Annotated in this window: 370 protein-coding genes, 7 tRNA genes, 1 pseudogene and 2 riboswitches (2 of these 380 running past the window's edge); of the genes and pseudogenes, 210 read left to right on the plus strand and 168 right to left on the minus strand. The window is 42.5% G+C overall.

Translation table 11 applies throughout. The annotated features are described in order from the left end of the window. Together pstC and pstS are read right to left on the minus strand one after the other, a co-directional pair. Positions 1–729 carry the 5' portion of a phosphate ABC transporter permease subunit PstC gene (gene pstC, locus BTV98_RS01495; protein WP_058369301.1) on the minus strand. 225 nt of this gene lie to the left of the window's left edge, so only the first 729 of its 954 coding nucleotides appear in the window; its start codon is at positions 727–729; its stop codon lies beyond the left edge, outside the window. A gap of 209 nt (positions 730–938) precedes the next feature. Then, positions 939–2105, minus strand: a complete 1167-nt coding sequence (gene pstS, locus BTV98_RS01500) for a phosphate ABC transporter substrate-binding protein PstS (RefSeq protein WP_058369273.1) — start codon at positions 2103–2105, stop codon at positions 939–941. A gap of 463 nt (positions 2106–2568) precedes the next feature. On the opposite strand from pstS, the gene BTV98_RS01505 reads away from it, so the two are divergent. The 18 genes from BTV98_RS01505 to BTV98_RS01590 all read left to right on the plus strand — a co-directional run bounded on the left by BTV98_RS01505 (position 2569) and on the right by BTV98_RS01590 (position 18774). Then, complete coding sequence (locus BTV98_RS01505) at positions 2569–3240, plus strand: 2Fe-2S iron-sulfur cluster-binding protein (RefSeq protein ID WP_058369274.1); 672 nt, start codon at positions 2569–2571, stop codon at positions 3238–3240. Continuing rightward, a complete protein-coding gene (locus BTV98_RS01510) occupies positions 3237–4229 on the plus strand; it encodes a xanthine dehydrogenase family protein subunit M (RefSeq protein ID WP_058369275.1) in 993 nt (330 codons plus the stop codon). The genes BTV98_RS01505 and BTV98_RS01510 overlap by 4 nt, the downstream gene beginning before the upstream one ends. A gap of 2 nt (positions 4230–4231) precedes the next feature. After that, positions 4232–6727, plus strand: coding sequence for a xanthine dehydrogenase family protein molybdopterin-binding subunit (locus BTV98_RS01515; RefSeq protein WP_058369276.1), 2496 nt, complete (start codon positions 4232–4234; stop codon positions 6725–6727). Positions 6728–6854: 127 nt separating this feature from the next. Beyond that, complete coding sequence (locus tag BTV98_RS01520; RefSeq protein ID WP_058369277.1) at positions 6855–8183, plus strand: XdhC family protein; 1329 nt, start codon at positions 6855–6857, stop codon at positions 8181–8183. After that, on the plus strand, positions 8180–8878 hold the full coding sequence (locus tag BTV98_RS01525; protein ID WP_058369278.1) for a nucleotidyltransferase family protein: 699 nt from the start codon (positions 8180–8182) through the stop codon (positions 8876–8878). The genes BTV98_RS01520 and BTV98_RS01525 overlap by 4 nt, the downstream gene beginning before the upstream one ends. Positions 8879–8944: 66 nt before the next feature. Continuing rightward, positions 8945–10240 (plus strand): gephyrin-like molybdotransferase Glp, encoded by a 1296-nt coding sequence (gene glp / locus BTV98_RS01530; protein ID WP_075102761.1) that lies wholly within the window; start codon positions 8945–8947, stop codon positions 10238–10240. Positions 10241–10363: 123 nt separating this feature from the next. Continuing rightward, the gene (moaA, locus tag BTV98_RS01535; protein WP_075102762.1) at positions 10364–11479 is read left to right on the plus strand and encodes a GTP 3',8-cyclase MoaA; all 1116 of its coding nucleotides are present in this window, start codon (positions 10364–10366) and stop codon (positions 11477–11479) included. A 64-nt stretch (positions 11480–11543) separates the two neighbouring features. Next, positions 11544–12074, plus strand: a complete 531-nt coding sequence (gene moaB, locus BTV98_RS01540; RefSeq protein ID WP_058369281.1) for a molybdenum cofactor biosynthesis protein B — start codon at positions 11544–11546, stop codon at positions 12072–12074. A gap of 24 nt (positions 12075–12098) precedes the next feature. Next, positions 12099–12929 (plus strand): molybdenum cofactor guanylyltransferase, encoded by an 831-nt coding sequence (locus tag BTV98_RS01545; RefSeq protein WP_075102763.1) that lies wholly within the window; start codon positions 12099–12101, stop codon positions 12927–12929. Between the two features lie 21 nt (positions 12930–12950). Next, complete coding sequence (gene moaC, locus BTV98_RS01550; RefSeq protein ID WP_058369283.1) at positions 12951–13472, plus strand: cyclic pyranopterin monophosphate synthase MoaC; 522 nt, start codon at positions 12951–12953, stop codon at positions 13470–13472. A gap of 88 nt (positions 13473–13560) precedes the next feature. Then, a complete protein-coding gene (locus BTV98_RS01555) occupies positions 13561–13869 on the plus strand; it encodes a MoaD/ThiS family protein (protein WP_058369284.1) in 309 nt (102 codons plus the stop codon). A gap of 179 nt (positions 13870–14048) precedes the next feature. Next, complete coding sequence (locus BTV98_RS01560) at positions 14049–14540, plus strand: molybdenum cofactor biosynthesis protein MoaE (RefSeq protein ID WP_075102764.1); 492 nt, start codon at positions 14049–14051, stop codon at positions 14538–14540. Continuing rightward, a complete protein-coding gene (gene modA, locus BTV98_RS01565) occupies positions 14533–15369 on the plus strand; it encodes a molybdate ABC transporter substrate-binding protein (RefSeq protein WP_075102765.1) in 837 nt (278 codons plus the stop codon). The genes BTV98_RS01560 and modA overlap by 8 nt, the downstream gene beginning before the upstream one ends. A gap of 47 nt (positions 15370–15416) precedes the next feature. Beyond that, positions 15417–16115 carry a molybdate ABC transporter permease subunit gene (gene modB, locus BTV98_RS01570; protein WP_075102977.1) on the plus strand — a complete coding sequence of 233 codons (699 nt, stop codon included), beginning with the start codon at positions 15417–15419 and terminating at the stop codon, positions 16113–16115. Between the two features lie 194 nt (positions 16116–16309). Then, a complete protein-coding gene (locus BTV98_RS01575) occupies positions 16310–17173 on the plus strand; it encodes a universal stress protein (protein ID WP_058369888.1) in 864 nt (287 codons plus the stop codon). Between the two features lie 155 nt (positions 17174–17328). Beyond that, positions 17329–18066, plus strand: a complete 738-nt coding sequence (locus tag BTV98_RS01580; protein ID WP_058369889.1) for an SDR family NAD(P)-dependent oxidoreductase — start codon at positions 17329–17331, stop codon at positions 18064–18066. A 48-nt stretch (positions 18067–18114) separates the two neighbouring features. Continuing rightward, positions 18115–18408 (plus strand): hypothetical protein, encoded by a 294-nt coding sequence (locus BTV98_RS13840; RefSeq protein WP_197409110.1) that lies wholly within the window; start codon positions 18115–18117, stop codon positions 18406–18408. A 75-nt stretch (positions 18409–18483) separates the two neighbouring features. Beyond that, positions 18484–18774, plus strand: a complete 291-nt coding sequence (locus BTV98_RS01590) for a DUF4031 domain-containing protein (RefSeq protein ID WP_058369890.1) — start codon at positions 18484–18486, stop codon at positions 18772–18774. Positions 18775–18883: 109 nt separating this feature from the next. Here the strand turns inward: BTV98_RS01590 and BTV98_RS01595 are convergent, their stop codons facing one another. Together BTV98_RS01595 and BTV98_RS01600 are read right to left on the minus strand one after the other, a co-directional pair. After that, complete coding sequence (locus BTV98_RS01595) at positions 18884–19402, minus strand: DUF302 domain-containing protein (protein WP_075102766.1); 519 nt, start codon at positions 19400–19402, stop codon at positions 18884–18886. Positions 19403–19695: 293 nt separating this feature from the next. Then, positions 19696–20601: a LysR family transcriptional regulator gene (locus BTV98_RS01600; protein WP_058369891.1), complete on the minus strand. Its 906-nt coding sequence runs from the start codon at positions 20599–20601 to the stop codon at positions 19696–19698. Positions 20602–20810: 209 nt separating this feature from the next. Between BTV98_RS01600 and BTV98_RS01605 the strand changes: the two genes are divergently transcribed. Beyond that, on the plus strand, positions 20811–21935 hold the full coding sequence (locus BTV98_RS01605) for an S-(hydroxymethyl)glutathione dehydrogenase/class III alcohol dehydrogenase (protein ID WP_058369892.1): 1125 nt from the start codon (positions 20811–20813) through the stop codon (positions 21933–21935). A gap of 246 nt (positions 21936–22181) precedes the next feature. Here the strand turns inward: BTV98_RS01605 and BTV98_RS01610 are convergent, their stop codons facing one another. Continuing rightward, positions 22182–22877: a haloacid dehalogenase type II gene (locus tag BTV98_RS01610; protein ID WP_075102767.1), complete on the minus strand. Its 696-nt coding sequence runs from the start codon at positions 22875–22877 to the stop codon at positions 22182–22184. Positions 22878–23033: 156 nt separating this feature from the next. Here BTV98_RS01610 and BTV98_RS01615 point away from each other — a divergent pair, with 156 nt between their 5' ends. Continuing rightward, positions 23034–23648: a TetR/AcrR family transcriptional regulator gene (locus BTV98_RS01615; RefSeq protein ID WP_075102768.1), complete on the plus strand. Its 615-nt coding sequence runs from the start codon at positions 23034–23036 to the stop codon at positions 23646–23648. Between the two features lies 1 nt (position 23649). Here BTV98_RS01615 and BTV98_RS01620 read toward each other — a convergent pair whose 3' ends face one another. Together BTV98_RS01620 and BTV98_RS01625 are read right to left on the minus strand one after the other, a co-directional pair. Continuing rightward, positions 23650–24318: a DsbA family protein gene (locus BTV98_RS01620; protein WP_075102769.1), complete on the minus strand. Its 669-nt coding sequence runs from the start codon at positions 24316–24318 to the stop codon at positions 23650–23652. 66 nt (positions 24319–24384) lie between these two features. Then, positions 24385–24939: a carboxymuconolactone decarboxylase family protein gene (locus BTV98_RS01625; RefSeq protein WP_075102770.1), complete on the minus strand. Its 555-nt coding sequence runs from the start codon at positions 24937–24939 to the stop codon at positions 24385–24387. A gap of 293 nt (positions 24940–25232) precedes the next feature. On the opposite strand from BTV98_RS01625, the gene BTV98_RS01630 reads away from it, so the two are divergent. Both BTV98_RS01630 and BTV98_RS01635 read left to right on the plus strand, forming a co-directional pair. Then, complete coding sequence (locus BTV98_RS01630) at positions 25233–26084, plus strand: SDR family NAD(P)-dependent oxidoreductase (protein WP_075102771.1); 852 nt, start codon at positions 25233–25235, stop codon at positions 26082–26084. Positions 26085–26471: 387 nt separating this feature from the next. After that, positions 26472–26807 (plus strand): GlpM family protein, encoded by a 336-nt coding sequence (locus BTV98_RS01635; RefSeq protein ID WP_058369897.1) that lies wholly within the window; start codon positions 26472–26474, stop codon positions 26805–26807. Between the two features lie 19 nt (positions 26808–26826). Here the strand turns inward: BTV98_RS01635 and BTV98_RS01640 are convergent, their stop codons facing one another. The 4 genes from BTV98_RS01640 to BTV98_RS01655 all read right to left on the minus strand — a co-directional run bounded on the left by BTV98_RS01640 (position 26827) and on the right by BTV98_RS01655 (position 34741). Further along, positions 26827–27084, minus strand: a complete 258-nt coding sequence (locus BTV98_RS01640) for a hypothetical protein (RefSeq protein WP_075102772.1) — start codon at positions 27082–27084, stop codon at positions 26827–26829. Positions 27085–27277: 193 nt separating this feature from the next. Beyond that, the gene (locus BTV98_RS01645; protein ID WP_075102773.1) at positions 27278–27733 is read right to left on the minus strand and encodes an outer membrane protein assembly factor BamE; all 456 of its coding nucleotides are present in this window, start codon (positions 27731–27733) and stop codon (positions 27278–27280) included. 100 nt (positions 27734–27833) lie between these two features. Then, positions 27834–32675 carry a YadA-like family protein gene (locus BTV98_RS01650; RefSeq protein ID WP_368664877.1) on the minus strand — a complete coding sequence of 1614 codons (4842 nt, stop codon included), beginning with the start codon at positions 32673–32675 and terminating at the stop codon, positions 27834–27836. After that, complete coding sequence (locus BTV98_RS01655) at positions 32564–34741, minus strand: ESPR-type extended signal peptide-containing protein (RefSeq protein ID WP_075102775.1); 2178 nt, start codon at positions 34739–34741, stop codon at positions 32564–32566. The genes BTV98_RS01650 and BTV98_RS01655 overlap by 112 nt, the downstream gene beginning before the upstream one ends. Positions 34742–35594: 853 nt before the next feature. On the opposite strand from BTV98_RS01655, the gene BTV98_RS01660 reads away from it, so the two are divergent. Next, positions 35595–36167: a GNAT family N-acetyltransferase gene (locus BTV98_RS01660; protein WP_075102979.1), complete on the plus strand. Its 573-nt coding sequence runs from the start codon at positions 35595–35597 to the stop codon at positions 36165–36167. A gap of 355 nt (positions 36168–36522) precedes the next feature. Here BTV98_RS01660 and BTV98_RS01665 read toward each other — a convergent pair whose 3' ends face one another. Genes BTV98_RS01665 through BTV98_RS01685 form a run of 5 tightly spaced genes read right to left on the minus strand, consistent with a single transcriptional unit; the run spans position 36523 to position 39574 of the window. After that, positions 36523–37143 carry a hypothetical protein gene (locus BTV98_RS01665; RefSeq protein WP_058369321.1) on the minus strand — a complete coding sequence of 207 codons (621 nt, stop codon included), beginning with the start codon at positions 37141–37143 and terminating at the stop codon, positions 36523–36525. A gap of 47 nt (positions 37144–37190) precedes the next feature. After that, complete coding sequence (locus tag BTV98_RS01670) at positions 37191–37868, minus strand: hypothetical protein (RefSeq protein ID WP_058369320.1); 678 nt, start codon at positions 37866–37868, stop codon at positions 37191–37193. Between the two features lie 40 nt (positions 37869–37908). Then, complete coding sequence (locus BTV98_RS01675; RefSeq protein ID WP_058369319.1) at positions 37909–38664, minus strand: phosphate/phosphite/phosphonate ABC transporter substrate-binding protein; 756 nt, start codon at positions 38662–38664, stop codon at positions 37909–37911. A gap of 3 nt (positions 38665–38667) precedes the next feature. Continuing rightward, positions 38668–39162, minus strand: a complete 495-nt coding sequence (locus BTV98_RS01680) for a PAS domain-containing protein (RefSeq protein ID WP_058369318.1) — start codon at positions 39160–39162, stop codon at positions 38668–38670. A 49-nt stretch (positions 39163–39211) separates the two neighbouring features. Then, the gene (locus tag BTV98_RS01685) at positions 39212–39574 is read right to left on the minus strand and encodes a roadblock/LC7 domain-containing protein (protein WP_058369317.1); all 363 of its coding nucleotides are present in this window, start codon (positions 39572–39574) and stop codon (positions 39212–39214) included. Positions 39575–40251: 677 nt separating this feature from the next. Here BTV98_RS01685 and gdhA point away from each other — a divergent pair. From gdhA to BTV98_RS01710, 5 genes are all read left to right on the plus strand, one after another. After that, complete coding sequence (gene gdhA / locus BTV98_RS01690) at positions 40252–41598, plus strand: NADP-specific glutamate dehydrogenase (protein WP_058369316.1); 1347 nt, start codon at positions 40252–40254, stop codon at positions 41596–41598. A 710-nt stretch (positions 41599–42308) separates the two neighbouring features. Next, entirely contained in the window at positions 42309–44042 is a 1734-nt protein-coding gene (locus BTV98_RS01695; protein ID WP_058369315.1) for a glycosyltransferase family 2 protein, read from the plus strand. A gap of 71 nt (positions 44043–44113) precedes the next feature. Next, entirely contained in the window at positions 44114–45319 is a 1206-nt protein-coding gene (locus BTV98_RS01700; protein WP_058369314.1) for a glycosyltransferase, read from the plus strand. A gap of 66 nt (positions 45320–45385) precedes the next feature. Beyond that, positions 45386–46654: a hypothetical protein gene (locus BTV98_RS01705; RefSeq protein ID WP_058369313.1), complete on the plus strand. Its 1269-nt coding sequence runs from the start codon at positions 45386–45388 to the stop codon at positions 46652–46654. A 42-nt stretch (positions 46655–46696) separates the two neighbouring features. Continuing rightward, positions 46697–47671, plus strand: a complete 975-nt coding sequence (locus BTV98_RS01710; protein ID WP_058369312.1) for a glycosyltransferase family 2 protein — start codon at positions 46697–46699, stop codon at positions 47669–47671. A 173-nt stretch (positions 47672–47844) separates the two neighbouring features. On the opposite strand, the gene BTV98_RS01715 is transcribed toward BTV98_RS01710, so the two are convergent. Beyond that, entirely contained in the window at positions 47845–48693 is an 849-nt protein-coding gene (locus BTV98_RS01715; RefSeq protein ID WP_058369311.1) for a hypothetical protein, read from the minus strand. Between the two features lie 239 nt (positions 48694–48932). Here BTV98_RS01715 and BTV98_RS01720 point away from each other — a divergent pair, with 239 nt between their 5' ends. Further along, the gene (locus BTV98_RS01720) at positions 48933–49550 is read left to right on the plus strand and encodes a PepSY domain-containing protein (protein WP_058369310.1); all 618 of its coding nucleotides are present in this window, start codon (positions 48933–48935) and stop codon (positions 49548–49550) included. 115 nt (positions 49551–49665) lie between these two features. Here BTV98_RS01720 and hutI read toward each other — a convergent pair whose 3' ends face one another. The 6 genes from hutI to BTV98_RS13740 all read right to left on the minus strand — a co-directional run bounded on the left by hutI (position 49666) and on the right by BTV98_RS13740 (position 57907). Then, a complete protein-coding gene (gene hutI, locus BTV98_RS01725) occupies positions 49666–50994 on the minus strand; it encodes an imidazolonepropionase (RefSeq protein WP_058369309.1) in 1329 nt (442 codons plus the stop codon). A gap of 282 nt (positions 50995–51276) precedes the next feature. Next, a complete protein-coding gene (gene hutG, locus BTV98_RS01730; RefSeq protein ID WP_058369324.1) occupies positions 51277–52383 on the minus strand; it encodes a formimidoylglutamase in 1107 nt (368 codons plus the stop codon). Between the two features lie 204 nt (positions 52384–52587). Continuing rightward, on the minus strand, positions 52588–54150 hold the full coding sequence (gene hutH / locus BTV98_RS01735; protein ID WP_058369308.1) for a histidine ammonia-lyase: 1563 nt from the start codon (positions 54148–54150) through the stop codon (positions 52588–52590). Positions 54151–54287: 137 nt separating this feature from the next. Next, positions 54288–55679: a YjiH family protein gene (locus tag BTV98_RS01740; protein WP_058369307.1), complete on the minus strand. Its 1392-nt coding sequence runs from the start codon at positions 55677–55679 to the stop codon at positions 54288–54290. A 67-nt stretch (positions 55680–55746) separates the two neighbouring features. Then, positions 55747–57480 carry a urocanate hydratase gene (hutU, locus tag BTV98_RS01745; protein ID WP_058369306.1) on the minus strand — a complete coding sequence of 578 codons (1734 nt, stop codon included), beginning with the start codon at positions 57478–57480 and terminating at the stop codon, positions 55747–55749. 295 nt (positions 57481–57775) lie between these two features. Then, positions 57776–57907, minus strand: a complete 132-nt coding sequence (locus BTV98_RS13740) for a hypothetical protein (protein WP_256713814.1) — start codon at positions 57905–57907, stop codon at positions 57776–57778. Between BTV98_RS13740 and BTV98_RS01750 the strand changes: the two genes are divergently transcribed. The 4 genes from BTV98_RS01750 (at position 57906) to BTV98_RS01765 (ending at position 61307) form a co-directional block, all read left to right on the plus strand. Then, positions 57906–58670 carry a UTRA domain-containing protein gene (locus BTV98_RS01750; RefSeq protein WP_075102983.1) on the plus strand — a complete coding sequence of 255 codons (765 nt, stop codon included), beginning with the start codon at positions 57906–57908 and terminating at the stop codon, positions 58668–58670. The genes BTV98_RS13740 and BTV98_RS01750 overlap by 2 nt on opposite strands. A 271-nt stretch (positions 58671–58941) precedes the next feature. Then, positions 58942–59772 (plus strand): amino acid ABC transporter substrate-binding protein, encoded by an 831-nt coding sequence (locus tag BTV98_RS01755; protein ID WP_058369304.1) that lies wholly within the window; start codon positions 58942–58944, stop codon positions 59770–59772. Further along, positions 59772–60509: an amino acid ABC transporter permease gene (locus BTV98_RS01760; RefSeq protein WP_075102776.1), complete on the plus strand. Its 738-nt coding sequence runs from the start codon at positions 59772–59774 to the stop codon at positions 60507–60509. The genes BTV98_RS01755 and BTV98_RS01760 overlap by 1 nt, the downstream gene beginning before the upstream one ends. A 54-nt stretch (positions 60510–60563) precedes the next feature. Continuing rightward, positions 60564–61307 (plus strand): amino acid ABC transporter ATP-binding protein, encoded by a 744-nt coding sequence (locus BTV98_RS01765; RefSeq protein ID WP_058369303.1) that lies wholly within the window; start codon positions 60564–60566, stop codon positions 61305–61307. A 139-nt stretch (positions 61308–61446) separates the two neighbouring features. Here BTV98_RS01765 and BTV98_RS01770 read toward each other — a convergent pair whose 3' ends face one another. From BTV98_RS01770 to uraD, 8 genes are all read right to left on the minus strand, one after another. Continuing rightward, entirely contained in the window at positions 61447–62397 is a 951-nt protein-coding gene (locus BTV98_RS01770) for a DMT family transporter (protein WP_075102777.1), read from the minus strand. Positions 62398–62558: 161 nt separating this feature from the next. Further along, complete coding sequence (locus tag BTV98_RS01775; RefSeq protein WP_058369296.1) at positions 62559–63113, minus strand: ureidoglycolate lyase; 555 nt, start codon at positions 63111–63113, stop codon at positions 62559–62561. A gap of 69 nt (positions 63114–63182) precedes the next feature. After that, complete coding sequence (locus tag BTV98_RS01780; RefSeq protein ID WP_058369295.1) at positions 63183–64016, minus strand: bifunctional allantoicase/(S)-ureidoglycine aminohydrolase; 834 nt, start codon at positions 64014–64016, stop codon at positions 63183–63185. A gap of 55 nt (positions 64017–64071) precedes the next feature. Then, complete coding sequence (gene puuE, locus BTV98_RS01785; RefSeq protein WP_058369294.1) at positions 64072–65064, minus strand: allantoinase PuuE; 993 nt, start codon at positions 65062–65064, stop codon at positions 64072–64074. A gap of 127 nt (positions 65065–65191) precedes the next feature. Beyond that, positions 65192–66703: an NCS1 family nucleobase:cation symporter-1 gene (locus BTV98_RS01790; RefSeq protein WP_058369293.1), complete on the minus strand. Its 1512-nt coding sequence runs from the start codon at positions 66701–66703 to the stop codon at positions 65192–65194. Between the two features lie 132 nt (positions 66704–66835). Next, the gene (locus BTV98_RS01795; RefSeq protein WP_058369292.1) at positions 66836–68212 is read right to left on the minus strand and encodes a urate hydroxylase PuuD; all 1377 of its coding nucleotides are present in this window, start codon (positions 68210–68212) and stop codon (positions 66836–66838) included. Positions 68213–68278: 66 nt separating this feature from the next. Then, complete coding sequence (gene uraH, locus BTV98_RS01800; RefSeq protein WP_058369291.1) at positions 68279–68647, minus strand: hydroxyisourate hydrolase; 369 nt, start codon at positions 68645–68647, stop codon at positions 68279–68281. A 43-nt stretch (positions 68648–68690) separates the two neighbouring features. Beyond that, entirely contained in the window at positions 68691–69212 is a 522-nt protein-coding gene (gene uraD / locus BTV98_RS01805) for a 2-oxo-4-hydroxy-4-carboxy-5-ureidoimidazoline decarboxylase (protein ID WP_058369290.1), read from the minus strand. A gap of 300 nt (positions 69213–69512) precedes the next feature. On the opposite strand from uraD, the gene BTV98_RS01810 reads away from it, so the two are divergent. Then, a complete protein-coding gene (locus tag BTV98_RS01810) occupies positions 69513–70175 on the plus strand; it encodes a TetR/AcrR family transcriptional regulator (RefSeq protein WP_058369302.1) in 663 nt (220 codons plus the stop codon). Positions 70176–70322: 147 nt separating this feature from the next. Here the strand turns inward: BTV98_RS01810 and BTV98_RS01815 are convergent, their stop codons facing one another. Next, positions 70323–71762, minus strand: coding sequence for a uracil-xanthine permease family protein (locus tag BTV98_RS01815; RefSeq protein WP_058369289.1), 1440 nt, complete (start codon positions 71760–71762; stop codon positions 70323–70325). A 710-nt stretch (positions 71763–72472) separates the two neighbouring features. Here BTV98_RS01815 and BTV98_RS01820 point away from each other — a divergent pair. Both BTV98_RS01820 and BTV98_RS01825 read left to right on the plus strand, forming a co-directional pair. Beyond that, positions 72473–74542 carry a TonB-dependent receptor gene (locus BTV98_RS01820; protein ID WP_075102778.1) on the plus strand — a complete coding sequence of 690 codons (2070 nt, stop codon included), beginning with the start codon at positions 72473–72475 and terminating at the stop codon, positions 74540–74542. Between the two features lie 257 nt (positions 74543–74799). Continuing rightward, positions 74800–75555, plus strand: coding sequence for a siderophore-interacting protein (locus BTV98_RS01825; RefSeq protein ID WP_025644005.1), 756 nt, complete (start codon positions 74800–74802; stop codon positions 75553–75555). A gap of 26 nt (positions 75556–75581) precedes the next feature. Here the strand turns inward: BTV98_RS01825 and BTV98_RS01830 are convergent, their stop codons facing one another. From BTV98_RS01830 to BTV98_RS01845, 4 genes are all read right to left on the minus strand, one after another. Further along, the gene (locus tag BTV98_RS01830) at positions 75582–76343 is read right to left on the minus strand and encodes an ABC transporter ATP-binding protein (RefSeq protein WP_075102779.1); all 762 of its coding nucleotides are present in this window, start codon (positions 76341–76343) and stop codon (positions 75582–75584) included. Positions 76344–76423: 80 nt separating this feature from the next. Beyond that, on the minus strand, positions 76424–77515 hold the full coding sequence (locus BTV98_RS01835) for an iron chelate uptake ABC transporter family permease subunit (protein ID WP_083606055.1): 1092 nt from the start codon (positions 77513–77515) through the stop codon (positions 76424–76426). A gap of 183 nt (positions 77516–77698) precedes the next feature. Continuing rightward, complete coding sequence (locus tag BTV98_RS01840; RefSeq protein ID WP_143505622.1) at positions 77699–78640, minus strand: ABC transporter permease; 942 nt, start codon at positions 78638–78640, stop codon at positions 77699–77701. Positions 78641–78859: 219 nt separating this feature from the next. After that, the gene (locus tag BTV98_RS01845; RefSeq protein WP_083606057.1) at positions 78860–79915 is read right to left on the minus strand and encodes a siderophore ABC transporter substrate-binding protein; all 1056 of its coding nucleotides are present in this window, start codon (positions 79913–79915) and stop codon (positions 78860–78862) included. Positions 79916–80350: 435 nt separating this feature from the next. On the opposite strand from BTV98_RS01845, the gene BTV98_RS01850 reads away from it, so the two are divergent. The 3 genes from BTV98_RS01850 (at position 80351) to BTV98_RS01860 (ending at position 82631) form a co-directional block, all read left to right on the plus strand. Continuing rightward, positions 80351–81319: an energy transducer TonB gene (locus BTV98_RS01850; RefSeq protein WP_075102781.1), complete on the plus strand. Its 969-nt coding sequence runs from the start codon at positions 80351–80353 to the stop codon at positions 81317–81319. Positions 81320–81439: 120 nt separating this feature from the next. After that, positions 81440–82117 (plus strand): MotA/TolQ/ExbB proton channel family protein, encoded by a 678-nt coding sequence (locus BTV98_RS01855; RefSeq protein WP_058369252.1) that lies wholly within the window; start codon positions 81440–81442, stop codon positions 82115–82117. Positions 82118–82229: 112 nt separating this feature from the next. Further along, a complete protein-coding gene (locus tag BTV98_RS01860; protein ID WP_075102782.1) occupies positions 82230–82631 on the plus strand; it encodes a biopolymer transporter ExbD in 402 nt (133 codons plus the stop codon). Between the two features lie 242 nt (positions 82632–82873). Here the strand turns inward: BTV98_RS01860 and BTV98_RS01865 are convergent, their stop codons facing one another. Continuing rightward, positions 82874–83425, minus strand: a complete 552-nt coding sequence (locus BTV98_RS01865; RefSeq protein ID WP_075102783.1) for a DUF2799 domain-containing protein — start codon at positions 83423–83425, stop codon at positions 82874–82876. 352 nt (positions 83426–83777) lie between these two features. Here BTV98_RS01865 and BTV98_RS01870 point away from each other — a divergent pair, with 352 nt between their 5' ends. Next, a complete protein-coding gene (locus BTV98_RS01870) occupies positions 83778–84374 on the plus strand; it encodes a hypothetical protein (protein ID WP_075102784.1) in 597 nt (198 codons plus the stop codon). 257 nt (positions 84375–84631) lie between these two features. After that, positions 84632–87310, plus strand: coding sequence for a type I DNA topoisomerase (gene topA, locus BTV98_RS01875; protein WP_075102785.1), 2679 nt, complete (start codon positions 84632–84634; stop codon positions 87308–87310). A 99-nt stretch (positions 87311–87409) separates the two neighbouring features. On the opposite strand, the gene BTV98_RS01880 is transcribed toward topA, so the two are convergent. Together BTV98_RS01880 and lon are read right to left on the minus strand one after the other, a co-directional pair. After that, positions 87410–87967 (minus strand): superoxide dismutase family protein, encoded by a 558-nt coding sequence (locus tag BTV98_RS01880; RefSeq protein WP_075102786.1) that lies wholly within the window; start codon positions 87965–87967, stop codon positions 87410–87412. Between the two features lie 372 nt (positions 87968–88339). Beyond that, positions 88340–90889, minus strand: a complete 2550-nt coding sequence (gene lon, locus BTV98_RS01885; RefSeq protein ID WP_256713816.1) for an endopeptidase La — start codon at positions 90887–90889, stop codon at positions 88340–88342. A gap of 386 nt (positions 90890–91275) precedes the next feature. Here lon and BTV98_RS01890 point away from each other — a divergent pair, with 386 nt between their 5' ends. Continuing rightward, positions 91276–92652, plus strand: a complete 1377-nt coding sequence (locus BTV98_RS01890; protein WP_075102787.1) for a Na+/H+ antiporter family protein — start codon at positions 91276–91278, stop codon at positions 92650–92652. Positions 92653–92965: 313 nt separating this feature from the next. Here the strand turns inward: BTV98_RS01890 and BTV98_RS01895 are convergent, their stop codons facing one another. Continuing rightward, positions 92966–93859 carry a 5-formyltetrahydrofolate cyclo-ligase gene (locus tag BTV98_RS01895; RefSeq protein WP_256713817.1) on the minus strand — a complete coding sequence of 298 codons (894 nt, stop codon included), beginning with the start codon at positions 93857–93859 and terminating at the stop codon, positions 92966–92968. 181 nt (positions 93860–94040) lie between these two features. Between BTV98_RS01895 and fumC the strand changes: the two genes are divergently transcribed. Next, the gene (gene fumC, locus BTV98_RS01900) at positions 94041–95444 is read left to right on the plus strand and encodes a class II fumarate hydratase (RefSeq protein ID WP_075102788.1); all 1404 of its coding nucleotides are present in this window, start codon (positions 94041–94043) and stop codon (positions 95442–95444) included. A 208-nt stretch (positions 95445–95652) separates the two neighbouring features. After that, a complete protein-coding gene (locus tag BTV98_RS01905; protein WP_058369241.1) occupies positions 95653–96180 on the plus strand; it encodes a peroxiredoxin in 528 nt (175 codons plus the stop codon). A gap of 250 nt (positions 96181–96430) precedes the next feature. On the opposite strand, the gene BTV98_RS01910 is transcribed toward BTV98_RS01905, so the two are convergent. The 7 genes from BTV98_RS01910 to BTV98_RS01940 form a co-directional block, all read right to left on the minus strand. Then, complete coding sequence (locus BTV98_RS01910; RefSeq protein ID WP_075102789.1) at positions 96431–96859, minus strand: Hsp20/alpha crystallin family protein; 429 nt, start codon at positions 96857–96859, stop codon at positions 96431–96433. A gap of 108 nt (positions 96860–96967) precedes the next feature. Continuing rightward, positions 96968–97828 carry a DMT family transporter gene (locus tag BTV98_RS01915; protein WP_075102790.1) on the minus strand — a complete coding sequence of 287 codons (861 nt, stop codon included), beginning with the start codon at positions 97826–97828 and terminating at the stop codon, positions 96968–96970. Positions 97829–97976: 148 nt separating this feature from the next. Further along, on the minus strand, positions 97977–98786 hold the full coding sequence (locus BTV98_RS01920) for a MipA/OmpV family protein (RefSeq protein ID WP_075102791.1): 810 nt from the start codon (positions 98784–98786) through the stop codon (positions 97977–97979). 114 nt (positions 98787–98900) lie between these two features. Beyond that, entirely contained in the window at positions 98901–99806 is a 906-nt protein-coding gene (locus tag BTV98_RS01925; RefSeq protein ID WP_075102792.1) for a rhomboid family intramembrane serine protease, read from the minus strand. Between the two features lie 100 nt (positions 99807–99906). After that, positions 99907–101115 carry an alpha-hydroxy acid oxidase gene (locus BTV98_RS01930; RefSeq protein ID WP_075102793.1) on the minus strand — a complete coding sequence of 403 codons (1209 nt, stop codon included), beginning with the start codon at positions 101113–101115 and terminating at the stop codon, positions 99907–99909. A gap of 91 nt (positions 101116–101206) precedes the next feature. Then, a complete protein-coding gene (locus BTV98_RS01935) occupies positions 101207–102979 on the minus strand; it encodes an L-lactate permease (protein WP_075102794.1) in 1773 nt (590 codons plus the stop codon). Between the two features lie 303 nt (positions 102980–103282). Next, a complete protein-coding gene (locus BTV98_RS01940; protein ID WP_227511768.1) occupies positions 103283–103627 on the minus strand; it encodes a glutaredoxin family protein in 345 nt (114 codons plus the stop codon). Between the two features lie 152 nt (positions 103628–103779). Between BTV98_RS01940 and mtgA the strand changes: the two genes are divergently transcribed. Both mtgA and ppk1 read left to right on the plus strand, forming a co-directional pair. Further along, complete coding sequence (mtgA, locus tag BTV98_RS01945) at positions 103780–104466, plus strand: monofunctional biosynthetic peptidoglycan transglycosylase (protein ID WP_058369216.1); 687 nt, start codon at positions 103780–103782, stop codon at positions 104464–104466. 106 nt (positions 104467–104572) lie between these two features. Then, entirely contained in the window at positions 104573–106771 is a 2199-nt protein-coding gene (ppk1, locus tag BTV98_RS01950) for a polyphosphate kinase 1 (protein WP_075102795.1), read from the plus strand. Positions 106772–106777: 6 nt separating this feature from the next. Here ppk1 and BTV98_RS01955 read toward each other — a convergent pair whose 3' ends face one another. Next, entirely contained in the window at positions 106778–107323 is a 546-nt protein-coding gene (locus BTV98_RS01955) for a DUF2058 domain-containing protein (protein ID WP_075102796.1), read from the minus strand. 325 nt (positions 107324–107648) lie between these two features. Between BTV98_RS01955 and BTV98_RS13605 the strand changes: the two genes are divergently transcribed. The 4 genes from BTV98_RS13605 (at position 107649) to BTV98_RS01970 (ending at position 109025) form a co-directional block, all read left to right on the plus strand. After that, positions 107649–107819: a hypothetical protein gene (locus tag BTV98_RS13605; RefSeq protein ID WP_178379339.1), complete on the plus strand. Its 171-nt coding sequence runs from the start codon at positions 107649–107651 to the stop codon at positions 107817–107819. Positions 107820–107913: 94 nt separating this feature from the next. Continuing rightward, positions 107914–108165, plus strand: coding sequence for a hypothetical protein (locus tag BTV98_RS01960; RefSeq protein WP_058369214.1), 252 nt, complete (start codon positions 107914–107916; stop codon positions 108163–108165). 70 nt (positions 108166–108235) lie between these two features. Continuing rightward, positions 108236–108718 (plus strand): hypothetical protein, encoded by a 483-nt coding sequence (locus tag BTV98_RS01965; RefSeq protein WP_075102797.1) that lies wholly within the window; start codon positions 108236–108238, stop codon positions 108716–108718. A gap of 88 nt (positions 108719–108806) precedes the next feature. Beyond that, entirely contained in the window at positions 108807–109025 is a 219-nt protein-coding gene (locus BTV98_RS01970) for a hypothetical protein (protein WP_058369213.1), read from the plus strand. A 205-nt stretch (positions 109026–109230) separates the two neighbouring features. Here the strand turns inward: BTV98_RS01970 and BTV98_RS01975 are convergent, their stop codons facing one another. Next, positions 109231–109935 carry a tRNA-(ms[2]io[6]A)-hydroxylase gene (locus BTV98_RS01975; RefSeq protein ID WP_075102798.1) on the minus strand — a complete coding sequence of 235 codons (705 nt, stop codon included), beginning with the start codon at positions 109933–109935 and terminating at the stop codon, positions 109231–109233. A 689-nt stretch (positions 109936–110624) separates the two neighbouring features. Between BTV98_RS01975 and BTV98_RS01980 the strand changes: the two genes are divergently transcribed. The 12 genes from BTV98_RS01980 to BTV98_RS02035 all read left to right on the plus strand — a co-directional run bounded on the left by BTV98_RS01980 (position 110625) and on the right by BTV98_RS02035 (position 126128). Beyond that, positions 110625–112823, plus strand: a complete 2199-nt coding sequence (locus tag BTV98_RS01980) for a malate synthase G (protein WP_075102799.1) — start codon at positions 110625–110627, stop codon at positions 112821–112823. Positions 112824–113412: 589 nt separating this feature from the next. Further along, positions 113413–114456 (plus strand): porin, encoded by a 1044-nt coding sequence (locus BTV98_RS01985; protein WP_075102800.1) that lies wholly within the window; start codon positions 113413–113415, stop codon positions 114454–114456. Positions 114457–114651: 195 nt separating this feature from the next. Continuing rightward, entirely contained in the window at positions 114652–115782 is a 1131-nt protein-coding gene (locus BTV98_RS01990) for a porin (protein ID WP_075102801.1), read from the plus strand. Between the two features lie 230 nt (positions 115783–116012). Beyond that, positions 116013–117647: a CTP synthase gene (locus tag BTV98_RS01995; protein WP_075102802.1), complete on the plus strand. Its 1635-nt coding sequence runs from the start codon at positions 116013–116015 to the stop codon at positions 117645–117647. A gap of 222 nt (positions 117648–117869) precedes the next feature. Next, on the plus strand, positions 117870–118745 hold the full coding sequence (gene kdsA / locus BTV98_RS02000; protein ID WP_075102803.1) for a 3-deoxy-8-phosphooctulonate synthase: 876 nt from the start codon (positions 117870–117872) through the stop codon (positions 118743–118745). A 24-nt stretch (positions 118746–118769) separates the two neighbouring features. Beyond that, positions 118770–119024: a heavy-metal-associated domain-containing protein gene (locus BTV98_RS02005; protein ID WP_058369206.1), complete on the plus strand. Its 255-nt coding sequence runs from the start codon at positions 118770–118772 to the stop codon at positions 119022–119024. Positions 119025–119203: 179 nt separating this feature from the next. Then, positions 119204–119428, plus strand: a complete 225-nt coding sequence (locus BTV98_RS02010; protein WP_058369205.1) for a heavy-metal-associated domain-containing protein — start codon at positions 119204–119206, stop codon at positions 119426–119428. Positions 119429–119780: 352 nt separating this feature from the next. Then, a complete protein-coding gene (locus BTV98_RS02015) occupies positions 119781–122129 on the plus strand; it encodes a cation-translocating P-type ATPase (RefSeq protein WP_058369204.1) in 2349 nt (782 codons plus the stop codon). A gap of 316 nt (positions 122130–122445) precedes the next feature. Then, on the plus strand, positions 122446–123762 hold the full coding sequence (gene eno, locus BTV98_RS02020; RefSeq protein ID WP_058369203.1) for a phosphopyruvate hydratase: 1317 nt from the start codon (positions 122446–122448) through the stop codon (positions 123760–123762). A 114-nt stretch (positions 123763–123876) separates the two neighbouring features. Beyond that, positions 123877–124185: a septum formation initiator family protein gene (locus tag BTV98_RS02025; protein ID WP_058369202.1), complete on the plus strand. Its 309-nt coding sequence runs from the start codon at positions 123877–123879 to the stop codon at positions 124183–124185. Positions 124186–124308: 123 nt separating this feature from the next. Further along, a complete protein-coding gene (locus BTV98_RS02030) occupies positions 124309–125076 on the plus strand; it encodes a 2-C-methyl-D-erythritol 4-phosphate cytidylyltransferase (RefSeq protein WP_058369201.1) in 768 nt (255 codons plus the stop codon). Between the two features lie 431 nt (positions 125077–125507). Next, positions 125508–126128, plus strand: a complete 621-nt coding sequence (locus BTV98_RS02035; RefSeq protein WP_256713818.1) for a BLUF domain-containing protein — start codon at positions 125508–125510, stop codon at positions 126126–126128. A gap of 187 nt (positions 126129–126315) precedes the next feature. Here the strand turns inward: BTV98_RS02035 and BTV98_RS02040 are convergent. The 3 genes from BTV98_RS02040 to pyrC form a co-directional block, all read right to left on the minus strand. Next, positions 126316–126391 (minus strand) — tRNA-Glu (locus BTV98_RS02040). Positions 126392–126954: 563 nt separating this feature from the next. Further along, the gene (gene rnt, locus BTV98_RS02045) at positions 126955–127614 is read right to left on the minus strand and encodes a ribonuclease T (RefSeq protein ID WP_227511765.1); all 660 of its coding nucleotides are present in this window, start codon (positions 127612–127614) and stop codon (positions 126955–126957) included. A gap of 277 nt (positions 127615–127891) precedes the next feature. After that, positions 127892–128971 carry a dihydroorotase gene (pyrC, locus tag BTV98_RS02050; RefSeq protein ID WP_058369199.1) on the minus strand — a complete coding sequence of 360 codons (1080 nt, stop codon included), beginning with the start codon at positions 128969–128971 and terminating at the stop codon, positions 127892–127894. Between the two features lie 476 nt (positions 128972–129447). Here pyrC and BTV98_RS02055 point away from each other — a divergent pair, with 476 nt between their 5' ends. Then, positions 129448–130686, plus strand: coding sequence for an argininosuccinate synthase (locus BTV98_RS02055; RefSeq protein WP_075102804.1), 1239 nt, complete (start codon positions 129448–129450; stop codon positions 130684–130686). A 121-nt stretch (positions 130687–130807) separates the two neighbouring features. Here the strand turns inward: BTV98_RS02055 and BTV98_RS02060 are convergent, their stop codons facing one another. Continuing rightward, positions 130808–132067: a hypothetical protein gene (locus BTV98_RS02060; RefSeq protein WP_058369197.1), complete on the minus strand. Its 1260-nt coding sequence runs from the start codon at positions 132065–132067 to the stop codon at positions 130808–130810. A gap of 137 nt (positions 132068–132204) precedes the next feature. Between BTV98_RS02060 and BTV98_RS02065 the strand changes: the two genes are divergently transcribed. Continuing rightward, a complete protein-coding gene (locus BTV98_RS02065; RefSeq protein ID WP_058369196.1) occupies positions 132205–132720 on the plus strand; it encodes a L,D-transpeptidase in 516 nt (171 codons plus the stop codon). Between the two features lie 134 nt (positions 132721–132854). Here BTV98_RS02065 and BTV98_RS02070 read toward each other — a convergent pair whose 3' ends face one another. Next, entirely contained in the window at positions 132855–134453 is a 1599-nt protein-coding gene (locus BTV98_RS02070; RefSeq protein WP_058369195.1) for a CYTH and CHAD domain-containing protein, read from the minus strand. A 129-nt stretch (positions 134454–134582) separates the two neighbouring features. Next, positions 134583–136169 (minus strand): isocitrate lyase, encoded by a 1587-nt coding sequence (locus BTV98_RS02075; RefSeq protein WP_058369194.1) that lies wholly within the window; start codon positions 136167–136169, stop codon positions 134583–134585. 786 nt (positions 136170–136955) lie between these two features. On the opposite strand from BTV98_RS02075, the gene BTV98_RS02080 reads away from it, so the two are divergent. Both BTV98_RS02080 and BTV98_RS02085 read left to right on the plus strand, forming a co-directional pair. Continuing rightward, complete coding sequence (locus tag BTV98_RS02080; protein ID WP_058369193.1) at positions 136956–137945, plus strand: LysR family transcriptional regulator; 990 nt, start codon at positions 136956–136958, stop codon at positions 137943–137945. Between the two features lie 367 nt (positions 137946–138312). After that, positions 138313–139692, plus strand: coding sequence for an NAD-dependent succinate-semialdehyde dehydrogenase (locus BTV98_RS02085; protein ID WP_075102805.1), 1380 nt, complete (start codon positions 138313–138315; stop codon positions 139690–139692). A gap of 152 nt (positions 139693–139844) precedes the next feature. Here BTV98_RS02085 and purN read toward each other — a convergent pair whose 3' ends face one another. Together purN and purM are read right to left on the minus strand one after the other, a co-directional pair. After that, on the minus strand, positions 139845–140537 hold the full coding sequence (gene purN / locus BTV98_RS02090; RefSeq protein ID WP_058369192.1) for a phosphoribosylglycinamide formyltransferase: 693 nt from the start codon (positions 140535–140537) through the stop codon (positions 139845–139847). Continuing rightward, positions 140537–141598 carry a phosphoribosylformylglycinamidine cyclo-ligase gene (gene purM / locus BTV98_RS02095; protein WP_058369191.1) on the minus strand — a complete coding sequence of 354 codons (1062 nt, stop codon included), beginning with the start codon at positions 141596–141598 and terminating at the stop codon, positions 140537–140539. The genes purN and purM overlap by 1 nt, the downstream gene beginning before the upstream one ends. 361 nt (positions 141599–141959) lie before the next feature. On the opposite strand from purM, the gene BTV98_RS02100 reads away from it, so the two are divergent. The 3 genes from BTV98_RS02100 (at position 141960) to BTV98_RS02110 (ending at position 144997) form a co-directional block, all read left to right on the plus strand. After that, positions 141960–143066, plus strand: coding sequence for an AI-2E family transporter (locus tag BTV98_RS02100; RefSeq protein WP_058369190.1), 1107 nt, complete (start codon positions 141960–141962; stop codon positions 143064–143066). Between the two features lie 320 nt (positions 143067–143386). Next, positions 143387–144190 carry a DnaA regulatory inactivator Hda gene (gene hda, locus BTV98_RS02105; RefSeq protein WP_058369189.1) on the plus strand — a complete coding sequence of 268 codons (804 nt, stop codon included), beginning with the start codon at positions 143387–143389 and terminating at the stop codon, positions 144188–144190. Between the two features lie 99 nt (positions 144191–144289). After that, positions 144290–144997, plus strand: a complete 708-nt coding sequence (locus tag BTV98_RS02110; protein ID WP_058369188.1) for a DUF2057 family protein — start codon at positions 144290–144292, stop codon at positions 144995–144997. 102 nt (positions 144998–145099) lie between these two features. Here the strand turns inward: BTV98_RS02110 and BTV98_RS02115 are convergent, their stop codons facing one another. Together BTV98_RS02115 and BTV98_RS02120 are read right to left on the minus strand one after the other, a co-directional pair. Beyond that, a complete protein-coding gene (locus BTV98_RS02115) occupies positions 145100–145585 on the minus strand; it encodes a Dps family protein (protein ID WP_075102806.1) in 486 nt (161 codons plus the stop codon). A gap of 230 nt (positions 145586–145815) precedes the next feature. Then, a complete protein-coding gene (locus BTV98_RS02120) occupies positions 145816–146478 on the minus strand; it encodes a YcxB family protein (protein ID WP_058367735.1) in 663 nt (220 codons plus the stop codon). A 530-nt stretch (positions 146479–147008) separates the two neighbouring features. On the opposite strand from BTV98_RS02120, the gene serS reads away from it, so the two are divergent. From serS to BTV98_RS02140, 4 genes are all read left to right on the plus strand, one after another. Beyond that, a complete protein-coding gene (serS, locus tag BTV98_RS02125) occupies positions 147009–148295 on the plus strand; it encodes a serine--tRNA ligase (RefSeq protein WP_058367736.1) in 1287 nt (428 codons plus the stop codon). 275 nt (positions 148296–148570) lie between these two features. Next, positions 148571–150568 (plus strand): transketolase, encoded by a 1998-nt coding sequence (tkt, locus tag BTV98_RS02130; protein ID WP_075102807.1) that lies wholly within the window; start codon positions 148571–148573, stop codon positions 150566–150568. 208 nt (positions 150569–150776) lie between these two features. Then, positions 150777–151070, plus strand: a complete 294-nt coding sequence (locus tag BTV98_RS02135; protein WP_075102808.1) for a PAAR domain-containing protein — start codon at positions 150777–150779, stop codon at positions 151068–151070. Positions 151071–151220: 150 nt separating this feature from the next. Further along, the gene (locus tag BTV98_RS02140; protein ID WP_058367739.1) at positions 151221–151541 is read left to right on the plus strand and encodes a hypothetical protein; all 321 of its coding nucleotides are present in this window, start codon (positions 151221–151223) and stop codon (positions 151539–151541) included. A gap of 188 nt (positions 151542–151729) precedes the next feature. Here BTV98_RS02140 and BTV98_RS02145 read toward each other — a convergent pair whose 3' ends face one another. The 11 genes from BTV98_RS02145 to BTV98_RS02195 all read right to left on the minus strand — a co-directional run bounded on the left by BTV98_RS02145 (position 151730) and on the right by BTV98_RS02195 (position 165322). Next, positions 151730–152701 (minus strand): peptide ABC transporter ATP-binding protein, encoded by a 972-nt coding sequence (locus tag BTV98_RS02145; RefSeq protein ID WP_075102809.1) that lies wholly within the window; start codon positions 152699–152701, stop codon positions 151730–151732. Next, on the minus strand, positions 152698–153774 hold the full coding sequence (locus BTV98_RS02150; RefSeq protein ID WP_075102810.1) for an ABC transporter ATP-binding protein: 1077 nt from the start codon (positions 153772–153774) through the stop codon (positions 152698–152700). The genes BTV98_RS02145 and BTV98_RS02150 overlap by 4 nt, the downstream gene beginning before the upstream one ends. After that, positions 153774–154685 (minus strand): ABC transporter permease, encoded by a 912-nt coding sequence (locus BTV98_RS02155; RefSeq protein ID WP_075102811.1) that lies wholly within the window; start codon positions 154683–154685, stop codon positions 153774–153776. Before BTV98_RS02155 ends, BTV98_RS02150 begins: the two co-directional genes overlap by 1 nt. A 143-nt stretch (positions 154686–154828) precedes the next feature. Continuing rightward, positions 154829–155845 (minus strand): ABC transporter permease, encoded by a 1017-nt coding sequence (locus BTV98_RS02160; protein WP_075102812.1) that lies wholly within the window; start codon positions 155843–155845, stop codon positions 154829–154831. 164 nt (positions 155846–156009) lie between these two features. Continuing rightward, the gene (locus BTV98_RS02165; protein ID WP_075102813.1) at positions 156010–157650 is read right to left on the minus strand and encodes an ABC transporter substrate-binding protein; all 1641 of its coding nucleotides are present in this window, start codon (positions 157648–157650) and stop codon (positions 156010–156012) included. A 477-nt stretch (positions 157651–158127) separates the two neighbouring features. Beyond that, the gene (locus tag BTV98_RS02170) at positions 158128–158454 is read right to left on the minus strand and encodes a DUF779 domain-containing protein (protein ID WP_058367740.1); all 327 of its coding nucleotides are present in this window, start codon (positions 158452–158454) and stop codon (positions 158128–158130) included. Positions 158455–158494: 40 nt separating this feature from the next. Further along, positions 158495–159448, minus strand: coding sequence for an ethanolamine ammonia-lyase subunit EutC (gene eutC / locus BTV98_RS02175; protein ID WP_256713819.1), 954 nt, complete (start codon positions 159446–159448; stop codon positions 158495–158497). A 65-nt stretch (positions 159449–159513) separates the two neighbouring features. Continuing rightward, the gene (locus tag BTV98_RS02180) at positions 159514–160893 is read right to left on the minus strand and encodes an ethanolamine ammonia-lyase subunit EutB (protein WP_058367741.1); all 1380 of its coding nucleotides are present in this window, start codon (positions 160891–160893) and stop codon (positions 159514–159516) included. A 60-nt stretch (positions 160894–160953) separates the two neighbouring features. Further along, positions 160954–162396: an ethanolamine permease gene (gene eat / locus BTV98_RS02185; RefSeq protein ID WP_075102814.1), complete on the minus strand. Its 1443-nt coding sequence runs from the start codon at positions 162394–162396 to the stop codon at positions 160954–160956. Positions 162397–162628: 232 nt separating this feature from the next. Further along, on the minus strand, positions 162629–163657 hold the full coding sequence (adhP, locus tag BTV98_RS02190) for an alcohol dehydrogenase AdhP (RefSeq protein WP_178379340.1): 1029 nt from the start codon (positions 163655–163657) through the stop codon (positions 162629–162631). Positions 163658–163795: 138 nt separating this feature from the next. Further along, positions 163796–165322: an aldehyde dehydrogenase family protein gene (locus BTV98_RS02195; protein ID WP_068408106.1), complete on the minus strand. Its 1527-nt coding sequence runs from the start codon at positions 165320–165322 to the stop codon at positions 163796–163798. Between the two features lie 452 nt (positions 165323–165774). Here BTV98_RS02195 and BTV98_RS02200 point away from each other — a divergent pair, with 452 nt between their 5' ends. The 3 genes from BTV98_RS02200 (at position 165775) to BTV98_RS02210 (ending at position 169079) form a co-directional block, all read left to right on the plus strand. Beyond that, a complete protein-coding gene (locus tag BTV98_RS02200; RefSeq protein WP_075102815.1) occupies positions 165775–167697 on the plus strand; it encodes an AAA family ATPase in 1923 nt (640 codons plus the stop codon). Between the two features lie 53 nt (positions 167698–167750). Further along, positions 167751–168926 (plus strand): type I glyceraldehyde-3-phosphate dehydrogenase, encoded by a 1176-nt coding sequence (locus BTV98_RS02205; protein ID WP_075102816.1) that lies wholly within the window; start codon positions 167751–167753, stop codon positions 168924–168926. A 62-nt stretch (positions 168927–168988) separates the two neighbouring features. Next, a tRNA-Ser gene (locus tag BTV98_RS02210) sits at positions 168989–169079 on the plus strand. Between the two features lie 146 nt (positions 169080–169225). Here BTV98_RS02210 and BTV98_RS02215 read toward each other — a convergent pair. The 5 genes from BTV98_RS02215 to BTV98_RS02235 all read right to left on the minus strand — a co-directional run bounded on the left by BTV98_RS02215 (position 169226) and on the right by BTV98_RS02235 (position 172922). Beyond that, the gene (locus tag BTV98_RS02215; protein ID WP_227511666.1) at positions 169226–170023 is read right to left on the minus strand and encodes a hypothetical protein; all 798 of its coding nucleotides are present in this window, start codon (positions 170021–170023) and stop codon (positions 169226–169228) included. A 367-nt stretch (positions 170024–170390) separates the two neighbouring features. Continuing rightward, on the minus strand, positions 170391–170720 hold the full coding sequence (locus BTV98_RS02220; RefSeq protein ID WP_058367746.1) for a hypothetical protein: 330 nt from the start codon (positions 170718–170720) through the stop codon (positions 170391–170393). Positions 170721–170957: 237 nt separating this feature from the next. Next, positions 170958–171033 (minus strand) — tRNA-Asn (locus tag BTV98_RS02225). A gap of 339 nt (positions 171034–171372) precedes the next feature. Beyond that, positions 171373–171448 (minus strand) — tRNA-Asn (locus BTV98_RS02230). A gap of 271 nt (positions 171449–171719) precedes the next feature. After that, positions 171720–172922, minus strand: coding sequence for a pyridoxal phosphate-dependent aminotransferase (locus BTV98_RS02235; protein WP_058367747.1), 1203 nt, complete (start codon positions 172920–172922; stop codon positions 171720–171722). A 482-nt stretch (positions 172923–173404) separates the two neighbouring features. On the opposite strand from BTV98_RS02235, the gene BTV98_RS02240 reads away from it, so the two are divergent. The 7 genes from BTV98_RS02240 to BTV98_RS02270 all read left to right on the plus strand — a co-directional run bounded on the left by BTV98_RS02240 (position 173405) and on the right by BTV98_RS02270 (position 180769). Beyond that, the gene (locus BTV98_RS02240) at positions 173405–174142 is read left to right on the plus strand and encodes an SDR family NAD(P)-dependent oxidoreductase (RefSeq protein WP_058367748.1); all 738 of its coding nucleotides are present in this window, start codon (positions 173405–173407) and stop codon (positions 174140–174142) included. Between the two features lie 60 nt (positions 174143–174202). Beyond that, positions 174203–175909: an NAD(P)/FAD-dependent oxidoreductase gene (locus BTV98_RS02245; protein WP_058367749.1), complete on the plus strand. Its 1707-nt coding sequence runs from the start codon at positions 174203–174205 to the stop codon at positions 175907–175909. A gap of 33 nt (positions 175910–175942) precedes the next feature. After that, positions 175943–176914 (plus strand): DUF1365 domain-containing protein, encoded by a 972-nt coding sequence (locus BTV98_RS02250; RefSeq protein WP_058367750.1) that lies wholly within the window; start codon positions 175943–175945, stop codon positions 176912–176914. A gap of 69 nt (positions 176915–176983) precedes the next feature. Continuing rightward, on the plus strand, positions 176984–178375 hold the full coding sequence (locus tag BTV98_RS02255; RefSeq protein ID WP_058367751.1) for a cyclopropane-fatty-acyl-phospholipid synthase family protein: 1392 nt from the start codon (positions 176984–176986) through the stop codon (positions 178373–178375). Positions 178376–178417: 42 nt separating this feature from the next. Next, entirely contained in the window at positions 178418–178828 is a 411-nt protein-coding gene (locus BTV98_RS02260; RefSeq protein ID WP_058367752.1) for a DUF2177 family protein, read from the plus strand. A 157-nt stretch (positions 178829–178985) separates the two neighbouring features. After that, entirely contained in the window at positions 178986–179552 is a 567-nt protein-coding gene (locus tag BTV98_RS02265; protein WP_058367753.1) for an acyl-CoA thioesterase, read from the plus strand. Positions 179553–179704: 152 nt separating this feature from the next. Beyond that, positions 179705–180769 (plus strand): cation diffusion facilitator family transporter, encoded by a 1065-nt coding sequence (locus tag BTV98_RS02270; protein ID WP_058367754.1) that lies wholly within the window; start codon positions 179705–179707, stop codon positions 180767–180769. Between the two features lie 160 nt (positions 180770–180929). Here BTV98_RS02270 and dps read toward each other — a convergent pair whose 3' ends face one another. Continuing rightward, positions 180930–181412, minus strand: a complete 483-nt coding sequence (gene dps / locus BTV98_RS02275; RefSeq protein WP_058367755.1) for a DNA starvation/stationary phase protection protein Dps — start codon at positions 181410–181412, stop codon at positions 180930–180932. A 466-nt stretch (positions 181413–181878) separates the two neighbouring features. Between dps and uvrB the strand changes: the two genes are divergently transcribed. The 3 genes from uvrB to BTV98_RS02290 all read left to right on the plus strand — a co-directional run bounded on the left by uvrB (position 181879) and on the right by BTV98_RS02290 (position 185998). Next, positions 181879–183990 carry an excinuclease ABC subunit UvrB gene (gene uvrB / locus BTV98_RS02280; RefSeq protein ID WP_058367756.1) on the plus strand — a complete coding sequence of 704 codons (2112 nt, stop codon included), beginning with the start codon at positions 181879–181881 and terminating at the stop codon, positions 183988–183990. Positions 183991–184230: 240 nt separating this feature from the next. Then, positions 184231–185283 carry a histidinol-phosphate transaminase gene (locus BTV98_RS02285; RefSeq protein ID WP_058367757.1) on the plus strand — a complete coding sequence of 351 codons (1053 nt, stop codon included), beginning with the start codon at positions 184231–184233 and terminating at the stop codon, positions 185281–185283. A gap of 334 nt (positions 185284–185617) precedes the next feature. Continuing rightward, entirely contained in the window at positions 185618–185998 is a 381-nt protein-coding gene (locus BTV98_RS02290) for a hypothetical protein (RefSeq protein ID WP_058367758.1), read from the plus strand. A 130-nt stretch (positions 185999–186128) separates the two neighbouring features. Here the strand turns inward: BTV98_RS02290 and BTV98_RS02295 are convergent, their stop codons facing one another. Then, complete coding sequence (locus BTV98_RS02295; RefSeq protein ID WP_058367759.1) at positions 186129–186509, minus strand: hypothetical protein; 381 nt, start codon at positions 186507–186509, stop codon at positions 186129–186131. A 188-nt stretch (positions 186510–186697) separates the two neighbouring features. Next, complete coding sequence (locus tag BTV98_RS02300) at positions 186698–187213, minus strand: hypothetical protein (protein WP_075102817.1); 516 nt, start codon at positions 187211–187213, stop codon at positions 186698–186700. Positions 187214–187507: 294 nt separating this feature from the next. Between BTV98_RS02300 and recJ the strand changes: the two genes are divergently transcribed. Beyond that, positions 187508–189271, plus strand: coding sequence for a single-stranded-DNA-specific exonuclease RecJ (gene recJ / locus BTV98_RS02305; protein ID WP_058368446.1), 1764 nt, complete (start codon positions 187508–187510; stop codon positions 189269–189271). A 30-nt stretch (positions 189272–189301) separates the two neighbouring features. Here the strand turns inward: recJ and BTV98_RS02310 are convergent, their stop codons facing one another. From BTV98_RS02310 to BTV98_RS02340, 7 genes are all read right to left on the minus strand, one after another. Further along, positions 189302–189967, minus strand: a complete 666-nt coding sequence (locus BTV98_RS02310; protein WP_058368447.1) for a trimeric intracellular cation channel family protein — start codon at positions 189965–189967, stop codon at positions 189302–189304. A 24-nt stretch (positions 189968–189991) separates the two neighbouring features. Beyond that, the gene (locus BTV98_RS02315) at positions 189992–190627 is read right to left on the minus strand and encodes a trimeric intracellular cation channel family protein (protein WP_058368448.1); all 636 of its coding nucleotides are present in this window, start codon (positions 190625–190627) and stop codon (positions 189992–189994) included. Between the two features lie 101 nt (positions 190628–190728). After that, the gene (locus BTV98_RS02320; protein WP_058368449.1) at positions 190729–191829 is read right to left on the minus strand and encodes a multidrug resistance efflux transporter family protein; all 1101 of its coding nucleotides are present in this window, start codon (positions 191827–191829) and stop codon (positions 190729–190731) included. A gap of 99 nt (positions 191830–191928) precedes the next feature. Beyond that, complete coding sequence (gene queE, locus BTV98_RS02325) at positions 191929–192660, minus strand: 7-carboxy-7-deazaguanine synthase QueE (RefSeq protein ID WP_058368450.1); 732 nt, start codon at positions 192658–192660, stop codon at positions 191929–191931. A 328-nt stretch (positions 192661–192988) separates the two neighbouring features. Next, positions 192989–193810: a 2,3,4,5-tetrahydropyridine-2,6-dicarboxylate N-succinyltransferase gene (dapD, locus tag BTV98_RS02330; RefSeq protein WP_058368451.1), complete on the minus strand. Its 822-nt coding sequence runs from the start codon at positions 193808–193810 to the stop codon at positions 192989–192991. Between the two features lie 124 nt (positions 193811–193934). Beyond that, positions 193935–194879 (minus strand): alpha/beta fold hydrolase, encoded by a 945-nt coding sequence (locus BTV98_RS02335; RefSeq protein ID WP_058368452.1) that lies wholly within the window; start codon positions 194877–194879, stop codon positions 193935–193937. Positions 194880–194992: 113 nt separating this feature from the next. Continuing rightward, positions 194993–196771: an amidohydrolase gene (locus BTV98_RS02340; RefSeq protein WP_058368453.1), complete on the minus strand. Its 1779-nt coding sequence runs from the start codon at positions 196769–196771 to the stop codon at positions 194993–194995. A 349-nt stretch (positions 196772–197120) separates the two neighbouring features. Between BTV98_RS02340 and arsS the strand changes: the two genes are divergently transcribed. From arsS to BTV98_RS02360, 4 genes are all read left to right on the plus strand, one after another. Then, on the plus strand, positions 197121–198098 hold the full coding sequence (gene arsS / locus BTV98_RS02345; protein ID WP_058368454.1) for an arsenosugar biosynthesis radical SAM (seleno)protein ArsS: 978 nt from the start codon (positions 197121–197123) through the stop codon (positions 198096–198098). Between the two features lie 227 nt (positions 198099–198325). Beyond that, a complete protein-coding gene (locus BTV98_RS02350; RefSeq protein ID WP_075102818.1) occupies positions 198326–199147 on the plus strand; it encodes a DUF547 domain-containing protein in 822 nt (273 codons plus the stop codon). 9 nt (positions 199148–199156) lie between these two features. After that, positions 199157–199867, plus strand: a complete 711-nt coding sequence (locus tag BTV98_RS02355; protein WP_075102819.1) for a TIGR04283 family arsenosugar biosynthesis glycosyltransferase — start codon at positions 199157–199159, stop codon at positions 199865–199867. A 17-nt stretch (positions 199868–199884) separates the two neighbouring features. After that, positions 199885–200529: a TIGR04282 family arsenosugar biosynthesis glycosyltransferase gene (locus tag BTV98_RS02360; RefSeq protein WP_058368456.1), complete on the plus strand. Its 645-nt coding sequence runs from the start codon at positions 199885–199887 to the stop codon at positions 200527–200529. 68 nt (positions 200530–200597) lie between these two features. On the opposite strand, the gene mtnP is transcribed toward BTV98_RS02360, so the two are convergent. Next, positions 200598–201530, minus strand: a complete 933-nt coding sequence (mtnP, locus tag BTV98_RS02365) for an S-methyl-5'-thioadenosine phosphorylase (protein ID WP_075102991.1) — start codon at positions 201528–201530, stop codon at positions 200598–200600. A 214-nt stretch (positions 201531–201744) separates the two neighbouring features. On the opposite strand from mtnP, the gene BTV98_RS02370 reads away from it, so the two are divergent. Genes BTV98_RS02370 through BTV98_RS02380 form a run of 3 tightly spaced genes read left to right on the plus strand, consistent with a single transcriptional unit; the run spans position 201745 to position 205337 of the window. After that, a complete protein-coding gene (locus BTV98_RS02370) occupies positions 201745–202776 on the plus strand; it encodes a TAXI family TRAP transporter solute-binding subunit (RefSeq protein WP_058368457.1) in 1032 nt (343 codons plus the stop codon). Next, positions 202754–203281 (plus strand): DUF1850 domain-containing protein, encoded by a 528-nt coding sequence (locus BTV98_RS02375; protein ID WP_058368458.1) that lies wholly within the window; start codon positions 202754–202756, stop codon positions 203279–203281. Before BTV98_RS02370 ends, BTV98_RS02375 begins: the two co-directional genes overlap by 23 nt. Next, complete coding sequence (locus BTV98_RS02380) at positions 203253–205337, plus strand: TRAP transporter permease (RefSeq protein ID WP_197409067.1); 2085 nt, start codon at positions 203253–203255, stop codon at positions 205335–205337. The genes BTV98_RS02375 and BTV98_RS02380 overlap by 29 nt, the downstream gene beginning before the upstream one ends. A 164-nt stretch (positions 205338–205501) precedes the next feature. Here BTV98_RS02380 and BTV98_RS02385 read toward each other — a convergent pair whose 3' ends face one another. The 3 genes from BTV98_RS02385 to BTV98_RS02395 form a co-directional block, all read right to left on the minus strand. After that, entirely contained in the window at positions 205502–205975 is a 474-nt protein-coding gene (locus BTV98_RS02385) for a GFA family protein (protein ID WP_058369885.1), read from the minus strand. A gap of 154 nt (positions 205976–206129) precedes the next feature. Beyond that, the gene (gene lipA / locus BTV98_RS02390) at positions 206130–207173 is read right to left on the minus strand and encodes a lipoyl synthase (RefSeq protein WP_058369886.1); all 1044 of its coding nucleotides are present in this window, start codon (positions 207171–207173) and stop codon (positions 206130–206132) included. A 148-nt stretch (positions 207174–207321) separates the two neighbouring features. Next, entirely contained in the window at positions 207322–207717 is a 396-nt protein-coding gene (locus BTV98_RS02395; RefSeq protein ID WP_075102820.1) for a carboxymuconolactone decarboxylase family protein, read from the minus strand. Positions 207718–208133: 416 nt separating this feature from the next. Between BTV98_RS02395 and acnB the strand changes: the two genes are divergently transcribed. The 3 genes from acnB (at position 208134) to BTV98_RS02410 (ending at position 213442) form a co-directional block, all read left to right on the plus strand. Further along, positions 208134–210737: a bifunctional aconitate hydratase 2/2-methylisocitrate dehydratase gene (acnB, locus tag BTV98_RS02400; protein WP_058368462.1), complete on the plus strand. Its 2604-nt coding sequence runs from the start codon at positions 208134–208136 to the stop codon at positions 210735–210737. A gap of 191 nt (positions 210738–210928) precedes the next feature. Further along, positions 210929–212788, plus strand: a complete 1860-nt coding sequence (locus BTV98_RS02405) for an ATP-binding protein (RefSeq protein ID WP_058368463.1) — start codon at positions 210929–210931, stop codon at positions 212786–212788. Positions 212789–212998: 210 nt separating this feature from the next. Next, positions 212999–213442: a PACE efflux transporter gene (locus BTV98_RS02410; protein WP_178379341.1), complete on the plus strand. Its 444-nt coding sequence runs from the start codon at positions 212999–213001 to the stop codon at positions 213440–213442. A gap of 108 nt (positions 213443–213550) precedes the next feature. On the opposite strand, the gene BTV98_RS02415 is transcribed toward BTV98_RS02410, so the two are convergent. Next, on the minus strand, positions 213551–214348 hold the full coding sequence (locus BTV98_RS02415) for an enoyl-CoA hydratase/isomerase family protein (RefSeq protein ID WP_058368464.1): 798 nt from the start codon (positions 214346–214348) through the stop codon (positions 213551–213553). 387 nt (positions 214349–214735) lie between these two features. Between BTV98_RS02415 and BTV98_RS02420 the strand changes: the two genes are divergently transcribed. After that, the gene (locus tag BTV98_RS02420; RefSeq protein ID WP_058368465.1) at positions 214736–215548 is read left to right on the plus strand and encodes an alpha/beta fold hydrolase; all 813 of its coding nucleotides are present in this window, start codon (positions 214736–214738) and stop codon (positions 215546–215548) included. 83 nt (positions 215549–215631) lie between these two features. Here BTV98_RS02420 and BTV98_RS02425 read toward each other — a convergent pair whose 3' ends face one another. The 4 genes from BTV98_RS02425 to BTV98_RS02440 all read right to left on the minus strand — a co-directional run bounded on the left by BTV98_RS02425 (position 215632) and on the right by BTV98_RS02440 (position 220155). Next, positions 215632–216693 carry an HpcH/HpaI aldolase/citrate lyase family protein gene (locus tag BTV98_RS02425; protein WP_083606062.1) on the minus strand — a complete coding sequence of 354 codons (1062 nt, stop codon included), beginning with the start codon at positions 216691–216693 and terminating at the stop codon, positions 215632–215634. Between the two features lie 69 nt (positions 216694–216762). Further along, the gene (locus tag BTV98_RS02430) at positions 216763–217932 is read right to left on the minus strand and encodes a cysteine protease StiP domain-containing protein (protein ID WP_058368466.1); all 1170 of its coding nucleotides are present in this window, start codon (positions 217930–217932) and stop codon (positions 216763–216765) included. A gap of 38 nt (positions 217933–217970) precedes the next feature. After that, positions 217971–218792 (minus strand): HAD hydrolase family protein, encoded by an 822-nt coding sequence (locus tag BTV98_RS02435; RefSeq protein ID WP_058368467.1) that lies wholly within the window; start codon positions 218790–218792, stop codon positions 217971–217973. Positions 218793–218862: 70 nt separating this feature from the next. Continuing rightward, positions 218863–220155, minus strand: a complete 1293-nt coding sequence (locus tag BTV98_RS02440; RefSeq protein WP_058368468.1) for a phosphoribosyltransferase domain-containing protein — start codon at positions 220153–220155, stop codon at positions 218863–218865. A 782-nt stretch (positions 220156–220937) separates the two neighbouring features. Here BTV98_RS02440 and BTV98_RS02445 point away from each other — a divergent pair. The 3 genes from BTV98_RS02445 to BTV98_RS02455 all read left to right on the plus strand — a co-directional run bounded on the left by BTV98_RS02445 (position 220938) and on the right by BTV98_RS02455 (position 224102). Further along, positions 220938–221639: a 4-vinyl reductase gene (locus BTV98_RS02445; protein ID WP_075102821.1), complete on the plus strand. Its 702-nt coding sequence runs from the start codon at positions 220938–220940 to the stop codon at positions 221637–221639. A 123-nt stretch (positions 221640–221762) separates the two neighbouring features. Further along, positions 221763–222503, plus strand: coding sequence for an MHYT domain-containing protein (locus tag BTV98_RS02450; RefSeq protein ID WP_178379342.1), 741 nt, complete (start codon positions 221763–221765; stop codon positions 222501–222503). A 411-nt stretch (positions 222504–222914) separates the two neighbouring features. Further along, complete coding sequence (locus BTV98_RS02455; RefSeq protein WP_075102823.1) at positions 222915–224102, plus strand: sugar transporter; 1188 nt, start codon at positions 222915–222917, stop codon at positions 224100–224102. A gap of 119 nt (positions 224103–224221) precedes the next feature. On the opposite strand, the gene BTV98_RS02460 is transcribed toward BTV98_RS02455, so the two are convergent. Next, on the minus strand, positions 224222–225343 hold the full coding sequence (locus tag BTV98_RS02460; RefSeq protein ID WP_075102824.1) for an ATP-grasp domain-containing protein: 1122 nt from the start codon (positions 225341–225343) through the stop codon (positions 224222–224224). A 239-nt stretch (positions 225344–225582) separates the two neighbouring features. On the opposite strand from BTV98_RS02460, the gene BTV98_RS02465 reads away from it, so the two are divergent. Then, on the plus strand, positions 225583–226851 hold the full coding sequence (locus tag BTV98_RS02465; RefSeq protein WP_075102825.1) for a TerD family protein: 1269 nt from the start codon (positions 225583–225585) through the stop codon (positions 226849–226851). Positions 226852–226969: 118 nt separating this feature from the next. Here BTV98_RS02465 and BTV98_RS02470 read toward each other — a convergent pair whose 3' ends face one another. From BTV98_RS02470 to BTV98_RS02480, 3 genes are all read right to left on the minus strand, one after another. Next, entirely contained in the window at positions 226970–227578 is a 609-nt protein-coding gene (locus BTV98_RS02470) for a TerD family protein (RefSeq protein ID WP_075102826.1), read from the minus strand. A 186-nt stretch (positions 227579–227764) separates the two neighbouring features. Beyond that, positions 227765–228517 carry a TIGR00266 family protein gene (locus BTV98_RS02475; RefSeq protein WP_075102827.1) on the minus strand — a complete coding sequence of 251 codons (753 nt, stop codon included), beginning with the start codon at positions 228515–228517 and terminating at the stop codon, positions 227765–227767. Positions 228518–228707: 190 nt separating this feature from the next. Then, complete coding sequence (locus BTV98_RS02480) at positions 228708–229283, minus strand: TerD family protein (protein WP_058369915.1); 576 nt, start codon at positions 229281–229283, stop codon at positions 228708–228710. 320 nt (positions 229284–229603) lie between these two features. Here BTV98_RS02480 and BTV98_RS02485 point away from each other — a divergent pair, with 320 nt between their 5' ends. Further along, complete coding sequence (locus BTV98_RS02485; RefSeq protein ID WP_075102828.1) at positions 229604–230263, plus strand: 7-cyano-7-deazaguanine/7-aminomethyl-7-deazaguanine transporter; 660 nt, start codon at positions 229604–229606, stop codon at positions 230261–230263. Positions 230264–230408: 145 nt separating this feature from the next. Here BTV98_RS02485 and BTV98_RS02490 read toward each other — a convergent pair whose 3' ends face one another. The 5 genes from BTV98_RS02490 to BTV98_RS02510 all read right to left on the minus strand — a co-directional run bounded on the left by BTV98_RS02490 (position 230409) and on the right by BTV98_RS02510 (position 237905). Beyond that, a complete protein-coding gene (locus BTV98_RS02490; RefSeq protein WP_075102829.1) occupies positions 230409–231470 on the minus strand; it encodes a DUF475 domain-containing protein in 1062 nt (353 codons plus the stop codon). A 252-nt stretch (positions 231471–231722) separates the two neighbouring features. Beyond that, a complete protein-coding gene (locus BTV98_RS02495) occupies positions 231723–232298 on the minus strand; it encodes a TerD family protein (RefSeq protein ID WP_075102830.1) in 576 nt (191 codons plus the stop codon). A gap of 250 nt (positions 232299–232548) precedes the next feature. Beyond that, a complete protein-coding gene (rlmKL, locus tag BTV98_RS02500; RefSeq protein ID WP_058368470.1) occupies positions 232549–234846 on the minus strand; it encodes a bifunctional 23S rRNA (guanine(2069)-N(7))-methyltransferase RlmK/23S rRNA (guanine(2445)-N(2))-methyltransferase RlmL in 2298 nt (765 codons plus the stop codon). A 178-nt stretch (positions 234847–235024) separates the two neighbouring features. After that, positions 235025–236230 carry a mechanosensitive ion channel family protein gene (locus tag BTV98_RS02505; protein WP_227511712.1) on the minus strand — a complete coding sequence of 402 codons (1206 nt, stop codon included), beginning with the start codon at positions 236228–236230 and terminating at the stop codon, positions 235025–235027. Between the two features lie 190 nt (positions 236231–236420). Then, entirely contained in the window at positions 236421–237905 is a 1485-nt protein-coding gene (locus BTV98_RS02510) for a dihydrolipoyl dehydrogenase (RefSeq protein ID WP_178379343.1), read from the minus strand. Positions 237906–238468: 563 nt separating this feature from the next. On the opposite strand from BTV98_RS02510, the gene BTV98_RS02515 reads away from it, so the two are divergent. Then, complete coding sequence (locus BTV98_RS02515) at positions 238469–240472, plus strand: DUF1800 domain-containing protein (protein ID WP_178379344.1); 2004 nt, start codon at positions 238469–238471, stop codon at positions 240470–240472. A 27-nt stretch (positions 240473–240499) separates the two neighbouring features. Next, complete coding sequence (locus BTV98_RS02520) at positions 240500–241876, plus strand: DUF1501 domain-containing protein (protein ID WP_178379345.1); 1377 nt, start codon at positions 240500–240502, stop codon at positions 241874–241876. Positions 241877–241991: 115 nt separating this feature from the next. On the opposite strand, the gene BTV98_RS02525 is transcribed toward BTV98_RS02520, so the two are convergent. From BTV98_RS02525 to queC, 3 genes are all read right to left on the minus strand, one after another. Continuing rightward, entirely contained in the window at positions 241992–242489 is a 498-nt protein-coding gene (locus BTV98_RS02525; protein ID WP_075102833.1) for a peroxiredoxin, read from the minus strand. Between the two features lie 164 nt (positions 242490–242653). Beyond that, a complete protein-coding gene (locus BTV98_RS02530) occupies positions 242654–242983 on the minus strand; it encodes a hypothetical protein (protein ID WP_075102834.1) in 330 nt (109 codons plus the stop codon). A 318-nt stretch (positions 242984–243301) separates the two neighbouring features. Continuing rightward, complete coding sequence (gene queC, locus BTV98_RS02535) at positions 243302–244099, minus strand: 7-cyano-7-deazaguanine synthase QueC (RefSeq protein ID WP_075102835.1); 798 nt, start codon at positions 244097–244099, stop codon at positions 243302–243304. Positions 244100–244390: 291 nt separating this feature from the next. Between queC and ttcA the strand changes: the two genes are divergently transcribed. Beyond that, positions 244391–245560, plus strand: a complete 1170-nt coding sequence (ttcA, locus tag BTV98_RS02540) for a tRNA 2-thiocytidine(32) synthetase TtcA (protein ID WP_075102836.1) — start codon at positions 244391–244393, stop codon at positions 245558–245560. 121 nt (positions 245561–245681) lie between these two features. Here the strand turns inward: ttcA and BTV98_RS02545 are convergent, their stop codons facing one another. From BTV98_RS02545 to ccoN, 6 genes are all read right to left on the minus strand, one after another. Beyond that, complete coding sequence (locus tag BTV98_RS02545) at positions 245682–246269, minus strand: FixH family protein (RefSeq protein ID WP_058368476.1); 588 nt, start codon at positions 246267–246269, stop codon at positions 245682–245684. Between the two features lie 103 nt (positions 246270–246372). After that, positions 246373–247782: a cytochrome c oxidase accessory protein CcoG gene (ccoG, locus tag BTV98_RS02550; RefSeq protein ID WP_058368477.1), complete on the minus strand. Its 1410-nt coding sequence runs from the start codon at positions 247780–247782 to the stop codon at positions 246373–246375. A gap of 453 nt (positions 247783–248235) precedes the next feature. Further along, the gene (gene ccoP / locus BTV98_RS02555; RefSeq protein WP_058368478.1) at positions 248236–249384 is read right to left on the minus strand and encodes a cytochrome-c oxidase, cbb3-type subunit III; all 1149 of its coding nucleotides are present in this window, start codon (positions 249382–249384) and stop codon (positions 248236–248238) included. Next, on the minus strand, positions 249381–249563 hold the full coding sequence (locus BTV98_RS02560; RefSeq protein WP_058368479.1) for a CcoQ/FixQ family Cbb3-type cytochrome c oxidase assembly chaperone: 183 nt from the start codon (positions 249561–249563) through the stop codon (positions 249381–249383). The genes ccoP and BTV98_RS02560 overlap by 4 nt, the downstream gene beginning before the upstream one ends. Further along, a complete protein-coding gene (gene ccoO / locus BTV98_RS02565; protein WP_058368480.1) occupies positions 249563–250201 on the minus strand; it encodes a cytochrome-c oxidase, cbb3-type subunit II in 639 nt (212 codons plus the stop codon). The genes BTV98_RS02560 and ccoO overlap by 1 nt, the downstream gene beginning before the upstream one ends. Before the next feature lie 9 nt (positions 250202–250210). Continuing rightward, positions 250211–251692, minus strand: coding sequence for a cytochrome-c oxidase, cbb3-type subunit I (gene ccoN, locus BTV98_RS02570; RefSeq protein WP_058368481.1), 1482 nt, complete (start codon positions 251690–251692; stop codon positions 250211–250213). Positions 251693–252714: 1022 nt separating this feature from the next. On the opposite strand from ccoN, the gene BTV98_RS02575 reads away from it, so the two are divergent. Then, positions 252715–253104 (plus strand): SCP2 sterol-binding domain-containing protein, encoded by a 390-nt coding sequence (locus BTV98_RS02575; RefSeq protein WP_075102837.1) that lies wholly within the window; start codon positions 252715–252717, stop codon positions 253102–253104. Between the two features lie 162 nt (positions 253105–253266). On the opposite strand, the gene BTV98_RS02580 is transcribed toward BTV98_RS02575, so the two are convergent. Then, positions 253267–254253, minus strand: a complete 987-nt coding sequence (locus BTV98_RS02580) for a hypothetical protein (RefSeq protein ID WP_058368486.1) — start codon at positions 254251–254253, stop codon at positions 253267–253269. 504 nt (positions 254254–254757) lie between these two features. On the opposite strand from BTV98_RS02580, the gene BTV98_RS02585 reads away from it, so the two are divergent. From BTV98_RS02585 to BTV98_RS02595, 3 genes are all read left to right on the plus strand, one after another. Next, complete coding sequence (locus tag BTV98_RS02585) at positions 254758–255993, plus strand: lipoprotein-releasing ABC transporter permease subunit (protein ID WP_058368483.1); 1236 nt, start codon at positions 254758–254760, stop codon at positions 255991–255993. A gap of 94 nt (positions 255994–256087) precedes the next feature. Further along, a complete protein-coding gene (gene lolD / locus BTV98_RS02590) occupies positions 256088–256768 on the plus strand; it encodes a lipoprotein-releasing ABC transporter ATP-binding protein LolD (protein WP_058368484.1) in 681 nt (226 codons plus the stop codon). A 76-nt stretch (positions 256769–256844) separates the two neighbouring features. Continuing rightward, positions 256845–257156 (plus strand): hypothetical protein, encoded by a 312-nt coding sequence (locus BTV98_RS02595; protein ID WP_058368485.1) that lies wholly within the window; start codon positions 256845–256847, stop codon positions 257154–257156. A 37-nt stretch (positions 257157–257193) separates the two neighbouring features. On the opposite strand, the gene BTV98_RS02600 is transcribed toward BTV98_RS02595, so the two are convergent. After that, positions 257194–257769 carry a DUF2062 domain-containing protein gene (locus tag BTV98_RS02600; RefSeq protein ID WP_256713820.1) on the minus strand — a complete coding sequence of 192 codons (576 nt, stop codon included), beginning with the start codon at positions 257767–257769 and terminating at the stop codon, positions 257194–257196. Between the two features lie 320 nt (positions 257770–258089). Here BTV98_RS02600 and BTV98_RS02605 point away from each other — a divergent pair, with 320 nt between their 5' ends. From BTV98_RS02605 to BTV98_RS02620, 4 genes are all read left to right on the plus strand, one after another. Continuing rightward, positions 258090–261083 (plus strand): ComEC/Rec2 family competence protein, encoded by a 2994-nt coding sequence (locus tag BTV98_RS02605; RefSeq protein WP_058368488.1) that lies wholly within the window; start codon positions 258090–258092, stop codon positions 261081–261083. Between the two features lie 202 nt (positions 261084–261285). After that, entirely contained in the window at positions 261286–262347 is a 1062-nt protein-coding gene (gene sppA / locus BTV98_RS02610) for a signal peptide peptidase SppA (RefSeq protein WP_058368489.1), read from the plus strand. Between the two features lie 171 nt (positions 262348–262518). Further along, complete coding sequence (locus BTV98_RS02615) at positions 262519–263406, plus strand: alpha/beta fold hydrolase (RefSeq protein ID WP_058368490.1); 888 nt, start codon at positions 262519–262521, stop codon at positions 263404–263406. A 78-nt stretch (positions 263407–263484) separates the two neighbouring features. Next, positions 263485–264267: a CPBP family intramembrane glutamic endopeptidase gene (locus BTV98_RS02620; RefSeq protein ID WP_075102839.1), complete on the plus strand. Its 783-nt coding sequence runs from the start codon at positions 263485–263487 to the stop codon at positions 264265–264267. A 34-nt stretch (positions 264268–264301) separates the two neighbouring features. Here the strand turns inward: BTV98_RS02620 and dusA are convergent, their stop codons facing one another. The 3 genes from dusA to BTV98_RS02635 form a co-directional block, all read right to left on the minus strand. Next, the gene (dusA, locus tag BTV98_RS02625) at positions 264302–265273 is read right to left on the minus strand and encodes a tRNA dihydrouridine(20/20a) synthase DusA (RefSeq protein ID WP_058368492.1); all 972 of its coding nucleotides are present in this window, start codon (positions 265271–265273) and stop codon (positions 264302–264304) included. Positions 265274–265420: 147 nt separating this feature from the next. Then, positions 265421–266722 (minus strand): MFS transporter, encoded by a 1302-nt coding sequence (locus tag BTV98_RS02630; RefSeq protein ID WP_058368493.1) that lies wholly within the window; start codon positions 266720–266722, stop codon positions 265421–265423. A 231-nt stretch (positions 266723–266953) separates the two neighbouring features. Continuing rightward, positions 266954–268594, minus strand: a complete 1641-nt coding sequence (locus BTV98_RS02635) for a phospholipase D family protein (RefSeq protein ID WP_058368494.1) — start codon at positions 268592–268594, stop codon at positions 266954–266956. Between the two features lie 450 nt (positions 268595–269044). Here BTV98_RS02635 and BTV98_RS02640 point away from each other — a divergent pair, with 450 nt between their 5' ends. The 4 genes from BTV98_RS02640 to BTV98_RS02655 all read left to right on the plus strand — a co-directional run bounded on the left by BTV98_RS02640 (position 269045) and on the right by BTV98_RS02655 (position 273019). Next, complete coding sequence (locus BTV98_RS02640) at positions 269045–270337, plus strand: O-succinylhomoserine sulfhydrylase (protein ID WP_058368495.1); 1293 nt, start codon at positions 269045–269047, stop codon at positions 270335–270337. Positions 270338–270422: 85 nt separating this feature from the next. Then, on the plus strand, positions 270423–270752 hold the full coding sequence (locus tag BTV98_RS02645; RefSeq protein ID WP_058368496.1) for a YbaB/EbfC family nucleoid-associated protein: 330 nt from the start codon (positions 270423–270425) through the stop codon (positions 270750–270752). Between the two features lie 107 nt (positions 270753–270859). Further along, positions 270860–271453 (plus strand): recombination mediator RecR, encoded by a 594-nt coding sequence (recR, locus tag BTV98_RS02650; RefSeq protein ID WP_058368497.1) that lies wholly within the window; start codon positions 270860–270862, stop codon positions 271451–271453. Positions 271454–271657: 204 nt separating this feature from the next. After that, positions 271658–273019, plus strand: coding sequence for an HRDC domain-containing protein (locus BTV98_RS02655; RefSeq protein WP_227511713.1), 1362 nt, complete (start codon positions 271658–271660; stop codon positions 273017–273019). Between the two features lie 28 nt (positions 273020–273047). On the opposite strand, the gene BTV98_RS02660 is transcribed toward BTV98_RS02655, so the two are convergent. The 5 genes from BTV98_RS02660 to gcvT all read right to left on the minus strand — a co-directional run bounded on the left by BTV98_RS02660 (position 273048) and on the right by gcvT (position 279735). Then, positions 273048–273722: a triacylglycerol lipase gene (locus BTV98_RS02660; RefSeq protein WP_058368498.1), complete on the minus strand. Its 675-nt coding sequence runs from the start codon at positions 273720–273722 to the stop codon at positions 273048–273050. 210 nt (positions 273723–273932) lie between these two features. After that, positions 273933–276833 carry an aminomethyl-transferring glycine dehydrogenase gene (gene gcvP, locus BTV98_RS02665; protein WP_075102840.1) on the minus strand — a complete coding sequence of 967 codons (2901 nt, stop codon included), beginning with the start codon at positions 276831–276833 and terminating at the stop codon, positions 273933–273935. A 145-nt stretch (positions 276834–276978) separates the two neighbouring features. Then, positions 276979–277737, minus strand: coding sequence for a nitroreductase family protein (locus tag BTV98_RS02670; RefSeq protein ID WP_227511714.1), 759 nt, complete (start codon positions 277735–277737; stop codon positions 276979–276981). Positions 277738–278007: 270 nt separating this feature from the next. Further along, positions 278008–278388 carry a glycine cleavage system protein GcvH gene (gcvH, locus tag BTV98_RS02675; RefSeq protein ID WP_075102841.1) on the minus strand — a complete coding sequence of 127 codons (381 nt, stop codon included), beginning with the start codon at positions 278386–278388 and terminating at the stop codon, positions 278008–278010. 156 nt (positions 278389–278544) lie between these two features. Then, entirely contained in the window at positions 278545–279735 is a 1191-nt protein-coding gene (gcvT, locus tag BTV98_RS02680) for a glycine cleavage system aminomethyltransferase GcvT (RefSeq protein WP_075102842.1), read from the minus strand. A gap of 165 nt (positions 279736–279900) precedes the next feature. Next, positions 279901–280052, minus strand: a riboswitch (glycine riboswitch). Between the two features lie 56 nt (positions 280053–280108). Beyond that, positions 280109–280241, minus strand: a riboswitch (glycine riboswitch). Positions 280242–280538: 297 nt separating this feature from the next. Here gcvT and BTV98_RS02685 point away from each other — a divergent pair. From BTV98_RS02685 to BTV98_RS02710, 6 genes are all read left to right on the plus strand, one after another. After that, positions 280539–280859 carry a YcgL domain-containing protein gene (locus BTV98_RS02685; protein ID WP_058368503.1) on the plus strand — a complete coding sequence of 107 codons (321 nt, stop codon included), beginning with the start codon at positions 280539–280541 and terminating at the stop codon, positions 280857–280859. 210 nt (positions 280860–281069) lie between these two features. After that, entirely contained in the window at positions 281070–281711 is a 642-nt protein-coding gene (locus tag BTV98_RS02690) for a hypothetical protein (protein WP_075102843.1), read from the plus strand. Positions 281712–281961: 250 nt separating this feature from the next. Next, a complete protein-coding gene (locus BTV98_RS02695; RefSeq protein WP_058368504.1) occupies positions 281962–282828 on the plus strand; it encodes a MoxR family ATPase in 867 nt (288 codons plus the stop codon). An 11-nt stretch (positions 282829–282839) separates the two neighbouring features. After that, positions 282840–284063, plus strand: coding sequence for a VWA domain-containing protein (locus tag BTV98_RS02700; RefSeq protein WP_058368505.1), 1224 nt, complete (start codon positions 282840–282842; stop codon positions 284061–284063). A gap of 1179 nt (positions 284064–285242) precedes the next feature. Beyond that, positions 285243–287933, plus strand: a complete 2691-nt coding sequence (locus BTV98_RS02705; protein ID WP_075102844.1) for a YadA family autotransporter adhesin — start codon at positions 285243–285245, stop codon at positions 287931–287933. A 79-nt stretch (positions 287934–288012) separates the two neighbouring features. Continuing rightward, the gene (locus BTV98_RS02710) at positions 288013–288453 is read left to right on the plus strand and encodes an outer membrane protein assembly factor BamE (RefSeq protein WP_075102845.1); all 441 of its coding nucleotides are present in this window, start codon (positions 288013–288015) and stop codon (positions 288451–288453) included. Positions 288454–288557: 104 nt separating this feature from the next. Here BTV98_RS02710 and fdhD read toward each other — a convergent pair whose 3' ends face one another. The 8 genes from fdhD to BTV98_RS02750 form a co-directional block, all read right to left on the minus strand. Then, positions 288558–289610 (minus strand): formate dehydrogenase accessory sulfurtransferase FdhD, encoded by a 1053-nt coding sequence (gene fdhD, locus BTV98_RS02715; RefSeq protein ID WP_082638060.1) that lies wholly within the window; start codon positions 289608–289610, stop codon positions 288558–288560. Between the two features lie 229 nt (positions 289611–289839). After that, positions 289840–292215, minus strand: coding sequence for an FdhF/YdeP family oxidoreductase (locus BTV98_RS02720; RefSeq protein WP_058369422.1), 2376 nt, complete (start codon positions 292213–292215; stop codon positions 289840–289842). 419 nt (positions 292216–292634) lie between these two features. After that, positions 292635–293429, minus strand: coding sequence for an ABC transporter ATP-binding protein (locus tag BTV98_RS02725; protein ID WP_058369424.1), 795 nt, complete (start codon positions 293427–293429; stop codon positions 292635–292637). 69 nt (positions 293430–293498) lie between these two features. Continuing rightward, positions 293499–294398 (minus strand): ABC transporter permease, encoded by a 900-nt coding sequence (locus BTV98_RS02730; protein ID WP_058369425.1) that lies wholly within the window; start codon positions 294396–294398, stop codon positions 293499–293501. Positions 294399–294679: 281 nt separating this feature from the next. Then, positions 294680–295720 (minus strand): ABC transporter substrate-binding protein, encoded by a 1041-nt coding sequence (locus tag BTV98_RS02735; RefSeq protein ID WP_058369426.1) that lies wholly within the window; start codon positions 295718–295720, stop codon positions 294680–294682. 77 nt (positions 295721–295797) lie between these two features. Beyond that, the gene (locus tag BTV98_RS02740) at positions 295798–296844 is read right to left on the minus strand and encodes an ABC transporter substrate-binding protein (protein ID WP_058369427.1); all 1047 of its coding nucleotides are present in this window, start codon (positions 296842–296844) and stop codon (positions 295798–295800) included. 387 nt (positions 296845–297231) lie between these two features. Continuing rightward, on the minus strand, positions 297232–299334 hold the full coding sequence (metG, locus tag BTV98_RS02745) for a methionine--tRNA ligase (RefSeq protein ID WP_256713821.1): 2103 nt from the start codon (positions 299332–299334) through the stop codon (positions 297232–297234). A gap of 237 nt (positions 299335–299571) precedes the next feature. Then, on the minus strand, positions 299572–301053 hold the full coding sequence (locus BTV98_RS02750) for a GntP family permease (RefSeq protein WP_058369429.1): 1482 nt from the start codon (positions 301051–301053) through the stop codon (positions 299572–299574). Between the two features lie 393 nt (positions 301054–301446). Here BTV98_RS02750 and BTV98_RS02755 point away from each other — a divergent pair, with 393 nt between their 5' ends. The 7 genes and pseudogenes from BTV98_RS02755 to dcd all read left to right on the plus strand — a co-directional run bounded on the left by BTV98_RS02755 (position 301447) and on the right by dcd (position 308830). After that, positions 301447–302787: a short-chain fatty acid transporter gene (locus tag BTV98_RS02755; RefSeq protein WP_075102846.1), complete on the plus strand. Its 1341-nt coding sequence runs from the start codon at positions 301447–301449 to the stop codon at positions 302785–302787. A 127-nt stretch (positions 302788–302914) separates the two neighbouring features. Then, complete coding sequence (locus BTV98_RS02760) at positions 302915–303628, plus strand: CoA transferase subunit A (protein WP_058369430.1); 714 nt, start codon at positions 302915–302917, stop codon at positions 303626–303628. Between the two features lie 72 nt (positions 303629–303700). Next, positions 303701–304330, plus strand: a complete 630-nt coding sequence (locus tag BTV98_RS02765) for a CoA transferase subunit B (protein ID WP_058369431.1) — start codon at positions 303701–303703, stop codon at positions 304328–304330. A gap of 65 nt (positions 304331–304395) precedes the next feature. Further along, positions 304396–305196: a 3-hydroxybutyrate dehydrogenase gene (locus BTV98_RS02770; RefSeq protein ID WP_058369432.1), complete on the plus strand. Its 801-nt coding sequence runs from the start codon at positions 304396–304398 to the stop codon at positions 305194–305196. 141 nt (positions 305197–305337) lie between these two features. Next, positions 305338–306675 (plus strand): magnesium transporter, encoded by a 1338-nt coding sequence (gene mgtE / locus BTV98_RS02775; protein WP_058369433.1) that lies wholly within the window; start codon positions 305338–305340, stop codon positions 306673–306675. A gap of 628 nt (positions 306676–307303) precedes the next feature. Beyond that, a pseudogene (apbC, locus tag BTV98_RS02780) lies at positions 307304–308137 on the plus strand (iron-sulfur cluster carrier protein ApbC); the annotation flags it as partial. A gap of 117 nt (positions 308138–308254) precedes the next feature. Continuing rightward, positions 308255–308830, plus strand: coding sequence for a dCTP deaminase (dcd, locus tag BTV98_RS02785; RefSeq protein WP_058369435.1), 576 nt, complete (start codon positions 308255–308257; stop codon positions 308828–308830). A gap of 80 nt (positions 308831–308910) precedes the next feature. Here dcd and BTV98_RS02790 read toward each other — a convergent pair whose 3' ends face one another. The 6 genes from BTV98_RS02790 to BTV98_RS02815 all read right to left on the minus strand — a co-directional run bounded on the left by BTV98_RS02790 (position 308911) and on the right by BTV98_RS02815 (position 315254). Continuing rightward, positions 308911–309348 carry a ClpXP protease specificity-enhancing factor gene (locus BTV98_RS02790; protein ID WP_058369436.1) on the minus strand — a complete coding sequence of 146 codons (438 nt, stop codon included), beginning with the start codon at positions 309346–309348 and terminating at the stop codon, positions 308911–308913. Between the two features lie 137 nt (positions 309349–309485). Further along, entirely contained in the window at positions 309486–310100 is a 615-nt protein-coding gene (locus tag BTV98_RS02795) for a glutathione S-transferase N-terminal domain-containing protein (protein ID WP_058369437.1), read from the minus strand. 218 nt (positions 310101–310318) lie between these two features. Further along, positions 310319–311035: a cytochrome c1 gene (locus BTV98_RS02800; RefSeq protein WP_058369438.1), complete on the minus strand. Its 717-nt coding sequence runs from the start codon at positions 311033–311035 to the stop codon at positions 310319–310321. Then, positions 311035–312240 (minus strand): cytochrome bc complex cytochrome b subunit, encoded by a 1206-nt coding sequence (locus BTV98_RS02805; RefSeq protein WP_178379352.1) that lies wholly within the window; start codon positions 312238–312240, stop codon positions 311035–311037. The genes BTV98_RS02800 and BTV98_RS02805 overlap by 1 nt, the downstream gene beginning before the upstream one ends. A 22-nt stretch (positions 312241–312262) precedes the next feature. Beyond that, positions 312263–312847, minus strand: a complete 585-nt coding sequence (petA, locus tag BTV98_RS02810; protein ID WP_075102847.1) for a ubiquinol-cytochrome c reductase iron-sulfur subunit — start codon at positions 312845–312847, stop codon at positions 312263–312265. A gap of 472 nt (positions 312848–313319) precedes the next feature. Continuing rightward, positions 313320–315254, minus strand: coding sequence for an ATP-binding cassette domain-containing protein (locus BTV98_RS02815; RefSeq protein ID WP_058369441.1), 1935 nt, complete (start codon positions 315252–315254; stop codon positions 313320–313322). 250 nt (positions 315255–315504) lie between these two features. Here BTV98_RS02815 and BTV98_RS02820 point away from each other — a divergent pair, with 250 nt between their 5' ends. The 3 genes from BTV98_RS02820 (at position 315505) to BTV98_RS02830 (ending at position 319169) form a co-directional block, all read left to right on the plus strand. Continuing rightward, complete coding sequence (locus BTV98_RS02820) at positions 315505–315774, plus strand: SlyX family protein (RefSeq protein WP_058369442.1); 270 nt, start codon at positions 315505–315507, stop codon at positions 315772–315774. Positions 315775–316044: 270 nt separating this feature from the next. After that, complete coding sequence (locus BTV98_RS02825; protein ID WP_058369443.1) at positions 316045–317283, plus strand: OmpP1/FadL family transporter; 1239 nt, start codon at positions 316045–316047, stop codon at positions 317281–317283. Positions 317284–317696: 413 nt separating this feature from the next. Continuing rightward, entirely contained in the window at positions 317697–319169 is a 1473-nt protein-coding gene (locus tag BTV98_RS02830) for an outer membrane protein transport protein (RefSeq protein ID WP_075102848.1), read from the plus strand. Positions 319170–319501: 332 nt separating this feature from the next. On the opposite strand, the gene putP is transcribed toward BTV98_RS02830, so the two are convergent. Beyond that, complete coding sequence (gene putP / locus BTV98_RS02835) at positions 319502–321001, minus strand: sodium/proline symporter PutP (protein WP_075102849.1); 1500 nt, start codon at positions 320999–321001, stop codon at positions 319502–319504. 615 nt (positions 321002–321616) lie between these two features. Then, on the minus strand, positions 321617–322489 hold the full coding sequence (locus tag BTV98_RS02840; RefSeq protein ID WP_058369041.1) for a LysR family transcriptional regulator: 873 nt from the start codon (positions 322487–322489) through the stop codon (positions 321617–321619). Positions 322490–322830: 341 nt separating this feature from the next. Here BTV98_RS02840 and leuC point away from each other — a divergent pair, with 341 nt between their 5' ends. From leuC to BTV98_RS02865, 5 genes are all read left to right on the plus strand, one after another. Next, positions 322831–324249 (plus strand): 3-isopropylmalate dehydratase large subunit, encoded by a 1419-nt coding sequence (leuC, locus tag BTV98_RS02845; RefSeq protein ID WP_058369040.1) that lies wholly within the window; start codon positions 322831–322833, stop codon positions 324247–324249. Between the two features lie 152 nt (positions 324250–324401). Further along, positions 324402–325052, plus strand: coding sequence for a 3-isopropylmalate dehydratase small subunit (gene leuD, locus BTV98_RS02850; protein WP_058369039.1), 651 nt, complete (start codon positions 324402–324404; stop codon positions 325050–325052). Between the two features lie 134 nt (positions 325053–325186). After that, positions 325187–325912, plus strand: coding sequence for a hypothetical protein (locus BTV98_RS02855; protein ID WP_058369038.1), 726 nt, complete (start codon positions 325187–325189; stop codon positions 325910–325912). Between the two features lie 109 nt (positions 325913–326021). Then, positions 326022–327125 (plus strand): 3-isopropylmalate dehydrogenase, encoded by a 1104-nt coding sequence (leuB, locus tag BTV98_RS02860; RefSeq protein ID WP_058369037.1) that lies wholly within the window; start codon positions 326022–326024, stop codon positions 327123–327125. A 382-nt stretch (positions 327126–327507) separates the two neighbouring features. Beyond that, positions 327508–328614 (plus strand): L,D-transpeptidase, encoded by a 1107-nt coding sequence (locus tag BTV98_RS02865; RefSeq protein ID WP_058369036.1) that lies wholly within the window; start codon positions 327508–327510, stop codon positions 328612–328614. Positions 328615–328838: 224 nt separating this feature from the next. Here BTV98_RS02865 and infA read toward each other — a convergent pair whose 3' ends face one another. The 7 genes from infA to dinB form a co-directional block, all read right to left on the minus strand. After that, on the minus strand, positions 328839–329060 hold the full coding sequence (gene infA / locus BTV98_RS02870) for a translation initiation factor IF-1 (RefSeq protein ID WP_068036477.1): 222 nt from the start codon (positions 329058–329060) through the stop codon (positions 328839–328841). Between the two features lie 119 nt (positions 329061–329179). Continuing rightward, positions 329180–330025, minus strand: a complete 846-nt coding sequence (gene truA, locus BTV98_RS02875) for a tRNA pseudouridine(38-40) synthase TruA (protein ID WP_256713822.1) — start codon at positions 330023–330025, stop codon at positions 329180–329182. Positions 330026–330076: 51 nt separating this feature from the next. After that, on the minus strand, positions 330077–331183 hold the full coding sequence (locus BTV98_RS02880; protein ID WP_058369032.1) for an asparaginase: 1107 nt from the start codon (positions 331181–331183) through the stop codon (positions 330077–330079). Positions 331184–331333: 150 nt separating this feature from the next. After that, positions 331334–333043 (minus strand): FimV/HubP family polar landmark protein, encoded by a 1710-nt coding sequence (locus BTV98_RS02885; RefSeq protein ID WP_075102850.1) that lies wholly within the window; start codon positions 333041–333043, stop codon positions 331334–331336. A 58-nt stretch (positions 333044–333101) separates the two neighbouring features. Then, positions 333102–334970, minus strand: a complete 1869-nt coding sequence (locus tag BTV98_RS02890; protein ID WP_058369030.1) for a hypothetical protein — start codon at positions 334968–334970, stop codon at positions 333102–333104. A 122-nt stretch (positions 334971–335092) separates the two neighbouring features. Next, complete coding sequence (gene queA / locus BTV98_RS02895; RefSeq protein ID WP_075102995.1) at positions 335093–336247, minus strand: tRNA preQ1(34) S-adenosylmethionine ribosyltransferase-isomerase QueA; 1155 nt, start codon at positions 336245–336247, stop codon at positions 335093–335095. A 157-nt stretch (positions 336248–336404) separates the two neighbouring features. Then, the gene (gene dinB, locus BTV98_RS02900) at positions 336405–337490 is read right to left on the minus strand and encodes a DNA polymerase IV (RefSeq protein ID WP_058369029.1); all 1086 of its coding nucleotides are present in this window, start codon (positions 337488–337490) and stop codon (positions 336405–336407) included. Positions 337491–338030: 540 nt separating this feature from the next. Between dinB and BTV98_RS02905 the strand changes: the two genes are divergently transcribed. The 21 genes from BTV98_RS02905 to BTV98_RS03000 all read left to right on the plus strand — a co-directional run bounded on the left by BTV98_RS02905 (position 338031) and on the right by BTV98_RS03000 (position 363272). Next, positions 338031–338276 (plus strand): hypothetical protein, encoded by a 246-nt coding sequence (locus BTV98_RS02905; RefSeq protein WP_083606069.1) that lies wholly within the window; start codon positions 338031–338033, stop codon positions 338274–338276. Between the two features lie 1133 nt (positions 338277–339409). Beyond that, positions 339410–339871: a hypothetical protein gene (locus BTV98_RS02910; RefSeq protein ID WP_075102852.1), complete on the plus strand. Its 462-nt coding sequence runs from the start codon at positions 339410–339412 to the stop codon at positions 339869–339871. Between the two features lie 161 nt (positions 339872–340032). Further along, the gene (locus BTV98_RS02915) at positions 340033–340683 is read left to right on the plus strand and encodes a hypothetical protein (protein ID WP_143505596.1); all 651 of its coding nucleotides are present in this window, start codon (positions 340033–340035) and stop codon (positions 340681–340683) included. A gap of 21 nt (positions 340684–340704) precedes the next feature. Beyond that, complete coding sequence (gene tssB / locus BTV98_RS02920) at positions 340705–341217, plus strand: type VI secretion system contractile sheath small subunit (protein WP_058367813.1); 513 nt, start codon at positions 340705–340707, stop codon at positions 341215–341217. Between the two features lie 3 nt (positions 341218–341220). Beyond that, positions 341221–342711 (plus strand): type VI secretion system contractile sheath large subunit, encoded by a 1491-nt coding sequence (gene tssC, locus BTV98_RS02925; protein WP_143505628.1) that lies wholly within the window; start codon positions 341221–341223, stop codon positions 342709–342711. Positions 342712–342765: 54 nt separating this feature from the next. After that, complete coding sequence (locus BTV98_RS02930; RefSeq protein ID WP_025651832.1) at positions 342766–343269, plus strand: type VI secretion system tube protein Hcp; 504 nt, start codon at positions 342766–342768, stop codon at positions 343267–343269. Positions 343270–343369: 100 nt separating this feature from the next. Continuing rightward, complete coding sequence (gene tssE, locus BTV98_RS02935; protein WP_075102854.1) at positions 343370–343861, plus strand: type VI secretion system baseplate subunit TssE; 492 nt, start codon at positions 343370–343372, stop codon at positions 343859–343861. A gap of 54 nt (positions 343862–343915) precedes the next feature. Further along, positions 343916–345739: a type VI secretion system baseplate subunit TssF gene (gene tssF, locus BTV98_RS02940; RefSeq protein WP_075102855.1), complete on the plus strand. Its 1824-nt coding sequence runs from the start codon at positions 343916–343918 to the stop codon at positions 345737–345739. Continuing rightward, positions 345703–346728, plus strand: coding sequence for a type VI secretion system baseplate subunit TssG (tssG, locus tag BTV98_RS02945; RefSeq protein ID WP_075102856.1), 1026 nt, complete (start codon positions 345703–345705; stop codon positions 346726–346728). The genes tssF and tssG overlap by 37 nt, the downstream gene beginning before the upstream one ends. Before the next feature lie 161 nt (positions 346729–346889). After that, complete coding sequence (gene tssH / locus BTV98_RS02950) at positions 346890–349934, plus strand: type VI secretion system ATPase TssH (protein WP_058368761.1); 3045 nt, start codon at positions 346890–346892, stop codon at positions 349932–349934. Continuing rightward, positions 349934–351088 (plus strand): type VI secretion system protein TssA, encoded by a 1155-nt coding sequence (tssA, locus tag BTV98_RS02955; protein ID WP_058368760.1) that lies wholly within the window; start codon positions 349934–349936, stop codon positions 351086–351088. Before tssH ends, tssA begins: the two co-directional genes overlap by 1 nt. A gap of 132 nt (positions 351089–351220) precedes the next feature. Next, on the plus strand, positions 351221–353953 hold the full coding sequence (locus BTV98_RS02960; RefSeq protein WP_075102857.1) for a contractile injection system protein, VgrG/Pvc8 family: 2733 nt from the start codon (positions 351221–351223) through the stop codon (positions 353951–353953). A 2-nt stretch (positions 353954–353955) separates the two neighbouring features. Beyond that, positions 353956–354828 (plus strand): hypothetical protein, encoded by an 873-nt coding sequence (locus BTV98_RS02965; RefSeq protein ID WP_058368755.1) that lies wholly within the window; start codon positions 353956–353958, stop codon positions 354826–354828. Next, positions 354825–358211, plus strand: a complete 3387-nt coding sequence (locus BTV98_RS02970; protein WP_075102858.1) for a toxin VasX — start codon at positions 354825–354827, stop codon at positions 358209–358211. Before BTV98_RS02965 ends, BTV98_RS02970 begins: the two co-directional genes overlap by 4 nt. 13 nt (positions 358212–358224) lie before the next feature. Further along, the gene (locus tag BTV98_RS02975) at positions 358225–359292 is read left to right on the plus strand and encodes a hypothetical protein (RefSeq protein WP_075102859.1); all 1068 of its coding nucleotides are present in this window, start codon (positions 358225–358227) and stop codon (positions 359290–359292) included. Positions 359293–359308: 16 nt separating this feature from the next. After that, a complete protein-coding gene (locus BTV98_RS02980; RefSeq protein WP_075102860.1) occupies positions 359309–359749 on the plus strand; it encodes a hypothetical protein in 441 nt (146 codons plus the stop codon). 30 nt (positions 359750–359779) lie between these two features. Further along, positions 359780–360367, plus strand: a complete 588-nt coding sequence (locus BTV98_RS02985) for a hypothetical protein (RefSeq protein ID WP_075102861.1) — start codon at positions 359780–359782, stop codon at positions 360365–360367. A 17-nt stretch (positions 360368–360384) separates the two neighbouring features. Continuing rightward, positions 360385–360639: a hypothetical protein gene (locus tag BTV98_RS13505; protein WP_143505598.1), complete on the plus strand. Its 255-nt coding sequence runs from the start codon at positions 360385–360387 to the stop codon at positions 360637–360639. A gap of 142 nt (positions 360640–360781) precedes the next feature. After that, the gene (locus BTV98_RS02990) at positions 360782–361450 is read left to right on the plus strand and encodes a hypothetical protein (protein ID WP_143505600.1); all 669 of its coding nucleotides are present in this window, start codon (positions 360782–360784) and stop codon (positions 361448–361450) included. A 60-nt stretch (positions 361451–361510) separates the two neighbouring features. Then, entirely contained in the window at positions 361511–362191 is a 681-nt protein-coding gene (locus BTV98_RS02995; RefSeq protein ID WP_075102863.1) for a hypothetical protein, read from the plus strand. Between the two features lie 16 nt (positions 362192–362207). Continuing rightward, a complete protein-coding gene (locus BTV98_RS03000) occupies positions 362208–363272 on the plus strand; it encodes a DUF6708 domain-containing protein (RefSeq protein WP_075102864.1) in 1065 nt (354 codons plus the stop codon). Between the two features lie 400 nt (positions 363273–363672). On the opposite strand, the gene BTV98_RS03005 is transcribed toward BTV98_RS03000, so the two are convergent. The 4 genes from BTV98_RS03005 to BTV98_RS03020 form a co-directional block, all read right to left on the minus strand. Beyond that, on the minus strand, positions 363673–364980 hold the full coding sequence (locus tag BTV98_RS03005; RefSeq protein WP_075102865.1) for a lytic murein transglycosylase: 1308 nt from the start codon (positions 364978–364980) through the stop codon (positions 363673–363675). Between the two features lie 386 nt (positions 364981–365366). After that, positions 365367–365975, minus strand: a complete 609-nt coding sequence (locus BTV98_RS03010; protein ID WP_075102866.1) for a DedA family protein — start codon at positions 365973–365975, stop codon at positions 365367–365369. 217 nt (positions 365976–366192) lie between these two features. Beyond that, a tRNA-Asp gene (locus BTV98_RS03015) sits at positions 366193–366269 on the minus strand. A gap of 36 nt (positions 366270–366305) precedes the next feature. Then, positions 366306–366381: transfer RNA gene (locus tag BTV98_RS03020), tRNA-Val, on the minus strand. Positions 366382–366701: 320 nt separating this feature from the next. Here BTV98_RS03020 and BTV98_RS03025 point away from each other — a divergent pair. The 7 genes from BTV98_RS03025 (at position 366702) to BTV98_RS03055 (ending at position 376843) form a co-directional block, all read left to right on the plus strand. Then, positions 366702–368342: a cardiolipin synthase gene (locus BTV98_RS03025; protein WP_058369121.1), complete on the plus strand. Its 1641-nt coding sequence runs from the start codon at positions 366702–366704 to the stop codon at positions 368340–368342. 78 nt (positions 368343–368420) lie between these two features. Beyond that, on the plus strand, positions 368421–369758 hold the full coding sequence (locus BTV98_RS13745) for a tetratricopeptide repeat protein (RefSeq protein WP_058369120.1): 1338 nt from the start codon (positions 368421–368423) through the stop codon (positions 369756–369758). A 199-nt stretch (positions 369759–369957) separates the two neighbouring features. After that, positions 369958–371559 carry a 3-deoxy-D-manno-octulosonic acid transferase gene (locus BTV98_RS03035; protein ID WP_227511761.1) on the plus strand — a complete coding sequence of 534 codons (1602 nt, stop codon included), beginning with the start codon at positions 369958–369960 and terminating at the stop codon, positions 371557–371559. Between the two features lie 38 nt (positions 371560–371597). Beyond that, positions 371598–372341 carry a 16S rRNA (uracil(1498)-N(3))-methyltransferase gene (locus BTV98_RS03040; protein ID WP_058369119.1) on the plus strand — a complete coding sequence of 248 codons (744 nt, stop codon included), beginning with the start codon at positions 371598–371600 and terminating at the stop codon, positions 372339–372341. Positions 372342–372538: 197 nt separating this feature from the next. After that, positions 372539–373669, plus strand: a complete 1131-nt coding sequence (locus BTV98_RS03045) for a Fe(3+) ABC transporter substrate-binding protein (RefSeq protein WP_058369118.1) — start codon at positions 372539–372541, stop codon at positions 373667–373669. Positions 373670–373725: 56 nt separating this feature from the next. Then, entirely contained in the window at positions 373726–375396 is a 1671-nt protein-coding gene (locus BTV98_RS03050; RefSeq protein WP_227511763.1) for an iron ABC transporter permease, read from the plus strand. A gap of 151 nt (positions 375397–375547) precedes the next feature. Beyond that, the gene (locus BTV98_RS03055) at positions 375548–376843 is read left to right on the plus strand and encodes an ABC transporter ATP-binding protein (RefSeq protein ID WP_178379346.1); all 1296 of its coding nucleotides are present in this window, start codon (positions 375548–375550) and stop codon (positions 376841–376843) included. Positions 376844–376933: 90 nt separating this feature from the next. Here the strand turns inward: BTV98_RS03055 and BTV98_RS03060 are convergent, their stop codons facing one another. Together BTV98_RS03060 and BTV98_RS03065 are read right to left on the minus strand one after the other, a co-directional pair. Continuing rightward, positions 376934–377797, minus strand: coding sequence for a methyltransferase domain-containing protein (locus BTV98_RS03060; protein ID WP_058369116.1), 864 nt, complete (start codon positions 377795–377797; stop codon positions 376934–376936). A 68-nt stretch (positions 377798–377865) separates the two neighbouring features. Next, positions 377866–378141, minus strand: coding sequence for a hypothetical protein (locus tag BTV98_RS03065; RefSeq protein WP_058369115.1), 276 nt, complete (start codon positions 378139–378141; stop codon positions 377866–377868). Between the two features lie 354 nt (positions 378142–378495). Here BTV98_RS03065 and BTV98_RS03070 point away from each other — a divergent pair, with 354 nt between their 5' ends. The 7 genes from BTV98_RS03070 to BTV98_RS03100 all read left to right on the plus strand — a co-directional run bounded on the left by BTV98_RS03070 (position 378496) and on the right by BTV98_RS03100 (position 388279). After that, positions 378496–380238: a S9 family peptidase gene (locus tag BTV98_RS03070; RefSeq protein ID WP_058369114.1), complete on the plus strand. Its 1743-nt coding sequence runs from the start codon at positions 378496–378498 to the stop codon at positions 380236–380238. Positions 380239–380620: 382 nt separating this feature from the next. Next, on the plus strand, positions 380621–383386 hold the full coding sequence (gene gyrA / locus BTV98_RS03075; RefSeq protein WP_075102867.1) for a DNA gyrase subunit A: 2766 nt from the start codon (positions 380621–380623) through the stop codon (positions 383384–383386). Positions 383387–383551: 165 nt separating this feature from the next. Then, complete coding sequence (rarD, locus tag BTV98_RS03080) at positions 383552–384622, plus strand: EamA family transporter RarD (protein ID WP_058369113.1); 1071 nt, start codon at positions 383552–383554, stop codon at positions 384620–384622. A 240-nt stretch (positions 384623–384862) separates the two neighbouring features. Then, a complete protein-coding gene (gene rarD / locus BTV98_RS03085; RefSeq protein WP_058369112.1) occupies positions 384863–385933 on the plus strand; it encodes an EamA family transporter RarD in 1071 nt (356 codons plus the stop codon). Positions 385934–386089: 156 nt separating this feature from the next. Continuing rightward, on the plus strand, positions 386090–386758 hold the full coding sequence (locus tag BTV98_RS03090) for a glutathione S-transferase (protein WP_058369111.1): 669 nt from the start codon (positions 386090–386092) through the stop codon (positions 386756–386758). A gap of 116 nt (positions 386759–386874) precedes the next feature. Beyond that, the gene (locus BTV98_RS03095; RefSeq protein WP_058369110.1) at positions 386875–387120 is read left to right on the plus strand and encodes a hypothetical protein; all 246 of its coding nucleotides are present in this window, start codon (positions 386875–386877) and stop codon (positions 387118–387120) included. A gap of 43 nt (positions 387121–387163) precedes the next feature. Continuing rightward, positions 387164–388279, plus strand: a complete 1116-nt coding sequence (locus tag BTV98_RS03100) for a ribonuclease Z (protein ID WP_058369109.1) — start codon at positions 387164–387166, stop codon at positions 388277–388279. A gap of 1 nt (position 388280) precedes the next feature. Here BTV98_RS03100 and BTV98_RS03105 read toward each other — a convergent pair whose 3' ends face one another. After that, positions 388281–389279, minus strand: a complete 999-nt coding sequence (locus tag BTV98_RS03105; RefSeq protein ID WP_058369108.1) for an ATP-binding protein — start codon at positions 389277–389279, stop codon at positions 388281–388283. A 68-nt stretch (positions 389280–389347) separates the two neighbouring features. Between BTV98_RS03105 and BTV98_RS03110 the strand changes: the two genes are divergently transcribed. Further along, positions 389348–390361, plus strand: a complete 1014-nt coding sequence (locus tag BTV98_RS03110) for a serine/threonine-protein kinase (RefSeq protein WP_058369107.1) — start codon at positions 389348–389350, stop codon at positions 390359–390361. An 81-nt stretch (positions 390362–390442) separates the two neighbouring features. Here the strand turns inward: BTV98_RS03110 and BTV98_RS03115 are convergent. The 3 genes from BTV98_RS03115 to BTV98_RS03125 all read right to left on the minus strand — a co-directional run bounded on the left by BTV98_RS03115 (position 390443) and on the right by BTV98_RS03125 (position 393956). Beyond that, positions 390443–390527, minus strand: a tRNA-Leu gene (locus BTV98_RS03115). 255 nt (positions 390528–390782) lie between these two features. Then, complete coding sequence (locus tag BTV98_RS03120) at positions 390783–392495, minus strand: sigma 54-interacting transcriptional regulator (RefSeq protein WP_197409089.1); 1713 nt, start codon at positions 392493–392495, stop codon at positions 390783–390785. A gap of 144 nt (positions 392496–392639) precedes the next feature. Then, on the minus strand, positions 392640–393956 hold the full coding sequence (locus tag BTV98_RS03125) for a nitrogen regulation protein NR(II) (RefSeq protein WP_058369104.1): 1317 nt from the start codon (positions 393954–393956) through the stop codon (positions 392640–392642). 139 nt (positions 393957–394095) lie between these two features. Between BTV98_RS03125 and rimO the strand changes: the two genes are divergently transcribed. From rimO to BTV98_RS03190, 13 genes are all read left to right on the plus strand, one after another. Beyond that, positions 394096–395727, plus strand: a complete 1632-nt coding sequence (rimO, locus tag BTV98_RS03130) for a 30S ribosomal protein S12 methylthiotransferase RimO (RefSeq protein WP_075102868.1) — start codon at positions 394096–394098, stop codon at positions 395725–395727. Between the two features lie 233 nt (positions 395728–395960). Continuing rightward, positions 395961–396686, plus strand: coding sequence for a UMP kinase (pyrH, locus tag BTV98_RS03135; protein ID WP_058369103.1), 726 nt, complete (start codon positions 395961–395963; stop codon positions 396684–396686). Positions 396687–396812: 126 nt separating this feature from the next. Further along, positions 396813–397367 (plus strand): ribosome recycling factor, encoded by a 555-nt coding sequence (gene frr / locus BTV98_RS03140; RefSeq protein ID WP_058369102.1) that lies wholly within the window; start codon positions 396813–396815, stop codon positions 397365–397367. Between the two features lie 187 nt (positions 397368–397554). Beyond that, positions 397555–398310: a polyprenyl diphosphate synthase gene (gene uppS / locus BTV98_RS03145; RefSeq protein ID WP_075102869.1), complete on the plus strand. Its 756-nt coding sequence runs from the start codon at positions 397555–397557 to the stop codon at positions 398308–398310. Positions 398311–398383: 73 nt separating this feature from the next. Next, a complete protein-coding gene (locus BTV98_RS03150; RefSeq protein WP_058369100.1) occupies positions 398384–399193 on the plus strand; it encodes a phosphatidate cytidylyltransferase in 810 nt (269 codons plus the stop codon). Between the two features lie 146 nt (positions 399194–399339). Beyond that, complete coding sequence (gene ispC / locus BTV98_RS03155) at positions 399340–400542, plus strand: 1-deoxy-D-xylulose-5-phosphate reductoisomerase (protein ID WP_058369099.1); 1203 nt, start codon at positions 399340–399342, stop codon at positions 400540–400542. Between the two features lie 33 nt (positions 400543–400575). Continuing rightward, positions 400576–401952: an RIP metalloprotease RseP gene (gene rseP / locus BTV98_RS03160; protein ID WP_075102870.1), complete on the plus strand. Its 1377-nt coding sequence runs from the start codon at positions 400576–400578 to the stop codon at positions 401950–401952. A gap of 264 nt (positions 401953–402216) precedes the next feature. Next, on the plus strand, positions 402217–404631 hold the full coding sequence (gene bamA / locus BTV98_RS03165) for an outer membrane protein assembly factor BamA (protein ID WP_058369097.1): 2415 nt from the start codon (positions 402217–402219) through the stop codon (positions 404629–404631). Between the two features lie 146 nt (positions 404632–404777). Continuing rightward, on the plus strand, positions 404778–405797 hold the full coding sequence (gene lpxD, locus BTV98_RS03170; RefSeq protein WP_058369096.1) for a UDP-3-O-(3-hydroxymyristoyl)glucosamine N-acyltransferase: 1020 nt from the start codon (positions 404778–404780) through the stop codon (positions 405795–405797). 89 nt (positions 405798–405886) lie between these two features. Then, entirely contained in the window at positions 405887–406396 is a 510-nt protein-coding gene (gene fabZ, locus BTV98_RS03175; protein WP_058369095.1) for a 3-hydroxyacyl-ACP dehydratase FabZ, read from the plus strand. A gap of 187 nt (positions 406397–406583) precedes the next feature. After that, positions 406584–407363 carry an acyl-ACP--UDP-N-acetylglucosamine O-acyltransferase gene (lpxA, locus tag BTV98_RS03180; protein ID WP_058369094.1) on the plus strand — a complete coding sequence of 260 codons (780 nt, stop codon included), beginning with the start codon at positions 406584–406586 and terminating at the stop codon, positions 407361–407363. 278 nt (positions 407364–407641) lie between these two features. Further along, the gene (locus BTV98_RS03185; RefSeq protein ID WP_058369093.1) at positions 407642–409159 is read left to right on the plus strand and encodes a sodium-dependent transporter; all 1518 of its coding nucleotides are present in this window, start codon (positions 407642–407644) and stop codon (positions 409157–409159) included. Between the two features lie 29 nt (positions 409160–409188). Then, on the plus strand, positions 409189–409320 hold the full coding sequence (locus BTV98_RS03190; RefSeq protein ID WP_075102871.1) for a methionine/alanine import family NSS transporter small subunit: 132 nt from the start codon (positions 409189–409191) through the stop codon (positions 409318–409320). Between the two features lie 143 nt (positions 409321–409463). Here the strand turns inward: BTV98_RS03190 and tgt are convergent, their stop codons facing one another. Together tgt and asd are read right to left on the minus strand one after the other, a co-directional pair. Further along, the gene (gene tgt, locus BTV98_RS03195) at positions 409464–410615 is read right to left on the minus strand and encodes a tRNA guanosine(34) transglycosylase Tgt (RefSeq protein ID WP_075102872.1); all 1152 of its coding nucleotides are present in this window, start codon (positions 410613–410615) and stop codon (positions 409464–409466) included. Positions 410616–410818: 203 nt separating this feature from the next. Continuing rightward, on the minus strand, positions 410819–411952 hold the full coding sequence (asd, locus tag BTV98_RS03200) for an aspartate-semialdehyde dehydrogenase (protein WP_075102873.1): 1134 nt from the start codon (positions 411950–411952) through the stop codon (positions 410819–410821). A gap of 487 nt (positions 411953–412439) precedes the next feature. Here asd and BTV98_RS03205 point away from each other — a divergent pair, with 487 nt between their 5' ends. Continuing rightward, positions 412440–413558: an endonuclease/exonuclease/phosphatase family protein gene (locus BTV98_RS03205; RefSeq protein WP_075102874.1), complete on the plus strand. Its 1119-nt coding sequence runs from the start codon at positions 412440–412442 to the stop codon at positions 413556–413558. 471 nt (positions 413559–414029) lie between these two features. Here BTV98_RS03205 and BTV98_RS03210 read toward each other — a convergent pair whose 3' ends face one another. From BTV98_RS03210 to lptD, 3 genes are all read right to left on the minus strand, one after another. Then, positions 414030–414275: a hypothetical protein gene (locus tag BTV98_RS03210; RefSeq protein WP_075102875.1), complete on the minus strand. Its 246-nt coding sequence runs from the start codon at positions 414273–414275 to the stop codon at positions 414030–414032. Between the two features lie 479 nt (positions 414276–414754). Next, positions 414755–416149, minus strand: coding sequence for a peptidylprolyl isomerase (locus BTV98_RS03215; RefSeq protein ID WP_075102876.1), 1395 nt, complete (start codon positions 416147–416149; stop codon positions 414755–414757). Between the two features lie 216 nt (positions 416150–416365). Further along, the gene (gene lptD / locus BTV98_RS03220; RefSeq protein WP_075102877.1) at positions 416366–419455 is read right to left on the minus strand and encodes an LPS assembly protein LptD; all 3090 of its coding nucleotides are present in this window, start codon (positions 419453–419455) and stop codon (positions 416366–416368) included. Positions 419456–419908: 453 nt separating this feature from the next. On the opposite strand from lptD, the gene BTV98_RS03225 reads away from it, so the two are divergent. Both BTV98_RS03225 and murU read left to right on the plus strand, forming a co-directional pair. Further along, on the plus strand, positions 419909–421066 hold the full coding sequence (locus BTV98_RS03225; RefSeq protein WP_143505602.1) for an aminoglycoside phosphotransferase family protein: 1158 nt from the start codon (positions 419909–419911) through the stop codon (positions 421064–421066). 56 nt (positions 421067–421122) lie between these two features. Next, a complete protein-coding gene (murU, locus tag BTV98_RS03230; protein ID WP_075102879.1) occupies positions 421123–421851 on the plus strand; it encodes an N-acetylmuramate alpha-1-phosphate uridylyltransferase MurU in 729 nt (242 codons plus the stop codon). 82 nt (positions 421852–421933) lie between these two features. Here murU and BTV98_RS13510 read toward each other — a convergent pair whose 3' ends face one another. From BTV98_RS13510 to BTV98_RS03260, 7 genes are all read right to left on the minus strand, one after another. Beyond that, entirely contained in the window at positions 421934–422050 is a 117-nt protein-coding gene (locus BTV98_RS13510) for a DUF2474 domain-containing protein (protein WP_178379347.1), read from the minus strand. A gap of 100 nt (positions 422051–422150) precedes the next feature. Beyond that, the gene (gene cydB / locus BTV98_RS03235; protein WP_058369091.1) at positions 422151–423167 is read right to left on the minus strand and encodes a cytochrome d ubiquinol oxidase subunit II; all 1017 of its coding nucleotides are present in this window, start codon (positions 423165–423167) and stop codon (positions 422151–422153) included. Further along, complete coding sequence (locus tag BTV98_RS03240; protein WP_256713830.1) at positions 423167–424660, minus strand: cytochrome ubiquinol oxidase subunit I; 1494 nt, start codon at positions 424658–424660, stop codon at positions 423167–423169. The genes cydB and BTV98_RS03240 overlap by 1 nt, the downstream gene beginning before the upstream one ends. 397 nt (positions 424661–425057) lie before the next feature. After that, positions 425058–427505, minus strand: a complete 2448-nt coding sequence (locus BTV98_RS03245) for a triacylglycerol lipase (RefSeq protein ID WP_058369089.1) — start codon at positions 427503–427505, stop codon at positions 425058–425060. 343 nt (positions 427506–427848) lie between these two features. Beyond that, entirely contained in the window at positions 427849–428910 is a 1062-nt protein-coding gene (locus BTV98_RS03250) for a lipopolysaccharide assembly protein LapB (RefSeq protein ID WP_075102880.1), read from the minus strand. 199 nt (positions 428911–429109) lie between these two features. Next, positions 429110–429754, minus strand: a complete 645-nt coding sequence (coq7, locus tag BTV98_RS03255; protein WP_058369087.1) for a 2-polyprenyl-3-methyl-6-methoxy-1,4-benzoquinone monooxygenase — start codon at positions 429752–429754, stop codon at positions 429110–429112. Positions 429755–429924: 170 nt separating this feature from the next. Beyond that, complete coding sequence (locus BTV98_RS03260; protein WP_075102881.1) at positions 429925–431265, minus strand: MFS transporter; 1341 nt, start codon at positions 431263–431265, stop codon at positions 429925–429927. A 351-nt stretch (positions 431266–431616) separates the two neighbouring features. Between BTV98_RS03260 and BTV98_RS03265 the strand changes: the two genes are divergently transcribed. After that, the gene (locus BTV98_RS03265) at positions 431617–435018 is read left to right on the plus strand and encodes an autotransporter assembly complex family protein (protein WP_058369085.1); all 3402 of its coding nucleotides are present in this window, start codon (positions 431617–431619) and stop codon (positions 435016–435018) included. A gap of 121 nt (positions 435019–435139) precedes the next feature. Beyond that, positions 435140–440134, plus strand: coding sequence for a translocation/assembly module TamB domain-containing protein (locus tag BTV98_RS03270; protein WP_075102882.1), 4995 nt, complete (start codon positions 435140–435142; stop codon positions 440132–440134). Between the two features lie 135 nt (positions 440135–440269). Here BTV98_RS03270 and hemP read toward each other — a convergent pair whose 3' ends face one another. Next, complete coding sequence (hemP, locus tag BTV98_RS03275; RefSeq protein ID WP_010200173.1) at positions 440270–440434, minus strand: hemin uptake protein HemP; 165 nt, start codon at positions 440432–440434, stop codon at positions 440270–440272. A gap of 292 nt (positions 440435–440726) precedes the next feature. Between hemP and BTV98_RS03280 the strand changes: the two genes are divergently transcribed. The 17 genes from BTV98_RS03280 to pyrF all read left to right on the plus strand — a co-directional run. After that, positions 440727–441797, plus strand: coding sequence for an NUDIX domain-containing protein (locus tag BTV98_RS03280; RefSeq protein WP_058369084.1), 1071 nt, complete (start codon positions 440727–440729; stop codon positions 441795–441797). A gap of 306 nt (positions 441798–442103) precedes the next feature. Next, positions 442104–443039, plus strand: a complete 936-nt coding sequence (locus BTV98_RS13470; protein ID WP_082638034.1) for a lipocalin family protein — start codon at positions 442104–442106, stop codon at positions 443037–443039. Positions 443040–443428: 389 nt separating this feature from the next. Further along, positions 443429–444874 (plus strand): glyceraldehyde-3-phosphate dehydrogenase, encoded by a 1446-nt coding sequence (locus BTV98_RS03290; RefSeq protein ID WP_058368119.1) that lies wholly within the window; start codon positions 443429–443431, stop codon positions 444872–444874. 418 nt (positions 444875–445292) lie between these two features. Continuing rightward, complete coding sequence (gene cgtA, locus BTV98_RS03295) at positions 445293–446501, plus strand: Obg family GTPase CgtA (RefSeq protein ID WP_058368118.1); 1209 nt, start codon at positions 445293–445295, stop codon at positions 446499–446501. A gap of 162 nt (positions 446502–446663) precedes the next feature. Next, the gene (gene proB / locus BTV98_RS03300; RefSeq protein ID WP_058368117.1) at positions 446664–447836 is read left to right on the plus strand and encodes a glutamate 5-kinase; all 1173 of its coding nucleotides are present in this window, start codon (positions 446664–446666) and stop codon (positions 447834–447836) included. A gap of 304 nt (positions 447837–448140) precedes the next feature. Continuing rightward, positions 448141–449277 (plus strand): uroporphyrinogen decarboxylase, encoded by a 1137-nt coding sequence (gene hemE, locus BTV98_RS03305; RefSeq protein WP_058368116.1) that lies wholly within the window; start codon positions 448141–448143, stop codon positions 449275–449277. Between the two features lie 118 nt (positions 449278–449395). Then, the gene (argC, locus tag BTV98_RS03310; RefSeq protein ID WP_058368115.1) at positions 449396–450463 is read left to right on the plus strand and encodes an N-acetyl-gamma-glutamyl-phosphate reductase; all 1068 of its coding nucleotides are present in this window, start codon (positions 449396–449398) and stop codon (positions 450461–450463) included. A 155-nt stretch (positions 450464–450618) separates the two neighbouring features. Next, positions 450619–451506 (plus strand): hypothetical protein, encoded by an 888-nt coding sequence (locus BTV98_RS03315; protein WP_058368114.1) that lies wholly within the window; start codon positions 450619–450621, stop codon positions 451504–451506. A gap of 143 nt (positions 451507–451649) precedes the next feature. Next, complete coding sequence (locus BTV98_RS03320) at positions 451650–452063, plus strand: ATP-dependent Clp protease adaptor ClpS (RefSeq protein ID WP_058368113.1); 414 nt, start codon at positions 451650–451652, stop codon at positions 452061–452063. Between the two features lie 597 nt (positions 452064–452660). Then, positions 452661–455234, plus strand: coding sequence for an ATP-dependent Clp protease ATP-binding subunit ClpA (gene clpA / locus BTV98_RS03325; RefSeq protein WP_058368112.1), 2574 nt, complete (start codon positions 452661–452663; stop codon positions 455232–455234). A 152-nt stretch (positions 455235–455386) separates the two neighbouring features. Continuing rightward, on the plus strand, positions 455387–456124 hold the full coding sequence (locus BTV98_RS03330) for a uracil-DNA glycosylase (RefSeq protein ID WP_075102883.1): 738 nt from the start codon (positions 455387–455389) through the stop codon (positions 456122–456124). A gap of 27 nt (positions 456125–456151) precedes the next feature. Further along, positions 456152–456685, plus strand: coding sequence for a tRNA adenosine(34) deaminase TadA (gene tadA / locus BTV98_RS03335; protein ID WP_058368129.1), 534 nt, complete (start codon positions 456152–456154; stop codon positions 456683–456685). A gap of 181 nt (positions 456686–456866) precedes the next feature. Then, positions 456867–457637, plus strand: coding sequence for a (d)CMP kinase (gene cmk / locus BTV98_RS03340; protein ID WP_058368110.1), 771 nt, complete (start codon positions 456867–456869; stop codon positions 457635–457637). A 271-nt stretch (positions 457638–457908) separates the two neighbouring features. Next, complete coding sequence (gene rpsA, locus BTV98_RS03345; RefSeq protein ID WP_058368109.1) at positions 457909–459597, plus strand: 30S ribosomal protein S1; 1689 nt, start codon at positions 457909–457911, stop codon at positions 459595–459597. 445 nt (positions 459598–460042) lie between these two features. Beyond that, positions 460043–460345, plus strand: coding sequence for an integration host factor subunit beta (locus BTV98_RS03350; RefSeq protein ID WP_068036291.1), 303 nt, complete (start codon positions 460043–460045; stop codon positions 460343–460345). A gap of 151 nt (positions 460346–460496) precedes the next feature. Then, the gene (locus BTV98_RS03355; protein ID WP_075102885.1) at positions 460497–460904 is read left to right on the plus strand and encodes a lipopolysaccharide assembly protein LapA domain-containing protein; all 408 of its coding nucleotides are present in this window, start codon (positions 460497–460499) and stop codon (positions 460902–460904) included. 74 nt (positions 460905–460978) lie between these two features. Next, a protein-coding gene (pyrF, locus tag BTV98_RS03360) for an orotidine-5'-phosphate decarboxylase (RefSeq protein ID WP_075102886.1) crosses the window boundary here: on the plus strand, positions 460979–461373 show its 5' portion. Its footprint extends 304 nt past the window's final position; 395 of the gene's 699 nt are visible here — the first part of the coding sequence; it begins with the start codon at positions 460979–460981; its stop codon lies beyond the right edge, outside the window.

Below are 461373 nucleotides of genomic sequence, written 5' to 3' on the forward strand. Positions count from 1 at the left end.
GGCCATGGTCTCGCCCAGCGCCCGACCCAGCCCCAAGATAACCCCACCGACCACACCTGCCTTGGTATAGGGCAAGATAATCTTAAACATCACTTCCCAAGTGGTCGCACCCATGCCATAAGCTGATTCTTTGAGCAGGTCTGGCACCACAGAGAAAACATCACGCATGGTGGCGGCGATAAAAGGAATAATCATAATGGCAAGTACCAAGGAGGCGGTAAACATACCCAATCCCATTGGCGCACCGGTAAACAGCTTACCAATGATAGGCAGTGGGCCGATATGCTCGATAAACCACGGCTGAATGTGATCGCCAAAGAAGGGCGCAAATACAAACAACCCCCACATACCGTAAATGATAGAGGGGATACCTGCCAGCAGCTCAATGGCGATGCCAAGGGGCTTTTTTAAAAAGTTTGGACACATCTCAGTCAAAAATATCGCAATGCCAAAGCTGACGGGTACAGCGATTAAAATGGCGATAAACGAAGTCACCAGCGTGCCATAAATAGGCGCCAGCGCACCATACTCATTGGCGACCGTATCCCAGTTATTACTGGTATAAAACCCCAGACCAAATGCTTGAATACTCGGCCAAGCGCCAATGATCAAAGAGAGCAAAATACCGCCCAATGATAGCAGCACGAGGATGGCAAACGCCTTGGTGGCATTGACAAATAGTGCATCGTAACGTTTTTGTTTTGCCAGTTGCGACCTTAAATCATTCATAAGTGTCTCAGCATTAAATAATGTTAAATCAAAATCTTTAAAAGACTCATCAGGTCTTATCACAACAAACTAAATCTTAATAAAGGGCGCTATTAACGGTCATTAATGACGCTATTTTTAAATTTGTTGTGATAAAACCTTTGAGACAACCACCGGAGAATAGGTGTCTCAAAGGGGCTCACAAGTGCTGCTATACATATATAGACAAACTACTGAGCTGGGGTGTAGACAGGTTGACCATCATGGCCTTTGACTTCATTCCACTTGTCTTTAAACAGTGCCACTGCGGTATCAGAGAAAGGCACATAATCAAGCGCCATGGCACTATCATCACCTTGGGCATACGCCCAATCAAAGAAGTTCAACACGCCAGCCACTTGCTGCGGGTTTTCTGGCTGCTTGTGTACCAAGATAAAGGTAGCAGCAGCGATGGGCCACGCTTGCTCAGTCTCAGAGTTGGTGATGACTTTGTAAAAGCCTGCTTGCTGTGACCAATCGATGTCACCTGCCGCGGCAAAGGTCTCAGCGGATGGCTGCACGAAGTTACCCGCTGCGTTTTTTAGTGCGGCATGCGCCATGTTGTTTTGCTTGGCATAGGCATACTCGACGTAGCCGATAGCGTTTTTCATACGGTTGACGTAGCTTGATACGCCCTCGTTGCCTTTGCCGCCTGCCCCTGTGGCAGAGGTTGGCCATTTGACGGTTTTATCGACACCCACGCTGTCTTTCCAGTCAGTTGAAACCTTCGCCAGATAATCGGTGAAGTTAAAGGTCGTGCCTGAGCCATCTGAGCGAAACACGGTGGTAATGGCAGCATCTGGCAGGGTCAAATCTGGGTTCATGGCGGTGATAGCAGGGTCATTCCATTTGCTAATTTTGCCCAGATAGATATCGGCTAGGGTTGCGCCGTCCAGCTTTAGCTCACCTGGCCCCACGCCATCGATATTGACAATCGGTACCACGCCGCCGATGACGGTTGGAAACTGAATAAGACCTGCCGCGTCCAGCTCTTCAGGAGTCATGGGGGCATCGGACGCACCGAAGTCGACGGTTTTTGCTTGGATTTGTTTGATGCCACCTGAGGAGCCGATAGACTGATAGTTGACCTGACCGCCAGTCGCGGCATTGTAGTCATATGACCATTTGGCATAGATAGGCTGCGGGAACGACGCGCCAGCACCAGTGATGTTCATGGCGATGTTTTCAGCTGATTTAAAATCGCTTGCTGGAGAAGATGTCGCTGTGCTGGTGGTTTCGGCCACTGTCACCGCGCTGGTGTTACTCTGCGCTGCTGACTCTGCAGGGTCGGTGGATTTATTACAAGCGGTGAGTACTAAGGTGCAACTAACGGCGACTGCTAATAACGAATAACGCATGTAGGACTCCTAAAGTTTGACAACAACACAAATTTGAAAACAAAGCAAAAACGACTACCTGTGAGATGCGTGGTAGTTTGCCAATCTTTCATGACAGTTTGATGACAATAGGAAATTTATCTTGTTAGCAGTGATATTTTAATTTTGTAAGCACAGATGAAGGAGAGGAGTATTTGCTTTAGTGTTAACATTTTTTGCCTATCTACTACAAAAAAACAATATCCTACTACAAAAAAACAATATCGTAAGTTTTGCTGAGCATATTAATGTATAGATTGTTTTGATTGTATTTTTCTATATTAATGATGACATTAGCGCATATTAAAGGCATAAAACTAGTCTGTGGTAATGTCAAAGTTAAATGTTCAATACGTCTTAATATTAAATAATCAATACTAAATAACTAGATGGATGGATAAAAAATCATCCGCAAATTCTTATCATCTGCCAGCGAGAAGCCAGCATGTCTACTTTGACGTTAACGATAAATAAGCAGGATTATCAGCTTGATAATCTCGATCCGCGCACGACATTGCTCGATGTCTGTCGCCAACACTTGCAAATTACCGGACCCAAAAAAGGCTGTGACCACGGTCAGTGCGGTGCTTGTACGATGCTCATCAATGGTGAGCGCATCAATTCCTGTTTGACCTTAGCCGTCATGCACGATGGTGATGAGATTACCACTATCGAAGGCATCGGCATGCCTGAATCGTTATCAGCCTTGCAACAAGCCTTTAAAGATCATGATGCCTTTCAGTGTGGGTATTGCACGCCAGGGCAGATCTGTTCAGCGACTGCTTTAATAGAAGAGGTGAAACAAAACTGGCCAAGCTATGTGACGACAGATCTCAAAAACCCGAATGGGTTATTAGTCCAAGAGATCGCTGAGCGTATGAGCGGTAATATTTGTCGCTGTTCTGCTTACCCAAACATCGTGGATGCCATCTCACAAGTGCTTAAGAGTGAAGTGTCAGGTAAGCGTGCTTCTTCTAGTGAAGAGACGACTACAAGTTCGCTGCAAGACTCGGCAGTAACAGGTATTTGGTCACCGCCGCCCAGTCAGTCCCAACTTGGTAACCAATCAGTAAACCATAATAAAACTGCCAGTAGCACAGCAGGAGGCCGCTCATGAAACGCTTTGAATATATCCGTGCCCTCGAACCGCAGCAAGCGGTAATGTTTGCTACTCCTAAAGAGGCTTCATTTATCGCAGGCGGTACCAATTTACTCGATCTAATGAAGTTTGAGATTGAAACGCCAACCAAGCTGGTTGATGTGACACGCTTAGCGCTTGAACAGATTGAAGACACTGCTGATGGCGGCCTACGTATCGGAACCTTAGTGAGCAATAGCGATCTGGCCGCGCATCCTACCGTTATTGAAAACTACCCAGTATTGTCGCGGGCTATCTTAGCTGGAGCAACCGGACAGCTGCGTAACAAAGCGACGACTGGCGGTAACTTTTTACAGCGTACGCGCTGCTACTACTTTTATCATACCGATAGCCCTTGTAATAAGCGTGAACCCGGCACCGGCTGCCCTGCAATTAATGGTGAGAACCGCTCCCTTGCAATTTTAGGCACAAGTGACGCTTGTATTGCTCAGCACCCATCTGATATGGCAGTCGCTATGCGTCTGCTTGATGCAACGATTGAGACTGCCAAAACCGATGGCTCGACCCGGCAGATTCCAATAAAAGACTTTTATTGTCTGCCAAAGGACACCCCCCATATCGAAAACGTTTTAGAGTCGGGCGAGCTTATCACACATGTCGTGCTGCCAGCGCCTATTAAAGGTATGCACACTTATGACAAAGTGCGTGACCGCGCCTCTTACGCTTTTGCGCTGGTATCGTGTGCAGCTGTGATAGACGCTGATGATAATGGCAATTTGGCGACAGTACGCTTAGCATTTGGTGGTATTGGTACTCAGCCATGGCGCAATGAAGACGTGGAAGATTTACTGACGGATACGCAGGGTGACGATGACACTATCAAGCAGGCAGCAGATTTGTTGTTAAAAAATGCTAAAGGTAGTGGTCAAAACGATTTCAAAATACCACTAACACGCCGTTTGCTAAAACAAGTCATTAAGCGTGCACTAGCGGGCGAGGGAGCATAATCATGTCATTATTAGATTCAGTATTACCGTCAGAGCTTACCAATAAAGAAAAAATGAATGAGCCTGTTGAAACATTATTCGACAAAACAGCAAGTAATTTGGTGGGTAAACCCATTAACCGCGTCGAGGGCTCGTTAAAGGTTAGCGGTCAGGCCCATTATTCGGCAGAGATTCAATTAGACAATAAAGTGTATGGTGTCTTGGTTAGCTCGACCATCGCAAAAGGAAAAGTTGAAAAAATCGATAGCGACTCGATTGCAGATATTCCAGGTATTATTAAAGTCGTCACCGACCCTAAGCGCTTCTTACGTAACTCACAGCAAGGCGGTGAGACCGAAGCACCGACTCAGGGTGTGAGCGAGGTTTTTTATCATGGCGAGCCCATCGCAGTGGTTGTCGCTGAAACTTTTGAAGCAGCGACAGAAGGTGCCAAGGCGCTTAAAGTCACTTATAAAGATGAAACCGACCAAGCGGCTTTGGATTTTACTAAAGAGCTACCTAACGCCCACGAGGTAAATGAGAAAAAGGGTTCGGATAAGAATGCTAAGCACGGTGACCCAGAACAAGGCCTTGCTGATTCAGCTGTCACCCTTGATAGTGTGTACCATACTCCAAGTCAGAGCAATTCACCGATGGAACCGCACGTTACTTTGGCACATTGGGAAGATGATAGGCTGGTTTTGTACACTTCAAACCAGATGATCGCCTCTTGTAAGCAGCAAGTGATGGACGCATTAGATTTGAATAAAGATCAAGTCGAGCTGATCTCATATTATGTGGGCGGCGGTTTTGGTAGTAAGCTTGGTATTGCACCAGAATCTATTGCTGCCGCTATTGCTTCTAAAGAAGTCGGTCGTCCGGTGCTGATTACTATGACGCGTCCGCAAGTGATGGAGGCGACGATAAGACGCTCAAACACTCGTCAGCGTATTGCTATTGGTTGTAATGAAGACGGTATTATTAATACCTTTATTCACGATACCACGACCAGCAATTTGCCAGGCGAGGCGTTCTTTGAACCAACAGCATTATCCACTCACTTCTTGTATCGTGGAGAGAATCGCCGCGTCAGCTATCAGATGGTGGATATGAATCACGTATTATCAGGCTCTATGCGTGCTCCTGGTGAAGCGGTGGGTATGATTGCTGTTGAGTGTGCGATGGATGAGCTGGCGAACAAGCTTGAGATGGATCCTATTGAGCTGCGCCGCCGGAACGAACCTGAAGAAGACCCCAGCAAAGAGATTCCGTTCTCCACACGTCAGCTGGTCGCCTGTATGGAAAAAGGCGCTGAAGCATTTGGTTGGGATCAGCATAATCCCAAACCTGCCAGCCGACTAGAAGGCGACTGGTGGATAGGTACCGGTATGTCTGGCACCTCTCGTGGTAACACGTTACAACCCTCTGAAGCGCGGGCGATACTACAAGTAGATGGCTCAAAAGAGCTTGGCGTCAAAGCCATTATCGAAACTGATATGACAGATATTGGGACAGGTTCTTATACCGTCTTTACTCAGGTCGCAGCCGACTTACTGGGTCTGCCTATCGATCACATCGAGATGAAACTTGGCGACAGTGATTTGCCACCAGCATCAGGTTCTGGCGGTAGTTTTGGCGCGGCCAGTGCTGGTAGTGGGGTTTATTTGGCTTGTGAGCAGTTACGCGCCATATTAGCCAAAAAAGTAGGTCTACATACCGATACCATTCGTATAGATAACGGTCAAATTAAAAAATCAGGTGAGCATGAGTCTAGCAAGACAGAAGCGGCTATCGATGCGGGGAAAGAAAAAGTTACAGAGCTTGTTGATGAAAAATTGGCTAATAAAGTCTCAGGCTTGGTAGATAAAGCCGTAGATTTGGCAGAAAAAGCGTCAGAGAAAACGGGTATACCGCTGCCAGAATCGGCATCAAAGCTAAAAACAGCAACCGAGCAATATGACTTCAGTAGTGATCAGTCCTATGCACTAGCCGATATCATCGCTGAGTTTGACGAGCAAGAAATCAGCGCCAAAGGCCAAATCAAACCAGGAAAAAATGAAAAAAACCATCGCCAAGCCTCGTTTGGAGCCAACTTTGCTGAAGTTGCGGTACATAAAGTCACCGGTGAGATTCGCGTCAAACGTATGACTGGCGTGTATGCAGCAGGACGTATTCTCAACCATAAGTTGGCAACTTCACAGTGTTATGGCGGTATGATATTTGGAATTGGCTCTGCTTTGATGGAAGAGGTTATTCATGACAAGCATGATGGCCGCTTATGTAACCATGACCTTGCCGAGTACCATGTGCCCGTCAATGCTGACGTACCGCAGTTGGAGGTGATTTTGTTAGAAGAGGATGACCCCTATACCAACCCTATGCATATCAAAGGGATAGGAGAAACCTCCATTTCAGGTTCGGCGGCAGCCATTGCTAATGCCATCTATAATGCAGTCGGTGTGCGTGTTTATGATTTTCCGATTACGCTTGATAAGCTGCTTGCTGAGATGCCAGAGTAATCTTAAATACGAGTACCGTTTTTAATAGAAACTGCTTTATTAAAGAAACCCGCTTAAGTAGCGGGTTTTTACAACCTAACTGTTTGTAACACAAGCAAGTTATAACATAAGCAAAACAAGAGGCGTTATGAATCAAATCGCTGACATTCTTAAGCTGGCACGCGAGGCTCAGCAACAAAAAGTTGATGCTGTACTGGTAACGGTGGTTCGTACCGAAGGTTCAGCATATCGCCGGGCTGGAGCTATGATGCTCATTTTAGAGGATGGGCGTTCAGTGGGGATGATTAGTGGCGGCTGTCTTGAGCCACATATTATCAAACGCGCCTTTTGGCTGACTCGTAATGGCGCAAGCGTACAAGTCTACCAAACGGGTGATGATATTGCCTATACTGAGGATGGCAAGGCTAAACCTGATTCTGAGCTGACACAAAACGATGTGAGTGACGAGTCGCATGATGATTTATACTATGAAATGGATGAAATGAATTTTGGTCTAGGCTGTAATGGGCGTGTACATGTATTGTTTGAGCGTCTGACATCCGCCATGTCTTTATTAACTGCTGTTCAGCAAGTGCGTACAACTCAGCAGCCAAAAAAAATTGCAACCCTCATTCATTTTGCTAATCATCAAGATTCAAGCTCTAAACTTAAAATCGGTATGCGTATTGATCTGGATAATTATACTGAGTCAGGACAAATCACCACAATTGGCGCTGATAGCATCGGTATCAATAACGGGTCAAATCAAGCTGGAGCTAACACTTCAAGTGCGATCGTAGATACGGTTAAAAAGTTAGCACAACACGAGCTTATCGATAAAAATGCCGAGTACATCGTTGTAAAAGGTGATGACAATGATAACAATGGTGACAACGCTAACTTGGCAACAGGGTGGCTCGTACAAAGCATACAGCCACAGATACGTCTACTGATTTGCGGGGCAGGCAATGATGTCATGCCGCTGGTGACAATGGCAAAAATGCAAGATTGGCATGTCACAGTTATAGATAGTCGTCCAAGGTACGCGACTCGCTTACGTTTTTCTCAGACAGATATGGTGACGCAGTTGCCCCTTGATGCGACAGATGAGTTGCTGGCGCTAAGTGAAAATGCGGCAGTGGCGCTTATGTCACATAGTTTGACTCAAGACCGTACTCGCCTTGCAACCCTACTAGAGCATGCCAATCATTATAAGTACCTTGGACAATTAGGCCCGCGCTATCGTACCGAGCGTTTAATTAACGAGATTAGTGCGACCAAAGCTGACCCTAATGTTTTAAATGCAGGGATTAATAAACTGCATTATCCTATCGGCTATAAGTTAGGTGGTGATGGCCCTGAAGCCTTGGCACTTGGTATTATGGCAGAGATAAATGCGGTCATGCATAATCAAGTATCGCCAGCTAAATGTGTAGATTTAGACAATAGGGACGTAACTATGATGAGCCACGTATGATGACTCAAAATCATGCCGCTATTATTCTAGCGAGTGGATTAAGCCAGCGTTTGGGTGAAGCGAAACAACTCCTCCGCAAAGATGGTGAACCCTTAATCTGCTATATGACCAAGATTGCATTAGCGACTCAGCCGCAAGCTATTATCATAGTTATTCCTGAGGATAATTCATTAATAGCAGAGGCGGTGGCTAAGTTGGCAGCACAGCATGCTGTTATTCACACGGTTGTAAATCCAGCACCCAAAATCGGTATGGCGCACAGTTTATATTTAGGTATAGATGCGTTAAAAGAGTTAGAGAGTCGCGAGAGTTTGGCAGTGGACCGAGTATTAATCATAGGCGTTGATCAAGTGCTTCTTAATAAAGAGCATTTGCAAGTCTTGCTGGCAGGGTCGCAGAGGGTAGTTGCTAGCAGATATAGCAGTTCAAATAATTGGAGTGATGAGCAAAATTTGGTTGAAAGTATCGCTAATAGTCCCTCAAACAAAAATATTATTGGACTGCCTCTAGTCATTGATTACAAGCTACTAACGCAATGGCAAGTATCGCTAACAGGGGATAAAGGGTTACGTCACTTAATTAGAGGACTGGCGCCTCATCAAATGAGTACCGTAAAGAATCATCGACTCAGTTATGATATTGACACACCAAGTCAACTTGCTCATGCTAGAGCACAGAGATGGCTTGATAGTTGAGATTGAGTGATTTTTACGTCACGGTTTTTTGATCTTTAATATTATAAATAAGAAAGAGTAACCCTTATGATTACTATGGAAGAATTGCAATCAGCGATAAAGCTGCGCATAGACAATTACAACAATAACGACTTTCCTCTACAACAAAGAGTCATCAATAATTGTGAGCTATTGGATAGCCGCAATCAAATACTGGCGGAAGATATCAAATCAAATTTTGATATACCCAGACAAAACCTCTCTGCGATGGATGGCTATGCGATTGCTCAAGGCAGCGTGCTTGCCAAAGACGACACCATTGACATCATTGGGGAGTCGCAAGCGGGCAGTGCTTACACGGGTCAGCTTGTAGCGGGACAAGGCGTACGTATCTTTACAGGCGCAGTCGTGCCAAGTGACTGTGATACGGTTATCATGCAAGAGAACACCAGTTTTGCGGAGATAAAAGACACGGTTGATAAGTCGCAGACTTACGCGATAACGCTCACACAAGCGGCCAAAGTGAATAATAATATTCGCCGCCAAGGTGAAGAGATTAAGTCAGGTGAAGCGGTCTTAAAAGTAGGCAAACGTATTAACCCTGCTGACATTAGCCTACTTGCCAATTTAGGCATTAGCCAAGTAAAAGTATTTGAGCCACTTATCGTAGGACTACTTGCGACTGGCGATGAGCTTGTCGCTGTAGGTGATGAGCTCACAAGCCTTGCACAAATATATAATTCCAATACCCCAACTCTCAAGAGCCTGCTGGCAGATTTGCCCATTACCATTCGTGATTACGGCATTATTCCCGATGATTTGGATAAGACGACTGCGGCTGTCAGTGCAGCTATGCAAGACTGTGATGTGCTGATCTCGACCGCTGGCGTATCGGTGGGCGATTATGATTTTTTGACTACCGTCATCGAGCAGCTCGGGCAGATTAACCATTATAAAGTAGCGATGAAACCCGGCAAGCCCTTTGTGTTTGGTGAATTAAACAAAGAACTTGATAAACCAGTATTATACTTCGGCTTACCTGGCAACCCACTATCTACGGTAGTAGGCGCGCTGCAGTTTGTGTTACCAGCACTGTGGCAACTATCAGGGGCGGCCGTGTCAGAGCAGCCTATGCAGCTGAACCTCAAAGCGACACTGATGAATAACATTAAAAAATCAGTCGGTCGCAAAGACTTTCAGCGCGGTGTACTGTCGCAAAATGCAGCAGGTAGTTATCAAGTTGAGTGCTTTTTAAGTCAGCAATCACACAGAATCAAGCAGCTAAGCTATGCCAATTGTTTTATTGTGTTAGATAAGGACAGCGGCAATGTGGCAGCGGGCGATACCGTGACCGTACAGCCTTTTCCTTGGCTACATCGTTAAATAAGCACTTGCCAATTTACTATAAGATGACTACAAGAAAACCCAAAATAAACGTTACAATAGGTTGATAAATTCGAATAAAAAAGTAATGCTGATAACCAGTAATACTGATGGCAGTAAATTATGAATGATGATAATACTAAAATAGGCAATGCTCTGATAGACAGTGCTCAGATATATTCGCCTACCTCAGCACATACTACGTTTGATAGTTATAGAGCGTCATCTGTAACTGCACCTGCTGCTAGTACGATTGATACTTATCAGCCATTAACGGACGGTTTCTCTCGTCGTCTGACTTATCTGCGTTTGTCTATCACTGATTTTTGTAATTTTCGCTGTGAATACTGCCTACCAAACGGTTATCAAGGCAAGCGTCCTGATGATGAGTTGAGTGTGCCTGAGATTGCGACAATTATTCGTGGGTTTGCGCAAGTCGGCACCAAAAAGGTGAGAATCACGGGTGGTGAACCTTCTATTCGCCGTGATGTGGTTGAGATTATTCAAACCATCAAACAGACATCAGGTATCGAAACTGTCGCTATGACCAGTAACGGTTATAAACTCGGTAAACACCTAGCGAGTTGGCAAGCCGCTGGACTAAATCAGTTGAATATCAGCATGGACAGCTTTGATGCTGATACCTTTCATAAGATGACCGGCTTTAATACGTTACCGCAGCTGCTTACTGATATGGATATTTTATTAAATACCACGGATATCAAGCTAAAGATAAACAGTGTTTTGATGGCAGAGACCGCGTTTGAAAACTTGATGGACGCTATCGACTATGTCAAAGACAGGCCCGTCACGTATCGCTTTATTGAATTTATGCAAACCAGTGATAATAGTGATCTGTTTTTTGCTCAGCATGCACATTCCGATACCATCATCGATTATCTGACTGAGCACGGCTGGCAACCACACGTACGAGGTAGTAGTGATGGTCCAGCGGTAGAGTATAGTCATCCAGACTATGTGGGTCGCATCGGTATGATCGCCCCTTATGCCGCGCATTTTTGTGAGACCTGTAACCGTCTGCGGGTAAGCAGTCAAGGTAAGGTGCATCTGTGCTTATTTGACCAAGGTAACTATGATATTCGTCAGCATCTGCAAACAGGGGATGTGCAAGGTTTGGTTGAGACTCTACATAGCTTTATGCCGATTAAGCCTGAGCACCATCATTTGCATGAGTCTAATAGCGGCATTATGCATAACTTATCAATTATCGGTGGTTAGCATTACTGTACTCTAATCATGAAATCTATATTTGAATCATAAACTGTATCTTTGAGGAATCCCTATGAGCAAACCTGCTGCTAAGTTTACCCCACTTAATATTGCCGTATTGACCGTTTCTGATAGTCGTACTCTTGCAGAAGATACGTCAGGACAGTACCTAGCAGATAGCCTGACCGACGCAGGTCATCATCTGGCGGATCGCAAGCTGATTACCGATGATATCTATCAGATACGAGCGGTGATTAGTGGCTGGATTGCTGATCCAAACGTCCACGCGGTTATTACCACTGGCGGTACAGGGTTTTTTATCAGAGACAGTATGCCAGAGGCAGTAAAGGTATTGTTTGATAAATCTATCGACGGCTTTGGTGAGATGTTTCGTCTGATCTCAAAAGATGAGATTGGCATGTCAACGGTACAGTCGCGCGCGGTTGCAGGCATGGCAAACAGCACGGGTATCTTTTGTTTGCCAGGCTCATCGGGCGCGTGCCGTACGGGCTGGGAAAACATCCTCAAAGCGCAGTTCGATAGCCGTACGCGACCGTGCAATTTTGTACCCCATTTTATGGCACAAAACCCAAGCCACGACTGATGCGAGGATAAGTAAAGTGTGGCTATGATAAATACTATAAATGGTTCAAATGGTTTGAACTGCTTAGACAGTTCGGCTGGTATTGTTATTTTAGCAGGTGGCGCGTCTAGCCGTATGGGCACGCCCAAAGCGGAGCTTACTCTACCGACAGGCGAGCGCTTGCTAGACTATCATGTACGGCAGGCGCTGGATTTAGCTAAAGCTCATACTGGCAATAACAAAAACGTGCCTATTATGATTGCCGATAATGGGCGCGGCTTTTATATTGATTCCGATCTGATGGATAGCGACTCTCAAGCGCCTATTATGCATGTTACTGATTATGGCGCTGATACGATTAATGGCCAGAATGCTGAGAGACAAAATAGCGCTGGCCAAAATAGTAACGGTCGGATTAGTAACAGCCAAATTCACACGGGCGGGGCATTGGTCGCTATCGAGTCGGCCCTGCAAACCGTGATAAAGACTTATTCGTCAGATGCTATAACAGAAAACCAGTCATCTTGGTTAATGGTGATTAGCTGTGATAGTCTGATACCGGCTACAGAGTTATGGCAAAAATTGCAGCCTGTAACAATCCAAATAAAGGATAGTCAAACCCGCAAAAACCAAGCTTATCATAAGCAGATCATTTGCTTAACCGATGAGCGCCATTTGTATCCATTATTAGGGCTTTATCAGTTAAGCATTGAGCCTGATCTAAAAGCCTATATTGATAATGGCGGGCGGCGAGTGATGGCCTTTATTCAGCCTATGACGCAAGCGGTGCCTTTAGCAAGCAACTGGCAGCATTTGACCAATTTTAATATGCCAGCAGACTTTGCTCGTGCTTGTGCATCATTAAGTAATTTATAAGAAACGTAAGAGAATGGATAAATGAACAGTAATAGCCAAGCAAACAACCAAGCTACTGCGGCCCAATCCACTTTATCGCATTTGGACAACGATGGCGATATTACTATGGTCGATGTCAGTGGTAAAACTGCTACCACACGAGAAGCCAGTGCAGCAGGGCAAGTACGGTTTCCAAACGAGATTTATCAGCAGATTAAAGCCGCTGATGGCATGACTAAAAAAGGCAGCATCACGCAAACTGCCCATATAGCAGGTATTATGGCCGCCAAGCGCACCCACGATCTGATCCCGCTGTGTCATCCACTACCATTAGATAAGATTGGTTTAACCTTTGAATATGATGATGCGTGCAACAGCATAACCGTCAGTGCAACTGTCAAAGTCACGCATAAAACGGGTGTCGAGATGGAAGCCTTAACCGCTGTAAGCGTGGCGTGCCTAACCATCTATGACATGACTAAAGCCATATCGCATGATATTGTCATTGATAATGTACATTTGCTAAAAAAAACGGGCGGAAAATCAGATTATAGTCATGCTTAGGATTATAAGACTTCTTTTAAAACAGTTTTTTCAAGACAGTAAGGCATTGAACACAAAGCCAAGTAGCTTGTAAAGAATGGAGAGTGTGATGAGCGCTATTGAATCAAAAATCGTTGAGCCAGAAACTGAAACAGCAACCAGCGTTGATACCGCCATGGATATTAATGTTTTATACTTTGCTAGCCTCGCTGATGAAGCTGGCTGCCAGCAAGAAACCATTAGCGTGGCGCAATCGACCTCATTGAGCCAGCTATACGAACAGCTTCATCAAAAGCATGGCTTTAGTCGTCCGCAATCTGAGCTGCGGGTCGCTGTCAACGATTACTTCGTTAAGTGGACAGAACAAATCCATGACGGCGATAGTGTGGTGTTTATTACCCCAGTCGCTGGTGGTTAAGCAAGAACTTTATAGAATATAGCTGATACACTTTCAAAGAAATATAGCGCTACTGGTATAAATTTTACTTGCGTGTTATGCCTACGCCGACAGAGGCGGCGCAAAATCCATTGCAGTAGCGCTTTTAAATTTAAATAACAGTTTTATTTTCAGCTGACTATAACTTATAGAGATACCACATGACAGACAACGTCCATAGCCAATCAATGACCATCAAACGCAGCGTTGATGAAGTATACGCAATCGCTGAGCGCGATGGCTTTGCTTTATTAGATATTGCTATCGATGAAGACAGACTTAAAAACACCCTTGATGATGACAGCTGCGGTGCCTTTGTCTGCTTTGAAGGCCGCGTGCGCAATCATAATAATGCCAGCAACGTTGAGCGCTTAACGTACTACGGCTATGAAGACTTGGCAATCAATCAAGGCCGAGCTATTATCGAAGAAGCCAAACAGCGTTTTGAGATTACCCATGCGGTTGCTATTCACCGTATTGGTGCGCTTGAGATCGGTGATGTGGCGGTATGGGTTGGGGTCGTCTCTGCCCATCGTTATCCGGCCTTTGACGCTTGCCACTGGATTCTTGACACCATCAAGGCAGATATTCCTGTGTGGAAGCAAGAGTATTATGAAGATGATTCTTCTAAGTGGTTAAGTAATAATGGATAGGTTAATAACGATTGTAATTGCAAGCTCACTTTTGTTATTAAGTGCTTGTACACAGGAGACTACTACAAATACAGCTTCTGCTGCCAATAACACTGAACATTCCCATACGCTGCGTATCGCTGCTGCTGCCAATTTGTCTGACGTACTGCCTGAGATTATTGATGGCTATCAAGCCTCAAGTGATCTGTCTGCGCAAAATATCCATGATATAGACGTCACTTATGCGTCCTCTGGCAAACTATACGCGCAGATTACGGCAGGCGCGCCTTATGATATATTTTTATCGGCCAATCAAGCGTTCCCCGCCAAACTTGCTGATGCAAGCGAGCAAGGCGTAAAATCTCATGAGCCTTTTACTTATGCGCAAGGCCAACTGGCACTATATAGCATTACCAGACCTTTGAATGAGCTGAATCCAAAAGCGCTGGCTGATATATTGACGAGCGATACCAATAGCAAAATCACTATCGCCAATCCCAAGCTTGCACCTTATGGCGCGTCGGCAAAATCTTACTTGCAGACGCAAAAGATATATGACACTTTAGAGCAGCAAAAACGGATAATACAAGCAGAAAATATTGGGCAGACCTTTCAGTACGCGCATACGGGAAATGTCGATTATGGCTTTGTGGCGCAATCACAGCTTGTCGCTATCAACGCCAAACCTGAGCAATTTATCACTTTAGCACCAGCGTCATATCCTGCTATTTTACAAGATGGTATCGTCATTGATGACTCTGCTGTCGCGACAGACTTTCGCAACTATCTGCTATCGACAGCAGGGCAACAGTATTTTTCACGAGCAGGATATTTAACCGTTCAACAATGATTAGCGGGATAGAATAAATCCCTATTGATATGATGAGCAATGACATTATGATAGATCCATCCCTGATGTCAGACATGCTCAGTCCATTCTTAGTCAGTCTCAAGCTGGCTGCCATCACTACCTTATGTTTATTACTCTTTGCCACGCCTATGGCTTATTGGCTTGCCAAACCAAGCCGTGGACACTTTGTGGCACGTGTCAAAGTGGTACTGATGGGCATTATTGCCATGCCGCTGGTACTGCCGCCGACCGTCATTGGTTTTTATTTATTATTACTGCTTAGTCCCAGCTCAGGTATCGGTCACTATCTTCATGAGCTTGGAGTTAGTCCCTTAATTTTTACCTTTGAAGGGCTGGTCATTGGTTCCATTATTTACTCCCTGCCATTTTATATCCAGCCTGTCTATGCCCAGTTTTTACGTATTCCCACAAGCGTGATGGATATGGCAGGATTATTAGAGCCAAGCCGTCTTAGGCGCTTTATGAGAGTGGCGTTACCACAAGCCAAGGTCGGTATTATTTTGGGTAGTCTTATCAGCTTTGCTCATACCATTGGCGAGTTTGGCGTGGTACTCATGATAGGGGGTAGTATCTCAGGTGAGACCAAAGTGGTGTCGATTGCGATATATGAGCAAGTCGAGGCACTCAACTATGACGCCGCGCACATGATGTCAGGCGTACTTATCATCATAGGAATGATAATGGTGGCGCTTATTGCGAGCGTGAATAAGTTAAATCAGCGCTGATCTGTACAAATCGTAAAAGTACATCTTGAAACGGTTATCTAGTATTAGAGGTGATATGCTAAATAGTATGATCATCGCCGAAGTTTTCTATTACTAAGTTTTTAAGTTGCTGTATATCAACAATCGCAGGCGTAGATCGACAAGTCGAGCTGCACAAAGGGGTTGCAGCCATCATTAAAACTTAAGGATGAACCATGAAAACAGAAGAGCACGTTTTAGCCTGTATTGATGGCTCAGCGGTTACTGAGTCGGTCTGTGATTATGCGGCATGGTACGCCAGCAGATTGGGGTTGCCAGTTGGGCTACTCCATGTCAGCGCTGTACCTGCATCGACCAGACGCGATTTATCAGGGGCGATAGGACTGAATAGTCGCGAATTCTTATTGGAAGAATTAACTGAATTGGACGAAAAAAGGGCCAAAGTCGTCAATAGCTATAGTAATGCACTAACACAAGATGCAAAAAGCTATTTGCAAAGTAGCTTTGAAGGTGTAGAAGTTAATATTTATCAACGTCGCGGTAAGCTATTACCGGCTATCGAACATTTTAAAGAAGAAAATCGTGCCATCGTTATGGGGCGTCGCGGTGAAGACCATAAGAATAGCCGCATCAATATTGGCAGCCAAATCGAAACCGTTGCACGGGCATCAAGCATACCTGTTTTGATTTGTTCAGAAAAATTTGAGGCGCCAAAGTCATACATGGTCGCATTTGATGCTAGCAAAACCGCTATCAAAGCCACACAGATGGTAGCAAAGAGCGATCTATTGCGAGGGCTAAAAGGTCACATCGTTATGGTAGGTAACGATAAAGACTCGGCCAAAAAAAGCCTTGCTGATGCTGTTGAGCATTTAACATCAGCGGGCTTTGCAGTAGAAGCTCATCTTTTGCCTGAGCTTGATGCGGTTGATGGATTATTGACTTTTCAGATAGATAACGATGTCGATATCATCGTGGTTGGTGCTTATGGCCATTCTAAGTTACAGCGCTTGTTTCTTGGCAGCACTACTACAGAAATTATCGCCAGCACACTGTCACCGGTGATTTTGGTGCGCTAACACACGTCAGACGTTGGAAGTATTATAAGCTAGCTAGGTGCGGTTGTAGAGTTGATATTGTGGTTAGGTCTACAATGACTGCCATAGATGCCTGCCAAATCAATACCTAACAAATTAACACCTGATAAATTAATAAAAATTAAAAGGAAAATAAAATGAAATTAAAAGATAGAGTAGCCATCGTATTTGGTGGCACATCTGGACTTGGTGAAGCGACTGCTAAAGCTTATGCAGCTGAGGGCGCAAAAGTAATTGTCACTGGCCGCGACGAAACAGATGGTAAGCGTATCGCTGATGAGATAAAAGACAACGACCAACAAGCCATTTTTGTGGAAGCGAACGTAACTGACGGTGCAGAGATACAGGCTGTTATAGATAAGGCTTTAGAAACGTTTGGTCAAATCGATATTTTATACAATGGTGCTGGTATTCACGATGCTTATAAGACAGCGGTAGAATTAGAAGCAGACGAGTACGATAAATTGATGGCTATCAATGTAAAAGCGCCATATCTAGCAGCAAAAGCGGTGGTTCCACACTTTTTAGAAAGAGGTAAAGGCACTATTATTAATGTAGGCTCACAAGCGACACAGGTAGCAGGTCCTGGAGGCTCAGCTTACGTCACATCCAAGCATGCCATCTTAGGTTTTACCAAGCAGCTGGCTTTTGACTTTGGTAGCAAAGGCATTAAGGTAAACCTTATTTCTCCTGGATTTATAGAAACACCAATGACTAAAGGTATTGAAGATGAGCGATTAGACGACATTCCAGCGAAGCGTGCAGGAAAGCCGGAGGAGATTGCTGCACTTGCCGTATTCTTAGCCTCTGATGATTCTAACTACATGCATGGCTCTAACGTATTTATGGATGGCGGCTGGGTTCTTGGAAGATAAAGAGCTTTTGAAATGTAACCTCTTTTAGTAGTCAACAAGATGGATATAATGGATATTAAAGCAGCAGTCACTCACAACCAAGGCGCAGCTTTTGAATTAAAGCCTGTACAGCTTGCCACGCCTGAGATTGATGAGATACGAGTAAAAGTCGTTGCGACAGGCGTCTGTCATACCGATGTGGTCGCGCGCGTATTTATCCCGCAGCTGATTGCTTATTTCAAGGCAGGTCAATTCCCATTTGATAAGCTGGTTAAATTTTACGATTTTGAGGACATCAACCAAGCGTTTGAAGATTCGGCAAGTGGCATTACCATTAAGCCGATTCTGAGAGTAGGATCATAAGCAAAACGCAAAGTTAAATTGGTATTTAATTACCCCAAAAGCAGATTATTTTTTGAATTTTAAAGGTACATGTTGATGGCGATATATGTGGATTTTATGCAGATAGAGTTTAAAGGCTATAGATGGTGCCACATGCTGGCAGATACCTTGCAAGAGCTGCATGAATTTGCGGCATTGATTGAGGTGGATAAGCGCCTGTTTCACCGTAATGCTAGCTATCCTCATTACGACGTGACAGTACAAATGCGAGAGACAGCGATTAAGTATGGTGCTATACCTGCTAATAGAAGAAAAATTATCGAGTGTGCAAAGAAGTTAAAAGTGGAGCTGCATGAGCAAATAGCACGATCTGAGAATTGCGAATAAGTGAATTTGGTAGAGAGACAAAAAAGGTGGACCATGCTTTTGCATTCCACCTTTTTTATTACTCTAAATATGACCGTTTTCAATGTTTATTATCAATGTTTATTAATAGCTACTTTGCAGTAGCAGCTTTACTAATACCATCAAGGGCTTTTGCGATGTTAGCGAGCTGGGTATCACAACCTTTTATATTATGACGCTCTTTTAGATACTCAGGATTGTTGTACGACAACCACACTTTTTTATCAGCGCCTTCACTGATGAGAATTTTTTGCGGTAGATCGATAGCGACGCTTTGCTCGCAATTCATCAATGGCGTACCCGCTTTTGGGTTACCAAACATAATCACTTGCGTCGGCCTTAATGTTAAATCGACACCTTGCGCGTTTTTCTGATGATCGACACGCGCAAATACTTTCATGCCTTTACTTTCAATAATCCCCGCTAGCTTATCAGCGGTATCTTGAACGGAATGATTACTTTGCATCGTCACCAAACCCTTCTCAGCATTGATAGCAGTCATCGTTTCTGGCGTCGACTGCACCTTATCCGGCGCGTTTAAAATATTTTCAACACTGGCGCAAGAGGAAACAGCCAAAGCTAGGGCAGTGATAGTGATAATTTTAAGCATAAAAAGTCCTTTTTTAGTGTGAACGTTTATTGAGCGAATGATGGCTGACAACATCAAGTATAGTCGATCCTAAATAAGATAAGTACACTACATTCTGACGCGAAACTGGTATAAATTTTACTTGCGTGCTGTGCCTGCGCTGCTCGATGCTGCGTAAAATTCATCCCAGTTCCACTGTATCTTTTTTTACTGGACTCGCTATATTCTGTATGTATCAGAGTTAAGTGCTTCATAGCATTGTGCGTAATAAACTGCGCATAGTAAAGGGTCGCATTACAACACCTCTTAAAGAATTACAAAGCCAAACGCTCTGCCAGATAATCTACGAGCAATCGAATCTTAGGTGATAAATGACGGTTGTGCGGATAGACGGCCCAAATGCTCTCTTCAGGCTCTCTATAGTTATCCAGTAAGCTGACCAGCTCGCCTGATGCTAAGTATTGTTGCACATAATAATCAGGTAGCTGCACAATACCTAAACCTTTTAACGCCGCATCAACTAGACTATGACCACTGTTATATTGCACAGTGCCAGACACTCGTAGGTTTTTTTCTTTATCTGCTTGCTTATTCACTTCTTTATCAGCGTGTTTATCATTGTCGATAAAATGCCAATAATCACGAGTGCCAAGTAAGCAGTTATGTTGGCTTAGCTCGGACAGAACATGAGGCGTGCCGTACTTTTTGAGATAAGCGGGCGCAGCACAAACGAAGTTGGTACGACGACTGAGTTTTTTTGCCATCATGGTTGAATCGCTTAATTTGCCAATACGAATCGCCAAATCATAGCCGCCATCTACTAAGTCGATTTTTTGATTACTCAAAAATGCCGTGACTTCAATATCACGATATTGCACCATAAAGTCATTAACCAATGGCAATAGTTGCTGCTCACCATAAGTGACAGGAGCGGTCAGTTTAATTCTGCCTTGGGGCTTTGATTGCAGATTGCTCACCGCTTGTTCAGCGGCATCTAAGCCATCGAGCACACCGCGGCAATGCTGATAAAATATGCGGCCTTCTTCTGTTAATGACACTTTACGTGTCGTGCGATACAGCAGTTTGATATTCAAGCGCTTCTCTAACGCACTGATTTGCCGACTGACTTGCGCCGTTGACATGCCCAACTCTTTTGCGGCGCGAGTAAAGCTCTCGTACTCTGCTACATAGACAAACTCGCTGATACCATCCCAACCCATGATTATTACCACTGTGTAAAAGATATTTGTAAATATAGCACATTGTTATCGTTTCAGAAAAGACTATAATAGTTAGCATAAATTAACGTTTTACAGACCAAGGCAATGTAACCATGTGACGATAGTAGCTTGCCTCTATTTAGTCAGCGCTATAAGATAAATGGGTCTGCGTTCAATCAACGATAAAACCAACTAAAAGAGAGAATACTATGTCAGATAAATTTATTAAATCTAAAGCCGCCGTCGCGTGGGGGCCAAATGAGCCGCTATCGATCGAAGAAGTGGATGTCATGCTGCCGCGTAAGGGTGAGGTATTGGTAAAAATCATCGCCAGTGGCGTGTGCCATACCGATGCGTTTACCTTATCTGGTGAAGATCCAGAAGGTGTATTCCCGGCTATCTTGGGTCATGAAGGTGGCGGTATCGTTGAGCAAATCGGTGAAGGCGTGACCAGCGTCCAAGTTGGCGATCATGTCATTCCTTTATATACTGCAGAGTGCGGTGTCTGTAAAATGTGCCGTTCAGGTAAAACCAATCTGTGTTCAGCCGTACGCGAGACTCAAGGTAAAGGCTTAATGCCAGACGGAACGACGCGTTTTTATAAAGATGGCGAGCCGATTTATCATTATATGGGTTGCTCAACTTTTTCTGAATATACCGTCTTACCAGAGATTTCATTGGCCAAAGTTGACGCTGATGCCCCGTTAGAAAAGGTGTGCTTGCTTGGTTGCGGCGTGACCACCGGTATGGGCGCGGTTATGAATACGGCTAAAGTTGAAGAAGGCTCTACCGTTGCTGTTTTCGGTCTTGGTGGTATTGGCCTCGCCGCTATTATTGGTGCAAAAATGGCCAAAGCCAGTCGTATTATTGGTGTCGATATCAACGAAGATAAATTTGAGTTGGCTAAGAAGCTTGGCGCGACTGATTGCATCAATTCTAAAGACTACGACAAGCCTATCCAAGAGGTTATCGTCGAGATGACTGATGGCGGTGTAGACTACTCTTTTGAATGTATTGGTAATGTCGATGTGATGCGCTCAGCGCTTGAATGCTGTCATAAAGGTTGGGGTGAGTCGGTCATCATCGGTGTCGCTGGTGCTGGACAAGAGATCTCAACCCGTCCATTCCAGCTAGTGACTGGTCGCGTCTGGAAAGGTTCGGCATTTGGTGGCGTCAAAGGTCGCAGCGAGTTACCCGGCTACGTCGATCGTTATATGCAAGGTGACATCCCATTAAATGACTTTATCACTCACACTATGCCATTAGAGGACATCAACGAAGCATTTGATCTGATGCATAAAGGTGAGAGTATTCGTACCGTTATTCATTTTTAAGAGATATTTTCTAAAACATGCCCTAGTTTTATAAGATAGAAAAAACAAAAATGCCGCCCTTATATAGGAGCGGCATTTTTTTAGCATTAAAAGTATAGTCAGTGAAAGTAATATCGACACATCACGCACTGCTGATATCGATTTTTCTTACTTGCTGTGTCTGCGCAGATAGGGGCTACAAAGAATTGATATCAGCAATACTGTGGTTTTTTTAGGATATTTTGACTATAGAGTTCTAAATAACGGTTAGCCTTGAGTATCAAGAATAATCTGCTCTGCAAGCGTAACAAGATCTGAGGCCATAAAGTCCGGTGTGGGCACATTGGATGCAGGCAACATGGCATTATAGGGCCGAGTGAGAAATGCGCCTTGGCAGCCAGCGGCTTGCGCGCCAATCGTATCCCAAAGATGACAAGCGACAAGGCAAAGATCTGACATTTCAACAGCCAGCTCGTCAGCGACCATTTGATAAGTCTCAGGAGCAGGCTTAAACTTGCCAACCTTTTCAACGCTAAAAGACTGCTCAAAAAACGCGTTCAATCCCGCTTTTTCAAGTGGCGCAGGAGAAGCACTACTGGCTGAATTGGTCAATGTCACCAGTCGAAACCCTGCGTCACGTAGTTTGGTCAAGGCTGGTATTGCATCAGGATGAGCAGGCATTTTGCTCATGCGCTCTTTTAACTCATTGATATCATCATCTGTCAACGTTACTTCATGGATATCAGCTGTCATCTGTAACGCACCAACGCCAATCTCACCAAAAGGCGTATACAGTCCTGACAAAGTCATGGTCTGCGAGTAAAGCACTAATTGAGCAAACCACTCCCTTAACATGTGCTTGTCACCGAACAGGCGAGCAAATAATGGTTCAAGAGTGGTAATGTCGAGTAGCGTCTCATTGACATCGAAGACGATAATCGAGGGTGATAGATTGTTGGACATAAAAACTCCTTTTTAGTAGTTATGAGTACCGTCTAACTTTAACTAGACTTGAGAGGTTGTTCAAGATAAAATTGAGCAATCGCTCAAATTAATATTGTTTTACAACTTTGCTGCATCTGATTGTAGCTTGGCACAGACTGAATATTGGAATTGAACATGTCTCGTACGACGCTTTATAACCGACAAGACTCTTTAGAGCAGGCTTTACAGCTTTTTTGGCAAAAGGGTTTTCATGCAACGTCTTTAAAAGATTTAGAAAAAGCACTCGATATGCGCCCGGGGAGTATTTACGCGGCTTTTGGTAGCAAGGATGGACTGTTCCAAGAAGTATTAGAGCACTATGCTCGTCTGACACTGACCGAGCTAGAATATACTTTGAAAACTCATCATTCGCCATTGATGGGGCTAGCTGCCTACTTGCGACAGCTTGGCGGAATTCTCGATAAGGGGCTGCCAAGTCGCGCTTGTATGCTGGTCAAAAGCTTACTGGAGCTTGGCGCGCGTGAGCAATCAGCCTTACAAAAGGTTGAGGCCATGCTGGCTGGTATGGAAGCGCGATTTATTGACTGCTTTACGGAAGCTCAGCGCATAGGGGAGCTTGATAGTGAGCTTGACCCTGTTAGGCTGGCTCGGCGTTTACAAGCTGAAATAATGGGGCTGCGCGCTTTTGCACAGCGTGATGTAGATAGTGCTGCTGTACATGAGCTTGCCGAAGATATGGCGCAATCAATAGAAGCCTTGCGTGATGATAGCGCCACAGAATCGACATAATTTAATCAGCCATGTCAGCTAATTGCTTTAGAATTTGAGTATAGTTCTCAACCCCTTGAGCACCGCTAACCAGATGACGCTCATTAAAAATGATGGCTGGTACGCTTTGAATGCCTTGCTGCTGCCAGTGCTTCTCAGTCTCTCGTACTTCTTTTGCAAAGCGCTGATCCTGTAACACTGCCAGCGCCTCGCTACGATCTAGCCCAATCTCTGCTGCAATATCTGCCAGCACTTCTTTATCAGAGATATTACGACCATTAGTAAAGTGAGCGGTGAACAAGGCTTGCTTTAGGTCGTGCATCCGGTCCTGTTGATCTGCCCAGTGCAGCAGCTGATGCAAATCAAATGTATTGTGCATACGTGTGTCATCATCAAAGTTGAATGTAAAGCCCACCTCACTACCAGCTTCAGTCATTCTAGCGCGGCTGGCATCCGACTCAGCTTTGCTTGAGCCATACTTCTCCATGATATGCTCACGCAAGTTTTGACCAGCGCTTGGCATATTAGGGTTTAGCTCAAATGGATGCCAATGAATCTCATAGTCGGTATTGGTTTGTTCAAGCGCTTTTGCCAATTGACGATAACCGACGACGCACCAAGGGCAAACCACGTCCGATACAATATCTATGCGCAATGGCTGCTCTGATGATAACTGCTTTGAATGTTTCATATGACCTCTCGTTAGCTATTGTTTATAATTTTAACTCACAAAACTGCTACATGTTAGCCTAGGTAATTAGTCAGCCTTTTGCCATTCAAACTTTTGGAACGGCTTATCAATTGGCGTGTTAGCGAGATGGTTGGTGTAGTTGCTCATCACTTTTTGCGCGGCTGCAAGGATAACTTCCAGAACTTGACGCTTAGTAAAACCTGCATTTAAGAATGCTTGTACAGCGTCATCATTAACATTACCACGATCACGGACGACAGAGAGTGTGAAGTTACGTAGTGCTTCCAACTTCTCAGTCGGCAATGGGGTCTCATTACGTAATGCTTCAGTGATAGCGTCATCTACGTTCATACTTTTGGCAATGCCAGTATGTGCTGGCACGCAATAATGACAATTGTGCTCAACGTTGATGGTTTGCCATACAACGGTAGTTTCTTCATTATCAAAGCTACTGTCTAAAAACAACTGATGCAAACGTTGATAACCTTCTAAAAGCCCGGGTGCTTCGGACATGACAGCATGTAGATTTGGAATCATACCAAAGGCATCAATAGAGTTATTCAGCAACGCTTTGCTATCCTCTGGTGCACTTTGTTTGTCATGTAAAGTAAAGTCAGTCATATAAGAATCCTTATTGTAGTTGCTAATGGTTAGTTGTTGATGATTTGGTGGTGAATGATTTTTTATCGAATTGACTATATTTGAGTGACTGCTCAAATTAATAGATAATGCGTCTTCGAGTAAATCAACTACAATCACTATAAATCATTTTGAGCGAACGTTCAATAATAATTAGGAGATTGTCGGAATCACAACACTTTCATTACAATGTGCTGTACTACGATGGTTAAAATAGAACACATTCAAGACTTAAGTAATAGTTTAAATAACAACTCAAATAATAAGGATGGCTCATGGCTAAGACTATTTTGATTACTGGCAGTACTGATGGCATTGGTAAATTGACCGCTTTAAAGCTGGCAGAAGCGGGACATCAAGTTTATTTGCATGGTAGGAATGAGGACAAACTTGACAATGTCATAGCAGAAGTCAACGCTGTCGCGACAGGCGCGGCAGTAGATAATATTGATGGGTTTGTGGCTGATTTCTCAGATTTGAATGCGGTACGTAAAATGGCAGCAGAAGTCAGCGAAAAACTACCAAAGCTTGATGTACTCATCAACAATGCAGGGATTTATACCACCTCATCGGCAATGACTAAAGATGGATTGGACGTACGCTTTGTGGTCAATTATCTAGCGCCTTACGAGTTAACCAACGCCTTATTACCTTTGCTCAAAAAGTCGGGTGAAGCCCGCATCATTAATCTAAGCTCTGCGGCGCAAGCATCGATATCATATAAGGCATTTGCAGGACAAGAGCGTCTCGCCGATAAAGACGCCTATGCTCAAAGCAAGCTGGCTCTTACGATGTGGAGTATGGATTTAGCCGACACAGTCGCAGCAGATGACATCAATGTCATCGCTGTCAATCCAGGCTCATTATTGAATACTAAAATGGTTGATGAAGCTTATGGTCAGTATTGGTCACCGGCGGATAAAGGAGCAAATATCCTAACGGAACTTGCCGTCTCAGATGAGTTTGCCGACGATACTGGCAAGTACTTTGATAATGATATCAAGGATGGCGCGCATGGTGATGTAAGAGGGGAGTTTGGTCAACCGCATGCAGATGCTTTAAATAAAGAAGCCATTACAGAGCTTGAGCATCAAACTCAAGCAGTATTACAGTCGACTTCTATATAAGTTATCGATTTTTGAATAATTTATTAGGGCGTGTCCTCATTTTAAAAATGGTGATAAAAATGAGATAAATTGCAGTCAAACAAGGAAAATAGCGCAGATAATATCGAGATATTAGTCAGCTATTTGACGCTGTTTGGCAAGATTTAGCCATTTTTAACCCATTTAGATTATTATCGATTGAATTGAGGACACGCCCTATTTCTATCTAATGATATAATTCGTCACGTTAGCATCTATATTTTTACGACTTGTGTTTAAGTGACTTAAGTTTCACGACTTAAGTTTCATGATTTTTTCAAGAACTAGGCACATTTATTAAGTGTTTAATAATAGCTAAAAATTAATTAGAGCATAGCTAGCTTGCGCCCAACAGGAGTTAATCCCATCATGATTTGGCTAAAGATGCTTGTTGGCGCGTTGGTGGTATTATTAATTCAACTGTTCGCTCAAAGTCGGTTTTTCTATTTGGCCGCCCTTGCGCCGCTTTTCCCGACTTTTACTTTGATTAGTCATTTTTTAGTCAGTACTCAGCGTAGTGCTACAGATTTTAAAGTTGCACTGATATTTAGTATGCTAGGTGTGATACCGCATCTCATTTATACGCTTATTGTGTTTTTTAGTTTTAGCCATATGGGACTTTATAAGGCGTTACTGCTAGGTATTGCAGGCTGGTTAATCGCTGCTGCTATTTTGGTATTTGCATGGCAACATCTGCAAATATAACGAAGAATGAATCAGTATGTTAAGCGCTTCTTTTGTTGTCCATGCTTCTTTTATTGGTCATGCAATCAAACCATGCGTCGTCATAGACAGCAGTAGCAGAATCAAAGTGCACGTATATTTTTTCATTATTTAATGTCGCATACCAATGCTCATCGTTATATCCTGTAAGCACTTGAAAATACTTATCATTTACAAAGTCGCCTACAACATAGGTATTGCCTGTTGCAAAAAAGGTATTGCCAGCCGTACAGAGTAGTGTATCGCCCGTATTTATCATAGCTTCCTACTTATATATTTTAGTATATTCGGAAAAGTTAATATATGATTTTATCCGAATATAAGATGAAATACCATAAGGCAGGGTACGATGAATACGTTTTGTAACGTAATTTTTTACGCTTCCATACAAAAAAGCAAGACACTTGCTGCCTTGCTTTTTAGTTAACTTATGCGATTTTTATATTGATGAATCAGCGTCCATAATTAGCACAAGAGGCGGGTTGCCAATAAAACTCAGTGGCAAAAAACTCATCATTACGTAGTCTGCCTTCATAACTGTCGTCAAATATTATCTTGTATTGACAAGTTTCGACTCTGTCATCAGTACTGTGAAATTTGAGAATATAATCCCATTCGCGAGCGTTAAATCCTTCACTAAAGTGAGGTGTGCCAATTAACTGGTAGATTTGATCTTTAGTCGTACCTACTTGAATATTAGCAACATCCTCATGATTGACGATACTACCGCCTTTTTGCCACGCTTTGTTTGGATCTGGGAACATCAAGTCGTTGGCATCAACAGAGCCATGCTGAGCACCAGGGGTCAAATGCCATGTTGGCGTTATGTTTTTTTGGGTACAGCCAGTCACTGTGAATAGTAGAGCAGTAGTGGCTAATAAGCCGTAACGGTAAGTAGATTTTTTCATGATCCATTCCTTAATATATGTTGTGTGTCATCTGACAACGTTTATCTATTTATAAGAAGCTATTGATAAACAAACGCTGTCATGAGGTAATGTGCTTGTACTAGAAATGGAAGCCTGCACCAATTGCACCGCCAGCATTCCCTTGTGTATCCGCTGTACCATTCACTTTGATTACCCAGCGACCATTGTCAGACACTTTAGACACACCAACGGCCACTGCGCTTTCGCCATTGTACGAGGCGATACCGCCGCCGACCATTGACTTACCTGGAATATACGCTTGCGGTAATGAAGACATTGCCATCGCTGCTGAGATACCAGCGTTTGCATTGTCTTCGACTTCACCAATTCTGTATCCTAGCGCGTTGACGCTATCGCCAAGCTTTTTATCAAGGGCATGTAGCTGACTACCGTTAATCGCATCAGTACTGTCCGCTGCAATGTTGCCAGCTCCAACACCAGTGATGACAGTGTTGGCAGCATTAAAGCCTTCAGTTGTCATGCTAGGACCGTCTTGAATAGTGACGCCATTATCATTAACCACTGTGTTGCCTGTAGTGACGCTATCGACTTCGATATTGCCATCTAGGCCAATTTGAATACTGCCATTAGCAGTACTGGTGGTAATGTTATTGCCGCCTTCAAACTGAATGCTGCCATTGTTACCGCCGACGCTCTGACTGATATTGTCACCGTTATCCGCGCCAAAGCTGATACCTGCGTCAAGACGGCCAGTATTGTCTGTGATCTGCTCGTTATTGGCTTGGATATCTTCGTTGGCCTGCGCGTTGCCTTGGTTAACAGCAGCGATGGCGTCACTAATGTTACCTTGACCAGTACCGCCAATATTATTAGCAGTAAGGTTGCCACCAGCATCATAGCTAGCATCGCCGCCGATAATGCCGGCGACGCCGCTACCAAGATTATCTAACTGACCTTTATTAACAGCGTCTGATGCTTGAACCCCATTGGCTACGTTAGTAATCGTGGTACCTCTAGCACCGCCACCTAACGTGATGCTGCCTTTATTGACCGAATCGTCTGGGTTTTTGTCATACTGAACCGCTGCATTATTGAGTGATGCATTGCTATCACCAAGTGCGTCACTGACTGCTTTTAACTGTGAGACGTTGACCGCATCAGAGTCTGCGGTACCAGCGGCAACACCAGTTACTTGACGATATACGCCATTAGCCGCATCGCCTACAGCAACTGCGCCTGTAGTGCTGGTTGTGGCAGCAATAGCGGCATTACTATTGGCGCCAAATCCTGCAATACCAGCACCTGTCGTAGCTGCAGAGCCAAGACCTAGTACTACTGAGCCATTTTGGTTTGCTGTAATGCCGTTACCGATTACGAAAGTATCATCACTGTTGATCGTATTGTTATTACCCACTGAGTAACTGTTATTACCATTGATCGTACTTGGATCACCAAAGGCACCAGAGTTGTCGCCATTGACGATGTTACCTGTACCGATACTGATGGACTGCGCGCCATTAGCTTGAGCGTTATCACCGATGGCAACAGAAGATGCGCCTGATACTTTTGAGCCTTTACCAATGACTACAGAGTCTTTAGCCGTCTCTGTTGCTTCGGTGTCGTGGCCTAGAGCAACCGTACTGTCAGCGCCTTCTTTAATAATGGCATTGACACCAATAGCTGTTGAATCAAAGCCGCCAGCACTTGAGTCGTTGGTCATACCAACGCTGCCTGCGCCATTATCTCTGGCATTGGTATGAGCAAATTTTACGCCTTCGGTATTCATTTTTTGCACGGTTTGACCGATGGTTAGGCGATCTGTGACTTCTTGGCCTGAAACGTCATAGGTTAAGAACAAAGAGTCTCTATTAGGATTATCTGGGTTAATAACGCCTTTATTGACGACTTGATCAGCGACGTTAACGACTATCTCATTACCATTGCCATCTACCACTTTGACCTTAGTAGCGCTATCTAACTGACCCTTGTTGACTGCATCAGACGCTGTAATACCATTGGCAACGTTCCTAAGTGTCGTACCACCACTAACGACGATATTATTACCGCTATCATTTTGCTCGATTACCGCTGGTGTGCCAGCAAAGCTGACTTGGTCATAGTTCACTGTATCATCGGTATTACGATCATACTGCACGCCGGCTGCGGTGATATTTCCAGTAATGGCATCTAATTGTGCTTTGTTTACTGCGTCTGTGGCATCGGTGCCTGCAGCCACGCCTGTGAGTGTACAGGCATCACCTGCTGAATTTGTAAAGTCAACACTGGTACCGCCCGTTTGAGCGCCAACGGTGATCGCGCCTGTGCCTGCGTCTTGACGGACAATACCGGTACGGCCAGCATTGATGTCAGCGATGTTATCGGTGTTGGTGGTGGTACGACCATCTAAGTTCTCTAAGGCCGATCCGACGTTGTTGACGGTGGTGTTACCGTTATCAAGCTCATAGCTTGGAGCGCTAACTACGCCTGTTGCAGCGTCATAGTTTGCACCGCCACCTAAGTTGCTTGCTGTGCTGTTACCTAAAGCGTCAGTCTTCGCGTCACCTGCACTTGCTATCGCGTCTAGTTGACCTTTGTTAATGGCCTGGTCAGCTGCGGTTGCGTCAGCCACACCGCTAATCTGTCCTGTGTTGCCATCTAATACTAAGGTGTTGGATACAGGGTTTAATGGGTCGGTGTTGTCAACACCGCTTATACTAATACGACCTGTACCAACAGTCGTACTGTTAGTGCCGTCTGTAGCGGTGATGCCTTCTGCACCGTAGTTGCTAGTATTACCACCAACAACGCCGTCTGTGACAGTAGTGCCTGCTGCGGTCATGGTGTTGGTGGCGCCGCCAGCTATACCATCGGTGATGGCCACGCCATTAGTGTTTGTGATGGTGTTGCCGGTGGTTACGCTACCAGTAGCGCCAAGATCAATATTCTCAGCAAGCTTGACCGTTAAGGTATCTTCAGCACTAGCAACCACACCAATGTTGTTATCAGTTAGGTCAGTAGCACCGCCACGAACTTTTAATTCTTCACCCAGTTTACGAGTGAACGGTGTCGCAGTGTTGTTGTCGCCTGAGAATTTTAGACCAGCATTGGCCAAACCTGTGACTGCCGTATTTACATCGCCTGCGTTGACGGCGTTGTTTGCATTGCCTGCTACCGTAATATCACCGGCACTGGCAACGCCTGTTAGTTGACGATCAGTGTTATCGTCATTGGTAAAGTCAACACTGGTACCGCCCGTTTGAGCGCCAACGGTGATCGCGCCTGTGCCTGCGTCTTGACGGACAATACCGGTACGGCCAGCATTGATGTCAGCGATGTTATCGGTGTTGGTGGTGGTACGACCATCTAAGTTCTCTAAGGCCGATCCGACGTTGTTGACGGTGGTGTTACCGTTATCAAGCTCATAGCTTGGAGCGCTAACTACGCCTGTTGCAGCGTCATAGTTTGCACCGCCACCTAAGTTGCTTGCTGTGCTGTTACCTAAAGCGTCAGTCTTCGCGTCACCTGCACTTGCTATCGCGTCTAGTTGACCTTTGTTAATGGCCTGGTCAGCTGCGGTTGCGTCAGCTACACCGCTGATCTGCCCCGTCGTTCCGTCCAATACGATGTTGTTAGTCACTGATGGATCGGTGTTGTCAATGCCGCTGACACTGATGTTACCTGCGCCTACTGTGGTGACGGTGTTGCCATTTGTGATGGTTGAACCGGCAGCGCTATAGTCACTGCTATTAGTGCCATCGGTGACAGTAGTACCTGCCGTAGTGATGGTGGTTGCATTACCTAAACCATCATCGACTTTAACACCATCGCTGTTGGTGACGGTGTTGCCGGTGGTCACGCTGTCAACAGCAATGTTTTTGGCGAGCTGTACGCTCAGGCCACCAGTACCGTTTGCGACCACACCGATATTATCTGCGGTTAGGTTGTTTGAGTCCGTCTCACCACCTGTGATGGTCAGTGTGTCGCCAAGGTTACGATCAATTAATGTACCGTCGTCGCCTTGGAAGTTAAGACCTGCCTCGGTTAGGTTGCCTACGGCAGTGTTCACGTCACCGGCATTGACGACGTTGTTGGCGTTGTTAACGTCAGTGATGTCACCGGCACTGGCAATGCCTGTTAGTTGACGGGCTTCATTTGCTGAATTGCTAAAGTCAACGCTGGTACCGCCCGTTTGAGCGCCAACGGTGATCGCGCCTGTACCTGCGTCTTGACGGACAATACCGGTGCGACCAGCATTGATGTCAGCGATGTCACCGGTGTTGGTGGTCACTCTGTCATTGGTGGCTCTGAGCTGCGCGACGTTTACCGCATCAGAATCATTGGTACCTGCTGCCAATCCAGTTAATTGACGGGTAACTCCATTATCACTATCTCCTAAAGCTACAGCTGCTCGAGTAGATTGCCACACATTTGACGTTTTGGTAGTTGCGCCACCCGTAGAAGGGTCAAAGCCTTTAATACCTGCTTCTATATTAGCTATAGAACCTGCACCAATGGCAACACCTCCTGCTTTATTTGCTTTAGCTCCTGCGCCAATAGCAGTACCATTTGCAGCTGCAATAGATTCTCGACCAATAGCCAATGCATCTTCACCTGAAGTGTTTGCCTGTCGACCTATGGCAATACCAGCTCTACCCTTGACTGTTGAATCTTGACCGATAGCAATTCCGTAATAGCTTGCACCGTCAGCAAAATCACCACCAACAACACCCGCTACAGCGTTCTCACCAATTGCAATACTGCGGGTAGTGTATGCCTTAGCCTTATTACCAAGCGCCACCCCAACAGAGGCTGCAACAGCTTCGCTGCCTATCGCCGTCGCATCAGAGCCTAATGACCCAGCTTTACTACCAATGGCAACCCCCCTATCAAAGACGGATGTTGTCGCATCAGTACCGAGGGCAACAGAGTTAGTCCCCCTAGCCCATGCTTTATTACCAATAGCAACTGCACCAATGGTAGCGCAGCTCCCGTATCAGGTCCCCTGTCAACCTTCGCCCCAAGCCCCATAGCGATAGAGCTATTATGACCATCAGCAACTTTAGCATCTTTACCAATGGCTATTGCATTGGTGCCTTGTGCACCGTCATTGTTTACGTTACCACCACCTGTGGAATTCACGCTGAAGTACTTGACTTTATTGTCTGCAACTGTTTGGTTCAGCTGACCGAAGTTCACCGCGTCATTGTCATTAACGCCATCAGCGACACCTGTTAGTGTACGGTCACCATTTGATGAATTACTAAAGTCAACGCTGGTACCACCAGTAGCAGCGCCAACTGTAATTGGACCAGTGCCAGTATCTTGGCGCACGAGACCCGTTTTACCTGCGGTAAGGTCGCTAATATTGCCTGTATTGGTAGTGATATTACCTGTATTAGCAGTAACGTTAGCGTTGGTCGTTTCAAGCTGGCCAAAGGTGGCCACATCGCTTGCAGTGGTACCATCTGCAACATTAGTAATCTTATCACCGCCGACGTCTAAGCCAGTAGCCGTGCTGGTTAATACCGTATTATTAGTGGCATCACCAATAGTCGCTTGGCTCACACTGATATTGTCTGCTAAGTTGTAATTGATACCGTTATCAACAGTGTTGGTTACAACTAGATTGCTATCAGTATTTGTGAAGTTGACGCTTTCACCAAGTTGGACGTTATCGTTAGTACCACCAGCTGCACTGATGTTAAAGCCTTGATTAGCTTTGGTTAGGGCACTGTTTGCCGTGGTATTTGCCGTGTTTGCTGTTGTTTGAGCAGTAGTGACATTGGTATTGGTAGTATTTAACTGATCACCCGTCACCGCTTCGGTTGAACCTGCGGCAACGTTACCATTAGCAAGACCACTTAGCGTACGCACGCCATTAGTACCAGTAAAGTCAACGCTTGTACCACCTGTGGCAGCGCCAACTGTAATTGGACCAGTGCCAGTATCTTGGCGGACGATGCCAGCTGTGCCATCGGCGACAGCATCAGCCGTTGCTTGAGCGCCTCTAATATTATCAACCAACTTATTAGTGACCGAAAAAACCTGACTGCCATTAATCGCATCGGTAGATGATGCAGAGATTTCACCTGGCGCCACGTTTTTGATCTGGCGCTCATTACCTATGAGACCTACAGACACTTGACGCCCAGCATCGCCTGCATTACCAGCAAAACCTGACGCACCGTCAAACCCTGTAAAGGTGATACCGTTGACTGTCTGGCTTTCGACCTTTGTTGCGCTACCATCCGTTTTACTACCTGCACCGATAGCAACTGAGCCTTCTTTGGATGCTTCAGCAGAGACACCAAAAGCTGATGAGGCAACACCTGTAGCATTGGCCTGCGTACCAAAAGCAGTCGATAGTGCGCCAGAGGAGACCGCTTGTACACCAATGGCAACCGAAGCAGCACCACTTGATTCTGTATTTGGATATTGCATACCTGGAGCAGTATTTACTAGATCTCGATCACCAGAGTACTTTCTAAAAACTGTATTGACTGCACCACCAGTCTCTGTACCATCTAAATTGGTTTGTGAAGCTTTATTTAGATCATCACCGCCAATGGCAATAGAGGAGCTTCCTGACGATACTGTGTTCGCACCGATAGCCGTAGATTGGTCACCACTTGCTGTCGTGGCTTGTCCGCCGCCTACACTACCAATTGCTACTGTCTGACCGCCTGTTGCTTGGGCATTTTGACCGATAGCCACACTCGTACTTCCCTCAGCATTTGCCCCAGTACCGCACTGCACTCTATCAACCACGCCTGCACCTGCTGCGTTATCCTCAGCACAAGCAGCTATAGCTGATGCCTGCATACTAAATCCAGCACTAGCTAGCCCCACGCACAATGCACTGAGACGCAAGAGTTGCGCGCCTCCTGTTACCGTGTCATTGGAGACACTTGCAGCGTTAGAGCTTACGACGGCACTTGATGATTTTCCTCGGCTCTTTGCATATTCTGCTACTGCCATAAAACAGTTTAATGACTGATTCCAAATAACTTTATAATTGCGATTCATAAATTAACTTCCTGTATTGGTCAAAACTCTGTCTGGCAGCAGTAAAGCTTGTTGACAATAAATTGACATTAAAACAATAAAAACCAATTAATGGTCAATAAAATATAATTTATATTAATGCAAAAATAAATTAAAGTGAAGTTAATAAAATAAATTAATATATAAAATTTTTATTTAATGATAAATTATAAATATTCGCTTATAAGAATTTAATAATTTATCATAAAAATATATTCATTTAGGTAAATGAATAATAAGAAGTAAATATTCGTTATAACGAATATTAAATGAAAATCGTTATTTATTATAGAGAAAGTATACATATAGCGACTGAATAGAATATAGCGAGTAAGTGAATTTAGTGGCTAGAGTTATGGAGTCTACGATTGAAAGTTATTTAACTATTTATGTGTGTTTATACCTGTCCTTTAAACCCTATTTAAAATATACTGTTTAAATAATTTAAATTTATTTATTTTATAATTATTTTTTAAACTAAATATAAATATATTAATATAAAAATTCATGTATAAAAAATAAAAAATAAAAAATTTTAAGAAGTATTATAATTCTTTTAATATTATTAGTGCTTTCTTAATTAAATAAAAATATATATTAATCATATCGTATTAATATTTTTTTTATTAATCTAATAATTATATACGGTCAATACTTAGACTAAACTACTAGAGAATAAAAGGGCAGTCTGCACACTATTGAGGGTTTCTCGGGATGACTGATGAGGCGCGTGATTTGAAGTATAAAGTGAATGTTTAATGATAAAGTTTACTAATAGTGCAGAATGCACTAGATGTCAGGGGAGTTAAAAATTGAACGAAGCAGACAAGATATCATGACGCAAACGGTATTAACAACAGAACGGCTCTACCTCAGGCAGTGGCAGCCAAGCGACTTTGCGGTGTTTGCTAAGATGAATTCAGATCCTGAGGTAATGAAATACTTTCCCAAGCTATTATCACCAACATTGAGCGATGTGATAGCCAAGAAGTGCCAGCAGCTTATTGAAGACAATGGCTGGGGGTTTTGGGCGGTCAGCTTAAAAAAGAGCGATGCTTTTATTGGGATGGTCGGCTTAAATGCAGCACATGCTGATATGCCTTTTGCGCCCAACGTGGAGATTGGTTGGCGATTGCATAAAGACTATTGGAGACAAGGTTATGCCACTGAGGCGGCACGAGCTTCGTTAAGGTTTGCATTTGAAGAATTAGAGCTTGATGAGGTCGTTGCCTTTACTGCTGTTATCAATGAACACTCGCAATTGATTATGCAGCGCATTGGTATGAGCGATACACAAGAGAACTTTTATCACCCCATGCTTGATGCTAATCACCGACTTGCTGAGCATGTTTTATACAAAATTACACGGCAGCAATGGCAAAAAATCATACTTACAGATCAAGGTTAATGATTAACAAGTAAATTATAAAGCTGTACTGCATAAGTTATAACCAATTAGAAAAGCAATTGATTATATTTAATACATAGTTTTATTAATTGTTAATATAAATTACATTGTAATTTTATGTTTCTTTTTAAAATCTTATCTTTTTCATAAATTTATTCTAATGGTTTTTCAATCGGCAACCATATATAAACACTATCAGTAGCTTAGTTATATCAATTAGTAAAGTTCAATTTATCATTCTTAAGTTTCGTTTATATATTAGTCAATCTAAAGGAATGTAGCATCTGCCGTAGTTTATATTCGACACTTGACACTCTTAACTTGCTATAACTTCTAGTATTGTTAATTTAAGCTATCAAATCGAGCTGTCAAATCTTAGCCCAGAGGTTTTGATTCCCCAGATTAGCTCAACAAAGGCTCGGTTGTTAGTCAAGGGTTCACCATCGATGATCAGGGCGTAACCGTCGCCATCGATCCACAAAAATACAAAGCTGGTCTCAGGTATTAATAAATCTACTTGCTGAAAAAAAGATATCGCTTGGCTTTCAATCGCCCAGCCGCGCTGCTTTTGACGTAGCATAAACCCAGAAAAATCTGCGGCTGCTACGCTTAACATGTCCGCTTCTTCTTGGCTGTAGCCAATGCGCGCTAGGCAAAACCCTTCATCTGAGGCTATAGCAGCACGGCGCTTACCAGATAAGCTTGCGACCACATACGGCAAAAACTGATCAAGTGGTAGATTGGGCGCGGGCAAAAAAGTAGATAGCTTTTCGATAAACCCTTGCTCAACGAAGCTATTTAGCCAGCGCTCTGAGTATTCCTCTAACCATACTGCGACCAGCATCGTTTCGCGATAGGATAGGAGCGCTTGTAGCGCTAGCTGCTGGGCGGTTGGTTTGTGTTGAGAAAAAGCCTCGAATACACCAGCAGGGGTTAAAGTAATATAGGTTTTGTCAGCATTATCAAAAATGGACATAAAAACGTTCTCTTTGACAAAATGAGTAAAAAATGGGTAAGTAACGGCTATACGCTTGATTGAGTGTCTAAGTTTTGCGTACTTTTTAGGAGTGTAGAGCCAGTTTGTTCTAGTTGTTGCTGGCAGTTACGCCAGCGCTCATCAAACTGCCAATCACTTTTGCCCAAACCAAACCAAACGATGGAAAAAGCCAAGCGATCAGTACAGGCCAAACAGTGGGCAAAAAACTCGCGTTCAACTTGTTCAATCGTACTCCAGTCTGCCGCAGCACGCGCACTCATCAGCTCAGTGGTAATATTTTTAGCGATTTCTTTTGCATCGTCGCTACTGATACGTAAACGATGGGTTTGCACGTTTAACGATGGTGTCACCAGCACGCTCCAGCGCGTCGCAAACTCACTACTGTGCTTTATGTAATCGAGCTTGTTGATACAGTTATGAAAAGCATGTTCTATCTGCGGGTGCAGGCGACCTTGGATACGGGCAAAGATACCTTTGACATCGTAAGGAATGTCATACCAACAGCCAAAGAAAAAGTCAGCGACCGCGCCTTGTAGGGGTTCTTTTTCGTCGAGTAGCAACGCGGCGTTGATACGCTGTTCGTGATAGTAGCGATTATTAGGATCGGCAAAGATTTTTCGTGCATAATAACGATACGTATGACGGGCAGTCATCTCGCTATCTTTAGACAACGATAAATCGTCAGTTGCAGATAAATCATCCATAACGGTGTCCTAAATATAAGAGGTATGATGGTTTTGACGCTTAATCGAGCAAGGTTTCCATAAGATCTAACATAAACTCGCCATCTTCTTCGCTCATTGCCTCAAATCCCTGCGGCATACCAAGCTCAGTCAGTGCTTCTTTACCGCTATCATCTTGATGAAAAGTTAGTATCGCTTGACTTAGTGCTTTTTCATCAGCGAAGTCGTCTTTAATCAGCAATACATGGCTAATATCTGCCAGATCACTTTCGATCAGCACCGACAGTTGCGCTTTGGTCAAACGTGAGAAGCTATGAAATATTTCTGCTAAGAAAAACGCCACTTGAGCCTCACCTTTGATGACTTGCCTTGCCGCCGCTTGATAGTTTTCGGTCACCTCCCAACTGAGATCCGCTTCTTCTAAATCCACGGCTTCTAATAAACGCAGACCGATAAGCTTTACATCGCGGTTGTCTGCCATAGCGATAGACGCGCCTTTGGTCAAATCTTCTAAGCGTTTAATATCACTATTGGCGGACGCTGCAATTACCATTTCATCAGATTTTCCGATTGGGCGAGCGATGGCGCGATAGCCTTTTTCGCGAATCAAAGCAGCAGCGTCAAAGGGGTTGGCATAGATAATATGTATGTCACCGGCATCGACCATCTCTTCTTGCTCAGCATGAGAGGTGGGCGTGTTGAGATGCAAGTGAATGTGGGCACGCTTTTGAATCAAGGTATTAAACATGTGCCAGCCTGCAAAACGATCAGGCGAAAAATCAGGAGCGATTAATAGGTTATATGTCTTTTCATTCATGGTTTAACCTTCCTCATTTTGTTTCATGTGGGCATATTGTGCGATCGCAGCTTCTATCTTGCTGCGTGAAGGCTTACGGCGTACAGAGGTATAACCGACGGTCTGTCCGCGGCGTATATTAGGAACGACCGTTGCATATACCCAATAGTGGCTACCATCTTTACACAGGTTTTTGACGTAGCCATGCCATTTTTGTCCTGATTTTACCGTCTGCCATAAATCTTGGTAGGCGGCCTTTGGCATATCAGGATGGCGCAATATATAGTGCTGTTGACCGATTAGCTCATCTATCGTATAGCCACTAATTTCGACAAATGCATCGTTTACATGGGTAAGATGACCGTCCAAGTCTGTACGTGAGACGATAAGCTTGCCATCAGGATAGGGACGCTCAATCCCTGAGTCATAAACGCTGCGTGAGACATCGTCATGATAGGTTATGCTAACTTTTTCGGCTGGCACGTCAGGCTTTACAGCATCTAAAAGTGGAGAGCCCATAAGTATTTCCTATATTTACTGTTCTAAATTTTTGGTTATCTAAGTCTGTTTAGATAAGCTTTGCAAGTGCTTCTGATGCGCGCTTAATATCCAAAAAAATCAATCCAAGTTTGGCATTTGGCTTGGCCATAATCGTAAGGACTGCTTCATCACCCGATGAGGTCGTGATTACGTAGCCTTTTTCACCTTGAATCATAATTCGGTCAATACTGCCCCGAGCCAACTCGCGACCTGCACGATCTCCTAGCGATAAAAGCGCTGCTGACATAGCACCTACGCGGTCTTCATCGATGCCTGTTGGTAACGCTGAAGCTATCATTAAGCCATCGTTTGAGATTAGAGCAGACGCCTCGACATCTGCTGATGAGCTATTAAGGTCTTCTAGTATTTGTTGGAATGTATCTGTACGCATAGATATCTCACAATCCTTCATAGTTAAATGGTCATACGCCATTTATTGGTAAAGTTAAAAAGGAGCATTGTACTCAGGTAAACGATGTATTCAGGTAAACGATTATAATACCCTACTGACAATGTGGTTATTATAAACCCATACTTATTATATTGATATAGAATTATCAAGATTAAGCCAAATTTTTTGCCATTTATTTTGTATTTCATACCGTTCATACTATTTTTTAGTCTAATATTGCATAAGAATCAATGAGATACATCAGGATGAGTTTCACCTAAAGTTAGAGCTATTCATAATTGGTAGCATTTATATTGCAATACGGGATTGACTTTTTTCAGTAGCAAGGTAAATTAAATAAGAGCTATCAAGCAACCAGCCGTTCTGACCGTATACGCTGCGCACTATAATTACTGTCTTTGTCATATCTATCCCATCTATGCACAATCAGTATTTTCAAACCGTAGTTTCAAAGTAATGTGTAATAGATCTAATCTATCAATGTCACGACGCCTATCGGTTGCTTAACTTATGGGCTTTTAAATCCGCAAGCCTTTTATTTACTGCACAAAAAAAACCAATCCTGCATCAGTATCTACAATATAGCCATCCTTTGACGGCTGCATTGTAGGGATGTAATTCAGCACGACCACACGTTTTATAGTTAAGGAAGATATATGAGTATTAGTCAGGCCATCGAAAAGATTGAAGCACGCTACGCCCATCAACCTGAGTTTATTCAAGCGGTTAAGGAAGTTGCACTTACCATTGCCCCTTTATATGATGCTCATCCTCAATACGAAAAATTCAAAATATTTGAGCGTCTAGTAGAGCCTGACCGCGTTATTGCTTTTCGTATCAATTGGGAAAATGACAAAGGAGAGGTCCAAGTCAATCGCGGCTGGCGTGTACAGTTCAGTAATGCTTTAGGCCCTTATAAGGGCGGCGTCAGGTTCCATCCCACTGTCAACCAATCCGTGTTAAAGTTCTTAGGCTTTGAACAAATATTCAAAAATGCCTTAACAGGTCTACCTATGGGCGGTGGCAAAGGTGGCTCAGACTTTGATCCTAAAGGAAAGTCAGATAGCGAGATTCGTCGATTTTGTTATGCCTTTATGCGTGAGCTGCATCACTATGTGAATAAGGACGTTGACGTACCAGCTGGTGATATTGGCGTTGGGGGCCGTGAAGTGAGCTACATGTTTGCAATGTACAAAAACTTGACCCATGAGCATGGCGGTGTATTAACTGGTAAAGGCGTGGGTTTTGGTGGCAGCTTAGTGCGTACAGAGGCCACAGGCTATGGTGCCGTCTACTTTTTAGAAAATATGCTTACAGCGCAAAATGAAATTATCAAAGGTAAAAAGGTATTAATATCAGGCGCGGGTAATGTCTCACTACATGCTGCTGAAAAAGTCTGTATGCTCGGAGGCGTCGCAATTACGGTGTCTGACTCAAAAGGCACCTTGTATGATGAAAAGGGCTTTAATCAAGAAAAGATTGATTGGCTAAAAAAACAAAAAGAACAAAGCAAACCACTGTCTGACTACGTTGATGTCCATGGCGGTGAGTGGTTCGAGGGTCAAAAACCATGGCACATCAAAGGAGATATTGCGATACCATCAGCGACTCAAAACGAGATTGACGAAGAGGATGCCAAGCTTATGGTTGAAAATGGCATCAAATATGTCGTTGAAGGCGCTAATATGCCACTGACTGCTAAAGCGGTTGATTATATTTGTCTACATCGCGTGCACTACGCACCAGGCAAGGCCGCCAATGCGGGCGGGGTTGCCGTGTCAGCGCTTGAGATGTCACAAAACTCAGTCCGTCAATATAAGAGTTTTGAGCAAATTGATGAGCGTCTAAAGCTTATCATGAAAGACATTCATGACTGTGCAGCTGACGCATCAGAAAAGTATGGTCAGACTGATAATGGCTACATAGATTATATGGCAGGAGCCAATATTGTAGGCTTTAAACGTGTCGCTGATGCACTAGTGGCTTATGGCGTTTTAAACTAACTTAGAATACAAGTTAACTTGTCCTATAAACCAGCCACATTTGGCTAAGCGACAATAAACATAAATACCGCTGCTATGTCTAATAGTTGCGGTATTTTTTTGTGCAAAATAAGACCGTAAGACAAGTTTTCAATAGGTCAAACGTCACCTAAATATTTTGTAAAAACATTAAATAGATGGTTGCTAGAATAATGTCTGGTGTTGTTTATAAAGATTAAACGACAAGCAGTACTCTCAATATGGTAAAGACGATAACTGAGTTTATATGGACGCTAAATAGCTAATATAGCAAGACTTTTACAATATTTACGAGACGTTACACTACTAGGTTGTTATGTACATTTCATACGTAAACTCAATTATTTTTTTCAATTATTATAAAACTACAGACACATAGTTGGTAAGAATAACTACAAACACTGCTCAGAAAAATTTATATATAAGTAAAAACTGAGTGTCAATGAAGCAGATATAAATACATGCGTTGACCCTCTCACTAGTAGATAAATTGTCACAACAATGGAGACCGAAACGTTTCTATTTTTGTCTTAATCTTCTTTTAAGTTAATGGGTAAACACAGGAACAAGACATGGGCATTAACGAGATAAACTATTTTACAAAAACGCCGTTATCTATGAGTGAGGAGGCCATAAGACAGAGTGCTATAAAAAGGAACGTTATAGCAGAAGATACAAGAAGGAGAGCTGGTATGAAAAGAGTGGATATAACAGAGATAGGTACAAACCAACATACTGGGATAAGTGACATAAGAGAGAATGTGACTGGCTTGAATTTAACCAAGAATAATACATTAAAGGTTCGTAGATTAGATGATTCTGCAATACCAATCAACAGACGAGCCAGAAGCGAGCATAGTGAAATTTTCAGAGATGACAATTTCAATAAAACTATTTTAAATAAGAAAAATAGCCAAACCTATAAAAGTGCGTTAAATAATAAACAGAACAATAAAAAAGCGCCTGTACGTTTAAGCTTTCAGCTAATGACCCGTGCTGAGCCAGCACAAATGGTCATTGATACTATTAAATCATTATTGGCAATCAAAGCGGACGACGATGAGATTTTAATCGTCGATAATAACCATGCTCAAACGTCCTTGTATGAGCCTTTGGCACAGTTTTGTGCCAGTCTTGATGCGCGTCATAATGTACATTTTTATCATATCGATGCGGTGGCTGGCTTTAAAGCTGGTGCGCTCAATCTGGCACTGGGTCTTATGGATCCTGAATGTAGTCACGTGGTTGTGGTCGATAGTGACTATCAAGCATTACCGCAGGCGCGCATATCTATTGCAAAGGCCATTGAGCGTTACCCAGACCATGCACTATTACAGTTTCCGCAGTTTTACCGTGATGCGGGAAAAGAAGATGTCCATAGCGAATTAAACCATTACTTTAACCATCATTTGTATCGCTCATTTAACCGTCAGCGTGCACTATCGACAGGGACTTATGCCGTTATTCGTCGCCGTGCGCTGCTCGCGATGGGCGGTTGGTCAGGTGCGTCGATTACCGAAGACGCACAGATGGGAGTGCTGATGCATGGTCGCGGTTTGCGTACTCGGTTTATACCTGAAGTCATTGCGACAGGTCTGTTACCGACTACCTTACATGATTTGATGAGTCAGCGTCGTCGTTGGATCTACGGTAATATGCAGGTGCTAAATACTTACTTTTCTACGGTATCAAATTCATCTACACCAAGCTCATCTACAAGTAAGAAACTTAGTGAGCGCCTAGCCTATATGGGTGCACATGTATCACAACTGAGCGCATGGGTGAACTTTACAGGCATATTTATTGTACTGCAGTTGTTGACGCTACTTATTATCACAGGTGCGCTACTGCTTAGTACCAGTCTCAATATTCATGCTTTGCTTACGCCTTTATATGCGGTGTACGCAAGCTATGCAGTATTTTTGGGTAGGCGCTTATGGGCATATATGCAAGATAATGCTCCGCTGAATCAGCAGACTGACGATGGCGTGGCACCAAGCTTAGGCAGTCGACTTCGAGCTTGGGCGTTACATCTGAATTTCTGGGAGCTTGGTGCTTTGTCATGGTGGCCTGTGCTTTGGGGTCAAAAAAAGCCCTTTATCTGTACACCTAAGCAAGCGCTTGTACGTACACGCACGTCCGTTTATGCGGCTAACCTGATGGCAATGCCTAAAGTGCTACTAATGCTAAATATAACCACAGCTATCATTGTATCGCCATTTTCATTATTGTATTCACCGTGGTTATTTGGCTGCGCGATGACAGTCTGTATTTTGAAAATATGGGCTGCCAAGGTAATGCTGGTTAATTATGGCTATGAGAAGAGCTTTGCGACCAATAAAACGGTAGCGATTAAAACTACCTTTGCTAAAGGTTTATCTCAACCGCAAACAGTCAGTATCAATAAGTCAAAAAACAATCCGTAGTTGTCTTTACTCAAAGCTAATAATATTAAAAACTTTTGGTATTTATCCTTTTAATTTATGTTGGACTCGTTATGCTATCTCGCCCCACCGATATAACAAGCATTACTGATTATAGTCATGCAAGTACAAAGTATGCTCCTGTACTACGCATTGCGGTCATCGCGCATTCTTTATATCCTATTGCGCAGCCTTATGCAGGCGGTCTTGAGATGATTACTCAGCTGATCTGTGATGAGCTGGTAGCTCAAGGTCATGAGGTATTGCTTTATGCCCATAGCGATAGCCAAACGAGTGCGACATTGGTGCCATTTATGTCTCGTGATGCGTTTGATAAGATGGTTTACCCTGATGAGCATGACTCGGTAGGGATGAGCCGTGAAGAGCTGTATCAGTATTTGGTCTATCAGCAAGCCATGCGCGATATCATCAGACGTAATGAGCAGGGTATGATTGATGTGGTACACAATCATAGTTTGCATCATATACCGATGATGATGGGACAGGCGTTTGGCGCACGCTTCTTTACCACCTTTCATACACCGATATTTCCGCAGCTGCGTCTGGCTCTATTGACGCTACGTTTGGGCACGCAAACCCAGTTTACTGCGATTAGTGGTCATCAGCAGCAGCTGTTTGAGGAGTTTGTACCTTCGCATGTAGTTTACAATGGTATCGATGTGCAGTCATTTAATGCCAATACAAACCCAATTGATGACGAAGTATATTTTTGGTATGGGCGCATTTGCATTGAAAAGGGCACGCATTTGGCAATGGAGTACTGTAAAGCAGCAGGCAAGCGTCTAATCATTGCAGGACCTAAAAGTAGTGAGGAGTACTTCAATGACTATGTGGCGCCACTGTTAGAGGCAGACAAAAATAGCGATGCGCCGTTATTCGATTATGTCGGTCATCTGAGTAAAGATCAAATCAACGAGCAATTAAGCCAAGTCACCGCCATGCTATTTACCAGTACTTGGGATGAGCCTTATGGTTTGACGCTCGCTGAGAGCCTCGCTTGCGGTACACCTGTGATTGGTTTCGATGTGGGCGCAAGTGCTGAGATTGTCACACCAAAGACAGGCGTCATCGTACCCAAAATGGATAAGGAAGCATTTATACAAGCGTTTGCTGATGTCCAGTACATTTCACGAGCAGCATGTCGCGCCCGCGCTGAGCAGTTTTGTTCCGTCGCTGCGATGGTTGATGGTTATCTGCGTTTATATGAGCAAGCAGTAGCGGTCGATGATAGCGATAGCATTCAAGAGGCGTTTGTCTAACGTTCTTCTTTTTTCATTCTCTAATTAATAACAATGACAGCCTTAATCTGTTAGGAACACTTTATAATGCGTATCGGCTACTATGCTCATCACCATGGCTCGGGACACTGCCGCCAAGCCGACAAATTGGCCGCCTTGCTACCATCAGAGTTGCGTCAGCAAATGACGGTGTTTACCAGCTTACCAGTCGATAGTTACCGCTTTGATGCATTAACCGCTACCCAAATCGTACGTTTGAGTGCTGAGGATGAGCGACCAGATGATGTGCTATCAGGGCGAGCAGGCAAGTATTGGCAGCCAAGCAGTTTGCACTATTCGCCAGTGGGCAATGAGAATATTCAAGAGCGCAGTTGGCAGCTGCTTGATGCTATTTATCAGCGTCAAGTTGATTTGATGATTGTCGATGTCAGTGTCGAAGTCGCTATGTTGTGCCGTACGGCTAGCGTGCCTTACTTGTATGTGAGGCTGGCAGGCGAGCGCGATGATATGCCGCACTTAAACGCCTTTGCTGGCGCGCTTGGATTATTAGCCCCTTATCCAAAGATGCTTGAAGCGGCAGCAACGCCAGGCTGGGTACGCCAAAAAACGCTATATCTTGATTTTTTGCCAAACAAAGCCCAAAGTTTGCCTAGCTTTGATGAGTTTATAGATAAGCTTGTGACGCTCAGCGAAAATGACACTACTAAAAAACAGCTATGCTCGCACTCAAGTGCTGATGAAGCCGTCTATGAGCATGATAAAACCAATCCACAAACTAATGCTAAAACCAGTGTTAAAACCAATATAGTCACTGTGATTAAAGGTTATGGCGGGCACGAATCGATTGATGCCAAGCTGCCAGAGCTTCGCCAACTGCTACCAGACGCTATAATTGTCTCTCTTGGACCTATTAATGATGAGATACGACATTGTGTCGATATTGCGGCTCACGTAGATGATGTGACCCCATTTATTGCCTATAGTGATCTACTGTTGATGGCGTGTGGTTTGAATGGCATTGCACAAGCCTATGACTATGCGACGCCGCTGGTGGTGCTGCCTGATGAGCGTCCGCATCGTGAGCAAGAAGTGATGGCAGAAGCACTTATTGAGCAAGGACGTGCTTTAAGTTGGGCACAGTTTATTGCCAAAGCCTCTAGTATGGACCCTCAGAACCTATTGTATTCTCTTTCCATAAATAATAAGTCGATTGACCATGAGCAGACTGCTTTGACGGGTCATCAAGCTAATCTGGTCGCGCAAAACTTTATGAATAGCATCGCTAACTATGTCTCCGTAAAAGCTTGGTTTGCAGAATGGCTATTGCCGCAGTTGGACCTAAAACCTAAAAAATAAGAAATAACAAAAAAGCTTATAATAATAAGAGCAAATATTTCTATGACAACGACAACCAGAGCTCAAGACGCCGCACATAACACCATTCCCGTGAGTGTAATAACGACTTGCTACGGGCGCAATCGTCATCTCTACAATCTACTGAGTAGCCTGGCGCAGGGTAGCGTCAAACCAAGCGAGGTGATTATCGTTAATGACGATGCTGAGCCTGAACGTCTGGCAGCATACGATTTAAATATTATTAAGATAGCAACGACTACAGCGACTGAGCATGGATTGACGAGTAGCGCCTCATTTGATATCGGTCGTAACCGTAATCTTGGCGCTGCACGTGCCACCTATGAGGATATGATTTTTTTGGATGTGGATTGTATCGTCGCCTATGACTTTATCGAAGGGTTATATGATAAATTGCAAACGTATCCTGATGCGCTACTGATGGGACAGCCGCGCTATCTGACGCGCCCTTTGACGGATGATGAGGGTCATCAGCTACAACAAGGTAAATTGGCAGTCAACTTTTTAGATGAGCTGTCCGTATTTAACCCTTATCGCCATAACTTTACCCAACATAGTAGTGATAAAAACAATGCTAATATTAAGAAAACGCAAGATTATGGCGCATTTTGGAGTCTTTGCTTTGCGATAATGCGCAGTCAATTTGAACGGATTGGCGGTTTTGATACGGATTATGTCGGCTATGGCGCTGAAGATACCGATTTTGCTTTTATGGCGCGCGCGTTAAATATCGACTTTTATTTAACTGGTGATGTTATTTATCATCAACAGCACAGTGTTTATCGGCCACCACTGAATCATCTCGATAGTATAGTAATTAATGCCAATAGATTTTACGGAAAATGGCAACATTGGCCGATGTCAGGATGGCTAGCAGAGTTTACGCAGCTGCAATTGATTGACTGGCAAGAGGCGCAGACAGTGCCAATTGCTATCAATCGACAGCCCAGTGAAGTTGAGATTAACGTCGCATATTGTCCAGATGCGCCTTATGTGTAGATATATAGTCGATACTAAATAAAATAGATATACTGCGTTAATACGCTAGACTGGTACAAATTTCTTTTGCGTGCTGTGCCTGCGCAGACAGAGGCTACAAGAAATTTATCTCAGTCTTGCTATATCAGTTTTAAACTGAAACAACTATAAATGTTTAATCTGGTAGTGTCCTATTAGTATTGACGAATGATTTCAACATCTCTAGGCGGCGTCGCAAGCTCTTGTCGCTCAAACGCCCAGTTATGACCTTCCCAAAAATGCGCGGTTTTGTCATCATTATTAAAGCCCAACATGACTATTGATAGCGGCGTCTCAACGCTCTGTTTTTGCTGGATATGCAAGCGCGTAGATAAGAATAATCGATATAACAAAAACCCTGAAGTCGGTGCGGATGAATGAATATCAGTAAAGATAGGATAGTCTGCTACTACTTCATGTTGTTCTGACAATACGCGGCAATGCTCATCACTACGTAATAATTTATCAACCTGTTCTGGAATCTCTAGCACTCGGTTAGCCGTTATGGGGTCATCATGAGGACTTGGGTCGTCTGCTGGTAGTGGAAACTGGTAGTTAGTGTTGCCAAACAAAATACCAGGCGGCGCTTGCTTGGTCATATCGAGCATCGCTGTCACGTTATTGCTGCGTGGCGGCAGACCAAAATGCAGCTTACTGTCACCAATTTGTCTAAAAAACAGTAGCTTTGGTAAATCTTTGGCTAGTGGATGATTGGCAAAGAAGTCTGCATGGATAAAGTCATTAAACAAGACGAGCATATCAGTAGGTTGCAACAGCGCCTCTAAGCTCGCTATATCTATTGAAGGATTGTTTGCTATCAATACAATTCGTTTACTCTGTAACAATGGCTCTTGAATGATAAGCGGTAAGCTTGCAAAAGCCAATGCCGACTTAGCATCAAAACCAGAAGTATCAAAATCAACAATAGTGTCAAAATCAACGCCCGTTAAAGAGTGATAAGTATTATCGTATAGTGAGTCTGTTAGGTGGGACGTATGTAGCATAGAGGCTTAAATGACCTAAGTAGAAAGGTGAAGTAACATTATAAAAAATGGTGTAACATTATACCGTATGTCCATCAAAATAACACTGCCTAAGACTATGATAAACATAGTAAAAAGGTAACTATTAGACAATGTTTCGTAATACATAGATGCAACATTTTGCAACCTTTTTACCTTAGAATCCTTTTTATATATCCGTAGCATAAGAACAACTGCATCTTAACTATAAGGATTGATTAATGAAAAAGACGCTCAAAAATTTTAAACTAACGACATTGGGTGCTTGCCTGACTTTGGCGATGACGACAGGAGCATTAAGTACCGCTGTGGTCGCGGCCAATCACTCTGATGAAGTAAGTGTGGCTCAAGCAGCTAAAGTCAGCTTAAAGCAAGCAGTTGCTACAGCAAGTAAAGAAGCTTCTGGCTCTTTGGTCAGCGCAGAGCTGGACGATAAAGATAGTGATGCTCAGAAAGGTAATAGTGTCTACGAATTAGAGTTCAGTACTGATACAACAAGCTACGAGATAAAAGTCGATGCTATGACAGGTGAGATCGTAACGTCTGAAACCGAGCAACTTGTTAAAGACGACATTAATGATTATCAAGTTCAGCAACAAGCAAAAATAAAGATGACGGATGCTATCGATATTGCCGAAAAACAAACCGATGGTCGTACTATAGAGATTGAATTTGAGATTGACGATGATGAGATAGATCATCCAACTTATTATGAAGTTAAGGTGTTAAAAGACAATCAAATATTTGAATTAAACATAGACGCAAAGACGGGTACAGTGTTTGAAAATTCAATTGATGATATAGACGCTACGCCAGATATGACAGCAGTCGAGTTATAACACTTTTAATGTATATTGACTATATTCATTTTTAATCAACTACTATCAATAGCGAAGCCCTAATCATTCAATGGTTGGGGCTTCTTTAATTATGCTAAATGTTTATGGTCATTCGCTATACCGTCTCACGCCATTTACCTTGAACCATAATACCTGCAATAGGATTTAGCCCCATTTGATAAGCAAAGTCAGCAGGGCGGGCGATGTCCCATAATGCCAAATCAGCATCACAGCCCACTTCTATTTTGCCTTTGTTGGCGAGACCTAATGCTTGTGCCGCATGAACAGTTGTCCCTGCCAATACTTCTTCAGTAGTGAGATAAAATAATGTACAGCCCATATTCATCGCTAATAACAGCGAGGTGAGCGGTGAGGTGCCGGGATTGCAATCGGTTGAAATGGCCATCGGCACCTGATGTTTACGCAACATCTCAATCGGTGGCAACTTAGTATCACGCAGCGTATAAAAAGCACCTGGTAATAGCACGGCTACTGTGTTGCTCGCGGCCATTTTCTTGATATCGTCTTCTGCCAAGTGCTCAAGATGGTCGCTTGATAGCCCTTGGTAATCGGCGACTAAAGCACTGGCACCTATGTTTGAGAGCTGCTCAGAATGCAACTTCACTGGCAAGTCTAACGAGCGGGCAACGTCAAAGACGCGCTTAATCTGCTCAGCAGTAAAGGCGATGTTTTCACAAAAGCCATCGACCGCATCGACCAAGTCCTCGCTATGCAAAATTGGCAACCACTGACAAACTTGCTCAATATAGTCATCGGCATTGTCTTTATACTCTGGCGGTAGGGCATGGGCGGCTAGATAAGTGGTGCTGACATGAATGTGGTGTTTGTCGCCGAGCGCGCGGGCGACTTTCAGCATTTTGCGTTCAGTTTCTAAGTCCAGCCCATAACCAGATTTTATCTCGACACTGGTCACGCCTTCTTTAATGAGCGCGAGCAGACGTTTTTCACTTTGCGCAAACAATTCTTCCTCATTCGCTGCGCGGGTGGCGCTAACGGTTGAGACAATGCCGCCACCTTGTGCCGCGATATCTTGATAACTGGCACCTTGCAATCGCGCTTCGAACTCGTTGCTGCGGTTACCGCCATAAACGATATGGGTATGACAATCGATGAGTCCAGGCGTGACCCAGTTGCCATTGACGTCTTTGATTTGATCGTTCTTATAATGGGTGAGGTGCGGCTTTATTTGCTCATGCGTACCAACCCATGCAATTTTGCCATCTTTGATACCGATAGCGGCGTTTTCTAATTGACCGTAAGGGATGCTTTTGTTTTGATTGTTGGTTTGGTTGTCATTATAAATATCAAACCCGTATTGCTCTGAAAAGGTGGCGAGATTGGCGTTGATAATGATGTAGTCAAACGATGTCAGGGTGGAATCGTTTATAGGCATTTGGTCTGTAGAGTTTGTTGTGTTAGTCATGATGTGCTCCTACTTATTAGTATAGATTTAGTGCAGCCATCCATAGTCCGTTCACTTTAAAATAGACATTGTGTCGTTGGTAAAAACGCTTCTTGCTGCTGACAGAGGATGTGAAAAATTTACTTCAGTAGCCTTGTATGGTTGGTTTATTTTAAAAATGTGATAGCGTGACTGGTATACATTTTACTCGCTTGTTGTGCGCAAGCGAGACAAAGGCTTCGCAAAATTCATCCCAGTCACTTGTATGAATACTCATCACAGTTTTATTCTGTATCGATTTATTTATACTAAAAGTAAATGCTGCTCGATAATAGTGGCTAAGAGGCGAGCCGCGACTTTACAGCTGCGTGAATCAACATCAAAGGTTGGGTTAATCTCGGCAATATCAGCCATTTTTACTTTGCCTGATGCCATGATACGTTTAACCGCACGCTCAACGAAGGGTAACTCAATACCATAAGCGGCGGGCGCACTAACGCCCGGTACCACGCTCGATGGCAAGCAGTCCATATCAATAGTTAAATAGATGACATCAACGTCATTGATAAAGGTCTCTATTTGCGCCACAATTTTTTTCCATTTCTTATTGGTGCAATCTTCGTCACTGATAATGTGTACGCCCAACTGCTCAGCACGGTCAAAGAGTGCGGCGGTATTGGAAAAACGACTGACGCCGATACAGCAATAGTGAAATGGCTGGCCTTGCGTCTCAAGGTGCTCAGCAATTTGGCGGAATGGCGTACCAGAGGTGGCGACATCAGACTGACGAATATCTAGATGCGCATCAAAGTTAATAATGCCAATAGTAGGCATTGTACTCGTAACATTTTCAAGATTGTTTTTGACATTGCTAACGTCATTAGTAGGCCGATCGGTTTTTGATGACAGCGCTTGCCACAATCCCAAAAAGCTACCATAAGCGATGGCATGACCGCCACCAAGACCAATGGGTAGGCCGCCTTGCTGGATAATATCACTTATCTTATCGGCATATTTTACTTGAGCTTGCTCGAGGGTGCGCTCGGCAAAGTCATCATTATCATGACAGTGAATGTCACCTGCATCACCCAGTAGCGTTGATAGTTGACCATCAAAGCGTTGTTGCAGCTCAGCGATGACGGGCAGTGCCGCAAATGCCTGACGAATCAAAGGCGGCGCTGCTCTGGCTCCCACGCGTCCTTGATTGCGCCTGACACCTTGGTCACAAGCGAAACCAACCAGTCCAATGCGCTGACCGTTTTGCTGGTTGTTTTGTTGACTGCTGCTATCAAAGGCATAAGGCTGGGCTATTTGATACCAGTAGCGGGCGCGTGCAGACTCAAACGGCTCTGCACGGCCTGTCCAGCGACTCATATCAGCGGCGCTGTGGCTCACGACTGTGTCAGACATTGATAGGCTCATCACTGATCTCCTTCGATTCATATCGCTTGCGTGTAGTCGATCCGTTATAAAATAAGTACAGTGCTACTGGTATAAATTTTCTTTGCTTGCTGTGTGACTTCGTCACTCCAGAGGCTGCATAAAATTCATCCCAGTAGCACGCCATAAAAACTGTACTCTTTTTATTTAGCACTTACTATAGAAGGATGCTATTTATTTAGACTCATACCAATCACTACGCAGCGCCTGCCAATGGTTTGTCAGCGCGCCATCTAATACCAGCTGTTTTGCTGCTTCGATATCAGGGGCTAGGTAGCGATCTTTGTCATAAAAAGTGACTTGCTCGCGTAGTTTCTGATGCGCTGTCTGTAACGGCTCTGAAGTATCTAGTCCACGATGGAAGTCGATACCTTGACCAGCAGCCAATAGCTCAATACCAACAATGGTAGCGGTATTTTGCGCCATTTCGTATAGGCGGCGGGCGCTATAAGTGGCCATCGATACATGGTCTTCTTGGTTGGCAGAGGTTGGAATGCTATCGACGCTGCCAGGATGAGCCATGGATTTGTTCTCTGAGGCGAGTGCTGCTGCCGTCACGTGAGCGATCATAAAGCCGGAGTTCACCCCTGCATTTTCCACCAAAAATGGCGGTAAGCCACCTGATAAGGTTGCGTCAATCAAGAGTGCCACACGGCGCTCAGACATAGAACCAATCTCAGCAATTGCCAAGGCTAAAATATCTGCGGCAAAGGCAACTGGCTCGGCATGAAAGTTACCACCTGAGATAGCAACAGGGCCATCATCATTGTTAAAAATAAGGGGGTTATCCGTTACTGCATTAGATTCAATCAATAAAGTCTTGCCTGCTTGGTTGATGATATCAAGGCAAGCACCCATGACTTGTGGCTGGCAGCGCAAGCAATAAGGGTCTTGTACTCGATCATCTTGCTCATCATTGTGCGAAGCGCGGATAGCACTGCCTTTAATCAAGCTTCTGTGGGCTTGCGCAATTTGTATCTGACCATGGTGACCACGCACTTCATGAATACGGGCATCAAATGGCGCATCCGAGCCTTTGGCGGCGTCAATAGACATAGAGCCGACGATGGTGGCTGTCTCAAGTAGATCCCGTGCTAAGAAATAACCGCGTAGTGCTAATGCCGTTGAGACCTGAGTACCGTTAATCAGGGCAAGACCTTCTTTGGCTGCTAGGGTGATAGGCTCAAGACCATGCTGCGCTAACGCCTCAGCGGCAGGGACTTTCTTACCGCCAACATAGACATCGCCTTCGCCCATCATCGCCAGCGTCATATGCGATAAAGGTGCTAAGTCACCAGAGGCGCCAACTGAGCCTTTAGCAGGGATGTTTGGCGTAATTTGATTGTTGATTAAGCCGAGTAAGCTATCGACCACAGCGCGGCGGACGCCAGAGACGCCCTGCGCAAGGCTAGCGACTTTCATCACCATAATTAGCCTGACCACGTTGTCTGGCAGCGCCTCACCTGTACCCACTGAGTGAGAAACGATAAGGTTACGTTGCAGTAGCTCAAGTTGATCGTCACTAATACGGGTTTTAGCTAATAGGCCAAAACCGGTATTGATGCCATAAGCGCTCTTATCACGCGCAATGATGGTACGTACATCGTCGTGTGAGGCATCTATCGCTTCATAAGCACTGTCAGGTAACGTCAATATGACAGGCTGCTCGTAGATATCACGTAGCATCTCAAAGCTAAGCTGGCGAGGGTGTAGGGTTAGTTTTTTGATATCAGTCATGCGAGTTATCCTAATTTTATGAGCTGTATTAACTTTATTTGTTGTCTATACATTTTAGTTTATGTGTTGTTGTTTATAAACCGTTAAAAGCTATGCTATCTAAATTTTCTTAGCTAATCCCGCCAGTTTTAGTCGGTCTAACCGAACCAGCCTAGATATATCGCTAGATGTCCAAAAGGTGCAGCGATTAGAATGCTAAGCACCACGCGCTCAAACCAAATGATGACCATCTTGGGTACTGACAGCGGAATCTCAGTTGCCAATACACAAGGAATCATCGCTGAAAAGAACAGCACACTACTAATCGAAACGACGCCTGCTACATAGCGGGTTAAGACCTCAGCTTCCGTTAGCAATAGGGCAGGCAAGAACATCTCAGCCAATCCCGCTGACATGCCTTTGGCAGCAACTAGTGGCTCGGGCATACCGGTTACCCAAGTGAATGGATACAAGAGCAAACCTAGCGCATCAAAGACAGGCGTATATTTGGCTAGTAAAAGTCCTGTCAACCCTACCGCGATAATAGAAGGCACAATCGCTGCCGCCATCGTCACCCCATCGCGAAAGTTCGACCACATAATTTGTTTGAGGTCAGTTGCACGGCGTGAGGTAGCTAGTCCTAAATGATAAGCTGCTGCTAAGCGATTGCCTTGTTGGTTGTCCAAGTCTGGACGGCTGGCGCTATCATCAAAACCTCGAATAGGCGGAATACGGGCAGTAATGGCAGTGACAATAAAGGTAATAATCAGGGTCGACCAAAAAAACAGATTCCAAAACGCCATCAAGTTTAAGGTCTTGGCAACGATGACCATAAAGGCCGCCGATACCGTAGAAAACCCAGTAGCAATAACGACGGCTTCACGAACCGAATATTGCTTTTGCAGAAAGACTCGATTGGTAATGAGCAGCCCAATAGAATAACTACCAACAAAAGACGCAACGGCATCAATTGCTGATGAGCCAGGCGTTTTCCAAATCGGCTTCATAATAGGCTGCATGAGTACGCCAAACATCTCCAGCAAGCCAAAACCGAGCAAAAAAGCGAGGATTAATGCACCAATAGGGACAATCATACCGACTGGTAATGCCAGTTTTTCAAACAAAAACGGCATCATGTCCTTTTCCATGATGATAGCAGGCGCCATATCAGTGATATACAGGATGGCAAGTACTAGCCCGATAATCTTAAAGGCAGTTAATATCATATTGGTGATATTTTTACGCCATGAACCATCGTAAATGGGCTTGCCAACGCCATAAATCATCAGTAGAAATAGTAAAAATACCGCAAGGGTGTGCTGCTGAGTGACCAGATAAGTTGCCCCATGATCAAATAAGATGGTGCTCTTTTCACCAATAGTAAAAGGCACAAAGAACATCACCAAGCCAATAGCACTAAATACGATTAGCTGTATCAGTGCGAAAGGTTTTGACAGCAGCTTTTCAGGCGGCGGGCTAGCAGGTGCTGGACTGTCTAGAGGCGTTCTAGGCACGGAGCTACCTGGGGGCAAAATATCACGTTCAGACATATTATCGTCCTTGATAAAGTGTTGATAATGTCCTTATACCACTTGAGCACATAAGGACAAGGACAAGCTATTTAATCATCGGTAGATTTAAGCCGTAGTCTTTCGCTGTTTTGATGGCCAGCTCATAGCCTGCATCGGCATGACGCATCACACCTGAGCCGCAATCATTGACCAGTACTCGTGCTAAGCGCTTGGCAGCGGCATCTGTGCCATCAGCGACAATGACCATGCCAGAGTGCTGCGAGTAGCCCATGCCCACACCGCCGCCATGATGGAGTGACACCCAAGTGGCACCGCCTGCGACATTGAGCATGCCATTTAATAGTGCCCAATCAGAGACAGCGTCTGAGCCATCTTTCATACTTTCTGTTTCGCGGTTTGGGCTGGCAACAGAGCCAGTATCTAAATGGTCACGACCGATAACGATAGGACCTTTTAGCTCACCATTTTTAACCATCTCATTAAAGGCTAGGCCCGCTTTATCGCGCTCGCCCAGACCTAACCAGCAGATACGTGCTGGCAAGCCTTGGAACTGAATGCGTTCTTTCGCCATGTCTAGCCAGCGATGAATATGGGTGTTTTCAGGGAACAGCTCTTTAATTTTTTGATCGGTTTTATAGATATCTTCTGGATCACCTGATAATGCGACCCAGCGGAATGGGCCTTTACCTTGGCAAAACAGCGGACGAATATAAGCAGGGACAAAACCCGGGAAGTTAAAAGCGTTTTTCACCCCTTCATCAAAGGCAACTTGACGAATGTTATTACCATAATCGGTCGTTGGAATACCCATTTCTTGTAGGTCTAGCATGGCCTGTACATGTACGGCACAAGACGCAGCGGCAGCTTTGGTCAATACGGTATGTTGGTCTGGGTTTTCTTGTGCTGCCCTCCATTCTTCAACTGTCCAGCCACTTGGCAGATAGCCATTGATTAAGTCATGAGCGGAGGTTTGGTCAGTGACCAAATCAGGTTTTATCTCGCCTGCATTGGCACGCTTAACCATCTCAGGCAAGATATCCGCCGCATTACCAAGTAGCGCGATAGAGACGGCTTCGCCCGCGTCAGTATGCTGTTTGATCAACTCGTAGGCATGGTCGAGGTCGTCTGCTTGCTTGTCGACATAACCGGTACGTAGACGGAAATCGATGCTGGATTGCTGGCATTCGATGTTTAAAGAAGTCGCACCAGCAAAGGTCGCGGCTAGTGGTTGCGCGCCGCCCATACCGCCAAGACCAGCGGTCAAAATCCAGCGTCCGCTCCAGTCGCCTTCATAATGTTGACGACCTGCTTCCACAAAGGTCTCATAAGTGCCTTGGACGATGCCTTGGGTGCCGATATAAATCCAGCTCCCAGCGGTCATCTGACCGTACATAAATAGGTCTTTGCGATCAAGCTCATTGAAATGCTCCCACGTCGCCCAGCGCGGGACAAGGTTGGAGTTGGCAATCAATACGCGCGGTGCATTTTCATGCGTTTGAAAGACGCCAACCGGTTTGCCAGATTGTACAAGTAAAGTCTCATCGTCTTCTAACTCTTTAAGAGAGGCGAGGATTTGATCATAGCTTTCCCAGTTACGAGCTGCACGTCCGATACCGCCATACACAACCAAGCTTTTTGGGTTTTCAGCGACGTCAGGGTGTAAGTTGTTTTGCAGCATGCGATAAGGCGCTTCGGTCAGCCAGCTTTTGCAATTTAATGTACTGCCAGTCGGGGCAGCAATGTTGCGACTCTCGTCACGACGCGTAAATTCATTACTGTTGCTGGTGCCGTTGTTGCTTATTTCATTGTCGGTAGTCATGATCATATCCTTGTGATTATCTATACAGTTTGCTGGTGACATTTTAGTAGTAGCATTATTTGATATAGCATAAGTTGTATATACAAATTATCAAAGATTATTTTCTCATGCAAGCATTTTTTTATAAATAGTTAAATTATTTATGAAGTTGCTTTGTTAGATAGGCTGTTCTCATGGTGATTATGATAATGGTCATGATATTATGTCCGCACTTTTATAGCTGCACAGTCACATATAGTTGATACTAAATAAAATGGATACGTTATTTCATAACGCGAAACTGGTATAAGTTTTTCTAGCTTGCTGTGCCTACGCCGACAGAGACTGCAAAAAATTCATCCCAGTTCCGCTGTATCTTTTTCATATTGGACTGGCTATAGTTGGAATCAAGGTTAGAGACAAGCATGACAAAGGTGAAGCGTGACATGACAAAAACAGTTCCAGCATATCAACGGATTAAAAACGCCATCTTGGATAATATCCATTCTGGAAAATGGCAGGCGGGCGAAGCTATCTCCACCGAAATGGCGTTGGCAGAAGAGTTTGAAGTATCTCGAATGACAGTCAACCGCGCCTTGAAAGAATTGAGCGAGGAGCGGGTGTTAGAGCGCAGGCAAGGGTCAGGGACGTTTGTTGCCCAGCAGCAGTTCAATCATACCTTTGTGGAAGTGCGTAATATCGCTCAAGATTTAAAATCAGCCAATCGTGACTATCAGGCACAAGTGGTGAGCAAACGCGCTATTACCGCGAGCATGTTAGATAATGAGATGCGCCGTAAATTTGGTATTGATGAAGCGGTTGTATCTTCTAATGCAAAGGACGCTGATGGCACTACTAATAGCACTGAGGCGACTGTTTTATATGAAGTAAAAATCATTCATTTTGCTGATGGTCAGCCGATACAGTTTGAAGAGCGTTGGGTGGATGCGACAAAAGTACCAGAGTTCATTGAGCAAGATTTTAGCGTGGTAAATACTAGCGATTATCTCATTGCTAAAAGTCCACTTGAGCGCGGTAACTATACCATTCGAGCTTTAGCAGCACCTGATGAGATCGCTCATGCGCTACAAATTGCACCGCAGTCACCGACGTTAGTACTGCGTCGTCAGACTTATTCGGCAGGGAAAGTATTGACCTTTGTGAAGATGTGGCATGCAGGGGATCGTTATCAATTCTCTGGCAAACTTTAACAATCTTAAGCGTGCTCACTGTTTTTGTACGGTTATTCTTGCCAAAGTACGATAGTATATGAGCTACACGCTGTTTAAATGCCAGCAATTAACCTTGATTTTGTTATTTATAATTTTACTATGAAAAATTTATAGAAGAAAAATACTATAAAATGGTATTGAAAGACGCAGATAATATCCTCAAATCGGGCAGCCAAAGTAAAATATATTTTATAGTTTATTTAACTTGGTCCGCTCATTACATTATTTATTCATCTTATAAGGACGCCTTATGAAACGTCGTAATCTTTTAGCCTTTGCTGCTAGTACTGTATTGCTTGCCGCTTGTGGTCAGTCACCTACCAATGAAGCGGAAACCAGTGCTACTGCTGCAGCGGAAGGTTCTGATTTGCTACAACGTATTAACAATGGCGGTACGATCAACGTTGGTACAGAAGGCACTTATCCTCCGTTCACTTATCATGATGAAAGCGGACAGTTAACTGGTTATGATGTCGAAGTGACTCGCGCAGTTGCTGACAAGCTAGGCGTCGATGTCGAATTTAAAGAAACCCAGTGGGATGCGATGCTGGCAGGTCTTGATTCTGAGCGTTTTGATATAGTTGCCAACCAAGTGAGCTTGACGACGCCTGAGCGTCAAGCGAAGTATGATCTTGCGCAGCCTTATAGCTGGTCAGGTGCTGTCGTCTTAGCGGCAACCGATGACAATCGTTATAGCTCATGGGAAGCATTAAAGGGTCTGCGTAGCGCGCAATCATTAAGCAGTAACTATGGTGAAATGGCAGAGCGCTATGAAGCAGAAATCGTCCCTGTCGATGGGATGGCGCAGGCGGTTCAGCTTGTGAAGCAAGACCGTGCTGACTTTACGATGAATGACCAACTTGCTGTACTAGACTATCTCAAAAAATTCCCAGATAGTGGCTTAGAGATTAAACTGGCTGCACCAAAAAGTGAGCAGCGTGGTTCAGGTTTGATACTATTAAAAGGTAATGATGCTGTCGTAGAAAAACTGAACGAAGCCATGGGTGAGTTGCAAGCAGATGGCACATTGACCAAGCTTAGCGAAGAGTTTTTTGGTGCTGATATAAGCCAACAAAAATAATGCTAGCGTCTATAACGTCGGTGTTAGCTGATTTATTGGCATTATTGCCGTTTATGAGCCCTGATCGGGCGCAAATCGTTATCAATTCATTTTGGCCAATGCTCAAAGGCGGTATCTATTATTCGATACCGCTGGCATTGATCTCATTTGCTATTGGTATGGTGATTGCGCTAACAGTCGCGCTCATTCGTATTGTGCCGCGGACAGGCTGGTTTCACAAGATCATTTATAGACTTGCTCGCATCTATGTTTCCGCCATTCGCGGTACACCGATGCTGGTGCAGCTATTTATTATCTTTTATGGCTTGCCAAGCGTTGGGGTCAAGCTCGATCCATTTCCTTCAGCGATTATTGCTTTTTCATTGAATATTGGTGCTTATGCGTCCGAGACGGTGCGTGCCTCGATTTTGTCCATTCCAAAAGGTCAGTGGGAAGCAGGCTCGACCGTTGGTTTGACATACTTGCAAACCTTTCGCCATGTGATTTTGCCGCAAGCACTACGGGTATCGGTGCCACCGTTATCCAATACCTTTATCAGTTTGGTAAAAGATACTTCTTTGGCCTCATTGGTGCTGGTTACTGAGTTGTTTAAAGAAGCCCAAATCATTACCGCACGTAATTACGAGTTTATGCTGGTCTATACCGAAGCGGCGTTTATATATTGGGGTATTTGTCTGTTCTTGACCTTTATTCAAGGTAAGCTTGAAACTAGGCTTGATCGTTACGTGGCTAAGTAGTTCATCGACTCATTCACCAGCAGTTTTAGTATTATCAGCACAACAGGAACCTTTATGATTCAAGTCACCAATATTCACAAAGCCTTTGATCATAATCAAGTGCTAAAAGGCATCGACTTGACCATCGAAAAAGGTAAGGTGGTGGTGATACTCGGGCCATCAGGGTCTGGTAAGACCACTTTTTTGCGCTGCTTGAATGCGCTCGAGATTCCAGATCAAGGTATTATTGCTTTTGATGATGGCAGCTTGACGGTTGATTTTGCCACCAAACCTAAGAAAAAAGCGCTGCTGGCACTACAACGCAAGTCTGGCATGGTGTTTCAGTCTTATAATTTGTTTCCGCATAAAACCGCGATTGAAAACTTAATGCTCGGACCGACTATCGTACAAGGTCAGAGTAAAGCGCAAGCTCGCGAGCAAGCTTTAGAATTGCTAAAGAAGGTTGGACTATCGGACAAGGCGGATCTTTATCCGTTTCAGTTATCTGGTGGCCAGCAGCAGCGTATCGGTATCGCGCGGGCGTTGGCAATCGAGCCATCACTGTTGTTGTTCGATGAACCGACCTCTGCACTCGATCCCGAACTGGTACAAGACGTGCTTGAAACGATGAAACAGCTGGCCTCTGAGGGTTGGACGATGGTGGTCGTGACGCATGAGATTAACTTTGCGCGTGATGTGGCGGATCATGTGGTCTTGATTGAAGATGGTCATGTGGTCGAAGAAGGCAGTGCCAAGCAGCTGTTTGAAGATTCAACGCATCCCCGCACGCAAGCGTTTTTGCAGCGTATTGAGCAGTAATAGGGTCAAATTGACGTTTTATAGCGCAAATCCGCGACTTTTAAATAAGCCTTTACGCAAAAAATAACCCCAACGATGACATCATGGTTGGGGTTTTATTCGTTTTTTACGCTAGTTTTTCACTAAGGCTTTTGTTTCGCTAAGAAGGTTTTTGCCGTCGTCTTAGCCAACGTGGCACGCGAGTGGTCGTACCATTTAACATGGCATTTAATAGAGCTGCTAACAGAATAAGTACCACGCCTACGTATTGAATCCACGACAATGATTGGTGTAGTAGCAGTATTGCCAAGGCAATGGCAGTCAACGGCTCAAAGATAGTAAATACCGATGCGCGCGTGGCAGGGAGTTTTTCTAACGCTTTCATATAGAGCGCAAATGGCACCACTGTGCCAATTAAAGACAGTCCTAACGCATAGCCCCACGTATGCAGCGGCAAAGTCAGTAGCTGCTCATAAGTATGATAGGTCTCGGGTAGTAATAGCAACACACCAGCACTAATAATGATCGAGGTAAAAAATACCAAAGGGGCTGGGTGGGCATAGTGCATCGCGCGCTTGCCAAGTACGCCGTAAAGGGAATAACACACGCCAGATAGCAACCCAAGCACGATACCCCAGTTGATTTGTGCCTCATCCCCCAGCATCGTTAAGCCCACACCAAATACTGCCATCAAAGCCATCAATGCCGACTGCCGAGTAATGGACTCACCTAGCAAAAAGGCAGAAAACAACAGGCTAAAAACAGGCGCAGTATAAAGCAGCGCGACCGCAGGCCCAGCACCGACATAAATGACGGCAAAAAAATAACAGATCGACATACCTAGCACGCCAATCAACGATTGCAGAGCCAGTCCAAGCCACTGCTTTGGACGTAGCTTAATTAAATGGGGCCATAGTTTTGGTAGCATAACTAGGATAAGAAAGGCGGCGGTCACAATGCGTAAAATGGTAATTTGCCAACCACTAAAGCCGTTTTGGTTGAGGTAGGTCGAGAATATCCCCAAGGTACCCCAGCAGACAGCAGCGGTAATAATTTGAATCGTGCCTATCCATGATTGCCGCGCTGATATTACGCTACCGGTGTTTGCCATATCGTTCTCTTTTTAATGTCTAATTGACAAAGGCGGTTTTAAAATAAGAAAAGACAACCCGATTGAGGGCTGTCTTTTTTATACAAGCATTCATTTAACACACAAACTGTTTGTCGTTACTTTGCTAAAGAAAGGCCAATACAAAGCAGCTAAGCGTAGACTTAACTATGCTCGCTCTTAGTTTCGCTGGCAGATTCACGATCAATTTCAATCTGAACTTGCCAATCGTCTATTTCCAACTCATAGCAGTTATTACCTTCACCATTAATACGGTCAATAACCAGAAAGTCAGAGTCACAACCAAGGGCTAATAGGGGATGATGCCAGACATTGGCATCATATTGCACGCCCTGATGAGACTTGGCATAAAATACTTTCAAATCATCAGCAGATTGAGGTGGCTTACCCGCAGGTGCTACGACGACAATATAATCTTGACCGTTCATCGAAAAGAATGCTTGCGTGCCAAACGGATGATACTCCATTACGGATAAAGCGATAGGAAGCTCACGTTTTTTGGCACGAAAGATACTCATGCCCACAGTGCCCCCATTTAATGAAGCTTCAGCAATGGCATGGTGGCGACATGCGTAGCCTTTATTGATATGGTAGCAATTATCAGACGTCTGTTCTTCCTTATCATAAGGTTCGATAACCTTACCATATGGCGCAAAATCAGCTTTAGTCAAAGGTTTGGTTACGATTGTTGTGCTCATGAATTTACCTTACTATAGATTAGCAATATCAGTTAATTGGTAGAGTTATTTACTATTCTGAATCACTTATTATTCTGGACGAATAAACGGCATGTGTCTATTTACGTCTTTGTATAGTAAGTATCTAAATGGACCAGGGCCACCGGCGTAACAAGATTGTGGGCAAAATGCACGTAGCCACATAAAGTCACCTGCCTCAACCTCTACCCATTCAGCGTTTAAGTGATACACAGCTTTACCTTCTAGGACATACAAGCCATGTTCCATCACATGAGTTTCATCGAATGGAATCACGCCACCTGGCTGGAAAGTGACAATATTTACATGCATATCGTGACGCATATCCGACTGCTCGGTAAATCTGGTGGTTTTCCAAACGCCATCTGTATCTGGCATCTCAATAGCTTCGACCTCATGATCACTTGTTACAAAGGCTTCGGGCACATCGATACCCTCTACGAACTGATAAGCTTTGCGGATCCAATGAAATTTGACGTGCTTGTCGCTATTGTTTTTCAGCGTCCATTTACATGCTGGTGGTAAGAAAGCATAGCCACCCGCTTCAAGATGATGCGCCTCGCCTTCGATAGTAATGTCCATTTCACCTTCAACGACAAATAATACGGCTTCTGCTTTGGCATCCAGCTCAGGCTTGTCAGAGCCACCATTGGGCGCGACTTCAACGATGTATTGTGAGAAGGTTTCTGAAAAACCGCTTAGCGGACGTGCAATCACCCACATGCGCATGCCTTCCCAAAACGGCAGGTAGCTAATCACAATGTCAGTTAGGACACGTTTGGGAATAATCGCATAAGCTTCGGTGAAGATAGCGCGATCGGATAGTAGTTGTGTTTGCGGCGGCAATCCGCCAGTTGGTGCGTAATAAGTACTCTTTGTTGACATGGTTAATAATCCTTAATGTTTATGTACCGCGATAGATTTATGTTTGAGCGCGCGTTTACATCCAGTTCGCTGTATTGTCGCTAGTGGCTGGATGGTTTTCATACCAGTGCTTAGCGATTTCATCGCGGCGACATACCCAAACGTCAGGTTTGCTGGTGATGTACTTCAAAAATTGTTTGAGTGCAGTGATACGGCCAGCACGGCCAATAATGCGGCAGTGCAAACCGATGGTTAGCATTTTTGGCGCGTTTTTGCCTTCTTTGGCACCTTCTTCATAAAGGGTATCAAAACTGTCTTTTAAATACTGATAAAAGGGTTCAGCGTTGGTAAAGCCCGGGCTTGACGCAAAGCGCATATCATTGGTTTCAAGCGTATACGGGATAACCAGATGCGGCTTACGGGTAAGCTGGTTGCCTTCTTCTACCTTAACATTGAGCCAGTAAGGCAGTTCATCAGCGTAGGAGTCAGAGTCGTAGATATAGCCGCCTTGCTCAGCGACCAACTCACGCGTATTGGGGCTATCACGTCCAGTGTACCAGCCTAGAGGCTGACCACCAAGCATGCGTTTAAAGATTTCAGTCGCTTGGCGTACGTGCTCACGTTCTGTCTCACGATACATATATTGATAAGTGATCCAGCGTAGTCCGTGGCTTGCCACCTCATGCCCATCTTCTAGGACACGCTCGATAATATGCGGTGTCTTTTCAGCAGCAGAAGCACAAGTAAAAGTGGTAATTGGCAGACCGTATTCTTTAAAAACATCTAACACTCGCCAAACGCCCACACGGCTACCGTATTCAAAGGCAGACTCGATAGACTGGTGACGATTATTAAATTCTGGTGTACCTAAGACATCTGATAAAAAGCGCTCAGACTGACCATCACCATGCATAACGCTATTTTCTGCGCCCTCTTCGATATTTAGTACGAACTGTACCGCTATTCTTGCACCGCCTGGCCAGTTTGCTTGTGGTGGGTTGCCGCCATAGCCTTTTAGATCGCGTGGATAGGCTTCGTGATTAAAATCGCTGGTAATCTTTTTTGTCATTTTGTTTTATCCTTTATAAAAACAGAGCAATATAGTTGCTCGAAACTTATTAAATAATTGATCAGTACAAAGACAGAAACGTTTGTACTGATTTTTATCAAACAGACTGACTCTTATACTGTGTTTCTCATTCTACTATCGTGTCAGGGTCTACTGCATAAGGGCGCATCAAGACCCAATATACGACACCACCCAATGCAGCGCCTAACAAGAAACCATAACCTTCAAGCTTGGTAAGCGCTGGTATCAGCACCGTGGCAATAGAGAACAAAGCACCGATGGCAAAGGCGATAAGCGCACGAATGTTCCAGCCTTTGTAGTAGTAATAAGCGCCTGTTGGCTGATCAGAAAACAAATCATTCATATCGATATGTTGACGTTTGATCAGGTAGTAATCGATTACCAAGATTCCAAAAAATGGAGCGATGATGGCACCGACAGCATTGACAAAACCAACAATACCGATCTTACTGATAAATGATAACCACAGTGCGCCAACGAAGAAGGCGATAATAGCAGTGATTAAGCCGCCCCTACGAAAGTTAATATGCTTAGGGAACAAATTGGCCAAATCGTAAGCTGGAGGAATAAAGTTTGCGACCATATTGATACCGACAGTAGCGGCAAAAAAGGTCACTGCTGCAATGATAGTCAAGGGTAGAGCGTCCACGCGATCAACGATGTCCGATGGATTGGTCAGCGCTTCACCAAATATGACTAAGGTGCCAGCAGTAATGACCAAAGCAATGAAAGAGAAAAACACCATGTTAATGGGTAGACCCACTAAATTGCCCAAGCGCATATCACGCTCACTACGTAAAAAGCGTGAGAAATCCCCGAAGTTGATGACGACTGCCGCAAAGTAAGCAACCATGGTACCGACGATAGCAGTAAAGGCTTGGATGGAGTTTCCACTGTAATCACTGCCACTTGCAAAAATAGAGTTGATGGCTGGTAGCAACTCAGAACCTGACTGATACCAAATAACCGCCATAAGGACGACCATCACAACATAAACTAGGGGACCTGCCCAATTTAAAAAATGCTTGATCGGTTCGATACCCGCCCAAAATAGCAGGATTTGGAATACCCAAACAATAACAAAAGCAATCCATGCCGTACTGTTTAAACCTAAGAAAGTCGTATCTGGACTGCCTATAAAAATAGCCAGTAAAATGGCGACTGCGGTTGAAGCAAAGTAGGTCTGCACGCCGTACCAAAAAATACCAATAATAGCGCGTAGAATAGCAGGTAAATTAGCACCGTTAATACCCATGCTGGCACGTACTAATACAGGAAAAGGGATACCATATTTGACACTAGGTTTACCAGTTAGGTTCACCATCCACATAACAATGAAGCCTGAGCAGATAATGGCTGCCATTACCCACCACCCACTCAAGCCATAGCTCAAAAACAAGGAGGCTGCAAGGGTATAACCGAATAGACTTTGGATGTCATTAGACCAGACGTTAAATATGGCAAACCAGCCCCAATTACGCTCTGCCGGCTGTAGAGGTGCTAAATCGTCGTTATATAACCTTGAGTTTTTGCGTTCTGGATTAAACTTATTGCAGTCATAAAGAGCAGTGTTTTTATGATTGCTTTGTCGACTTCCTTGCTCATTCGCAGTAGACATCCTTTTCTCCCTTTAGGTTAGAGTCAATCGAAACAAAGATTGTTAACACTTAATAGTATCCATTGTTAACACTTTAAGGATGTCTACGTCATTGGTCAAGATAATTGTTTGTTTAGGGATTAGAAAGCTTATTTATAACCCAGAAGCATACGCTATAATTTGCTGACGCTCTTCATCCGTCAACTGTGTAAGATTGCCAAGTGGCATATAGCCAGTTTGTACCGCCGTTATGATTTTGGCTTTGTGAATTTTCATGTCTTCAGGGGTTTGAAGGACAATACCTGCTGGCGGTGCAGCGAAGCCTTGTTGAGTTGGCTGCACGGCATGACAGGTACTACAACGCGTATGTACGACAGCCATAATAGCATCGTCGGCCGAGGCGTTAACTGGCACAGTTTCGGCAGCAGAACTTTCACTTTCATTCGCATTGGCATTAGAATCGACATTAGAAACAGCACTGGCAGTATTATTGGAGGTGGCCTTAGCAGCAGTAGCATTGTCTGCTTCACTCTCTGTACTAGCAGCAGGGGGCGTACTGTCGGTTACTGGCGCGGCAGCCACTGGAGCACTAGTAGCAGGTAATGGTTCGATTGGCGCTGGGCGCATCCAAATAATTAATAGCACTGTTAGTAATGCCGGGATCCAGAGGAATTTTGTTTGTGTGTTACCTAGGTGTTTTTGGTTAAAGTAATGACGTACAAGGGCGGTGATGATACCGACAAATACCAATATCAACCAACCGTGCGCATGAGAGTACATCATCGGATAGTGGTTGCTAATCATGGTAAAAATCAGCGGTAAGGTAAAATAGTTGTTCATTAGCGAGCGGTTTTTTGCTTGTAGCGCCAAGTCTGCTACTTCTTTACCGGGTTTTTCACCGCGCCGCACACAATCTACAAGCGCGCGCTGAGCTGGCATGATACCAAAGAGTACGTTGCCCGCCATGACCGTACCTAAGATGGCCCCAATATGAATAAAGGAGGCGCGATCGCTGAACAGCTGATACGATCCCCACGTCGCGATGATCAACAATATAAAAATAAGCGAGCTGAAGACAAAGGCGTTTTTGCCTAAGTGACTGCGAACGATCACTTCATAGATGAAATAGCTGCCAAATAAAAACAGTAAGCTTGTCGATATGGCCCCGACGCTACTGCCAAAAGCGACTTTGCTGGGGTCAATCAGATAAGCTGTGGCGTTGGCATAATAGACAATAGAAAGCATTGCCATACCAGTTAGCCACGTCGTATAAGCCTCCCATTTAAACCAGTGCAGGGTTTTTGGCATCTCTTCAGGTTCAAGCTTGTATTTAGCAATCTCATAAAAACCGCCACCATGTACCGCCCATAAGTCGCCTGAGATACCTTTATCGGCTTTCCACTGTGGCGGCTTACGAAGGCTCAGATCTAACCAAACAAAATAAAAAGACGCGCCAATCCAAGCAATCCCAGCGATAACGTGAAACCAGCGAAAAAATAAAGCGACCCAATCGAGAAGATATGCACCCATGTGGCAAGTGTCCTTTTGTCTAATGTTCTTTTATCCAGTGTATGTTTACACTATGACGTACTAAATTTACGAACCGCGATACGTGCTGTAGCCATGTGCGCTAAGTAGTAGCGGTACATGATAGTGACCGTTGTCACTTATCATAAAATCGATGACGACCTGCGGATAAAAAGCCGTTAGGTTTTGGGCATCAAAATAAGCCTGAGTATCAAACGTTAAAGTATAACGGCCAACATCCAAGTGATATTCGGCAATATCAATAGTTGGGTCAAACGACCAGCTATCTGGGGTCACGCGTCCATCAGAGTTGGTGACGCCATTGGCTAATAATGACGCCTCACCGCTTGCGCTTACGCGATGTAGCGTCACTGCGATATCAGCGGCAGGTTTGCCAAGATGGGTATCTAAAATATGTGATGAGAGAGTACCTGACATGATAATTCCTTTTATATATTGAACCAGTAAGGCAAAGTTTAGGTTAAGTGGCGTCTAGCAGTTTTTGTAGGCGTAAACGCGTGATTTTATTTTGCTCAGTAGCGGCATTGGCCAGCTCGGTGTCGCGATCGTTTGGTAAACGCGCTAACAATAAATCAAGCATTTGCTGTGCACTCTTGCCGGTTGCAAATACGATAAAGATAAAACCGAACTTATCGAGATAATCTTGATTGCCCTGAGCCAATGCTGCAATCACTTCATCCTCAGCATCATTTGCGCCTGATTGTTCATGTGCGGCGCTATCTTGAGTGTTACGGTATTTTTCTTTTAGCGAGTCGACGTTGCCGATTTGCGGATGACCGTCGAACGCCTCAAGCAAATTCGCTTCAGTTGTTTGGGCCTGTTGCCATGCTTTGTCGCTACGAGCCAGCAAGGTGTCCATGTCTGCAAAAGGACGTGCATTTGCCATCTCATGCGCCCAGCTGGTACTCGTACAGCAGGTCAGTAGGCGTGAAGTCGCTTCTGCCTGCGAGAGATTGTTAAACTGTGGTAATGTTAAACTCACGGTGACATCCTTTTATTTTTATACAAAAACTCAGTAATATAACTGCCTAGCGTTTATGTAGACTTATATCGTCATAATAAGTTTTATCAATTAAAAACTACGTAAAACCCATGCAAAAGTACTATTACTCGGACAGTTATTGCTTTAATATTATCTATTCTGCTTAAACCTGACCATTTGGTCAACTACTTTATAAGAAATACTTGTATTTATCTTGCTATGTTGCATAAAAACTAAGGATTTATTTCAATAGTTTATTAGGATATAGCTACCTATCAATCATACCTAATGGCACAAAATATGGCTCATCAGAACCAAGCGAACACGTCATCTGCCTCAGAGGCATCTTCTCATCGTAGTCAACAAGATATTCGCGCGCAGAATCAAGCACTAATCTTAGCGGCGGCTGAAGAGGAGTTCGTCCTACAAGGCTATCGCGGAGCCACCATGCAAGGTATCGCTGATCGAGCAGGGCTACCAAAAGCCAATATTCATTATTATTTTAAAAATAAGAAGAATTTGTACAAGGCGGTGCTACATTCTATTATTCAAGAATGGAATGAAGGCCTAGTTACTATGACGGTTGATAGTGACCCAAAGACCGTCATCGAAAAGTTTGTACGTACCAAGTTGCATCAAGCGTTTGCAAATCCGAACCGGCATAAGCTATTTGCGCTTGAGGTCATTGGCGGTGCACCGCATCTCCACGACTTTATGTCGACCACGATGAAAGAGTGGGCACTTGAAAAAACGCAGGTAATGAAGATATGGCACGAGCAAGGCAAAATAAGTATTGCTGATCCCTTACAATTGCTGATTTTGATTTGGGCGACAACCCAAAGGTATGCTGAGTTTGAGACAGAAATCGTCGGTTTAATGGAAAAAAATGCTTATGATAAGCAAGATGAGGCGCGGGCAGCTGAGTTTTTGGTGCCGTTTATTTTGCGTGGCTGCGGTCTTTAATAGTAAGTATAGACTCTTGTTTTATAAAGACAAAACCACTTTAACGCTAGTCGCATTGGTCAATGCTCTATCGCTAAAGTGGTGATTGAAGTGCAACGAAAGCTTTTGTCTGACTCTCTTTGTTTGTTCGATTAAGTTATGTGCAAATCATAACGTTTGACCTTCTACGTCAACCTCACTCTGAGACATTTCGCGAACAGGCCTTAGTTCATCATCAGCATGCTGCTCTGGCTCATCAAACTCAACACCATAACTTTTTGGTAAAATCATATCAAGAACGATAGCAACGATACCTGACATGGTCACCGCTGAGCCAAAGATATTACGGAAAAACTGCGGCGTTTGGGCAAATACATCAGGGACAAAAGCAACACCCATTGAGAGACCTAACGAAGTTGCGATGATTAAGATATTACGATGGGTAAAGTCCACGGTTGATAGGATGCGGATACCTGCAGTCGCTACCGTTGCAAACATCAGTAATGTCACCCCACCTACGACAGGTTTTGGTAACTGGGTAAAGATGGCGCCCAAAACAGGGAATAAACCCATGATGAATAAGATAGCACCAACATAAAAACCGACGTAACGACTGGCAATGCCCGTCATCTGAATCACGCCATTATTTTGACTAAAAGTCGTCACTGGGAAGGTGTTAAATACAGCAGCAATCAGCGAGTTGACACCATCACCTAATACACCACCCTTAATACGTTTTTCATATACTGGGCCTTTGATTGGTTCGCCTGAAATCATTGAGGTGGCGGTTAAGTCACCTGAGGTCTCAATACTAGTAATAATATACATAAAGGCGATAGGAATAAAAGCTTGCCAGTCAAAACCAAAACCGAATTTAAAGGGTACGGGTAGGGTAAATACGGGGGCTTGAGCGACTAAAGAGAAGTCAATACGTCCCATAAGCATTGCTACAAATAGACCGAGCATTAATCCAATAAAGATAGCACTTGAGCGAATTACTTTATTGTTAATAATGCTAATAAGTACCACACTGACCAACACCCCGCCGCCCAGTAGCAGATTTTGCATACTTCCAAAATCTTCTGCACCAACGCCGCCTGCCAGATCAGTCAATCCCACTTTGGTCAATGACAGACCGATAGTCACAATCACACAGCCTGTAACGATAGGGCTCATCAAAGACTTAAGCTTGGTAATAAATTGGCTTAAAAAGATTTCGACAAAAGCACCAAGAAACGAGACACCAAAGATGACAGAGAGTATCTCCTCCGGGCTACCGCCTCGATTTTTTACCACAAAACCTGCTGCCAATACCGCAGCTAAGAAGCCAAAGCTGGTGCCTTGTAATGCCATAAGGCCAGAGCCTACAGGTCCAACCTTGCGCGTCTGAATAAAGGTAGCAACCCCAGATACCATTAAAGCCATGCTAATAAGGTAGGGTACGTGCTCACCCAAACCCAAGACACCACCAATAATTAATGAAGGGGTAATAATGCCTACGAAAGCGGCAAGCACATGCTGTACCGCTCCCAAAAATGCTTTTGCAGGAGCAGGACGGTCATGCAATCCGTATAACAAATCAGGGTTTCCTTGAGTATTTTCACTCATTTTGGCTTCCTCCTAAGGTGACTTTTAGTCCAATCTTTGTCGGTAACATTAAGCGATACAAGGGATGTCTAGGCTAGAACCCTTATATGGCCGAGTCCTATTAACGACTCGTATTAATTAGCTGTTTAACAAAGAGTCGCACTGATCCTTGTGCTAATAAATAAAACTGGCAGCGATCATTGATTGCTGTTAGCTGTTTATTTATTAAACCTACTAATCATCTTACCCTAAAACCTGACTAGTTGGTCAGCTATATTAGGGTATAGTGAAAGCGTTAGTCATTGCAATGTTTTTTTTCAAATTGGTGCGTTTATTTATTTTTAGATATGGTTGATTAGCTAGTTGTGGTGCAAGTTGTTGACTTTAGACGTCACTATTGGATGCTGGGAGTAAGCAAGTGAGAAGGTTTTTATTTACACACACGCTTTGATACAACGATTAAAGTAAATTTCTCATATTAATTATTGCCAAAATGTTATTACTCCGTTATTATGCCTCTCACTATTAAATGCTAATCATTATCATTAACATTTATAATATTTTTTTCTATATATAACTAACAATGATTAATAAATTCACTTATTGCAAAGCTAGTCATTGTAAGACCAGGTAAGTATTTGAAAGGTGAGTCGAGGCAAGGACCATTTATAAACGGCTTTTAATAGCAATTCTAAAAATCTAATTTTGATCGTCATTAAAGTGAGTGTGTTATGCGTGAAGTAAAGTTACCAATCTCGTCCAATCAATTGACCGTGTTATCTATGGGCGTGGCAGCCATATTGTGGACGCAGGCAGCCAGTGCGGCAGCAGAAGACATGCCAAGTACTACGCTACAGACCATTACCGTTACGGCCAATAGCTCAGTACGAGATAAAGTACAAAAGGATGGCGTGTATGTCGAAGACTATACACCAGCTGCACAGGCAAGCCACTTAAGTGATTTTTTGGATGTCATACCAGGGGTTGAGGTCGGTGGCACCTCAACGGTGAATCAGCGTATCAGAGTGCGTGGTCTTGACGATACCAATCTTAAAGTCACCGTCGATGGCGCGCGTCAAGAGGGTGCCCTCTTTTATCATATGGGCGATGTCACTCTTGATCCTGACTTGCTAAAACAAGCTGAGGTAGCGGTCGGTAATAACTCAGTCACGCTGGGTAACGATGCCTTAGGCGGCGCGGTCGCGTTTGAAACGGTCGATGCTGCAGATTTATTAAAGCCCGGTCAAAAGATCGGCGCAAAACTAAAGGCAGGTTATGCCAGTAATAATGATGAGCTACTTACGTCAGCGACTGTGTATGGTGCGCCAACAGACAATATCGACCTATTGGCTTATTATGGCAAGCGCGATACCGACTCTGGTGAAGATGGCGACGGCCGTGAGCTTTATGAGGACAGTGAGAGCGAAAACATCTTATTAAAAGCAGGCGCGTATATTGGTGACGATCATCATGTTGGTGCAAGCTTTAGCCGTACCGAAAAAGAAGGTGTTTTCCCATTCCGTCCAGATTTTCCAAGTCTTCCTAACAGTCGTGGTCTTGATGTAATCCCACAAGAAATAAAGCGCGATACTTATACGCTCGATCATAACTTTAATCCAGCAAACTCACTCATTGACGTTGATACCACCGTTTATCAAACAGAAACGCAGATTCTGCGTGATTCTGAAGACGTAGGCAACTTTGATTTTGATGCAAAAGTAAAAACCACAGGTGTTAAGATTGAAAATACCAGTGTTATTGACACAAATAACGGTCGTCATAAGCTAATCGTAGGCGCTGAGCACTACGAAAAAGAATCTGAGATGGCACGTGATGGTTCTGCAACTGCGAATGATGATGCCAATAACACCTCAGTCTATCTAGAAGACCAATGGCAAATAGGCAAACTAACGCTGACACCAGGTGTACGCTACGACCGCTATGAGTCTCCTGAATTTGTGGCGGGCGGTTCTACTTACGACAATGTGGTTGGCGCGCTAGCAGCCAGCTACGAGATTGCGCCGCGTACGCAAGTGTTTGCAAGCTACACAGAGCTGTTTAATGGCCCAGATTTAGGCCAAACTGTCTTTAACAGCAATGGCGAGGGTATTTATGTCAATAATGATCTCAAGCCAGAAGAGGGCTATAACTCTGAGGTAGGTGTGGCCACCACGCTACGCGACCTAACCATTGCTGATGATGCGCTACAATTGAGTGCTAAATACTTTAGAACCAATATCGAAAACTATCAGCAGTTTATGCGTACAGGCGGTCGCCCTGGTAGATTTGGGATTGACTGTGAGACCGGCGCGATAGGCGGTGACTGTCAAGGTATGTTCAACAGTGATGAAGACTATAAAATAGATGGTGTTGAGCTGGCTGCTAACTACACTACTCGTGACTTTGGCATGGGTCTTAGCTATGCGCGCGCCCGTAGTGAAGGCAGTGAAACAGGCGATAGCATCCCATCAGTGAGTGGCAGCGGTGCTGACTCGGGCGATCGCTACATGGTGAACTTAGATTATGCAGCTAATGATATGGTTGATTTAGGCTGGCGCAGTACTTATGTAGCATCTATTACTGATAATCAAGGTGAGACTAAGCCAAGCTATGATGTGCACGATGTGTATGTGAACTATTCACCACGTCAGTTTGATGGTCTAAAAGCTACCGTTGGGGTTTATAACTTATTTGATGAGACTTATGCCAGTCACGCATCGCGCTTAAATATGGCTGATGCTACGGCTACAGATTTTGAGATGGGTCGTAATATCAAAACCTCTTTGACCTATCAATTCTAAAAGTCGTTAACTCTAAAATCTATCAGCTCTGACTGCATAATCGTAGTGTGACTGATGAAAAATAAAAAGCCAGCTGTCTGACGAGGAGAGCTGGCTTTTCTTATCGTAATTTTAGACCTCACCAAGATGGTTGTATGACTGTGCTACTGGGATGAATTTTCTTTGCGTGCTGCTTACACAGAGGCTGCACAAAATTCATCCCAGTAGCACTGTATCGTTTTTAAAGTGGGTTAACTAGACAGCTAAAAGGATAAAAAATGACCAAACCTAATCCAAGAGTATTAGAAGTAAAAGGCATCAAAGATATCACCCCAAACATGCGCCGCATTACGCTTGGCGGAGCGGGCATGCAAGACTTCCCAGCAGATCAAGAAAGCGCCTATATCAAACTGATGTTTGCAGGGGAGGCAGGAAAAAAGCCCATCATGCGCACTTATACCATTATCCAGCAACGTGACGATGAAATCGATGTCGATTTTGTCTTGCATGGTCTCAACCACAAAGGCGCTGAAGGTCCTGCCTCACATTGGGCCAAAACCACACAAGCCGGTGATACCATTCTGATTGGGGGACCAGGCCCCAAAAAGCTTATCAATCACGAGGCGGATTGGTTTTTATTGGCGGGAGACATGACCGCGCTGCCCGCCATCACGGTAAACTTAGCACAGCTGCCCGAGGATGCCGAGGGCTATGCCGTCATCGAGGTGCTGAGTGAGGATGATATCCAGCCGCTACAAAAGCCGAAGAATATAACGCTTGAGTGGGTAATCAATGCCGAAGCAAGCAGCAGTCATTACCCCATTCTTGAGCGTATTAAGACGCTAGGCTGGCCGGCTGGTGAAGTGGCAGTGTGGGCGGCGTGCGAGTTCAATAGTATGCGAGCGCTGCGTCAGTACTTCAAACAAAAAGAAGTGGCTAAGAGTCATCTTTATATCTCTAGCTACTGGAAACTTGACAGCAATGAAGATGAGCATAAAATCGTCAAACGCGAAGATGCTGCATTAGGGTTATAAGGTGACGTAGCTACAGTCCTGCTTAACTATAACAATGTATCGACAATCACTGGCCGACCTTGATGGTTAAGTACCGTCACATCGACGTTATATAAGTCTTTCATGGTATCTTTAGTGATGACATCGACAGGCTGCCCAACCGCCATCACTTGGCCAGTTTTCATCATGACCACAGTATCGGCAAACTGCGCGGCTTGGTTGATATCATGTAGGACGATGACCACGGTTTTTTGCTGACTGCAGCTAAGCTCGCGCAGCTCACGCATCAGACGCCCTGCATGGTACATATCCAGATTGTTTAGCGGCTCATCGAGCAGTAGATACGGCGTGTCTTGGCAGACAATCATCGCAATCAGCACGCGTTGCCGCTGACCACCAGAGAGCGTCGATAAAAAACGCTCGGCTAAGGGTTCAAGCTCAAAACGCGCGATCACTTCTTGTACTTTTTGCTCGTCCTGTGCGCTTGGCTGTCCTTGATGATAGGGATAGCGGCCAAACATCAGCAGCTCATGCACGCGCAGGCGACCTTGCACTTGGTTGTCTTGCCCGAGCATCGCCACCGTCTTAGCCAAAGTGCGCGCAGGGCAGCTGACAATATCATGCTCACCAAACATCACCTTCCCAGACTGTAGCGGTTGTAGCCTTGCCATGACCGAAAATAAGGTGGATTTACCCGCGCCGTTGGGACCAATGAGGGCAATAACTTGGGCGCTTGGTAAGGACAAGCTGATGTCATGCAGGATTTGTTGTTTGCCGATATGGTGGGAGATATTATCGAGTTTAATCATAATAATTCTTATTTTTTAGATAAATTTTAATCAGTTTTAAATAGTTTATGATTTTTTATATAGGTTAGTACGACATGTTATCAACGACGCTGAGTCATAAAAATCAAAATTAAAAACACCAAGCCGCCCGCCAGTTCAATCACCACGGATAACACTCCCGCCATACCCAATACTTGCTCAAACAGCGTCTGACCGAGGACCAAACAAATCATCGCCACCAAACTGACCAATATCAAACGCTCGCTATGATACATATGCCGTGCGATGCGATTGGTCAAAGCGCAGACCAGCAAGCCAAAAAAAGTCACCGGCCCGACCAGTGCCGTGGCGGTGGCGACCAATACCGCAATGACCGTCAATAGCCCAAATGCGAGGCGTTGATAATTAATGCCCAAATTAATCGCTTGCGCCTTACCCAGCATCAAGACATCGCATTGATAGCGCCAGCGCCAAATACACAGCGCGCTAATGGTGCAAATAATGAAGCTAATCCCCAATAGCTGCGGGTTGACGGTATTAAACTGCGCGTAACTGGCCGACTGTACCACGACAAAATCATCGGGGTTAATCAGGCGCGCAATCAGTGCTGATAAGCTGCGAAACAACACCCCAAAGATAACGCCCACCAGTATCAGCCGCGTCAAATCCTGACTGCTTTTTGAAAACAGCACTCGAAACAATAATAACGACGCGCCAAACATCAGGACAATCTCAAGGGTGAATTTGGCAATAGGATTGATGCTGGTAAAGCTCATCGCCCCCAAAAAAAACACCAATAAGCTTTGCAGCAGCACATACAGCGAGTCAAAGCCCAGTAGAGAAGGGGTCAAAATAGGATTGTGCGTTAAGGTTTGAAAGAGCAGAGTCGATACGCCAATCGCATAGCCGACCACCATGAGCGCCAGCAGTTTTTTACCTCGTAGTGGTAGGGCAAAATCCCAATGACCATTGACATTGAGCGTCAAAAACAGCGTCATCGAGACCAGTAAAATAACAGCGGCAATCGATTTTGGATGGTTGCTGATCCATGCCCAAAGCTGAGCCAAGCGACTCTGGCTAGAGGGGGCTGCGTGGTGCTCGTTATTTAAATTATTGTTTTTTAAACGACACTTCGCTGAGTCAGTCTTTGTAGAGCGGCCAGTTATAGAGTCATGCTTAGACGATGAAAACATACGTAAATCCTACTATGCTACCTGTAATAGTAACAACGCCACGCTTATCTAAGCAGACAACAGGACGAATAAATAAAGAAAAGGGTCGATGGTGGTGAGTCAGCTGCTTGATGGCCAGATGCGTTATTATGCGTTACATTGTTATGAGGTGCCTTATTATAAAACGCCTTATTACAAGACGCCTTATTGCTCAGCAGGCGCACGCAATAATAGCCATAAAAACAGCACCGTGCCGACCACACCAAACACCGTGGCGACCGGCACTTCAAAGGGGTAGCGGATAGAGCGCCCGATGATATCGCAGAGCAATACTGCCGATGCGCCCAGTAGCGCGACAGCTGGCAAGCTACGGCGCAGCTTATCGCCCATCAGTCGGCTGACGATATTTGGTACTACCAAGCCAATAAAAGGAATCATGCCCACCGTCACGACGACGACCGCGCTCATCATCGCCACCATACCGACGCCAAGCCAAGTGACCTGCCGCTTACTAATGCCTAAGTTGAGCGCGATATTGTCTCCTAAGCCGACGATAGTGAGCTTATCAGCGATAATGTAAGCGATGATACATAACGCGCCCGTCAGCCATAACAGCTCGTAGCGCCCTGCTAGCACCCCAGAAAAATCACCAAATTGCCAAACACTAAGCATCTGCAGGGTTTCGGTTTGATAAGCAATAAAAGTCGTCACCGCTTCAATGATCCCGCCAAAGACGATACCGATGAGCGGAATCATCAAATAATCTGTCGGCGGTATGCGGCGGATAAGGAGCATAAATAACATCATGCCAAACACAGCTGAGACAGTGGCGACACTCATCTTGACCAGTAGCGCACTGGCTGGAAACAGCAGGCTAACGACCAGCAATCCCAGTGCTGCGCTTTGGGTGGCCCCTACCATTGATGGCTCAACAAAGCGGTTTTTTAGCACCACTTGCATGATCATCCCTGCCACCGCCATGGCGATACCAGTGAGAATGATAGCGATAGTACGCGGCAACCGGCTGACCAGCATCAGCGAGCTGTCTGAGTTGGCGCTATGGTTGATGAGGCTATGAAAAATACCAGACCATGAAAAATCCGCCACCCCAATGGACAAGCTTAATAACACCAAAAGCCCCATCATGATGAGGCTGGCTGTGTTGATAAGCCATGGCGGTAGGGCCGCATGCCGACGCGTGTGGCTCAGAGCCTTGCTGCCGCTTTGCCAAGGTGATGATGTGGACAAAGCGGGACTGGCCTCAAGACTATTGGCGCGGGCCTGGGCACGCGATGAAAATAACGACATAACGGCTACTGGCTCATTAAATAATATGTCAAAAAATAGCTGGTATGGTTGCCGCGTTTATTTTGCGCTTGCAAACGCATTTTTTATCGTGGTCAGATCTTGTAACCACTGATAATAACCACCAAAGGCGAGATAAGAATCTGGGCTTAGATAAACCACTTGGTCTTTTTGCCACGCGGTGGTTTGGGCGACCAGCGGATTGTCTAAGACTGCTTTGGCACCCACGCTGTCTTCACCGATAGCGGCGCTACGATCGACGACGAATAGCCAATCAGGGTTGATCTTTTGTAGATATTCAAAAGAGATCGGCTGACCATGACGACCGTCTTTGATTTGATCGTCAGCGATCGGCACATTGACGACATTATGAATAAAGCCATAGCGTGAGTCAGCGCCATAGACAGACATTTTATTGCCATTGACCATCACCACCAGACCGGTGCCACTGTCTTTGGTGACAGCTTTGGCCTCTGTGATTAGGCTGTCGATATCGTTTTGTAATTTGGCCGCTTCCGCGCTTTTACCAAATAGTGCACCTAAATCATGCAGGCGCTGTTTGCTGGACTCATAGATATTAGCCGTATCGATAGTCATATCTAAGGTTGGAGCGATGTTTGCGAGCTCATCGTATTTTTCCGCCATACGCGAACCGACTAAAATCGCTTGTGGCTGCATGGCGTTTAGGGCCTCAAGATCAGGCTCAAATAAAGTACCCACCTCTTCAGGATCAGGCTGCGTCTCTGAATGCAAGTTGTCTAAAGGCAGGTCACTTGGCGCCCCATCGACAGCCACATCCAGCGCCGCCAAATCCTGTAGCAAGGTCATGTCATAGACGACCAATGGCGATGGATTCATTGCCAGATCGATATCCCCTCTGGCGGTATCGACAGTAACGGTATGCGTCGAGACAGCATCGTTATTGGCGACGTTTTCGGCATGGTCAGCGGTTGGGTTTTCGGTCTGAGCGTCCGCAGGCTCTGAGTCGTTGGACTCAGGAGAGCTACAGCCTGCCACGCTGATCGTCGCGGCAAGGGCGGTGGCCATCGCCGTCCATAAGGGACGTTTAAGTAAAGGAGTAGTAGAACGGGTAGAGGACATGGGGTTAGTAGACATAAATAACTCGGTATATGACGGATATAGGCAGCTTATTAGTAATGTATCTGCCTGTATTGATAAATAATAAGCACTGATGCTTTTATAGAATAGAATTATAAGACAGGGGCTATCATAAAGTAATTGAGACTCATTATCAATAAAAATGATAATGGTATTTATTACTGAGCATTTTATTTAACTAAAGTAAGTAGGATTATTAGTTAAACATTGCGTTTTTAGCCAAATGTTTTTATAGGCATGCTTTATTATACAAAGAGATTTTTGAGTAGGGAGGCTCAACTAAAATAAGGCCTTTTTAATATAAATAACCTTGCAATAGCAGCAAGATAATCTTTGACTAACAATAAAATATCATAATTTATTATTGATAATAATTATCGTTTGCACTATCATCTACACCATTCTACCTCAGTTAATGAATATTAGAGTGTTATGAATTCAACGAGTTTAGACGCGCCATCTCCTAAATTGACACTGACAGCTATTGCGATAGCTGCGGCGCTACATGCGCTGACGGTAGTCGCATTAGCATCGCTCAAAACACCTGAGATAGAAGAGCCGCCAAAAAATCAGACGTCGCCTATTGAGATAGAGCTTGTGACATTGCCGCAAAAAGAGCCTGTCGCAGTGGTGGAGGAGGTGGTTTCTGATATACCGCCAGCTACGCCGCCCGAACCTAAAGCCGCGCCTGCCGTCAAGGCTCAACCAAAACCGGTCAAGGAGCCGGTCATCAAAGAAAAACCACCTAAAGCAACACCACCAAAAAAAGTAACGCCGCCTAAAAAAGTAGTAGAAAAGCAGCCTGACATCGTCAAGACAGAAACGCCAAAAACACCGATAGCTGAGCCTAAAGTTGATACCCAAGCGGCTGATGAACAACGCAGAGCCGAAGAACGTCGTATAAGAGAGCAAGAACAGCGGAAGGCTGAGCAAGAAGCCCGTGACAAAGCAGCAGCGCAAGAGGCTGAGAGGTTGGCGGCAGAGCAAGCTGCTAGAGAAGCTGAAGCACTGGCTGCCCAGCAAGCCGCGCAAAGAGCGGCTCAAGCGAAAGCGGCCAAAGAAGCCGCTGCGGCTGCGGCACAGGCGAAAGCTGCAGCAAGCAATACGCCAGTGAACTTTACTGCCAGTAATGCAGATTGGGCATCGCCGCCGAGATTGAGCTTTCCTGAGCGCGCTGCTCGTAATGCTCGCTCAGGCGATACGTTTAACGTGGTGCTGGTGTTAAGAGTCAATAAGCAAGGTGGTATCGATAGTGTGCGAGTGGCACAGTCTTCGGGCAATCCAAGAGTAGATAAAGAGGCGCAGCGTCAAGTTCGCTCTGGCAAGTTTAAGCCTTTTACACAAAACGGCGTGCCTGTGGTGGGTAATGTAACACTACCCGTCAGCTACGCTGTACCTTAGAGCTTTTTTTATTGAATTTATCTCATTGATTTTAAAAGACATTTATAATTTTTATGATAAGGCTAGCTGTGACATACGTAGCGCTATCATATGATGGTATTAAACATTAAGGATTCTAACATGGACTTTATGCACTACTGGCAAATCAGCGATATGGTGACCAAGACCTTGTTCTTTTTGCTATTGATTTTATCTATTATTTCTTGGGTGACGGGGATTATCCGTGTGCTACAAAGCCGCAAACTGGCTACCACTGTCGCCGACGATTTGAGTCAGCAGATGATGGTCAAGCAGCCTGAGCTGGACGGTTGTGATGCAGCCCAGCGTCGCCTAGTTACTGAGCAAACATTACTCAAGCATATCGGCCGCTACCGCTTTGCCAGTGAGCGCGGCCTGCCTATTCTCGGGACGACCGCTGCGATTGCCCCCTTTATCGGGCTATTTGGGACGGTATGGGGCATCTTTCATGCGCTGCACAATATCGGCATGACCGGACAAGCAGGACTTGGACAAGTGGCAGGGCCTGTCGGTGAGGCATTGATCATGACAGGTCTTGGTATCGCTGTCGCCATTCCAGCGGTGGTGTTTTATAACCTCTCAGTGCGTATCAATCGCCGAGTGATGTACCATGCCAATGACCGTGCCCATGATCTGTTGGCGACATCTGCTAAGCAAGCAGTGGCCAATAGCCATCCAAGTACCGTCCCCGCCGCACAGGTGGCAAAAGATAAGCAGGTCACTCAAAAAGACGCACAGCACACCGCGCACTATCGCAACTCAGCCCCATCGCAGGGATAGTGGCTTCCCTCTAACAAGGTCGTTAAAACTGATGAGGGTAGTGATTAGGTAATGAATGTAAGTGGTAGCGTGAATAACCAAACGAATTGAAAGCAGTATATCGAGGGAAATTATGGCATTTCAACTGGGTGATGATGACGTTCAAAGCATGAATGAGATGAACCTTATTCCGCTGATTGATATCATGCTGGTCTTGATGATTATATTTTTGTTGACGGCGACAGTGCTTAATCCTACGGTACCCTTAGATTTGCCAAAGACCAATGCAGAAGTCAATGAGCCGCCTCCAAAAGCCATTCAAATCAGTATTGATAAAGACGCAGGCATATTTTGGGACAGCGATCCGATTAGTATGGAAGCGCTAGAGGCAAGGCTACAAGAGCAGAGTGCGACAGGCGAAGACCCTTCGGTGCAGCTACGCGCTGACAAAGACAGTAAATACGATACCGTAGCACAAGTGCTGGCTGCTGCTAGTGAAGCGGGGCTATCTAAGATAGCGTTTGTCAATGAGTAACTTTTTAAGTGACTCTTTTTGAGTGACTCTTATAAATAAGCTATATTGATAGATTAGCAGTTATAACAATAAGCTTGCTAAAAAAACCAACAAACCTAGTAATAAGAATATAACCAAAACAATAAGAAGAATAATTAAAATGATAAATTTTTCCTCCAGCCTCGCTTGGGCAACCTTGTGAGGTTTTCTTTATTGTAAAACATTTTAAGTTGTCAGCATTGTTTATCAATATCAGATTATAGTTACCAGCCATAGCCAAATGGACGATAACCGTAACCAAAGCGTCCAGGCCCGTAGCCGAACGGATAAGGCGTGCGTAGATAGTCGAGGTCACGCTGACGGATATAGTAGTAGCGCCCTTGCGAGTAAGCTTCCTCGAGCTTTTCAATACCTTCGAGCGGGCAGACAGGTTGCCAATCATAGCCCTCGCGGCCAAGCTTATAAGCGTTGAGCTCGGTACAATAATTTTTTAGACCTTGTTTGCGTCCTTGCTCCCATTGGATACGGTTAGGCATAGCGCCGTTAACGCTTGCGCATTGATTGGTATAGTGGCCAAAATAAGCACCTGAGCGCCCGCGGATTCCATCTGCATAGCCAACTTCCTGCCAGTTGCTGGTTTGACACTGCTGCGGCGTAAGTTTTTTCGTCGTGGCACAGCCTGATAGGGCGAGTACAGCTGTCCCTATTATCGCTAAAGCCATACTGGATTTATGCGTCTGTATATTACTCACTGTGTTAGGCGCTTTGCTGCGTAAAGCAGGGGTCGATGAGTTTTGTTTAAAAAGATAGTTCATAATAAACCTGCGCGTGTTTAAAATTATGGTTTATCATAGCATTTTTTGTACGAGTGGCTTTTATATCTTGTTATTGAGTTGAATTATTATCTCTTTTTAAGTGATTGATATAGAAGTGTTTGTTTGTCTATTCTTTATGCAGAATAGAAGCTTGTGCTTGAATTTTGTGTACAAGACCGCGATATTAGTCTGCGCATAGCATCTTGAGAGTGTCTCTTAGTTAGCTAATAGCACACTGGCTTAGTATATAGTAACTATAAAAGAGCTGGTCATATTTGATGATGGCTAGCAAACAAGTACCATTTATAACGTTAATAGATGCTTATTAACCAAACGATAAGGCAAGTTTTTCATGGGGTTATGGATCGCAGTTATCATTGTACTATTTGTATTAGGGAGTATGATGGCGCTCAAACCGAACGGTATTGATCAGCGTTTAGATAAGCTGCGTATGACGGCGCGTCGTCTACAGCTTAATCCAAAGCTTGTTGCTTGTCCTGATTGGATCAAAGGCCGTGACAATGAATATGGTCGCGGGATGCTTGGGCAGTACTGCCTCGTGCTCGACGATACGCAGCTGCCGCATATGCGTTATCAAGTGATTGATGGGCAATGGCGACCAGACAGCAATTTTGTCGTTACGAGTACAGATGATAGTAAGCTTACGATTCCAAGTGTGTTTCGCACTCACCAAAGTGGCACAAATACGGTGCTCAAAAAGACCAATTTTGCTCTAGACAAGGCGCCGCTAGATTTGCCTGTCAGTATCGAGCCGTTTGTAAAAGGTTTACTAACTAAATCTAATAGCATTGTTGTTTATTGGGAAGATATCGCTTATGTTCGTCCAGCGACCAATCCCAATTACCAATCAAAAATGATTGAAACCGACTTACTAGCGCTTAAAGGAAATCTTGAAAAATGGGCCTTAGCTATGCAAAAGCAGTCGTGAAGCTGGTAAATAATTTTTTCACCTCCATTAAAGGACACTGAGCAGAAGTTTTTGGCAAACTCTAAATTATTTAAAGTTGACAGTTTCACTCTTAGCAGTGTAACGTCTTTATAACCACATTTTTGTTTTATGGTTATTGTTTGTTAAACGACCGTATTGTTGGCAGCTACTAATACAATAAATCGCTGAGCTATTATGATTAATTAACAAAATCGCCACGCTGCTGAATTTATCCTTACTTTTAATCTACTTATATTATGGTGTCGTCACATATGGCAAAAACTACAACCAAAAAAGGGGCAACTGCTGCTGACAAACCGAAAGGTAAGTCTTTAGTCATTGTCGAATCACCAGCCAAGGCCAAAACCATCAATAAATACCTTGGCGATGATTTTATTGTCCGCTCAAGTATTGGTCATGTCCGCGATTTGCCAGTCAGTGCCAGTAAAAGTGCAAAAAAGACAGCTGCGGCCAAAAAAGATGAAAGTTTGAGTAAAGAAGAAAAAGCGCAGCAAGCACTGGTGCGCCGTATGGGCGTCGATCCAGAGCACGACTGGGCAGCAGTCTATGAAGTACTGCCGAACAAGACCAAAGTCATCAAAGAGCTTAAAGCCTTAGCTAAAGACGCTGACAAAATATATCTGGCAACGGATATGGATAGAGAGGGAGAGGCAATCGCTTGGCATCTAAAAGAAGTCATTGGCGGCCCTGATAGTAAGTATCAACGTGTGGTCTTTAATGAGATTACCAAATCCGCCATTCAAAATGCGTTTAAAGAGCCTTCTAAACTCGACATCGATCGTGTCAACGCCCAGCAGGCGCGGCGCTTTTTAGATCGAGTCGTAGGCTTTATGGTCTCGCCATTACTATGGCAAAAAGTCGCTCGTGGTCTGTCTGCAGGTCGCGTACAGTCGGTTGCCATGCGCCTAGTGGTCGAGCGCGAACACGAAATCCGCGCTTTTATACCAGAGGAATACTGGCAGATTCATGCCGATACCCATGTTGCCAACAGTACCGCCAAAAAAACGGCAGACGCTGAGCAAGCTATTATTCGCTTAGAAGCGACCAAACAAGGCGGCAAAACGCTTAAGCTTGTCAATAAAGAGCAGACTGACAAAGTTTTAGAGGTACTAAAATCAAGCGATTTTGTCGTAAAAGAGCGTGAGGAAAAACCAACACAATCACGTCCAAGTGCGCCGTTTATTACCTCGACCTTGCAGCAAGCCGCCAGCACACGCTTAGGGTTTTCAGTTAAGAAGACTATGATTTTGGCACAGCGCTTATATGAAGCTGGTCATATTACTTATATGCGTACGGATTCGACCTTCTTGTCTGGAGATGCATTGGCTGCTGCACGTGGCTATATCGAAGACAGCTTTGGTAGCAAGTATGTACCAGAAAAACCAAACTTTTATGGCAATAAACAAGGTGCACAAGAGGCCCATGAGGCAATTCGTCCTTCTAATGTTCATATGAAATCTACTCAGCTAAAAGGTGTTGAACGCGATGCCATACGTCTGTATGAGCTGATTTGGCGTCAGTTTGTCGCCTGTCAGATGCCGCCAGCGAAATACTTGTCAGTAAACCTATTCGTTAGTGCCAGTGATGTCGAGCTAAAGGCTCGTGGTCGCACCATGACCTTTGATGGTTATACTAAAGTCATGCCACCAGCCAAAACAGATGATACGCTGTTACCTGATGTCAAAAAAGGCGATCAGCTCACCGTAGATAAGCTGGATCCAAGTCAACACTTTACTAAGCCGCCACCGCGCTATACTGAAGCGAGCTTGGTCAAAGAGCTAGAGAAAAAAGGCATCGGCCGTCCATCGACTTATGCCTCAATTATTTCAACCATTCAAGATCGTGGTTACGTCAAACTTGAAAATAAGCGCCTATTTGCCGAAAAGATGGGTGATATCGTCACCGACAGATTGACAGCAAGCTTCCCAGACTTGATGGATTATACCTTTACCGCAGCGTTAGAAGATAAGCTTGACCATGTTGCAGAAGGCGATCAAGACTGGAAAGATGTGTTAGATAACTTCTATGGTGACTTTAAGCTTAAGCTTGAACATGCCAAAGATAAAGATGGTATGCGTCCTAATGATCCAACAGATGTGCCAGATGTGCACTGTGATATTTGCAATCGTCCGATGCAATTGCGTACTGGCTCAACGGGTGTATTCTTAGGTTGTACGGGCTACAACTTACCACCAAAAGAGCGCTGTAAAGGCACAAAAAACTTAATGCCAGTTGAAGCTTTTGCCAATCTTGATGATGCAGAAGGAGACGACGAGGCGGCCGAAGTCAAAGATTTGATGGAGAAAAAACGCTGTCCAAAATGTGGTACAGCCATGAATGGTTATATCGTCGATGGTGGTCTCAAGCTACATATCTGCGGTAACAACCCTGATTGCGACGGTTATATTCTAGAAGAAGGTAAGTTTGAAGTACCGGGTTCAGATGCACCTACCATTGACTGTAATAAGTGTGATGGGCAGATGGAGTTAAAGACGGGGCGTTTTGGTCCTTACTTTGCTTGTCAAAAATGTGATAACACGCGTAAAGTGCTCAAAACGGGAGAAGCGGCACCGCCGCGTATGGATCCAATTCATATGCCGGAGCTCAAATCAACCAAGCATGATGATTATTTTATCTTACGTGAGGGAGCGGCTGGGATGTTCTTAGCAGCGTCTAAGTTCCCAAAAGTACGCGAGACACGTGCGCCAAAGCTTGCTGAGCTACGCGAAGTCAAAGACAAAATGGAAGACAAATTCCAATATTTGTTTGAAGGTCCAGATGAGGATCCTGATGGTAATCCAACCATTTTACGCTGGTCACGTAAGAAAAAAGAGCAATATATTGGCTCTGAGAAAAACGGTAAAGCCACGCGCTGGGGTGTATATTGGCGTAAAGGCGAATGGGTAGAAGAATAAACCTCTTTTACCTTTGCCATAAATAGTTTTAAGCACAAAAAACCTCTTAGATCATCTAAGAGGTTTTTTAGTATTGATAAGTTTCAAGCTTAAACGTTATTAGTTCTTTTCGATGATACCGCAAGCAATACGGTCGCCAGCATTACCTGCTGGTTGACTGGTATAGTCATCAGCGCCAGCATGAACGATAAAGGCGCGGCGATTGACACTATACTTACCTGTTTTAGCTGCAGAAATCTGCTTGTTTACATAGTTGATAGTAGCCACACCGTCTTCATTGGCGGTTAGATTAGGTAGATCACCCGCATGGCCGTTCATATCATCTGGGTTAGAGTGTGGGAAGTTATCAGGATTAAAGTGACCACCTGCTGCTTTACCCATATCAGCACAGCTACCAGTCTCATGAATATGTAGTGCCACTGTTTTACCTGGCTGCATATTCATAAGCTTGCCATAGACTTGTACACCGCCATCAACAGGGCGTAAAAATACTTGACCGACTTCCTTATTATTACCATCAACCGTTTTAATCGTTGATTTTAGAGCGGGTTGATTAAATGGGTTACCGGTTTTTAGTTGATCTTGTACCGTTTGGCAACCTGTCATTGCTAACGCTGAACCACATAATAAAACACTTGCAAGCATTGTCTTTTTCATTGTTTTCTCCATTTGTATGTAATTGTCTAATGTATTCATTATTAAGATTTTGTAGTTATGACTGCCTCTACAATGTCTATAAGCTTTATCTATATTGCTTAAATACTTCATAGTCAGTATAGACAAACATTTCTCGTAATTATTCACTATAAGCGCAACAATCGGTTAATAAATGTAAGTAACGTATGGGTTTGAAAAATGAAAAATGAAAAATGAAAACATGAAGTAAGAATAAGAATTATAGGCTATGGACATTACAGTAGTATCAAAGAGAATAAGGAGGCTTAGCTAAGTAAAAAAAGAAGCATAAAAAAAGACCGTAATTGTTATTACGGTCTTTTTGCATTTATTGACTATTAACAACTTTACAGCTTAATTGTGCAGCGCTTTACCCGACGTTTTATCAACCGTCACCTTAGCAGGCTTTAGCGGTGTTGGCATATTGACCAATGCTACTTTTAATATCTCGTCAATCGTTGCTACTGGCTGAATCGTTAAGCCCTCTTTCACATTGTCAGGGATATCAGCCAAGTCGCGCTCATTACTTGCAGGAATCAGCACGTGCTTGATACCACCGCGATGGGCTGCGAGCAGTTTTTCTTTAAGACCACCGATACGCAATATTTTACCGCGCAGTGTAATCTCACCTGTCATCGCAATGTCTGGTCGAATGGCGATACCAGTCAAGGCAGAGACCAGTGCTGTCGTCAATGCACCACCAGCAGATGGACCATCTTTTGGAGTCGCACCCTCTGGCATATGTACGTGAACGTCAGTGGTTTTGACAGTCTCATAGTCAATACCTAAGCTATCACCGCGAGCACGAACGACACTCATGGCAGCGCGAATCGACTCTTTCATCACATCACCTAGTGAGCCCGTAAAGCTAAGCTCACCTTTGCCTTTCATGGCCACCGCTTCGATAGTTAATAACTCACCACCAACTTGTGTCCAAGCAAGACCAGTGATACGACCAATTTCAGGGTCTTTTTCGGCCAATCCATAATCGTATTGATGGACGCCTAGATAGTCATCGATGTTTTTGTCATCGACCACGACCAGTTCGCGCTCATCTTTTTTCGGAGCGCGTGCGCCATGACTTTCAACCGAACCGCGTACGACTTTGCGGCAGATTTTATTGACTTCACGCTCAAGGTTACGTACACCTGCTTCACGTGTATAGCTACGTACGATGCTATGTAATGCTGCTTCGACAATTTCAATCTCGCCTTCTTTAAGACCATTTTGCTTGATCGCTTTTGGCACAAGATACTTTTGCGCGATATTGACCTTTTCTTCTTCGGTATAACCTGGCAAACGGATGACTTCCATCCGGTCAAGAAGGGCAGGCGGGATATCCATGCTGTTAGCCGTACAGATAAACATTACTTGTGATAAGTCTAAGTCCATATCCAAATAATGGTCGTTAAACTTGTCATTCTGCGACGGATCTAATACTTCTAATAGCGCTGATGCTGGATCGCCACGGAAGTCTTGGGCCATTTTATCGACTTCATCTAGCAAGAATAGCGGGTTTTTCACCTCTACTTTGGCTAAAGACTGGACGATTTTACCCGGCATCGCACCGATATAAGTACGGCGATGACCACGGATTTCAGCTTCATCACGGACGCCACCCAGCGCCATACGCACAAACTTACGACCAGTTGCTCGAGCAATCGACTCACCTAATGAGGTCTTACCCACACCAGGAGGACCCACGAGACAAAGAATCGGACCGCGAAGTTTTTTCACGCGCGACTGTACCGCTAAGTATTCTAGGATGCGATCTTTCACATCTTGTAAGCCATAGTGGTCTTCATCTAGAGTGGTCTTAGCTTTTTCTAGATTAATAGAGACTTTAGTGGTCGCATTCCACGGCGTATCCAAAATCCATTCAATATAGTTGCGTACAACCGATGACTCACTTGACGCAGGCGGCATCATTTTAAGCTTTTTAAACTCTTGCTCCGCCTTTTTACGGACGTCATCAGGTAAGTCAGCTTCTTCTAGACGCTTTTCAAGCTCAGCGACATCATCATCACCATCGAACGCGCCATCATTCATATCAGACAGCTCGTTTTTGATGGCTTTCATTTTTTCGTTTAAGAAGTACTCGCGCTGATTGTCTTCCATTTGCTGACGTACCGCATCTTGAATATCTTGTTCGATATTCTGCTCGGCACTTTGCTTAACCAAATACTCAGTCAAGGTATTGATGTGAGCTTTGATGTCGTCGTTTTCTAAAAACGACTGCTTGACATCAAGATCCATCGATACGCGAGTTGAGATAAAATAGACCAACTCTAACAAATCATCGATACGCTTCGCTACGCGAGTGAGCTCCCGGGCATTGCGTAGACGTGCATCAGCATAGCTTTCAAACAAGCTGGTCAAAGCTTGAATGGTATTTTTTTGTTGGCTCTCATCCATTTGCACATCAAGATCAGCACGTTCAAAACTTGCCATCAAGACGTTATCATGGTCCTGAATCGTATCGACCCGCGCGCGATATTGACCTTCGATGAGGACTTTAATGCAATCCTCATCACTGTCATGTGGCATGGTGCTAACGATGCGACACACCGTACCGTATTGGTACAAGTTGTCCTGATCGATATCTTCGGTCAGCGAGTCTTTTTGTGCCACGACCAACACTTTATTGCCATATTCAGCTTGCGCCAGCTCAACCGCTTGTACAGATGGCGCACGGCCAACGAATAGGGCAATTTGCATATGTGGATAGACCACCACATCTCTAAGGGCTAGAAGTGGCAAGTAGTCTTCAGCATTATCATTTTTGACAACGTCGGATGACGCGCTCGTTTCTTCTATAGGCGAGCCGTCTGTTTCGTTATCATTGTCAATAGCAGATGATACATCGATGTCGATGTTATCTTTATCAATATTATGTTCACTCATATATTTTTCCTCGTTAACCAGACTTGTAAAGTCAAGTTCGTGGTTCATGTTTAGATAAATGGAGTCCCCATAAAAAATTGCAAGGCCTTACTATAGTCATTGCTAAATAAAATCAAGACATCGATAACCACGCGCAACTAAGGCAAATTATCTCACTTAAGCGCAGATAGTATCGCTTGCTTATTTTTCTTTTGGTTAATGTCTACTTCGTTCTGAGCATAGGTTTTACTTACAAAATCAGGTAAACTGACGCCCTTCTAAAACCGTATTGTCTAAAGTAGAGCGTTGTAGTTACTAGAGCGAGATTTAGAATTTTTAAGGTTTATAGGTTTTAAGATATTAACCAGTCTTTATCAGGCTAAAGCAAAAAGCAAAAGGGGCAATATATGACAATTAACGCAGTATTATTGGCAGTAGTCATTATGCTTGGTCTGTCACTCGCGCGCGTACATGTGGTGCTAAGCTTATTAATCGGAGCATTGGCAGGCGGACTCATTGCAGGTCTTGGTATTACCGATACTTTAGAAGCATTTCAAGAAGGCATCCGCAATGGCGCACAAATCGCTCTGTCCTATGCGTTATTGGGTGCTTTTGCGGTAGCGATAGCTCATTCTGGTTTGCCGCAGTCATTAGCAGGAACAGTTATCAAACGTATTGACGCTGCTGGCACTGGCGGCTTGATTAAGTATATGCTGTTTGCAGGCTTAATTGTCATGAGCTGCTTTAGTCAAAACTTAATTCCTATACACATTGCCTTTATTCCGCTGCTCGTGCCGCCGTTATTACTCGCCTTTAATCGCATGCAAATTGATAGACGGCTTATTGCTTGTTTGTTGACCTTTGGTTTGGTCACTACCTATATGTTTATCCCATATGGCTTTGGTGATATTTATCTCAATCAAATCATGCTAAAAAACGTCGGTGAAGCAGGTATTGATATCGCTGACATTTCTGTGATTCAAGCAATGGCGATACCTGCGTTAGGTATGTTCATCGGTTTATTGACCGCAGTCTTTATCAGCTACCGTAAGCCACGTCAGTATCGACAAGTTGCTATCGATAAAGAAGCTCGCGATGCCGCTGTTCAAGGTAAGGGGTTAAAAGATGATGAACTCAGTAAGACAACCGCTGGTGCCAAGGCGCAAAGTAAATTAAAAACGCTGGTAGCACTGGCTGCTATTGTGACTGCTTTTGTGGTGCAGCTTTATACGGACTCGTTACTGCTCGGCTCAATGTTTGGCTTTGGCGTCTTTATGGCGACAGGCGTGGTCAAGTGGCGTGATGCCGATACGGTGTTTAATGATGGTATCAAGCTGATGGCGATGATTGGCTTTATCATGATTACCGCGCAGGGTTTTGCCGAAGTTATGAAAGCGACGGGTGAGATTGCACCATTGATTGATGGTGCAACCAACTTATTTGCTGGTAATAAAGCCATTGCCGCTTTGGTCATGCTTGGGATTGGTTTGGTGGTGACGATGGGTATCGGCTCATCATTTTCGACCATTCCGATTATTGCCGCAATTTATGTACCGCTGTGTATCTCTCTAGGGTTTTCACCGCTCGCCACCGTGGCGATTATCGGTACGGCTGGCGCGCTTGGTGATGCAGGCTCGCCTGCCTCAGATTCGACACTCGGGCCGACCTCTGGCCTGAATATCGATGGACAACATGACCATATCAAGGACAGCGTGGTGCCGACTTTTCTTCATTACAACATTCCGTTGTTGGTATTTGGCTGGATTGCAGCGATGGTATTGTAGTCGATACTCTAAACGCTTATAACGAAACTAAAAAGGCGAGTGATTTTATAATCATTCGCCTTTTTAGTTTTTTATAGTCAGGCAAAAACACTATCCCCATCATCTCACGTACTATAGTGTTTTAATATGATTTAACGATAGGATGATGTGAGTTATATCTTTCTTAATATAGTCAGGTCAATATAAAAAGGATACAGCGAGACTGGGATAAGTTTTTTGCCGCCTCTGTCTACGCGGGCACAGTACGCAAGAAAAGTCTGTACCAGTCTAGCGAATTTATGCAGTGTATCTCTTTTATTTAGTATCAACTATACTACTCATCAAAATCCCCAATCTCACCACTTAAACTATCCAAAAACTCATCACTCTGCGCCAGCAACTTATTTAAGCGTTCTTCATTGATAACGCTTGCCAACTCATCAGAGCCAAAGGATTGTTCTTGACTGTAGTAGAGTATTTCTCTTGCGTCATCATTTCCTAATGTCTGTAAATACGTATCAACCGTATCAGCGCTAGATGCTTTTTCCTCAGCACTGTCGTTAGCTTTTGCATTATTACTAAACCACCTTAAGCCACTTGGCGTGATTAAGCCATCTAACGGCACATCCCACGGTTGACGTTCGAGATGTTCTACTACCTGAAAATCATAGCACCAGCCAATTTTTAACGGTTTTTTTGACCCTACTTGATAGCTTTTGCCAAGCGTCGTATCATAAAATCCGCCGCCCATGCCCATACGATTACCGTTTAGATCTACTGCTACTAATGGACAGATAATGACATCTAATTCGCGTGCCCAAAGTAGTCGACGACTATGATTTTGCTTCATGCCTAAACTGTGAATCCGCGTCGGTAAGTTTACCAGTTTTGAATGGTAAATCGGCACAAAGCGCAGACGTTTATCGACATTGCCCTTGTCATCACGACCGAGCGAGCCGACCACAGGTAAATAAGGTAAATAGCCTAAGCGTTGACACCAGTCCAACAGTGGCTGAGTGGGTAGCTCACCAAAGCCATCGTAATATAAACCGATCCTTGCATGCGGAGGTAAGCACTGTTGCAATTTAATTAAATGCAAACTTGCCATGCGCACGTATTGTCTGCGCTCGCCATCTGTAAGATTACGACGCTGACGGGTAAATTGTCGTCTCGGCGGATTGCTAGGTTTAGACTGTTTTGATTCAATGTTTTTGGATTTAGGATGCATAGATATACTATCCGTTAATATATTAAATTGTTGGTAGCTGGCGCTTTTAGGTAACAGCAATCCCTATTTGTGAATATTCAACACGTCTTAGTCATGCTATCATAACGCCACTTTACATCCTATTTTTCATCATGTGCAGCAGTTGTTGCACTTTTCATAATAAATAACACAGAGGACAGTTATGTCGACACAGAATCAGGCAACTCGTACCGAAAAAGATACCATGGGCAATGTGGAAGTCCCAAGCGAGGCTTATTGGGGCGCGCAAACCCAGCGTAGCCGCGAAAACTTCAAAATCGGTGGCGAGACCTTGCCACGTCCAATGATTGAAGCGATGGCAATGGTGAAAAAAGCCGCTGCTATTACCAATGCAGGTCTTGAGCGTATCGAAGGTGATAAGCGCGATTTAATTGTGCAAGCCGCTGACGAGATCATCGACGGTGGTCTCACCGATCAGTTCCCATTAGTGGTATGGCAGACGGGTTCTGGTACGCAGTCAAACATGAACATGAACGAAGTGCTCGCCAACCGTGCCAACGAAATCGCTGGTTCTGAGCGTGGTAGCTACGCGCCGATTCATCCAAATGACCATGTCAACCATGCGCAGTCTACCAACGACAGCTTCCCAACGGCGATTCGTGTCGCTGCTGCGCGTCAAATCAACAGCTTATTGATTCCAGCGGTAAAAGCACTACGCGATACGCTAGATGCCAAAGCCAAAGAATTTGATAGCATCGTCAAAATTGGTCGTACGCACCTGCAAGACGCCACGCCTTTGACCCTAGGTCAAGAGTTTAGCGGTTATGTCAGCCAGCTTGACCACTCGTTGACTCGTATCGACAACGCACTACAAGGCTTATATGAGTTGCCACTAGGTGGTACGGCGGTTGGTACGGGTCTAAACGCCCATCCTGATTATGCGGTAAAAGCAGCTGAGCAGTTATCAACTTTGACTGGTCTGCCATTTGTGACTTCACCGAATAAATTTGAAGCGCTAGCGGCTCGTGATGCCGAAGTATTTGCTTCAGGCGCACTCAAAACCCTAGCAGGTAGCTTAAATAAGATTGCTAATGACGTACGTTGGTTAGCTTCAGGTCCGCGCTGTGGTCTAGGCGAGCTGACCATTCCAGAGAATGAGCCAGGCTCATCTATCATGCCGGGCAAAGTCAATCCAACTCAGTCAGAAGCGATGACCATGGTTGTCGCTCAAGTGATGGGTAACGACGTTACTATCAGCATGGCAGGCGCGTCAGGTAACTTTGAGCTAAACGTATATAAGCCAGTGATCGCCTTTAACTTATTGCAATCGATCAAGCTACTGGGTGACGCTTGCAATAGCTTTAATGAGAATTGCGCCGTGGGTATTGAACCAGTAAAAGAGAAAATCGATGACTTCTTGCACAACTCATTGATGCTCGTCACGGCACTAAACCGTCATGTTGGTTATGAAAACGCCGCGAAGATTGCTAAAACGGCTTATAAAGAAAACAAAACCTTAAAGCAAGTTGCGGTTGAGCTTGATCTGATGACCGAAGCGCAGTTCGATGAGTGGGTGACGCCAGAGGATATGGTGCATCCTTCTTAATTTGGATTTTGTTAGATAAAAAAAGACCTTGTCGCTCTTGATATAAAAATGTGGCAAGGTCTTTTTTTTGGTTTATATTTTTAAAGCCAGTTCTATATTTTATATAGTGGATATAAGCTTAAAAGTTTGCTTATGACCTGACATAACTATTATTATATCTACGCAGCATTTAAAAACAAAAAGACAATAACCTAAATAGGAGTAAATAATGATTACCCATGTACCTGATGTAACCTTTAAAACTCGTGTTCGTGATGAATCTATCGGCGGAGACAACCCATTTACTTGGTATGATCTCACCACAGATGAGTTATTTGCCAATAAAAAAGTGGTCGTGTTCTCGCTACCAGGTGCCTTTACGCCAACGTGTTCGACCAGCCATTTGCCTCGTTATGAAGCGCTTTATGATGAGTTTAAGGCGTTGGGCGTAGATGAAATCGTGTGCATTTCTGTCAATGATGCATTCGTTATGTACCAGTGGGGCCTCAAGCAAAACCGCGAAAACGTATTTTTGCTGCCTGATGGTAATGGTGAGTTCACTCGTAAAATGGGTATGCTTGTTGATAAGAGTAATCTTGGCTTTGGTATGCGCTCATGGCGTTATTCGATGCTTGTCGACAATAAAGCCATTAAAAAAGTGTTTAAGGAACCTGATTTTGGCGACAACTGCCCAATCGACCCCTTTGAAGTGTCAGATGCAGACACTATGTTAGAGTACTTGAAAAGTAATGCTTAAATTCTATTGAGCCAATAAAAGACAAAGTCGATGACTTATTACACAACTCATTGATGCTAGTCACTGCATTGAACCGTCATATCTGTTATGAAAACGCGGTGAAAACTGCTAAAAATATAAATTACTAACGTTGTTATAACTAAGTAGACATTGTCTGAACTAAAACAGTAAAGCTCAAATAAAAAGAGCACATGAATCACTCATGTGCCCTTGATCATTTACTTAAATGCTCATCAATGCTCAGCTATTTTTATTTAATCTCAAGCTTTTTGCGCTCTGAGCTGGTCTCTTTTGGTAGTACCAGTTTTAGTATGCCGTTTTCATAAGAGGCTTCTGCTGCATCAACCTTTACTTTGGATGGCAATTGGAAGCTACGCGATACTGAGCCAAAGTAGCGCTCGCTGCGTAGTATCTTGTCGCCGTCTTTTTGCTCATCGTGCTGCGCAATCTCAGCGCTGATCGAAACGATATCTCCGGTAATAGACAGGTCGATATCTTCTTTAGCAACGCCAGGTATCTCAGCGTTTACATGGAACGCATCATCTTTTTCACTGACATCAATCTTGATTTGGCTAGCATTAGGGAGCGCTTCACCATGCAGCGGACGCATCACAAAGCTAGGTGCCATCTCATCAAAGAAGTTGTCAAAGATTGAATTGCGTGTAACAAGTTTACTCATAACAGTCTCCTTATCATTGATTGTTTACTGTGTAACTAACCTACTATATATATAAAGGTAGGCTATATAATTTCAAGGGTTAATTTTAAGATGATATGGTCTAATATATTAATGAGGAATTTCGTCTTTATCTATTCTTCTAGAATAGATATTTAACGAATTACCAGCGACAATAAGTAAGATGCCTATCAATAAGGCAACGGTAAAACTTTCAGAATATAAAAGCACACCAACGATGGATATGAGGGGTAATCTAAACAAATCCATAGTCACGACGAATGTCACCTCTGCGTACTGCATGGCTTTGGTCATACAATAATGTGCCGATAGCGCTGTTACACCTATAACTATAAGCCATAGCCACTGAATACCTACTGGTGTTGCCCACCCGTCTATAAATAAAAGCAATCCCAAAGGCGCTTGTATCAAACACATCATAAAAATAATCGTGATTGGGCTATCTGTATTAGATAACGATTTTGTAGCCACATGAGAAAAAGCATAACAGATGGCTGCACCCAACACGATTAGTGACGCATAGTGAGCAACATCTAAGCTAGGTTGAACGATGACTATTATCCCAAGAATGCCTAATAGTACGGCAATAACTTTTTTTACCGTTATAGACTCTTTTAAAAAGAGATACGAGATGATTATCGTCCAAAAGGGGACAGTAAATTCAATAGCGAAAACGGTCGCTAGGGGCAGTAGTCCTATGCCTAAAAACCAGCCGTATTGCCCTGCGAAATGAAATAGATTCCTTATTAGGTGTAGTTTGATACGTTTGGGAAATGAAAAACGCGCCTTCTTCAATAACAATATGATTGGTAACAACACCAATAAGCCGACGATACTTCGGAAGAATAAAATCTGGAAAACACCGATTTCATTATTAAGCTCACGAGCACCAATAGCCATCAAACAAAACGAAGTGAGCGCACCAATCATCCAAAGGGTAGAGCGGATCATACAAGACATCCCTATAGATAAAGCGTTAAAATTCGTTCAAACTGTAGAGCCAATACTTTGTGCCAATGAATGAATAAGTTACAACAAAAAACTGGGCTAAAAGCCCAGCCTACGCCAAATATCGTAACTTATATTTTAAAACAAAATTCTAAAACTTATAAAGCAAACCAAGCGTCGTACGGGACTCAGTGCGCGAGTCAACCATTGGGCTGTCGTATTGCTCATCCGATAGATAGCTTAAGCTTTGATTGGCAAAGCCTGCCCAGCGCTCATTAAAGTCATAATTGGCACTGATATTGATGTAGGGGTTAAAGCTTGAGTCAGGTGAGTATGAGTCAACTCCAGTACGTGCTGATTCTTCATCGCTTACACCATAATAATATTCATTATAGTCTTCGTTATTCCACTCAATACCGATACTTGGATAGACCGTCAGTTTATCTTTGCGGTATTTAGCAAGGTAAGTTAGGCGACCAAATGTACCATCACTACGATCTAAGACGTCAGTGGCGATTTGTCCACGTAAGCCACCGATAGGAGTGCGGCGTAGATAAGTCAGACCCGCAGCGGCTGAGGCTTTACGTTTATCAAGACCTTGAAGCGCACCATTGGCATCATCAGGGTCAAACTCCATACCTGCTAGCTGTGCATAAGCCGATAGCTGATTGGTCCCATCATTGATGATATATGCACCAGCTTGGGCACCGCGCGCATAAATCTTATTGTTATCATAAAAAACGCCTGGCAATACACGTACTTCGGTATTGTCGTCCAAGTCATAAGCTGATTTTACAGCCATGACATTGACCCCAACGCTTAGTTCTGCGTCTTGATCGGCAGGTAGATTCTTAAAAGGAGCCGCACTGGACAAGCTAGCCACACTAAGTAATGCAGTAGCTGTTAAAGTACTAAGCAAAACTTGCTTAGTGTTATTAGAAAGTGCTGCAATTTTGAACATAATTGAATCTCATCAGTGAGTGAAAATGATCGGACAGAAAAAAGCGAGTAGGGCAAACTATACTAACCTGCTGCTTTTATGAGCTATCTAGCAATAATAAATAAGTACAACGGTTTACTCAATGGTTTTTAGCACTTGTAATATTTGCTGGTGAATATCCTGCCACCACCACACAAAACCAATGCTAATCAGTAGCATTACAAGCCATGGAAGTAGCTCCCATATCATTGCAGGTTTAGTAGGTGTCTCTAGCGAGATAGAGCCAAATGGTTCATGATTGTTAGTAGTATTTATGGGTTCATCGGTAGTAGGATAGACAGTATTTGCATCATGGGCATCGCCATATTCAGGCATCTCATAAGTATGAAAATGTGTCATCGGTGCCACTGATGAAGTCATACGTTGACGATGGGTAAGCGCAAACCCAAAGGCGATAAGCAGTCCAGTAATAGCCCCACCAATGTGACCGGCGTTATCGATCCCCGGTACAGCAAAACCATATACAAGATTGATGCCCATAATAAATATCAGGCTTCTTAAATTGAGTACCATGCCGTTAACAGATATTTTAAATAGTGCGGCTATCAAGAGCGCAGCACCGATACCCATTATACCCCCAGAGGCGCCAGCTGATAGCCCAGGTTGTCCTGTTCCATCCAAGATACCTTGCCATGTCACGTAGTTATTGAGTAAATTACCACCGATTGCCGAAAGCAAAAATAGCACCAAAAACTTGGCCGAGCCAAACATCGGCTCTGCAACTTGACCAAAAAAGTACATGGCAAACCCATTAAACAGTAAATGCATGAGGCCAATGTGCAAAAACGCACTACTTACCAGCCGCCACGGATCATCAACCATGGTTAATGGTAATGCATTAGCGCCCCAATTTAGCAGAGCTTGTGTTGAGGGGTTATTGGCATCAACGCCCGTTAACACTTGCATGATAAACAGTCCAATAAAGCTGACTAAGAGTAAAGTGGTGACAGGCGCTGTCTTTAACAGTTGTTTAATGGTCATAAAAGCTAAATATCAGTGAAAGATGATAGATAGAGTATAAGGGCTAACGGTTAGATAAACAAAGCTGTCGCATATAAATCTACTTGTGTAAAACTAAAATCTACCAGCGCATTGGTGGGACATAAGGTAATGCCGACTTGAGCTGCTCGTAAGTCCCTTTGACTAAAATATCATCCGTCACCTGATTAATATCAGTATGACCACAGAATGCCATACTGATATCACATTCTTTATGGATAATCTCAAGCGCACGGCGCACCCCATCTTCACCATAAGCACCTAGCCCGTATAAGAAAGCTCGCCCAATCATAGTGCCTTTTGCACCTAAAGAGATGGCTTTTAAGACATCTTGACCGGAGCGAATACCACTATCGAGCCACACCTCGATATCACTATTTTCGGCATGAACCGCCTGCACGATATCGCTCAAAGCAGAGATTGAGGAGGGCGCACCATCTAACTGACGGCCACCATGGTTTGAGACCACCAATGCATCCGCACCACTACGGGCAGCCAAGATAGCATCTTCAGGCTCCATAATACCTTTTATAATCAGCTTGCCGCCCCATGCATCTTTGATACGTGCGACATCATCCCAGCTCAAACGCGGGTCGAACTGTTCTGCTGTCCATGCTGATAATGATGAGATATCTTCAACGTTTTTGGCATGACCGACGATATTGCCAAACGTACGACGTTTGGTACCCAGCATATTTAAACACCATTCGGGCTTGGTCATCAGGTTCAGAATATTGGCGAGGGTCGGTTTTGGCGGCGCGGATAGACCGTTTTTGATATCCTTATGACGTTGACCAAGTACTTGCAGATCAGCTGTCAAAATGAGCGCGGAACAATTTGCCGCTTTGGCACGGCGGATAAGATTGGCCATAAATTCCTGATCGCGCATGACATAGAGCTGAAACCAAAACGGTGCGCTGGTATTTTCAGCAACATCCTCAATAGAGCAGATACTCATGGTTGATAGTGAAAAAGGCACGCCAAATTTCTCTGCTGCCCGCGCCGCATGAATCTCGCCGTCCGCCCACATCATGCCAGTAAAACCAGTTGGTGCAATCGCAACTGGCATTTTGACTTGTTCGCCAATCATCTGCGTCGCAAGGCTACGATTGTCCATATTTACCAATACCCGCTGGCGTAACTTAATACGATCAAAGTCCGTCTCATTATTACGGTAAGTGGTTTCAGTCCATGAGCCTGAATCGACATAATCGTAAAACATACGCGGTATTTTGCGCTCGGCAACACGGCGTAGATCTTCGATTTCGGTAACTTTACTCAAGTCTTTCATAGGTTTATCTCTTATTGCTGTTATGTTTTAACTAGAAGGCAACCTTAACCTAACGCTACTAGATCTAGTTTAATAGCGTCAGCTTGCCTGATTATCGTCCATTCAGTTTTCTACGGAAAAATTTGCCACCAAAAGACATCAGTCCAAAGAATGTTATAGGCCAGAGAACGGCTAAAGCCCACCACCATATTTGACCGAAGATGATAGCCATACCGATCAAACCTGCTTGCACGACATAATAAATCATCGCTAGCAGTGTTTTGCGAATCACATAGCCTTCTTTATCCACCAAGCCGACTACTGCGCAAGCAGCTACCACATTATGCACCGAAATCATGTTACCAGCCGCACCACCCACAGCTTGCAAGGCTATTACTTGTGCTGCAAGGTCGCTATTGAGTCCGATCTGATTGGCTGTTGACCATTGAAAATATGAAAACATCATATTGCTAATAGTATTTGAACCGGCGATGAAAGCACCCATTGCCCCAATCCATGGAGACACTAGCGGCCACGCATTTTGAAAAGCATCGGCAGCACTTTCAGCCAGTAATATTGGCATAGGAGGTAGCGCAGTAGCGACTTCAGCGGCTGAGCCTGAATTAATGAATACTTGTACCATAGGCACCGAGAATAGCAAAGCTGGTGCGGCAGCAACCATGGTCTTTGCCGAGTTACTCCAACTGCGCTTTACCGCTTGGCTATTCATTTTGAACAGTAAAATACATAATAAAGAAGTAATAATTAGAATGCTACCAGGAGAATAGGCGAGCTGTATCTTACTAGAGATTGTTGTACCAAAAAGATTAGTAAGGCTAATGGTTGTTAAATCCCCTACCAGAAAAGCTTTGAGTGGTGCAATCACTCGAGTTATGACCAATAAGGCAATCACAATGAAATAGGGCGAAAATGCACGAATTAAAGAGAACTTTGGGGTTGCTGAATCAGCATATTTTACCTCGTCTAAAGTACCCAGCCAGTCTTTGTCCCATTTTGCGCGAGGGGCAAAATCAAAAGTATCTTTAGGCATCAAAAAACCACGCTTAGCAGCGGGAAGTACAATTAACAACCCAATGAAACCGCCAACGAGTGAAGGGAACTCAGGCCCTAGAAATTTAGCAACCAAAAAATAAGGAATAGTAAAGCAAAGACCTGCAAAAATGGCAAATGGCCATACTTTAAGCCCTTCTATGAAGGAGCGTTTTTCACCAAAGAACCGTGTCAAAAAAGCACTTAAAATTAAAGGTATCAAAAACCCAATAAGCGCATGTACAAGGCCTACGTTAGCTGTAATCTGTAATAAATAATTTTCGGCAGTAGTAGGAGCAATGGACTGTGCTAAATCTTGTTTATCAGTAATACCAGACCAAACGCCAAGTAGTAGAGGCGTACCAACTGCACCGAATGATACGGGTGTAGATTGAATGATAAGAATAACCATGACCGATGCCATCGCTGGAAAGCCTAAAGCCAACAACAGCGGAGCACCCACTGCAGATGGTGTTCCGAATCCTGATGAACCTTCTACTAAAGAGCAGAACAACCATGCCACAATGATCGCTTGGACGCGCCTATCAGGTGAAATATCCATAAAGCCCTTACGTATGGCGACAAGAGCGCCGCTTTCTTTCAGCGTATTCAGCAGTAAAATAGCTGCGAATACAATGAATAAAATAGTAAGTGCCACAATAATCCCATTAACAGTAGCAGCCGCTACCTGAGCACCACTAGCGTGCCAAATGAAAAAGGCTAGCAGAGCTGTCACCAAATAGGCAATGCTCATAGATATTTTAGCTGGAAGTCGCATGATGACTAATAGAACTAAAACCACAATAATTGGCGCTAAGGCCAGAAAAGTATACATTATCAACGATCCTTATTGATAAAATCAGCTTTATAGCAGATTTAAGACTGGTATTAGAGTCAGATTTACGAGCTTAACAGGAAATATTTTTTATCCAGTTAATTTAGTACATTGACCATTTAGCCAAAATAACAAAGGTTTAAAAATTTTACTAGTAGAAAATGAGTAGTACAGGAAATAACAGGAAGGCTGATTTCTAAGACGTTGATAATAAAAAATTTAAAATTTAAATTAAAAAACGGTTTAATAAAGATTAAACAGTGATTTGATAAAAAAGAGTAGTTTAATAAAGATAAGGTAAGATTAAAGCAGTTGCTGCAAATCCATTACCGAAAACGGATAGTTTAAGCACTGAGTTGGTGTGAGAACGACAGGAATGACGGTTGCAAATTGCATCATTAAGTCTTCATCAAAATCTGCAATATCGACATATTGATAAGTGATAGGTACTACCGCTTGTAAGCGTTTGATAAGCTGTTCTGCCACTTCACATAAATGACAGTTAGAGGTGCCAAGCAGCCACCATTGTTGCGAAGCTTGTATAGTAGGACGACCCAAAGTTGGTATAGTCGCAGTAATACGCGCGCGTAGCTTTGGTACGGCTGTATCGGCTATCATTTTTTTATCATTGTGATTGTCTATAGTCATATTTTTACTCTTAAAACTGAATGGCTGCCAATTTTTATATCATAAAGAAGTGGCAGCGATAATGACAGCGATTGTGAGATTAGGTAAGATAGCTTGCTATTAATCATTAACTGACAACTTTTAATATTTCTCATTATTTGGATACTTTGCGCATGGCAAGTTTTGGCAAGTTTATCAAACGATTATTACTGGCGCTAATGTTGTTGGTGGTAGCATTCCATATACTGGTGGCAGGTTTGCTATTGATTTGGAAAACCCAGCCAGTCAATAACAGTATGTTTATGCTAACTCATCGACTCATGGGCGGCACAGTCACTCAAACTTGGGTAGAGTATGACGACATTGCCAAATCTGCCAAACAAGCAGCGATTGTCAGCGAAGACTCAACATTTAGTCAGCACAATGGTTTTGATCTCAAAGGTATAGAGGCGGCACGTAAAAAGAATGAAGAGACAGGCAAGATGTCCGCTGGTGGCTCAACGATTAGTCAGCAACTGGCAAAGAACTTGTTTTTGACCTCGCATCGCTCTTATATTCGTAAAGGCGAGGAGGCAATCGTCACTGTTATGATGGAAAGCTTATGGGACAAGCAGCGTATTTTGACCGCGTATCTAAACGTGGCAGAGTTTGGTAACGGTATTTATGGTATTGAGGCCGCAGCGCAGCACTATTTTGATAAATCCGCTGCCAACCTGAATCGTGATGAGTCAGCATTACTGATTAGTATGCTGACCAATCCCAAGTACTATGAAGACAATCAAGGCGATAGACGTTTGCGTAACAAGCAGCGGATTATCAAAAAACGTATGAAAAATGCTGTCTTGCCGCAAGCAGCATAGTTTGATAAAAGCAAAGTCTGATTATCAATGATGAAGCTTGCTGACAATGATAAAGCTCACCGGAATAAAGGTTTAGCCACGATACATAACTATAAAGGACTGCGATATGAGCACTGCCAACCATGCATCAAACGTTACTACAGAACGCGACAATATCGATAAGCCTGATCAAACACAAGATCACAGTCTCACTCAGATAGCTTGGCAACGCTCAGAAGACGGCAGCTACTCACCCAGTAGTTATATCAATCGCGACTTGTCTTTATTGCAATTTCATCTACGGGTATTAGCACAAGCGGCAAGCCCGCGACATCCATTACTTGAGCGCTTGTTTTTCTTGATTATTTTTTCATCAAACATCGATGAGTTTTTTGAGATTCGTGTCGCAGGTATCATGCAAAAGCTTAATATCGGTGATGTCTCAACGAGCGCTCATGGCATGCGTCCTAGCGAGGTATTGAATGAGATATCAGCCATTGCGCACGAAGCCATAGATGAGCAGTATCGTATTCTCAATGAAGACATCCTACCAGCCCTCGCCAAAGAAGATATCCGTTATCTAAAACGCGATGAATTAAATGCTGATCAGTCAGCATGGATGAAGCGTTATTTTACGGAGCAAGTATCGCCAGTACTAACGCCTATTAGTATTGATCCTGCCCATCCATTCCCGCGCTTGGTTAATAAGAGCCTAAACTTTATCGCAACGTTAGAAGGCAAAGATGCCTTTGGTCGCGATATCAACCTAGCCATTGTGCCTGCGCCGCGTAGTCTGCCGCGCGTCATTCGCCTGCCTGATGAATTGACGGGCGGTAAAGAGCATCATGTCATGCTCTCTGCTGTCATTCATGAGCATATTGGTGAGCTATTTCCTGGGATGAATGTGACAGGCTGTCATCAGTTTCGACTGACGCGCAATGCAGATCTGGACTTGGCAGAGGATGTCGAAGATATCGCTAAAGCGCTCGAGGGTGAGCTTGAAAACCGCCGTTTTGGCGATAAAGTACGGCTTGAAGTCACCACCGATTGTCCAACGCCCATCAGTGACTATTTGCTCAATGAATTTGAGTTACATGACAATCAATTGTATCGCGTCAATGGTCCAGTAAACCTAACGCGTCTGCTCTTTGATTTTAATATTCCAGCGCTGCGTTATCAGCCGTTTACCCATGTTGTGCCAAAAGCTTTTCGTAGGGAGGCCGACAAACTTGAAAAGGCGACGAGTATGTTCGCTGCCATGCGTAAAAGTGATGTCCTAGTGCATCATCCTTTTCATGCATTCTCACCTGTGGTGAACTTATTATGGCAAGCTGCTAACGATCCAAAAGTCTTAGCGATTAAACAGACTTTGTATCGTTCAGGTACCAATTCAGAGATTGTACAAGCCCTTGCCGCTGCCGCCCGTAATGGTAAGGAAGTTACCGCCATTATTGAGTTACGTGCACGTTTTGATGAAGCGTCTAACATTGCGGTTGCCAATTATTTGCAAGAAGCAGGGGCGGTCGTGGTCTATGGTATCGTCGGTTACAAAACCCATGCCAAGCTGATGCTTATCATACGCCGTGAAGATGACAAAATCCGTCGTTATGTGCATCTAGGGACAGGTAACTACCATGCAGCCAATGCCAAGGTGTATACGGACTACGGTTTGTTTACCGCTGACGCTGATATCTCAGAAGATGTGCACAAAATATTTCAGGAGCTAACGGGGATGGGCAAGCCTGCCAATCTCAAAAAACTGTTACATGCCCCTTTTACTTTACATGAAAAGTTGATGAGCTTTATTGATGATGAAATCACTCATGCCAAAGCAGGCAAGCGCGCTCATATCATTGTGAAAGCCAATGCTCTGACCGAACGTCGTCTAATAGGTAAGTTATACGACGCTTCGCAAGCAGGGGTTAAGATTGAGCTGATCTTACGGTCTATGTGCTGCTTACGTCCACAAGTACAAGGACTGTCTGAAAATATCACAGTGCGCTCAGTCATCGGTCGCTTTTTAGAGCATACTCGTATCTACTACTTTTACAATGCTGGTGATGAACGGATATATTGTGGCAGTGCTGACTGGATGGATCGCAACTTATTCCACCGGGTCGAAGTTGCGTTCCCAATTGAAGACAAAAAGATATTTGCTCAAATTTATCAAGATGGTTTACAAAGCTATCTACAAGACAATGTACAAGCATGGACGCTCGATGGTAATGGGTGTTGGGAGCAGGTGCAGCCAGCAGCGGGCGAGCCACTACATATTGCCCAAGAGCATTTATTAAAAACCATCAATCACGTTGGTGAAAAAACCTAACAATCCCTACCACATCAGATCATCTGGGATCACATAGGCTGCATAAGGATCCTCATCATCTATCTCAGTGTCTGACTTGTCGTTGGACACGACGATAAACCCTTCTAACTTGGCATCTATACGATCTGCTAACGGGCGGGGAAGTAGCGCATATCCCTCTTCTAGTCGCGCAATAACCACATGACCAGCCACTACCTGATCATACAGTTTTGGAGTGATATGGATCTTTTTTATTTTAGACTGATCAACGAATTGATAGCTAACATCACTTTCTGTACCCGTGAGTGTCTCTTTAATCTGATGCTGTTTGATCATTTGAATGATATTAGCTTTTAGCGTTTTTTGTTCTAAGATTTGCTGTTTTTCTTGATTGAGCTTCTGATCCTTTTCTACCTTTTTTGCCTGTGCTTCTGCCAGAGCCTTTTTGGCCTCAACATTTGATGAGTCACCAGTACGTTTGGCATGTTGAGACTGTTTGTTTAACTTTTTAGCTTTTTTGCTATCAACCAAGCCAGCTTTTAAAAGTTGAGCTTGTAGGGCATTTTTGGCCATAATTTGATTACCTAGACAATAAACGATGAGTCACTTTTTTAAAGATACGTGGTTTTTAAAAATATATGGTAGCAAATTTTGTTAGCGCGTGTCGTGAGTTCTGCCAAATTGCATAAGACATACAAAAAATATAAGTAGCCGACTGTTATCAATCGTCCGCTGTCTAAGGTTACAAACTGTCTTTTAACATCACATTTATTCACATATTGATACGGCAGTACACTAGTGCTATCAATTACTTGGCACATATAATTGTTGTAGATTTAAATAATAAAGACAATTTTATAAACCGATGACAGATAATAAAGAAAGGTGGGAACTTACTATGAGTGATACAAATAACGACGTTTCAGATGTCAAAAAAGCTGCAGAACAAGTAGATAGCCAACAGATTGATAAAAACCTAAACAATACCAATCAGACTAATACTGCCGAAGATCTAAGCGAGAAAGAGCAGACGCCTTTCATTGAAGAAAATCTGCGTACAGACAAATAACTTATATTTAGAGTTATAACCGTATTAAGGTATAACCTCAGTATCTTAAAGAAACTTTCAGACCATATTAGACTATAAACGCGAGGAACATGCTATGCCAGACAATACTCGTCCAAATAATGAAGAAGCCGTGCCAATGGATGATCCTGCGTCCGCGCGCCCAGAGAACCCTAAAGACAGTTATGAAGGTCGTAAGTATGAGCCAAATATAGATGGGCCAGAGCAGACATCTCAAGAAACAGATGAAGTGTTTGTTGATCCCCGTAAGGAAGAGGATCTGCCTCCAGGAGGCAAAAATGTCGCTGATCTAAATGCTCATGACTTAAGTCAAAAGAACAACCCATAGGACTCTATAAGCTTTTAATCATTCCTCGACCAATTCAATAACTTTATAATAAAAAGATAAGGAAATATTCATGCAAACTAAAGATCCTGCCCTGACCAAGACGCCTATTATAGACGATAGTGTAGATAGCGGTGTAGACAAAAAGGACTTACGCAGTAACGATTTAGAACGCAATAATCTAGAGCGTAACAACTTAGAACGTGATGATGTGAGCAATCCGCCATTGTCGGAAAAGTCAGCCACGACCGATAAAGAAGATTTTCATGACAGTCGTGATGAAATTGAGGCCAATACCTCAGTTAATAAAGGGACTGATACCTTCAATGATGAAGTGGTTGACTCAGAGCATGTAAATGATGGTGATAATCCAGCACGTCAGCCTGATCGCCGCGATCAAGAAGGCGGTACAGCGTTTGATGATGACATCAACGAAGAAACCGTTGGTAGTTCAGCGCCCAAAAGCGAAGAGATTACTGATACAAATCGCTATGCTAGTGTTGCCAATGCCCAATCACGTACTTTAAATCCAGACGAAAAGAATTCAATTCGTTAGTAAGTGACACCGTGTATTTTCTTTATAAGTCCTGTATAAAATGGTCTGTATTTAATTTAACTGGTCACTATAATAATAAGGAAAGCTGATGAGTACGCCACAAGACAACAGTGTTAATAAAAACAACAATGTTGATAAAGACTATGAATTAAAAGACGCAGATGATAATAACGGTATTGTGCCTGATGATGCTTTGCAAAAAGCGAACCCAGCCGCCGCCGAACGCAAAAGCGATGATCATGATCCGCATAATATCGCAAAAGATGTCAAGCAATACGATAGTCCACTTATGGAAGATGATAAGTAGCGAGTACCTGTGTAAATCGTAAAGGTTAGAAAGTAAAGTAAAGGCGAACGATTTGCCGCATACAGCTAACGTGATGTTATAAAAGTCATGTCACCATAAAAGGCAAAGGTACTATAACTGAAAGGTACTACCACTGACTACGTAAAAAACCTTAGTCAGTAGTAGTATCTTCTATTATTATGAGACTATATATTATAAATCGTCCCTACATTGGTGTACCGCTGTGAAAGCGCAGCTCACTATCTGGACTGGATATTAGCTTTGCTTCTACTTCTTTAAATAGTGCCACACGATCATCGATATTGTCATCACATAATGACTGAGCGAGTGCTAGATAATCCTTAAAATGGCGACTTTCTGACTTGAGTAAGTAACGATAATATTTGGCTAAGCGCTCATCATCAATGACCTCTGCAAGAGCTGCAAAACGCTCACAAGAGCGTGCTTCTATAAAGGCACCGATAATGAGAACATCTACCATAGCAGCTGGCTCATAAGTACGTTTATGCTTTAACATACCTTTTGCATAACGACCAGCACTAAGATACGTCCAATCTTGACCGCGCTCGTTCATGATGCCAAGTACTTGTTCATAGTGGAGCATCTCCTCGCGTATCAGCTGGGCCAGTTTACGCTGTAAATCATAAGAAAACTCGTAACGAAACAGTAGATTCATCGCAGTCCCTGCCGCTTTCTTTTCACAATTGGCATGGTCTTGGATGATTAGTGGTAAGTTAGCAATAGCAGCGTCTACCCAAGTTTGTGTGGTTCGACTACCCAAGAATTCGTAGATAGGAGACATGTCTACCTTAATAGGTGTCCGTAATTGGGTAATATCAATACTGTCGTCGTTTTGACGGTTGTTGTCTTGAAAAGTATTATCGTTTATATTATTTATTACATCACTCATGAGGTTCTCTACTACTGGCTATTAACGTAACGATTTTATTTCGAACTGGCTGGAGTTAGCACCCATCTAGTTAGCACTGATATTGTCAACACTAATAGTGAGCAAAATGAATAAAAAACAGACAGTTCAATCTGTGGGCGCATACAGTATAACAGTAGGCTGTCATTACATGAATCATTAACCAATCATGTAAATAGTGGGAAACTGCTAAAGCCACTGCTGATAATATTCCACTCTGTAATCATTGCTTACAGTTTATACTTACCCTTAAGTCATTTCGTTGAGTAGTATCTGTTATAGCTTCAAAAGCTTATGGATTCTACGTTATCATTTTTATACAGCTTAAACATTTATTTGATGAATGTCTCGCTGTTGTTTATTTCGTTATTTGATAGTAGGATAATATTTCGTTTTAGAGGCATTTTATTCTAATATCAATCGTCAGTATGACAACCATCAACGATGTTGTAATACATACTGTCAGTACCACAACTGTATAGGTAGTGCTGTCTTAACTGTTATCAGATATTGATCGTCTCATCTATATAGTTTACATCAAGCTCTACAACAATTGCTTGGCACTCTATTCAAATTTGGATTGAATACTGGGTGCTAAACATCTCCCAAGCGTAACCGCTATTATAATAAACCACCATTGAATTCTATCATCAACAGATAAGGACACCACTATGAACCAGACTTCTCACTCTAATCGTATCCAAAAAGGCATTCTCGCAATTGACCAGCAAATGTATAACTTCATTGAAAACGAAGTACTGCCTAAAGTTGGCGTTGATTCGGATAGTTATTGGTCAGGTTTTGAAAAGGTTGTCAAAGAGTTTACTCCGCGCAATAAAGAGCTACTGGCTATCCGCGATAAAATGCAAAGTCAGATTGATCAGTGGCATTTAGACCATCCTGCCAAAGACGGTGAGGTTGACTATCCTACTTATAAAGATTTTTTAAAAGAGATTGGCTACTTATTACCAGAAGGCGAGGACTTTAAAGTAAGTACCCAAAATGTCGATGATGAGATAGCTCATATCGCAGGACCACAGCTGGTCGTACCTGTACGTAACGCTCGTTATGCCCTAAATGCTACCAACGCACGTTGGGGCAGTCTCTATGATGCGTTATATGGCACTGATGTGATTAGTGACGACAATGGTCAAGAAGCAACAGGTGGTTACAATCCTACTCGCGGTGCTGCGGTCGTCGCTTATGCCAAAAACTTCTTAGATGACAATTTTGCATTGGCATCAGGCTCTTACAGCGATGCTACAGGCTTTAAAGTAGTCGATGGCAATCTTGAAGTTACGCTAGGCGAGGGCAGTACGCAACTACAAGATCCAGCTAAGTTTGTCGGTTATGTTGGCGAGGCTGATAGCCCAACGGGTATCTTGTTAAAGAATAATAATCTACACGTTGAAATTCAGATTGATGGGAGTCATCCAGTAGGCAAAGACGATCCTGCAAATATTAAAGACGTACTGCTAGAGTCTGCCATTACCGCTATTCAAGATTGCGAAGACTCCATCGCTGCTGTCGATGCAGAAGAAAAGGTTGAAGTATATCGCAATTGGTTTGGCCTTATGAATGGCAACTTGCAAGAGACCTTTGAAAAAGGCGGCAAGACTCGTACGCGTAAACAAAACCCAGATCGTGAATACAACACCCCAGATGGCGGTAAGCTGATCCTACCTGGTCGCTCACTGCTACTCATTCGTAATGTCGGTCACTTGATGCAAAACCCTGCCATTTTAGTCGACTTAGGTGATGGGCCTGAAGAGATATTTGAAGGGTTAATGGATGGTTTAATCACGCCGTTATTGTCTTTAAATGACATAGAGGGAAGAAATGAGCTGTCGAACTCTCGCACAGGCTCAATGTATATCGTCAAACCAAAAATGCATGGTCCTGAAGAAGTCAAAATGGCCAATGACTTATTTAACGCCTCAGAAGACTTGTTGGGCTTAGAGCGCAATACGCTCAAAATCGGTATTATGGATGAAGAGCGCCGCATGACGGTCAACCTAAAAGAAGCCATCCGTCAAGCAAAAGAGCGCGTCATCTTTATTAACACAGGCTTTTTAGATCGTACTGGCGATGAGATGCATACCAGCATGAATGCTGGAGCATTTGTACCCAAAGGTGAGATGAAGTCGCAAGCATGGCAACCAGCCTATGAGCAGTGGAACGTTGATATCGGACTAGAGACTGGTTTGCAAGGTCATGCTCAGATTGGTAAAGGCATGTGGGCGAAGCCTGACGAGATGAAAGAGATGATGGATACCAAAGCTGCGCACCCAAAAGCGGGTGCCAATACTGCATGGGTGCCATCTCCAACTGGCGCAACCTTGCATAGCATGCACTATCATCAAGTAAACGTCGCTGATGTCCAAGACAGTCTAAAATCACGCCAGCGTGCAAGCTTAGATGATATCTTGACCATTCCATTGGCAAAAGATACCAACTGGACAGAGGAAGAGAAGCAACAAGAGCTTGAGAACAATGCTCAAGGTATCTTAGGATATGTCGTGCGCTGGGTAAACCAAGGGGTTGGGTGCTCTAAAGTGCCAGATATCAACGATGTCGGCTTGATGGAAGATCGCGCTACTTTACGTATCTCAAGTCAACACATCACCAACTGGTTACACCATAACGTCGTTAGTGAAGAGCAGGTCATGGATGCGATGAAACGCATGGCAAAAGTCGTGGATGAGCAAAACGCAGCTGACCCAGATTATCAGCCAATGGCGTCTGACTTTGAGCATTCGTATGCGTTTAAAGCCGCCTGTGATCTTGTATTCAAGGGACGCGAGCAGCCAAGTGGCTATACTGAACCACTATTACATCAAGCCCGTTTGGACTTAAAAGCCAACGTATAAGCTGATTAAGTAGCCAAATGAGCCATTATTGACCCTATAACGGAACATTCTTTATCAAAATACTCACTATTTTTATAAAAATTGAAAATATTTTTTAGGATGTTTTGAGGGGTTTCTAGATTTTATTACGCTATCAATAAGTAGCTTTGCTAATCATGGTTATAAGCATGACCACTAGTCTTTTCAAAGGCTGGTGGTTTTTTTTATGGGTATTCATTTCTAATTGCTAAATAGTTCTCGAATTTTGTCTTATAAATATTTGAGCAACATTCTGTGATTAAGCAGTAAAAAAGATGTTGCAAATTATGTCAGAGTTGTTATGCTTGTAGGCGAAGTATGAGTTTGGTAACGGATGTTACGCACTAGAGCGTTAAAGACCTAAGTTTACATAATGGTTACGCGGTCAGTATCAGTTATGTAAGTCATGGTTTTTTTCATCTTACGGTAATAGAACTTCGCCACACTTGTTTCTGACTAATCTCGGTAGCCAGTTACACATTATATCTTTGAGGATTTGTGACGATACCATTGTGAGCACTAGCTAATAACAGCTCGCTCATTACTAAAATTGTAAAGTGGAGATACACCCATGAAAAAACTACTTTTAGCTTCAGCCGTTGCTGCTTTATCTGTATCTGCAGCCAATGCAGCACCAACTCTATACGGTAAAGCTTTTTTAGCAGCTGACTATGAGAACGCTGAGTTTGATGGTCCTTCTGGTAACATGTACGACGAAGATACGTTAGAGATTAACTCTCATGCTTCACGTATTGGTCTTAAAGGTTCTGAAGCCATGACAGCTAATACTGATGTGATCTATCGGTTAGAGTATGGCACAAGTATTGATGGCGATAATGCTACCTTCACTAACCGCGATACGTATCTTGGTGTGGTAAACAAGCAATTTGGTGAGTTCCGTGTTGGTAAAAACCAATCTAGCCTAGCGCGTATTGACAACGTTGTAGTGAACCAAGGTTACTGGGATAACCTAGGTCAAACTAGAAATGAAAGTGAGGTTGTTGAAGCATTAAACATGGCGGATAGTAATCGTATCAACAGTTCAGTTATCTGGACTGCACCAAAGTATGATGGTCTACCAGTACAACTGTCTGCTATGTACAGCTCTGACGATGTAAATGGCAATAATAACGAGGGTTTTGGTGTAGCAGCGCTATTTGATCAAGGTACTGGCTTCACTGCTGGTATCGCTTATGACAAGGACCAAAACATTGTAGGCGACATCATTCGCGGTACTGCTACTGTAGATCTAGGTAAGTACATGGCTTATCCAGTACAGTTAGGTGCGCTATATCAAGTAGGGGATTATGATGATGGCGATAAAGACGAGAAAGGTTTAGTTATTAGTGCTCAAATGGGCTTAACTAACTTTGCTCGTCCAGTGTCTGTATACACACAGTACAATAAAACTGACAACTTAAATGGCGTTGATAATGCTGATTCTGATCAGATCGTTGTTGGTGGCAAGTACATGTATAAAGATAATATCATTGCACATGCCTATGCTGGTGTGAACAGCGCTGACAATGTCTCACTTATGGATGTCGATGGTAATAGTGTGAATGGTGATGGCGATGTAGTCGTAGTAGGTACTGGTCTAGAATACTTATTCTAGTAACAACTAGAATTTGCTTCTAAAAAACTCATCCTTCGGGGTGAGTTTTTTTGTTGTGTTGATTTTGTTTTAGAACAGACAGAAAAAACGTAAAAACGCAAGGCCATTCTAGGTTTTGTGTGGTTCCTTGAGTAGACTATAATGCGGTTAATAACCCGCTTATGTAATCATCAAGTATTAGAGTAGATATCTACTATGAAAAAACTCCTCTTAATTCCAGCCGTTTTAACTATGTCTGTACCTACTGCTCAAGCCGCACCAGAGCTCTATGGCAAAGTATTTGTGTCTGCTGATTATGTCAGCGCTAAGGCTGACAATATTAATAACAATTATAACTCTAAAGAACCTAGCAGGAATTTATTAGAAGTCGGCTCGCACTCATCAAGATTGGGTTTTAGAGGCTCTGAAGCTATCACTGCTAACAATGATGTCGTGTATCAACTAGAGTACGAAGTCGAGATCGATGGCGATGACAGTCATACTTTTACAAGTCGTGATACTTACTTGGGTTTAAAGAATCCAGCCTATGGCGAGTTCCGTTTTGGTCGCAACTCATCGGTCTTTAGCTATTTGTATGGTCCTATATTCAATAGAGCTTACTGGGATAATTTAGGTAAAAGAACGCTTAATGATAATGGCGGTGTTGCTGCATTGAATATGCTTGATTATACACGCCAAAATAACTCAGCGTTGTGGATTGCACCCGAATATAATGGTCTGGAATTGGTACTACAGTATGCAGCTGATGAAAGTCTTGATGATGACGATGACAGTAAAGATGGCTATGGAGCGGCGGTGAAGCTAGATAAAGGAACAGGCTATACAGCCGCTCTTGCTTATAGTAAAGATATTGAGGCGAGTGGTAGTATTAATACCTTAGACTTTGTCACTGATGATAATGCTGAAGGTCTTATAAATTATGGCGGCGATGCCTTTCGCAGTACGGTAACCGTCGATTTAGATAAATATATAGATATATCCACTCCCTTAACTTTAGGGGCGGTATATCAGCAAGCTAACTATGACTTTGCAGGCTCTGATAAAGAAAAAGGCCTGATAGTCAGTGGCAAAATGGCATTAGAGAACTTTGCTCACCCAGCTTCTGTTTATCTTCAATACAATAAGACAGACAACCTAAACGGTATCAGTAATAATGACTCGAATCAGATTGTATTGGGCGGTGAGTACGAGTTGAAAGATAATGTGATCGCTCACGCTTATGTTGGTCAAAACTCAGCCGATTATACCAGTCCTTTAGATCCTACCAACTCTGTCGCAGATATCAGGGTCTTCGCCATTGGTGGCGGTTTGGAATATCTGTTCTAATGGCTTTTATCTAAGTAGTCTTTATTTTAAAATCGTCCAAATGATAGATAATCATCATAACCATATAATGCTAAAAGACTCATCCTTCGGGATGGGTTTTTTCATTATGTCAACTTTAATAGAGAAACATTGAGCAAAACCTAAGAGTTTAAGAGACTTTGAGTTTTTGCCCTATATTTTATGGTGTATTTTTAGTAAAATCCTCTTTTACCAATTACCGATAGAGTACTATGACCAAGTTTATATTTGTGACCGGTGGGGTAGTGTCCTCACTAGGGAAAGGTATTACCGCAGCTTCCCTCGCTGCGATATTAGAAGCGCGCGGCGTGAGTGTAACCATGACTAAGATGGATCCGTATATCAACGTTGATCCAGGGACGATGAGTCCGTTTCAGCATGGTGAAGTTTTCGTCACTGAAGATGGGGCGGAGACGGATTTAGATTTAGGCTATTATGAGCGTTTTTTACGTCATTCTAAGATGAGTAAAAGTAACAACTTTACCAGTGGTCGCATTTATCAAAACGTATTGAATAAAGAGCGCCGCGGTGAGTATCTTGGCGGTACGGTACAGGTTATTCCGCATATCACTGATGAGATTAAGAGTAAGATTCTTGCCAGTGGCGAAGGCTATGATATTGCCATTATCGAGATTGGCGGTACGGTCGGTGATATCGAATCACTTCCATTTATGGAAGCGGTACGCCAGATGCAAGTGGAGCTTGGTCGTAATCGCGCCATGCTAATGCATCTAACGCTCGTGCCTTACATTGCTAGTGCGGGCGAGACCAAAACTAAGCCTACCCAGCATTCAGTCAAAGAGCTGCGTTCGATTGGCCTTCAGCCTGATATTTTAATTTGCCGCTCTGATCATCATATCTCGCAGGACAACCGCCGTAAGATTGCGCTATTTACCAATGTCGAAGAGCGTGCAGTCATTATGTGTGAAGATGCACAGAGTATCTATCAGATACCGCGCACCCTTCATGAGCAAGACCTTGATGATTTGATTTGTGAGCGTTTTGGTCTTGATGTACCCGAAGCGGATTTGAGCGATTGGGACAAGGTGGTTGAGGCTCAGCTAAACCCTGAATCAACCGTTACTGTAGCGATGGTCGGCAAATATGTCGAATTGCCCGATGCTTATAAGTCTATTAACGAAGCATTGCTACACGCGGGTATTACTCATAAAGCAGATGTCAAAATCAATTACATTGATGCTGAGCATTTAGAAGATGATGATAGCTTACTGACACAGTTAAATGATGCTGATGCCATCTTAGTGCCAGGTGGTTTTGGAGAGCGCGGTACGAATGGCAAGATACAAGCTATTACTTATGCTCGTGAAAATAACGTCCCATATCTAGGTATCTGCCTTGGTATGCAGCTAGCAGTGATTGAGTATGCGCGTAATGTAATTAAGATTAATGCCAACTCTTCTGAATTTGATCGCAAGACCGCAGAGCCTATTATAGGCTTAATCACTGAATGGTTAGATGAGCGCGGCGAGTTACAGATTCGCAGCGATGATTCAGATCTTGGTGGTACGATGCGTCTGGGCGCACAACAAGCTGAACTGGTTTCTGGTAGCAAATTAAGCCAGATCTATGGTGCTAGTAATATCACAGAGCGTCATCGTCATCGTTATGAGATGAATAACCGTTATATCGAGCCATTAGAGCAATCAGGCATGACTATATCAGGTTATTCAGCCAAGCAGCATCTGGTTGAGTCGGTTGAGATTGCGGATCATCCATGGTTTATCGCGGTACAGTTCCACCCTGAATTTACCAGCTCGCCACGCGGTGGTCATCCACTGTTTAACAGCTTTGTGAAAGCTGCAAAGAACTATAGCGAAGCTAAGTAAGGGTTTAGGCTTTTATTACAGCGCTTATACCAATCAAAAGACTGATCTTCGGATTGGTCTTTTTTTATGAGCTGATAGTCCATTGGTATTTGATAGTATTTGCGTCTGTTACTCTACAACTTGTCTGTTGTCACTAATTACGCTTATACACTTTTTTTAATTTAGCCATCGGTTACAATAGCGGGTAGAGATATTGATAACTATAAAGAGGATAACTGTTTCATGGATAATTTATCTACAGCTCAAGCACATATTCAGCTTAACACGCCTAATAATAAGACGATAAATATCGGTAATGATCAGCCGTTTGTATTGTTCGGCGGTATGAATGTTTTAGAGTCAAAAGAGTTGGCATTTGAGATTGCCGAGCAGTATGTTGAGATATGCCAGCGTTTGGGGATAGGCTACGTATTTAAAGCCAGCTTTGATAAAGCCAACCGTTCAAGCCTGCATTCGTATCGTGGTCCTGGGTTAGAGCAGGGTATCGATTGGCTAGGACAAATTAAAGAAAAGTTCCAAGTACCGATCATTACTGACGTGCACGAACCATATCAAGCAGCACCAGTCGCTGAGGTTGCTGATATTATTCAGCTGCCTGCGTTTTTATCGCGTCAGACTGACTTAGTCCATGCAATGGCAAAGACAGACGCGATTATTAATATCAAAAAGGCACAGTTTTTAGCGCCGCATGAGATGCGACATATCGTCAATAAGTGCTTGGAAGGTGGTAACGACAAACTTATTCTATGTGAGCGTGGCAGCGCCTTTGGGTATAATAATCTGATCGTCGATATGCTCGGGTTTGATACCATGAAGCAAATGGATATCCCAGTATTTTTTGATGTGACGCATAGTCTGCAGCAGCCAGGTGCACGTAGTGATAGTGCAGGCGGTCGCCGTGAGCAGATTACCACCCTTGCACGTGCTGGTATGGCAACGGGACTAGCAGGGCTATTTTTAGAGGCGCATCCAAACCCAGAAACGGCAAAATGTGATGGGCCATGCGCCTTGAGAACCAGTCAATTAGAGCCGTTCTTGCGCCAGCTCAAGCAAATTGATGATTTGGTCAAAGGCTTTGAAGTATTAGATACCCATTAATCGATAGGTAAAGAGGACAGCATAATGGCAATTCAGACGGCACAAGTGAGTATCGAGAATATTGATGACGCTGAAGGGTTAGACAGTGTTATGATAGCGTTAAAGAATATCACAGGCGTGACGGCGATAGATCTTGATGCAGCGAGTAGCATCGCAACCGTGCGCTACGATGATACCGATACCAGTATTCACGCCCTAACAGCTGCGATTAGTACGGTCGATTATGTGACCCAGCCATATCCTATTGATGCACCGCAAAATCCACATTATGATAACTAAATAATCTTATCATGTTAGCAAAAAGCTATTATTCTTTAATAAAGTGATAACCAAAAGGTGTTGTTGTTAACGATGATTCGGCTTATGCTAGTCGAACGTTGTTTTGATAAGTCTTTAATAGTTAATTACTAGATTTTCATACAAGCAATTCATTAATTTATAATAATAAGGAGCTCAACATGGCAAGCCAAACACGTATTATCAAAATCGACGGTATGACTTGCGGCGGTTGTGTGGCAAGTGTGCATACTGCGACTGACAGTATTGATGGTATAGACACTATTTCTGTCGATCTTGCTGACAATCTAGCAACGGTGACTTTCGACGATAGTAAGACCAGCGCAGAGGCTATTGCGTCTGCTATCGATGAAGCAGGATTTGATGCCACAGTCGCCAACTCTTAAACTTTTTTCTACCATAAAACCAGCTATGATGGCTGGTTTTTTTAATGGCTTTTTTATGGCTATGTGGTGACTATAAGTCATAGTTAGTAGTTATACTCATATCTAGCATCTGTATTTGCTTTGTTTAATGGTATACCCTTGAAATTTTAGTCGTCACAACCATCTACTATATATCGATAATATGTATTTTAGTATAATGATACAAATATTTTGTGAGAGCGACAAACTAAATACCCATACACAGACCTAACTAAACTTCCTGATTTACTTAGACTTTTATCTAATTGCTAGCCTTTTTTATAGCTCATAACGTTCTATAAATGCTTCATCAACGTTGTAACGAGTCTTACTTATGAATGATTCTATCCGTACTGCCAATGACCAATCTTATGATGTCGACACTGATATTCAGTCTAATACGCTGCTTGAGCCTCAACGCGCGCACTTGCAATTAGCCATTGATGGTATGACATGTCAGGCCTGTGCGTCTAGAATCGAAAAAGTCCTTAATAAGAAACCCTCAGTTTATGAAGTGAATGTAAACTTCGCAGGTGAGACCGCCAATGTCGATTATGATCCAGCGCAGACAACACCTGAACAAGTCGCAGAGTGGGTGAATAAAACAGGTTTTGTCGCAAACTTGCAGGCCGCTGATAACTTGTTTGCCAAGACGGATAAAGATACCGCGACAGAGTATCCATGGCGATTAATTGCGCTATGGGTCTGCTTGGTACCGTTTTTAGTCGGTATGGCGGGGATGCTCTTTGGACAGGGTATGGCGTGGATGCCGCCTGTTTGGATTCAATTTATCCTTGCAACCGTTGTACAATTTGGCTTGGCGTTGCCGTTTTATAAAAGTGCTTGGGCGTCCATCAAAGGTGGTCTTGCCAATATGGATGTGCTGGTCGTCATTGGTACAGTGACTATTTGGGCGTATTCAACCTATTTATGGCTCACGCATGGCGATGGCACATTAAACAGTTTACTGCAAAATAGCCATGGCGGTGGACATGGCCCTGCAGTATATTTTGAAGCAGGGGTCATGGTCATTGCTTTTGTTCGTACTGGTAAGTATCTAGAAGAACGCACTAAAAAGCATAGCCTTAATAGTATCGATCTATTGTTGTCATTGACGCCAGATGAAGTCGAACAACAACAGTCAAATGGCGACTTTCACAATGTCGCACTGCAAGACGTGCAGGTCGGAGATATCCTGCGTGCCAAGCAAGGCAGTCGTGTTGCCACCGATGGTGTGGTCATTGGTGGTAGTGGCTGGTGCGTAGAGAGTCATTTAACTGGCGAGTCTGTCCCTCTAAAAAAAGAAGAAGGCAATGAGCTGCTTGCAGGCGCTTTGGTCGAAAACGGTAGCTTGTTATATCGCGTCAGTGCAAAAGGTAGCGATACCAAACTTGGTGATATGGTGCAAGCTCTTAGCGATGCGCAAGGCTCCAAAGCCAATTTGGCGCGTCTGGCTGATAGAGTAACAGCAGTATTTGTCCCAGTCGTTGTGGCCATTGCTATCGTCACTTTTGCGCTGACATGGTGGCTGACCGGTACGATTGATACCGCTTTAATGCATGCAGTTTCGGTGTTGGTGATTGCGTGTCCCTGTGCGCTTGGATTGGCGACGCCAGCGGCTATCATGGCGGGCATGGGTGTCGCTGCGCGTCATGGCGTCTGGTTTAAAGATGCGCAAAGCCTTGAGGCAGCAGGCAATATTGATACTGTCGTGTTGGATAAAACCGGTACATTGACTGTCGGCAAACCTACCATCGTTGACCAAGTTATGGTCGATAAGTCCTTACCTATAGATGACGTATTGCAAATTGCTGCAAGTGTTGAAGCACATGCCAGTCATCCGTTGGCAACGGCACTCATTAATGCGGCAACAGCGCGCAATCTGTCGTTGTTGACGGTCACTGATATCAGCGTCATCAAAGGTGCTGGTATACAAGCAAACATAGAAGGTCTTGGTCTGGTCAAGGTCGGTACGGCAGAGTTTGCCAGTTTAAGTTTACCTAAGCTGATGCCAAAGGTGTGGCAGATTGCCAGTACGGTTGCCGTCAGTGTCAATGATGAACCCTTAGGCGCTTTTGCCTTGGCTGATGATCTAAAGACTGATACCTCGCAGGCTATTAATGCACTACAAGATTCTGGCATCAATGTCATTTTGATGAGTGGTGATAAGCAGTCGGTCGTCGATCATGTGGCAGGACAGTTGGGTATCGAAAAAGCTTATGGCAAGATGAGCCCGCGTGATAAAGCCAGCCAAATTGCCGTACTGCAAACGGCAGGTCATAAAGTTGCGATGGCAGGAGATGGGGTCAATGATGCGCCAGCGATGGCCACCGCTGATGCAAGCTTTGCGATGTTTGAGGGGACAGATGTCGCTCAGCATAGTGCTTCTGCACGTTTGATGGGCGAGTCGCTCATGCATATAGATGCGGCACAAAAGATCGCTCAAGCAACGTTACGCAATATCAAACAAAACTTATTCTTTGCCTTTATCTATAACTGTTTAGGTATACCGCTTGCCGCTTTTGGTTTTTTAAATCCCATGATAGCTGCCGCTGCTATGGCGCTAAGCTCTATCTCAGTATTGATGAATGCGCTACGATTAACACAGTTTAAGATGAAGGTTGAGCTTGATAATACAGTATCTACGTCTAATCTTGATAGCTATGACCCATCAAAGACCTAAAAAAGATATTTTTTAACAATATATGCACTTAAACGAGATAATAACGGCCAGCGTCATATGTAAGTTTGGTTTTATGGACGCAAGTTGGTGTAAGATAAGGGAAGTTTGACTAAATATATGCTATGATGCCAAGCACTATAGCCGAGTATTATTGTATCAAATAAACCTTCAATGCCACTTGAAAACAGATGATTGAATAAGGGTTTATCATTGTTTCAAATATATACGCTATAAGATATTTTGCTTTATTTTTTGTATTCTAGTTGCCGTTTTTTATCCCACAAACTTGGCATGACCAAAGGAATTAACAGACATTATGTACGCTGAAGAAATTACCAACGTCACCGCAATTAAAGACATTCGCGCTCGTGAGATTTTAGACTCGCGCGGTAACCCAACGATTGAAGCCGATGTTATCTTAGCTGATGGTACTATTGGCCGTGCTGCTGCCCCAAGTGGCGCATCAACTGGCTCACGTGAGGCGCTTGAGCTGCGTGATGGCGACAAATCTCGCTACATGGGTAAAGGCGTCAAAAAAGCCGTTGCCAATGTCAACAGTCAAATTCGCAGTGCATTAATGGACAAAGATGTCACTGAGCAGCAAAGCATCGATGATGCGATGATTGCGCTAGACGGTACAGAAAACAAAGACAACCTAGGCGCTAATGCCATGCTAGCGGTTTCTCTAGCGACTGCCAAAGCTGCTGCCAAATCACAAAATTTGCCATTACATCAATATATTGCTGACTTACGTAATCAGACCTCTTTGACGATGCCTGTACCGATGATGAATATTCTAAACGGTGGTGAGCACGCGGATAATACGGTTGATATCCAAGAGTTTATGATTGAGCCAGTTGGTTTTACCAGCTTTTCAGAAGCACTACGCGCTGGCACTGAGATTTTTCATAGCTTAAAGTCTGTCCTAAAATCACAAGGTCTAAATACAGCAGTTGGTGATGAAGGCGGCTTTGCCCCAAACTTGCGTAGCAACGAAGAGGCCATTACCGTTATCATGCAAGCGATTGAGCAAGTCGGTTATAAGGCTGGTGAAGACATTCATTTGGCTTTAGACTGCGCTGCTACTGAGTTTTATAAGAATGGTCAATACGTTCTGGCAGGTGAGGGTAACAAGGCTTTCGATAGCCAAGGCTTTTCAGACTATCTAGTAGGACTGGCGCGCCAGTATCCGATCATCTCTATCGAAGACGGTCTTGATGAGTCTGATTGGGACGGCTGGAAATATTTGACTGAGCAAATTGGTGATAAAGTACAGTTGGTCGGTGATGATTTATTTGTGACCAATCCTGCTATCTTGCAAGAAGGTATCGATAAAAATATTGCCAATGCAATTTTGATTAAGTTTAATCAAATCGGCACTTTATCAGAAACCCTAGATGCGATTTATCTTGCGAAGAAAAACGGTTACGCAACGATTATCTCACATCGCTCAGGCGAAACTGAAGACAGCACGATTGCAGATTTGGCAGTTGGTACAGCGGCAGGCCAAATCAAAACTGGTTCACTTTGCCGTTCAGATCGCGTAGCGAAATACAATCAGCTGTTGCGTATTGAGCAACAAGTACGTGCAAGCTATCGTGGCCGTGAAGAGTTCATCGGTCTACGTGGTTAATACTTAAGCTGTATTGGTGGTTAACACTAGACGATATATGGAGATTTATATATTGTCTAGTAAGCTTAGCTAGTTTTTATTTGATATCTTTATATTATTTGGCGTTATCGTTTTATGAAATACTTTAGCCAATTTATATTACTCGCTTTAGCTGTTGCAGTACTATTAGGGCTGCAATATCAGTATTGGTTGGGTGAAAATGGTCGATTTGAGCATAATAAACTGCTTACTCAAATCGAAGATCAGCAGCGCCTAAATGACAACCAAGTGGCGGCCAATAACCTATTACGTACTGATGTACACGACCTAAAAAACGGTCTTGAAGCAGTAGAAGAGCACGCTCGTTTAGACTTAGGGTTGATCAAGCCAAACGAGACTTTTGTACAAGTATCAACCGCACCCACCACCCATAGTCGTCAGTAGCTTTGTTGAGATTTCATCAAACCCTCCCTATACGACGACGATTCTATTTAACTTTATATTAACTCTTAAAGTTTGTCTTTTTTGAGCAAGGTTCTGATGGGCTATAACCATGAGTAGCATGTTATGAATACCAAACCTAGTGTACACGCGATGATTGTCGCTGCAGGTCGCGGTAGTCGTTTCGGTGCATCTATTGCTAAGCAATATATAAAATTGCAAGGGCAGACGCTACTACAAAACAGCGTAGCAAGACTTGCTAGTAGTGCGTATATTGATGAGTGCCTATTGGTGATAGCGGCAAATGACAATACGGCGCAGACGCTTGATTTTAAGCTTCCTATACATTATACCATCGGTGGTACGGAACGTTGGCAATCGGTACTAGCAGGTGTCAAGGCAATTAGTAACGCAGGTGCTACAGATTCAGATTTGGTTTTGATTCATGATGCCGCGCGTCCTGCTGTTCCAAGTCTTGATATCGATAAAGTGATCGAAGCGGCAATGCTGGAGCCGTATGGCGCTATTCTGGCTACTCCTGTCGCCGATACTCTAAAAGAGTCCTATCTGCAATCCAACGCTACATCTGAACTTGCAGATATACCTTCTATAAGTGATGCTATGACTAGCAGTAGCGCGCATCCTTATACTACACGTACGATTGATCGTAGTAATATGTGGCAAGCGCAAACGCCGCAAGTATTTCGCTTGGGTCAATTGCAGCAAGTATTGGCTTATGTGTCTGAACATCAGCTTATGATTACAGATGAGGCCAGTGCTTTTGAGCACCTAAAACTTCCTATTCGACTGGTTAATGGCAGTCGTCAAAACATCAAACTGACCTATCCTGACGATGCTATATTATTAACAGCCATCCTAACCGCTCAAAATTAAGATTTCCCTCTTTCTATATCTCTACTTCCATCAATGATATTAGTTATAAATAGTAATCTTGATACGCTATCTATCATTCTTATTGATCTCAATAATTATAAGTGTCTATTAGTGTAGTATTAACGTAGCGCAGTAACAAAATTTTTATTTCCTGTTTTCTTGGTCATAGACTGCGTTAGCCCTTGATATATCTACATTTCCGAATATAAGAGAAAGTATAGAACATTGTCTGGTTACAATTTTCTAGATCTAGGTTACATATTAAGTTGCTTAGTTGACCAAACTGCCTTATCATGTAACTAAGTTAATACAATTAATAATAAAACCTATAATATCAATAATATGACGAGATACGAAATTTTATTTTTAGGCTTGTTTCTTTATTTTGAAAATTATGGGCGTTCTTTCGCTTGACTTTAAGGGGCATTTACTTGTCAGACATTACTACTATAAACAAATCAGAAGAATTAGATCTTTATCAGTTTGTATATGTTAGCCGAATTACTTCCACTGGATTATCAGGCGCTAGTACATTAAATGACATCGCTGAATGTTCTATAAAAAACAATAAGGACGATAACATTACTGGCGTACTTTGTTATGGCAATGGTTATTTTTTTCAGTGCGTAGAAGGGTCAGAGCAAGTATTAACCAATTTAAAAAACCGTCTTTTATTAGATGATAGACACAAAGATATACAGACTTTAGAGTTTTCGGAGATTAGCGAGCGTGGATTTACTAGATGGTCGTTACGCTCCATCATCCTTGAACGATGGATGATTAGTGATCCTAAAGCGAAGGCTCTTATGCCTTTTAAACCCTATAACTGGGCCCCTAATGAATGGAAGCAATTCTTGAAAATATTAAAAGGTTATTATAAAGAGCAAGAAGAAACAGGCGACGTCGATGCTCAACCAATTAAGTACAATGCACTAGGTCTGACGTTAGGTAGAGTAGTGGGACAGCACCAAGCCTTTTTCTTAATTCAAACGGTACTAGGTGCACTTATTATATTGGCATTGTTATGGTTTATGCTCTCTGATAAATTCTAATAGTAAATAAATTCACAGTGCTTTATAAAAAGCCAGCGTCCTGCTGGCTTTTTCTATTTTGCGTATATAACAACTAGAGCAGCGAGGCCACTAGAGTACATCAACAGGCACAAAAAAAGCCCATAAAATCCAATAGATTTTATGGGCTTAAAAAACGCTAAATTAACTGCTATAGCGATTTAATATATGGCGTCCCCAGGGGGATTCGAACCCCCGTTACCGCCGTGAAAGGGCGGTGTCCTAGGCCTCTAGACGATGGGGACTAGGTACTACACCTTCAGCTGCTTTCACCGTTTATGCTGAAGTGGTGCACATTCTAATGGCGTCTACGCTTTGTGTCAAGCCTTTTTCTTCGTCTTTTTAAAATTAAATACCTTTTTTTGATAGCGCGGCGGGGATGCAAGTCTTTACTCTTTAAATGATGGCGAATCCATAGAGAAGTGCAAGCACTGATAGTCACGGCCAGTAACATATAGCCAAGAATGGTAGCCCATAATTTAAATTGTGGATCCATTGTAAAGTCCCTCCGTCTTACCTATATAGCGCATTATGTACGTGATATAGGATATGAGCAACTCAGATCATCTACAGAAAATTACTGTGTTGATATAGCTAGAAACCATAGAAGAGAAGTGAGCTATCAATTGCATTTATGCAGTAGAGTACATGAACTTTAATAGACAGCTATCTTTTTTATTATTTACTATGGTTTCAACAGTCATCTTCTTATTGATTATAAAATCAAGATGGTAAAGTTATTTAAATACTAAAACCAACTTAATGACCAATAAATGTAATAATAACCATCCGCTACTGTCGCTACTGTTTATTCGTCGTCGTTGTCATTCAACTCTACCTCTGTTTGCTCAGTATGTAAAGCATTAGGCAACATAGGGTAATGGTTTAGAATATGACAAAATAACTCAGCAGTCTTTTGGGTATCATAGAGCGCTGAGTGAGCATGATTGCCGTCAAACTCAAGTCCTGCGGCTTTACAAGCACGTGCAAGTACTGTCTGACCAAAAGCTAAAGCTGATAAAGTAACCGTGTCAAATACTGAGAACTGATGAAACGGATTGTGATTTTTGCTATTGGTACGCATGACTGCAGCATTCAAGAATGCCAAGTCAAAATGAGCATTGTGACCGACTAGCACGCATTGACGGCAATCTTCGGCGCGGCGCACTTCTTTTAAACTTTTGAATATACGGCGTAAGGCGGTTTTTTCATCTTCTGCAATCGCTTTACGCATAGGATTGTTGGGATCAATACCAGTAAATGCCAATGATCTCGGCTCTAAATTGGCACCTTCAAAAGGCTCAATATGAGCGTTAAGCGCTTCTCCTGGATAAAATACGCCATCCTGGTTTAATAAGATTGGAATACAAGCAATCTCAAGCAATGCATCAGTTTGTGCATTAAAACCTGCTGTCTCTACATCTACAATGACGGGTATAAACTTACGAAAGCGCTCTTTCATAGTCATTGGAGCCGAATCTTGCTCAGTCTCCTCATAGGTTTGGTTAGCATCAGAATCGGTAGGCAAATCTATGCCTTTATTATTAGATTTAGGACTGCTAGTTTGAATGTGTAATGAATCATCATTAGACAAGGGAGCGTCGTTTTGAATGGTCATATTAAGTTAAGTCACTTTTATCGATGATATAAATGCACTGATATGCTGTGAGTATCCAATACTACTAATGTAGTAGCAATGAAACACTCACAGCATCTCGGTCGCATTAAGGGTGTTTAAGCACGGTTTAAGCTTTGATAGACCATGGTAGTATCTCACCAGCCATGAGTGGGGTAAGCGTTTGTCCATCAAAATAAGGGTAACCTGCCGGCACTTGCATAGGATTATTTGTCAGAGTAACAGTGTTTTCGTTGACTGGCAGTCCATAAAATTGAGCGCCAAAACGACTGGCAAAGCCTTCTAATTTGTCAATTTTGCCAATACTATCAAATGCAGTAGCGTATAAAGGCAAGGCTATTGACGAGCTATAACAGCCTGCGCAGCCACAAGCAGCTTCTTTTTTGTCTGTGGCGTGTGGCGCTGAGTCTGTGCCCAAAAAGAACTTTGGACTGCCACTAGTAGCCACATTGAGCAGTACTTCTTGATGTTGTTTGCGTTTTAGGATAGGCAAACAGTAGAAGTGTGGCTTGATACCGCCAAGTAGCAAATGGTTACGGTTGAACATTAGATGCTGCGGGGTAATCGTAGCTGCCACCTGATTGCCTTGTGCCAAGACAAAGTCAGCCGCGTCACTAGTGGTAATATGCTCCATCACAATCCTAAGAGTAGGAAATTTGGCAATAATCTGTCCAAGCACCTCATCCAAAAATCGCTTTTCGCGATCAAAGATGTCGACATGATCGTGTGTCACTTCACCATGCAATAGCAGCGGCAGATTGTACTTTTCCATGGCTTCAAACACATTAACGCAAGCATTGATGTCAGTTACACCATCAGCAGAGTTGGTTGTGGCTCCTGCTGGATAAAGCTTAACCGCTTGTACGAAACCAGACTGTGCAGCCAGCTCAATATCTTTTGCAGTGGTTTGATTGGTTAGATATAAAGTCATTCGCGGATCAAAGGCAGCTTTGCGCTCAGCGTCTAAATCACTGGCTTGCAGGTGTTGTAAAATGCGCTCACGATAAGCACGAGCATCATCTACGTTTTTGACTGGTGGTACCAAGTTTGGCATGCAAATAACGCGATTAAAACTTGCTGCTGCATGTTTGACAGTGGTCGCTAGTGCTTTATCATCACGTAAATGAATATGCCAATCATCAGGCTGAAGGATGGTTAACTCTTTAATGGAATCAGTAGTTTGAGTCATAGTGTTCTATGTCTTGAGGTAGTGAAAAAAGAGGGTAGTAAACTATACTAAGCTATAAACGCTGCAACGAGGCCATTTTGATTTGGGCGAAGGTTTTTGATCTAGTATCTTAATTGTAAAAAATTACGACCAAATGGCTTGTTCTACATAACGCTGCTTATTCGTCACTGTGTTTATTTATAGCGAGGTATAAACCTTAACCATCATAGCAGATTTGACCGCTGGACTAAATATATGCCCAAATATAACTACCTAATCTGCTATTAATAAGAGGGAAATTTTTCATACGCGCCAGCTTTTTCTATACGCATTAACGTTACTAGTATATATGGTAGATATATTCGATAAATCATCATCTACAAAGCCGTTATCCTTTTGCCAATTGTGAATATGATGTACACTGAGTAGGCAATTTAATCTTCGATTCATTATCAGTATTTTTTCTGATAACTAAATTCTTATATTAGGAGTTGTTCATGGCTCAGCTTGATCCAAAAAATATCAATAAAATCGTATTAGCATATTCAGGTGGCCTTGATACCTCAATTATCGCTAAATGGCTGCAAGAAACTTATGATGCTGAAGTGATTACTTTTACTGCTGACATCGGTCAAGGTGAGGAAGTTGAACCAGCACGTGCCAAAGCTGAAGCGATGGGTATCAAAAACATTTATATCGAAGACTTGCGTGAAGAGTTTGCTCGTGACTATGTGTTCCCCATGTTTCGTGCCAACGCTATCTATGAAGGTGAGTACCTGCTAGGTACCTCTATTGCGCGACCATTGATTGCCAAGCGTTTGGTTGAAATTGCCAAAGAACACAATGCTGATGCGATCAGTCATGGTGCGACTGGTAAAGGTAATGACCAAGTACGTTTTGAGCTTGGTGCAGTTGCTTTGTCTCCAGATGTGGTAACCATTGCACCGTGGCGCGAGTGGGATTTATCTAGCCGTGAGAGCTTGATGAAGTACGCCGAAGAGCATGACATCGCAATCGACTATGCCAACCAAAAGACAAAGTCACCATACTCGATGGATGCCAACCTTTTGCACATCTCTTATGAAGGCGGTGTGTTAGAAGAGCCGTATACAGAAGCAGAAGATGATATGTGGCGCTGGTCAGTGAGCCCAGAAGAAGCGCCTGACGCGCCGCAGTATTTAGAACTAGAGTATGAAAAAGGTGATATCGTTGCTATCGATGGTGAGGCCCTTAAGCCTTACGAAGTCATGATTAAGCTAAACGAGATTGGTGGTAAGCATGGCATTGGACGTTTGGATATTGTAGAAAACCGCTACGTTGGCATGAAATCACGTGGTTGTTACGAGACGCCAGCTGGCACGATCATGCTAAAAGCGCATCGCGGTATTGAGTCGTTGACGCTAGATCGTGAAGCTGCACATCTAAAAGATGAGCTAATGCCACGCTATGCAAAAATCATCTACAACGGCTATTGGTTCAGTCCTGAGCGTATGATGCTACAAGCGTTGATTAACAAATCACAAGAGTATGTCAATGGTACGGTACGTGTAAAGCTATATAAAGGTGCGGTGAGTGTCGTTGGTCGTAAGTCTGATGATTCATTATTTGATGAGAAAATCGCAACTTTTGAGGATGATGCTGGTGCCTACGATCAAAAAGATGCAGAAGGCTTTATCCGTCTAAATGGGTTGCGTTTGGCTATCGAAGCTAGCCGTGGACGCGACTTATCAAAATAAGCTAAAGAAACTATCAAAGAAACCATCTTTGATAGTCAGTTAATGCTTTAAACGATAAAAAACAGAGACCTATACCCGTAGAGTCTCTGTTTTTTGTGGTTTTTTTGATGACTGTCTTTGTCTATTCAGTTTTTACGGTGTCTGAGCTGGCAGAATCTTCATTATCTACTTTGACAATGGCGATATCTTGTTGCTGACGTTCTTTAACAAGGTCTTGAGCCACTACTTCTTCTGTTGCAGAGACGACACCAGTGGACTTTTGCGTCTGATATTTTAAGGTGGCAAGGGCACTAAGGCCTCCAATTACAAAAATAATAACTAGGATAACAGGGTTTTTCCAAATGGGAGTCGGTGCGTCATACTCAATCGGTTTTTCGCTGATGGTTGCCGGAGTATTGTCGCTATTACCGTTGATAAGCCCAAGGCTGACCAGTGGAGGTTTTGGTGGATTTGCAGGTTCAGAGGTAATACGTAGGCGATTACGCTGTAAGTAAATCTCTGAAATTTTGGCCAACTGTAGTAGCCAGCGCTGGTGTGGCAATGTGATAGCAGGCATCTCTGCAAACATGAGTAAATCATTATGTCCGCCTTGTTGGATGTTTTCAGATGAACGGCCAATGGCCTTTAAGTAATTACCAGTTGCAAGCTGCATATCTTGTATAGGTTCATTATTGTCAGGTTTAAATGCAGTCAGCTCATACCAAAAGGGATCGAAGGCTGGTGGCGTACTGGATAACTGCTCATTATTTAAGCGTTTTGGCTCTATATTTTCTGGTACTGCCTCTTTAGTTTCTATATCGGGTACTATGCTTGTAGTAGGTTCTACGTTTGTAGAGATAGTGTCTGAAGGTGTCGTCTTAGTGGCAAACCGATCCGTTGACAAAAACTGAGGTTGTAAAGCAAACCACTTGTCTATCTCATCATTATCAAGCTGACTGTAGTCCGCTAATATAGCAAGTTCGCGCAAAACGATAACGCACAAACAGCTGAGTAAGGCTTGTACCTGCACAGTAGTAGCGTCGATTTGATTGGCAATATATTCGCTAGCTTTAACTATATCAGCGCTGTCTTTAAATACGGTATCAGCAGCATCATGACGATAATATAAGGTTGCCTCGATAGTAGCAAAGTTCATAGAGTTATATTGACGTAGCTCTTTTACGGCACTACGATTAAATAGTTTTTTGCTGACAGATTGTCCTTGATAATGCTGCTGGTAAGCGAGTAAAGCACATACAATCGCTTGTAAACCAGAACCAACGGCAAGGCGCGTCTGCGGTAATGATAGCTGAGCCACATCAGCTAATAATGATATCATGGGCTGGGTATCTTGATATAAAAAGTCATACATCGACACGCGTGTCGGTGAAATAGTCGTCATAATCTGCTAGCATCAAAAAGTGTGCCTCTATATTACGGTGCCAAATGCCTTGATACAATCCCTTAATAATAGAAATTTTTAATCATTTTTAATCATAACGCCATGAGTCGTTTGATGAATCACAATCGGATGCTTTTATGAACAACCACGTTAGTCTCGAAAAACAGCTGATTATCAACGTTGCACAGCAGACTTTAACTCTATATCAGCAGGACAAAGTCGTTGTCCAATATTTAGTGTCAACGGCAAAAAACGGCATTGGCAGCCAGCAAGATAGTGGTTGTACACCGCTTGGTAGACATGTCATTGCAAAAAAAATAGGTAACGATGCGGCTATAAATGCTGTGTTTGTCGGACGTGTGCTTACAGGAGAAGTATATGATGCCAAGTTTGGTCAGCTGCACCCTAAGCGCGACTGGATATTGAGCCGTATCTTATGGTTGAGCGGTCTAGAAGAAGGTGTGAACAAGGGCAGTAATAGTCAAGGCGGCTGCGATACTTATCAGCGTTATATTTATATTCATGGTACGCCAGATACGGAGCCGATGGGCGTGCCGCTGTCACATGGTTGCGTGCGTATGCGTAATGAGGACATTGTTGAGCTATTTGCACAAGTTGAAGAGAGTGATACTGTCACTATTATCGCGAGTTAATGAGTAAGTGTGTAGACAAAACGTGTAAACAACAAATAATGTTGTATTTATTAATTCAAATCTCAAAAAGACAGCACTTATCAATAGTACTGTCTTTTTTATTCTATACTTCTGTTATATCGTTGTAAGCATGTTCACCAAAAGGTGGGACTGTCTTGAACTTTAGCCAAGCGTTTTCTGGCGTGTTTAAGGTCTTTTTTTAGCGTGGCAGCAAACCAGCCTGTACCATATAACGCATTGATATCAGTCGCTGATCGTCGCTCATAATACTGTTGGTACTGTGTATGAGTGCGATATTGTGCCAATGCCTGTTGTGCTTTGACCAAACGTTTCAACCAAATTTTGGCTTTCTTTTTAGCTTTTTTCTTACTTAATAAGAGTGAGGCAAATTCACTGGTATAACGTAATTCTACCAACTGACAATATAAGTCGTCTTGGATCTGATTATGATTTCTGCTTTTTAGATTAACGCTTTTTGAGCTTTCACTATAAGGCTCATTGTCATTGGCTGCATTTTTATCCTGTAACCTTCGCTCAGTTTCAATAAATTTTGTATACTGCTTCGATAGAATCTTCGCTGATTTGTCGACAGCAGGCTTGTCTGCTCTTGGTTCGAGGCTTGGATTACTCATGGTAAAAGCAATCAGCTCTAGTAAGGTGAGCTGAAAGTCATTGGCGCTTACAACGTCAATTGGTTGAATCTTGAGGGTTTCAATATCTGCTGTCCAATCAACGCTAGGTGCACCGTGACTTTGTAGTTTGGGCTCAATGTGAGTGGTGAGATAGGCAAGCTTTTGATAGTCAGCAAGTAAGGTCGCGGTTTGTTTTAATATTGGAAGCCAGTCAGGGTTAATCTCATCAGAGAAGCTGTCAAAGGCTTGTAAGGCGGCTTGCAAGCGAGTGAGTCCGATAGTCAGCTGCAAGATATGTTCATTGTCATCGCTACCAGCTACGATAGCACTACTATTAGGCAGTATATGTAATAGACAGTTATGTACAGCGGTACGTATAAAGGCTGGTCCATCGCTATTTTTATCAATGGTTAGCTGGCTAAGATCAGCGCTAACTGCTGGACTATAACTTTGTCCTTTTATGAGTAGACCTCCGCGCTCAGCTTTGGTTACGGTAGATAAGCAGAGCTTATAACGTTTGCACCAGGTTTTGGCTGTCGTAAATAAAAAATCTACGTCTCCTGCTACCAGCTCAAACTCAATCTCTTGAATAGAGTTTCGCTGAGTATCATCATTACCATGGATAACCTCGCCACGATCATATGCTATCTCAATCTTACTGCTGTCTTCATCGCTATTGTCTTCTATTAGCAAGCGTGTGGTGCGCTCTACATCGGTCAAATATAGCCGTGTGAGTTTTTTCGCCAGTTTTTTGAGCTTAAAGTCAGCAAGAGCAGGGGCAATTGAGGTGTCTTTGTAAATTGTCAAATCAGGCATTAGCGTGTCGTTATCTAGCATTGCCTTTACTTGTTCATTATCTAATATAGTATTGTGTTCTAGGCGTGCAGCGATTCCATCACCACCAGCTTTGATGGTCTGAACCCAAGTGTCGCCTTCTTGACGAATACGTAGGCCAATACCAGCCTGTGCAAGCTTTTGATCAGACGTATCGTAATAATGGGCGGCTAGCTGTATGGTCTGTGAGGACTTAACCTGCGCTTGACGCATTAAACCCTTAAGCCGCGACTCTGGAACTAGAAATTTCAGCTCTATTTCTTGCATAATGGCTCCTAATCATTTGACTAATAGTTATTAGTCTATCATTCTATGATGGTTTTAACTGCAACAAAAAAGCCGCCCTACATCATATAGGGCGGCTTTTTTTAATATATACTTATGAGCTTTTGGGCATTAGAACTGGTTCATAGTGTTCTTTTCGCCGCCAGCTTTTAGGGCGTTGTCACCTGAGAAGATTTCTTTGTGGTCATCGCCTAAGTCAGAGCCTGCCATTGCTTGGTGCTTGACACAAGAGATACCTTCGCGAATTTCTTTACGTTGTACGCCAGCAGCATATGCAAGCATACCTTCTTCACCAAAGTAACCCTTGGCAAGCTCGTGCACACTTAGAGCCGTGGTGTGATAAGTCGGTAGGGTGATCAAGTGATGGAAGACACCTGCTTCACGTGATGCATCACGTTGGAAGTTCTGAGCGGCAACGTCAGCTGCTGCATCAAGTTCAGTACCATCATAGTCGCTGCTCATCAAGTCGTCTTTATTGTATTTAGAGACGTCTTTGCCTTCTTCTTCCCACTGAGCGATCACTTGTTTACGGAAGTTTAGCGTCCAGTTGAACGATGGGCTGTTGTTATAAACAAGCTTAGCTTTAGGCTGCTGCTCTTTGATACGATCAACCATCATTTTAATGTGCTCAACGTCTGGCGTTGGTGTTTCAATCCAAAGCAAATCCGCACCGTTTTCAAGCGCAGTCACACAGTCAAGTACGACACGGTCGATATTGGTATCTTCGCGGAAGCTGTACAAGCCGTTTGGCATACGGACTGGACGTACCAATTTGCCGTCATGCTTAAGTAGGCTATCGTTTTCGTTAGCGTCTTCAATGCTCACTTCTTCCATTTCTAGGAAGTCAATATATTTAGAAGCAAGATCGCCTGGCTCATTTGATACTGGAATTTTTTGTGTGAGTGACGCACCTTCAGAGTCAGTACGAGCCACGATGACACCGTCTTCTACACCAAGCTCTAAGAATGCATAACGAATCGCGTTGATTTTAGCGATATAATCTTCGTGCGGTACGGTTACTTTACCTGCTTGGTGACCACACTGCTTAGCGTCAGATACTTGGTTTTCAACTTGGATAGCACAAGCACCGGCTTCGATCATCTGCTTGGTTAACAGATAAGTGGCTTCTTCGTTACCAAAGCCTGCATCGATATCAGCGATGATTGGTACAACATGTGAATCAAAGTTTTCGATTTTTTCTAGAATAGCTTTGGTGTCTTGGCCTGCTTCTTCAGCAGCATTTAGCTCACGGAAGTAATCATTTAGTACTTTGGCATCTGCTTGACGTAAAAAAGTATAGATTTCTTCGATTAGCTTTGGCACAGAGGTTTTTTCGTGCATAGATTGGTCAGGTAGAGGACCAAACTCAGAGCGAAGGGCGGCTACCATCCAACCTGATAGATAGATATAAGTTTTAGACGTTGTACCAAAGTATTTTTTCTTAGCGTACATGGTTTGCTGAGCAATAAAACCATGCCAAGCACCTAGAGACTGTGTGTACTGAGAAGTGTCATTGTCATAATCTTCCATGTCTTGACGCATGATTTTTGCTGTGTATTTTGCAATATCTAAACCAGTCTTAAAGCGGTTCTGTAACATCATACGTGCAGCATCAGTTTCGCTGATATTCTGCCAGTTACCGTGCTTTTGCTTTAATTCACGTACTAAATCGATCGCTGATTTATAATTAGTTGACATCTACAGTCTCCTTGTTGGGGTATTAAAAGTTTAACGAACAAAAAATCAAATGGTAAAATGATAATAACGATATTTGCGTGGAAGTTACACGAACTACGATTACATTAACGGCATTCAAATCTAATGGTTGCTAGTACTACTAAGAATACGTTGAAGTTTTATCCATAAACAACGAATAACAATCTGCTATAAACCTTACCTCTATTACCCTAAACAAACCTAACAACAAATACAAGCGCTTTGCTCAACTGTATTTGAAAAATCAGTCGTTAGTCAGATATTTATACAATTCACAATGCTCTTATCTTTATGTACTAAAGCAAATAGGCGAATCATGACCTATTAGTAAGATAAGAGATGTTACAATAACCGAAGGCGTAACAGGTGACAGATGAGCAGAGTATTATGTGCTATCACTACTAAATCGTTATACTGTAACTGAGTTAAATAGGCAGAGGCATTAACCAGTTATATAAGGATAATCACGATTTGTGTGAAAGTTATCGTCTACGTTGCAAATCACTCATGTAACTCACTATAGCGGGGATACCTAGATTTACCTAATTTATGATTGTTATCTTTGGTATTTTATTTATATATAGAATAATAAAAACAATGGTTTGTATTGTACAAATCACGCTATAATAATCAAAGTTTAATGATTTTTAGATAAGAATTTTAATACTCATATTGAGATTTTTTAGGTAAGCATTAGCAAGCATAATAATCACACACGAAATGGCTAATTATTAAGTAGCATTTATTCTAAGTAAAAGAGAAAAACGTATGAATCTGCAGCGGGTTGATTTGAATTTATTGGTGCATTTAGATGTATTATTAAGAGAAAAAAACGTCACACGTGCTGCTGAGCAGTTGGGCATTACGCAGCCTGCAATGAGTAATATTTTGCGACGATTGCGTAAATTGTTTAATGATCCATTGTTAGTACGTTCATCTGAAGGCATGACCCCGACAGAGAGAGCTTTAGAGCTACAACCACGTATTCGTGAAATACTTGCCGATTTGACTCAAGTGCTCGAACCACGTACAGAGTTTCGTCCGTATAGCACATCACGCGTCTTTCGTATCATGACCTCAGACTATGCTGAGGCAACGTTGGTACCAAAGCTGGTCAAAGCCTTACGCTCTGAAGCACCCAATGTCATTTTGGACTTTTTAACACCATCAGATGTGTCTTATCGTGATATGGAACAGGGCCGAGTCGATTTGGCTATTAACCGTTTTAATGAAATACCACAAAGCTTTCACCAAGTGTTGGTTTGGCGTGACACTTTTAGCTGTTTGCTAGCATCAGAAAGCCCTTATGCCAATCGTTTTAATCTCAAAAACTATCTAAAAGCGCAACATGTATGGGTGTCTAAAACTGGTATGGGCGTGGGATTCGGAGTCAATCCAGAAAAATCTGGTGGACTGGGCTCTATTGACCAAGCGTTGCAGCGGTTGGGACAAAAAAGACAGATTAGTGTCTTTACACGCCATTATCAGATGCCAGCGATGCTTGCGGCAAATAAAGATTTGATTGCTACATTGCCAACGCGAGTTGCACGCATGCAGGCCAATAACGACAGCATCATGATGAAAGAGCCACCATTTTTTATTCCCGAGTTTGAGCTAACCATGGCGTGGTCACCGTTATTACAGCATCATCCAGCACATCGTTGGTTAAGACAACTGATTATGCATGTTGCACGGCAAGTGGTTGCTGATGAAGAAAACCAAGAGCAAGAGGTACCTACCATTAATCATCTGTTCTAAAGAACTGATGAATAAAGTATCTTTTATTCACATACTTATTAAAAAGAAATAATATAGAACCAGCCTTTGGGCTGGTTTTTTGTTTGTTTAAGCTTAGTATTAGTTAAGTATATCTTAATAAGACAGTCATACTCTTAACATATCGAACACATTTCTTTATATCTTGTAAAACTGTAAGCCAAAAGTTTTGTTATGATAATTTTAACTTAAAGCAGTTAAACATTAAGCAAAAAGGTATTCAGAACGAATCTTTTCAAAAAAATAACTAATTAGGCCTAGATGATAAAGCTAAGAAAAGTGTGTTTTATAATTAGTGTTATCTAAGCTACTTAACAATCAACTAGACAAATAGATAAGGTCAATAATCATGGCAGATATTACTACTATAAACCCGGCAACAGGCGAAGACATTAAAGAATATAGCTATATGAGCAACGATGAGGTCAACAAGATTGTTGAAGCCTCACATCAAGCTTTTCTTGAATGGCGCAAAACCAGTCATGAAGAACGCGCAAAGGTCATCAACTCTATCGGTGAGACCTTAATGAAATATAAAGAAGAGCTGTCAAAGCTTATGACTGAAGAGCGCGGTAAGCTATATAACCAAAGCTTGAGTGAAGTCGATCTATGTAAAGCGATTTGTGATTACACGGCAGAGAAAGGCGTTACTGCGCTTGCAGATGATGAGCGAGATGTCGAAGGCATGAAAAAAGGTATCGTTACTTATCAGCCAATCGGTGTTATCTATGGTATGCAGCCTTGGAACTTCCCAGCTTACCAAGTATTTCGTTATACCATTGCCAATTTGATGGCTGGTAATAGTATCTTACTTAAGCATGCAGCGAATGTAACAGGTTCTGGCTTATTGATCGAAAAAATATTCCATGAATCTGATTTACCAAATGATTTGTTCCGTACAATTCTAATCGATCATGATCAGTCAGAAGTATTAATCGGACATGATAAGGTGCGCGGCGTTACGCTTACTGGTAGTGATGGTGCAGGGAGCATCGTTGGTCAGCAAGCGGCAAAAGCAATCAAAAAAGCGGTACTAGAACTGGGTTCGAACGACGCCTTTATCGTTTTAGAAGATGCTGACTTAGAGCTTGCAGTACAAACTTGTACACAAGCACGTCTCATTAATAATGGTGAAACCTGTGTCGCTGCAAAGCGTTTTATCGTCGTCGATAGCTTATATGATGAGTTCCGTGATCGCATCGTAAAAGAATTTGCAAGCAAAAAAGCTGGCGATCCAATGGATGATAGCTCTGATCTTGGTCCATTAGCGCGTAAAGATTTGCAAGAAAAGTTGCATGAGCAAGTAGAAGAAAGCGTAAACAAGGGCGCTACAATTTCTGTTGGTGGCACGTTACCAGAAGGCAAAGGTAGTTTCTATCCTGCGACTATTTTAGAAAACGTCAAAAAGGGTCAACCAGCTTACGATGATGAGTTATTTGGACCAGTAGCATCGCTAATTCGAGCTAAAGATCAAGACGATGCGCTGCGTATCGCTAACGATAGCCGTTATGGTTTGGGCGGTGCAATCTTCTCTAAAGATGAAGACAAAGCTATCCGCTTAGCTAATGAAGAGTTTGATACAGGTATGGTATATATTAATGGCTATGGTCTTGCCAATCCAGCACTACCATTTGGCGGCGTAAAAAATTCAGGTCATGGCCGTGAACATGGTGGCTTTGGTATTAAAGAGTTTGTTAACATCAAAGGTGTACATGTCCATAAAGGTTAATAATACATAAAAGTATCGAGAGCTAAAATACTCTAAATACTCTTTAAAAGTAAACAGTAAAAAGCCCAGTTATTCAAAGTATGAATGGCTGGGCTTTTTTATGATTGATAGTTTTAAATGGTTAATATCTTTTTTTGCTTCTTGCCATTGCTTTAACTGTTTAAATATAGCTTCAAAGGTAATGTCGGCATATAGGTGTGTTGCTGTGTTGATAATTGCTCGTTGTTCAACGATAAGACACCTTTAGATATTAGCAAGATCGTCCAAGGCAACAGTTGATGCTCAAGCTTTTGTACACGTGTCTGCAAGTTATCAGCAGTATCTTTATGATTGATTTCTAGCAGTGCTTGAGTCAGAACAGCACCTGCATCAAGCTCAGCTGTGACCACATGAATACTACATCCATGCTGACGCTCACCTGCCTGTATGACGCGTTGATGCGTATCAAGTCCTTTATAGGCCGGCAATAAAGCAGGATGTAGATTAATCATTGGAGCTGGCATATCGTCGATAAATTTGGCACTTAGTACCCGCATAAAACCAGCTAAAACGATCAGGTCAGGTTGCCATGTCGCTAACTGGGCACTGGCGTGAGTTTCAAAGGTCTTGATCCCCATGCGTTTGCCGCTTGTGACGTGTGACAACACCGCTACTGGAATAGAGGCGTCTTTTGCCCGTGTGATGGCATAAGCATCCTCGCGATTACTAATGACACCGACGATCTCAATCGGTAACGAGCCTTCTTGCGTCGCGTCTATTAAGACTTGTAAATTGCTACCACTGCCTGACACTAAAACAGCCACGCGTAATGGCTTATGACTGCCTTTTTCGTTACTGTCTGTCATTAACGGTACACCACTGCGTCCGCACTGTTGTTAGAGCCACGCTCGACCATTTCACCTAATTGCCATGCTGTTTCGCCAGCATCATTTAGAGTCTTAATAGCGATATCAGCTTTGTCTTTTGGTACCACGATGACAAAACCAACCCCGCAATTAAAGGTGCGATACATCTCGCTTTGCTCGATATTACCTTGGGTTTGTAGCCACGTAAATAGTTCTGAGAACTGCCAGCTATTTGTGTCAATGCTAGCGGCCAAATTATCTGGTAATACCCGTGGTAGATTGTCTGTTAAGCCGCCACCAGTAATGTGTGACATTGCATGTAAAGCCGAGCTACCAAGCGTGTCTTGCAAAGCTTTAATGGCTTTTACGTAGATACGAGTCGGTGCCATTAGGGCATCTTGGATAGGCTGGCCATCTAGCTGCTCATTGCTGCTAGTGACATCAACACCGCTTACCTCAATGACTTTACGTACAAGAGAGTAGCCATTTGAGTGCGCGCCACTTGAAGCAAGTGCGATTAACACATCGCCCTCGCTGACATTTTCACCAGTGATGACTTCGCTTTCTTCGACTACGCCGACACAAAAACCTGCTAAGTCATAATCATCATCTTGATACATGCCTGGCATCTCAGCCGTTTCGCCACCGATAAGTGCGCAATTGGCAAGCTTGCAACCATCACCGATGCCAGTGACCACAGTTGCCGCTACATCGACATCCAGCTTACCAGTCGCATAATAATCTAAAAAGAATAACGGCTCTGCACCGCATACTAATAAATCATTAACACACATGGCGACCAAATCAATACCAATAGTGTCATGACGGTTTAATTGTAATGCCAATTTAAGCTTGGTACCGACACCATCAGTACCAGAGACCAGTAACGGAGAAGTATACCCTGTCGGAATACGACATAACGCGCCGAAACCGCCTAGACCACCCACAACTTCAGGGCGAGTAGTGGCTTTTGCTACGGATTTGATTCGTTGAACCAACGCATCGCCTGCATCAATATCAACGCCGGCATCTTTGTAGCTTAAAGAAGGCTTGTCACTCATAGTCATCTCACAATTGGGGATAGATAATTGGAATCAATAATTGAAGTCGTTCATCAAAATGAATAGTTGCAGTCAGTATTACAGAATCTGAATGTAGTGCGCGCATTATACCCAAAAATAGACCATACTCGCAAAGCAACTTGCCAATATTTAGCCAAGATTCGCTATAAGTCGCAAATAAAAAGCTAAGACACAAAAAATGACTGCTTTTTTACTGTACTTTGCGATAATAAGACGCCTAAGTAACTATAAAATTAACGTACTAATGATGGCTGCTAAAGTAAAGTTATTTAATAAATGACATACTAAGATGTTAGTAACGTTATCATTTTAAATCAGATTAATTGTAGGATTGTCCTTAATGATAAACCAACCGATAGATCCATTTTTTCGGCGCTTATTTATCGTCGTTGCTATTGTCATAACCCTATTTTTGTTGTATTTAATGATACCGGTCATTATACCGTTCGTAATTGCTTTTATATTGGCGTATTTATTAAATCCATTGGTCAAACGTTTATCGAAGTATGTTAGACGCTGGATAGCAATCATCATTGTCTATGCCATATTGACGTTAAGTATGATACTGGTACTTTGGTGGATTGTGCCAACATTGTGGCATCAACTACAAGCTGCTTGGGAGTATCTACCTAAGATTTTGAGTTGGTATGATGAGGTTGTGCGCGAATGGTTTAGTGCCAATACTCGCTATCGCCTACCAGAGTTGGAGGCAAAAGGGTTGTCTGAGACATTGATGGACTATATGCAAACGCATTATAGGTTTTCGGACGCCAGTAGTTGGATGAGTCAAATAATCGCCTCAAGTATGAATTTTATTAATAGTGCTGGACTTATCGTGCTAGTCCCCATTTTAACCTTTTACTTTTTGTTTAATTGGGACAAACGTTTGCTTAGCTGGAAAGTCGCTATTCCTACTGCTTATTGCAAGACAGTCATCGAGATTGCTCAAGAGTGTGATCGGGCGTTGATGGCTTTTATCAAAGGTCAGTTACTGGTCATGGTACTATTAGGAATCATTTATGCTGTACAATTACAATTGATTGGGCTTGAGCTTGGTATAATCATTGGTATGGGCGCAGGCATCGCAAGCTTTGTCCCTTATTTAGGCTTTGGGCTTGGTTTTATTGCTGCTATTATCGCTTGTCTATTCCAGTTTGGTTTAAATTGGACTTATCTGTCTTTGATAGTGGGGGCATTTTTGGTAGGTCAAGCGGCAGAAGGTTATATTTTACAGCCCTTGTTGTTAGGGGATAAGATTGGCTTATCACCGCTTTGGGTAATATTTGCAGTATTGGCAGGGGCAAGTCTATTAGGGTTCGTCGGTATGTTGATTGCCTTGCCTGTATCCGCTGTACTCAATGTATTGTTTCATCATTTATATGATTATTACCGTTCTACTGATCTTTATAAAGGACGTAAGCAGTTAAACTTATTCGAAAAAAGATAAGTCATATAATATTGCAGCTTATAGCCTACATTGATAGCGCTGGTCAGATGGTAGCTCCTAGGTGAGTGGTTAATGTAGGTTAGTGAGTAAAAGAGTTGTCAGTCATTTTATAAATATGTTATATATAGGCGCAGTATTGACTATAGCAGTTGCTTGTTCATTACTCTTAAAAGAGATGTTCGCTAATAAGACGTTAGTCAAAAGAGTCATAGTCAATAGCAGCAAATTCATGTTACACAGTATTTAAGCCAGTTAAAAGAAAGTCGATTATCATGTTGTGTTTTCTTTTTTTTGTGCGATGCAAAACGAGTTGATGATTCATGGCAGAAGCACAGCTAAGTCTTAATTTGGACATTAAACACGATGCAAGTCTTAGTGACTTTGCAGGTCCAGGTTGGATGTCGATTATTGATGCAGTACGGCAACTACATGTCGGCCTGATAGGACAGCTGTACTTATTTGGTAGCCCTGCTACTGGCAAATCCCACCTACTATCGGCTATTTGTGAGTCGTTTATCGAGATGGACAAGACAGCAATTTGTTTGTCGCTTAATGAGTTGATTCACACTGATGTCCATGTGCTGTCATCTTTAGAAAACTTTGATCTTATCGCTATTGATGATTTGGAAGTACTAGAACATAGCAGTCAATGGCAAGAAGCACTATTTCATTTGATAAACCGTAGCCGAGAAGGGCAGCGTCAGTTGCTATTCGCTGCTAATAGGCCAGCCAGTGAGCTGCCATTTCAGCTAACTGACTTATTGACACGTTTAGCGCAAGCGCCTACTTTTAAAGTACCTAATGGTCATGAGTTAGCAGATCGTCAAGCACTACTTCAATCTATCTTGCGTAGGCGAGGTTGGCAGTTCGATCAGCGTATCATTGACCATTTGCTTACCGAAGGTCCGCATCGTATCGGGGCGATGATGGAAGTGCTAAATTATATTCAGCCAATGTTCTCTAATCTTGGACGTAGCAATATATCAAAAGCAGTCATAAGTGATGCGCTACGTACTATTGATGAGCAAACGCTTGCTGCCGAGCTTGCTGATATCGCTCAAGAAGCCCATGAAGATAGTGAAGCGGCAAATAATGACAATCATACAATACCTTTAGATTTTTAGATGTCAAAACTCACTAAAGAAAGCTTATTAAAGATAGATAGCTTAACGCTATAATTGCTAATTTTCTCACCAAACTTTTTATCGTGGATAGGATGTCTTATGAAAATCTCTGCCTCTTTGCTCAAAAAAATGACCATTAGTACACTATTCGTCAGCATAGGTTCGGTATCTATGCTCTCACATGCAGCAGTCACTCTAAACGTTGATGATCATATCAAAGTAACGGCTATCAACGGGCAGGAAGTCAAACAAAGTGCATTCCAACCCTTAACGAAGACGTTTACTCTGCAGCCAGGCCAGCATGCTATCACTGCTAAATACGATCGTTTATATAAATTACCTCGAGATCAGCATGACTATCTGCGTTCAGGCAACATCAGCATAACAGCAGAGTTGGCCGACAATCAGACATACCGTTTGGCCATGCCCAATCAGCCAGAAGACTATGAAGCAGCTAAAGAATATGCTGAACGTCCAACGCTAGCTATACTAAATAATGACACAGTGGTTGCAAGTCAACAAAGCCTTGGCGGTAATAAAGGTGGGTTACTTTCAGGTATAGGACAGGCTCTAGGCGGCGTATTCGGTGGTAGTAGCAATGCTGAGCTACAGAATCAGCGCGCTATCGCTGCAATAGAACAGCCAAGTACACCACAAGTAGCGACCACTCAGCCTAGAGTGAACACTGGTACGGTAAGCTCTACAACTACAACACAGTCTATAGATACCCTTGATAGCTTCATGCAGATCTGGCTTAATGCCACACCTGCTGAGCGCGAGAAAATGCGTCAGTGGATTCAAAAATAGAGCATGGTTTCTGTAAAATAACAGTTTTCGTAAGATAAGCGATAAAAAAAGCACCTAATGATAGGTGCTTTTTTTATGAGTTTTTATGTTTTAGTCATATTATTAACCTAAAAAAGCATTATACATCCAGATCAATTTCTCCTGCTGCTGTACATATTCATCTACTAAGTCAGCGGTACCTTGATCTTCAGCTTGTTCAGCTAGTGCTGATACGTCACGTTGCTCTTCAATAAGAGATTGCAAACCAGTCACCACGCCTTTCACGCAAGCATTACCGTCTTTAACATTCTTATCTTCAGGAATACTGGTGTGCTGAGCAAAGTCACTATAAGCATGCAATGGCGTACCACCTAATGTCAAAATACGTTCAGCGATCTCGTCGATTTCTACCTGTAAGCTAGTATATAGTTCTTCAAACTGAGGATGTAGGGTGAAGAAGTGCTCACCTTTTACGTTCCAGTGGTAACCGCGAACGTTAATATAAAACATATGATAGCTTGATAATAAGCTGTTGAGCTTGGTGATTACTTCGCTCATATCTGCTTTCTCTAGACCGATTTGATTAGTCGCATTATTGGTATTACTCATAATATTATCCTTATAGTGTGAGTGTAAATTATAAAATAAAAGTATAGCAAGTTATTCCATTTATACTTAAGCGCTTTACTGCAACAGAACTTTAAAAATACAGTAAACATATCCTAAAAAGCAAATAGAACAATCACAGCGCCATACCCTTTAATGATTATTATAATAGCAAAACTTGAATCATTAGTTAAGTTTGATAAATATAACGCTATGATTGATTCTATAAAACCTTACTTTGAGGGCGGTTGTAGGCTTTCAGGATTTAAGCCGCGTATTGGAACGACTTCTTGTAAATGCTGACGGACAGTATCAATAGGGAACTTCTGTGCTTGTAAACGTTTGGGTACGATTTGGCTACCTTGTTGCCCCTTCATTTCAAACATCATAAAGATATAGTCATCAGTCTCATCCCAGCTTTTGACCGCAGTCCATGGAATCACCGCTTGTTGAGTGGCACCCGCTCGCATTTGCATGCCACGCATCTTATTGCTGCTCATCAAATCAGGTTGATTGCTCGGCATTGCCATGACTAGACCATGTTTTTGTACGCCTAGTTTCATTTGACGCATCTCATCTGGCATCTCTTGTTCAGCTACTTGTTTATCAAACTGTTTTTTGACATACCATTTAAAGCCTAAAGTACGAACCAATAGGTAAATGACGACCGAGACCAGCATGACCCAAAATATAATAGTGGAATAGCCTGTCACGAATATTAGCCCTGCAACCGCTAGTATTACGACCACCGCCATGATAATCCATTCTTTCATTTTGATGCTTTTTAGACCGAAAGAGGGGCTAGCACTGGCAAATAGCTCATACTGTGCTTGATGAAATTCAGTCTCAGTCAGGTTTAGGGGGACAGGTTGTAGCGTGTAGGGGTACAGGGCCATAAAGGTTTCTCAAATACTTATATTAAAAGTGTTGGGTTTAAATCGCCAAAACGAAACAGCTACGCGTATTTGGCTGGAAGTGGAATAAAGGTATGCGCTTATCTTACCGAAAAGTACTCTTAAATGGAACATATAAGGATATCTGTTCACTGATAGATACCATATAAATGGTATGAACGCTGGTATTTGCAGCTTACTTGGTTAAATAGTAATCTCAAAGTGTGAACAGGGTGTTTCAAAATTATGGTGTATTAGCTTACTACAGCAAGTATGCTAATGATAATACGTGATAATCCCTGACAGTTATAACTAGAACATAGCTAAAAAATGGTCGAAATACTGATTAGACAGAGTTGCAATATGGTCAAAGCTACTGGGTCTTGGTATTATAGCGGCTACAATATATTCTCATGAAAAACAGGCTGTCATAAACAAATAATACGGTTAGGCGAGGTATTAAAGCTAGACTAGCCCCTATACTACTTTTCCTTTAAAATTTTTATTCACTTTTAGCGTTACAGGCAACTATTATGATTGATCCAAAACTCTTACGCGGCGACCTAAGCGATCTACAGCAACAACTCGCCACTCGTGGTTATACGCTTGATATGGCCTTTTGGCAAAGTATCGAAGCTGAGCGTAAATCGCTACAAGTTAAGACCGAAGAGTTGCAATCGCGCCGTAATGCCGGTGCAAAACAAGTGGGCGCGCTAAAAAAATCAGGCGAAGATGCCAGCGAGCTATTGGCTCAAATGCAAAGTGTCAGTAGTGAGATTAAAGTAGCTGAAGACGAGCTGCGCACTCTACAAGAGCGCATCAACCAAGCTGCTTTGCAAATCCCGAATATCCCAGCAGCAGATGTGCCAGTGGGTGCGTCAGAAGATGATAACGTTGAAGTACGCACTTGGGGGACGCCGCGAGATTTTGATTTTGAGATTCAAGACCATACTCATATCGGTGAGACGCTTGATATGCTCGATTTTGAAGCAGCAACAAAGCTCACTGGTAGTCGCTTTAATGTGTTGAAAGGCCAGCTTGCACAGCTGCATCGTGCTTTAATTCAGTTTATGCTGAATACCCATACTATTAAGTACGGCTACACTGAGACTTATGTGCCTTATATCGTCAATTCTGAAAGCTTAAAAGGCACAGGTCAGTTGCCAAAGTTTGAAGATGATTTGTTTAAACTGACCAATCATACTAATAACGATGAGATGGATTTTTACCTCATTCCAACGGCGGAAGTGCCGATGACCAACTTGGTACGCGGCGAGCGCTTAGATATCAAAGAGCTACCGTTAAAGTTTACCGCGCATACGCCATGTTTCCGCAGTGAAGCTGGCTCGCATGGCCGTGATACCCGTGGTCTTATCCGTCAGCATCAGTTTGAAAAAGTTGAGATGGTCAATATTGCCTCAGCTGAGCAGTCAGATGAGCTATTAGAAGCGATGACAGGACAGGCCGAAGATATCTTGCAACAGCTCAATCTACCATATCGTACCGTTAAGCTGTGTACTGGCGATATGGGCTTTGCCGCGCAAAAGACTTATGACATCGAAGTATGGTTACCAAGCCAAGAGACCTATCGTGAAATCTCTAGCTGCTCTAACTGCGGTGATTTCCAAGCACGCCGTATGGGCACACGGGTCAAAGACGGCAAGCAAACCAGTCTTGCGCATACGTTAAATGGCTCAGGTTTGGCCGTCGGCCGTACCTTACTGGCAGTGATGGAAAACTATCAGAACGCTGATGGTAGTATCACTATTCCAGAAGTATTGCGTCCGTTTATGGGCGGTGCTGAGACTATATCAGCTTAACAAATGTTTTACTGTAGTAATGGCAAGTTAGCATGATAACTTGTCATTTATTACTTTTAACCAATTATTAATGGTTGTTTGACAAAACCGATATAAGTCATAAGTTAAATACAAACGATTTTATAATGTCGTTTTTGGCTTGCTTCATAGCAAATATGTTAATATTGCAGCTTAAATAAATACCTTATGTCTAAGAGTATTTATTGCGCTTTTCTATTGTTTAATCGATCTTCCTCTTATCCTCCATACTTCTCATTCGAATATTAGGACACTCTATGCCCACCCCAATTAACGAACGTAAATTAGCCAATGCCATCCGTGTACTGTCGTTTGATGCGGTTCAAAAAGCCAACTCTGGACATCCAGGCGCGCCGATGGGCATGGCTGATATTGCTGAAGTTCTGTGGCGCAAGTTTTTAAAGCACAATCCTGCTGACCCGCAATGGCCCAACCGCGATCGCTTTGTGTTATCGAACGGTCATGGCTCGATGCTTATTTACTCGTTATTACATTTATCAGGCTATGACGTCAGCGTTGATGACCTAAAAGGCTTCCGTCAGTTGCATTCAAAAACCCCAGGCCATCCTGAACTTGGCTACACGCCGGGCGTTGAGACCACGACTGGTCCATTAGGACAAGGTATCGCCAACGCGGTTGGTTTTGCTATCGCTGAAAAGACCTTAGCGGCACAGTTTAATCGTGACGGTCATAACATCGTCGACCACCATACCTATGCGTTCTTGGGTGATGGCTGCTTGATGGAAGGTATTAGCCATGAAGTTTGCTCGCTCGCTGGCACGCTAGAGCTTGGCAAGCTGGTATTCTTCTATGATGATAATGGTATCTCTATCGATGGTGATGTTGAGGGCTGGTTCACTGATGATACGCAGGCGCGTTTTGAAGCGTATGGCTGGCAAGTTATCAAAGTCGACGGCCATGATACTGATGCCATCACGCAAGCAACTGAGCAAGCCATTAACGAAACGGCAAAGCCAAGCCTAATTATTTGCAAAACCACTATCGGTGCGGGCAGCCCAAACAAGCAAGGCCTAGCAGCCAGCCATGGTGCACCACTTGGTGATGATGAAATTGCCTTGACCCGTGATGCGTTGTCTTGGAAGCATGCACCGTTTGAGTTAGATGATGAAATCTACGAAGCGTGGGATGCCAAAGCCAAAGGCGATGTCCAACAAAAGAACTGGGATGCGGATTTTGCAGCGTACAAAAAAGCCTATCCAGAGTTGGCGGACGAGCTATTACGCCGCCTAAATGGCGAATTGCCGGCAAACTTTGACAAGCAAGCAAAGGACTACATCCAACAAACCCAAGAGCAGGGCGGTGATGTTGCCAGCCGTAAAGCCAGTCAAAACGCGATTAATACTTTGCAGCCATTATTGCCAGAGTTATTAGGCGGTTCAGCGGATCTGGCTGGCTCAAACCTCACACTATTTAAAGGTGCGAAAGGCATCGAAACTGACGCTGATGGCAACTATATTTACTATGGCGTGCGCGAGTTCGGTATGACCGCGATTGCCAATGGTATCGCGCTACATGGTGGCTTTATCCCTTACGTTGCAACCTTCCTCATGTTCATGGAATACGCGCGTAACGCCGTCCGTATGGGCGCATTGATGAAGCAACGTATCATCCATGTTTATACGCATGACTCTATCGGTCTGGGTGAAGATGGCCCAACGCATCAGCCAGTTGAGCAATTGACTAGCCTACGTACCACGCCAAATCTACGTACATGGCGTCCTTGTGATGCAACCGAATCTGCTACGGCTTGGGTAGAAGCAATCAAATCAGAAAACAACCCATCAGCATTGATCTTTAGCCGTCAAAGCTTGCCACATCAAGCACGTGATAGTGAGCAAGTAGCGAACATCACCAAAGGTGGTTATGTACTAGCGAAGGAACAAGGCGAGCTAAAAGCCATCATCATCGCGGCCGGTTCAGAAGTTGGCCTAGCGATGGAAGCGTATGCAACGCTTGGCGCAAATGGCGTTGGCGTCCGTGTGGTCTCTATGCCATGTGCTGAAATCTTTATGGAGCAAGACGCCAGCTATCGTGACGCTGTATTGCCTGCCACTATCCGCGCCCGCGTCGCAGTCGAAGCTGCCCATGTCGACTACTGGTATAAGTTCGTCGGTCTTGACGGCAAAGTCATTGGCATGACCACTTATGGCGAGTCAGCACCTGCGAGTGACTTGTATAAAGAGTTTGGTATTACGACTGAAGCGGTGGTTGAGGCTGTGGAGAGTTTGGTTTAGATTAAACTTAGTTCGTAGGCTGTGGCTTTAGCCCAGCTACTACATAGAGAAGAGCCGCTAGATAATTATGGTGGCTCTTTTTTTATTTGGTTTTTGGCTTTTAATTGATATTTGTTCGTTATTTTGGTTAACTAAATGGAACTCTACTCAGTAAGCATTATGCTTCTTTGCAAACTAAGTTTTTAGAATAAGACTTTAAGATAATATTATGGCAGCCTATATCACCGTTGGTGCTACAACTACTCATGGCGGTACAGGTATTACGGGTTCACCGCATACCACGCACAACGGTGTACAAGTCTCACGTAAAGGCGATAAAGTCATCTGCAAAAATTGTAAAAAGCTTACTACTATTCTTACTGGCGATCCTACTTTTATCGTCGATGTTGCGCCTATTGTATGCGGTGGTGATGTGACGAGCTGCGGTGCGAACTTGATTGCTATTCAGCAGTCGTTTGCGGAGTCGGACTTTGAGGTAGAAGGAGTTAAGCAGCCTACATGATGAATAACGATCAATATTATGTTTGGTCTACCAATTTAAGGGCGCTTCGCGATGTGTATTTGTTTTGTACTAACACGTTGATTAGACAAGGATATTAACTTAACATCAGGTATCTAAACGATTTATACAATACAATTAAGGAGTTGCCTTATGTCAGACAAATCTGCTAAGAATGATACAAAAGATGATATCACACTCAGTAAAAAGGTTAAGAAGCAGCTAAGTAAGCTTGATAAGCTGCGCCAAAAAGAACAAGATAAAATAGATAAGGCGCGTCAAAAGGAGCTTGGTAAGGTAGATAAGAAACGTCAGAAAGAGCAAGACAAAGTAGATAAGATGATTCAGGGCTTAATTGACAATATTAATCAAAAAGCTAGTAAAAAACAGGAAAAGATAGACACCAAAATCCAGAAAAAAAGAAATAAATTAGACACGGCTGGTATAGAACAAGACCAACCATGGCAGTACTAAGTAATATATAAAAGTACCAAAATAAATATAAATTTGGTAGCACTCATTTAGACTTAGATGTGTATGACTTTATAGTTGCAATATTACCTTAGTCGGTAAATAAAAACTTTAATGTCAGCGCGTCTAAGTCTTCTTTTATTTCGTATTTAACATTGTACCGTAGCCCCAAGTCTAGGCGATTGTTTATCTCAACCATAAATCTCTTCCAACCGTAAACAAGCAACCAATCGACCTTCCCATTCTCGCAGCTCTGGCTCTATTTCGCTACATTTGGGCTTGGCGTAAGGACAGCGTTTATGCAGTGCGCAGCCACTTGGTGGGTTAAGTGGACTTGGAAGCTCACCATGTAAGGTTAAGTCATTTTTATGGCCAGTTACAGTCGGTGCCGCTGCTAATAAAGCAATGGTGTAGGGATGTTTAGGAGCATTATAAATAGCTTCTTTAGGCCCATGTTCGACCGCTTGACCCAAGTACATTACCATCACATCATCAGCGACATGGCGAACTACTGATAGGTTGTGCGAGATAAAGACGTAAGCGGTATGGTATTCGTCTTGCAAGTCCATAAATAAATTCAAGACTTGCGCTTGAATCGAGACATCGAGCGCGGAGGTAGGTTCATCAGCGACCACAATCTTTGGATTGAGCATCATAGCGCGGGCAAGGGCAATCCGTTGGCGCTGTCCACCTGAAAACATATGCGGATAACGGCCAGCATGTTCGGGACGTAAACCAACATGCCTCATCATCTCATTTATCTTACTACGCTTTTCTTCCTTTGATAGTTTGGTATGAATATCTAATGGTTCAGTCAATTGATAACCGATCGTATGACGCGGGTTAAGGCTACCATAAGGGTTTTGGAATACCATCTGAATTTCGGTACGCAAATCTTTTAATGCTTTTCTACTATAACCAGTCGTCGCTTCATCGTTGATAAATAACTCACCGTCAGTAGGCTGTTCAATGAGCGTTAGCTGGCGGGCAAGAGTTGATTTACCGCAGCCTGATTCACCAACGACCGCAAGCGTCTTGCCAGCTTCAAGCTCAAATGAGATACCGTTTAAGGCTTTAACATAAGCTTTAGGTTTGCCCAAACCTTGCGATACTGGGTAATGCTTGTGTAGATTCACTGCTTTTAAGACCACTTTATTACTCATAACTGGGACTCCACAGTAGCAGTGTTAGCGATAGAAGTGCGAGAAGGTAAATTTGACAGGTCTGAGTGAATACAGCGCACGCTGCCATTCGGCGTCTCTAAGATAGGCGGTGGTACTTCACAAGCTGGCTCTTTATACGGACAACGCGGAGACAATAAGCAACCGCTCGGGCGATCGTATTGACTGGGTACGACACCCGGCAAGCTGTTAAGTCTGTCTTGACCGATAGCCAGCTCGGGGATGGCTTGTAGCAATGCCTCGGTATAAGGGTGAGCAGGACTTTGAAAAATCTCTGGCACGGTACTGGTTTCAACCACTTGGCCGGCATACATGACGACGACATCGCGTGAGTTTTGCGCGACTAAACCTAAATCATGGGTGATAAGCACCATTGCCATTTGTTTTTCGCGTTGTAGTCGGCTGAGTAAGTCCATGATTTGCGCTTGAACCGTAACATCAAGAGCCGTGGTTGGTTCATCAGCGATAAGCAGTTTTGGCTCACAAGCAATCGCCATCGCAATCATAACTCGCTGACTCATACCACCTGACAGCTGATGCGGATAGACTTTAAGACGGTTTTTGGCTTCCGGCATCTCGACCAATTCTAGCAGCTCTAAGATACGTGTCTGGACCGCTGAACCCCGCAAACCAAGATGCTTGCGTAATACTTCACCCAATTGCATCTCAACCGTAAAGCTTGGATTTAGACAAGACATCGCATTTTGAAAAATCATCGAGATGTCTTTGCCAATAATGCCGCGTTTTTCTTTGGCTCGCATACTCAGCATGTCTTTCTTATCAAACATCACTCGCTTAGCACGAACTGTCGCAGAGGGCGGCAGTAGTCCCATTAAGGCCATCATAGTGACGGACTTTCCTGAACCAGATTCACCGACGACTGCCACAACTTCGCCTTGCCTAATCGTTAACGACACATCATCTACTGCGCGAAAAGCACGCGCCCCTTCACCAAAGGTTACCGAGAGATTTTTGATATCTAATAGTAGTGGGGTGTTTTCTGTCGAAGAACCTGCTGAATTTACTACAGAAGCATTATTTAAGATTTCAGTCATTAGGTTACCTGCTTCAATTTAGGATCTAGAGCATCGCGTAGGCCATCGCCAGTTAAGTTAATTGATAAGGCAGCTAAGAAAATAGCGACACCCGGCCAAATGGCTAGCCAAACATTACTTTGAATATATTGACGCGCTGTACCTAACATCGCACCCCATTCAGCATCTGGCGGTTGTACACCGAAGCCTAGGAAACCAATCGCACCTGCTTCTAAAATGGCAGAGGAGAAAATCATCGTCGCTTGTACGATGAGCGGGGCCATACAGTTGGGTAGAATGGTCACGAACAACAAGCGGAATACGCCAGCGCCCATCACTTGTGAGGCAACAAAATACTCACGTTGTAGCTCTACCATAGCGGTAGCACGTGTCAGGCGAATAAAAGGTGGTGTACAAACTAAGGCAATGGTAATAATAGTGTTGGTCATAGAAGGGCCTAAGATAGCCGCAATAATGATAGCCAACAGCAAGCTAGGATAGGACATCAAAATATCATTGACTAGCATCACCGCTTTGCCCCAAACCTTTGGCCAAAACGCGGCGCTAAGTCCTAATGAAACACCGACCAACATAGCAAGGGTAGTGGCACTTAGACCAATAAACAATGAGTAACGCGCGCCATACATTACCCGAGACAAGGTATCTCGACCTGCATCGTCAGTACCGAGCCAAAACATAGTATCGCCACCACTCAGAAACGCTGGTGGCAATTGCTCTTGGCCAGTGAACAATTCATAAGGGTCATGAGGCGCAATAGCGGGCGCAATTATGGCAATAATGACCATTAACGCCAGTACAATAAAACCAAGTACTGCGCCTTTATTTCGGCAGAACGTCGATAAAAATAGCTGCCAAGACGAGGGCGGTGTAGCTGCTAGATTGACATCAGAGGGAAGAACAGAAGGCTTCATGAGCAATTCCTGTAGTGGCTAGCGCTTCGACAGTGTTTAGAGTCTTATTCCTAAAAAGGTACTAAGGATTTGCTAAAAACTGCTCTAAACTATGCAAGCGCTAGTCGTCACTATTTGTAATATGATTATTTATCAATGTTAAATTAAGAAGTATGTCGAATACGCGGATTGATAAGACCATACAAAATATCGATAAATAAACTAACCAAAATCAAGGCGGTGGCTACCAGTAAGATACCGTTTTGCACAATGGGATAATCACGCGTAAAAAACCCATCAAGTAGCCAATTACCCACGCCTGGCCAACTAAAGATAGTCTCAGTGATAATGGCGCCAGCAAGCAAAGTCGCCATCTGTAAGCCAACGACAGTGACTACTGTAATCAAAGCATTGCGCATCACATGCACTAATATCACTCGGCGCGGTGATAAGCCTTTGGCTTGTGCTGTACGCACATAGTCCTCATCTAACACCTCCAGCATTGCAGAGCGTGTCATCCTCGCTATCATCGCTAATGGAATAGTCGATAAAGCAATAGAAGGTAAGATAAAGTGCTTTACCACGTTCCAAAATGCGCCAGGTTCTCCTGACGTCAGAGACCCTAGTAACCAAGAGCCATACAAGGGCTGGACATCTAAAAATTGCGCGACAGAAATCACGCCAGCGACTGGTAACAAGCCTAAATAGTGGGCGAATATACCTGTCAGAATAGGCCCCAATAGATATATGGGCATGGAGTATCCTGCCAGCGCTCCTGACATTAAGGTGTAATCAATCCACGTACCACGTCGCAGCGCAGCAAAGATACCCAAGCTAATACCGATGACACTAGCAATGACAATGGCGCATAAGGCTAGTTCTAAGGTTGGTACAAAATGAGCAAAGAAGTCTTGCAACACTGGAGTGCGTGTACGAAAGGACTGACCAAAATCACCGGTCAAGATACCGGTTAGGTAATCCCAATATTGGACAATGAGTGGTTTGTCTAAGCCAAGTCTTTCTAAGGCACGGGCATGTAATTCTGGATCGACCATACGCTCACCCATCATAATCTCAACGGCATCGCCAGGGACGAGACGAATCAGGGTAAAGGTTGATAGCGTTAAGCCAATATAGACAGGAATTAAAATGGCAATACGACGCAAAATATAAAGTAGCATGGGCTGCTCAATAGTTGTGGTTCAATGATTAGAGTGTTGACAGTGAAAAGAGTGCCCGTGACAAAACGGTTAGTTTATATAAAATCGGCTAGAGCAGAGGGTCTGACCTAGCCGAATACGAATTAAACAATCGTGTATGTCGTAACGGACTTTATCAGTTCAGGTTATTCAACCTTGACACCATCGAAGCGTATTGAACCCAGTGGACTAATCTTATAATCGACAACGTTTGGTGCTGTGAATACGGTCACCACCGAATGCGCCATCGTCGTCCAAGGCAGCTGCTCTTTGAATATCTGCTGAGCTTGTACATAATCACTGACGCGATCATCTTGATTGGTAATCTGGCGGGCGTTGGTCACTAAACTGTCAAAGTCCTTATTACACCAGCGTGAGTAGTTGTTACCACCGACAGCATCGCAAGATAATAACGTGCCAAGCCAGTTATCTGGATCACCATTATCACCAGTCCAACCTGATAGGATCACATCAGGCTCACCTTTAGCAGCGCGATTTAGATACTCTCCCCACTCATAAGTGACCAAATTGGCATCAACGCCGATCTTTGCCCAATCCGCTTGTAGCATCTCAGCCATGAGCTTGGCATTAGGGTTGTACGGACGCTGTACTGGCATATACCATAGGTCGATTTCAAGATTATCAGCACCAGCTTCTTTAATAAGCGCTTTGGCCTTTTCTACATCGTAAGGAGCGTCTTGTAGTGATTCATCATAGCCCCACTGCGTTGGCGGCATCGGATTGGTCGCTTTCACTCCCTCGCTTTGATAAACCGCATTGATGATCGCGTCTTTGTTGATCGCCATATCTAAGGCTTGACGGACTTTAACATCACTAAGTTTAGGTTTTTCGACATTGTAGCCGACATAGCCAAGATTGAATCCGGGCTGATCAAGTACTGTGGCCTTACCAGATTGTTTGACAGCATCAATTTCGGCAGGTTTTGGATAGGCAGATACATGGCATTCGCCTGCCTGTACTTTTTGCGCGCGAACCGCTGAGTCTTTAGTAATAACAAACACTAAATTGTCGATATGAATATCGTCTTTATTCCAATAATCTGGGTTTTTGGTGTAGCGAATTTGTGCATCTTTTTGATAGGAAGTAAAGACAAAAGGTCCAGTACCAACCGGCTTGGTATTGATATCCGCAGCGTTGTCCGCCGCTAATAGTTGGTCGGCATACTCAGCCGAATTGATATAGGCAAATGGCATAGCCAAGTTTTGTAAGAATGGCGCATTGGTCTCGCTAAGCGTAACTTTAACCGTGTAATCATCAACTTTTTCGATATCGGAGATGATATCAGGCAGCCCCATACCGACCGAATAGGGAAATTCAGCGGGATAGGCTTTATTAAATTCAAAGTCTGGATCAGTAATGCGCTTTAAGGTAAAAATAAAGTCATCGGCGTTGAAATCACGAGATGGAGTAAAGTAGTCGGTAGTACCAAATTTTACCCCTTTACGCAAATTAAAGGTATAAGTCTTGCCGTCTTCGCTAATATCCCAGCTTTCAGCTAGCGCAGGTTCAATCTCAGTCTCAGCGCGCTTAAACTGCACAATACCATTATAGATAGGGTAGGCGCTGGCATCGAAATCAGTACCGGCAGTATACTGCGCAGGATCAAAGCCGGCCGGGCTGCCTTCTGAACAATAAAGCAACGTTTTTGCCGCTTTCGTGTCTGAGCTGGCAGCAAATTCATCAGTCGTTTTGTTGTCGCCGCTACAAGCGCTTATACCTAAGATAACCGTAGCCAACAAGGTAAGTTTGAAGAGTGATTTTTGCATTATTACATCCTATGTAAATGATAAGGAATTTGCCGATATATGCACAGGTTCATATTTGAACCATAAACACAATTGGCAAACTCTAAATTCCCTTTAAAGTATTTATTAATATAATATTTTTAATATGCAATGCAGAACAGGAGTAATGTTTTACCCACTATGAACAAAGCCTACAAAAAAACAAATATAAATAAGTCGTTTGAATATACTCTGTTAAATGGTTACAACGCAAGATATCTGTAAACTAAATTCAACAGAAACTATCTCATGCTAATGATGTTTGTTTTTAATTGAGCAACAGTGACTAAACAATAACTAATATTTTATTGAAATAAAAAAATAAAAATGACTAAGGCGTATTAATTATTGAGTACGCCTTTAAGAAAAAAAATGTCTAATGATTCGATTCAACAAATTAGGTTTTCAAGTCGTTTATCTATACTTTTAAGCGCTGGTATATTCTTTTAAATAAAACACCTATATTTCGCATATCTCTGAGCGCACGATAAAACGTTTGCCCTCTGGTATCTCAAGTGAAAAACTTGCACCGCGACCGTCTACCACATCGATAGTTAGATCGGTATGCTGCCATAGTTTATATTGTGCTTTACCCATATAAAATGGACAGCCTGCAAGCTCACCGACTAACACATCTTGCCCGCCAACTTTAAACTCGCCTAACGGATAACACATCGGTGAGCTACCATCGCAGCAGCCACCAGATTGATGGAACATCAGGTCACCGTGTTTAGATTTTAGTAGTTCGATTAATTCTTTACAGGATTCTGTCGCTTCAAGTTTCATGTCGGACTCCTTATCATGACAATAATTTATGCAATTTATTTTATAGCAGTTTTATCGCTGGCTGACTTTGATCTAGGGTTGGTAGCTCTTGCTCGTCTTTTAAATCAACACCAGACAATTTAAGTTCACAAGATTTCTTCATTAGTGCTAATAGTCGATTCGCTGCCATTTTGACAGGCAACCCAGCTGCTCGCACATTAGAGATACAGTTGCGCATGGCGTCATGGCTATCAGCATGCGCGTCCCAAGTATAATAAATACCTAAGCTGTCAGGGGAGCTGAGACCGGGCCGCTCACCAATAAGCATGACCAGCATTTTGGCATTGAGACGTTCTGCAATTTTATCGCCTAAAGCCACACGGCTGCCAGTTGCAATGACTAAGGGCGCGATGCTCCAGCCTTCTTCTTTAAATAATGGCAACAGCTCCGCGACCAGTTTTGGGCCATTCTCTTCTAGCGCTCGTGCCGACAGCCCATCTCCCATCACGATGATGACATCATAAGATTTATCTGTGCCAGATTGTTCTAAAAAGCGCTCTAATTTTTCAGAGGACTCAGTGTTTAGTAGTCTTCCCCAATCTGGACGTTTAAGATAGTCAGATTTGTTTTCTGCCTGACTCATTACTTTGAATAGCTCCCAAACCTCATCTGATTGCTCTAGAGCTCGTTCGTCACTTTTTTCTGAATCTTCTGCCTCAGCTTCTGTGTCCATATCTTTAAAAGTAAGATGGCATTGTGTAGACAAATCATCAACCAAGCGTTCGATATCTAAGTCTTGTAGTACCGCATCTTTGGCTTCGGCATGATCAAGCTGAAACTTTAATAAAGGCTTAGTAGGAATACTACAGCCAACTCGTCCTAGCGCAATTCTAGAGTCTGTATATTCTTTTAGTTTCTGCCAAGGATCTAAATGAACCAATTCAGATCGTTGACTCGTTTCAGGTTTGTCTTCGTCAATAATCGACTGTTTAACTTGCGAATCATTCATAGACATAGCATTCTCCTTTATGATTCGGTATTGCGTGACTTTATAGATTTATTTTAATCAATATTATAGGGTTACATAATGCCAGAAAGCAGGGACGATGGTTTGTCTGACCACTGGATACTGTTTTGCGTTTGAGTATAAATGCCGTTTTCACTGAGCCAATGCGCAAACTCAGGGGCAGGGGTCAACCCAAGCAACTGCCTAGCATAGAGGGCATCATGGAATGAGGTGGTTTGGTAATTGAGCATGACATCATCAGAGCCTGGAATACCCATAATAAAGTTGATTCCAGCGGTCGCAAGCAAGGTCAATAAGGTATCCATATCATCTTGATCAGCATCAGCATGATTGGTATAGCAAATATCACAGCCCATAGGTACGCCAAGTAGCTTGCCACAGAAGTGATCTTCTAAGCCGGCGCGAATGATTTGTTTGCCGTCAAACAGATATTCAGGGCCAATAAATCCAACGACCGTATTTACTAACAATGGATTAAATTCTCTAGCCACTGCATAAGCTCTTGCTTCCATTGTTTGCTGATCGACATCGAAATGCGCATTGCTTGACAGCGCACTGCCTTGTCCGGTCTCAAAATACATAACATTTTGCCCGACCGTGCCACGATTTAGGCTGAGCCCCGCTTCATAGCCTTCTCTCAATAGGGCCAAATCTATACCAAAGCTGGTATTGGCTTTTTCGCTGCCAGTAATTGACTGAAAGACTAAATCAACGGGCACTTTTTTCTCAATCAATTGAATAGCGGAGGTGATGTGAGTCAATACGCAAGATTGAGTAGGAATTTGATATTCAGATATCACATGGTCTAGCAACTTTAGTAATTCTGATAAGTTTTGTAGATTGTCAGTGGCGGGATTGATGCCAATCACAGCATCCCCGTTGCCATACATCAAGCCATCGATAATACTGGCAGAAATGCCCAACATATCGTCGGTAGGATGATTGGGCTGCAAGCGCGTAGACAAGCAACCATCAAGACCGATAGTGTTGCGAAACTTAGTGACGACTTGGCATTTCTTGGCGACTAGAATTAGATCTTGCACGCGCATTATTTTACTAACGGCAGCTACCATCTCTGGGGTAAAGGCATATTTTAATTGGGCTATTTCATCCCTTGTGGCGGATTCTCCTAATAACCAGTTTCTTAGATCACCAACGGTAAAGCTGGATATTTTGGCAAAGGCTTGTTTATCGTGCTGTGCCATGATTAGCCGAGTTACTTCATCGTCTTTATAGGGGATGGTAATGTCATCCAAAAAGTCGATTAATAAACAATCGGCTAAAGCCATTTGCGCTGCTACACGTTCAGTAGCATCAGAGGCTGCAACCCCAGCCAATTCATCACCTGAGCGTCGCGGTGATGCTTTGGCAAGTAACACTTTTAAACTCTCAAATTGGTAGGTTTTCTGCCCTACAGTATGTTGATAAGCCATTTTGTTCACCTTCTATCTATCAATTTTATAGGCTATAAAATATAAGCTCTATAAACATTATTAACTTAAATCATCTGACGCGGCTTGAATCTCTGCGAACTCTTCTTCTGGCGTGCCACTCACTAAGTGATGACGGCTAAATATGACGAAGTAGAGAATAAATACGACATAAATCCCTGCTGCCATAAACCAAACTTTGGGATCTACCATCAGTCCTGCGATTACGGCAAAAAAAGCGAGTACAAGTGCTATACCTGACGTCATGATGCCGCCCGGTGTCTTATAAGGGCGCGGCAGGTCAGGACGAGATAAACGCAGCTTAATGTGCGAGGCCATCATTAATACGTATGAGATAGTCGCACCGAATACCGCCATAAGAATAAGAAGATCTCCTTCACCAGTAAGTGATAACAGAAAACCTATAATGCCAGGGACAATTAGAGCCAAATAAGGCGCTTTATTGCTATTAGTTAGTGAGAGCTTCTTAGGTAAATAACCCGCACGCGATAAAGCAAAAATCTGCCGAGAGTAGGCATAAATGATGGAGAAGAAGCTGGCGATCAGACCTGCGAGACCAACAAAGTTTACAAAACTTGCCAACCACGTATTTTCACCATATACGGCGATTAGGGCATCAACCAAAGGCGCCCCTGAATCTTTTAAGGTATCTGCACCCGCAGCACCTGGTCCTAAGAATAAAATAAGCAACGCGAATGACGCTAAAATTAACATGGCACCGATTAATCCACGCGGCAATGATTTAGCAGGATCCTTAGCTTCTTCAGCCGCTAGAGGCACACCCTCAACCGCTAAAAAGAACCAAATCGCATAAGGAACGGCAGCCCAAATCCCGATATAACCAAAGGGTAAAAACGGACTTGCTCCTGCTTGTGTACCGACGGCAATATCAAATAGATTCTTACTATCAAAATGTGGAAACATCGATACGATAAATACGACGAGGGCAATACAGGCAACAGCGGTAATGCCAAACATAATCTTTAATGCTTCGCCTGCGCCCTTTAAGTGAATAGCTATAAAGACGATATAACATGCCAAATATACGATCCAGCCTCCGATACCGAACAACGACTCGCAATATGAGCCGATGAACACTGCGATAGCCGCTGGTGCGATGGCATATTCAATCAAAATCGCAGTACCAGTTAAATATCCTCCCAAAGGCCCAAAAGCGGTACGGGCGAAACTATATCCACCGCCTGCTGTAGGCAACATGGTGGACATCTCTGACATCGATAAACACATGCATAGATACATGAGAGCCACGGCTATTAAGGCCACAAACATCCCGCCCCAACCACCTTGTGCTAGGCCAAAGTTCCAACCAGCAAAGTCTCCTGAGATGACATAGGCGACGCCAAGACCTATCAATAAAACCCAACCAACCGCACCTTCTTTAAGTTGACGTTTGGCGAAATAATCTTTTTCAGCTTGAGTGCTGCCAGAGACCGCGCTCTTATGATCGTTAGGCGTCCTTGTCATGTTGCTCCCCTACATAAAGACTATAAGTAAACTAAGGGTACTGCTAACTCATACTGTAAATAACTTGTTATTAAAAATTATTAACAACTGACATCTGAAAGCTGAAAATAAAAAGGTCGTATCCCTTCAACTCAAATTGCTAGTAACGCATGGTTGAAATGATACGACCTGTTATTAATGATTAAAGACAATAACCATTAAACCAATGTCAAAATGTCACAAAGCTATAAGGCTACATAGCGTAGTCAATCACAATGCGACCCTCGATTTTACCTTGGCGCATACGTTCAAGAATGTCATTAATATTCTCAAGCGGCTCAGCAGCTACGGTCGCTTTCACTTTACCTTCCGCCGCCATATCTAGCGATTCTTGCAAATCAAGCCGCGTACCAACGATTGAGCCACGAATGGTAATACCATTTAGTACCGTATCAAAGATAGAGACAGGGAAGTCGCCTGTTGGCAGACCATTACAGACTAAAGTACCACCGCGGCGTAGCATGGTTAGTGCTTGATCAAAGGCCTTGGAGGAGACGGCTGTCACTAGCACACCATGAGCACCGCCGATCTCTTCTTGCAGATACTCACCAGGATCGGTGTTTTTGGCATTGACGGTGACTTTTGCCCCCAGTTTTTTGGCAAAATCGAGCTTTTCATCGTCAATATCGACGGCAGCAACGTTCAGTCCCATGGCAATGGCGTACTGTACCGCCATGTGACCAAGTCCACCGATACCTGAAATGACGACCCAATCACCTGGTTTGGTGTCTGTCATTTTCAGACCTTTATATACCGTCACACCTGCACATAGAACTGGTGCAATCTCAATAGAGTCGACGCTCTCAGGAATAATGCCGACATAGTCAGCATCTGCCAATACGTATTCTGCAAAGCTACCATTCACTGAATAGCCAGAGTTCTCTTGACTTAGGCACAGGGTTTCCCAGCCACCTAGACAGTGCGTACAGTGACCACAGGCAGAGTAGAGCCAAGGCACACCGACACGGTCGCCTTCTTTAACATGCTTAACACCTTCACCCACAGCAGTGATCAGGCCGACACCTTCATGACCAGGGATAAACGGGGGGCTTGGTTTGACTGGCCAATCGCCTTCGACAGCGTGCAGGTCGGTATGACAGACACCTGATGCCTGCATTTTTACTACAATTTGACCAGGACCTGGGGTAGGGATATCAACTTCTTCAATCTGCAGAGGTTGGTTGAACTCATGCAGAACCGCAGCTTTCATTTTATTAGCCATGTTACTTTCTCCTTATTACTAGCAGTCACTAATGCTCGACTTAGTCTTTTAAACTGCCAATTATTTTACATGTAGATGCTTAGTAAGCATCGAGTTTGCACCTTACGCTTCCTTGTAAGGTGCTTTAGCAAATAGTGTTTAAAAGAACCCCATCGCTTTTGGACTATACGATACCAGCATGTTTTTGGTTTGCTGATAATGATCAAGCATCATTAGATGGTTTTCGCGGCCGATACCCGATTGCTTGTAGCCACCAAATGCAGAATGCGAAGGATAGATGTGGTAGCAGTTGGTCCACACGCGACCTGCTTGGATGCCACGTCCGAAGCGATAGGCTTTGTGTACACTGCGTGTCCAGACTCCAGCACCAAGACCATATAAGGTATCATTGGCAATGCTCATGGCCTCTTCGTCGTCTTTAAATTTCGTGACGGCAAGTACTGGTCCAAAGATTTCTTCTTGGAACACGCGCATATCATTGGTGCCTTCAAAGATGGTCGGTTTCACATAATAACCGTCGCCAAGCTCGCCATCGTGTTTGGCTTGCTCGCCGCCAACCAAGACTTTTGCGCCTTCTTTTTTACCGATATCCAGATAAGATAAGATTTTTTCTAACTGGTCTGAGCTGGCTTGTGCACCAATCATGGTGTCAGTGTCTAGTGGATTGCCCATTTTGATGGCTTCAACACGCTCGACACAGCGTTTGATAAATTCATCATAAATACTCTCATGTACCAGCGCACGCGACGGACAGGTACAAACCTCACCTTGGTTTAAGGCAAACATGACCAAACCTTCAACGGCTTTATCCAAGAAATCATCGTCTTCGTCCATGACATCAGCAAAGAAGATATTTGGACTCTTACCACCCAGCTCTAGGGTAACTGGAATGATGTTTTCACTAGCATACTGCATAATGAGACGACCAGTAGTCGTCTCACCAGTAAAGGCAACTTTATTGATACGTGGATTGGAGGCAAGCGGCTTACCAGCTTCAACTCCGAAACCGTTGACCACGTTGAGGACACCTTTTGGTAAGATATCAGCAATCCCGATCGTCTCTAGCATAAATAGGATAGAGGCAGGCGTTTGCTCTGCAGGCTTGAGTACTATACAGTTACCAGCAGCAAGCGCAGGGGCTAGCTTCCATACTGCCATGAGGATCGGAAAGTTCCATGGGATAATTTGGCCGACGACACCAAGTGGCTCATGGAAGTGATAAGCAACCGTGTCATCATCAATTTGACTGATGCCGCCTTCTTGTGCACGAATGGCACTGGCAAAATAGCGAAAGTGATCGACAGCCAGTGGAATGTCTGCTGCTAGGGTTTCACGTACAGGCTTGCCGTTTTCATACGTTTCGGCAATGGCGATGGCTTCTAAATTGGCTTCCATCTTATCTGCAATTTTGAGCAGTAGATTGGCACGTTCAGCGACACTGGTTTTGCCCCAAGCGTCTTTGGCAGCATGAGCAGCGTCTAAGGCTTTTTCAATATCCGCTTCTTTTGAACGGGCGACTTGGCAGATGACTTTACCGTCAATGGGGCTGGTGTTGTCAAAGTATTCTCCATCGGCTGGTGCGACCCACTCACCATTGATAAAGTTGTCATATTTTTCGCGGAATTGGACGGGGCTGTTTTCTGTATTGGGATAGGCGTGTAGCATTAACGACTCCTTGTTGTATTAATTTATAAAGCAAATAAACGTTCAAGCCTTTGATATATGATCTTTTGAGGTCATATCTATAAAGTCACTTGCACGGTTTTGCTGGATCTTCCTGATCAGGTTGTCAGTCTATCCTACTGAACTTTTATACATAAAGATACCCCACTCTCAACTTATTTTTCTAAGGTATTGGTTTACTTAGTTTTTAAAATTTCAGTTAAAACAATTAGAATTTTAAATTCTATAAAAATCAAAAGCCTACGATAAGTTGAGATTGGCGTATAAGGATAGTTACTTTTAGTAAAGCAAATCAGGTTGTTTCATAAATTTAGGTTATGCATAAGTATCTGCTTAAATTGGTTCGAAAACTTGGTACAGCTGTTATAATTGCTACCATTATGATGCTACGACGGTAGTTTCCTTTTTCTTATGTTATTGGTTGGTTTGGATATATGCGTCAATCTTCTGCTCTTGATATCTTAAAAACAGGTCAAAATGTGTTTTTGACTGGCTCAGCAGGTTCAGGTAAAACTTATACTCTCAACCAGTACATCAATTACTTACGCGCGCGCCGTGTGCCAGTTGCTGTGACTGCTAGTACGGGTATCGCGGCGACACACATGAACGGCACGACTATCCATAGTTGGTCGGGTATAGGCATCAAAGACGAGTTGTCTGATCGTGATTTGACCAATTTATCGCGTAAGCAGTTTTTAGCAGACAGATTAAAAGACACGGCGGTATTGATCATCGATGAGATTTCCATGCTGCATGCCAAGCAGCTTAACCTAGTCAACCAAGTGCTCAAGCATGTGCGAAAAAACGATGCTGCATTTGGTGGTATACAAGTGGTGGTTGCAGGGGACTTTTTTCAGTTACCACCGATTGGAAGTAAGGGTGAGAGTAACCGAGAAAAGTTTGCTTTTATGTCTGAGGCCTGGCTCGATGCTAAGTTCCATATTTGTTATTTATCCGAGCAGCATCGGCAAGTCAGTGAGGCCGCTAATGGTGGTCTCGATTTGGATGATATTCTCAATCAGATTCGCAGACAAGAAGTCACTTTTGAGGCGATTGCGGCATTGGAAGCTACCTTTGATCAAAACGTCGATATCAATCGCACCCGTCTCTATACCCACAACCTCAACGTCAATAAAATCAATGATAAAGAACTGGCAGCGCTTGAAGGCGAAACCATGCGGTTTGAGGCCACCGCGACAGGTGATAGCAAACTGGTTGAGACCCTCAAAAAGACTGTGCGCACCCAAGATGAGCTGATTCTAAAAGTTGGTGCTAAGGTAATGTTTATCAAAAACAACACTGAGCTTGGTGTGTCCAACGGTACCATGGGTGAATTGATAGGTTTTGCTGCGGTAAAAATTGACGATAGTAAAGATACGAGCGATGATTTGATTGAAGATACTGCGCAAGATGCTATTGCTAAGAATACGAAAAACAAAGCCAAAAAAGATAAAGAAAGTAAGGAAAAACCAAAAGATAAAAAACCAACCATGCAAAAAATGCCTGTAGTTCGACTAAACTCAGGTCGTGAAGTCATCGCTGAGCCTGAAGAATGGATCATCGAAGACGAAACCGGCGACGTGCTGGCAAGCTACTTACAAGTGCCGCTGTGTTTGGCTTGGGCGATTACTATTCATAAATCGCAAGGCATGACCCTTGAGGCGGCCGAGATTGATTTATCGCGCACTTTTGAGCTTGGGCAAGGTTATGTGGCATTGTCACGGCTAAAATCGCTGGCAGGTCTACAGCTGCTGGGTATGAATGATATGAGCTTACAACTTGATCCGCTAGCACGCGGTGCGGACAAGCGGTTTTTGGTGCTGTCTGAGGAAGCCGACGCCAACTATGCGATGCTTGATGAAGAAAGCATGAAGCAGGCGCATGAAAAATTCATTTTAAAGTCAGGCGGTACCTTGAGCAAGTCAGTGATTGATGCCTATGCTAACTTACAAAAAAAACGCCGTGAGCAGCAACAAGCGCAGCAAGAGAAAAAACAAAAACTTGGCAATCAAGTCTCAGATAAGTCGCAGAGTACTTTGCTTGCGACACGGCTGCTATTAGAAGAAAGCTTATCTATCGCTGATATTGCTCAGACGCGTGAGCTTGCACAGTCAACGATTATGCGCCATATTAGTGATCTTAAACGCCAAGATCCAAGCTTGGCTTGTGTTCATCTGCGTCCTGAGGACGATGTGATGATGGCGGTAGGCAATGCTTATGTGGCGATTAAAGTGGCCAATAATCCCAATGATTTTAACGATAATGGCAGTGTAAAAATCAAGCCTATTTACGAGAGCCTTAAACAAAGTATTGATTACAATACCATTCGATTGGCCCTGATTTTTATTACACCATAGGCTTGCTATCTTTGCTCCTACATTACCTCCTACATTTATAGCGATACTTTGTTATGCCAGATTTTTCTAGTGCCAATTATCAACTCACCTCTGATCCAGTAGCTGCTTTCCATGCTACCGGTGAGCACACTCAGCCACTAAGGATTGCTATCAACGGCTTTGGACGTATCGGGCGTAATGTTTTGCGTGCCTTGCTAGAGCGCTTTGAGGTACTTGGACGCGCCATTCATGTGGTGGCTATTAATGATTTGGCCCCAGCTGATATTTTATTACACTTATTGAAATTCGACAGTACGCACGGCCGTTTAAGTCGTCTTGGCGTCGATGCGGATATAGTAGAGAGTGTGGATGATGAGTATGGCGAAACTCAGTTATGTCTGACCAAAAATAAATACACTTATTGTATTCGTATGCTCTCAGAGCCTGACCCAAAGCAGCTGCCTTGGCAGACGCTTGATATCGATATAGTTTTAGAATGTACAGGACATTTTCGCTCTTATAATCAGGCAAACTTGCATATAGAAGCAGGTGCTCAGCAGGTTATTATTGGTGCTGCGCCTTTTGATAATGTCGATGCTTGTATCGTCATGGGCGTCAATACCGAGCTACTGACGAGTGAGCTACCGATTGTTTCCAGTGTATCTTGCACCACACAAGCCTTAGTGCCGCTGATCGATACGCTTGACAAAGCCTTTGGCGTTAAGTCGGCAATGATGACAGAGATTCATGCTGTCACGGCTGATCAAACAGTACTCGATCAGGCACATCGTGATCCAAGACGCGCGCGAGCGTCTGGTCATAATATCATTCCTACAACATCTAGTAGTATTGCAGCGACGGAACGCGTGCTACCAGCTATGGCGGGTAAGATTAATGGACATTCCATTCGAGTGCCCACCATCGATGTCGCAGCAATCGATGTAACGTTTGTGTTTAATGCAGCAGATATCAGCATCAACGATATACGCGAAGTACTCAAGACCGCCAGTCATGCGCATTTATTAGATATTATGGCTTATACCGATGAGCCTTTGGTTTCAAGTGACTTTATTCATCAAACAGAATCACTTATTATCGATGGTCAGCAGCTTATGCAAGTGGGTGAACAATACAAAGTCTTTGCTTGGTACGATAACGAGTGGGGCTATGCCAATAGGCTGCTTGATATGTGTTTGCATCTGGCTTCTAGCAAGCAGGCATTCACTAAAAAACACCGAGGAATAAAATAATTTAATTTATTTTAGATATGTGCTTGCAATATGAGATGATATCTATATAATGATGCACCAATGGAGACGTGGCAGAGCGGTTGAATGCACCGGTCTTGAAAACCGGCAAGGGTTCATAGCCCTTCGAGAGTTCGAATCTCTCCGTCTCCGCCAAATTCAAAAGGCCCCAATCAGTTAATGATTGGGGCCTTTTTTTATGGCTGTTTTTTATATAGTTATAATCTTTGTGCTTGTTTTATTTAGGACTGACTATAGTGCTGTTGACTCCAGAAGAGTGCTTTAAAATTGGATAGAGTATCTCAAAACTCAATCTGCTGACCATCCGTTAAATGTAGAACACCCTCACTAATCTCTATCGTGACATCTTGTGCGTTTCTAATTGCACGCATGACATTAACGTCCTCAATACTACTTTCAATGACGATTTTACCTGACTGTTCAGGCTCAATAGCTGGTTTAAACTGCGTGAGCGGAACATTGAATTTTTTACCTTCTGTTAGTTTTGCATCTTTCATAAGCAAAGTGCCCTTAAAGCTCTCAATAGGCACCGAGCCATGATTGGATAGCATAAACTGCAGCTTTACCTGGTTTAAGCTGTCACTATCACTGCTTTTGACAGGCAATAAGGCAAGAGGGTAAGTCGACGTATTCATAGCATCTATCTGCTGGCTGACCGCAACAGGACTTTTTTTGCCAGTTGGGTTGTTGGGATGCAGGCGCTCGTATTCGCGCTGCTGTACTAGTGCCTGCTTAATCGTTATGCGCGGCATGGCGCCAGACTCATAGGCACCGCTAAGCTTCATCCGTAGCATATAGCGGCTAAGAAGCTGTCTGTCACTTTCTGGCAGTTGCTCAAACGTATCTCCCAGCTTTTTTTGCCACTGATCAGAGTTCGTAGGTATGGTCTGTTTACTTGGGTCGGTTTGCGGTTGTGAGCAGCTACTCAATAAGGCAGTTGTCGTCACAGACAAAACAAGCAACACAGCGACACCCATGCGCTGATAAAAATGTTTAGTACAAAGTGTGGATAGGACATTGGAGTGATGTGATAAAATGGGTGCACTTGCTATCAAGCGCTTCTTCAAAGGCCTTGTCATGAGCTACCTCCTTGTTGTTCTTATAAGCTCTATAATCAATATTAATTACAATATACCTTAATTTGGTAAACAGTATTATGAGTCGTCGTTGGCTATTGTGTTAAATTATGCTTAAAGCTAACGCCTTGCATAATGTAAGAGCATAAGACAAAGGTTTGAATGATAAATGCGAAGGATACAAGTTGAAGAAGTGTTGAGTGGTAGAGTGATAAGTTGGACAATAAAGTGGGTTGTTGAGAATAAAGTAAGTAGAATAGTGTAAGCAAAAAAGCCAGTCGCTAAGTGAAAAAATAGACTTAGCGACTGGCTTTTTTATGGCTGTCTTAAAGTATCAATAGCAACAATCAACTTGATAAAGACGTCAGCGTTAATCATCGTTTTGTAACTCAGTCAACGGATGCGTAATATTATTATTATGAGTGACCACAATCGCTTCATCAATGATACGTTGGCTGACACCGCGCTTACGCAGAGTCTCGATAAAAACTTCATCATGCGCTAGAGTATAATCTTGATGATCACGATCAAGACCTTGACGAATATACAAGCGGATTAATCCTTGAATACGTTTGAATCCAAGCTCTGATGAGGTTGCCTCTAGCAGCTCAATCATCTCTTCAGAAAGACGAATGCTGACTGGGCGCATGATTTTCTGCGGATGATCAGAGAACTTATTTTTTATGCGTACAGGTATCATAATAAACCATTACTTTTAGTGACTAAAAACAAAGAACTTCAACGAGAATGATAGTAGCTATCCAGTTGCAATCAAGGCGTAGAGTAGTTACTTATAAATATTTTAGATAGCCGTCATAAACAAACAGTTATCAATACTACTTACCATACAACAAAACCACTATAAAAAACACTACAGTAGTGAAAATAGCAACCATAAAAAAACCTTCATCAATAATAGATGAAGGTTTTTAGTATATGGCTCTCCAACCTGGGCTCGAACCAGGGACACACGGATTAACAGTCCGTTGCTCTACCAACTGAGCTATTGGAGAATAAGCTGTGATAACGGCAAACCTACTGTACATGTCTGACATAGCAAGCACTAAGCTCGTTTGCGTTATGTGGGGCACATTTTAGCCAAGTAGCTGTGGCCTGTCAACCAAATAAATCATTAATCGTAAGTTATTTATAAAAATTTCTGTTTTAGTAAGATTTAGGATGTGCCGTACGACATATTCGACAGTTTCCATGAGCCATTTGACTCAATTATAAAAGTATAAACATAGCATTATATCTATGATACCCATAAAAAAACCCTCATCAAATCGATGAGGGTTTTGGCAAATGCCATAATTGAATTAAAAATAATTCAAATTTTTACAACTAAAATGTGGCTCTCCAACCTGGGCTCGAACCAGGGACACACGGATTAACAGTCCGTTGCTCTACCAACTGAGCTATTGGAGAATAGGCTGTACGTACATGATACGTGACAACAAGACTTAGAAAGTCTCTAACGAGTTCTTGCTAAGTGGGGCGTATTCTAGCAAAGATAAAAAATACGTCAAGCCTTTTTTTGCATAAATTGCAAAGATTGTCATTTTAATGAGAAAAGAAAGCTTTTTTATCAAAAACTGTCATAAAAAAACGCCCACATAACAAATATGGGACGTCTTTTTTTACTGCTTTTTAATGATCAGGCTATTTAGCTTAAATGCCTTTTTGCTTAGCGACTTGCTTATTCAACAACGTCCAAGTCAGCTACGGCTTTTTCGATACGTGATAGCGCATCTTTTAGCGTCGCTTCGTCAGTGGCATAAGAGATGCGCATATAGCCGCCAAGACCAAAAGCATCACCAGGGACGACCGCTACGCCAACTTTATCAAGCAACCATTCTGAAAACTCTGTACATGAAGACAGGCCAGCGGCTTTGATCAATGGCTTGATTTCAGGATAGACATAAAAGGCGCCATCAGGACGCAGGCAAGTGATGCCTTTGATAGCATTTAAGCCATCGACGACGAGGTCGCAACGCTTCTCGAAAGCTTCGACCATCGGCGCTAGTACGCTTTGGTCACCACTGATAGCAGTTTCAGCAGCGACTTGGCTAATAGAGGTTGGGCATGAAGTAGACTGCGATTGTACTTTTTTCATCGCGCCAATCAGCTTAGCTGGGCCACCAGCGTAGCCGATGCGCCAACCTGTCATGGCATAGGCTTTTGAGACGCCATTTAAGATGATGGCACGCTCTTTTAGCTCAGGTGCGGCGTTTAAGATATTGTAGAACTTATCACCGGTCCAGCGAATATGCTCATACATATCATCTGAGGCCACATAGACGTGCGGGTGTTTTTTCAATACGTCAGCGATGGCTTTTAGCTCGTTCAAAGTATAGATCATACCCGTTGGGTTCGATGGGCTGTTTAATACCAACAGTTTGGTTTTGTCCGTAATGGCATCTTCTAGCTGCTCTGCTGTAATTTTGAAATTCTGCGCTGCTGGGCATTCGACGATGACAGGTTTGCCTTCAGCGATGATAACCATGTCAGGATAGCTGACCCAGTATGGCGCTGGAATGATGACTTCGTCGCCTGGGTTGATAAAGGCTTGGGCAAGGTTAAAAAATGACTGCTTACCACCTACCGATACTAGGATTTCATTTAGTTCATAGCTGATGTCGTTATCGCGCTTAAACTTCTCGATGATGGCTTTTTTGAGCTCTGGCGTACCATCGACAGCGGTGTATTTGGTAAAACCGTCATTAATTGCATCAATGGCCGCTTTTTTAATATGTTCTGGCGTATCAAAATCAGGTTCGCCAGCGCCAAGGCCGATGATGTCTTTGCCAGACGCTTTTAGCTCTTTGGCTTTATTGGTAATCGCTAGAGTCGGTGATGGTTTGATGCTATTAACGCGGTCAGACAATTGCAATTCACTCATGGGAGATCCTTTTTAACTGGGAGGGAAACTGGATGATCGAGACTAGTTATATGGTGTTGTAATTATTGTCAATACAAGATAAAAGCATGTTAAATAAGGAACATACAGTCCTTTATATCAGCTCTTATAACCTTGCCTTTAGCATTGTAGCATGCTGATATTATGCTGTCTCAACGGTTAATAGTGTGCTGACTCAATCAGTAGCGAATAGTAGGCAAACAGTTGTTAATCAAAAAATAGTGGTTATAAGAGATGTTGTGCGAAGTTACAACAGTAATCATCAATACTTAGTCTATAATTATTTGAAAGCCTATTATTTAGTTTTATTAAATGAAATGGGTATTTATATAAGATTATTACTAATTCTGATAGTTGGTAATATCTCTTAACATATTCATATTAATTGATTTATGAGAGTTTTGGTATTCAATCAGCTAGTTCAAAGGACTCCTGAAAAAAACCACTGGAAAAAGGATTTTACAATGACTGACTCTACCCAAAATTTACATATTCTAATCACTGGTGCGACCTCTGGTATTGGCTATCAATTAGCAAAAGACTACTTACAAGATGGCCATAAAGTTTACGCGGTTGGCCGTGATGATAAAGCATTAGCAGAGCTAAAAGACTTAGGCGCAACACCGATTGATTTAGATTTGATGGATCGCGACAAGGTCATAGCAGCCTTTGAGAAGGTTGAGAGAATTGATTTAGCGATTTGTGGCGCAGGCATGTGTGAATATTTAGATATGCCAAATTTTGACAGCAGTGTCTTTATGAAAGTCATGTCGGTCAATATGGGTACGCTGTCACATGCTATTGAAGGCGTGTTGCCAAAACTCATTGCGTCAAAAGGGCGATTGGTCGGTATTGGTTCAGCGTCTGCCTATGTGCCGTTTGCCCGTGCCGAAGCTTACGGCAGCTCGAAAGCCGCGATTCATTACTTGATGAAGACTTTACAGATTAGCCTAGCACCGCACAACGTCGATGTTAGTTTAGTGGTGCCAGGTTTTGTAAAAACGCCAATGACGCAGCAAAATGACTTTCCAATGCCGTTTATACAAACGCCTGAGCAAGCGAGTTTTGCGATTCGACAAGGTATCAAAGATGGTGAAGAGGTCATTGAATTTCCCAGAAGGCTAACGCTATCGTTAAAGGCGTTAGGCGCTTTACCAGATACGGTCTGGCAGCAAGTCAGTGAAAAAATGAACAAAAAATAATTAGCTAAGTAACCCTGAGCTAAATAACGACTTATTAGATAGAACACTAAGGAAAGTCTTATGCCATTTTTTCGCCGTCAGCGTACATCTGATCAACCAAAAACTGTAAAGCAACAACCAGTACAAGCTAATGAGACAGTCGATGATCAAGCAACGAAAAGTATCGCTATCATCGGTTCTGGGGTAGCAGGATTAACTTGCGCTCATTATTTGGCAAAGCTTCATAACGTGACAGTGTTTGAAGCCAGCGATTATATTGGTGGGCACATAAATACGATCGATGTGACGTTGCAATATGGCAAAAAGGCGAAAGAAGATAGAATGGAGGATAGTGCAATAGATACAGGTTTTATTGTTTTTAACGAGCGTACTTACCCAAACTTTTTTCGCTTACTGCATGACTTGCAAGTGCCGTATCAAGCAACGGATATGAGTTTTTCAGTGAAAAATACCGCTCGCAACTTTGAATATAATGGTCATACGCTGAACACCTTACTATCGCAGCGCAAAAATGTCCTTAATCCTAAGTTTTGGGCGTTTATGACTGATATTTTGCAGTTCAATAAACATGTCCGTCAATTGCGTCAAGACTATGAGACGGCGCGCGCACAAGGGCAGGAGGTGAGAGATTTTACTGAGCAAACCCTAGGTAGCTATCTGACGAGTAAGCGTTATGGCGCTTTATTTACCGATAATTATCTGTTGCCAATGGTCTCAGCAATCTGGTCGACTGGCCTAGAAAAAGTAAAAGAGACACCCTTAGTATTCTTCGCGCAGTTTTTTGATAATCATGGTTTGCTCGATGTGGTTAATCGTCCGCAATGGTTCACTATCAAAGGTGGCTCTAAGCAGTATGTTAATAAGTTAGTGACGCGTTTTGTTAAAGCTGGGGGTACTGTGCGGGTCAATAGTCCGGTGCAGTCGGTCGTTCGGCATGACAATAAAGTGACCTTAACCGTCATTGATAAAAGTGCTAATAGCGATGCGCAACAGTTCACCTTTGATGACGTTATTTTTGCTTGTCATGCCGATACGGCGCTGAAATTACTGAACGATGCCAGTCCTGATGAAAGTGAGGTGCTGGGACAGTTTCAGTTTACTAATAATACAGCGGTGCTGCATACCGATACCGAAGTATTACCAAAGAAATCACTGGCATGGGCAAGCTGGAATTACTTAATTAACGATAAAGATAAAGTGCAGGATAAGACTGATGAACAACAAGCATCTGCAAAGCCAGTACTGACTTATCATATGAATATCTTGCAGCGTTTGACCAAGCAGCATAATTATCTAGTCACGCTAAATAAAGACATTAATCCTGCGCAAATCATTAAAAGTATTGACTATAGCCATCCCGTATTCGATAACAAGATGATTGCTGCACAAGCTCAGTGGTCGCGCATATCCGGTAGTGGTCTACATACGCATTTTTGCGGCGCATATTGGTTTAATGGCTTCCATGAAGATGGCGTACGTAGTGGTCTGCGTGTCTGTCAGATACTGGGTAGTACGATTGATATTAAAGATGAAGTCGATCCAAATCATCTACCTGATAGTGATAGCACGCACATGCCATTTCGTTATAGAGATTTGCCAGTAAAGGCAGATAAGCAAGCACGCAAACTCAAAAAACGTCACGTGATGAGGGCTACTACCAATCAAGAACTGGTCGACTATATCGCAACTTTGCAACCAACTGCACAAGCATTTAATCGTAAGAAAAAACGAGGTTTATTTGGCCGTCGCAAAGCTAAAAATGTATAGCAGTGCAATAATATCATTATATAAGAGCACATTATGACTACCTCAGCTCATCCGTCTGACGCTATGCCAATTCATGAGTCGCCACAAGTCCCTAATATGTTGCCGCATCAGTTGTTTCAAGGAACAACGTGGCACAGTCGTTTGCTACCCAGCATGCACAAATTTGCTTATCCGTATCTTTATTGGGGTGTCAATATCAGTGCGCTAGCAGCGGGACAGGTATTACCAGAAGTGAGCACATCAGCCCTAGCTAAACGAATGTTAAATAAGCGTATTGGTATAAAAGGCTTACTGCTATTTTCAGCGGAAAAAAAGGCATTGCAGCAGTTCTGTGCAGATGATTATTTGCATCCAAGTGTAGATGACAATAATGCTGATGGCGACAAAAAAAATGGTTTAAATCGTGCTAAAACACTCGAACAGCGCTTAAAAAAAGCGTTTATTAAGTATGCAGGTAGTGCTCCGGCAGGTGAGATGATGGGCATGCTAGTCTGCCGCAATGTTGGACTATATTTTAGTCCAGTCAATTTTTATTTGGGTTTTGATAAGGAGCAAATACCTACGCATCTGCTTGCGGAGGTTTCCAATACACCATGGGACAAACGTCACTATTATGGGTTTTTATTAGAAGGCACTGATACAGAGTTTTGCCATGATAAAGACTTTCATGTTTCACCATTTAACCCGATAGATCAGCTGTATCGCTGGCAGGTAAAGGTAAAAAAGCAGTCAGATAGTTGCTTGCAAGTTCGCATCGCTATCAACATAAGTGACGCGCGTGGCGAAGTATTAAAGACAGGCATTAAGATGTCCGGTATACCGATGACAGAGACGACAATTCGTGACAGTCTGCGGAAAAATCCGTTCATGAATTTTACGTCGCTGACACGTATTTATTGGCATGCTTTCAAGCTCTATGCGATCAAAAAAGTTCCTTATATTAATTATGATGAAAAGCTGGCTGATAGTCAGCAGGACGTCAAAGATTCTAAAGATATCTCTTAGTAAGAGTAGCCGTCAATCCTAATAGAAAATTTATACTTTAAAAATATAATACAAAAGGATAATAGCACGATGCCAGCAAGCCCAACCAACCGTACACCTACATCAAAAATAGATAAAATTACTGCACGCTTTAGCAAAACGGTCAGTAACAACGCTGTTTTGAAACCAGTTAATAAAAGTGTGAATTACTTGGCTAGAAAGGCGATACTCCGTGCGCTTAGCTATCTTAAATTCGGTAGCATCACTTTAATAGAGGATTTTGAAGAACGAGCACCGAAGATAAACAGCTTCGGTAGCAAGCAGTCCAGCGCAATAAGCAGCTCAGCAGTGGGACGTCATTCATTAGACGTTACTTTGACAATTCACGACAGTAACGTCTATCGTCGGCTATTATTTGGTGGCTCTATCGCACTTGCCGACAGCTATATTGAGGGTGAGTGGGATACCGATGATCTGACTGGTTTGATACGACTGGCTGCCCGTAATTTAGCAGTGCTAAATAGTTTGGAAAATCGCTTTGCAGGTCTAAGTAAAACCTTAGAGAAAGCCAAGCATCAACTGCGCGGTAACGATCAGGCTGGTTCCAAATCTAATATTCTAGCGCATTACGATTTGGGTAATGCCATGTACGAGCGCTTTTTAGACCCCATTATGATGTACTCATCAGCGGTATACAAGACATCTGATACAGCGCTTGCGGAGGCACAGCAACATAAGCTGGCACTGATTTGTCAGCGCTTGCAATTGACGGCTGATGATCATGTCATTGAAATCGGTACAGGGTGGGGCGGTTTTGCGATTTACGCGGCCAAGCATTATGACTGTCAGGTAACGACGACAACTATCTCTGACGCCCAGTACGATGAGGCGAAGCGACGAGTCGAGGTGGCAGGTCTGTCGGACAAGATTACACTACTTAAGCAAGATTACCGCGAGCTAACAGGTCAATATGACAAGCTAGTCAGTATCGAGATGATTGAAGCGGTAGGACATGAGTATTTACCGACTTTCTTTGCCAAGTGTAATAGCTTGCTCAAGCCAACAGGTCTTATGGTATTGCAGGCCATCACTTTTAATGATCAAAATTACGAAGATTATATTGATTCAGTCGACTTTATCCAGACTCATATTTTCCCTGGTGGTTGTTTGCTCTCCAACCAAGAGCTAACTACTCAGTTTACTGAACAGACAGATATGGTCGTCAAACAATTGCATGACTATGGCTTTGATTATGCTTATACATTGCGCGATTGGCGTACGGCTTTTATGGCGCAGCGTGAAGAGATTAAAGCACTCGGTTACGACGAGGCATTTATCCGTTTGTGGGAGTTTTACTTTTGCTATTGTGAAGGCGGCTTTTTGGAGCGTACGATTGGAGTAGTACAGGTGACAGCAGTTAAGCCGGACAATATTGACTCGCTGCATTTTTCTGACCTACCAGCAGCTACAGTTTTGGCTTAGTAAATAATTGTGTGAGAATGAACATTATAGAAGGTTATTATCATGGGTCATATATTTATCTATCTTGCTGCGGTTGTCATATTCTTAGGTATTGATACAGTTTGGCTTAAGACTATGAAAGGCGCATTCTATGAAGAGCGCATCGGACACTTACTTGCCGATGAGCCAAATATGGTGGCAGCTGGCGTGTTTTATATGTTCTATCTGCTAGTGCTTTGCATATTGATTCTTTATCCGCAAATCAAAGCCGGCGCCTCGATAGGTCATATTTTCTTGCTGGGCGGATTAATAGGACTAATGGCTTACGGCACTTACGACTTTACCAATCTTGCATTATATAAAGGTTTTACACTTGATACGGCTCTAGTGGACTTCGTATGGGGCGGGTTATTGACCGGTTCTGTCAGTGCTGTCGTAGCGTGGCTGGCTTATCGTTTTCACTGGCTGAGCTAGTTAACTTGGCAGTGATGGATACCTCGATATGTTGATTGTTCGCTAACGATGACCAACCAGACACTATCATAAAACTGTCATAAAACAGGTGGTTTGCGTTACACTAATGCCAAATACTTATATCACTTTTAACTGCTCACCGCGAAATGGGAAGACTATGCCACAACTAAACACCTCATCCACAGCCAAAAAAGCGCCTCTAAATCATGAATTATATATGTCGGTACTGATGACGCCCGATATGGCAAATTTTATTGGTAATGTGCATGGTGGTGATTTGCTCAAAATGCTTGACCAAGTTGCCTATGCTTGCGCCAGCCGTTATAGCGGTAGTTATGTAGTGACGCTATCTGTCGACCAAGTGATGTTCCGTGAGCCCATCTATGTGGGCGAGCTGGTCACCTTTGCCGCGAGTGTCAACTATGTGGGCACCACCTCGATGGAGATTGGTATTCGCGTTGAAGCAGAAGATGTGCGCGCGCGTACCATTCGCCATACCAATAGCTGCTACTTTACGATGGTCGCTATCGATGATAATGGTAAACCGACACCTATTCCGCCGCTTGATATCAAAAACGCCATGCAACAATGTCGTTTTGATGCAGGTTTAGCACGTAAAAACCTGCGTATGGACAGCTCAAACCGTCCGAGTTGCGATATCGATGAAATGATTGGAAAATCAGCAGACACAACCAACAGTAAGCCTGAACAAGGTAATATTTAATCATATAAAAACCATAACTCTCTGACATGACTCACTAAAAAGCTACTGATATCTTAAAGCGCTTATTTTAAGCTAAGCTGTTACCTACCATAAACAGCATGGCTCCTATAAAGTGCACATGCCTTATCACGTATCGTTTTACTGAGTTTAGTATGAGTTTAGAGCCGCCCAATACCAACCTACAATCCCATCCTACTGATGATCCCAACATAGCAAGTACGCGCATACGCGGTGTTGGGAAGTCTGATGATAACACTTCTGTATCCGAGCATAAGTCTTCAAGTTCGCTGACGACAGTACTGATCGCAGTTGGGGCAAATCTTATTATCGCTATTGCTAAGACGGTGGCCGCGTTTATGACTGGTTCTGCATCGATGATAGCGGAATCAGCGCACTCTTGGGCAGACGCTGGCAATGGGACGTTATTAATTGTCGCTGAGAAGAAGGCTGTGAAACCTGCTGATAGAAGTCATCCTTTGGGCTATGGTAAAGAGTCGTATGTGTGGTCAATGATTGCCGCTTTTGGTGTCTTTATGGCAGGCTCTATTGTTTCTATTTACACAGGTATCACTGAGTGGAATGCAGCGGAGAGTGAGACCAACTATACCATCGGCTTTGTTATCTTGGCCATCGCCTTTGTCCTCGAGGGTTTCTCATTGGTGCAGGCTTATCTACAAAGCAAAAAACATGGTGAAGCAATTGACGTAAGTGCGATTGGTTATGTCGTTGACACGTCGAACCCAACGTTACGCGGCGTGTTTTTTGAAGACTTGGCAGCTGTGATCGGTTTGGTTGTCGCTGCTGCTGCGATGGGTATGCATGCCTATACTGGTCAGCCATTTTGGGATGCGCTTGGCTCTATCATTGTTGGTTTACTTTTGGGCGCAGTCGCCATATTTTTAATCAGTCGTAACCGTGACTTTTTAGTAGGGCATAAAGTCTCTGATAAAATGCATCGTTATGTGCTAGGCAAACTACTTGAACATCCAGATGTCGATAGCGTGTCGTATTTACATTTGGAATGGGTCGGTCCCAAAAAAATATTTATGGTGGCAGCAGTAGATATTGCAGGCAATCAACGCGAAGAACATCTTGCTCGTAAGTTTGAAACTATCGAAAATCAATTCCGAGCCAATCCACTGTTCCAAGAGGCTATTTTAACCTTATCAGTACCTGACGCTGAAGTTTTGAGTTTAGAGAGTAGTGAGGCTGTTTGATATTTCTGATAATTTTCACAACGAGTGACAACGCCTCGCAATGCCTCATAGTGAATGACAAGATTGGTGAATCTCTAATATTTGACAGATAAGTATAAAAAAAGGGTCACTTATTTAAAGTGACCCTTTTGTTTTTGAGACAATATTTATAGGCTAAATATTATTTTTTTGGGGCGTTAGCACCGATGAACCAAGCATCTTTATCGATAATACGGCTAACTTCAGTAAATAAGTCTGCTGTATCTTCATCACCAGCTTCTCCTGCTGAATCGATAGCTTTACGTAGCTCTTCAGCGATTGTCTTATAACGGTTGGTAAGCTCACGGACATGCTGATCAACTTCGGTGATATCAGTAGGGTAAGTCTCTAATACAGAGTCTTCAACGACACGTTTCGAGATGCCATTCGCTTTACCACCAAGGATAACAATGCGTTCGGCTACAGTGTCATATGCTTCTGTCAAACGCTCATAGGTGTCATCTAATAATTGATGCACACCAATAAAGCCAGTGCCTTGTAGATTCCAGTGGCACTGTTTACTATCCATACTCAAATCAATAAGATTCGCTAGGTTGGAGTTTAGCAAATCGACCATTTTTTCTGCTGTCTCATCAGTAATACCACTTGCGTAACGTTCTCTCATATTTTACTCCGTTATTTAAAGTTATTTTATTGAATTTAAAAATTTTAAGGTGAATTGTTCTTTATTAATATATTTCTTAAATAGCGCTCTAACACCAGTCTCTGTATTTTATCTAAAGAAAGTCTAAAAACCATAAAGTCTAAAAACTATGACGATTGGTTTATAACAATCTTTTTATAAAACATTCATAAAAAAAGACTAACGCGTCGCTTGAGTGTTACCAGTCAATTCATAAACGATGATAGCAGTTTACGTTAATGATTGAACCCTCAAGCGTTATGCTTTATTAAGTGGTCGTGTAACGACTTTGTTAATCGTGAAAAGCTTTGTAAATTTGATCATTGCAATGAGCATTATTAGAGGCAAATTTTATCATTCATAGCCTAGGGTAAAGCCGGCTGTTATCCTTTAAAAAGAGCGGTTTGACCCCCATATCATTTTAAACTTAACGAGGAAGAAAGCCATTATGCGAATGCCTGAACCGCGCTCGTCGCGTCAGTTAAACCAATTGGCCACTCAGCTGCAAGGCGAAGCTGAAATCGTTGGTGTCAATGCGTCTGGAACACAAATATCAAGTCGCGCCTTTGAGATGGTCACCGATTTTGAGCCAGCGGGCGATCAGCCGCAAGCGATTGAGAAATTGGTCAATGGTATCAATAAGGGTATGGATGAGCAGTTGCTACTTGGGGTGACGGGGTCTGGTAAGACTTATACCATGGCCAAGGTTATTTCTGAATGTCAACGTCCAACCATTATTATGGCACACAACAAAACCTTAGCTGCCCAGCTATATGGTGAGTTTAAAGCGTTTTTTCCCAATAATGCGGTTGAGTACTTTGTCAGTTATTATGACTATTATCAGCCGGAAGCTTATGTTGCAGCCAGCGATACCTTTATCGAAAAAGACAGTGCCATTAATGATCATATCGATCAGATGCGTCTATCAGCCACACGTGCGCTACTTGAGCGTCGTGATGCGATTATTGTGGCTTCTGTATCATGTATCTATGGTTTGGGCGATCCAGAAAGCTATCTAAAAATGCTGCTACATGTCGTGGTTGGCGACCGTATAGATCGTACTGCGACCATTAAGCGCTTGGTTGAGATGCAATATACCCGTAACGAGCTAGACTTTGGACGCGGTACTTATCGTTTGCGTGGTGAGCTATTGGATATTTATCCTGCTGAGTCTGAGCAGCTCGCTGTCCGTGTACATCTGTTTGACAATGAGGTCGAGAAGATCACGTGGTTTGATCCCTTGACAGGTAAAACCGTACGTAGCGTACCGCGCATTACTATTTATCCAAAATCTCATTATGTGACTCCGCGTAATAAATTGGAGGCGGCAAGTCATACCATTCGCGAGGAGCTTGAGCCGCGTCTTGAGTATTTCCGCGACAATAACAAATTGGTTGAAGCGCAGCGCCTTAAAGAGCGTACCCAGTATGATCTAGAAATGATTCAGCAGCTTGGCTACTGTAACGGCATCGAAAACTACTCGCAGCATCTTTCTGGTCGTCCATCAGGAGAGGCGCCACCGACTTTGTTTGATTATATTCCAGAGGATGCGTTGCTATTCCTTGATGAGTCGCATGTGACCGTTTCGCAGATTGGGGCGATGTATAAAGGCGATAGATCGCGTAAAGAAAACTTGGTCAATTATGGTTTTCGCTTGCCAAGTGCGATGAATAACCGTCCGATGAAGTTTGAAGAGTGGGAGCGTATCAAGCCCAAGACCATTTATGTGAGTGCGACGCCTGCGTTATATGAGCTTGAACACAGTGAGCAAGTGGTCGAGCAAGTAGTGCGTCCGACTGGGCTGATTGACCCAGAGATTGAGATTCGTCCTGTACTCACGCAAGTCGATGATGTGCTATCGGAGATTATCAAGCGCCGTGAAAAAGATGAACGCGTACTGATTACGACATTGACCAAACGTATGTCAGAGGACTTGACAAGCTATCTTAAAGAGTATGATGTCAAAGTCGCTTATCTACACTCTGATATTGACACAGTTGAGCGTATGCAGATTATCCATGAGCTGCGTACTGGTGTGCACGATGTGTTGGTCGGTATTAACTTATTGCGTGAAGGTCTGGATATGCCTGAGGTGTCGTTGGTGGCGATATTTGATGCCGATAAAGAAGGCTTTTTACGCTCTGAGCGCTCCCTTATTCAGACCATTGGCCGCGCTGCGCGTCATTTGAATGGTAAAGCCATTCTCTATGCCGATCGTATTACGCCAAGTATGCAAGCGGCGATAGATGAAACGGATCGTCGCCGTGATAAGCAGATTGCCTTTAATATTGAGCATAATATCACCCCAAAAGGCGCACGTCGTAGTATCACCGATAAGATTGATACTGGTGATGATCTCAATGCTAATGACAATGAGGTGATTCCAATCAAGAGTCATCTGCCTGATGTCGATATCAGTATCTTGCGCAGTCCTGATTTGCTGGCTAAAGAAATCAATCGTCTTGAGAAGCTTATGAAGCAGTTTTCTCGTGATCTGAAATTTGAGGATGCGGCCAAAACGCGTGACAAAGTATTAGAGTTAAAAGCACACTTAATCTAATCAGTTATCTGCATTGTAGTTAGTATGCGTCTTATTTAACTGTCAAAGGATGAGTTGCATATTTGCAATTCATCCTTTTTTTGTTGGTTGTTAAGAGATTGAAAGTGTAAAGATTTTTACTGATTATAATTAATAACTAATGTTTGGGGTCTAGAAAACTTGTAATCATACTAAATGCCACTTAATATGATATCAGACGTTATATTTTATTCTTCACCGACATTTAGGCGTATCGTCCCCATGCATAATAATAAAGTTTTAGAGTTAAACGCGAACGAAAACTCGCTCGGCATGTCAGATTCTGCCAAACAAGCCATTACAGACTCTTTAAGTGCAGGTTTTCGTTATCCAGACAATCCACGTGCTGCACTCATTAGTAAGATCGCTACTATGCATAGCGTGGCAGAAAATCAAGTCTCATTAGGTAATGGCTCGACTGAAAATATGCGAGCTACTATACAAATGCTGCAACACAAAGCATTTAAAGAGGGCAAAGAGTTTCAAATGGTAATCCCTGTACCAACATTTGATTGTGCAGAGATGTATGCAAACTCTACTGGAGCTTCGGTAGTCAAAGTACCTTTGACGGTCGAAAATTACGATTTAGACCTAAAGACTCTGCAAAAAGCTGCCGACGAGTTTGATGGTATAAGTTTACTTTATCTTTGCAATCCTAATAATCCAACAGGAACTATTACTTCAACAGCTAAGCTTAAAACATGGATAAGTAATGCGCCAGATAACCATTATTTTTTATTGGATCAAGCTTACTTAGAGTACGTGACAGACCCAACCTTTGAGAGTGGATTTGAGTGGATAAAACAAGGATTATCAGACAACCTTATTGTCATTCATACTTTCTCAAAGTTATATGCTTTAGCCGGTATGCGAGTGGGCTACGCGATTTCTAACCCGCAGGCTATCGCTGCTGTTGAAGCGTTTATGTCTATGGACAATACTAACTTGTCAGGTGCAGTCGCTGCTCTTGCGACCTTAGATGATATAGATTTTTTGAAGCTAAGTTCACGCATGACCAAACAATCCCGTCAGATGATTGAAGCAGCATTAGACGAGCTTGGACTTCACTATTTACCTTCACAGACCAACTTTATTTTTCATGAGATAAAAGGCGACTTACGCACATACATCAATAGGATGCGCGACAGTGGTATCAAAGTTGGTCGCGAGTTTCCACCTATCACAGGGTACAATCGCTTAACACTTGGTACACCTGATGAGATGGCAGTATTTATCAAAGTACTAAAGTCATTTCGTGAAAAAGGCTGGGTTTGATTGATGATTTAAAAGTTTAGTACGTTTAAAGTCAACCAATACAAAAAAGGTGAGTTGCACATAGAGCACTTCACCTTTTTTATGTGGTTTTTATTTGATAGATATATTTCTAACCTTGTATGAATTTTATAAGCTGACATTTGTGAACTTACTTTAATATCAAGGCCAACGACTGCCTTTCACTATTACTAACTACAAACGCAGTTTTACATTTTTTGTCTTAAAAACAAAGTGGACATCTTATAATATAAAAAATAAGACAGGGTTTGGGTCATGATTACATTTATGATCATGATCGTTTTATTGACAGTAAATACAAAGGAGTATTTGGCAGATGGATATTAAAGACATCTTCAAAAAAGAAGTAGAAAAACAATTGCTCGATGTAGAAGATTACATCTTTACGCCTGAACGTATTGACATGGCTATTGATAATGGTGAGCTCAATTGCGTGTTGAACAGTGACGGCTCTGTAAATATATTTTATACTAAAGAAGGCATTACAGATGTGCGGGCCGCAGCGCGAAAGCATCCCTTTACTGCGTTTAAAACTGAGCTGCATCATGGTATCTACGATGATGTGATTGAAGATTTAATCGATGGTGTAAACGACATTATCAGCAGCCATTCTAAATATTTCCGTCCGTCTAGGGTCTTGCCTATGGGTGCTTCTTTAGGCAATGATGCGGTAATTACAGATGCTGATAAGTATTAGACAATAAAAGCTAAACAGAATAGACGCTAGAAGTATCAGATGCTAGAGAGGTTAAACCCTAGTAATTGCCAACACCCAATGCGCTTATTTATAAAGCACATCGGGTTGTTTGCTTAAATGAATGGATCATTTATTGAGTGAAGCTTGCGTAGCAAGACTGCAGCGATTTGGCGACCACACGCGTGACCAGTTTGGTTCGGTAATCGGCATCAATTGCCGCATTGCCCAGCTCAACCACTGTCACATGTTGGGGTGCTTGCTCGCTCACGCAGCCGCAGACCTTGCTTTTCACCGCTTCTTCTTGAGTCTCGGTCATAGCTACGCTCGCAATACGCCAGGCACTTTGTTTTTCAATTTGACTACGGCATTGATTGTCAATAGCGGCTTTAAATACGTTCATACCGATTTCATTGGCTGTACCCATCGCAGTGCCTGTATTGGTTCCTGCCGTTGTACATCCAGTCAGTATTAGTGAGGCGAGCATAGTAGTTGAAACTAGGATTTTTTTCATGATTTTTCCTTCAAGGTTTTGAGTAGGGTCTAAATTGAGGCATGTTAGACTGCATTTATGAATCACTAATAATACCTAGCGATATATTTTGGCTGATTAAGAATTAAAAAACCAGCTAAGATAAAGTATCTTAACTGGTTTTATTTTATCATTACAACATGTCGAATATTCAACAGTCTCTAATGGTTTTAAACGTTTTTACCGTGTTGTTTATTCTGAATGTTTTTTGCTAGCTTGTAGCATTCGTTGATATGGTCAGTCGCAATCTTTTTAAAAATCATGTAGCCCATCGTAGCTGCTACCATCTGACCGCCCAGTGGAATGAACTTAGTGACCTGTTTAGCCGCAATACGACCACCAAAGCCTTGTACGGTCTTTTTGACAATACCGCGCGTTGCCATAAGACCTGCAAAATCAACAGTACGATCTTTTAAAGCGCTCCAATGAATTGCCCGTGAATCTAAATCTACCGCTGACTCACGTCCTTCAATCAGACCAAAGCGTTCGCTAATCTCAGGTAACAACTGGGTAAGCATACCAGCATCAACTGCAACATCAAAAAAAGGCACAGGCACGACCGCTACACCAGCAGAATATTTGGCGCGCTTTTTGACTAATTTTTTACATTCTTTTTTGACTTGTTCTAAGTCTAAGTTTGGATCGATAGTATTTGGTAGTTTTTCAGCTGCTGGAGTGGTTTTCATAAAGCTTCCTTATAAAAATGAAAAGTTTAACAGATAGCAAATATCTCAGATGGTTACCATTTTATGGATTTATAAGCGGCTTACAATCATTGCTTTGTATCAAAATGCAGAAAAATACAGCCACTATGCACAGTTTTTGTAAAAATATAGATTTTCGAATAAAAAGCTGGTTCAAAAGATATTGCAAGACATGAGCAAATATAGAGAGTATGGATTACTACATTTTATCTATTATGTACTCAGTCGTTATAAATTACCGTTGTGACCCTTTATCAAAGTCAGTAGAATACGGTTATGCTAAATTTAACCCCCCGTAACACCAGCACTCGCATCGACGAGCTGCCCACTGCGTTACAACCCCTTGCTGCTCAATCACTTACGCTTGCTCGCTTGTATGCAGGTCGCGGTATTACTGCGCCTGATGAACTTGAGAATGGGTTGTCTGGTCTATTGCCTGCTGAGCAGCTGCACGGCGTCATTGATGCGGTGCGTTTATTAGATATCGCCATCGATGAGGGTCAGCGTATTCTTATCGTTGGCGACTTTGACTGTGATGGCGCGACCAGTACTGCGCTGATGATGCGTGCGCTTACCAAGATGGGCGCGGTCGTTGATTTCTTGGTACCTGATCGCTTCAAATATGGTTATGGTCTGACACCTGAGATTGTCGAGCTGGGGATTGAGACTTATCAGCCCGATATGATAGTTACTGTTGACAATGGCATATCAAGTCATGAAGGTGTTGCCCGTGCACAGGCTGATGGCATCACTGTGATCATCACCGACCATCACCTGACGACCAAAGCAACCCCACCAGCTGAAGCGGTGGTCAATCCCAATCAGCTCGATTGTGATTTTGGCAGCAAAGCATTGGTAGGGGTCGGCGTGGCGTTTTATGTACTTGGACGACTTGCAAAACTGCGCCGTACAGCTGGTAAGTCCACTGTACAAGTCAGTCAATATTTAGACTTGGTGGCGCTTGGTACGATTGCAGACGTTGGCGTGCTCGATAAAAACAATCGTATCTTAGTGCATCATGGGCTAAATGCCATTCGTCAAGGGCGCTGCTGTATGGGTATCTTAGCCCTGCTTGAGCAAGCGGGTCGTGACCCTAAACAATTACATGCACAAGACTTCGGTTTTGTTTTAGGTCCGCGTATTAATGCTGCGGGGCGTATGGACAATATGCGCATCGGTATCGAATGCTTATTAACAGAAGACTGGGGTACTGCACAGCGCCTAGCGCAAGAGCTTGAACAGCTAAATCGTACGCGTCGTCAGGTAGAAGGCGAGATGCGCGCGCAGGCAGATAATATCGTAAAGACGCTAGCGGACACGGCTAGTAGCACTGGCAATCGTAGCATTATTTTATATCAGGATGATTGGCATCAAGGCGTCATCGGTATCGTCGCCGGACGTTTAAAAGAAAGTCATTATTTGCCCAGTATCGTCTTTGCACCAGCGGATACAGAGCGTACTGGAGATGATGATGCCATCAAAGGCTCAGCGCGATCTATTGCTGGCGTGCATATCCGTGATGCGATTGAGCAAGTAGCCGAGCGCTATCCTGATTTAATCAGTCATTTTGGTGGTCATGCGATGGCAGCAGGTTTGACTATTAAACGTAGCAACTTTGAGGCGTTTTTGACAGCGTTCAATGAAGTCATGGCAGAGATGGATGACGAAGTATTCGCCGAGCAAAAATTCACCGATGGGTCACTGCAAGCAGGTGATTTTAGCTTATGGTTCGCAGAGCATTTAGCCAATGCCAGTATTTGGGGTCATGGCTTTGCACCGCCGATATTTGATGGGGTGTTTGAGGTGTTAAGCTTCAAAATCTTAAAAGACAAGCACCTTAAACTGTCGTTGCGCTATCCTGAAGTGCAATATCCGATTGAGGCGATTTATTTTAACTTTGATAGCAGCGCTTGGGACTATCGCGCCGAAAAAGTGCATTTGTTATTTCAGCTAGATATTAATGAATGGAATGGCAAACAAAGCTTGCAGCTTATGGTGAGAGATTTAGCGCTTGTAAAAGAGACGGTAGAAGCAGGCTAGGGTATTGAACAAGCTTGTCATTGCATACCTTTAATACTTCCATTCGAGGGTCGGAAACTGCCAGTCATAGCGAATGGCAAGCATCCTCAGGGTAAAGATAGTTGTCATAGCAGAGATATCAGCAACCCAATCAGCCACGCCTAGATTCTGCAACGCAAAGTAGAGAATACCGCCCGTTAAGGCGGCGGTAATATAAATCTCTTGCTGAAGTACTAACGGAATCTCATTACAGATCATATCGCGAATGATACCGCCGACAATGATTGTGATGACGCCCAGTAACAACGCCACGGGGACATTGGTTCCCATACTATCGGCAACCTTGATACCGATTAAAGTAAACGCTGATAAACCAATCGTATCAGAGAGTTTTAAAAACTTATCGACCCGTTTTGAATTGGGATGGAAAAATATCTGCATCGCTAATGAAGAGATAGTGATAACCGTAAGGTAACTCATGTCCACCATCCAAAATAACGGATGACGATCCAAAATCACATCACGTACCGTACCACCGCCAATTGCCGTCACTATCGATACCAGTAAACAGCCAAATACATCGAAGTTTTTATGTTTGGCCAGTATCGTACCAGAAATACTACAAGCAATAATGCCGATCATATCAAACAGATATATCAAAGAGCGTGGGTCAAAAGTGGTAATCAGTTCCGTAGGGTCCAATGCTATCGTTAACATGAGAAAATCTCACTAAAATTCATTCTAATCAACCAAACGAATAGAAGGCAGATGCCAATCAAAGCGCAGCGCTAGCATCCGTACTGCAAAGATAACACCAAGCATGATAAATTCATTGAGTCCTGCATCTACACCTAGGCGCTCAAGTAGTAAATAAGTCACTGATCCGGCGATACTGGCAGAGATATAAATCTCACGCTGTAATACCAGCGGTATCTCATTACAAATAATATCACGTAGCATACCGCCAATAATCGCTGTCCAAACACCCATCATAATGGCAATCATCGGAGACACGTCTTGGTTTAATGCAACCTTAAAACCAATGACGCTAAATGCGGCCAAACCAATAGCATCGAAGAGTTTGAGCGCATTATCGATCTTGTGATACAAATGAAAGAAGATTTGTAGAATTAAAGAGGTCGCAGTAATGACTATGACATAATTGAGGTCAGTCATCCAGAATAGAGGATGACGATCTAACGCTATATCACGTAGCGTGCCACCGCCAATCGCATTGACCATCGATACCAAGATACAGCCAGCAATATCAAAGCCCTTATGCTGAGCCAGCAACGTACCAGCGACAGCACAAGCAATCACGCCAACCATATCAAGTAAATATAATAAAATATCTGGAAAAATCAAATCATTGGTCATGGTTATATTACCAAATCATAAACATTAAAATGGTTGGATGTTTTTTGAGCTGTTGTTTTATATATGATTTGAACGAAATCCGCCTCATATTAGATCGTCGTTTAGCCATCTTTAGCAAACAGTATCAAACCTACGATAATCAGCACAATACCAAATAAGCCCATGGCTGATGGCAGTGGATTGCCTAGCAAGATCATACCACCGATCAGAGCAAAAATAATCTCACTGGCTTGGGTTGAGTCAACGCCCGCCACCTCACTTGACGTGACTGCTTGTTCGCGCGCATACAAAAAAAGACTGGTCGCCGCTACGCCTGATAATAGCGCAACCAGTAGGGTATTAAACACCTGCGCGCCACCCGGTAACTCAGGACGCACTATAATGCCTAATACCAACCAAAATGGCAAACTACCCACAGTCATTAACCATACTTTATTAAATGCATTCTGTAACAGGTCTGTCTCGATAATAGGAATAGATCCGATCAAGGTTTGTAGCTTAGAAGTTTTTGTAGGGTTATGACTGATGCTATGCTCACTAGAACCATCATGAGCACTGGCCAATAGCGCAGTCTCAGCACGCATAGGTTGTGATGGCTGCAGGCTAGCTTGAGTCTTGGTCTTGTGTTGCTTAGCATTATAAGAAGCCTGCCAGACCAACTGATTGCCAATGGGGTAGCTAAACGCGGCAATTAATGCTGGGAGCGCACCGTACAGCAGCATTTGTGTCAACGGGAAGGTAGTGGCATCACTGGGGGCATGTAGACCTTCGCTGATATTAACCAACACCACGCCTGCAAATACCACCAGCGCATAGACGACAAATTTTTTATCAAAGCGCTGACCGAATGCCAGTAACACCAACAGGCTAGATACCACCGTAAACATAAAGGTTGCGGCCACTACCCAACCACTGGCATGGTCACCTGCATAACAGATGCCTGTATAAAACACACCAAAGCCAATACTGCCAGTAATACACCAAAATACCCAATGCTGTCGAAAAACTGACCACAGCGCGCTGATGCGTCCCATGCCGTGCTGAATCGCAATCATTACTGTTAGCAATAGCAGCATAAATACATAGCGCAGACTTGCTGACCAAAACCAATGTCCACCAGCTGCACTCATCAGCTCATTTAAAATAAACGTCGAGCTAAAAAATGCCCCAGCCAGTAGGCCTAACAAAATCAATCTGACCATCCCTGTGTCCTTACAGTTGGCTGTTATATACTTTTAAGTGTGAAAGTTGATTACTACGGTCTTACTAAGACAAATCGGTTAACAGGCTTTAATTATAAGTTATTTACCTTTGGCATCCGCCCAAATGATCTTATGTAACTGCAATTGAAAGCGCACAGGTAATGCATCAGCGAGCATCCATTCTGCCAACTCGCGAGCAAGTACTGGTACATCAGGGCTAAACGCTTCGTCAATATCATCTGCTACATTAAACATGGGTGAAAACCAAACGGTACCAACCAATTTATCAAGCTGATGCTCAAACAGTTTTGCCTTCGCCCAATCGTAATCGGTGCGGTTCATAATGACAAATTTAATCTGATCATGCTCGGTTAAATGGTCAAGATTTGACCATAGGTTTTTATCAACTTCACCTGAGCTTGGCGTTTTAAGATCCATGACTTTGCTGACCGCTAGCGGTACGTTTTCTACCGTGAGCGCACCTGCTGTTTCAAGAGAGATTTCATAGTCGTCAGCTAATAAGCGTTTAATCAGCTCAATGGCATTCGGCTGTGCTAAAGGCTCGCCACCAGTGAGGCAAATGCGTTTGCAAGGATAACTTTTAATCGTGGTTATAATGGTATCAAGCGTTTGACGCTCACCGCCACTAAAAGCATATTCAGTGTCACAATAGACGCAGCGTAGCGGACAGCCGGTCAGGCGTACAAATATCGTCGGCAAGCCTGAGGTGACGGCTTCACCTTGCAGAGAATAAAAGATTTCAGTCAAACGCAGGCCCGCGGTCGGGTCTGTGACGGGAATATAGGTGTTTCTTAGAGAAGGCTCATTCATAGTATTTACAAACAGAATAAGGTGTCGATACCGTGGCTAAGTGTCTTAAATACACAAACTAAAAATAAGAAACAGGCTAAATCAAAAAGGCTGTTACCGCATGGTTATCAGACAATATAAAAATAAGACACACAATAGCTGGCAAGCTTAAGGACTTGACAAGAGATGTGTATAATTTAGGTATTGCTTATTAGATAGGACAATCAATGCAATGTCGAATTATAACGTAAGATAGCTTATTAAGCTGCAAAAAAAGATGCTGAAGCTTATCTCCAGCATCTCAATGTTCGTTTTAGCTATATACGATTATAAGCTCTTATAAAAGCGCTTATGCTAAGCGTAACAGCTCGTTCACTGAAGTTTTAGCACGCGTTTGTGCATCCACTTTTTTGACAATAATAGCAGCATATAAGCTATGTGTGCCATCTTCTGATGGCAGGCTGCCTGGTACGACAACTGAGCCTGCTGGTACGCGGCCACGATGAATCTCACCTGTTTCGCGGTCATAAATACGCGTAGACTGACCGATATAAACACCCATAGAGATGACTGCGCCTTCTTCGACGATGACGCCTTCAACGATCTCAGAGCGCGCACCGATGAAGCAATTGTCTTCAATGATAGTAGGGTTGGCTTGTAGTGGCTCTAGTACGCCGCCGATACCCACGCCACCTGATAGATGCACGTTTTTACCGATTTGGGCACACGAGCCAACCGTCGCCCATGTATCTACCATCGCACCTTGATCGACATAAGCACCAATATTAACGTACGATGGCATTAATACTGCACCTGCTGCGATGTAAGAGCCTTTACGAGCAACCGCTGGTGGTACAACACGTACGCCAGCTTCTTTAAATTGCGCTTCGGTCCAGTCAGCAAACTTAGTCGGTACTTTGTCATAGAACTGCACATGCTCGCCTGCCGGCATCGCGTAGTTGTCGTTTAGACGGAACGATAGTAAGACTGCTTTTTTGGCCCATTGATTGACGATCCATTCACCATCCTTTTTTTCAGCGACGCGTAGGCTACCGTTATCAAGTTGCTCTAGCACTTGCTCGATGGCGGTGCGTACGTCTTGTGGCATTGTACTTGGGCTGTATTCGTTACGATTTTCAAAGGCTTGTTCGATGGTTTGTTGTAGAGACATAAAGGGTTCCTAAAATTAGTAAAAGGGAAATCTTGTCAGAAATAAGGACGTTAACTTAGACAAAAAACATACTTGCCGTATTGTCGCTAATTTAGCGGGTTTTAGCAAACCAAGTCAGCATCCATTACGCACTTAAATGCCGTATCCAGTTTAAAATATCATGATAGACCACACTATGATCTTGCTCATGTAACGGCTCATGACGCATGTTGGGGTATAAACGAGCATCGGTATTGCTAAAGCCTTGCTTCTGTAAATTTTTGGTGATGTTGCGAATACCTCGCCCCATATTACCAATGGGGTCGTTCTCACCACTGACAAATAACATCGGAAAGCGCTTATTGATGGTAGACGCCCAGCGTTTGTGTAGTCCAGCTTTCATCAATGTGAATAGGGTCATAAAGCCATTGTTGGTGAAATCAAAGCCAGTTAGTGGATCAGCTTCATATGCTGCGATGTTATCGGTATTTTCACTTAACCAAGCAAAGGAAGAAGGAGAGAGGCGTTCATTAAGCTTAGCATTAAGCACCTTATTCATGATTTCAGCAAATACAGTGTTTGGTTTTTTGGGGGCTGTTTTGGCAAGAATAGCATTTAACGGGAGCAGTACTTTTACTAATGGGTTAGCATCAGCAGTCCCCATAAGAATGGCACCCGTAAAGTCTTGCGCATGGTGCTTGAGCACGACACGCACAATAAATGAGCCCATAGAATGACCCATAATAAAATGCGGTACGTCAGGGTGGCGATCTTTTAACGTATTCGCCATAACGATGACATCTTTTAATAACGACTGTGCTGGATGCTCATTACCAAAAAACCCTAACTCATCTGATGATTTAATCGTGCGTCCATGACCGAGCTGATCATAAGTAGCGACCGCGATACCATGATCGGCTAAAAACTGTGCAAAATCGCTATAGCGACCGCTATGCTCTGCCATGCCGTGTACGATGAGCAAGGTCGCCTTGACATCGCTGTCTTTTGGCTCAAAAAATGTATGATGCAAATAGTGAATATTATCGGAAGATAAAATATGCTCATTACTGCTATCAGTGTTGCTACTCATAAAAAGTTCCTGTAAGTCGGTCAAATGCTGGGCGCGTTATTTTGTAATACAGATTGTACACAGCGCGATATAAGTTGTCTTATCTTTTAGGTTGGTGATATGGCTGTTATCCGCTATTGTACTGGACGCTGATAAATAGTGTTGCCTTCTTTGATGGTTTTTACCACATGAATATTGCGAATCTCATTTGCCGGAACTGTCAAAGGGTTACCGTCTAAAATTACCAAATCCGCGAATTTACCAAGGGCTAGTGTGCCTTTGGTGTCTTCTTCAAAATACTGATACGCTGCATTACTGGTGATGGCTTTTAGAGCTTGATAGGGCGTGACACGTTCATCAGCACCGATGATTTTGCCTGTGCGTGAGGTGCGATTGACCGCTGTCCAAACAGAAAACAGCGGGTCGACTGGCGTGACAGTGTCGTCAGAGTGATTGGTATAAGGGATGCCCATTTTATCGACTGTGGCAAGAGGACTTAGAGAGTTGGCAAGTTTTTCGCCCAAGTTTTTAATGTGGACATCGCCCCAAAAGTAAGCGTGGTTGGTAAAAAATGACGGCACCATATTGTACTTTTTAAACGCCGCTAGCTGGTCTGGCCGCGCAAACTGCGTATGAATCGGCACGATACGGCGGTCTTTATCAGCGGCTTGCCCCGTTTGTTTGACCGCATACTCGTGCGCTTTGAGGATCATATCAGTAGCCGCGTCGCCATTATTATGAATAAATAACTGATTGTCATTTTTATAGGCTTTGACAAACATCTCATTCATCTTCTCTTGGCTGATACTAGGCAAGCCGCGGCAGTCGCTCTTGCAGTCTGGTACAGGCGTCAGATAAGGCTGAGTAAAATAAGCGGTCTTGCCTTGCGGGGAGCCGTCGGCGATGATTTTGGTGCCTTGCACCTTAAAGCCGTCTTGATAGGTTTGCCATTTAAAGTCTTTATCGGCCAAGTTTTCGTCCAAATCACTAACCCCTGCCAAGGAGACCAAGTCGATTTTAAGCTTGCCGTCATCGGCTTGTTTTTGAAAAAACTGAATAGCATCGCGGGTAGTAGAGCCGTCTTGCGCCGTGGTCACGCCGTACTTGGCGTAGTAGTCTTGGGTTTGATCAAAAAACTGCGCTTGCTTGGGCTCAAGCGTCTTGAGCAATTGATACATAAGCGGATACATCGCCGTCTCTTGTAGCAGACCATTTGGCTCGTTTGAGCCATCGATCCGCGCGATATTGCCACCTTCAGGTGATTGGCTATCGGCAGTGATGTCCATAGCAGCCAGCGCACTGGAGTTGGCAACGCCCATATGACCGCTGGTATGCTGCAAATACACCGGATTGTTTGGCAAAACGCTATCAATCTCTTCTTTGGTCGGATGGCGATCCTCGGCAAGCTGCGTCTCATCATAGCCCCAGCCAAATATCCACTCGCCATCAGCAATGTTATTGTCTTTTTTATAAGCCTTCAACGCTTGCAGCATTTTGTCGATACTGTCGATCTTGCCGATCGGTGGTGCGCTTAGATCCACTTGTCCCATAGTGTTGGACACCAAGCCAAAATGGCTGTGTGGATCGATAAATCCTGGCAATAGCGTCTGATGCTGCAAATCGACGGTCGCGGCGTTTTTATAATTGTTTTGCGCTTCTTTTAAGCTGCCAACATAAGCAATCTTACCGTTTTGGGTGACCAATACTTGCGCCAGTTGCGGCTTGTCGCCCTCCATCGTAATGATATTGCCGTTGTAATAAATGGTTGCTTCATTAGTCGCTGCTTGTGCGGCAGGCTGGGTCGCCGCTGAATTACTGCTTGAATTGACTGCTGCTGGGGTGGCTGCACAGCCAATCATACCTATCAGTCCAATACTAAGTAAGGCCGGTCTTATAAATAGATGTGTGCTCATTGTTTTTTCCTATGAATGATAAACGTACCGTGCGATTTGCCAAAAGATGCCGATAGAACCAATCTAACTATAATGCCAAATGCGGTCAATAACCTTTGGCGATTTGTTGTTTTTCTATCCTTTGGGAGCCTGTAGCGCCTAAAGTACGCATTAGTGCTGATATGGAATAACCAGCTAAATGTTTAATATTAATGATAATACTTAAGAAAAAATAAGGTATGATTTATGAGGTCTTCTTTATTTTGCTTGCTGGGTGATAAGCATATGATGTGGACAATGCACGCGCCTGCATCAAGGCGAAATCAGAGTTTTGATCACAAAAAGCCACCTTATTGGATGCCATATCGTTATGAAATCTACCATTGAGCTGCTTGAAGCCACAGATTTTCCTGCTATCAAACGGCGTAAGCTTACGACCCTACAAGTCAATATGGGCTATTTGTGCAATATGTCGTGTGTGCACTGTCATGTGGCCGCCAGTCCGTACCGTACCGAGATGATGTCACGTGAGTTGGTTGAGCTGATCATCGAGGTACTACACGCGCAAGATATCGATACCCTCGATCTTACGGGCGGCGCGCCTGAGATGCACGAGGATTTTAAATACTTGGTAAAAGAAGCTCGTAAGCTTGGCGTTAAAGTTATAGATCGCTGTAATTTGACGATCTTGATGGAAGCGGGCTATGAGGATATGGCGCAGTTTTTGGCAGATAACGAGGTCGAAGTGGTCGCCTCACTGCCGTGTTATTCGCTTGAAAACGTCGATAGACAGCGCGGCAAAGGCGCGTTTGACGACAGTATTTTAGGTCTGCATAAGCTTAACGATCTGGGTTATGGACGCGCAGATTCAGACCTAGTACTAAACTTGGTCTATAACCCGCAGGGTGCGACCCTACCGCCCAATCAGCAGATGCTAGAGGCGGACTATAAACGCGAGCTCAAAGAACACTTCGATATTGAGTTTAATCAGCTATTTGCTCTGACTAACATGCCCATTCAGCGCTTTGGGGCAATCCTGCTTGCCAAAAACGAGTTTTATCCTTATATGACGTTGCTCAAAGACAACTACGATGCGCACAATCTTAAAGAGGTCATGTGCCGCTCGACCATTAGTGTTAATTGGCTGGGTGAGTTGTTTGATTGTGATTTTAATCAGCAGCTACAGATGCCAGTACCGAACAAGGCGCGCAGGCATCTACGCGATCTGCTCACGCAAAATCCTGAGGGCGATGATATCGCTATCGCTGACCATTGCTATGGCTGCACGGCAGGACAGGGCAGTAGCTGCGGTGGCGCTTTAGAAGAAGAAAAATCAAAGATGGTTTAGCGCTTCTAGGTACTGTTTTAAAAGTACTGCTTTAAAACTAATATCACTATAGTCGAATCCAAATAAATCAGATACGTAGCTATCAAGTCGCTCAATGAAACGTTGTTTTTCTTGCGTGCTGTGCCTACGCAGACAGTTGCTGTGAAAAACAAATTTTCATCTCACTGTATCGTTTTTATATTGAATTAACTATATCAGCTGTTTTTAATACCAACGGAGCTTTCCTTATGCTTATTAACAAAACACACTTATCTATTCCATCGACGACCAAAGCACTTATTGCCGCTAGCCTGATGCTCTCAAGCGCCGCCTATGCTGATTTTAATCATAGCGCTTGGGATAGCTTATTAAGTAAAAACGTAACAATGACCAATGGCGGCAAAGCATCGAGCGTTAACTACGCAGGCATGAAAGCCGACCAAAGCAAGCTTGATGGCTATTTGGCAGCAACGGGTGAGATCAGTCAATCCAAATTTAATCGCTGGAGCAAAGATGAGCAGTTGGCGTTTTTGATCAATGTCTATAATGCGGGCACCGTAGAGTTGGTGCTAACGAAATATCCTAATCTAAAATCTATCAAAGATATTGGCGGTATATTTGGCTCGCCTTGGAAACAAGACTTTGTCAACGTACTGGGTAAAAAGCGGTCGCTCGATGATATTGAACACAACCTCATTCGCGGCTCTGGGCGTTATAACGAACCGCGTATACATTTTGCGGTGAATTGTGCGAGCATTGGTTGTCCTGCATTATTAAACGACGCCTATACGGGCAGCAAACTCGATGAACAATTAGAGCAAGTCACCAGTAAATTCTTAGCCGATAGCAGTCGTAACCGTCTCAAGGGCAGCACGCTTGAGGTCTCACCAATATTTAAGTGGTATAAAGAGGACTTTGAATCGAACTGGCGTGGCACCAAAGATTTAGAGGGTTTTTTAGCGCGTTATAGCTCGTCACTAGGACTTAATAAATCACAAACCGCTGATTTAAAAGCGGGTAAAACTAAGATCGACTATACTAGCTATAATTGGAATCTAAATAATAAGTAGCCAGATAGCATGCCCACGATTTCTATCATCATTCCTATACTGAACGAGGCAGATAACCTGTCTCGTTTGTTTGCGCACCTCACTGGACTAACCCCACCTCCGCAGCAAGTGATATTGGTCGATGGCGGTTCGATAGACGGCTCTTTTGCATTGGCTCAATATCTTATTAAAGATTTAAGAGTGGTTCAGCAGTCAGCTATCGATTGGCAAGTGCTAGCATCTAGTGCTGGTCGTGCACTGCAAATGAATAGGGGTGCCACACTAGCTACTGGTGATGTGCTGTTATTTTTGCATGCAGATACGCAGTTACCAAACCATGCGATGACCGAGATAATGTCGGTCGTTATAAGAGCCGAATGGGGACGTTTTGACGTACGTCTAGATAGCTCTGAGTGTATGCTAAAGCTAGTCAGTAAAATGATTAACTGGCGTTCGCGGTTGACTGGTATTGCCACAGGTGACCAAGCTATTTTTGTCAAACGAGATTGGTTTGAGCAAATTGGGGGCTATCCCAATCAAGCGTTGATGGAAGATGTTGAGATTAGTAAACGTCTAAAAACCATTGGCAAACCTGCTTGTCTAACCAGTCAAGTCATCACCTCAGCACGGCGCTGGCAGCAGCACGGCACTTGGCGCACGATACTGCTGATGTGGCAGCTACGCTTTGATTATTGGCGCGGCGTATCTGCTGATAATATTTGGCAGCGGTATTACCGATAAAAGAATAAACCCTTATCATGAATCAAAATTCATCAACTTGTATCATTATCTTTGCCAAATTCCCTGCTGAGGGCAAGGCAAAAACGCGCTTGCAACCTGCGCTTGGGATGGCAGGCGCGGCTCGTATAGCGCGTAAACTGCTTTTGCATAGTACCCGTCAGGCGCTAGCGACAGGGTTTACGGTTGAGCTATGTGTCAGTCCTGCGCCAAGCGATCCATGCTGGCAGACGCTAAATCTGCCTAAGTCATTGCACTGGTCAGCACAAGTCGATGGCGAGTTAGGGTTACGTATGTTAATTGCCAGTCAGCAAGCTTCAAGTAAATTTGAACAGGTTTTATTAATTGGTACTGATTGTCCTAGTCTGACCGAAACACGCATTCAAGATGCCGCGCAGCAATTAGAGTATTCGGATACGGTCATGATTCCAGCCTCAGATGGCGGCTATGTGCTCTTAGGATTTAAGCAAATTCGAGCTAATTTATTCTCGGATATCGAGTGGAGTACTGCCAGCGTAGCAGCAGTGACTCGACAACGTATTAAAGCATTAGATTGGACGTTGGCATTATTAGAGCCATTACACGATATTGATGAGCCTGATGATTTGCAGCATTTGCCTATAGGCTGGCTTGATGAATATCAGCTGAATAACTCTGAGTTTTAGACGATTTAAAATGCTAAAGCCATCAGATACTTGATGGCTTTTTTATTATTTAAAATTTAAGGTTCCTGTCAAGGCAATAATGCACCGAGCTTAGTCTTAGTTTTATCACTCATCGCGTCTACTGGCGTGACTAATGCTTGCTCTAGAGCTATATGAGCGATAGATTCGGGCTGCTCATTAGCAAGTAGAGCAACTGCTTGCTCAATCACTTGTTGCGCGTTATCTGCATTTTTCATTAAGTTTTGAATGGCATAATCGGCACTAACGGCTTCCTCAGTAGGATGCCAGCTATCAAAGTCGGTCACTAGCGCAAGCGTGGCATAGGCGATACTCGCTTCACGTGCCAGCTTCGCTTCTGGCATATTGGTCATGCCGATGATGTCCGCTTGCATCTGTCGATACCAGTGTGATTCTGCGCGAGTAGAAAACTGGGGCCCTTCAATACATACATAGGTCACTTTAGAGTGGCACTGTCCATCGGCAATATTTGCTTTTTCATAAGCTTGTATCAAGATATCTGCCACTTCAGAGCACAAAGGGTCAGCCATTGACACATGGGCGACCGCACCATCACCAAAAAACGTACCAACACGCTGCTTAGTCATATCAATCATTTGATCAGGGATGACCATATCTAGAGGTTTCAGTGTTTCTTGCAATGAGCCGACCGCTGATACTGAGATGATATAGCGCACGCCTAAGGTTTTTAAGGCATAGATATTGGCACGATAAGGCACCTCAGATGGGATTAATCTGTGCCCTTTACCATGTCGCGTTAAGAATGCGACCGTTACGCCATCAAGTTCACCGAGTACAATATCATCGGATGGATCACCATAAGGTGTCTCAACTTTCACGCTGCGCTTATTGGTTAGAGCCTGCATTTGATATAGACCACTACCGCCGATAATAGCGATATCAGCTGAATCCTGAATAGTTGTGGAAGTGCTATTGTTTAAAGGCTTTTCATTTGCGATTTGTCTATCTCTTACTGTGCTCATCGTCATTGGTTTCCATGTCATTATAATTGTCGTCAGCATAGGTTATATTTTTTCAAAAAATAAATCACTATTAATGAGCAGCTTATAGGTATAACACGAAAAAGTCGTTAGATAATATTTGTATTTGAAGTGAGTTGCGGTATGCTTACAAGGTTATGAAGTAATTAGATCAACTGATAACCAAAAACAGTCTTAACCATCAAGGAAGAAACCAATGAAACTGACCAGTAAAACGTCTCTAATCATAGCAATGATTGCGTCTAGTTTGGCATTCACTGCATGCTCAAATACAGAAAATGAAACGGCGAGCGTTGATGATTCAGCGGTCACTGGCGATTCAGAAACGACTGCTCCAGCTGCTGATGATAAGCTTGAGACTAAGTTTGTCACTATAGCGACAGGGGGCGCATCAGGCCCTTATAATATTATTGGGACGGCATTGTCTGAGGTTTATGCCAAAACTTTTGGGGTTAACTCAAAGACGCAGACCACAGGCGCCTCAGTTGAAAACGTTAATCTATTAACCCAAGGTAAGGTCGATATGGTATTGGCGCTTAGTGATGTCGTTACTGATGCGGTCGAAGGTAAAAATAACTTTGATCAGCCAGTAGCCAACATTCAGCAGATTGCTGTGTTATATCCTAACGTAGTTCAAATCGTCGCTTCACAGAAATCTGGCATCAAAAATATCGAAGATTTGCGTGGTAAGCGCATTGCGGTAGGTGATCAAGGTTCTGGAACTGAAGTTAATGCTCGGACGTTATTAGAAGGATTTGGCATTACTTATGATGATGTCGAAGTAGATTACCTAGGCTTTGCTGAAGCAGCAGATGGCATGAAAGCGGGTAAAATTGAAGCGGCATTCTTTAGTAGTGGTCTACCAAATTCGTCATTGATGGAGTTAGAGCAAGGCTTAGACTTGCAGCTGATAACCATCAATCAAGACAAGCTTAATGAAATCATCGCGACCAAACCTTATTTTAAAACTTTCGAGATTCCTGCAGGCACTTATGGCAACGATACAGCCATTCCAACTGCAGCGATTATGAATGCCTTATTAGTACGTTCGGATTTATCTGAAGATGATGGCTATAAGCTCACCAAAGCTTTGTTTGAAAACTTAGACGGCCTAAAAACAGCGCACCAAGCGGCTAATGACATCAGCTTGGAGTCTGCCAGTACTGGCATGGTAGCCCCAATCCATCCTGGCGCTAAAAAGTACTATGACGAGCAAGCAGCCAAATAAACGTTTATGGCTATTAACTAGCGCGGCACTGGTTGTTGCGCTAGTTTTTTTTGTGCTATGGGCAAGCTTATCACGTCAGTCCGTTATCGAAGTGCAAGTCGATGGCACCACCTGCTATTTTACTAAGCCCAACTTTGAGCTGCGCTGGATACATTCTGTAGAAAAGCAGTGGTGGGAGGAGCAGTATCAGCGTACAGACGATGGTCTGCTATTGACCACCACTTATTTTGAAGCGTTTGGTGCAGGTACGCCGTCGACTGAAGCGCTGGCACCCATACAAAAACCTGGCTATTTGGGTTATCAAATCAACGAAAAACTGCCTAGTCTTAATTGGGTAGTATCTAGATTGACCAAGGGTGAGCTAAATTATGCCGACCATCGGCTTTTGATTCATGAGTGGGCGCCAGATTATTCTGAAGTAACGATTACGCCCAAGGCGTATCATTTAATTGATAGATTAAAGAAGGATTTTTGTCATGAGCTCTCAAGTGACGAATCACGATAATGTGACAACGATGTCAGCCAATCATGCTGATCTGCCCATCCATTCCAATACTGATGCTGATACCAATGTAGATGCCGAACTCGAAGTTCAAGCTCATAATCAAGCCATATTAGAAAAGTATGATCGAGAGTCAATCACCCGTCATATCACTCAAGGTCCAGTTAAGTATTTTATCGCTGGGATTTGCATTTTATATTCTATCTTTCACTTGTATATAACCTTCAATCCAATGCCAGCGCTGCTGCAGCGCTCTGTACACGTCGGCGTTGGCTTTGCCCTGATATTTCTTATCTTTCCTGCGAGTAAAAAAAGTAGCCGTAAGCGCGTCGCCTGGTATGACTGGATTTGGTTTGTTTTGTCCTTATCAGGGATGGCTTATCTGATATACGAGTACCAAGACATCGTGACCTCGCGCGGCGGTATGGCCAATCCGGTCGATGTGATATTTTCTATTATCACTGTCATCTGTGTGTTAGAGGGCAGTCGCCGTATCACCGGTTGGATATTGCCTATATTAGCGTCGATATTTTTGGCTTATCCATTTGTCAGTCACTTAGATTTTATGCCTGATCGATTGCTCACGCGCCCTTATGATATGGGCGATATCTTTGGTCAGTTGTTTTTAAAGACTGAAGGTCTATATTCTGTGGCGATTGGCGCGTCGGTGACGTTTATTTTCTTGTTTATTTTATTTGGGGCGTTTTTAGCGCGCTCAGGTATGGGTCAGCTGTTTAATGATTTGGCACTCGCATTGGCTGGTGATAAAAAAGGCGGGCCTGCCAAGGTTGCGGTCATCTCAAGTGGCTTTATGGGTAGTATCAACGGCTCAGCGTTATCGAACGTTGTCAGCACCGGAGCGTTTACTATCCCTCTAATGAAAAAGGTCGGTTATCATAAAGACTTTGCAGGGGCAGTAGAAGCCAGCGCGTCAGTTGGCGGGCAGATATTGCCACCTATTATGGGTGCCAGTGCTTTCATTATGGCAGAGACGACAGGGTTGCCCTATAGCACGATTGCTTTGGCTGCATTATTGCCAGCGGTGCTCTACTATCTAGGTGTCATCGCTCAAGTACATTTTCGAGCTGGACGCCGCGACCTAAAAGGTATCGCCAAAGAAAACTTACCAGCCGTCAAAGAAGTGCTAAAAGCACGCGGCCATATGCTACTACCGATTGTATTTTTGATTTACTTATTGATTGAAAACGTACCCGTCGGCTATGCAGCGGCCTATACCATTGGCTTCACAGTTGCCATTAGTATGTTACGCAAAGAGACCAGAATGGGATTCTCTGATATTTTAGGCGCACTAGAAGATGGTGCGCGCCAGTCGCTAGCAGTGATGGCTGCTTGTGCGGTCGTCGGGGTGATTATTGGTGTGGTCAGCTTGACCAGCTTTGGGACGGTGATGACCTCATCCATCGTGACATTAGGAGCAGGGTCATTATTCTTAACCCTTATTTTGACGATGCTAGCATCGATGGTATTGGGAATGGGCTTACCGTCTATTCCTGCGTATATCATTACCGCAACGATGGCAGCGCCCGCGTTAGCAGGTTTTGATATTCCGATTTTATCAGCCCATATGTTCGTATTCTATTTCGGTATTTTTGCCAATATTACACCGCCTGTGTGTCTGGCAGCCTTTGCTGGCGCTGGCATATCTGGTGGTGATCCAATGAAGACAGGCTTCTTATCGTTAAAGTTAGCATTAGCCGGATTCATCGTGCCGTTTATGTTCATCTATAGTCCGACGATGTTGATGATAGACCCTACCGGTCTAGCGGTCACAGCAAAAGACTTTCCGCTACCGCCTATCCTTGATATAGTAACTGTTGTGTTGACTTCGGTCACAGGGGTTATTGCCTTAGGAGCCGCGTTAGAAGGGTATTTTAAAGGCGCTATGAGTCCACTCACGCGTGGCATATTGGCCATTGGTGCGTTACTACTGATTTATCCTGAACTGACGACGGGAATGGTAGGCGGCGTGATCGTGCTGATTATTGCTATATATAATATCAAAACAGCTGATAAGCCAACGCCAACTCTAACCGTTTAAAGCGTTAGGTTTGAATGTTTTAGAGATGTATCAAAGTCACAAAAAAGGGTGAATGACGATTATTTGTCATTCACCCTTTTTATATTATCAGCTGACTGTTTTTAGTGATGATTTCTAGGATCTGAATTTGAGTTCTAAACCTAGATCCTAAACACAGACACTAACTAACGACTTGCCACTCTTTCAAACATACCCTGGGCAAGCGCTTTAACGATCATTGCCTGACTTTGTGCAAAGCCATTGGACTTGGGTAAATCATCGTCCATATCTGCAACGCGGCGATTATAAAATAGATGCATAGTCGGTTCAGGTAATGCAGCTATGTCAGGGTAGTTTGTTGTCGGTACTAATATGAGATTGCCACCCAACGCCATCTCTATACTTGGTTTATGACAATATTTACAAAGTCCACGGTTAATGTTTGGCGGCATTTTCCAGCGCTGAAAATGCGTTTTTTTGATATCTAATTCGCTGACATCTGACTTAAGTAAAACCGTCACATCATTATAAGCTTGTCCCGTGTATTCTTGACAAATAGTACAGTGGCAAATAAAGCGACCAATAGGCTTATTGTTGACCGTATAAGTATTGCTATAACAGGAGCAAGAGCCTTCTTGTGGGGTAAATTCGCTGCTCATTGATCAGTCCTTAAATAGGGTAGGGGTTTTTATTATTTCGAAATATAGCACTATCTTAACGTACTAATGTAGTCGCTTTGAGTAGAGCACAATAAAAAAGGAGACCTTTGCGAGTCTCCTTTTTCTATAAATAACTGGCTTAATCAATCGAATACTAACAACCAAGCTTACCTTCAGCCTCTAGTGCTTTTTTGCTGCGGATGGGCGCCGGGCAATCTTCGCCATAGTATTGACGATCGGCAAAGTAGCTTGAGCGTACCATTGGGCCTGCCCAAATGCTAAAGAAGCCAATCTTTTTGCCGTAGTCCATATAGCGCTGAAACTCGTCTGGATGTACGTAGCGATCGACAGGCGCATGGTTTTTACTCGGCTGTAGATACTGACCGATGGTAATCATATCGACATCATGTGCTTTTAGATCGTCGAGCAGCGCATAGATTTCTTCTTCAGTCTCACCGAGGCCAACCATAAAGCCGCACTTAGTCGCGATATCAGGACGACGCTCTTTATACAGTTTAAGCAAATCTAGTGAATGCTGATAGTCAGAACCTGGACGGAACGCTTTATACAGACGTGGCACGGTTTCGATATTGTGGTTAAAGACGTCTGGCGGTGTTTCAGTCAATAAGTCTAACGCAATCTCCATACGACCACGGAAGTCGGGTACCAATATCTCAATCAAGCAGTTCGGGCTAAGGGCACGTGATTCATTTAATACTTCTACAAAATGCCCAGCACCGCCGTCTTTTAGATCGTCACGATCGACAGAGGTAATGACCGCATATTTAAGACCCAAGCCTTGAATGGTCTCAGCAGTGTGACGCGGTTCGTCTGCATCTAGCGCATTAGGACGACCATGGCCCACATCACAGAACGGACAGCGGCGGGTACAGATGTCACCCATAATCATAAAGGTCGCTGTCCCATCGGCGAAGCACTGTGGCAGGTTAGGGCAGGCCGCCTCTTCGCAGACGGTATAGAGCTTTTGCTCGCGCAAGGTGGCTTTGATACGCGCGACTTCAGCAGGCGACGACATCTTAACCCGAATCCAATCTGGCTTTTTCTTGGCCTCGACGGTCGGGATGACCTTAATTGGGATACGCGCAACTTTGTCGTAGCCACGCAATTTTTCGCCTTGAATGGCTTTTTTGGGTTTGACCTTGGCAGCAGGTACGTGTGTTTGTACGGCAGTTGTCATAATGGAGTTATCTCTTAACCCTTTATACTATAAGGGTTTATGGAATGAACATAATGTTTGATGAGTGTCGGTATTATAGCAGAAATTTAGGGTTTAATTTTTAGTGAATATTCTTAAGACTACTATGAATTGTTTGACTACCATAGTTTTAAATATCTATATCAATATCCAACTCATTCAGGATTTCTATGGCAGCGCGAAACGCTTCTTGAGTGGCAGGTGCACCGCAGTATGGCAAGCTATGCATCAATACTTCTCGAATCTCAGCGACACTAGCACCATTATTAATGGCACCGCGAATATGGCCTTTGAGCTCGGTCGGGCTTTTTTGCGCGATCAAAAAAGCAATGGTAATTAAGGAGCGATATTTGCGCGGTAGTACTGAGTCATCTTGCCATGTGCTGCCCCAAGCGTGTTCAATGATCCAGTCTTGTAACGGCTGAGTAAAGCCAGTCGCGCTATCAAGCGAGCGCTTAACGTGTGCTTCACCCATTACTTCAGTGCGCACTTGTAGACCATTTTGATAATCGACATTTTCTGTCATTTTAAGCTCCTTCCTATTGTTTTTAATGTCATTATTCCCTATAGATCTTTTCTTTTGTACGGTTCTTATTTATGAATAAAAATGGTTTTTTCAAGTCAGTCTAGCGTATTCATACAGTGTGTCTATTTTGTTTAGTATTGACTATCGCCCATTTATATACCCAACTATAACGCTAAAAATAGGCGCCTATTTTTTAGGGTCATGAGAGGGTAGTTAATCATACAATTGATAGTACTATTTTTATAATAAATGTCCAATATGGCTTTATTCTGTACCTTTTAAAGCCATAGCCATTAACATTAAGAGCATTTTAAGCTATGATTGCACCGAAATTATTTTATAAAGTACATAGACGCAGGCAGTCATACTGACTACCCACGTATTGTGTTAATTCCCAACTAACGAGGACGACTATTGTGTTAGAAGCTTATCGTAAACATGTCGAAGAACGTGCCAAGCTAGGAACTGTACCGCTACCACTAAATGAAAAACAAGTAGCAGAGTTGGTTGAGCTGTTAAAAAATCCACCAGCAGGCGAAGATGATTTCTTAATGAACCTGCTAGAAAACCGTATCCCTGCTGGCGTTGACCAAGCGGCTTACGTCAAAGCTGCATTTTTGGCGGCTATCGTTAAAGGCGAGGCGAGCTCACCACTTATCAATAAGAAAAAAGCGGTTGAAATCTTAGGCACCATGCAAGGTGGCTATAACGTACAGCCATTGGTTGCCGCACTAGATGACGCCGATGTTGCACAAGACGCTGCTGAAGCGTTAAAAAAGACTTTGCTCGTATTTGACGCGTTCAATGACGTGACTGAAAAAGCTGAAGCCGGCAACGATATTGCCAAAGAAGTCATACAGTCTTGGGCTGATGCTGAGTGGTTCTTGAACCGCGCCGAGGTACCAAAGAAATCAACTTATACGACCTTTAAAGTCACAGGCGAGACCAACACTGACGATCTATCTCCTGCGCAAGACGCGTGGAGCCGTCCTGATATTCCACTTCATTCATTAGCCATGCATAAAAACTCTCGCGACGGTATTACTGCTGATGAAGAGGGCGTTGTTGGTCCGATGAAGCAAATCGAAGAACTCAAAGAAAAAGGCCACCCACTTGCGTACGTTGGTGACGTCGTCGGTACAGGTTCTAGCCGTAAGTCTGCGACCAACTCCGTACTATGGCTAATGGGCGAAGATATCCCGAATGTGCCAAACAAACGCGGCGGCGGTCTGGTACTTGGTAACAACATCGCTCCTATCTTCTTTAACACTATGGAAGATTCTGGCGCATTGCCAATTGAGAAAGTAGCGGTCGATAACCTAAATATGGGCGATGTGTTCGACATCTATCCCCATGATGGCAAAATCACCAAGCACGACTCAGATGAAGTTATCTCTGAATTTAAACTAAACTCGCCAACACTGCTTGACGAAGTGCGTGCTGGTGGCCGTATTCCATTGATCGTTGGTCGTGGTCTGACCAATCGTGCGCGTGAGTACATGGGTCTAGGTCATTCAGATGTCTTTGCTAAGCCTGAAGAGCCAGCCGATACTGGTAAAGGCTTTACCCTTGCACAAAAAATGGTTGGTAAAGCTTGTGGTCTAGAAGGCGTACGTCCGGGTATGTACTGTGAGCCAAAAATGACGACTGTTGGTAGTCAGGATACCACTGGTCCGATGACCCGTGATGAGCTAAAAGACTTGGCTTGCCTGGGTTTCCAAGCGGATCTCGTGATGCAGTCATTCTGTCATACCGCCGCTTATCCAAAGCCAGTTGACGTTGAGACTCAGCACACACTACCTGATTTTATCATGAACCGTGGCGGTGTTAGCTTACGCCCAGGTGACGGTATCATTCACTCATGGCTGAACCGTATGCTCCTTCCAGATACCGTTGGTACTGGTGGTGACTCGCATACACGTTTCCCAATGGGTATCTCGTTCCCAGCCGGTTCTGGTTTGGTTGCATTTGCCGCCGCGACTGGTGTTATGCCACTTGATATGCCTGAATCTGTCCGCGTCCGCTTCGTCGGTGAGCGTCAGCCTGGTATCACGTTACGTGACCTCGTCCATGCCATCCCTTATCAAGCGATCAAAGAAGGTTATTTGACGGTCGACAAAAAAGGCAAAATTAACGAGTTCAACGGTCGTATCCTTGAGATCGAAGGTCTAGAAGACCTAACGGCTGAGCAAGCGTTTGAGCTATCTGATGCCTCAGCTGAGCGTAGTGCGGCGGGTTGTACCATCACGCTATCTGAAGAGTCGGTAACTGAGTACTTAAACTCAAACATTACCCTTCTAAAATGGATGATCTCTGAAGGCTATGGCGATGCCCGTACCATCAGCCGCCGTATCGAGCAGATGCAAGACTGGCTTGCCAACCCAAGCCTGATGCGTGCTGACGAAGACGCTGAATATACTATCGATATGACTATCGATATGAGCGAGATCAAAGAGCCTATCCTATGCTGCCCGAACGATCCAGACGATGCTAAGACTTTGGCTGACGTCGCAGGCGATACCATTGATGAAGTATTTATCGGTTCATGTATGACCAACATCGGTCACTTCCGCGCCGCTGGTAAACTGCTACAAGATGTACCAGCAGGTAGCCTCAAGACGCGTCTATGGATCGCACCACCAACCAAGATGGATGCACGCCAGTTGATGGAAGAGGGTTACTATAACGTCTATGCACAAGCTGGCGCTCGTACTGAAATGCCAGGTTGTTCACTATGTATGGGTAACCAAGCGCGTATCGCACCGAAATCTACTGCGGTATCGACCTCTACTCGTAACTTCCCGAACCGTCTCGGTCAGGGCGCAAACGTTTATCTCGCGTCAGCAGAGCTTGCAGCGGTAGCGGCGGTACTGGGTAAGCTGCCAACCAACGACGAATACCAGCAGTATGCTGGCATGCTCAACAGTATGGGCGATGAAGTCTATCAATACATGAACTTTGATCGTATGGAAGAGTACACCGAAGAAGCGGATAAGATTAATGTCGCTCAGTTGACCTAATCTTGCGTATATAAGCTTTTAAAATTAGAAGCTTTATACTAAAAAATTATATGTAAAACAAAAAACCCCCGTATCGTCATGATGCGGGGTTTTTTTGTATAATTTAACCTGACTTGAAAGTAAACTTTATTCCACCAATATCATAGTGTATAGTCTGCTTATATTTTGTAGAAAAATAATAGGCCTTGATCATGAAGATAGTAAAGTTGCAAATCGAAAATTTTAGGGGGTTTGAAAACGTTGAGGTCATGCTTGATGAAAAGTTTAACGTAATAGTAGGGAGGAATGATGTCGGAAAGTCTACTGTTCTGGAGGCACTCGAAATATTTTTTAATAATAGTACAGTCAAAATTGATACTGAGGATTTATGTAAGTTTAGCGATAAAGACTACATAGAAATAGGTGTATCGTTCAAATTACAAAGCTTTGAGCTGAGAATAGATACCATACCAACTTTCCTAGATAAAGAGTATTTGTTGGATGAATATGGTTTTTTAAACGTAGTTAAAAGATGGGATTGTAGCAAGAAATCTATAACAAAAGCGTCAGAAAGAATTTTTATAAGAGCTAACTATCCTAAAGGATTCAATGAGCCTCTCATTACTTTGAAAAATTCTGATCTTAAGTCAAAAGTAGCTGCTATATTCGGCGATGATTTACCTGATAATATAAAGCAGAATACTAATTCAACTATGAGGTTAGCTCTATACGAAAGCTATAACAAACTGAATAGTATTGATTTAAAGACAACCTTAATAGAATTAAACAAAGAGGATGCGAAAAAGGTATGGATTAACCTACAAAAAGATATCCCCTTATTCTTTTTATTTCAATCAGATAGAGCTAATAAAGACTCAGATAAAGAGGTTCAAGATCCATTAAAAGCAATCACAAAACTAGCCATAAGCGAAGTACAAGATGATTTAGAGAGGGTTATTAACAGAATTGAAAACTTAGTAACTCAGGTTGCACAAGATACAGTCAATAAAATGCAAGAAATGGATCCTAGCTTAGCAGAGTCATTAAAACCTAATCTCAGTCAAAAAAATTGGGATTCACTGTTCTCTTTTACTTTTATAGGCGATGATGAGGTACCAATTAATAAGCGTGGAAGTGGTTTTAGAAGATTGTTACTTTTAAACTACTTTAGAGCAGAGGCGGAAAGGGCGAATGAAAGTAGAAAGCCAATTATATATGCTATTGAAGAACCAGAAACAGCGCTACATCCTAATTGGCAACTCATGCTAATTCAATCTTTGTTAGATTTAAGTGAGAACAATAGTGCGCAGATATTGATAACTACTCATAGCCCAGCGCTCGCAAGTACAATAAATTATGAATATATAAGATTCATAAAAAAAGAAAATAGAGTACATGATATTAGTCAAGGACATAATACTAGTCTAGATGAGGTGTGCGCTACTTTAGGTATTATGCCTACAATTTCTTCTTCTAATGATTTGAGTAGAATCAAAGTTATTCTATGTTTAGAAGGCATCAACGATGTTAAGTTTTTTTATAATATAAGTAACTTATTTGATATTGATCTAGAAAATGATTGTAGGATATTGGTAATTCCTTTAGGTGGTAACACTCTTCTTGAATGGGTTAATAAATCATACTTAGACAAGTTGACCTTACCTCAAATACATATATATGATAATGATGTTGCAAAATATCAAGATGCTATAGATATTGTAAATGAACGGACAGACGGGTCTTTCGGTTGCTTAACGCGCATGGTAGAGATTGAAAACTACGTACATCCATCTTTAATTAAAAGTATTTATAATATTGATGAAGATTATTTCGTAGACAACAATAATTGGAAAGAAGAATGGGTGACTCATAATGTACCAAAAAACTTAAATGAATTTCTAACTGATTTGTCACAAAGACGAGGCACAGAAATACTTAATCACGGAAAATCAAAAATAAAAAGTAAGTTTGCAGACGAAGGTGCTAAGCTGATGACCGTAGAGCTTTTACAAGATTTGAATGTCTTTGATGAAGTTAATGATTGGTTTAGTGGAATAAAAGCATTCCTTTGAGAGATATCTAGCAACGTAAGTTTTACTCATAGTAAAAGTTGAGAACCAAAATCGTGCGTGGTTTTACTGTGGGCGGCACCAGCTGATTTTTTATGCCATCTTCTGTATAATATAAGGGCAGGCGGAAACCGTGGCTCTGCACTTTTTTATTTTTTATCTCGGGACGGACCGATACTTTGATTATGCACCTTACGTGCTTTGGAGTCTTGGTTGATTACCTTATCCCCCCTCAAACGTCGCCTCTTATATGTGACGGTCTTTGAAATTATCGCTATTATCTCGTCCACTTATGTATTGATGAAGCTTAGCGGCAGCAACGCGGCAGAGTCTTTGCCAGTTGCGGTGATGGTGTCATTGGCCGCTGTGATTTGGAACTTTATATATAACACCGCTTTTGAAGCATGGGAGCGTCGCCAGCAGGTGGCAAAGCGTACATTACTGATACGCAGCATTCATGCCTTTGGTTTTGAAGGCGGCTTGGTGTTGGTTTGCCTACCGATTTATATGATTTGGTACGACGTTGGTTTGCTAGAAGCCTTTATGATGGAGGTAGCATTACTGCTTTTCTTCTTAGTTTACACTTTCGTTTTTACCTTGATTTTTGACAAGATATTTACCTTCCCAAACCAGCATAAGCCAGCCTCTGCTTCTTAACCGACACTAATATATCAAAGTACTGCTTATTGTTTATAGACTGTGCTCAAAAAAAAGCTGCCTATTATTGGCAGCTTTTTGAGTAACGTATGCAAATATAAAGAGGTGTTATTTGCCTTTATAAACTGGCTTGCGCTTTTCCATAAATGCCGTAACGCCCTCGACAAAGTCATCAGTGACTGCCATCATATTTTGTTGTTCAACTTCCATATCAAGCGCTTCATTGAGTCCAGAAAAAGCATGTACATTAATCATATGCTTCATAGACGCCAAGGCTTTCCCAGGTAAGCTGCTTAGGCGAGTGGCTAAAGTGTATACAGCAGCATCTAATTCCTCACTGCTGACCACATTATTGACCAAATTTAGACGAGCCATATCTTCTGCTTTAACTTTGTCACCCAGCATGATTAATTCAGTGGTTTTCGCTGCACCGATCATCTGATTGAGTAGGTAAGTACCGCCTGCATCTGGAATCAAGCCGATATTAACAAAGGCTTGTACAAATTTCGCATTCTCACTTGCCACTCGAAAATCACAAGTGAGTGCCAAGTTCATGGCAGCGCCTGCAACCGCGCCTTCTAATTTTGCGATAATAGGCTTGTGAATGTGACGCAGCTTTAAGCTAACCTCAGCTATCTCTTTTAGCATATAATCAAGCTTGCCTGCTAATACTTCAGAATCCAATCCACCTTCTAGCATCTCACCAATATCACCGCCACTCGAAAAGTTGTTACCAGCACCTTGTAACACAATCACCCGCACTTCTGCATCGTTATCCGCTTTATCGAGGGCTTCCATGATGGCTATTTTCATTGCCGTACTAAAAGCATTTAAGGTCTTTGGGCTGTTCATGGTGATGGTGGCGATATGGTTTTCGCTTTGATACTCAACGAGAGGTTGGGACATGTTGGATTTCCTTGTCTTATATAGTTGTTTAAACCTGTTATTAGTAAATAAAAAGGAATGATAATATTGAAGCTCGGACTACCAGTGCCGATTACTATAGCAGCTTGCTATGATTATAAAAGCAGGTTCTGTGAGCGCTAGAGCCACAGTAATATAAATAATATATAGAAGATTATGAATCAGGGGTCAGTCTCGTTACTTGATAAAGACAATGTATTTATTTAAATTTGCTTACATTCATTACGAAAAACCCTACTAGGCGACAGAGGGTTTGTGTCTTATGCTAAAGCATAAAAACCTGTATATAAAAATACTCACAAACAAGCCAATCGCTTTTTGCTTATAAACAACTATAGTTAATTGACTACATCAGACAAGGACGCTTCTATGCCATATATACAAATCAACAATGCCAATATTTATTACGAGGACAGTGCGCCCAATGATCAAGATAAACCGGTCATGGTGTTCGCTCATGGTCTGCTGTGGAGTACGCGGATGTATGATAAGCAGGTCGCTCATTTTAAAGAAGATTATCGCTGTATTGCTTTTGATTTTCGCGGACAAGGACAGTCGCAGATTACCAAATCTGGTTATGATATGGACTCTTTAACTGATGATACCATCGCGCTATTAGACGCTCTTGATATCGATAGTTGTCATTTTGTAGGTTTGTCTATGGGTGGGTTTATTGGGCAACGAATCGCTATAAACCGTCCAGAACTTTTGTCCTCTTTGATACTACTTGAGACGTCATCTGATCCTGAAGATCCCAAAAATGTCCCGCAGTACCGTAAACTCATTACTGCGATCCGATGGTTAGGGATGAAGCGCGTTAGTAAAAAAGTAATGCCTATTATGTTTGGCAGTAGTTTTTTGGCAGACAAATCGCGCAAATCTGAATGCAAAGAGTGGCTGGCGCAGATTCAAGGCAATCATAAGGTTGGGGTGACTAAGGCGACAATGGGCGTTATCGAACGTAACGGAACCTATGAGCATCTGAGAAGTATCACCGCGCCAACACTGATCGTAGTCGGTGATGAAGACGCCGCGACCCCTTATTCAAAGTCTGAGCGCATGCACTTTGCCATTAAAAGCTCTAAGCTTGCAGTCATCAAGCGAGCTGGTCATACAGCGACTGTAGAAGAACCTGAGCAAGTAAATACCGTAATGAGTAAGTTTTTAGAGTGCTGCGTGTAGTACATAAAGTCTAATTGATAAAAACCGCTACCCAGTTAAGGCAGCGGTTTTTTTAGGTTAATGTATCGTATAAATCATCAATTTTACAAACGTGGTTTGTAGTCACTATTGCCATCATTAATAGTACCAAACACTTCTGCACGATTCACAACTTCATGCGCCCAAGCGCGATGTGTTGCAGGCTCTAACATCGTATTGTTATATTTAAATACTGCTTTAGCTTCACTATGGAGTATCGCTTGAGCCTCATCTAACATGCTAAGCGGCACGCAATAAGCTTGCTGTACCAAAGCAATTTGGCTTGGATGAATGACGGTTTTACCGACTAAGCCCAAGCTGACATCGCGTGTCAGCTCTTGCATAAACAGCGTTGGTTGATCTAAATACTCAAACACGGGCGCGCTAAGATAAAAACCATGCGGTACAAAGCAGCCAAGCAGTTGATAAGCGAGCGTACCAATCGGAGTATCGTAGACGACACTATTCTTTGGACGACGCAAACGCAGCGCGGCAAACAAGTCGTTGCCACCAATGCGTAAGGCATAGACGGGCTGGTTAAAAGCTTCTTTAAAACCAATCGCCAACTCTTGATTATGATGCGGATTGAATAAGGCGGCAGTCTCCAAGGTTGGCATCAATAACTGATCCGTACTGACATTTTGACAGGCCATACGCCAATTCGACAAGCTATACATATCGACTTTGGGCATCACAAAACCATCAACGAGGTTAATATGAGCAAAATCTGTAAGTTGTTGTAGTATCATCGGATTACGTGGGCGTACAAAGACTAGCGGCCGCGTTGGCTGCGTCTGAATATTTGCCTGTCCTGAGGGCATATTGATGCTATCGACGTGCATCGCCCACGTATGAAGTAGTGCCTGCAAGCGCTCAAGTGCCAGCTCGACATCGCTATGGCTAACGGCATCTTCTAAACAAATAATAATGCTATTAATCGTCGGTAATTTATCACGCTTAATGACTTGCCAAATGTCTTGACGGGTAGCAGGCATATAAAGGCTTGCGCCAAGCTGATAGGGATGATAAGTGTGCGGCTTGATCATAGCATGACGCTCAGTGATCAGGTGTTCATAAGATTGTGTGTGGCTATAAATGCTTGTTTCGTTGTTTGGCGTATCTGACATAGTTGGCATCATAAATAAGGATAAATGAGAAATTATAAAAAGTGACAAAGAGTGGAGTATTACAATGCGCTAATCGTCTTTGCCACGCTGCTTAATAAGAGTGATGGCTTGATAGGGCAGTATTTTAGCACCTAAAACACTGATAGCAATATTACGATTGCTACATAAATGACGTAATAGCACTGTGTCAGGGTGCTCAGCAGTTGCTAACAAGATACGCTCAGGGTCGCGGCGTAATATGGCTCTTGTGGCTTCTGCAATCGTCGGTTTAATGCGATTACGGTTGGTAATGTCGTAGTCCGCTGCGATTTTATCTATCAGCTTGGCAGTCTGATATCGGGGCTGCATAAACGTCGGCAAACATTGCTCTGCTATCGTCAGTGTTCGCCGCGCGTTATCGATTTGCTCGATAAATTTTAGGCTATGGTCTGCCTCTACCAAATTATCATAAAACACGCTGCGATGTAGCCCTGATTGCGGCTCGGTATACAGACTACGAGATATCAGTCCTGAGACGGTACTGTTTAGCAGTCCTGATGGGATTAGCCAGTCATCAGTACTGGCTGCCAGCCAAGCGACTCCTGCTGGATCAGCAAGTGTTAATAAAGGAATGATACCAGCGCCTTGATGATAAATACTGGCAAAATATGGATGATTGGGGTCACTAAAGGCTTCTAAACTGCGTGCTAGTTCTTGATAAATCGCGCCTTTACCCGTCCAGCCATCGACAAATACGATGGGACTGTTTGGATAAGCCTCCAATATCATCTGTAGTGCGACTGGATCAAGACCGCGATCACGAATGATGCTGACGCCATAATGCACACTGGGCAAAGAATAACTGCTAGCGGCATCTGTTAAGGCTCGCTGCAATAACACCCCAATCGGCAAACCTGCCCGTACCAAGCTGACCAGTACCAGCGGACACTCATCATGAACAGTATGCTGAAAAGTATGATGTAGCGTATGGGCCAAATGAGCAATATCAGTCGCGCATCTATTTGTGCCTTGATCTAGGGCTTGTGCGTATAGCTGCTCATGCATGGCGGACGGTGCTTGCTCTAAAGTCAGCATGTCTGAATAGTGACGCTGACCACTTTGAATAAGTGCTTCTTTTTGGCTGACTGGCACATCGGCCACCGTCTCTTTATCGACGATATCAAGTAGTACCGTCACATCACTGGCAAGATAACTGCCTGAGCTGTATTTTTTTAGTTGTTGAATATTGGGGTTGGTCATAGAAGGTTTTTTTCTCGTATAGGCTGTTATTGTTATAATTACTGAGAATTAATATTGTCGTGCAGTTGACCATGATTGGGCATACCGTACCAATCCAATAGTTGTAAAAACGGCAAATCGGCTAAGCTATCACCAAAACCAAAACTTGGCCGTTGACTGTCTAAATGATGGTCTAATAAAAACTGTACGGCATGGCGCTTGTGCACTGCATGCGGCAGTATGGCAAGATTATTAGCGTTTACGTGCACATAAAAGTCCTGCTCAAAATCACGTATCAATGTAGGCAGCTTCTTGGCTAATTCTATCAATGCTTGATGGTCTTTTTGCGCATGTTTAATCGCCAAATAAATGGTCAGCTCTTCATTAACAGAACCATTATTAAAACTATCGATATGCGGAGTAAATACTAGCTGACTGTTATCGTTTTTACTATGGTTTGCAAATAATTGGCTCAATTGGTTCAGCTTATCCTGTAAGGGTGCAAGCTCGTTATACATATACTGCTGCCACGTACTTAATAGCTCACCATCAGAAGTCAAAATAATCGCACCGTGGGTTAAGACTTGCCAACTGTTAAAAGGCAGTTTAACGCGCGTGATTTCATAACGGTCGCGTGCAGTGACGACTATTAAGTCAGTGCTCACAAGCAGCCAATTTAAAAAGGCTGTTTGCCGCTGACTCATAAAGCTCAATGGTGCGCCTTGTTTATTGACCGTGGCACATACTAGATTTTTGGTTTCAGAAGTGGATAAACCCCACGCATCAATTTTACGCTGAGTTTGAAACAGCGTATCGTCCAAATCCATAAGTGTATAAGGTTTGATGATGTCAGGGTTGGTCTTAAAAAACGGGATAGTCATAAAAGTGTCCGTAAATGATGAGTGTAAAAATCAGAGCATAACCTAGTCAGAGCATAGCTTGGAGAGTAGTCTAAAACGTAGGACTCACCACCAACACATTATCCAAACTTTGCCACATTCTATCGACACTATCAGCAGGTGTCTCCACACACAGTACAATCAAGTCCCAATCTTTTGGCTCAACGTTATAGACAAAGTTGGTCATGCCCAGCCCATAATTGTCGTCAAAACTCATCATTGTACTAATCGCACCACCAGGCGCAATGGGTGAGCGTGTTAATGCACTAAATTTGACGGTTGGTACTGTTTCAGAGCTTTGTATTTGTGTCTCTTTTTCAAGCCATTCCGCCAATAAAAACGGCAACCAAACAAATTCATTACTGCCCAAAACCAAAATCCGCTCAGGCAACTGTTTTTGTTCAAACTGTAGCTGACCGCTAAACTGAGCAAATGCCTTTTGAAACTTCAATAAATAGTCAGCGAACCCATCTGTACTATCGAGTGTTGGTAAGCGTCCCCAGTTACCAGTATTGCCTAATGGCTGGCTACCAGCATCAGTGGTATCAACCGATGGCATGATAATTGCTTTAGGGTTTGGCGCATCTGTCCATCTCCAAGTACCAGACAACAAATGATGGCGTTGAAAGTCGATATTAGGTAGACATGCTGATACCTGATCAGAGACTGGCTCGTCCGCGTCAGTCACAGTCTGGTTTAGATTTAGAGACCAATCAACCAATGTGGTGAGATGTACTTGTTCTAGCTCTGTGAGTCCTGAGTTGCGTAAAGCTGTCACGACATTGATGCAAGTATTGCCTGTCGACGCTTCGTCATCGACCATGACAAGTGTTCTGCTGGCAAGTAGCTTTGCTTGTATGGCTTTATCAGCGCTTTTATAGATCAGATGCTGACTGGCATGACTATGATCTTCGCTAAAGGTGGTTAAGAGGGCGTTTTCGTCACCATCTGCATGCTGGGCATGACGAGTAGAGTTTAGCAGAAAGGCATTTGGATAGCGCGTTTGTAGCGCTTGATGAACACCAGCAGATAAACCAACGGCAGTTTCTGCCATTCCAATGACTAAAATTGGCTCAGGCAAGTCACTAGGAATTGAGTTTGCCAAATCAGTAAACGCTTGGCGCATGGTAGTAGGCGCAACTGGAATATGACGACCCAAGACTTTTGATACAAACAAAAATGCACGCTTTGGATTGATACGCTGCGCAAATCCAAGTAAATCTTCTAACTGATAATGGTCGTTTTGTTCCAAGTCATTATTACTTGTCACCCCTTTGGTTTGGTAGGTCAAACTGAGTGTACCGCGAGGTAGGGCGATGGTTGTATGCTTCTGCTGAGATGACATTGAGGTTCCTTTAAGCTTTTAATTTTATAGTGTGACAATTAGGGCAGATGATAACTGAAATGTCATTGTAAAGTGCAGGATTTATACACTTTACAAAAAAAAGTAAAGATAAGATACGAGTAAAAATATTGATTAATTAGATGCTTATTAATTGTATTCGTATAAACGAATTTAAATAAAAATTTGAATCAATTTTTATTTAAATTCAGCTTGTTTATTAGTCAAATGTCATTTATCGGAAGATAACTCCCTTTATCGGACAATATTGTGCTAATGCTTGCTAGTAATTATTCCTTAAGTAATAATATTGAAAAATCCTTCTATAGAACAGGTACTACGATATTTAACTAATATTAAAGCGCAGTAGGTAATATAGTTTTATTTGAAAGAGTAAAAACCGCTGTCCGTTCTTTTTATCTTCTTATAAATAAAGATTAATAAATACAACTGTTTAATCAATAGTTTAGTATTTATAACTGGGTTTACTTATATTAAATTATTGAATTTATTACATTTATAGAAATATTTTAGTTTTCTATAGTTAAAGGTCGTAAATTTGGACTGTAACAACCGCAAAGCGATTATTTATTACAGCTATAAAGTTAAATGGTTTAACTAAATGCAGCTATGCTTTTATAACAATCATACTGTAATTTTAATAAAAATTATAAATTAAACAATTCTACTATAAACTGTATATGCCATTTATTTTGACTATGAACTTTGTCTAAATAGCTTGGTGCTAAAAAATCTAGCTATATTTACAAAAAAAGGAGTGGTCTTTGAAATTTTCTTGTGCATTAGAAACGTCGTCTGAACGCATTCGCCTAGTTAACGTAATCTCGCCTCTTATTAAAGCAGGTTATCAACTAGTATCGCAAAAACAAGAACCATCAGAAAACGGTGGAAATATTATTCATGTGGTCGCTAGAAGTCAAGGATCAAAAACACAAGCTGATCTGGTTGATGACTTATCCTCTATCGCAGGCTGCACGCTCTTCAATTTAGAAATATCTGACGAAGAAACGGAAGCACCAACCAAAAAAGCGATGGATGAAAAAGATGTTTTGGCGACTATCGGTGCTCAGTATCCCAATATAGTTGATGTGGTCAAAAAGTATGCAGACAGTTTGACAGATGGTAAGCGCGCTACTGCGTTACAGGAACTGGGTCGTAAGGTTGGCGGCGGTATTTATCAACGCGATTATGCGCTTGGTAGCCCCCTAAAAAAGACTGTTGCCATCAGTCGAGAGCTGGTTCCAGCGTTGAAAAGTTTTGCCAAAGTTAAAGCCAATGAAAACATGATTACTTTAATTAGATGTCCGTTTTGTGGTTCGTCAAATAGCAATCATTCAAGTTGTGACTTTGTAGTAGGTTACATAGAAGGCTTTTTAACGGCCAATCCTGCAGTAGGTAAAGCAAGTGTTGAGGAGACCAGCTGTGGAGCTGGAGGTAACAATACTTGTGAGTTTAACATTAGATAAAATAGGCGCTCATAGTTAGTTTAGCCCCTATAAACAAAGAATAGTAGACGTATTAAGCACCTCGGTTCAACCAAACCAGCATGGTCTTATGCTCAACTTTTATTACATATGAAGGATAAAAAAATGATTGAAGTTCAATATGACATGCTTTTGGTGTTTGTCTCATACGCGATTGCAGTATTTGGTTCTTATGTCGGCTTAAACCTTGCTATCCGTGTTCCTGCTGCAAAGCCTGGCGCAGATTTATACTTTTGGGTAGCTTTATCTGCTATCGCCATTGGCGGTGCGATTTGGTCAATGCATTATATCGGTATGATGGCAGTCGATATGCAGATGCCAGTGACTTATGATGTAGGCATGACGATTGCCTCTATGATACTTGCGGTTGTGTTCGTTGCCATCGGAATTGTCATTGTAGGTCGCGGTACGCCAAGTATTGCTAAGTTATTAGGCGGTGGGACGCTAACAGGTCTTGGTGTTGCAGCCATGCATTATACTGGTATGGCTTCGATGCAGATGGAAGCCACTATGTCATACAATATAACGCTGCTGATCGCTTCAATTGTCATTGCTATTGTCGCTGCTATCGCTGCACTATGGTTGGCGTTTAACTTACGCGGAAACTTACAACGTTTTGGTAGCGCATTCATTATGGGTATCGCAGTTTGCGGTATGCATTATACAGGTATGGCAGCTATGGAGATGACCCATACAGGCGATATGATGTCTATGGGCTATACCAATTCAGGTGCATTTACCTCATCTTTGACTATTTTTATTAGCTCGGTGATTGTATTAAGCTTGCTATGGGCTGCTGCCTCTTACAACGCACCTAAAAAAGCGACACTAGTGTTTGGTGACTAATAGCAAACCAGTATCGTTCTTATAGCTAAACCATAAAAAAGGTTTTTAGATTTATGTCTAAAAACCTTTTTTTGTGCCTGAATATTTAAGCAAGCTTTGGCTATACTGTAAAAGGATTATAAGTGAGATTATTTTAAGTTTGCTGTGTTAAATAAAAGACTACTTAAATTGACGTTATAGGCTTAGGATTTTTTATATTACTCTTATATAGTAGATTTAATTTGAAAGTGTTGCAGCGTTACTGGGATGAATTTTGTGCAGCCTCTGGGAACGCAGCCAGCAAGGAAAATTTATACCAGTATCGCGTTTGAGCTTATGACAGTTTTATTTTCAACTGGCTATATGATCTGAGTTATTGTCTTTATTCTCATCTCTGCCGTGCTGTGTTAACGTCTTTTCGTAGTGTATTTTATGGAACACAATTTTGATGCGGGGTCAGTCTCTCGCCAAACCCAATATTTTCGTGTCATCTTAATGGGTGTCAGCGCATTCGTTATCAATACGACAGAATTTGTGCCTGTCGCTTTACTAAGTGATATTGCCAAAGATTTCTCTATTACTGCCGCCCATACAGGCTTGATGTTAACTCTTTATGCTTGGGTAGTGGCGGTTATGTCGCTACCGCTCATGCTACTGACTAGTCGGCTTGAGCGTAAGCGTTTGCTATTGGCATTGTTCATGGTATTTATCGCCAGTCATGTGTTATCTGTTTTTGCCTGGAGTTTTCAGGTCCTCCTAATCAGCCGAGTAGGAATTGCTTTTTCACATGCTATATTTTGGGCTATTACTGCGGCCATAACATTACGCGTAGCACCTGAAGGCAAGAGGGCTGTGGCACTCAGTATCCTCGCTACAGGTACCTCATTAGCACTTGTATTGGGTGTTCCAATAGGACGAGTACTAGGTCAGTGGCTGGGTTGGCGAGCGACTTTCGCTGGCATTGGTATTCTTGCCTTCGTTGTATTTATTTTACAAATGAAACTGCTACCGAACTTGCCTAGTATGTTCGATGGTTCTTTTAGAAAAATACCGGAACTGCTCAAAAACCGACTGTTAGTTTTTTTATATCTATTTTGCTTTGTAGCTTTTACCGCTGATTATGCTGCTTACTCCTATATCGAACCTTTTATGAATCGGGTAGGCGCTCTTAGTGAAAACGCTGTTACCTTTATATTGCTGCTATTTGGCGGCGCCGGACTTATCGGTAGTTATATATTTAGCCGTTGGAGTGAGCGAACTACGACTATGATGATGCTGGCGTCTATCATACTGATATTAGGGTCGATGTTACTAATGCTATGGTCGGTCAAATCGATATGGTTGTTTGGTATTATTACAGTGATTTGGGGTACAGCCATGATGCTACTGATGCTAACTGTTCAGTCTAAAGTCATTGAAATCGATATTAATGCGCAAGATATGGTGATGGCTATGTTCTCAGGCGTCATCAACTTTGGTATTGGTGCTGGTGCGCTACTTGGTGGTTATGCCGTCACTCATATCTCACTGTCAAGCGTGGGTTTCGTTGGTGCTGCTGTCGCAAGTTTCGCGCTACTGCTAATGATTTTTATGATAAAACGCTTTCCTGAATTACGGTAAAAGTAATGTCTTAAATCATACCAAAAATTATGGCTAAATTTTCTATCGTTAATATTGGATATTAATATTAACGATAGGTGGCCTTCAGCTAACACAATGAAAGTAATATATTATTGTCTCTAAACTTTCACACTCGTTGTAAACGGCCGTACTTGGCAAGGTGTGATTTTTTGAACCATTTCCTCTAGTCTTGGTTTGTCAGTAAGTCCTAACCAATAGGCAAAACCTACCTGCGTTAGATCAACACCGCTATGAGCCGTATAGCTAATACCGCCCGATGGGCGACTGTTAATCTCAAGGACACGGTGCTGACCCTTATCATCCGCCTTGGTCTGCACACTCACAATACCATCACAGTTAAAGGCTCTAATCAAAGGAATGACGACATCCATGACAGATTGCTCATAACCGATATGTTGAATTTGGCCTGTTTTGTGGCGAGTGATTGCGGCTAAGACTTCGCCATACTCACAGACCACATCGATAGAGTATTCTTGACCGGATAAGTATGGCATCAGTAACATAGGAATCGGGCGCTCATGTACCATTTGACTGTTTGCATAAGCACTCACAAACTGTTCAGTATTGATTTTCTTACTGTCGGTAAAGTATAAGTGCTCAAAGCTATCGTAAGCTTTATCTGATTGTTTAGCAGTATCTAATCGCCAAAACCCTTGAGCAAAAATACCAGTAACCGGTTTTACACATAATGGCTGATGGTCGTGTTTAGCCAGTAACGCTTCAAGCTCAGTAGTATTATCAAAACGCCAAGCTTCCGCCACAGGGATATCATGCATATGACAATGCTGCATAAAGGCGAACTTGTCATCGATAGAGGCTAATGCTGCAACGCTGGTCGCACCTGTCAATAGACGAATACCAGCCGTACTAAACGTATCGCGATGTGCCTCGTATTCGATACCATTACGGCCAGTCAAAATCACCTTTACGTTGTGCTGTTTGGCATGCTCTAACACAAATTGCCAACGCGGCATATCAGGTTTTGAGGCTGAGTCTTTATCGTCATCTATTGGCACGCCAGTAGGCTCTTGATAAATCAAATCAGCAAATTCAAAAATCTCAGGTCTGTTATGTCGATGTGAGGCGATAATATTAAATGGTGGGTTAGAACGAGTTTTTAGGGTTTGCAAACTGGCTAACATGTCACGCTGACTTGATTGCCCTTCAGCAAGCCAAGCCGCGCTTAAATTATACTGATATTCATTGTCTTGGTGATCCATAAGTCTCTCAACGTCATTTGGTTTGGCGTACTATTTTTACCGTCATTATATACAAATGCGGCAAATTATAAATAATTATGCAGGTAATACACGACAGCTGATGTAACAGATTTCAAGCCTTATCATAGCAAGCTGATACTCGTTTAGCCGTCGCTAAATATTGAGTAATATCCATGCTACTATAAGATGATAATAAAGCTAAAAATATTTCCATCACATAACCATACAAAGGATAAGTCATGAGTCAAACCCTAGTTGCAGGTGCCAATGCGCCATTACCAAATGACAATATTAGCATTAGAATTCTGAGTCAAAACGCGATTGATTGCGCCGCTTATCGTCTGACAAGCAGTGGTAAAGTCCGCGGTGATGGCGACATGGTGTTTTATGGACAGACGCGTAGCGATGATGGCAGTGTCAGCTTTCGAGGACATGACAGTGATGGGTTTTTTGATATCAATTTGCCTGCGCAGCCCGCAAGCATCGAAAAAATAGCCTTAGCGTTTTCTAGTGGACAGACGCTGTCTCAACTGGGTGATGTCGATATTCAAGTATTGCAAGGCAGTCAGGTATTGATGACTTGCCAGCTCAGTAGCGCTGGACGTAATGAAAAAGCCATTATCTTAGCCGAATGCTATCGCAGGCAGGGCAGCTGGAAGTTTCGCTTTATCGCTCAAGGTTTTGAAGGTGGACTAAAACCATTATCCGAGCATTTCGGTGTTGAGATTGCAGATGAAGCACCAGTTCAGAACCAGTCACAAAATCAGCCACAGAGTCAATCACAATCTATCAATACCCAAAGACCTATCAACACCCAAAAAGCGGGTAGTGCAAGTCAAGCAAGCGCACCGCCGCCGATTCCGACCAGTCCTTCAATCAATTTAAGTAAAATTACCTTAACCAAAAACCAGTCCAGCATTAACCTCAAAAAACGCGATGACTTTGGTAAAATATCAGTTAATTTGGATTGGAATCAGCGCCCAAATACGGATAAAACAGCGCCCAAAAAGGGTTTACTAGGCGATCTATTTAAGCAGCATGGTAAAGGCGGTATTGATCTTGATGTCGGTGCGATGATTCATCTCAAAAATGGCGAAAAAACACTTATTCAAGCACTAGGCAATCGTTTTGGTAGTTTGCAATCAGCGCCTTATGTGTTGTTGCGTGCTGATGATCGAACGGGTCAAGTCAGCGGTGGAGAGTGGCTCGATATTAACGGTCAGCAGTGGTCACAGATTGAGGAAGTGTTTATTTTTGCCTTTATTTATGAGGGCGCGCCAAACTGGGCGCAGACTGACGGGGTGGCGACAATACATGTGCCAGAACAACCACCGATTGAGACTCGATTAACCGAAGGCGCTGGTAATCTACCGATGTGTGCTATTGCGCGTTTGGTGAACCAGCAAGGCAGTATTAACGTTGAGCGTATTAACCAATACTTTAAAGGTCATCAGGAAATGGACAAAGCCTTTAATTGGGGCTTTAGTTGGAAGCGCGGGCATAAGTAATACTTAAACCCAATATATTAATAAAAATATATTAATAAAAATCAGCCCGTCTACTATACATAGACGGGCTGATTTTTTATAAACAAGATACAGTTATAGCAAACGCTACTTAAACCTATTACGCATGTGGCGTGATAGCTGGCATCAAGTCATGGAAAGTGCGACCAGAAGCAGTCTCACCAATAGCGTGCATCTTCCATTCATTATTATGGCGATACACTTTTGCCATAATCATCGCTGTATGACTGCCTTGGGCAGACAAGTTATAACGTGCGACTTCTGAGTTGTTATCAGCGTTGACGATGCGGCAAAAGGCATTTTCGACTGTCTCAAACGTCTGACCAGTAAAGCTGTTGACTGTAAATACTAGTGAAACCACATCACTAGGGACGCGAGAGAGATCAACGTTGATTACTTCGTCATCACCATCACCATCACCTGTGCGATTATCACCAGTATGAACGATACTACCATCTTTTGACTTAAGTTGACTAAACCATATGGCATCGACAGGCTGTTTATTACTATCAAACATAATGCATGAGGCATCTAGATCGATCGAGTCCCCGCCAGTGCCGCCACCAAATAGCTTACCTAAGAAGCCACCTTTTTTGTCTTGGGGTCCTTGTGCGACATCCCAGCCCAGACCTAGTTTTACTTGGTTGAGGGTGCCGCCAGCTTCTTTATTTAAAGATATTTTTTGACCCTTTTGTAAACTAACTGCCATGATAGAATCCTTATACCTTCTCAAAATTATGATTAGCAGTGTCAAACTTGCTTAGCCTACGAAGCGCAGTACTTATACGCGTTTTTTGCTACTCTCATTTTGGTGAATGGTAATATAATAATTGTGAGTGGAATACTTAAACGTTTTTTGCTGTATTTAGCTATCAATTTTGGTTATGAGTTTTAATTATAAGATATTATCTAAAAAACCACTATTGCCGCCGCGACCACCCGAACTGCTACCCAAGATACTTTGTAGCCAGCCCTGATAGCTATCTCGATTACGTGAACAAATAATGATTTTGCCAGTACCTGAAAAGTTTAGCACCATGCCTTCGCCACTAGTGACCGAATTGATGATATTACTCATAATACCTTTTTTCTTACTGGTTGAGACCGACAGCTTATAATCAAGGTTTGAGTCCCAGCAGACTACGTGCCCATTATCGATGATGACGTCTTTGTCTGGTGTCACATCAATCTCAAATAAAGAGCCAAAGCCAGATACAACGACTTGACCTTTACCTTGGGTCTGCATGACCATAAAGCCGCCCGTATCACCAAACACCGCACCGCCGAGGTTACGCTGAATATTTGCTCTAATATCGACCCCTGTTTGCGCTGCGACAAAGGCACCGTCACTCAAAGTATACTGCTGAGTACCGACATCAATAATTTGCATATCACCGTCTAGGGTAGGCGCAAGCAAACAATCGCCCTCACCATTGACCGCTTCAATCTGCTGCTGAAAAAGTGATTCATCGTTAGCAAAACGGCGCATTAACGATTGCATCAATCCACCTTGCATTTTACCTTTTAGCTCAAGATTGGACTCCATCATTACCATGGCATTGGCTTCGCAATAAATCGAATCGCCTTTTTTGAGGTTACAATGCAAAAATGGTTCGATAGTACCGATTAGGCTAAACGTAGCAGTCATAAATGACAAATCCTTGTTCTATTTCTATGTCTATTTTAAATATTTTACTAAACAATCATAGTCAAAAAATTTTACGTAATCATCTATATTTAAAGCCATCAAATGTGATTAATACACTTGATGGCTTAGGGGTGAATACAATCAGACGTCTGATTGACTACGTTTACTCATAAATGGTTAAAATCAATGATTAAACATTGACACCATAAGAGGCAGCTAATGGTCCTAAACCACCACTGAAGCCTTGACCAACAGCGCGGAATTTCCAATCACCATTATGGCGATATAGCTCACCAAAGATCATCGCTGTTTCGGTGCTACCGTCTTCTGATAAGTCATAACGAGCCACCTCAGAATTACCAGTGTCGTTGACAACGCGAATATAAGCTTCACCAACCTGACCGAAGTTTTGATTACGGTTTTGACCTTCATAGATGATAGCGCAAATGGCTACTTTACTGACATCAGAAGGAATACTAGCAAGGTTAATTTTGATTTGTTCATCATCGCCGTCGCCCTCACCAGTACGGTTATCGCCAGTATGCTCAACAGCACCATTATCCGACTTTAGGTTATTAAAAAAGATAAAGTCTTGATCGTTACGTACTTTGCCTGATTCATTGACCAAAAAGCCAATAGCATCCAGATCAAACTCTTGACCGTCGGTTGCGCGTGGATCCCAGCCAAGACCAACTGTGATATTGGTTAAGCCTGGCGCTTCTTTTGATAGGTTTACGTTGCCGCCTTTTGTTAAGCTAATAGCCATATAAATATCCTTTAAATTAATAATTAAGTGGATTAAAGAGTCGAACAAATACAATAAAAATCATGCAGTAATTTAACAAGCAGCATGAATATCGAATATATCTACCTGTATGTCATGTCCTGCATATCATTACGTTTTACTATACTAAGCGTTTGCCTACTAAGCAAGGCGAATTTTGTGTGACTATATGACATATATCTTTCTATTTATAAAAAAATGATTTTATGACGATATCACGCTCATTTTGGCTATTTATTTGATTATGATTTATAATAGCGCGCTCAGGTTCCCTCTACCCTGATGTAAAAAAAGGCCGCTTTATGACTATCAGTACTGTTTTGACAACCCCCATTGAACCCATTCGTTATAGCCGTGCTCTATTTTGGCTTGTCAGCTTGCATATCTTTATCATCGCTATTAGTAACTACTTGGTGCAGATACCTGTTGAGCTGTTTGGTTTTATCACTACATGGGGCGCCGTTACCTTTCCTTTTATCTTTTTAATTACTGATTTGACCGTGCGTATCTTTGGTCAAAATCTCGCTAGACGCATTATCTTCTTTGCTATGCTGCCTGCGCTGGTGATTTCTTATTATTTTTCAGTGGTGTTTTCAAATGGTCAGTTTGTTGGCCATGAACATCTGCTAGATTTTAATCTATTTGTCTTTCGCATTGTTCTTGCAAGCTTTAGCGCTTATGTCGTCGGCCAGCTGTTAGATATCCAAGTGTTTAATAGGTTACGCCGCCTGAGTATTTGGTGGATTGCGCCCTTAGTATCGACGTTTATTGGTAATCTGGTCGATAGCTTTTGCTTTTTTGCTATCGCCTTTTATAAAAGTCCTGACCCTTTTATGGCGTCGCACTGGGTTGAGATTGGCGCGATGGACTACTTATTTAAGATCGTGATGGGCGTGTTTATTTTCTTACCGCTATACGGTGTGATATTGGCAAAATTGCAAAAGATATTAGCAGGTAAGTAGAGCGTAAAAAAAATAAGGTGAGTATGCGTAATTGTCTAACACGCTCTAAAAATGCACATAAAAACAGGTCATAACCGATAGCGGCGATGACCTGTCGTGTAACGACTCAGAACAATCTAAGCATTAAGCTTAGAGTTATCGAGACCTATTCAAGCACTTCTTGCTTACGATATTTGAGTGAAGAAAGTAACGCCCAACCGATAAAGGCGATACCGATAAGACCAGTAATCAGCTCTGGCACATGAAGCTTCACCGATAACAGCATAATAATCGCTAACGCACCGATAGCATAGTGTGCGCCGTGTTCAAGATAAACGAACTCATCAAGTGTGCCTTTGTCCACTAGGAAAATAGTCATAGAACGCACAAACATCGCACCAATAGCAAGACCTAGCATAATAACGATAACGTCGTTGGTAATAGCAAAAGCACCAATGACACCATCAAAACTGAACGAGGCATCAAGGACTTCTAAGTATAAGAAACCAATAATACCGCCTTTCATAATGGCGCTTGTCGCTTCCCCGCCCGACATACCATCTTCGTGTTCTAAACCTTCTTCAAGATCGCCCTCGAGCATACCAGATACCACTTGGACACCAAGATAAACTAGAATACCCCAAACGCCAGCGATCAATACAGCAGAAGCTTGCTCTGTACTAGCCCATGATACCGCTATCATCAAGATAATAAGTGCTACAAAGACACTCATAGCATCAACTTTACCCAGTTTTGCCAAACGGCTTTCAAGCCATTCAAACCAATGCACATCTTTATCATCGAAAACGAAGTTTAAGAAAACCAGTAGTAAGAAAATACCACCAAACGCTGAGATTTCAGCATGGTGCGCCATCAGTCTGGCAGAGTACTCTTCTGGGTTGTATAAGGCCAGGTTGATCACTTCCATCATACCAAGGTCAGCGGTAACCGCGACAATGACGATAGGGAAGACCAAGCGCATACCAAATACGGCAATTAAAATACCAACGGTTAAGAAGATTTTTTTCCAAAATTCATCCCAGCCTTTGAGGACTGAGGCGTTGACCACCGCATTATCAAACGATAATGAAATCTCCATGACGGCCAAAATAGCAGTAATAGATAGGGTGGCTATCATGCCGCCCATACCGCCGTGTGAATATCCCCACCACGCCGCTACCGCTAAGGCAATGGCCGTAAAGATAAAGTCTAAATAAAAATGTCTCATGACACATCCTGTCTGGTTGCGTAAAGCTAAGGTCGGCCTATTATAGACACAGACCACAAAAAAGTGGCTATTGCTAACCACTTTTTATGCATAATTCTAACCGAAACATAAAGCATTATCAGTCGTTTGGCTACTAATAATAGTGACTGTTTTGTAGCTGTATTCACTATTAATAATAGAACAACCTATACTTTATGTTTTGGATGTGATAATTATTCTAGTATGAGTATAAGTACTGATTTTGGGACAACTTTAGATATCCACGCCATATTGATGACACATGGCCTGTAGGCCACCTGAGTAGCCTTGACCGACAGCGCGGAATTTCCACTCACCATTATGACGATATACTTCGCCAAATACCATGGCCGTCTCAACAGAGTAGTCTTCTGCTAAGTCAAAGCGAACGACCTCAGTACCTGTCTCTTCATTGACAACGCGGATGAAGGCATTGGCCACTTGACCAAAGTTTTGGCTGCGTGCCGCCGCATCATGAATGGTGACCGTGACAACGACTTTATCGATATCGGCTGGGACTTGGGTTAGGTTTACTTTGATGACTTCGTCATCACCATCACCTTCGCCAGTACGGTTGTCTCCGGTATGCTCAACCGCGCCATTGTCAGATTTGAGCTGATTATAAAAGATAAAATCATGATCGCCGCGTACCTTGCCAGCAGTGTTCAACAAAAATACACTTGCATCAAGATCAAACTCAGCGCCAGACGTCGCGCGTTCGTCCCAGCCAAGACCGATAAGCAGCTTAGATAAATTTGGGTCGGTCTTCGTTAGCGATAAGTTACCGCCTTTATTAAGAGATAAAGCCATTTTAAAGTCCTTATTATTAGAGTAAGTTAAACGTTTTAATAAGTTCGTGTTGGTGTTGAGACGACATAAGAAAAATAATATTGCACTAAAACTGATGCAAAACCAACGCTTAATAACGCTCTATCATAACAACAAAAAATGACCCAATCAAAGCAGATTGGGTCATTGTGATGTTTGCTACAAAATAATACGCAAGACTAGGGGGCGACTTTTTTGAGGTCAGCTTTGTTGCTCGATCTTAATTTATCTCTTAGCGATGTCGAATCTCAAAACTTTGATGGATGGGTTTTTTGATATTAAAATCAAAGCCAATGGTCTTTGAGGTAATATCAACGATATCGTAGCGCTCGCTTAGCTGCTCATCTAACTCAAAACGGGTAAAGTTGTTAGAGAAATACAACACCCCATCCGAGGTTAAGCGATTCATAGCTCGATTAATAAGGGCAGCATGATCGCGCTGCACATCAAACGTACCCTGAAACTTTTTAGAGTTTGAAAAGGTCGGCGGATCAATAAAGATAATATCAAACTGCTCAGTATTGTCCTTGATCCACTCAAAGATATCAGCCGCAACGAACTGATATTTGTTACGACTAACATCCAGACCATTGAGTACAAAGTTTTGTTTGCCCCAATCGAGATAGTTCTGTGACAAATCGACGCTAGTGACTTTTTTGGCGCCAGCAAGGGCGGCGTGCACACTCGCTGTACAAGTATAAGCAAATAAGTTTAATACCGATTTACCGCGACTGTTGTCTTTGATACGTGCGCGCATATTACGATGGTCAATGAATAGACCGGTATCGAGATAATCAGTAAAGTTGACATAAAAATACGCACCATCTTCACGAGCGACATAAAACTTACCACGCTTTTCAGTATCGCCTTGCTTACTATATTGATCATTACCCGACTGACGCGCGCGGGTTTTGATAAAGACTTGCTCGCGGTTAATATCAAACACCTCACGAATACCCATTAAGGCTAGGTTAAAGCGTTTTTTAGCAGTCTCAGGCGGGATGGTTTTGGGCGGTGCATATTCTTGCACGTGTGCATAATCGCCATATAGATCAATCGCAACTTTAAAATCTGGCAAATCAGCGTCATAGACACGAATATTACTGACATTGTCTTTTTTGGCGAACTTTTTGAGCTTAGCAAGATTTTTTTGCAGACGGTTAATAAAGTCCTGTCCATCTTCTACTGTAATCTCACGCTTTTCAAAACGACTGACAAGGTTACCTGTTTGCCCAGCGATGAGTGTCCCATAACGGAAATAAACGGTGATAGCACCATTGTGGCAGCGTAGTGTTTTGGGTTCTTTGATCGGTAAGATGTCGACTTGCTCGACATGAGATGCCAAGATACCAAGCATTGGGTCAATTCCGCTACCAGCAAAGCTGTCTTGTAGGATAAGCCCTAACGCATGGTATAACGGTTTTATCATCTCTTCATCACCCAACCGCTCACCATAAGGTGGGTTGGTGATGACTAAAGGATTGCTTAATCTACCATCGTTGACCATTGGCTTTAGTATGCTGCTTAATTGGTCAAGGGCGCGGGTTTCTATGTCTAGTAGCGGCAGCAAATCTTGCAAACCTGCCGCAATCAGGTTCTTCTCTGTCGCTATAGTCGCACCGCTATCTGCATCATAACCTAGTATAAGCGGCAGAGTATCTGGCTGCTCTTGAGCAATCGCTAAAGCGTCTCGAAAACGAGTCTGTGCATCATCGATCATCTGCTGCCAGAGTGCGTCATCATGATGTTGCCACTCATAAAAACCAAACTGATTGGCCGCTTTATCGATACCGACCGCATAATCACAATGCATCAGGAGTGCTTCGATAATAAACGTACCAGAGCCGCACATGGGATCGATTAGGGCGTTATAAAAAGGCGCATCGCCCGTGTCGTTTTTCTTATGCCAGCCTGCGCTGTAGAGTAGCGCTGCCGCTAGGTTTTCTTTTAATGGCGCTTCAGTCATGGCCACGCGATAACCACGGCGATGCAAGCTGGTACCTGACAAGTCTAAATACAGCTCAGCTTGTTTGTCATTGACGGTAGCAAACACAGAAAAATCTGGGTTTTTGCTGTCGACGTTAGGGCGGCTGTCATATACCTCATTGAATGTATCAGCGATGGCGTCTTTAATACGCAGCATCGCAAACTGTTGACTGACAGCGACGCGCTTATCAACAGACAGACGAATCGCAAATGTTTGCTCTAGGCCAAATTGCTCCGTCCAGTTGACAGATTTTGCCAAACCATAAAGCTGCTCGGCCACATCATATTCGGTATTGATGTTTTTGCGTTTGATCAGCAGCAATACCCGTGAGGCCACACGAGACCAAAGGCAGATCGTATAAAGATCACGCAAACTACCAGTGACGGTCAGACGGCCTGTGCTTTTTATGTCACTTTCGATGCCAAAGCTTGTCAGCTCGGTCTGTAGCGGTGCCTCGAGTCCATCGGCACAGGTAACGATAAGGTCAAGCGACAACGCTGGCGAAGATGCTGTTGAAGATGCTGGCGAAGTGGTTACGGTCATACGGATACCTGTGGGCTAAATTGATAAATGATACACATTATAAGATACGATGTTTAACCCGTGATTTTATCATATTTCAAGGTAGGATGGTTTAAAGTGGTCGGTATTGGGTAATATAGTCGATACTAAATCTATGAATGTGCTAACTGATAACACGGTCCAATATACCTCGACTGTTTTATTCCTTACCTTTAGTTAGTGGTAGCGGTTCTGATTTTGGTTCTGGTTCTGAAATTACTTGCGTTGTGGTTGCAAAAGGCTTGGTAGAGATAGGGTATTCGACATCTTTTGGCATGAGCAAACGCATATGTGGGTAGGGTGTTGAGATATTTGCAGCGTCAAAGGCGCGTTTGATATTTTCTTGGAGGTTCTCTTTAATCTTTGGCATACGGGCGACAGCTGCAGGTTTTACCCAAAACCGTACGATAAAGAAAACCCCATATTCCCCGATCTCATCGACTGTGGCTGAGGTTTCAGGACGACTCAGTACCACATCAGTGTCAGTCAATACTTGTAAAATCTCTTTGCGAGCAGTGTCGATATCGTCTTCAAAGGCGATACGCACCCGAATATCAAAGCGTATAAAGTTTTTGGAGGTTAGATTGGTAACCTCAGAGGAAGCGACATTGGAGTTTGGAATAATGACGGTGATGTTGTCTCGTGTCAAAATATGCGTGGTACGTAAGGCAATCAGTACTACCCGGCCTTCATTTTCATTGATATGAATCCAGTCGCCAACTTGAAAAGATTGTTCGAGCAAGATAGTAATACCAGCGATAAAGTTAGCTAGCGTTGACTGGGCTGCAAAGCCCACCGCCAAACCAACAATACCTAAACCGGCTACCAAAGAGACAATATCAAAACCAAATTGGGCCATGACGCTGGCAAGTCCAAGGACCCAAATTAATACTGATAAAATATTTTTGAGTAGTTGTTCGATAGAAGCATTAAGACCGTAGTGCTGCAGTACTCGATGAATAATCTGCCCTGATGATGCCCATAATATGTAATAAATACCTGCCCAAATACTGGCTTTTGCTGTGGCTTTGACCGTACTTGGCTCAAAGTTAATCTGACTCATAATAGCAATGAGGCTAGCGACAACCCATATATAACGTAACACTGAGCGTGCTATGTTACTACGGCGTTCATTAAGGCGAAGCCGTGATTTATTCTGTTTTATAATATAAATCGCTAGCCAATAAAAAAATCCTAACACTGCAAGCAGTATTAGGATCTTAATGCCAGTGCTAACCAGCTCTACTGCTTGAGAGGACCAATCAAAAGAATTTTCTTCTACTGAGCCACCAAGCGCAAGATATAAACTGGTATGTAGGTCATGGATAATTTCTTTAAAAAAATCAGTAATACTAGCGATTGGCATTGTTTGGTCCATGCAGAGGTTATTACATGTAAAGTATTTTAAACAACAGTATATTAAACAATACGCCGTAATGACGCACAATAATAAGTTACCTTAAAACTAAAGAGCAAGCAAACACAAGAAGCACGTTGACTAGTATCCAATATAACTTTTATTGGCATTCATTATATCTACTTTTAGCCGCCTTAGCTTAAAAGTTGTCTTCTTGTGTATCATGATACTGATAAGGTATCTTCATTTTATGCTGTACATCGCGCAGAGCAGTACGCAGGCCTTCTAAAATAGTAGGATGATAAAAAGGCGTATCAAGTAAAGCTTTAACACTTAAATCATTGGTAATAGCGGTCGCCAATATGTGTCCAATGTACTCAGCATCTGGACCAACCATACTAGCCCCTAAAACTCTATCGGTTTTTTTACAACCATAAATATGCAATAGACCACAGTTAACACCCATAATACGACTACGGCCTTGGTTGTCAAAACTGACACGACCGATAACGTATTCTAGCTCTGGATCCTGTTGTATCTCAGGTAGTGACATGCCAACGTTGACAATCTGCGGTGAGCAAAACACGATAGAAAAGGGAATAGCTGGTGGACGTATATAGGCATCTGCTTTGTTTTCACAGACAATGTTACCTGCACTATAACCTTCATCACTAGCAACATGTAATAAAGGTATATTGGCATTGGCATCGCCAACAATGTAAACATTAAGATTATCAATCTGACCCGTTTTCTTATCTAACTTTTTTGGACGGTTTTTGTCATCAAGCTCAACGTCTAAATTTTCAATACCCAATTGTTCAATATTATTCCGTCGACCAGTCGCGACTAGTACATACTCACCTTGCCACTGCTGCGCATTGCCTGCGCTGTCTTCATACTCAATAAAGGCAGATATTCTGTCATTATCTGCATCTGTTTGCGTGCCTACGTTATGGATTTTACTGCCCAAATGCATGGTCAATTCACGGTTTAAACAAACGATTGCTTTATTACTAATATCATCATCTTTAAGTCCTGCAACGCGTTTATCACGATTGAATAAAGTTACCTCCACACCTAAACGTTTAAACGCTTGCGCAAGCTCCAATCCAATAGCGCCTGCGCCTACTACAGCCATAGTGCCGGGCAAGTCTGTTAGCTCAAAAACTGTATCAGAAGTCAATAAAGTGTCACCAAGCTTGTCAGACCAGTTATCTGGAATATAAGGGGAGCTACCAGTAGCCACAATAATTTTATTGGCTTTGATCAGCTCATCATTAACTTCGATCAAACCTTGTTTATTAATGTGCGCACGCCCTGAAATTTTCTTGTCTTCAGGCCAGCTATCTACCTGATCTTTAACATAGCTTGCAAAATGACTACGCTCATCACGGACACGCTTCATCACTTGTTGGCCATCTATTTGAGCAGTGGCATGAACACCAAATTCATCAGAATGATTGGCTTCGTGAGCACGATCAGCTGCTGCAATCAAAAGCTTACTCGGCATACAGCCAACTTGAATACAAGTTGTGCTCCAAAACCCATCATTAATAATGACAATGTTCTCAATAGTTTTACTGGCCTGACGAAACGCGTTTTGACCTGCAGTACCAGCACCAATCACAGCTACCTCTACCTCACGAGTAACATTATTATCAGTGTTATCAGACGATTTGCTCATATTATCCTCAATTAATTGATTATTCATAACCACATTTAACGATCTATTATTTTAAATAGTAGCCTTTAATATTAAAGCCTATCTACACGTGATGCCTTTATTTATACGTAGCAAGCTATTGCAAAAATGTGTAGTTACCTGCTCAGACAGAATAAGTAATTCTAAAGAATTAGCAACTAAAACCAGTAAACATGGTTTCTTTCTTATCAGAAAGTTTTGAAACGTATCTAGGTAATAGGGTAGTGCTAATTAGGAGTTCATGGTCTTGGTATACAAATTGCATAAATTTTAACCAAGTTCATAAAATTTTCTTATTGACATAGTTAAAAACCTTACTCTTGTTACAGTAAATAGACACAATTTGGTAAGACAGGTTAAAAATAGAACAGATATTTACATAGATTTTTGGGCCTTTTTTGAGAGAGCGCCTTAGCTCATAACGCACTGAAACTAAAAGCTATCTGTCAATTTTTGAGTCTTTTGCAGGTGTTATCGATATTTTGCCATATCGATGTAACTAGAGATTAAGAAATATATCTAACCCTATTACTCAAGGCAGTTGTATGGAAGACCTGATCGAAAGAACGTCTTTATCCACAGTTAGTGAAAGGACTCGCACTAAGATTTTAAAAAAAACCTATTTTAAAAATTTTGGTAATAAGCAGACATTTCACCCTATTAAGATGCAACACCCTGCTATAGCTTCTATGGCATTATTCCTCGCTGGTTGCGGAGGAGGTGGTTCATCAAGCGGCTCCAGTGCGGCTAGCTCCAGTGCGGCTAGCTCTAGTACGACAGGCTCTAGTACGACAGGCTCTAGTACGACAGGCTCTAATACGGCAGGTTCTAATACGGCAGGTTCTAATACGGCAGGTTCTAATACGGCGGGCTCTACTACGACAGGCTCTAATACGGCAGGCTCTAATACGGCAGGCTCTAATACGACAGGTTCCGATGCATCTATCTCTAGTCCCACCAGTACACCGGTAGATAATATGGTGAATATAGAGCCGTTAAATGATATCAATGCTGCTAGATTTTTGCAGCAAGCACAATTCTCATCTACTAAAGCTGAGATTGAAGACCTAAAAGGCATTGGTATAAATCAATGGCTGACCAATCAGTTTTCGTTGCGTAGCGGTATTAGCGGATACAACTGGTTGCTAAGCGAAGGTTACAATACTGCAAAACATCGTTACTCAACTTGGTCTGCAGACTGGATGTCGTGGCAACAGTTGTTGTCTGCTAAGGATACCTTGCGTAAGCGTATGGCCATATCGCTATCTGAAATACTGGTCATGTCCTCTGTAGGTTTGGGTCTTCCGCACAAATCGTTTGCTGTTGCTGCTTACTGGGATGTACTCAACGAACATGCATTTGGAAATTTTAGAGATCTGTTAAAGGCTATTACCCTAAATATGGGTATGGGTGCTTATCTCGACTTAAGACACAGTAGAAAAGCCAACAGTAAAGGGCGCAGACCAGACGAGAATTACGCTCGAGAAGTCATGCAACTTTTTACCATTGGATTAGTAGAATTGAATCTTGATGGCACGCCCAAATTGCGTAATGGCAAGCCGATAGAAACCTATAGTCAAGAGACGGTCAGCAACATTGCTCAAGCTTTAACTGGATGGACAGTAGACAATAGATCCAACGTTGATAAATCAATCACTTACACTGAATTCACACGTAACCCCATGATTAATATAGCGAGTCGGCATGATACTCGTAGTACGAGTTTCTTTGGTGTTACTGTGCCTGAAGGGTCTAGCGGTGAGCAAGCTCTAGAGATCGTAATAGATACGTTGTTTAATCATCCTAACGTTGCACCTTTTATCACAAAACAGCTTATTCAGCGTTTGGTTACCAGTAATCCTAGTCCTCATTATATAAGACGAGTGGCTACTGTTTTTAATAGTGACGATAACGGTGAGCGCGGTAATCTACAGTCAGTGTTGACGGCTATTTTGACAGATCCAGAAGCTCGTAATCCTCCTGATAATAGGCCGACAATTGGCAAGGTACGTGAACCTATGCTCAGACTCGTTCAATGGGTTCATACTTTTAGTAATCGTCAAAGCATATCGGGCGAATGGAAGATAAGCAATACTAGTAATAGAAAATGGTACTTAAATCAAAGTCCTCTTCGAGCGCCATCAGTGTTTAACTTTTTTGATATTGATTATGCGCCTAATACAGATGCGTTTATCGATAACGGAATAGTAGCGCCAGAGCTCCAGCTGCATAACGTGACCTCCACGGTAGGTTATATCAACCATATAAAACGTGTGATCGAAAAAGGTATTTTTTATGGGTTTATTGAAACTATTATCGAGATAGCACCAGATTATAGAACAGAGATGAAGCTATATGATAAACCTGAAGAGTTAGTAGATCATTTAAACCTCATCTTATGCGGTGGTCAGATGTCACCTAAAACGATGAATTTAATAAAGTCTGCCTTAAAAGCGTTGACTGATGTTACTCCAGGCTGGAAAGAAAATCGCATTCATTTGGCTGTATTTATGACCATGGTTAGCCCAGATTTTCTTGTGCAGAAATAAAAAGACGACTAAAAGCGAATGACTACTATGAGCGAATTATCAAGAAGAGCATTTTTAAAGCGTTTAGGATATCTAACTGCCGCAGGCGTGGCCAATCCTGTCACCATAAATCTGATGGGTATGGCTGAAGCTGCCGCCCAAACGGCTACAGACTATAAAGCATTGGTTTGTGTATTTTTTGATGGCGGTAATGATCAAGCCAACACACTTATTCCTATCGATTCAAAGAATTACAGGACTTATAAAGATGTGCGTCAAAGTATCGCTATAGACCAATCGAAAGTCTTACCATTGATACCATCATCAAGTTTGGCAAATGGCCTAAAATGGGGCTTTCATCCAAACCTTGAACGTTTAAATAGCTTGTTTCATCTAAAAAAACTGGCAGTCTTACAAAATGTGGGTACTTTAATTCAACCAACCTCACTGGATGAATTTAACAAAAAAACAGTACCTCTACCAAACATGCTGTTTTCTCACTCTACACAGACAAAGATATGGCAAAGCACTTCTTCTGCCGCTTTTAAAGAAGGCTGGGGCGGAAAAATCGGTGATCTTATTTTAAATCAAAACTCTCAAGCCATGTTTTCTTGTGTGAGTACAGCTAACAACTCTCTATTTTTGACAGGACATAAGACAGTTCCACTTAATATCGTATCAGACGGTATCATTCCCATTCCATCAGCCCAAGAAAACGCCAGACTTTATGGCTCAAAAGAGTGTGCACAAGCTCTTAAAGAGCTTATCACCTCAAGTCGCGACAATATTATGGAAAACCATATTAATGAAGTCACCTTACGCTCTATAGACGCTGAAAGCACAATGTCATCGGCATTAAAGAGTGCCGGAGAGCTAAAAACTCAATTTTCAGCCAACAATTCGTTAGCTGAGCAGCTAGAGGTTGTGGCAAAACTTATCAAATCGCGTGGCCATTTTGGTATAAAAAGACAGGTGTTTTTTGTGAGTCTTGATGGTTTTGATACACACTCAAGCTTACTAAGTCGACATGGCAAACAGATGTCATTAGTGGATGATGCTTTAGCAAGCTTCTATGAGGCGACTGAAGAATTAAATATGACTGACAGTGTAACAACTTTTACCGCGTCAGACTTTGGACGTACATTTAGTAGTAATGGTGATGGTTCTGATCACGGTTGGGGCAGTCATCATATGATTATGGGCGGTGCAGTTAATGGTAGAGACTTTTATGGGAAAAGTCCTGAAATTGGACTTAATACGGCAGAAGATACAGGCCAAGGTCGAATGCTACCCACGACATCTATCGATCAATATTCAGCAACTTTGGCCAAATGGTTTGGTGTACCAAACAGTGATTTGAGTTTGATTGCGCCCAATATTCGTAATTTTAACAATCAAGATTTAGGCTTTATGAGAAGCCAATAGTTTATTAGTTAAACGATGAAAACAAAAAGGCCTTCCTAATACTGATAGCATTTATCAGTGCTCGGAAGGCTTTTTGTACTCTTATTTATTGTTCAAATAATGTCAATCAAAGCGATTAGGCGCCTAGCGTATCTAATAAACGCTCAGTATAACCTTTTGCTCTTAGGTTGCGCTGCGCATGGGTCAGTGTCCCGTCCTTGTCAAATACAAATACTGAACGCACAAGGCCCATAGTAGTTTTTCCATACATATTTTTTTCTTTGATGACATCGAAGTACTGGCATAGCTTTTCATCATTATCGCTAATTAGCGGAATTTGCAGATCGTATTTGGTGATGAATTTTTCATGAGACTCAACGCTGTCTCGCGATACACCAACGATATCATAGCCAAGCTTGTCAAACATATTTAAATGTTCTGTAAACTCTGTCGCTTGCGTGGTACAACCAGGAGTGTCGTCTTTGGGATAAAAGTAAAGAATGAGTCCTTTATCAGTATGCTGTACAAGCTCTTTTAAACTAAGATCGTCATGAATCAAGTGGCCATCGAGATTGCGAACGATAGCTACTGGAAAATCTGGTAGGGTAATGCTTTCTGTTGCTGGCTTTGCCATTTTAACTTCCTTATCTTGTCAAATCCAAAATTGTAGTCAATGTCAGGTAACTTATTATAGTTAAACCAATAAAAGTGATTGATAAATTTTGTATATTGCTCATTCATCAGCAAAAAAAGACTGACATCTGCCAGTCTTTTTATCATATGCATTTAATGAATAGGTTAAGCAGGCTTTTGCGGCTGCTTTAAGTCTAAACCTTTAGTGCACTGCTGCAAATCTTTTTGCATCGTTTTTACATAAGGCAAGCCTGATGGGTCCTTTTTATCTTGCGCGTAGCTTTCAATTTCCCACATCTGACCAATCGTCATTTTACTGCGTACATCGATGGTACAGTTACAGAGTTTGGTGGCCGTACTCTTATCAGCGACTTTATATTTAACCGCACCAGTAACACATTGATTGATGTTGTTTTGCTTAATATTAGCAGCGTTTGCTTGCGGCATAGCGACCAAACCGATTAATGCTAGGGGTAGTACTTTTAATAGCTTCATATATATTCTCTTATAAATAGATACAGCGTCAATAAAACAGACGCTAAATGGGTAATACTGTTGTCAGCTAGATATTGATTAAGAAATTTATCTATTATCTATACTATTATGTGGAAACGACATTTAGTATAAGCATAAGGACTCATACCATAACAATTATAGTCATTAATGAACACCATACGCTTGCTGTGTTGATGCAATTAAATGTTACGCTTATGTTTGTCGCTTTTATGCTACATGCTTTGAGGTTAAAATATCATTTGGACAAAACTATGCAAACATAGGTTTAAGTATGCAATAAAACTCAAATGTTTAAATTTACTCGGGACGTAGATACTGTGTCTGATAATGCGTAGGATCAGCAACCCCAGCTTGAACAAATCCTTGGCGGCGTAGCGCACAACTGTCACACATACCGCAAGCAAGGCCATCTTTATCTGCTTGATAACAAGAAATGGTCTGTCCATAATCGACACCAAGCGTTAGTCCAAGCTCGATCGTTTGAGCTTTAGACAATTCTTGCAAAGGTGTTTGAATGCTTAGATGATGACCTGTAACGCCAGCTTTGGTTGCAAGGTTTGCCATGTGCTCAAAAGCGTTGATGTACTCAGGACGGCAGTCAGGATAGCCAGAATAATCTACTGAGCTGACGCCAATAACAATATGATTAGCAGCAGTGACTTCGGCAACCGCCAACGCATAAGATAAGAAGATGGTATTACGTGCAGGTACATAAGTATTTGGAATGGCATCGTTATCGATTTTATCGTGTTTCTTATTAGGGAATTTATCCGCATCCCCATCAGGGACCGTCATACTGTGATCAGTTAACGATGAACCACCCAGCTGCGCGATATCGATATCAATAATGCGGTGGTTCACCGCCGCTGTTTTAGCAATTGCTTTTGCTGCGACAAGCTCACTGTTATGGCGCTGTCCATAATTAAAACTGACTGCGGTTACAGAAGCATAGCGAGCCTTTGCCCAGTACAAACAAGTGACCGAATCAAGCCCGCCTGATAACAAGACGACAGCATTTTGCTCTTGATGAAGTGTATCTGAAGAAGGGTTAGATGCTGAGCTGAGGAGGTCAGATTGCAGGGTAATTTCAGTCATAGTAGTGTCTAGTATCGATTTGCGAAAACGGCTATTTTAACAAAGATAAAGCTACTATTATATATCTATCAAAGTCATAAAGCCTGTACAGTTATACCAGTAACAAATATAGCGCGCGTAAAATTTTATAATATTAAACCTAGTAATTTAATCTCATCTTTTCAAACTGTTAGCATTTTTTGTTATAATCGCTGCTACTTTTGGCGTATTAGTAGTAGTACGTTATTACGCCTTGTTCTACTATCAATTGCTTTATCGCCAAATCACCTTTGTAAAGATACTGAGTAGTTTATGACCGCAGCGACCTTATTTACGCCAAAAAATACGCCTGATTTTGACGAGATGTCGACTAAAGCACATTTAGAAGATAGCCATGCTTTAGAGACTGATGCTTATAGTATGGAGTATGATGACGTTGATGTTGACAGCACCACAGAAACGGTTTCTGGACATTTAGCTGACGGACAAGCTCGTACTGAGTCTGTATTATTTCGCAAATTACAAAAAAAGCTACGTAGGCAAGTTTCGTGGGCGATTCGCGACTTTAATATGATCGAAGATGGCGATGTCGTAATGGTATGCGTTTCGGGCGGTAAAGATAGCTATACGCTGTTAGATATCTTGCTGCTATTGAAACGCATTGCACCGATAAGCTTTGATATTGTCGCGGTCAATCTCGATCAAAAGCAGCCTGGCTATCCAGAGGATATCTTACCTGCTTATTTAAATGAGCAAGGCATTGCACACTATATTTTAGAAAAAGACACTTATAGCATTGTCAAAAGCGTCGTACCAGAAGGCAAGACCTATTGCTCGGCTTGTTCACGTCTGCGCCGAGGCTCGCTATATGGTTTTGCTAAGCAAATCGGTGCAACCAAGATAGCCTTGGGTCATCATCGCGATGATATGTTGGCCACCTTCTTTTTGAATCTGTTTCATGGCGGCGCTCTAAAGTCGATGCCACCTAAACTGCTTAGCGATGACAAGCAAAATATGATTATTCGTCCACTCGCTTATGTTGAAGAAAAAGACATCATTGAATACGCCAAATTAAAAGAATTTCCAATCATTCCTTGTAACCTATGTGGCAGCCAGACCAATCTTCAACGCGCCATCATCAACGATATGCTTCGCGCATGGGATGATGCTCACCCGCAGCGTTTGGCCTCTATTTTTAAGGCCATGCAAAACGTCGCGCCATCGCAATTAGCGGATCGTGAGTTATTTGATTTTGAACAGTTAAGCTTAGAGCGTGACGATAATGAGCGTTTATTTGAAGGCGATAATATTCAAGCTGGGCAGACTGATAGTCTTGTTGAGATTGGCCTGCCTGTAGCGCCAGAAACCCAGACGTTTAATGCAAAATTTGATTACGATCATAGACAGACAGTGGCTTTAGATAAAGAGAAAAAAAGTAGTCGTTCTACACAAAAAATCCCTACGATTAATCCAGTTATTTAGCTGTCTATTTAATTAAATAGATTTGGTTAGTATAAGACACAAGCAATATGACACTCACAAAAAAACCAGCTATTAATCAGCTGGTTTTTTATGTTTTAAAATTCACGGTTTATGACTGGTTTTAGCTTTTGGCAAACACGGGCAGGGGATCAAAGCTGACCTCTGAACGCGGCAGTCTTGCAACGTCTTGCATACGCCAGTCGTCTTTACCATCGTTACTTACTTGTAAATAGTACTTGGCTTTTACTGAATCAATATCTACTTTGGCACTATATTTATTTCCTTCTTGGTGTTCTAGCACCACATCTCGATCCTTTTTAACATCCGTTGCGTGCGATATGGAAAGCTCTAACGTATCAGGGTAGGTAAGTGGTTCACCATTCAACAGTTTACCCGTTTGTAAGCTTTGCTGCGGATAATCGAGATAAAAAGTGATGTCACCGTCTGAGGTAAATTTCATTTTGCCGCGTAAGTCTAGATCATAGGTCAGCTTATCGCGTGATACATCGTGATAAAGCGTCTTACCGTCCATATACCAATCATCACGTACCACACTGTCACGAATTTGATAAGAGTAATAAACAAACCAGAGGCAAGCGATAACCACAAAGGCTGGCATACCGATGACAAAGATGACTACCATGTAATTTTTATACCATGGCTGGCTATCTTGACGCTTAAAACTTGGCGTAGGAGTGGGTGTAGACATAAAATACCTATTAAATGTATGAGACGATCAATGTACTATTGCCTAGTTTGAGTGACCTAAATCTAGTCACTCAAGTATAGATTATACGTTATATTTCAAGTATTTACTGGCCTTGAGTCGTGAAAATGTTTTGTTTACTTACCTTGTACTGACCATCTTCACTTACTACGTTTAAAGTAATAGGCGTTTGACCAGACTCAACGACATCAGGGTCACCGTAAATGCTAACAGGCATATCAAAGCTTTCACCAGCTTCTAATGGCACATCGTTGAAACGCAGCTCTAAACTTAGACCATCTTGCGGCGCAAGCGATATTTTATAAGCATGAGGTTCTTGGGTTTTATTGGTCAGCTTCACAATGTAACTGTTTTCAATCATACCTTGGTTGGTCATAGAAGACAGCTGATTACGGTCACGACGTATATCAATCTCTAATGGCACGCGATCAGTTAATGCGTAAATAAGACCACCACATAACACAGCCAATAGAGTCAAATAAGCAAACAGACGCGGACGTAAGACACGGCTAGGCTCTTTTTCAGCCAGTTGCCTCTCAGTTGTATATCTGATAAGTCCTCGTGGATAGCCAACTTTGTCCATGACTTCATTACAAGCATCCACACATGCTGCACACTGAATACACGCGACTTGCAGACCGTCTCGAATATCAATACCAGTAGGGCATACTTGTACACACATTTGACATTCGATACAGTCACCTAGATGTTCTGGATTAGTCCCCTTTTTACGAGCGCCGCGAGGTTCACCGCGATCATAATCATAAGACACAATAAGGGTGTCTTTATCAAACATGACGCTCTGGAAACGACCATAAGGGCAAATCTGGACACACATCTGTTCACGCATGTAACCAGCATTAACATAAGTTGAAAAAGCAAATATAAATACTGAGACCCAAACCCACGTTGACCAATCAGGGAATGGCATAAAACCTATGAGCTGCCAGCTGCCATACAGATAGTCAGTTCCTGCTACATAACTAACAAAGGTAGTAGCAGTAATCATCGAAAAGACGAACCAGATAAAATATACCAAAAAGCGTTTGAAAGCTTTAGTCGCAGTCATGGGCGACTTATCAAACTTGATACGTTTATTGCGATCACCGATGACTATCTTTTCTACATATTGATAAAGATGTGTCCAAATGGTCTGTGGGCAAGCATAGCCGCACCACACCCGTCCAGCATAGACGGTCACCATAAATAGTGTAAAAGCGGCAATAAGAGCGAACGCAGCAATAAAGTAAAAGTCTTGCGTCAAAAACGTCATACCAAAAATATAGTAATGCTGAGATGGCACATCAAACCATATTGCTTGCCTACCGTTATAACGCAGCCAAGGCAAAATCAAAAACAACGCTAAAAATGCATACATGCTAATGACGCGAATATTTTGATAAAAACCTGTGACGAATCGGGGGTGTATACGATGCTTTGTCGCATCAAGATCTATTTGTTGTACTGGGATTTTATTGGGTTGTTGTGCTGACATAAACGTGCCTCTTTAAAAAAAGAATCAGTCTGCTGGCATGAGTAACAAACACCTATGAAAAAACAAGATGTAAATGCTTATAATGTTATCGATGTCAGTAAGTAAAAAGACAACCTATCGAATACGAATAAAAAGTAGGTTAACCTAATTACCAAATGAGCGACTATAAATAACTGGTTGGGATTGGATGAATACTATCTAAAACTATAACTGGCGTGCTGTTTATGAGCCTCGCTATTTTAGCATTTCCCTTACTCTAAATGGGGTAATAACCTCAAAAAACAATCATCATTATGGTAGAAACCATATGATTTATGAGAGTCTACGTAGGACACTAAGGTCTATAAGAAGACCTATAAATAAACGTTCAACCAAAAAAGGAGGACTGCAACGACAGTCCTCCTCTTTAAATAATATATCAACGACCATGATGCAGAAGCTAATAAGACAATCTTAATTAGTAGAAACTTCTACTGCTTCTGCTGTATTCGTATTAGGAGTAGTAGCCATAGCAGGTGACGCGTCAGACTGGACTTTTTGGTCAGATAATGAATAAACATATGCAGCAAGAAGCATAATGCGCTCGTTACCTAACTTAGTCTGCCATTCAGGCATAACACCAGCACGGCCATAACGCAATGTCTCTCGAATGGTTTCTCTATCACCACCATACAACCAAATATCATCAGTCAAGTTAGGGGCGCCAGTAGAAATCATACCTTTAGCATCTTCACCATGACATAGTACACAGTTAGTAGGCTCATTAAAGATAACCTTGCCCTGTGCAACCATCGTCTCATCAAGATCATAGCCTTCTTGGTTACCAGATATAGCCAACACATACTCAGAAACTGCCCGTATACCTTCTTCTCCAAGCTGATCACGCCAAGCTGCCATACCACCGACACGGCCGTTATGAAGCGTCGTCAAGATGTTCTCAGGGGCACCGCCATATAACCAATCATTATCAGTTAGATTAGGATAACCCACGGCACCTTTAGCGTTAGAACCATGACATACTGAACAGTTCTGTAAAAATAAGCGACTACCCACTTTTAAAGCATTTGGGTTTTCAGACAGTTTTTCTACGTAAGGAGCAAGCTCTGCTACCTTTTGATCAATCTGCGTCTGCAAATCTGCTGGTGGGTTTTCGCTACGACGCATGGTCGCTTGCATCTCAGCAAGTGTCGCTAATGTCGATGTAGCACCACTGGCGTCAGCTTTTGCCAAAATATTTTTTTCAAAATTATCAGTAAAAACTTTGTTGTTACTTTCAAGTTCGCTATTTAGCTCATTATGAGAGGTCCACGGTACAGTCTCACCATCAACTTCTACCGTTGCAATACCGTCCCATTTTGATGGAAAAATAGCGGGGAAAAACACCCAATAGGCAACTCCCCAAACGATTGAGCCAAAAAATATTACTAACCACCATTTAGGAAGTGGTTTATCGTATTCTCGAATGCCATCATAAGTGTGACCTGTCGTACCGTCTTCCTCAAGGTCTGGTCTATATTTTAATACAAATAATAAGACCCCAAGGATAAAAAGCCAACACCCAATACTTAATATGGTGATCCAAGAACTCCAAAAAAATGTCATCGTTCATCCTTATTGCGCTGCTCTTCAGACAAAGGTTCTTCAACCTCCTCATCAAGCGCAAGTTGTGCATCTTCTTCGAAGCGTTTTTTGTTTTTTGGCGAATACGCCCACCATGCAACGCCCAAAAAAGCGATAAAGGCAGAGACAGTCGCAATTGTTTGTAATTCACCAATACCCATTAGCGCTGTCCTTCCATCGCAGTACCCAACTGTTGAAGGTAGGCAACCAGAGCGTCAAGCTCAGTAGCACCTAAAACAGCATCAGGAGCACCTTCAATGTCTTCTTCAGTATAAGGTACGCCAAAACGATCGCGGAATAGACGCATCTTAGTTTGAACGTTCTCACCATTAACTTCATTGGTTGCAAGCCATGGGAAGCCTGGCATAACAGACTCTGGTACCAATGAACGCGGATCGATCAAATGCTGCTTTTGCCAATCCTCAGAGTAGCGTCCACCAACACGTGCCAAATCAGGTCCAGTACGTTTTGAGCCCCATAAAAATGGGTGATCCCACGTAGACTCAGCAGCGCGTGAATACGGTCCATAACGTTCAACTTCTGCACGTAGCGGACGAACCATCTGGGTATGACAGACGTGACAGCCTTCACGAATATAGATGTCACGACCTTCAAACTCTAGTGCCGTCCATGGTTCCATAGCGGGAAGGGGAGCATTGACCCCACCATCCTCGGGACTTTTATTATCATAAATCAATGGTACGATTTCAACTAGCGTTGCAAAGCTAATAGCAATAACGATACCGATGACCAACAAGCCTGTATTTTTTTCAATAATTTCATGCGGTGTACCAGCCATGATCGCTCCTTATACGTTAGCTGTCGATGGTTTTTCGACACTAGGTTCATGATCCGTTGGATCCGCGACATCTACAGGCTTACCTTCTGGCATCTTGAGTGTTTTATAGCAGTTATATGCCATGACAAACATACCCGATACATATAAGAAGCCACCAAAAGCACGACCAATATACGGGAAGTGTGAGAACTCAACCGTATCAACGAAACTATATACCAAAGTACCGTCAGGATTAGTCGCAAGCCACATCATGCCTTGACCGATGCCTGAGATCCACATAGATACGATGTAGAAGATAGTCCCTGCAGTCGCCAGCCAAAAGTGCGTGGTGATTAAGCTGATAGAGTACATCTTTGGTTTGTTATAAATACGAGGTAACAGTACGTATAGTGAACCAATGGTAATCATACCTACCCAGCCAAGCGCGCCTGAGTGTACGTGACCTACTGTCCAGTCAGTATTATGCGATAGCGCGTTCACCGTCTTAATAGACATCATTGGGCCTTCGAATGTCGACATTGCATAAAATGACAATGCAACAATCATAAAGCGAATGATCGGATCGGTACGCAACTTATCCCAACTACCTGATAGCGTTAGTACACCGTTGATCATACCACCCCAAGATGGCGCAAACAGAATGATAGAGAACACCATCGCAAGAGACTGCGTCCAATCTGGAAGCGCTGAATAATGCAAATGGTGACCACCAGCCCACATATATGACGCAATCAATGCCCAAAAGTGAACGATAGACAAACGATACGAGTAGATAGGACGACCAATCTGCACCGGAACGAAATAATACATCATTCCAAGGAAAGCCGCCGTCAAGTAAAAACCTACCGCATTATGACCGTACCACCATTGCACCATCGCATCAGTTGCACCGCCAAATAGAGAATATGACTTAAACGCACTAACAGGAATCGCCATGCTGTTTACGATATGTAGTAAGGCAATCGTAATAATAAAGGCGCCAAAGAACCAGTTAGCCACATAAATATGTGAGGTTTTACGTTTGATCAGCGTACCGAAGAATACAATGGCATAAGATATCCATACCAAAGCGATCAAAATATCGATAGGCCACTCAAGTTCTGCGTACTCTTTAGTAGAGGTCAAACCTAATGGTAGGGTAATAACCGCTGAGACGATAACCGCTTGCCAACCCCAAAAGGTAAACCAAGCTAGATAAGGTGCAAATAACCTTGTCTTACAAGTACGCTGAACAACATAATAAGAGGTTGCGAACAGGGCAGAGCCACCGAACGCAAAAATGACCGCGTTGGTATGTAGCGGTCTTAAACGACTAAAGGTCAGCCATGGAATGTCGAAGTTAAGTGCTGGCCAAGCCAACTGTGAAGCAATGAACACACCAAGACTCATGCCGACAATGCCCCACGTGACGGCCATAATCGTAAAAAATCTTACGACAGTAATTTCGTATTCACGGTCAACTGGGGCGACTGCTGTGTTTTGTAAACTCATTGGATGATTCCTTTACAGCCCGAATTATCAATAGAATTAACTAACTCTCCACGTTGCATATACGATAAAATATAACGAACGTGACACATGCTATTGTCCAACTAACCTATTACTGTAAGGGTTTATTAACTACTTTATAGAACTTTTCGCAGGGGATTGACTAGTAATAACAATACATAAGCAACAAGGCGTCATGATTACTATTCGGCGAGACTAAGGCAGTTAATACATCGTTACAGTTAATAAGAAAACAAGCCGACCTTAGGCATCAAACGTCTATTTTACAAAGTGTGAATGATAGAGGTATGCGAGCGGCGGCTGACAAAAACATATTGACGTAATGTTTAGTTAAAACTCCTGATTCTGTTTAAGGTATTGTAACGCAATCTTAATGAAATATCATCAGAACTATGCGTCAAAATACAAACTCTTTGGTAAACAATGTGGCTAACAACCTTCACTTATCACTGAGAAAATGGCTGTAAAACACCATGTTTATAATAAAAATGAATGGAACTATAATTTGGCGTTAATAGGTCAATAGTGTAACAACGTTGCCATTCAATAATGCTAAGTTCTACCATTTACCCTTATCAATACTATTAACCTATCTGTCGCTAACCATATGATTTAACTTATGATACGCTTATAAAGTGGATATGTTAAGAGAATTTTTTGAAGTTTATCGATGTTAAATAACGTGTAATCTATTGAGCTTAGCAAGCCGATAACTTATATATGACAACCGATTATTTAGGGTTGTCGGCGCTCATCATAACAAAAAACCTTGATATATCAATATAAAACGTAAGGATTTTTATTATGACTTTCATATAAGGCGATATTAGGTAAAAGACGTTAATTATGTTGATGAATGACTGTTTTAAACAAACATAGAGGTAGTAGAATTTGTTACAATTTGGCAAAAGCTCGTAGCTTTAGGTTTTACTTATTATAAAACCACGCCATAATGAGGCGCAGTAACATTGACCGTAATTTTTTAACGTATAAAGGATAATAATATGGCAGTTTTTTTAACGGACGCATGGTTTGAGCAAGTATCGCAGTTAGGGGATGAGGCTGGCGAGTTGAACTTACCACCGGCATTGGCAAACATGGTTATCAATTTAAAAGTCTCTGATGCTGAGCAAGATATCGAAGCCAGTTTTTCAGATGGGCTCCTTCACAAAGGTTTAAACGATGATGCTACCACGACACTATTACTTGATCGTGATACCTTACAATCTATCATCACAAATTTCGATATGAATGAGATTATGGGTGCTTTCATGAGTGGTAAAATTCGTGTCGAAGGTGATATGTCACAGTTAATGGCATTACAAACTGCCCGTCCAAGTACAGAGCAAAAAGAGCTATTTAAAAAAATTAAGTCTATGACTACCATGGCCTAAAGTATTGGTCTGAAGATATTAATCTTAGACCAAAAGCCTGTAAATAGAAGCTTCCAAATAAAAAGCCCCTAGTTAAATTAGGGGCTTTTTATTTGATTCATGTACCGTTTTTAGACAGTAAGATTGCTTAGATGATTGATTATTTAGATGATTATGGACATATCAGCTGGCTTGAGTTTGTATTTGTACTTTTGTGTTTTTAGAATCTTGATTTTCTTTATAAATCGCTGCTTGTAGCCAGATATTTGCTTGAATATAGTTATTTACCTTGATGGCTTGCGTGGTTGGCGTACTTAGCGCACCAATACGCACAACAAATGGATCTGCATCTTGTTCACGCAAGATGACCACATCAAACAAAATGATAGGCTTGTCATTGAATGTCGTTTCTTGTTTGCCAATAACTTGCCCTTGGCACCAAGCCTCATCTTCTTGACCAAGCGTATCGCCAAATAGATAAGCGCACATATGACCCAAGTTGATCTCTACTGGCGCCATTTGTTCTTTAGTCTCTGGTTGCCACTCTTTAATTTGTTCTTGAATATCTTCTGGTACTTGTCCATCATTGGCCGCAACGATATCATTAAAAGCGCGATGGTAACGGATCGCTTCTTGATCCTCGACCATAATAACTTCGTCTTGATCGCTGATCGAGATCTCGTGAGCCCAAGCACTAAAATTCACAAAATATGGTGTGTTTTGTTGATAGAGATGACGGTTGGCTGTGTAGAGCTGATCAAAAGCATAAATAATACTGCCATCAACACTACGCAGGCGTAGTACTGCATCATGCGAGCTGTCACTGACAATCATACGCTCAATCGTACAAGTCAGACCATAAGGACCATTGACGCAAGGATAGGCGTTAATAAAGCATTCAGGTTTGCCATCTTTCATTGCAAGTACCTGATTGATATGGCAAGGCTGATCCTCAGACAGTAGCAAACAAGAATCTTGAGCACTTGCATTATTGTTGAGACCTTTAGGCATGGTCGCATGTTCAATCATCTGCTGTAACCATTCAGGCACATCACGACTCATATCATCAGTCAAAATACGCCAATGATCAGCGTGCCCTGCCGTTTGCTCGTCTGTTAAAGTAATTTTGGTGGGTGATTGTACGTTTTTATATTGATAATTAATAGTCATGAAGATACTCAAACTTAAGTCTGCCATGAAGTTTGGACACCAAATAGCACGATGAGCTTTTATTTGTTACTAACGCAGTAAGCCAATACCTAAGCAATATATTATATACATTCTCAATATTGTGCTATGTTTGCGCAGCAGCAATGGGTCAACAAACAACAATGATGGGTTAATGACAATTGTCCTTAGCATACAATATATAGGTATAGACGCAACTAATAGCAAGCCCCTCATAAAAAAATAATAACGAAGCGCTGTATTTTATGAAAAAAGACCTGCAGTTTTTACGAATGACTGGCACATATTAGAAAAATTGTGTCAAACTATCCACTTTTTTGGTAGCCACGATTGGGACGTCTAAAACCATGTTTATATGTCTGCGTTATATTCATATAAGCATGACCAGTACTGGCTCAGTTGCTTGTTAAGCGCGGAAAGCTTATTGGCTTACGTTAGTGTGCTTATATGACAGTTGCTCACCTAGATAAGATAAAGAGTTTGAATATGTTTCGTCCTTTAGCATTATTTATCGGTTTACGGTACACCCGAGCAGAGCGTAGTAATCGCTTTATCTCTTTTATATCGCTCATTTCAATGATAGGTCTAACTCTTGGAGTAGCGGTATTGATTACCGTGCTATCAGTGATGAACGGCTTCGATCGCGAACTAAAGACCCGTATTTTGGGAATGGTTCCACAAGCGACTGTGACGTCACCTGAGGTCATTGGCGATTGGAAACAGCTTGCTGAACGTATTCAAGAAGATCCGGAGGTTTCAGCAGTCGCACCATTTATTCAACTGCAAGGTATGTTGACTTCTAATGGTCAAGTTGCCGGTATTATGGTCACAGGTATTGATCCTGAGTACGAAAAAAATGTCTCAATCATTAATAAGCATATGACTGAAGGCAGCATTGATACTCTAAAAGGTGGCGACTTTAGTATTGTGTTGGGCGAGGAGATGGTACAGTCTCTTGGTTTGAATATTGGCGACAAGGTCACGTTGGTGCTACCAGAAGCATCACCATCGCCAGCTGGTGTCATACCGCGCTTTAAGCGTTTTACTTTGACAGGTATTTTTAGTATTAGTCCAGAAGTGGATAGCTTGATGGCATTCATTCCGATGAATGATGCTGCTAAATTGCTGCGTCTTCCTGAGGGCGCGCAAGGTATTCGTATGAAGCTTGGTGATTTATTCAATGCACCGATGGCAGCGCAAAAAGCGGCGGCAATTGCGCCAGAACAACTGTACCCCAATGACTGGACACAGACTCATGGCAATCTATTCGGCGCGATTCAGATGGAAAAAGCGATGGTAGGCTTATTATTGTTCTTAATTATCCTTGTCGCAGCCTTTAATATCGTCTCAAGCTTAGTCATGCTCGTCACTGACAAAAAAGCAGACATCGCTATCTTAAAGACTTTTGGCGCTTCTCCGCGTTTGATTACTCAAGTATTTATGGTGCAAGGTGTGGTAATCGGGGTCATTGGTACAGTAGCTGGTACTGTGCTTGGGGTCATTTTTGCCTTAAGTATTAGCGATATTTTAGGTTGGATCAATCAAAGCTTTGGCTTAAACCTGTTCGATGCTTATTTTATTAATTACTTACCATCGCAGCTACGCTTGGTCGATGTCGTACTGATCACTGGTGCATCATTTGTTCTAAGCTTTTTGGCAACCATCTATCCTGCACGCCGCGCAGCCAAGATCCAACCTGCGCAAACGTTGCGTTATGAGTAGTCATGTTGATGACGTTACGATAAACATATAAGAAATATAATTATAAATTTTAAGTGTCAGCTTTTGATTGACAAATATGAATGAAGGAAGCGGTATGGCGGCCATTTTAGAGGCAAGCAACATTAGTAAGATATACGATGAAGGTGCAGTGCATACGCAAGTACTGACAGGATTAGATTTGTCTGTCAATGCAGGCGAGCGCATTGCCATTGTTGGCACAAGTGGGTCAGGTAAGAGTACTTTGCTGCATTTGTTAGGCGGTCTAGATACACCTACTAATGGTGAAGTATGGCTGCATGGTAAGTGCTTAAATCATATGAATGAAACCCAGCGCGGCGCCATGCGCAATCAATATTTGGGCTTTATCTATCAGTTTCATCATCTATTGGCAGAGTTCACCGCGGTAGAAAATGTCGCTATGCCTTTATTAATGCGACCCAAAGTGTCCACAACAGAAGCGCGTCTGCAAGCCGTTGAGCTGTTAGAAAACGTGGGTTTAGGCCATCGTTTGGACCATAGACCAGGAGAGTTGTCAGGTGGTGAGCGTCAGCGCGTGGCTATTGCTCGTGCTTTGGTGACTAAGCCATCACTCATATTAGCGGATGAACCGACTGGTAACTTGGATTACGACAATGCCCAATCTGTGTTTGGACTGCTATCAGAGCTGCAAAGCACCATGCAAACAGCATTACTCATGGTGACTCATGACCGCAATTTGGCTGCGCTGGCTGATCGGCAGTTGCTACTACGCAATGGTCATTGGGCTGAGTATTAAGTTATCGAGAGTATATCAATGGCAAACCATATTCATATGATTTAAAGTCTGTGCAACGTTTATAAGGATAAATATTATGAATGATAATAAGAACGATGATCCAGTTTCTGCTTTTGGTAGCGCTGAAGAAGGCAACGATCCGTTAAAGGACTATATTGACCCAACGCTTTTTGAGACGATCGATAGACAGACACAAATAGAGTTACTGACACCCGCTTTTGATGCCATTACGCTTGCTGGTGCTGACTATGATCTAAAAGCTCAAGACAGCGCTACGGGAAAACGTTATACGTTACTCAAAGATAAGGAAGTGATAGATATCTTAGTAATGAATGATAATTTTACCGATCAAGTCGTTGACGCTATAAATAAAGACCAAGAAGAGTAGTGTTTTTAAACAAAACACTTAACATAGATACCTTTTACTACGTCTTTGGGTGTTTATCTGAAGACTCTTTTTGACGCTTTTGCCAGCTTGTCACTGTTTTATAGCGCCAGATCGCCTTAAAGGTTAAACCACAAATAAGACTAGTCACCACGGCTAACAACGTCAGTCCTAAACAAAACGCAGTCAATGACACTGTACCACGATAAGTAATGAACGGATTGGCACCATTTGCAAGTACCCATAAACTAAAGTCAGCAATCATCCTTCCAATTATTCGTAAACTAATCATTGGCTCGCCCATAATGTGGGCGCCAACGTAATAACCAGCATAAAAAATAGGTAGCGTAGTAAGAGGATTAGTAATCCACGTCAAACCAAGGGCCATGGGTACATTAGCACGAAAAATAAGCGCACCAATCAACGCCAGTAACATCTGTCCTGGTAACGGAAAAAATGCACTAAGCACCCCAATATAAACTGCCTTGTTCAAGCTATGACGATTAAATTGCCATAAACGTGGATCAGCCAAATGCGGCGCAAACAGCTTTAAAGAGCGGCTCTCCAAAATTTTTTCGGGCGTGGGTAGGAGGCTTTTGAGACGTTTTTGGGGCACAGGTTTGCCTTTGATCGTTATCTACAGTTCACTCAGAAGAGTACAAGGGTTTAGTATTTAACAATATTGGAAAATATCGTCAGTAAAGATAAATTGCCGATAAAATAACAGGACGAGTGGCTATCAATAGAAGCAGTCGCGATATGTTAAATAGTATAGGGTAATAACATTAATAATGCTATCATCGGTGTTTAGTCGTCTAATGTTAGTTAATAAATAACCAAACAAATGACGTATAATAAAAATCTAATTATAGTCATTCTTTCAGCATTATCTAAAGCTGAGTGTATATTTGATAAGCCATCATGTAAGGAGTGCTGATGTATTGGGCAGTTGGCATCTCAAGCATTATAGCGATGGTAGGCGTATTATCAATAGGGACTATGGACTTTGCTCAAGATAGGCTATTACCATTCAACTTGCCTATCACAAGTTCTCTTATGTGGCTTTTGTTAACCGTAACAACGGTGATTCTTCTTTTTATTCTCCAGCGCAGTGCAGCGCTATCGTCAGTCAGTAATCACTCCCTCCATAAACATCGAACAAAAGATACCACCGTATTTTATAAGTTTGTCCGTTGTCTACTGATGACTGTCATAGCTAGTGTGCTGATTATCGGAAGTGCACTACAAGCATTATCGGCCTATCAGCAAGCGGAAGCTACAAAGATTACTAAGACTACGCAGGTACGCGCATGGGTGACTATCGAAAGCATTAGCGATAGTGTGTACGACCCTGCGACGAATAGTGGCTATCGGCAAGTGGCAACTTTGCAGGCAATTGAGCCTTTGGTTTCTACATTAACTGTGCAAGAGCTACAAACGCAAACACAAGCCTACATTAATAACAGCCTAAGTAATAAAGATTTATATAATAAAGACGTAAATTACGATAGTGATAAAAGCTTAGAACATCGCGTGTTGCTCAATGCTTATCCTAATCAAACTTCTAATAATACACAGATAACCAATCTCAATAATCTACAGCCTGGTGATCAGCTGTTTATGACTTTGAAGCTTGCACCTTTGGCTACCTCTGAGCAAACCATCAATAATCCAACAGGTTTCGATAGCTATCGCTGGCTTAGAGGGCGTCACATCGATGGTATGGCTGCTATTATTGCCACTGGTGAGCCCATCAGAGCGCTAGACAACTCATCAAAAATCACTGCTTTCGATAATGTCTCTAACTCATTTCTTAACAGTTTGCGTACTCGTATTGACCAAGGGCGTTGGCAGCTGCGTCAGCATTTTTATGCAGATTGGCTGCAGCAAACGTCATCAGAGCAGCAAGCAAAAGCGGTAACCTTAAGTTTGCTAACAGGTGATCGTAGCTTAATCAATCGTGATATTAAAGATTTATACCAACTGGCTGGTATCTCGCATCTGTTGGCTATCTCTGGTACGCATGTTTTGTTTTTGGCCATCATACTCGCAGGTGCAGCAGTTTGGATGGTAAACCACCGTTGGCCAGCGCTGTATCGTAACATACCGCGCTGGCAGGTGCGCTGGTGGGTCATGATTGGTGTTGCCTTTATCTATGCGTTGTTTACAGGGTTTGATGTACCAGCTGCACGTACCGCATGGATGCTACTAGCGATAGGATTGGTGCGATTAACGCTACTGCCTATTGGTACCATGCGTGTGTTACTTGCGATAGCAGTACTCATGGCTTGGCATGATCCTTATGTATTATGGCAGGCAGGCTACTGGCTATCGTTTATCGCAGTGGCATTATTATTAAAATATGATAACGCATCACACCAGCAAGATAATGCATCTTCAGTGCCGTATCGTCATAGCGCTGCTCATAACAACCATGTAAGTGGTACCTTACTAACTCAGATAGGGCTGGCTGGTAAACGCATATTTAAATTGCAGTTTTGGTTATTTATCGCATTGTTGCCTATTACGTTGTTGTTGTTTGGCAAGGCCTCGTTGTGGGGGCTGTTTATCAACCTATTTGCTATTGGTTTATTCGGCTGGGTCATTGTACCTTTGAATCTGTTAGCAGGACTGTGCTATCTGTTATTACCCGCTATAGCAGACAGTATTTGGACATTGGTAAGTATGATGGTTACAAGCCTGCATGAGCTGATAGCGTGGTTAACGTCATTGCCAGCGTTATCGGACGCTTGGCTGTATACACCAGTAAATATGGCTATATTGCTGATGGCGCTACTGATCATGGTACCATGGTTGCTACCACGCGGGCTTATTAGTCGCGGGCTAGCATTACCGCCTCTAAGCTTGTTAGTGATGACGGTATATGCCAATCAGCAGTCCTTAGCGACAACACCTACCTTATACATATTACCAACTGGTGATCAGTATTTGAGCGCAGCAGTATTGCAGTACCCGATAACACATCAACACATGGATAGTAATATTAGAGACAATAATAAAAATAATGGTAAAAGAGCGGCGGTTTCAGATACTGTTTACTGGCTATTTTTAGCAGATCATAGACCTTATGGTACAAGAACAATGCCAAGCACAATGACTGCAAATGACATCACTGCAAATTTAGTACAACAACTGCGAACGTTATCGATTAAACAGTTAGAAGGCGTCGTCGTCCAAACCAGCGTACCAGCGCTAACCAATACTTTGTCTGCTAAACAGCAAGAGAGCAAGGTTAAAAGCAGCCCTAAAAATGCTGAGCTACTACCAATGAGCGTCTTACAATTAAACCAAACTACGCCTATTAATCAGTACTGGCAAGCAGGTCATTACGAGCGCTGGACAGCTTATCAGCAGTTATATCTAGAGCGCAATCAATCCGCGCGAACAACCACGATTAGCGCGCAAAGCTGCGAGCAAGGTAAAACGTGGCAGCTAGATAACAATGATATGGCAGTACAGGCTATAACGGGCTGGCGTGACATCGATGATAGTAGCGTTTGGGATTGTACTATAGCGATTGCTAGTAAGCAGCCAATTCGAGTCGTTCGATATGATGCCAATGCCCCACAGCAGTCATTACAGGAAACTGCTCAAACATTTATTTCAACTGCATCTGTATCAAAGGCTAGTCCGCAGACCAGTCATAAAAATACCCATCAAAGCGAGACGTTTCAAGCACGTTTGGTTTTAAATGCAGATACTCATCAGCGTCTCTGGCAAATGTGGCCACTGCTATGTTCAGATGATTCGTTTGCAGATATTACGAGCTCAGGTTATCCTACGCAGTGGCTTGGTCACAGTACGTCACAGGTGACTACTGACATATTAAACCAGCAACAGATTGATGAGATAATCACTTATGATCGTAAGACCTTAGAGATAGCGCTACGTTTTAATGCTTCACCATAAAATGATGCCAATTCTGCTAACATCTGTTATCAACATCATAGTATGATGACATTTCACGTTTTCACTATTGAACCATGACAAAAACACCACCATACTAAATGACCTAGCCGTACCGATCATTCATGTATTCAAATTTTTTATTATACTTATTTTCTATACCCATCTTTACTTGTTTTAGATCGCTTTTTACCTAGGAAGTTATATGCCCAACTGGCCGCCAGACCCTAACAAACGTCCTGATAATTCAGAAAATCAGCCGGCACCATTGCAACAAATATCGCCTAACCAGCCAAATGGACAAGAATGGCGTCTTATTGAAAAAACCTTATTAGCCAGTGTAGAAGAGCAGCGCCGCTCAAGGCGTTGGAGTATCTTTTTTAAACTGCTCACTTTTGGTTATATTTTACTGCTATTTTTAACGATAGGCCGTAGTTGTAGTAATGATGCGCCATCTGGGCTAGAAGGTATTGATACCAGTAAGCCGCATTTAGCTGTGGTTGAGTTACAAGGTACGATAAGTAATGCTGATCCTGCAAATGCCTATGATATCAGTAAAGCATTGACGCGTGCCTTTGAAAACAATAACTCAAAAGCAGTGGCACTTGATATCAACTCACCTGGTGGCTCTCCGGTACAATCAGATGAGATCTGGCAAACTATGATGAATCTACGACAGCAGTACCCAGACAAAAAGCTGTATGCGGTGATTGGTGATATCGGTGCTTCTGGTGCTTACTATATTGCATCAGCAGCAGATGAGATCTATGTCAATCCATCAAGCTTAGTGGGCTCTATTGGTGTCATTATGCCAAACTATAACATCGAAGGTTTGATGGATAAAGTAGGTGTCAAAGACCGTACCATTACGGCTGGTGAATATAAAGATATTCTAAGCTTGTCACGTCCGCTTAGCAGTTATGAAGAGCAGCATGTCGAAGAAGTACTTGCCAATACTCATAAACACTTCATCAATGCTGTAAAAGAAGGTCGTGGCGATCGTCTTAAAGATCCTGAAGCTAACAACTTATTTTCAGGGTTGTTTTGGACTGGTGAGCAGTCTATCGCATTGGGACTGGCAGACCAATCAGGTAGTATTGCAAGCTTAGAAAGAGAGTTAAAGTTAGATAACGTGGTAAATTATACGCCGATGGATCCGTTCCAACTGTTCATGGATCGCTTCGCAGTTAAGCTTGGTGCGGGCGTAGGTTCAAGTATCAATCTTGATGTATTGCCACAAGAAGATGGTAATATCGAGATGCGTTAAACGTTCCTTTTTCATTTTGAACGGATTATATTTAATGTGTATGATTGTTGAGGCTGAGCATATATTTATGCTCAGCCTCAGTTATATAGACAGTTTAAATTATAAATAAATTACCAAATCAAGCACCAAGCTTTTAAAAGCAACCTCTATAAGAAATAATGAGAGCCTGTCATGAGCGAAATCAATTTGCAGACCTTTGCATCATTGCCTGTATCTAACATAACCCAAAAGCCAGTCATTCATTTTGCGCATGCCAACGGGATGCCAAGTGCGGTCTATCAGCCATTTTTTGAGACGTTGGCCGAATTTTTTACGGTTGAATACATACCGATGTTAGGTAGTGATCCAGATTATCCTGTTGATGATCATTGGCGCAGTCTAACCCAGCAAATTGTCGATAGCGTAAAGACTGTCTGTGAGAAGCATGGCATCTCAAAAGTAGTGGCAGTGGGTCACTCACTTGGTGCCATGTGTACGTTGCAAGCGTTGTACCGCGCCCCCAATATATTTCATCAAGCAGTACTTATGGATCCGCCTTGGGTTTATGGCAAGTCAAGCTTGCTATGGCATGTCGCAAAAACAGCTGACAAGTTGCCCCGAATGAATCATCGACTGATGGATAAGCTGTCCCCGTCTGGTATCTCTAAGAACCGCCGTGATGTTTGGGACAGTCGTGAAGATGCTTATGAAAAGATGCGTCATAAAGGGTTTTTTAAAAATTTTGACGAGCGTAGCTTTGAAGGTTACATTCAGCATGGCTTGTATGAGCGTGCAGATGGCAAAGTCACGTTAGCCATTCCTAAAGACAGCGAGGTTGCTGTATTTCGTACCAACCCTTCTTGGTACTGGTTGTCACCCAATCGTAGGCCCAAGCCGCCAGTGACGCTCATTATTGGAGAGGATAGTATATTTTTAAAACGCCGTTTCCCGCAGCAAATCCAAAAGCGCTTAGGTATTCCTTATAAAACCCATGCAGGTGGTCATATGTTTCCGCTTGAACATCCAGAATCTGTTGCACAGCAAGTGTTAACATTGATTAAGCAGCAATTATTATCTTAATTGGCGATTAAATACTAATTAAATACTATATATCATAAATACTTATGAGAATTATAAGTTACTGTTTTGGGTCTTGATATGTCAAACCGTGCTACTACTGTAAATAATACAGTGACACCGCAACCCAAGCGCCCAGCTTTGTTTTCGCGCTTAGGTGCATTTTCTCTTGTTATAGGAATGGTCATTGCTTTTTTTATCAGTCAGTTGATAGGAGTATATATCGCAGGCAGGTTATGGCTGCCGGCTACCAAAAGCACAACGATAGGAGATATATTCTTTTTTGGCAGTAATGATGGGACAGTGGTGAGTGCTTCGATTATTATCAGTTGCCTAATATTGATGGCACTGAGCTATTTGATTGTACGTGTAAAATCTGGTGATATACGTGAATATTTAGCGATCAAGCCATTTTCCTTTACAATTGGCATTGGTATGTTTGGCATACTGTTAGTGTTCATGATTGGCAGCCAAACATTGACTTATTGGTTGGATAAGTCACCACTGGCTTTTGTAGATCCTTTATATCAGTCTGTCAGCTCAGTGTGGTTGCTCGTCTTTGCGATGGTGATTGTCGCACCGATATACGAAGAGTTGGTCTTTCGCGGTATCTTATGGTCGGCTGTTGCAGAGCAGTTTGCGCCAGCGAAGTTGAATGGCGCACTGCTAGCGAGTATCGTAACCAGCTTTATTTTTGCCGTGATTCACTTGCAGTACGGTATTTATGAAATCACTACTATCATAGTACTAGCATTTATATTTTGCTACGCGCGTATCAAGTCAGGCTCGTTAGTACTACCTATGTTACTACATATTATCAATAATGGTGTTGCTATGTGGCAGTACCTAACCCAAGTTGGTTAAGTAAAAAATACTTGACCAAAACACGCAGAATAAATTAAGCGTTAGGGTTCAATTGCAAAACTTCGTCGGCAGCTTTTTTGATATCATCAAGTGTCAGCTGCGGCTTACCGCTTAATGCCTGTCGCCACTTGCGAGCACCGGGCAATCCTTGAAATAACCCCAAGTAATGCCGCGCCATCGTCGATAGTGTCTCACCTTTTATAAGCTGTTCCTCTAAATACGGATACAGCTGCGCTAAAATATCTGAACGTTTAGGTATCGGCTGATCCCATAAGCTATTAGCTTCTGCTAATAGATAAGGGTTATGATAAAAAGCCCGTCCAATCATTACCCCATCGATATATTGTAAGTGCGTGGCAATATCAGCGACAGTCTCGATACCACCATTAATCTCAATATCAAGCTCTGGAAAGTCCTGCTTAAGACGATAAACATCATCATAACGTAATGGCGGTATCTCGCGGTTTTGCTTAGGGCTCAACCCCTGTAGCCAAGCTGTGCGCGCATGCACGATAAAACGCGTACAACCAGCGTCAGCTACCGTCTTTACAAAATCTGCCATAAACTCATAACTGTCAAAATCATCAATACCGATGCGATGTTTGACGGTTACTGGAATATCTACAGCCGCCTGCATGTGCGTTACTAAGTTGGCCACAGTGTTAGGCTCTGCCATTAGGCAGGCACCGATTTTGTTATGTTGTACACGATCAGAGGGGCAGCCAACGTTGATATTGACTTCATCGTAATTATGCTGCTGAGCAAATTCAGCGCATTGAGTCATCTCGGTAGTATCTGCGCCGCCAAGCTGCAGTACCACAGGATGCTCTAATGCATCAAAGCGTAAGTGCCGCGCACGATTGCCATAAATAAGTGCGCCAGTGCTGATCATCTCGGTGTACAGATACACTTGCGGGTTAAACAATCGCGCAAAGTAACGATAATCCGTCGTTGTCCAGTCAATCATCGGAGCAACTGAAAGACGTTTATTGGTCATATCAACCATGATTGTTGAGCCTTAATATTTTGTTTTTAAGCGTTTGTATGAGATATAACGAAACAATCGTGTCATTACATCTAACGCTTGATTAAAAAGTCTATCAAACAAGCGCAGTAAGTAATCAGACGATAAGTAAAATGAATAATAACAAAGCTAGATTAACTGATTGATTCTTTTATATTCGGGCAGGTTATAAAAATAAAATCCCATTATAATGCCAATCAAGCCGATAAAAGCGATATACAGTGCGGGCGAAAAGCTTACAAACGTAGTGGCATAGCCAAGACCAAAAGGTACGGATACGCCTACAAGAGCATAGGTCACGTTGTAACAAAATCCCATTCCTGTCAGACGTACATTGGTGGGGAATAATTGGACAAAGATAGCAGGTACCATTCCCACGATGCCAGCGCAAAACCCTAAAAGGGCATACATGATCAGAATATAATCACCGCCAGCTTGCATATGATAAAAAAACGCAAACATCTGAGCAATGAGTAGAACAGAACCAACTACCAAAATTTTACCAAAATTCTGGTAGTTGGATAATATTCCATAGAATACGCAGCCAAAGATCATAAACACAATGCCCAAACTGTGTGAAAACCCAAATAGATCTTTGTCTAAAGCAAACCGTAATTCAATTAAGTCTGGGAGTAGTAGTATGATGACAGTTGTAATGCTAGATATAACCAAAGTTAGCATCATACCGATAAACATTGAATGCTTACAATGTTTAAAGAGCAAGGTAAAAGGTTGATTGATATGACTATTAGGTTTTGACTTTGTTAGCTCTAAAAAGAATGGTGACTCATCAAGAAAACGCCATACAAGTAGAGGTAAAAAGCTTAGAATCGCTGCAATAAGAAATGGCAAACGCCAGCCGTAACTGGTCAGCTCTGTAGGAGTCATAGAGCCAGTAAGCCATACAAAAAAAGCATTAGAAAACAGCACACCTATAAAAAAGCTTGCCGTCACATAACTACAGCTCACTGATAGATACTGCCGCGGTACATGCTCTGCGACAAAAACCCAAGCCAATGGTACATAAAGGCCAAATGCCATACCTTGTATAAGCCTAAGGAGAATGAACAGAACTGGCGCTAAAATGCCCCATTGTGCATACGTTGGTAAAAACGCTATCGCCAGCAAACTGCCTGCAATGATAGACATACTGATTAATAAAGTAGGCTTACGCCCTTTGATATCGCCATAACGTCCAAGAATAATGCCACCAAGAGGTCGTGCCAGATACCCTACTGCGAATAGTCCAAGTCCTCGTAGTCTTATAGTATCAGTGTTAGAACTAGGAGGGAAAAAAGCAGACGATACGATGTCTGCGATATATAAATAAATTAGAAAGTCAAAAAAAGCAACAGCGCTGCAAAAGCAGACAAACAGAACGGTACTTTTGTCTTTAGAGGTCATCAGGGCATATTGAGAACGAGAGGGCATAATTGATCACGCATCCACATATAAAAGTGGTTGTTAAGACGGTCATCGTAGAGATAACCGACCATCATAAAAAGTAGCAAACCAACATGGGTATATGCTGATTTGCCAAAGAAATAAGTTAGAACGTTTTGATTAAAAAAGATTTTAACGAAAATATCTTGCGACTATGTAATGAATAACGACGTAATGAATAATGACATTGATAACATTAAAAGAAGACATAGTTAATATTTATAACAACCAATCAATAGGCAACCAAGACATGATAGTCAGCCATAAATGATCAGTAAAATCTACTTTTGGTTCTGAATCATACACCACTTTCTCTCCATCTTCGAGCGTATGCCATTGTAATTGATGGTTATCTATTAATTTTACTTCATAGGCTTGGCTCAATAGATCATCACTGAGTGCTGCATGTAGTTGTCTTGCCAGCTCATCGTCACTGATAATCACGCCCATTTCGGTGTTAATATTAGCTGAGCGCGGGTCAACATTATAGGAACCAATAAAGACTTGATGGTCATCTACAGCGAAAGTCTTTGCATGTAGGCTGGTTGACGACTGACTGCGCGCTTTCCACAGTTTGTTTTCGCGCTTTTCTTCACTAGCGGTTGATTTTAGCTCATATATTTTAACGCCAGCAGCGAGTAAGTGAGGGCGCCACTTACTATAGCCAGAATGAACCGCGGTTACATCAGTTGCATTAAAAGAGTTGGTCAAAATCTTTATATCAATTCCTGATTCTGCTAGTTGTACTAACGTGTCTACCCCAGCTTTAGTTGGGACAAAATAGGACGAAATTATGGTTAGCTTTTCAGACGGGCTACCAAGTAGTGTCCTTAATTGATGGACTAAGTTGCTGTCAGTAGGGACGGTTTTGGTCAATTTGCCCACATCATCGCTTAAGAACTGCATATCTGTCCAACGAAATGGTACACGCTTATTGATAAGGTCGGTATCGATAGATGAGTCTTCAATAGCTGTTTTATAGGTCGCTAAACTACTGCTGGTACGGCTCTTCTCATCTCCATCTAATTTATCTAAACCTGACAAAAAATTACTGGTAGCGCCTTTATCAAGAGTCACTAGCGTTTCTATATCGAAGGATATAGGAGCTGACCAATAGCTTATAAAACTGTTGTCAATATCGGCTACTACTTTGCCAATGAGTAGCACGTCTAGGTCAGCAAATTGACTGCTTTGATCATTACTAAGGTACTCGTTACCAATATTGCGTCCTCCGATAACGGTGATTTGTTTATCAAAGGTCATGCTTTTATTATGCATGCGTCTGTTGATACGCGGCAAACCAGTAACGAAGTTCAACGCTTGAACTTTACGATGCATCAAAGGGTTGATAATGCGTACAGCGATATTTGGATGACTGGCAAAACGTAACAAGTGCTGATCAAGCTTTGAATTGTTATTAAAATCATCAAGTAGTAAGCGTACGATTACCCCGCGCTCAGCAGCTTTCCACAAATCTTTTAGCAACAGTTGGCCTGCTTGGTCATCGTGCCAAATATAGTACTGCACATCAATACTACGAGTAGCCATATCAGTCAGAATACTCCGCGAGGCGAAAGCATTTGCTCCAGTGACAATAGGATGATAACCCGATAGCTCAGGATGAATATCGTTTTGTTCACTGATGGCTGCCACTAAGTCGTTGTTATTAATGATGCTATTTTTGCCTTCATTATCCAAGCTACTGTCTTGTTGGTATAAAGCATTGACACGCGCTGATAACGCTTGGCTTTCAGGCAGATGCGGCTGTTTTGGCAAGCTTTGGCATCCACTAAGACCTAATGTTAGACCAAGTGTTAGACTCAGTGACAAGCTGCTCGGCTCTCTACTTAACATCGACATAACTGGTTTACCTTGGTAAATATCTAAAATATATTGAAATTTATATAGACTAATGTGGAGGAATAATAGCATTGTTTATAAGATATATAATAGCAGCGTTTAAAGCACAGTTTAAAACGCTGCCAAGCTTAGCAGGTGACGCAGTATCTGCATATAAAAAATACGTTATTTTTCTTAAATCAGCATTCAATCGCACTGGTATAACAACTTGAACTTAGTCTAGGTTCTGTTATTTAAAAAAAGCTTTTAAAAATAATTCATAACAAGTGCTTGAAACCGACTATGAACGTTGAGTGTTTTAAAATAAATTTGAAATAGATAAGCAATCAAAAGCGATACCTGAAATTTAATGTCTGTTATATAGGAGCATGATATGATAAGCGCTTTGACTTATCTATCATTAAAAATACAATCAGTAATGTTAATATCAACCATAGTAACGGAAAACTTATGAGTCAATCGCAAGCGCATAATAAAAGCAATTCAAATCAATTGGATCCAAACTGGCGCAATGATGCTTTAGATTTAGATCTTGATTATGGCATGCAGACTATTGCGGTTCGAGCAGGGCAGCATCGTACCGATGAAGGAGAACACGCCGAACCTATCTTTACCACCAGCTCTTATGTTTATGCTTCAGCAAGTGATGCTGCCGCGCATTTTGATGGGACAAAGACCGGTAATGTTTATTCGCGCCATACCAACCCCAGCGTGCGCACCTTTGAGCGTCGTCTAGCCGCACTTGAAAACGGTGAACGTGCGGTTGCCACGGCCTCAGGTATGGGCGCGATTTTGACTATGTGCTTAGCCTACCTAAAGGCGGGTGATCATCTGCTTGCAGCCAACCAGCTCTTTGGCTCATCCATTGGTTTATTTAATAATTACATGGCTAAGTTTGGCGTTGAGGTCAGCTATGTTGATTGCTTCGATAATGAAGCATGGGCAAATGCTATACAACCAAATACTAAAGTGATTTATTGCGAAAGCCCAAGTAATCCGTTGGCCCAGATTTGTGATATTGGTTATTTAAGTCAGCTGTGTAAAGCCAATGATGTGTTACTAGTCGTTGATAATTGCTTCGCCACGCCAGCGCTACAGCGGCCGTTAGATTTAGGGGCTGATGTGGTTATTCATTCTGCAACCAAATACTTGGACGGACAAGGCCGAGTATTAGGCGGTGCGCTTGTCGGTAGTGATAAGCTGATGCAAGAAGCATTTACCGTTGTACGCTCAGGCGGTATTAGCATGAGTCCGTTCAATGCTTGGGTCTTTACCAAAGGGCTTGAGACCCTTAAATTACGTATGCAGGCGCACTGTGCCAATGCCAATCAAGTGGCAGAGTTTTTGAACAGTCATCCTAACGTCAGTAAAGTGCACTTTTCAGGGCTCTTAGATCATCCCTCTCATGAGCTTACCAAACGTCAGCATCATATGAAGAATGGCTATGGCGCCATTATGGGGTTTGAGGTTAAAGCGTCTACTGATGACAATCATGCCAACAAACGCGATACAAAAGCAGCTGCTTGGCATGTCATTGACTCAACACAAATGGTCTCTATTACTAATAATTTAGGGGATGCCAAAACCACCATTACCCATCCTGCGACCACGACTCATTTTAGGCTTACCCCTGAGGCACGCGCTGAGGCTGGTGTCAAAGATGGGCTTATTCGGTTGTCAGTAGGACTAGAAGATGTGGAAGACATTATCAAAGATTTGGCGCGTGGTTTAGACAGTTTATAAAGATGACGGTATAATCAACGTTATCGTATTAACTTTATGATTAAAAGCTATTTATCATTCATCAATATAAAACAAAGAGGCAATTATGAACATTCAAGCACTTATGCAGCAAGCTCAGACAATGCAAAAAAAGGTCGAAGCCAATGTCGAATCGGCAAAAAAGGATCTAGCAAATAAAGAAGTCCAAGCAGAGGCGGGTAGTGGCTTAGTCAAAGTCACTATGACCGGTCGTCACGTGGTCAAGCGTTTAAGTATCGATCCAAGCTTGCTTGAAGATGAGCCTGATATGATTGAAGATTTGATCGCTGCTGCTATCAATGACGCGGTCCGTCAAGCGGATGAGCTGTATGAAGAGACAATGGCTGGCGCGACTTCAGGTATGGGTCTGCCACCAGGTATGCAGGGTTTATTCTAAGTCTCAATTTGCGGTAAATACTGCATATTGAAGACAATAATGGGGTTGTTATCCACCGGATACGACCCCATTTTTATATCTACGGTTTATAGATAAAGGAAGCAGATTTGCTTACAGCTAAATTTGATCAGCTGGTTAAACAGCTGCGTATTTTACCAGGTGTTGGGCAAAAAAGTGCCCAGCGTATGGCACTCCACCTCCTTACCAAAAAACGTCCGCAAGGGATGGCACTTGCTCAAGCACTTGATGAGGCAATGCGTGATATTGTTGAGTGTCAGCGTTGTCATAGCTTCAGTGATGATGCGGTTTGTCCACTGTGCCAAGATCCAAGACGTGATAATGGATTGTTATGTGTGGTCGAAACCGCCGCTGACGTCATGGCCATCGAGCAAACCGCAGGCTACCGTGGACGTTATTTTGTCTTAGGCGGGCATCTGTCACCGATTGATGGTATTAGTGCTGATGATTTAAACATTGACCAGCTGGTATGGCGTGTTAAACAAGAGCAGGTGGAGGAGCTGATATTGGCAACAGGTACCACCGTTGAAGGTCAGACAACGGCACACTTTATCAGCGAAGCGGTGAGCCGTCATGTCAATAAAGTCACACGTTTGGCACAAGGCGTACCCATAGGCGGTGAGCTTGAATATCTAGATAGTATGACATTGGGACAGGCACTACAAAATCGCTCCTTTTTATAATATAAACAAAGGCTATATGTTTTAGTCTCGTACCTAATGGCTTTAAGCGTGTAAGTTTTTATATACGTCATTATTGCTTTAAACTTGACGCTGTTATACGAAACGCGCCAAAACATGAACGCTAATTTGTTATAATTTTCTTTTATTGTCTCTAAGCGCTATTGATAGCGCTCTTTTTTCTTCTATTTAAGCAGGTATCTGCCCGTGTCTGATCTAAGCTCTGTTGATTTAAGCGCCCAAACCAATTTATCGCAAGATGATTTGTCTCAAGGCGGTTTGTTTCGAGATAATGTTTTGCAACCCGATGCAAAAGAAGGCGTTGACAAGGGTCAAACGTACGCAGTTACTAATATGGTAGACATGCTTGTCGAGCCAGATATTGACGCATTGCTAGACATAGCAGATGAAGCGTCTGTCACTTGGGTACGTGAGCAAGGACAGTTGGACGAGGTTATCAAAGCCTTGGAAGTTTGCGGACGGGTAGCGTTAGATACTGAATTTATCAAGCGTGATACCTACTATCCACGCTTGGCATTGGTGCAGCTTAATACTGGCGATCACATTTATTTATTAGATGCGCCGCAACTGCAACTAGCTGAACTATGGCAAGTGCTAACTGAAGTCGATGTGGCGATTTGGCATGCTTGCGGAGAAGATTTAGGCATTTTTTATCTACTCTCTGGCTGTCCGCCATTGACCAATATTTTTGATACGCAAATTGCGCTGTCTTATTTAACGGGTCAACTGCAAATGGGCTATCAGCAAGCGCTTGATGATCAGTTAGACATGCAAATTGACAAAGAGCAAAGCCAGTCTGATTGGCTACAACGTCCGTTATCGGATGAACAAGAACAATATGCTATTGATGATGTGCGTTTTCTACCTGCGCTATATTTGAGTCTGGAATATGAATTAAAAAAGCAAGGTTTATATGATTATGTATGGGCGGATTGTCAGCTCTATGCTCATGAACTATACAAGGTGCAGCATGTTGAAGATGAAGCTATGTATTTGACGATGGCAGATTATCGTTATAATTCGCAGCAGATGGCTATACTAAAAGCAGTGGCTACTTGGCGTGAAGCGCTGGCACGTTCGACCAACCAGCCGCGTACCTTTGTAATCAAAAAACAGGCGGTACGTGAGATTATCACTGAACAGCCAATGAGTATGCGCGCGCTTGCCCATAAGACGACGATGCACCGTAGTATGTTGCGACTTTATGGTGAGGAGCTGCTAAAGGTCATTAAAGAGGCAAAAAACTTAGCGCCTGTTGAGCATCCAGAGTGTCTACTACCGCCATACCGCTCGAAAAATAAAGTACTATCAAAAGCGGTACAGCAAGCGGTAGACGAGCAAGCTAAAGAGCTTGGCGTGCCAGCTAACGTGCTTATGCGCAAAAAATGGTTAGGTCAGCTTTATGAGGTTATTGCCTTTGATAAAAATTTGGCCGAATTACCAGAAGGTCTAAAAGGCTGGCGTAATGAGTGGGTGATGCAAACTTTGATTCCAGTGATTGAACAACATAAGACTGAATTGCAGCAAGGGATGGGTATTAATATTTGAGCGTTTGGATATTTGTCTTGGTTAAATATCAGCGTTTAAATTTTCCGTGCTGCAAAAAGTGTTCAGTTTGCTTAGCCACTGTTTCATTTACTAACATGCCTGTATGCGAGACAGGTAAGACGATATGATCCGTGGCAGCGTCAATTTTAGTCTCTTTTACATATACCGTTCCATCATGCACAAGTTCTTGCTCAGGATTTGATTTGTCTGCTTTACGCAATTTTCGATTATGATATTGCAAAAACAGTTGCCCTAAACCATAGGGCTTATTACCCGCAATCACTCCCAAAGTAATATGTTGTGGCAATGGTGCCACCGTCCCATCTAATGCATCGACGTATGAGCGGCCTACAATGGCAGGGGTTAATCGCCAGATATAATCGGCACAAACGCTGCCAACATGCGGTGTACCTAGGGTCACACAGCGTCCAATCTGCCACTTTGGATAATGGTAAACAAAGTCGCGAATAATCAGCCCGCCTAAACTATGCCCCACCAAATCTAACGGCTGGTCGGGATGATGGTTGTTTTCAAGCCACGTATTAAGACGCTGACTATTGGTCGTAATACTGTCACGCATACTACGGTAGCCGTATTGATGAGTACTAAAGCCTGCGGCTTGCAAGCGTTTGGCCAATGGTCGCATAATCCATGCGGTTTGATGCAGACCATGAATAAGAATGACGCGGTTTTTTTGTTGCATGTTATCGTCCAAAAAATGTGTTAAATAATGATCAGCAGTGCCTATTAATAAGTATTGAACATGCCTTAGTATATCGTTAAATAATCTTGTTAATTGCTTATGATAAATAGGTATATAAGTAATGTAAAAAATAAAAACCTCCAAATCAGCTACTGACTTGGAGGTTTGTTTTTATATAAAAGACTTAAGACGACTGCCTGTTACCACATACTACATATAGTTTTCGATACTTGGGCAAGAACACATTAGGTTTTTGTCGCCATAAGCGTCATCAACACGTGCCACACTTGGCCAGAACTTATGAGCACGGACGTAAGGCAGTGGGAACGCAGCGACATCACGGCTGTATGGATGGGTCCATTCGCTATCAGTGATCATAGAAGCTGTATGCGGGGCATTAACCAATGGATTGTCTTCAAGTGTCCAACCGTCTTCGCCCGCTTTGGCTTTCATCGCTTCGGCTTTGATAGATTTTAATGCATTGATAAAGCGATCTAGCTCTTCAACAGACTCAGACTCTGTCGGCTCAATCATCAAGGTGCCAGCTACTGGGAAGCTCATTGTTGGCGCATGGAAGCCATAGTCCATCAAGCGTTTGGCGATATCGCTCTCGCTGATACCTGTCTCTTCTTTTAGTGGACGAATATCAATGATACATTCGTGTGCGACTTGACCATTTTTACCCGTGTATAGAACAGGGTAGTGGCCTTTTAACTGAGAGGCAACATAGTTGGCGTTTAAAAGTGCCAGATTGGTTGCTTTAAGTAAGCCATCACGGCCCATCATCGCGATATACATCCATGAGATCGGTAAGATACTCGCAGAACCATACGGTGCGGCAGATACTGCTGAGCAGTCCTTTTGCGCATTATGGACTGGACTGATAGTGTGGTTAGCCATAAATGGCGCCAAATGCGCCTGCATACCGATAGGGCCCATACCAGGACCACCGCCACCATGTGGAATACAAAAAGTCTTGTGAAGGTTCATATGTAGGACGTCTGCACCAACGTCAGCCGGCTGCATGATACCAACCTGAGCGTTCATATTAGCGCCATCCATATAGACTTGACCACCATGCTTATGGATGAGGTCACAAATCTTGCGAATGCCTTCTTCAAATACACCATGCGTTGACGGATAAGTAATCATCAAGGCGCCAAGGTGTTTGCTGTGTTCTTCACACTTAGCATTAAGATCATCTATATCTACGTTACCGTTGTCATCTGTTTTGACCACGACGACTTTCATGCCCATCATCATCGCCGTCGCAGGGTTGGTACCGTGCGCTGATTGAGGAATGAGGCAAACATCACGATCTGTTTCGCCTAGTGATTCATGATAGCGACGAATTGCTAGCAGCCCTGCATACTCACCTGAAGCACCAGAGTTTGGCTGCATAGAGACATCATCAAAACCTGTAATGGCTTTTAGCTGCTCTTGTAAGCTATCAATCATATCGATATAGCCACCGACTTGGTCACGCGGTGCAAAAGGATGCACGTTCGCAAATTCAGGCCAGGTAATAGGTAACATCTCACTAGTAGCGTTTAGCTTCATCGTACAGCTACCAAGTGGAATCATACTGCGGTTCATCGCCAAATCTTTATCTTCAAGCGATTTTAAGTAACGCAGCATTTCATGCTCGGTATGATGCGAGTTAAATACAGGATGAGTCAGTATATCGTCTGTACGTAAATGCTCCGCATCTAAAGAGACAGAAGCCGCTTCAGGCAGATCATGTGACTTATTAACAAATAATTGAGTTAAGACATTAAAGTCTTTCTCGTCACTGATTTCACTAAATGACACACCCAGTTTATTTTCACTCAAACGCCATAAGTTGTAGCCAACATTGTCTGCATTCTCAAAGATTTGTGTGGCAAGCTTTTCTGAGCCACAATCAACCACCACGGTGTCAAAAAACTGCTTATGAACGACATTTAGTTGATTATCGCTATCTGCAGTGCTAATAACATCAGCAAAAGCAGTCGCAAACGCATGAATACGAGTAGCGATACGCTTTACACCGCTTGGGCCATGATAGACGGCATACATGCCAGCAAGGTTGGCAAGCAATACTTGTGAGGTACAGATATTTGAGTTGGCTTTTTCGCGGCGGATATGCTGCTCGCGAGTCTGTAACGCCATACGCAGGGCAGTATTGCCTTGTGAGTCTTTTGAAACCCCAATGATACGACCAGGTGCGGAGCGTTTTGCTTTATCAGAGAATGCAAAATAGGCAGCGTGTGGACCACCAAAGCCCATAGGGATACCAAAACGTTGCGTGCTACCTAGGGCAAGGTCTGCACCCATATCAGCAGGTGACTTTAATAACACCAAGCTCATGATATCGCTGACGACTGACGTGTAGGTCTTGTTTTGCTTAACAGCGCTAATAACGTCGGTTAAGTCTTTAACATCACCCTCGACACCGACATACTGGAATAAGGCACCAAAATAATCACCCGATTTGGCAGTCTCAAAATCACCAACGACGACTTCCCAACCAAAATACTTAGCACGAGTGTGGATGACATCTAGTGTTTGCGGGTAGATACGCTCATCAACAAAAAATTGGTTTGATTTGCTTTTACTCATACGCTTTGACATGGCCATCGCTTCTGCAGCGGCAGTCGCCTCGTCAAGTAGCGATGCACCAGCCAGCTCAAGTCCAGTAAGATCAATACAAACTTGCTGAAAATTAAGCAATGCTTCTAGACGACCTTGAGCGATTTCAGCTTGATAAGGCGTATAGGCAGTATACCAACCTGGATTTTCAAGCACATTACGCTGAATCACCGCTGGCATACGCACAGGCGAGTAACCTTGACCGATATAACTCTTATTGACTGTGATGTTGTCTGCCATAGTACGTAATTTGGCAAGTGCTGCATGCTCACTCATTGCAAGTGGCAAATCTAATTCTCTATGTATGCGTACTGGTTCAGGGACCGTATCATTAATAAAGCTTGCCATGTCTTTATAACCAATAGCACTTAGCATATCAGCTTGCTTGGCATCATTGGAACCTAAATGACGATAAACAAATTCAGTTTCATTAAATAAACCTTTAAAAGTATCAAAGGTAGGTTTTTGAGAATTAGTCATGACAATCCTTAATAGACTTGGTAAAAAAGTAATAAGTTAGGATAAAAAAGATGGCATAAAATTGAGAAAATAACTTTAGACCAGACACTTATTAAAGGGTTAAAAAATACGAGATAGACCGTATAAAGCTCGACAATATATAGGGTCAAACATAGTGAACAAACTGCTTTTGGTCGAAGCGAAACTGCGAGTGATAAATACCTTTGTCAGAACGCTCGCCTGCACCAATCATCATAACGATATGGTGGTCATCGCCAAGGTTGAGCAGCTTTTTCATTGCGGGCTCGTCAAAACCACCCATCGGACAGCTATCAAACCCATGTGCCCGTAACGCTAGCATTAAGTTTTCAGCAGCAAGCGCTGTATTGTTTGTCGCCCAGTTTTTGACATCTTCAAAGGTATAGTAAGGCGACTTTATTGGACCTTTTACTCGCCTAGCTACTTGCGTTGCGCCCCATTTAACGACAGAGATTGCGTTTATCGGACCACGCAAAAAGTCTGCTGTGACTACTTTGGTGTAGTAGTCCGTCACCTTTTTTGGTACAGGCTTATCAGGATACTCACGCAAAACCTGCTTAGCGTGATCATGCCAAATATCTGTACGTGCAACAACGGCAATCAAACGGGCAGATGTTTTTGCGGCATTTTGGTTCATACAGTTTTTAACAGCGCGTTTGCGGCTATCTGCGCTGTCAATCACATAAAACTCCCACGGCTGCAAGTTACTAGAGTTTGGCGCTAGCATTGCAAGTCGTAGGCATTCTGCGAGCACATCATCAGGAATAGGCGTATCAGTAAAGCGGCGTACCGAACGACGCGATTCTATAACTTGGCTAAAGGCTTGCAGTTGCGGAGTATAGCTTGGCGTTGCTAGATTGTCTGTTTTGCTTTTCTCTGCTCGCATCTTTGGCGCGTCGGCTGCATTGATATGGTTGTCGTTAATATCTGCTTGACTCATATAAAGCTCCAAAACGTCGCGTTAATAAAAAAAAGATAAAAATATAAGCAAAAAACAGGTAATAATAGGATGGTATAAATGGCGTAACACGATAGCCAGTTGGTTTTTTGATAAGGTTAACTATGTCTTATAAGACATAAGCAGACATCAGCTGACGCCAATATCTGCAGTTTTTTGATAGCTAGCGTAAGACGTTAGCATAAAAGCTTTAAAAAATTATAGCTCGTTTTGATACTCTTCAGCCGTTAATAGTGCTTCGTAGTCATCCAAGTTGTCAGGTTTCATTCTAAAGAACCAGCCATCGCCATAAGGGTCTGAGTTGATGATTTCTGGATCATCTTCTAAACTTTCATTAATAGCAACGACTTCACCTGAGATAGGCGCATACACATCAGAGGCCGCTTTTACTGACTCTACCACTGAGATTTCATCATCAACGACGATAGTGTCACCAACTTCTGGTAACTCAACGAACACCACGTCACCAAGCAAGTCTTGGGCATGATCAGTGATACCAACGGTGATAGTACCGTCTTCTTCTAAACGTAACCATTCGTGGCTAGCGATGTATTTTAATTCTGCTGGAACATTGCTCATGGTGTCTCTCCTAAATGATAGAGGCTGGTTAATAGAACATATAAAAAATAAGAGCCAATAATAGGCTGTGGTCAATCGACACTTTCAGCGTTGTTATCAAAAGTCTCGATTAACCCATAATCAAACAGTATTCGTTTAATTTAGTCAATATTAAAATCAGTCGAACTGCTGTTTACCATTGCGTACAAATGGTAGCTTAAGGACGCGTGCATCTACGAATTTACCTTTACCGCGTAAATCGATTTGCACTTTATCATCGTCTGATAAGCTAGCAGGGACACGGGCGATAGCGATAGAGCTTTTGAGGCTAGGGGAGAATGTGCCACTAGTGATAATGCCTTTTTGCTCGTTGTCCGCGCCTTGGTTGATGGTCACCTCCATCCCTTCACGCAAGACACCGCGAGTTGTCAATAGTAGACCAACTTGTTTCATTGCAGTGCCGTCTTCTTTTGCTTGCTTGCGCTGGTTGACCAAGGCTTCACGACCAACAAAGTCGCGATCGTCTTTTAGAGCAAGTGTCCAGCCCATGTTACATTCGTAAGGGCTGATGCTCTCATCCATGTCATGACCATAAAGATTCATACCAGCTTCTAGGCGTAGCGTATCACGTGCGCCAAGCCCAGCCGGTTTGATGCCATTGGCTTTTAATAGCTCAAAGAAAGCTGGCGCGTCATCAGCATGCATAATGACTTCAACGCCATCCTCACCCGTATAACCAGTACGAGCGACAAACCAATCTGTACCCTCTATATCGGTAAGATCAGCACCAACGAAAGGTTTTAATCCATCAAGAATAGCGCTCCAGCTTGGTTTGGCTTGAGCCAGTTTTGCGACTGCATTTGGCCCTTGGACGGCAAGCATAGCAAGCTCTGGACGCTCAGTAATCGTCACATCAAAAGCGTCAGAAACTTTATTAAAGTGAGCGATGTTCTTATCGCGAGTGCCCGCATTTGATACAATACGATACTCAGTCTCATCAGCATTTATTAAGTAGACAATAAGATCGTCAATAATACCGCCTTGCTCATTCAGCATAGGAGAGTATAAAGCTTTACCGACTGTTTTTAGTTTATTGACATCGTTTGCCAGCAGTTTTTGTAACCATGCTTTGGCGTCTTGACCTTTGACATCAGCCACGACCATATGTGAGACATCAAACATGCCAGCATCAGTACGTACAGCCTCATGCTCTTCGATTTGCGAGCCATAATGAATTGGCAGCTCCCAGCCAGAAAAGTCCACCATCTTGCCATCACTATCGACGTGAGACTGGTATAGAGGAGTGTGCTGAGGGGCGTGGCTAGTATTTTCCTGAGAACTGGTATTTTGAGAATTAGTATCAGTCATAACAAATCCTTGTGTGTACGTCATCAGTCTTTTGTAAAAAGTACAAGGATGATGAGCGTCATTACAGTAGCGAGAAGCAAGATTGCAAGGTGCAAACATTGCTCTAAAGGGTAGCACAAAAAATAAAGCAAGAAGCCAAACAGACGCATAATGTCCGTTTAAGCAAAAGCCCTATCTGTCCTGTGACCTGAGATTTTCAACACGATAGCTATATGTTAGCAGTTATAACTTAATATGAGCACACAGTATCGTATTTTCTCCCCTTCGGTGGGTAAGGTGCCGTTGCTAGCGCCTTACCTCTCTCCAGATTTGTTATGTCGCTTGTGTATGATTGCAAAATTAAAATAAAAAATGCAAATAGACAACGAGGGACATGCGTTTTTCAGTCCTTTTACCTGAGCGATTGGCAGGGTAGATGCGCCTTCGGTGGTCGTATGACAGTATCAGTAACGCCTTATAAATATAAGGGCTCATACTGCTAAATGACTCTCTCCTGAAAAACGCTTTTATTATGAAAGGTTAGGCACGCTTTTACAAGTCATCAATGGGATTAATACCAATAATTTTATAAAAACCTAATATTTTGGTAGGTTGACAGACGGATGCTTATAAATTAAAAATCAGGTCTGAGTAACGTTTCAATGAAGACACACACTAAGCGCTAAATAAAGTTGCCTATACTAAAAGTCACTATTGATAACAAGTCATACCGTGATAGGCTATAATTCTATTATTCATAAGCATTTTTTATGTCAGTTTTGATGTGTGATTTGCTTTCATTTTTCGTGTTAGATAGGTGTTTTATGCATTGTGATATTTATAAGTTTCCCAAACATGACGATATGTATGTCTACATTGCTCGTCCAGACTACCCTGATGACACCGACGAAATTAAAGATTGGTTAAGTGTATTGCCAAAAGACTTTAGAGCCAGTTTGGGGGTGAGCAAATTTGTTATGCATTTAGATTTAGAGACAACGCCAACGCTTGCTCGCGTTGATAAAAAGGATGTATTGGCAAAACTAAAATCCCAAGGGTATTTTGTTCAAATGCCGCCACAAGATGTGATGCGCCGTCAAGCAGAGTTGCGTGCTCGTGAGTCTCAAGACAATATTTACGATTGAGTATCTATATCGTGATAAACTAATCACCTATCAAGCTTGTATATCGATGCTAAGCGGTCAGTCGATTAGATGACTATTTGGTTATTGTTTTTTTAGTTAGTAATTCTTTAAATAGTGATTTTGCTACTAGCTGTAAGATCATTGTCATTGATTTACAAACCAAGCGACTGATAAACCGAGCAACTTATAAACTTAGGTAACTAAACACGCATGGACTGGTTAAAAAGTATCTTAGAAAGCTTACCTCTAGAAAAGCTTAGCGACCTTCTTGGTGAGATTGTCATTTGGTGGAGTCAGATGGTTAAAGATGTGCCGCCTGCTGATTTGCCAATGTACGCATACCTTGGCGGCTCTATTATAGTATTGCTACTTTGGATATTGGTGGCACGTATGTTGCCGCGTCCATTAGGTGGCATGAGCTGGATGGTCCTATTTGCTGTTCTCTTGGCGCCAGGGACTGCACTGAGCGATCCTAGTGTTATTGCACCGGCAAGCATCAGCGTGGTCTATGCTATTATGATGAAAGATATGGTAGGCGCTATCACCAATTCGTTACCCGTTCTAATAGTATTGGTCGCCGGTTTATTCGTAGGTTTTGTCTGGCAGCTTATTCGCGGGGCTTTTGAGTCAAGTTTGGATAGAGCCCGTCATCGTAGCGCTGAAGACACACAAGCAAACCTGCAGCTGGCAACGGGTAATTATATAGGCGAAAAAAGTAGTACAGGCGAGTTAAGTAACGGCTCTTTACCAGTGAATACCCCAGTGAGTGATAACACTACGACCAAAGATTCTCTTAGCACTAAAAATGAGGAAGCTGCTAAAGGCAGTTCAGTCAATCTAGATAAGAGATAATAACTTTTAACTGGTAACGATTATAAGTTTTAAAAGCTCTATAGAGATATAAGATAGAGACTAAGTAACATGATAAAAGACACCTATGCGTGTCTTTTTTTTGGTCATAGATTTGTTTTATAGCCCTAAATTGTTTGAGCTTCACTAGTGACTGCGACGCATGAGTATTTGGGCATTGAGATATGCTGTGCTAATCTAAACCATTAATTTTCTATAATTTCACATTGATAACAACGACAGAGATTTGACCATGAGCACTGAGAATAAGACTGCAAAACCGAGCTTTACAGGCACCAAAAGCTATATTGCCACTGATGATCTGCAACTGGCAGTTAATGCAGCGATGACGTTACAAAAGCCGCTGCTGATTAAAGGTGAGCCTGGCACGGGTAAAACGCTACTTGCAGAAGAAGTGGCTAACAGCTTAGGTATGCCGCTTATTACTTGGCACATCAAATCGACTACTAAAGCTGAGCAGGGATTGTATGAGTACGATGCAGTATCGCGCTTGCGTGATTCGCAGTTAGGGGATGATAAAGTATATGAGATTGGCAACTACATCAAGCCTGGTAAGCTTTGGGAGGCTTTCACCAGTAAAGAGCGCAGCGTGCTCCTCATCGATGAAGTGGATAAAGCAGATATCGAGTTTCCTAATGATTTGCTGCATGAACTCGATAAAATGTCTTTTTATGTTTATGAGACAGGCGAGACCATTACTGCCGAGCAGCGTCCAGTCGTCATTATTACTTCAAACAATGAAAAAGAGCTGCCAGACGCGTTTTTGCGTCGTTGCTTTTTTCATTATATCGACTTCCCAGAAGAGCAAACCATGCGCCAAATTATTGAAGTGCATTTCCCAAATATCCAAGAAAAGCTGGTCAACGATGCGCTCGATATCTTTTATAAACTGCGTAATATTCAAGGACTCAAAAAACCACCATCAACCTCAGAGTTGGTCGATTGGTTAACTTTACTGCTGGCTGATGATATGGCACAAGAAGAATTAGAAGAAAATCTGCGTGGAGAGAAGTCCATTCCGCCTCTATACGGTGCACTGCTAAAGAATGAAGCTGATGTCAATTTATTACAGCGTTTTGCTAATATGATGCGCCGCTAAGGTTAAACACTATGTTTATCAAACTATTTTATACCCTGCGGACTTATGGTGTGCCAGTCAGCACGCGCGAGCTACTTGATTTAAATGCCGCGTTAGATCAGGGTTTGATGATGCAGCCGCATCCTGAGAATCCAGCGCTGTCTACCTTTGCCAGCCGCGAAGACATGTATCGTCTTATTCGGCTATGCATGGTCAAAGATGAGCGCCATTTTGACAAGTTTGACCGCGCCATGGCAGATTATTTTGAAGGAATTGATAGCTTAGACATTGATGACTTAATGGCAAAGTTGACGGACGTTCCAAAAGAGTGGCTCGATCTCAAGCTAGATCCAAAGAATCTAACCGAAGAGCAGCGACGCTTATTAAAAAAATATGGCTCGCTTGAGGAGCTAATGAAAGCACTTGAGGAGCGCCTAAAGGAGCAAAAAGAGCGACATCAAGGCGGCAGCAAATGGGTCGGCACAGGTGGTAGCTCACCATTTGGTGCTTATGGGGATCATCCAGAAGGCGTACGCGTCGGAGGGGAATCACGCAAACGTAGTGCAGCCAAAGTCTGGGAGCAGCGTAAATACCGCAATCTTGATGACGATAACCTGCTCGGTACTCGTCAGATTCAGATGGCACTGCGCAATTTGCGTCAATTTGCGCGCACTGGTAGTGCTGATGAACTTGACATCAAAGAGACAATCAAGCGTACTGCTAAAAAAGGCGTACTCGATATTCATATGCAAGCGGAGCGTCGCAACCGTGTAAAAGTACTGATGCTATTTGATGTGGGTGGCAGTATGGATATTCATGTGGAAGCACTAGAAAAGTTGTTTTCTGCCGCAAAAAATGAATTTAAAACATTAGAGTTCTTTTACTTTCATAACTGTCTTTACGATTATGTTTGGAAAGACAATAATCGCCGTCATAGTGCGCCAATGCCAACTTTTGAGCTACTAAACACCTATGGTCGTGAGTATCGAGTGATATTCGTCGGTGATGCATCTATGTCACCTTATGAATTGTTTTCAGTCGGTGGTAGTGTCGAATATATGAACAACGAAGCGGGTGTCGTATGGTTAAAAAGAGTACTGGCTCACTTCGATAGAGTCGCCTGGTTAAATCCTGAAACTCCAGCTTATTGGAAATATACCCAAACTATTGGTGAAATCAAAAAGTTGTTCAATGATCAGATGTATCCTATGACATTGCATGGTGTGGAGGACATGACTGCTTACTTAGCCCGTTAATTGTCCATTCTATATGTTTACACAAGTTTAATAATCAACCATGAACTTCAAAGAGACCACTACTATAAATTATAGTAGTGGTCTTTTGTATTAAAATTGATAAAATCAAGACCTTGTAATTACCAGTTGAAGCCAAGCTAAAAACAAATGTCTTTAAAAGTAATTAATCCTAAGTAAGTGATGTTATATATTAATAATACGTAACCATACTGCTATTGACATAGATAATTATATAAAAAGTATTAGAAGCCATGAAATCAAGAGTTGATGTATAAAAATTATGGATGACAATTCTACTTTTAATGACGAGAAACAAATAAGCTAGACAAAATAATGTAATTAGTAAAACTTACTGATACTAAATTTTGTATTTATTGATTTGTCTTCCAAAATAAAATGATTTTCTAAAGTTTATAAAATAATATTCTACCATCCAATTTAAATAGGGGGTTTTTTAGCGATATAAATAGAGAGTAGGACTCTTCTACTAGGTATATTAGATCACCCTAAAAGCCGATGAATGGGCGTTTTACCGTAATTAATTGCTGCACACATCTAATATTTATTAGGACATCACAAATCATGAGGGAACTGATATAAATTATAGTTTTACATAGTTGTTATTTCTCCAAGAAAATCATTGTTATATGGTCATAATTTTAAAATTAGTAACCAATATATGTACTTAGATAACTAATTGTAATTATGAGTTTATAATTTCATTTTAAAATAAATTTAAAAAGTAGGGCCTCAAGTCAGTTTGTACTTGAGGTCTTTTTTTATGTTTATCACCGATACATATGGCTTGTAGCTATAAAAAAGTCTTGGCTTTGATAGCCTTTAGTCATGAAATTAGTCATTTAATCATAGTTGAATTTGTTGTTAATATGTAAATGTATTGACGAACGGTTGTAAATAATCGTCTAACGGTATTGTTTCTATATATGTATATCCGTTAATATGAATACATATATCCGGAATTATGAATATATGTGGAAACAGACAGTTTACAATACAAAAATTTTGCGCTTCTTAATGCTTAATAACGGGTTACATCTTAACAGGATGTTACGTATATATAAGTTTAAGGCCCGTTTTATTTTGTTATTTAGACTCTCTGCAACATAGATTTTGGTTTTGTTTTTTTATATCTAATAGATCTATTTGGGAGTATATATTATGAATCGCAACTATAAAGTCATATGGAATGAAGCGTTGCAATGCTTCACAGCAGTCGCTGAAAATGCTAAGGCAAACGGTAAGTCGTCAAAGTCTTCTGTCAGTGCTTCAGTTATAAAAACTGACATAGGGACGCAAAATGGTCATAGCTTACGTCTTAGTGCGTTACGTTCTGGACTTATTGCTGTCGGCTTGACAAGTTTGGCAATCGGTATGTCTTCACAGGCTATAGCTGCTGTCGGGGCAAACGGTGGTACGGGGAATGGTACAGCTGTCTCTGAATGTACTAATGATAATCAAGCAAATGCAGGCACTAATAAAGAAAATATCGCTATTGGCTGCGAATCTTCTACCAGCAACAAGGGATATCAAATCGCTGATCGTGGCAACCCTTACTATACTGATAATGAATTTACGCCTGGGATGAAAAATGGAGGTTCCGTCGCGATTGGAACAGGTGCAAGTACAGAGCATGTATTTAGCGTAGCAATAGGTGAATATGCAAAAACGATTAGTGGCGCAGGTGTGGCTATAGGCGTTGGATCATTATCTGAAGGCAATACTGCATTAGCAATAGGCCGTCAATCAGTTGCTAGAGGAGACTATTCTCAGGCTATGGGTAACGTTGCGGCTGCTACAGGCACGGGCTCGTTAGCAGTCGGTCATTCTGCAACTGCAACTGGTTATCGTGGTATCGCTATTGGCTCTGCTGATATTGACGGAGCGGATAGTGTCGCTGGACAGGCGGGGGCTGCTTATCAATCTATTGGTCAAACCCAAGCATCTGGTAGGGACACTATTGCTCTTGGTAGCGGCGCACAGGCGACTACTGATGGTTCAGTAGCGATTGGCAGTGGTTCTAATACAATAGCTGATGCAAATAGTGTCACTAGCGCAACTGTAGGCGGTGTCACATTTGATAACTTTGCTGGAGCGGCTAATATCGCAGCAGGTGATCAAGTATCTGTAGGTGCTAGCGGACAAGAACGTCAAATTAAGAACGTTGCAGCAGGTAATGTGAATGAGACTAGCACAGACGCTATCAATGGTAGCCAGCTATTCTCTGTTGCAGATACGTTGAACACAGATATTACTGATAATAGAAATAATATTAGTGGTAATACGACTAACATCACTAATAATACTAATAGAATTAATGACGGTATCAATTTTGGTAATGGCGTTACGGACAACAACTTTGCACTGGGTGACACCATTGCCGTTACTGGTGATGACAATATAACCTCGACTACTACAGCCAACGGTGTTCAAGTCCAGCTAAACAGAGACTTAGCCTTAAATAGTGTGACGACTGGTAATACTCTTATTAATAATGACGGTATTACTTTAACAGGTGGTAGTAACCAGACAATTAGGCTTAGTAACAATGGTCTTAATAATGGTGGTAATAGAATCACCAATGTCGGTAGAGGCACAGAGGGGTCAGATGCAGTCAACGTTGACCAATTAAATGAGGTTAGAGACAGTGCTACCTCTGCTAACCAAGGTTTCAATGTTAGTGCCCAAGGTGGTAATGAAAGTACTGTTAGACCGGGTGATACTGTTGATCTCAACAATCAAGATGGCAATATTGTGGTCTCTAAAGACGCCAATAGTAACAATGTAAGTTTTGATTTAAACAAGGACGTTAATTTAGACAGCGCCACCTTTGGCGATGTCGTCATCTCAGCTAATGGTCTAGATAATGGTGGCAATAAGATTACTAACGTTAGTAATGGCACTGTAGCAGCAGGCTCTAGCGATGCCATAACGGGCGATCAGTTAAACAACACTGCAGACTCTATTACTACTGTGATCGGTGGTAATGCTGTAAACAATGGTGGTGTTATTACGACTACTAATATCGGCGGTACTGGTCAAGATACTATCGATGGCGCTATCGGATCTATACAACAAGGTGTGACGAACACTAATACTCAAGTAACTACTAATACAACCAACATTGCTAACAATACGACCAACATTACCAATAATACCAATCGTCTGGATGGCGGATTAAACTTTGGTGCGGATAGTGGCAACAATATCAATAAACCAATAGGTGATGATAGCGTACTTGGCTTTGTAGGTGGTAACAACATTACCACTACTGCTCAAGGCAGTAGTATTAGATTCGATCTAAATAATAATATTAATGTAGATAGCGTGACTACAGATAGAGTGGTCGCTGGCAATACCACAGTCAATAATGAAGGAGTAACCTTAACAGGTGGAGTCAATGATGATGTCAAACTGAGCAATAACGGTCTGGATAACGGTGGTAATAAAATAACTAACGTCGCTGATGGTGTTGAGGATAGTGATGCTGTGAACGTAGGTCAGCTTAACGACCAATTTGATAGTATTGACAGAGTAATCAATGGTCAAATTGCTGATATGGACTCAAAACTTGAGGGCAAAGTTGATTCACTAGGTTATAGAATCGATGATGTTGAAGACGACGCCAATGCAGGTATCTCGGCGGCAATGGCAATGTCTTCATTACCGCAAGCTTATATTCCTGGTAAATCAATGGTAGGTGGCGGTGTGGCATCATATAACGGGGAAAGCGCCGTTGCTATTGGTGTGTCCAGAGTCTCTGATAACGGTCGCTGGGTGATGAAAATAAATGGTACAGCAGATACTCAAGGCAATGCTGGCGGCGCTATTGGTGCAGGCTTCCATTTCTAATCCAATCCAACCTATTTTGACGATGTCTGTATTTTGACAGACATTGTCAAATCACTCATGACACATTAAGGAATAAACAATGAATTTATCTACTTATGGCCACGGATTATTGGCTACTGCCTTATTATTTGCTGTAACTGGCTGTACTTGGCATGTGAGTCCTGGCGCACAGCATGGGACAGTTCACCCTGATGATCTTGTATTCCCTGAGCAAAGTAAAGCATGGCAAAAAGAAGGCAGGATCGTTGAGCAAAATGATGTTGCCAAAATCAAAGTCGGTACGACCAAAAATGAGATTTATAAACTCATCGGTACACCGCACTTTCAAGAAGGTTTTAACGCTCGCGAATGGGATTATATTCTCAAATTCTATGATGCCAATCAAAACGTAGAAACCTGTCGCTATAAAATCATCTTTGACGATAGTTATGAAGGTATACTACGTAAAGATGAGTTTTATGCCACAGAGACTTACTGGCAACCTGCCTCTTGTGCAAAATATTCACAATTTACCCAATAGTCTAACTAAATGTGAAAGTACGAATAAAAGAAGTATAAAAAAGAGAACAAGGCATCTAGTGTCTTGTTCTCTTTTTTTATCAGCAGCTATGCGCGCTGAATGCTTCAAATACCAGAATAATACGTCACCCTGTTGTCACGTAAAAATCCAGCCAACCCCAAGCCATAACGTTCAGCGACTCGAACTGCTGTACTAGTAGGGGCAGACATACCGATTAACCAAGGTATGCGGCTACGGATAGATTTTTGTACCAGCTCAATGGATAAGCGAGACGTCATAAGGACGCATTCAACCTCCATTTTGTTCCGCAGTTGCCAGCCAATAAGTTTATCAAGCGCATTATGACGTCCTACATCTTCAAATAAATACAAATCATCACCTTGCATCGTTGCCGCTGCATGTACTGCACCTGTCAATTGATGAGTGTGTTGCATAGCATCTATTTGTTGCCGTATTGATAACAGATAGCTGAGGTGTGGGACGATACCTTTTACATACTGCTTTTCTTGATGATAGGCACTCAAGTCAGGTAATGCTTGTGTTAGACCAGTCATACCGCACATGCCGCAGCCAGTACGGCCCGCTAGCTGACGTTTTTGTGCCTGAATACGCTGATGACAACGCTGATTCAATACTAGCTCTACTATATAAACATCATAATCTTGCAATTGTGCTAAGCTTTGTTCAAATATTTCTGTTTCAGAATCTTTATCGATTGAGCCTTGTATAAAGCTCTCATAGTTGGTTGTATCGGTAAGCTGAGTCACCTCCCAATCTAGCAATTCATGACTATACTGAATCAAGCCCTCACTAAACAAAAACCCAACAGCCAAATACTCCAACTGGTAAGGACTGGCCATCAATACGGCATAATGCACACCATTAATGACGATAGCAACAGCAGCCTCTACTGCCAAACTTGCAGGTTTATTTTCGATATAAGGATGGTAATGGTCATAATAATTTGATGGATAATAGTGCTTTTGCGCCAAATGAGTGCGTGAAAGCGGTGTGACTGACGAGGGTAGTGAAGCATCAATTAAGACAGGTGCTTGAGCTTTATCAATTATATCGGAGACTGTATGAGATACCGAAGCAGATGATGTATCAGTTTTAGATAGGTCATCTACTAACACTTTAGTATGTTCAGTTATCATAAAATTTGCTTTTAACCTAGTTTAGTCTTCGTTTTTACTATCGTTCCTAATCACTTGCTACCTAATTACATGCTAAAAGTTATTTACCACCAATCACACATTATAAAATAGTCATGAGTAGTCAATACGTCTATAAAACAGGGCCTATAAAATAATGCCCAAAAAACAGCACCAGCGTAGTCGGTAGGGTTTAATCAACTACGCTGATTAGAAATGGGTATAGTAAAAATCAAGCCGAAGCTACCATTCCATCTACGCTACTGTTTTGCGCACGATTATCAGCTTTACTTGGCTCACGGCTATCGACAGCTACGCGCTCCAAAATCACAGTTGATGATTTATAAGCTGGGATGTGCGACTCTGGTGCATGAGTATCTAAATCGAATAAATCATTACACTCAGGATAGTAAGCAGCGACTGCATTGGACGCGATATCCATCTCAGTTAAAATGAGTGGACCAAGAGTACGAGCTTGATTACTACTGTCTTGACGCGTCACTATAACGCTATCGCCTTTTTGCCAGCCTAAGCGGCTGATCTCATCAGGATGCATAAAGAGCACATCACGGCGGTTGGTTTGACGATAGCGGTCGTTATAGCCAAAGATCATCGTATTAAACTGATCATGACTGCGCACACTGGTAAACTGCCAAACCTTTTGTTGCTCACTTTGAGAAGGATTAGCTTTCTGCTCAGACGTTGCAGCCCTTTGGGCCATTTGCTCAGCAACATAAGTAATCGGATATTGTGGTACTTCGATTTGAGCTTTACCGCTATCCGTATTCCATACACGATGACGCGCTGGATGATACAAATGAAAACCACGCTCGCTGTCACGAATACGCTGATTAAAGTCCTCAAAACCATCGATAGTCTGCGATACATAATCGCGAACGACATCATAGTCCTCACTCATCGCTTGCCAGTCTATATCGGTTGTAGAGCCCAATACGTGTGTCGCGATATCTGCGATAATCTGCGCTTCAGACTTTAATGTATCGCTAACAGGTTTTATAGTGCCCTTGGTCGCCACAATCTGACACATGGAATCTTCAATAGTGGCAAATTGTTCGCCTTTAGCGGTCACTAAACTTTCAATCCGGCTCAAACAAGGCAGAATAATATTGTTCGTGCCAGGATATAGCATGGTGCCATTAAGTTTGGTACCGACAAAAACATTCAATGCGTTGTTCGTTAGAGCTTGTTGAATGGCACTAGTATTTGGTGCTGCAACTGCAAAGTTACCACCCATACCCATAAAGGCTTTAAGCTTGCCGTCGATTAAAGCTTTTGCCCCAGCGACAACGTCATAACCATCTTCTTGTGGCATCGGACGTTCAAAAACACGCTCAAGACTATCTAATAGCTTTTTCTTAGGGCGTTCATGAATGCCCATGGTCCTATCGCCTTGTACATTAGAGTGCCCGCGAATCGGTGAAGCGCCAGCACCATCAATACCTATCATCCCCATAAGCAGTAGCAAATTGGTAATCATAGCCACATTATCTTCGCCTTGAACGTGCTGAGTAATACCCATGCCCCAAGTACATATCGTCGCTGGACTATTGGCAACCAGTTTTGCTAGTTTGACAATCTCTGCTTGTACGATGCCGCTTCCGCGCTCAATATCCGCCCAAGTTTGCTCGGTTAGCCACTCTTTTAAGGCTTCAAAACCTGAGGTATGCTCTGTAATAAAAGTATGGTTGATTTTGTCATGCTCGACTAGCCATTTAGCCATACCTGTTAATAGAGCTGCATCGCCGCCGATTTGAATTTGGACGACCTCATCAATCATCTCGTCACTTTGACCTGCTGCCATATGCGTGGGTTTTTGCGGATTTCTAAAAGCCTTTAGCCCTTGTTCGCGCATTGGATTAATAGAAATAATTCGACAGCCTTCTTTATGCGCGTGTGCCAGCATCTCAAGCATACGTGGATGATTGGTAGCCGGATTGTGTCCGAATGACAAGAGCAGTTTGGCCTTTTCAAAATCTTCCAACATGACCGTGGCTTTGCCGACACCCAATTGCTTACCCAGCATAACGGATGTGGGCTCATGACACATATTGGAGCAATCAGGCAAATTGTTTGTGCCAAAACAGCGTACAAACAGCTGATACATAAAGGCAGGCTCGTTCGTTACTCGCCCTGAGGTATAAAATAAAGCGTCATCTGGCGAGTCAAGCTTATTCAACTCTTTTGCGATAATCTCATAAGCGGCTTGCCAAGAAATAGGGAGATAGCGATCCTGCGCTGCATCATACCGAAGCGGCTCTGATAAACGACCACTATGCTCAATCTCGTAGCCGTTCCATTTCTGTAGCTCTTTGACTGTATATTTTTCAAAGAATTTGGCATCCGCTTTAGTAGACATGGCTTCACTAGCGATGACTTTGATACCAGTCTCACAGACATCAAGCGTTTTATGAGACTTATGATCAGGCCATGCGCAGCCTGGACAATCAAAACCCGTCTTAGGCTGATTGCTTTTTAGGACACTTAAGCTACCACGCGTAAAGGCTTTGTAATCCATAAGCTTACGAGTGGAGGCAACGAGCGCTGGCCAACCAGCAGCAGGGTGAGAGTAGACAGGAATTTTGCGCATGACAAACCTCATAATAAATGGCAGCAGATAAGCTTTATGTAACAACTATATAATGGCTAACGAAAACTTTGTAGGAGCATTAACTATAGATAACAAAAAACCTTTGAGAAGCATGTATTTGGGTAGTTATCAATAAATATGTTTATAACTCATATAGTCGATTCTAAATAAAACAGATGCATTATATTTCAACGCGGAACTGGTATAAATTTTTCTGGCGTGCTGTGCCTGTGCTTCTCGATGCTGCGTAAAATTCATCCCAGTCTCACTGTATCGTCTTTATATTGAACTCACTATAAAAAGATGAGCGTGTTGAAACTTAAAATACAATTAAGACTTGAGATTTTTAAGGCAATAAAAAACGCCTGCTACTAAACAGGCGTTTTTACTTTTTAATCCAAACTGTTTAGCTGAGTTGTTTAACTCAAAATCAAGCTATCGTCTTCAACCTTTTCACCGCGTGTTTGCTCAAACATATCGAGAAGATCATGGACGGTCATGCCGCGACGAATATCGCCTGCGACATCTAATACCACTTGCCCTTGATGTAGCATAACGGTACGCGTACCATGCGCTAAAGCCTGCTGCATGGAGTGGGTGACCATCATAGTAGTGAGATTATTGTCTGTCACAATCTTATCAGTCAGCTCTAATACAAAAGCAGCCGTCTTAGGATCAAGGGCAGCAGTATGCTCATCTAACAATAAGATCTTAGAAGGCTGTAATGATGCCATCAGCAAACTAACCGCCTGACGTTGTCCACCTGATAACAATCCCATACGGTCAGTTAGACGCTTCTCTAGCCCTAATTTTAGTACAGACAGCTTCTCTCGGAACAAGTCACGGTTGCTTTGGTTCAAAGCAAAATTTAATCCACGTTTACCGCCACGCTTATAGGCGAGTGCCATATTCTCTTCAATAGTCAAGGCCTCACAAGTACCCGCCATCGGATCTTGAAACACGCGAGCAACCCAATGAGCGCGCTGATGAGCAGTTTTTTTGGTGACGTCAATGCCATTTAATAGTATTGAGCCACTATCAACTCGTGTAGTACCACTGACTGCATTCAAAAAAGTTGATTTACCAGCACCATTGGTACCGATAACCGTGACAAACTCGCCATCAGCGATGTTTAAATTGATACCGCGTAGGGCAGGGTTTTCGATAGGCGTGCCTGGGTTAAAAGTTAACCGTAAATCTGTGGCTTGCATCATAATCGTGGTTCCTTGTCATCTCTTTAAGCTAAAAGCTTCTTCAAGCTTGTATGGCTATCTTAGGCATCATCAAGCGCGAACTCTACGAGATAAAAACTTAGTTTTGGCTTTTGGCAATACTAATGCCAATACGACGAGTAAAGCAGTAATCAAGTTCAAGTCTTGTGGACCAAAGCCAATACTACGCAGCGTATCGCTTGATAACGCAACCTGAATAAACAACTTATACAGTACTGCGCCAACGATTACAGCAAAAGTAATGAGCCAAATGCGTTTGGCAGGAATAATGGTCTCACCAATGATCACTGCTGCTAAACCAATGACAATAGTACCGATACCGATAGAGATATCTGCACCGCCTTGCGTCTGTACAAACAGTGCCCCAGCCAAAGCGATCAAACCATTAGAGACTGCCATACCGATAATAGTCATCCAAGAGGTGTTGATACCTTGTGCTTGTGCCATACGAAGGTTGGAGCCAGTCGCACGCATAGACAAACCAGTTTCGGTGCTATAAAACCAATCTAACAGTAGCTTGGCAACCAAGATGACCACGCCAATAATCAGGCAGCGCATCCAATAACCATTGCCATCAGTCACAAGTGAGCTAAATACAGTAGTTTCGCCAAGCAGTGGTAGGTTTGGTGCACCCATAATACGCAGGTTGACAGAATACAAAGCAACCATAACCAAAATACTAGCAAGTAGCTGTAAAATACCTAGCTTGACATGCAACCATGCAGTGACGATACCAGCGACTGACCCTGCCAGCATACCAAAAACACATGCCAGCCATGGATTAATACCAGCGACGATGGAGATACCAGCGACCGCGCCACCTAACGGAAAACTTCCATCAGCGGTTAAGTCAGGAAAATCAAGGGTACGAAACGAGATTAGCACACCAAGTGCTACAAGGCCGTAAATCAGACCACTTTCAAGCGCACCAAAAAAAGCGATTAAAGACATAAGAGATCAGTAAGTCATAACCAAGCGTTTGACGAAACGTATTCTAATGATGGATGTGTAGGATCATGGCATACGCCAGTACTATCTATCCCATCAACATAGGAGTTAATGTTCGCTAAACGTCTAAGTGGTGAATTTAACAGATTAAGCAATCTGCGGTTAGGGTAAATCAAAACATGTCGTAATTGAACATCAAAGCAGACGATAATTTGCGTTGTTCATTATGCATGTTATTATCGCCTGTTTTAGGGTTTTAATTTTAGGCAGACTACAAAGGTGCGCTATTCTACCACTTCTTTTGCTTGGTCAATAACTGCTTGTGATAAGGTAATACCTTGCTCTTCTGCATGTGTTGGACTGACATACAAATCAAGCATTTGCGGTGTATATACAGGAATAGCGCCTGCTGCTTCACCATTTAAGATACGTACTACGATTTTACCAGTCTCGCGGCCAAGATCGTAATAATTCACGCCCAAAGCTGCAACAGCACCGCGCTCAACTGAGCTGGTATCTGAGGCAATTAATGGAATCTTACTCTCTTTTGCGATTTGGTATAATGACTCGTAAGCTGATACTACATTGTTATCGGTTGAGGTATAGATTGTATCGACCTTACCCTCAAGACTACGTGCCGCCATCGCAATATCGTTACTACGCTGAGCTGGCGCTTCATGCACGTTGATACCAAGTGGCGTCAATTTCTCTTTTAAGTTTTTCAAAATGATGGTCGAATTGACTTCACCTGGACTATAGACGTAACCGACGTCTTTAAGGTCCGGTATAATCTGGCGCATTAAGTCAATTTGTGGCTCATAGGGTAAGGCATCTGATGCACCTGTAACGTTAGTGCCAGAGCCATCAAGCTTAGATACTAGTTTGGCTGCTACTGGGTCAGTCACTGCTGAAAATACCATTGGGATACTGCTGGTAGAGGCTGCAACAGACTGAGCAGATGGGGTTGCAATAGCAACGATAACGTCTGGCTCGTCTGCGACAAACTGCTTAGCAATCTGTCCTGCTGTTGCCGTATTGCCCTGTGCGCTTTGGAAGTTGACCGCTAAGTTTTCACCGTCTTTAAAACCCGCGTCATTTAACTCGTCAATGACACCTTTACGCACATCATCAAGTGCTGGGTGCTCGACAATGGCGGTAATAGCGACAGTCTTCATTGCGGTAGCGTCGTCGCTAGTAGCAGCACCATCAGTTGCACTAGTATCTTGTGCTGATTGGTTACAGCCAGTCAAGATAGCAGTACACATACTGCCTAATAACAAGGCTTTACTAAAATTAAAACGACCAAAACGGTTTTGATAAAACATGGGTCTCACTCCTAAAATAATAGTGTGTCCGTACACTATATAAATAATTGACGTGCTGATTGTTATCTTACTACTTTTTATTTGGTATCGACATCAGTATCAGTGTTGATGGCATTTTTGAGTAAATCTGCTGATAAGCTCACTCCTTGCTCAGCTGCATGCTTTGGACTTGCATATAAGGTTAAGGTGTTCATAACCTCAGGCTTAATAGTATCGACCGCTTCGCCATTTAGTACTCGATAAACCATTTTGCCAGTAGTACGGCCAAAATCATAGTCATTTACCCCAAGTGCTGCTGTCGCACCGCGTCTGACACTGAACTCATCTGAAGCAATAATTGGTATATCAAGCTCGTTCGCTGCGCCTGCCATCGCCTCGAATGCAGACACGACATTATTATCTAATGAAGTATAAATGACGTCAGCGCGGCCAGCAAGACTGCGTGTCGCCATGGCAACGTCAGTTGGGCGATTGGCTGTTACATCTAGTATTTTGAGTCCACGTGCTGAGGCGGCCTCCTTAAGCTGATTAAGCACGACTACAGAGTTGACCTCACCTGGGCTATAGACGTAGCCAATGGTTTTTGCATCAGGGACAATTTTTTGAATGTTTTCTAGCTGCGGCTCTATAGGCAATTGGCTGGATAAACCTGTCACGTTGGTTTGAATGGGAACGCCCTTGTCATCGATAAGTTTGGCTGCCACAGGGTCTGAGATAGCAGTATAAACAACTGGAACGGTTTTGGTTGACGCCACGATTGACTGAGCAGATGGCGTTGAGATGGCTACGATGGCATCTGGATTGTCGCCTGCAAACTGCTTAGCGATCTGCCCTGCTGTCGCCGTATTACCTTGCGCACTTTGGAAGTTAACGGTTAAGTTTTGACCTTCGACATAGCCGTTATCTGCCAACTCATCGATAATGCCGCGACGCATCTCATCTAGTGATGGATGTTCGACGATTTGAGTGATGGCTAATGTCTTGGCAGGCTTGTCAGCATCAGCTCCTGGACTTTCATTGGTCGCTGTTGCAGTATCAGTGGAGTTTGAGCAGCCCATCAATCCAAGGACAGTGCTGATAGCAGCACCATATAGGCTTAAGCGTAAGGTAGAAGCAATAGTCATTATTAGATTAACTCATAAGTTGTATCAATTCCAAAAACCAGATTCATCAAGCCTAATTATGTAGTGCTTGCACTCGTCTTCGTTATATTTGATCTTTAAGATATTATTGGAAAATGCAGGTTAGCCAGTTCGATGCTATATTGATATCAAGATAGCAGGCTAACAACAGAGCAATCGTTCCGTCGATCGTTATGTTCATATTATGACAGTAATGTAAGTTATCGCAATAAAAAATTAAAGCGTATTCGTCATAGGTGTTATTAAACAATGCTGTGGTACTTTTATAGAGCAATATAAAGCGATTTTTAGTCGCTATACTATAAAAAAACCATAAAAAAAGATGCCAATAGTGACATCTTTTTTATTGTCTGACATTGTACTTAAAACTTACGCTAAGGTATCGCCAACGACACAGTCATCAGGCAAAGTAACGACCGTTAGCCCGGTCTTTGGATCGCCAGTCGATAACACCATGCCTTCTGAGACACCAAACTTCATCTTTCGCGGGGCAAGATTGGTCACACAAATCACCTTTTTATCAGCCAGTTGCTCAGGCTCATAAAACTTACGAATGCCACTAAACACATTGCGCGGTTTGTCTTCGCCGACATCTAAGGTAAATTGTAGTAGCTTGTCCGCGCCTTCGACGTGATTGCACTCTAAAACATGTGCCACTTTCATCTCAACTTTGGCAAAATCTTCGATGCCGATATAATCCCCTTGCTCAGTATCAGTCTTGGCTGCCTGCGTGTTTTTGTCTGCTTTGCTGTCACAGTTGACATCTGTATCGTTAGCAACTGGTATAGCGGCTTGAGCCAAAGATTCCTTTGATGCCTCAACCATCGCCTCGATATCTTTTTCTTCGATACGCTGCATTAAAGGTTTAAATTTATTGATTTTGTGACCCAGTAGCCATTCATTGCGGCTGGCAAAGCTTAAGTCTTCAATATTCAAAAACGTTTTGGCATTGGCCGTCAGCTCAGGTAATACTGGCGCAAGATATACCATTAATTGACGGAAGATGTTAATCGCCACCGAGCAGACGTCCTGAACTTCTTGCTCAGTGCCCTCGATCTTGGCAAGTGACCAAGGTTTCTTTTCGTCGATATACTCATTGGCTTTATCCGCACATTGCATAATCAAACGCATGGCACGTGAAAATTCACGATTCTCATAAGCGGCAGCAATTTCATCACCGGTTTTGGTGATATCTTCTAGCAACGTTGACTCTACGCAAACGTCCGACAGCATCCCGTCATATTTTTTAACAATAAAGCCGGCACTGCGACTGGCAATATTAACCACTTTACCCACCAAGTCAGAGTTGACCTTTTGCATAAAGTCTTCTAAATCAAGGTTGATGTCCTCGACTTTATCAGACAATTTACTGGCAAAGTAGTAACGCAAATACTCAGGATGTAAGTGCTCAGCGTAAGTTTCGGCTTTGATAAAGGTGCCGCGTGACTTACTCATTTTTTCGCCATTGACCATTAAGAAGCCGTGGGCAAAAACGCCGGTTGGGGTACGGAACTCGCTGCCGGCTAGCATAGCTGGCCAAAACAAAGCATGGAAATACACGATATCTTTACCGATAAAATGGTAAACCTCAGTTTTGTGCTCGTTCTCTTGCGCCCAGTAACGATCAAAATCAAGCGCTTGCTCTGTACCTTCACGCTTATCGCATAGGTTTTTAAAGCTCGCCATGTAGCCGACTGGCGCATCTAGCCATACATAAAAGTATTTGTCCGGCTCGACGCTTGGCGTATCTGGGATTTGGAAACCAAAGTAGGGCGCATCACGTGAGATATCCCAACTGGCAAGCCCAGCTTCGAACCACTCTTGGAGTTTGTTGGCGACCGATACTTGCAGGCGATTATCACTACGCGTCCAATCTTTTAAAAACTGCTCAAATTCTGGCAAGTCAAAGAAATAATGCTTTGAGGTTTTTAGCACAGGTGTGGCATTAGACAACGTCGAGTATGGATTTTTGAGATCTGTCGCGTCATAAGTCGTGCCGCATACTTCACAGTTATCACCATATTGATCCAGCGCACCGCACTCAGAGCATTCTCCTTTGACAAATCGATCGGCCAAAAATAACTGCTTTTCAGGATCAAATAACTGTTCAACGTCTTTTGTACTGATATGCCCTGCGCTATTAAGTCGGCGATAAATCAGCTCAGAGAAATGTTTGTTTTCTTCTGAATGAGTGGTGTGATAATTGTCAAAGTTAATCAAAAACTTAGCAAAGTCCGCTTCATGCGAGGCTTTAACTGAGGCAATCTGCTCCTCTGGCGTGATGCCATTGGCTTCAGCTTTTAGCATGATTGCCGTACCATGTGCGTCATCCGCGCAGACATACGTAACCTGATGGCCTTGTGCCTTCATCGCACGCGCCCAAATGTCGGTCTGAATATATTCTACAAGATGCCCCAAATGGATATAGCCATTGGCGTAGGGCAGCGCACTTGTTACTAAAATCTCACGCACTTTTGTCACCTATACTTTTATATAAACGGGTTAGTTATCATCATCGCACGCTATTTATGGCGGGCGGACGCGATGTTATCAATGGTAAAGCTTTTAAAAAAGGAAAAATTTAAAAAGTGTGCCTATGATACCGTAATTCGACCAAATTTGTGACAATCCTCGGTAATTAATCACGTTAAAAAACCCACCAAGTAAAGTACGAAGTGGGTTTTTATGCACATATTAATATAGATTTGTTTAGAAAGAACCAAACATCGTACCTAAGATAATGATAGAGGTAACAGCGATTAACGGAATCACCATGGTGACCATGGCAAGGTTTAAATATGACTGTTTATGGGTCAAGCCGCAAATAGCAAATAACGTGATGACAGCGCCACTATGGGGCAAAGTATCAAGACCGCCTGCTGCCATAACTGCTACACGGTGCATAAGCTCTGGATCAATTCCAGCTTCTACCGCCATTCTTAAATAGTCGTCACCGAGCGTCGACAGTGCGATACTTAAGCCACCAGATGATGAGCCTGTAATACCAGCAAGCGTGGTCATCGCCACGGCTTCTGAGATAAGCGGGTTATTAGGGCTTAGATTTAAGATATTGTCACGAATGATAAGAAAACCTGCCAATGATGCAATCACCGCACCGTAGCCAACTTCTGATGCCGTATTAAAAATCGGCAACATCGAATCGTAAGTACCACGGTTGATGGTTTTTTGTAGGTTATTCCAATGACCAATACGCAATACGATCAAAACTATACAGGCTACAACTAACGAGATAATAATTGACCAAAGACCAAGTGAACCATCGATATTTAAGCCTGGAAACTGGGCTTGTAAGCCGCTAAAGTCTAACGACGGAAAAACAGCATAAGTAAGTAATGCGTTTAGAGCGATGACCAATACCAGCGGAATCATGGCGATGGCAAACGAGGTTTGATGCGTGTTGTGCATGGCGCTTGATGTTGCTAGATTGCTTTTAGCGATGTTGTTTTGTGCAGTATTGTTTGTCGTGTCACCTGCAGGCTCTTTTATAGCATCGATACCACCGACGCCCACGTCATCATCATGCTGACCATAGCCTTCACCTGCAGCATTGGCTTTGCGAGCTCGCGACTGCAACCATAACCACCCACCAATGAACATGATCGTACCGCCAATAATACCTAAGATAGGCGCTGCAAAGACGTTGGTATTATAATAAGGAATCGGAATAGCATTCTGAATCGCTGGCGTGCCTGGCAATGCCGTCATTGTAAAGGTAAATGAGCCTAACGCAATCGCTGCTGGAATCAAGCGCTTAGGAATATCAGCGGCTTTGAATAAGTCTTTGGCGATTGGATAGATAGCAAACGCTACGACAAATAACGAGACACCACCATAGGTTAAGATAGCACAAACCAAAATAACGGCTAAAATGGCTTTACTGGCACCGAGCTTTTCGACCACGGTATTGGCAATCGCTGTCGCCGCGCCAGAGTCTGCCATCAATCGTCCAAACAGCGCACCCAATAAGAAGATAGGGAAGAATTTAAGCAAAAAACCACTTAATGCTCCCATAAACACATCGGTATAGGCGGGAATACTACTTAAAAAATCACCTGATAAAAAGACCGCTAACGTCGCCATAATCGGCGCTAGGATGAGCACCGAATAACCGCGATAAGCGAAAAACATTAATAAAAATAAAGTAATAATGATAGCAAATGTGCTAAACATGACTGCCCTCCTTGGCAAAATTCAGTCAGCGATTATGCAGGGCATATGAATGTAGGTCAATAAAATTAATCAAAATAAGCAATATATAATCTTATATTAAACATAAATCTACATTGATAACATATTGGCTTACCATATACTGAGCTACTATGCTGACTGGTACACTCTTAACGTTATTATCTAGTCGCTGCAAGGATAATGTGTTAAGTTATTATAAAAATTGCATATGATATATCGATATAAAACGTATTAACATAACTATTTGCATATTTGGAAATTCTGTATATTTGGCAATGCAGATAAGCTATCATATTTGTGAAGTGCTTTTGCTAAGCAAGATTTCATTGACAAAAGACTCAAACAACAAACATTGAATCGACAAGGAATGTGGATATGTTTAATGCCATAACAAACGCCAGTGTACAACTGGTTAACCGTTATTTGCCATCTCCGTTCGTATTCTCAATTATTTTAACGCTCATTGCCTTTGTTGTTGGTCTTGCCGTTACTGGTCAGGATATGATCGCTATGGCTGGGCATTGGGGTAATGGATTATGGTCGCTACATAGCTTTGCCATGCAAATGGCCCTCATATTAGTGACAGGCTATGCGTTCGCTAGTGCACCCTTCATTCAGCGTTTACTGGATAATATTGCCAGCCGTATTCATTCTCCTTCGACCGCTATCATAGTATCGACCTTAGTGGGTTTGGTTGGTTCATGGATAAACTGGGGATTTGGTCTCATTATTGGTGCTATTTTTGCCAAGTCACTTGCCAAAAAAGTCGCTAATGTAGATTATCCCTTATTGGTAGCCGCAGCATATTCAGGGTTTGTTATCTGGCATGGCGGCTTTTCAGGATCGATACCGCTAACACTAAGCTCAGGCGGTGATACTTTACTCACGCTATCGGGCAATGTCATGACCGAAGCGGTGCCTTTATCACAGACAATATTTGCTGGTTATAATTTGCTTATTGTTGGTTTGTTAGTTGTAATATTACCTCTGTTAAACCGTTTTATGCATCCAAAAACCCCTACTGTTATCGACCCCAAGCTTATTAAAAAAGAAGCTTACGTGTCGCCTCGCCGAGATACTCCAGCACAAATGTTAGATGACAGCCGTATTGTCGCCGTGATTCTGCTGGCGTTAGCTTTGATGTACTATATTAGTGAGTTTGGTAGCAATGGTTTTAATTTAGGGCTCAATATAGTTATTGGGCTATTCTTGTTTGTCGGCTTGTTATCGCATGGCACGCTTGAGCGTTACTATCGTGCAGTAAACTCAGGTATAGGCGGTATCACCGGGATTGTATTATTGTTTCCGTTTTACGGTGGCATTATGGGGATCATGACGGGAGCAAATGCTGATGGTATCTCTATTAGTACGCAAGTGACCGAATTCTTTGTCAATTCGGCGTCGGCAGACAGCTTTCCTATTTTTGCATTTTTAAGCGCAGGCTTAGTTAACGTCTTTGTGCCATCGGGCGGTGGTCAGTTTGCTGTGCAAGGGCCTGTCATGATACCTGCTGGCGTTGAGCTTGGTGTTAATCCAGCAGTGACAGCGATGGCGGTAGCTTGGGGCGATGCATGGACCAATATGATTCAGCCATTTTGGGCATTACCATTATTGGGTATTGCAGGCTTAGATGCTCGAGCTATCATGGGTTATTGCCTCATAGTGCTTTCCGTATCAGGGGCAGTTATTATGGGTGTATTTTGGTTGGTGGTATAACTGGAATGACATATCAGCATGTAAAAAATGTAAAGACTAACAAAATTAATAGGGTCAGTTAAAAGTAATACTAGAACGGATACGTAATGAATATAAATCAACTAACAGATAATTATAGGAGTCAACCATGAGTCAATCAAAGGTATATAGTAGTGCAGAAGAGGCGTTAAAAGGTGTTGTCAGTGACGGCCAAACTCTTGCTATCGGTGGTTTCGGTCTGTGCGGCATCCCTGAGGCGTTAATCGAAGCATTGCGTGATAGCGGCGTTAAAGACTTAACCTGTATCAGCAATAATGCGGGTGTTGATGACTTTGGCTTAGGACTACTATTGCAAACTCGTCAGATCAAAAAAATGATCTCATCCTATGTCGGTGAAAACAAAGAGTTTGAGCGTCAATACTTAGCGGGCGAATTAGAAGTTGAGCTGACCCCGCAAGGTACATTGGCTGAAAAGCTACGTTCGGGTGGCGCGGGTATTCCTGCCTTTTATACTGCAACTGGCGTTGGTACACTTGTCGCAGAAGGTAAAGAGACGCGTGATTTTGATGGTCGCACATATGTACTTGAGCATACATTGCGTGCTGATGTGGCGCTAATTAAAGCGCAAAAAGCAGATAAGTCAGGCAACTTGATATTCAACAAAACCGCCCGTAACTTCAATCCAGACTGTGCAATGGCTGGCAAAATTACTATCGTCGAAGTAGAAGAAATCGTAGAGACTGGCACGTTCGATCCTGACGAAGTGCATCTGCCTGGCATCTTTGTGCAGCGTATCGTATTGAACAGCAACCCTGAAAAGCGTATCGAAAAAACGACAACTAAGGCAGTTGAAGGCGCTTAGAGAGAAGTTTTATTGAAATATTTAAAAGATAAAATTAATAATAGAGTATTGTGAAAAAATAAGGAAAGTAACATGGCATGGACAAGAGAACAGATGGCACAGCGTGCTGCAAAAGAATTACAAGATGGTTATTATGTGAACCTAGGGATTGGTCTGCCAACCCTAGTGGCCAACTATATCCCTGAAGGTATGGACGTTTGGCTACAATCAGAAAACGGCCTATTAGGTATTGGTGAGTTTCCAACTGCTGAAAATGTCGATGCTGACTTGATTAATGCGGGTAAACAAACAGTAACCGCAGAGCCGGGTGCCAGTTATTTTGGTAGTTCGGAGTCATTTGCTATGATTCGTGGCGGTCATGTCAATCTGGCAATATTGGGCGCGATGGAAGTCTCAGAGCAGGGCGATCTTGCCAACTGGATGATACCCAAAAAAATGGTCAAAGGTATGGGCGGTGCCATGGATTTGGTTGCTGGCGTGCAGCGTGTGATTGTACTGATGGAACAAGTGAACAAACATGGCGATCCAAAAATCCTTGCCAATTGCGAGCTGCCATTAACGGGTAAAGGAGTAGTAGATCGTATTATTACCGAGCTTGCGGTGTTAGATGTCACTGATAATGGCTTAAAGCTGGTCGAACTGGCAGACGGTGTGAGCTTTGATGAGCTGCAAGAAAAGACGCCAGTGAGTATTGCTCAGTAATTATGGTGCATAAATATATCTAGCACAGGCATTCAAAAAAGCTATTCAATAAAGGAATATAGAATATGGCGACCGAATTACAGCAAGATCTGACAGGAAAGGTAGCATTAGTCACAGGCTCTGCAAGTGGTATTGGACGCGATATCGCTGAGACTTATGCCAAAGCAGGGGCAGCGGTTGGTATTGCAGACATTAATCTTGAAGCGGCGCAGCAAACGGTTGATGCCATTGAAGCGGCTGGCGGACGTGCTCTTGCGATTGCTATGGATGTCACCTCAGAAGATGCCGTAAATGATGGGATACAACAGCTAGTCGACACCTTTGGTGGTATTGATATTCTTGTCTCTAATGCCGGTATTCAGATCATTGATCCGATTAGTAAAATGGCATTTGACGATTGGAAAAAAATGCTGGCCATTCATTTGGACGGGGCGTTTTTGACTACCAAAGCTGCTGTACAACATATGTATAAAGACGATAAAGGTGGTACAGTCATTTATATGGGCTCAGTACACTCGCACGAAGCCTCACTTTACAAAGCGCCCTATGTGACTGCAAAGCATGGGCTACTTGGACTATGCCGTGTACTAGCTAAAGAGGGCGCAGCTCATAACGTACGCTCGCACGTGGTTTGTCCAGGATTTGTAAAAACGCCATTGGTAGAAAAACAGATCCCTGAACAAGCGGCCGAAAAAGGCATCAGTGAAGAGGAAGTTATTAATGATATTATGCTAGTCAGTACTGTTGACAAAGAATTTACTACTGTTGATGATATTGCCCAATTAGCGCTATTTTTAGCAGCGTTCCCAAGTAATGTGTTTACGGGACAATCTATCGTAGCCAGTCATGGTTGGTTTATGAACTAACGGGTTTGATTGGCGGTGTATTTGTTCACTTGCTAATGACAGATCAATCGACTAGCATCTTGTTTGCATAATTTGGAGCCAATTAAATTGGCTCTTTTTTTATTAGTGCTGTTATCAACATAGGTTGCGCGGAGTAAGGGTATGAACCATGAAGCCTTGGCATTATCATTGAGTATAGCTGCTGAACAACAGCAGTTTAGACACGCGGTGCTCCAGGTGCAGGACTTGCGACCTATCGATATCGCTGATGTGCTTGCACTTATGGAGTCTAAACTTGCTTGGCAATTGTTAAAGCGCTTATCTAATCGTTCTACCATTTTTTCTTACCTAGAGCCTGATGCTCAAGTTGCTATGGCGCATGAGTTTCCTCGGAATGTCATGGCGATATTGGTAGGGGAGATGCCTGCGGATGAACGCACTGACTTATACAAACATTTAAACCAAGATCAACGTGATGCTTTACTTCCAGCGTTAGCACAGGCGCAACGTGAAGATATTCGCAAACTAGCAGCCTATGAAGAGCGCACTGCTGGTGCTTTGATGACGTCAGATTATGCAACTTTAACGGCTCAAATGACGGTTAACGAAGCTTTAGATACGCTACGTTTGGAAGCGCCTGATGCCGAGACCATCTATCATGCTTATGTGATTGACGGTGAACGCAAGTTGTTGGGCGTTGTGTCATTAAGAGTGTTGATTTTGGCGTCACCTAATCAGGCTATTGCAGACATAATGATGAGTACTGTGGTGTCTTGCCATGTCTATGACGATCAAGAAACGGTCGCTAAAACCATCGCACGTTATGACTTGATTGCTTTGCCAATTATTGATAATAATGGCGCTTTGGTAGGCATTGTCACCCACGATGATGCGATGGACGTCGCAAGTGACGAAGCCACTGATGACTTTCATAAGTCAGGTGGTGTCTCGACTATGGTAGGCAAGCTAAAAGACGTTAGCATTCGGGTACTGTATCGTAAGCGTGTGTTTTGGTTGGTGTTCTTAGTATTTGGAAACTTACTATCAGGATTGAGCATCTCGAATTTTGAAGAGGTCATTGCGGCCAATCTGGTACTGGTGTTTTTCTTACCATTACTGGTTGATAGCGGTGGTAACGCAGGGTCTCAGTCTGCAACCTTGATGGTGCGTGCTTTAGCGACTGGTGATGTAGTCATGCGTGACTGGTTTTCACTATTGGCCCGAGAAGCTTTGGTTGCGCTTATGCTTGGTGCCACGATGGCAGTTGCTATCTCCATTATTGGTTACGTGCGCGGCGATGCTGTAGTCTCTTTGGTGCTTGCGCTGAGTATGATGTCCGTAGTTATGATTGGCTGCGTGATAGGTATGAGTCTTCCTTTTGTGCTTAATAAATTAGGCTTTGACCCTGCCACCGCTAGTGCGCCCTTGATTACCTCAGTATGTGATGCTTCAGGCGTACTGATTTATCTATTTATTGCTGCGCAATTTTTAGCTATTTAGCAAGGTAAGCACAGATACTACAAACATCGTTACCAATTATTGGAAGCAAATGGCAAGATAGATGAACCGCTCAAGGCTTCGTTCTATTAGCGTTGTGGTTTTTTTATACTTGTAATTGAGCTACACTGTCACGATAAAAGGTTTGGCTAAAAAGCTCATGGACTATATGATTTGCCATATTTACGGCAGTATTAACTGAGTTTTTTACCATGTCCACCCACTTTTATAGGCGGTAATAGCAGCTATGTTTAACTTTATAAAAAAAATAACGTCAGAAAAACCTGAGACCCCCGAGCAGCAGGCAGAACGTGATAGTGCAGTAGACAGAGTGTTGCTGGGTTATGAAGTAGGTACTGTCAGCATTGCTACTATGATAACAGGGCTTGAGCGCGACGGTGATCAGCTCACCTTAGACTTACGTCTACCAGCAGATAGCGATCCTGAACTGATTCAACAAGAGCTTAGACAACGCCTGCACCCGCACGGTATCAAAACCATTCATATGAATGTCCGTCTGCCTGCATCAGCTAAAGGTGCCGGAGCAAATTTACCAAAACAGATGCCAAAGACAACAGATGCAATGGCTAAGCAAGATAAGCCAAGCGAGCAGGCAAATACAGACAGCGAACCACCAATAACGAAAGCTGCACCGACACAAGCCTCACTAGCAGCACATCCACGTATTCGCCATATTATCGTGGTAGCGTCAGGCAAGGGCGGCGTCGGTAAATCTACCACTACTGTTAATATTGCTTTGGCTTTACAAAAGCTTGGCAACCGTGTTGGCGTACTTGATGCCGATATCTATGGCCCTAGTATGCCAACGATGCTAGGCGTTGCTGATGTAAAGCCGCAATTGGAAAACGAGCAGTTCGTTCCAGTTGATGCGCATGGTTTAGCGATGCTATCTATAGGCAGTTTGCTTGATAGTGACAATACGCCCGTCGCTTGGCGTGGACCAAAAGCCACTGGTGCGCTCATGCAGCTATACAACCAAACCAACTGGCCGCAGCTTGACTATTTGGTCATTGATATGCCACCAGGCACGGGTGATATTCAACTGACGCTTGCACAGCGTATTCCAGTGACTGGTGCAGTGATTGTGACGACGCCGCAGCATATCGCCTTACTCGACGCGCAAAAAGGCGTTGAGATGTTTAACAAAACCAATATTCCAGTACTTGGTGTGGTGGAAAACATGGCATTGCATACGTGTAGCAACTGTCATCATACCGAAGCTATCTTTGGTATTGGTGGCGGTGAGCTTATCGCTGAGCAATATCACGTGCCCTTATTGGGTCAGCTGCCACTTGCCAGCGGTATTCGTGCGCAAGTAGATAAAGGTGAACCAAGCGTTTTGGCTAATGATGAGTTTGCATCTTATTATCTAAACGTTGCTGAGAATATCGAAGCCAATATTAATAAGTTTGCTAAGCCTGTCGATGATAAGCGTATTTTTTAATCGACAACTAAGTTAGGTAAGATTAAAAAAGTCAGCTTAAGCAATTTTATGATTACTCTATAAATTGACCTATCAATTCCGTATAATCGTCGCTATTAAAAATTTTGAGGAATAACAATGTCTATCAAGTCCGACCGCTGGATTCGTAAAATGGCCGAAGAGCATGGCATGATTGAGCCATATGAGGCGGGTCAAGTACGCTTTAATGATGCAGGCGAGCGTCTGGTTAGCTACGGTACTTCAAGCTATGGTTATGACGTGCGCTGTGCACCTGAATTTAAGGTTTTTACTAACGTCCATTCAGTAGTCGTTGACCCTAAGAACTTTGATGAAAAAAGCTTTATCGATATCGTTGGTGATGAGTGTATTATTCCGCCAAACTCTTTTGCATTGGCACGTACGATGGAGTATTTCCGTATTCCACGTGATGTATTGACTATCTGTCTTGGTAAATCGACTTATGCGCGATGCGGTATTATCGTCAATGTGACGCCGCTTGAGCCTGAGTGGGAAGGGCACGTGACTTTAGAATTTAGTAATACCACCAATTTACCTGCACGTATTTATGCGGGTGAAGGTGTGGCACAAATGCTGTTCTTCCAAAGTGATGCGGATGACGTCTGCGAGACCAGCTATAAAGATCGTGGCGGCAAGTATCAGGGTCAACGCGGTGTTACGTTACCAAGGACATAATTGGGCTCGCAAATCTTTGAATAGGCAATAAAAAAGCTGGGCGTATTTAATACGTCCAGCTTTTTTTATGTTGTTACTTACTACTTTAAGACTTTTAAACCTGCTTTGTTATCGCGTTTCGTCTTAGATTCGGTAGTCGTGCTCTTTTTGGGGGCTGCTAAAGAATCCTCTTCAGGATCATAGTTGTCGTATTCGCTTGGGTCAAAAAACATACCTTGTGAGTTTTCTTTGGCATAGATACCCATGACGGCAGGTAGTGGCACCCAAATCTCTTGCGATACTCCGCCAAAACGTGCACTAAAGTGAATATAATCATTCTCCATACTCATATTACCAGTAGCGCGGCTAGCGATATTAAGCACGATACGGCCATCCTGTACGTGTTCGGTTGGTATTTGCACGTTTTTGGCAGTGGCATCAACCATTAAATATGGTGTCAGGGCGTTGTCCTCTATCCATTGATATAGCGCACGCACCATATAGGGACGAGTTGGGGTAATAGACGTGGTTTCGCTCATCTGATGGTTTCCTATATTTTTTGGTTTTTGATTAATAAAGTAATTTTATATGGCTTTTAGCTAACGGATAAGGATAAGCTTACTTAGCTTATACTGGGTCAGTTGCTATTCTAGGACAGCTATATAAAGCTGTCTAATTAGCGAACACTTTTTTGAAAGCTATTACGCTCAAAAAGCCGCGTTTGATAGTCTAGTAAAGGACGACTAATCGCACGTGGTAGCTCGATACCCATCTCGTCCAGTCGCCATAATAAAGGCGCCAATAGCACATCACACCAGCCAAATTCATCTGACATAAAGTATGATTTATGAGCAAACAATGGCGATAGCGTAATCAATGAATCAGCCAGTTGTTTTTTTGCTAAAGCTGCTTGTGTTTTATTAAAACTGTCTGGATGCCTAAGTAATCGTTTACCAAGTACTAACCAATCATGCTGAATACGCCATGCTAATTGACGAAACTGTGCACGCTCTTGTGGTGTATCAGGTAAGAGCTTGTTTGCATGGTAACGTTCTTCTAAATACTCAAAAATGACATTAATCTCGTATAACGAGATTTCACGCTGCTGTAATACAGGCAACGTATGATAAGGGTTTAATTCAGTGAGATCTTCAGGACGCTCTGAATGTAGACGGGACAAATAATAATCAAGCTTTTTTTCTTCAAGCAATAGGCGTACCACATGACTGTCGTAGCCATCATCAGCATATAAAATCAGCTGACTACTTGGAATGTCGTTCGCATCAATCATGAAAGCCTAATATTAATAGTTGAGGTTGTCATCGTAAACAAAGTTACCTTGTTTATCAAGGTAGCATGCGTAAACATTATACATTGGCAGAGTTTTTGTAATAACAGCAAGTCTCTTTTATTTCTAAATAGGTCTTATTAAGCTTTAAGAGAATATAAAAAAGGCACTACCAAAGTAGTGCCTAATGTTGTACTGGTTTCTATACTTTTAGCGCTTGCTTATTTTACGTCTTTCCAGAATTCTTTATTAAGCAAGTAAACTGGAATGAGTAGTACCAATAAGAATAAGATTACAAAGAAACCAATTACTTGACGGTCATGACGAGCAGGTTCAGCCATCCATGCCATAAAATTCACCAAGTCACCGACCTCAGATTTGAATTCTTCAGCACTCAACTCTTCTTGCATATTATGCAATACATGAGGCATGGCCGCGTTTGCCAGTACTAAGTTGTTGGCGCCCCAAGGACGGCTAGGATCTTCATAAAACGATAGCAAATACGTATAAACCCAATCATCACCACGTAGTCTGGTTTCGAGCGTTAAATCTGGTGGTGCAGCACCAAACCATGAAGCTTGAATCTCAGGATCAATTTCAGCATTGATATGATCCCCAATTTGATCGGTCGTCACCATCAAATACTTTTCTACAAGCTCTGGCGGTATTTCAAGATCTTTAGCGATGCGCGAGTGACGAACGTACTGTGCAGAGTGACAACCAGCACAGTAGTTCATAAATATTTTTGCACCGTTTTGTAGTGAGCCTTTATTGGTAAAATCAATAGGTGCTGTACTACAAGCTAAGTGTTCTTCAACGCCTTCAGCATTGACAAATGTTCCACATCCGCCGCCGCCTGCTGCCAGTGCAGTACCAGCAGTCAAACTCAACGCCGCGCCTAAGCCTAAACCTGCTAGGGATTTTGTTAGCGTGTTCATTAGTGACCTCCGGTAACACGTTCTGGTGGCTGTTTACACTTCTCGATAGCAGTGTAAATCGGCATCAATAAGAAAAACAAGAAATACAAGATTGTAAATATACGTGACATGATAGTCGCAGTTGGTGTCGCAGGCGTAGCACCTAAATAACCCAGTACAATGAAGCTAATAGCAAACACAGTCAAAGCAATCTTAGATAAGATACCTTTATAACGTATAGAACGTACTGGCGATCTATCGAGCCATGGTATTAAGAACAGCACGGCAATCGCACCACCCATTGCAATAACACCGCCAAGCTTGTTTGGAACTGCACGTAAGATGGCATAGAACGGTGTGTAATACCATACAGGGGCGATGTGCTCAGGCGTTTTTAATGAGTTCGCTGTTTCAAAGTTTGGTGGCTCGAGGAAGAAACCGCCGCCTTCTGGAAAGAAGAATACCACAGCAAAGAAGCAGATGAAGAAGACAACAATACCGATCATGTCATGTACAGTGTAGTAAGGATGGAACTCAATTCCATCTAATGGCACACCATTTTTGTCTTTAAGCTTTTTGATATCGATACCATCTGGGTTGTTTGAACCCACATGATGCAAAGCAACGATATGCATAAAGACCAAACCGACAAGTACTAAAGGAATAGCAACGACGTGTAGTGCAAAGAATCGGTTTAGGGTGATACCTGAAATAATATAGTCACCACGTACCCACTCAGCAAGGCCATCACCAATCACAGGCAGAGCAGCAGGAAGGTTCAAGATAACCTGTGCACCCCAAAATGACATGTTGCCCCAAGGCAGTAGGTAGCCAAAGAAGCCTTCAGCCATTAGCGCTAAATAAATCCCCATACCGATGAGCCAAATAAGCTCACGAGGCTTTTGGTATGAACCATAAAGTAAAGCGCGGAACATATGTAGATAGACCACGACGAAAAAGGCTGAAGCACCGGTCGAGTGCATATAACGAATAAGCCAACCGCCTTTTACATCACGCATGATATATTCAACAGACGCAAACGCCCCTTCGGCACTTGGGTTGTACATCATCGTAAGCCAAATACCAGTCACCAATTGGTTGACTAATACCACCATCGACAATACGCCAAAAAAGTACCAAAAGTTAAAGTTCTTTGGTGCATAGTACTTTGACATATGGTATTCATAGGTTTCGGTCGCAGGAAAGCGCGCGTCCACCCAATGCATTAACTTTTTACCCATACTCATGTTAAGCCTCCCCAACCGTCAAGATAGTACCATCCATACTATATTCTGGGATGGGTAAGTTAAGCGGTGCCGGAACGCCACTATAGACGCGACCCGCTAAGTCGTACTTAGAACCGTGACAAGGACAGAAAAACCCACCATACCAGTCATTACCACCCAAGTCGGCAGCACCAACGTCAGGACGGTAGTTCGGCGCACAACCCAAATGCGTACACACGCCTTCTACGACCAATACACCTGGTTCTAAAGAGCGAGTAGGATTAGCACAGTATTCAGGTTGTAGTGATTCACTAGAATCGGGATCAGATAGTAAAGGGACGACATCATCAAGTGTGGTCAGCATATCTTCAGTACGTTTTACCACAAAGATAGGTTTGCCACGATATTTGACAACGATCATTTGTCCTTCTTCGATAGAACTGATGTCTTGGGTTACTGCCGCCCCGGCAGCTTCTGCTTTAGCACTTGGGGTCCAAGAACGAACAAAAGGTGTTGCTACAGCAGCTACCCCAGCTGCACCAATTGCGGCAGTCGAGGCAATAAGAACTCTACGACGTTGTACATTAACGCCTTCGGCTTGGCTCATTAATACTTCCTCCAGGTGAATGAAATGGGATTATCCCACACTGGGTTTGTGACTTAGAAATTTACAATACAAACATATAAGCCACGTTAGCTGTGCCTAATTTTGCTAATTGTTGCTATTCTAAGCTATTTTGGTCATAAAATAAATTAATGTGTCAAAAATAAAACTACTCTGACGGTACATTATTTATGGCTGTAGTCTCACAAAAAAGTTACAGCCAAATCAAGCTAGGATCTTATTATATTAAGATTCGGTTTTATTAATTACCTTAGAATTAATAAGGATATTCAAAGACCAAGAATGATACTCGAAATTAGAGCAATGTTCACTAACTTTCCTTACATTTGCTATCATTTGGCGCATCTAAATAGATTTCAGACAATCTAAAACTACTTACCTATGGTTTGTTTTTACGATTTATTCAAAAACCTAGGTAAGTTACCTTCTTAGTCCAGTTTAATTTAAAAGCGTTTTAATGGTTTTCAAGAGCGTCCCAGCGCTCAAGCTTATTCATCATCTCCTCTTCAATGACTAATAAGCGCTCGCTTGCAACGGTTGCAGCGTCGAAGTCTTGAATGAACCATGAGCCGTCTGCCAGCTTTTCTTCCAATTGATTCTGTTCTTGCTCAAGAGCGGCAATCTCTTTTGGTAGGTTATCAAGCTCACGCTGCTCATTAAAGTTCAGCTTTTTTGACGTTTTTTTAGGTTTGGCTACTGCTGATTTATTGGTAGATTTAGCGTTTTCAGCGGCCTTATTCACAGACTTAGCAGCTTGGACGCGATTTTTCTGTATCAGATATTCTTGATAACCACCCACATACTCTTGAACCACGCCTTTGCCATCTTCGTCTTGGTCAAATACCCAAGTAGAGGTGACCACATTGTCCATAAATGAGCGATCATGGCTGATCAGAAGAATGGTGCCGTTAAAACTGCTGACAGACTCTTCTAATAGCTCAAGGGTCGCCATGTCTAAGTCGTTGGTTGGCTCATCCAGTACGAGGATGTTGGCAGGTTTTAGCAACTGTTTGGCTAATAACACTCGGTTGCGTTCACCACCAGATAAGGCTTTGACTGGAGTACGTGCACGCTCTGGTGCAAACAAAAAATCTTGCAAGTAACTCATGATGTGAGTTTTACGACCACCAACTTCGATAAAGTCTGAGCCTTCTGATACATTTTGAGCGACAGTCGCTTCAAGATCCAGCTGATCTCGCAATTGATCAAAAAAGGCGATTTGTAAATTTGTCCCAAGCTCAACGCTACCAGTCTTGGTCACCTCATCATCAGACATGTCGAGTAGGGCTTTGATAAGTGTGGTTTTGCCTGCACCGTTAGGACCTATGATGCCGATTTTGTCACCGCGCATAATAGTCGTTGTAAAATCATCAACCAACACATTGCCGTCATACTCTAGATGCAGGTTTTTAACTTTACAGACCAGCTTGCCACTTTTTTCGCCTTCGCCCATGGTGATATTGACATTACCAACTTGCTCACGGCGTGCGCTACGCTCTTCACGTAATGCTTTTAATTCACGAACGCGACCTTCGTTACGGGTACGACGTGCTTTAATGCCTTGACGAATCCAGACTTCTTCTTGTGCCAGTTTTTTATCAAAGTTAGCATTGTTTTTTTCTTCTGCTAATAGTTGCTGCTCTTTGAGTTCTTGATAACGGGCATAACCTTTGGCACCTTGGGTCACGTCATAGCTCGTTAGTTGACCACGGTCAAGCTCTACAATGCGAGTCGCAAGCTTATCAACGAATGCTCTATCGTGGGTGACAAACAGTAGAGTTAGGCCTTGCCAGTCGAGCAAGAAACGCTCCAACCACTCAATACTATCAACGTCTAAATGGTTGGTTGGCTCATCTAGTAAGAGCATATCAGGCTTGGTCACTAACGCCCGTGCCAGTAACACACGACGCTTACGACCACCAGACAGAGAGGATAAATCATCTTCAGGATCAAGCCCCATCGTCATAATTAAGCGTCTTGCTTCGCGCTCTAAATCCCAGCCATGCACAGCGTCGATATCATGTTGTAACGTTGCCATACGCTCGCAAGCATCCATATCACCATTTGCGCATAGATCAGTTTGCTGATTGTATTTGATCAGTAGATCAGCGGTATGGCGACTACCGCCCATGACGATGTCTAGTATCTTGCCACTGGTTTCAGGTACATCTTGCTCAAGCATCGCCACGCTTGCACTACCATTGATGATGATTTCACCACTATCAGGCTGCAACGAGCCGTTAATTAGTTTGAATAAAGTAGATTTACCTTCACCATTGCGGCCGATCAAACAGACGCGTTCGCCTTCATTAATGCTAAAATCAATGCCATCAAGGACAGGGGCGACGCCAAAAGCGAGATGAATGTTTTTTAAATGTATCAGTGCCATAGATTATCTTAAGCTTATATATAGTGATGAAAATAACGAGTGGACAATAGAGGTATACAGAATATTGCCAAATTGTTAGCAGTATAACATGCTGCTAGGCGACTTTAGTGTAAGCAAGGACTTTTTATCACGTCTAACATGATTAAAGTATGAACAACGTATTTTTGACCTTAGTACTAACACCACGCTCACTATAAATGACCTATAATATAAAATCCAAGCTACAGACAATTATGATATTGAGATAAGTATGAACACAGCATCAGAGGATAATACAGACCAAAAAAGCCATGCACTAGAGCTGTCTGAACTACAAGTACAAATGGTTGATCTACAAATGAGCATGGCGCATCTTGAATTGACTGTAGAGCGGCTTGATGAGGTGATTACTCGCCAAGACCAGCACATCCATACGCTACAGCGCCAGCTCCAACTGGTCTATAAGCAAGTGGAAAGCCAGAGGACTGACGACGGCATTGCACCTTTTGACGTAGTAGCAGATAAACCACCGCATTATTGACGTTGAACAGTTCGTATATTAATTAGCTAATTTTATCTAACTGTCCAGCAATACATCTGACTTGCAGAAGCGATAAATTAGCAAGATCAACTATACATGCAAAAATGAATATAGTTATCTTTCTGTGACCAAGTCGTCATAATAGAGAAATAATATGTATTTTTTGTTGTTTTAGCGTGCAAAAGACATTACCATCTTCCATCGAGGATATCGCTTGCATAATAAGTGTTATCAAGAAGGTATAACAATGTGGACGTTTGGAGATATATAATGCGCGCAACTTTTCATTTAAAAACTCTCACAGTAGCTGTTGCAGCTCTTTCTGTTGCTAGCGTTGCTAGCGCTGCTGGTCTTGATCGCTCAGGCCAAGATGTTACTGCATTTTTACAAGATGGCCTATATGCTGAAGCCAGTTATACCTATATTAATGGTGATGTCACCGGTAGGGATGCATCAGACAACAAAATTAATGATATCGCCGAGTCTTATGATTTTTTCCGTTACGGGGTAAAAGCCGATATCAATGATACTTTTAGTATCGGTATTCTATATGATGAGCCTTTTGGAGCAGCTGCTGATTACTCTGGTAACAATAATTTTATAGATCAAAATCCTGCTTCACCTAGAAATGGTGAGGAAACACAGGTTGAAGTACGTACTGAAAACATCACTGGTATTTTGGGTGCCAAGTTAGGTGCGAATAAGAATTTTCAAGTATATGGCGGACCAGTCGCTCAACAAGTACAAGCGGATGTAAAATTGCGCGGCGTTAGTTATGGTCCTGCTAATGGTTATACTACACGTATTAATGCTGACCAAGACTACGGTTGGTTAGCTGGTATTGCTTATAGCAAGCCTGAAATTGCACTCAAAGCGGCGCTAACTTACCGTTCAGAGATTGATCATAGTTCGCACGCTTTCGAGAGCTATCCTGCTGCACCACTGATTGGCGGTTCAATACCACCAATTGCTGGAGGTCCATTTATATTTCCATCGGACAGAGGTAGTAGTATTGATATTACCACACCTAAATCAGTCAATTTAGATTTTCAAACTGGGGTCAATCCGACCACACTAGCCACTGCAAAAGTGCGCTGGGTACCATGGAGCGATTTTTCTATCGTACCATCACTATATAATGAAGTTAGTACTGCTAACCCTGCGTACCGTCCTGATGGTTTACCATTAGTCAGCTATGATGATGACCAATGGCAAGTAGAGTTAGGACTGGCTAAGCGCTTAGCACCTGCGTTAGCCGTTAGTGGTACAGTTGGCTGGGATAGCGGAGCAGGTGACCCAGTCACGTCTTTAGGTCCTATCGAAGGCTACTATAGTGCAGGTCTTGGCGCTAAATATAACGTCACTGAAAACTGGGCAGTATCAGCAGGTGGCAAGTATCTATGGTTTGGTGATGCAAAAGGTAAGACACCAACCCAAGACATCGTCAGTAACTTTGAAGACAATGACGGTTATGTACTAGGCGTTAAAGTTTCTTATCAAGCGCAGTAGAATTAAGGCTTACAAGTCTATCTTGCGGTGGCGATAGTGACCTAGTATCTATGTTTCAATAATAAAAAAGCGATCCAATGGGGGTCGCTTTTTTGTGGGTTATTGTTTTGTCCTAAAATAAAGGAGACTGGTGCAGTGATAGGTAATTAACAGCACAAATTTGGCTAATAACAAGTCAGTATGTCTAAGTTCCTTGCTCGTAAAATATTAATAATATTCACTTAAGTACATAATAATAATTAAGAACTGTCCAGTCATATTTAGGAAATAAAGTGCTTTAAGTGTTGTCTTAGTGTGAGAAAGCCATTACTATTCAAATTAGGAGACCGTTTAAATAATAGGTATGGAAGGAGATTACTCTGACCTACTGATTATAGGAACGGTAAAACAACGAGGACGTTTGGAGATATACAATGCGCACTACCTTTCACTTAAAAACACTTGCGGTAGCAATCGCAACGCTTTCTGTAGCCAGCGTGTCAAGCGCTGCTGGCCTTGATCGCTCGGGTCAAGATGTCACTGCTTTCTTCCAAGATGGCGTTTATGCCGAATCTGTCTATACTTACATTGATGCTGACGTTAGTGGTAGAGATAGCGCTAATAATGTGCCTAGCAGTAATACTTATGTTGAAGGTGGTGACACTGGTGATATTGCTGAATCTTATGATTTTTTCCGCTATGGTGTAAAAGCGGATATCAATGATACTTTTAGTATTGGTCTTTTATATGATGAGCCATTTGGTGCTGCCGCTGAATATACTCAAGGTAACTTTGTAGCACAAGGTAATCAAAACACGTCTATCGAACAATTAACAGGTAACCAATTTAATGGTTTAACTATTGGACCTGAAATTCAAAGATTGACAGGGCTAGCCAATAATGAAGCATTAACTGCTCAGCAAAGAGATGCAGCTGCAGTTGGTGCAAGAAACTTAAGTATTGCCGTGGCAGCCGCGGCGGCAGAAGCGGGAACTGCAGGTGAAAACACCAATGTAGAGGTACGTAGTCAGAGTTTAACAGGACTTCTAGGTATGAAGTTCGGTGCTAACAAAGAGTTCCAAGTTTATGGAGGTCCGGTCGCCCAGCGTATTGAATCTGAAGTAAAACTGCGTGGATTGGCTTATGGTCCAGCGACTGGCTATACTTCAAGCAGTAATCCTGATATGGATTACGGTTGGATCGCAGGTATGTCATATAGCAAACCTGAAATTGCTCTAAAAGCGGCACTGACGTATCGTTCTGAGATTGACCATGATATGAATATAGCCGAAACATATCCGTTGGCTGGACCTTTAACTCAAGCTGAAGCTTTACGACAAGGAGCTACTCCAGAGCAGGCCGCAGCTTTAGGTGCTGCAGCTGTAAATCAAAGCAGTAAGTACGAAATCACGACTCCTAAGTCAGTAAACTTTGATTTCCAAACCGGTATCAATCCAACGACTTTAGCCACAGCAAAAGTACGCTGGGTGCCTTGGGGTGATTTTAAAATAACACCACCACTATACAATGAAGTTAGTAAGGCTAATCCTCTATATGCAGAAGATGGTTTAAACTTAGTTGATTATGATGACGATCAATGGCAGGTAGAGCTGGGCTTGGCTAAGCGTTTAGCACCTGCGTTAGCCGTTAGTGGAACAGTTGGCTGGGATAGCGGTGCTGGAGATCCGACGACATCATTAGGCCCTATCGAAGGCTACTATAGTGTGGGTCTAGGCGCTAAGTATAATGTTACTCCAGAATGGGCCGTCTCAGCTGGTGGAAAATACTTATGGTTCGGTGATGCTCAAGGTGCACTACCAACTGATAAAATCGTTGCTGACTTTGACGACAATGACGGTTATATCGTCGGTGTGAAGCTATCATACCAAGCAAAACAAGATTTTTAATCTAAATTTAAAAAAACTAATCTGTAATTCTTACTGTGTTACATAAAAAAGCGATCCATAACGGGTCGCTTTTTTATGGTTATTATCAACGCGTCTTTTTTATTTCGAACTTACTATAAAAATTATAATTATAAAGACCATATCTGTCGCTTGCTCTCACAAACCATATAATATCATTAAATCAATTTCATGCTTATAGTATAGGTCAAGCTACATTTCTTATTCGCTAAAATGGCTTATGTTAAGTAAACAACTACCAATAAGAAACTGACCACAAAAAACCTCGTCAATAGTGACGAGGTTTTTTTATAGCGATAGGCCAGTTGATAAGCTTACTTATTTAAGTTTAGCTCCATCTCTTTATACTTGGCAGATACTGAAGGTCTTGGACCACCAGTCATCATACTAACTACAAAGATAGCAATGGTACTTAAGATAAAGCCTGGAACAATAGCATACAACCAGCTATTCAATGCCACACCGTTCATCTCGAATGGACCATAGACCCATAAAATAACCGTCAATGCACCAACAACCATACCAGCAACAGCACCATTACGGTTCATACCGCGCCATGTAAGACTAAAGATAACCAACGGTCCAAACGCTGCACCAAATCCTGCCCAAGCGTTAGAAACCAAGTTTAATACTGAGCTATCTGGATTAGAAGCTAGGAAGATAGCAACTACAGCGACAACGATAACTGAGATACGACCAACCAATACTTGACGGGCTTCTGGTGCATCTCTATCAAAGAATAATTTGTAGACATCCTTAGTTAGGGAGCTTGATACCACCAATAGCTGAGATGAGATGGTACTCATAATAGCAGCTAAAATAGCAGCTAATAAGAAACCTGATACTAATGGATGGAATAAAAACTGCGTAAATACTAAGAAGATAGTCTCAGGATCATCGAGAGTCATGGCAGTTTTTTGTACATAAGCACGACCAGCAAAACCAGTCATCAATGCGCCGATAAGACTGACAACCATCCAGCTCATACCAATATTACGTGCCGTCGGTACATCTTTAACTGAGCGAATTGCCATAAAGCGTACAATGATATGTGGTTGACCAAAATAACCAAGCCCCCATGCCATCAAGGAGATGATACCAATAACAGTCATACCACTAGTAACGTTTAGCAGGTTTACATCAATATTTCTAACCGCTTCACTGGTCGCTGATACCCCGCCAAGATCGGTAAAGGCAACGATTGGTACGATGACCATCGCAAATAACATGATGATACCTTGCACAAAGTCAGTCATTGAGACTGCTAAGAAACCACCGAATAAGGTGTAGGCGACAACAACACCAGCCGTCACCCAAAGTCCTGTGCTATAAGATAGATTGAGTGAGCTTTCAAAAAGCTTACCCCCACCAACTAAGCTTGCAGCAGTATAGACGGTGAAAAACAAGATAATAACCAATGCTGATATGACACGTAGCATGTGTGACTTGTCTTCGAAGCGATTGGCAAAATAGTCGGGTAGAGTGATTGCATTATCAGCGACCTCGGTATAAACACGTAGACGCGGGGCAACGATGATATAGTTCAATAAGGCACCAAGTGTTAAACCAAGTGCAATCCAGACACTGACCACACCGTCGGCATACATGTACCCAGGTAGACCCAATAGTAGCCAACCTGACATGTCTGATGCGCCTGCTGATAAGGCTGTGACAGCAGGGCCTAGGTTACGGCCACCGAGCATATAGCCTTCAGTATCGTTTGCTTGTCTAAAGTAGGCGTAAATGCCAATCCCAATCATAACCAAAAAATAGGCGCCAAGCGATATTAGCACGCCACTAGAAATCCCATTCATATAAACTGTCCTTAACCAACATTGTTGGTTTTAATTATATTTAACTATAAAATCTTACGATTAAAAGACGATGTATAAAGACAAAAAAAGCCATTAAGTAGAACAAAATGGCTTTTTGCTTATAGTCAGTACTTACTTATAGTTTTATATGATTGATGCTGTTTTTACCTATAACACCGTGTTATCAACCATTAATTAAATCGCCTAATTTAAGTCGTTTTAATCAATCATTGTGGACAAAATCAATCATTTAAAACTGTCAACTCTGCATCTTATATAAATAAAATATGCAAAATTTAGAAAAGTTCAACCATAAAGCACCATTCTTAAAGACTATTACTGATAATAGTTGTGATTAATGAACCGCTTATTACAATAAACGATTAATAAAACAGTATTGTCTGCTATCGTAACTTACTCAAACCATTCAATAGGTGAGTATCAGTGTTATTATGGTAACTATATGTTATGAACATAAACTTGAGCGTATTATAACGTATAGAGATTATAATTGCGAACCACTGCTTATTAGGTGGATACTTAACTACCAAATAACGTTATTTGGTAGATTTATTTACTAACTTTATTGGTAGTTATGCTCAACAAATCCTATCGTTAATCGATAGGAGCAAGTAACTCTAATAAAGCTTCAACGCTACTTGAGCGTGTAAGCTTTGGATTGATAACGACGCCTAGATAGCGCTGTAGCTCAATATTATCAGCCATGTTAATACGTTCTAAATCTTGACTAATTAACGTCTGCGGTAGTACAGACCAACCAAGTCCCACTGATACGAGCATACGAATGGATTCTAGAGGGTTAGTACTCATTGTTGCATAAGGTTTTAGATTGTGTTTGGCGAACTCAGCCAAAGTAATTTGACTGGTAAAAGTATTAGCCGAGGGCAAAATAGCAGGATAGTGGGCCAACTGCTCTAAAGTTACATTAGTCTTTGTGGCTAAAGGCGATAACGTACCTGTCATAAAATATAGTGGATCCGACCATAGCGTATGATAAGTTAGGCGCTTGTCATAAACAGGCGGTAACGTTAAAAAAGCCAAAGATAAGTTACCATCGAGCACTGCTTTGTGCGCTTCTTCTGAATCGACAAAATGAACTTCGAGCTGTACTGCAGGATAACTTTGAATAAAGTGTTTTAATACTGGTGCAAGATGATGCAAGCCAATGTGATGACTTGTACCAATGACCAATTTACCAGAGACCATTTGCTTAGAGTGTTGCAAGTTTATTTTAAAATTCTCATAATCTTCTAGCCAGCGTTTGGCATGTGGTAGCATCTCACTTGCTGCTTGTGTCGGTACAATACCTCGGCCTACTGTATCAAATAAGATAATATTGAACTCGTCCTCTAGATTTTTGATACGTTTGCTGACAGCAGGCTGAGTGATAAATAGCTTTTCTGCTGCGCCTGAGATGCTGCCTGTTTGCATAACGGTCACAAACGTCGTCAAATTAGTGGTATTCACACCGATGTCCTTAGCTTTAAAAGAAGCTATAAATAAAAGTTGGCTTATCTATTCGTTATGTATTAGAAATAAAAGTTTGTGAATAGATAAAAATCATCAATTATTATTATAGAATTAGGCTGCTATAATCACAAGGTATCAAAGCACTTTTTGATGTTTTTATTTTAATCACTTGATAACTTATTGATAAATGATGTTCAAATAAAACATTCGCTGTCAAAGTAAACTAAGAACAGACTATAAGTATAAATAAGTAACTTTAAGCGTTTAAAACGTTTAGCATCCAACAGAGACAGCAGCGCTTTATTATAGATAATTAGCAATTAACAAAGGATAGCAACATGGCCGGTCACACGTTATACGACAAACTTTGGAATGCGCATGAAGTCACAAAGCGCGATGATGGTTCGAGTTTAATTTATATCGATCGTCATTTATTGCATGAGGTGACAAGTCCGCAGGCATTTGAAGGATTAGAGCTTGCTAATCGTACCCCATGGCGTTTGTCAGCTAACATTGCTAGTCCTGATCATAACGTACCTACAGTGGTCAAAGAGCGACTTGAAGGGGTCTCTGGTATCAAAGACGAGGTATCACGCTTGCAGGTCGTAACTTTAGATGATAACTGTGCTAAGTTCGATATTGCTGAATTTACAATTAACGATACTCGTCAAGGTATTTTGCATGTGGTTGGGCCAGAACAAGGCTTGGTACTTCCAGGCATGACGGTAGTGTGTGGTGATTCACATACTGCAACCCATGGCGCGCTTGGCTGTCTTGCTCACGGCATTGGTACCTCTGAGGTGGAGCATGTACTTGCAACCCAGTGTTTGATCACCAAAAAAATGAAAAACATGCAAATCCGTGTGAATGGTGAGCTTGGTGCTGGCGTGACTCCAAAAGATGTGGTTCTTGCCATTATTGCCAAGATTGGGACTGCTGGTGGCAACGGTCATGCAATTGAGTTTGCAGGCAAAGTATTTGAAGATATGAGTATGGAAGGGCGCATGACTGTCTGCAATATGGCAATTGAGGCAGGCGCACGCGTGGGTATGGTAGCTGTAGATGACACAACGATTGACTATGTCAAAGGTCGTCCTTATGCCCCAACGGGTGAGCAGTGGGAGCAAGCAGAGGCCTATTGGCGTACATTGTATTCGGACGACGATGCTCAGTTTGACACGATTATAGAGATTGATGGAAGTCAGATTGCACCGCAAGTGTCTTGGGGCACATCACCTGAGATGGTTGTCGATATTACTCAGTCGGTACCTACACCTGATCAGGCTGCTGATGAGACGCAACAAGAGGGTTGGTTACGTGCTTACACTTATATGGGCTTAAAAGCAGGCCAACCGATCACTGATATCCAACTTGATCGGGTGTTCATAGGTTCTTGTACCAATTCACGTATAGAGGATTTGCGGGACGCAGCAGCAGTGATTAAGGGTCGTAAAATTGCAGATACGATCAAAGAAGCCATCGTAGTAGCAGGCTCTGGACAGGTGAAACTACAAGCCGAAGCTGAAGGGTTAAACACGCTATTTACTGATGCAGGTTTTGAGTGGCGAGAGCCAGGATGTTCGATGTGCCTTGCGATGAATGCAGATAAGCTTGAACCAGAGGAGCATTGTGCATCGACGTCTAATCGTAATTTTGAGGGTCGTCAAGGTACTGGCGGACGTACGCATCTGGTCAGTCCAGCGATGGCCGCCGCCGCCGCTTTGGCAGGTCACTTTGTGGATGTACGTACATTTTAGTTGACAGACAAATGCGTTGTTCAAACCACGCAGCCTTTACAATGCGTCTTATGCTGATTGTATAAAATTATTCATTTGTGTTGATAATAAAGAATGGATTGGTTTATTCGTCAGTATCAATTAATACTATTGAAAATACGATAGGAACTATTATGCAAGCTTATAATACTCAAACTGGTATCGTCTGTCCGCTAGATCGCGCAAACGTCGATACTGATCAAATTATCCCTAAGCAGTTTTTGAAGTCTATTAAGCGTACTGGTTTTGGCGTCAACCTATTTGATGATTGGCGTTATTTAGATGAAGGCTACCCAGGTCAGGACAATAGCACGCGTCCACTAAATCCAGATTTTGTACTGAATCAGCCGCGTTATCAAGATGCTGTTATTTTACTTGCGCGCAAAAACTTTGGCTGCGGTTCTAGCCGCGAGCATGCGCCTTGGGCATTGTCCGAGTATGGCTTTCGTACGGTTATCGCCCCAAGTTTTGCTGATATTTTTTACAATAATTGCTTTAAAAATGGCATGTTGCCTATCATTTTGGAGGAAGCAATTGTCGATAAGTTGATGAAAGAAACTTTGAAAACTGAAGGTTATGAGTTAAGCGTAGATTTGGAGAGACAAGTCGTTATTGATCCTACTGGACAAGAATACTCTTTTGAAGTTGATGATTTTCGTAAACACTGTTTGTTGAATGGTTTGGACGATATCGGGCTTACTTTACAGCAAAGTGATGCGATTAATGCTTATGAGCAGCAAATGCAACAAAAGACGCCTTGGATATTTAATCAAGTTAAAGCATAAACATAAGTTTCTAAAGTTTTGTAAATCAATATCTAATAAGAGCAAGTTGTTCAACAATACAACGTTGAGTTATCGTAACAAAATGACTAGAATGAAAGGTAATTTGTTATCACTATGAAATAGTAGTCATCATTATGAATAAAAAACGTATTGCTGGATTTATAAGTGTCTCTATAGCATCAAGCTTGCTACTGTCAGGTTGTCAGCTACTAACAGGTTATCAGCAAATAGATGGTGCAGAAAGCGCTGACAAATGGGCAGGTAAGATTGAACCAATAGCTGGGGAAGTAAACATCGCTTGTTCAGGAACTTATCATTGCGAAATTATGCAAATAGACCAGACTTCGGTTATTGCGCCAGATACTCATAAGCCAGTAGATCCTAAAATGTTAAGTGTGGTCAATACGGATGATGAGATTGTTGACCGTACAAAAAATGTGCTATTCGTACCCTTAAAGAATCAGCATTCTGTCAAGGTTGTACCTTTATCAGAATCTGGTATAGCTGGAATGACGAACTACTATGCACGGGTTAAACCTGCAAAACGTGAAGTGCATATAAACTTTTATCCTGAAAATAATATGGGTTATGTTGAACGCTTTGCCATGATTCATGAGTTTGTAGAGCCGGACACTTATCTGCTCCGTGCTTATCGCAAAAAGCCTAGTCAAGATACGGGCAGTTTATTGGACACAGCGTCGCCCAATCCTCTATGTATTGATCTTATTCAAAACAATAGTATTAAGCGTCAGTTTTGCAAACAGGTGAATAATGAAAGTCAGGGTGAGTTTGTAGAAACGAATGTAATAAATCAAATAAAGCAATCAACACAAACAGCGCAGACAAAGACGAAGGTTTAATATTGTTTCATTTGACCTATTAACTTAACGTCATATTTCATGAACATAGATCGGATAAAGCAATACTAGACGCTTGTCTTTTCTTTTTTACCTATTAACAAGGATTAGTATGGCAACGATTTTAACATTAGCTGGTGATGGTATTGGTCCTGAAATTATGACCCAAGCCATCGATGTACTGCAAGCCGTCAACAAGAAGTTTACGTTAAACTTAACTCTTGAGTCTGGATTGATTGGAGGGTCGGCTATCGATGCAACTGGTGAACCATTACCAGAGAAAACACTTAGCCAAGCACGAGCAGCAGACGCAGTATTGTTAGGAGCGGTTGGAGGTCCTAAATGGGATGCTATTGAACGTAGTAAACGTCCTGAGCGTGGCCTGCTCAAAATTCGTAGTGAGCTTGGTTTATTTGCCAACTTACGTGTTGCCAAGCTTTATCCGCAATTGGCGAATGCTTCTAGTATTAAAGCTGAAATCATCTCAGGTCTAGACTTGCTAATCGTTCGTGAGCTAACGGGTGGTATCTATTTTGGTGAACCACGCGGTATTCGTACTTTGGATAATGGTGAACAGCAAGGCTATAACACCATGGTTTATAAAACCAGCGAGATTGAGCGTATCGGGAAGGTTGCTTTTGATTTGGCGCAAGTTCGTGCTAAAGCAAATGGGACACCTGCAAAAATATGTTCGGTAGACAAAGCAAACGTCTTGGAAGTTACTGAGCTTTGGAAGCAAACCATGATTAACATGCAAGAGACACAGTATTCTGACGTTGCGCTTAGTCATATGTATGCAGACAATGCTTGTATGCAGCTGATTCGTGATCCAAAACAGTTTGATGTTATAGTAACGGGCAATATGTTTGGTGATATTTTATCCGATGAAGCGGCGATGCTGACAGGTTCTATTGGTATGCTGCCATCGGCCAGTCTTGATGAAGATGGTAAAGGGATGTATGAGCCTTGCCATGGTTCAGCACCTGATATCGCTGGACAAGACAAAGCCAATCCACTAGCCACGATACTCTCTGTCGCTATGATGCTACGCTATACTTTTAAGCAAGAAAAAGCCGCTCAGGCTATTGAACAAGCGGTCAGTGATGTCCTTGATGATGGCTTACGTACGGTCGATATTTTAGATAGTAGTGAAGCTGACTTACGACAAGTAGGGTGTAAAGAGATGGGTCAGGCAGTATTGGCTAAGCTAGTATAGATAAATCTATACCAATACAGTTAAAGGTATAAAGCGACATTCCACAGTCTTTTTTAAGTATTACAAGCCCATAAATTGCTCAGCAGTTTATGGGTTTTTTATGATTCACAATATTTAGATCATAGCTTTTAAACTAATAAGCTACGTTATGAAGTATTTTTAACATAGGAACTATAAGACTAGATGTTTGTTAACATAAGTCTGTTATATTATACGATGTTATTGTGACATGATTACATTTGCTCGAAAAATAAGTAGAGATATTATTTTTATAAAAATACTTATAGGAATAGATAATTATAACCTTGTTAGGCTTTTATCATGAGCGAAAAATACAACAATGCTCTTAATATGTTGATAATAAAAAGATAAGGAATAAAACATGCGTAAATCGAAAGTTTCAAGTATTGGGGCGTTAGGACTAACTATAGCGTTATTAATGAATCCAAGTTTTGCTGCTAATCCTAATGCTGGTGATAACAGTAAGTTTGTTAGTAGTGATGTTAGTCCGGTTACCAATGGAGTCAGTCAAAAGCTTGCTGGAGATAGTGATACGGTGACTTCATTGAACAAGCTATTGCCTACTATTAAGTATACGACAAATAACTTACCAAAGTTTGCTCAAAAGGTGAATAGCGATAGTTGGCAGAAAGGGGTAAAGGTAAATCGTAGCATGAGTACCAAGCTTCAAGCTTTGCTGAACTGGAACCAAAGTAGTGTTGGGCCTGTAGATGGTTATTGGGGTAAGAACTCTCGAAAAGCCATGCAAGCGTTCCAAAAATCTCGTGGTTTAAAGGTGACGGATCATCTCAACGACGAGACATGGCAAGCATTAACTAGCAACAAAAAGCTTATGTCTCAGCCTGTATTGGTTAGCTATAAGCTAAATGATGCTGATGTGAATGTGAAAACCACTAGTATTCCTGCCGGTGCAGAAGCTAAAGCTAAGCTTGAAGGTATGTACTATGAAAGCGTCAGTGAAGCATTAGCAGAAAAGTTCCATATGAGTGAGAAGTATCTTAAAACTCTCAACCCGAATGCTAAGTTTGAGGCTGGAGAAACCATCACTGTTTATAATCCAGGTAATCCAAACACCAAGCCTGTAAGCCGAGTAGTCGCTGATAAAGCGACTGAAACTTTATATGCTTATGATGAGCAAAATAACTTGGTCGCCAGTTATCCAACGACTGTCGGTAGCACAGAAACACCCTCACCGTCAGGTACGCATAAAGTTGAAGTCAAAGTCCATAAACCTAACTACACTTATACTGGTGATGATGGCGATCAGTCGATTATTCCACCAGGGCCTAATAATCCGGTAGGTATAGTGTGGATAGGGCTGAGCAAGCCTACGTATGGCATTCACGGTTCACCGGATCCAGCACGTATTAGTAGACAAGCATCATCAGGATGTGTAAGGTTGACCAACTGGGATGCTTTAGCATTATTAGGTACGATCAAAGATGATGCAACAGTAGAGTTTAAGTAATCTCCAAACCCTAGGTACAAAAATACCGCTCAAGATTGGCGGTATTTTTTTGGCAAAATTAAGTACGATTAGCTATAAAAGATAGCAAAAAACAGGCTATCATTTTGTATTATTATCGTAAAAATCATCCAGTATTACATAATAACCAGACAATTTACTCAATAACCTATTTAACGACTTAAAAGTAAATAGCAGGTATCTTAGATATAAGACACTATAAAAAACTAGTTTTTGCCACGGTAAGTAATGCGACCTTTGGTTAAATCATAAGGCGTCATCTCTACCTTAACTTTATCGCCCGTTAAAATACGAATATAATGCTTACGCATTTTCCCTGAGATATGAGCAATAATCTCGTGTCCGTTTTCTAAACGAACTTTAAACAACGTATTTGGAAGGGTGTCAATAACTTCACCTTCAAATTCAATAATATCGTCTTTAGCCATAGTTGGTATCTATCAATGAAAAATAAGCCGATATTATACGTAAGTTTCAATATTAAAGCAACAAATCATTGTTTTTGCTTGACAGTGAGCAAGTGTTATGTATGTCAGTTGACGATGTGTTATTCGGGTAAGTTAAGCCAAAGGGGAGTAAGCGGTGAGACGGGTAACAGCTGTTGGTAACGCTCAGGATAGTAGGCATTGATAAAGTACAGTCCGTCACCGGAGGCAGTGGGCGGGGCAATGGTACGGTCTTTTTTTGCCAAAATAGTTAAAAAGTCTGAAGGTTGTAGCTCATGTCTTCCAACAGCATGTATTGTACCCATCAAGTTACGTACCATATGATGCAAAAAGCCGTCAGCCTGTATGTCAAAGACGATAAACGCGCCATGCGTAAAAAGCTTTGCATGGCTGACAGTACGTATAGGCTGGTTAGATTGACAAGCTGCGGCACGGTAACTGCTAAAATCATGAGTCCCAGCAATATCAGCTGCCACAAGTTGCATTGCGGCCACATCTAAAGGTTCATGAATATGAGTTACTTGATGATTGAGTATGGCAGGACGCGCAGCCTGATTGAGCGTAATGTAACGATAACGACGTGCTATAGCACCAAAACGAGCATGAAAATCTGTTGGCATAGGTTGCACCCAGCGTAGCGCAATATCATCAGGCAGTAGACTATTAATACCGCGTAACCAATTATGGGTTGGACGGTAAGCACAAGTGACAAAATGCGCAATCATGTTGCCGGCGTGGACTCCGGCATCAGTGCGACCTGCTGCGATTACCTCAACAGCTTCGTTAGCGACAGTACTGATGGCTTTTTCTAATACTTCTTGTACTCCTATTACCTCTTTTTGACGTTGCCAGCCTCGATAATTGGTGCCCAAAAACTCGATAGCAATCGCCAAATTATAAGTAGGGGTGTCCTGTTTCTCAGCTTCCATTAATCTTTTAACTTCCATAATAGTCGTAGCGTTTAAAGTGAGCGCTTGTTTGTTGCTTGGCGCTCACAGTTAGCGATTTTTGTTCAAACCTGTACCTGTCTGGTTGACAGTATATGTCCAGCGTTGTCGTCTGCGCGCAGGTGTATCATAACGTAGCAATAACCATAATAACCGCGCGTAGATAGCAGGAATAGTTAAGCGTCCACCAGCGATAACATGATAATCATATTGCCAGCTACCAGCTGCATAACTGTCACTGACTCCGCCAAATGGACATTGGCTAGCACATACCACCATATGACCATGTTCATATGCACGTTTTAATGCACTCGCTAAACTCTCAGAGTAGGGAACATTGCCAGCACCAAAACCTAATAAAATAATACCGCATGGCGGCTCAGTCAACAGTGCCTCTAGTTGACTGCCCAAGATATCAGGCGCATTGGGTAGACAGTATAGCGCATGTATGCTTGCTCGTTTGGCACGCGTTTGGATGTCATCAGTAGCCGTCATTTGGTCATCGAGCCAATGCTGACGACGCGTGTCTGGCAGCTTTTTTACATAACTGTTGTTTGGGTAGCCAGCACGAATATGACCAGTAAAAGCCATAAAGTCATGACTATGAATCTTTTGTACTGTTTGTGCAGGCCATGACTCTCCGCCAAAGCTAATTTTGACGCCAGATTCTCCAGCTGCTGCCAGACGTAGTGACTCACTAAGGTTGCCCCATGCATCGCTATTTGCATCAACAGTGTATGTGTGTAATACATCACTATCTAACAGTGGGCGCATACTACCCGTAATTACCAAACATATATCACTACCTGCAAAAGCTTCTGCCAAAAATGCGCCAAGATAACTCAAAGTATCTGTACCTGTAATGAGTATAAATTGACGACATCCTTTCGAATAGCTATCTAGTATTAACTTATAAAAGTGTACAAAATCGTTTGAAGTTAGCTGACTACTATCTTTAATTAGTGTGTTATCTAACCATGAGAGCTCTGGCAAATAGTTAGTTTGGCTATAATCGGTGAATAGCGTTTGCAAAGCTGGCAAAAAGATATTGGCATCTAGGGGAGCCAATGGACGTCCATAACTACCAAAAGTCCCACCAGCATAAATGAGCTGAATAGCGTTGGATGATCGATTTGTCGAGGTTGAAGGTAATGACATGAGTTTACCGTACTAGAAGTGAGTGAAAAGAATAAAATAGGGTTAATATAAATGATAAACCGCAAAATAGAAACAAGCATCCTATTTTCATAAGATGCTTGTTGATAAACACTTTTTGTTCAAGACACTGTAGAGTAATTTACCTTTATATTAAGCAGTACGCGCTAGCATCTCTCTTGCTTGATTTTTTTGCTCGCTATTACCGTGAGTGACGACTTCATTGAGTAGGCGTTTGGCACTATCGTATTCACCCAGTTGTAAGTACTGACCTGCTAAGTCTAATGTTACCTGACTGCTGTCCAAAGTCTGAACAAAATCGAAATCTGTTGCAAACTGTGCAGCAAAATCACTGTCGGAAGCTGCAAGTGTCGTATCGTTTTGAATATCTACATTGTGATCATTGGTTAAGCTGATATCATTTTCATTCTCTACTGGTGTAACAGCAGTAGGTAAAGTTGCAACTTCATCGAAATCAAATTCGTCATCTATTGATGGAGTATCGTCAATACTCTCATCAGTACTATCGTCAATCACTTCATGAGTCGCTGCTAATTCTAGTTGTGTGTCCTCATTTACAACTGGCTCGTCGCTACTGTCTGTTGTCCCAAGTCCAGCAAAACTGTCTACAGCGTCGTTGCCTGATACCTGAGCATTCTCATTAAGGTTTTCTTGAGTGTCTAATGAGTTTGTAACAAGTGTGGTGTCTTCAACTACTAAGCTGTCTTCAACTACCAAGTCGTCTGTAATCGCCAAGCTATCTTCATCTTCTAGTAGTAACCCAAAATCATCATTAGTAGTCTGAGTATTGTCCTCTTGATTAGTAGTGTCTGTCTCATTAATGGTATCTGTCTCTTCAACCAAGTCATCAAAATCTAAAACAAATTCGTCATCCGAGCTGACATCTTGTGACTGGTTATCTTGCGTTTGAGTACCATTAAATTCTAGCTCTGATGAGCTGCTATCATCTGTCATCAAATCAAAATCAAGCATGAAGTCATCGTCAACGTTTATGTTGTTTACGTTTTGATCCTTATCAACATCGTCTATAGTAACAGGCTGCGTACTAGTCTTTTCGTCACTTGTCTCTTCGGTTATATCAAAGGCACTAACATCATTGTCATCTACTGTAGTCTCATAGCTATTAGCGTTTAGATCGTTGGTTTCTACGTCTGTGCTTTCTAAATCAGCTAACGTAAGGTCAAAATTGTCATCAGAGCTATAATCAGTTTCAGAGACCTTTGGTTGCAATGACAAAGCTTCACTAAATGCTTCGGTATTATCTAAACTGTCTTTATTCGTATTTGACTCAACATCCGTAACGGTCTGTGAGGTAGATAGGTCAAAATCGATACCTTTAAATGCAGCTTCATTATCAGATTCAGGCTTCACCGGTTGATTTTGCGTTTGTTCTTGGTCTAATAAAACTTTGAGTTTGTCCGCATTGTCTATAGCGACTGCATCACCAGACAATTTAATCACGTTATAAGTTTTGTTAAAATCATCATGTTGATTGAGCGTAGCATGAATATTTAATAGCTTGTGTAATAACTCAGAATCTTGGGGTTTTTCAGTTAAACCTCGTTCAAGGGTTTCAATAGCCTTATCATAACGCTGCTGATCTATAAAACGTTGCGCAACAGTTAATGGATCAAATTTGGTCGCGTTTTGCTGAGCGGGGACTTGTTTTGAATCTATAGTTGCCGTCTTTGGCTTCGATGTCGACGCATGAGCATCTACGTTTTTATTGGTCTTATCCAAGTGTTGTGTGGTCGGTTGTTTGGCTTTATTTTTGCGTAGCACAAGCACCGCTACTAATAAAATTACTACCAGACCTACAATGATATACAGCATATTATCCATAAATACTCCTAAGCCTACGAGCCTTGTTTACAGCATTTTATGCTGAGCAGACAGGCAATTATTGATTGCGTAATTTTTTGAGACGAGCTTCAAGCTCAGCCAGTTTTTGGTTTTGTAGTTGTAGTTTTTTGGCATAGCTACCAAGGGTACTGTTGGTTGCTGCTACCCGCTTAGCCTGCTCAGCGGTCCGTTGACGCGCCGTTTTTAGTGTGGCTAAAATATCTGTGCTCAAACCATTACCAGTTGCCGCGGCAGCTTTGGTTTGAGTGCCATCAGCGCTACCATCACGACCAGGCGCAACGACAGAGAAACGTGCTTTTGGCAAGGTTTTAGGAGCGACTTGTGAGGGCTTATTTGAATGTTTAGCTGTTGCTTTTGTTTTAGAGGCCATGTCTGTAGACGCTGTTGATTCTTCATTGCTAGTCGAGTCTGCAGCTGTCGTCTTTTTTCTCTCAATGCCCTTCTTTTTAGCTCGGTTGACCTGTATGTAATGTTGTCTTTGAGCTGCGATGGCGGTTTGTAGGCTTTGCTGTGAAGGCACAATGTCATAACTGGGTAAGCTCAGCTCAGCGTTGGCTTTTAGCAAGTCAGCATCCTTTGCAATAAAAGCATCAGGGTTTTGCGCCTTTATTTGTTTCATAACCGTTGATACATCGAGATTATTTTGCTGTGCAATCTGCTGAGAGATAATCCAAAGATTGTCATTACGTTGTACGGTATAGCTTGTCATGGCTGTACTTTTACTGTCTGACATAGAGTCTGTGGCGGCTATATCAGTACCGGTATTTGAGGAAACGGTAGCAGAGGGCAGCGGTGCGTTGGACGAGGTACTTATCACCTCAATATCATTATCCTTTGTGAAGGGGATGGGCCGATTTGCGCTATTCTTTAGATCTGTTTTTAGCTGTATTTGACGAGTTACTTGAATATTTAGGATATCGGCTTGTCTATTTGTATTAGTAGCATTTTTAATAGAGTCAGTCGCAGTAACCTTTCTGGACATACTACTATCTGGTGCGCTGTTTTTTTGCGTATTATCGTTAGCAGCCAAGCTTGTATTAGAAGTAACCGTATTTTTTAACTCTAAAGGACTTTTTGAGTCACTGATATTTGTTGGAACTGTTTTACTGGTCTGTTTGACGTTAGTATTATTCGCTGTTGGATTAAGATCGCTTAAAGTACTGTTATTTAAATCGTTATTAGATAAACTTGTTGTTTTTGTCACCTTTGATGTGCTCGCAAGTGAAGCATCTGAAGTCTGAGGCGTTGTTAAAGGTATGATGTGAGCTTGGCTTATCACTGCTGGTGCACTGATACTAGATGTCTGGCGCAAGACAGTTTTTGGCAATGCCTGCATTGATGCTGGCGCTTGTGTATTTGGTGCCATGATCAGTGGCGGCGGTGCACCGCGTCTCACTGTTAGAGGTTTAGCATTAGAGTTTGATACTACTGGTAAGTTTGGTTTTGGCGCATTTGATACGACTCGTTTGGACTGTTTAATTGGTACGTTATTATTACCAAGAGGCATCAGTAGAGTCTTAGGGATGACATTGCGTTGTCCATTATCATTTATTGCTAGTACGACATCTGCAAATGGCATTGATACAGGCTGTGATGTCTGGATAAGTAATTGACCAGCGGTGGCAGAAGTCGGTATAAACTGCACAGACATGGATGCTGTAGGGGTCAGTCCCATTTGCTGATAGATCACAGGATTGGCAATACTGGCTGCAAAATCTTTAGCATCAATGTCGGTGACCGTAATACTTGCAGTCAAAGGTTCATGCTGAGCTGAGGTAATGTTCGTTTTACCGATGGTGGCTGCTTGAGCAACAGGTAACCACACAATAGAGCTCACAGAACAAAGGAGTGCTACTGACACTGCGTGATGAATATTGGTCAATCGATGAGGTAAATGCCAAGACATGCGCAGCCCTTTTTATTATGACTTATTGATAAGTAAATTACGAAAATAGCCCAGTACAACCATGTTTATAGTGAAGTATTGGGTATTCGTATTGCTTCAATTAATTAATGCTCAATCTCTCGTTAACGTACTTTTCTATCCAATAACATCGCATCCCCATAACTAAAAAAGCGATATTGATGGCTAATTGCATGTTGATAAGCTTGTTCAATAGCAGCTTTACCTGAAAATGCTGATACAAGCATTAACAAGGTAGATTTGGGTAGATGAAAATTAGTTAGTAGACGATCAATCACACCAAATTTAAAACCAGGATAAATAAATATATCCGTATCGCCTGACCATGCAGCAACAATTTGTCCATCGTTTGCCGTTTTTTGATAAGCCGTCTCAAGAACACGTGCAACAGTCGTGCCAACAGCAATCACTTTTTTACCTTTTGCATGGGTTTGATTGATTAGGTCTGCGGTCGTTTGCGGTAAATGTGCATATTCACTATGCATAGTATGATTGAGTAGGTTGTCTGTTTTAACAGGCGCAAAAGTACCTGCACCAACGTGTAAAGTGACAAACGCGGTATTAATACCTTTTTGAGTCAAAGCTGAAAGAGTAGTTTCATCAAAATGTAAGCTCGCTGTGGGCGCGGCAACGCTGGCCAGTTTGGCTGGATCATGAAACACCGTCTGATAGCGAGTATTGTCAGTTGCATCAGCATGACGCTCAAAATAAGGAGGAATTGGCAGCTCACCGTAGATTTCTAAATCAGGAAGAATAGGCGCATCGAAAGCTAACACAAATAAGTTATCCTGACGACCGATCATCTCACAGCTCATATTGTCATCAGCTAACCATAAGCGTTGTCCAATTTTTGGCGCTTTACTGGATTTTACATGACACAGTGCAATATTTTGGTGTGTGGCTAATGATTCATGATTGATATTTATATCTGTTAGTTCCGCGCCTTCTACCAAACGTTCGATCAATACTTCAACGCGCCCTCCAGTATCTTTTTTACCAAATAGTCGCGCTTTCATTACTTTAGTATCGTTAAAGACAATAAGATCGCCCGCGTCAAGCAACGACGGTAATGCGGTAAATAAATGGTCTTGAGGCAGACTTGTTTGTTCTGATTGATCTATAGCGGGTACATAAAGCAACTTAGAATCCGAGCGCTTAGCTAACGGATAGCGAGCAATTAGCTCGTCTGGTAATTCATAATCGTAATCGGCTACGCTCAGATAAGTCAGTGGGCTATCATCATGTTGAGTATCATTCATATCGGTATCGTTATCTACGTTAGGAGTGGTGGTTTTGATGTTTAAGTTGGTCATAATGAGTCATACAGGTAGGTAAAATTTTGGCATTAGTTTAGCAGAAACGGGATAATAGCGGAAAAGTTCCAAATACAGTCAGATCAATATAAAAAAGACACGATTAATCGAATAAGGTAAGCTGCGGTAGGGGTTGTGTTGCAGAGGCTAGAGACGAGTAGGTGACGCCCACGAGTCTAATAGGGAGAACGCGAGGTATGTCTAAAAATAACTTATCTAACCAATAATGAGCAGACTCTGCACCTACAAAAGCCGTAGATAGCGTATGTGAGCGCGTTATTTGTGTAAAATCAGCATATTTTATCTTGAGCGTAATTGTATAAGCGATAAGCTGCTTGCTTTCCATCTGTCTAAACGCATCGGCGTTTTGCTCATATATTTGTGAGCGTAATAGGTCGTTGTCATTTAGGTTGTCTCTAAAAGTTGTTTCTGAGCCGACTGACTTATGCCGTCGTTCAGACTTTACCAGTCGCTCATCACGACCATGCGCAATATCATGATAAAACTGTCCACGTTTACCAAACTCGTTAACTAACAATGCTGCGGGCACCTGTCGAAGATCAGCACCATTAGCTACTCCCATGGCATGTAGGCGCTTAGCTGTGGCCTTACCAATACCGTGAAAACGCTCTATAGGCAACGTACTTATAAATGCTGCTGCATCAGCAGGGGTAATAATAGCGGTACCATTAGGTTTATTTATATCAGAAGCAATTTTTGCTAGCATTTTATTAAACGAAACACCTGCTGATGCCGTTAGTCCTGTTTGATCTAGTATTTGTGCTCGTAACCAGTTAGCCATTAAGGTAGCTGAACCTTTATGCACTTGAAGACCTGTAACGTCAAGATAAGCTTCATCCAAAGATAGTGGCTCAACATGCGGTGTCAGACTATACATGATAGAGCGAATTTGGCTACTGACTGCTCTATAAACATCAAATCTTGGTCGTACAAATATCGCCTCTGGACAACGCTTGCGAGCCTCGTAGCAAGACATTGCAGAGCGCACACCAAATTTACGTACTTCATAACTAGCAGCAGCGACCACGCCGCGACCGCTTGGGTCTCCACCAACGACTAAAGGTTTACCACGATATTGAGGAAAATCTCGTTGTTCGACGCTGGCATAAAAAGCATCCATATCTAGATGAATAATCTTACGAGGGGTAGGTGTGATAGAAGCTGTCATAGTTTCTATTTTACCTGAAATTGTAGGATTTTTGAGTAATGGTTGTTGAACACAAGATGTAATTGAAGTGATTTGAAATCGGATACTAACCAGCTGCCCTATAATGGCTTTAGAGTAGATCATCTACTATGACAGGTAATAGACACGCTTTTGAATATATGACCATTTATTAGTCTTGACGAAATTCATTGAGCAATAAAAGCTGTCTTTATTCGATTAATTTTACCATTTAAGATTACATTTGTACCACTTATAACAATGAAAAAATAAGTAGTAGCCGTTAGTACTGTTAGTTTGCTAAGTTAAGTCAAGATTGTTCAGAGCCATATCTTTAAGTAGACAATCTACGGCTATATTATTTAATTTTACTAAATAATATATATTGAGATTTTAATAAGTCTAAAAAGGTTGCCATTTAGAAAATGGTAATACCATAAATATTCAATTCTATTTTGAATAATAAAAGGTGCAAATTTTACATTATTATAATGTAACAAATCTTTTAAACTTTCAAAAAAACTAATGACTAAGGAGTTTAAAATGAATAATCAATTGAAAGGCAGTGACCTCACTCGAGCAATGTTAAAAAACGGCGAACAAAATATATGGTGTGCAGTCGATGACGAGAGTGACGAGCGTGCTATTACAGACCATGAAAACAACGACTTTACTGCTCGTATTGTATCCTTTGTAGATGGTAAATTTATCTGTACGAGCGGAGCACCATGGACATATGCTGTACCCATTAAGATAGTTGCAATCACGCAAGAAGAGGCTGGGTTATAAATATTGGCCGTAAACGATGTAAAAAAGGATAATTAAGATGATTATTAAAGGTATGAGTTGGTACTGATAAGGTTCATACTTGAAAATATATAATCTATATACAGTTGAGTAAGCTGTATCTTATAGGGAGTTTTAATACTCTAATTACGTCACTAAATTATCCTTGAGCTTTTATAGCTTTTATAGCTTTTATCTTTATCGAATCAATCAACAGAGCTTTATCCCTATCTAAAAATACAATCTTAATAGTTAACAATCATAGAAGTAGTGCCTACAAAAAATTATTAGTATATAAAATAACGCTAACTTTACTGCTTTTATAATGTTTTCAATTAAAGAATATAACTCTACTGCTGCGTACCTGCTTTTATCACTTAAGCAATTGGTATAGTTAATCAACTATACCAAAAGTTCTTATACCCAATTGAGTTGATAATTAAAAGTACATAATTCTCGAGCTTCTTGTCTCTAAAAACCTTATATAGTCGATTCTCTCTAAAAATGACATAGCGCTACTGGTATAAATTTTACTTGCGTGCTGTCACCACAGAGGCTGCGCAAAATTCATCCCAGTAGCGCGCTTAAATTTATAACAATTTTATTTTGAACTGACTATACCTACCTCGTTTCTCACTTGTTGTAGACAACTCAATATGTCTTGAAAGCAAATTTAATATTTTTCTGATTATGAAGAAGATATAGCGACTTATTTAGCGCATCTTAGTTCTATTTCACGATTTATATTATGAATGAACAAACGTTCAAATTATTTCTGAACAGAACGAACATTAGTAAACTACATTATCACGTTAAACTATTCCTTCCCTTAACATATGCATTATGAAGCAGAAAATATTTGCGCTTTATATAAGTATTGACGGTTATTATGCAAGATAAGCGGTAAATTAAGCTTCTAATGAAGTATTTATAGAAACATGCTACAAAGCAGTAAATTTTTAAATTTAGATTTACAAACAAATATTTATTAATAATATCTTACTTATTATTGAAATATTGTCAAGTATATGTATAATCTCCTTGTAAATTAGTTATTATTTGTTCATTCTTAGCGTTTGCCTTAATAAATTATTGCGCTAATTTTATTGTTGTACAATTCTGATGATACTGCACTTATGAACCCTATTTATCGTATTAAGCTTACCAATTCAAATTTGTTATCTATAGTCCTTAGTGCCTCTGTGTTGATTACAGGTTGTGGCACGGGCGCTAAAGGTAGCCAACATAATATGAGCCAGCCAACAGTTAAACAGTTGAGCAGTTCTTCGCTCGTTTATTTGACTGGCGCTACTGAGGCCAAAAACTCGAACGATAGCAGCATAGAAGAATGGATGACTATAGCCAAAACCAACTATGACTCAAAAAACTACTCACGAGCATTAAGAGCGGCTAATGAAGCGCTCAGTATCGACAATCAGATTGTCGAGGCTCGTCAGATTGCGATGCTATCGTCTGTTAAGGTCATGCAAAGTAATGTGGACGCTTACCACGACAACGCGTTGATGAATAGCCATGATAAGGCTACGTTCAAAGAAACTTTGACCAATATGACTACCTTGATCAATAACTCTGATTAAACCATCCTTTGGTTAAACTACTCTTGAGTAAATAGATCTCTCAATCTAATACTAATAATAGCGAGCACCGACTTACCATGAACAGTATTAAAAGCAGTATAAAAGTTAGTTTTAAGTTGCCTAAAGCTATCTTTTCGGGTCTGCTTATTATAGGCACTGCTATGGGTACAGCACATAGTGAGCTTGTCATACAAGAAAAAGATCCAGGCTCAAGCGTTATTAATCAATACGCTAAGCTTAAAAATGCTGATGCAAGATCACCACAGCTACATCAATTAGTTTCAGACCTAAATCAAAGGCTGTCAGCCAATCCAGATGATTCTTTAGCATGGGAGATTTTGGCACAGATTTATTATAGCAATGGCTATCATGCTGATGCTGTCTATGCAGCAAGCGAAGCGATTGAGTTAGGTCACAGCACTGCCAAGCTCAAGAATATACTACTAAATAGCAGTGCTATCGTTTCCCAAAAACAGCTGCAATCAGACTACTTAACTGATGAGGTTGATGCAGAATTTTTAAAAGAATATCAATACTCCCTTAGCAAGATATACGGGGAGATCTACGAGTTTAATTACGATGAGTCTTTACCGAAACCGCCAGCACCTGTCATCAAGCCTAGAGCGGTAAAAAATAAGACTAAATCGAGAAAACAGCGCCGTACATCCGTCAAGAAAAAAGCTTCTCCTGTGAAAAGAAAAGCAGCAGTGAAACAAAGGCGCGCTCCTACCAAACCCGTCAAAGAGCAGTCTCCCTCTAAAAGTAGTCCTTCTATAGCTACTGACCCATTTAAAAATGTACGTTCAAAATAGCAATTGCTGAGGTAACTTATTATGGCAAAGCAAGACAGTGTGCAAAAGAAACTCGCAAAAGTACGTGCTCCTCGGGTACATCTTACTTATGACGTCGAAGTTGGCGATGCGATCGAAACTAAGGAAATTCCCTTTGTCGTTGGCGTGCTGGGTGAGTTCTCAGGTGACTCTACGCTTGAACAACCGCGCTTTAAAGACAAGAAGTTTGTTGAAGTAGATTTGGATACTTTCGACGAGGTAATGTCAGGACTAGCGCCGCGCGCGACCTTTAGAGTTCAGAATGATTTGAGTGACACAGGTGGCGAGTTTGCGGTTGATTTAGCATTTAATAGTATCGACGATTTTCGTCCTGAAGCTGTGGCCGATCAGATTGAGCCATTAAAGCAGTTGGTACAAGCACGAGATCGATTGGCAGATTTACGTAATAAGATTTCGGCTAATGAAAAGCTTGAAGATTTACTGGACGATGTGCTTAAAAATACTGAGCAAGTCAAAAAAATGGCCGAACAAAATCAAACTGACGGTGAGGATTAAATGATGAGTGCCCAGGCCCAGCAGAACATAGCAACCGATTCGTTGAATAATGAAAGCTACGACTTACTCGAAGAAATCGTCAATAAAAGTAACGTTGCCAAGTCCGATGATGAGAAAAACCGCGCGAAGTCGCAAATCGCAGAGCTGGCCAATGAAGTCATGCAAGGCACAGTGACATTATCAGATAATCTATCGGCATCAATTGACGCGCGTATTGCTCAGATTGATGCGCTGATCTCTAAGCAGTTGACTACGGTTATGCATGCTCCTGAGTTTCAGAAGCTAGAATCTAGCTGGCGCGGTCTACATTACCTATGTAGCCAAACGCCATCAGAATCCATGCTTAAGATACGCATGATGAACACCACCAAGCGCGAGCTTACCAAAGACTTTCAATCTTCGATAGATTTTGACCAAAGCACGTTGTTCAAAAAGATATATGAAGAAGAGTTCGGTAGTTTTGGCGGCGAACCCTATGCAGCAATCGTTGGCGATTTTGAGTTTACTCGCCAAAACTCTGATATGTATCTGCTTGAGCAATTGTCTCATGTGGCAGCAGCTTCTCATGCACCATTTGTATCGGCTGCATCAGCCGAGATGTTTGGATTAGATTCATTTACTGACATCGGACGCCCTAGAGATTTATCCAAAATATTTGAAACGGCAGAATACATACGCTGGCGTGCTTTTAGACAGTCAGAAGATGCACGTTACGTGGCTCTTACGGTGCCTAGATTTTTAGGGCGTCTGCCTTATGACCCAAAAGAAGGGACAGTGGTTGAAGGTTTTAATTTTACAGAAGAAGTCTCGGGTAATGATCATAGCGACTATCTATGGGTGAATGCCGCTTATGCATTTGCTTCGCGTCTGACTGCTGCATTTTCTGATTATCGCTGGTGTGCGGCTATTCGCGGCGTTGAAGGGGGTGGCTTAGTTGAAGGTTTACCTGTCCACACTTTTAAAACCGATGATGGTGATTTGGCACTCAAATGTCCAACCGAGATATCTATCACTGATCGCCGTGAAAAAGAGCTGAGCGATTTAGGTTTTATTCCATTAGTTCACTGTAAAAATACTAATTATGCGGCCTTTTTTGGAGCGCAATCAGTACAAAAAGCCAAAACTTATCAAAACGATGATGCTAATGCCAACGCTGTGTTATCGACCCAACTACAATATATCATGGCAGTATCACGTATTGCCCATTACCTAAAAGCGATGATGCGCGACAAGGTTGGTAGCTTTTTATCGCCTGGTAATGTTGAGTCGTTTTTGAACGACTGGATTTCTCGTTATGTCTTGCTAGACGACGGCGCCTCTCAAGAAGCAAAAGCCCAGTACCCACTGCGCGAAGCTTCTGTACAAGTTGTAGAAGTGCCAGGTAAGCCTGGCGTCTACAAGTCAGTGGTCTTTTTGAGACCACACTTTCAACTTGACGAATTGTCTGTTTCTTTGCGTTTGGTCACTCAACTACCGCAGTCTAGCAACAGCTAATCGTTTATTAAAATCCAACGTTAAGTTTAAACTTCTCAAAACAAGGTATGTGATATGAAAGACATTTATATTCAGTTCCGTGGTAAATACAAGATTGACGGCGAGTCTCGTGATAGCGAGCATAAAGGCTGGCTTGAAGTAAATACCTGGGACCATTTGATCCGTCAACCAAAGTCAGCGACAGCCAGTAGTGTTGGCGGTCACACCTCTGAGCGTTGTGAGCATGCTGACATGACTTTTATGAAGGATTTGGATTCTACTAGTCCTAAGCTATGGGAAGCTTGTTCAGCTGGTTATACTTTTGACGAAATCCAAATTGATTTCTATCGTGCCAACGGTGATAAGCGCGTTAAATATCTTGAAGTTAAACTTAAACATGCGCTTATCGCTAGTGTTGAGCCTACTGTCCGTTCTGAAGGCGTACCTATTGAAAAAGTCGGTATCAAGTATGCCGCTGTTGAGTGGACTTACACGCAACAAGATATCGATGGCACTGCTAAAGGTGCTGTGACCAAGAAGTGGTCGCTGGCTAACAATACTGCCACGTATACCGCTTAAGATCGGTAGTCTGACGTGATATGTATGTATTGTGAATAAAAAGAAAGGTTTATATTTAGGCCTTTCTTTTTTATTTTTTATGATAGGAATGACTATATTAATGAATTACGCTGCTAAAGCATCTAATAAAGAAATCGGGTTTCGTCCAAACTTGTTTGAGCAATTATTTGATGACCAACCTCGTCAATTAGCGCATGAGCTTGTTGTGCGTCGTCTAAATATTGAGGAGTTAAAATCTTCTGTTGCACGAGACTTAGAATCTTTATTGAATACGCGCTGTGTGGTGTCCGATAAGCTGCAAGAATATAAACATGTGCGCTCATCAATTTTGAATTTCGGAATACTAGACTTTGTAGGGCTAAGTAGTGCCAATCCAGCAGACTGCGATTATATTTGTCGTCAAATCGCACAAACAGTGGAGCAACAAGACACCCGTTTAAAAAACGTTAGAGTTTCTCTGGATATTGGTGCTGTAGATGTTAATCAGCTATGTTTTTCTATTGAAGCCTTACTGAAAGTTTACCCAGCACAAGAGATGGTCAGTTTCGATGCGTTCTTTGAACCAAGCTCTCAACGTTATTTAATAAAATAAACTATGTCACAGTTAAATCTGTATATATAGCAGCGATAAACATATTGAGGCCCCATGGACAGTCTACTTCCTTATTTTGAGCATGAGCTTAGTCTGTTTAATAAACAGTCAAAAGAGTTTGCCAAAAAGTACCCAAAAATTGCCAATCGGCTATTGATGGGGCATGACACGGTAGATGATCCGCATATCGAACGGTTGATACAGGCTTTTTCGCTGATTAGTGCGCGCATTAATAAAAAGCTGGACGATTCGTACGCCGACTTTACCGAATCTTTATTAGAAGTCGTGTATCCCGACTATCTTAAACCTTTCCCTTCAGTATCCATCGCTCAATTTAATCTAGGTGTACAGGGCAATGCGATGAGTGAAGCTGTCTTGGTACCTAAACATACCGCGTTCTCTACCCAAAAAATAAATGGCACGCCTTGTCAGTTTCAATCAACCCAAGACGTTACCTTGCTACCACTAGAGATCGATGCTGTCAGTTTTGAGACCCATCAAGAAGTGTATGACAATCAGCATGGACTGCTCAATGGTTGTATTAGTATTAAGTTTAAAGGTCTTAACCCAAGCTTTAATTATCAAGCGTTACAGGAACACTCGCTGGATTTATATATAGATGAAGATGCCAGTCAAGGTACTAGCCTGTGGGACTTGCTATGGTGTGATGTCAGACAAACTCATCTCCACGGTAGTCAAGTTAATAAGGTAGTTGGCAGTCCGTTTGAAATAATTGGCTTCGATCCTGAGCAACAGATTTTGCCGACGCACAGAGTGAGTAATGCGGCTTCCGCTTTATTAAAAGAATACTTTTATTTTCCAGAAAAATTTAACTTTCTGCGCTTAAATCTTGGTCATGCTTGCCCTGAACTAAAAATTGATAGCAGTGGTTTTGAGATTCGTTGTTATTTCAAGTTTGATAAAAAGAACACTATTCGCCTAAAAAACCTACAACAGCTGAGTGCAAGCAGTATCAAGTTGTTTTGTACGCCAGTCGTAAATCTATTCAAGGCAGCAGCCAAGCCAATTCAAGTGACTCATCGTTCTATCTACTATGACTTAGTGCCCGATACCCGCGCGCTCTTTCAGCATGAAATCTATGAGGTCAATAAAGTCATAGAGTCCAAACAAAATGATAACCGTTTAGTACAGCGTGAGTATCATCCATTTTATGCGCTGAATCATTATGAGCAGCAAGATGAAGGTCGTTATTATCATATTAAGCGTGATAAGGATATGGCTGAATTTAAGCAGGGTTTTGAATATCAGATTATGTTTGTAGAAAAGAGCCGCGAAGATTTGTCAGGTGCGGTCAGTATGAGTGCTTCTTTGCTATGTACTAATAGAGACTTACCTGCGCAAGTGGTGTTCGGTCAAAGTCGCGGTGATCTGTTTAGTGAGGGTATGACAGGATTTAGTAGTCTGTCATTGTTAAAGCAACCAACCAGAACCGCACGTTTTGCATACACTGGTGAAGAGCGCTGGCGACTGATATCACTAATTAGTTTAAACTTTTTATCACTTGCCGCCCAAGACGCTGAGCTGATGAAAGAGTATCTATCACTGTACGACATTACCCAATCAGCCTCAAATAAACTTTTGGTCGAAGGCATTGTCTCTGTTGCGACCAGTATTAAAGCTCGGCGTATTCAACGTTTGCCACAACCAGGATTTGTGCGTGGAACCGAGATTGATATTCGTATTAATCAAAAAAACTTTGCTGGTGTTAGTATCCGTCAGTTTGCCCATTTACTGGCTCATGTTTTTGGTTATCACGCCAGCTTAAATAGCTTTGTTGAAGTTGTCATTAGTGATGCCGTAACCAAAGAGGAGATATATAGATGTCAGCCACGCAGTGGTCTCAGTCCTCTTATTTAACGGATCTAATCGCTACGCCGCAAGCCTACGATCTATTGCAGGCGTTACGTTTGGTTCATCATGAAGCCAGTATGGGGCATGCATCTATCGAGGTGCGCTACCGTGCATCATTGTCTTTGGCGTATCCACAAGCCGAGATTGAGTCGATGTCACTAATCGCACAAGACAACATGGACGACAATGCTAATCAAATAAATGCCAGTCAAGTAAAGGTTAGACAATTAGAGGTTTACCCATCGGTCATCGGACTTACTGGCCCAATGTCTGTCTTACCAGCGATGTATACCGATCAGCTAGCATCGAGAGTACATCATGCAAAAGATAAAGCGGCACCAGAATTTTTAGACTTGTTTAACCATCGTCTGACTGATTTGTATGTCCAAGCGAGCTGGTTTTATAATTTGCCGTTGCAATATGAATTAAACGATAAAAAGGACAGCTACCTTTTAAGTCTGCGAGCGCTTGCGCGTCAGCCCAAGAAATTGACGGCAATAGACAGCTTGATTGCCTATGCTGGCATGATTGCCCCAGGACGTCTGACGGCCGATCAATTAGCACATGTATTGTCACAGTTTTTGGATAGCACGGTCAGTGTTCAGCAGTTCGTTCCTGAATGGTTTGATCTACCAGCTACCGAACAGACAGCGCTTGGTGGGCAGTATGCAGCGCTTGGTGTGTCAGCATTTTGCGGCGCGCGTGCCGTGCAGTTCGACAGTAAGATTAGGATAGTATTTCATCAATTGGATGCTAAGCGCTATCTCAGATTGTTGCCAGCAGGCGATATGTATCGAGTCATCATTGATTTTATTCGTAAATGGTGCGGTGTGTGTTTGGCGGTCGAGATGCAGCTAGAGCTGGACCGCCAATATATTAAGCCCTTGTCGTTATCTGAAGAGGGTTTTGGTGGTTTGGGGCGCGGTGGTTTTTTAATATCGCAGCCTGCTACTCAGCATCATGACGACACCCGTTATGCGTTACCTATTCAATGAAAGTTATAGCACAGTAAGAGGGTTCACAAGAAGAAGGTTATAGATCAGGAAGACAAGCATCAACCCTCGCCAATTCAGTTAGAGAGTTGTCAGTTAGAAAATTGGAATTGGGTTTATAAATATAATTTTAAATCAAATGAGAATGTTAAAGGAAAAGATTTATGAGCCAACTAAAAGCTGTTATTACCCGTTTAAGTCCAAGCTGTCGACAGTGTTTGCAGCAGGCAGCTAGGCTTTGTATCAATAACGGGCATCGCGAAGTCGATACCATCCACTTGCTACATGAACTCATTGCCACACCAAACAATGACGTGGATCAGATATTAAAAGTTAGTAAGATTAATCAACAGCTATTATTATCGGAGATAGCAGATTTACTAACTGGTTTTAGTCAGGCAACAGGCTCAACTCCTGTATTTAGTCAGGGCTTGATGGCTTTGTTAGAAGATGCGTGGGAGTTAGCGAGCAGCCTACATGGACAAAGTGAGAACAAAAACAGTCCGCTAGAAATTCGCTCAGGTCACATACTATTAGTTCTATTGGCTTATGAGCGTTACCAGTCACTACTCAAAACTTTGCCGGAGCAACTACAGTATATCGATCGCTTTACCCTCAAGGACGATTATGATCGCCAATGTTTCGGTAGTACTGAAGGTAGTGGCTCAGTTAAATCAGACAAAGCTGCGTTAAATGAGAATGCCAATTTCGGTAGTAGTGAACTTGATGGTTCAAAGCTTGATGGTACTGATTCTGATAACAGTCACGATCAATCAGATATAAGCCAGACCACCAAGCAGCCCACACCTGCCTTGGATAAATATACTTATGACCTAACCGCCAAGGCCAGTGCTGAACAAATAGACCCAGTCATTGGTCGTGAGTTTGAGATTCATCAACTGATCGATATTTTGATTCGCCGTCGCCAAAATAATCCTATCTTGACGGGTGAGGCAGGCGTTGGTAAAACTGCTGTGGTAGAAGGTTTGGCACAAAAGATAGTCGCCGGTTATGTCCCTGATCAATTAAAAGATGTGACGATACGCAGTCTCGACATGGGGCTACTGCAAGCAGGCGCAAGTGTCAAAGGTGAGTTTGAAAATCGCTTAAAGCAAGTCATCGAAGAAGTTCAAGCCTCATTACACCCAATTATCTTGTTCATCGATGAGGCGCACACGCTTATCGGTGCTGGCGGGCAGGCTGGTCAAAATGATGCTGCAAACTTACTTAAGCCTGCACTGGCTCGCGGTGAGCTAAGAACGATTGCTGCTACTACTTGGTCAGAGTACAAAAAGTACTTCGAAAAAGACGCTGCCTTATCGCGCCGCTTCCAAGTCGTCAAAGTAGATGAGCCTGATATCGATACAGCGGTCGCGATGATTCGTGGTTTGAGTGCCAAGATGCAGGAGCATTTCGGTATATTAATAGACGATGATGCGCTACAAGCGGCGGTCGAGTTATCAGCACGTTATATCAGTGACAGACAGCTACCCGATAAAGCAGTAAGCGTGTTAGATACGGCAGCTGCACGCGTAAGCTTATCAAAGACAGCCATGCCCAATCAGCTTGATCGACTAAAAGCTAAGGGTGTACAGCTAGAGCAACACATTAATAATTTGAGTCAGCAGCTTGAACGTATTGGCGGTGTTGATGAAAAAGAAAAAGTTAGCCAACAAATTGCCATACTCGACGAGCAACGCCAGACGAATCAACAAAGCATTTCTGATATGACGAGCCGCTGGCAGGAGCAACGCCAGCTTAATGATCAACTTGATGCGCTCAACCAGCAGTTGAATAGCGAGCTAGATGACTCTAATACTCTTAGTGCAAAAGCGCGCTTAGAAAAACAAGTAGAGTACCAAAATATTGAGCAGCAATTAAAACAAGTACAAGAAACGCAACGTCTTATACATGCTGTACTAGATCGTCAGATCATCAAACAAATTATCTCAGATTGGACAGGTATCCCGTTAACGGATATGGCAGGTAACGAAAAAAACCACATATTGACCTTGGCTGATACTTTGCAAGAGCGCGTCATTGGACAAGACCATTCTGTTGCCGCTATCGTCAAGCGTATTCATACAGCGAAAGCACGCTTAGATGATCCTAATCGTCCGCAAGGCGTGTTCTTATTAGTAGGGCCAAGCGGCGTTGGGAAGACAGAAACGGCATTGGCACTATCTGAAGTATTATATGGAGGAGAGCGTAATCTAATCACGATTAACCTGTCCGAATATCAAGAAGCTCATAGTGTAGCGTCTTTAAAAGGCTCGCCACCAGGCTACGTTGGTTATGGCGAAGGGGGCGTATTGACTGAGGCCATCAGACGCCGACCTTATAGTGTTCTATTACTTGATGAGGTGGAAAAAGCCCATCCGGATGTCTTGGATTTATTTTATCAAGTGTTTGATAAAGGGGTAATGGAAGATAGCGAAGGGCGCATAATCGACTTCAAGAATACTCTTATTTTGCTGACCAGTAATATTGGTTCCTCTACTATTATGCAGCAATGTATCAATACTGATCCTACTGTTACTGATTTTAGCTTACCCGACAGTGACAGCCTAAAACAAGCAATCAACCCGCATTTGTATAAAGCCTTTAAACCAGCATTTTTGGGCCGTCTGACGGTGATACCTTACTATCCGTTGACTGATGACGCGCTAGCGGAAATTATTCGCCTTAAGCTAGATAAAATCACTGGTCGTATTCGTGATAATTACGATGTCCCTTGTATCGTCGATCCTGAGGTTATTGAGCTAATTTTATCGCGTTGTCATGAAGTTGACTCTGGTGCACGCAATGCGGACGCTATTATCAGTCATACGTTGCTACCGCAGCTGGCAGGTCAGCTACTTGCTCATGATGATAGTCAAAGTGTACTGAAAAAGATTACGGTATTCGTCGATGAGAATGACGATTTTGCTTATCGTCTCGACTGCGATGTTATTGTGGCTCTCAATCAAATGGCGCAATACAGTGAAGATGAGACTGAAGCTAATTCTGACACTGAGAATACTACTAATATTAATTCAAAAGGCCAGCTTGAAAGTAGCAGTAATGATCAAGTCAATACAGCAGCAATCAAGCAGCTGACTGCAAAACAGGTGGCTAGCAAAAAGACCTCTACAAAAAAAGCTACTACCAAAAAGACTCCAGCGAAAAAAACGGCAACCAAAAAGATTACTGAAGAGGATTTATCATAATGAGTGTTGACCATTCTTCGTTACCCAGCATAGAAACTCTTATAGCGCCTATTGCAGATAGTCATCAAGGCGTCGGTGAAGACCTGACCTTTGATCCACGCATTGATGCTATCGTTGCTGCCCGTCAAGAAGATGATCCACTGCTGGCGCAAGGCAATTGGGTCACTGAACTCAAAGTCGCTGATTGGGACTTTGTGAAAACTCAATGTACAGACTTGCTGACTGATACCAGTAAAGATATGAAGCTAGCATTATGGTATGTCGATGCGCTCAGTCATACCGATCATCTAGCAGGCATTAGTCATGGGTTACGCTTGCTACAGGAACTAAATGATGAGTATTGGCTCACCATGTATCCACCACTAGATGGTGAAGACGATAGTATGGATATCAGAGCAGGTTTGCTCTCGTGGTTCGTCAAGGCTTTAACAGATGATCTCAAGCAACTACCGCTCTCTGATACTAAGATTGGCAATTATAATTATAATTACTATTTGACCGCTCGTGACCATGATAAGCAGCGTCAGCAAAATCCAGATAGTGAAGCCAGTAATCAGTTAACACTTAGTGATTATAACCAAGCTATTAAGAACAGTAGCGAGTCTTGGCAACAAGCCTTAATGACTGAACTTGGTAATATAACTACTCAGTGGCAGACCTTAACTGATCAGCTTAACGATCTCATGGGTATGGATGCTCCGGTTTTTGCGCCGGTGACTGATTTATTAATTGCACTCAAACAACATTTGCACCCGTTGATACCTGAACAATTTGATAACGCAAACAAAACTATTCAAGAGGGTATAACTGATGCGAATATCTATGATAATAGTAATGAGGATGTGACATCAAGGAGTGCTGGGCAGCCATCTGCTTCAACAAACGCCGTGTCAACTAGCTTTAATCCTACCAATCGCGATCATCAAAGCAACCGTCGGCAAGCACTTAAACTGTTAGGGCAAATACAAGACTACTTTGCAACCAATGAGCCGCACAGCCCAGTGACGTTTTTACTTGGCCGTGCCATTGATTGGGCAGATATGCCACTGGACCAGTGGCTCACTCATATTATTAAGAACGAAGATCAGTTAGCGATGCTCTCTGACATGATTGGTATTCAGCCCAAACGTGAGTCATCAGATGATAGCTATTGATTCGTTTGTTAATTGGACAGTTGGTTGGGATGTACTAGAGGTTGGGCTGTTTGTTAGCTTGTAGTCTATCCAGAATATTTACACCTTGTCATTTTAAGCTTTAAACCTTGGACTTAGAGAGAAGGGCACTTTATGGTATGGACTCAAACAAAGCGGCATGTGCAACTGAGTAGTGCTCATCCTGATATTGCCACCAGTCTCATTCAGCAGGCTGACTTGGTTGAAAGCTTACTGGGGTTGCCTTTGCCCGACAGCGTTTGGGGTAAGCCTGCGCTTATGCCAACGCCTGACGCTTATCCAAGCCCTTATCATCAAGATCAACGAGCGCAGACCTATCAACAGCGTCAGCTCGCTCTGTTTTGTGGCTACCGTATTAGCATGACTTTACTGCATCCCCAAGCAGGAATGGATATAAAGCAGTGGCTAGGGCAAAGTCTTGCTATTCACTGGCATACGGCTGATACGCTACTGCCGAGCCAAATTCGCCACGGTATCATCACTGAAGTCATCGCTTTAGGTAGCAACAGTGGTATGGCCGCCTACCGCATCATCTGTGAACCAGCTCTTAGTCAGCTACGCTTAAGCAGTCACAACCGCCGTCACCATCATTTAAGTCTAAGTGAGCTTATCAAAGATATTATTAGCCCATATAACATAAACGTTGAGATTGACGAGCGCTTAAGTAGCGCCAGCAATTACCATATACAGCACAGCGTCCAATATAACCAAACGGATCTGGCTTACTTAATCCAATATCTCGCTCTATACGGCATCACTGGCTACTACCGTCATGAGGCGGACAAGCACACCCTAGTGCTCATTCCCAACGACCATAGCGACTTACGTCCAGATCATAACGATATCCAGAGTATCCTTAGTCAAAACCCCGCCAGTCTCGCCGATAGACAAGACCGTATCACTGCCATATACCCACAAATAGCCCAGCACACCCAGCAAAGCCAGCTCACCCGCTATGACAATCGATTAGTAGGCACCTATACTGGCAACAGCACCAGCGAGCAAGCCATAGATACAGACAGCCCAAGCAGCCACAGCCGCTTCCTGCACAGTCATAGCTACCTAAATGACGACGGACTAACTGCGCTTGCCACCCGCTATCAGCAGCACGCCCAACAACATGCCAACCTTGGCAGTCTAACCGGCAATATTCGCCATCTGAGTCTACCAAGCGCCCATTTCATCAGTGGCAACCCGTATCTCACCGAACCAATAAGCCTAGTCTCCATTCACCACAGTATCAACAACCACATACCAGTGGACTGGCTTGGACATGCGCCCTTTGACCCGATAACCTTGCAGCCCAATACAAACCATGCACATGATAATGAAAACATCCATCAAATCACAGCCTGCTATATCCCATATCCGCATCACCACCATATCCCCTTTGGTGAGCAGTTAAGCGAGCTTGGCGCACCGCATCCCAGTCTCACAGGTCTGATGAGTGCCAGTATCGTTGATACCGCCAGTGGCAGCGCCGTAGACACTGACCGCAATCACCGCGCCCACATCCGTTTTCATTGGGAGGATACAGACAGCACTGAACAATGCAGCGACAATAGAAACGACAGCGCCCAATGGATACCCATCGCCAGCCACTTAGTCGGTGATCACATGGGACACACCCAGCCTTTGCGTCACGGACAACACGTCCTCATTGACTTCATCGGTGGCGACCTGACCCATCCCATCATTATTGGCAGCACCCACAACGGCCAAGGCAACGATAACGCCCAACACAACCGCATCGCCAGTGACACAGACTTTATCGACGCCACTAGTCCCGCTTGGTTCATCAACCAAAGCCATGCCCATCCCATCGACGGCATCAAAACCCAAAGCATTGACAGCAGCCGCACCGGAGAAGCGACTAAAGACAGCACCACCAACGGCTACAACCAGCTCATGTTTGACGCCCACCCAAACAGTCTGCAAATCAATCTCTATAGCAGCAGCTATCAATCCAGCTTGAGCTTAGGGCATCTCTACCAGCACAGCGACCACACCCGAGGTCAAGCGCGTGGACAAGGCATCAGTCTTGAAACTGAGGCTGCCGCCAACGTCCAAGGCAGCACAGGTATTCATATCAGTAGCAGTCAAACTGCCAGCCAAGCATCAAACGCTCATATGAGTCACAGCAGCCATGGCAAACTGCAAACCGCTGATCAGCATCAACAAGCTTACGCGCAGCTAGCTGACACCCATCAGCCAGTTGGACTAGAAGGCAATGCTAGTAACAAGCAAAGCGGCAATAAAGCAGACAGTCAAACCTTCTTTGCCGAATTTAGCCAAGACACCAACGACAACAACTTAAATGAATCTGGACAATGGCAACAGCCGCATGTATTGATCGACTCCCAGCGTCATCTAGCCCTATTAAGTGGACAACACAGTCAGCACACCAGCACGAAGAGCACGCACAGTCATGCGACAGGTAGTACTCACCATCATAGCCAAACGCAGATGAACCAGTTGGTGGCAGGCGACATTCACTATTACTCAAACAAAGCACAGACCCATACCGCCGCGTACGGCGATGTGACATTGCACGCCCATCAAGATGAGATGCGTCTGGATAGCGAGCAAGTGCTACGTATCCATAGCCGCGATAGTATTGAGTTTATCGCCCCTGATACGTTGACGCTAAAAGCGGCAGGGAGCGGTATTGAGATATCGGGTGGTAATGTGACGTTTATTACGCCCAAGCAAGTTGGGTATAAAGCGAGTAAGGTGGATTGGGGGAGTGGGGGTGGACGTGGTCCAACGATTACCATGCCTCAAGATGAGCTTGCCGACTGTGCTGCCAAGACTGGTAGTGCTGGTAATAAAGGTGGAGCAGTCTAAGCATGCTAATACCAAAAGTAGAGTTCCTCGATGATATTCAAGCGACCGACGCTTATCAAAAGCAACTTAAGGCTTTATATCTAACAGTCTCTGATAATCAATATCAAACGCTGACGGTCCTTATCGATCTAAATACTTACGGTACAGCCGTCTTTGATTTATTGGACTGCGGCATAGATTTGCCATTTAAGCGCATCAAACGCATTCATCATAGCTTTAGCGATGATTTGGCACTTATTGAGATGTCACTAGATAGTAGTAAAGGTCAACGGCTACTTGAGCAGCTACTGGCATTGGCACTATATGAAAACACCTATGATATATCTGGTCATCCGCATCCACGTAGTGTCTGTCTATGGTTGTTTGACCAACCAATCACTAAAACGCTCAAACATAGTATATATCTGATAGGACAGGCGTATGGAATGGGGACAAAAAAGCGTCGTTATTTGCGCTATTGGGATCCTAGAGTCATGGCTCTATTAACACATCTGTGGACCGATCAACAAAAGCTACAAGTATATAAGTTGGGCTTATCTCACATTTGTTATGTGGATTGGAATAATGAAATGAACGTACTAACGTTTCCGACACTCAATGAAGTATATCCATCTAATACGGAAGTGGAGTTAGAGCAGCTCCAGCCTTTACCTTTTCGGTTCAGTCAGCAGCAGTGGCAGCTGCTTGGGCAAGCGGAGTGGATAAATATGATATTGCGGCAACTGAAAGAACGAATAGTGATTAACACTCAATCCTATAAAACTGTGATGAACCAAGCATTACTTATTGTTCAACGTCAAACTACGCAGCAGCAAGCAGTTAAGAATATTGTTGAGAGTTTAGAGCAGCCTAGAAATCAGGGAGTAGGGAGATGAGTAGTGACTTAAGTTTTATGGATAGATTGATAAATAATCATAGAAGTTACCAAGACAAAAAGAAATCCGAGCCTGTAGTATTAGAGTACAACTATGAGATTCCAATTAAAAGCGATGAGCCGTCCGTAGAAGTGCTTGCAGATAAAATAACAGTTATCGCAGAAACGAGCTGTTCTTATAAGTGCGGAAAAGTTGGCATACCGATTTTACCTGTAGTATTGAGTAAAACAGACTATAAAATATCGCCAAGAGACGAGCGTTACTTTTCCCATTCTATTACCCCTATACCATCCAGTCACAATGCGGTTGCAAGCCTACCCACTCATTCTTATTTATACTGTTATGTAGAAGATAATGAAGGTTGTTATTGGTATGAATATTACACAGGGTCTGATGGTGCACTAAAAGAAAAAAGACGTTTGTTTGAGGAGGATTTTGTAGAAGATATTAATCGGTCTGGACAGATACAAGTCCAGAATATAGATGAGTCTGATAGCAATGATATTGACGAAGGAGCACAGCCATTTAATTGTACAGAAAAAAATCATAGTACGTTGGATAGTAAATTTATTACTTTGCTTCAAGGAGATATAGCATGGTTGATGGTCAGTCATGTAAAACTGAGTAAAGCCACATTAAAAAAATATGTTGATAACAAAGAGCTACGTAATAAACGCATGCAAAAGTTCATTGCCGATGACTTAACTGGCAATAAAAATACCGTTAATATGAGCACTAGTGAAGTTGGATATATAAAGAGTTTTTCTCAACGCAAACAGCTCACTCAAGATGGAGATATTGCAAGTAGAGTTGATGTATCAGAGCAAAGTGGAGGCAATGATATAGTAGGAGGTACGGTAGCCGCTACAGCGCTTTATAGAAGCATGGAGAGGAGTATTGAAGAATACGGTGAAGCTCTTGCTTTAGAAATTAAACCCATGATGGTTGCTCTACACGATCCTGTAGGCGAAGTATTAGCAGCAGCAGAGAAGCGAAATTATCTACTCAAAAAACTTGATGATGCTCAAAAAGATAAAGGTAAAATCCGAGAGCAAGTCAATGCCATTATTATCGACAATATCCGAAAAAGTTTAGAAGCCAGTGTTGAGTACGATTCAACTGTACCGCAAGCGCCTAGTACTATGGGTTATCATATAACAGGTCGCAATGAGATCAGCCAAAAAAATAATAAAAACATTTATAACTATATCAATCAAGAAAAATTCCAAGCTGTCCTAGAGGAGGCAAAAAAGAGCCGTCAAGACAAAGCCGCTATTGCCGCTGCACGACAAACCTTTGTCGAGGCCATTACAAATCCAGAGTTTGCTAGGGTAATGCGTGAAGACTTCCCTAAAAATGATGAGGACAGTCATGTAGGTTACGCGCAAGTTATCGCCCAAGCCATTCAAGGCATCGGTATTGACGAGAGTAATATCGGCATACCTGACAGCATATGGGCAGACTATCAGCCTGAGCAAGCATCTGGCATGAGTGCCAAGCAAGAGTTTGAACAATCGCTACTACCTTGTATCACAGGCGATACTTCTATAGAGGACAACTGGCTAATAAAAGCACTCATTGGTCTGGATCAAGAAGACATCAACAGAATGCAAGACGCACCAACCTTTGAAAACCTAGCCCGAGCAAGCGACTTTGTCGGTACAGCGACGAACTGGGCAATGGCATTTAAAGCTGAAAAGCAAAAACAGAACATTAAAGCCAATATAGCTCATGATATTCAGCGTCTCAACGATCTTGCTAACTACAAAGCGCAAGTCGTACAAACTCTAAGTAGTAACATGGCACATATAAAAGACAACCATAAACTGCTCTACAAACTTGATCTGTGGTCACAAGCTACTGTGCATCAAGCTACAGAGTTTAAACTGGCGCAAAGAGTTCTAAAGTATAGTCCAAAAGCCGTACTTAAATGGAGCGAGCAGCGTCTGAGTCGGTCTATTAATAAAGCTAAACCCCATGCCACGCTACTACCAGCCAGTATCGACAATAGAGTTGTCAGTAGCGCCTCCTCAGTCCAAACACCAATTGCTATAGATTTAGTAAACTCACATGGTGTGAATCAAACAGCTCTGGATATATTTGATAAATCAGCTAATGGTAATGAGCACGCTCGTACTGTAGTCACTATGTATGCAAGCGAAGATATCGCACGTACCACGCAAACCATTAATGAAGACATAACTAGACAGGTCACTCAGCTCAACAGCGATCTTGACCCTATAAATGGTCAGTATAGTCAACTTGAGCGCCAATCAGCAGGTAAAGCGGCACTAGTATCAGTAGGTATTGGGCTGTTTCAGCTGCGTAGTATTTGGATGGGCAAGAGCAGTCTTAGCAGTATGACGCGTAGAGGCGATCGGGCGGGTCTTGAGTTTATGACCGCTTATGCTAGTACGACACTTGTGCTCATGACTGCCAGCCTAGATGTTGCCAATGCGGGACTACAGATGAAAGCGGCGCGTAATGCATGGGTGGCAAGGCTTAGTTTAAGCGTGGGTGTGCTTGGGGCAGTCGGTGCAGGATTTGAGGTGTACAGTTTACTTACAAGTCTTGAAAGACATATGGAGAATAAAAGTGGTATCAGTGAAAGAGCTACAAACATAGCAATTGGCTCAGCACTTACAGCAGGTGTAGCAGGTCTTGGCTATGGCACATTGGTATTTGCAAGCGCAGGTGCTTTTGCATTACCTTGGCTGGGCGCTATCATAGCTATTGCATGGGGCGTTAGCTTAATCGCTCAATGGGTCGCGTTCCGCTATGACAAAGGTCATATATTGCCCGTTCACTATTGGTTAGATGCTGGCATCTTTGGCAATAAGTCTATGCTAAATGACGAGTATCCCAATAATCCGTTTAAGATACAGGCAATGAGTAGCCTTGAGCAAGATATGCACGCTTACTCCTTAGCTTTAACTGAGATACAAGTTAATCCAAGGTTTGCAACAAGTACTGCTGATTTTAGACAAACATTATCAGGACAAATAGAGATAACATTAAGTCAATGGAACGATAATAGTGAGCTTGTCGTAGAGTTTATCGGTATCGGCAATCAAGAGCTGGGACTAGATAGAAAGTCCTTTAGCATAGAGACGCTTAAGCGACAAAACAAAGCCATGATCACCGAAGCAGGACTACAAGTTACCTTAGACATCCCTAAAACCAGTCACTTTCAAGCGCAATATTTAGGCTCATACAAAGAAGGCACACGAGACCCCAATAAGATACAGCAAATGCAAGAAGCTAAAGAGAGAGCACAAGCTAATCCTAACCGTCAGATTGAACAGTTAAGAGTGGTAGTTTTGTACTCACTAAACCCAAGTATGAATCCATATTATCAACTGCGTACGACGGTGACCAGCTAATAGAGATAAATCAATGATTGAAGACAAACATAGTCAATTTGCCAAACACATTAATGAGTTGCAAGAAGTTCTTGAAAGCCCTTATAGCAGCAAGATAGATAAAACGTTATTAAAAGATAGCGAGGATATCGAGCACCTAAATAAAGAAATTGCTAATATTAATCCCGACTACTTAACTTTTTTTCCTAGCTATTTTTGGTATTGGTATTTTGGTATTGGCTGGGTTTATTTTTCTACTTTCATGTTTCTTATTCTTTTTACTAATGATCTTTTAAATTTACAAAGTTCTAATATACCTCTATTATTACTAGATATTTTTATAGCATTATTTGTATTTATTCCGTCCTGTACACCTCTAATTCTACTTCTCTATCAACTTATAAGAAAACATCCATACCGTATACAATACTACTTCTTAAGAGAAGAGCAAAAAGTCGCTTATTACTATCGCCCTTCACTACAGTTTTTTAAACCTTTTGAGTTAAAGATAGTAGATTATAAAGACCTCATTCCTGAAATACACACCATCAAAAATAATACTGCTTATACGCCGCTAAACTTATATATTGCCGACCCTAAGACAGGGAATATTACGCATCATATCAAACCACATGATGTCAGTGTTGACCCGCGTGTACATTGGGCATTTATTCGCACCTACATGGAAAGTGATGCCAAAGACTTACCGATAAATCCTGAGTTCTGCGAAGCTTATCCCGCTGATACCAGTAAATCACTGTTCGCTTGTAGCGATATTGTTTTTCGTAAATACGGTATATTACCAAACGATCATTCTGGCGGTGGTCAAATTATGGTCTTTATAATAGGCTCACTATTTACACTTGGATATCTATTGCAAGGAAATAATTATCAAACTGCCAAACGCGCCATCCTACATCCTGACGTGCAAAAGCTACTCACATGGGACGGTCAAGATAATCCGTATCCGATACAGCCTATAACTGATGAAGCCAGATTAGCCTTTGAAGGTAGCAATTGGGAAGTTAATGTCAGATGGGTGTGTATCATACTTATTAATGTTGGCTTATTTGTATGGGCTGTGGTGGCTTATAATAGTTAGTGAGAATTAAGATAATATGCAATTACGCGACGATTTCGCCAAACATATCAGTGAGCTTCACAATCCTATTGACCGTCCCTATACTACCAGTATAGACAAAAGCTTATTAGAGAGTACTGAAGATATTGAACATCTAAATAAAGAAATTCACGACGTCAATCCTGATTACTTAACATTCCTACCTGCGTACTTTTGGGTGTTTTATTTTGTTATTGGCTGGGTTTACGTATCAGCGTTATTTCTATCGAATTTTATCTATGATGATATTACTTACGTTTACGTTAGACCTGAAGGATGGGGTTTAATAAACATTGTAGGAACGATACTTTATCTTTTCGTAGCTGGAATACCTATTCTTTTACTTCTCTATCAACTCATTAGAAAGCACTTTATTCGCACCCAGTATTACTTTTTAAAAAAACAACAAAAAATAGCCTACTACTATCGTCCACTCTAGAAGTTTAGACAGCCCTATGAGCTTAAGATAGTGGACTACAAAGACGTTATTCCTGACTTGCATCAAGATCCATACAATCGAGCTTATACACCGCTTAATCTCTACGTCGCCGATCCTGACACAGGAGACATCACTCATCATTTGAAGCTTGAAGACTATCGAGTCAATCCTCGCGTACAATGGGCATTTATCCGTACCTATATGGAAAATGAAGCCGATGACTTACCGATAAATCCTGAGTTCTGCGAAGCTTACCCAGCTGACACTAGTAAATCACTGTTTGCTTGTGCTGATATTATCTATCGTAAAAACGGCATACTGCCTAGTGATCATTCTGGCGGTGGTCAAATCATGGTCTTTATAATAGGCTCAATAATAGCCTTAGGTAATCTATTTCAGGCTAATCATTACCAATGCACCAAACGCGCTATCTTACATCCCGACGTGCAAAAGCTACTCACATGGGACGGTCAAGATAACCCGTATCCAATACAGCCCATAACTTATGAAGCCAAACTAGCCTTTGAAGGTAGAAATTGGGAGGTTAATGTCAGATGGATGTGTATCATACTCATCAACGTTGGCTTATTTGTATGGACAGTGGTAGCTAGCATATAGCTAAGTTGAGTTCTATTATGATACTACCAGTGCCACAAAAACTCTCTATCGGTAAGATTATTGGACATCCTTATCAAGGTGAAATTGCTAATTTTAAAGAGAAAGAATATAGCATTGATAGATTAAGTTCGCTTATTCATGAGGTAAACCCAGATTATCTGCTGTTCCATCCTTCTATCAACTCTATTCAATCAGTAATTCTGTTAGCATCTTATGGAGCGGCGTGGTTATTTGGGCAAAGTTCTTTTTATTTTCATTGTATCAATAGTTAAATATTTTGTGATTGAAGGGTTTGAACTAATAGTATTATTTCCAATTGGTATGATCATTCTTTTTTTAACATTAATTGGTTTCGCTCTTTTCCTAATATTAAGACAGCTTAAAAGTAGAAAATCTCGATATAAAAAAGTCTTATTGCTAAAGCAAACGCAACAGCTTGCCTACTACGAACACAATCGCAAGCAAGCACCTATCTTTCACCTAATCAATTATAAAGACATCACAGCCTCAGTTAGACGTAGTGAAGGCTTAGTCTATGAAGTTCTGAATTTACACGTTATCGATGAGTCAACAGGGGGGGGGTTGATACACTCTATTAGCTTTGAAGAAATGCGAATCAATCCCTACGATCAATGGGCATTCATTCGCACCTATATGGAACGTCCAGCAGATGAGCTGCCACTTGATCCGAGATATGCCCATGCCTGTCCCACCGATATCAGTACCTCGCTCCTTGCCTGTGCTGATATCGCTCAAGAAAAAAAGAATAAAGGTTTAACAGGACTACGCCATGAAGTCACTATCATGGGTTGGTTGCGAGCCTGTACGGTCAGCTACTTAGACCTAGCAGAGGGCAATATTTATCAATCCAGTGCTAATCCTGCTTTGCATCCTGAGGTACAGAACAAACTCACATGGAACGGGCAAAATAATCCGTACAATATTTTGCCCGTTACACCCGAGCGCCAAGCCGCTTTTAATAATGAGAACCAAACGGTAAAGCTAAAATGGTATTCAGGTATTGCGGTCAATGCAACATGGTTTATTGGATCGATACTATATGTGATGCTGGTGATTGCTTAGATAGCATCGCCTGCCGCTGCACTACCTGCGCTGCCACTATTAGCAATTCTGTTTGTTGGCATGACCTTAAGTTATACTTTTCAACGTCTAGCCTATAAGTTTGATGATAAACAAAACGTATTAATAGAATACTGGCTAGACAATAGCGTGTTTGGTAATAAAGCCATGCGAACACCAGACTACTATCTGATAAATCCATTCCAAGAAAAACCTGCTTTTAATAGCTTAGCAGAAGATATTAGTGGTTTTATCACCGCCTCTACCTTATTTTTAGCCAATAATCGTTTACAAACCTTTCAAGGTAATGTGCCTATAGAGCATAAAACAGACTCAAACAGTGGGATAAGGCTACCGCCAGTCTTTGGTAGTAGGCGCGAGCACCTTACCTTATTTGAAAGTAAGGTTGTTATTGGCAATTGGGATAAAGCCAGTCAATTAACAATAGAAGTAGTCGCTGATAAAGCTGGTAGAGAACAAAGCCTATATAAAGCAACATTCTATCACTCTGCCAGTGGCAAACCCTCTGCTAGTAGTATCGCATCATCAGCTATTGAGCAGTTAAGGCCTGTAGTGACTAAAGGAGAGTCAGACGATCAGTATATTATTAATACTCAGCTATTAAAGTTTGAACCTCGTAGTATTAATAATGCAAAAGTGATTGTGACTTATACGCCTGATACTAGCCGCAATCCGTCATATCCTTTAAAAGACGTTGGCTATTTAGATAACGACAAGTATTAAAGGTTGCGAGAAAATAATGATTTATAATCCTCCAAACAATACTCATCCTATCGGAAAGCTATTAAGTAAACCTTATGAAGAAACTATACCTGCTTATCGAGAGAAAATACCTAGCATAGAAAAACTTAGCCGTGATGTGCATGAAGTCAACCCAGATTATCTACTGTTTCATCCAATTATTAACTCGTATCAATTGGTTGGCTTTTTAATGGCTTACGCCTTTAGTTGGTTGTTTGGGCAAGGTCTATTCATATTCTTAGTAGTATCATTTAGTTATTTGATTATTGAAGAGTTTGAATTATTGTCTTTATTTCCCATTGGTATGCTTATTTTATTTTTAATAGTTTTTGGTTATGCGTCATACTTAGTTTTGAAACAACTTAAAAACAAAAAGTCTTATTCCAACAAACTCATATTACTAAAACAGACCCAACAAATTGCCTACTATGAGCACAATCGCAAACAAGAGCCTATTTTTCATCTGATTAATTACAAAGACATTGTTGCCTCAGTCAGACACAATAAGGGCGTCGAATTTAAGGCTTTAAATCTACATGTAATTGATCCTAACACAAACCAAACCATTCAAAATATCAACCTAGAAGACATGCAACTCAACCCTTATGATCAGTGGACGTTTATTCGCACCTATATGGAACGTCCAGCAGATGAGCTACCGCTTGATCCGAGATATGCCCACGCCTGTCCCACCGATATCAGTACTTCGCTCCTTGCCTGTGCTGATATTGCCCAAGAGAAGAAAAACAAAGGCTTAACAGGACTACGCCATGAAGTCACTATCATGGGCTGGCTACGAGCCTGTACGGTTAGCTACTTAGACCTAGCAGAGGGCAATATTTATCAATCCAGTGCCAATCCTGCTTTGCATCCTGAGGTACAACGTAGACTCATGTGGGATGGAGAAAACAACCCATATAATATCTTACCTGTCACAGCAGAGCGCCAAGCGGCTTTTGATAATGAGAACCAAACGGTAAAGCTGAAATGGTATTCAGGAATTGCTATTAATGCGACATGGTTTATTGGGTCTATATTATTTGTCATGCTGGTGATTGCTTAAATGAAAACTGGAATGTATTGACCCAAATACCATTGGCAGATTAATGACAGCGCTGAACAAAGCGTCATGGACAGCACGTACTTATCGATTTCATTGTGGGCGACATCACCCATCCCATCATTGTCGGTATGTAGTGGTAACTTATAATAGCTAACGAAGTCACAATTTTAGACTATGTTTTGATTACAAGCTGTACCTCTAATTTAGTTTTCCTGTTTCGTTACAAGGGTGACTAATTATATGTTGAGTCTAAAAATCCTAGCGTAGGATATGTGGTCAAATATATATGAATTAAGTATTAAAAAAGGAGCGACAGTATCTAATACCGTCACTCCCTTTATTTTATTAATAGGTCGACTATATCGAGCCATATATTACTAATAGTTAATTTAAGATGGCCTCACCAGCTAGTCAACGACGAGGCGCTACTTTGACTGATAAAACCGTCTGGCGTTTGTCCATTGTTAGCCTGCCAGCTTTGAAATGCCTTACGAGTATTGGTGCCAATAATTCCATCAGCGCCTTTGGTATCATAGCCTGCACTGGTTAAGCGCTGTTGTAAACGGGTCACTTGTGAGGTCGATAGTGGACGCTCATAACGCGGCCATGATTTACGTAGGCCACTTTTTCCAACGATTGCATTACCTAATAAGCTGACACCCAATGCATAGTTTGATGAATTATTATAGACTTTTATCACATCGAAGTTAGGGCTAAGCAGCAGAGCTGGACCATCTTTGCCAGCAGGTAGCCAAAGCTCCATCTGCGTATTGGCATCTAAACTTACATCATCAATGGTATCGAGACCAAGAGCGGCCCATCTAGCAGCAGGCTGCTTGGTGCTGACCGTAGAGTAATCAAAAGATGCTGGCAAGGTGACTTCGTAAAATGGCGCTAGACCGCGTATCCAGCCTGAGTTACTCAGGTAGTTGGCAGTTGATGCCAGCGCGTCAGCTGTTGACCACGGATTGCGATGACCATTACTATCGCCATCGACACCATGTTTTACCCAAGTATCAGGGATGAACTGCGTCTGTCCCATACCACCTGCCCAAGAGCCTTCAAGCTGAGACCAAGATACATCGCCACGTTGTAATAGCTGCATGAGTGACAATAATTGAGTCTCAGCGAACTCTTGACGGCGTCCATCATAGGCAAGGCTTGCAAGTGCACTTGGTAGGTAGCTATTGCCAGTGACCGCACCAAAAGATGATTCCATACCCCAAATTGCGGCAATGATCTCTGCATTGACACCATATTGCGATTCTAAACTTGATAGATACGAACGCTGCTCTGTAAATTTACGTTTACCAGTTGCGATTCGCGCATCGGACGCCGCAGAGTCTGCATACTCCCATGGCATTTTAGAAAACTCAGGCTGACCTGAATCGAGTGAAATAACTTGCTCGTTTAGGTAGGCTGAGCTGAGCAAACGTTGTACATCTGAGGAGCTGTATCCGGCAGACATAGCACGCATAGAGAAGTCCGACTTCCACTCTGCAAAACTGCGGTAGCTAGGCTTAGGGGTGATGACCGTCTGTTGTTGAACGATGACAGGAGCAGGCTTTACTTTGATGGTTTGGGTCTGGGTCACCTGAACACTGCCTTGGCGCACAGGCTTAGTTGGTTGCTGCGTTGTTGGTTGAGTGGCACAACCAGCTGCTAGTAGTATAGGCAGTAGGATCGCATATTGCTTGTTTAACATCATAAAAGGTCTCGAATATCAGTAAGTACTAAAACAGTAGTAGAAAAATAGGTCAAATTTAAAACAAGTTTGAGGTCATAAAGTATCGGTGCTAAGAGCTGTTATGAGCCAACAACGAAAAATTACTGTAGCAATAAACAGGGATAAAGTCGATGGTATAAATACGGTTATTATTGGTTTTAAAATAGATAATTAGAAGGGAGATACTGTTTGGCGGGTGTTGTTTTGAGTGTGGAGATACAGGGGAGCTTTTAAGAATACTAGCGTGATGGAACGAATACGACAAAGTCTCGAAGCGTAGTCAGTATTAAACAGTAATATCTTTAGAAGAAGAACAAAAATTAGTTATTTAATAAGCGAATGGTTATATTTAATAGGGTTTAAAGAAGCTAATCAGAAGATCGTTGCTTAATAAACCAACCAATGATAATAACCACGACCAATCCACCAAGAATTTTGGAGTAAGGTGCTAGCGTCGTTTCAACCACTTGATAGTTTTCGCCAAGATAATAACCTGCAAGCGTCAATATGGTCGTCCAGATACTAGAGCCTAATGCCGTTAAGGTTAAAAAAGGTAAAAGTGACATTTTATTCATCCCAGCAGGGATTGAGATAAATGAGCGAATACCAGGTACCATTCTTCCAAAAAAAACTGCTTTTTTACCGTGTTTATCAAACCAGTCATTGGTAGCAGAGATATCATCAGGCTTTACAAAAACGTATTTGCCATATTTCTCTGCGAACGTCATCAGTCGTTCTTTATCAAATAGGCTTCCTAGATAATATAAAGGTAGGGCACCTAGCGTCGCGCCAAGCGTACCAGCCAGTATGACTATTATAAGATTTAAATCACCTTTTGATGCGGCAAAACCTGCGGCTGGCATAATGACTTCAGAAGGTATAGGCGGAAAAACATTTTCGGCAAACATAGCGAATACAATGCCAAAATAGCCAAACTTTGCCATGATAGCCAGTATCCACTCGCTAATTTGATTCATTGTAATCACTTTTGAGTTTTAGTGAGTGTTCGCTTTTTGAGCGTAAACAATAAATGTACGCCAATTTTGTTACCTATAAATCTCAATTAAGGTATGTTATGTAAATATATATAGCGTAATGAAATCCAGACACAAAAAAACCTCAAGTAAACTAATACTTGAGGCGAAACTTGCTTAAACTTAATAGTCTAAATTTGTTTTAGCTGTTTACAAAATATGGCGCAGCGGACGGGACTCGAACCCGCGACCCCCGGCGTGACAGGCCGGTATTCTAACCAACTGAACTACCGCTGCTTAGGTCGTTTAGCTTTTTTACCACAAGCTAGTAAGTGGTGGGTGATGACGGATTCGAACCGCCGACATTCTGCGTGTAAGGCAGACGCTCTACCAACTGAGCTAATCACCCGCTCTGTGGGTGTGTATTATATAGATTTACATCTGCCTGTCAAATAGTATTTTATAAAAATTTCAAATAATTCAAAATAGATTGTAATCATGAGCTCTGGTAGCAGCAGTTTATAATAATAAGTGATTAAAACACCTTGAATAAATATATGTTAAGCAAAGGTTTTTATCATAGTACAACATGAAGATGATTTATTAAATTGCTCGTATTAAAAGTGGCTTGTTATCGTTATCCATTGTTTGATAATAAAAAACTACTATACTACTAAGCCATAGAGAGTAGTTATTAATACTTTATATTCATATTCTGTTCTGTGTAGAGTGAGGGAGGCGGTTATAGAATCTTTAGCGACTGAGCAGCACCTTGCATCGTGGTCTTGGGGTAACTTTGCAGGTTTAGGACTGTTGTTACACATCATACTAATGGTGGTTATGACGTTGCGTGTTGTTTCGGTACAGCGCAATATTGGAGTGGCTATTGCATGGATAGCCGTTCTATACATGCTACCAGTGTTTGGGTTTATAGCCTATGTTCTGGTCGGCGAACCGATGATTGGTCGTCGTTATCGCCAGCGTGTGGATCAAGCAAGTTTGCTAATGAACGACATGGCAGCACGTGAGCGGATGGTGTTCGATCAAGGACAAGATTTGTTGCCGATTAACTATCGGGGCGTGAGTCGTATCGGTACACGCTGGACAGGATTTGGCGTGTTCGCTGGTCATCGGATGCAACTGCTAACTTCATCTAGAGCGTTTTTCAATCACCTTATTAGTGATATCGATAATGCTAAGCGTACCATTCTCATAGAGTTTTATATTATTTATCCCAAAGGCCAAGTCTTAGAGGTGCTAGAGTCTCTAGCTGCTGCCGCCAAACGCGGAGTAGAGTGTCATATATTAATAGACAGTGTCGGTAGTTTCAGCTTTTTTAATAGCTCTGAGCATCGATCATTGGAGCGGGCAGGCGTGTTTGTACACCAGTCGCTACCAGTAGGGTTGTTTAAGACATTATTTAAACGCTCTGATTTGCGCAATCATCGTAAGATTGTGGTGATCGACGAGTATATCGGTTATACCGGTAGTTTTAATTTGGTGGATCCCAAGTTTTTTAAACAAGACAAAGGCGTTGGGCAGTGGGTTGATGTGATGATGCGCAGCGTTAGTCAGCAGCCAATTAGCATAGCTACGGCCATGGCCAAAGTTGTCATTACTGATATCGGCGCTGAAAATAATGACAATCTAGATGCGCTAGATAAGCGGGTAAATAGCTATACTCGTAAGTTGTATGTATTAAACCCAACCATCAACGATATTAACAGCCGCATACAGGTGCTCGTTGATGATTTGGATAATTATATACCTACCGTACCAGGGTCGAAGTCGATTGCGATACCGCAAATGCCTGTGGTTGATGATGTCGTCGCGCAGCTTATTCCTTCAGCGCCGCAAGTGACCGCTCATGTTATTTACAATACCTTAGTGACTATTATTCACCGCGCCAATAAGCGTATTCAAATTACGACGCCTTACTTTGTACCAGATGAAGCGCTGTCAGGAGCATTAGAAACAGCAGCAAAGCGCGGTGTCGATGTGACCTTGATTATCCCAGAAAAGGTAGATTCGTTTTTAGTGCAGCATGCGTCACAAGCGTATTATCAAGAGCTGCTTGAAGCTGGCGTAAAGATTGCATTATTCCAAGGTGGACTATTACATGCCAAGACGGTAGTCATCGATGATGATTATTGTCTGTTTGGTACAGTGAACATCGATATGCGTAGCTTTTATTTAAATATGGAGGTCAGTTTGGCTATTTATACACCTGAGATGGTTGCTCAAGTCGCTGACTGCCAAGATACTTATTTGCAAAGCTGCCGATTTTTAAGTCTAAAAGAGTGGCAGCAGCGCCGCGGTTCCGAGCGTTTATTTGACAATGTAGTACGTCTGTTTAGTCCTCTATTGTAGCCGCTATTATCTTTGTATAACTGATACTTAATCTAGTAATGCCATTTGTGATTTTTATTAAAAGGATATGCCTACTCCATGCTTGCTACGTCAGATGCTACTTTAGCTAAGATCCCTAAAACGTCACTTGATCATATGGCAGAAGGCTACTGGCAAGATTTTATAGCAGATCGTCCTATTGCAGGTGGTATCGCTTATGAGGAGCAGTTGCATGAGTGTCAATTGGATGAATCGCTCGCCAGCTTACAGCGAGTAGATACGCTGATTTTACAGATACGCCGCGATCTTTCAAAGACAAAAGATCAATCTGAAGGCTTAAATGAGGTTGCACTGCTGACTGATGAGCGTTATCGCAACTTATTACTGTTTATGGCATTTTATGCAGGGCGAGTGCTGGCGCACCAGTGGCAAAGCGAACCACATTGGTATGGACAGTTTGAGCTAAAAAAGCGTTTTGACACGCTACCGTTGATTGCAGATGATTTTTATCAATCCATGGCTGTGGTGTACGAAGACCATTCTGATAATAACGCTAATATATTCTTTGCATTGGAGCCGATAGGGCTACGTTTGTTTGGTCATATTGATCGGCAGTTTCAGGCGGTACAAGGTGGGCAAATTGCTAGCGGACTTTATCAAGCGGTAAACGCGCGTTTACCACAAGCCAATAATATCGCTAGCAAGACGCTAGATAAGGCGCCCTTAGAGCGCTATTCTAAACCGTTAGATATTGGACAAGTAGCGACTCTTAAAGACAAAACCTCTGAGCATCATCAACACAAAGCTCAAGAGGTTAAGCCTCTAGCACAAGCCAAAACGCCTGAAATATTTACTCAGTTGCTTATAGAGTTAGATAAGATCGAAGTGCCACAAGCTACGGGCCACGATGACTATTTGCAAGCGTGCAAAATACTGGATCAATTCGAGCGTCATATTGATCGGCAAAATAAGCCGCGTGACCAAGTAAAGTTTTCAAAGCGGCATCAGGTAGCACGGCAGCAAGCCTTAACACGACTGCAAAATTCTGCTGAATCTGGTAATACAACTGCGATGCTACGATTGGCTATGTACGAGTTACTCAATGAGGGGCAAATAGCCGATGCAGAAGCCAGTAAAGTAGTAGGGACAGACTGGGTCAAACAAGCGGCAAACAAGAAAGATGTCCGTGCTCAGCGTTTACTTAGTAAAATGTACTATCAAGGTATCGGCGTGCCGCAAGAGGTGAGTAGCGGTCAGTATTGGTTAGAGGAAGCGGCTAAAAATGGCCATAAAGAAGCAGCAGATCTGGTGGCTAAGTGGCAACAAGCTCAAACATTAATCACATCGCAAAAACAAGAGCAGCATAGTATTAAGCGTTATCAAGTATTGCTAGGAGTAGTGGTACTTGGTGCAATATTGCTCATTGTATTTGTATAATAATCAAGCACTCACTGATCGTGTTGTAAGGTTTTAGACTGGCTATTTAACGATGTCATGAGACAATAATTAGTAGACCATACGATTTTCTGCGCACTTAGTCACTAAGTTGTATGGCTTTTTTATGATTTACGGTAGAATTTATCAACGGTTGACTGTCTAACTTGTCATTTTATCTATCACAAAACTGGGCTTTTCCATGCCATCACCTTCTGTACCGCCTTCTACTGAGTCTGAGCCATCAGCAGCTCAAAAAGATTTTGATAACGATACGCTGGACAATCATACGCTAGATAACTATGCGTTAAGTAGTGCTGCGCCAATCAAACGCACTACTCGTATGCCACCTTGGTATTATCAGCTTGCTATCACGCTACTAAAGCCATTGTATCGCATGCAGGTTTGGCGTCGTTCGCGCAGTCGTGACAATTATCAACAAGAAGTTGCGCAGCGCTTTGGCAAGCAGTATCCACCGCGTCCGGTAACGAGCGATACTCGTAATGATAAAACAATTTGGTGTCATGCCGTCTCGCTAGGGGAGACCAATACAGTCGCGCCCTTGCTCGACGCTCTATTGGCACAAGGCTATAATATATGGCTAACCAACACCACACAGACGGGTCACGCGCGCGGTGCCAGTCGTTTCGCGGAGGAGATTGCTCAAGGTCGGATGAGTCACAGCTATGTACCAGTAGATACGCCCGCCGTTATCGAGACATTTTTGGCGCATGTACAGCCTGTCGCTGCGTTGTTTGTCGAAACTGAATTGTGGGCAAACATTTTAGCCACTTTATCGCAAAAAGACATTCCTAGCATTCTGGTAAATGGGCGACTATCGGCAGCATCTTTTACCCGCTATCAAAAAATAAGTGCCGTAAGTGCTAGCATGATGCAAAACCTCAGTTTAATCATCGCGCAAGATAGTGACTCTGCTAAACGCTTCCGGCAGTTGGGAGCAGATAGTGCGCAGATACGCGTTGCAGGCTCACTTAAATGGGTCATCAACACGCCTAAAACTACCAATTCCAAAAACGTCACTGATTCCAGACTAGCAACTGATAAGGTCGAAGAAGATGGTGCTAATAATAAACTGTCGAATCTGTCTGATTTGCAGTTTATAGACCGTCCAGTTTGGATAGCGGCGAGCACTCATAGCGGTGAAGAAAGTATGGCGTTAGCGCTGCACCAGCAGCTATTAGATATAGCGGAGCTGTCTACGACCCTACTTATCATCGTACCCAGACATCCTGAGCGCTTTGATGAGGTGGCAGAGCTCATTAGCGAAACAGGTTTGCAAATGGCAAGGCGTAGTCAGGACGAAGACATCACTACAAAAACGCAGGTTTATCTGGCTGATAGTATGGGTGAGCTGATGCGATGGTATGCACAAGCAGATGTAGCGCTTGTTGGTGGTTCTATCGTTGACATCGGCGGCCATAATCCTGTGGAGCCTATGAGTGTGGGCACGCCAGTACTTATGGGGCAGTATACTCAATCATGTCAAAGCGTCGTAGATAAGCTGGCAAGCGCTGGTGCTTTATATCAACCAAACAATCATTTTTATCAAGCAATCGACAGTGACGAGCATCTAATAAACGACTCTAAAAGCGATGATGAGATGATATATCAACAGCTACAGTTTTGGCTGGGTCATTTAGAGACTGCCAAACGAGCGGGACAGGCAGGTAAGCAGATGACCATTCAGGAGCAGGCAGTATTACCCCGTCAGCTAGCGATGATAGAAGAGACAATTGAAAAGTTTTCTAGCGTGTATCCTCAGGCCGACCAGCCATATCTCTAATCGTCGTTCACTCTTATTTTTATTAAGCGATCTGCTCTATGAATTGTATTTTGTTGCCTGCATCTGATATTGCACCGCCTTATGCACAGATTAACTCGCCTGTACAAATCGAACACATCAATAAGGTATTAAAGCTACAAGTTGGTGCGACGCTCAAAATCGGTCAGCTTGGTGGCAATCTTGGTACAGCAGTTATTGACGATATGTCACCTAGTAACATACAGCTACGTGAGGTACAGCTCGATACTCCGTCACCAGCCAAATTAGAGGTTACTGTGATTTTGGCATTGCCACGGCCTAAAGTACTACGGCGCTTGATCATGGACATGACCGCATTGGGTGTTTGTCATATTATTCTGATTAATAGTTACCGTACCCAAAAGAGCTATTGGCAAAGTCCGCTACTGATGCGGCTTGATGAATTTGTATTAGAAGGTCTGCAGCAAGGGGTCGATACGATAGCGCCGCGCATTTCTTTACAAAAACGTTTTAAACCGTTCGTCGAAGATCAGCTGCCCAGTCTGATTACTCATGACGCTATAATCGCTCATCCTTATAGCGATTTGGCCTTTTCGCAATATCTACAACAACTGCCTGTAGAGTCTATATCTTCTGCAAGAGTTCAGCGGCCAGATGTGGTTTGCATCGGAGCTGAAGGGGGCTGGGTTGATTATGAGATTGAACTGCTATGTAAGCAGGGATGCAAAGCAGTAAATATAGGCCCTCGAATCTTACGCACAGAAGCTGCTGTAAACGTGATTTTGGGTCAATGGCTAATATAAAATGAATAGAATAAAACTCTCTATAAACTGTACTTTTTGGGGGCAGAACCAGTCGAAATAATGTATTGATAATTAATCTCATTTCTATTAGTATATTGTTTCTGGTTTTTATCATTGTTTTAGCAGTATAAACGCCTACCTAATTGCTCATCATCTAAACTATCTCACTTATCTTTTATACTATTATGGAGAAGACCATGTCATCGAACGCGGTTGCTGAACGTCTGTCGCTAACTCGCCCTGTTAAGGCTACTTTATCTGTTGCTGTCTTTGGCATGATGATGGGTCTAGTGGGTTGTAATAACGCATCTACTCCAGCTGAAGACGCAGAGACGCAAACGCCGACAACTGAAGAGGCCACTAGTGATAGTACCGTAGCGACTTCAGGTGATGATCAAGTGGTGACGATTTATTCGTCACGTAATGAGCAGCTTATTAAGCCATTGTTAGACAAGTATACCGAAGAGACAGGCGTAAAAATCGAGCTGGTTACTGACAAGACGGGTCCATTAATGGCACGCTTACAAGCTGAAGGTCAAAACACACCGGCCGATATGTTATTGACGGTCGATGCTGGGAACTTATGGCAAGCAGCACAGCAAGGATTATTGCAGCCAGTCGCTTCTACGGTACTTGAAAGTAATGTTCCTGCTAAATACCGAGATCCAAAAGGTCAGTGGACAGGTCTGTCGCTACGTGCACGCACGATATTTTATGATCCAAGCAAAGTCAATGCTGATGAGTTATCGACGTATGCAGATTTGGCTGATCCAAAGTGGAAAGGTAAACTGTGCTTGCGTACCTCTAAAAAGGTCTATAACCAATCGCTTGTCGCTAGTATGATGGAGCATTTGGGCGAAGAAAAGACAGAAGAGGTTATTCGTGGATGGGTCGATAATCTAGCGACTGACGTATTTAGTGATGATACCAGTATGTTAGAAGCCATCGCTGCGGGTCAATGTGAAGTTGGTATTGCTAACAGTTATTACTATGGCCGTATACTTGATGAAAAGCCTGACTTCCCTGTCGAGATATTTTGGGCAAACCAAGGTACAACAGGCACACATGTAAACATCTCTGGCGCTGGCGTGACCACCAATTCAGACAATCCAGATGGTGCGCTTAAACTAATAGAATGGTTGTCTTCTGATGAAGCGCAAGGTATTTATGCCAGCTCTGACAAAGAGTACCCAGTAAAAGAAGGCGTTGATGAGTCAGACATGCTCAGATCTTGGGGCACGTTCAAACAAGACGATATCAATGTGCAAAAATTTGGCGAACTACAGACACAAGCAATCCAGATGATGGACAAAGCAGGTTATAAATAATCTGTTGCTAGGTTTAGTTTATACGCGTCTGACAGGGTAATATCTATATTATGACAATGACAAAAGCGTCTGCTAGTGAAGACAGTACTGTCAAAGATAGCCCTGCCAGTGTTACTCGTATTGTTCGTCAAGAGCGTATAGTCGGTAAGCGTGTTATTTCAAAATCAGTCTTAGGGCTGATTTCGTCGTTTATGCTCATCCCAATTTTAATTGTCCTTTTTGCTTGGACGCAGCCAGTTGCAGACATCTGGTCACATATGACAGATTATGTGCTACCGCAAGTCCTCAAAAATACGGCCATCTTACTGCTTATGGTGACCGTTATTGCTGGCAGTATTGGTACGACGTTGGCATGGATAACTAGCATGTACCGCTTTCCAGGACAGCGGTTTTTTTCGTGGGCGCTAATGTTGCCATTAGCCATGCCAGCTTATGTGCTAGCGTTTGTGACAGTGGGAATAGTTGATTTTAGTGGACCGTTACAGACGGGACTACGGGATTTGGGCATCAGCACTGTGATACCTTCAGTACGTAATGTTTGGGGTGCTGGGCTAATATTGTCATTGGCCTTTTATCCTTATGTGTATTTGCTGGCAAGGCAAGCGTTTTTATCTCAAGGTCGGCGTGCGATAGAAGCAGGTCAGATGCTGGGGCTTAGCCGCAGTCGAGTGTTGTTTCGCTTGGCTCTACCGCAAGCGCTGCCTTGGATTATCGGTGGGCTGTTGTTAGCGACCATGGAGACTTTGGCAGATTTTGGTGCCGTTTCGGTATTTAACGTCGATACCTTTACCACGGCTATTTATAAAGCTTGGTTTGGGTTTTTTAGTTTAACCACGGCAGCGCAATTGGCCGCTTTATTGATCGGTGTGGTATTTATTGTGGTATTGTTTGAGCAGTATTGGCAAGCAAGGCGTGGTAATGCAGTCACCCAAGGGAGCAATCGCCGCTTAGAGGCCAGTACACCTGCAAAGCTTACAATGACGCTGCTGTGTACGCTCATATTTTCAGTAGCCTTTCTCATACCGTTTTTACAACTGTCCTATTGGACAGCGACGAATTTTCGTCATGATTTCGATGCACGTTACATTGATTTTGTCACCAATAGTTTGATGATTGCCAGTATGACGACGCTACTTATTGCTTTGCTTGCTATCATCGTTGCATGGATTAAGCGTCAGTATTCTGACAAAACAACGAAGCTGATGACCACTTTAGCCAATTTAGGTTATGTCGTGCCAGGCACAGTACTAGCTGTAGGGGTTTTTATTCCGATTGCTTGGGTTGATAATCAACTGATCGCTATCGGAGTTACCTCAAAGCAAGTGCTATCAGGAAGTGTTATTGTCATGCTACTTGCGCTCTCAACCCGCTTTATGACGGTCAGTTTCCAGCCTATCGACCGTCAGCTACAGCGTTTGACGGTCAATCAAGAGGCGGCTGCAAAGCTGCTCAGTGATAGTCCATTACAGCGCTGGCGTCAGGTGGTATTGCCGATACTCAAACCAGGCATGTTGACCGCTTTGTTAATGGGTTTTGTAGAAGTCATGAAAGAGATGCCGATTACGCTTATGACGCGCCGACAGGGCTGGGATACGCTGGCAGTACGTGTGTTTGAGATGACTAGTGAGGGGATGTGGGCAAGGGCTGCGTTACCAAGCTTACTTATCGTACTTGTCGGACTGATTCCAGTATGGATATTGCTACGTCAAAGTGACAAAAATAGCTAGCGTAGTCATAGTACGTGAAATCTACTATATCGTCATTCTGATTTAACGTACTATGTCTTGTAGCGTACTATATATAGCTATGTTCAATTGACATTCATCATTACTTTTATCGTATTACTTATTTTATCTCTATCGCTCATTGGTAACATCTATGCATACCGACCTGATCAAAGACTCAGCAGACCGAACAGATCACTCCAAACCAAAATTTACTGGCAAAAAAGTCATGCCTACCAATACTCGGCAAGCTTCTACCTGTGCAGTTATTACGCCGCAGTCCAAGCAGCATGAATCGATAGAGATGCATGATAAGCCTTATCTTAGTGTGAGAGGCTTAGTTGTCGGTTATGATAATACCACTGTCGTTGATAAAATGTCTTTAACGCTGCAGCAAGGTGAGATTGGTTGCTTCTTGGGCTATAGTGGCTGCGGTAAAACCACAGCGTTACGTGCCATCGCTGGGTTAGAGCCTACGCGCCAAGGCTTTATTAGCTTAAATGGTCAGAGGCTAACAGAACAGACAGCACGTACATCTTTTGCCGTTGCACCAGCTAAGCGCGGCATGGGAATGGTGTTTCAAGACTATGCATTGTTTGGGCACCTAAGTGTGGCAAAAAATATTGCTTTTGGTCTGAACAGTTGGTCAGCCGCTGACAAAAAAGCACGCGTGACTGAGATGTTAGATCTGGTTGAGTTAAATGAGCATGCCAACAAGCGTCCAAGTGAGCTTTCAGGTGGTCAGCAGCAGCGAGTTGCTCTAGCACGTGCCTTAGCGCCCAAGCCCCAATTATTGTTACTTGATGAGCCATTTTCAAATCTTGATGTAGTACTGCGCGAATCACTGGCGATGAATGTACGTGATATTCTTAAACGTACCAACACCACAGCGATACTGGTAACTCATGATCAAAACGAAGCCTTTGCGATTGCAGACAAAGTAGGGGTGATGCACAGAGGTAAGCTGGTACAGTGGGCCACGCCAAGTGAGCTATACCATGAGCCAATCAGTCCATTTGTTGCTGAGTTTGTTGGTGAAGGAGCCATGATAGATGGCATCATTAAAGAGGGACATGTCGAGACCGCGCTTGGTGATATCTATCGGCGTATGGAGGTCTATGATGAACTGGGGCAGCCGCAGTATTGCGAGTATGACTATCCTAATGGCACGCCGATCAAAGTATTGGTGCGTCCTGATGATATCATTCACGATGATGACAGTACGCAGACGGCATTAGTCGTTGGACGTGTGTTTCGCGGTGCCAACTATCTATATCGTTTGCAACTCGATGATGGGCAGACGGTTTTATCCTTAGTCGCAAGTCATCATAACCATGAGATTGGGTCGCATATTGGCATACTACCTTTGTTAGAGCATGTGGTCGTGTTTGATGAAAAAGAGATCAATGCTACTACTTGGTCAGAATATGATAGGTCATTTATAGATTAAGAAATAAGAGCATAATCGATACTGATCAATATTCCAATGAAACAATATTTTCAATGCGATAAGAGAGCTACAACAAAACGGCTATTAAAATTAAGTTTTGCGAGTCGCCATTATATGCAAATAACGACCGAGCCATTTATAAGGCTCTTGTTGTGAGTAGCGTAGCTCCATTCTAATGACTGCGTCAGGGTCGTTATGTCCGCCACGCTTTAATGGTGCATAGTCATGAAACACGCGCAGACCACTCTCTGATATGATTTGATACTCATGTTGTTGTAACCATGAAGCTACTTCCTGCTTGGCAACAGGATAATTGGGCGTCAAACTTTTGTTATTGTCCGCTTGATAGTCAGCCTTATCAAGTAAGGTGTCAAGCAAATTAAAATTACCCATGATCAAGTTTCGGTAGTCAAAGCTTGCTGGATTATAAAAACATAATGACAAGACGCCATCAGTCGCCAGCTGCTGATCAAAGAAATCCATCACTGCTCTTGGGTCTGCAAGCCACTCAAGTAGCGCATGACACAGTATGACATCAAATTTATCTGTAGAGTCTGTCGTTAGTTTATCTGACCCTAGTTTAGCTTCAAGCGCCTGATAGGGACAGACACACCATGTTATATCGAGGTTTTTACCAGTCTGTTCTGCATTTGCTCTGGCTTTGTCGATCATGTTAGCAGATATGTCATTGATGACGACTGTATGACCTTGAATAGCAAGTTCTGTTGCAATCTGGGCAAGCCCAGCGCCTACATCTAAAATACGCAATGGTCGTCCCAGCTTTTGACTCAGCTGTTCGACATAACCAAAGATGTCACGGCGTAAGACAGCCAGACGGATATCACCCTTTAAACCACCATACACCTTTTTTTCAAAATGATCGGCAATCGCATCGAAGCTGCGGTCGGTACGTTCATCGTTTAGTGCTGTCAATTGATTGTCATCATTTATCATTACTTTTGAGTCTGCTATTTATTGATGTAGAAGGTGATGTTTTATGGATATATCAATCGTTAATGGCTTTATCGTCGTCTATTAATCACCCATTTGAATACCAGTTTTGCTAAGGTGATAATGACAAACACCACGACAATAAACACCCAAATACCATTGCCTTGTAAGTTGTCTTGGTAGGCTTGTGCTAAGTAACCAGATAATACCATCGCAATCAGTAATGAGCCCCAGCGCACAAAGGGTAGCGCACGATAATGATGGTTTGGAAAGCTGACAGCATAGTCACTAGAAAAACTGTACAGTATCATAGCCAAAATCCAGACAATAACAAGGATGATATCCATAACAATAAATGCCTATTTTATAAGGATTAATAAGAAAGATTATAACAAGGACTTATAATATAAAGGGGTAGTGTAACGAGTAGAAATTTTTTGTCTACCATAACCTTAATTTTCATGTCGTCAGCGTCACATTCTAGTCTGTATGCACGCATCAGATATGGGCAATTAACAAATAATTGTGTGACAGCAGATTACATGGTTTTAAGTAGCTTTTCATCACCGTTTACGGTATAAACAATAAGGTATAAGAGATAACAATAGTTATGTTATCTTTATATAAAGTAGGTTTTGGTCAACTGCCAAGGACGTGGACGTCTGACAATTTTCGCTTTATCACTGCTAAGGATAGCAATTATGTCTAAATTTGAATCCAATCATAATAAAGATAGCAAGATCGCTCCAGTCACTTCTATGGGTGTTCAGCAAACAAACTCTATTAGTATCTCAACAAAATCATCCAAACCAACTATGGTGAGATGCATGCTATCAGTCGCCGTAGCAAGTAGCTTATTATTAATGGCCGGTTGCGGAGACGATGACACCACGATCACCACTGAGTATATTACATCCGTTCAGACTATTAACACATTTAATAAAGCACAGATAGATGGTGGTTTTGGTCTAAAGAACACTGCAACACCTGCTGCAAAGTGTGACATCAAAATAGAAAAAGTCAGCTATCCGACAGTGGGAGCTGCAGGCGAGCGTACCAATGCAACAGCGGCGCTAATGTTGCCAAGTGGTGATAGTGCCGACTGTCAAGGCGATCGACCTGTATTGCTCTATGCTCATGGCACCACTACTGAAAAAACCTATGATTTTAGTCAAGTAGGTAATCCGCAAAATCCGGCAGGATCAGAGGCAACCCTTATAGCAGCAAATTTTGCGGCGCAAGGTTATATCGTGGTCGCGCCCAACTATGCTGGCTATGATGATTCTGAGCTTGATTATCATCCTTACCTAGTTGCAGATCAACAGTCGACTGATATGGTTGATGCCCTAGATAGCGCGCGTGTGATAATCAAAAAGCAGCAGCGTAGCAATGATACTAAGTACACCAATATCGACGACTCTGGCGAACTGTTTATTAGTGGTTATTCGCAAGGTGGCTATGTGGCCATGGCCGCAGCAAGGCTATTGGAGCAACAAGGCAAATCTGTAACAGCGATAGCGCCATCATCAGGACCTTACGCTTTGGCAGCTTTTGGCGATACTATATTTTCAGGCAACGTCAATATCGGCGCGACTCGGTTTGCACCGCTACTGGCAACAGGACTACAAAAGAAGTATAAAAACATCTATCAAAATAGCACAGATATCTTTACGACAAACTATTCAAACACTCAGCTACCAAGCTTATTGAGCTTTGGAGAGCTGGTCGCGGCTAACAAGCTGCCAGATAACGCATTGTTTGAGGATAATCCCGAAAACAACCCTACACTTGATATGTTACGGCCACCGACTGTCCCGTTTGCGTTCTTAGGATTTGCCGATGATAACTATCTTATCAAAACGGATTTTCGCACCACTTATGTAGCCGATGCGCTACAAAACCCTGATAGCCTGATAGCTAAAACGGGTGTACTTCCAGCAGACAGTCCACAAAACAACTTACGTAAAGCCCTAAAAGCTAATGATCTACGCGGTTATATTCCCAAAATACCAACGCTAATATGCGGTGGTAATCAAGATCCAACCGTATACTATGACCTAAATACAGGCTCTATGTCGGCGATACTGCAACAAGCGAGTATGAGTCCTGCCGCCAGTCTAAACATTACTGTATTAGATGTGGACGCAACCAATGACGATGATCGCGATCAAAACACAGTGTTATCGATCGGCAGTGCTGCTATGAGCAACGCTTGGATGAATACAGATACAATCGATAATATCCAAAATAGATTTGCCACGACTTTGACGGCAGTTCAGAATCAAGCTATTGCAGATGCGCAGTCAGCAGGAGTCACCGACCCAGAGTTACTAGCACAAGCAGCAAGTGCTGCGGTACTAGCCAGCTATCATGGCGGATTAGCCAGTGCCTCTTGTACTCAAGCTGCGCGTGAGTTCTTTGAGCAAAACTTTAGACAATCATAATAGGACGCACGTAATAGATTTGTTCACACGTAGACGATGAATAAACGATGATAAAAAACGCATAAAAACTGCATCTACTTAGGTGTGGTTTTTTTGTTTTATCGTTAAAAAACAAATACTATTATGAACGCTCAAACGGCATTTTTACTAGATTTTAATGACCGTGAAATACCCCTAAATCAGCAAATTTGTGCTAAAATAGCTTCTTTTATTAAACCTTAAAACTATCACCGTTTTCCTACTATTTTGCACGCCTGATGGTGCTTTTTATAGTCTGCCTGTTGTTAATATTGACGCTTTTATGCGCCTTTATTTTTGTATGATTATGAGTGTCTTCAACTGTGTTAAATGCTAGAAAAAGAATGTGAGTGAAGGAGTGTATATGAGCGACTCGATCAGTCCTATTGCCATCGTGGATGAATTAAAGCAATCCTATTTGGATTATGCGATGAGCGTGATCGTCTCGCGCGCGCTGCCTGATGTGCGTGATGGGTTCAAACCAGTACACCGCCGCGTGATGTACGCCATGCACGTACTGTCTAATGATTATAATAAGCCTTATAAGAAGTCAGCGCGTGTGGTCGGTGACGTCATTGGTAAATATCACCCACACGGTGATAGTGCGGTTTATGATGCGATTGTACGTATGGCGCAGGATTTTAGCTTGCGTTATCCAATGGTTGATGGCCAAGGTAACTTTGGTTCAATCGATGATGATCCTCCGGCCGCTATGCGTTATACCGAAGTACGTATGACCAAGCTTACCCATCAGATGCTTGCTGATTTGGATAAGGACACAGTTGATTGGGAAGATAACTACGATGGCTCTGAGCGCATGCCAAGCGTCTTGCCTGCGCGTGTTCCTAACTTGCTCGTTAATGGTGCGACAGGTATTGCGGTTGGCATGGCAACCAACATGGCACCGCACAATTTAACTGAAGTCATCAATGCATGCTTGGTTTATGCAGATAACCCACAAGTCTCAGCTGAAGAATTGATGACGCATATCTCAGGTCCTGACTTTCCTACAGGTGGTATTATCTACGGCCGTGCAGGCATTTTAGATGCTTATCGTACGGGTAAAGGCCGTCTGCATGTACGCGGTCGTTATATCATCGAGCCAATGAGCGATACAGGTGTTAACCGTGACCGTGAACGCATTGTGTTTACCGAAGTTCCTTATCAGACTAATAAAGCAAAACTTATTGAACGTATTGCAGAGCTTGTCCGTGACAAAAAAATAGAGGGCATTACTGAGATACGTGACGAGTCTGATAAAGAAGGTATGCGTATTGCTATTGATTTGCGCCGCGGTGAGACTGCTGAAGTTATCGTAAATAACTTGTTTTTACAAACGCCGCTGGAATCAAGCTTTAGTATCAACATGGTGGCACTTGACAATGGTCAGCCAAAATTACTGACCTTGCGTCAGCTGATTGCTGCTTTTGTACGCCATCGTCAAGAAGTGGTGACACGTCGTACGATTTATGAGCTAAATAAAGCCCGCGTACGAGGTCATTTACTCGAAGGTCTAACCGTTGCACTAGCGAATATTGATGAGATCATTGCCGCTATTAAAGCGTCTGCAAACCGTGGTATGGCACGTGAAAGCTTACTCAATAAAACGTGGGGCTCAGGCAGTGTCGTTGCGATGCTAACTGCTGCTGGTAGTCAGTCAGTACGACCAGAGTTTATTGAGGGTGAAGATCCAAAAGCGCCGTTTGGTTTAATCGAAGAGCAGAGTCAAGGTGAGCAGCATTATCGTTTATCACTTGAACAGGTCAATGCAATTCTAGATATGCAGTTGCATCGTCTGACAGGTCTTGAGCAAGACAAACTGACCGAAGAATATCAAGATCTATTACGTGAAATCGCACACTTAGAGTCTATCCTTGGCGACTTTGATAAGCTGATGACCATCATCTCCAATGAGCTAATTGAAATCCGAGATAACTTTGGTGATGAGCGTCGTACTGATATCATCGACTCACGTACTGATTTTAACCGTGAAGATCTTATTCCTGAACAGACCGTCGTCATGACTGTGTCACGCACAGGCTACGCTAAGACTCAGCCGATTGATGATTATGTCGCGCAAAAGCGCGGCGGCAAAGGTAAGTCTGCAACCGCGATGAAAGAAGATGATGTGATTGATCATTTAGTCGTGACCTCGACGCATGCAACCGTACTGTGCTTTACTGATACTGGACGTGTCTTTAGTTTACGGGGTTTTGAAGTACCTATTGCTAGTCGTGGCTCTCGTGGTCGTCCTCTGGTCAATCTGATCGGTCTAAACGGTGATGAAACGGTGACGACTATTTTACCAATACCGCAAACCACGTCCGAGGTAACTGGCCATTTTGTATTCTTTGCCACAGCCAATGGGACAGTGAAACGGGTAGAGCTTGAGCAGTTTGCTAGCATTCGCTCTAATGGTCTGATTGCAGTTGGTTTAGATGACGGTGACAAATTAGTAAGCGCGCGCATTACTAATGGTAGCCAAGAGGTCATGCTGTTTGCCTCAAGTGGTAAAGCCATCCGTTTTGATGAAAACGATGCACGTTCGATGGGCCGTACAGCAAAAGGTGTCCGCGGTATGCGTCTCGCTGATGATGAGTTTATCAAGTCGTTAGTTGTCATTGAAGATGACGTACGTGAGATTCTAATCGCTTGTGAAAATGGCTTTGGTAAGCGTACCTTTATTGATGAATTTAATACTCAAAATCGCGGCGGCGGCGGTGTTATCGCCATCAAGACCAGTCAGCGTAATGGCGCTTTAGTACGTGCTACCAAGGTTGAGCCTGAAGATGATATTATCCTAATCTCAGACAAAGGTACGCTTGTACGTACGCCAGTAGAACATGTTGCAAGTGCGGGCCGTAATACCCAAGGTGTGACGCTTATTCGGTTATCTAAAGATGAAAAACTGGTGGCAATGGCACGCGTTGAGCACGAAGAGAGTGACAATGAGCTGATTGATGCAATGAAACAAGATGGAACGTTTGAGTCAGAGGAGCAAGTGGATACAAGTAGTACAACTGATGATACAGCGAATACTGACATAAGCGAGTCTATTGACATTGCAAATGACCATACATTGGGTGACAGTACAGCAAATGATAGCAATGACGTTATCGATGAAGAATAAGTGGAACGAATGAATGTCTAGTTGAATAGCTTTTTGGTTTAGTTCTTTGTAACTTTTCTACAAAAAAGCCTCTGACGTTATCGTTGGAGGCTTTTGTTTGTTTTTATATATTCTAAGTTTTCTATCAATCATGCCCATAAAGTTCTATTTTTTAAGGCTACTGTTATGCTTACGACCAATCAAACTTTTCAGGGAACCGTTGCATCGGTAATATCAAGTTTTTTATTTGCATTTATGTTCTTGTTTGGGTTGTTTATGATGCCCTTATCAGGTACACAGGTAGCATCATGGCGTGTACTAATGATGCTATTGAGTCTGGTATTATTGGTCAGTTTTACCAAGCAGTGGCAGCACGTTTTTGATTATCTAAAAACTTTAAAGACCCCGAAAGATTGGTTGTTATTCATACTACCAACACCAATACTCGGTGGGCAGATTTGGCTATTTATGTGGGGACCTGTCAACGGTTATGGTCTTGATGTAACTTTGGGTTATTTTCTATTGCCACTCATTATGATAGTAATTGGGCGTTTTTTTTATCATGAACGTATGAGTATCCTACAATGGGTGGCAGCGCTATGTGCAGCGATGGGGGTTGGTTATGATATATTTCAATACGGCTCAATATCATGGGTGACCTTGTTTGCATGTTTGGGTTATCCGCCATATTATCTACTACGGCGTAAACTGGCAGTACCGCCCGTCACTGGCTTATTGTCTGATCTTGCTTTATTAACGCCTGTTGTATTAATTATGCTTTATGTCAGCGGTGGTTTTAGCGTTGCGATACAGACCAGTAAATTTTGGTATCTGTTACCGTTGCTTGGCGCTTTTAGTGCGCTTGCAATGTCGCTCTCTATGGTTGCTAGTAGTAAACTGCCTGTCTCATTATTTGGCGCGCTAAGCTATCTTGAGCCTATGCTGTTGTTTGTATTTTCTATTACGATATTGGGTCAAAGTCTTCATGAAGGCGGCTCTTTATTTATGTATGGTATGATTACTTTGGCGTTAATTTTTATGATTATGGAAAGTGGCTTGGGTTACGTAACGCGGCGCCGTGACAATCGACTCCATGGCTACAATGAACCACAAGTGGGCGGCTTTCCTCCACGTCGCCGTCTGATAGATCGCCGCATAGATGGTGTGCTAAAAGCCCATCGTTTTCGCAGAATTAGAAAGTATCAAAGTAAAATAGATAAAATGCAGCGAAAAATAGAGCGGTTAGATGCAAAGTAAGCAGTTCTTAAGAATCAGAATTGACGGGTCAGTTGAGTAGATATATTGCTTATATAGCTTGACTTTGACATAATATCGTCATGACGTAAGTAAGATAAAGTTAAAGTATTTGTCTTAGTATGGTACGACAATAGTATTGTACGATAATCCTATAAACAAAAGCCTCCGACGTAGACGTCGGAGGCTTTTGTTTTTTTTTAAAACTGCCAAGGAAGCGCTCTAATTTTTAAGGCTGTTATTATGTTCCCTACCAACCAAACGTCGCAGGGCACGATCATCGCGGTAGCTGCAAATTTTTTATACTCGTTATTGTTTTTGTTTGGATTGATTATGCAGCCGCTATCAGGCACGCAGGTTGCCTCGTGGCGTGTGCTCATGATGTTATTTAGTTTAGTGCTCCTGATTAGTGTATTAAAGCAATGGCAACATATTTTTGATTATCTAAAGACGCTAAAAACAGCGAAAGAGTGGTTTTTGTTTATTATTCCCACGCCTATTTTAGGTGCACAAATTTGGATATTCATGTGGGCACCAGTGAACGATCTTGGTTTGGAGGTGACTTTAGGCTACTTTTTATATCCTATGATTATGATCATAGTTGGTCGGTTTTTTTATCATGAAAGCATGAGCCGGCTGCAGTGGGTTGCGATAATTTTTGCAGGAGCAGGTATTGCTTATGATATTGTCCAATACGGGGCAATATCTTGGGCGACATTGTTCGTCTGCTTGGGGTATCCGCCTTATTATTTGCTACGTCGAAAAATGGCTGTGCCGCCTATTACAGGTCTTATCTCTGATCTTGTCTTGCTATTACCCATCGTCTTGGTCGCACTTTATATGAATGGCGGTTTTGAACTGGCCATATCTACCAATAAGCTTTGGTATTTTTTGCCGCTATTGGGTGTGATCAGTACTGCTGCCATGTCATTGACTATGGTAGCCAGTCAAAAATTGCCAGTCTCATTATTTGGGACGTTATGCTATCTTGAGCCCATATTCTTATTTATATTTTCTGTCACTATTTTGCATCAAAGCGTTGAGGAGGGTGGCTCTTTATTTATGTACGGCATGATCTTTGTTGCGTTATTGATTATGATTATGGATAGTGGACTTGGTTACTTAGCACGCCGTCGTGACAACCGTCTACATGGTTACAACGAACCACAAGTTGGCAGTTTTCCACCACGTCGCCGTTTAAAGAATCGCCGTATCAAAGGTGTCTTGGCTGCGCATCGGTTTCGTAAGATTAGACGTTATCAATCCAAAATGAATAAAATCTCACATAAAATTGATCAGCTATATTCAAGATAGTCCATAAAGATACGAGATATAAAACTGACCACACAGCCATTGCTTTTGACTGTTATTGGATGATCTGGCTGTATTAAAGCATGGCTAAGTGCGCTATCATCGATAGCATCAATAAGTTACTTTGTTTAATTTACCACTTATCATTAGGATGAATTCATGTTACATCTGCATCATTTAGAGAACTCACGCTCGTTTCGTATTATATGGCTTTTAGAAGAGTTAAACGTAGACTACCAGCTCACCTGTTATGAGCGTAACAAAGCTTACCGTGCGCCTGATAGCCTAAAGAAAATCCATCCACTCGGCCATACTCCTATCTTAGAGGTGAACGGGCGTGCGCTGGTCGAATCAGGGTTCATCATTGAGTATTTACTTAAGCATTATGATAAAGAACAGCAATTCAAACCTACTGATAATAATGAAGAGGCGTGGGAAGCTTATACTTTTTGGCTGCACTTTGCCGAAGCATCAATAATGCCGCTATTGGTCATGCGTTTGGTATTTACGAAAGTGGTCGAAAAATCACCAATGCTTATCAAGCCTGTGAGTAAAAGCATTCGTAAGCAAGTCGAAAACAATATGATCAATGATAGTCTGACAACGATGCTAAACATGATGGAGCAGCAACTACAGCACAATCATTGGTTTGCAGGCGAAGCCTTTAGTGCTGCAGACATTCAAATGCATCTTGTGGTCGTCGCTACCAATGCAGGAAGTGGGCTCGACAAAGTAAAATACGCCAACATACTAAATTGGTTAAAGCGCTGTGAAGCGCGTGCAGCTTTCAAGCAAGCTGAAGCCAAAGGTGGCCGTGTCCAGTTTTAGGACCACTAAATATATCAGTGCGCTCATGGATGCTATGTATTCATATGTTGATTGTGTTTAGGGCATGTTCATTTTAATATGTCCTATGCATAAATAGCCCTATAAAAGGTAAGATAATGACAGACCCTAATAACTTAAATAAACCCTCTAATTCCGATAAAGATCAGCTTGCACAGCAGCAGCTTGCTTCTCAGCAAGTAACCGTTAAAGCGTGGTCGCAAAAGATATTAGTCGTTTTATTATGTATAGCCAGTTTTTACGGGGGTTGGAAGTCACACGAATCTAGCATGGTCAACCAATGCTTTGCTAATGGTGGCCAAGTCGTTGAAGGTGATAAGACCATTCTTTGTAAATCATCATAACTTCTTATTAAATATGAATGAATTTTGTGATGAATGACGACCTATGCTTCAATTAACCTTCTTAGGAACCTCAGCAGGCGTACCGACTAAGCAGCGCAATGTCACTGCGTTAGCGATTGAGTGCCTTAATCCGTATCTATCAGGATCTAATCAACAGCAGAGTAAAAAATCGCGTCCGTGGTTATTAATCGACTGCGGTGAAGGCACGCAGCAACAACTGCTCCATACCAAACTATCACTACATCAGCTTACCGCTATTTGTATTACTCATGTGCACGGCGACCATTGCTATGGTTTGCCAGGATTGCTCGCTAGTGCTGCCATGTCAGGACGTAAAGAGGCGCTGACGCTCATCGCACCCAAAGCCATTAGCAAACTACTAGATGCTGTAATACTAGCTACTGAGTTGCATTTGCCATTTGCCATCGATTTTATGGTAATTGAAGATTTGCAGTCTCAGCTAGATAGTGAAAATAAAGGTCAGGTAAATTTTAGCTTAGACAAGCAACAACAGCTAGCGATAGATATCCATTCTCTATCACACCGTGTGCCATCCTATGGTTTTGGTATCACTCAGACTATCAGTCGTCGCACGCTCAATACCGACAAGTTGCTAGCAGCTGGTATTCCAGCTAGTAAGGTGTGGGGAAGGTTGCAGCAAGGTGAAGATGTTACAACTGAGGACGGTAAGCAGTTACGCTCAGCAGATTATGTCAATAATGATGAGCAGCATACAAGAGTAGTCGTAGCAGGTGATAATGATACGCCAAGTCTTTTAACTTCAGCGCTACGAGATGCGGATTTATTGGTGCATGAGGCGACTTATACCAATGAAGTCTTGGCTAAGATTCAAGCCAAAAATCCAGATTTTGACCCCATGCATAGTAGTGCGCAGCGAGTTGGCAAGTTTGCTCAAGATATTGGCCTACCTAATCTCATTTTGACACATTTTAGTGCGCGCTATCAGGGTTTTGATAATCCAAATAGCACGATGCCTAATATGGGGCATATCCGTCTAGATGCCGAAAGCGTTTATCAAGGTAATTTATGGCTGGCTGAAGATTTTGCGCAATATAGGGTAGATGGTGCAGTAGAAGTAGTTGAAGGTCAAGCAGACAGCCGCGTGCAGTATGTAGGATCTGCACGAGACAGCAAATGAGTTAAGACTGACTATCTGCAGCAGCCAATTGAGATTGCCCTATCCAATAACGACTAAACTGATAAGCCACACGCCCTGAACGGCCACCACGCTCTGATGCCCAACGCAGTGCCGCCGCTCTAGTGGTCTCATTAAGTTCCTTATCAAGCGCTTCGTCAACCGCTTTATCATTACTATTGTTATCACTATTAGCATTCATAACATCGCTAGTAATTCGTGCTGGCTGCAAGCTTAGATAATGCTGAACAATCTGTAAATACGTTTGCTGATTCATAGGATAAAACGACAACCATAAACCAAAGCGATCAGATAGCGATACGGTCTCGTCAATGGTTTCATAAGGATTGACCTCATCGGTGTTTCCATCATAAATATTGACGTTGTCTTTCATCAGCTGAGGCAATAGATGTCGACGATTACTGGTCGCATATACCAATAGTTTATCTTGCTCAGAATCGAGCGAACCATCCAATACGCTTTTTAGCGTACGATAGCTTTCATCCTGACCGTTAAATGCAAGATCATCACAGTACACTACATAGCGACTACCACAGTCAGCAGGTAGCTCATTGATAGCTGCGCGAATCTTGTCTAATACCAACAAATCATCGCGAGCAATCTCAATAATGCGTAAGCCTTCGCTATGATAGGCTTGCAGTAACGCTCGAATCAGTGATGATTTACCTGCGCCGCGTGTCCCAGTCATCAATACGTGATTGGCTGGATAGCCTTTAAGAAATTGACGTGTGTTTTGTACCAGCTTTGACTTTTGAGAGTCGATACCATGCAAGTCATCCAAACTCAAAAATAAGTTAACCGCCAACGGTTCTAAATGTCCGGTGCGTCCACCAACCCAGCGATACGCCAGCTGTGCAGGATCAATTTTGATAGTAGGGGTCACGTGCTCTGCTAAATATTGACTTAATAAGTCCAATAAAGGGGCAGGTAGGGCGTAATCAGTGGACAACTTATTAGCGAACGAATTGGTTGATTGGGACATAATGACTCTAATAATTCAGGTTACGTTTCATTTAGTTTATAACAGTTCTATAAGGGCTTGGTTGTACCATGAAAAATAGTGCCAGCAATCTGTCTACAATACAAGCGATAAAGCTAACCTTGCGTAGGCAAGCGGAAGAGCTACTACCAAAATTAAATACTGTGCTAACAAAACTAGGCTATTATGAGATAGCTCATCAACGTATTAGCCAGCAAAATAATGACCAAAAGCAGCAGCTCAAAACAACCAGCTATCAAGGGCTAACGCGTGCGCTCCATTCGCAGTTTGGTTGTGTCATGATTAAGTGGGAGCTTAGTCAGCATAGTAATCATGAGTTGTCTACCTTACAAACTGAAGTTGCGGTCTTAAACGCTGTCAGTATTTTACAGTTAACTGAGGCTCAGAACATTCCTCAAACTATCGTACCCCCAGTATTAGCTTTCGAAACTGTATATATGGAATTTTTAGAGCAAATATGGCAGCTTAATCTCCTTGCTATGCCTTACTACGAGAATGGTAGCTTGGCACAGCAGTTAAGTAATGAGGAGTATTCATCATTAAGTGATAAGACAAAACAGCAACTCATAAACCAGATCGCGCATCTAATAGCCAATATTCATAGAGCTGGCTGGCTGCACAATGATATTAAGCCGAGTAATGTTTTGCTAGATAATTTTTTACCGAATAGTGCGGATAATAGCATCATCATGCCCAGTTTATTGCTGACTGATTTTGCGTTAGCAGAGAATATTGATAAGCCCAGCGTAGCAAACCCTGCAGGCACGCCAGCTTATCTTGCACCTGAATGCTGGCAAGGGCAGGGCGCAACGGTACAAAGTGATATTTATGCATTTGGAATAATGTTGTATGAGGTATTAACGGGCAATAGGCCATTTCAGTTAAATTCTCAAAGTTGTGAACCGCTAAAAAATTGGGCAATTCAGCATTGTCAGCAGTCTATCCCAACCTTGCCACCAGAGTATCAGGGCTATCAGAGAATTATTAATAAGGCTTTGGCGAAGCGAGTAGAGAGGCGGTATCGGAATATGAGTGAGATATTAGAAGATTTGGAAAGTGTCTAAGTCAAAAAATAAATTCTAGACACAAAAAAACCTGCTAAAAAGCAGGTTTTAATATTTGGTCTAAGATGTACTATCCAAAAATGGTGGGGCTGGAGAGACTCGAACTCTCACACCTTGCGGCGCCAGAACCTAAATCTGGTGCGTCTACCAATTCCGCCACAGCCCCATTATCAAAACTTTATCATCAAAGGTGTTTAGATTCAAATACCATCTAGATAAATAACTGATTCGGTAGTGCGTCTCAGTGGTTGGCTATTATATAGAGTTTAAATAGTTTGGCAACCCCTTTTTGCAAATAATTTTAAATTAATCACAATTTTTTTTACTTGTATGTATAAATGCTTGATTTCACTATGACTTTCAAATCAGGCTTTTTCAAATACGTAGTGTTAAATCCACTTTTGAACCTGATCAATTATTATTACTCTTCTGATTGTTTCTCTGAGGAATCAATATCGAGCAGCTGGAGTTTACGGGTTAAAGTATTACGTCCCCAGCCTAGTAAATTGGCTGCCGTAATCTTTTTGCCGCCACTATGAGTAAGCGCTGCATTCAGTAATACGCGTTCGAAATCAGGTGTTGCTGTCTGTAAAATATCGGTTTCACCCGCCTGTAGCGATTCTTTCGCCCAGTCTGCTAGCAACTCTTGCCAAGTTAATGTCGCAACTGAGTAGGAGGTAGGCTTCAAAGGCCGCATTATGTCATTATGATGAAGGTCGTTATCATAAACATCATTATGTGGTTGATTAGATTGTTGCTGCAAAGAATGATTATGATTATCCAAGAGCTCAGGTGGTAAATCTTCAATCAAAACCGTGTCACCAGTTGCCATGACCGTCAGCCATAAGCACACGTTTTCGAGTTGACGTACGTTGCCTCGCCAGTCAAATGCTTGCATGAGGTGCAGTGCTTGGGGGTGCAGTTGCTTTGGTGCAGTGTTCATTTGCTCAGCGGCGCGCTGCATAAAGTGTGCGGTCAGAGCAGGGATGTCCTCACGGCGTGAGCGCAGTGGTGGTAATGGCAGGCGAATGACGTTTAAGCGATAAAATAAGTCTTCACGAAACTTGCCTTGCTGTACAAGATGCTCTAGATTTTGATGAGTCGCAGCGATAATACGTACATCGACCTTGATAGGCTGCTGTCCGCCAACGCGATAGAACTCTCCATTTGCCAATACCCGTAACAAGCGTGTTTGTGTACTAAAGGGCATGTCACCGATTTCATCCAAAAACAGTGTGCCACCATTCGCTTGTTCAAAACGTCCTTGTCTACGCGTGGTAGCGCCTGTAAAAGCGCCTTTTTCGTGCCCGAATAGCTCAGACTCTATCAAATCATGGGGGATGGCTGCCATGTTAAGCGCGATAAAAGGCTCTTGCTGCCTTGGTGAGTGCTGATGTAGAGCGCTTGCGACCAGCTCTTTACCTGTACCTGACTCGCCTGTAATCAGTACGGTGATAGGAGAATGCGCCAGTCGCCCAACGGCTCGAAAGACCGTTTGCATAGCTTGTGACTGGCCAATAATACCATTGAAGCCATTATTAGCTTGCTTATTAGTCTTGTCTGTATCTAAAGATTCGTTTTCTACTGAGCTATTAAAGCGGTCCATTGGTTTGGTTTTTGGATGCAACTTGCCTTCTTTTTCTGCCTGAGCTTTGACATCGGTTTCGGCTTGTTTATTAGTTATCTGGTTAATCGGCTGATAGTTAATGGCTTTATAAATCGTTGCGACTGCTTCATCCAAATCAAAGGGTTTAGGCAGATACTCAAAAGCTCCCGTCTTATAGCTGTCAATGGCAGAGCTGATGTCCGAATGAGCAGTCATAATGACCACGGGCAGCTGAGGAAAATGCTTATGTACCCAATCACTAAATGATAAGCCATCCATCATCGGCATACGGATATCGGTTAAAATTACATCCGGCAACTGCGTCGCTGATGCGTGCTGTTGTAAGATATCATTAAGCTGAGTCCACGCCGCCTGTGCTTGCGTAAAGCTGACAACCATAAAGCCAGCGTCTTCAAAAGTATCAGCCAGTATCAATCGCAATGCTGCGTCATCATCGATTAACCATAGAGTTGCAGGGCTTGCATCGGGCACATTATTGACCGTTACTTTGATCGTTTGGTTATTCATCGTCTCGTTATTCGGCATCTTAGTAGCGCTTTTAGATTTAGGGTAGTGGTTATATTTAGTCATGTGTTAGGCCTGATGAGCAATTGTTTCAGGATTATGGTTTAATTCAGTGGAATTATTCTAATCTTTATTTCGCTATTACATTCATGCGTCAAGTGCTGGCTGATTAAAGGGTAAATATAGGGTAAATCGTGTCTGTTTATGCGGCTCATGGTTTTTAGTGACAATGGAGCTGACATCAATCATACCATGATGTCGGCTGATAATATCTTGTACGATAGATAACCCCAAGCCAGTGCCCGAAGCACGACTGGTCACCATCGGAAAAAATATCTGCCCAATCAATGCATCATCTATGCCTGAGCCATTATCAGTGATAGCGACTTGCAGCACTTGTTTGTGTTGCTGGCTGCCAATAGTATGTTGAAAAGCCACACGCGTTTGGATATGCAACTGCGGTTTATAGCCTTTATCTGTCTGAGTGTCATTTGCTTTTGCATGGGCCGTGTCAAAATTATTTGCTGCATATTGCTCTGTCATTGCCTCACAAGCATTATTAATTAGATTTAAAAATACTTGGATCAACTGGTCTTTATCAGCATCCAGCTCAGGCAAAGATAGGTCATAATCACGTTTTAAAGTCACTTGCGAGTAATTATTCATCACCAAAGTTAGCACATGCTCTAGTGGCTCATGAATATTGACAGCTTGCCAGTTTGGCAATTGATTGGAGCCAAGAAGCTGACCGATGAGCTGGGTTAAACGGTCAGTCTCTGAGATAATAATATCGGTATAACTACGTAACTTATCAGTGGTTTTTTGCAGGTTTTTATTAATATTTTTTTCACTAAATTTGACAAATTGTCGTTGTAATAATTGTGCAGCACCGCGGATACCAGCTAGCGGGTTTTTTACTTCGTGAGCCACTGAGCGCAGCATGTGACGCGCGACATCATATTGCTGCTGTTGGCGTTGTTCTTCTGAGATGCGGCTTTGTCGGTCTTTGCCCCACATCTCAATTATATAATGAGCTTGCTGCTGATACACAACAGGCGTGACGCTATAGTCTATTGTCACGGCTATGTCGCCCGCTTGCAGCGTTATTTTATGATCATGGTCGATGAAAGGTTGTTGATATTTTTGCGCTTGATTAAAGCGTTCACTCAAAGAGCAAATGGGACGTTTTTGCTCTACAGCATAAGGTTTTAGATGGTTGTGCAAAGGTTTGTTTGAGAGGTTATCTATGCTATCTCTTTCATCTTTTTCAAGTTCTTCAGGTGCTAATAATGTCAATATAGACTGGCCCAATAACCGTTCACGACTGATCGCTAATAGCTGCTCAGCTTGGGCATTGAGCCAAGTAATCGTCAGATCATCATTGACCCATAAGACAGCAGTATATAAATGCTGCACAATAAAAGCCGAGTCTGATGCGTCATTGGGTGCTACTGGAGATGCCATAAATATAAGAAGCCTAGTTACAAATCAAATTTAAGTGAATATTTAACCATAAATCAATACTCTAGCGCGGCAAAACTGGTGATTGTCATAAAAAAAACGTACAATGCGTCCAGCCAATTTATCTTTAGCAAGGTTAGCCATGCCCAATATTTCTACTCAGTCTTCTGATTCTACGCTTTCAATCGATAGCTCAAACTCAAATTCAGACTTAAACTTAGATACAGTCGCTTCAAGTGCTGATGTATCAGCAACAAAGATACAAACGATAAAAGATACTGCAACGGTGTTTAATCCTGCTCAAACGCAACAAGAGCAAGAGCCTGCGACTATCCAACCTTACCATCATAAGGCCAATCATAATCAAAACCGTAGCATTGCACAAAGTAGCGACGCGACTACCAACGTAGCGAGCGCTGATGCTCCCGCAATCAATGCGCCAAAGATAGGGTTTGTGTCTTTAGGTTGCCCAAAGGCTCTAGTAGATAGTGAACGTATTATTACAGAGCTTAGTCGCGATGGCTATCAAGTGGCAAGCGACTATGACGGTGCAGACCTAGTGGTGGTCAATACTTGCGGCTTTATTGAGTCAGCGGTACAAGAGTCGCTTGATGCAATCGGTGAAGCTATCAGTAAAAACGGTAAAGTCATCGTGACGGGCTGCTTGGGTAAGGAGGCTGAAAAGATACGTGAAATGCACCCAGCAGTGCTAGCAGTGACTGGTGCACATGCTTATGATGAAGTAATCACGGCGGTCTCCCAGTATGTACCCAAACCAAACCGCAGTCTCGATGCAAACTACGACCCAAAGATAGATTTGATCGATGAGGCGGGTATTAAGTTGACCCCAAGCCATTATGCTTATCTAAAAATATCAGAAGGCTGCAATCACCGCTGTACCTTTTGCATCATCCCAAGCTTGCGCGGCGATTTAGCATCACGCCCGATTGATAATGTAATGACTGAAGCGCTGGCGCTCAAAAACGCTGGTGTGAAAGAGCTGCTTATTATCTCGCAAGACACGTCTGCTTATGGGCTAGACCTAAAGTATAAAACCAGCTTTTGGAATGGCATGCCGCTTAAGTCAAAGTTTTATGACTTATGTCAAGCATTGAATGACTTAGGTATCTGGGTACGTCTGCATTATGTTTATCCATATCCACACGTGGATAAAGTCGTTGAGCTCATGAGTGAGAAAAAACTATTACCTTATCTAGACATACCTTTTCAACATGCCAGCCACCGCATCCTAAAAGCGATGAAGCGTCCAGCGCATAGCGAAAACACCTTGGCACGCATTAAAGCATGGCGTGAGATTTGTCCTGATATCGTCATTCGTTCAACCTTTGTCGTTGGTTTCCCTGGTGAGACGGAAGAGGATTTTCAATGCTTGCTTGATTGGCTGATTGAGGCACGCCTTGATCGAGTTGGTGCTTTTACGTATTCAGAAGTAGAAGGCGCGGTTGCTAACGCTCTGCCTGATCACGTACCTGAAGACGTTAAGCAATCTCGCTACGAGCGCTTGATGGCATTACAACAAGACATTTCAGCACAAAAGCTACAAGAGAAAACCGGTAAGACCTTAACGGTGTTGGTCGATGAGATTGATCATGAAGAAAACATTGCTATCTGTCGTAGTTATGCTGATGCACCAGAGATTGACGGTCATGTCTATGTAGATGATATTACCGCCAAAGTGAAAGTCGGGGCATTCTTAACCGTCACTATCGATGATGCTAGCGAATATGACTTATTTGCCAGTTACCAAGGCTAATTAAACGTTATAAAAAGCGCTGCATGAATTTTGAACATCGGTGTCCACCGAGTGACTAAATAAAAACTGGCACGGATTACCGATGAAAATTGCCCAATTGTGAGTAGTTTTTGCTACAATTAGCGCAATTTGGCCTACTAGCTTGTTTTGGACTATCGGTTCTAACCTGTGTTCCAATTCTATTGGTTTCAACCATTATTTAATGATAAATTTAACGATAAAAAGGTGCCCTCATGTCTGACAAAAACCCTCGTTTCTCGCGCATATTGCTCAAACTCTCCGGCGAAGCCTTAGCTGGTGGCAAGGATATGGGGATTGATACTGAAGTGCTTGATAAGATGAGCTTGTCGATTGCACACTTGCGTGGCCTTGGGGTTCAAGTTGGTATTGTTGTTGGCGGCGGTAATTTATATCGTGGCGCGCAGCTACAAAAAGAAGGCTTAGTTGGCCGTGTCACTGGTGACCAAATGGGCATGCTTGCAACCGTCATGAATGGCCTTGCGATGCGAGATGCCCTTGAGCGCCGTAATATTAAGACGCGTTTGATGTCAGCATTGCCAATTGGTGAAGTCACCGAAAGCTATAGTAGCCGAAATGCGATTCGTTACCTCAAAAATGGTGAAGTTTGTATTTTTGTTGCTGGTACTGGCAATCCCTTCTTTACGACAGACACGGCTGCTTGTTTGCGCGGTATTGAAATTGAAGCAGGCTTGATTCTAAAAGCTACTAAAGTTGATGGTGTTTACGACAAAGACCCAAGCTTGCACGCTGATGCGACCAAATACGATGGTCTAACCTTTGATGAGGTACTAGAGCAAAAGCTTGGCGTGATGGATTTGACCGCTATTGCGCTGTGCCGTGAGCATAACGTACCGCTACAAGTATTTGATATGACCAAGCCCAACGCTCTATTAAATGTTGTAATGGGCGAGAACGAAGGCACACGCGTTTATCATTAACCAAAGTTAATCGTTTATAGACAGTTGATAATCAACTGCTTTAAATGACAGTAGCATAATAGGTCATGTACCTCTCATAATGTAATAATATAGAACATTATCGATATTGATAAGTAAGGATATATAATGATTAAAGAGATTAAGCAAGACGGCGAATCACGCATGCAAAAGACATTAGAGGCGTTGGAAAGCACCTTTAGTAAAGTTCGTACTGGGCGTGCACATCCAGGTATGTTGTCAGGCATCATGGTCAGCTACTACGGTGCTGATACACCACTTAACCAAGTCGCTAGTGTCAATGTCGAAGACTCACGTACGCTACTGGTCCAACCGTTTGATCGCACGATGGTACAAGCGGTAGACAAAGCAATTCGTGAGGCAGACTTGGGTCTAAATCCAATGACTGCTGATGTTATTCGTGTACCGATGCCAGCTCTGACTGAAGAGACACGCCGTGATATGCAAAAGCTTGCACGGAGTGAGGCTGAAAACAGCCGCGTTTCTATTCGTAATATCCGCCGTGATATGATGAATGACATCAAAGACTTGGCAAAAGAAAAAGAAATCTCAGAAGATGATGAGCGCCGTGCTAGTGATGATATTCAAAAAATCACTGATAAGTTTATCGGGAGCATTGATAAAAAACTCGATGCTAAAGAGACTGAGTTGATGATTGTATAAGCCGTACTATTTTTAGTAATGGTTTGCTAACAGGTTTATTACATGGGTAGTCAATGGCCCGTTATTATTGGCTGCCTGTTTTTATATGTTTTATGTCCAACGATGCAAGACATTTGCAGCATTTTAACAGCATCTTCTCAAAGCCATATCGCTGATAAATTTACCTTGATAATAAGCAGTATAGTCCATGTCTATTTTAACCTCCCTCGGTTCTACTATTGTTCCTCGTCATATCGCTATCATCATGGATGGCAATAACCGTTATGGCAAAGCCAATGCTTTAGGTCGCGGGGAAGGGCATATTGCTGGTAAAGATGCACTAGACCCTATCGTTGAGTATTGTTTAGATACTGGCATTGAGGTGCTCACGGTATTTGCATTTTCGAGTGAAAACTGGCAACGACCACCAAGTGAGGTGGCCCTACTCATGCGTTTACTGACCTCAACCATTCATGAGCAAATGCCGCGCATGAATAAGTATCGTATTCGGTTGCGTTTTATAGGTGACCGCAGTCAGCTTGACGACGATTTACAAACCTTAATGCTCGATGCAGAAGCTAAAACAGCCCATTTTGAGGCGATGACACTGGTGATTGCTATCAGTTACGGTGGTCAATGGGATGTTGCACATGCTGCAAAACAGCTTGCTCTACAAGTTGAGGCGGGTGGTTTACGTGCTGAAGACATCAATAATGATTTGCTTGGTCAATACGTACAGTTAGCTGATGCGCCTGCGGTGGATATGTTAATCAGAACGGGCGGTGAATATAGGATTTCCAATTTCTTATTGTGGCAAGCAGCTTATGCAGAGCTGTTCTTTACTCAAACGTTATGGCCAGATTTTGCAGCAAATGAGCTTGCGGACATGATTACAGAGTTTGCCAAGCGTCAACGCCGTTTTGGTAAAACCAGCGAACAGATTGAAACGCAATTATTGCGCTAGTTCATGCATTTGTATTAGCTGCTATAATGCAATATTGAGCAAATGTCTCTTTTTACTATAAGGTCTGATTGGTATGTGGCAACGGATTAAAACAGCAATTATTTTAATTATTATTGTTGGAATTGCATTGTTTGCAAGTCAAACGCCCATCTTCTTTGCACCGTTATTAGCGATTGGAGTCACCATTGCTGCGCACGAATGGACGAAGCTGATGCCTAAATGGCGTCAACCTGTTGTCTTTGTCATGATGGTACTGACAATCACTCTAATATCTTTACTGCTTGAAATTACGTGGGTGATGTGGTGGATTGCTTCTTTAGTCATCTGGCTGCTGGCATTATCTTGGGTTCGTAATTTTCCAACATACACAAATTGGTATGGTAAAAAGCTGAGTCTGATGGGAGTGGTTATATTGACTGCCTCTATCACCGCAATGTTCTATCTATGGCAGTTATCGGCTTGGTGGCTAATGTATGTATTCTTATTGGTATGGTGTGCAGACAGTGGCGCTTACTTCGTTGGACGCAAGCTTGGTCGACGTAAGATGGCACCCAACGTATCTCCTAATAAGAGTATGGAGGGGTTAGCTGGTGGCTTGGTAACTGGCTTAGTGGTAGTTATCGCTATTAGTGTCTTTAAGCTGCAACTGACAGGTATGGCTTTGGTCGCCTTTGTCGCACTCTCTGCTGTGACGATTCTTGCCTCAGTATTGGGTGACCTGTTTGAGTCTATGCTTAAACGCCGTGCCAAGGTAAAAGACTCAGGGACTATTTTACCAGGTCATGGCGGTATTCTAGATCGTATCGATTCCCTATTATCTGCAACTCCGGTATTTGCCCTCGGGTTTTGGAGTCTGCAACATTTGGGATTACTCATTGTATAAATTTGTATCTACTTTAATCCATTTATTTATCTTGACGCCATGTCTTACAGAGTCAGCAGCAACTTTTTGCTGACTTGACGTTTTAGCTAGACGATTTTTATTTTCAACGATACCTTTTTTCTCAATATTTATGGGCATTAATAGTTATGACGCAACGCATCGCTGTACTTGGCGCAACGGGCTCTATTGGTGACAGCACATTAGCAATTTTAGCGGCGCATACGCAAGACTATAACGTCTATGCTTTATCTGGGTATCAGCGTTTGGACAAACTATTTGCGCTGTGCCAGCAGTTTGAGCCGATGCGTGTTTGTGTGCCAACGGCTGCTGTTGATGACTTTGCTCAGCGTTTAGATGAGGCAGGCTTGTCCATCGATGTAGTAAGTGGCGATAGCGGTCTGATAGATATTGCCACTGATAACCAAGTAGATACTGTGGTCGCAGCTATTGTTGGTGCCGCAGGACTGCCTTCAACGTTAGCGGCTGCACGTGCTGGTAAGCGTATCCTGCTTGCTAATAAAGAAGCGCTAGTCATGGCAGGGCAAGTTATGATTGCAGCGGTCAAAAGGCATAATGCTACTTTATTACCCATCGACTCTGAACACAATGCAATTTTTCAATGTTTGCCACCTGCTATTCAGCAAAACAACACTCAAATTCATGAGCCAAGCTATGGCGTACGTAAATTGTGGTTAACCGCTTCAGGTGGACCATTTTTGCAGCAGTCGTTTGATCAGATGCAGCAGGCAAGCGTTGCTCAAGCGGTCAAACATCCAAACTGGTCGATGGGTCAAAAGATATCGGTTGATTCTGCGACGATGATGAACAAAGGACTTGAGCTGATCGAAGCTTGTCATTTATTTGATTTGCCAGAAAGTAAGATAAATGTGGTCATTCATCCACAAAGTATCATTCACTCAATGGTAGAATATAGCGATGGTAGCTTTTTAGCGCAGCTTGGCAGCCCGGATATGAAAACGCCGATTGCGCATGCTTTGAGCTATCCTGAACGGATTGATAGTGGCTCTCAACCATTGGACTTATATGCGCTAAGTGGTTTAGAGTTTATTAAACCAGACTTGCATAAGTTTGCTTGTCTGCGTCTTGCACGTCAAGCCATGCAAGCGGGTACGCAAGCGACCATTATATTGAACGCTGCCAATGAGATAGCAGTCGCGGCGTTCTTAACAAGTCGGTTACGTTTAACTGATATTGCCGATATCAATGAGCGGGCGTTAACCGAGATACAAGTACCCCTATTAGATGAAAATGCTGATATCGATAATATTTTAGCGATTGATAAACTAGCAAGGCGTCATACCGAAGCACTTGTCGCTGAGATAGCATAGCATGATGAAGAGTAACCTAAACGAGAAAAGATCATGACGTTTTTACTAACACTGCTCGCAGCGATTTTTGTTTTAGGGCCTTTAATTGCATTGCATGAGTGGGGTCACTATATAGTGGCACGATTATGCGGTGTCAAAGTGCTAACCTATTCTATTGGTTTTGGCCCAAAGTTGACGGGCTGGACCAGTAAAAAAAGTGGCATCGACTATCGTATTTCTATGCTGCCGCTAGGTGGTTACGTCAAGATGCTTGATGAGCGTGAAGGTGAAGTGCCAAAAGATGAATTGCATTTGGCGTTTAATCGTCAGCACCCATTAAAAAAAATCGCTATCGTCGCTGCTGGTCCAATCATGAACTTTATCATTGCAATCGCGCTATTTTGGGTATTGTTTATGACCCCATCTGAGCAATTAGCGACGAAGATTGGACAAGTACTGCCAGATACTCCAGCGGCGATGGCACAGTTGCCAGTTGGGGATAAAATTATCGCAATTGATGGTCATGAAGTACAGACGTGGGAAGGGATTAATTATCGTTTAGCAGGACGAATGGGTGAGACGGGTAATGTCAGTATTACGCTACAACCAGACAAATCATCTACAGATGAGGCAAAAACTTATCAAGCACCTGTTATGCAATTTATGCAGGGTGAGGATAAAGGTAAGGATGCGCTAACCAGTTTGGGGATGTTACCTTGGCAGCCACAGATTGCACCAATCGTTGGTGATTTATCAGCGGATGGAGCAGCTGTACGTCAAGGCCTAGAAGTAGGCGATCGCATTATAGCGATTAACAATAAAGAGATTGAAGATTGGATCAGTGCTACACGAATGATTCGTGACAATCCTGAGGTGCTACTAAACTTTACCGTCATTCGTGACGGCGAACCAGTACAGCTACAAATTATGCCGCAAGGTAAGAAAGACAATCTAGGCAATGCCTACGGTCAGATCGGTGCTATGGTTGAACAAACTGAGATTGTTATTCCTGATGCGTATAAAACCACTATAGCTTACGGTCCTGGCGAAGCAATGGTAAAATCGTTTGAAAAAACGGAACAGCTGGCCGTAATGACAGTCAGTTCAATGGGCAAGATGATCTCAGGTATGATTGGTCTTGATAATTTGTCTGGACCTATTACCATCGCCAAAGTCGCCAAACAAAGCTTTGATATTAGTTGGGAGATGGTGCTGTCTACTGCCGCCTTAATTAGTTTGAGCCTTGCAGTCTTGAATCTATTACCGATTCCTGTGTTGGATGGTGGGCATATTGTGTATCATCTTATTGAGTTGATTCGTGGCAAGCCCCTGTCAGAAGGGGTTCAAATTGTAGGATTAAATATTGGTTTACTCTTACTGGCAGGTTTCATGGTGTTAGCGATTGGTAATGATATTAGTAGGCTGTTTTAAGTAGAGGCTGAGTCATTTATCAAGTAAAGTACGACACACTAACGTCTACACAGACATTGTGTCCTAGTTGTTTGGCTGGTTTGCTATTGCTGTTGCATCAATGCAACTGTACTAATCGTAATTTTTAGTTTATTTTATGATGCATTTTATATAAAGTGTCCTCTGTCAGTTCATGTTTGAATCGCAAATTGCGTACCAATTGGACTAGACAAAATATGCTTTTTACCTTAACTTAAGCAAGTTTTTTATTGACGGATAGTGTTTATGCGTACGCCTTTATTTATGAGTGCGGCTGGGTTGCCGTTAGTTGTAGCAATGATAAGTATGCCTGTACAGGCGGCAAACTTTGTAGTCACTGATATTGGCTTTACTGGTCTACAACGTCTAACCCCTGATAGCTTGTATCCGGTCTTACCTGTAACAATAGGTGATACGGTCAACGACAGTAGTCTTGCAGCCAGTATTAAAGCACTGTATGCCACTGACAATTTTGCAAATATTCAAAGCCGTGTCGAAGGTGGTCAGCTGAGTTTTGATGTCATCGAACGTCCTATTATCGCTGAAGTGAATTTTGAAGGTAATAAGCTTATCCCCGAAGAAGGTCTAGAGCAAGGACTCGAAAACGCTGGACTATCTGCAGGTGATGTACTCAAACAATCCACTCTACAAGGCGTTGCCAACGAGTTACAACAACAGTATATTAGCCAAGGTTATTACAACAGTAATATCGAGGTGGATCAAACTTTACTTGATGGCAACCGTGTAAAGCTAGATGTGCGCTTTATTGAAGGCAAGCCTGCTAAAGTGGTCGATATCAACGTCATTGGTAATAAACATTTTAGTGACGAAGACATCAAAGACGTTTTTGCGGTAAAAGAATCTTCATGGACACGTCTATTATCTAAATCTGATCGCTACGCAAAAGAAAAGCTGGCTGCCAGTCTAGAGAACTTAAAAGCCCTATACCAAAACGATGGTTATGTACGCTTTAATGTTGATAACGCTGTACTAAATATTAGTGAAGATAAGCGTAGTGTGTTCATTGAAGTTAGTGTAAGCGAAGGTGAGCAGTATCAATTTGGCGAAATAAATTTCTTAGGAGATCCAAAATTTGCTACTGATGAGCTGGACGAGCTTGTTACTTTTGAGTCTAATGAGCAATACTCACAAGCCAAACTTGATGCGTCTACCGCTGCTTTAAAAAGCCGTTATGGCAATGAAGGTTATTATTTAGCACAAGTACGTCCAGTACCACGTATTGATGACGAAACCAAAGTTGTCGATATTGATTATTATATTGATCCTGCGCGCCCTATCTATGTACGTCGTATCAACTTCAATGGCAATATTAAAACACAAGACGAAGTATTACGTCGTGAAATGCGTCAGTTAGAAGGGGCGCTGGCATCCAATGATAAGATACAGCTGTCACGTACTCGTTTGATGCGTACAGGCTTCTTTAAAGCAGTCAATGTCGATGTAAAACCAGTCCCTAATCAGCCGGACCAAGTCGATATTAACTATACGGTTGAGGAACAACCGTCTGGTAGCTCGACCATTGCTGCAGGTTATTCACAAAGTGGCGGTGTGACGTTCCAGCTAGATCTTACACAGAACAACTTCATGGGTACAGGTAACCGCGTTAAAGCTGCTTTATCACGTTCAGAGACACGTGATTCTTATAGTTTAGGTTATACAGATCCGTACTTTACAGAAAATGGCGTATCCCAAGGCGTCAGCGCTTATTATCGCGAGACTAAATATGATGATCGAAACGTCAGTAATTATGTTACTGACTCATACGGCGCAACACTAAACTATAGCTACCCTGTAGATGAGACCAAGCGCGTCAGTGCTGGGGTAAATTTTGATAACACTGCCGTACGTGGTGGTCGTTGGCTTGGCGTATCAAACGTTCAACAAATCATCGATGATGGTGGTACTACTGAAGCATTTTCTGGAGAGTTTGAAGGTCGAACTAGTTTCAAAAACGACTATAACACCTACAACCTACTTTTAGGATGGGATTATAGTACGCTAGATCGCCCTGTATTTCCGACTAAAGGCATGAGCCACAATGTTAATGCCACTTTTGGGTTTGGCGATACGAATTATCAGAAACTGCTTTACACGGGTAATGTGTACTATCCTGTGTATAAAGATGTGATCGCACGTGGCTATACCAAGCTTGGCTATGGTAATGATTTGCCTTTCTATGAAAACTTTTACGCCGGTGGTTATGGTTCGGTACGTGGTTATGAAGCGTCGACGCTCGGTCCACGCTCTGAGTCTTATTACAACGCCGTAAATGGCTTTGAAAGTGTTCAAAAAGAAGAGGTTGGCGGTAATGCGTTAGCGACCTTTGGTACTGAACTGATCTTGCCAATGCCATTTAAAGGTGACTGGGCTGATCAAGTGCGTCCAGTACTGTTCGCTGAAGGTGGTCAGGTCTTTGATACCACAGATAAAGAAGATCGCACCTTTATTAACCCCGCTAATGGTAATGATACAGAGGTGCCATTGCTTACCCAAGACAACGACCTGCGCTTTAGTGCGGGTGCAGGGGTCACTTGGTATACACCTATCGGTCCTATCTCATTAAGTTATGCTGTACCTATCGGCGATAAAGAAAATGATGAGACTGAAAAAGTTCAGTTCCAGATTGGTAGCACGTTCTAGTTAAGTCTATTGACTTAAAGTCGCTTTATTACGAAGTTGACTTTAAAAGCTTGGTATTATTTTATACCTATTATTTTAATTGGTCGCTAAACTGAAACATCAGTTTGGCACCAGTTTTATCTTTATTAATAATATTAACGCCAATTATGATAACGATTAAGCAGCTTATCTCTCAAATTGAGCAGCGTCAGCCAGTATTAAATAAAGCTGAGCTTACTACCGATCAGTTAACTCTAACCCTAAGCGGTGTCGGTAGTCTGACTGACGCAAATAGTACGCAGCTAAGTTTTTTAGCAGATCCAAATTATATAGATAGCTTGGCGCATACTCAGGCAGGCATAGTGCTTGTCACTGAGCAATATCGTGAGCAAGTACCGCCATCGTCTGTTGCTCTAGTCGTCGCGTCACCCTATTTGGCTTATGCTAGCAGTAGTCAGCTTTTTGTCCGTCATACTACAGAAATTAACACTATTCATCCGACAGCAATTATCGCTGAGAGTGCAGTAATTGGTGCTGATGTTCATATTGGTCCTTACTGCGTAATTAGTGAATATGTGCATATCGGTGACCGTAGCTGCCTAAATGCCAATGTAGTCGTTGAAGCATACAGTCATGTTGGTACTGATTGTGTGTTTAAGTCGCAAGTCGTTATTGGACATGATTGTATTATTGGCGATTATGTTAGACTACATGCTGGCGTTAGCATCGGTGCTGAAGGTTTTGGCTTTGCTCCGACTCAAGATCCAAGTATTGATGGGTGGGAACGTATCGCACAGCTAGGGCGTGTGGTCGTTGGTAGCCATGTCCGCGTTGGTAGTAATACCTGTATTGACCGCGGGGCTGTTGATGATACTATCATTGGTGACCATGTTATTATTGATAATTTGGTTCAAATCGCTCATAACGTACGTATTGGAGCTGGCACCGCTATTGCTGCCAATACAGGTATTGCTGGTAGTACTACTATTGGCAAACGTTGTATCATTGGCGGCGCAGTAGGTATCACTGGTCATGTCGATATCACAGATGATGTTACTTTATCAGGTATGACGATGGTGACGAAATCTATTAAGATAGCCGGCTCATACTCCTCAGGAACGGCTGCAATGCCAACTGCCAAATGGCGGCGAGCAGCAGTACGCTTCCGGCAACTAGGTGACAGCTAAATATACTTATTTAAAGATATCTATAAGTTTATGAACATGAAAACAATTCTACTATCAACAATATGCAATAAAAGCAAGGAAGCCACTTTATGAGTGCTATAGACATAGATACTTTAAATGATGAAGACATCAAAACATTATCTGAGCAAGGTCTGACACTGCCGCTAACTTATCATACACTCAAACACTATTTGCCACACCGCTATCCTTTTATGTTGGTGGACAAAATCACAGCTTGTAAACCTGGTGAGTGTATTACTGGCATTAAGAATGTGACTATTAATGAAGAGTTTTTTAATGGACATTTTCCTGATGAGCCTATTATGCCAGGTGTATTAATGGTCGAGTCTATGGCTCAAGTTTCAGGTGTATTAGGCTTTATTAGTGCAGGTTTAACTGCCGAAGATGGTTATTTGTATTTGTTTGCAGGGGTTGATAAGGTGCGTTTTAAGCGCCGAGTGATTCCTGGTGATCAGCTCATCATCCGTGCTAAAACTGTGATGCAAAAGCAAGGTATTTACAAGTTTGACTGTACCGTACATGTCGAAGATGAGCTGGCGGCGAGTGCTCAAGTAATGATCGCTCGCCAAGAGCAATAAAGAGCTGACGATAGAGGCGTTTGAATTATTAATTGGCTAGATTTGTTGGAGAGTCATGTTAGCATTCGCGATGAGAATTATCATCATCAATAATAATTTTGGTTATAATTGGTATTGGCCTCAAGGCTAAACTATTGGTATTCTGTTTTACCATTTACTCGTATTAAATGATACAAAGGCCTACATTATGAGTCAGATTCATCCCACAGCGCTCATCTCACCGTCTGCTAAGATTGATGAGACAGCTATTATAGGACCATATTGTATCATCGGTGATGAGGTGACGATTGGTGCATACACTACTTTGCATCGGCACGTAGTAGTGACCAAACTCACCCGGATTGGCAAGCATAACCAAATTTATCAGTTTGCAAGTATTGGTGAAAACCCACAAGATCTAAAATATGCAGGTGAGCGTACATGGCTTGAGATTGGCGATCATAACACTATTCGTGAAGCTTGTAGCTTACACCGTGGTACTGTGCAAGATAACAAGTTAACCAAAGTCGGTAACCATAATCTATTTATGGTGAATACTCATATCGCTCATGATTGTATGATAGGTGATCACAATGTGGTTGCAAACAATGTCGGTATTGCAGGACATGTGACGATTGGTAATCATACTATTATTGGTGGTAATTCAGGTATACATCAGTTTTGCCGAGTAGAAGATTACAGCTTAGTCGGTGGTGCTAGTCTAATTTTAAAGGATGTCGCTGCTTTTACTATGGTTTCAGGTAATCCGGCACATGCTCATGGACTTAATATTGAAGGTATGCGTCGCAAAGATTGGTCGCAGCAGACCATCGATATATTACGCCAAGCATATGTAACTATTTTTAGATCTGGATTAACGACTGTTCAGGCTCTCAAGATTTTGCAAGAAGATCTGTTACCGAAAGAACCTAAGATCCAGCTGCTTATTAATTCTTTACAGTATAGTAAACGAGGTGTGGTACGTTAAAATCTGATAAACCTCTCCTAATATTTTGTACTTCTTTCCTATATTTTTCTTTATAAATGTCAATATCTAAAAAAGCCATAACTAATTGTTATGGTTTTTTATGTTTATGAGTACTTGACTTTTTATAATGTTTAGCAGAAACTTTCTAAAGTTGTTCAGTAAGATTATAGCAACCTATTTTAATTAAAAAATAATGTATAACATCTTTTTTGCTAATTTAGCTATCTCTTGGTTTATGAGATTTGAGTAGCTTACCATTGTAATGTTAGGAGGAGTGTATGGCGGAACCAAGAGAGAATTGGTCGAGTAGGACTGGATTCATTGTAGCGGCTGTCGGTTCAGCAGTAGGATTGGGTAACATATGGCGTTTTCCTTATGTGGCTTATGACAATGGTGGTGGGGCATTTATGGTGCCTTACCTTATCGCTTTATTAACAGCAGGTATTCCACTGTTGTTCTTAGATTATATTATAGGACATAAGTACCGCGCCGCCGCACCACGTGCTTATAAGAAGATGGTAAAATCTGCCCAGTTTGTAGGCTGGTGGCAGACGCTCGTATCTTTTGTCATTGCTATTTACTATGCTGCTGTCATCGTATGGGCAGGCAGCTATATGGTCTTCTCGTTTGGACAAAGATGGGGTGAAGATACCACAACCTTCTTTGTCAGTGACTTTGTGCAGCATACAGGAGATCTGACTTCTGTATTCGTACCGCAGATGTTTACAGGTCTGATTATTGTTTGGGCATTGGCCATTTTGATTATGTTTGGTGGCATCCGTAAGGGTGTTGAGCTTGCTAACAAAATCTGTATTCCACTACTTATAGTATTGTTTGGTATTATGGTATTTAAAGCGGTCAATTTACCAGGCGCTGAAGTTGGTTTGAATGCTTTTTTTGAACCAAATTGGGAGAGAATGAAAGATCCTAATGTTTGGCTTGCGGCTTATGGCCATGTGTTTTTCTCATTGTCAGTCGGTTTTGGTATTATGGTGACTTATGCCTCTTACCTAAAAAGAAATACCAATTTAACTGGTGCAGGCTTAGTTGTAGGTTTCGCTAACTCATCTTTTGAATTGATTGCTGGTATTGGTATTTTTGCTGCTATTGGTTTTATGGCGATGTCAACAGGTCAAGAAGTCTCTGAAGTTGCTAGTGGTGGCGTAGGACTGGCGTTCTTTGTATTCCCCAAAATCATCTCAACGATGGGTGCTAGTGGTGATTTTATTGGCTTCTTGTTCTTTGGCTCTTTAGTAGTAGCTGGTATTAGCTCTTTAGTGAGTATTCTTGAAGTACCTATCTCAGCTTTTCAAGATAAGTTTGCTTGGTCACGTAAAAAAGCAGTCGCTGCAATAGGCGGCGTATGTGCCGTAATATCGATTGCTGCGTTCTCTACTGGTAGCTCGCTGGTATTGGTAGATGTCATCGATCATTTTGCAAATAACATTGGTATCGTTGCTGGTGGCTTGATGTCGATTGTATGGGTAACATGGTTTAATCGCCATAAGATTCCAGGCTTATTAGATCATATTAACCGTATCTCAAGTGTCAAATTAGGCGGCGCTTGGGTATTTATGTTGACGGTTATCACACCAACCGTATTGACCATTGCCCTAGGTTTGAAGCTTATCAATTTGGTTCAAGAGCCTTACGAGGGTTACTCTACTACCATACTATTATTATTTGGTTGGGGCGTTGTGGTATTCTTTGGATTAGGCGCGTTTATACTTTCTCGTATAAGAGGTCGTCACGATGAAGAAGATGATAAAACGCGTTTGATTGATGATGCACACTAACCAAATTGAAATTTTAATAGGAATTTATTATGACTACATCAGCAATTATTTTTATGATTATTTCAATGTTACTTATATGGGGTGGTTTGCTCGCTGCAATTTTGCACTTAAGAAAACATCCTGACATTCCAATGAGTGAATTGCCAAAGGATCATGTTTAAGGGCAGTAAGTTTTTTATAGTGATAAAAAACTATGTTGCTTAAAAAATGTCAGTATATGAAAAAAGCCAGTCAGTAAAAAACTGTCTGGCTTTTTTATGTTTGACTGTTTTGCTAAAAGTTTTACAGTTAAGACGTACTTAAATTATCGTAAGTTTAGCTCAGGAACCGTTTGACCACGCTTGGCATAAAACTCACTGACAAAGGCATCAAAGCTATCTTGCTCGATGGCGTCTCTGATGCCTTGCATCAAGCGCTGATAATAACGCAGGTTATGAATGGTAGCCAGCTGTGCTCCTAGCATCTCTTTACACTTATTGAGATGGTATAAGTAGGCACGGCTAAAGTTTTGGCAAGTATAGCAGTCACACTCAGGGTCTAGTGGGCCCTCATCGTTACGATACTGGCTATTGCGGATACGCACCACGCCTGCATTGTCTGTATCGCCTGTGACAAAGTAATGACCATTACGAGCGTTACGAGTCGGCATGACACAGTCAAACATATCGACCCCGCGGCGTACCGCCTCAACGATGTCCTCAGGCTTGCCGACGCCCATCAGATAGCGCGGCTTGTCTGCTGGCATCGCATCTGGGATATAGTCTAATACATCCATCATCTCTTCTTTTGGCTCGCCAACCGATAGGCCACCGATGGCATAACCATCAAAACCAATCTCAAGCAGGCCTTCGAGCGATTGCTGGCGTAGATCTGGGTACATACTGCCTTGAATAATACCAAACAGCGCATTGGTGCTGCCCAGTCTATTGTGCTCGTCAACGCAGCGCTGGCCCCAACGTAGTGACAGCTCTAAAGACTTTTTGGCCTCGTCGTGAGTGGCAGGATAAGGGGTACACTCATCAAACTGCATGACGATGTCTGAATTTAAGCTGTACTGAATTTGCATCGACTTTTCTGGCGACAAAAACACCTTGGCACCGTCGATGGGCGACTTAAAATTGACGCCTTCTTCGGTGATTTTTCGCATTGCACCGAGGCTAAATACCTGAAAACCACCCGAATCGGTCAAGATAGGCTTATCCCAATGCATAAACTTATGCAGGCCGCCGAACTTGTCGATGACCTCAGTACCCGGACGTAGCCATAAGTGAAATGTATTGCCAAGGATGATATCAGCACCAATGGCCTCAATGTCGCGTGGTAGCATACCTTTGACCGTGCCATAAGTACCGACAGGCATAAAAGCAGGCGTTTGTACGTCGCCATGATTGAGATGGACGGTGCCACGGCGCGCGCGCGTCTCGCCGCTGGCCGTTTTGTGTAAAACAAATTGCATATGATAACCGCTATATAAGCTATGGAAATGGCGCTAATTATAGCATTGTTAGGAGTTTTTTTGGATATGGATGCCAGTTTCAATTTTGGTGCCATTTATATTATGCGCGGCTCATAGCGCGTTTTGAGAAATGAGCCTAAAAGCGCCATAAAAAAAGACAGCCATTTGCTGTCTTTTTTGTACTTCATAGTTGAGTTGTAAAACTAAGCGTTTTGCTCGCGGATGATATTTAGCATGCGACGCAAAGGTTCAGCGGCTCCCCATAGTAGCTGATCACCCACAGTAAATGCGCCCAGATATTCAGGTCCCATGTTTAGCTTACGTAGACGTCCTAGCGCCACAGTCAAGGTACCTGTTACGGCAACTGGTGTTAAGCGGTTCATAGTGGCTTCTTTGTCGTCTTCGACCAAGTCCAACCATTCATTGCTGCTATTTTTTAGCGCCGCTTCGATTTCCTCCAATGGGATGTCTTTTTTGAGCTTGATGGTCAAGCCTTGAGCGTGACAGCGCATGGCACCGATACGCACACACATACCATCGATAGGGATGGTATTGGCCGCTGAGTTGCCAAGGATCTTGTTGGTTTCAACACCGCCTTTCCATTCTTCGCGCGATTGCTTGTTTTCTAATTGCGCATCGATATAAGGGATCAAGCTGCCTGCGAGGGGCACACCAAAATACTGCTTAGGAAAGTTATCTGCGCGCTGGGTCTGCGCGATTTTTTTGTCGATATCCAAGATAGCACTTGCAGGATCAGCCAGCTCGTCCTTGACCGCATCACGTAGTACGCCCATGCCTTCGATAAGCTCACGCATATTGTTTGCGCCTGAACCACTGGCTGCTTGATAAGTCATGGCGCTGACCCATTCTACCCAGCCTTTATTAAACAGCTCACCGATAGCCATCAGCATCAATGATACCGTACAGTTACCACCGATAAAGTCTTTTTTGCCACTGGCGAGCGCGCTATCGATGACATTGCGATTGACTGGATCAAGGATAATGATGCTGTCATCTGCCATACGCAAGGTGCTGGCCGCATCGATCCAGTAGCCATTCCAGCCGCTATCACGTAGGGGTTGATGTGCTTTAGAGGTGTAGTCGCCGCCCTGACAGGTAATAATCACGTCGCACTCTGCTAGCGCATCAATATCATGAGCATCCTTTAACGGGCTGGTTTTAATACCGTCAAAGCTTGGGGCATCGCCACCTGCGTTACTTGTCGAAAAAAACACAGGCGTAATACCGTCAAAGTCGTTTTCTTCTCGCATACGTTGTATTAATACTGACCCAACCATACCGCGCCAGCCTACCAAGCCTACTGTTAAATTACTCATGAAATCTAATCCTATTTACAATCAGTTATTACATCGTCAACCAGTAACAATGCCGTGAATATCCTTAAAAATCAAGGTATTTTAATTGTTTTTCAAAGTTTTTCACACACTATTTGCTGTGCTCATTATAACTTTTGGTTATTACCATAGGGATAGTATTCAATAGAGCACAGCGCTATTAGATTGATCAATATTTTATTGCGTTGGTTTAAAAGGGTTAAGTGTTTTTTGCTTACTATGCTTTACATACTGAGTTTGTAATATTTTATGTTAGTTTAGGCTTAAGCAATGTTTAGTAATAGGCGAGAGTCTCACGAGATGCTAAAGTGTGTACCTAATATAAATATTCAATATACTTACTCGCGTAAGCCCTTAGCACAAAAGCATATATATTTGGGAGTAAAACTGTATGGGCTTTTGTCACTTAATTTAAGATAAGTATAATCATGAATTCAACCAACAAACTAATAAATGGTTAACACATACTATGGATCTTTCCCTATTATATTATGGCATACAGTGGTTAGCAGGATTCATCGCATTTGTGACAGTCTGGGGCTGGTTACCTCTAGATAACTGGTGGGTACGAGGTGTTGAGTTCCCACGTATCCAGATAATGATTCTTGGTATTGTCGCTTGGATCGGCATGTCGGTGTTTTGGCCAGAGTGGCAATTAGGACAATGGCTGTTGTTTATTGTCTTAAGTATTACGCTGGCTTTTCAGCTTAGAATGGTATTGCCTTATACTAAACTTTGGAAAAAAGAAGTCCAAAATGCAAAAGATAAGCCAGAAGGGCAGGCATATCAACTTAAAATAATGGTATCAAACGTTCTAACTCCTAATGACGAGACACAAAAACTGGTTAATTTGGTTAAACAAAAACAGCCTGATATTCTAATCACTTTAGAAACTGATCATAAATGGGAAAAGGCGCTTAATCAAATTGAGCCTGATTATCCTTATACAGTAAAAATACCGCTAGATAACCTTTATGGAATGCACCTGTATTCTAAGCTTGAATTGATAGACCCTGAAGTTAAATATTTAATGATAGACGACATACCGTCGATCCACTCGCAGCTGCGTCTACAAAATGGTCAGGTGATTTGGCTGTACTGCTTGCATCCGATGCCGCCAAGTCCCACAGAAGCCGATAAGTCAACCACTCGTGATGCTGAGCTATTGATGGTTGGTAAGCACATTAAAGAAAATAATCAGACAGCAATATTAGCAGGTGATCTCAATGATGTCGCATGGTCAAAGACCACTCGACGCTTTCAGCGCGTTTCAGGACTACTAGATCCACGTATTGGACGACATTTTATCAATACTTTTCATGTCAAATATCCTTTTTTGCGCTGGGCACTAGATCATTTATTCCATAGTGCCTGCTTTACTGTGGTCGACATTCAGCGCCTGCCATCTGTGGGTTCTGATCATTTTCCTGTCATGACAACTTTGCAGTATGAACCGGAGGAAGCTCACAAACAAGAACAAAATGCGCCTACCGCTCAAACTGAAGACATTGAAGAGACAAAAAGCAAAATCGAAGAAGGTAAAAAGGAAGGAGATAAAGTATCAAAAGAACATGCAGATTGTAATTGAAACAATGCCCAAAACACTCTTTTTCTTTTTTATTCACTTAAGCGGATAAATGTAAGCCAAAACGTACAATAAATAGAGCTTTTAGCCTCTATCTACCCATATCCGATTACCATACAATAGCTTCATCAACACAAGGATAGGCAAGGATGCAGTGTTGAGACAATAAGTTTATGAGTACAGGTCAGCCCGCTGTCTTATAAGTTATTGTTTATGACTTAGGATGAGTCATCAAGGAAGAACAATAATAATAACATGAAGCGCTAAAGCCCTGAACCAATTGCCCTAGGTTCGGGGCTTTTCTTTGTGAGATAGATAGTTGAATAAAATGTTATTAAATTTAATGCGCTAGCTGCAAGTACAGAAAAGCATATATATATATCTACATATATATGCTTTTAGATAAAAACCGTTTATCCACGATAAGATATTAGAACAATAGGACTCATTCTAATGTCACAAAGCCAATTTTATTTATAAATTGGCTTCTTGTTGTGTCAATGGAGCAATTTTGATAGGTACAGCATATAACCAAGTCATACCAGCGGTACAATAAAACTTTCCATCACGGAAAGATACGATACGAGCGGTAAAATCATTGTCAATTTGATCACTGATAGCACGTGCATCGCTATCGTCATCTACTGCACACCAAATCTTTTTATCGCCACGATTTAGCATTGCTCGAGTTAAGTCACTGCCAGTTAATTTATTATTCACGCTTATGTATCCTAAATATCAATTATGATTATGGAGTTATAAAAAATGCACGGCGATACATCCTTTCACCTTTATAATATCCTCGATAGTCTGTAAGACCTTAAATCGTGATGTTCTTACTCAAAATAAAACCATCGGGGAAGGACTCCTGGGACTTAGCAAACTGTCGTAGCATTATATTTACTAAACATCAGCTGATTGTTACAGTTATTGTGAATAAAAGTTAGAAACAGTACAAACAACGACAAAGAAACTTGAATAAATAAAGAATTAATGAAGCCAAACCCTAGTTTGCTATATTAATATTAGCATATCAGAAATTAATTGCAGGTTATAAAAGTGTTGATGTTTGATAGTTATCATATATAAGCTTTAATCACTACCGATAAAGCCTAAAAAATAAAAAGGACGTATACAGATATATATACGCCCTAAGAAGTCATCAAATTTTGTGTAAATAAACGGTAAGGCAACTGGCCTTAGTTAAGAACTTGAATATAAGCACCAGCACGCAATTCTTGTAACCAGTCCTCTTGCGCCTGCGGTGCTAAGCGTTGATAAAGCGCTTGGCGAGCCATATTGCGACGGTATTGATCACTGACGTCTTGTTGACGTTTATCTTCTACTTTTAGAATATGCCAACCAAACTGGGTTTTGAAAGGAGCAGAGTAATCGCCGACGGTAGTATTTTTCATAACAGCTTCAAACGGACCGACCATATCTTCTTCGCTGACCCAATCAAGATCGCCACCACGTCCTGCTGAGCCTGGATCATCAGAATACGTCGCTGCTAAATCAGCAAAACTTGCTCCTTGGCGTAGCTGATTATATAAATCATTAATCTTCTGTTCAGCGAGGGCATCTGTTTGAAGCTCATCAACTTTAACCAAGATATGACGAGTATGCCACTGCGGTATAATCATGGTATCACTGGCTTTTTTGTCAGCTAACTTGATGATATCGATACCTTCAGGGGTCACCAATGGAGCGCTAACAGCGCCAACTTCAAGCTTGGTAATTTCGCTAGAGAGCTCTGTAGGTAATGCCGCAGCTTTGTGATAACCCATGTCGCCACCTTGTAATGGGATAGGGTAACTGCCTTGAGCCTCAGCGACTGCAGCTTCGACATCGACATTTGGTGCTTGCAGGCGAGTGCGCAAATCCTGCGCAACTTTTAGTGCCTCACTACGCTGAGCTTCTGATAAGCGACTGTAGTCATCTATATAAGGTACGCGAACGTGGATGGTTTGATACTCACTTTGATTTAGGCGTTTTGCTTCAGGAGAGCTCAAAAATGCATCAATATCTTGCTCACTGATGCGTACACGGTTAGTGATTTGACGCTGTTGTAGTGCTTGAATAGCGGTATCTTCAATCAGTTGAGTACGTAAAGCCGCGTAGCTTCCTGCTTGGTTGGCATCGAGGCGTTGCTGTAGCGCACCAATACTATTGAGTCCTTCAGACTGAGCGATTTGTGCAAGACGTTGATTGATAGCCGCCTCATCAGGCTTCAGGCCGACACGATTGACCAATGACAATTGCAGCTCACGCAATATCAACGCATTTAGTACTTCAGACTGCAATTGTGCTGAATTAGCGATAGGTTCGCCAGCGGCTTGCGCACGTGCCTGTGTTTGCGCAATAGCATTTACTAAGTCACTTTTCAATATAGCATTGTCGTTGACTAAAGCGATAATACCGTCAGTACTATTAGCAGACGTTAAACGAGCGTTATTATCTTGACTAGATGCTACAGCGTCCGTTTGCGTAACTGCTGGTGCAGCTTGGCTACCTATACTTAATAAAATGCCTGCACTGATACTCATAGAAACTAGTACAGCACGGTTGGTCTGGCGTAAAGAAAAAAATCTCATGATGCTCCTCATCAATGTCATCGCATCGGATGGTAGTTGAGCAATTATCCTCATGACACGTTGCGTATACTCTTGCAAATAATTGTGTACTAGATATCTTGCTCATAATATTGTTACGTGATTATTCACACTTGTTTTTCAATTTATTATACGGCACAGTTTGCTACATTATCGCTCATGCATCTAATTTTGCTAAATTTGGCGTTGGTATAACTGTTAGTCTTTCCACGCTGTTTGTACTGGCTCAAAACCCAAGACTTTATCTGCCAGCAAGCGAGTCAGACGGCTGCTACTACTGCCAAGTCCGTTAAGTCTGATTTCTGCCATAACCGCTTGTGTGGGTTTTTCTCTAAGGTTTAGATCATTATAGTAGCGACGACCATAAACTGCAAAACCAATGCAGCAGTCTTCATAGTCAATACCAACGAGGGCGTCCAGCATTTTATCGCTGCGATAATCGTACTGACCTTGAGCAAGCACACGCCAGCTATTATTAACAGGGAAAATAGCAGACGCTGTAAACGCAGATAATGGCAACTGATCCGTGTTTTCATCACGCTGACGTTTCACAAAACCGACGTTAAATAAGCTATTATTTGATGGTTGATAGCGCAACTCTGTCGTAAGGTAATTAAGATCATAGCTATTGTCTAAAGCGCCACTGACATCGACCCACACGTTATTGTAAGGTTGAGCACTAGCATTCCATACCATTCCAGAGGAGGACGTGCTAAATACGGGCGTTTGATCATCAAGAGTGACACGCCCATCGCCATAATAGAATTGCTCTGCAATGCTACCATCAAAACGTGTCACGCCCGTTGCATCGATGTAACGATAATTGATACCTGGCGTAATGGCATGCAAGTCTTGCAAGCGATCGTGCCCTAAAAACCAGCTGTCCGAAAATAACTGTTCGTAATTGATAGAAGCAATACGAGTATTAAAGTTCGGAATGTCGTTTTGATCTTCAAAGGGCGAATAAGTGTATTTTAAACGTGGGCTAAGTAGCTGGTACCCACCCATGGTATCGTCGAAAGCACCAAAGGGTGAGCCTGCACGATATAGATGCAATCCAGCATCGATACTAGCTTGCGGTACAAAGACCGATTGACTGCCATCTTCTTTATTCAACTGGTTGTCTTCTAAACTGTCTTGATCATAAGAGGTATATAAATGTTGTAAGCTAAGCTTTGGTTTTACATAACCCCATGCAGCTTCAATTGGGTAAGTAGTACTTAGTTTATTGTAGACACGTATACCGCTTTTTTCGTCCTCAGAGCCATCATCGATGGATTTTTTGAAGTAAGCTGAATCATGAACGCCTGTAATGTCAAAGGCGTCTAACCAAGGCAGACGATAATTGAGTGATAACTGCGGCAAGCGTGAGTAGGGTTTGTCTTTGTCTTCTAACGCTTCGCCCGTACTTGTAAAGGCACTAAGCGTCTGGAACGTTTCAAGCTTTAGCTCACCATTGACATAATCATTATAATAGTTAAGTCGTCCACGTCTTGGTAAGTTTAGAGTGTTGTCTGATAAACCAAGTGTATCAAAGTCGTTTAAGTAGTCTTCATCAGACACATAACTGTATTTAGCATCGCCGCTCAAACGCGGAATGCTACTTGATGTCCAGTAGTGATCATAAAAAAAGCTACTACGATCCTCTCCATCATATTCTCTATCATTGGGTAAGTATGAGCCATTAAAAATGCCCTCGCCATAATCTTCAGTTAAGTAACGAAACTCGCCTGATAGCATAGGGTTACGATTGGTATAGAGATGAGTGTTGAGCGTAGCATCATAGTTGGGTGCGAGGTTAAAGTAGTAGGGAATATCAATTTCTAAACCACTTTCGCTACCGATATTCGCGCTGGGTAATAAAAAACCACTACTACGGCGACTGTCTATAGGGAAGTTGAAGTAAGGTAAGTAAAATACAGGGACATCTGCAATACGAAAAGTAGTATCGTAAGCTTCACCGCGTCCAGTTTCAGTATCTAAATCAATACTTTTGGCATCGAACTGCCATTTACGGTTGGTTGGCGGGCAAGTACTAAACATTACCTCGTCAAGCTCATACTGAGTATCATTAGGTCGATTCAAACGCTTAGCATAACCGTGGGCCTGTAACTCTACACTGGCAAAAGCCACTTCATCAGCAGTAGATTGTCCAGTCTCTGTGTTATATGCTAGGTTGTCTGCAACCCCAATAAGACCGCCCTTTAAAGACTTATCAGTCATACTAACATTGTCGCTACTTCGATTATCGCTATTGTTAGAGACTTGGTCAGTAAACATGACTTTGCCTTGTGCGGCAGCAATGCCATTGGCCAGATCAAGCATCACCTTGTCTGCTTCAATATGCTGACTACCTTGGTCGATAATGACATTGCCAGATAGTTCAGCATAATCTACGTTATTATAATAGCCATAGTCAGACTCCGAAAACAGAGGCGCCTGCTCGTTAGGAATGCCATTGAGGTTGGTGTTTGTCTGTCCGCCTGCCTCATTGACTGCACGTTGATAATTGGGGTTACGCTTAGGACTGACCCATTGACCTACACAGCGCTGTGCACTATCCACTGTGTTTGGAAGTAGCTTTAACTCTTTACCTACTTTAGGAATATTGTGAGTCGCGGGCGTTGGTTGATTTTGAACATCGATTTGTTCAGAGCTTATAGCAGCATTGTTGTCCTTTAATGTTGATAAATCTGTGTCTGGTGTCAGCTCATAAAACTCTGCTAAACGCATCAGGCTGTCTTGAACACTCTCATCGTTGGTATCAAGACGGCTATTCTCAATTGCTGGATTCTGCTTTATAGGTTGATTTGCCTGCTCTGTATTGTTTTTATTGTTACTATCGATATTGTCTTGTGACGCTTTAACATCAATGTTTGAAATTTGAGTGGTTTCAGAGATTGTTAAGGTGGCATTATCAGTATTAGATACTGTATTATTAGCAGCCAAATCATCAATAGCATTGAGGTTATCGCTAGGGGCTAATGGATAGCTGTTGTCATTAGCTTGGTTGCCAATTACCGTATCAGCACTGTGCTTCACGCTCAAAGGATCTACAGTAGATAAAGGAGCAACATCCGTAGTTGTTGTATTGCTTAAACTATAGCTATCACTGCCGTTGTATTCTTTAGTAGAAGTACTAGCGATACTAGGGCGTTCAGAAATTAGCGGCGCTGCTGCCTGCTTATCATCGTTATCTATCGTGGCAGCGCTTACAGTCAAGCCTGTTAAGCTGATGGCACCAAACAAAATCAAACGAATGCTTTGGTAAAGCGGAGAATATAACAAGGGCACACCTATGATTGCAAAGCCTATGGGGTTGCGATATTTGATTCAGTTGTAGGTTTTAATCTCACTGTATGTTTAAGCTGAACTGATGAGAATCGGTTTGAAACAATAAAAGCGAGTTAAAATTAGTCATCTTTTCGACTACTATACGGTAATATAAATTTAAATATACGAACATATTACAACTATTGACGACTTATCATAGTCAAAAAAAACCAAATCAGCTACACTATTCATCAAATTTTTTGACGTAGTAAGACGCTTTTAGCGTTGAAGCTTAAAAGAACTAAAACGTCTAGCTGTTAAAAACAGCTCGTCATTCTAGCAAGTATTTACTTTATTTATTACTACTTTAGCCATTAATGCTTGGTATTTGACAATTATATTCTCAATATCGTGGTTTATAATTATTAGATGCTCAAGCTTACTACCAGTTAACCTGCGATGCCCTTTATGACAGACAATATAGTTTTACAGCCTGATACTGATACGAATCTTAACGCCAGTGCAGTGAGTAGTGCTACTACTATTACCAATAATAATGTGAATGCTCGTCAGCAGCAATTGGAGAACTGGTTGCAGCAAGTATTTGAAGATCAGACGTTTATTCTTGATAGCTTACCTGGTGATGCTAGCGCACGCCAGTATCACCGTATACAACTTTTTGACGCCAACAGTAGCAGTGATACCCCAGTAGCGCGATATATCGTTATGGATTCTGCTGACGAACAAGATGCCATGCAGCAGTTTGTCAATGTGACTAAACTAATGAGCCCTGCAGTCAATGTACCAGATCTTGTGGCTCAAGATATGGCACAAGGGTTTTTAGTATTGCAAGATTTTGGAGCGACAGAGTTTGCGCACTTATTGGCTGATGCACCAACCAAAAAGGTTAATGAGTGCTATCAATTGGCGATGAAGACATTGATTGATCTACAAAAGACGCCTGTGCAAATAGCACGCGTAGAGCACGAATTGCCAGATTATGATAGCGCAATGCTCAATCGAGAAATGGATTTGTTTCGTGATTGGTTCATACCTTATATTGGCGTAAGCCTTGATGAGACGTTATGGGAAAATTTAAAAACAGCTTTAATGAATGATATCTTGACCCAGCCGCAAGTCTTGGTTCATCGTGATTATCACAGTCGCAACTTAATGCAAGATCAAGCAGATTATTCGCGCTTAGGCGTCATTGATTTTCAAGATGCTGTCATCGGTGCATATACTTATGATTTAGTGTCCTTAGTACGTGATGCCTATGTTGAGTGGCCAGAGAGTCAGGTATCAAGCTGGGTTAATGACTTCTGGCAATTACAACAGCAGGCAATGCTACCGACAGCGGACAGTGCTGAGCAGTTTGTAAATGATCTAAACGTAATGGGTGTACAGCGTCATTTAAAGGTATTAGGGATTTTTATTCGTTTATCTGAGCGCGATGGTAAAAACCGCTATTTGGCTGATATTCCAAAAGTCATGCGTGATCTTACCTTTGAGCTAAATTGGCTGGCTGAGCAAGGTCATGATGCTATGAAGCAAGCAGTATTACCGTTTAATCAATGGCTACAAGATAGCGTACTACCTGCTTATGAAGATAAGTTTGCATCGTAATAGGTGTTGATGAATTCAGTCGTTTACTAAAATAACAATGTTAATAAGGAACATGCATGGCTGTTATAACGCAAGCAATGATTTTGGCGGCTGGCAAGGGGACTCGTCTGCGTCCATTGACTCTTGAGACCCCAAAACCGTTAGTTAAAGTAGGTGGACAGCCGCTAATTGTCTGGCATATAAAGGCGTTACAAGCAGCGGGCATCACTGATATTGTTATCAATGTCTCGTGGCTCGCTGACAAGCTGATAGATGCTTTAGGCGATGGGTCGCAATACGGGGTGAATTTGCATTGGTCGGTTGAAGATGATGAGCCTTTAGAGACCGCGGGTGGGATTTTTCAAGCGCTACAAACAGGTAAACTGCGAGATGAACCTTTTATTTTAGTCAACTCTGATATTTGGACGACATATGATTTTGCACAATTACAAGATTATACGCTAAGTGCCGATCAACGCGCACATTTGTTGTTAATTGACAATCCAGAGCATAATGACAGCGGTGACTTTGCTATTAATAATGGGCTTGCCAGTGAGAATCCAATCGGTGATGCGGATAAATATACCTTTGCTGGTATTAGCGTGATGTCACCCAGATTGGTGGATGGCTTGGTCGCGGGGCAACCAGCGGCACTAGCGCCACTACTCAAGCAGGCGATGCTTAAGTTTCAGATTACCGCTGAGGTTATTACTAATAACTGGATAGACGTCGGCACACCTGAGCGCTTAGAGCAGATCAATGATTTTATTGACAATAAAGGCGCTGATAATCATTGCGGAGTTTGATTAATAAAAAAACTTGATAAATAAAAAAGGGCGCGCTGATCTTATGATTAGCGCGCCCTTTTTGTGTTAGACAAACAACATTCTAAACGCCCATTGCCAATTTTATTAATTGGGCAATGGTAAAGATAACTAAAAAACCTGCCAAATATAAACCAATGAACCATGCCCATTGCGTTTGTTTTTTACTGAGCTTTTTCATAGTGACCTCTCAACTCACGTCTTGATTGTAGCTGCCATCATCTAATACAGCAGTCACAGTCATTCATGCTACTTTATCCAATGCATATCGCTGTTATCGATTAATACATAGGATTATGATCAGATTTACCCTTAAAGGTATAATACGCAAAAGCCGTATAACTTAAGATAATCGGCAGCATAATGATTGCACCAATCAGCATAAAGGAGAGCGAGGTATCAGCGGCTGCTGCTTCATAAATCGTCATCTGATACGGTACTATATAAGGGAATATGGCAAAACAAACACCAATATAACCCATCAAAAACAGAGCAACCGTTAACAAAAATGGACGATATTCGCGCTCAGTGTTTAAGTCTTTACGCATTAAGAAAAATAGCACTAATACAATAATTGGCATTGGCGCAAGATAGAGCAACCCTGGAAAGCTAAACCAGCCTTCAAGTGCATCAATATCTGAGAAAAACATAGAGATTGTAACGACTATCATCGCACCCACTAATGCCTTCAACATCCAGTTAGAGACTTTGCGAGCCCATACTTGTAGCTTATGTTCAGTTTTGATAATAAGCCAAGTAGAACCAAGTAGTGCATAACCAATGATAAGTGCAAATCCACACATGATTGGGAATGGTGAGAACCAGTCAAAAGGACCGCCAGTGTACAAACGGTTGCTTGCTTCTAATCCTTGCACCAATGCACCAAGCATGATTCCTTGAGAGAAAGTAGCAATCACAGAACCTACAAAAAAGAAGGTATCCCAGACGTGTCGGCGTGAGGAGGCTTTAAAGCGAAACTCAAACGCAACTCCGCGCATAATGAGACCAAACAGCATAGCGGTAACGGGCAAGTAGAGACCAGTCATTATGATACCGTAAGCGACTGGGAAAGCGGCAAATAAGCCTCCACCGCCCAATACCAACCAAGTCTCATTACCATCCCAAAATGGGGCAATAGAGTTCATCATTCGGCTACGGTTTTTGTCTGAGCCTGCAAATGGGAATAAAATCCCGCAACCTAAGTCAAAACCATCAAGTAGCACGTAGATAAAGACAGAGAGCGCGATTAGTCCGCCCCAAATCAAAGGTAAGTCTAATACATCACCGTAGTTAAACATTAGCGTAACCCTCCATCATCGATATCATCCGCTGGCGTATCAAGATCTTCTGCGTCATCTTTCTTAGTGTGTTTAGAGGGATTGTTATCACCACTCAATGTACGACCTTGTCCTTCAGTGATAGAATGCTCATAAATATTGTCATCTGCAGGGTCTTCATAAGGTTTTGGTCCTTGAGCAATCAGACGTAAGATATAGAAACTGCCCGCACCAAAGACAAAGATATACAGTACGATAAAGCCAATCAACGTTGTTGCCACTTGTTGGGCGGCGACTGGTGACATACTTTCAGCCGTGCGTATGACCTCGTATACTGTCCATGGTTGACGCCCTGTTTCAGTGACGAACCAGCCGGCAAGTAAGGCGACAAAACCAAGAGGTGTCATCATCATCCATGCTCGATGAAACCATTTACTTTCAGGATTGTACTGCTGTTTTTTAAAGTATTTATAAAGACTAAATAATCCGACTAGGACCATCAGCGTACCTATACCCACCATGACGCGAAATGACCAAAACACAATAGGGACATAAGGCTGATCTTCTGGCGCCCAATTCTTAAGCCCTTTAACTTCACCATCCAACGAGTGCGTCAAAATTAGACCAGATAAATAGGGGATTTTAACTTCATAATGGTTTTTTTGTGCTTCTTGATCTGGAATGCCAAATAGGACTAATGGCGCTCCGCGTTCATCTTCCCAAAGACCTTCCATCGCTGCAACTTTAGCAGGTTGATGCTCAAGCGTATTTAAACCATGCATATCGCCAATCAATACCTGCGCTGGTGCAACAAAAATAGCCATTACCATTGCCATACCTAGCATGACGCGGCCGTGTTTGCGATGTTCAGTATGCTTTTTAGATTGAATGTAGTAGGCACCGATACCACCAATCACAAAAGCAGTGGTCAAGAAAGCTGCCGTCATCATATGTGCGTAGCGGAACGGGAATGATGGGTTAAAGATAATCTCAAGCCAGTTGGTCGGATAGAGCAAACCATCAGCACCAACCATAAAGCCCTGCGGCGTTTGCATAAAGCTGTTGGCAGCCAAAATCCAGAACCCTGAAATGAGCGTACCAATGGCCACAATCGCCGTTGAGGCAAAGTGCATGCGCTTGCTAACACGTCCCCAACCAAACAGCATAATACCCAAAAAAGAAGCTTCTAAGAAAAAAGCGGTCAGCACTTCGTATGCCAGTAGAGGCCCTAAGACGTTACCGGCTTTATCTGAGAATACTGCCCAGTTGGTGCCGAATTGGTAGGACATGACCACGCCTGATACTACGCCCATACCAAAAACAACGGCAAATATTTTTACCCAGTGCTTGTAAACTTCTGCATAAATAGGCTCGCCCGTCTTTAGCCACCGAAATTCAAGCACAGTCAAAAAGCTGGCAAGTCCGATAGAGAATGCGGGAAAAACAATATGAAAAGAGATAACAAAAGCAAACTGGATACGCGCTAGCATAAGCGCATCCATCTGATCGATCATAAACGTAGCGAACATAAACGGTTACCTTTACCTGTTAGCTGACTAGCGATGGCTTCCATGATACGCTCAAGTAACTGTCCGTAATCAATAATACAAACGTTACGGGCAATAGCCAATTGTTATTTAGCTACAAACGACATTCAGCTAAAAGCGTTTTATATAAAGATATTTTATACAAATACTACTTAGCTGTAGCAGATAACCTATATCCTTATAAATTAAAGTCATTTGTCTATAAATTACGTAAATTAATATCTATTAACGTGCATATATTATGCGCCACCCTAAGTACACACGCAAGCTGTGCATGGTAAGTGTTGTTAACCCAACGACTACTAGTCCGTCATTAATAATTACCTATAATAAAGATATACTTAATAGTTGCTCATAACATATATTATTGTCTTAACTGCTTATGTAAGATGCGTCTCAACGTCAAAATAGTCTGCGGATTGGCTTGAATACTATGGCCACCGCTGATGACAGTTTCAGTAGATGCGCCTTCAAGATGAGCACTTGTGTAAGGAACGATGCCATCAGATAAACGTTCTGTGAGTGCTTGACTGATATCATTGTCCACAACGACAGCTGCGACCAATGGTTTACTGGATATGTCCGATGTGTCGCTCGTATCGGGTGATACTGCTGTAGATAAATCTATCTTGGCACCGTTTGGCTGCATCTGCGCCAAGCCTTGAGTAATATCGGCATCGTTGTTGGCGATAATTGAATGATACGTAACACCGTCATCGATAGAGATATCTTTAGTCAATTGAATAAAAGAGGACTTGTTACTTAATTGACTGGCGCCATTTTGTAAATATAGGGCACCTAAAGGGTTCTGTGCCAAATCACCTTTGATGGTAATGGCGGCTAAGTTATCTGTGATGGTTTTTACCAAGCCTACTGGCAAGTAAACAATACGGCGCAGGGCACGAGTAAACCAGCGATCTGCATAATCAGTCCCTCTAAATGGCGCTGACAAAAAGACAGCCGTATCGACTTGTGGTAACGCTTTTAGCTCAAATCGATCTTTTAGTTGCTGTCCGCCAAAAGATTGATTAAGTGCATTACGAATTTTATGCTTTTCACTCATAGAAAGCATGTCTTGGTCATCAAGCCTATCTAAATCATCCATTAAATTGTCGTTAGATAGCATCATACGAGAAATAACAGCGCCCATACTGTGACTAACAATCACGCTATTTTTGCTAGCGCGGTTTTGTCCGCTAGGGTCTGTTTGTTGATAAGTGGTTTTGAGTAGTTTTTGAATCTGATAGCGATTTTCTAAAATAGGCAGATTGGTTGGATAAAAAATTTGCCATACTTGATAGTTATCACGTAGCTTGTCGTCGTTGAATATATCATTGGTTAAGTTGACCCAAGTAGCGGGACTAGAAGCCAGACCATGTATCATGACAATCACACGCTTATCTGGGTCGTAAGGCTCAAGCATAAATAGCTTAGGTAGTGTGGTTTCTTGTCGCCGCGTCAGTAAGTTTAGATAACCGACCCCATCAAGCTGGTTTTCTGCCAACCATAGTCCATAACCTGCTGAGAAGTTGGCAGCAAGTGGATAGTCATTGCCAAGAATATGGACGTTACTACTACGATAGGGGTTGTATAAGTGAATATCGAGCTGATTGCTACTAAGCACATCAAGGATGCTGTCACCAGCTGGTTTTATGAGACCTGTCAAGAGGAGGTGGCCAGTAGGATAGATACGTGAACTTACATCGCTATCATTCATACTGCCGTTGCTTGCCATAGTAGACAGCTTACCCGATAACGATGAAGCCAGCAGTTGGCGAATAGTAGTCGTATAACGATCGTTTAATGAGGCAACCAAGCTTACGCCAAGACCTGGACGCTTACTAACAGAATTTAGCCCCGATAGACGTAGCTCATAGGCTGAGGTTAAGTCTGTAAGAGCAGAGCCTTGCTCATGTGCGTTTTGTAAGTAGTTGTTTTCGTTAGGCAAATAAACATTAAGATCATAGTTGTCGACTTCAATATTCATGACGTTAATCTGATCAGTAGGTTTACCATTTAATGGTGCTTGGTTGGCAATTGCTGCTTCATTGCTATTGTTAATCTTTGCATCGGTTGGTAAGCGCTTTATTTTGGTATGGTTCATCAAATTATTTGCACTATCTTTTGACTGGTAGAGCTGTTTGATGACGCTGTTAGTGGCAGCATTATAGACGTCTTGAGCTTGTATATCGATTTCTGTTGGAATACGATTTGATGGGTGTGTGACAGTCTTGTCCGTATTGGTCTCCTCAAAATCATGAAGCAGACTGTCATAAAATAGATAGCTGTAACTGAGCTTAATCGCATCGAAAAGTCGTGCTTGATAGCTGCTGGTACAGTTAGTAGCATTTTGCTGTTGAATCTTAGCTTGCTCAGCTGTCAAAGGAGCATTGGCATAGTAAGGATCAAGGGGCGGCCGGGTTAAAGACTGTCGACAATCGTTTGAATTAACAAGTTGACGCGCTTTTGCATAGTGAAGCTCAGCATAGACAGCAAGCGCGGCTCTATAGTGTTCGTCAAGCATGCTATCTGATAATTGCGCTAAACACTGATCAAAGTACTGTAGACAAGCTTGCTCATTGAGACCAGCGGACAATAATGTTGAAGACGTAGCGGTACTCAGCTTATTTTCAGTAACGATACTACCACGCTGATCTTTAATGGTTTTTGATGGTGTTTGAGTGTTGACTGAGACTGTACTACAGGCGGGCAGTAGTATCATAGTCGCTGCCAGTGCTACTGGTGCTGTGATAGCCATTGACTTTTTCTTAATATATGCTGCTGTGATCGTAGTAAGAGTGGCAAATGACATAGCAGACCTTAGTAAATAAGTTTTATAAATATAGATTTTCCATAATTGCTTACATTACGAACACCCATATACTAATGAGTCTAGCGTAACTTGCGCGTTTACACTATATGGATTAACGCTTAATATTTAAAACTTAATAACTGAACAGTGGGTCCTAAAAAAGTAATGCTAAATACAGACGGTTTTATATAATAGATATGCCAGCTCATAAAAAAGCACGTTCGTTTTGTTATTGACATAACATCAATATAAAACGAACGTGCTTTGGTTAAGGCGAGTTTGTAGGTAACGCTTTAATTAACCATATAAATGAGCGGTATCCCATTCACTTATAGCAATAAACCTAGGTAATCGGGGTATTTGGTTTAACATCAATGTCAGGTGCAGGCAAATCCCAAATGTAGTACTTGCCATCTTCAATCAGTTTAATCTGTTGACGAATGATTGAGTTGTCCGGCACTTGTTGTTCAAGACGACGTAGGCGCTCTAAGGCTTCATTACGGCGATCACTCAATAAATCAGACTGCGCTAAGCTTTGCTCAGCTTCGGTATAACCAAGCTCGACCGCTTTGTCCAGATACTTTTTACCTTCTTTAAACCCGCCACCTTCTGATAGCATCATGCCATATAAAAAGTTGGCTTCTCCGCTATCTGGCTTGGCTTTAATAGCGCGATCTACATATTGACCAGCGCGAACTGCATAATCTGAGCCTAAATCTAAGTTACGACCCATACCGTTAAGTTTGGCGGCGCGCAATAAGACATCATAAGAAGCGTCAGGCTCGCTGGCATAAGGTTCGATCCATTCAGTCAATACTTTGATTTTTTCACGAGTGTAGTGACGTTGTGAGCGGTTGGGGAAGTTTGGAGGATAGTGGCGTGCGTTGGGCGAGACGTCTTCAATAAAGTCATCAAGTAAGCTGACATCCAGCTTGTCTGTACCAAGGCCAGTTTTTTGAGGGATCAACAGCGTAGGGACAAAGCTAATATCTGAGATACGGACTTGCGGCGTTGGTATGCCGTTTAGCTGACCACGACTGATATCGATACCAGTGCTAGTAATAGGGCCGCGTTGATAAACCTGTGTCGTACCAGTAGGCTTTGGTGCTACAGGGACCGCAGGAGTATATGGTGTTGGTTGAGTCGGTGCAGTTGCATTGTTTTGCTGCGCTGCTTTTGGCTGCACGCTATTTGATTGAGGACTGCTAATAGTTGCATTGGGATTGGCACGGCGAATAATGCGTTTACTTGAGTCAATAGCACTAGGCGCGGTAGCTGCAGGTGCAGTCGCTACATCAGGAGTTGCCGCTAGCGCAGGCGCTGAAAGCATTAAAGTACATGCCGCTGCTAAAGCAGTTAAAGTAGCTGATTTATTATGTTTGACGAGATTTATGGGTTGGCTCATGGCAATCGTTACCTTGGTTATTGATAAATTATCTTTGATAAGTGGCGTCTATGTATTGAATACATATAGTAAATACTAACTGGTTAGAAACTGTACAAATTTTTTATACCCTATCAAATTAGCATAAATCCTCTCAATAGTAGGATTGTTAAAAACCCTACAGGTTAGCTTCAATTGTCAAAGTCATTGCTTTGCTAGACTACAAATGATAGGCCAAGGCTTTCATGCGATTGGCCATCCAGCGCATGGTACGGCGAATAGGGGGCGATAATGTCGCACCGCCACTATTAATCGCCAGCTCTCGATGATGTAGCTCTTCGATGTCCATTTGTGCCAGTATGGCACGTGAACGCTTATCTTGTGTTGGTAGCTGTTCGATATGATCTTGTAAATGCTCACTAACTTGAGCCTCAGTTTCAGCAACGAAGCCTAAGCTAAACTCGTTTGAGATGGCACCAGCAACGGCGCCAAGACCAAAAGACATACCATACCACAATGGGGTAAAAATACTGGGATGACTGCCCAACTCTTGCAGACGAGTCTCACACCATACTAAGTGGTCCACTTCTTCTTCGGCTGATTGCTGCATGGCTTGCTTTACGCCATCGTCTTTTGCACTAAAAGCTTGCCCATGATAGAGACCTTGCGCACATACCTCGCCAGTATGGTTGATACGCATAAGACCCGCCACGTGCCGCGATTCTGTAATGCTTAGCTCAGGAATCGTATCATCATTGACTGGTAGTGGGCGAGTACTGGGGTTGGAATGTGGAACGACTGCCCGTAGCGCTTTATCAACGCCAAGAAGCAAATTGTCTATCTTAGATAACGAACGCAGTGCCATAATTAGCTCCTGATATAGCTTTGTGTCGGTGTTGGCTTATTTAAATTGCAAAAATAATCTTTTATCACTATAGCAAACAATTTTAATTATCGGCATCGAAATTCGTGCTATAACACGATTATAACTCAACGAATCCTTTGTGTATTATTGACGAAAACTGCCATGCTACATTAGCCTTCACTGCTAAGTGGTTCATCACAAGTTTGCATAACGGCTTGCCCAACATGTTTATTAAGCTTGGTATATAAAAACACGCCAAAGATGATATTGAGTACGCCTGTGACCAAAAACAACTGTGGCAGTGATAGGTTTAGCGTGTTTAATACCACTATGGCAAATATAGCCGAAGTGACCATAAATATAGCATTAAAGATATTATTGGCACCTACGATACGTGCACGATGGCTTTTTGGAGCATAAGCTTGCATAGAAGCGTATAAGGGCACAATATACAGTCCACCACTAAACCCTAAAAAGAATAAATCAGCAAATACACGTAAGCTGCCGCTCCTACCAAATACATCACTGATTCCCAAAAGAGTATTGGAAGTCAAGTCGATATCTAGCCCTGATAAAGAAAAATAAAGATCGACAGCAAAGATACTCAATCCTGCGATGCCAAAAGGCAATAGACGCAAGCTCACTTGATTCTTAGTCAAACTTTTACATAGTAAAGAACCAATAGACACGCCAACAGAGAAGAGAGTCAATAGAAAAATAACGACAGATTCATCACCCTGTAAGATGACTTTGCTAAATTCAGGCGTCTGAGTCAAAAACGTTGCCCCATAAAACCAAAACCAGCTATTGCCCAAAATCACAAAGAACAAAAAAGGCAAAGAATACAAATAACGTACCGTGGCTATGCTAGTAGTAAGAATATTCCAATTAATAGTCAGATTGGGCTGCATCGCTGGCGTCATAGGAATAAAGCGCGCTGCCATGTAGCCTAATAATGCTACGACTACAACCGTTGCGCTGATCCAATATAGTGACTGCGGCAGCTGCGTTAATACCCCAGCAACTATCATACCGAGTAAGATAGCAAGAGAAGTACCCATCTGAAACAAGCCATTGGCCCCGACAAGCTCGTCTTTTTGCATTGCTTGCGGCAGATAGGCATATTTGATCGGACCAAAAAAGGTAGAATGCGTACCCATCAAAAACAGCGCCACAAATAACAGTGCGTACCATTCAAACACAAAGCCGATGGCCGCCACTGTCATGATGACCAGCTCAAGCAGCTTAACAAAGCGAGTGAGTTTAGACTTTTCAAACTTGTCTGCAATTTGACCTGCTAGAGCAGAAAATAAAAAGTAAGGCAAAATAAATAGCATGGCGGCTAAGTTATTTAAGATACTTACTTCTACACCGATTTGGCTGGCGGCAGTATAGGTCAACACTAAAATCAGTGCTTGCTTAAAAATGTTGTCATTAAAAGCACCCAAAAACTGGGTAAAAAACATAGCGTTGAAGCGACGACGCTTAAACAACTGAAACTGATTTGCCATGTGGGCTCCTACAAGTGGCTAGCGTCTGGGGCATAAAGTGGACTAAACATAGGCAGCATAAGGTGCTTGTATGCTATATAATTATGATTATTATCAAAAACTTATCAAAATATAAGATAGGTTTTATTATTTTTAGACCGTATAATAGCAAGGCTTTGCTATAAATACATGTGCTAGATGCTATGATTTGATAATTAACTAAGCTATGATTTGTAAGTTTGACATGGTTTTGTCAAAGTTGATTACAAACGTTATTAATCAATATTAAATATGATAAGTACATTCTCCGGTTAATGCAGGCGGTAGCCATCGTCAGTATCAGTATGCCGCGTGAAGTGATAGGAAATAAGTATGATAAGACATCAGCCTTCAACGCAGTCGCGAAGCTTGTCAAGTTTGCCGCGTAGCTATTTCAACCGCTCAACGCTTTTTACCGCGTTAGCAAGTGCGTTAGTCGGGTTTGGTGTGGCATCTCCTGCATTTGGTGCAGATGACGTCAATAGCAGTAGCGAAGCATCAGCCAAGCTTTCAAGCTTGTCTAAATACAATGCCCTAATGACTGATCAACAGACTGAGCTTGATGCAGCTTTAGATGCATTACGCCTAAAAAAGGCAGTAGAGCAAGGTGTCATCGATGAGTCAGTACTAGAAGATTATAGCGAGCAAACACTAAAAGGCGAATCAAAAAACTCTTTATCGACCAAACCTATCAATAGTAAAACGACCGACTCGGACAATATCAAAAAACGCTCATCTAACACAGGTGATGATGATTTATTAAAGCAGGCAGCCACAGTACAGCAGCAAGGCTATCAGATGATGACGCCTGAGCAGATTGAGCAAGAGCTGGCTGCAGTAGAGGCACAAAACAATCAAGAAAATGTGCCAAATGAGAACAATAACGACAGTAATGACAGTGACGACGATTTTGATAACCCGGTAGCGACGTTAGATAGCCGTGATACACCTATCGGCTTAGATCCAAGTCTAGATGCAGCAAGCTTACCAGCACCGACCAATCTCGATACCCTTGGACGTCTGGAAAGTAGTGATGAGAATGCTAAAACTGATGAGGTTATGTCACGTCCGATTGAGGTCAGTGATGCGGTTAGTAGCGATGGTGTAGATAGTAGCCAACAGAGCTCGACACAGACGCTTGCGCAGCAAGAACGCGATCCAGTAACAGGTGCTGAAGATACTGTCATTGATACTAAGGTTGATGCAAGTACGGGTAAGGTGCCTGTGGTAGATGAGACGACAGAACAGACAGAATCTTTAAATCCAGATGATTATTTACCTGATTATCAAGCAACAACAGAAACCCAAGCAGTGACCGATAGTATCGTACAAGCATCCAAACCTAGCACACGTGCACGTAATAGTAGCAACGTCGTTAAACGCTTATACAATCGTTTGTTTAATGGTGGTGCAATGGCGCTGCCACACGTAGAGACGAGCGTTTACTTACAGCAGGCAGATAGCAGTAGCGTTGAAGATGCAGTTGATACGTCGCCAAAGCTCATCAAAGCTGATGAAGATAGCCAGCCGATTAACAACATCAAAGCCGCGCTTGATGATACGACTGTGCAATCTGTCGCTGACTTTACCGCAGCTCTACCACGTTTGCGCCAGACTGCCCTAGATGCTGCGCGTGCAGTGGGTTACTATGATGTTACCCTACGTTTGCGCCAACCAACTGTTGATACTATTGATGTCATTATTGAAAATCTTGGTGAGCCAGTACGTGTCGATAGTCGCGTTGTAGATATTCGCGGTGAAGGTATTGAACAGCCTGAGTTTCAAACCCTAGAAACAAAGATGCCACCGCAAGAGGGAGAGGTGTTTAATCACCGCGTCTATAAAAACAGTAAAGCGGCACTCGAAGCATTAAGTAATACATATGGTTATTTTGATCAATACTGGTTAAACAAATCAGTTGATATTATTTTGCCGGACAATACAGCTGATGTGTCATTGGTCTACAATACGGGCGATCGATATAAGTACGATGATGTGGTGTTTTTTACTTATGATGAGGAGACAGGAACACTTACGACAGATCCTGAAAAGTTGCCGGTAGAATCCTCATTATTAAAGCAGATGCTTGACTTTGAAGCAGGCGATCCGTTCTATCGTCCTGATATCACTAAACTTGGTAATGATCTATCAGCGACTCGTTATTTTAATACCGTCAATGTTGAGACAATATTGCCACCCGATGATATTAGCGAAAATAGCACCTTAGCTTTCGATAATACACCGATAGATACTGATAATGATGGCGTTATCGATGATGATATCGACAGTGGTGTTGATGATATTGATGCTTCTAATATCGTCAGTAGTAGCGATGATATGGATGATAGTCGTACAGACGCCAATGGTGCTGACGATAATATTGCTGATAGTATCGAGGCCAATAGCGGCGCTACTGTAGATGCAATGGATGTCGCTCCGATTGAGTTTGAAGTGGATCAAGAAACGCAAGATAAACTACTGGCTATCAAAAGCAAGGCAGATCGGTTAAGCGGGTTGCCAAATGATCGAGTGCTCGACGAAAAAAAACAAGAAGCCGATAATCTTTTAGGAAAGATCAGTGACTCCATTAGTAAAGTCGCCAAAAAAATATTCCCTGATGATGAAGTTGTATTGGACGAAGATTTTGTACCGCCAACTCTTGCTGGACGTAAAACACCAGCAGAGGTTCAAGAAAGCAAAAAAGTACCACTGTATGTTTTTGTCTACGCTGACAAGCCGCGTGATGCACAAGTCGGTATCGGTTATGGCACAGATACGGGTGTGCGAGCGACTGCTAAGATAGACTACAATTTAATCAACCGCAGAGGCTACCAAGCAGGCGCAGAAACTGAGATTTCTCGAATTAATAAAAATATTGCTGTCTATGCCAGTCGACCATGGAAGCATCCACTCAACGATAAACTAGAAGGACGTCTCTCTTATGAAGAGGAGGTGATTGATCAAGGTGAAGGTAACTTTGATCTGTCAACCAAAACGCTAAAGGCTGCATTGGCTCGTAATATTCGCCGTGAAAACGGTTGGAACCGTAGCTATTCTGTGCGTTATCGTCTAGATGAGCTAGAGACCGGTGTTGATGACACTGAATTGGATGATCTGCCCATTCGTTTTACATCTTCTAGACCCAAGCAAAAGGCACTATTATTTGGTTATGGGATCAATAAAACGGACGTTGACAGTGCGACTAATCCAACGCGCGGCATACGTCAGTACTACGGTATTGAGGCGGGCGCGGATAAAGCGCTTAGCGATACCGACTTGGCCATAGTTCGTGCAGGTGTCAGTGGTATCTATAGCTTTGGTGATGATAATAAGCATCAAGTGCTTGGGAGCGTAAATACAGGTTATATATGGGCAGATAACTTTTATGAAGTACCGTATAAATTGCGCTTTTTTGCTGGTGGTGACCAAAGTATTCGCGGCTATGATTATGAAAGCTTGTCTCCGTTAGAAAATGGCTATCTAACTGGCGGACAAGTATTAGCAGTCGGTAGTGCCGAGTATAATTACGAATTTATTCCAGGCTTTCGCGGCGCGGTATTTACCGATGTGGGTAATGCTTATGACAAAGATTTTGAGACTGAAACCAAAGTCGGCGTTGGGGTTGGTGTTCGCTGGGCATCACCTGTGGGTATTGTACGCGTAGATGTAGCCGCTGGCGTGACAGAAGATAGTGTTCCAGTTAGACTACACTTCTTTATTGGCTCGCCCCTCTAGTGAAAACTATAGACTTGACTATATGTAGACGATTACACTCACTAAAGTAGAAAAGTCTTTGAGCCATTTTTATCTATCCTACCGATTGCTGGTAAATAATCTTTTAACGTAGTTGAGTATCATGTTGAACAAAAAGACCCCGCCCAAACGTTCACCCGATGAAGATCCAGCTCAAAGAGATGCCCGTGCAGTAAAGCGCTGGTATCCATTGTCCTTTGTATTCAAATTATTGATATTGATAATTGTCGTTCTACTGCTTATGTTTGCAGTATTCTTTTACATGATGGGCACAGAGGCAGGGACAAGGTTTGTCTTAGAAAAGGTCAGTGCAGAAACAGGCATTAAGATTACATACGGCAAAGGCAATTTGCGGGATGGCATTTGGGTCACAGATATAGACATTAAGGCGACTGAAGATCTTGAGGTCGTGGTAGACAAAGCCTATGTTAAGGTGGGCTGGCGTGCTGTCTTTTCCAAAGAAGTACACCTTCGAGATGCTGATATCCAGCGCATAGAAATCATCAATAATAAACCACCAACTGGTGAGCCATTTGATTATAAGACGCTTAAATTACCAGTCAATCTACGCTTTGATCAAGCCAAAATAAAGAACATTGTTTATAAACAAGTCACCAAAGATCCTATCGTAGTCCATGATATTAGTGCTCGAGATTTAACATGGGTAGGGAGTGAAGTCACTGTTGGTCGCGGTGATTTGCGTTATGCAGATATTGTAAAAATCAATGCATTACAAGGCAACATAGATTTGCAAGGCGACTATCCATTGGACCTCAGTGCCATCGCTGAAGTCAGTGCTCTAGAAAAAGCTTATATTGACCCCTTAAATATTACAGCGACAGGTACCCTAAAACGCACTGTAGGTAAGGTGCGTAGTCGTTATAATGAAGGGGATGTTCAAGGTGAGTTTGTCGTACAAGGTCTCGATAACGATTCGCCATTTCAAGCCAAATTACAATGGGATGATATCCTCATTCCTTATGCCGACGCCCAAAATATTCATCTAAAAAGTGGTACCGCTACTGCAAATGGGGTCATCTCTGAGATACGTCTGCGTATTAATACTGAATTAACTGCCAAAGACATTCCTTCAGGACATTACCAAGGCCGCGCTATCATCGCTAACAGCCAAATGCGTGTTGATCGCCTAGACGCTAATGTTCCAGCTGGTCATCTAATACTGCAGGGTATTTTGGATTGGCAAGATAGTTTTGATGCAAAGGTACGAGCGACAGGCAGTAACTTTGATATTCGCCGTGCCATTCCTGATGAATATGCTGATTTTAAGGCGTATGCACCGCAAAATCTTAATGGTCGACTATCAATGCATTATCAACAACAAAATAGTGTTGGTAATACGCAGATTGATGCAGACTTGCGTCAGCGTGATGGTGAACACGTCAATGCTAATATAGTACGTGGTAAGACTTCATTAAAGTCTAAGCAAGTGGCCCCTTGGTATATCGATGCCAGCTGGCAAAATCTTATTCGAAGCGATATCCCTAATATCGGTAATATTAACAGTCCAAATGGCCACGCTAATGTCATTGTGCGCGGTGCACGTTTGTCTGTTGATGCCAATGCCCTTATTAACGAGTTAAACGCAGCCCCTAAAGGCAACTATGATGTGGCAGTCCGTAAGACTGGCAACGTCATTGATATCAATAGCCTTAATTATCAAGGCATTGTTGGTGATTTATCGGGTAATGGACAAATACAGCTAGCAACTAAGCGGCGCCCCTTGACGTGGCAGATCGATGCACGTACCAATGGCCTACTACCCAAACAATACCGTAGCGATTTGCCACTTGAGCGTTTGACAGGAAGCCTCAATGTAAATGGTCGTTTGCTAGATATCACCAAAAACGGTGTTAAAGGTCAGCGGCATATTATTGATCTAAATGATACGGACCTACAGGCTCAGCTTGATGCCACACAAGACGGTCGTGATATTGGTATAGCAGGTACGGGAGATGCGAGCATCGATATCGTTGGTGGTGAGCTGTCAGTTTTTGATGCACGTTTTGATGGTCAGCTTGATACCGCGGATGTACCTGATGGTCGACTATCGATTGATGCAGCTGGCACACCAAAGCTAATCAATGTACGTAAGTTGGATTATACTGGCGAAGCAGGTGCTGTTAATGTAAAAGGTGTGCTTGATCTACGCCAAGATATTGGCTGGACAGTAAACGGGCGCTTTAATAATTTTGATTTGGGTTATTTTTTACCGAACAACCCCGCCATTCTTACTGGTGATTTGAACACCAGTGGGCAGTGGCAATCTGCGTCCAAAAACCGTCCTGATGAACAGGGCAAGCTACAACGCTTTGCTGTAAATTTCGATGGTGTGTTAGATGCCAAACAGCTACCTGCCGGCAAACTGACCATTGATGCCAATGGAGACTCACAGCTCATTCGTATCAAGCGTTTTCGTCATGTAGGTACAGCGGGTAGTATTGACGCTCAAGGGTCGGTTGATGTGAGTAAAGGAGTTGCATGGGATATTAGTGCGGTAATGGATCGCTTTAATTTAGGTTACTTCTTAAAAGATACCCCAAGTACGATTACTGGCAGCATAAAAACAGATGGCAGCTGGCGTAAAGCGCAGCAAATTATCAATCTAAGACAAATTGACTTAAACGGTACTCTAAAAGGTCAGCCTTTAAGCGCCAAAGGTAGCTTAACAGCTAAGTTAAACTTGCCAGAAAATTTAGCCAACTATTTTGAGCGTCTAAAAGCACAAGACGTTGAGTCTCAATATCAGCAAATCAACGCTCTCATCGAAAATCTAAATGCAAACAACTTAGTACTACGATGGGGAGATAATTATCTAACGGCCAATGGCAATGCCAAGCAGCTACAAACGAAGATAAATATTACCAGTCTCGATCAACTATCCGACAAGCTTACGGGTAAAGTTACTGGCGGTGCGACCTTATCTCAGCCAGCAGGTCAGGCGTTGCCGACGATTTATATAGATTTGGTAGGTGAACGTATCGCATTGCCTGGATTTGTCTTACGTCAAGGCCGTGTACGCGGTAAGCTTGTAAATTTAGCCAATAGTCCTAGTCAACTAATTATCAGTGCAGAAGGCTTAGATGCAGCTGGACAAAGTTTTAAAAACGTCGATGCCTCATTTAATGGTACTGAGCAAAAGCATGTTGTCAACCTGAAGATGGCTAATGAAAAACTAAACATCTCAACGCGATTAAAAGGTGGTTTTGATCGTGATCAGTTGAGTTGGTCAGGGGTGATAGGTAAGGGACGTATTCAATCACAGTACGCAACCTTAAACCAGTTACAGCCTGCGCAGGTCATTGTCAACTTACCAAAGCCGCAGAATGGTGGTACAACTGATCTAAAAGTGCAGTTGGCAGCACATTGCTGGCAAGCAGAGGATCAGACTGGTAAGTTATGTTTGCGCGAAAACCTGATAGCTTCAGCCGCTGGTGGCAAAGTGAATCTGGCTTTACAAAAGCTTGATACATCATTATTTTCAGTATTTTTACCTGAAGATATCGATTGGCATGGTCAGATTAACGGTAAAGCCGTTGTGAGTTGGCAGCGTGGCAAAACGCCTACTATCAATACGACGCTATATTCTGACAATGGTAAAATAGGTCTCATTCAAGATGGTGATGTTGCACCTGTAACTTTGACTTACGAGCGTGTGTCACTCATCGCATTATCAGTGCCTGAAGGATTAAAGCTGCGCGCAGATATTAATACTGGCAATGGCGCTCGCGGTTACGCTGAAGTTATTGTAGATCCATACAAAACGCCCAAACCAATCTCAGGGGCACTGGTACTTAATGAGCTCAATCTTGCCGTTCTAAAGCCATTTTTCCCAGGGATGCGCGTACTTGAAGGTAATATTACCATGGCAGGTGGCATTGGTGGCACTCTAACCAAGCCGCAATTTTATGGCGATGTAAAGCTTGCAGATGGCCGTATAGCCATGCTTGATTTACCCGTTAACTTAACCAACGTTGATATAGATGCCAAAATTCGGGGTACTCAAGCGACTATCGATGGCAAGTTTAATAGTGGTACAGGCTCAGGTACATTGATTGGAACCGTTAATTGGCAGCAAAAACTACAAGCTAAACTGAGTATTGTAGGTGAAAGGTTGGTGTTAACGCAGCCACCGTTATTATTGGCGGAAGTCAATCCTGATATTGACATCATAATACGTCCAGGCGATCGCTACGTTAACATTGAAGGTGCAGTCAGTGTGCCCTCAGCGACCATTCGTCCTCCTGAGGCTAGTGAAGATATTATTACTCAAACCGAAGATGCTATCGTCATCGACCGTCGTTTAATCGGTAATATTGAAGATGTTTTGGCGGTGTCAAAACCATGGTCTATTAACGCTGATATCGGTATCGATTTGGGTGATGATGTCAACTTCCGTGGCTTTGGCGCTGTTATTCCTTTAGCCGGAGCTCTCAATATTAATCAGAGCGGTACTGGCATCATGCGTGCTAAAGGGGTGGTGCAGGTATCTCGCCGTACCAGTATTGATGCTTTCGGTCAGAATTTAGAGCTAAATTATGGACAGGTGCGTTTCAATGGCGATGTAATGAAGCCGAATCTTAGTATCGAAGCTGTCAAGATTATCGATGGTAAGACAGTTGGTCTACGGGTTAAAGGAGATACAGAAAATCCAAATATCATCGTCTTTAATAATGCTGGACTTACTCAGCAGCGGGCGATGAACGCCTTGGTAACGGGCCGTATTAACAACACAGGCGCGACGCAAATTAGTGAGCAAGGCTTTAAATCTCAGGTAACCAACAATTTAGCTGCGGCCGGATTGAGCTTTGGTTTGAGCGGTACACGTGGTTTAACCAATCAGATAGGTCAAGCCTTTGGTCTGCAAGGCCTCACTGTTGACGCCTCAGGTAGTAGCGAAGATACCAACGTCAATGTCACAGGTTACGTTACGCCTGACTTGTACATTCGCTACGGTGTAGGGGTATTTAATGCTCAAAATAGCTTGTCTATTCGTTATCAATTGACACGCCGTATTTATGTCGAGGCAACCTCTGCAGCCGAAAACGCCGTAGACGTCGTCTACAGCTGGCAATTTTAAAGAGCAGCGCTCTTTATACTATGTCGAAAAATGGCTGTGGTTGTAAGCTAAGATGCAGCTATAAATGACCAGCACTCACTGTTTTCCAATAAAAAGCGCCTTTTGATAGAGGCGTTTTTTATTGGAGCAGTTAAATTATTTGGTCAAAATTAAGCGATTATTACGAGTCAAGCGCAAGCGGTACTCTTCGCCTTCATGCTCAATACGAACCTCTTTGGTTAGAGCAAACAAGTGCTGCGATTGCAAGGTAGGCAAACGATTTTCACGGCAGTTTAAATAGCGAGAGATGACCATACTCATAGCGAATTCCTTTCAATTAAATGATGGGGTAAATACTAATAACTTCCAACGATAATAATTATCATTTACATTAAGAAAATTTGCAAGGCCATTGATAAAATAAAATGCAGTTATTATGTAAACTTATCTAAATTAACCATTTCCCAGATAATGATTAGAGATGTTTCGAGCGAAATTTTAAATAAACTCAGCTGCCTTTTAGATAAGCAGCTTTTTATAGCAATTTTGCAAAACGCTACGATAGAGCTGTTACGAAAATAACGACATAAGAGAATTGATAGAGGATAGGGTTATGCTAAACCAGTCGACAAAACAACCGATCAATAATACGAGCGTCACTGTTAATGTCGCCGTTGCTGTTATTCACTATAAAGATAAATATTTGCTTGGATTTCGAGACCAGTCTCAACATCAAGGCAATCGCTATGAGTTTATAGGTGGCAAAATAGATGCCCACGAAACGGCGAGTCAAGCACTAGTACGAGAAGTCGCTGAAGAGTCGGGTATTGTCATTCATAATAATACGATTGTTAAACTTGGGCGATTGCACCATGATTACGGTGATAAAAAAGTAAGTTTACAAGTCTATCGTATTGAGCTGACCGCTCAGCAGTATGATAAGTATAGGCATCATGGTTATGGTTTGGAGGGACAAGCTCTGACTTGGGTCAATAAGTCTGAGCTGTTAGCAGGGGACTACAACTTGCCAGCTGCCAACAAAACGATTCTTGAATGGCTACGCTTACCTCCAAAGATAGCGATTACTTATCCCTTGTCATACTTTCATGCATACCTTGATACCGCAACGGCATGGTTACAATACCATCAAGATCACATAGAGCCAGATGCTTGGGTCTATATTCGAGTCAAGGACACACGCTTCGAGAATATTGCAGAGCAATTGATGAGCCAGCGACCAGATATTCAGGTCATTGTGCCTAATGACGTTAGCGATCATTATTTGACGACCAATCATCAAATCTTGGCGCATCATCTAACACAAACATCATTACTACAATGGTCTCACGAAGTCAAAGATACTTTCGCCTCTGATCAATTGCAAGCTTTGCTTCATCCATTAATAGTAAGTTGTCACGATGCAGACAGCATTTGTGCAGCCAATAAACTTGCTAATAGTCGTTTAGAGCGACAGGAACCACCAGTAATTGGTGTTTTTTTATCCCCTGTATTGGCGACTCAAACGCATCCTGATGCTAAGCCTTTAGGCTGGGAAGCATGGTCAGATCTAGCAGCACTTGCAGACATGCCTGTCATTGGTTTAGGTGGATTATCGCCAGAGTTATTTGCACAAGCAACGCAGTATGGGGCCACGAGTATAGCTGGTATTCGACAGTTTCTTTAAAAGTATGAGCGAGGAATAGCATCAATTCATTTATCGCCACTCCGTTTTCATATTTTATTAAACATTTTACATACCAGTTACTATGTATTTAGTATTACTAACAAAGACAATGTTATTTACAAACGGTTGCTTTTCCCTACATTGCTACACTGTTTTAATTTCTGGTACATCCTTAATATTACAGTTGAAAATTATGATAGATGAAAGTATAGGCAAACGTATTACTATAATTATTATTCTATATCAGCGATATATTTATATTATCTAATACATAGAATTATTAACTCAAAAAATAATGGTATTTTTATGAAAACCAATAAGTTACTGATGTCAGAAGATTCTGATATACAGGCAGCCGGTTCTCAGTCTGGGCAAAATCATCAAGCGTTTGATGGGCGTTTAAGGGATGATGATACAAGAGTAGCGAGTAACAGTAGCAATGCTAGTAATGATGCTAACTATAATAGGGCCATACACTTGCTCTCAAATGGCGAAAGATCAATAAATGACGATCTTACTTCTACATGTCTGAATGATGAAGTACCGGAGCGTGTATTTATGAACAGTCTTATCAAGCATACTGGAATAGCGTTAGCGATTATTGTGCCGTTGGCTGCATTTTCTGCTTATGCTGCAACGCCGTCAGAAGTACCTACAAGTACCGTAGGCTCTGATAAAGTAGACGCAAATACGGCGAATGCGATTATAGATATCAAACCTTCTTCCATTATTCACAAACCAGCTACCGAACCAACCACAGTAGATAGTCTTGATTTAAAGAAATATAGTGGAAAATGGTACGAAATAGGTCGTTTACCGATGTATTTTCAGCGTAACTGTGCCAGTGATGTAACTGCTACTTATACTCCTAATGTAACAGACCCTAGTATTACGGTATTAAACCAATGTGCTGACGAAGAAGGTGAACCGATTACGGCTGAAGGACTTGCAAAGCCTATAGACGATACAGGTAGTAAGCTTAATGTTACCTTTTTACCATCATGGATTCGCTGGTTACCTGTTGGTCGCGCCGATTACTGGGTGTTGGCACATGATCCAAGTTATCAAACAGCGTTGGTTGGTACACCAGATAAAGAATATTTGTGGCTTCTCGCTCGTTCGCCAAATATCTCACAAGAAAGTTATGCAAATTATCGTCAAATTGCTCAGCAACAAGGTTATGATTTAAAAGCCTTTAAACTGACGGATCATCACAATCAAACAGTAAACCTAGTCCCTTAATGTTAGATAAAAATTGATTCCATGATTTGCAGTTTACTCGTAGCGAACTTGATAGTTGATATGGACTTAGTTTATTAGATAAATAAAAAGGCAACCTAATCAGTTGTCTTTTTGCCATCTATAACCATAGATTCTGTCAAAAACAATACATGATTGATATCAAACGTTAGTAATAACGGTTATCACTAGCAAAATCAGGCATTTTGAGCTAAAATATACCCCAATTAAAACCTATGACAAATACCGTCATACAGCTTACAAACCTACTATAGAACACAATCTTTAATAGTTGAATATCAATCTTCAACGTAGCGTTTCATTCAGTTTACAAGTTTTTATTACTTATATAGTCTTCTATATCTTACAAACACATTTTACTGACCATAAGGATGTTCCTCGTGAGCCAAGCTAATACCTTACGCCAATTACATCAAGATCGTCTAAATAGTTATAACGATCAAGAACAACAAGCTATTGAGTTAATTGGACTGTTAAACAAACTCTATAACGAAAAAGACGTGCAAGTTACTTTGTTCGGCGAGACACTTGATACAACTTCAGTTGGTCAAGTGCTAGCGCTGCATCAAAAAGCAGCTACTCGTGAGCAGAATGGTAAACCTATTGCTATTGCTGATACTCTAGAGATGGTTAAAGAATTGGCTTCTAGTAGTGAGGTTCAATCAGCACGTGTTGATGTCGGTCAACTGATCGCCAATGACACTGATTTGCAAGCGGCTTTACAAGAAGCTGGTGATGATAAATCTGCACAAAACGGTACTACGGACGTTGTGTTGTACGGCTTTGGACGTATTGGGCGAATTTTGACGCGTTTATTACTGTCGCAAGCATCTAGCAAAAAGGGTTTACAACTAAAAGCGATCGTAGTACGTCCAGCTGCTGCAGGCGATCTTGCCAAGCGTGCGTCGTTACTTGAGCGTGATTCAATTCATGGTAGCTTTACGGGCGGCGTAAGCGTTGATGACGATAACAATGGTATGGTTATCAATGGGCGTTTTGTACAAGTGATTTATGCCAATGACCCAAGTGAGATTGATTACACAGCCTACGGTATCGATAATGCGTTAGTGATTGATAATACAGGTATCTGGAAGGATGAGTCGGGCTTAGGTAAGCATTTACAGTCGCAAGGCGTAAATAAGGTGTTATTGACTGCGCCTGCGGGCGGAGATATCAAAAACGTCGTTTATGGTGTCAATAACGACACTGTTGGTGAGGACACTATCGTTAGTGCTGCAAGTTGTACAACCAATGCTATTACGCCAACGTTAAAAGTATTAAACGATGAATATGGTATTGAAAACGGTCATGTTGAAACGATTCATTCTTTTACTAACGATCAAAATTTAATTGATAACTATCATAAGTCTGATCGTCGTGGTCGTAGTGCAGTACTAAACATGGTGATTACTAGCACAGGCGCTGCTAAAGCGGTTGGCAAAGCACTACCAGAGCTGAGTGGTAAACTGACAGGTAATGCTATCCGTGTACCTACCCCTAATGTCAGTTTGGCGATTTTGAACTTAAATTTAAAACAAGCGCCACAAGGTGCAGATGCATTAAATGATTTCTTGCGTAAGATGGCTAACAGCAATACTTGGCAATCGCAAATCTCTTATACCGATTCGACAGAAGCTGTATCAACTGATTTTGTTGGTACTAAGCATGTCGGTATCGTTGATGCGCAAGCGACTATTGTCACCGACAATCATGCAACGGTCTACATTTGGTACGACAATGAAGTAGGTTATAGCACGCAAGTATTACGTTTGGCGACGCAGATGGGCGGTATTAGCTATACTCAAATTCCTGCATAAGACCTATATGAAGATGTGCTTTCATTAAGCTAATTTGTTTGATACAGCTTATGAGTACATTTTAAGCGGTTTAGTATGTTTGCAATATACAATAACACCCGATACTCCATTTGGTTATCGGGTGTTGTTGTTTGATAACATCCATAACGGTTCTACTGGTATAATGATTGTAATAGTTATAAAAAACTTTTAATACCTTTATAATACGATCACGAAAGTGCTATTACTCAGCACTTGGTTTGAATCTATAGCCTGCTTGCTTTATGGTAAGCATATTTTACGAGTACTTAACTTATAACAGTTGGTTTAGTAATTGAATAATAAGTAGCTGATAGTAGACTGGTTAAGTACAACGATATCTTTAAGCACACATATAAAATCAGTCGATGACTGTAATCTGGAAAGTAAGGAACGTAAGATGCGATTTATTGATGAAGCCGTCGTAACGGTAAAGGCAGGTGACGGTGGTAACGGAATCGCCAGTTTCCGCCGAGAAAAGTACGTACCACGCGGTGGCCCTGATGGCGGTGATGGAGGTAGCGGTGGTGATGTTTACGTTATCGCTGATGATAATACAAATACTCTAGTCGACTATCGTTATACGCGTCGCTATGACGCCAAGCGTGGTGAGAATGGTCATAGTAAAAACTGCGCTGGTAAAGGCTCCGATGACGTATTCTTGCCAGTACCTATTGGTACTACTATTATTGATACCGAGACAGACGAAGTACTAGGCGACTTGGTTGAGATTGACCAAAAAATATTGGTTGCCAAGGGTGGAGATGGAGGACTTGGCAATACTCACTTTAAAAGCTCTACCAACCAAGCGCCGCGTAAAGCCACCTCAGGCTTTGAAGGTGAGTTAAAGGTACTCAAGTTTGAGTTAAAAGTAGTGGCGGATGTAGGTCTGGTAGGATTGCCTAATGCTGGTAAATCTACTTTCATTCGTCAAGTTTCTGCTGCCAAACCTAAAGTTGCAGACTATCCATTTACGACGCTCGTTCCTAATTTGGGTGTAGTAGATATTGGTCGTCACCGCTCATTCGTGATGGCTGATATTCCAGGTCTCATTGAAGGTGCGTCTGAAGGTGCTGGACTGGGTATTCGCTTTTTAAAGCATGTTGCTCGTACGCGTCGTCTATTACACTTGGTTGATGTAAAGCCAGTTGATGGTAGTGATCCAGTAGAGAATGCTCGTGTCATTTTAAATGAGCTGGAGCGCTTTTCACCTGAATTGGCTAATTTGCCTCAAATTTTAGTGTTAAATAAAATTGATCAAGTGGCTGAAGAAGACTTAAATGAGTTATGTACGCATATCGTAGCAGAGCTTGGCTGGACAGGTATTGTGTTTCGCACATCCACTTTGACAGGCGATGGTGTTGATGCTGTCAAATATCATTTAATGAATGAAATTGAGCGTGAGCGCGAGCGTGAAATAGAAGATCCTATTTTTGCTGACGCGCAAAAAGAGCGTTTTGAGCGTTTAGAAGAAGAAGTACGTTTAAATACAGAGGCGCAGCGTGAAGCTTACCGTGCGGCTCGCAAAGCTGAGCGTGAAGGTGCCAATCTTGTAGACGATGACGACTTAGATGACGATGACGGTGTAGAAGTAGTCTATACCTCTTAGAGTGTATTAGCAGAAGATAACGGTAGTGTTTACTGTTATTCTCTGCTAACGTTTATACAAATTTGATGTCATTATTTATGAGACTATATTAAATCTTTATACGACGAAATAGATCATCTATTATTATTTTTAAATCAACACCCACAATTTACAGGAGTTTTTATGGCAGGTGACATAGACCAAACGACCGAAGAAGCAAGGTTTATCAAACAAAATCGTAATTTTGATATTCAGCGCGTTGTTGTCAAGATTGGCTCATCGTTATTAACTAATAATGGACGAGGGCTGGATCGAACTGCTATTTATGAGTGGGCCAAACAGATTGCTAAATTGCACAAGCAGGGCGTTGAAGTACTATTAGTGTCGTCAGGCGCAGTTGCCGAAGGCGTGGTACGAATGAACCTTGATGAGCGTCCAAAAAAACTGGCCGCATTACAGGCTTGTGCTTCTATTGGTCAGATGGGTCTGATTGAAACGTGGTGGTCAGCACTGATTCAACACGGAATACAAAGCTCTCAGCTATTATTAACTCACGATGACTTGTCTAATCGTAGTCGTTATTTGAATACCACTGGCGCACTGACGCAGTTACTAGAGTGGAATGTGCTTCCAGTCATCAACGAGAATGATACCATCACGATTGATGAGATTAAGTTTGGTGATAATGATACCTTGGGTGCGATGTCAGCAGCTATGATTAATGCTGACTTATATATTATTTTGACAGATCAACAAGGTGTGTTTACCGACAACCCACGTGACAACCCTAATGCTAAAATGATACGTCAAGAGCGTGCGATGGCTGACTATCTTTTTGACATCGCAGGTGACGGTGGTAAGCTTGGTCGCGGCGGTATGCTAACCAAGATTCGTGCTGGTCGCCTTGCAGCAATGGGTGGTTGCCCAACTGTGATCGTTAGCGGTGCTATTGATAATGTCATCACTCGCGTAGTGTCTGGCGAAGCTGTCGGTACACTATTGACAACCAACGATGCTGATAAAATTATTGCACGCAAGCAGTGGTTAGCAGCGCACTTACGCATGTCAGGTACTTTAATCGTTGATGCGGGTGCTGCTAAAGCTTTGGTAGAGAATAATAGAAGCTTATTACCAGTTGGGGTTGTAGAAGTACGCGGTGACTTTGATGAAGGAGATGTAGTAGAAATTGTTCATCAAGATACAGGTGAGCGTTTAGCGGTAGGGCAGATGAACTTTTCTTCTAATGATGCGCGCCGAGTAGCTCGAGAGCGTACGGAACAATTTGACAGAATCCTTGGTAATAAGGAAGAACGCGTAGTCATGGTGCATCGTGATAATTTAGCATTGTCTATGTGATACCATTTATTAAAGACAGCGAGTCTGCGGTAGCATAAGTAATGGATACATAGCGGGTCTATGAATAGTACTGACTATTGGTTAATATTACTCAAATAAGTAGTCGTAAGTATCATTAATTTCTTAAAACTAATGCCATAATAGATTCTTTCTTTATGGCATTAACTATATGTATGTTTCAATCTATATATATACGCTTTGACCAAACTATAATTAGTTGTTAGCTAATAGACACTTCTTAATTTTTTATTTTTAACCATGATAATTACAATAACGAATATTGTACTCTTTTGGAGACTTATGCATGAGTGCCTTAAATAATACGAATACAGCCCAACAAGAATTTGCCCCTCTAAAAAATGATAGGCTAATACGGGCACTGCGTTTTGAGCCTATTGATACCACACCTGTTTGGATGATGCGTCAAGCTGGACGTTACCTACCAGAGTATAAGTCAACGCGTGCAGAAGCTGGAGATTTTATGAGCTTGTGCAGAGATACTGACCGAGCGACGGAAGTCACCTTGCAACCGCTGCGCCGTTATGATTTGGACGCTGCTATTTTGTTTAGTGATATCCTAACCATTCCAGATGCAATGGGTTTGGGCTTATATTTTGAGACTGGAGAAGGGCCAAAATTTAAACATCCTATTCGTAATCAAGCAGATCTTGATAGATTGCCAAAGCTTGATGTCAACGACTCTCTTGATTATGTTATGCGCGCTGTGACGAGCATTCGTAAAGCCTTGAACGGACAAGTGCCATTATTTGGTTTTTCTGGTAGCCCATGGACGCTTGCTACTTATATGATTGAAGGTGGCAGCTCAAAAGATTATCGCTATACAAAAGGGTTTTTATACAGCAATCCTGACTTTTTACATCAGTTATTAGACAAGTTAGCAGTTTCTGTGATTGACTATTTAGATGCGCAAGTTGTAGCTGGAGCGCAAATTTTACAGATATTCGACAGCTGGGGCGGAGCGCTTGGTCATCGTCAGTTTATTGATTTTTCTCATCAATATAACAAGCGCATTGTGGCAGAGCTCAAAATACGCCATCCCAACATTCCCGTGATTTTATTCACTAAAGGCGGTGGTCTCTGGCTTAATATTCAAGCTGATAGTGAAGCTGATGCCTTAGGATTGGATTGGACGATGCCGCTCGATCGCGCGCGTCAAGTTTTAACTGAAAGCCAGCGTCATCTTACTAAGAAGCATAAAAAGCTCCAAGGTAGTAAAGCAATTCAAGGTAACTTGGATCCAGCTACTTTATATGGTTCACCAGAAACTATTCAGGCAGAAGTAAAAATGATGCTTGATGGTGCTTATGCTAGTGGAGATAAAACAGGCTACGTAGCAAACCTTGGACATGGTATTACTCAGTGGGTCAACCCAGATCGGGCAAAAGTGTTTATCGATGCTGTACATGATTATCAGATTTAAGCATTGATATATTTGAGTAGTAAATAACGCAAGTTTTAACCAAGCGCCAGTATTGTTAGATAAATAATTTACAAATGTATGCAGTGCATTTAACGACTATTAAGTAAAAGGACACCTTATGATTTCAGCAGCTATTGTCGGTGGTACCGGTTATACAGGCATTGAGCTTATTCGCTTATTATCAGCACATCCTAAGGTGTCTATTGATCTATTGACTTCAAGAAGTGAAGCTGGGACGCGCGCTGATGAGATATTCCCAAGCTTACGTGGCATATCAGACTTAGTCTTTAGTGATTTGGGCGATGAGACGCTATCTGCTTTACAAAAATGCGATGTGGTATTTTTTGCTACGCCGCACGGAGTCGCTATGAAACAAGCCGCAGCATTGACTCAAGCAGGCGTGAAGGTAATCGATTTGGCGGCTGATTTTCGCTTACAGTCATTGGCAGATTTTGAACACTGGTATCAGCAGACGCATGCTTGTCCTGAGCTACTAAAAACAGCAGTATATGGGCTCCCTGAGCTAAACCGTGACAAGCTTGCAGAAGCTTCTATTGTAGGTAATCCTGGTTGTTATCCAACTACGGCTATTCTAGGTTTGAAACCAATTATTGATAGGCAAAATAAACAAGCAGCGCGTTTGATTGAGTCGCGTATCGTTATTGATGCCAAGTCTGGCGTCTCTGGTGCGGGCCGTCAAGCGAGTCTTGCGCTTAATTATGCTGAAACGACGGATAATTTTAAAGCTTATGGCATCGGTGGCCATCGTCATTTACCTGAGATTGAGCAGGGTATTGAGCAGCTATTAGACAGTCAATACTCACAGCAGGTACGTTTTTTACCACATTTAGTACCTATGATTCGCGGTATGTTTAGCTCTATTCATATGGCGCTCACAGAGGCAGGCACTGGTATCGACTGGCAGCAGGAGTTTGAAACCAGCTATGTAAATGAACCATTCATTGATGTCCTGCCACATGGTATCTATCCTGATACACGTAGTGTACGTGCGAGTAATCGTTTGCGTATCGCAATAGAACAAAATAATGAACGTGGCGAGTTGACCGTCTTGGTAGTACAAGACAATCTTGTCAAAGGGGCGGCAGGACAAGCAGTGCAAAATATGAATGTAATGTTCGCGCTTGATGAAACATTAGGGTTGAATCTGGCCCCAATTGTACCCTAATGCTTGCTAAGTAGAAGAGATGCCTATATAGAATGTAGTGCTGACTTATCACAGAAGCTTTACTATTAAGTCATTACACTTACAGCGCCATGCTAGGTATTGACTTTAAATTCCGTTATAATATCTCGCCTTTACTATTAAGAGATCTTATTCAGATGCGTGTTAAGAATGCCTCCCGCTTGCGCTATCAGCCAGCTCAACCAGTGTGTCACGCGTCTGCATTTGTACATCGTCAGCCTGCAACTAATGCGTCGTTGCAGCCATTATCAAATAGGGATTATCGTATAAAATATAATCAGCGTATTGGCAATAGTCAACGAGGTGCATCGACATGGCTGCTAGCGTTATTTGTGGTAGCGATACTGGTGACGGCGATAATAGCCATATTACTTGGGCATAAGCTTGGCTATCAACGTGGTTATTATGCGCTAAAGACAGAAACTGAGCAGGCTACGATCAATAGTAAAGAAGCTACTAATGAGCTCAAAGACTTACGCATTAGTCATAAGGTGCTGACCAATCAAGTAGCCACAGCCAAGCAAGAGCTGACCATCAGTTTGGCAAATTTGGATGATCTGCGGCAAAAGCAGGCAGCCTTGAAGACTGATAACAGACAAATCTCACAGTTGAACGATTTGTACGCAGAGGTTATCGCTGAACAAGGAGGTATGCCATTACAGGTATTGGGTGCTAAGATTGAGCCATTACCCGAAAATGCTTTTGAGTATGGTTTTGATGTAGGGATGCTTAGCGAGGATGGCCTTGCTAAAAGCTTACAGGTGACGTTAACGCTACAGAACAAAGATGACTTTGTAGAAGTTCCATTAGACCCTGCTCGTTATGTTATTGAGGGCATCGTTCGTATTCGTGGTCGATTTGTGATGCCTAGTGGGTTCAAACCTTTACAAGTTAAGCTTAGTTTAGAAGCAGGCGACGAACAAGTCGAACAACTATATGACTGGAAGCTTGGTGATATGGTAGATAGTATGCCTTTATCATTAATGGACCTACCAGAGGTTGATCAAAGTCCTATTGAGCCATAAATACCGTGAATATGATGGTTTTTACCACGTCATCATAATTTTGAACAGGCTATACACAGAACTTATATCAATTAATACTGTTTTAAAAAGTTATTAATTTACTATTTATTTTTTATCAAATTTTTATTGAAACTATTATTATTATGACCATAAAACAAGTAATAGCATATTCTAAACCTACGGTAGCTGACTGGCATTTTCCTAATATGCCGGCTGTTCATCGTGCTCAAGATGATGACACAGACAACGAAACAACGCCTCAGGCGGATGTGTTAGTTGCAGAACCTGAAGTAGCAAAGCCACCTATGTATGCTGTGGTTATGTATAACGACAACTATACGCCAATGGAGTTTGTCGTGTACATTTTGCAGTCAGAGTTTCGCCATAATATCGACTCAGCAGTTGAAATTATGCTGACTATTCATAACAGTAGTAAGGGTATTGCTGGGATTTATCCTAAAGATATCGCTGAAACTAAAGCTAAGAAGGTAAATAGTCTGGCTCATCGTGAGGGCTACCCATTACTGACTCAGATTGAACCCCATCAAGGTGAATAGGGTAATCCGTCCTATTCACTTATAGACTGGCTTATCGGCCAATATTGCACCTACCTCCATACCCAATTTACTTCTCTTTATCTTTATCTTGATTTTAGTCAAACATAACCTTATATAAGTATTAACTCTAAAAATCATCGCTTTATTTAAATACATCATTTTACATCACTTATAGTTATCATAATCCATTCACATATTGGCTTAGTTCTTTAAAGTACTGAGATTTTTTTGTCTGCTAGTTTTTACATAAAACCTTAAGCTTAAATTAAATATGCCTTTTACCGAAATCAACTTGTAACGTGCTTTCATTCAGAACGATAGGATTATATAGGGAAGCAGTGTTTTTCTGAATTTAATGACCTGTAGCAACCATACTCTTTGATACATTTTAGTACGTGTTAATAGATTGACTATATATAACGATCGTGTTGTGATAAAGGTGAGTAAGAGCGAAGCTGAATACGTTCATAATCGTATCGTAGCCGTTACCTTTTAATAACCGTTGTGTTTTGACCTTGAACAATCCTTTTGCTGCCCTGATTTACCAGTTAAGCTATTAAATTATTATAAAGAGTTGTATAACCGTAGGAATTTCTTATGTTAAGTCGTCATCTTGAAGTCTCTTTGCGTTTAGCAATGACGCTTGCGCGCCAAAAGTCGCATGAGTATCTCACTGTTGAACATCTGTTATTAGCGCTTCTTGAGAATACTCATGCTGCTAATACCTTAACTGCTTGCAATGCCAATGTCTCAAATCTATGTACGGAGCTTGAAGCTTATATTGATAAGCATACGCCAACGATAGATGTGGACATGGAGCAATCACCACAGCCTACTCAAAGCTTTGATCGTATTTTGCAGCGTGCTATTTTCCATGTGCAATCAATCGGTGGTGGTCGGTTGGTTGAAGGCTCAGATATTTTGGTATCTATGTTCTCTGAGCATGATACATATGCGGTCTATTTGCTCAAAAAGCAAGGAATTAGCCGCTTAGAGCTTACTCAATATCTATCGCATGGACAAGATAAGGATGAGCCGTCTGAACCGCGTGCTTCTATTAGTGGAGAACGCCGTAGCGCCTCAGAAAAAACCAGTAAAGACCCATTGGTAGAGTTTGCAAGTAATCTGAATCAGCGTGCTGCAGAAGGTAAAACCGACCCATTGATAGGTCGCGGTCCTGAGATTGAGCGTACTGCACAAGTGCTGTGTCGTCGTCGCAAAAATAATCCGTTATTGGTTGGTGAGCCAGGCGTTGGTAAAACTTCTATTGCTGAAGGTTTAGCATGGCTGATTATCAATGATAAAGCCCCAAAACCGTTAAATGGCTGTGTAATCTATAGTCTTGATATTGGCGCGTTGATAGCAGGTACTAAGTATCGCGGTGATTTTGAAAAACGTATGAAGTCACTACTTGATGCTCTTAAGAAAAAACCCAATGCGATTTTATTTATTGACGAGATTCATATGATTATTGGCGCAGGTTCGTCAATGAGTAGCAATATGGATGTGTCAAACTTGATCAAACCAGCATTGGCAAATGGTGAGTTACGTTGTGTTGGCTCGACTACCTTTACTGAATATCGTCAAGTGTTCGAAAAAGATCATGCCTTATCGCGCCGTTTCCAAAAGATCGATGTAAAAGAGCCAAGTGTGGAAGATAGCATTGATATTTTACGCGGTCTTAAACCACGTTATGAAGAGTTTCACAATGTTGAGTATACTGACGAAGCGTTAGTGACAGCTGTAGAGCTATCTTCTAAGCATATTCATGAGCGTTTTTTACCAGATAAGGCAATTGATGTTATCGATGAAGCTGGTGCATATAAGCGTTTAGGAATTATTCCTGATACAGATGATATCAACGCAGAAAACAGTCTGATTGCAGATCTAGAAAAAGATGTCAGCAAAAAAGACTACGACGGGATCAATACAGGAAAATCTGATATTGATAACGAGATGCAAGATGAAGCGGCAACTGCTAAGGCAGATGATCAGTCGAAGACTATAGATGACTTGCAGACGATCAATAATCAAAAGCCATCGATAAAAATTGATGTCGCTGATATTGAAGCTATTATTGCTAAGCTTGCACGTATTCCACCCAAGTCAGTTTCCAGTGATGATAAGAGTATTCTTGAGCATTTAGATCGTGATCTCAAGCATTTAGTGTTTGGACAAGATGAGGCTATTGCTACGCTTGCTGATGCCATTAAGCTGTCGCGAGCAGGACTAAAAGCACCAGAAAAACCGATTGGTTCATTTATGTTTGCAGGGCCTACAGGGGTTGGTAAGACAGAAGTATCACGCCAGTTAGCAAGTCTATTAGGTGTAGAGTTAGTACGCTTTGATATGTCAGAGTATATGGAGGCGCATACAGCCTCACGTCTGATAGGGGCGCCGCCAGGTTATGTCGGTTATGATCAAGGCGGTCTGCTTACTGAAAAAATCAATCAGCATCCGCATTGTGTATTGTTGTTTGATGAGATTGAAAAAGCGCATCCTGATGTTTTTAACTTACTCTTACAAGTTATGGATCATGGCACATTGACTGATAATAATGGCCGTGTGGCTAGCTTTAAACAAGTTATTATCATCATGACGACCAATGTGGGGGCAGATAGTATCAGCCGCTCATCGATGGGCTTTACTCAGCAAGATCATAGTCGTGACAATACTGAGGCGCTAAAAAGAGTCTTTACGCCTGAATTCCGTAACCGTTTAGATGCGATTATTCAATTCAATCCATTGGATACTTCAGTAGTCATCTCAGTTGTCGATAAGTTCTTGGTAGAGCTACAAGTGCAACTTGATGATAAACAGGTTACTTTAGAGATTGATGATGAAGTACGAGATTATCTGGCTGACAAAGGTTACGATCGTCTAATGGGTGCGCGTCCTATGCAGCGGTTGATACAAGATGAGATCAAAAAGCCATTAGCAAATATGATCTTATTCGGAGATTTAGTGAATGGCGGAGTAGTGCACATATCTTTAGAGCCAGAACATAATGATGAGTCGGATAATGCTTCTGGGCATGTTTCACTTAATAAAGATGAGACTACGTCAAGTACTAGTATGCAAAGTGATAAAGGTTCAGCAGATAGCCGCATTGTTTTGACTGTGGTTGAAACCCATGAACCCCATTCAGACTCTGAGTCATTAGCAAGCTAATCATGTCACTCTTTGAACAAAAACGGTTACTTCGGTAGCCGTTTTTTTTATGATATTGCTATACTTTATAACAAAGTTGGCATAACATTTTGCTAATATGATAAGTGGTATACTTTTTAAACTAATTAATAATAAATAGTAAAGGACTTATTATGGAGTTGTTCCATGAGCAGACAACAAAAACCCCAGAACAAAAACAGGCGATTTTAGACAACGTACGTTTGCCCGAGGACTGGAAAACAGCATTAGCAGATGAATTAACCTCTGAGAATATGGACAATCTACGGGCTTTTTTAAAAGAATCTTACCAGTCAAACGATAGCATTTACCCGCCAGCGCAACTGATGTTTAATGCCTTTAATCTGACGCCCTTGTCACAAGTGAAAGTCGTTATCTTGGGTCAAGACCCTTACCATCGTCCAGGGCAGGCAATGGGATTATCATTTTCTGTACCTAAAGCGATTCCAAAGCCTCCTTCATTGAATAACTTGCTTAAAGAAATGGCTGATGATATTGGTACCAAACCCCCTGCACACGGTGATTTGACCTATTGGGCACAACAAGGGGTACTGTTATTAAATAGCTCTTTAACGGTCAAAGAAGGTGAACCAAACAGCCATCAAAATAAAGGTTGGGAGCAGTTTACCGATGCTGTTATTGACGTAGTTAATGAACAAACAGAACACACAGTATTTATATTGTGGGGCAGTAAAGCCCAGAAGAAAGGTAAGTATATCAATACTGACAAGCATCTTATCTTAACCGCTGTTCATCCATCCCCACTTGCTGCCAATCGTGGCGGTTTTTTTGGTTCTAAGCCGTTTTCTAAGACCAATGACTATCTAAAGCAATATGGGAAAACGCCAATTGACTGGCAATTACCACAATAAATGCAAAACACACGAAATATAAAATTAATGCCATATCAATCCTTAAACATTCAAGACAGTACGTTTTGGTCAACCCAAGACGTTAAATGGATGCAAAAAGCTTTAACGCTCGCTCGGCAAGGTGCCGAGAGCGGAGAGGTGCCAGTAGGGGCGATATTGGTACATGATCATCAAATTATTGGTCAAGGGTTTAATGAGCCTATTGGACGCCATGATGCGACAGCGCATGCTGAAATTGTCGCATTAAGAGACGCTTGTACGCGCTTGAAAAATTATCGTTTACCACTTGAGACTACTTTATATGTGACTCTAGAACCTTGCACAATGTGTGTTGGGGCACTGATACACGCACGGGTCGATAGGCTGATATATGCTGCAAGTGAGCCACGCGCTGGTATGGTCGGTAGTCAGATGAATCTACCTATACAGAGCTTTTATAACCATAATATAGAAACATATAATGGTTTGTGTGACGTACATAGCAGTCAGATACTTAAAAGCTTTTTTCGTGAACGTCGAAAAAATATGAAAAAGCATAAAGATAGTGTTTTTAGTAAATAATATGACTAATAGATAAGATACCAGTCTTGATACTAGTGATAACGTTGTTTGTTTGCTATAATATCGCCCTATTTGATTGCTAACCAAATAATTGGTTTATTAAGCATTTGATAAATAAACTTTAATATCAAGTAAGTACATGAAGCATTGTCTCCATGATATCTGTGATTAAGTGAGTGTTATGACTGTCTCTACACCTGATGACTCTTTACTTAATAGTGAGGATAGTGGCACAACGAGTTTTAAGCGTTATCCTGTCATTTGTATCGATGGGCCAAGTGGTGCAGGTAAGGGTACGGTTACATGGCGTTTAGCACAGACTCTTGATTATCAATTATTAGATTCAGGCGCGTTATATCGTATTGTAGGACTAAAAGCATTTGAAGCTGGATTAATCAGTGCAGACGCCAAACGACCTATTGATGAGATAGAGCTACTGCAATTGACCCAAGGTTTAGATATTGTTTTTGTGCCGAATAATGAGTCAGGACGGGTCGATATTTTGGTTAACGATGAAGCAGTCGGTGAGCAAGTCCGTAACGAAACCGTTGGAGGTTATGCCTCGCAGATAGCTGTATTTCCTAAAGTTCGTCAAGCATTGCTTAAGCTGCAACAAAATATGGCTACTCGTTCAGGTTTAGTTGCTGATGGTCGCGACATGGGTACGGTCGTTTTTCCAGATGCTGATGTTAAGGTGTTTTTGACTGCCAGTGCTGAAGCGCGTGCAGAGCGACGTGTGACTCAATTGATAAATACGGGTCAAGCAGCAGATTTTGAAGCCATTTTGAATACAATCAAAGCCCGTGATGAACGTGACGAGAACCGAACCACAGCACCTTCGAAACCTGCTAAAGATGCATTAGTATTAGATAGCTCAATGTTAGATGCCGATACAGTTTACGAGCTAGTCAAAAAGCAATGCCAAGATAAAGGTATTTATTTTAATAGTTAATAAAAACAACATATTACGAACCAAAAACTTCCCTATAACGATTGAATTTAGTATAAAATTAGAGTAGTCAAAATTAGTAGTGATTAAAGAGATATAAGTATTTTTATCTAAGACAGTTGTTGATAGTAAGCAATACTAGCTAGGAGCTTATTACCAATAAACGTTTTTTTATATGATTGCATGGGATATAAAACCAGTATTTCGTTCTATACAATCATAAATTTGATCCGTACTGTGCTGGACAGGATACGGCTATACAAAGGTAGACATAATGGAATCATTTGCTGAACTATTTGAAGCGAGCATTGAAGAGCAGGGCCTAGATATCGAGCGTGGCTCGGTTATTACAGGTGCTGTTGTGGCCATCGATAGCGATTGGATCACAGTAGATACTGGTCTTAAATCTGAAGGTATCGTCGCTCGTGAAGAGTTTTTAAGCGAAGAAGGCGAACTTGAAGTTGAAGTTGGCGATAGCGTTGATGTCGTAGTTGAAGCGGTTGATAACGGCATGGGTCAAACCTTGCTGTCACGTGAGAAAGCTAAACGTGTTGAAACTTGGAATTTCCTTGAAAAAATCGCTGATAACGATGAAATCGTTAAAGGTATTATCTCAAGCAAAGTTAAAGGCGGTTTCACTGTAGATATCGGTTCAGTACGCGCGTTCTTACCAGGTTCATTGGTAGATGTACGTCCTATCCGTGATACAACGCATCTTGAAGGCAAAGAGCTAGAATTCAAAGTCATCAAACTTGACCAAAAGCGTAACAACGTTGTGGTTAGCCGTCGTGCAGTTATGGAAGCTGAAAACTCAGCTGAGCGCGAAGAGCTATTGAACAAGCTTGAAGAAGGCATCGAGATCGAAGGTATCGTTAAGAACCTTACTGATTACGGCGCGTTCGTTGATCTAGGTGGTATCGATGGTCTATTGCACATCACTGACATGGCATGGCGCCGTATCAAGCATCCATCTGAAGTTGTTGAAGTTGGCCAAGACCTAAAGGTTAAAGTATTGAAGTTTGACCGTGAGCGTAACCGTGTTAGCCTAGGTCTAAAACAGCTTGGTACTGATCCTTGGGATAACGTTGGCGGCACTTACCCAGTCGGTAGTGTGGTTAAAGCACGCGTAACTAACTTGACAGATTATGGTTGCTTCGCTGAAATTTCTGAAGGTATCGAAGGTTTGGTACACGTATCAGAAATGGATCACACTAACAAAAACATTCACCCATCAAAAGTCGTTCAAGTAGGCGATGAGATTGATGTGATGATTCTCGATATTGATGAAGAGCGTCGTCGTATTAGCTTAGGTATCAAGCAAACCCTAGCAAATCCCTGGGAAGAGTTTGATAAGAAACATGAGCGTGGTGATAAAATCACTGGTACTATCAAGTCAATCACTGACTTTGGTATCTTTATCGGTCTAGACGGTGGTATTGACGGTCTTGTTCACTTATCTGATATCTCTTGGAATGAGACTGGTGAAGAAGCTATCCGTAACTACAACAAAGGTGACACCGTAGAAGCAATGGTATTGTCTGTAGATGCAGAAGCAAACCGTATCAGTCTAGGCGTGAAGCAGTTAAGCTCAGATCCATTCAACGAGTACTTAGTTAGTAACGACCGTGGTGCTATCGTCAATGGTAAAGTGAAAGAAGTAGACGCTAAGGGCGCTACTATTGAACTTGCTGACGAAGTTGAAGCTTATCTACGCGCTTCTGAAATCCAACGTGATCGCGTTGAAGATGCAACTAAGCATTTAAGCGTTGGTGATGACGTTGAAGCGAAAATCATCAGTGTAGATCGTAAGACTCGTAACATCAACTTGTCTATCAAAGCGAAAGACGAAGCTGAAGAGCGTCAAGCGATTAAAGATCTAGGTAGCACTAATACAACTGCTGCTCCAGGTTCTGATGCACAACCAAAAACAATTGGTGATTTGATCAAAGAACAGATGCAGTAAGCTTTAAGCTACTAATGTATTCATAGTATGGAAAAAGCGACTTCGGTCGCTTTTTTTTATTTAGTTTTTGTCCAAAAAAATAATATATAAATATATTCGACGTACAGAAATGTTTATTTTTTATTTCTATTGCCAGTAATTTCAGCTATTATTTGCAACTATGAGTAACGAAATGTAAACTACTAATAGATCTTTTGGATGACGTATAATTTAAAACGAGGACTATTTATGTTTTAGTTTTATTCATAATATCGATTCAAAAATACTTTGTGATTTTGATAGTAATTTTAGCTAAAATATTGGTTTAAATGATGTTTTAACCAATTGTTAGTAATAATTGAACAATGATATCTCATTCTTGGTCTAATAGTAGGGTAAGTAATTATTTACCTGTCTATATAAACAACCGAGATGACGACTATAAATTAATAGGGCAACTGTAACGATGCAACAAGCGATTAATAAATCCGACTTTATTAGTAATTTGAGTGTGAGCTGTGACACCATGACTGAGATGGTTGTTGATGATGCTGTACGGGAAATATTAAACTTGATGGTAGATACTTTAGCTAATGATGGCCGTGTTGAGGTCCGAGGGTTTGGTAGTTTTTGTTTGCATCACCGACGTGCTCGCATGGGTCGAAATCCAAAGACTGGAGAGAGCGTACCAGTACCTGCTAAAGCCATTCCTCATTTTAAACCAGGTAAAGCACTGCGTGAAGCGGTCAACGACAAAGTAGCCTCATAGCTGATAAAGGATGATGATTAACAGAACAAGTATAAAGTAATGGGTGCTTATGATTTATCATGACTAATTAGTTATTCAATTTACTTATTTTACCTTTATTAGATATTAATAAGCAGGTGTTTTCGTACATTTTTGCCGAGGTATGCATATCATGCGCTTTATACTGTTCGTTTTATTATTTTTAAGTTTTGCTTATGCGCTTGGTTTGGTGATAGCCAATAATACCGATATTGGCGTGAACCTACTGTTCTTGCAAGCTCCTACGATGAATCTAGGACTATTACTTATACTTTGTCTGATACTTGGTATTGTGATTGGTATACTATTAGCATTGTTAATTTTCCGTGTATTACAGAATAAATGGGAAATATCGCGTTTGCAAAAGTTAAATGCTAATTTGCAAGAACAAATAACTCAGGCCAACGTCGTTATTGATCGTCAAGCGAATGCGCCGACAGTTGAAGAAGTTGTTTATGGTTCGACAGCGACTAACACACATGATACAGCAGCGATCGATGTAGATGAGAATGCTACGCTTACCAAGCAAAAGCGGGACTAAATTATGTAATGGTTAATCAATGATTCACCTATATATATAACGCTTAATAAACTCAATATTGATATGGCAGCACCATGAATAATGTAATTAATTCTCCAGTCATTATCGCTTTAGACAATATGACGATGGAGGCATCAATAGAGTTGGCTGACCAACTAGATCCAGCGCTATGTCGTTTAAAAGTAGGCAAGGAGCTGTTCACTCGTTGTGGACCTGATATTGTAAAAGCGCTACATCAGCGACAATTTGAAGTGTTTTTAGACCTGAAGTTTCACGATATTCCAAATACCACTGCACAGGCAGTATTGGCAGCAGCTGAGCTTGGCATATGGATGATCAATGTTCACGCTAGCGCAGGCTTAGAGGCCATGGCATTGGCTAAACAGCGCTTATTAGACAATGACTTAGATACCTTGCTGATCGCGGTCACAGTTTTGACCTCTATGGACGAGCAAGCATTGACACAAAC

Source organism: Psychrobacter sp. Cmf 22.2 (assembly GCF_001921745.1).
Lineage (GTDB): Bacteria > Pseudomonadota > Gammaproteobacteria > Pseudomonadales > Moraxellaceae > Psychrobacter.

What these genes read in the sequence shown, in the direction of transcription:
- pstS (WP_058369273.1), bottom strand. Translation starts at nt 2,105, where the DNA reads ATGCGTTATTCGTTATTAGCAGTCGCCGTTAGTTGCACCTTAGTACTC.
- BTV98_RS01505 (WP_058369274.1), top strand. Translation starts at nt 2,569, where the DNA reads ATGTCTACTTTGACGTTAACGATAAATAAGCAGGATTATCAGCTTGAT.
- BTV98_RS01510 (WP_058369275.1), top strand. Translation starts at nt 3,237, where the DNA reads ATGAAACGCTTTGAATATATCCGTGCCCTCGAACCGCAGCAAGCGGTA.
- BTV98_RS01515 (WP_058369276.1), top strand. Translation starts at nt 4,232, where the DNA reads ATGTCATTATTAGATTCAGTATTACCGTCAGAGCTTACCAATAAAGAA.
- BTV98_RS01520 (WP_058369277.1), top strand. Translation starts at nt 6,855, where the DNA reads ATGAATCAAATCGCTGACATTCTTAAGCTGGCACGCGAGGCTCAGCAA.
- BTV98_RS01525 (WP_058369278.1), top strand. Translation starts at nt 8,180, where the DNA reads ATGATGACTCAAAATCATGCCGCTATTATTCTAGCGAGTGGATTAAGC.
- glp (WP_075102761.1), top strand. Translation starts at nt 8,945, where the DNA reads ATGATTACTATGGAAGAATTGCAATCAGCGATAAAGCTGCGCATAGAC.
- moaA (WP_075102762.1), top strand. Translation starts at nt 10,364, where the DNA reads ATGAATGATGATAATACTAAAATAGGCAATGCTCTGATAGACAGTGCT.
- moaB (WP_058369281.1), top strand. Translation starts at nt 11,544, where the DNA reads ATGAGCAAACCTGCTGCTAAGTTTACCCCACTTAATATTGCCGTATTG.
- BTV98_RS01545 (WP_075102763.1), top strand. Translation starts at nt 12,099, where the DNA reads ATGATAAATACTATAAATGGTTCAAATGGTTTGAACTGCTTAGACAGT.
- moaC (WP_058369283.1), top strand. Translation starts at nt 12,951, where the DNA reads ATGAACAGTAATAGCCAAGCAAACAACCAAGCTACTGCGGCCCAATCC.
- BTV98_RS01555 (WP_058369284.1), top strand. Translation starts at nt 13,561, where the DNA reads ATGAGCGCTATTGAATCAAAAATCGTTGAGCCAGAAACTGAAACAGCA.
- BTV98_RS01560 (WP_075102764.1), top strand. Translation starts at nt 14,049, where the DNA reads ATGACAGACAACGTCCATAGCCAATCAATGACCATCAAACGCAGCGTT.
- modA (WP_075102765.1), top strand. Translation starts at nt 14,533, where the DNA reads ATGGATAGGTTAATAACGATTGTAATTGCAAGCTCACTTTTGTTATTA.
- modB (WP_075102977.1), top strand. Translation starts at nt 15,417, where the DNA reads ATGATAGATCCATCCCTGATGTCAGACATGCTCAGTCCATTCTTAGTC.
- BTV98_RS01575 (WP_058369888.1), top strand. Translation starts at nt 16,310, where the DNA reads ATGAAAACAGAAGAGCACGTTTTAGCCTGTATTGATGGCTCAGCGGTT.
- BTV98_RS01580 (WP_058369889.1), top strand. Translation starts at nt 17,329, where the DNA reads ATGAAATTAAAAGATAGAGTAGCCATCGTATTTGGTGGCACATCTGGA.
- BTV98_RS13840 (WP_197409110.1), top strand. Translation starts at nt 18,115, where the DNA reads ATGGATATTAAAGCAGCAGTCACTCACAACCAAGGCGCAGCTTTTGAA.
- BTV98_RS01590 (WP_058369890.1), top strand. Translation starts at nt 18,484, where the DNA reads ATGGCGATATATGTGGATTTTATGCAGATAGAGTTTAAAGGCTATAGA.
- BTV98_RS01595 (WP_075102766.1), bottom strand. Translation starts at nt 19,402, where the DNA reads ATGCTTAAAATTATCACTATCACTGCCCTAGCTTTGGCTGTTTCCTCT.
- BTV98_RS01600 (WP_058369891.1), bottom strand. Translation starts at nt 20,601, where the DNA reads ATGGGTTGGGATGGTATCAGCGAGTTTGTCTATGTAGCAGAGTACGAG.
- BTV98_RS01605 (WP_058369892.1), top strand. Translation starts at nt 20,811, where the DNA reads ATGTCAGATAAATTTATTAAATCTAAAGCCGCCGTCGCGTGGGGGCCA.
- BTV98_RS01610 (WP_075102767.1), bottom strand. Translation starts at nt 22,877, where the DNA reads ATGTCCAACAATCTATCACCCTCGATTATCGTCTTCGATGTCAATGAG.
- BTV98_RS01615 (WP_075102768.1), top strand. Translation starts at nt 23,034, where the DNA reads ATGTCTCGTACGACGCTTTATAACCGACAAGACTCTTTAGAGCAGGCT.
- BTV98_RS01620 (WP_075102769.1), bottom strand. Translation starts at nt 24,318, where the DNA reads ATGAAACATTCAAAGCAGTTATCATCAGAGCAGCCATTGCGCATAGAT.
- BTV98_RS01625 (WP_075102770.1), bottom strand. Translation starts at nt 24,939, where the DNA reads ATGACTGACTTTACTTTACATGACAAACAAAGTGCACCAGAGGATAGC.
- BTV98_RS01630 (WP_075102771.1), top strand. Translation starts at nt 25,233, where the DNA reads ATGGCTAAGACTATTTTGATTACTGGCAGTACTGATGGCATTGGTAAA.
- BTV98_RS01635 (WP_058369897.1), top strand. Translation starts at nt 26,472, where the DNA reads ATGATTTGGCTAAAGATGCTTGTTGGCGCGTTGGTGGTATTATTAATT.
- BTV98_RS01640 (WP_075102772.1), bottom strand. Translation starts at nt 27,084, where the DNA reads ATGATAAATACGGGCGATACACTACTCTGTACGGCTGGCAATACCTTT.
- BTV98_RS01645 (WP_075102773.1), bottom strand. Translation starts at nt 27,733, where the DNA reads ATGAAAAAATCTACTTACCGTTACGGCTTATTAGCCACTACTGCTCTA.
- BTV98_RS01655 (WP_075102775.1), bottom strand. Translation starts at nt 34,741, where the DNA reads ATGAATCGCAATTATAAAGTTATTTGGAATCAGTCATTAAACTGTTTT.
- BTV98_RS01660 (WP_075102979.1), top strand. Translation starts at nt 35,595, where the DNA reads ATGACGCAAACGGTATTAACAACAGAACGGCTCTACCTCAGGCAGTGG.
- BTV98_RS01665 (WP_058369321.1), bottom strand. Translation starts at nt 37,143, where the DNA reads ATGTCCATTTTTGATAATGCTGACAAAACCTATATTACTTTAACCCCT.
- BTV98_RS01670 (WP_058369320.1), bottom strand. Translation starts at nt 37,868, where the DNA reads ATGGATGATTTATCTGCAACTGACGATTTATCGTTGTCTAAAGATAGC.
- BTV98_RS01675 (WP_058369319.1), bottom strand. Translation starts at nt 38,664, where the DNA reads ATGAATGAAAAGACATATAACCTATTAATCGCTCCTGATTTTTCGCCT.
- BTV98_RS01680 (WP_058369318.1), bottom strand. Translation starts at nt 39,162, where the DNA reads ATGGGCTCTCCACTTTTAGATGCTGTAAAGCCTGACGTGCCAGCCGAA.
- BTV98_RS01685 (WP_058369317.1), bottom strand. Translation starts at nt 39,574, where the DNA reads ATGCGTACAGATACATTCCAACAAATACTAGAAGACCTTAATAGCTCA.
- gdhA (WP_058369316.1), top strand. Translation starts at nt 40,252, where the DNA reads ATGAGTATTAGTCAGGCCATCGAAAAGATTGAAGCACGCTACGCCCAT.
- BTV98_RS01695 (WP_058369315.1), top strand. Translation starts at nt 42,309, where the DNA reads ATGAAAAGAGTGGATATAACAGAGATAGGTACAAACCAACATACTGGG.
- BTV98_RS01700 (WP_058369314.1), top strand. Translation starts at nt 44,114, where the DNA reads ATGCTATCTCGCCCCACCGATATAACAAGCATTACTGATTATAGTCAT.
- BTV98_RS01705 (WP_058369313.1), top strand. Translation starts at nt 45,386, where the DNA reads ATGCGTATCGGCTACTATGCTCATCACCATGGCTCGGGACACTGCCGC.
- BTV98_RS01710 (WP_058369312.1), top strand. Translation starts at nt 46,697, where the DNA reads ATGACAACGACAACCAGAGCTCAAGACGCCGCACATAACACCATTCCC.
- BTV98_RS01715 (WP_058369311.1), bottom strand. Translation starts at nt 48,693, where the DNA reads ATGCTACATACGTCCCACCTAACAGACTCACTATACGATAATACTTAT.
- BTV98_RS01720 (WP_058369310.1), top strand. Translation starts at nt 48,933, where the DNA reads ATGAAAAAGACGCTCAAAAATTTTAAACTAACGACATTGGGTGCTTGC.
- hutI (WP_058369309.1), bottom strand. Translation starts at nt 50,994, where the DNA reads ATGACTAACACAACAAACTCTACAGACCAAATGCCTATAAACGATTCC.
- hutG (WP_058369324.1), bottom strand. Translation starts at nt 52,383, where the DNA reads ATGTCTGACACAGTCGTGAGCCACAGCGCCGCTGATATGAGTCGCTGG.
- hutH (WP_058369308.1), bottom strand. Translation starts at nt 54,150, where the DNA reads ATGACTGATATCAAAAAACTAACCCTACACCCTCGCCAGCTTAGCTTT.
- BTV98_RS01740 (WP_058369307.1), bottom strand. Translation starts at nt 55,679, where the DNA reads ATGTCTGAACGTGATATTTTGCCCCCAGGTAGCTCCGTGCCTAGAACG.
- hutU (WP_058369306.1), bottom strand. Translation starts at nt 57,480, where the DNA reads ATGACTACCGACAATGAAATAAGCAACAACGGCACCAGCAACAGTAAT.
- BTV98_RS01750 (WP_075102983.1), top strand. Translation starts at nt 57,906, where the DNA reads ATGACAAAAACAGTTCCAGCATATCAACGGATTAAAAACGCCATCTTG.
- BTV98_RS13740 (WP_256713814.1), bottom strand. Translation starts at nt 57,907, where the DNA reads ATGTCACGCTTCACCTTTGTCATGCTTGTCTCTAACCTTGATTCCAAC.
- BTV98_RS01755 (WP_058369304.1), top strand. Translation starts at nt 58,942, where the DNA reads ATGAAACGTCGTAATCTTTTAGCCTTTGCTGCTAGTACTGTATTGCTT.
- BTV98_RS01760 (WP_075102776.1), top strand. Translation starts at nt 59,772, where the DNA reads ATGCTAGCGTCTATAACGTCGGTGTTAGCTGATTTATTGGCATTATTG.
- BTV98_RS01765 (WP_058369303.1), top strand. Translation starts at nt 60,564, where the DNA reads ATGATTCAAGTCACCAATATTCACAAAGCCTTTGATCATAATCAAGTG.
- BTV98_RS01770 (WP_075102777.1), bottom strand. Translation starts at nt 62,397, where the DNA reads ATGGCAAACACCGGTAGCGTAATATCAGCGCGGCAATCATGGATAGGC.
- BTV98_RS01775 (WP_058369296.1), bottom strand. Translation starts at nt 63,113, where the DNA reads ATGAGCACAACAATCGTAACCAAACCTTTGACTAAAGCTGATTTTGCG.
- BTV98_RS01780 (WP_058369295.1), bottom strand. Translation starts at nt 64,016, where the DNA reads ATGTCAACAAAGAGTACTTATTACGCACCAACTGGCGGATTGCCGCCG.
- puuE (WP_058369294.1), bottom strand. Translation starts at nt 65,064, where the DNA reads ATGACAAAAAAGATTACCAGCGATTTTAATCACGAAGCCTATCCACGC.
- BTV98_RS01790 (WP_058369293.1), bottom strand. Translation starts at nt 66,703, where the DNA reads ATGTCTACTGCGAATGAGCAAGGAAGTCGACAAAGCAATCATAAAAAC.
- BTV98_RS01795 (WP_058369292.1), bottom strand. Translation starts at nt 68,212, where the DNA reads ATGGGTGCATATCTTCTCGATTGGGTCGCTTTATTTTTTCGCTGGTTT.
- uraH (WP_058369291.1), bottom strand. Translation starts at nt 68,647, where the DNA reads ATGTCAGGTACTCTCTCATCACATATTTTAGATACCCATCTTGGCAAA.
- BTV98_RS01810 (WP_058369302.1), top strand. Translation starts at nt 69,513, where the DNA reads ATGGCTCATCAGAACCAAGCGAACACGTCATCTGCCTCAGAGGCATCT.
- BTV98_RS01815 (WP_058369289.1), bottom strand. Translation starts at nt 71,762, where the DNA reads ATGAGTGAAAATACTCAAGGAAACCCTGATTTGTTATACGGATTGCAT.
- BTV98_RS01820 (WP_075102778.1), top strand. Translation starts at nt 72,473, where the DNA reads ATGCGTGAAGTAAAGTTACCAATCTCGTCCAATCAATTGACCGTGTTA.
- BTV98_RS01825 (WP_025644005.1), top strand. Translation starts at nt 74,800, where the DNA reads ATGACCAAACCTAATCCAAGAGTATTAGAAGTAAAAGGCATCAAAGAT.
- BTV98_RS01830 (WP_075102779.1), bottom strand. Translation starts at nt 76,343, where the DNA reads ATGATTAAACTCGATAATATCTCCCACCATATCGGCAAACAACAAATC.
- BTV98_RS01835 (WP_083606055.1), bottom strand. Translation starts at nt 77,515, where the DNA reads ATGTTTTCATCGTCTAAGCATGACTCTATAACTGGCCGCTCTACAAAG.
- BTV98_RS01840 (WP_143505622.1), bottom strand. Translation starts at nt 78,640, where the DNA reads ATGATGGGGCTTTTGGTGTTATTAAGCTTGTCCATTGGGGTGGCGGAT.
- BTV98_RS01845 (WP_083606057.1), bottom strand. Translation starts at nt 79,915, where the DNA reads ATGTCTACTAACCCCATGTCCTCTACCCGTTCTACTACTCCTTTACTT.
- BTV98_RS01850 (WP_075102781.1), top strand. Translation starts at nt 80,351, where the DNA reads ATGAATTCAACGAGTTTAGACGCGCCATCTCCTAAATTGACACTGACA.
- BTV98_RS01855 (WP_058369252.1), top strand. Translation starts at nt 81,440, where the DNA reads ATGGACTTTATGCACTACTGGCAAATCAGCGATATGGTGACCAAGACC.
- BTV98_RS01860 (WP_075102782.1), top strand. Translation starts at nt 82,230, where the DNA reads ATGGCATTTCAACTGGGTGATGATGACGTTCAAAGCATGAATGAGATG.
- BTV98_RS01865 (WP_075102783.1), bottom strand. Translation starts at nt 83,425, where the DNA reads ATGAACTATCTTTTTAAACAAAACTCATCGACCCCTGCTTTACGCAGC.
- BTV98_RS01870 (WP_075102784.1), top strand. Translation starts at nt 83,778, where the DNA reads ATGGGGTTATGGATCGCAGTTATCATTGTACTATTTGTATTAGGGAGT.
- topA (WP_075102785.1), top strand. Translation starts at nt 84,632, where the DNA reads ATGGTGTCGTCACATATGGCAAAAACTACAACCAAAAAAGGGGCAACT.
- BTV98_RS01880 (WP_075102786.1), bottom strand. Translation starts at nt 87,967, where the DNA reads ATGAAAAAGACAATGCTTGCAAGTGTTTTATTATGTGGTTCAGCGTTA.
- lon (WP_256713816.1), bottom strand. Translation starts at nt 90,889, where the DNA reads ATGAGTGAACATAATATTGATAAAGATAACATCGACATCGATGTATCA.
- BTV98_RS01890 (WP_075102787.1), top strand. Translation starts at nt 91,276, where the DNA reads ATGACAATTAACGCAGTATTATTGGCAGTAGTCATTATGCTTGGTCTG.
- BTV98_RS01895 (WP_256713817.1), bottom strand. Translation starts at nt 93,859, where the DNA reads ATGCATCCTAAATCCAAAAACATTGAATCAAAACAGTCTAAACCTAGC.
- fumC (WP_075102788.1), top strand. Translation starts at nt 94,041, where the DNA reads ATGTCGACACAGAATCAGGCAACTCGTACCGAAAAAGATACCATGGGC.
- BTV98_RS01905 (WP_058369241.1), top strand. Translation starts at nt 95,653, where the DNA reads ATGATTACCCATGTACCTGATGTAACCTTTAAAACTCGTGTTCGTGAT.
- BTV98_RS01910 (WP_075102789.1), bottom strand. Translation starts at nt 96,859, where the DNA reads ATGAGTAAACTTGTTACACGCAATTCAATCTTTGACAACTTCTTTGAT.
- BTV98_RS01915 (WP_075102790.1), bottom strand. Translation starts at nt 97,828, where the DNA reads ATGATCCGCTCTACCCTTTGGATGATTGGTGCGCTCACTTCGTTTTGT.
- BTV98_RS01920 (WP_075102791.1), bottom strand. Translation starts at nt 98,786, where the DNA reads ATGTTCAAAATTGCAGCACTTTCTAATAACACTAAGCAAGTTTTGCTT.
- BTV98_RS01925 (WP_075102792.1), bottom strand. Translation starts at nt 99,806, where the DNA reads ATGACCATTAAACAACTGTTAAAGACAGCGCCTGTCACCACTTTACTC.
- BTV98_RS01930 (WP_075102793.1), bottom strand. Translation starts at nt 101,115, where the DNA reads ATGAAAGACTTGAGTAAAGTTACCGAAATCGAAGATCTACGCCGTGTT.
- BTV98_RS01935 (WP_075102794.1), bottom strand. Translation starts at nt 102,979, where the DNA reads ATGTATACTTTTCTGGCCTTAGCGCCAATTATTGTGGTTTTAGTTCTA.
- BTV98_RS01940 (WP_227511768.1), bottom strand. Translation starts at nt 103,627, where the DNA reads ATGACTATAGACAATCACAATGATAAAAAAATGATAGCCGATACAGCC.
- mtgA (WP_058369216.1), top strand. Translation starts at nt 103,780, where the DNA reads ATGGCAAGTTTTGGCAAGTTTATCAAACGATTATTACTGGCGCTAATG.
- ppk1 (WP_075102795.1), top strand. Translation starts at nt 104,573, where the DNA reads ATGAGCACTGCCAACCATGCATCAAACGTTACTACAGAACGCGACAAT.
- BTV98_RS01955 (WP_075102796.1), bottom strand. Translation starts at nt 107,323, where the DNA reads ATGGCCAAAAATGCCCTACAAGCTCAACTTTTAAAAGCTGGCTTGGTT.
- BTV98_RS13605 (WP_178379339.1), top strand. Translation starts at nt 107,649, where the DNA reads ATGAGTGATACAAATAACGACGTTTCAGATGTCAAAAAAGCTGCAGAA.
- BTV98_RS01960 (WP_058369214.1), top strand. Translation starts at nt 107,914, where the DNA reads ATGCCAGACAATACTCGTCCAAATAATGAAGAAGCCGTGCCAATGGAT.
- BTV98_RS01965 (WP_075102797.1), top strand. Translation starts at nt 108,236, where the DNA reads ATGCAAACTAAAGATCCTGCCCTGACCAAGACGCCTATTATAGACGAT.
- BTV98_RS01970 (WP_058369213.1), top strand. Translation starts at nt 108,807, where the DNA reads ATGAGTACGCCACAAGACAACAGTGTTAATAAAAACAACAATGTTGAT.
- BTV98_RS01975 (WP_075102798.1), bottom strand. Translation starts at nt 109,935, where the DNA reads ATGAGTGATGTAATAAATAATATAAACGATAATACTTTTCAAGACAAC.
- BTV98_RS01980 (WP_075102799.1), top strand. Translation starts at nt 110,625, where the DNA reads ATGAACCAGACTTCTCACTCTAATCGTATCCAAAAAGGCATTCTCGCA.
- BTV98_RS01985 (WP_075102800.1), top strand. Translation starts at nt 113,413, where the DNA reads ATGAAAAAACTACTTTTAGCTTCAGCCGTTGCTGCTTTATCTGTATCT.
- BTV98_RS01990 (WP_075102801.1), top strand. Translation starts at nt 114,652, where the DNA reads ATGAAAAAACTCCTCTTAATTCCAGCCGTTTTAACTATGTCTGTACCT.
- BTV98_RS01995 (WP_075102802.1), top strand. Translation starts at nt 116,013, where the DNA reads ATGACCAAGTTTATATTTGTGACCGGTGGGGTAGTGTCCTCACTAGGG.
- kdsA (WP_075102803.1), top strand. Translation starts at nt 117,870, where the DNA reads ATGGATAATTTATCTACAGCTCAAGCACATATTCAGCTTAACACGCCT.
- BTV98_RS02005 (WP_058369206.1), top strand. Translation starts at nt 118,770, where the DNA reads ATGGCAATTCAGACGGCACAAGTGAGTATCGAGAATATTGATGACGCT.
- BTV98_RS02010 (WP_058369205.1), top strand. Translation starts at nt 119,204, where the DNA reads ATGGCAAGCCAAACACGTATTATCAAAATCGACGGTATGACTTGCGGC.
- BTV98_RS02015 (WP_058369204.1), top strand. Translation starts at nt 119,781, where the DNA reads ATGAATGATTCTATCCGTACTGCCAATGACCAATCTTATGATGTCGAC.
- eno (WP_058369203.1), top strand. Translation starts at nt 122,446, where the DNA reads ATGTACGCTGAAGAAATTACCAACGTCACCGCAATTAAAGACATTCGC.
- BTV98_RS02025 (WP_058369202.1), top strand. Translation starts at nt 123,877, where the DNA reads ATGAAATACTTTAGCCAATTTATATTACTCGCTTTAGCTGTTGCAGTA.
- BTV98_RS02030 (WP_058369201.1), top strand. Translation starts at nt 124,309, where the DNA reads ATGAATACCAAACCTAGTGTACACGCGATGATTGTCGCTGCAGGTCGC.
- rnt (WP_227511765.1), bottom strand. Translation starts at nt 127,614, where the DNA reads ATGACTATGAAAGAGCGCTTTCGTAAGTTTATACCCGTCATTGTAGAT.
- pyrC (WP_058369199.1), bottom strand. Translation starts at nt 128,971, where the DNA reads ATGACTCAAACTACTGATTCCATTAAAGAGTTAACCATCCTTCAGCCT.
- BTV98_RS02055 (WP_075102804.1), top strand. Translation starts at nt 129,448, where the DNA reads ATGGCTCAGCTTGATCCAAAAAATATCAATAAAATCGTATTAGCATAT.
- BTV98_RS02060 (WP_058369197.1), bottom strand. Translation starts at nt 132,067, where the DNA reads ATGACGACTATTTCACCGACACGCGTGTCGATGTATGACTTTTTATAT.
- BTV98_RS02065 (WP_058369196.1), top strand. Translation starts at nt 132,205, where the DNA reads ATGAACAACCACGTTAGTCTCGAAAAACAGCTGATTATCAACGTTGCA.
- BTV98_RS02070 (WP_058369195.1), bottom strand. Translation starts at nt 134,453, where the DNA reads ATGCAAGAAATAGAGCTGAAATTTCTAGTTCCAGAGTCGCGGCTTAAG.
- BTV98_RS02075 (WP_058369194.1), bottom strand. Translation starts at nt 136,169, where the DNA reads ATGTCAACTAATTATAAATCAGCGATCGATTTAGTACGTGAATTAAAG.
- BTV98_RS02080 (WP_058369193.1), top strand. Translation starts at nt 136,956, where the DNA reads ATGAATCTGCAGCGGGTTGATTTGAATTTATTGGTGCATTTAGATGTA.
- BTV98_RS02085 (WP_075102805.1), top strand. Translation starts at nt 138,313, where the DNA reads ATGGCAGATATTACTACTATAAACCCGGCAACAGGCGAAGACATTAAA.
- purN (WP_058369192.1), bottom strand. Translation starts at nt 140,537, where the DNA reads ATGACAGACAGTAACGAAAAAGGCAGTCATAAGCCATTACGCGTGGCT.
- purM (WP_058369191.1), bottom strand. Translation starts at nt 141,598, where the DNA reads ATGAGTGACAAGCCTTCTTTAAGCTACAAAGATGCCGGCGTTGATATT.
- BTV98_RS02100 (WP_058369190.1), top strand. Translation starts at nt 141,960, where the DNA reads ATGATAAACCAACCGATAGATCCATTTTTTCGGCGCTTATTTATCGTC.
- hda (WP_058369189.1), top strand. Translation starts at nt 143,387, where the DNA reads ATGGCAGAAGCACAGCTAAGTCTTAATTTGGACATTAAACACGATGCA.
- BTV98_RS02110 (WP_058369188.1), top strand. Translation starts at nt 144,290, where the DNA reads ATGAAAATCTCTGCCTCTTTGCTCAAAAAAATGACCATTAGTACACTA.
- BTV98_RS02115 (WP_075102806.1), bottom strand. Translation starts at nt 145,585, where the DNA reads ATGAGTAATACCAATAATGCGACTAATCAAATCGGTCTAGAGAAAGCA.
- BTV98_RS02120 (WP_058367735.1), bottom strand. Translation starts at nt 146,478, where the DNA reads ATGGCCCTGTACCCCTACACGCTACAACCTGTCCCCCTAAACCTGACT.
- serS (WP_058367736.1), top strand. Translation starts at nt 147,009, where the DNA reads ATGATTGATCCAAAACTCTTACGCGGCGACCTAAGCGATCTACAGCAA.
- tkt (WP_075102807.1), top strand. Translation starts at nt 148,571, where the DNA reads ATGCCCACCCCAATTAACGAACGTAAATTAGCCAATGCCATCCGTGTA.
- BTV98_RS02135 (WP_075102808.1), top strand. Translation starts at nt 150,777, where the DNA reads ATGGCAGCCTATATCACCGTTGGTGCTACAACTACTCATGGCGGTACA.
- BTV98_RS02140 (WP_058367739.1), top strand. Translation starts at nt 151,221, where the DNA reads ATGTCAGACAAATCTGCTAAGAATGATACAAAAGATGATATCACACTC.
- BTV98_RS02145 (WP_075102809.1), bottom strand. Translation starts at nt 152,701, where the DNA reads ATGAGTAATAAAGTGGTCTTAAAAGCAGTGAATCTACACAAGCATTAC.
- BTV98_RS02150 (WP_075102810.1), bottom strand. Translation starts at nt 153,774, where the DNA reads ATGACTGAAATCTTAAATAATGCTTCTGTAGTAAATTCAGCAGGTTCT.
- BTV98_RS02155 (WP_075102811.1), bottom strand. Translation starts at nt 154,685, where the DNA reads ATGAAGCCTTCTGTTCTTCCCTCTGATGTCAATCTAGCAGCTACACCG.
- BTV98_RS02160 (WP_075102812.1), bottom strand. Translation starts at nt 155,845, where the DNA reads ATGCTACTTTATATTTTGCGTCGTATTGCCATTTTAATTCCTGTCTAT.
- BTV98_RS02165 (WP_075102813.1), bottom strand. Translation starts at nt 157,650, where the DNA reads ATGCAAAAATCACTCTTCAAACTTACCTTGTTGGCTACGGTTATCTTA.
- BTV98_RS02170 (WP_058367740.1), bottom strand. Translation starts at nt 158,454, where the DNA reads ATGAAACTTGAAGCGACAGAATCCTGTAAAGAATTAATCGAACTACTA.
- eutC (WP_256713819.1), bottom strand. Translation starts at nt 159,448, where the DNA reads ATGTCTATGAATGATTCGCAAGTTAAACAGTCGATTATTGACGAAGAC.
- BTV98_RS02180 (WP_058367741.1), bottom strand. Translation starts at nt 160,893, where the DNA reads ATGGCTTATCAACATACTGTAGGGCAGAAAACCTACCAATTTGAGAGT.
- eat (WP_075102814.1), bottom strand. Translation starts at nt 162,396, where the DNA reads ATGACAAGGACGCCTAACGATCATAAGAGCGCGGTCTCTGGCAGCACT.
- adhP (WP_178379340.1), bottom strand. Translation starts at nt 163,657, where the DNA reads ATGGCTAATAAAATGAAAGCTGCGGTTCTGCATGAGTTCAACCAACCT.
- BTV98_RS02195 (WP_068408106.1), bottom strand. Translation starts at nt 165,322, where the DNA reads ATGCTACACGCCTATCCCAATACAGAAAACAGCCCCGTCCAATTCCGC.
- BTV98_RS02200 (WP_075102815.1), top strand. Translation starts at nt 165,775, where the DNA reads ATGCGTCAATCTTCTGCTCTTGATATCTTAAAAACAGGTCAAAATGTG.
- BTV98_RS02205 (WP_075102816.1), top strand. Translation starts at nt 167,751, where the DNA reads ATGCCAGATTTTTCTAGTGCCAATTATCAACTCACCTCTGATCCAGTA.
- BTV98_RS02215 (WP_227511666.1), bottom strand. Translation starts at nt 170,023, where the DNA reads ATGACAAGGCCTTTGAAGAAGCGCTTGATAGCAAGTGCACCCATTTTA.
- BTV98_RS02220 (WP_058367746.1), bottom strand. Translation starts at nt 170,720, where the DNA reads ATGATACCTGTACGCATAAAAAATAAGTTCTCTGATCATCCGCAGAAA.
- BTV98_RS02235 (WP_058367747.1), bottom strand. Translation starts at nt 172,922, where the DNA reads ATGAGTGAATTGCAATTGTCTGACCGCGTTAATAGCATCAAACCATCA.
- BTV98_RS02240 (WP_058367748.1), top strand. Translation starts at nt 173,405, where the DNA reads ATGACTGACTCTACCCAAAATTTACATATTCTAATCACTGGTGCGACC.
- BTV98_RS02245 (WP_058367749.1), top strand. Translation starts at nt 174,203, where the DNA reads ATGCCATTTTTTCGCCGTCAGCGTACATCTGATCAACCAAAAACTGTA.
- BTV98_RS02250 (WP_058367750.1), top strand. Translation starts at nt 175,943, where the DNA reads ATGACTACCTCAGCTCATCCGTCTGACGCTATGCCAATTCATGAGTCG.
- BTV98_RS02255 (WP_058367751.1), top strand. Translation starts at nt 176,984, where the DNA reads ATGCCAGCAAGCCCAACCAACCGTACACCTACATCAAAAATAGATAAA.
- BTV98_RS02260 (WP_058367752.1), top strand. Translation starts at nt 178,418, where the DNA reads ATGGGTCATATATTTATCTATCTTGCTGCGGTTGTCATATTCTTAGGT.
- BTV98_RS02265 (WP_058367753.1), top strand. Translation starts at nt 178,986, where the DNA reads ATGCCACAACTAAACACCTCATCCACAGCCAAAAAAGCGCCTCTAAAT.
- BTV98_RS02270 (WP_058367754.1), top strand. Translation starts at nt 179,705, where the DNA reads ATGAGTTTAGAGCCGCCCAATACCAACCTACAATCCCATCCTACTGAT.
- dps (WP_058367755.1), bottom strand. Translation starts at nt 181,412, where the DNA reads ATGAGAGAACGTTACGCAAGTGGTATTACTGATGAGACAGCAGAAAAA.
- uvrB (WP_058367756.1), top strand. Translation starts at nt 181,879, where the DNA reads ATGCGAATGCCTGAACCGCGCTCGTCGCGTCAGTTAAACCAATTGGCC.
- BTV98_RS02285 (WP_058367757.1), top strand. Translation starts at nt 184,231, where the DNA reads ATGCATAATAATAAAGTTTTAGAGTTAAACGCGAACGAAAACTCGCTC.
- BTV98_RS02290 (WP_058367758.1), top strand. Translation starts at nt 185,618, where the DNA reads ATGGATATTAAAGACATCTTCAAAAAAGAAGTAGAAAAACAATTGCTC.
- BTV98_RS02295 (WP_058367759.1), bottom strand. Translation starts at nt 186,509, where the DNA reads ATGAAAAAAATCCTAGTTTCAACTACTATGCTCGCCTCACTAATACTG.
- BTV98_RS02300 (WP_075102817.1), bottom strand. Translation starts at nt 187,213, where the DNA reads ATGAAAACCACTCCAGCAGCTGAAAAACTACCAAATACTATCGATCCA.
- recJ (WP_058368446.1), top strand. Translation starts at nt 187,508, where the DNA reads ATGCTAAATTTAACCCCCCGTAACACCAGCACTCGCATCGACGAGCTG.
- BTV98_RS02310 (WP_058368447.1), bottom strand. Translation starts at nt 189,967, where the DNA reads ATGTTAACGATAGCATTGGACCCTACGGAACTGATTACCACTTTTGAC.
- BTV98_RS02315 (WP_058368448.1), bottom strand. Translation starts at nt 190,627, where the DNA reads ATGACCAATGATTTGATTTTTCCAGATATTTTATTATATTTACTTGAT.
- BTV98_RS02320 (WP_058368449.1), bottom strand. Translation starts at nt 191,829, where the DNA reads ATGGTCAGATTGATTTTGTTAGGCCTACTGGCTGGGGCATTTTTTAGC.
- queE (WP_058368450.1), bottom strand. Translation starts at nt 192,660, where the DNA reads ATGAATGAGCCTTCTCTAAGAAACACCTATATTCCCGTCACAGACCCG.
- dapD (WP_058368451.1), bottom strand. Translation starts at nt 193,810, where the DNA reads ATGTCTCTACAACAAACCATCGAACAAGCCTTTGAAAATCGTAACGAA.
- BTV98_RS02335 (WP_058368452.1), bottom strand. Translation starts at nt 194,879, where the DNA reads ATGAGTAGCAACACTGATAGCAGTAATGAGCATATTTTATCTTCCGAT.
- BTV98_RS02340 (WP_058368453.1), bottom strand. Translation starts at nt 196,771, where the DNA reads ATGAGCACACATCTATTTATAAGACCGGCCTTACTTAGTATTGGACTG.
- arsS (WP_058368454.1), top strand. Translation starts at nt 197,121, where the DNA reads ATGAAATCTACCATTGAGCTGCTTGAAGCCACAGATTTTCCTGCTATC.
- BTV98_RS02350 (WP_075102818.1), top strand. Translation starts at nt 198,326, where the DNA reads ATGCTTATTAACAAAACACACTTATCTATTCCATCGACGACCAAAGCA.
- BTV98_RS02355 (WP_075102819.1), top strand. Translation starts at nt 199,157, where the DNA reads ATGCCCACGATTTCTATCATCATTCCTATACTGAACGAGGCAGATAAC.
- BTV98_RS02360 (WP_058368456.1), top strand. Translation starts at nt 199,885, where the DNA reads ATGAATCAAAATTCATCAACTTGTATCATTATCTTTGCCAAATTCCCT.
- mtnP (WP_075102991.1), bottom strand. Translation starts at nt 201,530, where the DNA reads ATGAGCACAGTAAGAGATAGACAAATCGCAAATGAAAAGCCTTTAAAC.
- BTV98_RS02370 (WP_058368457.1), top strand. Translation starts at nt 201,745, where the DNA reads ATGAAACTGACCAGTAAAACGTCTCTAATCATAGCAATGATTGCGTCT.
- BTV98_RS02375 (WP_058368458.1), top strand. Translation starts at nt 202,754, where the DNA reads ATGACGAGCAAGCAGCCAAATAAACGTTTATGGCTATTAACTAGCGCG.
- BTV98_RS02380 (WP_197409067.1), top strand. Translation starts at nt 203,253, where the DNA reads ATGAGCTCTCAAGTGACGAATCACGATAATGTGACAACGATGTCAGCC.
- BTV98_RS02385 (WP_058369885.1), bottom strand. Translation starts at nt 205,975, where the DNA reads ATGAGCAGCGAATTTACCCCACAAGAAGGCTCTTGCTCCTGTTATAGC.
- lipA (WP_058369886.1), bottom strand. Translation starts at nt 207,173, where the DNA reads ATGACAACTGCCGTACAAACACACGTACCTGCTGCCAAGGTCAAACCC.
- BTV98_RS02395 (WP_075102820.1), bottom strand. Translation starts at nt 207,717, where the DNA reads ATGACAGAAAATGTCGATTATCAAAATGGTCTACAAGTGCGCACTGAA.
- BTV98_RS02405 (WP_058368463.1), top strand. Translation starts at nt 210,929, where the DNA reads ATGAAGATAGTAAAGTTGCAAATCGAAAATTTTAGGGGGTTTGAAAAC.
- BTV98_RS02415 (WP_058368464.1), bottom strand. Translation starts at nt 214,348, where the DNA reads ATGTCCCAACCTCTCGTTGAGTATCAAAGCGAAAACCATATCGCCACC.
- BTV98_RS02420 (WP_058368465.1), top strand. Translation starts at nt 214,736, where the DNA reads ATGCCATATATACAAATCAACAATGCCAATATTTATTACGAGGACAGT.
- BTV98_RS02425 (WP_083606062.1), bottom strand. Translation starts at nt 216,693, where the DNA reads ATGTCAGATACGCCAAACAACGAAACAAGCATTTATAGCCACACACAA.
- BTV98_RS02430 (WP_058368466.1), bottom strand. Translation starts at nt 217,932, where the DNA reads ATGACCAACCCCAATATTCAACAACTAAAAAAATACAGCTCAGGCAGT.
- BTV98_RS02435 (WP_058368467.1), bottom strand. Translation starts at nt 218,792, where the DNA reads ATGACTATCCCGTTTTTTAAGACCAACCCTGACATCATCAAACCTTAT.
- BTV98_RS02440 (WP_058368468.1), bottom strand. Translation starts at nt 220,155, where the DNA reads ATGTCATCTCAGCAGAAGCATACAACCATCGCCCTACCTCGCGGTACA.
- BTV98_RS02450 (WP_178379342.1), top strand. Translation starts at nt 221,763, where the DNA reads ATGATTGAAGTTCAATATGACATGCTTTTGGTGTTTGTCTCATACGCG.
- BTV98_RS02455 (WP_075102823.1), top strand. Translation starts at nt 222,915, where the DNA reads ATGGAACACAATTTTGATGCGGGGTCAGTCTCTCGCCAAACCCAATAT.
- BTV98_RS02460 (WP_075102824.1), bottom strand. Translation starts at nt 225,343, where the DNA reads ATGGATCACCAAGACAATGAATATCAGTATAATTTAAGCGCGGCTTGG.
- BTV98_RS02465 (WP_075102825.1), top strand. Translation starts at nt 225,583, where the DNA reads ATGAGTCAAACCCTAGTTGCAGGTGCCAATGCGCCATTACCAAATGAC.
- BTV98_RS02470 (WP_075102826.1), bottom strand. Translation starts at nt 227,578, where the DNA reads ATGGCAGTTAGTTTACAAAAGGGTCAAAAAATATCTTTAAATAAAGAA.
- BTV98_RS02475 (WP_075102827.1), bottom strand. Translation starts at nt 228,517, where the DNA reads ATGACTGCTACGTTTAGCCTAATCGGTACTATCGAACCATTTTTGCAT.
- BTV98_RS02480 (WP_058369915.1), bottom strand. Translation starts at nt 229,283, where the DNA reads ATGGCTATTAGCTTAACAAAAGGCGGCAACGTAAACCTATCAAAAGAA.
- BTV98_RS02485 (WP_075102828.1), top strand. Translation starts at nt 229,604, where the DNA reads ATGACTATCAGTACTGTTTTGACAACCCCCATTGAACCCATTCGTTAT.
- BTV98_RS02490 (WP_075102829.1), bottom strand. Translation starts at nt 231,470, where the DNA reads ATGAGACATTTTTATTTAGACTTTATCTTTACGGCCATTGCCTTAGCG.
- BTV98_RS02495 (WP_075102830.1), bottom strand. Translation starts at nt 232,298, where the DNA reads ATGGCTTTATCTCTTAATAAAGGCGGTAACTTATCGCTAACGAAGACC.
- rlmKL (WP_058368470.1), bottom strand. Translation starts at nt 234,846, where the DNA reads ATGACCGTAACCACTTCGCCAGCATCTTCAACAGCATCTTCGCCAGCG.
- BTV98_RS02505 (WP_227511712.1), bottom strand. Translation starts at nt 236,230, where the DNA reads ATGCCAATCGCTAGTATTACTGATTTTTTTAAAGAAATTATCCATGAC.
- BTV98_RS02510 (WP_178379343.1), bottom strand. Translation starts at nt 237,905, where the DNA reads ATGAGCAAATCGTCTGATAACACTGATAATAATGTTACTCGTGAGGTA.
- BTV98_RS02515 (WP_178379344.1), top strand. Translation starts at nt 238,469, where the DNA reads ATGGAAGACCTGATCGAAAGAACGTCTTTATCCACAGTTAGTGAAAGG.
- BTV98_RS02520 (WP_178379345.1), top strand. Translation starts at nt 240,500, where the DNA reads ATGAGCGAATTATCAAGAAGAGCATTTTTAAAGCGTTTAGGATATCTA.
- BTV98_RS02525 (WP_075102833.1), bottom strand. Translation starts at nt 242,489, where the DNA reads ATGGCAAAGCCAGCAACAGAAAGCATTACCCTACCAGATTTTCCAGTA.
- BTV98_RS02530 (WP_075102834.1), bottom strand. Translation starts at nt 242,983, where the DNA reads ATGAAGCTATTAAAAGTACTACCCCTAGCATTAATCGGTTTGGTCGCT.
- queC (WP_075102835.1), bottom strand. Translation starts at nt 244,099, where the DNA reads ATGACTGAAATTACCCTGCAATCTGACCTCCTCAGCTCAGCATCTAAC.
- ttcA (WP_075102836.1), top strand. Translation starts at nt 244,391, where the DNA reads ATGACCGCAGCGACCTTATTTACGCCAAAAAATACGCCTGATTTTGAC.
- BTV98_RS02545 (WP_058368476.1), bottom strand. Translation starts at nt 246,269, where the DNA reads ATGTCTACACCCACTCCTACGCCAAGTTTTAAGCGTCAAGATAGCCAG.
- ccoG (WP_058368477.1), bottom strand. Translation starts at nt 247,782, where the DNA reads ATGTCAGCACAACAACCCAATAAAATCCCAGTACAACAAATAGATCTT.
- ccoP (WP_058368478.1), bottom strand. Translation starts at nt 249,384, where the DNA reads ATGACATTTTTTTGGAGTTCTTGGATCACCATATTAAGTATTGGGTGT.
- BTV98_RS02560 (WP_058368479.1), bottom strand. Translation starts at nt 249,563, where the DNA reads ATGGGTATTGGTGAATTACAAACAATTGCGACTGTCTCTGCCTTTATC.
- ccoO (WP_058368480.1), bottom strand. Translation starts at nt 250,201, where the DNA reads ATGGCTGGTACACCGCATGAAATTATTGAAAAAAATACAGGCTTGTTG.
- ccoN (WP_058368481.1), bottom strand. Translation starts at nt 251,692, where the DNA reads ATGAGTTTACAAAACACAGCAGTCGCCCCAGTTGACCGTGAATACGAA.
- BTV98_RS02575 (WP_075102837.1), top strand. Translation starts at nt 252,715, where the DNA reads ATGGCAGTTTTTTTAACGGACGCATGGTTTGAGCAAGTATCGCAGTTA.
- BTV98_RS02580 (WP_058368486.1), bottom strand. Translation starts at nt 254,253, where the DNA reads ATGACTATTAATTATCAATATAAAAACGTACAATCACCCACCAAAATT.
- BTV98_RS02585 (WP_058368483.1), top strand. Translation starts at nt 254,758, where the DNA reads ATGTTTCGTCCTTTAGCATTATTTATCGGTTTACGGTACACCCGAGCA.
- lolD (WP_058368484.1), top strand. Translation starts at nt 256,088, where the DNA reads ATGGCGGCCATTTTAGAGGCAAGCAACATTAGTAAGATATACGATGAA.
- BTV98_RS02595 (WP_058368485.1), top strand. Translation starts at nt 256,845, where the DNA reads ATGAATGATAATAAGAACGATGATCCAGTTTCTGCTTTTGGTAGCGCT.
- BTV98_RS02605 (WP_058368488.1), top strand. Translation starts at nt 258,090, where the DNA reads ATGTATTGGGCAGTTGGCATCTCAAGCATTATAGCGATGGTAGGCGTA.
- sppA (WP_058368489.1), top strand. Translation starts at nt 261,286, where the DNA reads ATGCCCAACTGGCCGCCAGACCCTAACAAACGTCCTGATAATTCAGAA.
- BTV98_RS02615 (WP_058368490.1), top strand. Translation starts at nt 262,519, where the DNA reads ATGAGCGAAATCAATTTGCAGACCTTTGCATCATTGCCTGTATCTAAC.
- BTV98_RS02620 (WP_075102839.1), top strand. Translation starts at nt 263,485, where the DNA reads ATGTCAAACCGTGCTACTACTGTAAATAATACAGTGACACCGCAACCC.
- dusA (WP_058368492.1), bottom strand. Translation starts at nt 265,273, where the DNA reads ATGGTTGATATGACCAATAAACGTCTTTCAGTTGCTCCGATGATTGAC.
- BTV98_RS02630 (WP_058368493.1), bottom strand. Translation starts at nt 266,722, where the DNA reads ATGCCCTCTCGTTCTCAATATGCCCTGATGACCTCTAAAGACAAAAGT.
- BTV98_RS02635 (WP_058368494.1), bottom strand. Translation starts at nt 268,594, where the DNA reads ATGTCGATGTTAAGTAGAGAGCCGAGCAGCTTGTCACTGAGTCTAACA.
- BTV98_RS02640 (WP_058368495.1), top strand. Translation starts at nt 269,045, where the DNA reads ATGAGTCAATCGCAAGCGCATAATAAAAGCAATTCAAATCAATTGGAT.
- BTV98_RS02645 (WP_058368496.1), top strand. Translation starts at nt 270,423, where the DNA reads ATGAACATTCAAGCACTTATGCAGCAAGCTCAGACAATGCAAAAAAAG.
- BTV98_RS02660 (WP_058368498.1), bottom strand. Translation starts at nt 273,722, where the DNA reads ATGCAACAAAAAAACCGCGTCATTCTTATTCATGGTCTGCATCAAACC.
- gcvP (WP_075102840.1), bottom strand. Translation starts at nt 276,833, where the DNA reads ATGACTAATTCTCAAAAACCTACCTTTGATACTTTTAAAGGTTTATTT.
- BTV98_RS02670 (WP_227511714.1), bottom strand. Translation starts at nt 277,737, where the DNA reads ATGCGAGCAGAGAAAAGCAAAACAGACAATCTAGCAACGCCAAGCTAT.
- gcvH (WP_075102841.1), bottom strand. Translation starts at nt 278,388, where the DNA reads ATGAGCAATGTTCCAGCAGAATTAAAATACATCGCTAGCCACGAATGG.
- gcvT (WP_075102842.1), bottom strand. Translation starts at nt 279,735, where the DNA reads ATGACTGATACTAATTCTCAAAATACCAGTTCTCAGGAAAATACTAGC.
- BTV98_RS02685 (WP_058368503.1), top strand. Translation starts at nt 280,539, where the DNA reads ATGCATTGTGATATTTATAAGTTTCCCAAACATGACGATATGTATGTC.
- BTV98_RS02690 (WP_075102843.1), top strand. Translation starts at nt 281,070, where the DNA reads ATGGACTGGTTAAAAAGTATCTTAGAAAGCTTACCTCTAGAAAAGCTT.
- BTV98_RS02695 (WP_058368504.1), top strand. Translation starts at nt 281,962, where the DNA reads ATGAGCACTGAGAATAAGACTGCAAAACCGAGCTTTACAGGCACCAAA.
- BTV98_RS02700 (WP_058368505.1), top strand. Translation starts at nt 282,840, where the DNA reads ATGTTTATCAAACTATTTTATACCCTGCGGACTTATGGTGTGCCAGTC.
- BTV98_RS02705 (WP_075102844.1), top strand. Translation starts at nt 285,243, where the DNA reads ATGAATCGCAACTATAAAGTCATATGGAATGAAGCGTTGCAATGCTTC.
- BTV98_RS02710 (WP_075102845.1), top strand. Translation starts at nt 288,013, where the DNA reads ATGAATTTATCTACTTATGGCCACGGATTATTGGCTACTGCCTTATTA.
- fdhD (WP_082638060.1), bottom strand. Translation starts at nt 289,610, where the DNA reads ATGATAACTGAACATACTAAAGTGTTAGTAGATGACCTATCTAAAACT.
- BTV98_RS02720 (WP_058369422.1), bottom strand. Translation starts at nt 292,215, where the DNA reads ATGCGCAAAATTCCTGTCTACTCTCACCCTGCTGCTGGTTGGCCAGCG.
- BTV98_RS02725 (WP_058369424.1), bottom strand. Translation starts at nt 293,429, where the DNA reads ATGATGCAAGCCACAGATTTACGGTTAACTTTTAACCCAGGCACGCCT.
- BTV98_RS02730 (WP_058369425.1), bottom strand. Translation starts at nt 294,398, where the DNA reads ATGTCTTTAATCGCTTTTTTTGGTGCGCTTGAAAGTGGTCTGATTTAC.
- BTV98_RS02735 (WP_058369426.1), bottom strand. Translation starts at nt 295,720, where the DNA reads ATGTTTTATCAAAACCGTTTTGGTCGTTTTAATTTTAGTAAAGCCTTG.
- BTV98_RS02740 (WP_058369427.1), bottom strand. Translation starts at nt 296,844, where the DNA reads ATGACTATTGCTTCTACCTTACGCTTAAGCCTATATGGTGCTGCTATC.
- BTV98_RS02750 (WP_058369429.1), bottom strand. Translation starts at nt 301,053, where the DNA reads ATGTTTAGCACATTTGCTATCATTATTACTTTATTTTTATTAATGTTT.
- BTV98_RS02755 (WP_075102846.1), top strand. Translation starts at nt 301,447, where the DNA reads ATGTTTAATGCCATAACAAACGCCAGTGTACAACTGGTTAACCGTTAT.
- BTV98_RS02760 (WP_058369430.1), top strand. Translation starts at nt 302,915, where the DNA reads ATGAGTCAATCAAAGGTATATAGTAGTGCAGAAGAGGCGTTAAAAGGT.
- BTV98_RS02765 (WP_058369431.1), top strand. Translation starts at nt 303,701, where the DNA reads ATGGCATGGACAAGAGAACAGATGGCACAGCGTGCTGCAAAAGAATTA.
- BTV98_RS02770 (WP_058369432.1), top strand. Translation starts at nt 304,396, where the DNA reads ATGGCGACCGAATTACAGCAAGATCTGACAGGAAAGGTAGCATTAGTC.
- mgtE (WP_058369433.1), top strand. Translation starts at nt 305,338, where the DNA reads ATGAACCATGAAGCCTTGGCATTATCATTGAGTATAGCTGCTGAACAA.
- dcd (WP_058369435.1), top strand. Translation starts at nt 308,255, where the DNA reads ATGTCTATCAAGTCCGACCGCTGGATTCGTAAAATGGCCGAAGAGCAT.
- BTV98_RS02790 (WP_058369436.1), bottom strand. Translation starts at nt 309,348, where the DNA reads ATGAGCGAAACCACGTCTATTACCCCAACTCGTCCCTATATGGTGCGT.
- BTV98_RS02795 (WP_058369437.1), bottom strand. Translation starts at nt 310,100, where the DNA reads ATGATTGATGCGAACGACATTCCAAGTAGTCAGCTGATTTTATATGCT.
- BTV98_RS02800 (WP_058369438.1), bottom strand. Translation starts at nt 311,035, where the DNA reads ATGAACACGCTAACAAAATCCCTAGCAGGTTTAGGCTTAGGCGCGGCG.
- BTV98_RS02805 (WP_178379352.1), bottom strand. Translation starts at nt 312,240, where the DNA reads ATGCATTGGGTGGACGCGCGCTTTCCTGCGACCGAAACCTATGAATAC.
- petA (WP_075102847.1), bottom strand. Translation starts at nt 312,847, where the DNA reads ATGAGCCAAGCCGAAGGCGTTAATGTACAACGTCGTAGAGTTCTTATT.
- BTV98_RS02815 (WP_058369441.1), bottom strand. Translation starts at nt 315,254, where the DNA reads ATGGCACTGATACATTTAAAAAACATTCATCTCGCTTTTGGCGTCGCC.
- BTV98_RS02820 (WP_058369442.1), top strand. Translation starts at nt 315,505, where the DNA reads ATGAACACAGCATCAGAGGATAATACAGACCAAAAAAGCCATGCACTA.
- BTV98_RS02825 (WP_058369443.1), top strand. Translation starts at nt 316,045, where the DNA reads ATGCGCGCAACTTTTCATTTAAAAACTCTCACAGTAGCTGTTGCAGCT.
- BTV98_RS02830 (WP_075102848.1), top strand. Translation starts at nt 317,697, where the DNA reads ATGCGCACTACCTTTCACTTAAAAACACTTGCGGTAGCAATCGCAACG.
- putP (WP_075102849.1), bottom strand. Translation starts at nt 321,001, where the DNA reads ATGAATGGGATTTCTAGTGGCGTGCTAATATCGCTTGGCGCCTATTTT.
- leuC (WP_058369040.1), top strand. Translation starts at nt 322,831, where the DNA reads ATGGCCGGTCACACGTTATACGACAAACTTTGGAATGCGCATGAAGTC.
- leuD (WP_058369039.1), top strand. Translation starts at nt 324,402, where the DNA reads ATGCAAGCTTATAATACTCAAACTGGTATCGTCTGTCCGCTAGATCGC.
- BTV98_RS02855 (WP_058369038.1), top strand. Translation starts at nt 325,187, where the DNA reads ATGAATAAAAAACGTATTGCTGGATTTATAAGTGTCTCTATAGCATCA.
- leuB (WP_058369037.1), top strand. Translation starts at nt 326,022, where the DNA reads ATGGCAACGATTTTAACATTAGCTGGTGATGGTATTGGTCCTGAAATT.
- BTV98_RS02865 (WP_058369036.1), top strand. Translation starts at nt 327,508, where the DNA reads ATGCGTAAATCGAAAGTTTCAAGTATTGGGGCGTTAGGACTAACTATA.
- infA (WP_068036477.1), bottom strand. Translation starts at nt 329,060, where the DNA reads ATGGCTAAAGACGATATTATTGAATTTGAAGGTGAAGTTATTGACACC.
- truA (WP_256713822.1), bottom strand. Translation starts at nt 330,025, where the DNA reads ATGGAAGTTAAAAGATTAATGGAAGCTGAGAAACAGGACACCCCTACT.
- BTV98_RS02880 (WP_058369032.1), bottom strand. Translation starts at nt 331,183, where the DNA reads ATGTCATTACCTTCAACCTCGACAAATCGATCATCCAACGCTATTCAG.
- BTV98_RS02885 (WP_075102850.1), bottom strand. Translation starts at nt 333,043, where the DNA reads ATGGATAATATGCTGTATATCATTGTAGGTCTGGTAGTAATTTTATTA.
- BTV98_RS02890 (WP_058369030.1), bottom strand. Translation starts at nt 334,970, where the DNA reads ATGTCTTGGCATTTACCTCATCGATTGACCAATATTCATCACGCAGTG.
- queA (WP_075102995.1), bottom strand. Translation starts at nt 336,247, where the DNA reads ATGAATGATACTCAACATGATGATAGCCCACTGACTTATCTGAGCGTA.
- dinB (WP_058369029.1), bottom strand. Translation starts at nt 337,490, where the DNA reads ATGACAGCTTCTATCACACCTACCCCTCGTAAGATTATTCATCTAGAT.
- BTV98_RS02905 (WP_083606069.1), top strand. Translation starts at nt 338,031, where the DNA reads ATGAATAATCAATTGAAAGGCAGTGACCTCACTCGAGCAATGTTAAAA.
- BTV98_RS02910 (WP_075102852.1), top strand. Translation starts at nt 339,410, where the DNA reads ATGAACCCTATTTATCGTATTAAGCTTACCAATTCAAATTTGTTATCT.
- BTV98_RS02915 (WP_143505596.1), top strand. Translation starts at nt 340,033, where the DNA reads ATGGGTACAGCACATAGTGAGCTTGTCATACAAGAAAAAGATCCAGGC.
- tssB (WP_058367813.1), top strand. Translation starts at nt 340,705, where the DNA reads ATGGCAAAGCAAGACAGTGTGCAAAAGAAACTCGCAAAAGTACGTGCT.
- tssC (WP_143505628.1), top strand. Translation starts at nt 341,221, where the DNA reads ATGAGTGCCCAGGCCCAGCAGAACATAGCAACCGATTCGTTGAATAAT.
- BTV98_RS02930 (WP_025651832.1), top strand. Translation starts at nt 342,766, where the DNA reads ATGAAAGACATTTATATTCAGTTCCGTGGTAAATACAAGATTGACGGC.
- tssE (WP_075102854.1), top strand. Translation starts at nt 343,370, where the DNA reads ATGAATTACGCTGCTAAAGCATCTAATAAAGAAATCGGGTTTCGTCCA.
- tssF (WP_075102855.1), top strand. Translation starts at nt 343,916, where the DNA reads ATGGACAGTCTACTTCCTTATTTTGAGCATGAGCTTAGTCTGTTTAAT.
- tssG (WP_075102856.1), top strand. Translation starts at nt 345,703, where the DNA reads ATGTCAGCCACGCAGTGGTCTCAGTCCTCTTATTTAACGGATCTAATC.
- tssH (WP_058368761.1), top strand. Translation starts at nt 346,890, where the DNA reads ATGAGCCAACTAAAAGCTGTTATTACCCGTTTAAGTCCAAGCTGTCGA.
- tssA (WP_058368760.1), top strand. Translation starts at nt 349,934, where the DNA reads ATGAGTGTTGACCATTCTTCGTTACCCAGCATAGAAACTCTTATAGCG.
- BTV98_RS02960 (WP_075102857.1), top strand. Translation starts at nt 351,221, where the DNA reads ATGGTATGGACTCAAACAAAGCGGCATGTGCAACTGAGTAGTGCTCAT.
- BTV98_RS02965 (WP_058368755.1), top strand. Translation starts at nt 353,956, where the DNA reads ATGCTAATACCAAAAGTAGAGTTCCTCGATGATATTCAAGCGACCGAC.
- BTV98_RS02970 (WP_075102858.1), top strand. Translation starts at nt 354,825, where the DNA reads ATGAGTAGTGACTTAAGTTTTATGGATAGATTGATAAATAATCATAGA.
- BTV98_RS02975 (WP_075102859.1), top strand. Translation starts at nt 358,225, where the DNA reads ATGATTGAAGACAAACATAGTCAATTTGCCAAACACATTAATGAGTTG.
- BTV98_RS02980 (WP_075102860.1), top strand. Translation starts at nt 359,309, where the DNA reads ATGCAATTACGCGACGATTTCGCCAAACATATCAGTGAGCTTCACAAT.
- BTV98_RS13505 (WP_143505598.1), top strand. Translation starts at nt 360,385, where the DNA reads ATGATACTACCAGTGCCACAAAAACTCTCTATCGGTAAGATTATTGGA.
- BTV98_RS02995 (WP_075102863.1), top strand. Translation starts at nt 361,511, where the DNA reads ATGACCTTAAGTTATACTTTTCAACGTCTAGCCTATAAGTTTGATGAT.
- BTV98_RS03000 (WP_075102864.1), top strand. Translation starts at nt 362,208, where the DNA reads ATGATTTATAATCCTCCAAACAATACTCATCCTATCGGAAAGCTATTA.
- BTV98_RS03005 (WP_075102865.1), bottom strand. Translation starts at nt 364,980, where the DNA reads ATGATGTTAAACAAGCAATATGCGATCCTACTGCCTATACTACTAGCA.
- BTV98_RS03010 (WP_075102866.1), bottom strand. Translation starts at nt 365,975, where the DNA reads ATGAATCAAATTAGCGAGTGGATACTGGCTATCATGGCAAAGTTTGGC.
- BTV98_RS13745 (WP_058369120.1), top strand. Translation starts at nt 368,421, where the DNA reads ATGCTTGCTACGTCAGATGCTACTTTAGCTAAGATCCCTAAAACGTCA.
- BTV98_RS03035 (WP_227511761.1), top strand. Translation starts at nt 369,958, where the DNA reads ATGCCATCACCTTCTGTACCGCCTTCTACTGAGTCTGAGCCATCAGCA.
- BTV98_RS03040 (WP_058369119.1), top strand. Translation starts at nt 371,598, where the DNA reads ATGAATTGTATTTTGTTGCCTGCATCTGATATTGCACCGCCTTATGCA.
- BTV98_RS03045 (WP_058369118.1), top strand. Translation starts at nt 372,539, where the DNA reads ATGTCATCGAACGCGGTTGCTGAACGTCTGTCGCTAACTCGCCCTGTT.
- BTV98_RS03050 (WP_227511763.1), top strand. Translation starts at nt 373,726, where the DNA reads ATGACAAAAGCGTCTGCTAGTGAAGACAGTACTGTCAAAGATAGCCCT.
- BTV98_RS03055 (WP_178379346.1), top strand. Translation starts at nt 375,548, where the DNA reads ATGCATACCGACCTGATCAAAGACTCAGCAGACCGAACAGATCACTCC.
- BTV98_RS03060 (WP_058369116.1), bottom strand. Translation starts at nt 377,797, where the DNA reads ATGATAAATGATGACAATCAATTGACAGCACTAAACGATGAACGTACC.
- BTV98_RS03065 (WP_058369115.1), bottom strand. Translation starts at nt 378,141, where the DNA reads ATGGATATCATCCTTGTTATTGTCTGGATTTTGGCTATGATACTGTAC.
- BTV98_RS03070 (WP_058369114.1), top strand. Translation starts at nt 378,496, where the DNA reads ATGTCTAAATTTGAATCCAATCATAATAAAGATAGCAAGATCGCTCCA.
- gyrA (WP_075102867.1), top strand. Translation starts at nt 380,621, where the DNA reads ATGAGCGACTCGATCAGTCCTATTGCCATCGTGGATGAATTAAAGCAA.
- rarD (WP_058369113.1), top strand. Translation starts at nt 383,552, where the DNA reads ATGCTTACGACCAATCAAACTTTTCAGGGAACCGTTGCATCGGTAATA.
- rarD (WP_058369112.1), top strand. Translation starts at nt 384,863, where the DNA reads ATGTTCCCTACCAACCAAACGTCGCAGGGCACGATCATCGCGGTAGCT.
- BTV98_RS03090 (WP_058369111.1), top strand. Translation starts at nt 386,090, where the DNA reads ATGTTACATCTGCATCATTTAGAGAACTCACGCTCGTTTCGTATTATA.
- BTV98_RS03095 (WP_058369110.1), top strand. Translation starts at nt 386,875, where the DNA reads ATGACAGACCCTAATAACTTAAATAAACCCTCTAATTCCGATAAAGAT.
- BTV98_RS03100 (WP_058369109.1), top strand. Translation starts at nt 387,164, where the DNA reads ATGCTTCAATTAACCTTCTTAGGAACCTCAGCAGGCGTACCGACTAAG.
- BTV98_RS03105 (WP_058369108.1), bottom strand. Translation starts at nt 389,279, where the DNA reads ATGTCCCAATCAACCAATTCGTTCGCTAATAAGTTGTCCACTGATTAC.
- BTV98_RS03110 (WP_058369107.1), top strand. Translation starts at nt 389,348, where the DNA reads ATGAAAAATAGTGCCAGCAATCTGTCTACAATACAAGCGATAAAGCTA.
- BTV98_RS03120 (WP_197409089.1), bottom strand. Translation starts at nt 392,495, where the DNA reads ATGAATAACCAAACGATCAAAGTAACGGTCAATAATGTGCCCGATGCA.
- BTV98_RS03125 (WP_058369104.1), bottom strand. Translation starts at nt 393,956, where the DNA reads ATGGCATCTCCAGTAGCACCCAATGACGCATCAGACTCGGCTTTTATT.
- rimO (WP_075102868.1), top strand. Translation starts at nt 394,096, where the DNA reads ATGCCCAATATTTCTACTCAGTCTTCTGATTCTACGCTTTCAATCGAT.
- pyrH (WP_058369103.1), top strand. Translation starts at nt 395,961, where the DNA reads ATGTCTGACAAAAACCCTCGTTTCTCGCGCATATTGCTCAAACTCTCC.
- frr (WP_058369102.1), top strand. Translation starts at nt 396,813, where the DNA reads ATGATTAAAGAGATTAAGCAAGACGGCGAATCACGCATGCAAAAGACA.
- uppS (WP_075102869.1), top strand. Translation starts at nt 397,555, where the DNA reads ATGTCTATTTTAACCTCCCTCGGTTCTACTATTGTTCCTCGTCATATC.
- BTV98_RS03150 (WP_058369100.1), top strand. Translation starts at nt 398,384, where the DNA reads ATGTGGCAACGGATTAAAACAGCAATTATTTTAATTATTATTGTTGGA.
- ispC (WP_058369099.1), top strand. Translation starts at nt 399,340, where the DNA reads ATGACGCAACGCATCGCTGTACTTGGCGCAACGGGCTCTATTGGTGAC.
- rseP (WP_075102870.1), top strand. Translation starts at nt 400,576, where the DNA reads ATGACGTTTTTACTAACACTGCTCGCAGCGATTTTTGTTTTAGGGCCT.
- bamA (WP_058369097.1), top strand. Translation starts at nt 402,217, where the DNA reads ATGCGTACGCCTTTATTTATGAGTGCGGCTGGGTTGCCGTTAGTTGTA.
- lpxD (WP_058369096.1), top strand. Translation starts at nt 404,778, where the DNA reads ATGATAACGATTAAGCAGCTTATCTCTCAAATTGAGCAGCGTCAGCCA.
- fabZ (WP_058369095.1), top strand. Translation starts at nt 405,887, where the DNA reads ATGAGTGCTATAGACATAGATACTTTAAATGATGAAGACATCAAAACA.
- lpxA (WP_058369094.1), top strand. Translation starts at nt 406,584, where the DNA reads ATGAGTCAGATTCATCCCACAGCGCTCATCTCACCGTCTGCTAAGATT.
- BTV98_RS03185 (WP_058369093.1), top strand. Translation starts at nt 407,642, where the DNA reads ATGGCGGAACCAAGAGAGAATTGGTCGAGTAGGACTGGATTCATTGTA.
- BTV98_RS03190 (WP_075102871.1), top strand. Translation starts at nt 409,189, where the DNA reads ATGACTACATCAGCAATTATTTTTATGATTATTTCAATGTTACTTATA.
- tgt (WP_075102872.1), bottom strand. Translation starts at nt 410,615, where the DNA reads ATGCAATTTGTTTTACACAAAACGGCCAGCGGCGAGACGCGCGCGCGC.
- asd (WP_075102873.1), bottom strand. Translation starts at nt 411,952, where the DNA reads ATGAGTAATTTAACAGTAGGCTTGGTAGGCTGGCGCGGTATGGTTGGG.
- BTV98_RS03205 (WP_075102874.1), top strand. Translation starts at nt 412,440, where the DNA reads ATGGATCTTTCCCTATTATATTATGGCATACAGTGGTTAGCAGGATTC.
- BTV98_RS03215 (WP_075102876.1), bottom strand. Translation starts at nt 416,149, where the DNA reads ATGAGATTTTTTTCTTTACGCCAGACCAACCGTGCTGTACTAGTTTCT.
- BTV98_RS03225 (WP_143505602.1), top strand. Translation starts at nt 419,909, where the DNA reads ATGACAGACAATATAGTTTTACAGCCTGATACTGATACGAATCTTAAC.
- murU (WP_075102879.1), top strand. Translation starts at nt 421,123, where the DNA reads ATGGCTGTTATAACGCAAGCAATGATTTTGGCGGCTGGCAAGGGGACT.
- BTV98_RS13510 (WP_178379347.1), bottom strand. Translation starts at nt 422,050, where the DNA reads ATGAAAAAGCTCAGTAAAAAACAAACGCAATGGGCATGGTTCATTGGT.
- cydB (WP_058369091.1), bottom strand. Translation starts at nt 423,167, where the DNA reads ATGTTTAACTACGGTGATGTATTAGACTTACCTTTGATTTGGGGCGGA.
- BTV98_RS03240 (WP_256713830.1), bottom strand. Translation starts at nt 424,660, where the DNA reads ATGATCGATCAGATGGATGCGCTTATGCTAGCGCGTATCCAGTTTGCT.
- BTV98_RS03245 (WP_058369089.1), bottom strand. Translation starts at nt 427,505, where the DNA reads ATGTCATTTGCCACTCTTACTACGATCACAGCAGCATATATTAAGAAA.
- BTV98_RS03250 (WP_075102880.1), bottom strand. Translation starts at nt 428,910, where the DNA reads ATGAGCCAACCCATAAATCTCGTCAAACATAATAAATCAGCTACTTTA.
- coq7 (WP_058369087.1), bottom strand. Translation starts at nt 429,754, where the DNA reads ATGGCACTGCGTTCGTTATCTAAGATAGACAATTTGCTTCTTGGCGTT.
- BTV98_RS03260 (WP_075102881.1), bottom strand. Translation starts at nt 431,265, where the DNA reads ATGGCAAATCAGTTTCAGTTGTTTAAGCGTCGTCGCTTCAACGCTATG.
- BTV98_RS03265 (WP_058369085.1), top strand. Translation starts at nt 431,617, where the DNA reads ATGATAAGACATCAGCCTTCAACGCAGTCGCGAAGCTTGTCAAGTTTG.
- BTV98_RS03270 (WP_075102882.1), top strand. Translation starts at nt 435,140, where the DNA reads ATGTTGAACAAAAAGACCCCGCCCAAACGTTCACCCGATGAAGATCCA.
- hemP (WP_010200173.1), bottom strand. Translation starts at nt 440,434, where the DNA reads ATGAGTATGGTCATCTCTCGCTATTTAAACTGCCGTGAAAATCGTTTG.
- BTV98_RS03280 (WP_058369084.1), top strand. Translation starts at nt 440,727, where the DNA reads ATGCTAAACCAGTCGACAAAACAACCGATCAATAATACGAGCGTCACT.
- BTV98_RS13470 (WP_082638034.1), top strand. Translation starts at nt 442,104, where the DNA reads ATGAAAACCAATAAGTTACTGATGTCAGAAGATTCTGATATACAGGCA.
- BTV98_RS03290 (WP_058368119.1), top strand. Translation starts at nt 443,429, where the DNA reads ATGTTCCTCGTGAGCCAAGCTAATACCTTACGCCAATTACATCAAGAT.
- cgtA (WP_058368118.1), top strand. Translation starts at nt 445,293, where the DNA reads ATGCGATTTATTGATGAAGCCGTCGTAACGGTAAAGGCAGGTGACGGT.
- proB (WP_058368117.1), top strand. Translation starts at nt 446,664, where the DNA reads ATGGCAGGTGACATAGACCAAACGACCGAAGAAGCAAGGTTTATCAAA.
- hemE (WP_058368116.1), top strand. Translation starts at nt 448,141, where the DNA reads ATGAGTGCCTTAAATAATACGAATACAGCCCAACAAGAATTTGCCCCT.
- argC (WP_058368115.1), top strand. Translation starts at nt 449,396, where the DNA reads ATGATTTCAGCAGCTATTGTCGGTGGTACCGGTTATACAGGCATTGAG.
- BTV98_RS03315 (WP_058368114.1), top strand. Translation starts at nt 450,619, where the DNA reads ATGCGTGTTAAGAATGCCTCCCGCTTGCGCTATCAGCCAGCTCAACCA.
- BTV98_RS03320 (WP_058368113.1), top strand. Translation starts at nt 451,650, where the DNA reads ATGACCATAAAACAAGTAATAGCATATTCTAAACCTACGGTAGCTGAC.
- clpA (WP_058368112.1), top strand. Translation starts at nt 452,661, where the DNA reads ATGTTAAGTCGTCATCTTGAAGTCTCTTTGCGTTTAGCAATGACGCTT.
- BTV98_RS03330 (WP_075102883.1), top strand. Translation starts at nt 455,387, where the DNA reads ATGGAGTTGTTCCATGAGCAGACAACAAAAACCCCAGAACAAAAACAG.
- tadA (WP_058368129.1), top strand. Translation starts at nt 456,152, where the DNA reads ATGCCATATCAATCCTTAAACATTCAAGACAGTACGTTTTGGTCAACC.
- cmk (WP_058368110.1), top strand. Translation starts at nt 456,867, where the DNA reads ATGACTGTCTCTACACCTGATGACTCTTTACTTAATAGTGAGGATAGT.
- rpsA (WP_058368109.1), top strand. Translation starts at nt 457,909, where the DNA reads ATGGAATCATTTGCTGAACTATTTGAAGCGAGCATTGAAGAGCAGGGC.
- BTV98_RS03350 (WP_068036291.1), top strand. Translation starts at nt 460,043, where the DNA reads ATGCAACAAGCGATTAATAAATCCGACTTTATTAGTAATTTGAGTGTG.
- BTV98_RS03355 (WP_075102885.1), top strand. Translation starts at nt 460,497, where the DNA reads ATGCGCTTTATACTGTTCGTTTTATTATTTTTAAGTTTTGCTTATGCG.